The following is a 461,373-nucleotide window of genomic DNA, read 5'->3' as shown; positions in this document are numbered from 1 at the left end:
CCAGAACTCCCGACGGAATCGACAGCAGCATCACCGGCAGGGCGAGCGCGGTCTGGACGAAGGCCACCAGCGCGGCCGCGTTGGGCTCCTCGACGAGGATCCACTGGGCGCCGACGGTCTGCATCCAGGTGCCGAGATTGGACACGAGCTGGGCGATCCAGAGCGCCCGGTACACCGGGGAACGCAAGGGCGCCCAGGTCGACATCCGCTCCGCGGGCACGCTGCTCACCCGCCGAGCATATCCCTGGCGACCGCCCGTGCTCGCCACGCGAGCGCGATGTCCGATCGGGTGTTAACGCCCGCGGGCGCGCGATCGATCTTGTCCAGTTGCTCCATTCATTCGGGGGGAGCACATGTTTCATCGGAGGGAACCGCACATGTCTCAGCCAGGTCAGCCGCATCATGCCCAGTGGCAGCCCCAACCCGGCGGCTATCCGCAGCAGAGCGGTTACGGGTACCCGCAGCCGCCGCAGAAGAAGAAGGTGTGGCCGTGGGTCCTCGGCGCGGTCCTGCTCGTGCTGTTCCTGATCGTCGGCGGGTGCGTCGCGTTCGTCGGTGTCGTCGCGAACGAGATCGACAAGGAGTCCAAACGCGAGGTCACGGTGTCCTACGAGGCGGGCGGCACCGGCACCGCGTCGATCACCTACGCGGGCAAGGGCCTCGACCTCGGGCAGGAATCCGAGGCGGCGCTGCCGTGGTCGAAGGACATCGAGCTCGACGGGCTGGTCAAGTTCGTCTCGCTGAACGTGCGCGCGGGCAGTGACGGGGGCGAGGTGACGTGCAAGATCACCGCGAACGGCAAGATCATCGCGCAGGATCAGGCCAGTGGCCCGTTCGCCGTCGCCAGCTGCTCGGGTGACGCGGGAATCACCGGGTAGATCCGTATCATCGGCTACATGTCGGCAATCCCACTGCGTCTCGCTGCCCTTCTCGCGCTGACCGCCCTCGCGGCCACGGCCTGCGGCTCGTCCGAGGACGAACCCACCGACGACTCCGCCACCCCGATGGGACACACCTACATCTCCACCGAGGTCGTCGGTGACCAGATCCCCGGCGGCGGGCCGATGACGCTCGGTTTCGCCGACGGCCGGATCTCGGCCGACTCCGGCTGCAACGGCGCCAGCGGCGCGGTCGACCTCAGCGATCACGTGCTGAGCGTGTCCGGTCTGGCGGGCACCCTGATGGCCTGTCCCGGCGACCGCGCACGCGCCGACGCCTGGCAGAACTCGTTCCTGGAATCCGGGCCGACCTGGCGCCTCGACGGCGACCGGCTGACGCTGACCGGGGAGACCGTCACCGTGCACCTCACCGACAAGAAGATCGTCACCCCCGATCGACCGCTGCTCGGCACCACCTGGATCGTCACCACGCTACTCACCCCGGACGCGCAGATCCGCTCGACCGTGCTCGACGAGGTGAGCCCGAACCTGACCATCGGCGAGGGCGGCACCGTCAACGGCATGGCGGGCTGCAACCGGATCACCGGTACCGCGGGCGTCGGCCCCGGCGACGCGGTGAACTTCGCCGTCGCGACCACCAGGATGATGTGCGCGCCCGACGTGATGGAGGTCGAGCAGAACGTGCTCACCGCCCTGGACGGCCGCACCACCGCCACCGTCGACGCCGACACCCTCACCCTGCGCAACGACAACGGCCACGGCCTGGTCCTGCGCGCGCAGTAGGCACGACACGCGAAGGGCCGGAAACCTTGTCACGGTTTCCGGCCCTTCGTTCGTGCGTTACCCGATCAGGGCAGTGGTCCACCCGCGGCTATCGCCGAGAGGGTGGCGAACTCGTCACCCTTGAGCGACGCGCCGCCGACCAGTGCGCCGTCGACATCGGTCTGGCCGACCAGCTCGCCGACGTTCTTGGCGTTGACCGACCCGCCGTAGAGCACGCGCACGCCCGCGGCGACCTCCGGGGAGGCCAGCTGCGCCAGCTCCGCCCGGATCGCGCCGCACACTTCCTGCGCGTCGGCCGCCGAGGCGACCTTGCCGGTGCCGATGGCCCAGACCGGCTCGTAGGCGATGACGACCTTCGAGATCTCCTCGGCCGAAAGACCCTTCAGCGAACCGCGCAGCTGCTCGAGGTTGTACTCGACGTGCGTGCCCGCCTCGCGGACGCCGAGACCCTCACCGATGCAGACGATCGGGGTGATCTCGTACTTCAGCGCCTGCTTGGCCTTGGCCAGCACGGTCGCGTCGTCCTCGTTGTGGTACTGCCGACGCTCCGAGTGCCCGACCACCACGTAGGTGCAGCCCAGCTTGGCCAGCATCGGCGCGCTGATCTCGCCGGTGTAGGCACCGGAGTCGTTCGCCGAGACGTCCTGCGCACCGTAGGTGAGCAGGAGCTTGTCGCCTTCGACGAGCGACTGCACGCTGCGCAGGTCGGTGAACGGCGGGATGACCGCCACGTCGACCTTCGCGAAGTACTTCTCCGGCAGCGCGAACGCCACCTTCTGCACCAGCGCGATGGCCTCGAGGTGGTTGAGGTTCATCTTCCAGTTGCCCGCGATGAGCGGCTTACGTGCTGCCATCGCTCAGCCCTCCAGCACCGAAATACCGGGCAGCTCTTTGCCTTCCAGGTATTCCAGGGACGCGCCACCACCGGTGGAGATGTGCGAGAAGCCGTCGTCGGGCAGGCCGAGGGTGCGCACGGCCGCGGCCGAGTCACCACCGCCGACGACCGTGAACGCACCCTTGCCGGTGGCGGTCACGATGGCCTCGGCGACACCACGGGTGCCCGCGGCGAACTTCTCGAACTCGAACACACCCATCGGGCCGTTCCAGAACACCGTCTTGGCCTCGGTCAGCAGCGCGGCGAACCGCGAGACCGACTCCGGGCCGATGTCGAGACCGAGCCAGCCGTCGGGGATCTCGGTGGCGGCGACGGTCTTGGTGTCCGCGTCGGCGGCGAACTTGTCGGCCACCACGATGTCGACCGGCAGGTGCAGCACGTCGCCGTAGCGCTCGAGCAGATCCTTGCAGGTGTCGATCATCTCTTCCTGCAGCAGCGAGGCGCCCACCGGAAGTCCCTGCGCGGCAAGGAAGGTGAAGCACATGCCGCCGCCGATCACCAGGGTGTCGACCTTGGGGGCCAGCGCCTCGATGACAGCGAGCTTGTCGGAGACCTTCGAACCACCGAGCACCACCGCGTACGGGCGGGCCGGGTCCTTGGTGAGCTTCTGCAGCACCTCGACCTCGGCGGCGACCAGCGTGCCCGCGTAGTGCGGCAGCACCTGGGCGACGTCGTAGACCGAGGCCTGCTTGCGGTGCACCACACCGAAGCCGTCGGAGACGAACGCGCCGTCGTCACCGACCAGCTCGACGTAGGCCGCGGCCAGCTTCGCCCGCTCGGCGTCGTCCTTGCTGGTCTCGCGCGCGTCGAAACGCACGTTCTCGAGCAGCAGGACGTCACCGTCGGTGAGGCCCTCCGAGCGCGAGAGCGCGTCGTAGCCGACCACGTCACCGGCGAGCTGGACATTGCGGCCCAGCAGCTCGGCCAGCTTCACCGCGACGGGAGCCAGCGAGTACTTGGCATCCGGCTCGCCCTTGGGGCGGCCGAGGTGGGCCAGCACGACGACCTTGGCGCCGGCCTCGACCAGCGCGGAGATGGTCGGCACCGAGGCGATGATCCGGCCCGGATCGGTGATCTGGCCGTTGTCGTCGAGGGGGACGTTCAGGTCGGAGCGCACGAGTACGCCCCGACCTTCGACACCCTCGGCCAGGAGATCCTGGAGTGTCTTGACCGTCATGCGATCAGAGCGACTTGCCGACGAGGCCGATGAGGTCGGCCAGGCGGTTGGAGTAGCCCCACTCGTTGTCGTACCAGGACACGACCTTGACCTCGTTGCCGATGACCTTGGTCAGCGGCGCGTCGTAGATCGAGGAGTGCGGGTCGGTGACGATGTCGCTGGAGACGATCGGGTCCTCGTTGTACTTGAGGATGCCCTTGAGCGGACCATCGGCGGCGGCCTTGAGCGCGGCGTTGATCTCCTCGACGGTGGCCGCCTTCTTCAGGGTGGCGGTCAGGTCGGTGACCGAGCCCGTCGGGACCGGCACGCGCAGGGCGTAGCCGTCGAGCTTGCCCTGCAGCTCCGGCAGGACCAGGCCGATGGCCTTGGCCGCACCGGTGCCGGTGGGCACGATGTTCAGGGCCGCGGCACGGGCGCGACGCAGATCCTTGTGCGGCGCGTCCTGCAGGTTCTGGTCCTGGGTGTACGCGTGGATGGTGGTCATCAGACCCTGCTCGATGCCGAAGGCGTCGTTGAGCACCTTCGCGATCGGGCCGAGGCAGTTCGTGGTGCACGAGGCGTTGGAGATGATGTTCTGGCTGCCGTCGTACTTGTCGTCGTTGACGCCCATCACGATGGTGATGTCCTCGCCGGAGGCCGGCGCGGAGATGATGACCTTCTTGGCGCCCGCGGCCAGGTGACCCTTGGCCTTGGCGGCATCGGTGAAGATGCCGGTGGACTCCACCACGACGTCGACGCCCAGATCGGCCCACGGCAGGGCCGAGGGGCCCTCCTTGATGGCGAGTGCCTTGATGCGCTGCTCGCCCACGACGATGACATCACCGTCGACCGAGACCTCCTGCGGCAGCCGACCCAGGATGGAGTCGTACTTCAGCAGCGTGGCGAGGGTGTTGATGTCGGTGAGGTCGTTGACCGCGACGATCTCGATATCGGTCTTGCCGACAGCCTTCAGCGCCTCCACCGCACGGAAGAAGTTACGTCCGATACGACCGAAGCCGTTGATACCTACCCGGACAGTCACGTTATCGCTCCTCAGCTTTCAAGCGGATTCATTCCGACCGTAACCACAGTAGTAGCCGTGCCAACCCCACCGACACCCCACCTGCGGTTTGTGAGTTCCCGGCGCTCCACCACCTGGAATGCACAAAAGGATAAGGGGCAGAGCGATCGCACATGACCGCTCTGCCCCTTATGTCGGATTCACCACACGACCGCTAAGCGTCGTCGAGGAGTTCGGCCGTCACCGCGGACTCGGTGTCCGGAATGCCGAGGTCCTTGGCGCGCCGGTCGGCCATCGACAGCAACCGGCGGATCCGCCCGGCCACAGCGTCTTTGGTCATCGGCGGTTCGGCCAGCTGGCCCAGTTCCTCGAGTGAGGCCTGGCGGTGCTGCACGCGCAGCCTGCCCGCCGCGGCGAGATGGTCGGGAACGTCGTCGGCGAGGATCTCCAGCGCCCGCTCCACCCTGGCCGCCGCGGCGACCGCCGCGCGGGCCGAGCGGCGCAGGTTGGCGTCGTCGAAATTGGCCAGCCGGTTGGCGGTGGCCCGCACCTCGCGGCGCATCCGCCGTTCCTCCCAGGTGAGCCTGGTGTCCTGGGCGCCCATCCTGGTGAGCAGCGCGCCGATCGCCTCGCCGTCACGGACCACGACCCGGTCGGTGCCACGCACCTCGCGTGCCTTGGCCGTGATGCCGAGCCGCCGGGCCGCGCCGACCAGCGCCAGCGCCGCCTCGGGACCGGGGCAGCTCACCTCGAGCGCCGAGGACCGCCCCGGCTCGGTGAGCGAGCCGTGCGCGAGAAACGCGCCACGCCAGGCCGCTTCGGCGTCACCGATGCTGCCGCCGACCACCTGGGCGGGCAGGCCGCGCACCGGGCGTCCGCGCACATCGAGCAAACCGGTCTGGCGCGCCAGCGCCTCGCCTTCCTTCGACACGCGCACCACATAGCGGGAGGTCTTGCGCAACCCACCCGCGCCGAGCACGTGCACGTCGGAGCCGTAGCCGTAGAGCTCGAAGATCTCCCGGCGCAGTCGCCGGGCGATGGAGCCCATGTCCACCTCGGCCTCGACGATCACCCTGCCTCCGACGATGTGCAGGCCACCCGCGAACCGCAGCAGGGCCGACAGCTCCGCCTTGCGCGAGCTGACCTGCGACACCACCAGCCTGCTCAGTTCGTCCTTCACCTCGGCTGTCATCGCCACGAGACGCGCTCCTTTCCCACCGACCCGGAACGCACATCAGATCTCGTGTGCCGTCCCTCGACTCGAAGCCCTGCCAGTTGCGACCGCGGCGACCGGATCAGCTGATCCAGTGCGGCGGCTAGTTTTCCGGGATGATGCCGATCCGTTCCCGGCTCGGCGACATCGCAGAACGTTACCCGTGCGCGCAACTGTTCGGCGGCTCTTGCCACATGTTCCCGTTGCCGCCCCTCGGGCACCGACGCCGAGTCGACGAGTACCTCGTCGACCGCGAAATCCGGTGCGTGCTGGGACAATACATGCAGATGACGCTCCGCGGAGAACCCGGCCGTCTCGCCCGGCTCCGCGGCCAGATTCAACACCAGCACCTTGCGCGCCGCGGTGCGCACCAGCGCCTCGTGCAGTCCCGGCACCAACACGTGCGGGATGACGCTGGTGAACCACGAACCAGGGCCCAGCACAACCACATCCGCGTGCTCGATGGCCGAGATCGCCTCGGGGCTGGCGGGCGGATCGGACGGAATCAGCCGCACCCGCCGGACCTTACCCGGCGTGGTCGCCACCGCAACCTGACCGCGCACGCGCCGGCCGATCCGCGGATCCGATTCCAGGCCCGACACTTCGGCCTCGATGTCGAGCGGGATCGGCGACATCGGCAGCACCCGGCCGGTGATCCGCAGCAGCCTGCCCACCTCGTCGAGCGCGGCCACCGGGTCACCGAGCACATCGGTGAGCCCGGCCAGGATCAGATTGCCCACCGAGTGCCCGGCCAGCGCGCCGGTGCCACCGAAGCGGTGCTGCACCGTCGTGGTCCACACGCCGTCGGCGTCCTCGGACAGCGCGGCCAGCGCCATCCGGAGATCGCCCGGCGGGAGCATGCCCAGTTCGCCGCGCAGCCTGCCGGAGGATCCGCCGTCGTCGGCGACGGTGACCACCGCGGTGATCCGCTCGGTCACCCGGCGCACCGCGCTCAGCGTGGCGTAGAGCCCGTGTCCACCGCCGAGCGCGACGACGGCCGGGCCGGTTGGGGAGCCACTCATTCGCGCCCCAGATCCCGGTGCACGACGCGGACGACGTCCACCGCCGCGTGCCCGGTGTCGCCGCCGATGCGTTCACCGAGTGCCTCGGCGATCGCGACGCTGCGATGTTTGCCGCCGGTGCACCCCACTGCCACCGTCATGTATCGCTTCCCCTCTTGCCGGTATCCGGTCGTGGTCAGGTCGACCAGGTGCTTGCCGGTCTGCAGGTAGTCCTGCGCACCCTGCCTCGACAACACGTAGTCGCTGACCACCGATTCCTGTCCCGTGTGTTCCCGCAATTCCGGAATCCAATGCGGATTGGGCAGAAATCGCACGTCCAACACCATGTCGGCGTCGAGGGGAACACCGTACTTGAAGCCGAACGACTGCACGGTCAGTTGCAGTGCCGCTGGCGCGCCAGCGCCGTAGGCCTCCTCCAGTTTGCGGTGCAACTGGTGGATCGACAGCTCGGTGGTGTCGATGACCAGATCGGCCGCCGCCTTCACCGAGCCGAGCCTGACCCGCTCGGCGGTCAGGCCTGCCGAGAGGGTGCCGTCGGGGCTGTCGCTCTGCAGCGGATGCCTGCGCCGGGCGAAGCCGAACCGCCGGATCAGCACATCGTCGGAGGCCTCGAGGAACAGCACCCGCGTGCGGATGCCCGCCGAACGCAGCTGCTCGGTGACGCCGGACAGGTCACCGGTGAAGAACCGGCTCCGCACGTCCATCACCAGCGCGAGCCGCCGGATCGGTGGTCGCGCCGCGGCGCCGAGTTCGATCATCCGCCCGATCAGCTCGGGTGGCAGGTTGTCGGTGACGTACCAGCCGAGGTCCTCGAGTACGCGCGCGGCGGTACCGCGGCCCGCACCGGACAGGCCGGTGACGATGACCACTTCCAGTGGTTGCTGTGTCTCGGTGACCGGCCCGGACTCACCGGGTGCCGCCCCCGCATTGTTGTTCGATTCGACGCGTGTCATGTCCTACCGGATCCGTTTCTGGGTGCCTTTCGATCATCCCGCACCGGTTCGGGTATCGGGCGCAGACACACAACGTACGGCACTCGCAATGTTGCGTCCTGCGATCCCGGTCCCACTCCCCCGTTACGAACTGTTCAGCGCTGCCAGCACCGCTTTCGCCGTGGAGACGCCGATGCCGGGCACGGAGGTGATCTCGTCGACCGTGGCCTCCTTGATCCGGGCGACCGAACCGAAGTGCGTGACCAGCGCGGTTCGCCTCGCCTCGCCGAGCCCGCGCACCGAGTCCAGCGCCGATGCCGTCATCCGGCGCGAGCGCTTGGAGCGGTGGAAGGTGATGGCGAAGCGGTGTGCCTCGTCACGCACGCGTTGCAGCAGGTAGAGCGCCTCGCTGTTGCGCGGCATGATCACCGGGTCGGGCTCGCCGGGAACCCACACCTCTTCCAGGCGCTTGGCAAGGCCGATCACCGCGACATCGGTGATGCCGAGTTCGTCGAGCACCTCCGCGGCGGCGGCGACCTGTGGCGCGCCACCGTCGACGACGTAGAGATTCGGTGGATAGGCGAAGCGGCGCGGTCTGCCGGTGGTCGGGTCGATGCCGGGGCGCGAGGCGGGCTCGTCGGCCTCGTCCGGTTCGAGGTCGACGGCCTGCTCGCGGTCGCGGGCCAGCCGGGCGAAGCGGCGGCGCGTCACCTCGGCGATGCTGCCGACGTCGTCGGAGCGGCCGTCGCCCGCGGCCTCCTTGATCGTGTAGTGGCGATAGTCGGATTTCTTGGCCAGTCCGTCTTCGAACACCACCAGCGAGGCGACCACATCGGTGCCCTGCACGTGGCTGATGTCGACGCATTCGATCCGCAGCGGCGCGCTGTCGAGCTCCAGTGCGTCCTGAATGTCCTGCAGCGCTTGCGATCTGGAGGTGAGGTCACCGGCGCGCTTGAGTTTGTGCTGGGCCAGCGACTCCATCGCGTTGCGCTGTACCGTCTCCGCCAGGGCCTTCTTGTCGCCGCGCTGGGGCACCCGCAGCGACACCGCGGAGCCACGCAGCCTGCTCAGCCAGTCCTGGATCTCGACGGCGTCGGCGGGCAGTTCGGGGACGAGCACCTCGCGCGGGACGACGACCACGTCGCTGTCGGCGTTCTGGTCGGCCAGCGCGGCCTGCTCGCCGTAGAACTGGGTGAGGAACTGTTCGACGAGCGCGGCGAGCGCGGTGCCGGACTCGGCGACATCGAGCGCGTCACCGGACTTGTCGACCACCCAGCCGCGCTGACCGCGCACCCGGCCGTCGCGGACGTGGAAGATCTGGACGGCGGCCTCGAGCTCGTCGGTGGCGAAGGCGATCACATCGGCGTCGGTGCCGCTGCCGAGGACCACCGCCTGCTTCTCCAGCGCGCGGCGCAGGGCCTGCACGTCGTCGCGCAGGCGGGCGGCGGTCTCGAAGTCGAGGTCCTCGGCGGCCTGGTGCATGCGCCGTTCCAGGGCCCGCACCATCTTGTCGGTCTTGCCGGAGAGGAAGTCGCAGAAGTCGTCGACGATCTGGCGGTGCTCGCCCGCGGTGACCCTGCCCACGCACGGGGCCGAGCACTTGTCGATGTAGCCGAGCAGGCAGGGACGCCCGATCTGGTTGTGCCGCTTGAAGACTCCGTTGGAGCAGGTGCGCGCGGGGAAGACCCGCAGCAGCAGGTCGAGGGTCTCGCGGATGGCCCAGGCGTGGGCGTAGGGCCCGAAGTAGCGCACGCCCTTCTTGCGGGCGCCGCGGTAGACGAACAGGCGCGGGTACTGCTCGTTCAGCGTCACCGCCAGCACCGGATAGGTCTTGTCGTCGCGGTAGCGGACGTTGAACCGCGGATCGAATTCCTTGATCCAGTTGTATTCGAGCTGTAGCGCCTCGACCTCGGTGGAGACCACCGTCCACTCGACACTGGCCGCCGTGGTCACCATCTGCCTGGTCCGCGGGTGCAGCGAGTACACGTCGGCGAAGTAGGAGTTCAGTCTGCTGCGCAGACTCTTGGCCTTGCCGACGTAGACGACCCGGCCGTAGGAGTCCCGGAATTTGTACACACCGGGTTCGACGGGAATGGTGCCCGGCGCGGGCCGGTAGGTCGCGGGATCTGCCACCCATCCAGCCTAGCGAGCGCCTCCGACAGCCTCGCCCGAACCGAGCCGCGTGACCGCCGCGCGCCCCTGTGTACCGTGAGTATCCGGATTCCGTGCCGGAAAGGACGTCCGATGACCAGCGCCTCCATCCTCCCGCCCCACCCCGATCAGGACGACGACGATGACGTCACCGCGCCCTGGGTCGCACCCGGTCCCGTGCGCGGCGCCCGGATCATCGCCGTGGGCGGGGCCGCTGTCGGCGTCGTCATCCTCGGCACCGCGCTCACGATGAGTCAGCCGCATTCGGTCGGTCTCATGGTGGCGGGTTACCTGCCCACCTTCGTACTCGTCCCGCTGGCGCTGCTGTTCTTCCGCCGCGGCGAGCGGTTGCGGCTGGCCACCATCGCCGTCGCACTGCTGGGCGCCGTCGTGTCGATCAGCGGTCTGTTCACCAAGTTGCCGCCCGGTCTGGTCGGCGTCGTCGCCCAGGGCGCGATCGTGGCCCTGCTCCTGCGCCCCTCCGCGAAACGCTGGTTCGCCGAAGCTCCCTGACCCGGCGCACCGAGGTCGGCACCGCGCTCAGGCCGAGGTCGAGATCCCGTGCACGGCCAGCGCGTCGACGAGGGCGCGTGGACGCTGCGTGGTCGGCAGCGGCTCGACCAGGGCGAAGCGGGCGCCGAGTTCGGTCGCGCCGCCGTCGGCTTCGGCGCTGTCGCCGACCATGAGCACCCGTGCGGGATCGACGCCGAGGCGATCGGTGGCGTCGCGGAAGATCGCGGCATCGGGTTTGATCGCGCCGACCTCGAAGGACAGGGTCATCGCGCCGATCAGGCCGTCCCAGCCGTTGCCGGCGAAGGCGGGACGGATGTCGAAGGCGATATTGCTCACGACGCCGATCGGAATACCCTGGGCGGCCAGTGATTTCAGCACCGTTCCGGTATCGGGTACGGGGTCCAGGCCAACGGGTCGATCAGGCGGTCGTAGAGACGCGCGGCCTGTGCGTCGGGAACACCGGAGCCGCGCAGCACCTCGAGGTAGGCGTGCCGGTGCAGCGCCGGGTCGAGATCGCGGTTGTCCCAGGCGTGCTGGCCCGCGGCGTCGAAGGTCATGAACTGTTCGACCGGCGCCGTCATCCGGCGCAGCACTTCGGCTTTGGCCGCCACGTCGAACGGTGTGCCGTCGTCGCCGACGAGTTCGTCGGCCCAGGTCCGGTCGTCCTCGAGCCGGAAGACCGTGCCGGAGAAGTCGAACAACACCGCGTCGATACCCATTTCGCCAGAGTAACGACTTCGGCGGCGAGCGGCCGGAAAAGACGGCCGGGCCGGCGTCGGCGACGCTAGGCTGCCAGGATGACGCCAAGGCGACGGACGTGGATCGGGGCCACGACGGCCGCAGTGCTCACGCTGGGGGTACTGACGGGCTGCTCGACCGATGACAGGACCAACGCGGAGTGCACCAGCACTCCCAACGGCACCCCGGTGACCGCGGCGGCGCCCACCGCCGACGGTGCGCCCACCACGCAGAATCTCAGCACCAATCCCGAGATCGCCTCCGGGTACCGGACCGACATGACCGCCGTGCGCACCAGCACCTACGCGGTGTCGACGGCCAATCCGATCGCCACCGAGGCCGCCTGCCGGGTGCTGCGCGCCGGCGGCACGGCAGCCGACGCGCTGGTCACCGCGCAGGCGGTGCTCGGCCTGGTCGAACCGCAGGCCTCCGGAATCGGCGGCGGCGCCTTCCTGCTGCACTACGACGCGAAGTCGCGCACGGTCGAGGCCTACGACGGCCGCGAGACCGCGCCCGCCGCAGCGACCGAGAACTACCTGCGCTGGGTCAGCGACACCGATCGCACCGAACCGGTGCCCGACGCTCGCGCCAGCGGCCGCTCGATCGGCGTGCCCGGCGTGGTGCGGATGCTCGAGCTCGCCCACCGCGAGCACGGCATGACCGCGTGGCGGGAACTGTTCGATCCCGCGATCGGCCTGGCCGACAGCGGTTTCGAGATCAGCCCGCGGCTGGCAGGCCAGATCGCCGAGTCGGCCAAGGACCTCGCCGCCGACGAGGGCGCGCGCGGCTATTTCCTCGAGGCCGACGGCTCGCCCAAGAAGTCCGGCACGGTGCTCACCAACCCGGCGCTGTCCAAGACGCTGTCCACCATCGCCACCGACGGCGCGCAGGCGCTCTACACCGGCGCCCTCGCCCAGGACATCGTCGAGGCGGCGGGCAGCACGGCGGGCGGGCGCACCCCCAGCCTGCTGACCGCCACCGATCTGGCCGACTACGAAGCCGTCAAGCGCACCGCGCTGTGCACGGGTTACCGCAAGTTCGAGCTGTGCGGCATGCCCGCGCCGTCCTCGGGCGGCAGCACCGTCGCCGCGACCCTGGGCATCCTGGCCAACTTCGATCTCGCCGCGCTCGGACCGCAGGACGTCGACCGCAATGGCGGCAGGCCCCAGGCCCAGGCCGTGCACCTGATCTCCGAGGCGGAGCGCCTCGCCTACGCCGACCGCGACAAGTACGTCGCCGACCCGGATTTCGTTCCGCTGCCGGGCAATTCGGCGCTGTCGCTGGTACACCCGCAGTATCTGAAGGAACGTTCGACGCTGATCGACCCGCAGCGCAGCATGGGCACCGCCGAACCCGGCAACCTCGGCCCGATCCCGCTGGGCACCGGCCCGCAGCCGCCCGAGCACGGCACCAGCCACATCTCGGTGGTCGACAAGTACGGCAATGCCGCCGCGATGACCACCACGGTCGAATCGGCGTTCGGATCGTTCCACTTCGTCAACGGGTTCCTGCTGAACAATCAGCTCACCGACTTCGCGGCCGAGCCGGTGGACGAGGATGGCATCCCGGTCGCCAACCGCCTGGAGCCGGGCAAGCGCCCGCGCAGCTCGATGGCCCCGACCCTGGTGTTCGACCGTGATGACAGCGGCAACCGCGGCGACCTCGCCCTGGTGACGGGCTCGCCCGGCGGCTCGGTGATCATCCAGTTCGTCGTGAAAACCCTGATCGGCGCGCTGGATTGGGGTCTGGACCCGCAGCAGGCGGTGTCCGGGGTGTCCTTCGGCGCGGCCAATACGCCTGTCACCGGGGTCGGTGGGGAGCATCCCGCGATCGACGCCGCCGACAACGGTGACAACGATCCCCTGGTCCAGCAGCTGCGGACCATGGGCCACGAGGTCTCGGTGGCGCCGCAGGCCAGCGGGCTCAGCGCGTTGCGGCGCGACGACAAGGACGGCTGGATCGGCGGGGCGGATCCCCGGCGGGAGGGTGCGGTCCTCGGCGACACCCGCTGAGTCGTCCCCGCGGGTCAGCCGGTGCGCCCGAGCAGCCGACGGTAGCTCGGCTTCGTCGACGTGGTCCCGCGGGTCAGCGGGTGCGCCGGGCCGCCCAGACGGTGCGTTCGGTCCGCAGGGCGAGGTCGTCGCGGCGCAGGATGCTGTGCGGGCTGTCGGGGTCGAGGAGACGGTCGAGGGCGGCGAGGTCCTCGGCGGCGATCGTGTCGGCGACGCTGTGGCGTACGCGTCGCAGCGCCGTGAGTGCGTAGCGGCCGATCGCCGGATTGCCCGCGCCCGCCAGGTCGACGGCGAAGGTCCGTGTTCCTTCGACGGTGAATCCGGCCGCGGTCAGCATCGGGCCCCAGTCGGCACCCCGGTGGGGCACGTGCTCGGCGTGGAAGTGCGCGCTCGCGGCATGACACCGCTCCTCGAGGCCGGGACGGTCGGCCGGAGCGGTCGCGGGCAGGAATCGCGGCAGCCCGGCCAGCTCGACGACGGCGAACAGGCCGCCCGGCTCGAGCGCGTCGTGCACCTTGCGCAGGGCGCGCGCGGGATCGGCCAGGTGGTGCATCGAGGCCGAGGCCCAGACCAGGTCGGGGGTGCCGAGGTCGGGCCAGTCGGCGGCGTCGAGGTCGGCGGTGAGGGTGTGCACCCGTTCGAGTACCCCGGTGGCGCAGGCCTTGTCGCGGAGTCGGCGAAGGTGGTCGACGGAGGAGTCGACCGCGAGGACGTGCGCATCGGGGAATTGCGCGAGCAGGGTGAAGGTGCCCGCGCCCGTGCCGCTGCCCAGGTCGACGATCTCGTGCGGCGCCGTCCGGACGGGTAACCACGCGGCGATGGCGGTGGCGTACTCGGCCAGGACTTCCGCGTCCAAGTCGAGGATCTCGGCCTGGGTTTCGGCCGCCGCGGCCGGGTGATGGGTGGGCGAGTGTGTGTGGGCCATGGTCACCACGTTAGGCCGTCATGCGTCGATGGCAATCCATCTTCCGGAATTGGCAAGGAGACGGCCGTCGACGCTGCTACATGCGCAAATACGCGGGCATCGGCGTGCGCAGACCTCGCCTCACTCGCCCTCGTCGTCGCGCTGATGCCCCCGCCGGGCGTCACGATCGAAGATGCCGAGGATCTCGCACGGACCTCCTTCGGCGCCGATCGCGTGCGGCAACATCGTCGGGAACTCGGCGGCCTGGTTGGTCTCGATCCGGAAGCGCCGGTGACCGAGCATGAGGATCGCGGTGCCCGACAGCACGACCAACCACTCCCGGCCGGGATGCGCGCGCATCCGGGCGGGGTTGTCCGGCGGCGGTTCGGTCATCCGCTGACGCACGACGCTCAGCCCCGGCTCACCCTTGATGGACCAGCGCATCAACCCGTGCGCGGCGTCGATCATCGGGCTGCTCACGACATCGTCGGCCGCGGTCTCCACCAGCTGATCCAGCGTGGTGTCCAGAGCACGAGCCAGGGTGACCAGCTGATCGAGCGCGAGCCGCCGCTGACCGTTCTCGATCCGCGAGAGCGTGGACTGACTGAGATGCGCGCGGGCGGCCAGCTCCTCCAGCGAATACCCCTGCGCCACCCGCAGCGCGCGGATGCGCTTGCGCACCAGGCTGTCCAACCCGTCATCTTCTTGCTCCATAGGCAAGAGTGTATGCCTCTGATGCAAGAGGTCGATACGGTCGCCACCATGAACACCGACCTACCCGCACACTCGATCCCCGCCGACGACGGCGACGGCACACCGGATGCCGGTCAGCTGCGCGCCATCCTGATCGCGGTCTCGCTCGCGCTGATGGCCGTGATCGCCTCGGTGTCCGGGCAGTGATACCTCGACCTTCCCCGAGGACCAGCGCGGCAAGGCGATCGGGGTCTGGACCGGTGTCGCCGGTGGCGGTGGCATCCTCGGGATGTTCCTGTCCGCACTGCTGGTCGACATCGCCGACTGGCGCTGGTTGTTCGCCCTGCCCGTGGTGCTGGTCGTCGCGGCCGCGATCACCGCACAGCTCGCCGTGCCCAACTCCCGCGAACGATCCCGCCACCCCTTCGACACCGCCGGTGCGCTGACCTCCGTCGTCGCCGTGGTCGGTCTCATCTTCGTGCTGCAGGAAGCACCCGAACGCGGCTGGACCGCGCCCGAGACACTGATCAGCCTGGTCGTCGGCCTCGCCGCCACCGCCGGATTCGTGGTCGTGGAACTGCGCCGCCGCGAGGCCGCGCTGCTCGATGTCCGGCTCTTCGGTGCGCGTGGCCTGGCCGGTGGTTCGCTCACCCTGCTGGTGGTCTTCGGTGTGCAGGCCGGGATCGCCGTGGTCCTGTTCCCGTTCCTGCAGGCCGTGCTCGGCTGGTCGGGTCTGCTGGCCACGCTGGCGCTGATGCCGATGGCCGTGGCCATGATGACGGCCTCCGGGCTGGCGCCCGTACTGGCCGAGCGCACCGGAATCCGTGCCACCATGGCGCTCGGCATCGCCGTGGGCGGCCTCGGCCTGGCCCAGCTGGCATGGTTCGCCTCGGTCGAGGGCGGCTATCTGTCGATTCTTCCCGGCATCGTCGCCATGGGCCTCGGGATGGGCCTGGCGATGACCCCGTCGACCCAGGTGATCACCGGCGCGCTGCCGCGGGAACAGCAGGGCGTCGCCTCGGCACTCAACGACGTCACCCGCGAGTTCGGCACCGCGCTCGGCGTCGCCCTCCTCGGCGCGCTCGTGGCCACCGGCTATCGCAGCGCCATCGACAGCGAGCTCGACGGCATCGCCCCGGACACCGCGGCGACCGCGCGCGAGGGCATCGCCAATGCCGTCGCCGTCGCCGATCGCGCGGGCGAACACCAGCTGGTCGAGGTGGCGCGGCAGGCCTTCATCGACGGCTGGCAGCAGGCGATGTGGGTAGGCGTCGGCATCATGGGCGCGCTGTTCGTCTACATCCTGGCCGTCGGCCCGAACAACACCGTCGCCGGTTCGGCCCGGAACGCCGAGGCACCCGAGCCCGTCGCGGCGCGCTGACCGTGCCCGACCCGGATCGATCAGTCCTGATCGGTGTAGTGGGCGCCCAGTTCGCGCAGTCGATCCATCGCGTCGGCGGCATGGATCTTGTCGTTGGAGCGGATCGCCAGCATGGGGACGTAGTCGTCGTCGGCGAGTTCCAGGCGGGCCCACGACTTGCGGTCGGGGAAGGCGGCACCGCGGACGTAGTCCCACGGGTACAGCTGCTCGCCGAGGATGTTGCGGACCGCGACGCCCGCCGCGCCGACCCGGACCCGAGGACGGGTCAGCATCAGCACCGCGCCCGCGCCGATCACGCCGATCAGGATCATCGCGACCTGGTCGGCGAACCGGAAGTTCACCCCGGTCGACCCGGTGCGCAGCAGCACCCCGCCCGCGGTGAAGAAGACGACGATGACGATCGCGACAACCACAGCGGTCCGGATCGCGCGCCGCGGCCGCACCTCGAGGTCCCACGCCGACCCGGGCTCGGGCGAGGGCGCATCGCGTCGCCAGGTCCGTACCACCGGCACGGTCACGCCGATCGCAGCGCGCGCAGGGTGAGCGCGGCATCGAGGGCGGCGGCGCAGGCCTGCTCGCCCTTGTCCTCGGCCGAGCCGGGCAGGCCGGCGCGATCGCGGGCCTGGTCCTCGGTGTTCGTGGTGAGCACACCATTGGTGACCGGGGTGGCCGCGTCCAGCGACACCCGGGTCAACCCGGCGGTCACCGCGTCACAGACGTACTCGAAATGCGGTGTGCCACCACGGATCACGACGCCGAGCGCGACAACAGCGTCATGGGTGCGGGCCAGCTCCTGGGCCACCACCGGCAGCTCCATCGCCCCGGCGCAACGCACCACGGTCACGTGCTCGACACCCGCTTCCTTGGCCACTCGCTCGGCATTGGCCACGAGGGTGTCGCAGATCTCGGTGTGCCAGCGGGAGGCGACGATGCCGAGTTTGACGTCCTTGGCCTGCGCCAAAGCGAAGGTGGGGACACCGGTGCCGCTCATCGTTGCCGCCTTTCAGGAATGTGCGTGCTGATCACTGCGCGGTCTCGCCCAGATCCAGATCGTCGAGGCCGACCAGGTCGTGGCCCATCCGGTCCCGCTTGGTGCGCAGGTAGTGCAGGTTCTCGGCATTGGCGCGCAGCGGCATCGGCACCCGCTCGGTGATGCCGAGCCCGTACCCGTCGAGGCCGACGCGCTTGGCCGGATTGTTGGTGAGCAGGCGCATCGACCGGATGCCGAGATCGACCAGGATCTGCGCGCCGGTGCCGTAGTCGCGGGCATCGGCAGGCAGGCCGAGATCGAGATTGGCGTCGACGGTGTCGCGGCCGGTGTCCTGCAGCTGGTAGGCCTGCAGCTTGTGTATCAGGCCGATGCCACGGCCCTCGTGCCCGCGCATGTAGAGCACCACCCCGCGGCCCTCGGCGTCGACCATCTCGAGCGCCGCGTCCAGCTGCGGGCCGCAGTCGCAGCGCAGCGAGCCGAAGACGTCACCGGTGAGGCATTCGGAGTGCACGCGCACCAGCACGTCCTCGCCGTCGCCGATGTCGCCGCGCACCAGCGCCACGTGCTCGGCCTCGTCGAAGATGCTCTGGTAGCCCACGGCCTTGAAATCGCCGTGCGCGGTGGGGATCCTGGCCTCGGCCACCCGCACCACGTGCTTCTCGTGCTTGCGCCGCCAGGCGATCATGTCGGCGATCGAGATCATCGCCAGATCGTGCTCGTCGGCGAAGACCCGCAGCTCGTCGGTGCGGGCCATGTGCCCGTCGTCCTTCTGGCTGACGATCTCGCAGATCACGCCCGCGGGACGCAGCCCGGCCATCCTGGCCAGGTCCACCGCGGCCTCGGTGTGGCCCGGCCGGCGCAGCACGCCGCCGTCCTTGGCGCGCAGCGGCACCACGTGACCGGGACGGGTGAAGTCGTCGGCCTTGGTCTCGCCACTGGCCAGCAGGCGCATGGTGACGGCCCGGTCCGCGCCGGAGATACCGGTGGTGATGCCCTCGCGGGCGTCGACCGAGACGGTGTAGGCGGTGCCGTGCTTGTCCTGATTGTTCGCGTAGGCGGGCGGCAGGCCGAGCCGGTCGCAGTCATCGGCGGTGAGCGGCACGCAGATGTAGCCGGAGGTGTAGCGGATCATGAACGCGACCAGCTCCGGCGTGGCCTTCTCGGCCGCGAAGATGAGATCGCCCTCGTTCTCCCGGTCCTCGTCGTCGATGACGACAACAGCCTTACCGGCCGCGATATCGGCGACCGCGCGCTCGATGCTGTCCAACCTGGTCACGTCTGCTTGCTCCGTAATTTTGGCGGCTGGCGCCGCGGGTTTCTCGGCCCTGGAGGCCTCGATTCTTCCCTCCCGGCGGGTACTCCTTCGTCGCACCCTCTGGTCAGTCCAGAATCGAGGCGGCCGAGAAACTGCCCTGGGATGGCAATGGCTACTACATTACGGCGTGCAATACCGGGGTTCGGTGACTGCCCGCCGTCTGATGGGTCACCCTCGCTGGGCGAGTCGTTCCACGTACTTGGCGATCACGTCGACCTCGAGATTGACCGTGGTGCCGACCGGTGCGGTGCCGAGGACGGTCAGCGCGAGGGTGGTCGGGATCAGGGAGACCTCGAACCAGTCGCGGTTGCCGTCGGCCGCCGGCTCGTCGGCGATGCCGAGGCCGGAGACGGTGAGCGAGACGCCGTCGACGGTGATCGAGCCCTTCTCCACCACATAGCGCGCGATGGCGTCGGGCAGCGAGAGGCGCACGACCTCCCAGTTCTCCGAGGGGGTGCGCGAGAGCACGGTGCCGGTGCCGTCGACGTGGCCCTGCACGAGATGGCCGCCGAGGCGGCTGTTGAGCGCGGCCGCGCGCTCGAGGTTGACCCGGGAGCCCTCGACCAGGGCGCCGATGCTCGACCGGTTCAGCGTCTCGGCCATCACGTCGACGGTGAAACTGTCGCCGTCGACCACGTCGACCACGGTCAGGCACACGCCGTTGACCGCGATCGAATCGCCGTGCCCGGCATCGGAAGTCACCAGCTTGCCGCGGATGGTCAGCCGGGCGGCGTCGGCCAGCTGTTCGGTGGCCACGATCTCGCCCAGCTCCTCGACGATCCCTGTGAACATGCCTGACTCCCTTGTCGCGTCATCTGGTACCCGTTCGGGCCCAACAGCCGGTGGGCGGCCGCTATTCCCGGCCACACCCGCTCGCCGCACAGCCTAGTGGCGGGGCCGGTGCGCGCGGTATCGGCCGGGATCGAACCCGACCGGGCGCATGATCAGGTCACCGGAAACGAACGCGCGGGCATCGATGCGGCGGCGAATGTGTATCGACATGGCGAAGCGCCGCCGTCAATCATTCCGGCGGTTGTCCTTTGTTCGAATTTTCGGTTACCCGGGCCCGTCAATTGCGCGGGCACGCTACCGTCGTATTACCCGGGATCACGAACTCGAAACACGGTGATTCGAATGCTTGCGCCGCTTTCGCCATTGACGCAATATTGTTATGTCACCGATTCCCGCTGTTCAACGGCGTAGCAGCTCGGGGCGAAGCAGCCGCCGGGAGTTCGACTCAGGGATAGTCCAATACTCCAGGAAGTCAACACTGTGGGTCACATCAGGTTCGATACATGTGGGGGTGCCGCGTGAGCACACTGGTCGATTCCATACTGGAAATTCGCTGCGTTCGGTACCGGCGCGAACTGCACCTACCCGCGGTGATCGATCCCGACTCCCGGCGCATCCTGTTGCAGATCGGCGCGCACTACGGCGCGGTCACCATGCCCGGCGATCTGGGTGAGCGGGTGCAGGCCCGCCTGCACGGCGCCGCCATCGCGGGACCGGTCGTCGACCACCCGAGAGCCCGGCGCTGGACCTTCCTCACCGGCCCCTGCCGGGCCGACACCCTCACGCCCACCGCATCGGCCGAGCTGTTCCGGCTCTACACCACGGTCGCGTGCAACGGCAGCCAGATCGTGCTGCCCTCACCCGAGGACGAACGCACCGGCTACCGCACCTGGGTCCAGGCACCGGACGCCGCGGACAACCGGCCGCCGCTGCACGCGGTGATCGAGGCGGCGCGGGCACTGGGCGCCCGCAAACTCCGCTCCCTCTGACCGAGGCGCTACGGCGTCCAGACGGTCGCGGCCTGCCTGCGCAGCGACTTCACCGCCGCGCCCGGATCGGCGGTGTTGTAGACCGCGGACCCGGCGACGAAACAATCGATACCGGCGGCCGCGGCCTGCTCGATGGTGTCGGCATTGATGCCACCGTCGATTTCCACGACGAGCTGCAATTCGCCCGAGTCCACCAGCCCGCGCACGATGCGCGCCTTCTCCAGCACCCTCGCGATGAACGACTGTCCACCGAATCCGGGTTCCACACTCATCACCAGCAGAGTGTCGAATTCGCGCAGAATCTCCAGATACGGCTCGATCGGAGTATTCGGCTTCACCGACAGGCCCGCCTTGCCACCCGCGGCGCGGATGTCACGGGCGACCGCGATCGGATCCTCGGTGGCCTCGGCGTGGAAGGTGACGTTGTAGGCGCCCGCCTCCGCGTAACCCGGCGCCCAGCGGCCCGGATCGTCGATCATCAGGTGGCAGTCGAGCGGGATGTCGGTCGCTTTCAGCAAGCTCTCCACCACGGGCAGGCCGAGTGTGAGATTCGGCACGAAGTGGCCGTCCATGACGTCCACGTGCAGCCAGTCGGAGCCCTCGACGGCGGCGGCCTCGTCGGCCAGATGCGCGAAGTCCGCAGACAGGATGGACGGAGCGATCATCGGCTGATCGGTGCGGGAGAAAGTGGGGGTGGACACAGCGCGCCAGTGTACCGACCAAATGGTGATTGCCCTCCACGGTTGTGGGTAGCCTGCATAGGGTGACCAATATTTCGGCGGAACAAGGGCTGTTCAGCGCCCCGGTGGAGATTCGCGTAGCAGCATCACTGACCCAGCTGCCGATCCTGCGCGGGTTGGCCGAAACCCTGGTCCTACTCAGCGATTTCACCCTCGACGAGGTGGCCGACGTGCGCCTGGCCGTGGACGAGGTGTGCTCGACCCTCATCGCGATCGCCGCGCCCGGCTCGCTGCTCACCTGCGAATTCGTCGTCGGTGACACCGAATTGCTGGTTCGCGTGGACGGTGTCGCGGGCAGCGAGGGCATGCCCGATCAGCGCAGTTTCGGCTGGCACGTGCTGCGCACGCTCAGTGACGAGGTCACCGCCGAGCAGCAGGGCTTCGACCCCGCCGTGTCCGGGTATCCGACGACGGTCCGATTCCGTCGGGTCCGGGGGAAGGCGTAGTGCACGGCGAGGACACCACCGAAGACCACAGGCCCCACCAGCAGACCCCCGCCGAAGCCAATGGTGCCGAGAAGCCCGCCGTCGAGGCGGAGTCCGCGGTGGAGGCGGAGCAGACTCCAGCCGAGGAGGCCGAGACTCCCGCGCCGGTGTCGGGTTATGACGATGTCAGCGCGCTGTTCGAGCGGCTCGCGGCGACCGAACCGGACAGCGTCGCGCACGCCGTGGCACGCGACGCGTTGATCAATCGCTGCATTCCGCTGGCCGATCACATCGCCAGGAAGTTCAGCGGGCGCGGTGAACCCTTCGACGATCTGTCGCAGGTGGCGCGGGTCGGCCTGGTGCACGCGGTCGATCGCTTCGATCTGAGCCGCGGCTCGAACTTCCTGTCGTTCGCGGTGCCGACGATCATGGGTGAGGTCCGGCGCTATTTCCGCGACAACACCTGGGCGATGCGGGTGCCGCGGCGGGTCAAGGAGACCCATCTGCGCATCGGCGCCGCGGTCGATCAGCTCTCGCAGCGCCTCGGCCGCTCCCCCACAGCCAAGGAGATCGCGGCCGAACTCGATGTCGACCCCGACGAGGTCACCCAGGCGGTGATCGCGGGCAACGCGTATCAGCCCACCTCGATCGACGCCGCCTCGGTCGGTCGCGACAGCGATGCCTCCCTGCTCGACACCCTCGGCGAGGAGGAGGCGCAGTTCGACCGGGTCGAGGAGTACATCGCGGTGCGGCCGCTGCTGGCCGGGCTGCCCGAACGTGAACGCCGCATCCTGACGATGCGGTTCTTCGAGTCGATGACCCAGACCCAGATCGCCTCGCAGCTGGGCATCTCGCAGATGCACGTGTCCCGTATCCTCGCGAAAACTCTTGCCCGCCTGCGGGAACTGTCCGAGCGGGACTGAGTTCACCCGGGCGAGGTCACCGGGCGGCGGACCGTTCGCGACGCAGCCGGGCGGGAGCCCGCAGCCACCAGGCGCTGTCGATCAGTTCGGCGAGCTGTCGCGGGTCGACCGCGGTGAGGTCGACGAGGACGTACGGGTGGCCGTCGTAGTGCGGGGTCGTGTAGAACGCCGGATCACCAGAGGCCAGGAGCGCTTCCTTTTCGGCCAGCTCACACAAGAGGGCAAGGCCGCCCTCGGCTTCGACGCGCAATCGCGCGAAGCCCTTTCCACCCACTTTCAAGCCGGGACTGCGCCACCAGGTGCCTTCCTCCACACCCGGCAGCGCGGTCGCGACCGCCACCACTTCTTCCCACGTCATCGCCATGTGTTGATTCTGCTCCGCTGGTGCGCGGTGGGCTTGGACGAATGTCGCGTGGCGCACGTGGCGTCGCCGACGACGGTCGCGATCTCGCACCTGGCTGCGGCCGGCCCGACCGACATCGGCTCGGACCGGCCGCAACGTCTCACTTCTTACGCAGGGCCGCCAGGAACATCGCATCGGTGCCGTGGCGGTGGGGCCACAGCTGGGCCGAGGGGCCGTCGCCGAGATCGGTGACGCCAGGGAGGTAATCGCGGGTGTCGAGTTGTTCGGCGCCGGTGCGGCGGACGAAGTCGGCGACGACCGCGACGGTCTCGGACAGGTGTGGCGAGCAGGTCGAGTACACGACGACACCACCGGGGCGCACGAGATCCCAGGCGGCGGTGAGGAGTTCGCGCTGCAGGGTGACCAGTTCCGGGATGTCCGCCGGGGTGCGCCGCCAGCGCGCCTCGGGGCGGCGGCGCAAGGCACCGAGGCCGGTGCACGGCGCGTCGACGAGGACGCGGTCGTAGCCGGGGGTCAGGCCGCTGTCGCGACCGTCGGTGACGTGCACGGTGACGGGCAGGCCGCGCGTGGATTTGCGGACCAGCTCGGCGCGGTGTTCGGCCGGTTCGACGGCGTCGACGGTGAACAGGTCGATGGCGGCCAGTGCGCCCAGCAGGGCCGCCTTGCCGCCGGGACCGGCGCAGAGATCGAGCCAGCGGCCCTGGTCGGGGCCGTCGAGGGGCGCGCGCGTGAGGGCTAGGGCGACAAGCTGGCTGCCTTCGTCCTGCACGGCCGCGATGCCCTCGCGCACCGGCTCCAGTTGTCCGGGATCGCCGCCGTCGAGGTGCACCGCGTACGGGGACAAGCGGCCTTCTTCACCGCCGGTGACGAGGGCCAGCTCTTCGGCGGTGATCTCGCCGGGCCGGGCCACGAGGTGGACCACCGGCCGCTCGTCGTCGGCGGCCAGCAGGTCACCGAGCTCACCCGCCTGCGCACCGAGCGCGTCGGCGAAGGCCTGGGCGATCCAGGTGGGGTGGGCGTATTCGAAGGCGAGTTTGCCGACCGAATCGGCGGGCGCCAGTTCGGCGACCCACTGCTCGGCGGTCTTCTCCCCCGCCCGCCGCAGCACAGCGTTCACGAAACCGGCTCTGCCCTGGCCGAATTCGGCGCGCGCCAGGTCGACAGAGGTGTCCACGGCGGCGTGCGCGCCGGTGCGCGTGCGCAGCAGCTGGTAGACGCCGAGGCGCAGGATGTCGAGGATCGGCCCGTCGATCTCGGCCACCGGTCTGCCCGCGCATGCCGCGATCACCGCGTCGAGCTGCCCCTGCGAACGGCTGGCCCCATAGGTGAGCTCGGTCGCGAACGCGGCGTCCCGGCCACTGATCTTGCGCTCCCGCAACGACTTCGGCAGCGCGAGGTTGGCATAGGCGTCGCGCTCACGCACCGCACGCAGCACATCGAGCGCGACCTCGCGCGCCGGATCGGTCGACTCACCCCGCCGCTTGCGCGGACTGGGCACACTCGGATCCGGCCGCTCGGCGCGCCGCCGATCCCGCTTGGTATCAGGGTCATCGGCACCAGACCGAGCCGGTCCCGAACGCGAATCCCCCGCGCGTGGACCACCTTTCGCGCCACCCGTCCGCGGACCCTTCGCGCCACCGACGCGGGCATCGCCGACGCGCCCCGGGGCACGCCCGGTGTCGGCGGTCCCACCGCCGTGTTCCGCCGCACCTGCGCCTCGGCGCGCATCGCCAGCACGATTCGAAGTCGGCCGTGAGCCACGGTCGGCAGCACTCTCGCGCGAATCACCGCCGCGCCCGGCACGATCGGCATCCGATCGATTCGAGCCCGAGCGGGTGTCCCGATCGTCGCGCCCACGGGCTGCGCCCGCCGGACCACCTCCCTGCCCGCTGCCCGACCGGGGTCCATCGGATCGGCCGGACGCGTCCCGGCCACGGTTGTCACCTCGGCGCCAGTCCCCTGCGACGCGGCCCGAACCGCCGCGGTCGGATCCGCTGTCCTCGCGACGGGTGCTCCAGCGGTCGTCGTCGGTGCGCGGAGTGCCTGTGCCCTTGGCGGCGCGGGCGGCCCAGCCGCCGTCGACGTTCTTGCCGGTGACCTTGCGATCCTGGCGCGGTGGGGTGCCGCTGCGCTGGTCGGCTTCGCGGCGACGGCGACGGTCGGACGCGCTCATCCGATCACCGTGCCGGGGGCGAGGCGGGCGCCGCGGGCCCAGTCGAGGGCGTTCATCATCTTCTTGCCGGGGGGTTGGACCTGGCCGAGGCGGACCGCGGTGGTCGATGTGCCGACGAAGACGCCGGACTTGCGCACCTCGATCACGCGTTCGGGCAAGGTCTCCTCCACCATCTCCACCGGGCCGAGTTTGAGGCGCAGCCCGTTCACCTCCGTCCACGCGCCGGGCGCCGGGGTGACGGCGCGGATGTGCCGGTGGATGGACAGGGCGGGTTCGTCGAAACCGATCCGGCCCGCCTCGACGGTCACCTTGGGCGCGTAGGACACACCGTCGTTGGACTGCGGAATCGCTCGCAGCTCCCCGTCCTCCACACCGTCGAGGGTCTTCTCCAACAGCACGGCACCCGCCTCGGCGAGCCGGGCCAGCAGTTCGCCCGCGGTATCGGTCAGGCCGATCTTCTCGGTCATCACCCCGTACACCGGGCCGGTGTCCAGGCCCGCCTCGATCAGGAAGGTCGACGCGCCGGTCATGTCGTCACCGGCGTCGATGGCCGCCTGCACGGGCGCGGCGCCACGCCACGCGGGCAGCAGCGAGAAGTGCAGGTTGATCCAGCCGTGGGCGGGGATGTCGAGCACCTGCTGGGGCAGCAGCGCGCCGTAGGCGACCACCGGACAGCAGTCGGGCGCCAATTCGGTGAGCGCGGCGACGAATTCGGGCTCGGCGGGCTTGCGCGGGGTGAGCACCGGGATGCCGTGCTCATCGGCCAGCCGACCCACCGGCGACCGGCTGATCCGGCGGCCACGGCCGGCGACCGCGTCGGGCCGGGTGACCACCGCGACGACCTCGTGGCGTTCGCTCTCGATCAGCCTGCGCAGCGACGGCACCGCCGGGTCCGGCGTGCCCGCGAAGACGACCCGCATCAGCGGCCACCGCCGACACCGCTGGACTCGCGCACGGTGACACCGGCACGGAACCAGTCGGATTCGCGGATGGTGCGCATCGCGTCCTTGCGGTCCTCGGGTTCGAGCCGGTTCACGAACAGCACGCCGTCGAGGTGGTCGGACTCGTGCTGCACGCAGCGCGCGAGCAGGTCCTCGGCCTCGAAGTCGACCGGCGCACCGGAACTGTCGACGCCAGTGACCCGCACGCGCAGCGCCCGGCGCACGTCGTAGCGCACACCGGGGATCGACAGGCAGCCCTCGGGCCCGACCTGCTCGTCCGCGCCGATGGCGGACCACTGCGGGTTCACCACGTGCCCGGCGGCGTCACCGGTGTCGTAGACGAACACCCGCAGCCCAACCCCGATCTGCGGTGCCGCCATCCCGACCCCGCCGTCGTCGTGCATCGTCTCGGTGAGGTCGGCGATCAGCTGGGCGAGCTCCGCGCCGAACTCGGTCACCTCGTCGGCACGGGAACGCAGAATCGGATCGCCGAACAGGCGAACGGGCTGAATGGTCACGGCGGCTCCCGGCTGGCACGGATTTTGCGGTCGTCCCATTCTATTGCCCGTTCGCGGTGTGCCCGACCGCCCTGTCCGGACCGGTGTCAGGAGTTCCCGGCGATGATCACATCCGGGATCCCGGTGCCGAGCGGTACCGGCTCGCACACCGGCTCCGGAGCCCTGGCCGGGTCGAGGACGCGCAGCAGCAGCTGCTGGACGAACGGGTCGTAGACCAGGTGGAAGTGGCCGGTCAGGTCGTCGGCGCAGAGGTCCTGCAGGACGAGGTTCTCCGCGCCGGGACCGCGCAGGGCGATGTTGTCGAAGGGCTGGATCATCTCGTCGACCCGGCTGCCCACCGTGACGTAGCGGACCCCGGGCACGGTGTCGCCGCCCTCGTTGAGTTCGAGCATGAGCGGCGCGCCCTGCGCCTGCTGCACCGCCGCGACCGAGGTGACCTGCGCGTAGACGTCGAGCAGTCCGGGGACGGCCTGCCCCACCGGCACCAGCCCGTACATCACGCCGCCGTAGCTGGGCGAGGCCAGCCCGACCCAGGTGCCGACCTTCGGCGCGCCGCCGAGTTTGTTGACGTAGAACCGGCTCACGTTCGCCCCCTGGGAGAACCCGACCAGATCGACCTTCGCCGCCCCGGTCGCATCGAGCACGTCGTCGACGAACTCGGCGAGCTGGGCGAAGCTGATCCGCATGTCCTCGGTGCCGTAGGTGTCCGCGCCCGGCTTGCCGCCGTAGTTCAGCGCGAACACGCAGAAGCCCGCCGAAACCAGCTGCGGTCCGATCCCGGCCCAGTCGGAGTACGCGCTCGAATCGGTGCCGTGCACGAGGACCACCGGGCGGGGATGATCAACGGTAGGTCGACACTCGAAGTCGTTGACGCCCAACGGAACCGCGTCCGGATGGGCATCGATGTAGCGGGCCGCCGCGAGATGATCGGACTGTGGCGGTCCCGGTTCGCTCGGGATGACCGGGGGCCGGTAGCCCGCCGGTTCCGCGACGGCGATCGGTGCGAGCGACACACCGATCACCGCCGTGCAGACGAGTGCCGCGATCGACACCGTTCTGCGCATTTGTGATGTTCCCCAACCCCACACACCTCGCGGCTGTTCCATATCCCAATGATTTACTCCATGGGACCGACAACCGCACCTCGACCAGGGGGTTCACGCCGCCCTCACTTCTCGGGGGTTGCGTCGCCCCCGGAAGTGAGATCGTCCTCGGCGAGGATGCGATACAGCGCCCGGCGGGTCTCGGTGAGCACCTCGGCGGCCTTGGCCGCCTGCTCCGGCGTACCGACCGCGGCGACCTGACCGACCGCGCCCATCACCTGTCCGACCAGCCCGCGCAGATCCAGCGCCTGGGCGCCGACATCCTGCTTGACCTCGGCCCAGGGATCGCCGAGTTCTTCGCGATTGGTCTCGACATAGGCCTTGCCCTCGTCGGTCAGCTGCGCGGTCTTGCGACCGGCCACCTTCTCGATGAGCACCAGGCCCTCGTCCTCGAGCTGGGCCAATGCCGGGTAGATGGACCCCGGGCTGGGGCGCCAGACATCGTCGCTGCGCTCGCGGATCTGCTGGATCAGCTCGTAGCCGTGCATGGGCCGCTCGACGAGCAGCAGCAGCACCGCCGCACGGACGTCACCGCGCCTGCCACGACCACCGCGGCCGCGTCCACGACCGAAGCCGGGGCCGAAACCGGGCCCGAATCCTGGGCCGAAGCCCGGTCCGAACTCGGGGCCGTGCCCGTGTCGCCCACCCCGGCGGAACTGCCGCCGATCGGGACCGAATTCCGCGTTGCCCGGACCACGGCCGCGGCCGAAGTGTCCGAATTCTCGTTGTCCTTGGTTGTGCATGACAGCCTCCTCAGGCTCTCGCGTTCGTTCTTGACGTTATCGACGATATATCGGCAATGCATCGAACGCAAGGGTGGTCTGCGACTCACTCGCGTCCGACGATCTCCCAGATCCAGGACGCGACGACCGAGGGCGGTGTCCGCGGCAGATGTTCGAGCCAGTGGGCGAGCACCGCGAGCACCGCGCCGGCCAGCGCCGCCGCGTCGACCTCGATCGGCAGGCTCGACTCCGCGGGAGCGTGCTCGCCGAGCAGCTGATAGCCCTCGACGAGAATGCTCGCCATGCGGCGGGCGAGCCGGGCGTGCACCGTCGCCGACCCGTACTCGCCCAGCACATTGCGGTACAGCTCGGCATGGTCGGCGATGTGCTGGACGTAGTCGATCAGGAAGCTCGGCGGTTGATCGGGCAGCCCGTCGGCCAGTCCCGCCTCGCGCACCGAGATGCCCGCGTCCAGCGCCTGACGTTCGATCGCGTCCGCGAGCAACGTCTCCTTGTCGGTGTAGTGGTCGTAGAAGGTGCTGCGGCTGACGCCCGCCCGACCGGTGATGTCGGAGATCGCGACCCCGTCGATCGGACCTTCGCGCCCGAGTTCGAGAATCGCGGCCCGAAGTAGGCCCTGGCTGCGGAGCACCCGCGGGTCATCGGTCGGTCTGCGCTGGTCCGGCTGCACTCGAATCACTACTCCACCTTCACATCGGCGAGCCGTCCGTGTCGCGCGACACGTTGACGACCACCGGTCCACTCGCTCTATCCTACAGGTGTAGGTAATCAGACACTTGTAGGTTAAATACCTCGGAGGGGTAACCATGGCACGGGCTCTCTATCGCCTCGGCGAACTCTGCTTTCGCAATCCGTGGCGGGTGGTCGCCGTGTGGGCGCTCGTCGCCACCGTCGTCGGCCTCGTCGGAATGTCCCTCGGCACCCGGGTCTCCGACCGATTCGACATCCCCGACACCCCCTCCGATCGCGCGCAGAGCGTGCTGGCGGAGAGCTTCGGCGAGGGTGCGCCGACCACGCCCGGCGAGGCGCCCGCCCGGCTCGTCGTCCAGGCACCCGCGGGTCAACCGCTGCCGCTGACCCGGATCGACGCCGAACTCGCGCCGCTCAGCACGACAACCGGCATCGAGAGCGTGACCCCGGCGGCATTCGCGGTCGCCGAGAGCGGCGAGGTCACCTTCGTCGACATCGCCTTCGCCGCGCCGGTGGATCCGGTGGCGAAACAGGCGGTCGAGCAGGTGCGCGACCGGCTCGAGGCCCAGGGACTGCGGCCGTTGCTCACCGGCGGACCGTTCTACACCGAGCCGTCCTTCGTCGGTCCGACCGAGATCGTCGGGGTGGCGATCGCGATGGCCGTACTCGTGCTCACCTTCGGCTCGCTGCTCGCGGCGGGGTTGCCGCTGCTGCTGGCCCTGGTCGGGGTAGGGATCGGTACCGGCGGTGTGATCGCGGTGTCCACTCTGTTCGACGCGTCGTCGGCGACGCTGGCGCTGTCGCTGATGCTCGGTCTGGCGGTCGGCATCGACTACACGCTGTTCATCGTGTCGCGGCATCGTCAGCAGCTGGCCGAGGGCATGGCGGTGCGTGAGTCCGCGGCCAGGGCGATCGGGACGGCGGGCAGTGCCGTGGTCTTCGCGGGCGCGACCGTGCTGATCGCGTTGTCCGGCTTGGCGATCGCGCGGATCCCGTTCCTCACCGGCATGGGCCTGGCCGCCGCGGCCAGCGTCGGCATCGTGGTGCTGTTGGCGATCACGCTGCTGCCCGCGATCCTCGGCTTCGCCGGCGCGCGGCTGATTCCGCGTGGTCGCGGGCTGGCCGCGATCGAGGCGGCCCGGCGGCCGAACCGCTGGGGCAGCGCCGTGACCAGGCACCCGATCGCCACCCTGGCGGCGGGGATCGCGCTGCTCGCGGTCGTCGCGCTGCCCGCGCTGGATCTGCGCCTCGGGTTGCCCAACGCCGGTCAGGAACCGGCCGACACCACCGCGCGCCAGTCCTACGACCTGCTCGCCGAGAACTACACCCCCGGCATCAACGGCCCGCTCGTCGCGGTGGTGCAGGGCGAACCGGGGCGGATCCAGGAGCAGACCCAGGCCGCGGTCGAACGGATCGGCGCGCTGCCCGGAGTCGCGATGACACTGCCGCCGGAGGTCAACAGCGCTGCCGACACGGCCCAGTTCGTGATCGTCCCGACCACCGCGCCGAGCTCCGAAGACACTGTCGCGCTGGTGAAGTCGATCCGTGACGGCGCGTCCGGGCTGGACGCCGAGCACAGCGCGGAGCTGCACCTCACCGGTGAGACGGTCATCGGGATCGACGTGACGCGCAAGCTCTCCGACGCGCTCGTGCCGTTCCTCGTGGTGGTGATCGGCCTGGCCCTGGCCCTGTTGACACTGGCATTCCGCTCACTGCTCGTTCCGCTCACCGCCGCGCTCGGCTTCCTGCTGTCACTGGCCGCCGCCCTCGGTGCGACCACCGCGGTCTACCAGTGGGGTTGGCTGGGTTCGGTACTGAACGTGCACCAGCCCGCGCCGATCCTGGCCTTCCTGCCGATCCTGCTGATCGGCGTCCTGTTCGGCTTGGCGATGGACTACCAGGTGTTCCTGGTGTCGCGAATGCGCGAAGCCTTCGTCGCCGGAACCGGATCGGCACCGGCGGCGGTCCGCACCGGCTACGCGCTCAGCGTGCGCGTGGTCGGCGCGGCGGCCCTCATCATGATCGCGGTCTTCGCCGGCTTCCTGTTCAGCCACAACACGATGATCGGCCCGATCGGCTTCGCCATGGGCGTCGGCGTCCTGTTCGACGCACTCATCGTGCGCATGACCCTCATCCCGGCAGTCATGTCCCTCCTCGGCCGCCACGCCTGGTGGCTCCCACGATGGCTCGACCGCGTCCTGCCCCACGTCGACATCGAGGGCGAGACACTGCCGTCGCCATCGAAGACCACGACCGGCTCGCCGTCAGCCGATCGGCCGAAAGCCGAGCCGGTCGCCGTCCGCTGAGGATCAGATCGAGCTTGTCGGCCGACGAGGACAGGTCGACCTGGACGCGCACATGGCCGGACCGGATTTGTCAGCCGATGTCGACCGGGTCGATCTGGACGCGTAACGGGGCGTCGGAGCGGTGGGAGCTGCGTACTCCCTGGGCGGCGGTGAGGGCGCGGGCGAGGGGGGTGCCGTCGGACCGGGGGACGCGCAGGAGCATGCGTTCGACTTCGGCGGGGCTGTCGGTGCCGGAGAAGGGCTTGCGGGCGGTGGGTGGGAGGGGGACGGGGCCGAGGACCTCGGTTCCTTCGGGAAGGGCTGCGGCGTCGAGTAATTCGGCGATCGAGGCGGTGGTGCCGTCGATAGCGGCCAGGCGGATGGCGGGCGGGAAGCCGACCTCGGCGCGGGCGGCCAGTTCGGCGGCGGCGTGGTTGACCGGGTCCCAGCGGACGAGTGCCTGGACTGTCGGCAGGGCGGGTTCGGCCATCACGATGACCTGGCCGCGGGGCCGGACGAGGGCGGCGGCGCCCATCCAGCGGCGCAGGGTGTCCTCGGTGGCGCGGAGATCGGCTCGGCCGAGCAGGGCCCAGCCGTCGAGGAGCAGTGCGACGCCGTAGCCGCCGGGTACCAGCGGTTCCGCGCCGACGGTGGCGACCACGACCTGGGCGCCCGGTTCGACGGTGTCGAGCACTTCCCCGCCGCCCGAGCCGCGGATCGGTACGCCGGGGAAGGCGCGACCGAGTTCTTCGGCGGTGCGGGCCGCGCCGATCACCATGGCCCGTAGTGCCCGCGCACCACAGGCCTGGCAGCGGAACGCGGCCTCGGTGATGCCGCACCACTTGCACTGCGGGCTCGCCGCCTCGCCGTTGGCCGACTGGGGCAGCGCCAGCGGACCGTTGCAGTGTCGGCAGCGGGCGGGCGTACGGCACTTCGCGCAGGCGAGCGAGGGTACGTAGCCGCGGCGTGGCACCTGCACCAGGACCGCGGCGTTCTCCTTGATCGCGGCGCGCGCGGCCGCGAAGGCCACGCCGGGCATGCGCACCGCGCGCGCCAGCGCATCGCGTTCCAGCGCGAAATCGGTGTCACCGGGTGCGCTGATCCGCGGCGACACCTCACGCAGGACCTGCCGGTCGGCGAGAAGATCACGAGCCCAACCGGATTCGACGACCGCCTGGATCTCGGCCGTCCGCGCGAAACCGGCGGCGACGAAGGCGGCCCCGGTCTCGTGCGCGCGCAGCATCGCCACTTCACGGGCATGCGGGTACGGGGAGCGCGGTTCGGCGTAGGTGTCGTCGCCGTCGTCCCAGAGCGCGATGAGCCCGAGGTCCTTCGCCGGCGCGAACACCGCGGCCCGCGTCCCGACCACGATCCGCGCCTGCCCGCGCAGGACTGCCAGCCACCGCCGATACCGCGCCGCGGGCCCCAGCCCCGCCGACAGACCGACAGCCGAATCCCCCACCAGCCGAACGCATTCGGCGAGCAGCCGATCGAGATCCCGCTGATCCGGCACCATCAATACCGCACTGCGCCCACCGGCCACCACCGTCGCCGCGAGCTCGGCCAGCCGCGCTGCCCAATCCTCCCCCGGCAATGCCTGCCACGCGGCGCGCGGCCCGCGACCATCGGCCAGTGCGGCGACAAAAGCGCCACCGTGCACGTACCGCCCCCAGGCGGTCGTTTCGACCATCGGCCTCGCCTCGCCCCCCGACGACTCGGCAGCGCTCGACGCCACGCCACCAGCACTGACCTCGGCACCGGAACTCGCCACGGCGTCAGCGGCACCCACGGTGTCAGCGGCACCGGCCACCCCTACGGAACTCACCGTCGCACCACCGACACCCACCACGCCACCGGTATCGGCCGCGGCACCGGAACTCGCCACCGAGTCAGCGGCTGGCGCCGGATCGGCGGGCGACCCGGTAGGCATCGCTCCCGCACGCGACGACGTCTCGACCCGAGGAGCCGCATCGTCACGCTGCGGTCGGGGCTCGTCGGCGAGGCCGGATTCGGCGACGGATTCTTCGGCGGCAGTGAACGATTCGCTATCCGCCGATGTCGTCACGTGACGCTGCGCTGTCGTCTTCTTGCCCGCCGACTTCTTCGCGCCACCATTTTCCGTGCTCGCGTGCCGCGGCGGAATCGCCAAGCGCAGCACATCGGCACGGGTGCCCGCGTACCGCGCGGCGACAGTGGTTGCCAGGCGCAAGATTTCGGGAGTGAGGACCCGTTCCCCGGAGACCACCCGCTCCAGGGGCATCATCTTGCCGGTGTGGTCGGTGCGTGGGAGCCTGGCCAGCAGGTATCCGTCGACGAGGCGGCCCGCGAAACGAACGCGCACCCGCACCCCTGGCTGCGCGATCTCGTCGAGTTCGGGCGGGACCAGGTAGTCGAAGTCGCGGTCCAGGTGCGCAGGCGAGAGCAGCGGGAGCACCCGAGCGATCGGGTGTCCCGCTGCTGTCGATGGATCGTCCGCTGCCACGCGGGCGGTGGGTACTACAGGCCGACGGCCGCGCGCAGCTTGTCGGCGCGGTCCGTGTGCTCCCAGGGCAGGTCGACATCGGTACGACCGAAGTGACCATAGGCCGCGGTCGGCGCGTAGATCGGGCGCAGCAGGTCCAGATCGCGGATGATCGCGCCCGGACGCAGGTCGAAGACCTCCGAGATGGCGGTGGAGATCTTGGTCGGGTCGACCTTCTCGGTGCCGAAGGTCTCGACGAACAGACCCACCGGGGCCGACTTGCCGATCGCGTACGCGACCTGCACCTCGACACGCTCCGCCAGACCCGCGGCCACCACGTTCTTGGCGACCCAGCGCATGGCGTAGGCGGCCGAGCGGTCCACCTTCGACGGATCCTTGCCGGAGAACGCGCCACCACCGTGGCGAGCCATGCCGCCGTAGGTGTCGACGATGATCTTGCGGCCGGTCAGACCGGCATCGCCCATCGGACCGCCGAGCACGAACTTGCCGGTCGGGTTGACCAGCAGCCGGATCTCGGAGGTGTCGAGCGAGGGCAGATCGAGATCGCCGATCACCGCGTCGACGACCTTCTCGCGGATGTCGGGGGCGAGCAGGTTGTCCAGATCGATATCGGCCGCGTGCTGGGTGGAGATCACGACCGTGTCCAGACGGACCGGACGGTCACCGTCGTATTCGATGGTGACCTGGGTCTTGCCGTCGGGGCGCAGGTACGGCAGCACACCGGACTTGCGGACCTCGGTGAGCTTGCGCGAGAGCCGGTGCGCGAGCGCGATCGGCAACGGCATCAGCTCGGGAGTGTCGGTGGTGGCATAGCCGAACATCAGGCCCTGGTCACCGGCACCCTGACGCTCGATCTCGTCGTCGGACCCGCCGACGCGCGCCTCGTGCGAGGTGTCGACACCCTGGGCGATATCGGGCGACTGGGCACCGATGGCGATGTTGACGCCACAGGAATTGCCGTCGAAGCCCTTGGCCGAGGAGTCGTAGCCGATCTCGAGGACCTTCTCGCGGACGATCCGCGGGATGTCGGCGTAGGCGGAGGTGGTGACCTCGCCCGCGACATGGACCTGACCCGTGGTCACCAGTGTTTCCACCGCGACCCGGCTGCCCGGATCCTCCGCGAGCAACGCGTCGAGGATGGAATCGCTGATCGCGTCACAGATCTTGTCCGGATGACCTTCCGTTACGGACTCACTGGTGAATAGCCGACTGCCGGTCGTACGCACAGTTGTTCCCTCTCCCTCAACGGGTTACTCGTATCGGCTTGCGACGGTAGCTTCGTCGTCCGACGGCTTCCGCACAACCCTTCTTCTCAGACTATTCGAAACCACCGACATGGTGGCGGGTAAGGACCAAGCCGCACACCGGACACCCACTCGAGCGGTACACTGCGCGACCATCGTTGCGGTGCAACACATCTCGTGCGAGTTCGGCGACGCGCCCAGGTCAGCGCAGCAGCGGCACGAGCGCGTCGAGCACCCGGCTGGCCAGCAGGGCCTTGGAGCCGTGATCGAGGGCCTGTTCGGTGCCGTCGGCGCCGAGCAGCCAGCCGTCGTTGGTGTCGACCTCGAACGCCTTGCCCTCACCGACCGCGTTGACCACGAGCAGATCGCACCCCTTGCGAGCCAGTTTGGCCCGCGCGTGGGTGAGCACGTCACCGTTGTCGTCGCCGGTCTCGGCGGCGAAACCGACGATCGCGGTGCCCGCGAGCAGCCCCTCGGTCCTGGCGTGCACCAAGCCGGCGAGGATGTCCTCGTTCTTGGTCAGCGGGATCACGTCGGGCTCGTCCGCGCCCTTCTTGATCTTCGCCGCCGCGACGTGGGTGGGCCGGAAATCGGCCACCGCGGCCGCCATGATGACCGCGTCGGCGCCGAGCGCGTGCTTGTCGACCGCGGTCTTGAGCTGGTCGGCGGTGGTGATGTGGACCAGGTCCACCGCGGCGGGCGGGGCGAGCTCGATGGTGTTGCCCGCGATCAGCGTCACCTGGGCACCGCGCTGGGCGGCCACCCTGGCCAGGGCGTAGCCCTGCTTGCCGGAGCTGCGGTTGCCGAGGAAACGCACCGGGTCGAGGGGTTCCCTCGTACCGCCTGCGGTGATCACCACGCGGCGACCGGTCAGGTCGCGCGGCAGTGCGTCGGCGCGTTCGAGCAGCAGCGAGGCCAGGCCGAAGATCTCCTCCGGCTCGGGCAGGCGGCCCGGACCGGTGTCGGTGCCGGTGAGCCGGCCCGACGCGGGTTCCATGACCGTGGCGCCGTGCGTGCGCAGCGTCGCGACATTGGCCACCGTCGCCGGATGCTCCCACATCTCGGTGTGCATCGCGGGCGCGAACAGTACCGGACATCGGGCCGTCAGCAAGGTGGCGGTGAGCAGATCGTCGGCGCGCCCCTGTGCGGCGCGCGCCATCAGATCCGCGGTGGCGGGGGCGATGACGACGAGATCGGCCTCCTGGCCGATCCGGACATGCGGCACCTCGGGCACGTCGGCGAACACCGTGGTGTGCACCGGCTGACCGGACAGTGCCTCGAAGGTCGCCTTGCCGACGAATTCCAGCGCGGACTCGGTGGGAATCACCCGCACCTGATGCCCGGTCTCGGTGAACCGGCGAACGAGGGCACACGCCTTGTAGGCGGCGATGCCCCCGCCGACCCCGACGACGATCCGCATGGTCTTTACGCCTCCGGAGTAGAGATGGTCACTCGCCCTCGGTGTGTTCGAGCAGGTCGGAGTGGATTTCACGCATGGCGACCGACAGCGGCTTCTCCTGCAGGCCGGGCTCGACCAGCGGGCCGACGTACTCGAGGATGCCGTCGCCGAGCTGGTTGTAGTAATCGTTGATCTGCCGCGCCCGCTTGGCCGCGTAGATGACCAGGGCGTACTTGGACGAGGTGCGCTCGAGCAGCTCGTCGATCGGCGGGTTGGTGAGGCCGATGGGGGTGTCGTACGCGGGCACTACGGTGATGTCCGTACTCACTAGGGGAGGCTCCTGCGGTTCAGTGGGTCAAGAACTCGAATTTGTGCTAACGAACAACGATACCAACTGCTCACAAGCAGTCGTCACCTCGCTGTTCACGATGACCGTGTCGAACTCGTCACGGGCCGCCAATTCGACCCTGGCGGTCTCGAGCCTGCGCTCGATCACCTCGGGTGTCTCGGTACCGCGCGAACGCAGCCGCGAGACCAGCTCTTCCCAGCTCGGCGGTGCGAGGAACACCAGCAGAGCCTCCGGCATGGCCGCGCGGACCGACCGCGCACCGGCCAGATCGACTTCGATCAGTACTGAATATCCGGCCGCCAGTGCTTCCCGCACCGGGGCCGCGGGGGTGCCCGATCGCTGCAACCCCCCGTGGATGTCTGCCCATTCGAGCAGTTCGTCCGCCTCGATCATGGCGTCGAACTCGGCTCGGGAAACGAAACGGTAGTCACGGCCGTCGACTTCCCCGGGCCGGGGGGCCCGGGTCGTCGCCGACACACTGAAGACCAGTTCGGGCAGGCGTTCCCGCACGCACCGCACGACCGTGGACTTACCCACGGCCGAGGGGCCGACCAGTACAACCAGCCGACCCTTCCGCGTGTGTTCGACCACCTGAATCAGGAGTCGAAGTCGAAGCGAGCCAGCAGCGCCTTGCGCTGACGGTCGCCCAGGCCACGGAGCCGCCGGGTGGGGGCGATCTCCAGCTCGGTCATGATCTCGGCAGCCTTGACCTTGCCCACCTTCGGCAGAGCCTCGAGCAGCGCCGACACCTTCATCTTGCCGAGAATCTCATCGGACTCGGCATCGGTGAGGACCTGCTTCAGGTTGGTGCCGCCTCGCTTCAGGCGCTCCTTGAGCTCTGCCCGAGCGCGGCGAGCGGCAGCCGCCTTCTCCAAAGCAGCGGCGCGCTGCTCGTCAGTCAGCTGGGGAAGGGCCACGGGTTCCTCCGTCTCATCGTTCATTGCTAGATCTACCGCCGGTTACCCGGACGGTCTGTGCGACCGTACCCACGGCGCCCGCCGATTGCGAACCCGACCCCCAGGTCAGGGCAGGATTACGGATGCCGTATGGGGCGCGCGGGCCCGATGCGGTGACCGCTGATTCCACTGCTGCGATCGTACCGCCGAATCCACAAAATGCACCCCTACCAGCGGTTATACCGATATGGGCGATGATAGCCACTTGGTTGCGCCGGTCGCGCTGACCAGCCTGGCAAACTCGGCGTCGCCCGACCAGGGGGTTTCCCGAAATTACCGGCGTGTCGCGGGATTTCGTACCGCGTGTCGTCACGATCGGGCCCGAAACTCGTCCAGCACGGCCCCCGACGCGGTCGCGGTGACGGCGTCGACCCAGTCCGGAATCGGCGCGGCGCGGGCGATGTAATCGCGCACCAGGCCGTACGGAATCGCCTTCACCGCGGCCTCGGCCACGGCGCGGGATCGTTCGTCGACGATGCCGAATTCGGCGTCGACAGCGGCCAGCAGGGCGGCCTGCATGCCGTCGTTGACGGTGGCGATCGCGGCGCGCAGCTCCTCGGGGCCCACGTCGAGCAGCTCGTCGTGATGGAACATCTTCATCGCCCTGGCCTCGGTGGGGTGCTCGCGGCAGTAGCGCGGCAGGAAGACGGCCGCGGTGAGCAAGGGCGACGGTCCGGTCAGCGCGGTGACGAAGCCCTCGTGGAAGCGGCGGATCGAGCGCAGCCACAGCCGGGCGAGCAGTTCGTCACGTGAGGCGAAACGCACATAGATCGAGCCCGAGTGCACTGCGGCGGCCGTGCTGATCGCCGCGATGGACGGGTGCGTGATCGCCGGATCGACCAGCAGGTCGCGGGCCGCGTCGAGCACCTGGTCGTCGGTGAAGAGGCGGGGTCTTGCCACCGGCTCAGCCTAGTGGCACAGTTTATGAATATGAATTCAAAAACTCGATTTCCGGTAGCAGGCACCGCGCTGGTGGTCATTGCCACCGTGCACACGATCATGGGCGTCGTGCTGCTCGCGGCGAGCGATCAGGACACCGAGCTCTCGTTCTGGTTCACCGCCTTCGGCGTGGTCGGGATCGGTCTCGGGCTGGCGATGATCGAACTGGAGAAGGCGCGCGGGTTCGTGCCGGGGACGGTCCTCGTCGTGCTCGCCGTGACCGTCGTCTTCGGGCTCGCCTTCGAACCGGTGTCCGGTTTCATCACCCTGCTGGTCCCGCTGGGCGCCGGTGCGCTGGGTTGGTGGCGAGCACGGGCGCGGCAGGCGACGGCGGTCTGAGCGGCCCTCACGCACCCGCTTGCAGGTGCTGCAGGATCGCGAGCACGCGGCGGTTGTGCGCCTCGCCGACCGGCAGGTCCAGCTTGGTGAAGATGGCGTTGATGTGCTTCTCGACGGCACTGCGGGTGACGAACAGCTGGGCGCAGATCGCGGCGTTGCTCAGTCCCTGCGCCATGAGTTCGAGCACTTCGCGCTCGCGCTCGGTCAGGCGGTGCAGCGGGGAATCGGCACGATTGTGCAGCAGGAGCTGGCGCACCACCTCCGGGTCGAAGGCCGTGCCACCGGTGCCGACCCGCTCGACCGCGTCGAGGAAGGCGCCGATCGCGGCGACCCGGTCCTTGAGCAGGTAACCGATCCCGCCGGTGCCGGTCAGGAATTCCGCCGCGTGCCTGCGCTCGACGTACTGCGACAGCACCAGCACGGCGATGCCGGGCTGTTCGCGGCGGATCTCGAGCGCGGCCCTGATCCCCTCGTCGACGTGGTCGGGCGGCATCCGGACATCGGCGATGACCAGATCCGGCGGCCGGACCCGGACCGCGGCGAGCAGTTCGACGGCGGTGCCGACGGAGTCGACGATCTCGTGGCCCTCGGCGGTGAGCAGTTGGGCCAGGCTCTCGCGCAGCAGCGCCGAGTCCTCGGCCAGGGTTATCCGCACGGGACCTCCACGGTGATGATCGTCGGACCGCCCGGCGGACTGTCCACCGCCATCGTGCCGTCCAGCGCGGTGACGCGGGTGGCGATGCCCGCCAGCCCGTGTCCGGCCGGGTCCGCACCGCCGCGGCCGTCGTCGCGTACCCGCAGGCGCACCAGCGCGCCGGCGCGGACGACCTCGACCTCGATCGCGGTGGCACCGGAGTGTTTGATGGCGTTGGTGATCGCCTCGCTGGCGGTGAAATAGCAGGCCGATTCAACCGGGCGGGGCGCGCGTTCGCTGAGGGCGTAGTCGAGTCCGGTCGGTACCGGGGTCCGGTCGGCGAGTGCTTCGAGCGCGGCGTGCAGACCGTCGCGGGCGAGCATCGCCGGGTAGATGCGCCAGGACACCTCGCGCAGCTCGTCGAGGATGTGGCCGGTCTCGGCGATCGCGCGGCGATGCAGCTCGGTGCGACGGTCGGCGTCGGTTTCCCGGTCGACCCGGCCGAGCAGGATCGACAGGGCGACGACTCGCTGCTGCACACCGTCGTGTAGGTCGCGTTCGATCCGGCGGCGCTCGTCATCGATCACCTCGACCACGTCGGCGCGGGTCGTGGTGAGCTGGGCGACGCGCTGTGCCAACTCCTCCGGGCCGGGTCGCAGACTCGACCGGAGGCACCAGGCATCGGCGCGGACCACGCCGAGCAGGCCGTGCACCGCGAGGAAGCACAGGACCGCACCCGGCAGGGCCAGCACCGCGACGGTCGCCCAGGTGACCTGTCCCGGTTCGGTGGCGTCGACGATCGGCACGGCCTCGCCGGTCACCGCGCCGTAGACCAGCGCGACAGCGACGACGACCCCCAACCCCGACAGGGCGAGGACCAGCCCGCCGAGCACGCCGACCAGCGAGCGGGCGGCCAGGTATCCCGCAGCCCGAGGCCCGCTCGGCACGCCGGTGACGGGCACGTCGGCTGCGAGGTAGCCCACAGCGGGCGACCCGTTCGGGGTGCCGGTGGCTCGGACTCCGAGCAGGCCGGTCAGCCGCCGCTGTTCGAGCCGAGCGATCCGGTCGGTGAGTCCCGCCGCGAACGGGGCCGCCAGCACCCCGAGCAGGTCGAGGGGAACGGTGAGCACGCCGAGCAGATATCCAGCGACGGCCCGCACCACGTGACGTTGCGGCGACGGTGTGGAGCTCATCATCCGATTCTCACCCGTCGCCCGCAGCTCAGTTGACGCAGCGGCAGCACCAGCCACCCCGTGACCCCGATGAGCACACCGAGCAGATATCCAGCGACGGCCCGCACCACGTGACGTTGCGGCGACGGTGTGGAGCTCATCATCCGATTCTCACCCGCCGCTCGCAGCTCAGTTGACGCAGCGGCAGCACCAGCCACCCCGTGACCCCGATGAGCACACCGAGCAGATATCCGGCGATGGCTCGCACCCCTTGCGGCAACGGTGAACTCATCATCCGATTGTCGCCCGTCGCTCACCGCGCAGCTGACGCAGTCGCAGCACGAGCCACACCGTGAGCCCGGCCAGCACGCCGACGATGACCAGTTTCTGCAGCACGCCCGCGTAGTCCTCGACGCGGTGCCAGTTCTCGCCGAGGAAGTAGCCGGCGAGCACGAACACCGTGTTCCAGAGCAGGCTGCCTGCTGTGGTCAGCAGGGTGAAGCGGCCGAGCGGCATGCGTTCGACACCGGCCGGGATGGAGATGAGGCTGCGGAAGATCGGGATCATCCGGCCGAAGAACACCGCTTTGTCACCGTGACGGGCGAACCAGGCCTCGGTGCGGTCCAGGTCGGACAGGCGAACCAGCGGCAGCCGGTCGACGATGCGGCGCAGCCGGTCCCGGCCGAGCGCGACGCCGAAGCCGTAGAGCGCCAGCGCGCCGACGACCGAGCCCAGGGTGGTCCACAGCAGCACCTCGGCCAGGCTGAACCGGCCGCGGCTGGCGGTGAATCCGGCCAGCGGGAGGATCACCTCGCTGGGCAGTGGCGGAAAGAGGTTCTCCAGTGCGATGGCGATGCCGGCGCCGAGGCCGCCGAGGCGTTCCATCAGCTCGACCGCCCAGCCCGCGATGCCGGTGAGTTCGGTCGAATTCGCTGTCGTATCCATGGTTTCGACGCTAGGAATCCGGGCGCCGAGGATCTGTAGCGTCAGCCACCCGGTCGGTGCCGGGTCACCGCAGTGTCGGGGTGGGGTTTTCCGCACCCCGGTCACGGGGCATGCACCCTCGTGGGCGGCTGGAGGGGTGCCTAGCGTCGAAACACATGCGACAGAAGATGTTTCGGTTCACCGTGGTGGTCACGGGGACCGTGCTGGTTGCCGTCCTGGTGGCCGCCACCGTCCTCGTGACGGCACGATGGCGGGTGGTGGGTGGTGTGGTCGAGGCCTCCGCGCGATGGGCGGACGCCGACGTCGTGCTGCGGGTCTCCGACGGGGAGCGGCATCGCGACTGGTACCACGGCGCCGGCGCGGCCGAGCAGTCCGCGCCGGGCCCGCTGAGCCGGTTCCGGATCGGCAGTGTCACCAAGACCTTCGTCGCCACGGTGGTGCTGCAGTTGGTGGACGAGGGCAAGATCACCCTCGACGCCCCCATCGCGGCGCAGTTGCCCGATCCGATCCCCGGCGGAGACCGAATGACGGTGCGGCAGCTGATGAATCACACCAGCGGGCTCTACGACTACATGAAGGAACCCGGCCTCTCGACGAACCGGTGGCGCGGCGCCGACCGATTCGCCCACCACGAGCCCCACGATCTGCTCGCCGCTGCGGTGAGTCACGAGCCGTACTTCGCACCGGGCGAGCGCTTCCGCTACTCGAACACCAACTACATCGTGCTCGGCCTGCTGATCGAGCACGTGACGGGGCAGCGATACGGCGACGAGATCCGCGAGAGAATCCTCACCCCACTCCGGCTGACCGCGACGTCGGTTCCCGGCGACGATCCGCACGTCCCGGCGCCCGCACTCACCGCGCACCGCGACATCGACGGCATGGGCCGGGTGGAGGTCACCGAGATGAACCCCTCGCTGGACTGGGCGGCGGGCGAGATGATCTCCACGATCACCGATCTCGACGCCTTCTTCGCCGCGCTCCTGGGTGGGCGGCTGACCAGCCCGTCGTCCCTGGCACAGATGCGGCAGACGGTGCCGATGGGAATGGGCTTCCACTACGGCCTCGGCCTGCAACGCTTCGACCCGCCGTGCGGTGCCGAACTGTGGGGGCACGGCGGTGAGCTGCTCGGCTACGTGACCTCCGCGTTCCGGTCCACCGACGGTCGTGCACTGACGATGGTCGTCGGCTCGGCAGCCTCGTCGGACGCGCTGACCCTGTTCGCCACAGCGACCGCGACCTTTTGTCTCGCCTGAAAGGTGCCAGCAGCCCTGGCTCGCCGAGCACCGCGCGGCAGACAACGAGGCCGGGGAAGCGTCTCGCTCCCCCGGCCTCGTCTCGGTGTCAGCTCTGCAGGAAGGCGAATTCCTCCTGCAGCCGAGCCATCTTGTCGCACAGCGCCGTCACCGACGGGCCGACGCCGAGGAGCTCGCGCGACACCGCGGGAACGGCGGCCGCGTAGTTGACCTCGGAGACCAGGGCGCGAATGGAGTCCGCTCCCCCGCCCTGCGCGCCGACGCCCGGCATCAGGATGGGGCCGTTGAGGGCCGACAGGTCCGGCGCCTCGGTGAGGGTGGCGCCGACGACGACACCGACCGAGCCGAAGCCGGGTCCGGCATTGCGGGCCGCGGCCTCGTCGACCATCGTCTGCGCGATCGTGCGCCCGTCCGGCGCGGCGATCCGTTGCAGTTGCGCCCCTTCGGGATTCGACGTCGCCGAGAGGACGAACACCCCACGGTGGTTGGCCTGCGCCAGGCTCAGCGCCGGGTCCAGCGAACCGAAACCGAGGTAGGGCGAAACCGTCACGGCGTCCGAGCCGAGCGGACCGTCACCGAGCCAGGCCTGGGCGTAGGCGTCCATGGTGGAGCCGATGTCGCCGCGCTTGGCGTCGGCCAGCACCAGGGTGCCCGAGGCGCGCAGCACCGAGATGGTGCGTTCCAGGACCGCGATCCCGCCGGAACCGTAGGGCTCGAAGAACGCGACCTGCGGCTTGACGAGAGCGACGCGACCGTCGAATGCCTCCACGCAGATCTCGGCGAAGGTCTCCAGTCCGTCGACGTCCTCGGTCAGCCCCCAGGCACGCAGCAGGCCGGGATGCGGATCGATGCCGACACACACCGGACCGAACTGCCGCATGGCCTGCTGCAATCGGCTACCGAACGTCGTCATCGATCCCGCTCCTCTTCTCTGTTCTCCCGCGCGTCCGGTGCGACGCGCAGCACCTGATCAGCCACGCAGCTTCGAGTGCAGTTCCTGCAGGGAACGCACGCCGATGCCGCCGTTGATGCTCGCCTCGATGCCCTGCACCGCCGCCGCCGCGCCCTGCACGGTGGTGATGCACGGGATGTTCGCGCCCACCGCGGCGGTGCGGATCTCGTAGCCGTCCACGCGGGGGCCCGAGTTGCCGTAGGGGGTGTTGAACACGATGTCGATCTCGCCGTCGCGGATCTGCTCCACGATCGAGGCCTCCGGCATGCCGGTGGTCTCGTCGACGCTCTCCGGGTCGGAGTGCTTGCGCGCCTGCTCGCAGGGAATGCCGTTGCGGCGCAGGGTTTCCGCGGTGCCCGCCGTGGCGAGGATGCGGAAGCCCAGGTCGTGCAGGCGCTTGATCGGGAACACCATGGCGCGCTTGTCGCGGTTGGCGATGGAGACGAACACGGTGCCCTCGGTGGGCAGCGAGCCGTAGGCGGCGGCCTGGCTCTTGGCGAAGGCGGTGCCGAAGTCGGCGTCGATGCCCATGACCTCGCCGGTGGACTTCATCTCCGGGGAGAGCAGCGAGTCCACGCCGGAGCCGTCGGCGCGACGGAACCGGTGGAAGGGCAGCACGGCTTCCTTCACCGCGACCGGCGCGTCGAGGGGCACGTGGCCGCCGTCGCCCTCGGGCGGCAGCATCCCTTCCTTGCGCAGGTCGGCGATCGAGGCGCCGAGCATGACGCGCGCGCAGGCCTTTGCGAGGGGGACCGCGGTGGCCTTGGAGACGAACGGAACCGTCCGGCTCGCACGGGGATTGGCTTCCAGGACGTAGAGCACGTCGTCCTTGAGGGCGTACTGCACGTTGAGCAGGCCCTTCACGCCGATGCCCTTGGCCAGCGCGATGGTGGAACGGCGCACGGCCTCGATGTCGCTGCGGCCCAGGGTGATCGGGGGCAGCGCGCAGGCGGAGTCACCGGAGTGGATACCGGCTTCCTCGATGTGTTCCATCACGCCGCCGAGGTAGACCTCCTCGCCGTCGCACAGGGCGTCGACGTCGATCTCGATGGCGTCTTCGAGGAAACGGTCGACCAGCACCGGGTGGTCCGGGTTGAGTTCGGTGGCGCGGGAGATGTAGCCCTCGAGCGAGGTCTCGTCGTAGACGATCTCCATGCCGCGCCCGCCGAGCACGTAGGACGGGCGCACCAGGACCGGGTAGCCGATCTCGGCGGCGATCTTCTTGGCCTGCTCGACCGTGGTGGCGGTGCCGTACTTGGGCGCGGGCAGTCCGGCCGCGACGAGCACGTCACCGAATTCGCCACGGTCCTCGGCCAGGTCGATGGCGGCGGCGGAGGTGCCGACCACGGGCACGCCCGCGTCGGTGAGCCGCTGCGCCAGGCTCAGCGGGGTCTGCCCGCCGAGCTGCACGATGACACCGGCGACGGTGCCCGACTCGGCCTCGGCGTTGTACACCTCGAGGACGTCCTCGAAGGTGAGCGGCTCGAAGTAGAGGCGATCGGCGGTGTCGTAGTCGGTGGAGACGGTCTCGGGGTTGCAGTTGACCATGACGGTCTCGTAGCCCGCGGCCGACAGCGTCTGCGCCGCATGCACACACGAGTAGTCGAACTCGATGCCCTGACCGATGCGGTTGGGGCCCGAACCCAGGATGATCACCTTGTCGCGCTCACGCTGCGGCGCCACCTCGGACTCCGCGCCGGGGTCCAGCTCGTAGGAGCTGTAGTGGTACGGCGTCTTGGCCTCGAACTCGGCGGCGCAGGTGTCGACGGTCTTGTAGACCGGGCGCACGCCGAGGCGGTGACGCAGCGAGCGCACGCCCGACTCGCCCGCGAGCTCGGGCCGCAGCGCGGCGAGCTGCCGGTCGGACAGGCCGTAGTGCTTGGCGCGGCGCAGCAGGTCTTCGTCGAGGACCGGCGCGTCGAGGACTTCCTGGCGCAGTTCGACCAGGCCGAGGACCTCGGCGACGAACCACGGGTCGACACCGGAGGCCAGCGCGACCTCTTCGATGCTCGCCCCGAAGCGCAGGGCCCGCTCGACCTGGTAGATGCGGCCTTCGGTGGGCACGCGCAGGTCGGCGAGGATGGCCTCGATCGCCGCGCGCACCGAGGCCGGATCGCTCGGATCCTTCGGCGCCCACTGGCCGTCGTCGACGGTCCAGAAGCTGGTGGCCTTGGTCTCGAGCGAGCGCAGCACCTTGCCGAGTGCCTCGGAGAAGTTGCGGCCCATCGACATCGCCTCGCCCACCGACTTCATGGTGGTGGTCAGGGTGGCGTCGGCGCCGGGGAACTTCTCGAACGCGAACCGCGGCGCCTTGACGACGACGTAGTCCAGGGTCGGCTCGAAGCAGGCGGGGGTCTCGCCGGTGATGTCGTTGACGATCTCGTCGAGGGTGTAGCCGATGGCCAGCTTGGCCGCGATCTTGGCGATCGGGAAGCCGGTGGCCTTCGAGGCCAGCGCCGAGGAGCGCGAGACGCGGGGGTTCATCTCGATGACGATCAGGCGACCGTCGGCCGGGTCCACCGCGAACTGGATGTTGCAGCCGCCGGTGTCGACGCCGACCTCGCGCAGGATGGCGATGCCCAGATCGCGCATCTTCTGGTACTCGCGGTCGGTGAGCGTCATGGCCGGGGCGACGGTGACCGAGTCACCGGTGTGCACGCCCATCGGGTCGACGTTCTCGATCGAGCAGACGATGACCACGTTGTCGCGGCCGTCGCGCATGAGCTCGAGCTCGAATTCCTTCCAGCCGAGGATGGACTCCTCGATCAGGACGTTCGCGGTCGGCGAGGCGGCCAGGCCACCACCGGCGATGCGGTTGAGGTCTTCCTCGTTGTAGGCCATGCCCGAGCCGAGGCCACCCATGGTGAAGGAGGGGCGGACGACCACGGGGTAACCGAGTTCGGCGACGGTCTCGCGCACTTCGTCCATGGTGTAACAGACGGCGCTGCGGGCACTCTCACCGCCGACCTTGGCGACGATGTCCTTGAACTTCTGCCGGTCCTCACCGCGCTGGATGGCCTCGAAGTCGGCGCCGATCAGCTCGACATTGTACTTCTGCAGGACACCGTTCTCGTGCAGCGCGACCGCGGTGTTGAGCGCGGTCTGCCCGCCCAGGGTCGCCAGAATCGCGTCGGGGCGCTCCTTCTCGATGACCTTCTCGACGAACTCCGGAGTGATCGGCTCCACGTAGGTGGAGTCGGCGAACTCGGGGTCGGTCATGATGGTCGCCGGGTTGGAGTTCACCAGCGATACGCGCAGTCCCTCGGACCGCAGCACCCGGCACGCCTGGGTACCGGAGTAGTCGAATTCGCACGCCTGGCCGATCACGATCGGGCCAGAGCCGATCACCAGGATGTGCTTCAGATCCTCGCGGCGAGGCATCAGGCTCCTTCCATGAGACCGGCGAAACGGTCGAACAGGTATGCGGCGTCGTGCGGGCCTGCGGCGGCCTCGGGGTGGTACTGCACCGAGAAGGCGCGGCCGTCGATCAGCCGCACACCCTCGACGGTGCCGTCGTTGGCGCAGATGTGGGAGACCTCGGCCTTGCCGAAGGGCGTGTCGAACTGCTCGCCCTTCTCGCCCTCGAGCGCGAACCCGTGGTTCTGCGCGGTGATCGAGATGCGGCCGGTGCCCGCTTCGACGACCGGGATGTTGATGCCGCGGTGGCCGAACTTCATCTTGTAGGTGTTGCGGCCCAGTGCCCGGCCCAGGATCTGGTTGCCGAAGCAGATGCCGAACAGCGGGATCCCACGTTCCAGCACACCCTGGGTGAGCGCGATCGCGCCGGTCTGGGTGGCCGGGTCGCCGGGACCGTTGGAGAGGAACACGCCGTTCGGGTTCAGCGCCAGGATGTCGTCGAGGGAGGTGTTCGACGGCACCACGTGGGTGCGCACACCGCGCTCGGCGAACATGCGCGGGGTGTTGGTCTTGATGCCCAGGTCGACCGCGACGACGGTGAAGCGGTGCTCGCCGACCGGCTCGATCGTGTACAGGCCGTCGGTGCTGACCTCTTCGGCCAGATCAGCGCCGAGCATGGAGGGCTGGCCGTTGACCCGGGCCAGCAGCTCGTCGTCGGAGGCGAGGGCGGCGCCGGAGAAGATGCCCGCCTTCATCGAACCGCGGGTGCGCAGGTGGCGCACCACCGCGCGGGTGTCGATGCCGGCGATGCCGACCACGTCCTGGCGGTCGAGCTGATCCTGCAGCGTGCCGGTGGCGCGCCAGTTCGACGAGACCCGCGAGGGGTCGCGCACGGCGTAGCCGGCGACCCAGATCTTGCCGGACTCGTCGTCCTCGTCGTTCCAGCCCGTGTTGCCGATCTGCGGGGCCGTGGCCACCACGATCTGGCGGTCGTAGCTGGGGTCGGTCAGGGTTTCCTGGTACCCGGTCATCGCGGTGCAGAACACCGCCTCGCCGAGCGTCTGACCCTGCGCGCCGAAGGCGGTACCGCGGAACACGCGGCCGTCCTCCAGCACCAGGGCTGCCTTCGCCTGTGTCATTCGTCGTCTCCCGTCGTCACCCTGGTCGAATCCGCCGACCCAGCCGTCCAGGCCGGGTACACCGTCTTGTCGTCGCCGCGGAAACCGGTATCGATCTCGGTTCCGGTCGGCAGCTTCCAGCGAATTACCAGCACACCATTGTTTGTCATCACTTTGCCCGCGTGTCCGCGTTCGGTGCGCACCACCGTCAGGGATTCCTGCGGAATCCAGATCGGCGTCGCCCCGTCGCGTTCGAGCAGGATTCCGCGTTCGAACCGCGTCAGTTCGGCGGTCGCCCGGAATCCCAGGTCACCGACCGCGATCCGGTTCTGCCAGCTGGGCGCCAGCGTGCTGCCCAGGTAGAGACCGGTGGTCGGTTCCAGCAGTTGCGCGCCCAGTTCGGCGGGCACCGCGGGCAGGTCGCCGATCTGGGCCTGCTGCCGGGCCGCCTTCTTCTGCCAGGCCCGGTACATCAGCCACAGGCAACCGAGGAACAGGGCCAGACACCCCACTACCCACAGAGTTCTTTCCACGTTCCTGGCCTCCTAGATCCCGACCGCCTTGCCCTCGCGGGCAGTTACCCGGCCGCGCAGCACCGTGGCTGTCACTTCGGCCGGGAACGTCATGTCCTCGAACGGTGTGTTGTTCGAGATGCTCGCCAGTTCGGCGCCGCGCACCGTCCACTCGGCGTCGGGGTCGACCAGCGTGAGGTTGGCGGGCTCGCCGACCGCGATCGGACGGCCGTGGCCGTCGAGACCGACGATCGCGGCGGGCTTCTCGCTCATCACCTTCGCGACGCCGCGCCAGTCCAGCAGGCCGGGCACCACCATCGTCTGCACGATGATCGACAGCGCGGTTTCCAGCCCGAGCATGCCGGGCCGGGCGGCGGCGAACTCGCAGCACTTGTCCTGTTCGGCGTGCGGGGCGTGGTCGGTGGCGACGCAGTCGATGATCCCGGCGGCCAGTGCCTCGCGCAGCGCGGCGGCATCGGAGGACTCGCGCAGCGGCGGGTTCACCTTGTTGACCGCGTCGTAGGTCTCCAGTCGCGAGTCGTCGAGCAGCAGGTGGTGCGGGGTGACCTCGGCGGTGATCGAGATGCCCTGGGACTTGGCCCATTTCACCAGTTCGACGGTGCCCGCGGTGGAGGCGTGGCAGATGTGCACGCGGGCGCCCGCATCGCGGGCCAGCAGCGCGTCGCGCGCGACGATCGACTCCTCGGCGGCGCGCGGCCAGCCCGCCAGGCCGAGGCGCGCGGCATTGGGGCCCTCGTGCGCGACGGCGCCCTTGGTCAGGCGCGGCTCCTCGGCGTGCTGGGCGATGAGCACGCCCAGGGAGTTCGCGTATTCGAGGGCGCGGCGCATGATCAGCGGGTCGTAGACGCAGTGGCCGTCGTCGGAGAACATCCGCACCTGGCCCACTCCCGCGGCCATGGTGCCCATCTCGGCGAGCTGCTTGCCCTCGAGGCCAACGGTGACCGCGCCGACCGGGAACACGTCGACCAGGCCGACCTCCTGGCCTCGGCGCCACACGTGATCGGTGATGACGTGCGAGTCGGCGACCGGGCTGGTGTTGGCCATCGCGAACACCGCGGTGTAACCACCCAGTGCCGCTGCGGCGGAACCGGTTTCGATGGTCTCGGTGTCCTCGCGGCCGGGTTCGCGCAGGTGGGTGTGCAGGTCGACGAAGCCGGGCAGCAGGATCTGGCCGTTGCCCTCGATGGTCTCGGCTTCCTCGGAAGCCGTGAGGCCGGAACCGATTTCGGCGATGACGGTGTCGCGCACCAGCACGTCGACCGGTTCGCCCTCACCGTAGGGCTTCACGTTCTTGATCAGCAGTTCACTCACGCCGCCACCTCCTGGGTGCCGACGAGCAGCCGGAACAACACGGCCATTCGCATGTGCACTCCGTTCGTCACCTGTTGCAGGACCGCGGCTTTCGGCGAATCGGCGACCGCCGAGGCGATCTCCATGCCGCGCAGCATCGGGCCGGGGTGCAGGACCACCGCGGCGTCGTCGAGCAGCGCGAGCCGACGCTCGGACAGTCCGTAATTGATCGCGTACTCGCGCGCCGACGGGAAGAAGCCGCCGTTCATCCGCTCGGCCTGCACCCGCAGCATCATCACCGCGTCGGCGCCCGGCAGCTCGGCATCGAGCGAGGTCGCGACCCGGGCAGGCCAGCTCTCCACACCGACCGGCAGCAGGGTGCGCGGTGCGACCAGCACCACTTCGGCGCCGAGAGTGTCGAGCAGCAGGACGTTGGAGCGGGCGACGCGGCTGTGCAGGATGTCGCCGACCAGCACGATCCGCTTTCCCTCGATGTCGCCGAGGCGCTGACGCAGGGTCAGCGCGTCCAGCAGCGCCTGGGTGGGGTGCTGGTGGGTGCCGTCGCCCGCATTGATGATCGAGGGGGCGGCGCGGTTCTCCTCGCGGGCCCACTGCTCCATCCAGCGCGCGATCTGGTGCGCGGCGCCCGAGGCCGGGTGGCGCACGATCAGCGCGTCGGCGCCGGCGGCGTGCAGGGTGAGCGCGGTGTCGCGCAGCGATTCGCCCTTGGAGACCGAGGAGCTCGACGCGCTCACATTGATCACGTCGGCGCTCATCCACTTGCCCGCGACCTCGAAGGACACGCGGGTGCGGGTGGAGTTCTCGTAGAACACCGTCATCACGGTGCGGCCGCGCAGGGTCGGCAGTTTCTTGACCTCGCGGCCCAGGAGGGCCTGTTCGAAGCGCTCGGCTTCGTCGAGGAGTTCGGTGGCGGTGCCGCGATCCAGGTCGGCGACCGTCAGCAGGTGCTTCACTCGTGTCCCTCCTGGTGCAGATACACACCGTCGTGTCCGTCGTGCTCGGTCAGCAGCACCGAGATGTCCTCGGCGCGCGAGGTCGGCACGTTCTTGCCCACGTAGTCGGCGCGGATCGGCAGCTCGCGGTGGCCGCGGTCGATGAGGACCGCCAGCTGGACCGCGCGGGGGCGGCCCAGGTCGCGCAGGCCGTCGAGGGCCGAGCGCACGGTCCGGCCGGAGAACAGCACGTCGTCGACGAGGACGACCAGGGCGTTCTCGATGCCGCCGTCGGGCACCGAGGTGCGCTCGAGCGGGCGGTGCGGGCGACTGCGCAGGTCGTCGCGGTAGAGAGTGATGTCGAGGGAGCCGAGCGCGGGGCGCACGCCGGAGAATTCCTCGATCTTGGCCGCCAGCCGGTTCGCCAGGGTGGTACCGCGGGTCGGGATGCCCATCAGGACCACATGCGGTGCGTCGGCGTCGCCGGAATCCAGCGCGGTCTTCTCGATGATCTGATGCGCGATGCGCGCGACGGTGCGATTCACATCCGACGGCGACAACAACTCTCGCCCGGCCGCCACCCACTCCGGGGTGTGCCGCTGGGATGTTTCGCCCGCGCCGGTTCTGGCCGCCCGTTCGGGCACAGCCATGCCGACCTCCTTCCCCGCCTCACCGGACGGTCCGTTAAAGGATGTCTCAACTCGCCCGTCAGCTTATCAGCGCCGCGAGGCGCCTTTGACCAGGTAGGTCGGCCTGTGAGCGCGGCCACGGGCGGCGTGGCCGTGGTATGCGCTGCGGTGACGATCACAGGCGGATCGAAAGCGCTGTGAGCGCAGGGGTTTCGTAGGCGCGGGGGCGCTGCGGAATCGTCGGCGCGTGACGGTGTTCACGGACGGGCAGACCGCGGATCGGTCGCGGACCGCCAACACGGTGCCGATCTCTGGATCGTGCAGCGCGACGTCACGGCCGAACGGCCGGATCAGGTCATCCCGGGGAGGGAACCCATCGAGGGCATTCTCGCCCGGATTCAGTGGTGCGCACCGAACCATGTCGAGAGACGTGTGCACAGCGCTGCGAGTTCGTCGGCGTCCATGAGTGGGCGATCGGGCCAGGAGTCGACGTCGTGCCAGGCGAAGTGATCGGGCATTGCGGGTGGGCGGATGAACAGGTGCTGATGGAGATGGGCGACGGTGCGGCCTGCGATGAGTGAGAACACATGGCGTGGTGCGAGTTCCGCGTCGAGAGCGCGGGAACCGCACCACGCGGCGTGGGCGATCGCGGTGGTCTCGGGCCAGGTGAGGTGCGCGAGGCTCGCGACGTGGCGGCGGGGCTCGATGAACAGGTAGCCGGGCACGATGCCGGAACCTGGGCCGAGAATTCGGTGGCTCACGATAACGAGTTCGTCGGCGTGCACCACCGGACCGACCAGGGGGCCGATGCCTCGGTGTTTGGCGCAGATCAGGCAGTCCTGAGTGGTGTCGTAGTCCGGCACGTCACCATTCATTCGCGGTGGTGCGGCGGTGTCGAGTGTTCGGTGCGGCCCGATTCTGAGGATGGCGGGAACTCGGTTGCGGGCGGGCCGGGCGGCCGGTGCAATCGAGGGATGGAATCGCAGCTGAGCGGGCGCGTGGCGGTGGTGACCGGGGTCAGCCGGCGCAAGGGGATCGGATTCGCCGTCGCGCAGCGGCTGGCGCGGCAGGGGGCGGCGTTGTTTCTGACGCATTGGTCCGCGCATGACGCGGATCAACCGTGGGGCGCGGAGGACCCGGCGGATCTGGTCGGCGAGCTCGGTGCGCACACCCGGGTGGCCGATCTCGCCGTCGACCTCGCCGAGCCGGACGCTCCGGAGCGGGTGCTCACCGAAGCGGTGGCGGCATTCGGGCACGTCGACATCCTGGTCGCCAATCACGCGCGCAGCGGCGGGGACGGGAGCTTGTTCGAGATCGACGCCGGAATGCTCGACGGGCACTGGGCGGTCGATGCCCGCTCGGTGTTGCTGCTGACGCAGGCGTTCGCGCGGCGGTACCGGCCGGAGGCGGGGCCGGTGGCCGATCGCGGTCGGGTCATCTGGATGACCTCCGGGCAGCGGCAAGGTCCGATGCGCGGCGAAATCGCCTATGCCGCAGCCAAATCAGTACTCGCCGGGCTGACTGCGACCGTCGCCGACGAGTTGATCGAGCGGGGGATCCTGCTCAATACGATCAATCCCGGCCCGGTCGACACGGGGTATCTGTCGGCGGAAACAGCCGATCGCGACCTCGAAATCGTCGAAGCGGTGCGAGCGGCGTTTCCGCGCGGCCGGGTCGGGATGCCGGACGACCCGGCGCGCCTGATCGCGTGGTTGGTGTCCGACGAGGGCAGATGGCTGGTCGGCCAGGTGATCGACTCCGAAGGTGGATTCCGACGTTCACGCTGGTGAAGTCACCACCCCACGACTGGATAGTTGATCACCAGGCACTGGTGGCGGTCACTACTCGGCCGATACTCACCTGAGTCCCTGGTGATGATCGACTGTCCAACATCCGCCATGCCCCTCCTGGTCGCACGAGCCTGGTCGCCTCAGCCTGTCGACTCGGCACGGTGTGGGCCGGAATACTCCTCGATGACGATGCGGACGCCGGCTGAGAGGAGGTCGGTCGCGGTGAGGCCGAACATGGCGTGGAAGGTGTCGCTGAAGTGTGAGGGGCTGGCGAAGCCGGCGTGGGTGGCGGCGGTGGTGAGGTCGGCGCCCTCGGCGACCGCGCGGCCGACGGCGAGCATGCGGGCCCACACCCGGTAGCGGCGGAAGGTGGTGCCCGCGTGCTCGGCGAACAGGTGCAGGAGGCGGGATTTCGACAGGTGGACCGCGGCGGCGAGTTGATCCGCGGTGATCGGTGCTGCTGGGTCGGCGCAGAGGATCGCGGTCGCGGCGGCGATCCGTGGATCCATCGCGGACCTACCGGCTCCGCTGGCGAGGTCGAACAGGGTGACGGCGTCGCTGCCGAGGTTCCGTTGCGCGCCCTCGCCGAATTCGGACCCGAGGCGGATCACCGCGGCCTCGTGATCGTGGACGAAGCCGAATCCACCGGTGAACTCGGTCATCCGCGCTCGGCACGCCCCCGCACGCGGCGAGCCGGGGTCGATGTAGCAGAACAGCATTCGCGTCTCGGCGATGATCCGGTGCGGCGTCCGCGGCGGGACGAGCACGCTGCGCACCGAGCGAGCGCCGAACGCCTCCGCCTCCACGGTGAACGTCGAGTCGAGGCCGATCGCCAGGCACAGCACCGCGCCCGAATGCCGATCCAGCCGCAGCGACGGCCCGTGATAGAGGGCGTGCCCGGCCCACAACCACACCGTCGCCGGGATGCGACACGTTTCCGGAAGTGGCCGAGTGCCCATGCCCGACATGCTTACACGACATCCCGGCACTCGCCGGGACGATGGCGAAGGAGCCGGACATGGTCACAGAAGTCGTCGCCGCGGTGGTCCTGGCAATCGTCGGGCTGGTGCACGTGGTGCCCGGCGTGATCGCCCTCGCACCGAGCCGAGCGGCCGCCGCCTACGGCACCTCGATCCCGGACCGGGACTTCGAACTGCTGCTGCGGCACCGGGCCGTCCTGCTCGGCACCGTCGGCATCGGGTTGATCATCGGCGCGTTCGTGCCCGCGGCCAGACCGGTCACGATCGCGGCCGGAATCATCAGCACCGCTTCGTTTCTCGCGTTGACAGCCGTGGTCGGTCCGAGTCTGCTGAACACACGCACACTGCGGGTTGCCCGCGTCGATGTCGTCGCGCTGATCGCGCTGATCGCCGCGACATGCCTGCTGGCGATTGGCGATTGAATGCCACCCACGGCTGGTCGGTGAAGGCGCGCCGCTCACCGGCGGACAACACGCTCTCACCGTCACCGCCGTGGCCAAGGCCTGCTCGGCGCCGAGCGCTGGGTGTTCGAAGTCGACGCCGTCCCGGCAGCAACGTCGCCGCGTCTTCGGACCGAAGACCGATACCGGATCGGCAGCGAGTCCAGGCCACTGCGGCGTCCGCGCTTCGCCTGGCGCGCCATCGCGTTTCGGCGCCCCATCACCGCATCGTGGCAAACCACGTACCGGCGCGACATCGTGTCCCCGACACACATGTCCCGTCATTCCCACGTCGCTGTGGCGGGGTCTATGCCATGGGCCCGGGCGTTGGCGTCGATGACCTCGCGCAGCCATGCCGTCAGGCCGGGGGCGATCGCGTCGTAGTACGCGACGTAGCCGGGTTCGGAAACATAGCGGCGGCCCAGGCAGACGTGCATCGCGTGGGTGCAGTCGAAGTACGTCGCGAGGGACGCGCGGTGTCGTTCGGCGAGTGCGTCGGCGCGGGGATCGCCGGGCAGCACACCGGATCGGCAGGCCGCGGCGAGGTCGGCGTGCAGGGCTTCGGTCTCGGCGGTGATGCGCTGCCAGTCCTCGGCGGAGCGGGTGGCGGCGCGCTCGGCGTATTGGGCCCACTGCGGGGTGTCGCCCCACTGTTCGCGGGCCTGCTCCACCCAGGCGGGCTGCCAGTCGCCGCCGAAGATCGCGATCTGGTCCTCGGCGGACAGCAGGATGCCTGATTCCCTGGCCTCGATCATGCGGTCCACCGCCTCGGCCATCCGCTCGAGGCGATCGATCCTGGCGCCCAGTTCGTCGCGTTGACGGCGCAGGGTGTCGAGAGCGTCGGTGGCGGGCGCGTCGAGCAGGGCGCCGATCTCGTCGAGCGCGACACCGAGTTCCCGGTAGACGAGCACCCGGTGGGCACGGGCCAGGTCGGCGGCGGTGTAGAGCCGGTAGCCCGCGAGCGTGCGCTCGGACGGGCTCACCAACCCGATCGTGTCCCAGTGGTGCAGGGTGCGGGTGGTGACGCCGAGCAGCCGGGCCGCCGCGCCGACGGTGCGGTGGTCCGTGGTGGACGGGTGCGCCATGTCCACCAGTCTGCCCGGCATCGGCGGCATCGCTACGGCGCCTCGATGCCGATCGACCGCAGATGCGCGGCTTCAGGGCTGTCCGGATCGTAGGGGCGCGCCGCGGTCATGATCACCCGCGTGTTCTCCGGCGTGCGGACCTCGAGTTCCATCGAGTTCCACGGCATGACCCGCGGGCCCGTCGTACTGCCGGGTGCGAGGCGCTCGCACGTGGCGGCGATCGTGTCGATCTCGTCGAGCACGCAGGAGAAACTGACCGTCAGCGCGGCGGTCGCGGACGCGGGCGTGCCGGGGACGAGCAGCACGTCCTGGAAGGTCCAGCGGCGTAGATGCGTCACGTGATCCGGCACGGAGAACAGGTCGAAGAAGCCGAGGGCCTCGACCCAGAACCGCGTCGAGACGGCGAGGTCCGCGGTCGGCACGGTGACGAACATCGGCATTCCGTAGATGCCGTGGAAGGGCTCGGGCGCCACCGCATCGGGGCCGGGGATCGGGACGGGGCTGATATCGAAGGCGGGGAAGGTTTCGGTCATGGGAGTCATCGTCAACCCTTACGCTACGTAAGGGTCAAGCGTCGCATCGGCGGTGTCGGACCGGCACGAATCAGGTCCCGGGGCGAAGGCTCCCGCCCCGGGACCTGATTCGCCTCGACATCAGTTCGCGAACGCCTCGAACATGCCCGGCTCATAGGCACCGGCCGGATTGCGCACGATCACGTTCATCCTGGTGGCGGCGTTGATCATGCCGACCAGGCAGACCAGCGCGGCGATCTCGTCATCGCTGTAGTGCGCACGCACCAGCGCCCAGGTCTCCTCGGTGACGCCGGGACTGCCGTCGCCGATCCGGGTGCCCTCTTCGGTGAGTGCCAGCGCGGCGCGCTCGGCCTCGGTGAACACGGTGGTCTCGCGCCAGACGGCGACCAGATGGAGTCGGGTCTCCCCCGCCGCCGTGGCGTCCTTGGTGTGCATGTCGGTGCAGAAGCCACAGCCGTTGATCTGGCTGGCCCGGATGTTGACCAGCTCCCTGGTGCTCTTCGCCAGCGTCGACTGGTCGATGATCAGGGCGGCCGCGGCGAACCGCTTGCTGAACCTGGTGGCGAGCTCGTTGGCGAAAAGGTCGAATCGTGCGCTCATGGCGTCGTCCTCGCTGGTGGTGTTGGCTGGGTGGACGACCACAAGACGCCGGGCCCACCGATCTCGTGACAGCACAACCGCAGTGACGTGGATCACCGGACGCAGGTGTCACATCGCGACGATCCCGAGCGTCTGATGAGCGACAGGATCCGGAGCCGATCGACAGGAGCCACCGATGAGCGAGCGCATGGACCCGGCGACGGAGGCATTCGTCGCCCACCGCAACCTGCTGTTCACCGTCGCCTACGAGATGCTCGGTTCGGCCGCCGACGCCGAGGACGTCCTGCAGGAGACCTGGCTGCGCTGGGTCGATGTGGATCTCGCGATCGTGCGTGATCAGCGCGCCTACCTGGTCCGGATCACCACCCGCCAAGCACTGAGCAGATTGCGCACGCTGGGGCGGCGCAAGGAGAACTACGTCGGGCCGTGGCTGCCCGAGCCGCTGCTGACCACCCCCGACATCGCCGAGGACGTCACGCTGGCCGACAGCGTGTCGATGGCGATGCTGCTCGTCATGGAGACGCTCGCCCCGGTCGAGCGAGCGGTGTTCGTGCTGCGCGAGGTGTTCGACCTGCCCTACGACGAGATCGCCGACGCCGTCGACAAGACCCCGGCCGCGGTCCGCCAGATCGCCCACCGCGCGCGAGCGCACGTCGCCGCCCGCAGACCACGCGGCGTCGTGTCCTCGACCGAGAGCCGCCACGCCCTCGAGGCATTCGGGCGCGCGGTCGAGACCGGCGACCTCCAGGGCCTGCTCAACCTGCTCGCCCCCGACGTCGTGCTGCTCGCCGACGGCGGCGGTGTCGTCAAGGCGGTGGTGAACCCGATCTTCGGCGCCGACAAGGTCGTTCGCCTGCTCGGCGGCGGAATCCCCAGGATCACCGGCCCCGTCTCGACCGAGGTCGTCCAGCTCAACGGCGCTCCGGCACTGACCATTCGGATCGACGGCGTGATCGACTGCATCATGGCCGTCCGCATCGACGACGGCGCGATCTCGGGCCTGTACATCGTCCGTAATCCGGAGAAGCTTTCCCGGGTGGAGCGCGAGACCGCGGTCAGCCGCTGAGCCCCGCACTGCTACAAGTGGACTGGTGACACACGTCGATATTCCGCTGAGTGCGGACATCCGGGCCGCCGTCGCGGCCGAGTGGGGGATCCGGGGTGCGGGCGAACGCCTCTCCGGCGGCGGCGAATCCGCCGCCTACCGGGTCGGTGAGGTGGTCGTGCGGATCGGTGGACTCGACCGCGATCCCGCCGAGGTGGAGTGGTGCAACGGCATCGCCGTCGCGGCCGGTGCCGTCGATGAGGTCGTGACGCCACTGGCCCGTGCCGACGGGACGACGGTCTCGGTGGTGCACGGCCGCCCGGTCACGGTGTGGCCGCTGGCCGCCGGACAGTGGGTCGACGTGGACGATCCCGTCCAGGTCGCCGAAGCCGCCACGCTCCTGGCCCGTGTGCATCGCGCGCTGGCCGGGCATCGACCGCCCCGACGCCCCCGGCCCGGCTTCCTCGAGCGAGGTCTGGACGGCGCACCGTCGACCGAACTACCCGACCCCGACCTGGACCGCTGGCTCGCCGAGTTCACCGCCACCGCCCGGGTGCAACCGCTCCACGGCGACTACTCCGAGGCGAACCTCCTCGCCCACGACGGACACGTCACGGCACTACTCGACTGGGACGACGCCCTCATCGGCCCACCCGAGGTCGAATTGGCCTCGGCCGCACTGGAGTTCGCCGACGAGTTCGGCCAGGACCCCACCGCGGCCCGGCGGTTCGTCGCGACCTACCACGCCGCAGGCGGCACCGCGTCCCCTCTCGACGACCTCACCCGCACCCAGCTCATGCGACACCGCCTCCGCCGGGAAGCCGCCTACTTCGCCCTCGCTGTCGCCCGCGGTGCCGAACACGACGAGGACGACCTCGCCTACCACCACGAACGCCTGACCGCCTTCCATCGCCTCAGGCCGTAGTCGAGATCAGTAGGGTCGTCGCGGTGATCGTTGCCGTGGAAGGACCCAGTGCCGCAGGGAAGACGACGTGGTGCCGGTCCGCCGGGCTGGGGTTCGTCGCCGAATACGCTCCCACCGGTGCGGAGCCGGATGGGTCCGATCCGGTCGGGCAGGCGGCGTACTGGGCGGGGGTGAATTCGCGGCGGTGGGCGCGGGCGCTCGAGCTGGAGGACGCCACGGGGGTCGCGGTGTGTGACAGTGACCCGCTGAAGCTGCACTACAGCTGGTGTCTGGCGGCCGTGGGCGCGGCGCCGCTCTCGCGGTTCGAACACGAGCTCGATGCCGTCCGCAGCGCCTTCGCGCAGCGTTGCCTCGGATTTCCCGATGTCGTGCTGTTGTCGATTCCCGACCCACCGCAGTTGATCGCGCAACGCCTCGGCGATCCGACCCGACGCCGTCGGCATTTCGACCTGCACGCACGCCTTTCCGAACCGCTGGCCGAATGGTATGCCGCCCTCGAACGACTCGATTCCGGGCGTGTCATCGACGGTTTTCCGTCGGCACTCGACCTCGAGACACTCGCGCCGCCGCGCCCGGATCGCTACGACCTGGACCGGCTCGACAGCCTGGTCGACGAACTGCCCACCGTGTGACGCGTCGACGGTCGGTGGCTCCCCCGTCTCCTATCTGACGATGGCAGGCAGACACCCACGGAAAATGTTCGAACACACGTTCGAATCGAGTGGTAGGATCGCTGGCATGTCGCTGCCCCTGCAAGGTTCGCTGTTCGACGGTGATGCGGTTGCGCTGGGTTCGCTCTCGGCGGTTCGACGGACCCAGCTCGACGCGGGCTCCTGGGTGGATGTCCTACCGGGATGGCTGAGCGGGGCGAGCGTGCTGTTCGATCGACTGGCCGAGCGGGTGCCGTGGCATGCCGAACGGCGGCCGATGTACGACCGGGTGGTCGACGTGCCGCGGCTGGTGTCGTTCTTCGGGGAGAACGATCCGCTGCCCGACCGCATCCTGGTCGAGGCGAGGACGGCGCTCTCCGCGCGGTACGCGAGCGAGCTCGGCGAACCGTTCCGGACCGCGGGATTGTGCTTCTATCGCGACGGCCGCGACAGCGTGGCCTGGCACGGCGACACGATCGGGCGCGGCGCCACCCACGACACGATGGTCGCGATCGTCTCGGTCGGCGCGGCGCGGTCGCTGCTGCTACGCCCGCGCGGTGGTGGTGCGAGCGTGCGCTTCGCCGCCGGACACGGGGATCTGCTGGTCATGGGCGGTGCGTGTCAGCGCGCCTGGGAGCACGCGGTGCCGAAGACCGCGCGTCCGGTGGGCCCGCGCATCAGCATTCAGTTCCGCCCGCGGAATGTCCGCTGACAATCCCCTTGACCTCAACCATGGTTGAGCAACCACGATGATGATCATGAACATCACCGAGCACCCGGTCATCGAAGATCGCTCCGTCGACCACACCGCCGACATCGCGGCGATCCACGCCATCATCGCCGACACCCAGACAGCCATGAACACCAACGACGCCGAACTGCTGGCCGCGCCGTTCACCGCGAACGCCAGCGTCGGCAACGCCGTCGGCGGCGTGCTCCACGGACACGACGCGGTCCTGGAAGCGACCCGCCGCGGCCTGGCCGGTTTCCTGAAGGACGAGCACGTCCGCTACGACGTCACCGAGGTCTCGTTCCTCCGCCCCGATGTAGCCATCGCCCGCAAACAGGCACGCGCCACGACCGCCGACGGCACCCTGATCGATACCGAACCAGCCATGGTGGCCCTGTATGTGCTGGTGAAGGAAGGCGGCAAGTGGTGGACCGCGGCCCGACAGAACACCTTGGTACCGCCCGCGCAGTAGCTCAGGACCATCCGGCACCACCGCGCATGACAGACATGCCGGTGGCGACCGGAGTCATTCCACCGCCGCGAGGGTGTCGTCAGCGTGAATGGGTGCGATACCGACGGCTATGGAACGCGTAGAACCGGACGCACCAGCTCCGCGATCGAATGATCGACGCGGCCCCTGGTCGACACGCTCCTGCCGCTGGCGAAGGCCGACAGGCACATCGGATGGTCGAGGAGCGCGTCGCTCTGGGTTCGGTGTTCCTGCGGCCCTGATGGCTGGCACAGGGTGACCCGCAGTCCCGGATGCCAGGTGCTCCGACGTGGTCGTGTTCTCCGATCCCGTACGAAACACTTTCTGGCACTCGACAATTCACTGCGTCGGCCGAGATGTCGGTGCGACGGGTGCGAGGGAATATGCCCAGCTGGCGACGGTTCGGAACCTAGGGGCGTAACCGGTCGACAGGTACGGTCACAGCGCGATGTCGGGGATGGCCCGTAGGATTCGGGCATGGGGAGTCCATTGACGGCGCAGGTGCGTTCGGCCAACGCGCTCACCGCGCGCTGGTCGGCGACGTTCGCCGCGGACGACGCGGTGGTCTCGGGCGCGGGGCTGTGGCCGTTGCTCGCGGTGCTGGCCGGCGCGGCGGGCGGTGGGGCTCGCGCCGAGCTGGCCGATGCGGTCGGGATTCGTGCCGAGGACGCGCACGCGGCGGGGCTGGAGCTGTTGTCCGCGCTCGATGGCTCGCGCGAGGTGTCGACGGCGATCGGCGCCTGGGTGCGACCGGGGCTGGAGTTGCGCCCGGAGTGGGTGCGCAGCATGCCCGCCGGGACCGTCGGCGTGCTGGGTGATCAAGCAGTGCTCGATGCCTGGGCGCGCGACCACACGCACGGTCTGATCGAACGGTTTCCGCTGCGGATCACGCCGGAGACCGTGCTCGCCGTGGCGACCGCGCTCGTGGCGCGCACCCGGTGGGTTCAGCCGTTCGAACCGCGGGAGTTCGCGCCGGGAACCGGTCCGTGGCAGGGGCATCGGGGGCCGGGGCTGTCGCGGTTCACGCGGGGCGACCGCAGTGTCTCGATCCTCGGCGAGGATGTCACCCGGGTCGTCGTCACCGGTCGCGGTGAGTTCGATGTCCATCTGCTGATCGGCGCCGACGGGCCGCGCCATGGGATCGCCGCCGGGATCGCCGCGCTCGACGACGCGATTCCGGTGCGGACCGACCTGCCCGTCGACAGCGTCGCACCGTGCCTGACCGTGCGCCGGGTCGAGTCGTGGGGCGGCGGCAACGGCACCTCGCTCGCCCTGCCGCCGTTCGAGGTGCGCAGTGAGCACGATCTGACGCGTCATGCGGCGCTGTTCGGTCTCACCACCGCGCTCGACGGGTCGCGCGGCCATTTTCCCGCGCTCAGCGACGTTCCGCTCGCGATCGACGCGGCCGCTCAGCATGTGCTGGCGCGGTTCGACGCCACCGGTTTCGAGGCGGCCGCCGTCACGGCTGTCGCCATGGCCGTGGCCGGGATGCCGCGCAAACAGTGGTCGACGATCACCTCCGTGGCGATTGATCGGCCCTTCGGATTCCTGGCGGTGGACCGCGACAGCGGGCTGGTCCTGGTCGCCGGGCAGGTCACCGCGCCGCCGCGGGACTGGGTCCGACCTGCCGCTACCGAGTCCGCGGCGCCGCGAGTCCCGGGGCCGCCACCGTGAGACCGGTAATCGACGTTGTCGATCATGTTGATCGGCAACAGGATTCGGTTTCGACGCAACGCGTGGAGGTCGTATCCTGGTAGGAGTCCGCAGTCGGGTGCACAGGGGGTCGTGGTGATCGTCGTTGTCGCGGACGAGACCGAACTCGAAGGCGCTGAACAGATCGTCGGTGCGGCGATCCGCGACTGGGCCTCCGACGCGGGTGGGGTGGCCGTGTTCCGCTGCCATGTGCCGGAGAGCCGGGGCGGCTCGGTCGAGGTCGACGCGCTGGTGTGCACCCCACAGGGCGCGACCGTGGTGGAGGTGAAGGGTTTCACCGCCCGCCAGGACGGCACCCTGGCCACGCCGCCGAACGGGCCGTGGACCATCGACGACGAACCCGCCGCCCTCTATCACGCGGTGCGGGTGCCGAATCCGTTCGTCCAGGTGCGCCGGCAGGTGTTCGCGGCGAAGAACCTGCTGCAGCAGTCGGGCATCTTCGGCTGGGTGAACGCGGTCATCGCGCTGGTCCCCCAGCCGGGCTCCGACATCACCATCGAGGAGACCCGCATCGCCGACGGGTACCGGGCCGTCCTGGTCGGGCGCGACGATTCCTCGGCGCTGCACGACTACTTCAATGCCGAGACCGGGCGCACGGTCCGCCTCAGTGTGGCCGACGTCAGCCGTGTCTTCGCCGGACTGAACCTTCGCCACCTCCTGCCCGCACCGCACGAACTCGCGGCCCAGGGGTTCCCCGCCGAACTCGACCCCGCGACCACCAGCCGCCCCGCGGCACCTCCGGCGGTCGAACTCGCGACAGCGGCCGGATCCACCACGGACACAACGGACTCCCCCGGCGCCGCCGAGGTGGCCACGAGCGGTTCCGCCCGGATGACCACCCGCCTCGCCCAGGCCACCACCCCCGCCTTCCTCGCCGCGATCGACCGTTTGGCCCATCGGCCACATTCGTCGTCCCGCACGGGTGGGCCGTCCGGTGCCTCCGATGAACGCGAATCCTCTTCTACCCGAGTCGAATCTGCCTCCGATGTGCACCGTGGCCCGACCGAGGACGCCCCGCGTCCCGCCGAGCCGACCAGCGAACGCGAGACAGACAGTTCGGCGGATGTTCCGAGCAGCACGGGCAGCGATGGCAGCTTGTTCGCCGAGACCGCGGTGGTCGAGACCGCGCCGCCAGCCGAAATCACCAGCGCTCCTGATCAATCCGCTTCGGCTGCCACTCCCCCAGGTGAGCACGCGGCAATCGGTTCGCGGTCCCCCGTCGGCACAGCGGGGCCCGCCGCATCAGCCAGCGAAAAGATGTCGACTTCCGACGAAACGCAGGACGTCCTCAGCGGTGCCGAACCCTCGGATTCGATTGTCGGCCCGACACCCGCGGACGACGGGTCGACTGCCGAGAACAACACGGGCACTGCTTCTTTCGATGAGGCTCCGACCAGCGGAGCGACTCCCGGCGAAGGCACCGAGAACGACATGCCGGGCAGCGAGGACGCCATGAACGACCCCGAACACCGATCCGCCGCGGACGCCGATGCGGCGGACACCGCCTCGCCCTCGGACACCGGGGCAGCGGCTGTAGCACCCAGCGACCTCGGAGCAGGCACATCGGCGACCAGCGCATCCGGCGGAACCTCGGCCGGCGAACCCGAGGTGGATGCCGCGTCGCCGAGCGATGCGGCGGACCCGGCGTCGCCTCGCCTGGAAACTCCATCCGGCGGCGAGATCGGCACGGGCGCGGAAACTGTCTCCGGTGGCGAGAGTTTGGATGCTCCGAGCGGTGACGTCGGTTCGGGTGCGGTGCTGGTCAGCAGGTCGGAGGCCGGTGACGGGCAGGTCGCGGATGCACCTGCGGGCGGTGCGGAGGACAGCACTTCCGCCAGAAGCGTTGTGTCGCTGCGCAAGAACCTTCCCGGTTCGGTGGTGAGCGGTTCCGAGAGCACCGCGGTACCGGCCGACGCCGGACCCGGCGAACGCGGGCGAGGAACTCCTGCGGCGGGCAGCGGTGCACCACAGCGGGACCCCGGCGTGGTGTTCGAAGCCGGTTCGGGGTGGCGCAGTGGTGTGGCGTCCTATCGCACCGAACGGGCGGATGACGATGTAGCCGAGGAGCAGCGAGGGTCGAAGTCCTCCGGGTCGGCGGGGGTTCGCGCCGCACTCGGTGGTGCCGCCGTCGTCGCCGCGGCGGGCGCGGCGACGCGTGCCGCGGGGGCGAGCGGCCGGTCGGATCGCGAATCCGAGGACCAACGCGCGGTCGTGCGCGAAGGGCACCAGGAACCGCACGAGGCGGAGGAGACGACGCGGGAGTCGCGCCGAGACCAGCGAGAGTCGTTCGGGGCAACGCAGGAGTCGCCGCGAGACGCCCGCGAGTCGTACGGGAATCCGCAAGATCCAAATGCCCGCCCCCGCGAGTCCTACCAGGACCCGTACGCGAGCCCCCACGAGTCGTATCAGACCCCGCCGGATCCGTACGAAAACCAGCAAGCGGCCCACCAGAACCCACAGGACCCCTACGCGAACCCGCAAGGGGCATACCAGAACCCGCAGGATCCATACGGGAACACCGAGCACTGGACCGACTGGGTCGAGCGTGATCGGCGGGCGCAGCGGCCGACCTTCGCGAGTCGGGTGCGGGAGCGGCTGCGCGGTGGGGACGGGCCGTCCTTGCTGGAGCGGTGGCGCAATCGTCCGGTGCGGGATCGGGGCGAGCGCACGCGACGGCTGCGGGTCGGTCCCGGCCTCGGGTTGGTGCTGTTCATCGTGCTGTTCGGCGCCGGGTTGTTCGCGATCACGGCGGTGCAGGCGAGCCGGTTCGAGATGTCGGACTACGACCGGATGTGCGGGGAGCGCAAACCGTTCCCGAACGCCGCGGCGTACGAGAGCGGCGGGCCGCGGCCGATCTATCTGTCCGGCTCGCTCGCCGAGATGGTGATCTCGGACAGCGCGGGGGCGTGGCATCCGCGCGACACCTCGTCGGTGCAGCTGATCGCCTGCATGACACAGCTCGACCTGCGCGACATCGTGCAGACCTGCCAGTACGCCCCGGCTCCCGGCTCGCCGATCGGGCGCACCGTCAACCTGTTCCGGGCCGGCTACGAGATCGTGGTCTACGAGGCGCATTCGGGCCGGGAAGTGGCGCGCGCCAACATGGTCGGCGAACGCTACTCGATCGACCCGTCCAACACCGACCCGGACCGCTGCCGCGCCGCCGCCGACGCCCCCGACTACCTCGGCCGCCGCCTCGGCCAACCCTCGGCCGCCCAGGTCACCGGGTTCCTGGCGCCGCTGGTCGGCACCGACCGCTGACCCGACTTGACCTCGAGTGCACTCGAGGTAGCAAGATCGTCGACGTGCCTCGCGCACACCCGACACCGCGCCACCCAGCGCCGGTCGCGCCTCCGCCGGTTTCCCGTACACCCACCGGCGGAGGCCGTCGGGACGACACCCGGATCGCCGAGTTCCGTTGCGCCCCTGGCACACTGGCGTCCGTGGAAACTCCGCTCGCACGCGCACCGGAACCCGGCCGACTTCCTCGGACCCCCGCGGGACGTGCTCCCGACGATCGTGCCCGACGCGGCAGGTGGAGTGTTGCCGCCCTCGTCGCGCTTCTCGCCTTCGGCGTCTTCGGGCTCACCGCCTGCTCGTCCGCCAAGAGCGTCAGCTCGGCCTCAGCGGGACAGTGCGGATTCTTCACCGATGCCCGACGCGGCTGGGACTTCCAGACCAGAGCGTGCGACAACCCGGAAGCGGCGTTGATCGTGTCTCGAACCTCGGGCACCAAGCCCTGCGCCGTCGGTGACCGCGACTTCGAATACAAGGTCTACCAACGCAAATCCAGCAGCACCGACAAGTATGTCTGCACCCAGCTCAACGCGAAGGTCGGCGACTGCTTCAACAATCCGCGCCATGTGAACGCCCACCTGGACCGCCTGCGCAAGGTCCCGTGCGGGACCGGCGCCTACGAGGTCGACACACGGCTCGCGGCCGACGACATCAACGTGTGCGCGGCATCGGAGAAGAAGTTCCGTGACACCGAGGCCGTGCGGTTCGCCGTGCCGGCGGTCTCGTACTGCCTGCACAAGATCACCGCCTGAAACGACGAAAGCCGCACATCCACCGGGATGTGCGGCTTTCGTGAGGGTCACGCCGAGACGGCGATCTCCCACTCGTAGATCGTCAGTTCCGAGGCGCCGGTGGTGTGCACCGGGTCGGCGTGCGCGATAGCCGTTGCGGCGGCCAGGCTTTCGGCCAGCACCACGTAGGCGCCGCCGGTTCCGTCGGTGAATCGGCCGCTCTCCTGCAGCTGCCCCTTGGCGAGGAGTTCCTGCAGGAACGCACGATGCGGTTCGACGACGGACTGGTCGAAGTTCGGGGTGCGCATCACCATGACGAGGTACTTGTTCACCACGGTTCAGGACTCCGGTTCCGGGCGCGGGGCACGGGTGGCCGCGGCGGCGGCGCGGACCTGCGGCGCCACCTGCACGACCTGGCCGAGCACACCGTTCACGAACGACGGCGAGTCGTCGGTGGACAGCTCCTTGGCCAGTTCCACCGCCTCGTCGACCGCGACCACCGGCGGAACGTCGGTGGCGTGGAACAACTCCCACACCGCGATCCGCAGGATCGCCCGGTCGACGGCGGGCAGCCGCTGCAGGGTCCAGTCCTGCAGGTAGGACTCGATGGTGCCGTCGACCCGGTCCAGGTCGTCGGCGACACCCTCGACCAGGGTGTTGGTGTAGGCGTGCACGGGCGCAACGCTCTGGTCGCGAGTGGCGAGCTCGGCCCGATCCGAGAGCAGGTCCGAGACGTCGACGTCGCGCGCCTCCGCCTCGAACAGCAGGTCGACCGCCCGGCGGCGCGCCTTGTGGCGCGCGCCCAGCTTCTTGAACGAGCCCTTCTTCTCTGCCGGGGAATCCGTCACGATCAGCCGTTTACGCGGCCGAGGTAGTTGCCGTCGCGCGAGTCGATCTTCAGCTTGTCACCGGTGTTGATGAACAGCGGGACCTGCACCTCGGCGCCGGTTTCCAGGGTGGCGGGCTTGGTGCCGCCGGTGGAGCGGTCACCCTGCAGGCCGATGTCGGTGTGCTGCACGACCAGCTCGATGGTGACGGGGAGCTCGACGAACAGCGGCGCGTCCTCGTGCACGGCCACCTGCACGCCCATGTTCTCCAGCAGGAAACGCGCACCGTCACCGATGGTGGCCTCCGCGATGGAGATCTGGTCGTAGGTGTCACCGTCCATGAAGATGTAGTCGGTGCCGTCGTGGTACAGGTAGGTCATGTCGCGACGGTCGACGGTCGCGGTCTCGACCTTGACACCCGCGTTGAAGGTCTTGTCGACAACCTTGCCGGACACGACGTTCTTCAGCTTGGTCCGCACGAACGCGGGGCCTTTGCCCGGCTTCACGTGCTGGAATTCGACGATCTGCTGGAGCTGACCGTCGATCTTCAGCACAAGGCCGTTCTTGAAGTCGCTGGTGTCCGCCACTGTTCTCGGATCTCCTAGTTCGTTTACTGCGGTCTGGGGCGCCGCCGTCACGCGACGACGGTCAGGTCCTTGCTGGTGTGGGTGAGCAGTTCCGGGCCCCCTTCGCGCACCACGAGCGTGTCCTCGATCCGGACCCCGCCGCGGCCGGGAAGGTACACACCAGGTTCGACGGTCACCGCCACGCCAGCAAGAAGTGTACCGGTACTCGTTTTCGCGACTCCGGGCGCTTCGTGGATCTGCAGCCCGACCCCGTGTCCGAGCCCGTGCACGAACTGCGGGCCGTAGCCCGCGTCCTCGATGACCACCCGGGCGGCGGCGTCCACCTCGGCGGTCCCCGCCCCCGGTTTCAGCGCGTCCCGGCCCGCCTGCTGTGAGCGGGCGACCAGTTCGTAGATCTCGCGCTGCCAGGCCGCGGGCTCGCCGAGCAGCAGGGTGCGGGTCATGTCGGAGTGGTAGCCGTCGACGACCGCGCCGAAGTCCAGCTTCACGAAATCGCCGGTGGCGAGCACGGCACCGGTCGGGCGGTGATGCGGGACCGCGGAGTTCTGGCCCGCGGCGACGATCGTCTCGAACGAGATGGCCTCGGCGCCGTGTTCGAACATCGCCCATTCGAGGTCGCGGGCGACCTGACGTTCGGTGCGGCCGGGCCGCAGCAGACCGCGCTCGAGCAGCGTCGCCAGACCGGCGTCGGCGGCCGCGCAGGCGGCGCGCAGCTGTTCGACCTCGTAGCGGTCCTTGACCATGCGCAGCTGTTCGACCAGCCCGGGGACGGCAACCAGTTGCAGCCCGGTGCGCAGCTCTTGGAACGCCTTGTGTTCGGCGACGGTCACCACGTGGCTCTCGAAGCCGACCCGGCCCAGCTGCCATTCCCCGGCCAGCTCGAGGATGCGGCGCGCGGTGGCCCGGGAGATCTCGGCCCGCAGATCGGGCACCTGCGCGGCCACCTGGGCCGAATAGCGGCCGTCGGTCCCGATGACGGTGCGGTCCTCGGCGCCGCGCATGTCCCACGAGTGCACCAGCAGGACGGCATTGGATCCGGTGAATCCGGTCAGGTAGCGGATGTTGACCAGATCGGTCACCAACAGCGCGTCGACGCCGTTCTCCACCAGCAGGCTCCGGAGGGCACCACGGCGCGCGGCGTGGTCGGGACCCGGGTAATCAGCACACATGGGTCAACGCTACCGCTCGACGCGCGACACGTCGGCACCGAACGCGGGAGTTTTCCCACGACGACCGCGACTGGACACGACGTTGTCCACATGTCGCGAAGTTGTCCACAATCGCGGCCGTGGCCTCGTTTCGACGATCGCGGCCCAGCACGATCGATGCCATGACCACTGCCGCGTTCTGCCTGCTCATCGCCTGGTGCCTACTGCTCGGCGTCATCGACATCCATGCCCGTCGACTGCCCAATGCCCTGACCGGTGTCGGCGCCGCCGCCGTATTCCTCTATGCCGTGTCCACAGGGCAGCTGGGCACGGCGGTGATCGGCGCCGCCCTGCTGACGATGCCCTACCTGGTCGCCCACCTGGTCGCCCCCGCCGCGCTCGGCGCCGGTGACGTGAAGCTGGCGGTCGGGCTCGGCGCCGCCGCGGCACTGGCCGGGCCGCCCGCCTGGACGTGGGCCGCGATCGCCGCACCACTGCTCACCGCGGCCGCCGCGATCCTGCTGCTCGCCCGGCACCACCTGTGGGCGGCGCTCGGCCGTACCGTGCGCCGGGCACGACCGGCTCGACGCCTCGTTCCGCACGGTCCGGCCATGTGCCTGGCCACGGTGACCGCGATGGCGCTGGCATGACCGGCGCCACGACGCGCCGGGCCGATCACCTGCTCGTCGCCGGGGTCGCGGGGTCGGCACCGACCGGCTCGACGTGGCCGGATCGGGGCGGTGGCCGCCATCGCGCGGCCCGGCGTGGTGCCGACGTGCCGCTCGTCACGTCGGACCACGTGCCCGACTTCGCGCGTCGACATGGGAAGATGGTCGGCGTGTTGCGCTGGATAACCGCCGGAGAATCCCATGGTCCCGCTCTCGTCGCCCTCCTGGAAGGGATGGTCGCCGGAGTCGAGGTGACATCGGACGATGTCTCCGCACAGCTCGCGCGCCGTCGGCTCGGTTACGGGCGCGGCGCCCGGATGAAGTTCGAGGCCGACAAGGTCACCCTGGTCGGCGGGGTTCGCCACGGCCGCACCATGGGTGGTCCGGTCGCCATCGAGGTCGCCAACTCCGAGTGGCCCAAGTGGACCGAGGTGATGTCGGCCGACCCGGTCGACGAGGCCGCGCTGGCCGGAATGGCGCGCAACGCGCCGCTGACCCGTCCGCGCCCCGGTCACGCCGACTACTCGGGCATGCTCAAGTACGGCTTCGACGATGCCCGCCCCGTGCTGGAGCGGGCCAGTGCCCGCGAGACCGCGGCCCGCGTCGCCGCCGGTACCGTCGCCAGGAACTTCCTGCGCCAGGCCTTCGGCGTCGAGGTGATCTCGCACGTGATCTCGATCGGCACCGCGGCCAACACCACCGGTGTCACGCCGGGTGGGGGCGATCTCGACGCTATCGACGCCAGCCCGGTTCGCGCGTTCGACGCCGAGGCCGAGGCGGCGATGATCGCCGAGATCGAGGCGGCCAAGAAGGACGGCGACACCCTCGGCGGCGTCGTCGAGGTGGTCGTGGACGGCCTGCCCATCGGGCTCGGTTCGTTCACCAGCGGCGAGCAGCGGCTCGATTCGCGTCTGGCCGCGGCCCTGATGGGCATCCAGGCCATCAAGGGTGTCGAGGTGGGCGACGGATTCGAGACCGCGCGCCGCCGCGGCAGCCTCGCGCACGACGAGATGCGTCCCGGTCCCGACGGTGTGCTGCGCTCGACCAACCGCGCGGGCGGCCTCGAAGGCGGCATGACCAACGGTGAGGCGCTGCGCGTGCGCGCGGCGATGAAGCCGATCTCGACCGTGCCGCGCGCGCTGGCGACGGTCGACATGTCCAGTGGCGAGGAAGCCGTCGCCATCCACCAGCGCTCCGATGTGTGCGCGGTACCCGCGGCCGCCGTGGTCGCGGAGTCGATGGTGGCGCTCGTGGTGGCCCAGGCCGCCCTGGAGAAGTTCGGCGGCGATTCGCTGGCCGAGACCGTCGACAACATCACCAGTTACGTCAAGCGGATCGGCAGCCGCCCGCACGTGCCCGCGGACAGCCGTACGCCGTGACCGGGCAGGGGCAGGAGGGGGCCGCGGAGGACACCGACGCGGGCCCCTCATCGACGACCGTCGAATCCGGTGCGGAGGGCACCGGCGCCGACGGTGACGCGCGGATCGCGCCCCGAGCACGAGCGGTCCTGGTGGGACCGCCGGGGTCGGGGAAGTCGACGATCGGGCGCAAGCTGGCCAGGGAACTCGGGGTCGAGCTGTACGACACCGATGCCGGGATCGAGGCCGAGACCGGTCGCACCATCCCCGACATCTTCGCCACCGACGGCGAGCCGGAGTTCCGGCGGCTCGAGGAAGACGTCGTGCGACGCGCTGTCCTCGAACACGAGGGTGTCGTCTCGCTCGGCGGCGGTTCGGTGCTGTCCGCGCAGACCAGGGAGGTCTTGCGCGACGCGGTCGTCGTCTACCTGGAAATCAGTGTGGCCGAAGGCCTTCGGCGCACCGGATCGAGCACCGGCCGACCGCTGCTCAACGGCACCGACCCCGGCGCCAAGTACCGCGAACTCATGCGCATCCGGCGTCCGCTCTACCGCGAGGTCGCCACGGTGCGGGTACGCACCGATGGGCGCAGCCCGGGCCGGGTGGTGCGGATGATCCTGGCCAAGCTCGGCCTGGAGTCGGTGCGCACCGATCTGGAGGCCGAACGGGGCGGCGGCGCAGGCGGTTCCGGTGCGGCGGGTTCGGCGACGAGCAGGCCGGGCATCGGCAGCAATCGGTCGAGGGCCCGTCGGCGTGCCAGGGCGCGCGCCGCGGCCGCCCGGCGTGCGAACACCGAACAGACGGGGGCGCCCGCGACCGAACGTCAGCCCGGTGGCGATCGAACCCGTTCGGCCGCACCACGATCCGGCGGCGACGAGACCGCGCCCGGCGGCGACACCACATCGAGCGCCAAGACCACCGGCCCGGCGCAGGGTGAGACCAGCGGATCTCGATCGACAGGCGCCCGCCGATCCCGCCGGACCCGATCCCGCCGCGGCGGCGCACGCATCCGCTCGACCGCGGCGGCGAACCGGGACACCGACGGCCGGACAGGTGGTCGAGCGACCGGCAGCGAACGCGCCCCCGGCACCGACACCCCAGATCGTCCGGGGAGCAACCGAACCGGCGCCTCGGGCCCCAGCGGCAGCAACCGAACCGGCGCCTCGGAGCCCACCGCAGGCAACAGCGCGGGCACGTCGCAACCGGGCGGCGGCAACCGCCCCGGTTCGAATCAACCCGACACCGACCGCTCCGCCACCCAGGGCGATCGAGCGCGTCGCGGCAGGCCGCGCCGCCGCAGCGGCCGACGCAAGACCAACGACCAGAAAGAATCGGAGCAGCGCACGTGACAGAGCCGACCACCATTCAGGTCCGCACCGCAGATCCGTACCCGGTGATCATCGGCCGCGGGCTGCTCGGTGATCTCGTCGAGGCGGTCACCGCGGGCAATGCCGTGCGGACCGTGGCGATCTTCCATCAGCCGCCGCTGGCCGAGACCGCAGAGGCGGTACGAAAGGCCTTGGCCGACACCGGTGTCGACGCGCATCGGATCGAGATCCCCGATGCCGAGGACGGCAAGGATCTGGCCGTGGCCGGGTTCTGCTGGGAGGTGCTCGGGCGGATCGGGCTGACCCGCAACGACGCCGTGGTGAGCCTCGGCGGTGGCGCGGCCACCGACCTGGCCGGCTTCGTGGCCGCCACCTGGATGCGCGGGGTGCGCATCGTGCACGTGCCGACCACGCTGCTGGCGATGGTCGACGCGGCGGTCGGCGGCAAGACCGGCATCAACACCGAGGCGGGCAAGAACCTCGTCGGCAGTTTCCACGAGCCCAGCGCCGTGCTGGTCGACCTGGTGACGCTGGAGACGGTGCCGCGCAACGAGATCGTCGCGGGCATGGCCGAGATCATCAAGGCGGGCTTCATCGCCGATCCGGTGATCCTCGACCTCATCGAGCGCGATCCCGAGGCCGCGCTCGACCCCACCGGCGAGGTGCTGCCCGAACTGATCCGGCGCGCCATCCAGGTCAAGGCCGATGTGGTGGCCGCCGATCTCAAGGAATCGAACCTGCGCGAGATCCTGAACTACGGGCACACCCTCGGACATGCGGTGGAGCGGCGCGAGCGGTACCGCTGGCGCCACGGTGCGGCGGTCTCGGTCGGCCTGATGTTCGCCGCCGAACTGGGCCGTCTGGCCGGGCGGCTCGACGATGCCACCGCCGACCGGCACCGCAGCATCCTGGAGAGCGTCGGCCTGCCGGTCAGCTACGACGCCGACGCGCTGCCGCAGCTGATGGATGCCATGCAGACCGACAAGAAGACCCGCTCCGGTGTGCTGCGGTTCGTGATCCTCGACGGCCTCGCCAAGCCGGGCCGCCTCGAGGGACCCGACCCCAGCCTGCTGGCGGCCGCCTACTCGGCGATCGCCCGCGAGCAGACGCAGAGCGGCGGCGCGATCCTGCTCTGAGCAGGGCGGCCGTCGACGGTGAGGTCGGCGTCGGCACTCGTACGTCGGCGCCGATCGGTCGGCCCGGTGCGGTGTGGCCGGGCGCGCTGACTTCTTCGGTCCGCCGGCCGCTGCGACCATCGCCGCGGCGGGTTACTGCGCCGGAGCGAACTCCGGTTCGCTCACGGGCGCCGGGGCGGCCTTCGCGGGCCGTCCGGCGCGTGCGTGTCCGTAGCCCACGCCGGCGAGTGCGGGCAGGAAGATCAGCAGCATGATGAACGAGGCCGCGGAGGTCAGCTCGAAGAGCACGCCGCTGCCGCCGAGTTCGATCCCGGGGACGTAATCGAGGATCAGGCACACCGCCCCGCTGCCGAGGCCGGCGGCGATACCCGCGGCGAGCCAGCGGACCGTGAGGTCGGTGCCGGAGGTCGAGCGGGCATCGCGGATGCCCCAGGTGACCGCGACGGCGACGATCACGAGGAGGCAGGCGGCCCGCCACAGCGTGCCGTAGGTCGGCAACGACCCCATCAGCAGACCGAGCAGAACCCGCAGCACGACGACCAACGCGCCGAGACCGACGGCTCGTAACACCCAAGCGCTCATGGCCAACACCTTAACCCGGCAAAACTAGAACCGGTATCAATTCTGCGGATCGGCCGGGCACCGCGGCCGAGTCGCCGACGCGGAGCCGGGCGCGTCACGGCACCCAGAGGTCGTACCTACCGCTGCCGTCGTCGCGCGGCACGCATTGCGCCCGATCGCTCCACAGCGGCGCGTCCTTCAGACAGCTGGCCAGCGTGACGTTCGACGCCGACGGTACGCAGCGGAACCCCCACGTCGGCTGCGCCGAGGCGCAGCCATTCTGCGCCGCCGCCGATCCACCCACGACGATCGCCGACGCGGCGACCGACAACACGACGAACCCGATTCGACCGAACACGAGCCACCCCTCCCCTAGGTTGCGTTGGGCAACAGGGTAATACGGCGAGCACCGCCACGGAAGGGATCAGTCGAGCGCGGCCGCCATCGCCGCGCGCGGCGCGGGCTGCCCGGTGAACAGCTCGACCTGCCCATACGCCTGGTTCAACAGCATCTGCAGCCCACTGACCACCGTGTGCCCGGCCGCCTCGACCGCCTGGGCCAGCGGTGTCGGCCACGGGTTGTAGATGGCGTCGAGGACCACCGGAGCCGCTGACACCGGGCCCGCGACCACGGCTGCGGCCTCGGCGGGCACGGTGCTGACCACCGCTCCCGCGCGCGCGCAGACGGCGGCGAGTACCTGGGCGTCGAACCCGATCGTCGACACGGCCATGCCCAACCGCTCGGCGAGCTCGAGCGCGTCACGCGCCCGTCCGGCATCCCGCGCGACCACGGTGACCGACTCCGCGCCCAGTTCCGACAGGGCGAGCAGGGCGGGTCGTGCGGTGCCACCCGCGCCGAGGACCACGCCCTCGCCCACCCGGTCGACACCGCCACCGCGCAGCGCGCCGAGCACACCGTCGACATCGGTGCAGTCGGCCAGCCAACCCGCCTCGGTGCGCACCAGGGTGTTGGCGGAGCCGACCAGCACGGCCCGGTCGGTGCGCGCGTCCGCGTGGGCCAGCGCGGCTTCCTTGCCGGGCATGGTCACCGACAGTCCCACCCATTCGGGGCCGAGCCCGTCGACCAGCCCGGGCAGCTGTTCGGCCGAGCACTCGACGCGCTCATAGCTCCAGTCCAACCCGAGCGCGCGGTAGGCGGCCAGGTGCAGCTGTGGCGAGCGGGAGTGCGCGATCGGCTTGCCGAGTACCGCCGCCCTGCGCGCCTCAGCCACCGTAGGGCCGGGAGCTGTCGAGGATGCCGCTGCGCTGCGCCTGCGCGACCAGTCGCAGGTGCTCCTGGTAGTTCTCGGTGAACAGGGTGGTGCCGTCGTTGTCGACGGTGACGAAGTACAGCCACTCGCCGGGTTCCGGGTTCTCCATGGCCTGCAGCGCCTGCAGGGACGGCGCGGCGATCGGCGTCACGGGCAGGCCGTACATCGCGTAGGTGTTCCAGGCGGTGACCCGGGCGCGGTCGGCATTGGTGGTCGCCACCTCGGTGGTGTCCAGGGTGTAGTTCACCGTCGAGTCGAACTGCAGCATCTGTTCGACCTTCAGGCGGTTCGCGATCACCCTGGCCACTTTGCTCATGTCCTGGGGTTTGGCCTCACGCTCCACCAGGGAGGCGGCGACCAGCGTCTCGTACGGCGCCAGGCCCGTGGTGGCACCCGATTGCAGCAGTCCGGTCGACTCGTAGCGCGCCACACTGGCGGTGATCAGCTGCCGCAGGATCTGCTCCGGCGTGCCGCTGGGATCGAAATCCCAGGTCCCCGCCGCGATCAGGCCCTCCAGCTGCCGGTTCCGGTCCGGGGAGTCGCGCACGCCCTGCATCGCCCATTCGGGGACGCCGAGCGCGGCCAGGTCCGGGCTCGCGCCCGCGGCGTCGAGTTCCTCGTAGGTCACGCACTTCTGCTCCTCGCCGAAGCAGCTGGCCTGCGCGATCTTGCGGTAGATGCCCTCGTATCGCCCACCGGTGCCCACGTCATGCTTGTCGTGCAGCAAGCGGCCCTCGGACACGGTCACGTTCCCGACCCGCGACTTCCCGCCGACCAGCTTGGCGACGGCATCGGCGGCCGGGCTGTTCACCCCGACGGCGTAGAAGCCGGGCTGCACGCTGTTCATCGACGAATTCCGCACGGCCGCTTCGTAGAACGCCGCCGAACTGGCGACCACGCCCTTGTCCTTCATCTCCGTGGCGATCTGCGAGGCGGTGTCGCCCGGATGGACCGCGACCACGACGAGCGCCCCGGGCGGACCGGCGAAGTCCTCGGCCGGGGTCAGCCGGCCCATCAGCTTGTAGCCGGCGAATCCGGAAGCCGAGACGACCAGCAGCACGAACACTCCGGCGACGACCCACAGATTGCGACGGCGCCGTTTGCGCTCGGCTGCCTTGCGTGAGGCGATCCGCGACCGTTTGCCACGCCCTGACGAGCCCGCCTTGCCGCGACCGCCACGCTCACCCGCCGCCGCCTTGGCGCGGCCACCACGGTCACCGGCGGCCGCCTTGCCGCGACCGCCACGTTCGCCCGCCGGACGACCGGCGGCGCCGCGCTGTCCGACTCGACGCGGCGGCGCGGCCGGTGCCTGCTCGGGTTCGGGCTCCTCGACGAAGGCGTCGGCCTCCTCGTCGTAGCGCGGGATGACGTCGGTGCCGTAATCGTCGTCGTCCCAGTCGACGGGCTCGCCCGCCTGCTGTTCGTCGCCGTGCGCCGTGCGGGCATCGAGGCCCCAGTCGTCGCGCCGGGGGTAGCGCCGATCAGCTTCCCGCGCCCGGTAGCGTTCCTCGGCCCTTGCCCATCGGTCGGTCATGCATCATCTCCGACCACACTCGCCGCGTCTGCTGCGTGCTTCAACACCGAACTCCGCTCGTCCAACCATCCTTGCAGAATCGACACGGCTGCCGCCTGATCGATCACCTGCCGCTGGCCACGTGCGCGAACTCCGCTGTCGCGCAGCGCACGTGCAGCAGACACCGTAGTCAAACGTTCGTCGGAAAGGCGCACCGGAATCGGGTCGATCACCCGGCGCAACTGCCGGGCAAACTTCCTGGCGATACCGGCCGCGCTGCCGTTCTCACCGCGCAAGGTGCGTGGCAGACCGACGATAACCTCCACCGCCTCGTATTCCAGCACAATATCGGCAATTCTGGCGATGTCGGCGGGTGGACCGGCCGCGCGCGCACCGGACTTGGCGCGCGCGACCGTCTCCACGGGGGTGGCGAGGATCCCGTCGGGATCGCTGGAGGCGACCCCGATCCGGACACTGCCGACATCGATCGCGATCCGGCGTCCCCGGCCCGGGTCGGTCGCCGGATCCGGCCGGTCGGCCGGGTCCTGCTCAGGTGGTCCAGCGGTCTCCGGCATCAGGCGGCGAGTTCGGCCACCTGGGCACGGACCGCGGCCAGACCGGCCGGGATACCCGACGGATCCGAGCCGGAGCCCTGGGCCATCTCCGGTTTGCCGCCACCGCGACCGGCGATGCTCGGACCGAAACCGGCCACCAGATCACCGGCCTTGAAGCCGAGATCCTGGGCGGCCTTGTTCACGGTCACCACGAACGGCGCCTTGCCGTCGGCATTGCCGAGCAGCACGACCACGGCGGGCTCACTGCCGAAGCGGCCCCGGATGTCGGTGGCCAGGGTGCGCAGATCGCCCGCGTTGACGCCCTCGGGCGCGGCGGCGGCGACCAGCAGCACCGAGCCGACCCGCTCGGCCTGGTCGACGAACGTGCCCGCCGAGGACAGCACCGCGGCGATCTTGGTGCGCTCGAGTTCCTTCTCGGCCACCTTGAGCCGCTCCACGAGCTGCTCCACGCGCGCGGGCACCTCGTCGGAGGGCACCTTCAGCGAGGACGCGACACCGGCCAGCAGCGCGCGCTCCTTGGCCAGGTACTTGTAGGAGTCCAGGCCGACGAAGGCCTCGACGCGCCGCACACCCGAACCGATCGAGGACTCGCCCAGCAGGGTGATCGGGCCGATCTGCGAGGAGTGCTCGACGTGCGTACCGCCGCACAGCTCCATCGAGAACGGTCCGCCGATCTCCACGACGCGCACCTCGTCGCCGTAGTTCTCGCCGAACAGCGCCATCGCGCCCATTTCCTTGGCCTTGGGCAGATCGGTGACGAAGGTGTTCACCGGGAAGTCCGAGCCGACGGCGTCGTTGGAGACGGCCTCGATGTCGGCCTTCTGGGCCTCGCTCAGCGCGCCCTGCCAGTTGAAGTCGAAACGCAGGTAGCCCGGCTTGTTCAGCGAACCGGCCTGCACGGCGTTGGGGCCGAGGATCTGGCGCAGCGCGGCGTGCACCATGTGCGTGCCGGAGTGTCCCTGGGTGGCGCCGCGACGCCAGGCCGGATCGGCCTGGGCGAGCACCACATCGCCCTCGGTGATCTGGCCCTGCTCCACGGTGGCCTTGTGCACCCACACCTTCTTGGCGATCTTCTGCACGTCGTTGACGCGCAGCTTCAGCCCCGAGGCAGTGATGGTGCCGCGGTCGGCGATCTGGCCGCCGGACTCGGCGTAGAGCGGGCTGCGATCGAGGATGACCTCGACATCGGAACCGGCCTGCGCGACGGGCACCCGGACGCCGTCGGCGATCAGGGCCAGCACGTGCGCCTCGGAGGTGAGCTCGTCGAAACCGGTGAACTCGGTGGCACCGCGGTCGACCAGTTCCTTGTAGACGGTCAGGTCGGCGTGGGCGTGCTTGCGGGCCTGGGCGTCGTCCTTGGCGCGCTTGCGCTGCTCGGCCATGAGCGAGCGGAAACCGTCCTCGTCCACCGAAAGGCCCGCCTCGGCGGCCATTTCGAGGGTGAGGTCGATCGGGAAGCCGTAGGTGTCGTGCAGGGCGAAGGCGTCCGAGCCCGCGATCTGCTTGCCGCCCTTGGACTTCACCGCGGTGGCGGCGTTGTCGAAGAGGGTCTCACCGGTGTTGAGGGTCTTGAGGAAGGCGGTCTCCTCGCCGACCGCGACGGTCTCGATGCGGGCGAAGTCGGTGGCCAGCTCAGGGTAGGACGGGGCCATCAGCTCGGAGACGACCTTCATCAGCTCGGCCATCACCGGCTTCTCGGCACCGAGCAGACGGGCCGAGCGCACGATGCGGCGCAGCAGGCGGCGCAGGACGTAGCCGCGGCCGTCGTTGCCGGGGTTCACGCCGTCGGCGATGAGCATGGCCGAACTGCGCACGTGGTCGGCGATCACGCGGAAGCGCACGTCGTCGGCGTGCTCGACGCCGTAGGCGCGGCCGGTGAGCTGCTCGGCCTTGTCGATGATCGGACGCAGCAGGTCGGTCTCGTAGACGTTCTCCACGCCTTGGAGCAGCATGGCCACACGCTCGACGCCCATGCCGGTGTCGATGTTCTTGCGCGGCAGCGAGCCGATCGGCGGGAAGCCCAGCTTGGGGCTCTCGTCGCCGCGGATGTCCTGCATGAAGACGAGGTTCCAGATCTCGAGGTAGCGATCCTCGTCGGCGACCGGGCCGCCTTCCTTGCCGTAGGCGGGGCCGCGGTCGTAGTAGATCTCCGAACAGGGGCCACCGGGACCGGGCACGCCCATGTCCCAGTAGTTGTCCTTGCCGTCGCGGAACTGGATGCGTTCCTTCGGGATCCCGGCCACGCGATGCCAGATCTCGGCGGCCTCGGGGTCGGACTCGTAGGCGGTCACCCAGATGCGCTCGGGGTCGAAGCCGAAGCCGCCCTCTTCCTGCGGCTTGGAGATCAGCTCCCAGGCAAAGGTGATCGCGCCTTCCTTGAAGTAATCGCCGAAGGAGAAGTTGCCCGCCATCTGGAAGAACGTGTTGTGGCGGGTGGTGACGCCGACCTCGTCGATGTCACCGGTGCGCACGCACTTCTGCACGCTCGTGGCGCGCGCGTACGGCGGCGCCTCCTGACCCAGGAAATAGGGCTTGAACTGGACCATGCCTGCGTTGACGAACAGCAGGTTGGGGTCGGCCAGGATCAGCGAGGCACTGGGTACCTCGGTATGTCCGGCACGGACGAAATGGTCCAGGAAACGCCGTCTAATCTCGTGGGTCTGCACAGCTGACCAGCCTACCGCCTGCAATCCACCGGTTTTGCGCCGAGGCGGCCCGCAGGATGTGGCGGTGGCTACTTTCCGCGGACTACTTTCCGCGAACGATGCGGCGCAGCTTGCCGACCCGCGGGCCGAGGTCGCGTTCGAAACCGTGGTCGGTGGGCTCGTAGTAGTCGGCGCCGACCAGCTCGTCGGGCGGATACTGCTGGGCCAGCACACCGTCGCGAGACTTGTGCGGGAACCGGTAGCCCTTGGCATTGCCCAGGGCGGCGGCGCCCGTGTAGTGCCCGTCACGCAGGTGCGGCGGGACCGCGCCCGCCTTCCCCGCGGTGATGTCGGACATGGCGGCCGCCAGCGCGGTGGTGACCGCACCGGACTTCGGGGCGGTGGCGACGTGGATCGTGGCCTGGGCCAAGGCCAGTTGCGCTTCGGGCAGGCCGACCAGCTGCACCACCTGCGCGGCGGCGGTGGCGGTCTGCAGGGCGGTCGGATCGGCCATCCCGACGTCTTCGCTGGCCTGGATCATCAAGCGCCGGGCGATGAATCGCGGATCCTCGCCCGCGGTGAGCATGCGGGCCAGGTAGTGCAGCGCGGCGTCGACATCGGAGCCGCGCAGGGATTTGATGAAGGCGCTGATCACGTCGTAGTGCTGATCGCCGGCCCGGTCGTAGCGCACCGCGGCCTTGTCGACGCTGGCCTCGACCAGTTCCACGTCGACCGTGCCGTCGAGGGAGGACTCGGCCGAGGCCTCCAGCGCGGTCAGCGCGCGGCGCGCGTCACCGCCCGCGATGCGCACGATGTGGTCGAGGGCCTCGTCGGTGACGGTGTAGTCCCCGTCGAGGCCGCGCGGGTCGGCGATCGCGCGGTCGAGCACCGCGCGGATGTCCTCGGCGGTGAGCGACTGCAGTTGCAGCACCAGCGAGCGCGACAGCAGCGGCGAGACCACCGAGAAGGACGGATTCTCCGTGGTCGCCCCGACGAGCAGCACGATCCGGTTCTCCACGGCGGCCAGCAGCGCGTCCTGCTGGGTCTTGGAGAAGCGGTGCACCTCGTCGATGAACAGCACGGTCTGCTCCCCCACCGTCAGGCGGCGCCGGGCCACCTCGATGACCGCGCGGACCTCCTTGACCCCGGCCGAGAGCGCCGAGAGCGCTTCGAACCGGCGACCGGTGGCCTGCGACAGCAGCGAGGCCAGGGTGGTCTTGCCGGTGCCGGGCGGACCGTAGAGCAGCACCGAGGCCGCGCCGGACCCCTCGACGAGCCTGCGCAGCGGCGAACCGGGGCCGAGCAGATGCTGCTGACCGATCACCTCGTCGAGGGAGGCGGGCCGCATCCGGACCGCGAGCGGAGCGCCGGGATCGCGCCGGACCACCGCGTCGAGCCCGCGGTCGGGCTCGACGGGTTCTCCTGGCACGTCGAACAGCTGATCACTCACGTCGAGCAGGGTACCGACACCCTCGGACATCCTCGCCCGACGCCGGACGACATCGGGCCGACGTCAACCTCGCCGGACAAGATCGTCGACCGCACCACGACCGACGCCGCGCCGCAGGTCGGCGATCCGCGCGGCGCCCCGTCCGCGGGCACGGAGTTGAACGGTTGACCAATTTTTGCGTTTCAGGCTTGCGCAGACGCCCGTCGTGGGTTGTGATCGCTGATCGTGGTCGAAAACAACGGCATCGTCACTTCCCCGTCTACGGGACAGTTCACCCGGCGCACCCTCTTCGCGGGCACCACCGCGGCCGCGGCGGCGGCGGTGCTGAGCACCGGGACCGCGCACGCGAGCGGGGCGGTCTTCCGGCACGGCGTCGCCTCCGGTGATCCACTACCGGGCGCGGTGATCCTGTGGACCAGGGTGACCGTGGCCGAGGACGCCCTGCCCGGCTCGGGTCTCGGCGCGGCCGCGACGGTGCGCTGGGAGATCGCCACCGACGAGGGCTTCGGCCGGATCGCCGCCTCGGGCACCGTCACCACGAGCGCCGACACCGATCACACCGTGAAGGTCGACGCGACCGGCCTGACCCCCGGCACGGACTACTTCTACCGGTTCACCGCCCTCGGCGAGACCTCCCGGATCGGGCGCACCCACACCGCGCCCGCCGCCGAGAGCGAGGTCGACCGGCTGCGGCTGGGCCTGGTGTCGTGTTCGAACTGGGAGGCGGGCTGGTTCGGCGCCTACCGGCACCTGGCCGCGCGCACCGATCTCGACGCGATCGTGCACCTCGGCGACTACATCTACGAGTACGGGCAGGGCAAGTACACCGGCCGCAACGGCGCGGTGCGCCTGCACGATCCCGTGCACGAGATCATCACCCTCGACGACTACCGCACCCGGCACGGCCAGTACAAGACCGATCCCGACCTGGCCGATCTGCACGCGGCGCTGCCGTTCATCTGCACCTGGGACGACCACGAATCCGCCGACAACGCCTGGCGCGAGGGCTCGACCCACCACGATCCGGCCACCCAGGGCGCCTGGGGCGACCGGCGCGCCGCCTCGGCCAAGGCCTATCTCGAGTGGATGCCGGTGCGCGCCACGCGCGCCGACGGCGCCGTGCAGATCTACCGGCGGCTGCGCTTCGGCACGCTGGCCGAACTGTCGATGCTGGACCTGCGCACCTACCGCGACGAAGAAGCGGGCCCGGGGGCGGGCTGGCGGGTCGCCGACGATCCGGCGCGCACCATCACCGGCCGCGCGCAGATGGACTGGCTCACCGCCGGACTGGTGTCCTCCCCCACCCGCTGGAAGCTCATCGGCAATTCGGTGATGATCTCGCCGCTGCTGTTCCCGCCGCTCGAGCCCGCCACCACCGCGGCGATCACCACCGCGCTCGGCATCCCCCAGGGCGGCATCACCGTCAACGGCGACCAGTGGGACGGCTACACCGCCGACCGGCGCACGCTGTTCAGCACGATCGCCGAGAACCAGATCGGTGACGTCGTGTTCCTCACCGGTGACATCCACACCTCCTGGGCCGCCGACCTGCCGCTCGACGCCGCGAACTACCCCGCCGGGCCCACGGTCGGCGCCGAGTTCGTCATCCCGTCGGTCACCTCGTCGAGCGTCGGCGATCTGCTGAAGACCCCGCCGCGCACCACCTCGGTGGTCGCCGAGGAGACGATCAAGGGTGCCAACCACCACCTGCGCTACGTCGAACTGGACTCGCACGGCTTCGGTGTACTCGACGTGACCGCCGAGCAGACCCAGATGGACTGGTTCTACCTGTTCGACGTCATCGATCCGCACAGCGGCCTCCGCCACGGCACCTCCTTCGCCGTGCGCTCCGGCGGCCGGCTGGAGCCGCGCGCCACGCCACTGAGCTGAGCGGAGGAGAATGTTTCCGGCGGGTTGTCGATTCGCCGGGTGTCCGCTCGTCGGGTGAGTACGGCAGTCCGAACCGCGGGCGTCCGACACCTGAAGGAGCGTCATCATGAGCCAGTACCTGGTCCTGATCTACGGCGACGAAGCGGTCCACGCGGCCATGTCGCCGAACGAGCTCGAGAACATGCTCACCGAACACCTGGCCTTCCAGGAGATCGCGGGCGCGGCCAACCAGGGCGGCAACGCCCTGCAGCCGAGTACGACCGCCACCTCGATCCGCCACGACACCGACGGCCGGGTCGTCATCACCGACGGCCCCTTCGCCGAAGCCAAGGAGGCACTCGGCGGCTACTACCTGATCGAGGCGCCGGACCTCGACGCCGCGATCGCGCTCGCCGCGCAGGTGCCGGCGACCGGCGGCGTGGAAGTGCGGCCGATCCAGGTCTTCCCCCGCTGACCATGGCAGCCGATGCGGCCACGGCCGTCGAACTGGCGCACCGTCGCGAATGGGCCTTCGTGCTCGCCGCGACGGTGCGGCTGGTCCGCGATCTCGACCTCGCCGAGGAATGCGTGCAGGACGCCTACGCGACGGCGCTGACCGCGTGGGCCGTCGACGGCGTGCCCGCCCGGCCCGGCGCCTGGCTGACCACGGTGGCGCGGCGGCGCGCGCTCGACCGGCTGCGCCGCGACAGCACCTTCCGGCGCACCCTGCCCCAACTGGTCATCGACGAACCCGTCGCCGATACCGCCGACCTGGCGCTGGCCGAACTCGACGGCCCCGCGATCCCCGACGACCGGCTGCGCCTGATCAGCACTTGCTGCCACCCCGCGCTCGCCCCGCAGGCCCAGGTGGCCCTGACACTGCGGTTGGTCTGCGGCGTGACCACCGCGGAGGTCGCGCGCGCGTTCCTGGTGAGCGAGGCGACCATGGCCGCGCGCATCACCAGGGCCAAGAAGAAGATCGCGGTGGCCGGCATCCCCTATCGGGTGCCCTCGGTGCGCGAACTACCGCAGCGGCTCGACGCGATCTGCGCGGTCGTCCACCTGCTGTTCACCACCGGGCACACCGCCCCCGCCGGTGACGTCCTCGTCCGCGCCGATCTGGTCGACCGGTCCCTGCAGCTGGCCAGGATGATGCACGCATTGGTCCCCGAAGACCCCTCGGTTACCGGGCTGCTCGCCCTGATCCTGCTCACCGACGCCCGCCGCGCAGCGCGCATCGACGACGCCGGAAACCTGTGCACGCTAGAGCACCAGGACCGCGCGCGCTGGGATCGAGCGGCCATCGCCGAGGGCATCGCGCTGGTGAAACAGGCGCTGCCCCATACCGACAGCTACACGCTGCAGGCCGCCATCGCCGCCGTCCACGACGAGGCGCCGACCTGGGCCGCAACCGATTGGCGCGAGATCATCGGCCTGTACCGGCTGCTGCTGCGGGACCGGCCATCCCCTGTCGCCCGGCTGAACCACGCCATCGCGGTCGGGCTGGCGGGCCGCCCGGACCAGGCGCTGGCCCTGTTGGAACCGCTCGGCGCGGAACCGGCCCTGGCGATCTACGGCTACTTCGACGCCGCGCGCGCCGCCTTCCTCGCCGATCTCGGCCGCACCGACGAGGCGATCACCGCCTACGAATCGGCGCTGATGCTCACCGACAACGCCGTGGAACACGCGCACCTGCGCCGCAAACTGGGCGCGTTGATGGCCTGACCGGCTGCTGGAGGCGCACCGGCGATCGCACCACGTGCCGAATTCCGTGATCGGGCCCGCACTACTCACGCACCAGTCGCCGTCACGCGCGCAGAGTGTCTCAGGCGCCTTCGGCGGCCAGCTCGCGCTTCCACTCGCGGAAGCCCTCCTCGGTGCGCCCACGGCGCCAGTAGCCCGAGATCGACAGCCACTTCGGCGCGACATCGCGTTCCTTGCGCAGGTACGGGCGCAGATTGCGCATCACGGCCTCGGCCTCGCCGTGCACGAACGCGTGCACCTGACCGGGCAGCCATTCGGCCGCGCGGACCGCCGCGACCAGCGGCGAATCCGCACCGGCGAGATCGTCGGGGATGCGGTCCGACGACACCCCACGGTGCACCCAGTGCAGGCGCAGGTCCGCGGGCGAGTCGAGCGCGATCTCGTCCTCGGGACCACCGACCTCGACAAACACCTCCGCGGGCGCACCGGCGGGCAGTGCCTCGAGCGCGGCCGCGATGGCGGGCAGCGCCGATTCGTCACCGGCCAGCAGGTACCAGTCCGCGGCCGGATCGGGGGCGAACGCGCCACCGGGCCCGAACAGCCGGAACTGCGCGCCCGGCTCGACCGACCGCGCCCACGGACCCGCGATGCCCTCATCACCGTGCACGACGAAATCGATGGCGATCTCCTCGCGTTCGGGATCGAAGGACCGGACCGTGTAGGTGCGCAGCACCGGCTGGCTCTCCGGGCCGAGCGTGGCGCGGATGGTGTCGAGATCGAACGGCTCGGGATACTCCACACCCGGCACCGGGAAGATCAATTTCACGTAGGCGTCGGTGAATTCGTTCGGCGTGAACCCCTCCGGCTCCACGACCCGGCCGACGACCCGCACCAGATGCGGGGTCAGCGACTGCTTGCGAACGACGGTGACGGTGATCGACTTCGGCACGACAGCTCCCCAATCCTCGGACGTCCGCCGACGCTACTCCCGTCGCGGCGGGAAGTGGGGAGCTACGTCGCCGGGCCCGCTATTCCGACCAGCGCTCTTCCAGCATCGCCGAGACCTGTTCGGCGAAGTCGCCGACCGCGTCGTCACCGGTGACCCGCGCGTCCTCGGCCAGCGCCGACCAGCGGTTGATCAGCGCCTCCGAGCGCGGTACCGACAGCCCGTGCTCGCGCGCGACGGCGATGCGGGTGTGGTCGGCGGGCAGGAACCAGTAGGTCGACAGCCAGACCCAGATCAGCCGGGCCTCGAGGATCCGTTCGGCCAGCACCGTGTCGTCGGCCAGCGCGGGCCACACCCCGACCACGGCCGACCGCCAGGCCTCGACCATCTCCCTGGCCCGGCTGCGCGAGAGCTCGAAATCGCACAGGCAGCCGGGGAAGGAGACCAGCGCGTAGGCGATGTCGAGGGTGGCGTCGCGGAAACCGCCCCACTCGTAGTCGAGGAAGCGCGCGCCGTCGTCGTTGAGGACCACATTGTCCGGGCACAGGTCCGAGGGGCTGAACGCGCGGTGGCGACCGCCGGTGAACAGGCGATTTCCGGCCACGATGCGTTCGGCGATCTCGCCGGGCACCTCGATGCCGAGCTCGGTCTGGAGCAGTCCGGGGACCTCGGCGATGGCGGCCTGGGCCTGCTGGGCGATCCCGTCGACGCGGTGCGCCGAGTCGACCCGGCGCAGCAGGGCGACGAAATCGGGCTCGCGGCCCACGGTCGCGGCGTGCATCCGGCCCAGCGCCTGCGCGAAGGCCATCAGCGCGTTGCGGGTGTTCGGCTCCACACGGGCGCGCAGCACCGAGGTGAGCAGGGCGTTGTCGCCCAGATCCGACAGCACCAGCAGCCGGTCGGGCACGCTGTGCGCGATCAGGAAGGCGCCGGGGCGCTGCTCGCGGCTCAGGGCGGTGGTGAACTGGTAGGACACCGCCTCGCGCAGGAACGCCGAGTCGATACTGGCGACTCCGGGCGCCATGCCACCGGTGCGGCGCGCGGTAGCGGTACCGCGCAGCTGTTTCACGATCAGCGTGCGCGGCAACGAGAAAGCATTCTCCGCAACACGCACGCGTAGGACTGTCGTCCTACCACTGCCGCTGAGCTCCATCGGATCGCTCAGCTTCACCGGAGCACCCATTCGCTTTGTGAGCAACTGTTGTGCTGCGGACACGACGTCGGCGGCGCGTTCGGCCAATAGTGCGGTCATCGCCTCTCAAGCTACTCGTACCAGGTCACTTCTAGCGAGCGGTTGGACAACCTTTCCGCGTCACCCGGCGTGTTGGCGCCGAGGTTGCGCGAGTGGGCCTGTTCGCTTGACACACCTGTCGGTCGTCGGGTTTTCTCATCGTCAACTGCTGTGCGCCACACCGCAAACCGGTTGAGTCGAAAGGTCTACCACAGTGACCGACACACCGTACGCCGCATCGAGCGATTCACCGGGTGGGTCGCCTGCGCCCGGTGGTGGCGGACAATTCGCCGGCCCCGCGGGTCAGCACGAGGGACAGGGCAGACCGGCCCAGGCCGGGCCGGGGCCCGCCAGGCACGGAATGGCCGGTGGCGCAGGCTATCCGCAATTCGAGGGCCCCGGCGCCGCCCAGTACGGCGAGGAGCCGCTCGAGCCGCCGCCACCGATTGCCGGACACCCCGCGCCCGCACCACAGTACGGCCCGCCGGGCACCGCGCCCGGTTACCCGGCGCCGCAGGCGAAACCGGGCGACCCCGCCGCAGCCGCCGCCCCCGCGCCCGGCGTGTCGCCCGGTGAGATCCGGCAGCCGCCGGGTTACTACCATCCGGAAGCACAGGCCCTCGATGTCGGCCGTGCGCTGAGCTACGGCTGGGAGCGATTCCGCACCAACCCGGGACCGTGGCTCGGCGTGATGGCCGTGGGCGTGCTGATCTACCTCGGCTACTTCGCCGTCGTGCAGATCTTCGAGCCGACGTCACTGTTCACCGTGCTGTTCCTGTTCCTGGTGGTCCTGGTCGCACTGTGGCTGCTGCAGGCGGTGATGGTGCGTGGCGCGCTCTACGAAACCGATGGCTATCCACCGGCTTTCGGCTCGTTCTTCCGGTTCGTGAACGCGGGCAATGTCTTGCTGACCGCGCTGCTGGCCTTCGCGATCACCCTCGTCGCCGCCTCGCTGTGCCTGCTGCCCGGACTCGTCGTCGGGTTCCTGTGCATGTACTCGCTGCACTTCGTGATCGATCAGGACTACGGCCCGGTCGAGGCGATCAAGGCGAGCGCGCAGCTGGTGCTGGCCAACCTGTGGCCCTCGATCCTGCTCGCGCTGACGGTGACGCTGCTGACCTTCGTCGGTCTCGCGTTCTGCGGGCTCGGCCTGTTCGTGGCCGGTCCGGTCTGCGTGATCGCGGTGACCTACGCCTACCGGATGCTCACCGAGGGCCCGGTCGCCGAGTTCTGACGATCACCGATCCAGCGGTGTCCGCATTCCGATCGCCCGCTTGAACCGGCCGATCGGCCCGCTCTCGTCACCCGTGCGCGGCCGCAGCTCGAGCACGATCACCCCGGCGACGACGATGCCGACCAGGTTCACCGCGAGCTGACCGGCCGACTCGAAGGCCCGATGCCACTGGCCCAGCGTCGCCGCCACCACCGCGTACCCCGCGGCGGGCACCGTGGTGACCGAGATGAACACCCCGATCAGCGCCGCGGACTTGGCCGTCACCAGCGACAGCATGCCGGCCGCACCGGCGAGCAGCGCCACGACGAAGGAGAACGGCCCGACCTCGTAGATGAAGTCGAGGTTGTGCGCGTCGAGCACGGCCTCGGTGGTGATCCAGCCGAGCCGGCTCCACACCAGCGTCGCGACCAGGGTGATCGACATGGCCACCGGGAAACCCACCGCGAGCGCGATCATCGAGCGGCGGGCCAACCGCCAGTTGCGGCGCACCAGCGCCACCGCCAGCGCGGCCAGCGGCCCGAATTCGGGGCCGACCACCATCGCGCCGACCACGGTGACCGGCGAGTTGGTCGCGACCCCGATCGAGGCGAGCAGGCAGGCGATGGTCAGGAACGCGAGAAAGGTGCTGTTGAGCGAGGACTCCTCGTGCGTCTCGGCCAGCAGCTGTTCCCAGACCACGGCATCGTCGGCGTCACCGGGAGCCGACCGGGTAGCGCGGTCGGCGGCGTCGGAGAGCACCGCCTCGACCGGGCCGAGGGTCAGCCCGCCGCTGTGCACGATGCCGAGCGCCTTGATGTCGGCCAGCACCTTGTTGGCGGCCTCCCGCGCGACGTCGGCCTGGACCAGATCACCGGCCGGATCGACGGCGATCCCGCGCGCCACCGTGAGATGGGTGACGCCCGGATCGACCGAGAGCACCCGCACGAGGGCCGCGGTCTGCTCGGCCGGACTGATCACGCGCAGGTGCAGCAACCGGTGACCTCCTGGTCGGTGCCGCCGCGGCGACACGGGGAAACTGACCAGAAGGTACCGGTGCCAGCGCTGCGGCCCGCTACTTCTCGGCGGCACCGGTGTTCGGCGCGTCGGGCTTGCCGCCCTTGGCCTCGGCACCCTTGACCTCGGGCTTGGCGTCGATGCCCGCTTCCTTGCGCTGCTGGGCGGTGATCGGCGCGGGCGCGTCGGTGAGCGGGTCGACGCCGCCGCCGGTCTTCGGGAACGCGATCACCTCGCGGATGGAGTCCTCACCGGCCAGCAGCGCGGTGATGCGGTCCCAGCCGAAGGCGATGCCGCCGTGCGGCGGGGCGCCGTAGGCGAACGCGTCGAGCAGGAAGCCGAACTTGTCCTGCGCTTCCTCGTGGTCGATGCCCATCACACCGAACACGCGTTCCTGCACGTCGCGGCGGTGGATACGGATCGAGCCGCCGCCGATCTCGTTGCCGTTGCAGACGATGTCGTAGGCGTAGGCCAGCGCCGAGCCGGGGTCGGTGTCGAAGGTGTCGAGCGACTCGGGCTTGGGCGAGGTGAAGGCGTGGTGCACGGCGGTCCAGGCCGAATGGCCAAGGGCCACATCGCCGCTGGCGGTGGCCTCGGAGGCCGGCTCGAACATCGGGGCGTCGACGATCCAGACGAAGGCCCACGCGTTCTCGTCGATCAGATCGCACTTGCGAGCGATCTCACCACGCGCGGCACCCAGCAGCGCACGGCTGGACTTCACCGCACCCGCGGCGAAGAACACGCAGTCACCGGGCTCGGCGCCGACCTGCTTGGCCAGTCCCTCGCGCTCGGCGTCGGACAGGTTCTTGGCGACCGGGCCACCGAGGGTTCCGTCCTCGTTGATGAGGATGTAGGCCAGGCCCTTGGCACCGCGCTGCTTGGCCCACTCCTGCCAGGCGTCGAGCTGCCTGCGCGGCTGGCTCGCACCACCGGGCATCACCACCGCGCCGACGTACTCGGACTGGAACACCCGGAACGGCGTCTCGGAGAAGTAGTCGGTCAGCTCGGTGATCTCGACACCGAAGCGCAGGTCCGGCTTGTCGCTACCGAAACGACGCATCGCCTCGGCGTAGGTCATGTGCGGGATCGGCGTGGTGATCTCGTGGCCGACCAGCTTCCACAGCGCGGTCAGGATGTCCTCGGCCAGCAGGATCACGTCCTCCTGGCGCACGAAGCTCATCTCGATGTCGAGCTGGGTGAACTCGGGCTGACGGTCGGCGCGGAAGTCCTCGTCGCGGTAGCAGCGCGCGATCTGGAAGTAGCGCTCGATCCCGCCGACCATCAGCAGCTGCTTGAACAGCTGCGGGCTCTGCGGCAGCGCGTAGAAGCTGCCCGGCTGCAGGCGCGCGGGGACCAGGAAGTCGCGCGCGCCCTCGGGGGTCGAGCGGGTCAGCGTGGGGGTCTCGACCTCGATGAAGTCGTGGCGCGCCAGCACGTCGCGCGCGGCGGCGTTGACCTTGGAGCGCAGCCGGATGGCGTGGCCGGGGCCCTCGCGGCGCAGGTCGAGGTAGCGGTACTTGAGGCGGGCCTCGTCGCCGGGGGTCTCGTCGAGCTGGAACGGCAGCGGCGCGCTCTCGTTGAGCACGACCAGTTCCTTGGCGTCGACCTCGATCTGCCCGGTCGGCAGGTCCGGGTTCTCGTTGCCGTCGGGACGCTGCTCCACCACACCGGTGACCTGCACGCAGTACTCCGCGCGCAGCTTGTGGGCCTGCTCGGCCGCCTCGCCCTCGCGGAAGACCACCTGCGAGACGCCCGAGGCGTCGCGCAGATCGATGAAGATCACGCCACCGTGGTCACGACGCCGGGCCACCCAGCCGGTGAGGGTGACGGTCTGACCGGCGTGCTCGCTTCGCAGCGAACCAGCCAAGTGGGTGCGCAGCACGGTATTCCTTTCGACAGACATTCGCGGACTCGTCGCACCGGCGGAGAAGACCGGGTGCACTGCCATCGTAGTGAGACACGATCCCCGAGTGAAAACCGATATCTTGCTGACCGTGTCAAGCTTGTGCCGCGCGCTCACCGTCCCCGGGTCCGGGGCGGTGAATCGTGCTGCGAGACAGATGGACAACCGATACCCTCCCGTGCGGGTGCGGACCGGGACCGAGCGAAGGCGAGTACGGCGATGACCTTCAACGAAGGTATGCAGATCGATCCCGGCCGGGCATCGTCGGGCGGCGGCCCCGGCATGGGTGGCAAACTCGCCGTCGGTGGCGGCGCGGGCGGTCTGATCCTGCTGGTCATCACCCTGCTGCTCGGTGGCGACCCCGGCTCGCTGATGGGCGACCTCACCGGGTCCTCCGCCCAACAGCAGACCGGCGGGGGCGCGACGGCGGGCACGCCGGAGCACTGCAAGACCGGCGCCGACGCCAACAAGTACGTCGATTGCCGCATCGTGCTCACCGCGCAGAGCCTCGACGCCGTGTGGACCGAGGAGCTGCCGAGGCAGACCGGCAAGCGCTACATCCAGCCGAAGCTGGTGCTGTTCTCCGGCGCGGTCAACACCGGCTGCGGCAATGCCACCAGCGATGTCGGCCCGTTCTACTGCCCGGCCGACCAGACCGCCTACTTCGACACCTCGTTCTTCCAGGAGCTCACCGACCGGTTCGGGGCCAGCTCGGGACCGCTGGCCCAGGAATACGTGGTGGCCCACGAGATCGGCCATCACATCCAGAACCAGCTCGGCGACATCGGCCGCGCCCAGCGCGATCCGCGCGGCCCGGAGTCCGGCGCGGTCCGCACCGAGCTGCAGGCCGACTGCTACGCGGGCATCTGGGCGTACTACGCCGACAAGAAGAACGCGCCGGGCAGCAATCAGCCCTTCCTGAAGCCGCTGTCGGACACCGACATCCGCGACGCGCTCTCGGCGGCCAATGCCGTCGGCGACGACCGCATCCAGCGCAGCGCCGGACGCGGAGTCAATCCCGAGTCGTGGACGCACGGGTCCTCCGAGCAGCGCCAGAAGTGGTTCCTCACCGGTTACCGAACCGGCTCGGTGCAGAACTGCGATACCTACTCCGCGACCGACCTGGACAACCCCGCCGGGCTACGCTGACCCGAACGTCACACCGTCTTTCGATCGAGGGGAACCCATGCGCCGCACCATGACCGGACTGTTCGTCTGCGCGCTCGCCCTGACCGGCGCGAGCGCTGTCGCCCAGGCCGATCCGGCGCCGCTACCGCTGGTGAGCCTGACCACGATCCCCGACGGCTGGTCGCAGCGCACCGACCTGCGGCCGGTCCTGCAGGTGTTCGCCGACGGCAAGGCCGTGCACCGGCCCGACGCGGTGAGCAAGGACCGCAAGGCCGACACCGACCCGAAGAAGGTGACCGGAAAGGTTGCCCCCGAGGTGATCTCGGCCGCACGGACCGAGATCGATGCGCTGAAGGAACTCGATTTCGGGGTTCCCGCCGGTGAGGGCAAGGGCCTGCAGATCATCGATCTGCTGCCCGAGGACGCGGCGGACGACGTCCATCTCGTGGTCTACTCCCCCGATTCCACCGACGGCCTGAATCCCGATCAGCAGGCCGCGCGCAAGCGCTTCACCGATCTGTACCGCAAGCTGGTCGACGCCTTCAAGAGCTGAGCGGGTTCGCCCGCGGTCCTCGACCGCGGGCGAACCCGGTTGATCAGAACCGATCTTCGGCGGACTCGCGTTCGTCCTCGTGCACCGCGCCGATCACGTCGGGCGTCGATTCCCCGAGCGGACCGGTGAGATCGTCGTTGCCGGTGCGGCTCTGGTAGGGCTGCACCGTACGGCCGTGCTCTTCGTCGTTGTTGCCGCGCTGGCCCGCACCCGCACCCGCGCCACCGCCGCCCATGAAGCCGGAGCCGTTGGCGCCGGCCGCGGAGGTGCCGCCGAAGCCCGAGGTCATCGCCGGGGTGGTCATGGCGCGAGCCGCGGGCAGCGCCGAACCCGGCAGTGCGGTCGACTTCGGACTGCCGGTGCTCGGCGTACCCGCGCCGCCGCCGGTGCTGCCGCCCGAGCCGGTGCGCGGAGTGCCGAGCGCGCCCAGCGAAGCGCCGGATCCGCCGGAACCGCTACCGCCCGAGCCGCCGGTGCCCAGGCTCGACGGGGTGGTCGCGCCGGGGTTGGTCGCGCCGCCGGTGCCCGCGCTCGCCGCGGTGGTGGCGCCGTCGGAGCCGGTCAGCGCATCCTGTGCCTTGCCGAGCAGCGGTTCGCCGATGTTCTCCGACGCCGCCGTGAGCACCTGGTCCGGGGACGGCAGTCCGCTCTGGGCAGCGAGCTGCTGCACCACACCGCCGAGTTCGGCGGTGTGCCCGGCCAATTGACCGCGGGTGGAGTTGACGACGGTGACGGCCTCACCGAGATGCTGGGTGGCCAGGCCGATCAGCGTGGCCTGGGTGGGCGGCAGCATGATCGTCGGCGCGAGCGCGACCGCCTGGGCGGCGAAGGTGGTGGCGATTCCCGCCAGCTGCGCGTTGCCGGTCTGGACGACCGTGGCGGCCTGCTGGGTGAGCGCGGCGATATCGACGCCGCGCTGACTGGTCTCCTCGCCCTGGGTCTGCGCCTGCTGGCTGGCGACCGTCGCCGCGTCGGCGGACTGTCCCTCCCAGACCTGCTGCACGGTCTTCACCCCGCCCTGCGCGACGCTCATGGCCGTCTCGATGGCCGCCGACGAGCTGCTCAGCAGCGCGGTGGGATCGAACGAGTCGAAGACGCCGGTGCCGAAGCTGCTCAGCAGGTCGAGCAGCGGCTGGAACAGCGATTCGATACCGGGCAGCGCGGGCAGCGACAGCCCGCTCAGCAGCGCCGAGACCGGGTCCTCGGACATAGTGGTGGCGGCGGACGAGCCACCCGTGCCCGCGGTGTTCGCGGCACCTCCCCCCGAGGTGCCGGTCAGCGCGCTCTTGGCCTGGTCGAACGCGGTCTGCGCGGTGGCGAGCGCGGGCGCGGCGGCCTGGGTGACGACACCCTCGAGGCCGCTCAGCGCGGCCGAGGCATCCGCCGAGATGCCGGAGAGGATGTCCTGCGGGAGCACCGAGCCGTCGCCGAGTCCGGACATGCCCGGCATACCGCCGCCGGGGAACACGCCCGCGGCCGGGCCGTCCTCGGTGACCTTCTGCGCCAGGGTGAGGACGGGTTCCTCGAAGGTCTCCTCGTCCGCGGGCAGCTGCACCAGCGGCACATCGAGGATCGCCTGGGACGCCAGGTCGGCGGGGACGGCGCCCAGTGCCGACTGGGTGGCGGCGTCGGCGGTGGCCAGCGCGGTGTCGGGCGTGATGACGCCGGTGTCACCGGAGCTCAGCGGCTTCATCACAGGCCCCCGATCCCGGCGGCCCGGCGCGCGATGTCGGCGGCATTGGTCAGGTCGGTGGTCTCGAACTGCACCGAGGAGGTGAACGCGGCATCGGAGAGCTTGCTGAACCGATCGGACAGATCGTTGATGTCCTTGGCCTGCAAGGCCTGCGCGGCCGCGAACATGGCCAGGTAGTCGGCGCCGATGAGCCCGAAGACCGGCGTCGCCGCGGAGACACTGGCCGCCGCCTCGCCGAGACCCGCCGCGGCGACATCGGCCGCCACCACGGAATTGGTCGCCGCGAACGCGGCGACGGCATCGGTTTGCACCGAGAGATCGGTCATGCGAATCCCCCAACTCGTCGTGAAAAGTCTGCACTCAGAACGCGATCGGTGACCGCGAAACTCCCGACGCGGCCACCTGACTGCGCAGTGGGCCAAATATAGCCGAACACCCCGACCGGTATCGACTCGTGTCAGGTCCGATCTGCGCGATTCATTGTCAAAACTAGAACCTGTTCTATATCCTCGCCGATATGAAGGTCGCAGTGACCGGCGCAGCCGGATACCTCGGTACCAACCTGATCCCCCAGCTCATCGAGCGTGGGCACGAGATCATCGCCATCGATCGCGCGGCACCGACCACCTCGGACCCGGCCGTGACCTGGGTCGAGGGCGACGTGCTCGACCCTGTGTCGATGCGCAAGGCGCTCGACGGCGCGGAGGTCGTGTACCACCTGGTGGCGTTGATCACGCTCGCCGAGCGCAACGATCTGGCGTGGCGGGTCAACACCGAGGGCGTGCGCGTCACCGCGGAGGCGGCGCTCGAGGTCGGCGCGCGCCGGTTCGTGCACACCAGTTCCATCCACGCGTTCGATCAGTACCGCGCGGGCGGGCACATCGACGAGACCTCCGGGCGCTCCGATGATCCGGGCCTGCCGGTCTACGACCGGTCCAAGTGGTCGGGCGAGCTGTCGCTGCGCCCGGTGATCGAGCGCGGCCTCGACGCGGTGATCGTGAATCCGACCGGGGTCTACGGCCCCACCGACAATCCGAAGCAGCTGTCGCGGCTCAATCGCACCGCGGCCCAGGCCATCCGCGGCCGGGTGCCGGTGATGATCGGCGGCGGCTTCGACCTGGTCGACGTCCGCGATGTCGCCCAGGGCCTGATCCTGGCGGGCGAGAAGGGCCGCACGGGCGAGAACTACCTGCTCGGCGGCTACATGACCGCGATGATCGACATGCTCAGGATGGCCGCCACCCGCGCCGGCGCCAAGGGCCCCCGCTTCTCGATCTCCCCGAAGATCCTCGGCGCCACCCTCCCGGTGGTCGAACCCATCAGCCGCCGCCTCGGCTCCGACATCCTGTCCAAGGCCGCCCTCGGCGCCCTGATCTCGGCTCCCGTCGTCGACCACGGCAAAGCCGAACGCGAGCTCGGCTACCACCCCCGCCCCGTGGAGGAAACCGTCGCCGACCTCGTCGACTTCCTGCGCGCCGCGCGCCACGCCTGACCACATCCGAGTCCGGAGCAGACCTCGAAACTCCACCCGTGGTCGGTGCCGCAACCCGCCGGAACCTGACAGCATGGTGTTCGTTCCACCGATCACCATCGCGGTCAGGGACCGCAGGGGGAGGTTCCAGTGTCAGAATCCAGGCGCATCCAGGCCGAACGAATCATCGACGCACCGGCCGAGGCCATCTTCGATGTCCTCGCCGACCCGCGCAGACACAGCGAGATCGACGGCTCCGACTCCGTCCGCGACGCGCTCGTGAGCGCACCCGAACGGCTACACGTCGACTCCACGTTCACGATGCGCATGCAAGTGCGTCCACCGAACCTGCATTCCGCCTCCCTGCTCCAGGTCACGGTGGCGATCATCAATCGCGGCCGCATCAGCAACACCGTCACCGAATTCGACGAGCCACACGCCATCACCTGGCGCAACGACTTCGGCCGCCACACCTGGCGTTTCGAACTCCACCCCGTACCCGGCTCCCCCACCCGCACCCTGGTCCGCGAAACCTTCGACTACTCCACAAACCTCCTGCCACCCCTCCTCGAAGCCGTCGGCTTCCCCGCCAGGAACCGCGACGCGATGCACGACACCCTCGACCGCCTCGCCGCGGCGGTCGGCGCGACAGTCTGACATTGCCACGACCGGGTCACGAGACCGTCCGGTAAAGCTGTCGGGCGCGAGAGAGGTCAATGGGTTCGCCCGACGGCAGGTCAAGAAAATACCCGAGCTGCCACGCCTGCGCTGCGGCCGCTTGCCGGTTGTCGGTACTCACCCAGGGCGGATAGACGCGAAAGGCACGTTTGCCACCGACGCCATCGACCGATACGACCGCATGTCGGCGAAGTGCCCCGAGCGGAAAGACGAACTGGCCGAAGCGATCCGGGTCGCGGGTGCCGACAACGACGAGGTCGATGGGATCGGCGAGGTCGAACGGACGGATCGGACCTGCCGCGGACCGGATCCACACGGTGACGAACTGGCCGAGCTTGGTCGGGGTCGTCTTGGCCGTGCGGAACCGAACAACGAGGCCGTCGAGAACGAAGGTATGGGCGCCATAGGCGCTGCCCTCGACTTCGGGAATCGGCTGCGAGCACACGAACCCACTGGGGTCGTAGACGAGGGCTTTCGCCGCAACCAGGTCGCCGTGGACCGGAGTCGAGTCCGACCAGGCATTGAATTCGGCCGGGTCGCTCGTCAGGGAGGGCTCTGTCGTCGGGGGCACAGTTCACCCTGTCACGACACCATCGCCCGCTGCGGTCCCACATCGGCGAGATATCGATCGGCGAGAGCCCGTCGAACCGGACACGCACCGGTCTGCACTCGACAATCGATACGAACATATGTTCGACTGATGGGGTGCGGTGGCAGACGCAGGGCCTCGATGCCGATGACGGCGCGCTGCCCGGGTTGAGCCGGGCGGGGCTGGTTCGTAGTGTCCGCACCCCGGAGTTCGATGGCATCACCTTTCACGAGGTGTTGTGCAAGAGCGCGTTGAACAAGATGCCGGAGGGGTCGGGGCTGCCGTTTCGGTGGACGATCAATCCGATGCGGGGGTGTTCGCACGCGTGCCGGTACTGCTTCGCGCGCGGGAGTCATGAGTATCTCGATCTCGACGCGGGGCGGGATTTCGATTCCGAGATCGTGGTGAAGACCAATGTCGCCGCGGTACTGCGCCGCGAGCTGGCACGTCGTTCCTGGCAGCGCGAGGCAGTGGCGCTCGGCACCAATACCGATCCGTATCAGCGGGCCGAGGGCCGATATCGGTTGATGCCCGGCATCATTCGCGCCCTCGCCGAGTCGGACACCCCGTTCTCGATCCTCACCAAGGGCCCGCTGCTGCGCCGCGATCTGCCGTTGCTCACCGAGGCGGCGCGTCGGGTGGAGGTGAGCGTGGCGGTGTCGATCGCCATCCTCGATCCCGAACTGCACCACAGCCTGGAACCGGGCACCCCGACCCCGCGCGCCCGCCTGGACCTGGTGCGCGCGCTGGCCGACGCGGGCTTCGCCGTGCACGTCATGGCCGCACCGATCATCCCCTGCCTGACCGACGGACGAGCCCACCTCGACGCCCTGTTCGCCGCGATCGCCGAGGCGGGCGCCCACAGCGCCATGGCCTTCCCGATGCACCTGCGCGGGCCGACCAAGGCCTGGTTCCTCGCCTGGCTCGCCGCCGAGCATCCCGCCCTGATGCGCCGCTACCGGCAGCTCTACGGCCGCGGCGCCAACGTCACCCCGGCCTACGCGAGCTGGCTGCGTGAACGCCTCGATCCCCTGCTCGACGAGTACGGCCTGCGCCGCACCCAGGACCCCACCGTGCCCGATCCACCGGCGCTCACACCGCAGGACCAACAGCTCACGCTGTTCGGCTGAGCGCCCACCGCGTCAACCGCCGACCTGTCCGCTCCCGATCCGTGGGCGCGCACGCCACCCGGTCGCCGCGCCGACCAGCGCACGCCAGATCAGAGCAGCTGGGCCACTTCCCGATCGCTGAGCACGACCGAGGACACCGAGTCCTTGGCCCGGACCAACTGGACCCCGCGATACAGCGGCCGCTCACCGAGACCGGCGTCGCGTGCCTCGGCCCGCAACTGCTGAACCAGGATCTCCGACACCGCCACACCGGCGGCGAGTTCGCTGGCGGCCAGCGCGTCGGCGAGCTTGCGCAGGCCGAGCACATGCAATTCCTTGCCGCTGCCCGCATCGGTGTACATCGCCAGCGGCACCAGCTGGGTGTCGGGTCCCGCGGTCACCTTCAGCACGATCCGGCTGAGCCTGCCGGGGAACACCAGCAGCTGCACGCCGGTCGCCGCGGCCAGGTCGATCGTGCGCTCACCGAACAGCCGGTGGGCGCGGATCACGCTGCCGCTCAACCACATCCGCCGGCTCCGGAACGCGAAGACGTACCCGATGGTCGGCACCGCGACGACGAGTCCGAGCAGGATCGCGTACGGCCAGCTCAACCACAACGCCGACAGCAGGGCGGCACCGACGCCGATCCCGAGCGCGGCCAGCGCGAGCCTGCGCAGCATGGGCGCGAACACCTCGGGCGCCACCAGATCGATACCGACCGCCGACTGACCGGTCTCCCCGTCCACCATGTACCTCTCCACCGCGCACCGGCCCGCCCGGTGTCGGCGCGGTCAGATTACCGCGCCGACACCGGGAACGGCTCAGTTGCCGAGTGCGTCCCGCAGCACCCCGACGACCTCGCCGAGCGGCACCGGACGCTGATCGCCGGTGGCCATCTCCTTGACCCCGATCGTGTCCTCGGCGAGATCGCGATCGCCGAGCACGAGGGTGTACTTCGCGCCGGAGCGGTCGGCACCCTTCATGGCGCCCTTCATGCCGCGCCCGCCATAGGCCAGATCGACGCTCACGCCCGCACCGCGCAGTTCCCCGGCCAGGGCCACCATCCGCGCCTTGGCGGCGTCACCGAGGGCGACACCGTAGACCTGGCAGCGCGCCGGATCGGCCGCGGTCTTACCCTCGGCGGCCAGCGCGAGCACGGTCCGGTCGACACCGATACCGAAGCCGATGCCCGACAGCGGCTGCCCGCCGAGCTGGGCCATCAGCCCGTCGTAGCGGCCGCCGCCACCGATGCCCGACTGCGCGCCGAGCTGGTCGTGCACGAACTCGAAGGTGGTCTTGGTGTAGTAGTCCAGGCCGCGGACCATGCGCGGGTTCACCACGTACGGCACGCCGAGCGCGTCGAGGTGGCCGAGCACCTGTTCGAAGTGCGTCTTCGCCGATTCCGAGAGGTGATCGATCATCAGCGGCGCGTTCGCGGTCAGTTCGCGCACCTCGGGGCGCTTGTCGTCGAGGACGCGCAGCGGATTGATCTCGGCGCGCTTGCGGGTCTCCTCGTCCAGCGGCAGCCCGCGCAGGAACTCCTGGAGCAGTTCCCGGTACTGCGGACGGCAGGTCTCGTCGCCGAGCGAGGTGATCTCCAGGCGGAAGCCGTCGAGGCCGAGACTGCGGAAGCCCGCGTCGGCGATGGCGATGACCTCGGCGTCCAGTGCCGGATCGTCGACACCGATCGCCTCGATGCCGACCTGCTGCAACTGCCGGTAGCGACCGGCCTGCGGGCGCTCGTAGCGGAAGAACGGCCCGGCGTAGCAGAGCTTGAGCGGCAGCTGACCGCTCTTGTCCAGGCCGTGCTGGATCACCGCGCGCATCACGCCCGCGGTGCCCTCCGGGCGCAGGGTGAAGCTCTCGCCGTTGCGGTCGGCGAAGGTCCACATCTCCTTGCTGACCACGTCGGTCGACTCGCCGACACCCCGGGCGAACAGGGCGGTTTGTTCGAATACCGGCAGCTCGATGTGCCCGTACCCGGCGAGTCGGGCGGCGTGGATCAAGCCGTCGCGCACGGCGACGAACTCGGCCGAGCCGGGCGGCACGTAATCCGGGACCCCCTTCGGGGCGGTGAAGCTGCTGGTCTTGGTCACGATGGTCCAGTTTTCCCCACGGGCGCCCCTCTAGTCCAACCGGTTACCCTCTACACGAACCTGACGACACGGGAGGAACGCGGTAGTGCCGAGTAACGAACAGCGACGGGCGGCGGCCAAGCGCAAGCTGGAGCGCCAGCTGGCACGACGGGCCGAGCAGGAGAAGAAGCGCAAGCGCCTGATGATCGCGGGGTCGGTACTCGGTGTCATCGTGGTCGGCGCCGCCGCGGCCGGGGTGTACTTCCTCACCAAGGGCGGCGACGAGGCCGACACGGCGGCCGCGACGAGCACCTCGGCCACCAGCGAGCAGGAGCTACCGCCCGCGGCCGACGCCCCGGCGCCCGCCGACAAGCCCGCCACGGTCGACTGCGCCTACCCCGTGGGCGCCGAGCCCGCGTCCAAGCCGGTGACGCCGCCGACCAGCACCTCGGTCGCTTCCGGCCCCGGTACGGCGCCGACCAGGGTGAGCATCGACTCCACCCAGGGCCCGATCGGCCTCGAACTCGACAGTGCCGCCTCGCCGTGCACCGTCAACAGTTTCGTGAGCCTGGCCCAGCAGGGCTACTTCGACCAGACCAGCTGCCACCGCATCTCCGCGGTGACCGGTTTCGAGATGCTGCAGTGCGGTGATCCCACCGCCACCGGTACCGGCGGCCCGGGCTACGCCTTCGCCAACGAGTACCCGACCGATCAGTACGCGCCCGAGGACCCGGCGCTCGAGGAGCCGATCAAGTACCGCAAGGGCGTGATCGCGATGGCCAACTCCGGGCTCACCCCCGAGGGCACCAACGGCAGCCAGTTCTTCCTGGTCTACGGCGACACCATCCTGCCGCCGAAGTACACGATCTTCGGCACCATCGACGACGAAGGCCTGGCGACACTGGCCAAGGTCGGCGCCGCGGGCGACGACGGGTCGATGGCGGCCGGTGGCGGCACGCCGAACCTGCCGATCGAGTTCACCAAGGTCACCGTGGGCTGACGCCCCACGCACCGACCCCGCGACGGGCCGGACACCGCCACGGTGTCCGGCCCGCCGCCATTCCCCTGCCTCGACACTGCCCAGAAGATGCCCTGCTGGACACCCGTCTGTGTCCTTCGCGCGGTAGGCTCAGATGTCCACTTCCACAGCCGTATCGGGGAGCAGTCATGGCGGAACTCGACGACATCGGTAGCGAAACGGCGGCCATGATGCGCACCATGCTGCAGATGGCCACCCTGGTCGCCCTCAAATCACGTGAGCACGGCCAGAAGGACGCCGAGGCCCGGGCCAAGGCGATCGAGGCGAAGATGAAGGAAGCGCGCGAGCTGCAGGTGCGCGAGGCGCGCGATCTCAAGGCCAAGGACCCGCGCAATCTCGAGCTCGTCCAGATGATGTCGATGGGCTCGGCGTCGACGCAGACGCCGAATCTCGGACTGGAACGGGACACGGCGTCGTCGTATGCGAGCAGCGCCGCGTCGGCAGGCGGTGCCGCGTCGGCGGCGACCGGCGCTGGTGCGAGCGCGGGCACCCACGTGCCGCAGATCGGCTACGACTCGGTCGAGCGCCGGGCGGCCATCGCGGCCCATCTCGAACGCGCCGGTGTCGCACCGGAATTGGCCGAGGTGCGGATGCTGCTCGAGATGGGACAGGGCATCTCGCCGGACGAGGCGATCCGGCTGCCGGTCCAGCGCGCCCGGAGTTCCGCTATCGAACGCGGAATCGAACGCGGAATCGAACGCGGACGCTGACCCGCGGCTGTCGGGGGCGGCCCGAACGCCCCCGACGGCCGGCTACAACGGCTTGGTCTTCTCCATCGTCTGCATGACGTCCGGGTCGGTGAACAGCTCCCGGTCGCCACCCATCTGGTCCTCCAACGGCAGCCGGTCGAGCATCTTCTTGTGCCCGTTGCGCACACTGCAGTACTTGAACGGTCCCCGCGGATCGAACAGCTTCGCCATGTGCGGATCGGCGTGCTCGAGGAACCAGAAGCTGATCCCCGTCCCGCCCTGCAGCCGAGAGTGCTCCCACGCCTGCCACAGCGCGTGCAGCCGGATCGCCGCCTCGGGATGACGCCACCACTCCGGGCACCACACGGTGTCGCTGATGTCGGTGACCTGCCTGCTGTACACCCTGCTCAGATACTCGTTCACGAAGGCGAACACGGTGGGGTACCCGTTCGCGATCTCGCGCGGATCCGGACCCGAATTCTGTTCGTTCACAGCGGCTTGACCTCCTCGACTTCACCGATCTCGTCCGGCGGGTTGGCGTGCGACTGCGCGGGTGACCCGAACAGGTCGTCGATGCGGGTCTTGCGCGTCGGATCGTTGTACTCGATCGACCGCTTCACCGCGTCGGCGTATTCCGATTCCCACCATGGCACAGTACGGACCAGCACCGCGGGCTGACCGGAGGTGAACACGACCGCCCGCCCACGCGGCAGCGTCGCCAGGCCCTGGGCGGTGAAGGTCACCGAGGAACTGAGCGAGCGCGAGTAGCTCTTGCTGTTGCCCGACTGCGACATCGACGAGGAGATGGAGTCGTACTCGCCGATCGCCTCGGACCGATCACGCAGGAACGCCATGTCGTCCACACCGCTGCCGAGCACCTTGATGTTGGCCGCCGACCACAGCGCGCTCATCCCGGCGTCGCCCCAGCACCGCGCGCCCTGAGCCCACGACTGCAGCACGGTCATCACCACGATGCCACGCGAACCGAAGTGACTGTACTGCTTGGGCAGATCCTTCCAGCGCACCACGTTCGCCGCCTCGTCGAGCACCGCGAGCAGCGGGATCGGCAACCGGCCGCCCGACGACATCGACGCCTTGCGCATCGCGACATCGATCACGGCCTCGGTGAGCGCGCTCACCAGCGGCGAGGCCGACCCGCGCCCCTCGAGCGAGAGACAGTACAGGGTGCCGTTGCGTTCGACGAACTCGAGTTCGTCGAACTGGAGCCGATCACCGTTGCCCCGGGTGATCCACGGGTGCACATTCGACAGCTGCAGGCAGCGGATCATCTTCTTGGCCGTGCCGAAGATGCCGCTCTTGGTGCGTGGTTCGGCGTTGTACTGCATGGCCAGCCCGGCCGCGGTGAAATCGTGGCCCGCACGGCGCAGGTGTTCGATCGCCTCACTGTCCTGCGGGTTGGTGACCCATTCCCACACCTGGGTGATCGGCCTGCCCGCGATCGCGGCGGCCAGGAACATCCCGGCCAGCAGGTCCTCGGCCTCCGGGTCGAAGAAGCTGTCCTGATCGTCGGCGCCGCCGGACTCGGCGTCGGCGAAGTGACCGGCCAGCCGGGCCGCGCGCATCTCACAGCCCTCCCGGCGGTGGTCGACCCAGGCCAGCGGATCCCAGAACCACGTCGCGCGTTCACCGGCCACGCCCTGCGGGTCGAAGACGAAGGTCGCGCTGCCCTTGGACTCGCGCACATTGCGCGTCGCGTCGACCACGTCGCGCTTGTTCGAGGTGGCCAGCACGGGCCCGATCGCGGACAGGATCGCCGGGATCACCCGCGAGGTGGACTTGCCCTGGCGCGGCCCCCAGATGTCGAGATGCAGGTCCTCGTAGGAACCGTAGAGCGGTGTTCCGTCGGCCACGGCGACGCCGATCGGCACGCCGGGGGCGTCGTTGGAGCCCAGCCGCACGCCGAGATCCTTGGCCTTGGCCCGCACCCCCTCCTCGGTGATCGAGGCGATCGCGCTGCCGGTGCCCATGTGATCGGCCTTGTCGTCGATGGACAGCCGCCCCACCACCGCGCGCTTGCGCAGCTGCTTGCGCAGCACCACATAGCCGATGACCGACGCGATCACCAGCAGCACGATCACCGTGGAGGCGCGCGGCCAGTGCAGATTGCCGCGGGCCAGATCGGCGACGACCGCGATCGGATTGGCCGGAATGTCCTGCCGCACCACCGCCAGCGCGTTGCCGAGGTGGAGCGCGACGGCGAGGGTGATCAGCGTCGCAAAGCCGAACATGATCAGGATCAGCGTCGTGTCGGGTCCGACCGCGGCCGGGTCCGTCACCTTCTTCTTCGCCACGAGTGCCTCCTTGTGGACTGGGTCGGATGGGTGCTCAGCGGAACGCGTCGAGGCGCCAGCCCTGCGGTGTCTGCACCACCGTCGCGATGACCGTGCTCGGCGGTAGGTCTTCGGTGCGTCCGCTGGGGTAGACGACCGTCTGTTCGATGCCGATCTTGTACTGCGCCACCGCCGGATCCGGACTCGGCGGCGCGGTGTCGCCCGAGGCGAAGGTGAACGCCGTGACGTGCGCTTTCGCCTTCGCCCAATCCGCCCACTGCAGCGAGGGTTTCGGGGTGTCCGCGTCGTCGGAGGACCCGTCGAGCATACGTATCATGCTGGGTCCCAGCCATTTCCGCGCACGCCGCAGCGAGTCGCCGGGTTCCTCGGAGAGCGGGTTCCAGGTGTAGATCTCGCGCAGCGCCACGACCGCGACGCCGTCGGGTGTCGTCGGGTCGGTGGCCGCGGCGGCCTCGAGCAACCGGGTGGTCGAGGTGGCCTGGTCCGGGCGCGCCGGATCGGCGTCGCCGCCACAGGCGGCGACCGAGGTGAGGACCGCCACGAGCATCACCGCCGGAATCGTCCGGATTCGTGTTCTGTCCCACCAGGTTAACGTCGGTCCCGGTCGCTGTGTGCTCACAACACCCTCCTCGCCCGCGCGTCGCCGGGCACCGCCACCTCGACGACTCCACCGCCACCACCGCTGCGCACCGGCGGCACCGCCTGGATCACCTGACCGTTGCGGGTGTAGATCCCCACCTGCGCCGGACCCTGCCTACCGAACGAGCTGAACACCAGATCGCCCGCGACCGCCCTGCGCAACGGGACCTCGACGCCGGACTCCCACTGCTGTTCGGCGGTGCGCGGCAACACCACCTCGCCCGCGGAGGCCGCGAACACCGCGGCCGCGGTCAGGCCCGGCGCGTCGAATCCACCGCCGCTGGGCCCCTGCGCGCCACCGCCGCCCCACACGTACGGCGTGCCGAGCCAGTCGTGGGCGGCCTCGGCGATCTGTTCCCCGCCACCACCCGGCTGCGGAGTGAACCGGCCCTGCGCGCCGGGAGCCCGGTACATCGGTTCCATCGACAGGATGTTGGTGACATACGGCCGGGTCTCCGAGTAGTGCGCCGCATACTGATTCGGCATGCCACCGGAGGCGAGCACCGCGCCCTCACCGGCGTTGTACCCGGCCAGCGTGAGCGCGGTCGGATCGCCGGACACCCTGCCCTCGGCGATCCAGCCCGCGACCTTGCGCGCGATCGCGCACATGTAGCGGGCCTGGCCGATGATCGCGTCACCGTCGTCCCACACGCTGGCGGTGCCGTTGCCGTCGGAGTCGAGAACGTAGGGCAGTCCGTCGTCGGGGTTGATGCCCGCCGCGGTGCCGGGCAGGAACTGGGCCAGGCCCTGGGCACCGGCGGGCGAAGTCAGCCCGCGCCGGAAGCCGGACTCCTGCTTGGCCTGCGCGGCCAGCAGCGAGGACGAGATCTCCGGGCACACCGTCCCGGCGCGGCGGTACCAGATCTCGAGTTCGGCGGGCACCTTGCCGTCGGCGAGCACGCCACCGGCACCGCCGAATCCGCGCACGCAGCGGGGGTCGGCCGAGAAGGCCCGCGCGCCACCGACATCCGGGGTCGGCGCGCCGTCGAGCCACGGCATCGGGTCGATCTGGCGGCCGCCGGTGAACCGGCCGCCGGGCACGATCTCGAAATGCAGGTGCGGGCCGCTGGATTCGCCCGCCGAGCCGACCATGCCGATCGGCTGACCCGCGGTGACGGTGTCGCCGGTGCGCACCTTGACCCCGCTGTCCCACATGTGGCCGTACACCGCCGAGTAGGCGCGGCCGTTGGTGTCGACGGCGTCGACGACGATCCAGTTGCCGAAGCCCGAGGCCGGACCCGCGGCGACGACGCGACCATCCGACACCGAGTAGATCGTCGTCCCGTCGTCGGCGGCCATGTCGATGCCCTTGTGATCGCCGCCGCGGGAACCGAACACATCGGAGATGGTGAAGGTTCCGGTCTCGAGCGGCAGCGTGCGACGCAGCGGACCGACACCGGCGGCCAGCGACGGCGTCCCGGTGACGGCCGGATTCGACGACGGCGCGGGCGCACTCGTCGCGGCGGCGCGCTCGTCGCCGCCACCGAGCTCGGGCAGGGTGGGCGCCGAGGAGCCGTCGAGGATGTCGCCGGTCTCGCAGGTCTCGTCCGCGGCGGGCAGCACGATCACCAGCACGAGCGCGATCAGCCCGATGACCGAGCCCAGCGTCGTCATCAGGATGGTGCGGGCATTCACCGGCGCCCTCCCCGGGTTCCGCGCCGGGCGCCGGGATCCGGGTCCGCCGCGGGGGTGTTCACCGGCGGCGCCGGGTTTCGTTGAGCGTGTCGGCGAGCGTGCGGTTCATCTCGGCGGCGGCGGCCAGCTGCTGTTGCAGCAGCGCCACTTTGCGACGCAGCGCGGTGGCGTCCATCCGGTCCAGGCTCGGCCCCTCGGCCGCGCGCACCCAGTTGCGCACCGAATTGGCGTGCACGCCGATCTGCTCGGCCACCACCCGGCAGGCCTCGGATTCGCTGCGCAACTTGTCGGTCAGGGCGAGCACCTGCTCGACGGCGGCATTGCGCACCTCGGGCGAGACGCGGCGGTAGGACCGGTGCGGCATCATTGCTGACCCCCGTTCGCCTGCGGTTCGGCCGGTGGCTCGCCGTAGGTGGGCGTGCCGCGCGGGTTGTCGCCGAACTCGCTGAACCGCTGGTTCGTGTCGTGGATTCCGCTTTCCTTCTCCGACACCGTGAACTCCATGTGGAAGGGGATGCCGGGACGGCGATCCTCGCCGATCTTGAGCAGGAACTTGCCGGTGCCCGGCGGCGAGGGCCGCTGCTGGCCCGGCCGTAGCGCCTCCCCGGTGAGTGCCTGGGGTGCCGACCAGCCCGTGACCATCTCCTGTTCGGCCGCGGTGAACGGCACCGTCGAGTCGAGCCTGCTGATCTCCTCGGCGGGCAGCGCGCCGAAGATCTTGGCGCGGGCGCGTTCCAGGAAGCCGATCGCCTTGGCGATCGCGGCATCCGAGCCGAGCGCCTGCAGGTCCTTGATGGTGTGGCTGATCATGATCAGCGCGGTCGCGAGGCCGCGCTGCAGGCGGGTCAGCTCGTCGACCCGGTCGACCATGAAGTCGCCCAGGCCGAGCACCTGCCACAGCTCGTCCATCACGACCTGGAAGTAGCGCTGCGGACCCATCTTCGCGTCGGCGAGCACGTGCGCGGCCTCGACCGAGGCGAACCCGTCGGCCCAGCAGGCGAGCATGACCGCGGCCTTGAGCTTCTTGTCGCCGGTGGGGATGTGCGAGACGTCGATGCACACCGCGACGGCGTCGGTGTCGATGGGCACGCTGGTCTGGCCGTTGAAGATCGCGCCGAACGGGCCCTGGGTGAGCGCGCGCAGCGAACGGCGCAGGTTCTTGATCGCGTTCTGGTACTCGTCGGCGTTGTCGGCGCCCGCGTCGAGCATCAGTTCGGCACCGCCGCCGACGATCACCTCGAGCAGGTTCTCCATGATCGGCGGCTTGTCGGGGGTGTATCCGCTGCCCGGCTGGTACAGGATGCGCAGCGCGGTCGCGATCAGGGTTTCCTCGAAGTCGGCGACCCTGGCGCCACGGACCAGTTCCACCAGGCCCGCCACCAGCGTCACCTGCCTGGCCCGCAGGTCCTGCAGCACCTGTCGCTGCAGCGCGGGCAGTTCCCCGAGCCGGGGTACCACCGCGCCGAGCACACCCGCGGCGAGGGGATTCAGCTTGCCGTGGCCGTAGCCGAGGTCGATCACCTGACCGCCGACGAGCTCGACCATCTTGCGGTAGTCGGGCTTCACGTCGGCCAGGATCAGCGGCGTGATCCCCTGGGCGATACCGCCGAGCACGATCCGGCGCACCAGCGAGGACTTGCCGAAACCGTTGAGGCCGAGCACGAACAGGCTGGGCGCGGTGATGAAGCTGCCGCGCATGAACCAGTTCATCGGATCGAAGCAGACCGGCGCGCCCGTGTGCAGGTGCGAGCCGAGCGGCGTGCCGATCAGCGGGGCACCGGCACCGACCGACCAGGGCCACAGTCCGGCGACCTGGGCGGTGGTGGCCCGGTACTCCACCGGGCGGCCGACCACGTTCATCTTGCCGCCGCCGGGACCGGAGTAGCCGCGGTCGGTCAATTCGGCGGTGGTGCGGTCGAATCCGTCCTTGACCACCGCCTCGGTGCGGGCCTGGGCGTTGTTGCGGCGCAGGTCGTCGGTGTGGATGCGGAAGGTGGCCCAGGCCGCGCGCAGACCCGACTGCTCGCGCGCGATCATCTCGTAGCGGGCGCGGGTGGCGTCGTCGAGCAGCGACGGGCCGGATCGGCCCCGGTCCTGCTTCGACGACTTCACCGACCGGCCCGCGCCCATCGCCCGGTCGGCGGCCTCGTCGGGCCGGGTCGGCCGTGCGGGTTTGGCCTGCTTCGGCTGCTTGGTCAGTCCGGGTTTGGCCGGGCGTTGCTGACGGCGCGGATCACCTTGCGCGCGTTCGTGTTCCAGGCGGGGCCCGTGGTCCTCGTCGCGCAGGCCGCGGGGTCCGGCCGGGGATTGCGCACCGCGCGTTCGCCGTTCGTCCGCGCCGCGACCAGCCGTCCGGGATCCACGACCGGCGCCGCGGGGGCGTCCGGTCTCGTCACCGCGCGCCCGGCCCGGACCGTCACCGCGCGGCGCACCGCCACGTCGTCCACGCTCCTCGTCCGCACGCGTCCGGCGCGGTTCCTCCCCGCGCGACCTGTGCTCCTCGTCCGCACGGGTCCGGCGCGGCTCGTCCGCGCGTGACCTGCGCTCCTCGTCCTCGCGGGACCGGCGCGGCTCGTCGGTGCGCGACCGGCGCACCTCGCCCGAACGGCGCGGGTCGTCCGCACCCGAACGCGGGGCACGTCCCCGGCCGTCCCGTTCCCCACTCGAGTCACGGTCCTGCGACGACCGCTCCTCCTCTGTACGCGTCTCCCGCGCGCGAGCCTCCCGCTCGGCACGTTCGGTGCGCTCGTCGAGGCCGAGCACGTCGTCGCTCACGCGCGACGCGCTCCCCCGCGGCTCACGTTCACCGCGGATCCGCGGTGGCCGGTGGACCGGGCGCAACGCGATGTCGTCGCGGTCGCGCACCGGGGGTTCGTAGTCGCGTCCCATGATCGCCTCACCCCGCCAATGCCTTCGGAATGGTCGCGTGCTCGGGCAGGATCACGCCGCAACCGAGGGAGGCCGCGAACGCCGCGGCCTGGTATCGGTAGCAGCGCCGGATCTTGAGCCGGGCCTGCGTCGAGAGGTCGCGGGTGATGGCCTCGATGCGCGGTAGGTCACCGCGTAGCGGCTCGGTGATGGTCACCAGCGCGCCGAAGCGGGTCACACCGTGCCCGCGGGCCTGTTCCTCGCGTGCCTGCTGGGTCGCACCGACCCGCAGTGTCGCGGCGGCCGAGACGACCCCGCGTTCACTCTGCTGCGCGACGAGCGCGTTCTTGAAGTCGTCGTCGACGATCTCGGCGGCGTCGGCGGCCGAATGCGGCCGGTAGACGATCGCGATGCGCTTGCGCGGCACTTCGGGATTGGGCGCGAGCAGCCGCTGCAGCACCCGCTCGTCGACCGCGCCCTCGGGTGCGGCGTCCATCTCCCAGGTCACCGAGCGGCCACCGTCGTGGATCAGGTGATCCCACTTCTCGTCATGGGAGACCGGGCCCGCGTCGTCCCAGCCGAGCCCGTGCCCGCCCGGGTCGGCGGCGGCGACCTCGAGGTCGGCCTGTGCGGCCGGGTCGTAGCTGCGGCGGATGAAGGAGATGACCTCCTCGGCCGCCATCGGCTGCGCCCGCACGCCCGCCTCGGCCAGCGCCGCGCAGATCCCGGGCAGCCTGCGCCCGATCTCCACGGCCTCCTCGGCCGGGTTCTTGCGCCGCTCCGCGGTGGTGGCCTTGAAGGTGATCGCCACCCGGGGCAGCAGCTGCACCCGCTCCTGGGGCAATTCGGTGGCCAGCTCGTACATCACCTGCTGGGCCAGATCGGGCGCCTCGGGCCGGGTGATCGTGGAAACCTCGTTGAGCAACCGGTTTCCGGTCTCGGGCACCGTGTCGATCACCGGGACCACCGCGACGATGTCGCTGGTCTGGCCCACCGAGGCGAGGAAGGTGCCCCAGGCGGCGACCCAGCGGTCGATCACCGGCTGGTCCACCGCCTCGTGGCCCTGCGGCCAGGCCCGCAACACCACCGTGTACTGCGCGAACGCGGGCAGGTGGATCATCCCGAAGTGGTAGCCGCCCGCGTCGATGCCCTCGTAGAGCTTCGACGGGGCGAGCAGCCCCGGCAATTTGGTGACGCCGCCCGGGATCCGGGAGAACCGGCCGCCCCGGTACACGTGCTCGCCGTTCTTGCGCGAGCGCATCCAGTTGAACATCATCAGTCCCGTCTCGTAGCCGGAGCGGCCCCCGGTCCGCCACACCAGGGGCACCATCACCAGCGCGCCGAGCCCGCCGACGATGAAGCCCCATTTGAATCCACCGACCATGGCGCAGATCAGTGCCGTGATCACCACCACGAAACCGATCACGGTCTCTTCCCAGCGCAGGCCAAAAAGGCCCGCGCTGCGCGGTTTCTGCCACAGCCCGTACGAGCGGCGCTCGTAGGTGTCGGTCGCCGAGGTCGTCATCGCGGAATCGTGCTCCTGCCGAGGTCGGGTGCGCGATTCGCCCAGCGGTCACCCGCGACGTCGCCCATGGATTGATCGGCTCTGCTCGCACTGCCCGCCGCGGCCCGCGCCGCCATCACACCGCGCGCGGACGCCGCTCCCGAGGGCACCGAGCCCGAGCTGGGCGCCGGGGGCGCGGCACCACCACCTCCGCCGCCGCCACCACGCGGGGGTGGTGTGGGTCGTGGACTGCCGCCCTGACCACCGGCGCCACCGGGTCGCGGACCCGCTCCGCCGCTGCCGAAATAGCCTGCCGCACCGGGTGCCGCGGCGGTCCGTGAGGCGACCGCCTTGGTACCGATCGCGCCGAGCGCCATCGCGCCGACCGCGGTGCCACCGGCCACCATCAGACCGGAACCACCCGCGCCGACGGTGGCGACCGCGGGCGCGACCAGCCGCATCAGCGCGGGCAGCACGAACGCCACGCTGCACAGCAGCACCAGGGCCACCAGCATGCGCTGGGCGTCCTCGCCGCTGGGCAGGCCACCGGATTCGGTGGTCTCGTCGGCGTGGCCGGCGGTGGTGAACGCGATCATGTAGACGATCGCGGCCACCGGTTTGAACAGCATGAACGCGATGATCCAGCCGACCAGTTTCTGATACGACTGCTTACCGGTCCCGGTCGCCGAGGCGGCCGCGGCCAGTGGCAGCACACCCGCGGCGACCACCAGCAGACCCTGCCGGACGATGGCCAGCACGATCTGGGCGAGCGCGCCGAGCAGACCGACGATCGCGATGATCAGCACGAGACCGGGTGAGAACGCCTGCAACTTGCTGGTTTTCACCATCAACTCGGCCATGTTCTTGGCATTGCCGCCGGTGGCATCCTCGATGATCCACTCGGAGAACTTGTCCGAGGCCCGCGTCCCCGCGACGATCACCGCCCCCAGCATCCACGAACTGAACACGACCCTGGCGAACAAGCGGAACGATTCCGCGGCCTCGCTCACCGCCGCGCCGCGTCTGGCCTCGGCCAATCTGCCGCCGGTGATGATCACCGAGGCGATCAACAGCAATATCTGGATCTGATAGGTGTAGTCGTTGATCTTGGTGAACAGCGCGCCCGAATCGCTCACCGCCTCGTTGGGCACCTTCATCCAGAAGGTCAACGCCAGGATCAGCGCCTCGCCGAGGCCCTTCATCAGCGAGTCGACCACCTTGCCGAAGGTGGAGTCCCACGCCTTGTCCTTGACCGCGGTGGCCGCGTCGCCCGGATGCGAAGCGGCGTTGCCCGCCTTGCACACCGCCGAGGCGGCGTCACCGAGCGAGATCCCGGGAATGGCGACGCCGTCGAGGGTGTCGTGCAATTCGTTGCACGCTTCGTCGAAGCCGTAGTTGTTCTGGCCGTAGGCCACCACCGGCGTCGCGAGCATCACGGTGAAGATCACCGCGAGGATTGTGACGATCCGCCTCAGCATTGTTGGCACCCCTCGATGGTCCGCAGGGAATCGATCCGGGCTGTGCTGTACACCGCTCACCATTTCGTCCACCCCGCCAGCGATTCCACGTACTCGGTCTGGGTGTTGGTCGTCGTCGACGGCTTGAGTCGCCAGTCCCCCTCGTCCCACACCACGATCATCCGCATCGCGGCATACAACTGCTTACCGTCGATCACCGGTCCACGCGAGGCGAGGCGCACGATCGCCATGTCGTCGGCGTAGTCGTCGATCTTGAACGCGTCGGAGGCGACGAAGTAGCGGGTCACCCGCTCCGGCTGCTGTTTCGGCAGCCGGTCGCTCGACAGCGCGGAGTCGTAGGCGGCCAGGGCCGCCGAGCTGACCCGCACCTGCGTCACGTAGAGATCGCGATCGGCGGGCCTGGCATTGAGCCGGTAGGTGATCTGCGCGGCGGCCAGCGCGGCGCCCTGCGGGGTGCGCGCGTAGCCGACGGCGAGTCCGTCCTCGATGCGCGAGGGCCCGTCGGAGGTGGAGAACGGCACCGACGCGCCGAAGACCCGCTGCCAGCCGTGTGGCTTGGTCGTGCCGACCGGCGCGGCGGTCAGCCAGTCCGGATCCGCAGCGGTGCGCTGGGTTCCCGGTTCCTGGGCCAGCGGCTGGCCCGCCGGGTTGTTCGGGACGTCGACGCGCCGCCCGAGCACGTCGACCTCGGGCTCGGCGAACCCGGTCCCGCCCGCGGCCTGGGCGGGCGGCGGCCCCGGGTCGGGTTCGGCGTCCCCGCCGCTGGTGAAGTACACGACCGCGCCGACGACGAAGATCAGGGCGAGCAGCGCACCGGAGGCGACCATGCCGAAGGTAGCGCGGTCGCGGGCGCCCGGCTCCTTCACGCTCACTGTGGTGCCTCCAATGCGACGATGTCGGTGGGTAGTTCGTCGATCGCGTCGACGGGTCGTTCGGTGGACCGCGGATCTGGTAACTGCAATCGCCAGTCCCCGCCGTACCAGCTGACCGTGGTGTGGTTCACCGCCCTGGAGTTGTCGGAGTACTCGGTGTAGACCTCGACCCTGGACTGCTGCTCACCGTATTCGGTGATTTTGTAACCCAACAATTTCGGCGCGTACTCCGCCGCGGCGGGCCCGGTGATGGACAGTTGCACCCGATTGATCGCCCACTCGTCGCGCGCCGGGCCCGGAACCAGTTCCTGGTCGACCACCGTGGCCCACTGGGAGTCCGGTGCCACCGACAGCCGGATGGTGTGGGTCAGCGCCGCCAGCCCCGCGCCGCGCGGCGAATGCTCGAAACCCGTCGCGGCGCCCTCGGCCACCGTTTCCGGACCCTGGTCGGTGTGCGGCAGGGTGATGCCCTGATAGTCCTGCCACCGCACCCCGGTCGGTACGGCGGACAGGTCGAGGCCCGCGGGCTCGCCACCACCGCAGCCGACGGCCGCGGCCAGCAGCGCGATACCGACCGCGAACGGCCGTGTCACTGTGGAATTCATCTGACGGGTCTTTTCCATCCGCGGCCTCACGCAGGCAGGAAGGCCAACGCGATCGCGGACGCGGTACTGGCCACCGCGGCACCGATCAGGCTCATCAACACACCGTGTGAGGCATCGTTGACGGCGAGGTCGCTGCGGAACGCGATCCACAGTCGACCCGCCGCCAGGATCATCCAGGCCAGGCACGACAGCAGCACGAACCAGAGCAGCCAGTTGAGCAGCTGCATCATCGGTTCGAGCACGTCGGCCGGGATCTGCTTGTAGGCGAGCACAGTGATCACGTACCGATGACCGCATTCATGATGGTGCCCGCGCTGGTGGCGACCACGCCGCCGATCATGGCGCCCGCGACCATCTTCGGCGACTCGAGGCCGCCGCCGGTCCAGCGCTCCCACGCGAACTTGCCACCCGCGTAGGTGATGCCGCAGATGCCCGACAGCAGCACGAACCAGGTGAGGTACCGCACCAGCTGCAGGATCTTGTCCGATCCGGGTGGGGCTTCCGGCGTCGGATTACCGATCTGGGCCAGGACGGTGCCGTACGTGTCCTGCACGGCGAGGAGGAGCATGCTCATCGGGTGCCTTTCTCCCACTGTAAAGGTGTTGTGCCACAAACACTTCGACGCCGACACACGTTTGTACACCACCGGCGGTCCGACCGCCCGGCGGTCATGGCCGATCCTCCCCGGTCCCGGGGCCCTCGATGCTGGCCCTGATCGCGGCGACCAGCTCGACACCGAGCTCGCCGATCTCGACCGGCACCTCGTCGAGCGGGTCCATCCGGCGTTTACGCGCCGCCACACCGTCGCCCGGCGACCACACCGGCAGCACATCGGACTCCACCAGGGTCCACTCCTCGAACCACGGCACCTGCCAGACGTGCCCGGCCAGCGAGCCGACCACGTCGCGGTAGCGCCGGATCTCCGGGGGCACCCGGCCGGGGCGCGCGGCGACGGTGATCAGCCCGAGTACCTCCGAGGCGCCGGCGAATCCGGCGTGGTGCTGGCGCAGCAGATCGTGCGCCCGGGTGAGACCGGAGATGGTCTCCCTGGCGACGAGGACGACATAGGGCGATTCCCGATCGAACACGCCCGGCCACCGCCCGCGGGCATCGGCAGCGGGCGCGAGGACATGGGCGAGCGTGGTGGCACCGGAGCCGCCGTGCACACCGAGCAGCCACACCAGCGGCGCCCGACCCACTCCGGGTACGGGCCGCTGCCAGATCGGCGCGCGCAGCGATTCGGGCGGCGCGACGACACCGGCGGGCGCCGGTTCACGACGACGACGAAGATTCATAGCTGCCGTCATGATGCCACCCCGGCGAGCAAGCTCCCATATGCCGCACGCGTCGCCTCGGCGAGCTCGCTGTGCCGCACGAGCTCACCGCGCGCCAGATGCGGATCGTAGGGGATCTCGACGACCTCGCGGACCCAGCCCGACAGGTGCTCGCGCAAATGCTCGGCAACGCGTGAGTCGTCGTGCGAATACTGGTGCGAGACAACGATGGTGGTATCGGCGACCACACCCGCGCCGTCGTCACCGTAGTGGTCGTCGAGCCATTCCAGGGTCACCCGCAGCCGGTTGGCCGCGTCGACGCGGGCCGGAATGGCCAGCACCAGCGCGATCTCGGCGTCGTCGAGCAGGGGCCGCAGTTGCCGCCCGGCAATCGGGTTGCCACCGTCGTAGACCGCGGTGTATCCGCCGGTGTCCAAAGCCCTGGCGACAGTGAGATATGTCGCGCGGCGGCGCAGCGGGGTCGCGTCGCGCCAGAGCAGCCCGAAACCGGAGGTCGAGCGGGACAGGCAGTCCTCGAGCGGGGCAGGTTCGTCGGCGCCGCGCCCGTAGACCCACGACTGCAGGTTCACCGGGTGCAGGTGTTTGTCGGCGCCGCGCAGCGCGAGATCGCTGCCGGCGGCGGTCGCGTCGACCGCCACCGTCGTCGCGCCGTCGACCACGAATTCGGCGGCGAGGCCGAGCGCTGTCGTCGTCGTCCCCGCGCCGCCGCAGCCACCGACCACCAGGATCGGCCTGCGTGCCCCACCCGCTCGCTCACTCGTCTTGCGCCGCAACCGCACCACCGGAGCCGGATCACGCGCCGAATCACCCGACGGCTCCCCCTCGGGGGATTCGTCGAGCCAACGGCTCCAGTCGTCTGTCATCGCCTCTGCTCCTTACCCTGCCGCGATGCCCGCGATATACGTGCGATCGCCCACCACCACGGTCCGCACCGACTGCTTGGTGTAGGTGGCCGGTGCGCCCGCGGGCCGGAACTCGGTGACCTCCACCGTGAACCGGTCCGCCGCGACGGTGGTGATCCGCACGCAGTGGGTGGTCCCCACCGGGATGGAATCGATACCGCGCTGGATCACGGCGGCCGGTGAGACCTCGGCGTCGGGGGTGGCCACCGCACGGGCCTGCTCCCCCGATCGGGTCACGTAGTAGGCGTACTGGAAAGCGAGCACGGCGTCCGGGCCGGAACCGGGGCCACCCGCCTCGGCGCTGCGCACGACCGTGTCGGTGCGTTCGGTCGGGCACGAGCCGGTGGTGTCGGCGGTGAGATTGCCCGCCGTGAACTGCAGTGGCGCGGCGTGCCTCGCGCCCGCTTCCTCGCCACGGCCGAACAGCAGGAAGAACACGCCGGTCGCGGCGAGGACCAGCACGAGGACCGAGACGGCGAGCACGACCCAGGTGCGCTGGCGCCTGCGGTTCGCGCGCAGTGCGCCGGAGGGCTCGAGCACGCGTGGCTCGTCGTAGTGGTCGGCGGCCGCGTCGGTCCAGGGGAACTGGACGAGTTCGGCGTCGTAGTCGTCATCGGGTCCGGGGGCGGGTTCGGCGACCCAGTCCGACCAGCCGCCGGTGAACTCGCTGCGGCGCGCGGCCAGTTCGGCGAGCGGGGCGGGTTCGGGCTCCGGTTCGGGTTCGACCGGGTACCGCTTGCCGTCGTCGGTGGGGACGCCGTAGTAGTCGTCCGCCGCGTCGCGGTTCGCCGTGTCGAAGTATTTCGCCGTATCGATCCGCTCCGCCGTGTCGGCTCGGTCCGCGGTTTCCACTCGGTTCGCCGCGGCGGGTCGGTCCGCGGTGGCGGGTCGGTCCGCGGTGGCGAGTCCGTCCGCAGTGGCGGGTCGGTCCGCGGTGGCGAGTCCGTCCGCAGTGGCGGGTCGGTCCGCCGCTTCGTGGTCCGTCGCTTCGCGGTTCGTATCGTCGACGAACGCGATGCCGTGGCCGTCCGGGTCGGCCGGAGCGTTCTCCCCCGGTTCGGCACCGTCCCGTTCCGCCGCGCTCTCGTCGAGTCCGGTGGGCTCGGCGGGGTCGGCGGAGGGGGAGCGCTCGGGGCGCGACGAATATCGGTCGATGCCGTCGTCCTCGCCCGCCGGGTCCGCGGTGCCGGGGCGCGCGGGGTCGACGGTGTCGGTCTCGGGCTCCAGCGCCGAGTACCAACGCGACAATTCGTTGTACGACTTCAACATTCCCCCCTTTCCGCAGCGCCGGGCACAAGGATTCGCATCGAAGACCTCTCGGTGATCAGTTCACAGAGAACGGACGGGTGGTGGTGGGTGTTCCGGGTGTCGCGGCAGGCGGAGTCGTCGCGCCGCCGGATGAGGCGCCATCGGCTCCTGTCCCGAACGGAAATTGTCCCCCACCAGATGGTGCGGTTGTGGTAGACGCGCCGGTCGGGGTCGTGAATATTCCGGCACTGCGGGTATCGGACCCGCCGACCGGCACCGCGCCCTGCCCCGACACCGCGGCCGCGTCACGGGCCAGCGCGGCGAACCATTCGGCGACATACCGGGTCGGCGTCGCGCCGTCGGCACCGACGCCGATGCGCGAGTAGGCATCGTGGCGCTGCAGGGCGTTCCAGTAGCGCACCCAGGTGGTGACGTCGAGCAGTTCCTGGTTGTCGGTGACATTCTGCTGGACCGCGGTGAACGCCTCGTTGACCAGGCGCACACCGGTGGTCGGCGGGACGAGTTGCGGAACCGCGCCGACGAGCTTGGTACCGAGCACGGTCAGCCCGGCCAGCGGGTTGCTCAGTGTGGCGGTGGCCAATTCGGCGATGGCGGCCGGGCTGATCACCGTCCGCACGACGGTGGCCACGGCGTTGAGCCCGATCATGCCGACCTTGAGCAGCGCCCGGAAGGCGGCGTTCACATCGAGCTGGGTGCGCGGGTCGGCGGCATCGGCCAGGCGCTGGGAGATCGACTTCTTCGGCGAGATCGACAGATCCGCGAGCGTGCTGCCGGAGAGGTCCTCGTCGACCACCGTGGACACGGTCTTGATCGAGGTGAACGCCAGCGCCTGCGCGATCGAGACCAGCGAGCCGATCGGGTCGCCGCCGGAGAGTTTCAGCTGGCCGACCAGGTTGGTCACCGCGCGCAGGATGGGCGCGCCCTGCGGTGCGTCGCACGCGAGATCACCGGTGGCGCAGAAACTTGCGACGCGCCCGGTGAGTTTGCCGAAGTCGGCGGCCTGGTCACGCTCGGGTCCGAGCCCGCCCCCGGGGGCAGGCGCCTGGCGCACCGCGGCGACCTCGGCCAGCGCCGTGCCCTCGGTGCCCGGCGCGGCCGCCGGAGTCGTCCGGTCGGGGGCGCCGGGAAACAGGGGGGCGTTCTCGTTGCGGGTGGGGTCGGCGAACAGCGCGACCCCGGCAATCTTGTCCGCGGGCAGCACGCCGGTACCGGCGCCCACCTCCTGGGCGAACAGCGAGGCCACGTGGGCGCCTTGCGAATACCCGAGCACCGCGATGCGGGTGTCGGGGCAGCGCTGGGTCACCTGGGTGGCCATCGAGCGCAGCCGCTGGACGCCACCGTCCACCGATTCGGCATAGGGCACCGCGCCGCCGGGTACCGCGCCACCGAACCCGGCCTCGTAGGGCACGTAGGCCCGATCGACGAGTCCGGGGTCGGCGGCTTCGGCCAGGAGTGGACGGAACACCGTCGACAGCATGCCGGTGTCGGTGCTCGGCGCGGCATCGGGCGAGGATTCCCCGGTGCCCTGAATCCCCAAGGCGTACAGCGCCGGACACGCGGCGATCGATACCCGCGTCGACGGTGCGGCGGGTTGGCCCTCTTCCGCGCGGGCCAAGCCTGCCGCAACCGACCCCAAAGCGACGGCGAACGCGATCGTCGCCGCCGTGAGTCGTGTCGTGCACCGAGCCATATCGATCCGCATCACAGTCCGTTTCGGCTGACCAGTGGAGCGTTGAAACGCAGTAAACCGTAACAGATTCCGGCTATCTAAAACGCTGCCCAAATCGGCCCTTCCGCTGCCCCCAGCAAACCCGTTCCAGCCAGCAATCTTCTGGCGATCGGGCCGTTGACGGCGGGCAGACAGCGGCCCGGGCACCCTCACCAGTGAGGATGCCCGGGCCGGGGTCGGTCGATCAGGCGGCGGAGGTCACCCGGTACACGTCGTAGACACCTTCGACATTGCGCACCACGTTGAGCAGGTGACCCAGATGCTTGGGATCGCCCATCTCGAAGGTGAACTTGCTGATCGCGACGCGATCGCCGTGCGTGGCGACCGAGGCCGACAGGATGTTGACCTTCTCGTCGGCCAGTACCTTGGTGACGTCGGAGAGCAACCGGGTGCGGTCGAGCGCCTCGATCTGGATGGCGACGAGGAACACCGAGGAGGGCGAGGGCGCCCATTCGACCTCGATGATCCGCTCGGCCTGCGACTGCAACGAGCCGGCGTTGGTGCAGTCGGTCCGGTGCACGCTGACCGCGCCGCCGCGCGTGACGAAGCCCATGATCTCGTCGCCCGGTACCGGCGTGCAGCACTTGGCCAGCTTGGCCACCGTGCCCGGCGCACCGGGGATCAGCACGCCCGCGTCGCCGGTGACCCGCTGCCGGGCGGGTGTGGTCGACGGGGTCGACCGTTCGGCGAGCTCGTTCTCCACATCGCCGATGCCGCCGAGCTGGGCCATCAGCCGCTGCACCACGTGATGCGCCGAGACCTGGTGCTCGCCGACGGCGGTGTAGAGGGCGGAGATGTCGGAGTAGTGCAGTTCGTGCGCGACCGCGGTCATCGCGTCGACGCTCATCAACCGCTGCAGCGGCAGCCCGACGCGGCGGACCTCCTTGGAGATCTGCTCCTTGCCGCTTTCGAGGGCTTCCTCGCGCCGCTCCTTGGCAAACCACTGGCGAATCTTGGCCTTCGCCCGGGGTGAGACGACGAAGTTCTGCCAGTCCCGGCTCGGTCCGGCGTTCTGCGCCTTCGAGGTGAACACCTCGACGACCTCACCGTTCTCCAGCTGGCGTTCCAGCGCGACCAGCCGCCCGTTGACCCTGGCACCGATGCACTTGTGCCCGACCTCGGTGTGCACCGCGTAGGCGAAGTCGACCGGCGTGGACTTCTGCGGCAGCGTGATCACATCGCCCTTGGGCGTGAACACGAAGATCTCCGGCGACTTCAGGTCGAAGCGCAGCGACTCCAGGAACTCGGCCGGGTCGGCGGCTTCCCGCTGCCAGTCGAGCAGCTGACGCATCCAGGCCATGTCGTCGACCTCGGCGGCGTCACCGGAGTGCTTGCCCTTGGTCTCCTTGTAGCGCCAGTGCGCGGCGATGCCGAACTCGGCGGTGCGGTGCATGTCCTGGGTGCGGATCTGCACTTCGAGTGGCTTGCCGTCGGGACCGACGACGGTGGTGTGCAGCGACTGGTAGACGCCGTAGCGCGGCTGGGCGATGTAGTCCTTGAACCGGCCCGCCATCGGCTGCCACAGCGAGTGCACGACGCCGACGGCGGCGTAGCAGTCGCGGACCTCCTCGCACAGGATCCGCATGCCGACCAGGTCGTGGATGTCGTCGAAGTCCTTGCCCTTGACGATCATCTTCTGATAGATCGACCAGTAGTGCTTGGGCCGCCCCTCGACGATCGCGTTGATCCTGGACTGGGCCAGCGTGTTGACGATCTCGGCGCGCACCTTGGCCAGGTAGGTGTCGCGCGAGGGCGCGCGGTCGGCGACCAGGCGCACGATCTCGTCGTACTTCTTGGGATGCAGGATCGCGAAGGCGAGGTCCTCCAGCTCCCATTTGACCGTGGCCATGCCGAGGCGATGCGCCAGCGGCGCGATCACCTCGAGGGTCTCCTTGGCCTTCTTGGCCTGCTTCTCCGGCGGCAGGAACCGCATGGTGCGCATGTTGTGCAACCGGTCGGCGACCTTGATCACCAGCACGCGCGGGTCACGGGCCATCGCGATGATCATCTTGCGGATGGTCTCGGCCTCGGCGGCCGCGCCCAGGTTCACCTTGTCGAGCTTGGTGACGCCGTCGACCAGGTGCGCGACTTCCTGCCCGAACTCCTCTTTGAGCTGCTCGAGCGAATAGCCGGTGTCCTCGACCGTGTCGTGCAGCAGGGCCGCGACCAGCGTGGTCGTGTCCATGCCGAGCTCGGCGAGGATGTTGGCGACGGCCAGCGGGTGGGTGATGTAGGGGTCGCCGGACTTGCGGAACTGCTTGGCGTGGCGTTCGTCGGCGACGTCGAAGGCGCGCTGCAACAACGCCAGGTTGGCCTTCGGGTACAGCTCGCGGTGCACGGTGGCCAGCGGCTCCAGCACCGGCTTGACCGCCGCGATCCCGCGCTGACCGGTCATCCGCCGGGCCAGCCTGGCCCGCACCCGGCGCGAGGCCGAGCTGGGCACCGCCGCGGTCGGGGACTGCTTGGTCTGGTTGGCGGGTTCGGGGGTCGCCGGGGCACCGGCCTTCCGCGGGGCGTCGGTGGACTCCTGCCCAACCTTCGCCTCGCCGAGTTGTCGAGTCATGCCACCGCCTCTCACGCTGCATTCGGACCGCTTCGGCCGAGTGCTGCAACCGCCCGGACCACCAACTTTAGTCCCCACACCGACCTGGTGTTCGAATCCCCGCGGTCACAGGCATGCGACGGTAGTGCCTCGCCGCCGACGCGTCACCCCCCGGCCGCGAATCGGCCCGGGTTCGCGGCCGGAGAATCGGCCGGGAACTGCGCGAACGCCCCGTTCAGCCCTCGGCGGACGGGAAGGCCCACACGACCGCCGGTCGCCCGGTCGCCTTCACCCGGCGCCGTTCCCCGGTGCGTTCGAGACCGGGAATCGCGGCGAGGGTGCGATTGAGGTTGGCGGGGTCGGGGCGCGTCCCGTGCAGGGAGGTACTGAGGTCGACCGCCCGGGTGGCGGGGAACTCCTCCCCCGCCAACGCCCTGGTCAGGTGCTGGTCCTTCCAGAGGAGCCCGGCCAGCAGCGTCCGGCTGGTGTCGACGATGCGATTGTGGTCGAACGCCAGCGGGGGGACCTCGTCGAACCCGACCCATTCGGCCGGGCCGTCGTGTTCGGCGACGACCGCCCACATGGCGATCGACAGCGTCGGGCCGCGCGGATCGCGATGCGGTTCGTCGAAGGTGACCAGCTGCCCGACCGCCCCGATCGCCTCGGCCGGCACCCCCAGCTTGGTGTGCACGGCCCGCCGGGCGGCCTCGGCCAGCCGTTCGCCCCGCCCCAGCAGCACACCGGGCAGGGCGAGCTCGCCGGTGAACGGTTCGAACTCGCGCGGGGCGATACCGATGGAAACCCCGTTGTCGGCGTCCCAGCATCGCAGCGTCACCACGTCGATCGACACCACCGATTGCTCCACGGGCGAGATTCTTCCCTATCGGCTCGCGGGGAGGGCAACGCCGTTGCGCGATGCGGCGATGCGGTCGGCGCGGTCGGGGCCGTGGCCGGTGAGCACCACGGGCACGTCGAGGCGGTTCGCGATCCAGGCGGCGGGGTCGGGGCCGATCGGTTCGAGGATCGGCTGGACCGACGACAGCTGGTCGGTGAGCCGTTGCTGGTGGTCGAGATCGCGCCAGCGGCCAGGAGTCAGCTCGGCGAGTGATCCCGCTCCCGTGTCATAGGCTGCTGCGGCGCACAGGGTTTCGGCAGCGTCGAGGTGGTTGACGACCAGGCCGTCGATCCCACCGCACACCTCGATCGCGTAGCGCAGCAGGATCGGATCGAGGTGCCCCTGACGGAAGGCGCCCTGGTAGGGACCGGTGTCGTTGTGTGGCTCGGGGAGGCCGAGCGGGGCTTCGGTGGGTAGTGGGCCCGCGCCGTGGCGGGTCATGTAGGTGCGTGTGACACCGAGAACCGCTGCGGTGCCGCCGATCTCGGCGATCATCGCGCGGGCATCGCGTGGCTCCACCGTCGACCAGGTGGTGTGCGGATGGAACCCACGCCATTCGTCGAGCAGGACGCCCTGTGCCCCTTCGAACACCAGCCTGCCGCGGTGTGCGGCGCGCTGGAGTTCGCCGTCGTCGGCGATGCGCACGGCCCGCGCGAAGTCGCCGTACATCGCCACGAGCGCGTCGATCGATTCGTACCCGTGTGCGCTCGGGCCGACCAGCTCGTCGTAGTGCGCGGCGAGGCGGTCCAGTTTGGCCCGCAGGACAGCGGGCAGCCAGCAGTCCGCCACGGTCGGCGCGTCGTGTTCGAGTGCGTACCAGGCGGTTTCACCGATCCCCCGACCGCAGGAACCGTGCCGCGAGGAACCCCTCGCGTCCTCGCGCGCACGGTTCGCCGCGATGTGGATCGGCGTCGTGAGCAGGGCGCGCCCGTCGACGGCCAGCAGGCCGAGCGGGTCGGGCACGCCGAGAGCGGCGAGACGGTCGGACTCGGCGGCGAGCGCGATCGGTTCGACCAGCATGTGCCGCGACAGCAGCGTCGGTACACCGGCGAAGGTGCCCGCCCCGAACTGGGCGAAGGTGTGGTGGCGGCCGTCGGCGACGACATTGTGCGCGGCCTGCGCACCGCCGTTGAACCGCACGACCGCCGCCACCCCGAGGTCGGCCTCGGGCGAGCACAGCCAGTCGACCGTCGCGCCCTTGCCCGCGTCGCCGAAGCCCAGATCGACGACGACGAGATGGCTGTCACCGAACATCCGCGTATCCCTTGCCTTCTCGTTGTCTCATCGCCCCGGCGGCAGCGCCCGCATCCCACGGCCGGGCTCGGATCCCAGCGCCCGGCCCACCGCGTCCGCTTCGTCGGCCGATCCCACATCGCGCAGATCGGCCAGTCCGGTGTCGAGGTCGACGCGATCCTCCCCCAGCCCGATGGTCAGCGCGATCAGTTCGCACACCGCGGCGGGATCGTCGAGCTTCAGGAAGTTCTGCCCGAGCAGTCCGCGCCAGTGCTCGGCGATCTCCGGATCCCGGTAGTACGAGGACTGATTCGGCAGGATGTAGTGCACGTGCCAGCGCTGCTCGAGCTCGCGATAGATCGAGTCGACCGCGACATCGCGACGCACGTGGTCGCCGATCACCGCGCGGATGTGGCGTGCCGCGAGCCGGGGCTTGTTCAGCTCGTCCCCGATCAGGAACAGATATCCCCGCTTCCCCCGCTTGTCCCACGCGTCGGTCGCCACGTGCCGTGCCATGAAATAGGCGGCCAGTTCGTAACTCTCGGACTTCTGCCCGCCGCCACCGCCTTCGAGCAGAATCGCGCGCAACTGCTCGTCCATCCGGTTGTCGGACTCGAACTGCCCCACCTGCAACGGCACCCGGTCGGTGTCGGCGTCGCCGATCGCCCCGAACAGCAGCTGCGGGTCCCGCGCGTATCCCTTGCTCCGCAGCAGCCCGTGCAGCTTGCCGAGCTTGTCCTGCATGATCCGGGGCACCTTCCCCATCGACCCGGTGACGTCGAACAGCACCGCCACCGGCAACGACTCCCCGTGCTCGGCCGAATCCCGGCACTCGCGCGTCCCGACCCCGAACGGATCGAGCAACAGGTGCGCACACCACGTTTCGTACGGCCGACTCCGCATCTCGGCCGTGTAGCCGAAGTCGTCGACCCCGTGCCGGGCCCGGTAGGTCTTCCCCGCCCGGTAAGCCGTGTCGTCCCAATGTCCGTACCCCATGCGAACCACTCCTCTCGTTCGGACTGTTTTAGTCTACGCCACCAAAACAACGCCCGTCAAGAACGTCGGAGCGAAGCGAAGCCCCGGAACGCCACCGCCCCGGGGCCGGTCGAGCTACTCGACCAGACCCTCGGGAGTGAGTTCGAGGGTGCGGGTCACGCCGATGTCGTCGAGGAAGCGGGCATCGTGGCTGACCACGATCAGGGCGCCCTCGAAGCTCGCCAGGGCCTGGGTCAGGTGGGCCAGGCTGGGCAGGTCGAGGTTGTTGGTCGGTTCGTCGAGCATCAGCAGTTTCGGGGCGGGTTCGGCGAGCAGCAGGGTGGCCAGTGCCGCGCGCAGGCGCTCTCCACCGGACAGTGCCGACGCCGGGATGTCGGCGTCGGAACCACGAAACAGGAAGCGCGCCAACTGACTGCGGATCTGTTCGGCCGAGGCGTGCTGTGCGGCCTCGGCGACGTTCTCGAACACCGTGCGCTCTTCGTCGAAGACGTCGAGACGCTGCGGCAGCAACCGCCACGCCACCTTCGGCCCCTCGGCCACGATGCGGCGCAGCAGCGTGGTCTTGCCCGCGCCGTTGCGCCCGGTGAGCGCTATCCGTTCCGGTCCGCTCACCCGCAGATCCACCACCGGACCGTTGGCCAGTTCGGCCTCGCGCAGGTCGATCACATCCTGTCCCGGATACAGCCGGGTGCCCGGCAGCTCGATCCGGATCTGCCGGTCCGCGCGCACCAATTCCTCGGCGTGATCGAGGGTTTCGCGCGCGGAGTCCAGCTTCTCGATGTGGGAGTTGCGCAGTTTGCCCGCCGAGACCTCGGCGGCGTTCTTGCGCAGTCCGGCGACGATCTTGGGTACCCGCTTGTTGTCTTGCGCCTTCTGGGCGAACCGCGCCCTGCGGTCCAGTTTGGTTCGCGCGTCGACGAGTTCGCGTGCCTGCTTGCGCACATCGCTGCGCGCGTCACGCACCGCGGCCCGCGCGGCCTCCTGCTCCTGCTCGACGATCCGCTCGTACTCGCTGAAATTGCCACCGAAGGACCGGATCTCCCCGGCGCGCAACTCGGCGATGCCGTCCATCCGGTCGAGCAGGTCGCGGTCGTGGCTGACCACGATCACGGTACCGGGGAACTGCCGGATCACCTCGTAGAGCCGCGCTCGCGCGTCGACGTCGAGGTTGTTGGTCGGTTCGTCGAGCAGCAGCACGTCGGGTTCGCGCAGGAGTTCGGCGACGAGCCCGAGCAGCACCGTCTCGCCACCGGAGAGGGTGTCGAGGGTGCGGTCGAGGTCGGCCACCGAACCGGCGACGTAGCCCAGCCCGAGCCGGCCGAGCAGGGCGATGGCCTCGTCCTCGACCTGCCAGTGCGTGCCGATGGTGTCGAAGTCGTCGGGTTCGCCGGTGCCGCTCTCGATCCGGTGCAGCGCGGCCCGCAGCTCGGCGATACCGAGGACGGTGTCGACGCGCTGTCCGGTGCGCATCCCGAGATCCTGGCGCAGGTAGCCGAGGCTGCCCGGCACGGTGATCGATCCGCGCAGCGGGGTCAGCTCACCGGTGATCAGCCGCAGCAGCGTGGATTTGCCCGCGCCGTTGCTGCCGACGAGGCCGATCTGGCCCGGGCCGACGACGGCGTCGAGGCCGTCGAACAGCACGGTGCCATCAGGCCAATGGAAAGTGAGATCGGAAAAAGACAGAGAGACCATGCGGATCACCTCGAGGTGCGGCGGAAACACGGTGCGCGGAATGCGGACCGTCCGAAAGCGCTACCTCAAGAAATCAACGCACGACTCCGATCGCCGGGAACAAGACCACTCATTGATACACCCACCCCGCCCCGTCACGCCACCCCTTTTTCCGCGATCGTGAGCCCGCTCACCGCAGACCCGCCGGTCGGGCCGGCAAGACTCTCGGCGTCCTCGCGACACCGAGAAGCGCTAACCTCGGCACGAGGCGATCGCCCCGGGTCCGGGCGATCGCGCACCCGGGAATCAGCGAACGAAGGAATGCGATGTCGACGGCGATTCGAGTACGAACGGCTGGTCAGAGCGATATCACCGCGGCAGCGAACACACTGGCCGCGGCCTTCCAGCACGACCCGGTGATGAGCTGGATCCTGCCGGACGATCACCGCCGTGCGGTGGGCCTGCCCCGGTTCTTCGCCACCATGGCCCGCCACGTGTTCGTCCCGGTCGGCGGCTCCGAGCTCGCGCTGCGCCCGGACGGGACGGTCGCGGGCGTCGCGCTCTGGACGCCACCGAACCGGCGCGAGACCAGCCCGCGCGCCGAGCTGCGCATGATGCCCGGACTCCTGCGCGCCCTCGGCAGGCGCATCCTCGCCGGAAAGCAGGTCGCCGAACTGCTCGAAGAACATCACCCGACCGAACCGCACTGGTATCTGGGAATGCTCGGCACCGCTCCCGACGTTCGCGGCGCCGGCTACGGCAATGCCCTGCTGCGCTCCCGGCTCGACCGCGTCGATGCCGAGGGCGGCACCGCCTACCTGGAATCCAGCAACCCCGACAACGTGCCGTACTACGAACGCTTCGGCTTCACCGTGACCAGTGAGATCCGCATCCCCGACGGCCCACCGCTGTGGCTGATGCTGCGGGCGGCCCGCTGAGCGACCGGCTCAGAGCTTGACGATCGAGGTGAGCGGGTAGTCGCCCTGGTGGTCGCGGCCCTTCAGGAACTCGAGCTCGAGCACCACGGCGGCCGCGACGACCTCGGCACCGACCTCGGCGAACAGGGCCGCCGCGGCGGCGAGGGTGCCACCGGTGGCCAGGACGTCGTCGAGCAGCAGAATGCGCTTGCCCGCGAGTTCCACCCCGTCGGCTGGGATTTCCAGTGCGGCCGAACCGTATTCGAGCTGGTACTCGCGCGAGACGACCGGCGGCGGCAGCTTGCCGCCCTTGCGGATGGCGAGCACGCCGGTGCCCAGCGTCGCCGCCACCCCGGCACCGAGCAGGAAGCCGCGGGCGTCGACACCGGCGACGATATCGGCTTCGGGGGCGATGGCGGCGAAGCAGTCGACGACCGCGCGGAACCCGACGGCGTCGGCGAACACGGGGGTGAGATCAGCGAAACGCACGCCGGGCGTGGGGAAGTCGTCGTGCCAGCGGGTCAGCCGCGAGACCGCGTCGGCGGCCTTCTCGGTCCGCTCGACTACCTGGTCGTCGGATTCGACCACCGCGTGCTTGCTCATCGACACCTCTCCGTCACGTCCACGACTGCTCACCGCTGCAACACCCAGCGGTCCATGTTCCAGCCGGTACCGGCCTGCGTCGGCCCGGCTATCCCGTTCTGCATGCCGTGGCCGAAGGCGATGGTGCGCGGTGTCGCGAACAACGGGATGCTCGGCAGCTGCGCCCACAGCAGGTTCTCGGCCTCGGTCAGCAGATTCAGCGTCACGGTCGAGTCGTCCTCTCCCGCAAGCTGATCGGTGATCGCATCGTAACGACCGTTCGCGAAGCCACCGACATCGAGTCCGCTACCGGCCCGCAACGCGGCGAAGGCGGTGACCCCGGCCGAGGAACCGGCCGGGCCGGGCACGCCCGCGGTCGAGCCGAGCACGGCGTCGACCGCGCCCTCGGCCAACCGGGCCGGGGTGAAATCGGGTGCGCCCGCGTCGACCACGGAAATCCCCGCGGCGCGGCACGAATCGGCGATCGCCGCCACCGTCCGCGCCCGGCGGTCATCGGGTGCCTGATAACCGATCCGGACCGTCGGCTGCGGCGCACCGGCCGAGGCCAGTGTCGCGGTGGCCGCCGGGATGTCGGCGCCACGGTACTTGTCGGCGGCGCCGATCACCGCCGGGTAGTACAGCGAATCCTGCTGCACCACATGGGCGTTGAGCGGGCCGGAACCCAGCCCCGTGACCGGCGGCTCGCCCGCCTTGCCCAGGGTCTCGAACAGGGCCTGGCGCGGCACGCACTGGGCGAAGGCGCGGCGCACCTCCACCGGCGCGAAGACCCCGCCGGTGGCGAGCACGAGCTGTTCGGCGCCACGACCGGCGACGGTCTGCTCGTCGAACCCGGCGAGATCGAGCTCGGCCACCGACCCCGCGCCCAGGTCGACCACGCCGAGCGCGTTCTCCTTCGCCTTGGCGGCGAAGTCGGTGCCCTTGGGCCACACCACGATCCGGCTGGTCTTGGGCGGGGAACCCCACCACTTCTCGTTGGCGACGAGGACCAAACCGTCCTCGGCGCCGAAGGATTCGATCCGGTACGGCCCCGAGGACGGGAACTTGGTCAGATCGAGCGAGCCCGGCGTCATCGTCCAGCCCGCGTTCCAGAAATCGGCGATGCGCCCGAGCACCGCGCCGTCACCGGCCTGCAGGGCGCTCACCACATCCGGCACGCCCGCCGCCTGCGCGACCACGTGCGCGGGCATGAGCTCGGCGGCGGTGAACAGGGTGCGCCACGGGAGATAGTGCCTGCCGGGCCGGAACACCACGGTGGCGTCCTTGGACCCCGGTACGCAGTCGACCCGCTCGATATCGGCGTAGCCGACCGTGCTGGCCGCGTCGAACAGCGGCACCGGGCCGTTGTCGCCGGGGCGGGTGTACTTGCCCGAGCGCGCCGACCAGGCGAGCACCAGATCGTCGCAGGAGGTGGCCACCCCGTCGGAGTAGACCCCGTCCGGGTTGAGCCGGTACTGGACGGTCTGGGTCTCGCCCGGCACCTCCTTCGCGGTGCCCGCGTCGGTGTCGGCGACCTGCTGACCATCGGGTCCGGTGTAGAAGAACCCGGTCAGCACGCGCCCGAACACCGCCGCGGTACCACTGCTCGCGCCGAGCGTGCTGCCGCCGTTGTAGCTGGCGACCGCGGCGTCGACCGCGTACCCGATGGAGGGCACCTGGTTCGTGGTCGAGCACCCGGCCACCAGCCCGGTGGTCACGGCGGCGGCCGTGGCGAGCACGGTGATCAGTCGAATCCTGCTGCGTCGCATGATGAGACCCCCTGCTCTCGGCGTCAGTGCCTTCTCTTGTGCCGCTTCCCGCTCGGCCGGGTACCCGGCCGGGGCGCGCCCGAGTCGCTCGGCCGGGGACCGCGGGCGGCACCCGCGCTCGCGCCCACCGGAACCCGGGGAGCGACGCCGATACCGGCCCGCTTGTCGAGCACCTTCTTGGTGTGCGCGGCCACCGGACCCCAGCGTTCCTTGATCGACACCAGCACCGGCACGGCGAAGAAGATCGAGGAGTAGGCGCCGACGATCATGCCGACCAGCTGCACCAGCGCGAGGTCCTTGAGCGTGCCCACACCGAGCAACCACACCGCGATCACCAACATGCCGATGATCGGCAGGATGCCGATGACGGTGGTGCTGATCGAGCGCATCAGGGTCTGGTTGGCGGCCAGGTTCGCCTGTTCGGCGTAGGTGCGTTTGTTCAGGTGCAGCACACCCCTGGTGTTCTCCTCGACCTTGTCGAAGACCACCACGTTGTCGTAGAGCACGAAGCCGAGGATCGTGAGCAGACCGATCACCGCGGCCGGGGTCACCTCGAACCCGACCAGCGAATAGATGCCCGCGGTGACGATCAGGTTGAAGAACAGCGACACGATCGCCGCGATCGACATGTCCCGTTCGAAGCGGATCGCGATGTAGATCATCGTCAACAGGACGAACACCCCCAGCGCGATCAGCGCCTTCTGGGTGATCTGCCCGCCCCAGGTCTCGCTGATCTCGGCGAAGCTGATGGCGTTGCGAGTGACCTCGCCGGAGGAATCCTTCGGCTGGAACTCGTCGAACAGCGCGGTCTGCACCTGTTCGATCTCGGCGGCGTCGAGGGCTTCCGAACGCACCTGGATGGTCGCGCTGTCGCCGGAGCCGACCCGCTGCACCGAGACCGGCCCGTGGCCGAGTGCCTCGGAGTAGACGTCCTCCACCTGCTGGGTGGTGATCTCGTCGGTGGCCGGGATCTGGATCCGCGAACCACCGGTGAAGTCGATGCCGAGGGTGAACCCGCGCACCGCGATGCTGGCCAGCGAGATCAGCAGGAAGATCGCCGCGAGCGTGTAGAACAGCTTCCGCTTGCTGACGATCGGGAAGCCGCCGGTGCCGGTGTAGAGCCGCTCCAGGAAGGTGTGGTGCGGGGCCGAGGCCGGCTCGGCCTTGTCGAGTGCCACCGATTCGCCGGTGGGGTTGGCGTTGGTCATCGTGACATCTCCTTCGGCCGGACCTGGCCCGCGCCGCGTTCCCTGGCGATCTGCTGCACCACGCCGAGACCGTTCACCGACGGCTTGGCCCAGAACGGGGAGCGCGCGGCGAGCATCATCAGCGGGGCGGTGACCAGGTAGAGCACGATCACGTCGAGGACGGTGGTGATACCGAGGGTGAAGGCGAAGCCCTTCACCTGACCGGCGGCGAGCAGGTACAGCACGACCGAGGCGATCAGGCTGACCGTCTTGCCGGACAGGTTGGTGCGCTGGGCGCGGGCCCAGCCGCGCGGCACCGCCGAACGGAAGCTGCGGCCCTCACGCATCTCGTCCTTGATGCGTTCGAAGAACACCACGAACGAGTCGGCGGTCAGGCCGATACCGATGATCAGACCGGCGATACCGGCCAGGTCGAGGGTGAACGACATCCAGCGGCCGAGCAGCACGATGATGCCGTAGACCGCGAACCCGGCCACGATCAGCGAGAACCCGGCGAGGAAGCCGAGCAGCCGGTACACGAGCAGGCAGTACATCAGCACCGCGATCAGGCCGATGGCACCGGCCAGCAGGCCCGCCTTGAGCGAGGACAGGCCGAGGGTGGCCGAGACGGTCTCGGCTTCGGAGGTCTGGAACGACAGCGGCAGCGAACCGTACTTGAGGGTGTTGGCCAGCTCGGCCGCGCTGTCGGCGTTGAAGCTGCCCGAGATCGAGGTGCGGCCGCCCAGCTGCGGGCCCTGCTGCACCACCGGTGCGCTGACCACTTCCGAGTCGAGCACGAACGCGACCCGCTGGTTGAGGTACTCACCGGTCAGATCGGCCCAGGCGTCCGAACCCGAGCCCTTGAACTCGAGGTTCACCTCGTGCCGAGCCTGCTGGGAGTTCAGCCCGGAGGTGGCGTCCGCGATCTCCTGGCCGTCGATGCGGCTCGGGCCGAGCACGAACACCTCGGTGCCGTCCTGCGAGCAGGTGACCAGCGGCAGCGCCGGATCGTCGTTGCCGGCCAGCGGATCGGGGACGTTGCAGTCCATGCTGGCCACCGCGACCTGCTGCACGGCCTGGTCGGTGCTCTGACGCAGCGCCTTGGCGTCGGCGATCTCCTTGGCCTGCTGCTCCTGGTAGGTGGGGCTACCCGGGGTCGGCGTGGGAGTCGGCGGCGCCTGGGCGGGGAACACCCGAGACTGCGGGGCGGGCGTGGTCTGCTCGCCGTCGGCCGGGGCGGGCGCGTCGGTCGCCGGTGCCGGGGCATCGGTGGCCGGAGCCTGTGGTTCCTGGCCGTCGGCGGGCGGCGCCTGCGGGGCCGTGCCGTCGGTGGGCGGTGCCTCCGGGGCGGCGCCACCGGCCTGCGGCGGGGTGGCGGCCAGCACCGGCCGGATGTAGAGCTTGGCGGTGGTGGCCAGCGCACGTGCCTGCTGGCTGTCGTCGCCGGGCACCGTGATGACGAGGTTGCTACCGTCGATGACCACCTCGGAGCCGGAGACGCCGAGACCGTTGACACGGTTCTCGATGATCTCCTGCGCCTTCTTCAGGCTGTCCTGGCTCGGGTTGCTGCCGTCCGGGGTGCGCGCGGTCAGGGTGACGCGGGTACCGCCCTGCAGGTCGATGCCGAGCTTGGGCGTGGGCGATTGGTCACCGGTGAAGAACACCAGCGCGTAGATCACGGCCAGCAGCGCGGCGTAGACGCCGAGCAACCGGAACGGATGCGCCGATCCTTGGGAAGGTGGCACAGCAGGTCATCTCCTAGGCGGAAGTCGAGGCTGGTTCGGTGGGCACAACGGTGCCCGGCCGGGCACGCGAGGTACCCGGCGGGGAGTGGGACGGGGTCAGTCCTTGGTCAGCCGGGTCTCGGTCTGATCCACGGCTTCCTCGACGGGGGCGTCGGTCACGGCGGGGGTCTCCTCGCCCACCGGCTCCTCCACCCGGACCTCACGGATCGCCTGGCGCAGCCAGGTGGTGACGACGTCCTCGGCGATCTCCAGGTCGACGGTGGTCTCGTCGAGGTCGACGATGGTGCCGTACAGCCCCGAGGTGGTGATCACGGAGTCACCGACCTTCAGGCTCTCCTGCATGCTCGAGACCTTCTCGGCCTCCCGCTTCTGTTTGCGGATACCGAAGAACATCGGCACGAGCAGGGCCAGGATCAGCAGCGGAAACAGGAAGTCCATCGTCGAAGTCAGTCCCTAGTCAGTGGGTGGACGTGCAAGTACGCCTGACAGTCTGCCAGTTCCCCGTCACGGCGACACACCGGACACCCGGTGCGGCGGCCGAACAGAGGCGAAACGGCCCCGGTCCGCACGGCGCGGACCGAGGCCGGATGGGGTCGAGGGCGCTCAGGCGATGCGCCCGTAGGTGTAGTCGTCGAGCGGGAAGGTGACCGCCTCGCGGTGCGCGTTGACGGTGCTGGTCGGCCGCAGCAGCGCGGCTTCCCCGTGCTGGTTGAAGTAGTAGCTGCGGGCCGTGGAGCAGTCACCGCCGTAGAACACCGAGGAGCCGAGCTTGTCGGTGACCCGGTCGAGGAACTCCGCGTTGGCCCGCTCGGTGACCTCGAAGGTCCGCTCGCCGCGCCGGAACAGCTCGGTGAACAGCCTGCCCATGTGCTTCATCTGGGCCTCGATGGTGGTGAAGTAGGACAGCCCGCTGTAGGAGTAGGGGCTGTTGAGGCTCAGGAAGTTGGGGAACTTGGGCACGGTGATGCCCTCGTAGGCCTGGAACCGGTTGTCGCGCCAGAACTTGCCGAGGTTCACCCCGTCGCGGCCGACGATCTCGATGGCCGGGAAGTTCACGTCCCACAGGTTGAAGCCGGTGGCGAGCAGCAGGGTGTCGATCTCGGTCTTGCGCCCGTCGGCGGTGACGATGCCGTCGGGTTCGACGTGGTCGATCGAGTTCGTCTCCAACCGCACGTGCGGTTCGTTGAAGGTCTTGAAGTACTGGTTGGAGAAGGTGGGCCGCTTGCAGCCGAAGTCGTAGTGCGGGGTGAGCCCGGCCCTGGTGTCCTTGTCGCGCACCTGCGCGAACAGGTGCGCCTTGGCCAGTGCCGCGGCCGCCTTGTTCAGCGGCTTGGCCTGCGCGTAGTGCAGCACGCCGACGACCATCAGCGCCTCGAGCATGCCGGTGTTGACCAGCCGCGCGGCCTTCTGGGTGAGCGGCACCTTGGCGAAGACCTGCTGGACCGGCTTCGGGATCGGCACGTCGACCTTGGGCACCACCCAGATCGGGGTGCGCTGGAACACCGTCAGCGCGGCGACCTGCTTGGCCACCTCGGGCACCAGCTGCACCGCGGTGGCGCCGGTGCCGATGACGGCGGCCCGGCGATCGGTGAGGTCGTAGCCTGCGTCCCAGTCGGTGGTGTGGATGATCTTGCCCGCGAAGGACTCGATCCCCGGGAACGGCGGGGTGTAGGGCTGGGACAGGAAGCCGGTCGCGGCGAGCAGGTAGCGCGCGGTGAGCGTCTCCCCACCGGCGACGGTGACCACCCAGTGCTGGTTGTCCTCGTCCCAGCGGGCGCCCTCGACCACGGTCCCGAAGCGCATGCGCCGACGCAGGTCGTACTTGTCGGCCACGAACCCGGCGTATTTCTTGAGCTCGGCGCCTGGCGCGAACAACCGCGACCAGTACGGGTTCGGCTCGAAGGAATACGAGTAGGTGACCGAGGCGATGTCGACCGCGAGACCGGGGTACCGGTTCACATGCCAGGTACCGCCGAGGTCGTCCTCGCGTTCCAGGATGACGAAATCGCGCAGGCCGAGCCGGTCGAGTTCGATGGCGGCACCGATGCCACCGAAACCCGCCCCGACGATGACCGCGTCCAACCGAGGTGCCACGTCGAACCTCCAAGCACAACACAGTGCTCATCGAAAAGTGTCTGTTACAGAATGACACATCATCCTGATACAGCGACAGTAACATCGTCATGAATCCGAGGCCACCCGGTGTACAGTCACGCGGTACGGCGGCCGTCGACGACGGCGTCGTCAGTCGCGGCCCGATGACGAAAACCCGTGGGATAGAAGGGCAATCCTGACACAATGACCGCTGTGACGCCCGACGATGTGAGCCGCACCCACTTCGCCATGCCGAACCTCGGCCACCGTGGCTACCACGCCGACGAAGTCGATGCCTTCCTCGAATTGGTCTCGGCCACCCTCGACGGTCAGGGCGCCCTCACCGCCGACGATATCCGCCACGTCCACTTCGGCGCGCCGCGATTCGGCGGGCGCGGCTACCAGGCCGATCAGGTCGACGATTTCCTCGACCGGGTCAGGACCGAGCTCGAGCACCGGCAGAAGGGCGGCGCCCCGGTCCCGGCGGCGCGCCCCGGTGACGACATCGCCGAGATGCTGACCCCCGACGACGTGCACCGCATGCGGTTCAGCCAGTCCGCGGTCGGCCGGCGCGGCTACCACGAGGAAGAGGTCGACGCGTTCCTCGACCTGGTCGCGGCGACCCTGGCCCACAACGGGCCGGGCAGCCTGACCGCCACCGATGTGCGCGGAGTCCGGTTCACCGACACCCGCCTCGGCACCCGCGGCTACTCCCGCGAAGAGGTCGACGCCTTCATCGACCTGGTGATCACCGCGCTCGAGCACGCCGAACGCCGGGTGTGAACTACCCCTGGATGCTGTGCAGTTCCGCTTCGCGCAGGTCGTCGGGGAAGACGTAGCGGCGGAACGCCCAGAAGCGGAACGCCATGGCCAGCAGGACGCCGAGGATCTGCCCGGAGACGAAGTTCGCGACCATCTGCACGGCCGGATCCACGTGGGGCACACGCAGATTCAGTACGTACAGCGAGATCGCCTGCGGGATCATGGTGACGACGATCCCCAGCGCGCTGACGGTGAAGAACAGTGCGGCCTCGTGGCTGCGCTGGCGCCCACCGCGGGTGCGGAAGGACCACTCGCGATTGAGGATGTAGGAGGCGATGGTCGCGATCAGCGCACCGAGCAGGCGCGCGGTGAGCGGCTTGTCGCCGAGCACGGTCAGTTTCAGCGCGTACACGACGCCGGTGTCGATGAACCACGTCATCGCGCCGACGACGGCGAATTTCAGGAGCTCCCGGTGCGCGAGGGCCACCGAGCGCAACGGCTCGGGGAGACGCTGCACCACCGCATGGACTGCCACCAAGCCGACAGTAGACGACGCCGACGCGACGTGCCCGCCGGGTGTCAACCCTCTGGGTCGTAGCGATCCGGACTCGGTTGTGGTTCGCGCCCACGCACTTCGATCGCGCCGATCACCAGATCCGGTGGCGGCACCAGCCCCAGGTGCTCCCAGGCGGCGGCCGTGGCGACCCGGCCGCGCGGAGTGCGGGCGACGAGTCCGGCCCGCACGAGGAAGGGTTCGCAGACCTCTTCGACGGTGGCCGCTTCCTCGCCGACGGCGACGGCCAGCGTCGAGACACCCACCGGTCCCCCGCCGAATCCGCGCACGAGCGCACCGAGGACGGCCCGGTCGAGCCGGTCGAGGCCGAGGCCGTCGACGTCGTAGACCTCGAGCGCGGCCCGCGCGATCGGCAGCGTGATGACGCCGTCGGCCCTGACCTCGGCGAAGTCGCGGACGCGGCGCAGCAGCCGGTTGGCGATGCGTGGCGTGCCCCGGGAGCGGCCGGCCACTTCGGCGGCGGCGTCGTCGTCGATCAGCACGCCGAGGATGCGGGCCGAGCGCAGCAGGATCCGCAGCAGTTCGCCGGTGTCGTAGAAGTCCATGTGGCCGGTGAAGCCGAAGCGGTCGCGCAGCGGGCCGGTCAGCGCGCCGGAGCGGGTGGTCGCGCCGACGAGGGTGAACGGGGCGATGTCGAGGGGGATCGAGGTCGCGCCCGGGCCCTTGCCGACGACCACGTCGACGCGGAAGTCCTCCATCGCCAGGTAGAGCATCTCCTCGGCGGGCCGAGCCATCCGGTGGATCTCGTCGATGAACAGCACATCGCCTTCGACCAGGTTCGACAGCATGGCGGCCAGGTCGCCGGCGCGTTCGAGCGCGGGGCCGGAGGTGATGCGCAGGGCGGTGCCGAGTTCGGCGGCGATGATCATCGCCATGCTGGTCTTGCCGAGCCCGGGTGGCCCGGAGAGCAGCACGTGGTCGGGGGTGGCGCCGCGCTGGCGGGCGCCGCGCAGGACCAGGGTGAGCTGTTCGCGCACGCGGGGCTGGCCGATGAACTCGTCGAGCGAGGTCGGGCGCAGGCCGGGCTCGGCGTCACCGTCGGTGGGCAGATACCGGGCGGTGAGCGCGGATTCGTCGAAGTCCTCCTCGGAGTCCATCGTCTACCTGTTCTTGCCGAGCGAGCCGAGGGCGGCGCGCAGGGCCACCGAGGTGCTCGCGGCGGGCTGTTCGGCCAGCACGGCGTCGACGGCCTGCTCGGCCTGTTTCGCCGGGAAACCGAGCCCGACGAGCGCTTCGGTGACCTGCTCGCGGACCGGCGTGATCGGGACCTGGGCACCGGCCGGACCGGCGGGCACGGGGACGAGGTTCACCTTGTCGCGCAGTTCGACGACCATGCGCTCGGCGCCGCGCTTGCCGATACCGGGCACCCTGGTGAGCGCGGCGACATTGCTCTCGGCCAAGGCCTTTCGCAGCGCTTCGGGTTCGAGGACGGCCAGCACCGCCATGGCGAGGCGCGGTCCGACCCCGGACACGGTCTGCAGCAGGCCGAACAGGTCGCGGGCCTCGGTGTCGGCGAACCCGTACAGGGTCATCGAGTCCTCGCGCACGATCATCGCCGTGCACAGCCGCGCCTGTTCGCCGCGGGTGAGTCCGGCCAGCGTGGCGGGGGTGACGTTGAGGCGGTAGCCGATACCGGCGGCCTCGATCACCACGTGATCGAGCGCGATCTCGAGCACCTCACCGCGTACCGACGCGATCACCCGCGCACCACCTTTCGTTGTTCGGCGAGCCGTTGTTCGTAGCGGCGGCGCACCGCGTCCGCCTGCGCCTGGGCGGCCGCCATCCGGTCCAGCAGCGGCGCCCGCCAACAATGACAGATGGCCAGGGCGAGCGCGTCGGCGGCATCGGCCGGTTTCGGGGCGACCTGCAAGCCGAGAATCCTGGTCACCATCGCGGTGACCTGTGCTTTGTCGGCGGTGCCGTTGCCGGTGACGGCGGCCTTCACCTCGCTGGGGGTGTGGAACGCGACGCGGATCCCCCGCCGTGCCGCCGCCAGCGCGATCACCCCACCGGCCTGCGCGGTCCCCATCGCCGTGCGCACATTGTGCTGGGCGAAGACCCGCTCGATCGCCACCGCCTCGGGCCGGTGGGTGTCCATCCACTCCTCGGCGGCATCGGCGACGGCCATCAGCCGCAAGGCCAGTTCCTCTTCCGGCGGCGTTCGCACCACCCCCACGTCGAGCGCGACGACCTTCCGCCCCGGCCCGCTGTCGACCACGCTGAGCCCGCACCGCGTGAGCCCGGGATCGACGCCCATCACCCGCACCGGCAACCCCTTCGACGAACACGAACAGTTGTTCGAAAGCGTAGTGCATTCCGGCTCGCACGCCGAAGAGCGACACGGGACACGGCCGCACGCGAGGGCCGACGGTCACGGAGTCGTCGGCAGGCCGATCGCGGGATCGATGAACCGGTTGGTGACGATCGTGCCGGCGGTGACGCCATCGGGAATCTCCACCCCGCGCTTGCGCAGGATCGGGGTGACCGCGGTGATGACGCGGTCCACGCGCGCGGTGTCGAAATCGCCGAGGGTCTGGTCGGGGCCGTTGCCGACGATCTTCTGGGCGAGTTGGACTTTCACCGAATCGGTGTTGCCCGCCGCGGTCATCGGCGGGCCGTCGGGGATGGTCTCGGCAATGCGCAGCAGGGCGGCGTTCACCGGTTCGGGATCGTCGACATAGTCGATCTGGGCCTGCTGCAACATCGGCACCAGTGCGGTCAGGCAGCCGCTGAGCGCGTCGAGTTCGCCGGTGCGCACCGACCAGGCGTGCGGATAGATCTCGTAACCGGATTCGTGCACGAGCAGCGATTCGACCGGCTTCATCCAGCCCTTGACGTCGTGTTCCCAGCGGTAGGGCTCGTTGGAGACATAGCCCTGCTGCATCACCCGGCCGCGTTCGGCGACGAACCGGCTCGGGGTGCCGTCGAAGGAGGCGTCGGCCTGCTCGGGCAGCACGTCACCGTCGGCGATCAGGTAGTCCATGAAGATCTTGCCCTCGGAGTAGACCACCGGCGCACCGCTGGCCGCGACGTCCTTCCAGGTCTTGATCTGCGGGTAGGTCGCCGGGTCCCACATCACGATCTGCGGATTCACGTCGAGGGAGGCGAAGACGCCGGTCACCGGGAACTTGGCCGCGGCGCGCACGGCGTCGTCGGTGGGGACGAAGCCGAGGGTGATGCTCGGGTCCTGATACATCTGGGCCGGGACCGGCTGGCCACCGAGGAACGGACCGCCAAGGCGCACTTCGACATTCACGCCGGTGTCGCCGAGCGGACCGGTGTAGGCGCCCTTCTTCACGTCGACGGTGCCGTCGGGCCCGACCAGCTGGAAGGCGGCGGCCCGCTCGGGGGTGGCGTACCAGTCGGTCTGGATGACCACGGTCGACGGGCAGACCCCGGCGAGGACGCCCTCGCCGGTCGGTTCGGGAACCGAGGTCGCGCTGGTGCAGGCGGTCAGGAGGGCGGCACCGGCCAGTGCGGCCGTGGCGAGGACGGGCTTCTTGAACACGGGGAGTCCTTCGGGTCGAGCGAATGTGCGGGTGCGGGTTCAGGTGTCGCGGCGCAGGCCGTGCGCGTGGTCGACCCGGCGGGCCATGAAGTCGAAGAGCCAGAACAGGATCAGGCCGACCAGCGAGGACAGCAGCAGGGCGGTGAGCAGTTCCTCGGTGGCCAGCTGCTGGCGGTAGACGTCGATCATCCGGCCGATGCCGGGTTCGCCCTGCCGGAAGAAGAAGTCGGCGACGATGGAGCCGATGATGGCCATGCCGCCGGAGATCTTGAATCCGGAGATCATCGCGGGCAGCGCGCTCGGCAGTTGCAGTTTCAGCAGTCGCTGCCGGCGGCCGGCGCCATGCAACGTGAACAGGTCGTGTTCGGCCGGTGCCACCGATTTCAGGCCGAACAGGGTGTTGGTGATGACCGGGAACAGCGAGACCATCACGCACACGATCACTCGGCTGGAGAACTCGTAGCCGAACCAGAAGCCGAACAGCGGGACCACCGCGAGGATCGGAATCGTCTGCAGCACCACCGCATACGGATACAGCGAGTACTCCGCCCAGCGGGCCTGGCTCATGATCACCGCGAAGGCGACGCCGAGCACGATCGCGATGATCAAGCCGACCAGTGCCACCTGCACCGTCGACCACAGCGCGGTCAGGATCGCCGAGCGCGCCATCGGGTCGAGCAGTCCCTTGGCGATCACCTGTTCCGGTGCGGGCAGCAGGAACCGCGACTGCGGGTCGAGCAGCACGTGACTGACCAGCGACCAGCTCGCCAGCACCGCCACGAACACCACCACCGGCGCGAACACCCGGATCGGCGACACCCGGAACGGCCAGTGGCGCACCGACTTCATGGTGGATTCCCCCACCCCGGCGACGGCCACGGCGGTCATGCGGCCGCCTCCTGTTCGGCGCCGCGCAACGCGGCCGAGACCTCGGCCGAGATCGCCGCGAATTCCGGGGTGTAGCGCAGCGCGGGCAGGCGCGGGAAGTCGAAGGGCACCGGGATGTCGGCGGCCACGCGGCCGGGCCGACCGGTGAGCACGACGACGCGGGTGGACATGAACACCGCCTCACCGACCGAGTGGGTCACGAAGACCCCGGCGAAGCCGTCGCGCCGGAACAGCGCGCCGACCTCTTCGTTCAGCCGCTGCCGGGTGATCTCGTCGAGCGCGCCGAAAGGTTCGTCGAACAGGAACAATTCGGGCCGCAGGGTGAGCGCGCGGGCGATCGAGGCCCGCATCCGCATGCCACCGGACAGCTGGGCGGGTTTGTGTTTCTCGAAACCGGTGAGCCCGACCCGGTCGATCGCGTCCTTGGCGTCGGCCCGGCGGGTGGCCCGGTCGATCCCGGCGAGTTCGGCGGGCAGTTCGACATTGCGGGCCACGCTGCGCCAGGCCAGCAGGGTCGACTCCTGGAAGACATAGCCCATCCGGCCCGCGCCGACCCGCACGCTGCCCCCGGTCGGTTGTTCGAAGCCCGCGGCCAGGCGCAGCAGGGTGGACTTGCCACACCCCGAAGGGCCGACGAGCGAGACGAATTCGCCGGCTCGCACGCGCAGGTCGATGTCGGACAGCGCCCTGGTGCCGTCGCCGAACACCAGGGAGACGCCGTCGAAGGTCAGGGCCGGTTCGGAATCGGCGTCGCGGTCGATGCTCGTATACGAGTCGATGGCGGGCGACGCGGTGGAAGCCGTTGCGCTCATGGACTATTTCTAGTCACCGGTCATTGCCGATCGCGGTCTTCGCGATTACGCGTTTGTTTCGTATACGATCAATTTCCTGGCGTCAGCGCACCCTGTGCGGCGACAATCTTTCCGCGCTTGAGGACGAGGCGACGGGCGGGTACCGCGACCACCGCCGCAGCCGGGGTCGGCGCGTCGATCACCACCAGATCGGCGGCGGCACCGACCGCGAGTCCGTAGTCCGCCAGCCCGAGAACCTGTGCGCCGCCGTAGGTTCCGGCATGCAGGGCGAGTTCGATCTCCGCGTCGGCGACCAGTCGATCGCGGTAGGCCACGGTGCCGATCCGGCGCAGCATGTCGCCGTCGCCGTAGGGCGTCCACAGATCGCGGATGCCGTCGTTGCCCAGCGCCAAGGTCGCGCCCGCTTCCCGCATGACCCGCACCGGGACCACCGGCGCCTCGCCGACCGCGCAGGTCACCATGGCCACGCCCGCCTCCGCGAGATCGTCGGCGATGCGCCGCTGGTCCTCGGCGAACTGCTGGCCCATGGCGTAGGCGTGGCTGATGGCGACCCGGCCGCCGAGCCCGAGTGCCCTGGTGCGCTCGATGATCAGGTCGAACTGCCAGGCACCGAGCGCGCCACCGTCGTGCAGGTGGATGTCGATCTTGGCGCCATAGCGGTCGGCCAGGCCGAAGACGATGTCGAGCTGGCCCGCGGCGTCGTTGTCGTAGCCCGCCGGGTCGAGTCCGCCGATCACCTCGACGCCCTCGGCCAGCGCCGCTTCGATCAGCTCGGCGGTGCCGGGGCGGGTGATCAGCCCGCCCTGCGGGAAGGCCACCAGCTCGACGTCGACGCGGTCACGGTGGCGTTCCGCGGCGGCGCGGACGACCTCGACACCCTTCAGCCCGATCTCGGGATCGATGTCCACGTGGCTGCGCACGTGCGTGGTGCCACCGGCGATCATGGCGGCGAGCAGGTTCCCGGCGTAGTCGACGTTCGGGATGCCGAGTTCGGTGCGCCGAGCCTCCCCGTTGGCGATGCGCCCGGCCAGGGTGCGGCCGCCGGTGTTGGGCACCCACGGCCCGCTCCACAGGGTCTTGTCCAGGTGGCAGTGCGAGTCGACGAGTCCGGGCAGGACCAGCGCGCCGTCGAGATCGATGACCTCGGCGCCCGCGGGGGCCAGACCGGGCCCGATCGCGGCGATCCGGCCGCCGACGAGGTGGATGTCGGCGGGCACGGGCGCGGCACCGGGCAGCCACGGCGTGCCACCGCGCAACAGCAGTTCGGTCATCGGAGGTCCTCCTTGGTGATGGGCGCTCACGCGGTGAGCAGCATGGCGGTGCCCGCACCGGCACCGAAGACGATCACGACCGCGCGGAACACGCCGGGCCGCAGCCGATCCGCGAACCGGGCGCCGAGCACGCCGCCGAGCAGGCAGGCGGGCGCGAGCAGGGCGACGGCGATCCAGTCGACCGGCCCGAACAGCGCGACCGCGATCATCGCGGTGGTCGACACCGCGACGGTGAGCAGGCTTTTCAGGCCGTTGAGCAGCTGGGCGGAGGCATCGATGCCCAGGGCGAGCGCGGTGAGCAACACGATGCCCATGCCGCCGTTGAAGTAGGCGCCGTACATGCCGCCGAGGAACACACCGACGAACAGGGTGATCCGCGAATCGGACTGCCGGTCGGCGAGTTTGCGCGAGAGCCAGGGCTGGGCGGCGAACAGGGCGGTGGCCGCGAGGACCAGGTAGGGCACGATGGCCGCGAACACCTCGGGCGGCGCGGTGAGCAGGGCGAGCGCGCCGCCGATGGCGCCGACGGTGCCGGTGATCACCAATCGCGGCAGCAGTTCCCGAAAGGGCCCGGTGCGCTTGCGCAGGGTCGCCGCGCCGCCGAGGTAGCCGGGCCACACCGCGACGGCATTGGTCACGGTCGCGGTGACCGGCGGCAGGCCGAAGGCCAGCAGGGCGGGGAACGACAGCAGGCTGCCGCCGCCGGCGATGGCATTGCAGAATCCTGCGCCGAGACCTGCGGCCAGTAGCAGTGCCATGTGCACGGGGTCCATGACATCCTTTCCGAGAGCGTGTCGCGATCGTATACGAATCACTCCAGCTAGGTCCTGTCGAGGGCCGCTGGGGTCGCCACCAGCAGCCGACCGGCGGACGTCACGTAGATTCGTGAGGTACTGACCATCGCGAGGGCGTGGATCGTAGACGAACCAGGCGCCCGTCGATCACAGGAGGCGACGTGAGCAGCACCGTCCGCCGGATGACTCCGCAGCAGGTCTGCCGCGCCATCCGCGACGACATCATCCGCGGCGATTTCGTCTCCGGGCAGCGCCTGACCGAGGACACCCTCGCCGAGCGGTACGGCGTCTCCCGGGTCCCGGTCCGGGAAGCGTTGCGGACCCTCGAGGCCGAGGGTTTCGCCTCGTCACGGCCCTATGCGGGCACTTTCGTCGCCGAGCTGACCGAGGCGGAGGCGGCCGATCTGCTGGAGATCCGCGCGCTGCTCGAGCCCCTGTGCGCGAGCCGGGCCGCGACGCGGCGCAGCCCCGAGCAGCTGGGCAGGCTCAAGGAGCTCACCTCGCTGGGCCAGGAGGCCGTGCGGGACGGCAGGCTCGATGAGCTGGCCCGGCTCAACAGCCGGTTCCACGAGGTACTGGCCGAGGCGTCCGGCAGCGCGCTGCTCGCACAGTTGATCACCCAGCTGAGCTGGAAGATCGCCTGGGTCTACGCGGTCGAGCTGCCGCGCAGGGCCGAGGACTCCTGGGACGAGCACGAACAGATCTGTGCCGCATTGGAAGCCGGTGACGCCGAGCGGGCCCACGCCGTGGTCGCCGAGCACATCGCGCACGCGGCCTCGGCCTACCGGTTGCGCCCGCGCGGCGGCGAGGACGGTTAACACAGTCGCAGCATCGCCGGCCTTCTCCGGAAACGCGGTAGTCGTATACAAAGACTGTCCCCCACGTTCCAGGAGGTATTCGTGGTCGATCTGCTGCTGCGCCGCGCCCGTGTCGCCGATGACATCGATCCGGTCGACATCGCCGTCACCGACGGCGTGATCACGGCCATCGGGACGGACCTGCGGGCCGCCGCGACCACCGAGATCGACTGCGCCACACGGGTGGTCATCCCCGGACTGATCGAGCCCCATGTCCACCTGGACAAGGCATTACTCGACGGGCAAGCCAGTGCCCCCGACAACACCCTCGCGGGTGCGATCGCCATCACCGGCGAACTCAAGCGCGGATTCACCGCGAACGATGTCGCCGACCGTGCCCGGCGGGTGCTCGATCGCGCGATCGTCCACGGCACCACCCTGATTCGCGCGCATCCCGATGTCGATCCGATCGTGGGACTGCTCGGCGTCGACGTGCTGCTCGACCTGCGCGAGGAGTACCGCGGGCTGATCGACCTGCAGATCGTCGCCTTCCCGCAGGAAGGCATCCTGCGCGCCCCCGGCACCCTCGACCTGCTGCGCGAGGCGCTACGCCGTGGCGCGGACGTGATCGGCGGCTGCTCCTACAACGAGGCCGACCTCGCCGACTGCCACCGCCACATCGATCTGGTCTTCGACCTGGCCGCCGAATTCGCTGTGCCCGTGGACATCCACGCCGATTTCGCCGACGACGCCACCGACCCGCGCTTCGCCCTGGCCGACCACATCGCCGAGGCGACCCAGCGTTCAGGCCTCGGCGGCCGCGTCGCCCTCGGCCACGTCACCTCCCTCGCCGCCCGCCCACCCCGCGAACGCCAGGCGACGATGGCCCGGCTGGCGGCAGCCGGAGTGGCGGTGGTCCCGCTCCCCGCCACCGACATGCACCTGGGCGGGCGCGCCGACGAATCCGCTGTGCGCCGAGGCATCGCGCCTATCCGGGAACTGTGGGCCGCGGGCGTCACCACGGCCTACTCCTCCAACAACATCCGCAACGCCTTCACCCCGTACGGCAACGCCGACCTTCTCGACATCGGCCTGTTCCTCGCCCAGACCGGCCACCTGTCGGGCGACGACGACCTGCGCCGCGTCCTGGACATGGCCACCGTCGACGCGGCCGCCGTGGTCGGCATCGGCGACCGCCACGGCATCCGGATCGGCGCCGCCGCCGACCTCGTCGTCCTCGGCACCCACCGCCTCGCCGACGCCCTCCTCGACCGCCCCGACCGCTGCTACGTCATCAAGTCCGGCCGCATCGTCGCCCGCACGACCCGCGTCACCGAGATCGTCGCCCGCCCGATCGCCACGCATAGCGAACGAGCCGCCTCGTGAAACACCCGGTCAACTGAGGCTGCGTGCCCACTCCCGCATCCCGACCGGGCCAGTGCCACTGGCGTATTCGGCGAACAGGGCCCGCGCCTCCTCCCGGTGAATGCCGCCGAGGACTTCGCGTGGCTTGGCGAAGAACGCGAGTTCCGTCGGGGGTGCCCAGGACCGTACGAGCTCGACTCCACCGTCATTCGGTGACTCGAGGGCGAACCACACACGCGTCACCCCGAGGGTGATCGCCGCGCCCAGGCACATCAGGCACGGCTCGAGCGTGACCGCCAGCGTCAATTCTCCTGATGGCCTGGTGAATCCGAGAGCCTCGTCGGCCTGCAGCAGGGCCAGGAGATCGGCATGGACGATTCGACGGCGCAGTGCCCGTTCCTGCGTGTACGCCCGCCCGAGCACACGGTCGGCGTCGAACACGATCGCGCCGATCGGCATCTCGCCGTGCTCCAGTCCCTCCCGCGCGACGTCAAGTGCCGTGCCGACAGCCTCATGCGGGGAGAACACCGCTCGATACTAGGCGAAGTGCGTCCGTGCCGCCGGGACCGGGAGCCGCCCCCACAGGATCAAGCCGCCGCGTGGTTGCCCTGGTGGACCAGGGCGTCGATGCGGCGCTTGTAGGCGTTGAATTCCGGTGTGGTGGAGTCGCGTTCGCCGGGGAGGTCGATCTCGATGACTTCGCGGACGTGGCCGGGGTTGCCGTGGGCGGCGCCGCCCGCCATCACGACCACGCGGTCGGCCAGGTAGACCGCTTCGTCGATGCCGTGGGTGACGAAGACGACGGTGACGGCGGTGTCGCGGTGGATGCGTTTGAGTTCGGCCTGCATGTCGGTGCGGGTGAGGGCGTCGAGGGCGCCGAAGGGTTCGTCCATGAGCAGGACGGCGGGGCTGTTGGCCAGGACGCGGGCGATGGCCACGCGCTGCTGCATACCGCCGGAGAGCTGGTGCGGGAACGACTCGCGGACCCGGGTGAGGCCGACGGTGTCGAGCCAGCGGTCGGTGATCTCGGCGATGTCGGGGCGGGTCATCCTGGCCTGTTTCGGTCCGTAGCCGATGTTCTCGGCGACGGTGAGCCACGGGAACAGGCCGTAGTCCTGGAAGACGACGCCGCGCTCGGGGCCGGGTCCGCTGATCGGTTCGTCGCCCACGGTGACGGCGCCGGTGGTGGTAGTCTCGAAGCCGGCGAGGATGCGCAGCAGGGTGGATTTGCCGCAGCCGCTCGCCCCGACCACGCAGACGAATTCGCCTGCGGCGATGTCGAGTTCGACACCGTCGACCGCGAATCCGGGTGCGCCGGGGAACTGTTTGCCGAGCCCGTCGATGACGATGCGCGCCGGGCGATTCGGGCGGCGGCGGGTGGAGTAGATCTTCATGGGCGTCCTGTCTGCGCGGTCAGGGAAGAAGGGGACGACGGCCGGTCAGCACCTTGACCAGCAGCATCAGTAGCCGGTCGGCGAGGAATCCGGCCAGGCCGATCACGATCATCACGGCGATGATCAGATCGGTGCGTGATTGCTCCCTGGCCTGGGTGATCAACGCGCCCAACCCGATCCGGATGCCGACGGTCTCACCGACCACGAGGATCACCCACGACAGGCCGAGCGCGATCCGCAGCCCGGCGACGATGTTGGGCACGGCCGCGGGCAGCACCACCTTGTACAGCGTGTGCGCGGGCCGGGTGCCCAGCATGGCGGCGGCTTCGAGCAACCGCTCCGGCACCGCCCTGACCCCGGCGATAGTGTTGAGCAGGATCGAGAACACCGCGGCCAGGAACACCAGGAAGATCGTCGACCGGTCGCCGAAGCCGATGATGAGCAGCGACAGCGGCGCCCAGGCGGTGACCGGGATGGGCCGGATCAGGTTGATCGTCGGTTCGAGCATCCGGTAGACGAGCCGGGAGCGGCCCATCACGATGCCCAGCGGGATCGCCACGGCGGCCGCGAACGCGAAGCCCTGCACCACGCGCAGGGTGGAGGCGTACAGGTGCAGCCAGAGGGTGCCGCTGTAGGTGTCGTCGATGATGCCGCCGACGGCGAGATCGGCCAGGCGGCGGGCCACCTCGACCGGGGTGGGCAGGTACTGCATCTGGATGCCGAAGGGCAGCGTCCAGCCGCCCGCGACACCCCGATCCCACAGCAGGGCCAGCAGGATCGGCACCGGGAGCGCCCACAGCACCGTGACGGCACGGGTGCCGAGCCGGGCACCCCGGCGCGCGGGCGCGCTCGGCGCCACCGGGGTCGGTGCGGCGGGCGCGGCGGTGTCGAGGGCGGTCACTGTCCGGCACCGGTCGCGGACAGGAAGCTGGGGTCGACGAGCGTCGGCAGGTCGGGCGCCTCGCCCAGCTGGTCGAAGGCCAGCATCTGCTCGGCCAGCGCGGCCAGCCGCCGCTGGTAGGCGTCGTCGAGTTCCCAGCGCAGCCACACATTGTCGGCGGCGGTCTCGGTGACCGTGCGGTCGAGGCCGAAGGTGTCGACCAGCCCGTCGACCCAGGCGGTGCGGTCGCCGAGCATGAACTCGATGGCCTGGACGAAGCTGCGCACGGTCTGTTCCACCAGTTCCCGGTCGCGGTCGATCACCGTGCTGTTGGTGCCGAAGACGATGTTCACCGGGCCGATCACGGTGTCATAGGGCGAGACGATCTGGTGCGCGCCGTCCTGCATGACGATCGAGGGCGCGGTCTCGGCGCTGAGGAACGCGTCGATCCGGCCGGACTTGTAGGCATTGGCCATATCCGAGTACGCGAGGTTGACCAGCTGCACATCGGTGGCCGGATCGATGCCGTGCGCGCGCAGGGTGAGCTTCAACGCGATCTCCTGCGAGGACCCTTGCGGGAAGCCGATCTTCTTGCCGCGCAGATCATCCGGGCTGGTGATGTCGGCTTTGCCGACGAAGCCGGACCCACCGTCGGCGGCGGAGGCGATGATCCGTACGTTCTGTCCGGCCGCGCTGCCCGCCAGCATCGACGGCGCGCCGAGGAAGCCGAAATCGATGGCGCCCGAGGCGAGTGCGTTCTTGATGTCGGGTGAGTTCTCGAACAGCACGATGTCGTAGGTGGTGCCCGCCGGGGCGAACCGCTGCATGAAGTACGGGGCGTAGAGGTGCGGTTGACCGCGCAGGGTACCGATTTTGACGGCGGCGGTGTCACCGCCACCGTCGGGTGTCGAGATACAGGCGGTGAGCCCGACGACGAGCAGCAGTGCGGTCAATATCGCCGAGAGCAGTTGGCGCGGTGAATGTTTCATGACAGTCCTATCGGGCGGAGTCGGTGAGAGCCGCGGCGCAGCGCGCGGCGGTACGGATCAGCGCACGATCGCTGTGCGGTGCGCCGAGCAGGCACAGCCCGGTGGGCAGGTCGCGCTGGTTCGGCAGAGGAAGCGTGACCGCGGGCAGTCCCGCGATCGAGGCCAGGCAGGTCAGGCGGAGGGTGGCGGTGCGCATGGCTTCGTGGGTGGACCGGTCGGCATCGCGGTACGGGGGTGGACCGGCGGTGCTCGGCAGGACGAGAACCCGGTCGCCCACCACCGCCCTGATCCGCGCGGCCGCCTCGGCCACGACGAGCCGAGCCGCGGCGGCATCTTCGGCGGTCACCGTGGCAGCCCAGGCGAATCGGTCGGCGACCTCGGCTTCGAGCGCGCCGGGGTGGGCGGTGATCCACGTTCCGTGCCCCGCCCACGCCTCGTACGCCTGCACCAGGCGAAACGCCCCGAACCACCGATCGAGCTCGGCCCACGGCGCGATCGGCTCGGCACCGATCCCCCGCGCGGCCCGCAGACACCGTTCGGCGGTCTGGGGCTGCGCCGCAGCGCACAGCGCCGGATCGACGAGCAGTTGTGGCCACGGGTCGCCGACCGTTCCGAAGCCGGATGCCGGACGCCGCGGTGGTCCCAGCAGCACGTCGGCCACCGCCGCGAGAGTCGCGGCATCGCGAGCGAGCCATCCGATGGCGTCGAAGGAAGGCGCCAGCGGCAACAGGCCGGTGGTGTCGAGGGCGGCGTGGGTTGTCCTGATGCCCCAGAGCCCCTGGTAGGAACCGGGGACGCGGATGGAGCCCGCGGTGTCGGTGCCGAGACCGATGTCGGCTTCGCCGCGCGCAACCGCGACCGCGGGTCCGCTCGATGATCCACCCGGAATACGCTGTGGTGCAGCTGGATTCACCGGCATCCCGGTACGCCCGTTACCACCGGTGATGCTGTAGGCGAACTCGTCGGTGCGCGCGATCCCGGCGATGTCGGCGCCCGCCGCGAGCAACTCCGCCACCACCGCGGCATGGTCGGTTTCGGGAGCTCGCTCGGCGAGGAAATCGTCGACACCTGCTCCGATGGCATACCCGGCCACCGCGAACAGGTCCTTCACCGCCACGGTCCGACCGCCGAGCGGGCCGTCCGCCGTCGCCGCGACCAGTGGCGCACCGACCTCGCGCCACACGGTGGTGTCCACCTCGGCACCAGCCCGCGCGCTCACCGCACCCACTCCACCCGAGCGGCGCGGGCCGGCGCGCTCATCGGGCCCTACCGAGGATGTAGCGGGCCAGGTCGGTGTTCGCGGTGTGGGTGAAGTCGGTGACGCGGATCTTGCCGTGGACACCGCGAGTCAGGTCGACGGCCTGGGAGATGGTGAAATCCGTTGCGGCGCTGAGGTAGAGGTAGGCCGACTTCGGGTCGGTCTCGAACAGCGCCCCGAGCAGGTCGACCGCGTTGCCGACGCACAGCGACAGCGCGGTGTCGAGGTCGGGGTCGAGTCCGGTCGGGATCACCAGGCCGTGTCCGGCCGCGAACGGGCCGGTGCCACTCCCGAGTTCGGCCACCTGGGCGGCGGGGACGAGATCCAGGGTGAGCCGAGCCCGCAGTGGCGCCTCGAGCGCGGTGAGCGCGACCTCGCCGTCGCCCTGCGCGAAATGCGGGTCGCCGACGTAGAACAGCGCGTCGGGTACTTGGACGGGCAGGAACAGGGTGGCGCCGGGGGTGAGGAGTTTGACGTCGACATTGCCGCCGTGAGGACCGGGCGGCACGGAGTGCGCGCGGTCGGCGGTATCGGTGGCCACGCCCATGATGCCGAGGAACGGCGCGAGCGGAAACCGGGCCAGGTGCGGACTACCCGGCCCGATCGGCATCGCGGCGACCCATTCGCCGTCGCGGTCGTGCACCGTGCAGAACTGCCCGTAGGAGCCGTCGTGCGGGGTACCGGCCAGCATGCCGCGCCCGTGCCGGGTGGAGATCACCCCGTAGGGCGCGCGCATGGCCAGATCGTCGACACGCACGGCGAGCAGATCGCCGGGCCGCGCGCCCTCGACCGCGATCGGCCCGGTGACGATGTGCGGTCCGGCGCCCGCCTCCCGGGTACGCCGGGCGACCACCTCGACCGTGTCGTCGAGGATCTGCGCCCGCGGCACCCCGTGCCCACGGAAATAGGCGACCGGGTCCGAGCCCTGATCGTCGAGGATGCCTTCGTGGCTGATCGTGTCGATCACCACGGTCTCCCCCGGCGCGATCGTGGCCACCGGCGCATCGCCCCGCCGCGGCAGGCGGCCCCACAGCACGCGATCGGGATCGGCGGGAACGTAGGTGGTTCCCGCCGCGATGCCGGTGCCCGGCTGCAGCACCGGAAATACCGTCGCGAGCTGTTCCCCAGCCAATGAGGTCACGTGCTTCCTCCGGTTCGACAACCCATGGCCGACATTGGTCCGACCACTGATCAGATAACGGTATGCCACTAGAAATCAGGCCGCGACCGGGCGAAACATGCGTAACCGAGCCTTTACGCCCCGGCAATATCAGCTCGGGAACCCGACCTCCACTACGATTGGCCGGACCAATCGAGACCGCGAGGAAGGCTCCACGTGACGTTCGCGCCGATACCCCCACTGCGCCGCCGCACCGGTAGCGTCGGCGCCGAGGTGGCCGCCCACCTGGAGCGCCTCATCATCGACGGCGCCCTGCGCGCGGGCGACCGGCTGCCCCCGGAGCGCGAGCTCGCGGCCCAGCTCAACGTGTCGCGGTCCTCCCTGCGCGAGGCCATGTTCGAGCTGGAATCCAAGAAACTCGTCGACCGCAGGCAGGGCCGCGGCAGCACGGTCGCCGAATTGCCGCGCGGCGCCGCCGAATTGCACGGCAACCTCGCCGACCTCGACACCGAACTCGGCTACGCCACCGAACTGCGCGAACTGGTCGAACCGCGCATCGCCCAGCTCGCCGCCCTGCGCGCCGTCGAATCCGATCTGCTGTCCCTGCACGAGATCATCGACCGCTCCACCGAGACGCTCGGCCCCGAGGAATCGATGGCCCTCGACATCGAATTCCACACCCTGCTCGCCCACGCGGCACAGAACCCGCTGCTGGTCACCCTGTGCACGATGACCACGGAGTGGACCAGGCACACCCGCGTCCTGTCCCACCGCACGCCGCTGGGCAGGCGCGTCTCGGTGCACGGCCACACCCAGATCCTGCGCGCGGTCGACGCCGAGGACGGCCTCGCCGCGGCCGCCGCGATGGAACAGCACCTGCGCGAGGTGCGCGAGATCAGCACTCCCCTGACCCGCGGAAAAAATTCTTCGTAGGTCGATGTCGAGAAGGCCGATTCGGCTCCGTCCCAGGGGTACGAGCCACGAAACGGCACCGACGAAGGAGCGACCACCATGGACCGGACCGAGATCACCGAGATCCTGAACCGCCCGATCAGCCAGAAGTTGCTGGCCCGCGATCTGACCCGCATGGCGTATGTCGCCACCGACGGCACCCCGCGCACCATCCCGATCGGTTTCACCTGGAACGGCACGGAGATCGTCCTGTGTACCTCGACGAACGCCCCCAAGCTGCATGCGCTCCGCAAGAACCCGATGGTCGCCCTGACCATCGACACCGAGATCCACCCGCCCGAACTCCTGCTCATCCGCGGCCGCGCCGAACTCGACGTCGTCGATGGCATCCCGGCGGAGTATCTCCAGATGAACGGCAGCTACCAGATGACGGCCGAGCAGCGCGTCGAGTGGGAGGCCGGGGTCCGCTCGCTGTATGACGGCATGGTCCGCATCGTCGTCACCCCGACCTGGGCGAAGCTCATCGATTTCGACACCACCCTGCCCACCCCGGTCGAGGAACTGATGCGGCAACGGGCGCAACGTCAGTCCGCCTGAGCTCGATTCCGGCCAGAATGGCCCCAACCACTCCGAGGAGAAGATCATGGCCAAGTACCTGCTGCTCAAGCACTACCGCGGCGCACCGGCGTCGGTCAACGACGTGAAGATGGACCAGTGGACCCCGGCCGAACTCACGGCCCACGTGCAGTACATGGAGGATTTCGCCGCGCGGCTCGAGACCACCGGCGAGTACGTCGACAGTCAGGCGCTGTCCCCGCAGGGCACCTTCGTCCGTTCCGACGGCGCTGGCCGTCCACCGGTCACCGACGGCCCGTTCGCCGAGACCAAGGACCTGATCGCGGGCTGGATGGTGATCGACGTCGAGACCTACGAGCGCGCGCTGGAGGTGGCCGCCGAACTGTCGGCGGCGCCCGGTGCGGGCGGGAAGCCGGTGCAGGAGTGGCTCGAGCTGCGGCCGTTCCTCACCGCCGCGCCCGCCGTCACCGAGTGAACGAGTCGCTGCTGCGCGAGCTCGTGCCCGCGGTGATCGGCGTCCTCGTCCGCCGCGGAGCCGACTTCGCCGCGGCCGAGGACGCCGTGCAGGAGGCCCTGATCCGCGCGCTGCGGAGCTGGCCGGAGGATCCACCGCGCGATCCGAAAGCCTGGCTCGTCACGACCGCCTGGCACAAGTTCCTCGACGCCACGCGGTCCGAAACCTCCCGGCAGGACAGGGAACTCGCGGTGGAGTTCGCGCCGCCGACCGGTCCGGTGCCCGACACCGACGACTCCCTGTGGCTCTACTTCCTGTGCGCGAACCCCGCGCTGTCGCCCGGTTCGGCCGTCGCGTTGACACTGCGCGCGGTCGGCGGCCTGACGACGCGGCAGATCGCGACGGCGTACCTGGTCCCCGAAGCCACCATGGCCCAGCGGATCAGCCGCGCCAAGCGGCAGATCGCCGGGCAGCCGCTGGACCGGCCCGGCGATCCGGCGACGGTCCTGCGCGTGCTCTACCTGGTCTTCAACGAGGGCTACAGCGGCGACGTCGACCTGGCGGCCGAGGCCATCCGCCTCACCCGCCAGCTCGCCGCCGTGACCGACGATCCCGAGGTCGCGGGGCTCCTGGCGCTGATGCTGCTGCACCACGCGCGCCGGGCATCACGCACCGGCCCCGGCGATCGCCTCATCCCGCTCGCCGAGCAGGACCGGACCCGGTGGGACACCGACCGTATCGCCGAGGGGGTGACGATCCTGCAGTCCGCGCTGGCCCGCGACCGCCTGGGCGAATACCAGGCCCAGGCCGCCATCGCCGCCCTGCACGCGGATGCCCCGACCGCCGCCGAGACCGACTGGGTGCAGATCGTGGAGTGGTACGACGAACTCCTGCACCTGACGGGCAGCCCGGTGGTGCGACTCAACCGGGCGGTCGCGGTCGGCGAGGCCGACGGTCCACAGGCCGGTCTGGCCGCACTGAGCACGATCGACCCCGGGCTCCCCCGCCACACCGCCGTCCGCGCCTACCTCCTCGAACGCGCCGGCGACCTCGACCAGGCCGCCGACCTGTACGCGGCGGCCGCCGAGGCGGCAACCAGCACGCAGGAACGCGACCACCTCACCCGCCAAGCGGCACGCGTACGCCAGCTCCCGCGCCCGTGAACAGGTTCAATCCAGTGCGGCGGTGAACACGTCGAGCGCACGTTCATCGAACAACACGAACCGCACCTCCGCGAGGGACGCCTCGAAGTCCCGCACGGTCCGCACGGCGATGCGCGCGCCGTCGTCCATCGGCCACCCGAAGATCCCCGTGGAGATCGCCGGAAACGCCACGGTCGTCGCGCCCAGTTCGACTGCCACCCGCAGGGATTCGCGGTAGCACGAGGCCAGCAGCGCCGAGCGGTCCTCGGTGGCCGACCACACCGGCCCGACCGTGTGGATCACCCAGCGCGCGGGCAACCGCCCGGCCGTGGTCGCCACCGCCTGTCCGGTCGCCAGCCCCCTGCCGTATTTCGCGGCCCGCAGGTCCCGGCATTCGGACAGGATCTGCGGCCCGCCCTTCCGGTGGATGGCACCGTCGACGCCGCCTCCGCCTAGCAGCGAGGAGTTCGCGGCGTTGACCACCGCGTCGACCGCTTGCTCGGTGATGTCGCCACGCACGGCCTCGATTCGAGTCATCCTGTCATTGTCGCCGACGGGCGTACCGTCGAGAACGACCGGCATGTTCGACCCATCCGAAGCGAGGGAGCAGCACGCATGGCCACACCCACCGGCGAGATCCGGCCCACTCCCGACGGCCGGGACCTGGTGATCACCCGGTCGCTGGCACTGCCGATCGGCGAGGTCTGGGGGCGGTTGACCGATCCCGACCTGACCGCGGGCTGGTACGGCACCTGGCAGGGCGAGGCCGGAACCGGGAACTCGATCCGGGTGCAGATGCGGTTCGAGGAGGGCGAACCGTGGACGACCATGCTGATCGAGGACTGCACCGCGCCGATCCATCTCGCCCTGTCCTCGGCCGACCAGATCGGTGTGTGGCGGCTGGAGGTGAGCCTGGCGGCGACCGACGCGGGCACCGATGTGCAGCTGGTCCACCACCTCACCTCGGAATACCAGCTCGCCGAGATCCCGCAGATCGGCCCGGGCTGGGAGTACTACATGGACATGTTCGTCGCGTCCTGCACGCAGACCCAGCACCCGGACTTCGCCGACTACTACCCGGCTCTGGCGGAGTATTACCAGCAGCGCGCCTAGCCGAAACGCGCACAGCCCCAGCCGTTCCCGGCCGGGGCTGTGCGCGTGTGCTCGTGCGGGGTTACTCGTCGTCAAGTTCGGCGGCGACCTCGTCGGAGATGTCGACATTGGTGTAGACGTTCTGCACGTCGTCGCTGTCCTCGAGCGCGTCGACCAGCCGCAGCACCTTGCGGGCGCCCTCGGCGTCGACGGCCACCGAGACCGAGGCCTGGAAGCCGGACTCGGCGGAGTCGTAGTCGATGCCCGCGCCCTGCAGCGCGGTGCGCACGGCGATCAGGTCGCCGGGCTCGCTGATGATCTCGAAGGCCTCACCGTGGTCGTTGACCTCCTCGGCACCCGCGTCCAGGACCGTCTCGAGGATGTCGTCCTCGGACAGGCCGTTCTTGTCGAGAGTCACCACGCCCTTGCGGGCGAACAGGTAGGCCACCGAGCCGGGGTCGGCCATGTTGCCGCCGTTGCGCGTCATCGCGACGCGGACCTCGCCCGCGGCGCGGTTGCGGTTGTCGGTGAGGCACTCGATCAGCACGGCGACGCCGTTGGGGCCGTAGCCCTCGTACATGATCGTCTGCCAGTCGGCGCCGCCGGCTTCCTCGCCGCCGCCGCGCTTGCGGGCGCGCTCGATGTTGTCGTTGGGGACCGACGACTTCTTCGCCTTCTGGATGGCGTCGTACAGCGTCGGGTTCCCCGCAGGGTCACTACCACCAGTGCGGGCCGCCACCTCGATGTTCTTGATCAGCTTGGCGAAGAGTTTGCCGCGCTTGGCGTCGATTCCCGCCTTCTTGTGCTTGGTGGTGGCCCATTTGGAGTGGCCGCTCATGCCCTACTTCCTTCAGGTCGGTTGCGCGTCTGCCCGGGCGGACAAGCTCGATCCAGCCTACTCACCGCGCGCCGCGCCCGTGGACGCGGGCGTTCACCGCGCCTTGCGCACCACGTCGACGAACAGCTCGTGCACCCGCAGATCGCCGGTGACCTCGGGGTGGAACGAGGTCGCCACGACATTGCCCTGCCTGGCCGCGACGATGCGGCCCCGCGCCGGACCGTGCGGCACCCGGGCCAGCACCTCGACCCCGTCGCCGACCCGCTCCACCCACGGCGCGCGGATGAACACCGCGCGCACGGGCGTGTCGAGCCCGGCGAAGTCGAGGTCGGTCTCGAACGAGTCGACCTGACGGCCGAACGCGTTGCGCCGCACCGTCATATCGATACCCGACAGGTGCTGCGCGTCGGGCCTGGTGTCGAGCACCTCCGAGGCCAGCAGGATCATCCCCGCGCAGGACCCGAACGCGGGCAGCCCGTCCCGCAACCGCGCGCGCAGCGGTTCGAGCAGGTCGAAGGCCTGCAGCAGCTTCGAGATCGCGGTCGACTCGCCACCGGGCAGCACCAGACCGTCCACCGCGGCCAGCTCCGACTCGCGCCGCACCAGCACCGCGTCGGCGCCGCAGTGCGCCAGCGCGGCAACGTGTTCGCGCACGTCGCCCTGCAGGGCGAGCACGCCGATGGTCGGCCGGTCGGCGGAGGTTGCGTTCACAGCCGCTGAGCTTACGAGCCGGGCCGGTGTGGGCCCGCTCACGCCTACCGCGGGCGCGGCGTGCGGATCAGGCCCTCCTGGACGACGGCGGCGACCAGGTTGCCCGCGCGGTCCCAGATCTTGCCGCCGGTCAGCGCGCGACCGAAGCCCGCCGAGGGCGAGGACTGGTCGTAGAGCAGCCACTCGTCGGCGCGGAACGGGCGAAGGAACCACATGGCGTGGTCGAGCGAGGCGTCCTGGGTCGGCTCGTCGGGGTGGATCACCTTCGAGGACCCGAGCAGGGTCATGTCGCTCATGTAGGCGAGTGTGCACACGTGGAACAGCGGATCGTCGGGCAGCGGGTGCCGGTACCGGAACCAGACCTGCTGCTGGGAGACTGCGCCGTCGCGCTGGACGAGCTGATCCTGCGGCACGGTACGGATGTCCCAGTGCTCCCATTCGCGCATCGCCCACAGCCGCTCCGGGCTCATGGTGACGCTCGCGTCGGGCAGGCCGTCGGGCGCCTCGACCAGGGGCATCACGTCCTGGTGCTCGGGGCCCTCGTCACCGTGGTGGAACGAGGCCGACATCGTGAAGATCGCCTGTCCGTCCTGCACGCCGGTGACCCGCCGGGTGCAGAACGAGCGCCCGTCGCGGATGCGCTCGACCAGGTAGACCGTCGGTTCCTCCGGATTGCCCGGGCGCAGGAAGTACCCGTGCAGCGAGTGCACCTGGAAGGAGGGGTCGACGGTGCGCACCGCCGAGACCAGTGCCCGCCCCGCGACCTGCCCGCCGAAGGTGCGCGTCAGCTGGGATTCGGTGGCAGCGCCACGGAAGATGTCGCGTTCCAGCCGCTCGATCGCGAGCGCCTCTTCGATTGTCGCCATGGGCCCGAGATTATCGCCTCGCCGACCGCGCGGTTTGTCCGGCTCGGCACGGCGGCCCGGAATTTGCTGAGATGGACCGGTGCCGTCGTTCACTCCCCTGTCCCCCGAGTCGCTGGCCCGGCTGATCGCCGACCGGCTCGACGAGCTGCCGGGTCGCCGGGTGCTCGCCGTCGACGGCGCCGATGCCGCGGCGCCGATCGAGCTCGCCGACCGGATCGTCGACGCGGTCGCCGCCCGCGGCCGCTCGGCCGCGACGGTCTCGACGCACGATTTCGTCCGGCCCGCCTCGCTGCGCATGGAATACGGCCGCGACGACGAATGGTCCTATCGCACAGCGTGGTTCGACTACGACGCGATCGAACGCGAGATCCTCGGCCCGCTGCGCACCAGTGGGCGCTGGCTGCCCGCCCTGTGGGACGAGCACCGCGACCGTTCCGCGCGCGCGGCCGTGCGGGACGCCCCGACCGATCTGGTGCTCGTGCTCGCCGGTCCGATGCTGCTGGGCCGTGGCCTCGATGTCGATCTCAGTGTGCGGCTGGAGCTGAGCGAGCAGGCCGCGCTGCGCCGTACCCCGCCCGATCAGCAGTGGACACTGCCCGCGCTGCGCGATCACGCCGCCGAGAATCCCCAGACCGCGACGTGGACCCTGCGCTGGGACCATCCGGATCGCGCCGCGCTGCGCGTCGACTCCCCTCGGCGCTGACACCGAAAGGCCCCGGCCGGAACGAATTCCGGCCGGGGCCCTGGTGATCGACGATCAGGCGCAGGCGACCGATTCCTGACCCAGGTTGGTCAGCATGCCGCAGGCCCAGGTCTTCTGGACCTTCCACTTGCCGTCCTCGGCGACGAACGGCACGTCGACCACATTGGTCTGGCCGTTGATCGTGAAGTCGGCGGTGGCGTTCACGCTCTCGCCGAAGGAGGTCACGCCGGTCACCACGACCACCGCGCCTGCCTCCTGCGCGGCCACGGCCAACCGGTTCGGCAGTTCCGGATCGGCCTCGCCGCCCTGCACGAAGTCCAGCTTCTCCTCGTTCGGGATCGAGGGATCCAGCGCGGTGTTGAGCTGGGTGTTGAGCTCCTCGACGCTCGGCACGGGCGGCAGTTCGGCGGTCGCCGCGGCCGAGGTCGTCGCGTTGGCGCTGGTGGTCGTCGCGGTGGCGGTCGTGTCGCCCTTGTCGTCACTGCACGCGGTCATGCCCAAGGTGGCGACCACGGCCAGGGCTGCGATCGCGATACGTCCGGTCCTACGAAGCTTCATCCACTCGTCCTTCTGCGTCGGGGTTTCTCGCCCGGCGGGCGACGGCACGGACCGGCGCCACACGGCGACGGCCACGATGCCACGGCCAGGACGCTACCCAGCGATCTTGAAGAAACTCTGAGACTGTCAGCGCAGTCCGGCCACCGCGGCGACGAGTTCGGCATGGGTGGACTCGTCCGCGGCCGCGATCAGGCCGTGCGGTGCGGTGTGCAGCGGTTGTCCGGCCAGGCCGGTGACCACGCAGCCCGCCGCCTGACACACGGCGATCGCGGCGCTGAAATGCACGCTGTCGCGCAGGTCACCGCCGGTGACGTACCCGGCCCGCCGACCGGCCGCGACCCAGACCAGCGCCAGCGAGGTCGACAGCACGCGCGCGTGGAACCGGCCGGCGAATCCCTCGGCGTCCAGCAGCCGGGCCGGGCTCGACCACGGGAACGGATGGTCCAGGTCGACGTCGACGAGACTGCTGTCCGCCCGGGGTAGTAACTTCTGGTCACGACCGTCCCGGCGCAGCTGGGCGCCCGTCCCGTCCGTCCAGTACACGGTCTCGGCGAACGGTTCGCCCACCGCGGCGGCCCGCACCACATCCCCCACCCGCAGGGCGACATTCACCGCGACGAACGAGGTGCCGACCGCGAAGTTGCGTGTGCCACACAGTGGATCGATCAACCATGACCGCTCGACACCGACCGCCCCGGTGACTCCCGATTCCTCGCCGACGAAACGGTCGGCCGGACGCGCTGCCGTCAACACGTCGAGGATGGCACGCTCCGCGTCGAGGTCGGTCTGGGTGGCGAAATCATCGGCCTCCTTGGCGAACCGGGTGACCGGCGCGTGAAACGCCGAGCGAATCACCTGCGAAGCGACTTCTGTTGCGTGGATGGCGATTTCGATATCTGAATGGCGCACCGTTTCCAGGCTACGGACCGTGCGCCGCCGCGAGCGCCGAACACACACCGGTCCGGTCACGAATCACACCGGGCGAGGACCGCTGCCGGCCGCGACCGCACGCCATCAAGTGAATGCCAATTCCTGATCGAATGCCCGGTCCGGACGTGGCAGCGCCCCTGGCCGCGCGACTACCGCGCCAGATAGACCGCGAGTCCGAGCCCGAGCACACCCACCGTCACGCGCAGCACACTCGGCGGGATCACCTTCACCACCGGCGGCCCGCACCAGCCACCCACGAAAGCCCCCAGCGCCAGCCCCAGCGCGGCTCCCCAGTGCACCGGGCCGAAGATCGCGAACCCGACCGCGGCGACCAGATTGGCGATCCCCAGCAGGAAACTCTTGAGAACCGAAGCGCTCCACACCGATTCGGAGGTGCACAGCAGCATCAGCGACAGGTAGATCACCCCGGCGCCCGCACCGAAGTACCCGCCGTAGACGCCGATCAGCAGGACACCGACGGGCACGATCCAGGGCGCGCTGAGCTCACCGACGTGACGACGCACCAGCGGCTGCACCAGCAGCGCGATCGAGGCGAGGACGACGAGGAACGGCACGATGATCTCGAACGCCTCGGCGGGCGCCACCAGCAGCGCGAGCGCACCGAGCAGACCACCGACCGCCGAGAGCACCGCCCAGCGCACCAGCGTGGCACCGCGGTCGAGGAGTTCGCGGCCGGAGTTCGCCGTCGCCCCCACGCCGACGGCCACCATCGCGACCGTGTTGGTGACATTGGCCGAGACCGGCGTCAAGCCGACCGCGAGCAGCGCCGGATAGGACACGATCGAGGCCATCCCGGTGACGAAACCGATCAATCCGGTGAAGAATCCCGCGACGACCAGCAAGAAGAAGTCGAGCACGGTCACGGACCGACTGTACGGTACGCCCACGTGGTAACGACCTCAGGGCGAGCGGACCCCCCTCGCCCATGCCACGATGACGGAGTGCAGACGACCCTGTTCGAGCCCGGCGAACCGACCGGACGACACCGACTCGATTCCAACACCGTGGCCCGGCTCGACGAGGTCACCGGCTTCGCGGACCTGGCCGCGGCGCTCGCCGACGCACGCGCCGCGCATCCGGACGCCCGGATCCTGTGCACTCTCGACGATCTCGACCAGTGCGTCTACACGAGCATGCACGCCGGCCACCGGCTCGACGACGACGCGAACTGGGACGAGGATCCCTACGACTTCGACGATCCCGCCGCCGTGCACCGCGTCGAGAACGCCAGGGTGGCCCGCATCGCGGCGCTGCTGGACGACCCCGACCACCAGGTCGACTGGGCGAGCCTGGCCGAGACCCGCGCCGCGACCGAGGACGACCTCACCGCGCTGGTGTCCGCCAATCGCGCACCCGATCGCGCCATCGACGATGTCGTCCTGATCCAGCGGGTCCCCGTCGACCGCGACGATCTCGCCATCGCCGGAATCCCGAACGGCTACTTCGCCGACGACTGGGACATCTTCGCCAATCACGCCGTCATCCGGCGGCTGGCCGGGCACGGCTACCGCCACCTCGCCGTCGGCGCCTCGCTGCTCGGCTTCGTCCGGTCGACGCCGCCGTCGATCGAGCGGGCCGCGGCGGTCGTCACCGATCTCATCCACCTCTACGGCACCCCGGAGTCCATCGCCTGGCACGAACTGGCGCTGCTGCTGCCGACGCGACGGTTGCTGCTGGTCGGCTACACGGAGAACTTCGCCGACGCGGTCGACGCGGTGCCCGAGGACCCGCGGGCCGAATAGGCAGCTCAGGTGAGCGCGTGCACCATGCGCGCGACGAGCGTTCGTGTCCGGTCGAACGACGCCTCGCCCACCGCAGGCGTGCCGACCACCGAGCGCAGCACGCCGAGCCCGATCAGCAGCGCGCCGATCATCTCGGCGCGCAGTTCGGCATCGGGTCCGTCGAGCCGATCGGCGAAATCGCGCAGGTAGCCGTCGCACAGCTGGGCGCGAAGTTGATCGCGGACCGCGTCGTGGCTCGCCGAGCGCAGCATGGCCAGCAGGGGATGTTCGCCGCCGAAGGCCGACCAGTCCTGGTACACGACGTCGTGCAGCAGCGCGTCGGCGATGCTGACGACCGGCCGGTGCGGGTCGGCGGCCACCCCCGTGGGGATCTCCACCCGCATCGCCTCGGCGTAGAGCTGCTTCTTGGAGCCGAAATAGCGCGAGACCAGGGCCGGGTCCACACCGACCTGGGCGGCGATCTCGCGCAGGCCCGTCCCGTCGAAACCCTGTGCGGCGAACCGGATGCGCGCGGCATCGAGCAGGGCGGCGCGAGTGGCGGCGCGATCACGGCGCCGAGGTGCGGGTTCCGTCATGAAGTCATGCTAAGTCATCAGATGTTGACTTGCCTTGTCGCCCGTTCCTACCCTCGAAGTCATCGGCCGATGACTGAAACCCAGAGCGATTCGAGGAGAACGGAATTCGATGCGCACGTATGTCATCACCGGCGGCACCGACGGCATGGGCAAGGGCCTCGGCCTACATCTTCTGCAACGCGGCGATCGCGTGATCGCGGTCGCCAGCAGCACCGCCAAAGGCGAAGCCTTCACCCGGGAAGCCGCCACACTCGGCGCGAGCGAACGCGCGGAGTTCGTCCAGGCCGATCTGAGCACACTGGCCGGAATGCGGTCCGCGCTCGCCCGGATCACCGCCACAACCGAGACGCTCGACGGCCTGGTGTTCGGCGCCCAACGCTTCCGCCCCCGCCGCGAGGAAACCGAGGACGGCTACGAGTTCACCCTCGCCCTCCACTACCTGAGCCGCTACACACTCGGCCACGGCCTGATCGAAGCACTGGAACGCACCCGGACACCGGTCATCCTGAACATCTGCGGCCCCGGCGGCATGCCCGGCCGCATCCACTGGAACGACCTGCACCTGCACGAGAACTACACCGGCACCCGCGCCGCCATGCAGTCCTCCCGCGCCAACGACCTCCTCGGCATCGCCTTCCCCCAACGCCACCCCACCGCCCACACCCGCTACATCCTCTACAACCCCCTCATGGTCCGCACCGCAATGGCCGACCCCCTCCCCACCCCCCAGCGCCTCCTGACCAGAGCCGCCGGATACCTCGTCGGCCAACCGGTCCACAAAGCCGTCCCCCCACTGACCCGCCTCCTCGACGAACCCCCCACCGACCCCGTAACCGCCTTCCGCCGCCGAACCCGACTCCCCTTGACCGGCAAGGACTTCGCCCCGGCCCAGGCCACCCGCCTCGACGCGATCACCGCGGAACTCGTCCGAGGCTGAGCTGGGCCTGGCCTGCCCCCTCCGTCAGCATGGAAACGTCCGGCGGGCGTCGCAGATCGCGACGCCCGCCGGACGGATTGTTCAGTGCCCGAACAGGATCGGGCGTCGGGTCACCAGCCGCGCTCGGCCAGGCGGTGGGGCTGGGGGATGTCCTCGACGTTGATGCCGACCATGGCTTCGCCCAGGCCGCGGGAGACCTTGGCGATCACGTCCGGGTCGTCGTAGAAGGTGGTGGCCTTGACGATGGCGGCGGCGCGCTGTTCGGGGTTGCCGGACTTGAAGATGCCGGAGCCGACGAAGACGCCCTCGGCGCCGAGCTGCATCATCATGGCGGCGTCGGCGGGGGTGGCGATGCCGCCCGCGGTGAACATGACGACCGGGAGCTTGCCGGTCTCGGCGACCTCGCGGACCAGCTCGTAGGGGGCCTGCAACTCCTTGGCGGCGACGAAGAGCTCGTCGGGCGAGAGCGAGGTCAGCCTGCGGATCTCGCCGCGGATGGTGCGCATGTGGGTGGTCGCGTTGGACACGTCGCCGGTGCCGGCCTCGCCCTTGGAGCGGATCATGGCCGCGCCCTCGGTGATGCGGCGCAGGGCCTCGCCCAGGTTGGTGGCGCCACAGACGAAGGGAATGGTGAAGTTCCACTTGTCGATGTGGTTGGCGTAGTCGGCGGGGGTCAGCACCTCGGACTCGTCGATGTAGTCGACGCCGAGGCTCTGCAGGACCTGCGCCTCCACGAAGTGACCGATGCGCGCCTTGGCCATCACCGGGATGGAGACGGCGGCGATGATGCCGTCGATCATGTCCGGGTCGCTCATCCGGGAGACGCCGCCCTGGGCACGGATGTCGGCCGGAACCCGCTCGAGCGCCATCACGGCCACCGCGCCCGCGTCCTCGGCGATCTTGGCCTGCTCGGGGGTGACCACATCCATGATCACGCCGCCCTTGAGCATCTCGGCCATGCCGCGCTTCACGCGGGCGGTGCCGACGGTGTTGGTGGTCTCAGGCGTAGTCACGGCTGTCTCCTGTGTCATGTGCGCCAATCAGGTCGCTCGTTATGGACACGTTGATTCTAGAACCGCGCGAAATCGGTCTTCATAGCCAGTTGGGGTGCACTGGCCTTGCCACGACCAGCGGCGATGCAGACGCCGCCCCCGCTGGCCTGCTCGAGTGGCCATGGTGGGCCGGCTAACGGATCGAGCGCACCACGTGTTCGGTGTCGTCGGTGGCGGCGGTGACGGCCTCGGCGAGCAGGTCGTCGAGGTGGTAGGGGTAGACCGCCTCGCCCGCGGCGTCGAGTGCGCGGATCTCGGCGGGGCCGCACCAGCGGTGGTCGGTGATCGTGCGCCGTTCCAGGGCGGTGAGCTGGGCCGGACGCCATTCGAAGTTCGGCGCGCGCAGCGTGTAGAACAGTTCCTCGGAGCGGATGAGTTCGCCGTTGAACGGGAACACCGCGACGCGGCGCCACAGCGGCCCGCGCAGGCTCGCCGGGTCGACGCGCTGCCCGGTCTCCTCGTGGATCTCACGCACCGCCGCGTCGCGCAGGCTCTCCCCCGGCTCGACCCCGCCACCGACGGTGAACCAGAACGCGACCTCGGGGACCATCGGATCGTGGCCGCGCAGCAGCAGCACCCGATCCTGCTCGTCGAGCAGGACCACCCGCGCCGAGGTGCGGGTGGTGTGCACCTCGAGGCCGGTGGCGGCGGCAGGCGTCGCGCGTTCGGTGATCTCGAAGTAGTGCGGCAGCGGCGCGGTGCCGCCCAGGTGCAGGACCCGCACCGGACGGCGGGTGCGCAGGGCGAGGGTGTCGCGGACGGCGTCGTTGTGGAAGCGTCGCGCGATCAGCACCCTGGCCTCGGCGTCGGCGAGTTCGGCCACCAGCTGCGGGCGCAACTGTTCGATGTCGACCAGGGTCAGCGCGGACGACAGCTGGTTCTCGACCGTCTCCCGGTCGCCGCGATCGGCGCGTTCGGCCCGATCGGCCAGCGCGGCCAGCTGGGTGGCCCGCTCGGCGCGCAGCGGATCGGTGCTCACGGGTCCCGCGACGGCCATCGCCACCGCACGGGCCACCACGGCCCGCCGGGCCAGTGCCGCGTCGAGTGCCTGCCAGGACTGGTCGGAGCGCACGTGCAGCCGGTCGAGCCGGTTGGCGGTCGAGTACGCCCAGACACCGAGTGCGAGCACGAGCAGGGCGATCAGCCCGAGAACGAGGACGGTGGTCGCGGAGAAGGTGATCATCCGGCGGCCCGCACCCTGGTGTCGCCGACGGTGACGGTCTCGTACACGCGCAGGATCTGTTCGGCCACCACCGGCCAGTCGTAGGCGGCGACCACCTGGGTCGCGGTGCGCACCAGCCGATCCCGGGTCTCGTCGTCGGTGAGCACGGTGTCGATGGCGTTCGCCAGCGCCGCGGAATCACCGATCGGGGTGAGCAGACCCGCGGTGCCGTCCCGCAGGACCCGCCGGAAGGCGTCCAGCTCGCTGGCCACCACCGGGGTGCCCGCGGCCATCGCCTCGATCAGGATGATGCCGAAGCTCTCGCCACCCAGGTTCGGCGCCACGTAGACATCGGCACTGCGCAGCGCGGCGGCCTTCTCCGCGTCGGAGACCTGCCCGAGGAAGCGCAGATGCCGCGCGTGCGCACCGGCCTCGCGACGCAGCCGCTCCTCGTCACCGCGTCCGACGATCAGGATCTGCACGTCGGGATGGTGGCCGACCAGCGCGGGCAGCGCGCCGAGCAGCACGTCCATGCCCTTGCGCGGTTCGTCGTAGCGACCGAGGAACAGCACCGTCTTCCCGGGGCGCGGATACCCGTCGAGGGTTTCCCCGCGCGCGAACGCGGACACGTCGACGCCGTTGGGGATCTCCACCGCGTCCGAGCCCAGCGCCTCGACCTGCCAGCGTCGCGCCAGCTCCGACACCGCGATCCGGCCGCTGATCTTCTCGTGATACGGACGCAGCACACCCTGAAAAGTGCTCAGCACCAACGACTTCGTGGTCGAGGTGTGGAAGGTCGCCACGATCGGGCCCTCGGCGATCTTGAGCGCCAGCATCGACAGGCTCGGGGCATTGGGTTCGTGGATGTGCAGCACGTCGAAGTCGTTGCTGTCGATCCAGCGCCGGATCCGGGTGTAGGCCATCGGGCCGAACGACAGCCGCGCCACCGACCCGTTGTAGGGAATCGCCACGGCCCGGCCCGCCGAGACGACGAACTCCGGCAGCGGGGTGTCGTCGGAGGCGGGGGCCAGCACACTCACCTTGTGCCCGCGTTCGATGAACACCCGGGCCAGCTCGACCACATGGGCCTGTACACCGCCGGGAACGTCGAACGAGTACGGGCAGACCATGCCGATCTTCACCGGATGCCGCCGCTCTGGTTCGCGTTGATGCGCGCCAGCCGCTCCGGGGAAAGGTCCGACTCCCAGAGTGGTTGCAGCATGTGCCAGTCGGCCGGGTGCTCGGCGATGTTCGCCGCGAACCGGTCGGCCAGCAACTGCGTCGTCGCCGCGACACCACCCGAGGTATCCAGTGGCGCACTGGTTTTCAGGCCCCACCCCTCGGTGCCGTCGGCCTCGGTGGTGAACCACGCGTGCACCGGCTGCAGCGACGCACCGGTCTCGATGGCCAGCTTGGCCGCGCCCGCAGGCAGCCAGGTGCGCTCACCGAAGAAGTCGACGGGCACGCCCTTGCCGGTCAGGTCGCGCTCACCCATCAGGCAGACGATCCGATTCTGGCGCAGCCGCTCGGCGAGTGCCTCGAACGGCGGCTGTTCGCCACCGGTCAGCGGGAACACCTCGAAGCCGAGGCTCTCCCGGTAGGCGACGAACCGTTCGAACAGCGACTCCGGCTTCAGCCGTTCGGCCACCGTGGTGAAGTTGTCGTAGTGCTGCACCAGCCACACACCGGCCATGTCCCAGTTGCCGGAGTGCGGCAGCACCAGGATGACGCCGCGGCCGTCCTCGAGTGCCGCGTCGAGGTGCTCCAGTCCGCCGACGTGGTAGTCGATGGTGCTGTGATCCATGCTCGGCAGCCGGAACGCCTCCCGCCAGTACCTGGCGTAGGAGCGCATGCTGGCACGCATCAGGTCATCGGGCACCTCGTCGGGACCGACGCCGAGCACACGCGCGAGATTGCGGCGCAGCTGCACCGGCCCTCCACCCTTGACGGCCCGGTCGGCCCCCAGGTCGAACACCTTGCGAACCAGCGGTTCCGGTGCCGAACGCACCAGCCGCCAGCCCGCGGCGTACCCCCAGTCGCTCAACCGATCGCTCAGCGTCACGACGCCGCTCCCCCTGTCGCGTCCTGTTCCTGCTGCTGCGGTGCGGGCGGGATCACCAGGCGCGCACCGGGCGAGCGGCGCACGGCCAGCACCCGCTGGAACACCGTGACGATGCTCAGCACCGCCAGTACCCACATGGCCACGTACACCGCGTAGGTGAGCCACTCGATCCCCCAGTGCCCGCCGATGCCGGTGAGCCCGGCGCCGACCAGCACGATCACGAGGCGGTCGGGCCGTTCGATCAAGCCGCCGTCGGCGGACAGCCCGCTCGCCTCGGCGCGCGCCTTGGCGTACGAGATCACCTGCGAGGTGACCAGCACGATCAGCGTCGCGGCCAGCAGCTGCTTGCTGTTCTCGTGGTAGACCGCCCACCAGGCCAGCCCGGCGAAGATCGCGCCGTCGGCCACCCGGTCGCAGGTGGCGTCGAGGACCGCGCCGTACTTCGTGCCGCCGCCGCGGGCCCGGGCCATCGCGCCGTCGAGCATGTCGAACATGACGAACAGCCAGATGACCATCGTGCCCCAGAACAGGTGTCCGGTGGGGAACAGGGTCACCGCCGCGGTGATCGTCGCGGCGGTGCCGATCAGGGTCATCGCGTCCGGGGTGAGCCCGGTACCGACGAGCGCCTTGCCCAGCGGCGCAGTCGCTTTCGCAAACGTCTCGCGGCCGAAGAAGCTGAGCACGTACTTATTCCTCCCACGCCTCCGCCAGCAGCTGCCGCGTCTCACGCAGCAACTGTGGCATCACCTTCACCCCGCCGACCACGGTGATGAAGTTCGCATCCCCGCCCCAGCGCGGCACGATGTGCTGGTGCAGATGGTCGGCCAGCGAACCACCGGCCACCCCACCGAGATTGAGCCCCACGTTGAATCCGGCGGGTCGTGAGACCCGTTTCATCACGCGAATGGCCTGCTGGGTGAAGGCCATCAGTTCCGCGCTCTCGGCGGTCGTGAGGTCCTCCAGGTCGGCTACCCGACGGTACGGCACCACCATCATGTGCCCTGGGTTGTACGGGTACAAGTTGAGCACGGCGTAGACGTTCTCGCCGCGCGCGATGATCAACCCGTCCTCGTCCGACATCTTCGGGATGTCGGTGAACGGATGCCCGGTGGCGTCCTTGGGCTTGACCTCGCCGGTGATGTAGGACATCCGGTAGGGCGTCCACAGCCGCTGCAGCCGGTCCGGATGGCCCGCCCCGGCGTCGACGATCGAACCCGCCGACGCCTCCGAGGCGATGGACTCGCTCATGACGTCGGCGCCTGGTCGATCTCGAAGCCTTCGGCGGTGGGCGAGGCATTCTCCCGATTGCCGATCCAGCGCACGATGGTGGCCACCGCGTCGGCGACCGGCACCCCGTTGACCTGGGTGCCGTCGCGGAACCGGAAGCTCACCGCGCCCGCCTCCACATCGCGGGCACCCGCCAGCAACATGAACGGCACCTTCTGCGCGGTCTGGTTGAAGATCTTCTTCTGCATCCGGTCGTCGCTGCGGTCCACCTGGGCCCGCACCCCCGCGTCCTGCAGCTGCTCGATCACCGAATCCAGGTGCGGGGCAAAGTTTTCCGCCACCGGGATGCCGACCACCTGCACCGGCGAGAGCCAGGCCGGGAACGCGCCGGCGTAGTGCTCGGTGAGCACGCCGAAGAAGCGCTCGATGGAGCCGAACAGCGCGCGGTGGATCATCACCGGCTGCTGCTTGGTGCCGTCGGAGGAGGTGTATTCCAGGTCGAAGCGCTCGGGCAGGTTGAAGTCGAGCTGGATGGTCGACATCTGCCAGGTGCGGCCCAGCGCGTCCTTGGCCTGCACGGAGATCTTCGGACCGTAGAACGCGGCGCCACCCGGATCGGGCACCAGGTCCAGGCCCGAGGCCAAGGCCACCTTGGACAGGGTCTCGGTGGCCTCTTCCCACAGCTCGTCGGAGCCGACGAACTTCTTCGGGTCCTTGGTGGACAGCTCGAGGTAGAAGTCGTCGAGGCCGTAGTCCTTGAGCAGCGAGAGCACGAAGTTCAGCGTGCTGGTGAGCTCCGCGTGCATCTGCTCCTTGGTGCAGTAGATGTGCGCGTCGTCCTGGGTCATGCCGCGCACGCGGGTCAGGCCGTGGATCACGCCGGACTTCTCGTAGCGGTACACCGAGCCGAACTCGAACAGCCGCAGCGGCAGCTCGCGGTAGGAGCGGCCGCGCGCGCGGAAGATCAGGTTGTGCATCGGGCAGTTCATCGGCTTGACGTAGTAGTCCTGGCCCGGCTTGCGCACGGTGCCGTCCTCGTTGAGTTCGGCGTCGAGGTGCATGGCCGGGAACATGCCGTCGCGGTACCAGTCCAGGTGCCCGGAGGTCTCGAACAGCGCGCCCTTGGTGATGTGCGGGGTGTTGACGAACTCGTAGCCCGCGGCGATGTGGCGCTGGCGCGAGTACTCCTCCATCTCCTTGCGGATGATGCCGCCCTTGGGGTGGAACACCGGCAGGCCGGAGCCGAGCTCGTCGGGGAAGGAGAACAGGTCCAGCTCGAGGCCCAGCTTGCGGTGGTCGCGGCGCTCGGCCTCGGCCAGCAGGTGCAGGTACTCCTCCATCGCCTCGGTCGATTCCCAGGCGGTGCCGTAGATGCGCTGCAGATCCTCGCGGTCCTGGTCACCGCGCCAGTAAGCGGCCGAGGAGCGGGTGAGCTTGAACGCGGGGACGAACTTGGTGGTGGGGATGTGCGGGCCGCGACACAGGTCGCCCCAGATCTTCTCGCCGGTGCGGGGATCGAGGTTGTCGTAGATGGTCAGCTCGTTGCCGCCGACCTCCATGATCTCGGGATCGTCGATGCCGGACTTGTCGCTGATCAGCTCGAGCTTGAACGGCTCCTTGGCCAGTTCGACGCGGGCGTCCTCGACCTCGATGACGCGCCGCGAAAAGCGTTGCGCGCCTTTGACGATCTTCTTCATCCTGGACTCGAGCTTGGCCAGATCCTCCGGGGTGAAGGGGCGCTCGACCTGGAAGTCGTAGTAGAAGCCGTCCTTGATCGGCGGGCCGATGCCCAGCTTGGCCTCGGGGAACTCCTGCTGCACCGCCTGGGCCAGCACGTGCGCGGCCGAGTGCCGGATCACGCTGCGGCCGTCCTCGGTGTTCGCGGCGACCGGCTCGACCTCGACGTCGACCTCGGGGGTCCAGGACAGGTCCTTGAGCGCGCCCTCGGCATCACGGACGACCACGATCGTGTCCGGCCCCTTTGTCGGCAGGCCCGCTTCCCGTACCGCGGCACCGGCGGTAGTCCCGGCCGACACCCGGACGAGGGCGACAGGACTGATGGGTGCAGAGGTGGTCACGGGAATGCTCTCCTTGACATCGTGCCGGGTCGTTCCGGCGGGTACGCAGGGTCTCCTCCTGCGCCGCCCATGCTATCGGGCGGGCCGTCCGGCGGTGTCGATGACCTCGGACCGCGTGTTGATCAGCGGCGACGATGCCACTCGCACCTGTTGCCACCGAGGTTCCCTGCCGCTATGGTTCATTACATGACTAACGAACCATCCAACCGGGGAGGTTGACGATGCTCGAGGACGGCAAGCCGCTCTTCCTGCAGGTCGCGGAGATGATCGAGAACTCGATCATCGACGGATCACTGCCGGAAGAGGCGCAGGCACCGTCGTCGAACGAGCTCGCCACCTTCCATCGGATCAACCCGGCGACCGCGGCGAAGGGGCTCAACCAGCTGGCGGCCGACGGGATTCTCTACAAGAAACGAGGGATCGGCATGTTCGTCACGCTCGGCGCCCGGACCGTGTTGCGGCAGCGCCGGCGGGAACGCTTCGCCGTGCAGTACATCGATCCCCTGATCGCCGAAGCGGACAAGCTCGGGATCGGCGTCGACGAACTGAAGATCATGCTGGACAAGCGAGAGGGGGCGCGATGAGCGCCGCGATCATCGATCCGACCGTGCGAGACACCGAGATCGTGGTGTCGACCCGGGGATTGACCACCCGCTTCGGGTCGGTCACCGCACTCGACGACATCACCGTCGACCTGCGGGCCGACACCATCTACGGTCTGCTGGGCCGCAACGGCGCGGGCAAGACCACGCTGATGCAGACGCTGACCGGCCAGATGTTCCAGACCAGCGGTGAGGTGCGGGTCTTCGGGCAGGTTCCGCACGAGAACACCGAGGTCCTGCGCGGCATCTCGTTCATCAAGGAGAGCCAGGCGTATCCGGCCGAATACAAGGTCGAGCACGTGCTCGCCGCGGCACGGCATCTGCTGCGCGACTGGGACGAGGACTTCGCCCGGGAACTGGTGCGCGACTTCGATCTTCCCGTCGACCGCAAGGTCAAGAAGCTCTCCCGCGGCATGACCTCCGCGCTCGGTGTCGTCGTCGGGCTGGCCTCGCGGGCACCGCTGACCTTCTTCGACGAGCCCTACCTGGGTCTGGATGCCGTTGCCCGGCAACTGTTCTACGACCGGCTGCTGGCCGATTACGCCGAGCACCCACGCACCGTCATCCTGTCGACCCACCTGATCGACGAGGTGGCCGACCTGCTCGAACACGTCCTGCTGATCGATCGCGGGCGCCTCATCGTCGACGCGAGCGCCGACGAGCTGCGCGATTCGGCGCTGACAGTGGCCGGGTCCGCCACCGACGTCGACCTGTTCCTCGGCGCACGGCCCGAACTGCGCCGCGAGAGCCTGGGCAATCAGGTCAGGGTCACCGCGCGCACCGCGAATGCCACCGAGGACATCGCGCACGCGAAATCGCTCGGCCTGACGATCGAACCGGTGTCGCTGCAGCAGCTCATCGTCGAAACCACGAATCTGGAACGAAAGGACGCGTGATGATCGCCCGCGCACTGTCGGTAGCCCGCATCCACGCCGTCGCCTGGCCGATGCTGATCGCCTGGCCGCTGGGCATCCTGGCCCTGGCCTTCGCGATCCCGTGGGTGATCTTCTACCTGGTCGACACCGACGAATCGAACTTCACCGGCAGCGTCTCGGCCCTGCTCGGCCTGACCCTGGCGTTCTATCTCGGCTCGATGACGCAGACGTTCCCGTTCGCGCTGGGGATGAGTGTCACGCGCCGCGACTATTACGTCGCGACGCTGCTGGTGGCCGCCGCCCAGGTGGTCGGGTTCGGCACCCTGCTGACCGTCCTGGCGATGATCGAAGACGCCACCGGTGGCTGGGGTGTGGGTCTGGTGATGTTCGGTGTTCCCGGCTATTTCACCTCGAGCTGGCTGCTCCAGTTCGGAACCAATCTGGCGATCGTCGCGCTGGTCGCCGGGGCGGGCATGCTGATCGGCGCGGTCTATCAGCGCTGGCGGGTGATCGGGTTCAACACCCTGGCCGCCACGGTCCTGCTGACCGCCGGTATCGCGGCCATCGTGATCACCTGGCAGGAGTGGTGGCCCGAGGTCGACCGCTGGTTCGTCAACACACCGCGGGTCGTGCCGATGGTGGTGTTGCCCGCCGCGATCGCGCTGACCTGCCTGCTCGGCACCTGGCGGGTGATGCGTCGCGCGACCGCCTGACACGACACGGCCCGGTACCGCGCGGTACCGGGCCATCGTGTGTTCGGTTGTGGAAGTGGTGTCGCGCCGGTGGGCTCGCTACCCGGGATTCAAGACCGGGCGCGGGCCGCGTCCGCCAGCAGCGCGGCACGCTCGGCCGGCGGACGTTTCGGGCAGCTCGTGCACATCTGGCACCCCGCGACCTCGTAGACCAGGCAGCAGGAGGCGCGCTTGACGAAGGCGCGCCCACTCACTGTGACGAACCGCGGGGTGGGCAGCCGGGTGCCGAGGTCGGCGGCCAGCCTGGTCGCCGCCTCGGGCGCGCCGGCGTCGAGTGCCCGGTTGCCGATGGCATCGGCGACGACCGCCCACAGCGACGGTGCCCCCGCGCCCGAGACCGCCGCGACCTGGGCGATCACCGCGGTCAGCGTCTCACGCAAGGCGGCCGCGACCGCCTCGTCGGCGTCGGCGCCGCGCACTCCGCCCACATCCGAGCGCACCGCGCGTCCGGTGTCGTCGACCGCCACCCGCCGGAACTCCGTGTGATCGACACCGCCGTCAGGGCGGACCTCGCAGTCGAAATCATCGAGCGCGGCGATCGGCGCCGGGGAACCCGCCGCGTAGGCCCGCGTGATCTGGTCGACCAGGCTCGAGGCGACCATGCACCACCACAGAGTGCCCGCCACCCGTGGGGTCTCGGTCCCCCAGGACCGCCCCATCTCACCGATCCGGGCCGACACCCACGCGGGGTCGGTGAGCCGGTGCCCGGGAACGCTGCTCACGACATCAGGGGACTGCGCAACCACGACCAATCGACTCCGATCCAGCCTGCCACCATGGAATAGGTACCGAGCAGCCACAACGTCGCCACGACGAGGGCGAAGGTGGCCATCGCGCCCAGCACCCTGATCCCCCAGCCGCGCGAGGTGTACCAGTCCATGACGATCCGGTACTTGCCGCGCACCCAGGTGAGAGTGTGGTGGGCCCAGACGAATTCGGTGGCCAGGATGCCGAACCCGGCGAACACGAGTGCCCAGCCGGGTCCCGGGTACGGGATCGTGATGATCCCGACCAGCAGCACCACACCACCGACCACGCCGACGATGATGCGATAGCCGAAGTTCAGGGTAGGGCGGCGCGAGATGCCTGCCCGGAAGGCGCGCCCGCGCTCTTTGAGCGCCGTCCAACGAGACGGGGATCCGGGGGAATCCGCCGGATCCCCGGTGTCGGCGCGGACGGCGTCGGCGGTCGGCTCGCTGATCATCTTTCCAGCCTACGAGCCGACCGCACGGGTCGCCCGCCGCCCGATCACACTGTGACGGCGACCTCGTCGTCGATGGTTCGCACACCGTCGACGGTCACCTCGATCACCCGCGCGCCCGCGATGTCGAAGAACAGCCCCGACACCGCCAGCCCGCGCTCGGCCACCGCGCGGCGCACCGCCGGATGCCGGTCCAGCGTCTCGAGCTGCACTGCGACGTTCACCATGCTCAGCTGGTCGATCTCGTCGAAGCCCGCCGCCCTGGCCGCCCGCGCGACCGGATGCTCGGCGTGGAAGCGTTCGAGACTGGGCGCGGCGTGCTCGAGCCAGGAGCTCAGCCCGCCGTCGGCGTCGGCACCGGTGTAGACCGCCTTCATCGCACCGCAGGCCGAGTGCCCGCACACCACCACCGAGCGCACCGCGAGCTGTTCGAGAGCGAACACCAACGCCGCCTCGACCGAGTCGTCCCCGCTGGTCGGCACCAGATTGCCCACATTGCGGACGGTGAACAGGTCACCGGGACCGCTGGAGGTGATCACATTGGGCACGATTCGTGAGTCCGCGCAGGTGAGGAAGAACGAGTCCGGATCCTGCCGGTCGCGCAGTTCGTCCAGGTGCGGACGCACCACGTGGGCGTGGCTGCGGTGGAAGGCGGCGACGCCCGCGGTCAGCGCGTCACTGCCGGACTTCTGGTGCCGCCACGGGCCGAGGAACTCGTCCCACACCTGTCGCCCGAAGCCGCGCGCGGGCGGCGCGGCCGCGGCGCCGGCCATCCGGGCACTGCCGATCTCGACGAAATCGACGCACCCGCCACTGCTCTCCTGCTGCCGCTGCCAGTCCTCGATCGCCTCGGAGGCGGCGTGGTCGAGGAAGTCGACGGTCATCTCCACCGTCACATCGGCGCCCGCGGGCACCTTGGCCAGCTCGGCCGACAGTCGCGGCAGGGCGAGGAAGGTGCACGAACCGTCGATGCTCACCACCCACCGCTGCCCCAGCGGCGACGCCTCGACCTGCACGCGCACCACCCGCCACAGCAGCAGCCCGAAGGCCAGCGCGAGCCCGATCAGCACGCCTTCGAGCAGGTTCAAGAACACCACGCTCGAGACCGTGACCAGGTACACCAGCAGGTCGCCGGTGCGCCGGGCCAGCCGGATGTGGGCCAGTTTCACCAGCTGGATACCGATCACGATCAGCAGCCCGGCCAGCGCCGCCGTCGGGATCTGTTCGACCAGGCCGACCAGCGCGACCGAGAACAGCAGGATCCAGCAGCCGTGCATGACCGCCGAGGCGCGAGTACGGGCACCCGCCTGCACATTGGTGGCACTGCGCACGATCACGCCGGTGACCGGCAGACCACCGATCAGGCCCGAGAGCACGTTCGCCGAGCCCTGGCCGATGAGTTCGCGGTCGAAGTCGGTGCGCGGACCGGTGTGCATCTTGTCCACGGCCACCGCCGAGAGCAGGCTCTCCACGCTGGCGATGAGCGCGATGGTCAGCACCATCATCGCGACGGCCGACCAGCCGCCCGAGGGCAGTTCCGGCAGCTGCAGCGCGTCGAACAGCGAGCCGCTGAGCACGATCCGTTCGACGCCGGCGGGCAGCACCAGCGACAGCACGGTGCCCGCGAGCACCGCGACCAGGGGTCCCGGCACCGCGCGCAGCTTCGGCGGCACGTACTTCCAGCCGAGCATCACCGCGATCACCACGGCGCCGACCAGCGCGTCACCGCCCTGCAGCGACACCAGCTGACCGGGCAGTTCGGCGAGGTTGCGCAGCGCGGTGCTGTGCGAGGAGCCGCCGAGCAGCACATGGATCTGCTGCAGCGCGATGGTGATGCCGATGCCTGCCAGCATCGCGTGCACCACCACCGGCGCCACCGCCAGCGCGGAGCGCGCGATCCGGCTCAGGCCGAACAGGATCTGTAACACACCGGCCGCGACCACGATGAAACAGGTGACACGCCAACCGAATTGCGCAATGGATTCGGCCACCACCACGGTCAGCCCGGCCGCGGGGCCGCTGACCTGGAGGACCGAGCCGCCGAGCGTACCGGCGACGACACCGCCGACCACGGCGGCGATGAGACCGGCGGCGACCGGAGCGCCGGAGGCGACCGCGATGCCGAGCGAGAGCGGCAACGCGACCAGGAAGACCACGATGGACGCGGGCAGATCGTGACGCAGCAGCGTCTGCTGCCACAGGGGACGGGGCGGAGCGAGATCGTTCTCTACAGACATGACTCTCCTTCGCCGACTCGGCGCGGACCCAGCCGCGAACCGGCTTCTCACGGTGAAGCAAAGGACCCCGGTGCAACGGCGAACCGGGCGGGGATGCGAACCAACCTATTGGTAAAGATTTGGCAAAACCAGTGTGCCGCAGAAAGAGTGGGTGTCGCCATAAGCGCCGCCTCGCTGTGGGTTGGCCCACAACGAGGTTTACTCAGACCGGCTCGGCGGCGATCCGGCCGTGCACGTCGTCGACCTCGCCGATGCCGTCGGCGGTGACCTCGATCACCCGCGCGGTGGCCAGATCGAAGAACAATCCCGACACCGCGACGCCGCGTTCGGCCATCCCGGCACACACCGCCGGATAGTCGATCAGCGTCTCCACCTGCCGGGCCACATTGACCATGCCCAGCTGATCGACCGGACCGAAACCGGCCAGCCGGGCCGCCTCGGCGACCGGATGGCCGCGATGGAACGCCGCCAGCGTCGGCTGGGCGTGCGCGAGCCAGTCGTCGAGCCCGGGACCGGCCTGCACCTGCCCGTACAGTGCCTCCATCGCACCGCAGCCACTGTGCCCGCACACCACCACCGAGCGCACGTCGAGCTTGTCGAGGGCGTAGATCAGCGCCGCCTCCACCGAGACGTCGCTGCCGCCCACCGGCACGAGATTGCCCACATTGCGAACGGTGAACAGGTCGCCGGGACCGCTGTTGGTGATGACATTGGGCACGATCCTGGCATCGGCGCAGGTGAGGAAGAAGGTGCCCGCGTCGGGCCGGTCGCGCAGCCCGTGCAGGTGCGGGCGCAGCAGGTGCGCGTGCCCGCGGTGATAGGCCGCGATGCCCGCCGCGATCGGGTCGACGCCGCCGGTGCGCCGCCACGGCCCGATCGCCTCGTCGATCACCTTGCGCGACTGACCACGCTCGGGTGGCGCCGCCGCCGCGCGCGCCATCCGCGCGGTCCCCATCTCGACGAAATCGACCGTACTGCCCTCTTTTTCGCGATGGTCGGCCCACTCCGCGATGGCCTCGCAGGCCGCGTGATCGAGGAAGTCGACGGTCATCTCCACCGTCACGTCCACCCCGGCGGGCACCTCGGCCAGCTTCGCCGACAGTTTCGGCAGCGCGAGGAACGTGCACGAGCCGTCGATGGTGACCAGCCAGCGGTCGGCGCCCGGCACCGGTGTGGCGGTGATCGTCACCTTCGCGACCCGCCACAGCAGCAGGGCGAACGCCAGCGCGAGCCCGGCCACCACGCCCTCGAGCAGGTTGCCGAACACCACCCCCGACACCGTGACGACATAGACCAGCAGATCACCGGTGCGCAGTGCCCGCTTGATGTGGGCGAGCTTCACCAGCTGGATGCCGATCACGATCAGCAGCCCGGCCAGCGCCGCCTTCGGAATCTGTTCCACCACACCGACGAGCGCCACCGAGAACACCAGGATCCACACGCCGTGCAACACCGCCGAGGCCCGCGAGCGCGCACCGGCCTGCACATTCGTCGCGCTGCGCACGATCACGCCGGTCACCGGCAGGCCACCGGCCAAGCCCGACAGCACGTTCGCCGAACCCTGACCGATGAGTTCCCGGTCGAAATCGGCCCGTTCCCCACCGCGCATCCGGCCGACCGCCACCGCCGAGAGCAGGCTCTCCACGCTCGCGATGAGCGCGATGGTGAGCACCGTGAAGGCCACACTCCACCAGGGAGCCGCCGGGATCTCGGGCAGCGACATGGCATCGAAGAGCGAGCCGTTCAACATGATTCGCTCGATGCTGGTCGGCAGCACGAAGGCCAGCCCGACCCCGGCCAGGATCGCGACCAGCGGGGCGGGGACCACCCTGATCCGCGCCGGCACGAACTTCCAGCCGAGCAGGATGGCCATCACGGTGCCGCCGACCACCACGTCGCCCCACCGCGCGGTCCGCAGCCCCTCCGGCAGCGCGGCCAGATTGGCCAGGCTCCTACTGCTCGACACCCCGCCCAACAGCACCAGGCTCTGCTGCAGCGCGATGGTGAGACCGATCCCGGCCAGCATCGCGTGCACCACCACAGGCGCCACCGCCAGTGCGGCCCGCGCGATCCGGCTCAGCCCGAACAGGATCTGCAGCACACCCGCCGCGGCCACGATGAAACAGGTGGCCCGCCAACCGAACTGGTGGATGGTCTCGGCCACGACCACGGTGAGCCCCGCCGCCGGCCCGCTCACCTGCAACACCGAGCCACCGAGCAACCCGGCAACAATGCCGCCGATCACCGCCGCGATCAACCCCGCCGCGACCGGCGCACCCGAGGCCACAGCGATCCCGATCGACAACGGCAGCGCGACGAGGAACACCACGATCGATGCCGGAACATCGTGCCGGAGTATGGATCTCAGAAAATCGTGCGGCGAGGACCGCTCTGTCGCGACGGGCACGCCCGGACCATTGTCGGTAGCCATCATTCTCCTTCGCCGGGGCCACAGGCGCCCGGTTCATCGGTCGAACATGTACTGGCAATAGATGCTGAGCTGCGAGAAACGACCCAAGACACAGGGTCTGGCCAATAGTAAAGAACTACCCAAGCCTATGGAAAGTTTCGTGCCGAATCGCGATCCAACTGTGACGTGCACCACACGCTATGAATCGCGGGCGGACCTCGCGCGCCGGCCGGGTCGAGTTACCTCACCCGATCTCGACCACCCGCGCCCAGGCGGGTGGCCGGTCCGGCACGTAGTCCGGATTGTCCTCTCTCCAGGTGCTGTTCCGGTGGAACAGGCCGACGACGGTGCGGCAGTTGGGACGCGTTGTCGGCCAGGGTGTTTGACCGTCGGTCAGGGCCACGACGACGTCCGGGCGGGTACGCAGGGCTCTGTCGAAACCGGTGCGCAGGTCGGTGCCGCCACCGCCCACCAGGGCCATGCCCTCGGCGCGGCACAGCGGCTCGGCGATCCGGGCTGCGGTGTCGCAGGAGATGACGGTGACCAGGTCGCGGCGGCCGCCGACGGCCTGGGTGATGGCGCCCACTTCCAGTAGGGCACTGCCGAGTTCGGCGTCGCTGACCGAGCCCGAGGTGTCGATGACGACGGCGACCCGGGGCGGCATCCGGCGGAGGCTCGGCAGGACGACCCCGGGCAGGCTCGCCGAGCGCCGGGCCGGTCGTCCATAGGTGTAGTCCGCGCCGACGCCGGGGGCCGAGACGGCCGAGCGCAGTGCCGCGCCCAGCAGTTGCCGCCAGGGTTGGGGCGGGTGCAGGGCTCGGTCCGCCCAGCGCCGCCAGCCCTGGGGTGCGTTTCCCGGTCGGCCGACGATGCCCTGCGCCACCCGGAAGCGGACCGCGTCGCGTTCCTGTTCGCTGAGTCCGTCGATGCCATCGGGCCCGAGTTCCCAGTCGCGGTCGAGGCCGTCGGCGCCGCTGCCACAGTCGAGCCAGGCCAGCTCCTGAGTGAGGGGCCCCAGGGTGAACTGGCCCAGGTAGTCCTCCATGAGCTCGCCCGCGGCCAGACCCAGGGTCGCGGGCATGACCGCGCCCTTCGGCCAGACCAGTCCGTCGCCGAAGATGTCGTCGTTGATCTCGGCATCCGCGGCGATGTTCATCCGCAGCCGCTCCCCCGGGCCGGTCAGTTCGTGCGCGTGGGCGTAGCGGTCACTGCGCCCGTGATGGTCGCGCAGCAGATGCGAGACCTCGTGCACCAGCACCGAGGCGAGTTCCTCCTCGGGCATGTAGTTCACGAACGCGGGCGAGACGTAGCACCGCCAGTGCTTGTCCACCGACATCGTCGGCACCTGGCGCGACTCGACGATGTGCAGCGCGTACAGCGCCGTGGCGAGATAGGGGCGAGCCGAAACCGCCTGCAGCCGAGCGGCATACAGCTTCTCGTAGTCCAGCCCCGCGAGCTGTGCGGTCATCGGCGCACCTCGACGACCCGGGCGGCGGCGCGTTCGGCGCGCTGGGACACCGACACCATGTCGGCGAGATGTTCGATCGAGGCCGGGACCTCCCAGTTGTCCCGGCGCAGAGCGGCCAGGGTCGTCGCGGGCACGACCACCAGATCGGGAGCTCCGGTGGCCACCGCCTTGGCCAGCAGTTCCCATGCCGCCTCCCACCGCAACTTGTCCGCCTTCCGGCGCACCGCCGCCACCACGCCGTCGAGCACGGCCTGACGCAGGTCACCGCGCTCCGGCAGCTCGGCGGACGCCGGATCGGCGAGCAGATCCTCCGGATCGGGCAGATCCATCCGGTCGATGCTGGTGAGCAGTTCGAACCCGGGCCCATCGCCCACGGTCCCGCGCACCAGCAGCGAGAGCACATCGCGGCTCACACCCGCCGCGGTGGCGAAGGCGATCAGCCGCAGCGTCATCTCCCAGCTGCGCGGCGACGCCCAGGCACCACCCCGGCGGGTTTCGGTGGTGGGCATCTGATGCACCAGTTTCGGCCGGGCCGCCAACAGCGTGCACACCGCTCGACGAGCGAAACCCACTGCTTCCGTCAGCTTTTCGGGATCGAGCCGGGGCAGCGTCGCGCGCGGCCATGTTCCGCCGAGACCACGGACGACCACGTCGTGGTCGTGAATCCACTGCAGGTGCACGAACCGGTTCGCCAGCGGCGGGCTCAGCTCCCAGCCATCGGCAGCCGAGGAGCGCGGGTTGGCCGCCGCGACGATCCGGACACCCGGCGGCAACGTCAACGCGCCGATCTGCCGTTCGAGGACCAGGCGCAGCAGCGCGGCCTGCACGGCAGGCGGTGCGGTCGACAATTCGTCGAGGAACAGCAGACCGCGCCCGGCCTTGGCGAGCTTCACCGCCCAGTCCGGCGGCGCCATCGGGACACCCTGCGCGGCCGGATCGTCGCCGATGATCGGCAGACCCGAAAAGTCCGACGGCTCATGCACACTCGCGATCACCGTGGTCAATGGCAGATCGAGCGATTCGGCAAGCTGCGTCAGCGCGGCGGTCTTACCGATGCCCGGCTCGCCCCACAGAAGCACCGGCAGGTCGGCGGCGACGGCCAGGGTCAGTGCCTCCAGTCGCGTGTCGGGGCGGGGTTCGGTGGAGACTTCGCCGAGCAGAGCAAGCAGGTCACCGGCGACGTCGAGCTGGGAGTCGAGGACCGGGAGCGGAGGGCAAGAAGTAGTCATGGGGAATCACCTTTGGGTAGAGGGGAATTGGAGGTAAGCGGTGCTCTTCGCCGACATCGCACGGAGGCCAGCGGATCGACGCGGGCGACTCAGCACGGCCCGCAGGGTGTGACGACGCTGTCAGCGGGTTCGACCGCTGGGAACTGGTCTGCGTCAGCACCAGTCGGGTCGGCGTCGGGCTGTCGTCAGCCACCGGTCGGAGCTGGCACCAGTCGGGCTGCCGTCAGCCATCAGTCGGTGTCAGCGGCGGATTCGTGACGGCCGGGCCGGGCCGAGACGGGCCGGGCTTGTGCCTGGGTTGCCGAAGACAGCGGGTCAGGATGACTTCGTGTGGCGTGGATGTCTCGCGCGCTCGCTGCGCGGACGCGGGGGCGACCGGTCGAGGCCGTGACCGGGTGCGGGCAGTCCGGCGCGGAACAGCCCGTAGGTGATCCGCCGTCGGACGGCGGACTCCAGTTCGTCCCGGAGCGGACCGTCCCGCAACCGCGCGCCCGGGCCGAGCAGCCCTTCGACGACGGCCAGCGCACCATCGGTGTCGCCGTGGTCCAGGCGTTCGCGGATACCGGCGAGGCGGTCCGGATGACGATGCACCTGGTCGATGACCTGCAAGCAGGGCAATGGAGTGCCGGTCAGCGCGACCAGCAGTTCCTCCCGCCGAATTTCGGCCGGATCGTGGTCCAGGGCGGTGAGCACCCCGTTCACGAAGCCGATCCGATGCCGGGCCCCTCGGCATTCCACGATCCGCGGACCGCCCGCGTCCGTGGAGCTCCCGGGTGCGACAGTAGGCGACCAGCCCGGGCCGAGTGCTGCGGCGACCAGGGGATGGAGCCGATCCGCGGTGATCGCGCCGGCTCGGAGCAGCATCAGATCGGGGAGCACCCAGGTCGCGGCATCGGGCAGGACCGGCAGCGCGGAGAGTGCACCGCGCGAGTTGTTCCGGGCGATCCGCACCACCGGCTCGTCGTCGATCCCGCTCGGCGACACCGCGGGCTCGCCCACGTCCAGGACCACCCGCCGCCGTGCGCCGTACCGGACGAGAATCAAGCCGCGCGGTACCGGATCGGTGAGTTCCCCAGCTCGTAATCGCTCGGCCCGCAGCAGAATCGCCGCTTCGGCCGCCCACCGGTCCACGGCGCAACCTCGCGATGCCAGGGCCGCGCCGAATTCCGTCGCACTGGAACAGATCTGCCGATCACCGGCACGATGCCCGCCGCCTGCGTTGCGCGCTTCCCGTTCCACCTCACCCCCGGCGCGCATCTGCCATTGGTCAGCGGTGCGTACCTCGGGTTCCCCGATCCCGGAGCGCGCTCCCAGCTCGGCCGTGCTGCGCGCGTCCCACAGATGGCGGTGCAGGTCCAACCGGAATCGCCGGTCGGGCCGGGGATGTGGGTGCGCCGTCGTACCGGACCCGTCCCACAGCGCGAGGCTGATCCGCTGACCGGCATCGGCCCAGGCAGGCGGGGTGCGGACCACCAGATACACGAAACCTGTCTCGCCACTGCGCGTTCCGTCATCACCGTAGCGCGCCAATGCCATCGTCAACCCGGGCCGGAGCAATCCGTCGGGCGCGACGCGGGGCAGATGCCAGCGCAACAGGTCCGGTGCCAGATGACGCAGGTCGGCGCGTATTCGGGCAGCGAGTTCCCGGCCACGGGTCCGTGCCAGCGCCCGAAGGTCGAACTCGACATCGACGTGCGCGGCGGCACACGCCCCGGCCCAATCAGCGACCCGCCGCCGCGCGGTCGCGGCTTCGATCATGGCGGGTGGCACGGCGAATTCACGCACGCGCACCCAGAAGGCGAGCCGGGAATAATCCCACGGCGGATCCTGCGAAATGTCCGCTCGATCGAGCGGGAAGGAAGCCGGTGCGATGACCGGCATGGGGCTCAACGGCCCGGGCGTTCAACGCCCTTTCGACTGGAAGTCATGGGCCCAGTATGCACAACGCCGAACCACCCGACAAGCGCCCCCGCCCGACGATGCCCTCGGAGCCGAGGTCAAGGGCACAGGGCGCGCTCCAGCACGCCGACGACATCGGTTTCCCGGTCGGGTGACTTGGTCAGTACGAGGGTGAGTGCACGTCCGTCCTCGGTGGCGCCCGCGATGGTGAAGAAGCCGTCGATGCCGCCGTTGTGCCCGAAGTAGTCGACACCGCACGGCAGCGTCGTCCGCATCAGGCCGAGCCCGTAGTCCGACCCGGCCTCGGAGCCCATCGGCAGACCCTCCCGCATGAGCGCGAGTTCGGCGGGCGCGACCACCTCGCCAGCGAGCAGCGCCAGGAAGAACCGGTTGAGGTCGGCACCGGTGGCGATCAGCGCGCCCGCCGTCCACGGCACCGAAGGCTCCAGCCGGGACACATCGGTGACGACCCCGTCGACCTCGCCGTAGCCGCGCGGGTGCGGATCCCGGATCTCCTGGTCACCGGATGCGGGCAGATAGGTTCCGGTCAGCTTCAGCGGCTCGAGGATCCGCCGGTTCAGTTCATTGGGAAACGCTGCGCCCGTGACCTTCTCGACCAGCATCCCGGCCACGATGTAATTCGTATTGCTGTACCGCAGTTCGGCGCCGGGCGCGAAGTCAGCGGGCGCGCGCAACGCGAAGGCGACGATCTCCTGCGGCGTGACGGACCGTTCCGTAGCAGCCGCCTGGAACTCCTCGAAGCCCTCGGCGTCGGTGTAGTTCGGCAGCCCACTCTGGTGCCGGAGCACCTGGCGCACCGTGATGGCGGCGCCATCGATGCCGGCACCGCGCAGCAGACCCGGCAGATACGTCTCCACCGGGGTGTCGAGATCGACCTTCCCCTCGGCCACCAGCTGAAGCACCACCGCGCTCACGAACGGCTTCGTCACACTGCCGACCCGCACATGCTGCACGGGTTCGGTCGGCATCGGCGTCCCCGCCGCCATGTCGGCTAGACCACCGGCCAGGGTGATCGTCGCCCCGTTCTCAGTCACCGTCGCCAGCACCCCGGTCACCCCCGCCGCCACCAACTCGTCGACATCGGCCTGCACCGACACTCGCCGCTGTTCCGTCACCCCGGTCCCGGAATCGGGTCCGGATGCTGTCGAGCATCCGACGAGCGGGACAAGGACGACAGCTAGAACCAGCGATAGGCGACGCATGCCCTCCATGGTAGGAAAGTCGTTCGCCACCAACATGAAACCGCACACCCGCGCCCACAGTGAGGCTGTGTCCTCCCGCACCGCGAACAGCCTTGGGCGCCGGCTCCGCACCGACACTCGTATATCGCGGCACGCCGCCGCGAGTAGGTTCGAATGATGCGGGCTTCGTGGAACGACGGCGAACAATATCTGGTCCGCTCGGTCTCATGGACCGGCGGAAGTCCACACCTGGACGTGTTCGGTGCGGACTCATCGGCACGATGCGCGGTCCCGCTGGTGGGTGCCCGATTGGCGTTCACGGTGTCCGGCGCGGGCCGGTTCTGCACCGGCCGCTCCGCGTTCGACCGCGCAGGCAACGGCCGGTTTCACGATTGCGATGGTCGTCGTCCGGCGCTCACGGGTCGGCAATGCGCGGAATGCGCCACCGCCGACGAGTTCCGTTTCATCCATCACGCGCACCGCGGCGGATACCTGCCCGCAGGCCTGCGTGCGTACGTCGCGCAGCCGCACTGGGTCTATATCGCCACTTTCGCCGACGCGTCGAACAAGGTGGGAACCGCCGTGCATCCCCGCAGGCGTGTGCGATTGGACGAACAGGGGGCCATCCGCGCGACCTATCTGGCCTGGGCGGACACCGGCGTGACCGCGCGGGTGTACGAGGACTTGATCTCCAGCGAGCTGGGTGTCGTTCAAGCCAAGCGGCGCAGCGCGAAGCTGGCGGCGCTGGTGCGGCCACGCCCGACCGCGCAGATCGAGGACGCACACGGCCGAGCCGTGGAGGTCGCGCGGGAACTGCTCGCGAAATCCTCGGCCGTCCTGCCGCTCGAACCATGGCGGCCACCGGCCGAACACGCCGGTTTCGCCGGCGCGGCAGGACGAACCGACACAGTCGAGTATCCCCATTCGCTCACCTCCGGCGATCACTGCCTGTCGGTGGCGGCAATGGTCGGCTCGGCGGCATTGGTGTCGGTGAACGAGGACGAGGGCTTGTTCGTGGCAGACCTCGGGGCGTTGGCGGGGCGGCGACTGGTACCGGGACCGGTTCGATCACCACAGATATCGACTCAATTGGGCTTGTTCTGAGGGGGATTCGGCCCGGGGATGTTCGCTGATGGGCCCGATTGCTAGGCCGCGTGGGTGAGCCGCGCGGCGGCCGCGCCGACGGTCGGTCCGTTGCTGACCAGGGTGCGCATGAACCGATCCTGTTCGCGCGCACCACGAATCGCCGCGCGATCGAGTCCACCGGGGAGCAGCCGGGTGGCCGAGCGCACGACATTGGCGGGGATGCGGATCGCCGGGTACCACGGCACGATCACGGTCGGCAGTCCGAGCGCGCGCATCGTGGAGCGACCGAGGAAGGTTCCCGTCACCGACAGATGCTGGGCGTAGGCGAGCCGGCGGCGGATCTCGGGCAGCCGATCGTAGTTCCACGACAGGGGATCTCGTGACATCGGCACCGCGAGCAGGCGGGTCGACTCGTCGGGGTCGGCCAGGGCGGACAGCGTGTGCACCAGCACGCGCACACCGTCGCGGAACGAGTGCGGCAGCCACTGCTCTTCGACACCGAGCAGCCAGCCCACGTAGCGGACCATGTGCGCGACGGCATCGGCGTCGGCGGGCGTGAGCACCATGCCGAGGCCCATCCCCCCGATCGACGGGGCGATGAAGGCGCCGACCAGCGTGGCCGCCATATCGGTCTGGTTGATGGGCAGACCCCAGTCCTCGGCCTGCCAGTCCGGCATGGCGACCACGTGGCGGCGGACGAACGCGTGGATGAGCCGCACCCGGATCGTGGACTGGTAGCCCAGGCCCAGCGGGGACAGTCCGTCCTCGGACAGGACGTCCATCGCCCACTGCATCGTCTCGGCCCACCGCTGGTTGGAGCCCTTCTCCAGCGCTCCCGTGCGCAGCAGCGTCTTGTTGAAGCCGGAGAACTGGTAGCCGCCGAGCATGGCGACGTCACGCGCGATGTACATGCCGTCGGATCCGCCGCTGAGCAGTACCTTGGTCCCGCGCACCAGCTTGTCGCGATCGACCCACGCCGGAACGGTCTCGACCTCGGCGAAGAACGCGCGCAGCGGTTCGGGCGCCTCCGGCACCGCCCCGATGCCATGGGTGAGCGCCCGATCGAACAGCGGCCGCGTCTGCTTCGAGCCGGTGGCGACCATCCAGTCGACCAGCCCGTCCATCGCGTCGTCACCGACGAGCAGGCCCTCGCCTAGGCGCCGCCACTGATCCTCGTCAGGGCTGCGGACACCCAGCATCGCCGCGAAGCCGCCGACAACCGCCGGGACGCGCTGGGGCCGATCGGGGTGACGGGTGGGAACGGTGGTCATCGGCACTCCTCGTTGAGCGACGCAAATTGGATAACATCTGATATCCAAAATAGGTCGACTGCTAAAGTCCTGTCAATGGCGCGTGCGGAAGTGGTCCGGTCCTACCGGGGAATCAGCGCGGCGAGCCGACGGGACGAACGCCGTGACAAGCTCCTCGCCGCGGCCCGCCAGATCTGGGGCGACGCCGGGCTGGCCGAGGTCACCGTCCGTCGCGTGTGCGCCGCGTCGGGGCTGACCCCGCGCTACTTCTACGAAGATTTCGCCACCAGGGACGCGCTCGTCCTCGCCGTCGCCGAGCAGGTGCCCGAGGAACTGTTCACGGCCATGGTCGAAGCCAGTCAGGCCGAACCGGGCGGGCTCGAGCGCAAGCTGCTGCGGGCATTGACCACCTATCTCGACGCGATAGCCACCGATCCGAGCATCCACCGCATCCTCACCAGCGACGCGCACAGCGTCGCCGGCCTCGAGGAACTGCGCACCCGCGCCATCGGCATCGTCACCGATCTCGTGGTGCAGTACAGCGCGGAGTTCCTCGACACCCCCGCCAACCCCGAGATCCGGCGCCAGGAAGCGCTTTTCGTCGTCGGCGGGGTCAACCAGCTCGTCGAGGCCTGGCTGCGCGACCCTCGCCAGCCGACCACCGACCTGGCCGAACTCTGCACCGAACTCGCCCTCGCCCTGGTGAACCGCTCCACCTGACGCACCGATGACTTTCGGGGGATTCCGTCGTCTACACCTCTGGAGAGACCGACAGACAGGAGTCCAGGTATGGGGAGATCTTTTCGTCTCGACACGACCACGGTCCAGGCCAACGGTGTCGATCTCGGCATCGAGAGCTTCGGCCGCGAGGACGATCCCCTCGTCCTCCTGATCGGCGGCACGACAATGCTGTCCTGGCCCGACGCACTGTGCGAGCGGCTCGCGACGGGCGGGCGGCGCGTGGTCCGCTACGACCTGCGTGACTCCGGCACCTCGACGACTCTGGACCCGGAGCATCCGGCGTACGACCTGCGGGACCTCGCCGCCGACGCGGCCGCGCTGGTCGACGCGCTCGGTACCGGGAGCGCCCATCTCGGTGGGGTCGGCGTCGGCGGGATGGTCGCCCAGATCGCCGCACTCGACCACCCGGAGGTGTTCTCCGCACTGGCCCTCGTCGGCACCCGGCCGGTAGCGCCGGGCATGGTCGACGAGGACCTACCCGACCACGACCCCGCGGTCATGAACGCGTTGTTCTCCCACCCGATGCCGGACTGGACCGACCGGAACGCCGTCGCGGTGTTCGCCGCCCAGGGCGCGGAACTGATGGGTGACGACCCGGACCACGCGCGGACGACAGCGGCCCGAATCTGGGACCGGACACCGGCCGACGATCCTGCCGTCCACCAGGCGAACCAGCTCGGCATGGTGTTCTCCCGAATCGACTGCGCCCCACGGTGGCGCGAGCGGCTCGGCGAACTCGACCTGCCGACGCTGGTGGTACACGGCCGCGCCGACCCGTTCTTCCCACTCGGCAACGGCGAGGCCCTCGCCGCCGAGATCCCAGGGGCGCGACTGCTCGTCCTCGACGACATGGGCACCGCCCTGCGACCCGCCGCGTCGGACCGGGTCGCGGCCGCCATGCTCGCCCGCTGACCGCGGGGCCATCGTGCTCCGCGCCGAAGGACGGCTCATCCGTTTCGGGTGATGCCGGGGCACTTCTCCGATGGTTGGCTGGTTCGCGAATTGTCGCGCGCGACCCGCAGAGGAGTGCTTGTGAGCACATACCCACCGATCGCCGAGCACGGCATCGTCGGCGACCTCCAGACCGCGGCTCCGGTGTCCTCCGACGGAACCATCGACTGGTGGTGCGCACCGCGATTCGACGCACCGAGCGTCTTCGCCTCCCTGCTCGACAGCGAGCGGGGCGGCTACTGCCGAGTCACGGTCGTCCTGACCACGACGAACGGCGGCGGCCTCGCCCCCGCACCGCCGACCTGGGACGAGGAACTCGATCGCGTCGAGAGCGAACAGCCGATGGCGCGGTGAGCCAGGTGTCGGCGAGCTCCGGCGCACCGCGCGGCGTGCTGGTACCACTCGCGCTGGCACAGTTCATCTGCAGCTTCGCGGGTTCGAACATGAACGTGATGATCAGCGACATCAGCACCGACCTGGACACCACGGTGCAGGGCGTACAGGTGGCGATCACACTCTTTCTGCTGGTGATGGCCGCGCTGATGATTCCCGGAGGCAAACTCACCGACCGCTACGGGCGCAAGCGCTGCTTTCTGGCGGGTCTGCTGGTGTACGGCGTCGGAGCACTGCTCAGCGCGGCGGCGCCGGGGCTCGGAGTTCTCATCCTCGGCAACTCCATCCTGGAAGGCATCGGCACCGCGCTGCTCATTCCGCCGGTCTACATTCTCGCCACCCTGTTGTTCACCGAAACAACCTCGCGGGCCAAGGCATTCGGCGTCATCATGGCGATGGGTGGCATCGGGGCCGCCGCCGGGCCGCTGATCGGCGGACTCATCACCACCACCCTGAGCTGGCGCGCGGCGTTCCTGTTCCAGGCCGTCGTCGTGCTGCTCATCGCGGTGCTCGGCCGCCGCATCGACGACCCGCTCCCGCCGGACCCGAGCACGCCGTTCGACATCACCGGGGCCGTGCTGTCAGCGGTTGGCCTGACCCTGATCGTGCTCGGAATCCAGTTCGCCGACAACGACATTCGACTGACGGTGGCCCTGGTCGTGCTCGGCGCGCTGGTACTGCTGGGTTTCGTGACGAGCATCCGAGCCAAGGAACGTTCCGGGCGTGAACCGCTGGTCGCGACGAGTATGTTCACCGATCGCATCGCCAACCTCGGCCTGGTCACCCAGCTCACCCAGTGGCTACTGCTGATGGGCACATCCTTCGTGGTGGCGACCTACCTCCAGGTCGTGCGTGGATACAACGCCATCGAGACCGGCGTGATCTTCACTGCCGCCACGCTGGGGCTCCTCGCGTCCTCGCTCGCCGCGGCGCGACTGGCGCGCAGGTACCCGCAGCGCACCTTGATCCGCGCGGGATTCCTGGTCTGCATCCTCGGCGTCGTGGTGCTGCTCGCGCTGGCCGACCGTTCCCTGAACCCCTGGGCATTCGCTCCCGGCCTCCTCCTGATCGGTCTAGGACTCGGCACCATGCTCACGCCCTCCGTCACCGTGGTTCAATCCAGCTTCACCGAGGACCAGCAGGGGGAGATCTCCGGATTGTCCCGCAGCGCGTCGAACCTCGGATCCTCCCTCGGCACCGCCCTGACCGGCACCATCCTGGTCGCCGGCCTCAGCAGCGGCGCGTACGCCGCCGCGATGATCACCCTCGCCGCAGTCGGCCTCGTCGGTTTCATCGCCGCGTCCTTCCTTCCTGATCGCACCATCACCGACCCCACCCGAGCCGACGACCGAGCCGGATGACGTGCGGCGGTAGGATTTCGCTATGACAGCCTCCGGGGGCGCGTCACGAGCCCAGCACGAGGACGAGTTGTTCAACCGCCTCGAACAGCGCCTCGAGTCACTCGGTCTCCTCACCGATTCGCGCCGCACCCGCGGACCCGCGGAACGCTCGATGCTGCGAACCCTGGCGACCCGCGAGCGTCCACTCGCCGACCCGGACGGGTTCACCCGCGCGCACCGGGGCCTGGCCCGCGCGCTGGAAGCGCTGCTGCTCAATGCGCGCCGGGCGCCGACCCTGTCTCGCCGCTTCGGGCCGATGCGTCCGCTGATGACACCGATGGTCGCCTTGGTGGCCAACTGGATTCAGTTGCGCCACGCGCGCGTCGTCATGCGCGACGTGCGACTGCTGTACGCGTTGCGGGAGGCCAACAGCGTGGTGATCTCGCCGGAGCATCTGGCACTGCGCCGGGCCCGCGCGCAGATGCAGACGCTGTGGGACATGAACAGCACCCGGCTCGGGCTGCCCGTGTTCCTGATCAGCGGCGCGTTCGTGTCCGGACTGGTCGGTCTGCTGCGGGCCGCGATCACCCCTGCCCTCGGCAGCGCGGCGGTCGCCGTGGCTGTCCTGGCGATCGCCATCGGCGGCCTGATGGTGGTCGCGGCGGCGTTCCTCCTCGGCGCCTCGATCGCCAGGATGCGTTTGCGCCTGTCGCTCACGGCACCGCTGGAGGCGGTGTATCGCGCGATCGGCTCGGCCGCCCCGCCGCCGCGCGATCGCTGCTATCTGGTCGCGCTCGTCGCGCTGGCCCTGTTCGCCTCCGTGGTGATCGCGATCCCCACCGGGGTCTACCTGCTGTTGCGGCCCTAGGTCGACACCCCCGCGAAGGCGAACGGCTCGGCCGGCACGAACGCGTCCGAGGCGTTCCCCGCCGTCCCGGCCGCCTGCAAGCCCGCGACATCGAGCCGGCCGACGGACCCACTTTCGGACAGATCGAGCTCGTTCACATTCACCCAGAACACCCCGGGCGACATCGCGGAGTCGAAGAAGTAGGTCAGATCCTTGTGATCGGCGACCGTGCGCCACCGGGTCGAGGAGATGTTGGGCTGGTCGGGAGTGCTGATCCCGTACGGCACGGAGACGTTGCGGATGACACTGAACACGCTGGCGGTCGCCTCCCGCTTGTCGCTCACCTGCGGCACGGCGTTGACGTAGAACCGGGCGCGGGCGAAGCGGTCCGCCGCACGATTGGTACCCGGCAGCATCACCGTGCCGCCGATCTCCTCCCAGTACGAACTGATGGCCAGCTGCTCGTCGAAAGTCGGCGAGTTCGTCATCACCTGGTAGGCCCGGTCGTGGTGAACGACCAACCGACCCTCGACGTATTCGAAGATCGCACTGTCACCCGAGGCATCCGACACCGACAGGTGCATCGTCGCCAGCCGATCCTCACCCGGAACGGCAGCCGTGAACACCACGAACTCACCACGCTCGAGCTCGGCGACCGTCTCGGCCACAGTGGCGAAGTTGTCGAGCACATACTGCGCCCACGCCGCCAGCGACAGCAACGGCTTACCGGAGTCATCGGCCGGATAACTGGACTCGACCAGCCACAACACATTGGCGACCAGCCCCGCCTCGTTGATCCCATCGGTGGTGGCGATGTCGTAACCACCGGCGATCACACTGCCGTAGCGCGAGGTCCATTCCAGCGACCGCGGCCCGGCGGCCCCTTCACGGGCGAGACCGCGGGGGAAAACCCACAGATTCGTTCCGACATCGGTCTTCCAGTCCATACTGCGCGCCGTGAGAACGCGATCCTCAGGACCGCGATACAGAAGTCGTGTACACATTGAGCAACCCTCCGATCAGTCGGGGACGCACATTGCTACCGACCGATTCTGGCACGCATGCCTGCCGAGCACACCGAGCCGACACTCGACTCTTCGCGCGATTGCGCTTCCGGTTACCCGCTCGATCACCAGCCCGGCGACCAGGTAGTGCCGCACACTGCAACATCACGGTCGCAGTTGGTTCAGCAGGGGAAGGATCGCTTGCCCGAGCGAGACGGTGCCGAGCCGGACGTCATCGGTGATTGTCAGGCCAGGACCGCTTGGACTGGAAGTATTGGGTTGCCTCGGGCGAGTCGGTGTAGTCGAGGAGGTTGCCGATCTTCCTGGCGAGTGCTCGCCGGACCTCTTCGGGCGTGGCGAAGAAGAATTCGCGCCTGAGGTTGGCGTGGTTGAGTCGATTGGGTCCGAATTCTTTGTGCAGTTCGTTCTCGAGGGTTACCGCGTCGTCGGAGAAATACACCGCGTGGACATCGAAGGGGAACGGGACCGAAGCGCCGCCGAGTTCGCGAACCCGGTCGAGGGGTTCGAGTCGACGGGTGAGCCCGATCTTGACGACGCCGGGCCCGAAGGCACCGATATTGGAGATAACGTAGACGTATCCGGCGCGGATATTCGCGGCGCGGAAGTCGTTTTGGGCGATGGCGTCGGCGATGCGGGACAGCTGGTCCTCTATCTCGCGTGTGTCCTGCCCTGCGTCGGTGAGGCGTTGCAGCACTGAGCGGTAGTGGGCTTGTTCCTTGTCGAGTCGCTCCCGTTCGGCGGCGAGTTCTTGCTCGACTTTGCGTTCCTCACGCAAACGTTCTCGTTCCTCGCGGGCGGCTTCGCGTTCTTCCTGAACCTTGACCATGTAGTCGGCGGTGAGCTCGAGCTCCTTGATCCGCAACGCGTGGTAGGCGGGCGCTACACGCATTTGCATTGCAGCGCCCAGCTTTTCGATATCCTTCGCCGCTTTGTCCAGTCGTCTTTTGGCCGTGTCGAGGTTACCAGCGCGGATGGTGCGAACGCAGTTCTCGGCCTCGGCGTTGTAGGCCCGCAGCATCAGCTTCGACAGGTCCGAGGTCAGTCGCCGCCCTTCCGCGAGGGAGTTGTTGAAGCTGAACTTGTTGGCGACCACGACCGCGTCACTGGTTTTGACCGCTTCACGGATATCCAGCCGGAGATCGGCCAATGCCTGCTTGTAGCTGTCGGCGTTCTCCAGCGGGTGGTGGTACTCGTAGATTCCCACTTCTTGCAGAACCAACGCATCGTCGACGTTGATGATCCTGGGGTCACTCGATGATTGCTGCACAGCGGGCGTGACGCGAGGACGAGTATCGAGTCGCTCGGCGAGTTCGTTGACCTTGTCCTGCAGGTCAGCGCATTCGCGTTCCTTGACGATCAACATTCTGCGCAGACCGACGATCACTTCCTGTTGATCACTCATCCACGCACTCCATGGTTTGCCAAGGGCACCAGCCCGTATGGGTTCTTGGACACGGCACCGGCCAGATGCGCCAGGGTGTCGGCGGGTTCCACGCGAGACAGATCGATCGGCAGGAAGTCCGCCCGATCGGTTGCCAGCCTGACGAGGTCGACGCGGGTGTCGTGTCCGGTAGCGCTATCGATCGCGTCTACCGCGACGGTCAAGGCAATGCTGTCGATGATTTCCTCACGATCGGCCTCGAATACCTCGTGTGCCGTACGCAAAGCGAGCCGGGCTACCGCAGATGCGTAGCGGCGCTTGCGTTCGGTCGCCGGGAGCGGGCTCTCGGTGATCTCGTCGTTCGCTTTGTTGTAGCGGTATGTCTTCGTGGTCGGGAACGTATCGGGATGAGGTGCCAGGACCGTGATGCGGAGTTCGCGATCCCCGGCGTCGAAGGAGTGTTCATGGGAGACCTCGAAGGCTTCGGGGTAGACCGAGTTCGCCAGGACGATGCCGACATATTCGTCCATCGCCGCGGGACGACGCTGCCGTAACCCTGAGATCAGATCGTCCAGGCGAGCGTTCGACTCGGCGATCTCTCGGTGACGTTGCGTGACGGAATGCTCGTGTTGCCGGCGCGCGTCGGCCAACGCAGCGAGTCGAGCGGATTCCGCCTCCCGCCAGCGTGTCCGTATCTGGGCGTTGAGCTCGAAGATCCGACCGAGGGAGTGCTGCCAGCGCTGGGTGAGCTCGGCGTATTCGCGGTGCGCTGCCTCCATCTGAGCGGCATGCTTACGGTTCCCGCCCAGAGCTCCGGAAATACCTGTGGGCGGCGCTGGTGCCACGAAGATCGGTCGTTCCGGCAGAGCGTGGTAACGGGGTGTCGGCGATGGCGTGAGCAGTTCGTGCCCATCGAAGGCGATCTCACCCGGTGATTCGCGCAGTGCCTCCAAGTCGACCCAGTCATCGACCTCGAGAGTCGCCGCGAGCAGGTTGTCGATCTCCTCGTAGGTCGCGTTCAAACGCGCGTTCTTCTCTACGACCTCGGCCTCGCGGGCGGCGATATGAGCGGCCTTCGCGGCGCGTTCCGCCGTCGCACGGTCGGCGGCTGACGCACGCTGAAACGCGGCGGTTGCGCGTTGTTGCTCACGCGCGTATCGCTGCGCCTCCCGCACAGCCGCGTCGTGCGCACGAATAGCCGCTCGCTGCTGCTGGGCTTGGCGCTGTTGTGCTTGTCGATGTTGGTGTTGCAGTTCAGCGAAGAACCCCCTGCGTCGCGCCACCGCACTCCCCTCAGTATCACCTTCTAGCGTCACCGTTGGACCACGGACTTCAGATACTGTCGCCACAGCACGAACGCCGTTACACCCACCGAGTTCGAGGAACTCGCCGACACCCCGGCGACGGCAGGCGTCGCCGGGCGCGAACATCATGACGGGGACTGGTAGCAGTTGTTGCGAAAGGCCTACGCGCCCATCGGCGCTTGCGGGCGAAATCGCTGCACAGCTAGACCGGCGTGTCCGAGGTGGCGGTTGTCTCGTCATTCTGTCCGGACGCCGAAGGGCGGAGCCCGGCGAGTATGAGCGTGGTGACGCGATCGGCGACATCGGGTGTGTGGATCTGCGCGGCCTGGCAAGCGACGATGATCGCCTTGACCTCTCGGACGGTCAGGTCGGCGCGTGCGGTTCCAGACTGTTTTGCCGCGGCAAGGAGCTCACCCAGCAGTCCCATGAATCGGGCCTCTGCCTCGGGAGCGAGGGTGTAGATATCGATCCCGTCCCCCGCGATCGTCTGGGCCAGTCCCAGATCCCTGGCGCCCCAATGCAATGCCATCGCGCGAATGAACTCCGACAGCGCGTGCCCCGGGTCGCCGTCGTCGAGCAGGTTGCGCCCGGCTGTGACGATCTGCTTCAGGCGATGGTCGATAACGGCGCCGAACAGAGCGTTCTTGGTGGGGAAGTGACGGTAGACGGTGCCCGCACCGACTCCGGCGCGGCGCGCGATCTCATCGATGGGGACTGACAGCCCCTCGGCGGCAAAGCTCTGGTACGCGGTCTCGAGAACCGCTTCCCGGTTGTGTATCGCGTCCGCGCGCAGCGGCCTCGGGTTGCCTGTCAACTGCATCACCTCCCACACGCCCTGGCAAACGGGGCGTGCGTTCCGTATAGTCGAAATTAAGCGGAGTGGACGTTCCGCTTATCGCATTCTACCGAGGAGGCCCTCATGGCGAAATGGACCACTGCCGACATCCCCGACCAGACCGGACGCACGGCCGTCATCACCGGCGCGAACACCGGACTGGGGTTCGAAATGGCCGCCGCGCTCGCCGCCAAAGGCGCACACGTCGTACTGGCGGTGCGAAACCTGGACAAAGGCAAGGCCGCAGCGGACCGGATCATCTCCATGGCGCCCAACGCGACTGTGGCGCTCCAGCAACTCGATCTGGGATCGCTGGCCGGGATACGGGCAGCCGCTGCCGAGATCAAGTCGGCCTATCCGCGTATCGATCTGCTGATCAACAACGCCGGGGTGATGTACACCTCCAAGCAGACCACTTCCGACGGTTTCGAGTTGCAGTTCGGCACCAATCACCTCGGGCATTTCGCCCTGACCGGGTTGCTGCTCGACGCACTCCTGCCCGTTCCGGATTCACGGGTGGTCACCGTCAGCAGCATCGGGCACCGCATCCGTGCGGGAATCCACTTCGACGACCTGAACCTCGAGCACGACTACGACCGCGTTGCGGCATACGGCCAGTCCAAGCTGTCCAACATACTGTTCACCTATGAACTCCAGCGCCGCTTGGCGGCAGCTGGCGAGAGCACGATCGCGGTGGCGGCCCACCCCGGCAATTCAGCCACCGAACTGGGCCGCCACCTGTCCGCCGTGGCGGAGGTCGTCGCGATGAGGCTGCTCTCCCAATCGGCCGCGATGGGCGCGTTGCCGACCCTACGTGCGGCTACCGATCCCGAGACAGCGGGCGGGCAGTATTACGGCCCCCGCGGGCTCGGAGGTGGACGCGGCTACCCGGCGCTCGCCTCGTCGAGCAAGCAGTCCCACGACCCCGAATTGGCACGGCGGTTGTGGGAGGTCTCCGAAGAACTGACCGGCGTCACCTACTCCATCGACTGAGCGATTCGTCCGCACACCACAGAAAGACAACCCGATGCGCATCATCGTCTTCGGCGCAACCGGCATGGTCGGCCAGGGAGTACTGGAAGCCTGCCTGCTCGACGACTCCGTCACCGATGTGCTGGCCATCGGTCGCTCCGCCACGGGCCGTGCCCACCCGAAACTGCGCGAGATCCGCCACGACGACTTCACCGACCTCACCGCGATCGAGGACCAATTACCGGGCTACGACGTCTGCTTCTTCAGCCTGGGTACCTCCGCGGTGGGAGTGAGCGAAGCCAACTACCGCATCGTCACCTACGACTACGCCCTGACTGCGGCGCGGGCGCTGCTGGACGCCAACCCCGACCTGGCCTTCTGCTTCGTCTCCGGTGCCGGAACTGACAGCACGGGAAAATCCCGCATGATGTGGGCGCGAGTCAAGGGCGAGACCGAGAACGCGCTACTCGCCCTGTCCGAGCGGACCTACATGTTCCGGCCGGCGTTCATCGTTCCCCTGCCCGGGACCCGGGCCAAGACCAAATCCTACGCCGCGTTCTATTGGGTGCTGACACCGCTGTACCCACTTTTGCGGCGAATCATTCCGGAGCATGTCACGACCAGTTCGAGGTTGGGACAGGCCATGTTAGTTGTCGCCCAGACCGGTGCCCGAGAGCGGGTTCTGGACACCGTCGGTATCAACAGCGCCGCAAGTTCCCGAAACCAGGCATCATAACGAGTCGAGGCCGCGGCTCGACAGCTGCGCGCACTGGGAGCGGCTCGCTCCGCACACGGCAAACGCGCACTTCTCGGCGGCCGAGCGGAGCGCGCGGGCTCTTCGTCGTCTACGGAGATCGGGTCAGCGTGACAGGGGACCCGGTCCAGCACGAAAATGGCCGGTTCGACATGGAAATCATGTCGAACCGGCCATTTGTGGTGGTCCCAGCTGGTTTCGAACCAGCGACCTTCCGCGTGTGAGGCGGACGCTCTCCCGCTGAGCTATGGGACCGAACACTGTGCCGAGGGGCTTGGGAGAGCCTCTCGGACGAGATGGAACATTAGCATGGGGGACCCGGGGGATGCCAAATCGCCTTGTGAAGGGGAGGTTCGGCGTCTTTGGCGGTTCTGTGGAGGTGATCGTTGGCGCCTTCTGGTGGACCACTGGGCGACATACATGTTTTGATGCGCATATCTAAGTTAGATGATGTCTTGTTGTTGGCGCGGCGGTCGACATCGTGGTCGGCGCCCAACCCATGGATGACACCCGTGTAATTCGTATTCGACCCCATCTACCAGGCGATTTGTAGGTTGCACCGAACGTCGGCTAATGTTCTGTCTCGCACCACGGAGGACAGCGAAGCCGCAAGGCGGAGGGCCTCCGGAAGTGTGAATGCGGATGTAGCGCAGTGGTAGCGCATCACCTTGCCAAGGTGAGGGTCGCGGGTTCGAATCCCGTCATCCGCTCGAGAGGTAGGTTAGGCAATATGCCATCCTCCTTTGCGCGGTGGAGTGGCCGAGTGGTGAGGCAACGGCCTGCAAAGCCGTGCACACGGGTTCGATTCCCGTCTCCACCTCGCGCGATTAGCTCAGCGGGAGAGCGCTTCCCTGACACGGAAGAGGTCACTGGTTCAATCCCAGTATCGCGCACCACCGTAGTACCAAGTCAGGCCCCCTTTCGAGGGGGCCTGACTTGTTTGCGTGGTCAGTGCAGTTCGAGGACTGCCTTGCCGTGTAGTCGGCGTTCGCGCAGCGCGGTCGCGGCTTCGGCGACGTCGGACCAGTTCCCTCGCCAGGCGATCTGTGGATCGAGAACGCCCGCGGTGACCTGCTCGGCGAGCCAGGTCAGGTCGGGGGCGAGGTCGCGGCAGGACAGCAGGAAGAAGGTGACGATCGAACGGTCGTGCCTGCCCGCGTCACCGAAGAAGGTGCCGAAGGGGAACTGTTCGGCCGCACCCGAGGCGTGCCCGACCGAGACGAGGGTGCCCGCCTCGGCGAGTGTGTCGAATGCCGTGACCAGCTGCGGACCGCCGACCAGGTCGATCACCCCGTCCACGCGAACGTCCAGCTCCGCCGGATCGGCGACCACGCGTCCCGCGCCCAGCGCCCGCAAGCCGGCGCCGTGGCGGTCGGGATCGGCGGTCACGGCGACGACCTCGGCGCCACCGAGTCGCGCGAGCTGGACCGCGTAGCGGCCGACACCGCCGGTGGCGCCGGTGACGAGGACTCGCCTGCCGAGCAAGGGCCCGATCCGGTGCAGTGCGCGCAACGCCGACGCGGCGGCCACCGGAATCGTGCTGAGCGCGGCGAGATCGGCGCCGGCGGGGGCGACGCCGAGGAGATCGGTGTCGACGGCACGCCACTGCGCCCACGCCCCGGCAGCGCCGAGGGTGACGACCGGCGTGCCCACCGCGGGACCCGTTCCGTCCGCGGCGGCCCGCTCGACGACACCGGCGGCATCCCAACCGAGCACCGTTCCCGCCTCCGCTTCCGGGACCAAGTGGACGACCTCCCCCGCGTTCAACGACGTCGCCGTGACACGCACCAGCGCCTGGTGCGGGGCGGGCTCGGGGTCCGGCGCGGAACCGAGACGGAGCCCGCCGGAAACGGAATGGTCGACGACCAACGCGCGCATAGCAGTTCAGCCTTTCTCGAGGGAGCACGGCGATCCGGCCGCACCGTTCCGAAAGTGCCACTGAGTGGCATTTGCTGTCAAGTGGCGATAGGAAGGTCCGCTCGCTAGGCTGGCGAGCATGGCCGACGTCGGGACCGAGCACCTGCCCCTGCGCGAGCGCAAGAAACTGCGCACCCGCCAGGCGCTGATCGACACGGCCCTCGACCTGTTCACCGAGCGGGGTTTCGACGCGGTGACCCTCGACGAGCTGTGCGAGACGGTCGAAGTCTCCAAGCGCACGTTCTTCCGCACGTTCACCGGCAAGGAAGACGTCGCCATGGCGCCGCTGCAGGACGTGTGGCTGGCGTTTCTCGCGGAAGTGGGCGCCCCGGCGCGCGAGGCCGGGCTGATGACGCTGCTCGAAGACGCCCTGCTGGCAGCCGTCGAGCGCATTGCCGTCGGCGATTGGCCACGCCGGGCGGCGTCGAGCTATCGACTGTCCCGGACCACCACCTCGATGGCCGCGCACAATCTGCAGTTCTGCGATCAGACCAGCCGCGCCGCGGTCACGCTGCTACACGGCGTCGTCGAACTCGACGACCCCGCCGACCTGCGCCCGCACCTGGCCGTCGACATCCTGGTCGCCGCCTTCCACCGGGCGATGGACACCTGGACCGCAAGCGATCACCTCGAACCGGCAGATCTCGCGGCCGACCTGCGCCGAGCCTTCGCCGCGGTCCCGGACACGCTGTCGATGACCGTGCGGCCACGGCGCGACACCGCCTGAGCCGTTCGCCCTGTAACCCAGGTCACTCCCGGCACGGATCGGCCAGGGCCTCCCCTAGGATCGGCACTCGGCGTCACCGGGTGGGTGCAGTGGCGCGGAACCGTCGGCAAGGAGAGGCGAGCAGTTGAGGCAGATCCTGTTGTCGGCGGGGATCGCGCTGTTGATCACCATCACGCTCACGCCGGTGCTGATCCGGGTGTTCGCGCGGCGCGGGTTCGGCCAGGAGATCCGGGTAGACGGGCCTGCGAGCCATCACGCCAAGCGCGGGACGCCGACGATGGGCGGGCTCGCGATCGGGGCCGGGGTGTGGGCCGGGTATCTGGGTTCGCATCTGATCGGATTGCTGTGGGACGCACCGGGTCCCAGCGCCTCCGGAATCCTGGTGCTGCTGCTGGCCTCGGCGCTGGGTGTGGTCGGCTTCCTCGACGACTCGATCAAGCTGCGCAAGCATCGCAATCTCGGGCTGACCGCGGCGGGCAAGTATCTGGGGCAGATCGCCGCCGCGGTCGTGTTCGCGGTGCTGGTGCTGCGCTTCCCGGGCGCCACCGGGCTGACGCCGGCCAGCCGCAACCTCTCCTATGTGCGCGACATCAGCACGATCACCTTCGGGTCACTGATCTTCGTGGCGTTCGTGTGCCTGCTCGTGGTGGCCTGGTCGAACGCGGTGAACATCACCGACGGCCTCGACGGGCTGGCGGCGGGGTCGATGAGCCTCACACTGGGCGCCTACGTGGTGATCACGCTGTGGCAGTACGACAACTCCTGCGAGATCAGCCCGGGACGCGCCTGCTACACCGTGCGCGACCCGCTCGACCTGGCCATGGTCAGCGCCGCCGGTGCGGCCGCCTGCGTCGGCTTCCTGTGGTGGAATGCCGCGCCCGCCAAGATCTTCATGGGCGACACCGGCTCGCTCGGGCTCGGCGGCCTGCTGGCCGGGCTGTCCATCACCAGCCACACCGAACTGCTCGCGGTGGTGCTCGGCGCGCTGTTCGTCGCCGAGATCAGCTCGGTGGTGCTGCAGATCGTGGTCTTCCGCACCACGCACACCCGGCTGTTCCGGATGGCGCCGTTCCATCACCACTTCGAACTCAACAACTGGCCGGAGACGACGGTGATCATCCGGTTCTGGGTATTGGCGGGCATCGCCTCGGCGACGGGGCTGTGCCTGTTCTACAGCGAGTACCTGACCGCGCTGTGACGCGGATCTGTCGGGGTTCCCCGCTACGCTGACCCGACCGAGCCAGGGAGGTCGCACAGTGAATGCCGGGAGCGAGATCGTCATGCAGCCGGGCCACGACATCGCCGCCGACGTCTCCTTCGAACTCGAAGAGCTCGACGAGCTGGTCGCCGAACTACTGGCCGACCATGCCGAGCACTCGGCGCGCGACGCGCGGATCGTCGCGCTGCGCCTCGGCATCGGCGGGCAGCGACCGGAAACCCTCACCCGGATAGGGGCCCGCTACGACCTGGCCCGCGACCGGGTCCGCCAGCTCCACACCAAGGCGATCGGGCGGATCGTGCGCGAGGCCGCCCGGTCCGGGCACCGGTCGGCGGCGGTGTTCGGGCATCGGTATCCCCTCGGAACGGGCGATCTGCGCCTGGTGCGAGCGCTGCTGACCGAGACCTATGCCACCGACACCGATCTGGTGGCGATGGAGTGGTCGTATCTGAAGCTGCGGCTGGCCGGGCACGAGCAGGCCGACGCCAAGCGCGTCGCAGGGTACGTGATGCAGCGAATCCTGGGCTGGCAGAAGAAGACCGCCGCCATCCTCGCCAAACTGCACGTGCCCGACGAGGCCGACGATCTCGACGCGCTGCTGGCCGACATCGAATGGTCGACCGGCACGACAGCCCCGCTGCCCACCGCCTCGGCCCGGGTGGCCGACGGCGACGACGACGGCCGCGGCCGGTTCTACCTGGCCAAGGTCGGGCGCGATATCGCCTACGACTCCGCGCTGATGGCCCGCTTGCTGCGCAGTCTCGACGCCAGTCCGGCGGTGGCCGCGTTCCAGGAGGAGCCGACCGCACTCACCTACCAGTTCGCGGGCGAGGATCACGTGCACTATCCGGCGGTCGCCGCGCAGCTCGCCGACGGCCGGATCGTGCTGATCGATGTGGTTCCGCTGGGCCGGATCGCCTTCCAGCACACCCGGGTACAGACCGAACTCGCCCGCGCCCACGCGCGGGCGCACGGGTGGGGCTGGCTGGCCTGGACCGGCAGCGCGCTCGGCCCCGCTCAGCTGGTGCGCCGACCGGTCGACGCGACGATCGAGGCGCGCATCACCGACGAACTGGCCCAGGGACCCTACGACCGCCCCGCGCTGGCTGCCGTCCGTGCCGAAACCGGCCTGGATCTGCTCGATCTGGCCGGGCTCGTGCTGCGCAACGACTGGCAGTGGGAGCGAACGCCGATGCGGCTCAGCGCATCACCATCGCGCCGGTCATGACGGTGAGCACGAGCAGCATCGCGCAGCAGGTCAGCCACTGCCACTGATTCAGGGTGCGATCCATCCGGCCGATCGTCGCGCGCAGGCCCGCCGCGATCCGCTGCTGGGCGACGAGCTCGCTGCGCAGCCCGGCCGTGGTGATGGCCTCGGCGTCGGCGTGCACGCCGGCCCGGTCGATCCGATGATGCAGACGCGAGACCAGCTTCTGCTTCTCGCGCACGGTCTGGCGTGACACCGCCAGCTCGACCCGCTGATCGCGCAACTCCTTGCGCTGATGCTCGATCATCGCCGCCTGCGCCGCGGTGTGTCGTTCCCAGGTGCCCACCTCGGCCCACCCTCCTGTTGTCAGATCCACGTGACCCCACGCGATCTCGTCGTTCACCCACCCGTGGAGGAGGTCACGCAATTCCCAGTTCGCCTGCGTCGGCGCGGCGAAACCGGTGCTGCCCGCGGTGACCATGCCCTGGTCGACGCGGTAGTCCGCGGCCGCGGGCGCGAAATCGGCGACCCCGACCGCGGGCACGAGCGGAACCCAATAGCCCTGCGGGCACACCCAGAGGACATCGTCGATGCCCGCGGCCTGCAGCCGTTTCCGGTGCGCGCGGGCCGAAGTGATGTCGAGCGGGCCGCTGCGGACCTCGACCACACAGCGGCGGTCGCCGCGCCGCCAGTAGATGTCGACCGGGATGTCGTCGACGCGCGCGCCCACCTCGGCCTCGTCGGCACCGGCCGCGATGAGCCTGCCGCTGATCCAGTGCGCGAGTCGCTGGGTATTCCATTGCGTCGCCACACAATCGGGGCAACCACAGCCGTAACCGGTTCGCTCCGTCGTCGCGCGACGGCCCCCCTCGGAGATGCCGAGTTCGTCGAGCAGCGCCCGCCGTCCGCACACCACCTGGGTGTCGCTTCGCCGCTTCGTCCTCACACCATCACTCCCTCACCCGGGGCCGCGGCGTGTGCCCGCGCCCACGTCCCGGACTCCAGGTTCCCGCAGCCGCCGAATGGCCGCCAGCCCCCTTGACCCGCGCTCGGGTGCGTCACCGAGCGGTGATCGAGATCACAAACGCGACTCACCTTGTATATCAAGGTATTTCATTGCGCCAACGTCGCACGATGACGCCAAGATCTTGATCATTTCGATACACAGACCGGGCCTGTTGCCCGTCCGATTTGCCCGAATTGCTCGAGCGTTCGGCGCGTCGCGGATCCGGGCGGAGGGCCATCGCCACTCCACGGCCACCGACGCCGGTGGATATGATCGCTGCGGCCGAGGCGGGCACGCTCGCCGACCACGGGAAGTAGGGTGTGCATGAACCACGCTGAGCACGACGAATCCATCGGGTCGATGCTGGCGAGTATCGCCGCGGCGTTGCGTGAGGTCAGCGAGAAGCTCGATATCGTCGCCGCGCGGGTCCAGCAGGAAGTCCCGACCTTCCCGGCCGACGACGATCTCCCCGACCAGACCCGGATCCGCCGCCTCGAGACCTGGGCATTCCATGCGTCACAGGACATTTCCCGGCTGAGCTCACGGCTCGACGCCCTCGACGGCGGGGACCCCGAGCAGCCGCCCTCCCGCGCGCGCGGCACGCGTAGTCGCCGGGAGGTGCGCGAGGCCGCCGAACGGGCCGCCGCGGAGCACGACGATGCCGCGGGAGCCGAATCCCCTACGCCCCACCGGTTCCACTCCGACGACAGCGCTCGGCCACCGCTGGAACGTCGCCAGTCCCCCATCCGCTCCACCGACCACCTCGGTGACCCGACCTGGCCGCTCACCGCCGCGCCGGTTCCGCGCACCACCGCGACGGTCGATCCGTTCGGCGGTGCGATCAATGGGCATGCGCCGGGTGGGCGTGAGGAGGTCGAGCCGTTCGGTGGTTTCGGCTCCCCGGTGCCCGGTACGAACGGGTCGGCGGGTCGCGATGTCGACGTGGCTACCGGTGAGATCGCGGTGTCGCGGCATGACACGCGCGCGGCGGGGACCAACGGAAGTGGGGGTTCGTCGGGTGCCGAGACCGTTGCGACCGTCGCGGGTAGTACCACTGTCGCAGGCGCAAGGGCGGCGACGAATGGCGCGAGTGCGACGAACGGTGTCGGCGGTGCCACGGTCACGGTGGGTGGCTCGCGAGCGAGCGGCGCATCCGCTCAGGCGGTCGGTGACGCTGCGTGGCTCAATGGTGAGGCGTCGGCAAGCGCCAATGGGGCCTCGACGCGACTCGACAGCCACGTGTCGACCTCGGGTGTCACCACCGCCTCATTCGCCGCGGAGGACGTGACAGCGTCGGCGAATACTCCGCCCCGACTGTCCGTCGGTGATACGGCCGCACACTCGGCCCGGAATACGGCGCCGGTATTGACCGACAATGCGGCCACACCGTTGGCTGGAGAAACCGCCTCGCGGTCAGGGAGTGCTCCGGCCCGACTGTCGAGCGGTCACCCGTCACCGCACTCGAGCGGAACCGCGACAACCCCGTCGGTCGACAATTCGACCGCGCCGCTGGTCGGCGAAACAACCGCGCGGTCGGGGAGCGCTCCGGCTCGACTGTCGGGAGGCAATCCGTCACCGCAATCGAGCGGCGCGGTCGAGGATTCGGCCGCGGTGTCGGTCGACGATTCGGCGATGCTCTCAGGTGGTCGCACGGTGACGGCCTCGATCGACGGCTCGACCGTGCCTTCGGTTGGCGATACGGGTGCGCTGCCGGGGAACGATTCCGGCCGACCGGCGGTCGGCCAGGTGGCCGCGTCCTCCGTCGGCTATTCGGCGCTGCCATCGATCGGCGACGCAGCCGCGCTGTCGGTTGACAGCTCGACCTCGCTCTCGGGCGGTGATACGGGTGCACTGCCGCTCGGCGGTGCTGATTCAGCCGGGAACAACGCCATCGCGCGACTGCACGGCGATGGCTCGTTCCCGGAGGCCGCGTCGACGGAGGGACAGGCTGCTGCTGTCCATGGGACCGGAATTGTCGATGATGCGCCGCGGCAGCGGTCGACGGCAGGTCGCGAGTGGGGTGGGCTGACTGATGACAGTGTGATCGAGGTCGTCGATTGGCAGGCCGGGCAGCGGACGTCGAGTAATGGGGTCGGGTTGTCCGGGGGCCGGGTCGGGGGGTCGGAGCGGGCTGTTTCGCTGTCGGCGCTGGGGCTCGATGGGGCGGGGTCTGTGACCGCGGGTCAGGCGGAGTCGTCGGCGGGTGAGTCGCTGCCGGGGAGTGCGGAGGTCGGCCGTGTGGTTCGTGGTGGGCAGGTGGTCGCTGACGGAGGTGGTGCGGAGGCGGATACCGGCGCCATGAACTCGCTGGCGGATCCTGCCGCCGCGACCTCGCAGCGGTCGGCCGGGAGTGGTGTCGAGCGGGCGCGGCCGGTCGGTCGGGCCGCTGCCGAAGACTCGGCGCCCCGGGCGACCAGCGGTGGTACTCCGGTCGAGGAATTCGGAACTTCGCCGTTCGGGTCTCGGGATGTGTTGTCCGGCAGTGCGATCGGTGACGTTCGCAGTGGTTCCGAAGTGCCGGAACGAACCGAACCCGACCCCCGGTCGGCAGGTCTCACCGCGGGTGACCACACCGGCGCCAACGGCTACACGGTCAATGGGTTCGACCACTCGGCTCCGATGACCGATCCCCCGGCGGGAAACACCGCCAACGGCATCCATTGGACATTCGCCGACGACACGACGGCCACCCTGCCCGCCCCGGTGCGGAACGGACACTCCCACAACGGATTCACCGCCGAGCCCGACCGCCGCCCCGACTCGATCTTCGACGAGTTCACGCCCCGGGACCGTCTGACCACCGGCGGCACCAACACCACCGCGCCCAGCGGCCCGCCTGCACGCCTCGCCCCGCCGAAGGATCACTCCGTGACGGGCCAGTCCACGTCGGCGGACCAGGATTCCTCTGCCTCCGCCCCAGGCTCCGCATCCGCCTTTGTGCCCGGCCCTGCCTCCTCATCCACCTTTGCGCCTGACTCTGCCTCCGCGCCGGGCTCTGATTTCACATCAGGCTCGGCCCCCACATCAGGCTCGGCCCCCACATCAGGCTCGGCCCCCACACGAGGCTCGGCCACTGCTCCAGGCTATGGCTCCGCTCCAGGCTATGGCTCTGACTCTGCCGCCCCTGGCTCTGCAACGGCTCCTGCCCATGCCTCTGCATCCACCCCAGGCTCTGGCTCCGCTGGCTCTGGCGCTGCCTCTGACTCTTCCGCTCCTGGCTCTGCGACGGCTCCTGCCTATGCCTCTGCTTCCACCCCAGGACCCGGCTCAGGCTCTGTGTCCGCTCCCGGCTCTGCTTCTGCCGCCACCCCTGGCTCTACCTCTGCACCGATTCCGGATCCGGTCGACCAGGCTGCCGCCGATCCGATTCCGCCCACCGCCACCGACGCGGCGGGGATCACCGTCACCGGCACCTACCGCGCTTTCGACATCGAACGCGCGCACGTGGACAAGCTCCAGGCGATGCTCGATGAACTGAAGCGTTCGGCTGGTCTCCCGCCGAGTCGCCACGATGTCTTCGGCCCGCCGACCACGGAGCCTGGCTGAGGCCAAGACTCCGCCCCTCCCCCGTCTTTCGCGACGGTTGGGTTCGGGGTGGACTTGTCGGCGCTGAGGGCTGCTTCGGGGTCAGCGACATCTGCTTCGCCGGGGATCGACGGCCTGGTTGACGGCCAGGCCAAGCCTGGACCGTTGATCACCAGGCTCTGGTGGCGGTCGCCACTCGGCCGATACTTACACCGGAGCCTGGTGATCAAGCGTCCGACATCGCGACGTCAGCCCTTGTGCGCCAACCACGCTCGGGTCGTCGCCCAGGTCTCGCCGGATCTCGGCCCGCGGTGGCTTCGTCCGCACCTCGCGAGTCGGCGGTCACACCGTCGCAAGCCCGCTCCGAGAAGCTCCGAGAAGCTCCGAGAAGCTCCGAGAAGCTCCGAGCGAGAGTTACTGGGTCGCTGCGCATTTCGCGTATCTAGCCCGAGGCGGACACGGCGACCAGGTCCTCTTCGGGGAGGGTCGGGGTGTCGCGGAGGACCGTGGTGATGAGGTCGCGGAGGGCGCGGTGGCCGGTGTCGGCGGTGTTGCGGGGGTGCCAGGCCATGGCGACGACGGGGGTGGGTAGCGGTAGGGGGATTTCGAAGGTTGCCAGGCCCAGGGCGGTTCGGGTGGGGCGCGAGAGTTGTTCGGGGGCGGGGCAGATCAGGTCGGTGGTGGCGACGGTGAACAGGGCGGTGGACAGGTCGGGGACCGTGGCCAGGACGCGGCGGGTGCGGCCGTGCAGGGCGAGGCGGTCGTCGATCGGGCCGTGGGTGCGGCCGGTGGCGGAGACCTCGAGGTGGTGGGCGCTGGCGTAGGCGGCGACGGTGGGGCGATCGGTGGCGAACGGGTGATCGGGGGCGGCGACGCCGATCCAGCGGTCGGCGAACAGGCGCTGCACCACCGTTTCCGGGTCGGTGCGGCCGATCGTGCCGACCTCGACGTCGACCCGGCCGTCGCGGAGGGCGGCGTCGGCGTCCTCGGCCGCCAGCAGCCGGATCGTGACGCCGGGCAGCTGGGAATTGACCGCCGCCAGCAGCGGTCCGGACAGCCGGGCCGCCACCGAATCCCCCACGCGGACAACGAAATCACGGTTACGCCCCGGTCCGTTGCCCTCACGGGCGGTCAGCAGCAAACGGCCCTGGTCGACCAGCGCGGCCACATCGTGGCGCAGTTCCAGCGCCCGCGGTGTCGGCACCAGCTGCCGTCCGGAGCGCACGAGCAGCGGGTCGTCGAGCACCTCGCGCAGGCGGGTGAGGGTGCGGCTCATCGCCGAGGTGGAGGTGTGCAGACGCCGGGCCGCCTCGGTGACGCTGTTGGTGTCGAGCAGCGCGTCGAGGGCGAGCAGCAGGTTCAGATCCAGCGCATCCACGCGAGGATTATCACCAACGCGAGGATCGCCGCCAAGCGTGGCGCCGACGGCGATCCGGCGTGTCGGCTACCTTTCGGTTACCGGTTCGGGCGCGGGGGCCGGAACGGCGGCGGGTGTGCGGTCACGCAGCACCCGGCGGTAGGAGGCGGGCCGCACCGGCCGCACCCATTGCGCCAGCCTGGACCGCAGCGGCAGCGGCGTGCCGAGGTCGTCGAGCATCTCGTCGATGTTGGCCAGCGAGAACGGGACCACCGAGGCGCCGTGCGCGTGGTTGCCCTCGCCGCGCTCGCGCGACCACGCCAGCCGCGCGTCGATCTCGTTGTTCATCAGCTCGGGCATCGGCGGCACGAACTCGCCGGTGAGCAGTCCGGCGATCCAGTGCGCGCCGATCTCGGAACTGAGCGCGCTCACGTTCGAGCTGTTGTAGCCGGCGAAGCTCAGATTGGGGACGTCCACCGGCAGGATGTGGCGGTAGAGCCGGAAATCGCCCACCTCGTCGGTGAGGGCGCGCCGGACGAACGGGGTGAGGAACGGCACCTCCTGCCGATATCCGGTGGCGCACACGACGATCTCGGCCAGTTTCAGGCTGCCGTCGGCCAGCCGGACGGCGGGTCCGTGCTTGCCGCCGATCAATTCGGTGATCTCGGTGTCGCGGTGCACGGTGATCCGGCCCGCCTCGACCTGTTCGGCGAAGCCCTCGGTGACCAGACCGGCGCTGCTGGTGGCGATCTCCTCGATCGGACCCGAGGGCACCAGGTCGAGTTCACGCAGCCGGAGTTTGCGCGTCACGCGCTCCTGCAGCAGGTCCAGATTGGCCTCCCGCAGCGCGAGCCGGTCGAGCAGGCGCTCGGCCCGGTGCGGGAAGCGGGAACGGAAATGCGCCTCGCCGGCGCGGGTGAGCAGTAGTCGCTCGTAATCGACGCCCCCGCCGAAGGCCCGCGGCATCTTCCAGGTGAGCCGGCGCGCGACCACGCTGGTCTCGTCGGCCAGGTGGCTGACGGCCTCGGCGACATCGCACGCGGACTTGCCGTAGCCGAGGACGACCACCGACCGGTCGCGCGCCTGCTCGACATCGTGGAACTCCGAGACGTGACACAGCCGCCCACCCGCGGCGCGGAAGGCCGCCGCACCGGGCAGATCGGGCACGACCGGATCGCTGAAGACGCCGTTGGCGACGATCAGGTGATCGCAGGAGGTGCGGTGCACGCCCATCGCGTCGCGGATCTCGAGCAGCCAGCCGCTGTCGACCGGGTCGGCCGCGACCACCTCGGTGCCCAGCCGCAGCATTCCGCCCAGGCCGAAGTGCTGCACGTATCCGGCCAGATAGGCCTGCATCTGCTGCCCGTCGGGCCAGCGCGGGTAGTCCTCCGGCATCGGGTGGTCGGTGAAGGGGGACGTGAACTTGCTGTTCTGTGCGCGCAGGCCGGGATAGCGGCGGGTGGCACTCCACACACCGCCCACGTCAGGGGCCCGGTCGAACACCTCGACCGGGAACCCCGCCTGACTCAACACCTTCGCGCAGGCCAAACCCGCAACTCCCGCACCGACGATCCCGATGCGGCTACTGCTCGTCATGGGCAGGAGAGTACTCGGCACCGCCGTCACGGTGCCACCGCCGCCGGATCGAAGCGTGCTGTACTGGAACTATGACCAACAGTTCCGTCGTCGTCGATCGGGCCGGGCTCTGGGACGCCGAGGCGCTCAGCGATGTCGCCGCCGCGACCTTTCCGCTGGCCTGCCCGCCGGAGGCCACCCAGGGCGACATCGAGATCTTCCTCGAGCAGATGCTCTCGGGGGACCGCTTCGGCGAATACCTCACCGATCCCGATCGCACGGTGCTCAAGGCGGTCGAGGGTGGCGAGATCGTCGGCTACGCGATGCTCGTCGCGGGCAGGCCGAGCGATCCCGAGGTCGCCGCGCAGGTCGGTCCGGGCGCGGTGGTCGAGCTGAGCAAGATGTACGTGCTGCCCGGTCATCACGGCAGTGGGGTGGCGAACGCGCTGATGGCGGCGGTGGTCGCGACCGCGCGGGAGGCGGGCGCCGGGGCGCTGTGGCTGGGTGTCAACCAGGCCAACGCACGCGCGCAGAAGTTCTACACCAAGCACGGTTTCGTGCGGGTGGGCACCAAGACCAACACCGTCGGCAACCAGGTGCACGACGATTTCGTGTTCGAGCGGCCGCTCAGCTGAGCAGGGACGAGCGCAGCGCGGTCAGTTCGGTCCCGGTCAGGCCGAGGCCGTCGCGCACGTAGCCGTCGAAGCTGCCGTAGGTCTGCTCGGCCTGGTCGAAGGCGGCGTCGAGCCAGCTCGCCTGGACGCCGTTGAGCGGGTCGCCCGGCGCGGCGTCGCGGTAGGTGTTGGACAGCAGGTAGTCGGCGGTGACGGTGGCCCGGTCGACACCGAGCAGGCTCAGCAGCACCGCCGAGGTCCAGCCGGTGCGGTCCTTGCCCGCGCTGCAGTGGTAGAGCACGGCGCCGTCGGCGGCGATGATGTCGCGCAGGACCGCCGCGAACGCCTCGTTCGCGCCGGGGGCGGTGATGAAGGCGCGGTACATGCCCTCCCCGCCGAACAGGGCACCGGCCAGGATCAGTGGCGGCGCCTGGCCGATGACGTCGTAGGCGTTCCCGGTCGCGCCCGCGGGCAGCTGGTCGGGGGCGAGGGACCGTTCGTAGCCGGTGCGCAGATCGTCGACCACGCGCACGCCGAGGGTGCTCAGCCGGGCCAGGTCCGCGGGTGTCGCCCGGTCCAGCGCGCCGGAGCGGAAGACCAGTCCGGTGCGCACCAAGCGGCCGTCGGTGGTGCGGTAACCGCCCGCGTCCCTGGCGTTCTGCACGCCCGACAGGCCCAGTGACCGGTCGGCGGTCGTCGTCTCGGCGTTCGGGGGTGCGGCGGCGGCAGTGCCGAGGACCGGCGTGAGCAGCACGGCCACTCCGGTCGCGGCGGCCAGACCGGCACGGACAGCACGGACACGGGTCACGCGGGACTCCTTCGGACGACGCCGGGGCACGAGCACGACAGGAACGTACCCCGCGAGGCCCGGTTACGCGGCGGCGGCCTCGAACCGCGACAGCGCGAGCAGACGCGAGATCGCGCGCAGGTACTTCTTGCGGTAGCCGCCGTCGAGCATCTCCTGGGAGAAGATCTCGTCGAGCTTGGCGCCGGAGACGGTCACCGGGATGCTGGCGTCGTAGAGGCGGTCGGCGAGCACGACGATGCGCAGGGCGACGGCCTGATCGGTCACCGGGTGCACGCCGGAGATGAACACCGAGGACACCCCGTTGATCAGCGCGCCGTACTTCGACGGGTGCAGCGTGCTCAGGTGCTTCAGCAGCGCGTCGTAGTCGTCGAGCGTGGAACCCGGTGTGGCAGCGGCCCGTTCGGCCAGCACGTCGGGCGAGGTGGGCTCGGGCGCGGGCGGCAGGTCGCGGTGGCGGTAGTCGGGACCGTCGACGCGCACCGGCGCGAAGATCGAGCCCAGCTTCTTGATCTCGCGCAGGAAATCCTGTGCGGCGAAACGGCCTTCGCCGAGCTGGCTGGGCAGGGTGTTGGAGGTCGCGGCGATCGAGACGCCCGCCGCCGACAGTTCGGTGAGCAGGCGCGAGACCATGGTGGTGTCGCCGGGATCGTCGAGTTCGAACTCGTCGATGCAGAGCAGACTGTTCGCCGAGAGCCGCTCGACGGCGTTGACGAACCCCAGCGCGCCGACCAGGTTGGTCAGCTCACCGAAGGTGCCGAACGACTTGGGCGCGGGCGCGCTGTGGAAGATCGAGGCCAGCAGGTGGGTCTTGCCGACACCGAAGCCGCCGTCGAGATACAGCCCGGCGCCCGAGACCGCCTTCTTCTTGCCGAACAGGCTCTTCTTCGACGCCGCCTTGTGGATTTTGTTGACCTGACCGGCGAATTCCTCGGCCTTGCCGACCGCGCCCGCCTGGCTCGGCTCCTTGGGGTCGGGAATGTAGGAGGCGAAGCTGACCTCGTCGAACATGGGCGGAGGCACCATCTGGGCGACGAGCTGGTCGGCCGGGACCTCCGGATGGCGATCGACGAGGCGTTCTTGCATGGACAAATCGTACGGACGTGGTTGCATCGGTTCCTATGCAGCGTATCCACAATGTGACCCAGCTCGCAGACCTCGACGACGACGCACTGGCCAGGAGCTACGCCTATCCCCGCCACCTCGACGGCCCGTGGGTGCGGGCGAACTTCGTCACCAGCGTCGACGGTGCGTTCACCGTGGACGGCGTGTCCGGCGGACTCGGCACCCCGGCCGATCACCGGGTGTTCACGGTGCTGCGGGAGCTGGCGGAGGTGATCGTCATCGGGGCGGGCACCGTCCGCGCGGAGAACTACGGTGGCGCGCACCCCGATCCGGACCGGCGGCGTACGCATTTCCAGCACGGCATCGGTGGCAGTGCCGACGGCGCGCCGCCGCCCGTCGCGGTCGTCACGGCCAGGGCGGCACTGGATCCGGCCGCGAAGTTCTTCACCGACGCCGAGGTGGCGCCGCTGATCATCACCACCACGCAGGCGCCGAAGGAGCAGATCGCGGCGCTCGAGGAGGCGGGCGCGGAGGTGGTGATCGCGGGCGAGGCCGCGATCACGGCGACCGCGCTGCTGCGGGTGTTCACCGAACGCGGTCTGCATCGGGTGCTGTGTGAAGGCGGACCGCACCTGTTCGGGCAGTTGGCCGAGGCCGGACTGGTCGACGAACTCTGTGTGACCACCGCGCCGTTGCTGGTCGGTGGTGCCGGTGGCCGAATCTCGCTGTCGGTACGGCAATTCGACACCGCGATGGCGCGCAAGCAGCTCCTGCTCGACGACGACGGGACCGTGCTGGCCCGCTGGGCCCGTCGATGAAACCTGACGCCGGACCTGGCAGTGTGTAGTCCATGCGCTTGACTCGGGCCGCGGTGGCGGCCGCGACACTGTCGATCATGCTCGCGGGCTGCGGGGCCGGTCCGTCCGATCGGCCTGCCGTCGCGGTCGAGCGGCCCGGCGGCGGGGGCGGCCAGACCGAGGCGCCCACGGTGACGGAGCCGGCGACGGCCGAGGTCCCCAAGACCGACCTGACCTGGCGCGACTGCACCGAGGCCACACTCAGCTCGCTCGACTTCGGCGATGCGCCCCAGGGCCTCGTCCTCGAGTGCGCCGATTTCTCGACCCCGATCGACACCGCGGGCACCGTGATCGGCACCTTCCGGGCGGGCGCGCTGCGGGCCCGGCTGCCGCAGACCCCCGCCGATGTGGCGCCGCTGGTCCTCACCTCCGGGTCGGATCGTTCCTCGGCCTCGACCCTGGCCGGGCTGTCGATCGGTCCCAACAGCGCGCTGCTGGCCGCGCAGCCGATCGTCGCGGTGGACCGCCGTGGCATCGGCGCCTCCCAGCCGATCGACTGCATTCCCGCCCAGCTGCGCGCGGTGATGACCGACCTGGGCCAGTTCGGTGTGGGCAGCGACGACCAGATCGGCGCCGTGGCCGAATACAGCCAGGACGCGACCATCGCCTGCCGCGATTTCCTGCAGCCCTACGAGAGCACCTTCGACGCGCCGCACGCCGCCGACGACATCGAGCAGCTGCGCAAGCAGTGGCAGGTCGACAAGATCAACGTGCTCGGCACCGGCAACGGCGCCAAGGTGGCCCTGAGCTACGCCCGCCGCTACGGCGACCACCTGGCCCGGCTGGTGCTCGACGCCCCCGAACCGGTCGGCGCCGACATGACCACCATGACCGAGGCGCGGATCACCGGTGCCGAGGCGGCGCTCACCGCGTTCGCGCAGCGCTGCAAGGCGGCGAACTGCGCGCTCGGACCCGATCCGCGCGCCACGATCACCGGGCTGATGGGCAAGGCGACCAGCGGCGACCTCGGCGACATCTCGGCCGCCGACCTGTCCACCGCGCTCACCGGATTCCTGTCCAGCCCGCGCGGGGATCAGGCGGGCCGGGTCACCGCGCTGGCCGACATCCTCGCCGCCGCCGATCGCGGTGATCGCGCGCCGCTGGCCGCGCTGGTGGTCCGCGAGACCGCGGCGATCAACTCCGACGGCGAGTTCGTGAACCGGTGCACCGACGGCCAGCAGCCGCCGACCCCGGACAAGGCGCGCGAGCTCGCCGAGACCTGGGCGGGCAAATATCCGGTATTCGGTCGCACGGCCGCGATCGGGCTGATGGTCTGCTCGGCGTGGCCGGTCTCCACCGCCACGCCGCTGCCGACCGAACTCGACCTGCCGGTGCTGGTGTTCGCCGGTGCCGCCGATCCGGTCGTCGGCGGGGCCGCCGCCTCGGTGACCGGGGCGCTCGGCTCGGCGGGCGCCCGGCACGCCACGATGACCTGGCAGGGCTGGGGACACCCGGTCGTCGCCCACTCCGGCTGTGCGCAGCAGGCGGTCAACGCCTACCTCGCGGAGGCGCGATTGCCCGCTGACGGCGGCGCCTGCCCGGCCTGATCCGGGCCGGAGAATCCCGGGTTTCGGCGCGTCAGACGGGTCCGGCGACACCATCGCAACCCGATCCGGTGTACCGTGCCCCAGTGTTGTTCCGACAGCTCGAGCCACGTACCGCTCGCACCACCGCAGATGTGATCAAGTTCGCACTGTGGCCATTCGCGATCATGACGGTGCTGAACCGCGTCTTCATCAAGGCGATCAACGGCTTCATCACCGACGACTACAAGCCGGTCTACAACGCCTCGTTCGAGTTCCTCAACGGCAGGCCGCTGTACACCGCCAACTTCTCGTCGGTCGACCCGCACTATCTCTATTACCCGAGCGGAACGCTGCTGATCGCGCCCGTGGCGATCATCGAATACGAGCTGTCGCGCTGGCTGTTCATCGGGCTGAACGCAGCCGCGATCGTGCTGGCCTGGTACCTGCTGCTCCGCCTGTTCAAGTTCGGTCTCGGCTCCATCGCCGCGCCCGCGCTGCTCCTGGCGATGTTCGCTTCCGAGACGGTGACCAACACGTTGGTCTTCACCAACGTCAACGGCTGCCTGCTGCTGGCCGAGCTGGTGTTCCTGCATCTGTTGCTGGCCCGGCGAGACCTCTGGGCCGGTGTGGCGCTCGGATTGAGCATCGCGGTGAAACCGACGTTGGTGCCGCTGCTATTGGTCGCGGCGGTTCGCGGCCAATGGAAGGTGTTCATCACCGCGTGTGGTGTGCCGTTGACACTCACGGCGATCGCCTGGCCGCTGTCGGCGGACCCGGAGAAGTTCTTCACCCGGGTGGTGCCGTATCTGGCCGAGACGCGCGACTACTTCAACAGTTCGCTCAGCGGCAACGGGCTCTACTACGGCTTGCCGCACTGGCTGATCCTGGTGGTCCAGGTGGTGATGATCGCGATTGTCGCGGTGACGCTGTGGCTGCTGTGGCGCTACTACCGCCACGACGATCTGTTCTTCGTCACCACGTTCTCCGGTGTGCTGCTCACCGCGTCGTTCCTGCTGCTCTCGCTGGGCCAGATGTACTACTCGATGATGCTGTTCCCGTTCCTGATGTCGGTGGTGCTGCGCAATTCGGTGCTGCGCAACTGGCCGGCCTGGCTGGCGATCTTCGGGTTCATGACCTACGACAAGTGGCTCTCGGACCGCTGGCAGAGCACCGGGCGCGCGCTCGAGTACCTGCGGGTGACCTTCGGCTGGGGACTGCTGCTCATCGTGGTGTTCTGTGTGCTGGGTGACCGGTATCTGGCCGCCCGCCGTGCGGGCAGGCTGCAGTTCGGCCTCGACCCCGCCTGGATGGCGAACGCGCCCGACTCCCGCGACGGTGCCGAGGACCCCGACAAGCCCGAGACGGCGCCGCCCGCCGCCAAGCATCGCGACGATCCGGTGGCCCCGGAAGAGCCCGCGGGCGAACGCGAGCCTGCCCTCAAATAGCGCTCGGCCGGTGGCGTGACGCGATGATCGCGGCGCGCTCCGGCCGAAACCATTAGCGTGGAGTGATGAGTTCCGATACTTCGTTGCCCACGCCGCGCATCCAGCTGACGCCGCAGCAGTGGCGGGCGAAACTGGATCCGCAGGAGTACGCCGTGCTCCGCGAGGCCGCCACCGAGCGCCCGTTCGTCGGCGAGTACACCGACACCAAGACCGAGGGCGTCTACACCTGTCGCGCCTGTGACGCCGAATTGTTCCGCAGCACCGAGAAGTTCGACTCGCACTGCGGCTGGCCCTCGTTCTTCGACCCCGCCGACTCCGACGCGGTGATCCTGCGCGCCGACAACACCCTCGGCATGCGCCGCGTCGAGGTGGTGTGCGCCAACTGCCACAGCCACCTCGGCCACGTCTTCGAGGGCGAGGGGTACCCCACGCCGACAGACCAGCGCTACTGCATCAACTCCATCGCCCTGCGGCTGCAGCCCGCCGCCGAATAGCACGAAGGCCCGGTCGGGTGACCGGGCCTTCGACTCACCACGCCGCTTACGGCAGGGCGGTGACCAGCTGTTCGACCTCCACGCGGGGACCGGTGAAGAACGGGGTCTCCTCGCGGACGTGCAGGCGGGCCTCGGTGGCGCGCAGGTCGCGCATGAGGTCGACGATGCGGTGCAGTTCCGGTGCCTCGAACGCCAGGATCCACTCGTAGTCGCCCAGTGCCATCGAGGTGACGGTGTTGGCCCGCACGTCCGCGTAGCCGCGGGCGGCCTTGCCGTGGTCGGCGAGCATCTTGCGCCGCTCCTCGTCGGGCAGCAGGTACCACTCGTAGGAGCGCACGAACGGGTAGACGCAGATGTAATCGCCCGCGTCCTCCCCGGCGAGGAAGGCCGGGATGTGGCTCTTGTTGAACTCGGCGGGCCGGTGCACCGCCACATTGCTCCAGACCGGCGCGCTGGCCTTGCCGAGTTCGGTGGTGCGGCGGAAGTCGGCGTAGGCGGCCTGCAGGTCCTCGACGCGCTCGGCGTGGGTCCAGATCATGAAATCGGCATCGGCGCGCAGGCCGGCCACGTCGTAGATCCCGCGCAGCACCACGCCCTTGTCGGCGAGTCCGTCGAAGAATGCCTGTGCTTCCTTGATCGCCTCGGTGCGATCCTCGCCGAGCACGCCCGGCTGGACCTGGAACACCGAGAACATCAGGTAGCGGATGGTGGAGTTGAGGGCCTGATAGTCGAGTCGCGCCATGGATCCATCGTGCCACTGCGGGGATTTCGGCCGCCGGGTGGGCGGGCGCTGTCGGCGCTCAGTCCTCGGGCGGCCGGTTCGCCCGCCACGGCGAGGCCTCGTCGTTGCCGAAGACCGAGGTGACTGTCGTCGCCTCGCCCGCGTGCAGTTCGACGGGACCGAGGTCGGGATCGAGGACGAGGGTGCGGAGCCGCTGTTCGTCGGTGGTGGTCACAGCGGGCGATCATGCATCATCGCTATCGTCGGCCGCCGGTGACACGCCGTGAAGCTGTCCAGCCCGGTGAACTCGCGTGACAGCGCCCAGAGGCGGGCGGCGGCTTCGGGGTCGACCGCCCAGGGTTTCACTCCCCCGACCAGCATGTCCTCGGTGGTCGCGGGTTCGGCGATATCGCAGTCCTGGCAGTAAGCACCGCCGAAGGCCTCGAGTTGTGGCGCGGTGGCGGCCCAGACTGCGGTGGCGGCACCCTGAGCCGGGGTCTTGAATCCGGCAGTGCGGCTGCCGTCTTCGCCGATCCAGCCCTGGGCGATCTGCTCCGCACGTGGGATGTTGCGTTGCAGCGGGGTGAGGATGCTGCCCGGGTGCACGGCGAAGGCCCGCACACCGAGGGTGGCGAGGTGGGTGGCGAACAGGGCGTTGGCGGTCTTGGATTGACCGTAGGCCTGCCAGCTGTCGTAGTCGTGCTCGAAATGCGTGTCGTCCCAGCGGATGTCGGACAGGAAGTGTCCCGACGAGGCCACCGACACCACCCGCGCTTCGGGTGTGAGTGCCGGTTGCAATCGGTTCACCAGGGCGAAGTGGCCCAGGTGGTTGATGGCGAAGTGTGCTTCCCAGCCGGGGCCGATCCGCTCGCGCGGGTAGGCCATGACGCCCGCGTTGGCGATGAGGATGTCGATCGTGCGGCCGGTGTCGAGGAATCGCTCGGCGAAGATCTGGATGCTGTTGGGGTCGGCCAGATCGAGTTCGGTCACTTCCGCGTTGCCGCGCAAGGCGTTTCGGGCCGTCTCCGGTCGGCGGGCCGGGACGATGACCTCGGCGCCGGCGCGCGCCATCGCCTCGGTGGCCGCCTTGCCGAGGCCGGAGTAGCCGCCGGTGATCAGGACGGTCCGGCCGGTGAGGTCGATGCCGTCGAGGACGTCGGTGGCGGTGCTGTGCGCTCCGAATTCGGAGCCGATCCGGTGCTGCTGTGTCATCGTCATGGCTGCGACCGTAGAAGCTAGAGTGCGATCTAGGTCAAGCTCTGGGCGGTGTGCGATGAACGGTCTCTCCATCGGTGATGTCGCGCGGGCGACCGGACTCGGTGTCCACGCCCTGCGGTATTTCGAACGCGAGGAACTCCTGCTGCGCCCCATCCCCCCGCACCTCCGGTGGGCAGCGGGTCTACGGCCCGGCGGATGTGGAGTGGTTACTGCTGTGCAACCGGCTGCGGGAGTCGGGGATGCCGATCGCGACATTGAAGACCTTCGCCGGACTTGTCCGGTCGGGGCCGGGGAATGAGCGCGAGCGCTTGGCACTGCTCGAGGCGCACGAGCAGGCGGTGCGGGATCGGCTCGCCGAGTTGACGTCCCATCTCGCGATCATCCACGACAAGGTCGTCACCTATCGCTCGCATGTGGCGGACGGGACGGCGGCGGGAGTCTGGGCGCCGACACCGCCGGAGTGACCTCTTCTACCGGCCCCCGGGCGCGATGTGGTCCGCCTCGGTCCGGACGACAGGCGCTCGGGCTCACTCGCGCAGGACGGCCAGATCGTCGAGGTCGCGGTAGTGGATACCGGTCATGCCGAGGGCCTGGGCGGCGGTCACGTTCGCGGGCCTGTCGTCGATGAACAGGCATCGGTCAGGGGCGGCACCGGCTGCGGCGGCGGCGATTTCGTAGATGCGCGGGTCCGGCTTGGCGACGCCGACGACCGCGCTGCTGACGACGGCGTCGGCGAAATCGGTGAGCTGGAGCTGGGCCAGGTGGTCGTCGAGGTTGTCCATCGCATTGGTGACGAGGACCAGTGGCATCCGGGTGCGGGCCCGGGTGAGCAGGTCGGCGACTTGCTCGTCGACCCAGAAATCGACATCGGCGAACTCCTCGGTCGCGCGAACGGCGTCGTCGTGCCCGCCGAGCGCCACCGCGATCGCGTCCAGCCATTGCGCGGACGTGGTCCGGCCGAGGATCGCGGGCTCCATGAGTTCGGGCGTGAACGCGGTGGCCAGGACCGGGAGTCCGTAGCGCTGCTCGATCTCGCGCTGCCGGTCGTGGTCGAATCGGCGCAGGACCCCGTCGAGGTCACAGAGCACGGCATCGAAGGTCTGCACCATCCCAGTGTGCCTGTGCCACCGCGCGTTCCGCCAATGCGTCGCGAGCGGGTTCCGGGCCTGCGACAACAGCACTCGAGCCAGGCCTTCTGCCTCAGACGTGGGAGCCCAGCGAGGTGACGATTCGGTCGGCGGCGGCGGTGCCTGCGGCGACGCAGGCGGGGACGCCGACGCCGTGGAGGTAGGCGCCGGCGACGGCGAGGCCGTCGAGAGAGGCGACCGCCGATTCCAGGGTGGCGATGCGGTCGGTGTGGCCGGGGGCGTACTGCGGGAGTCCGCCGGGCCAGCGTTGGACCACGGCCTCGAGTGGGGTGATCGGGATGCCGGTGACGGTGGACAGGTCAGTGACGGCGGCCGCGATGAGCTCGTCGTCGGACCAGGTCAGTGGTGACTCGTCGCCGAAGCGACCGAAGGAGGCGCGGACCAGGGCGACGTCGCGTTCGGCCAGGTGCGGCCATTTGCGGCTCGACAGTGTGAAGGCCTTGGCGCGCAGGGGTTCTCCGGTGGCGATGAGGATGCCCGAGTTGTCCGGCAGTGCGGTGTCGTGGGGGAGCGCCAGGGCCACCAGCGCCGAGGACGACAGTTCGATCCCCGCGACAGCCTCGGCCGCGATCGGGTCGACGGCGCGCAGCAGCCGCGCGGTGATCGGCGCCGGCGTGGCCAGTACGACGGCGTCGACGCGACCGATCGGATCGACGACCCAACCCACCGAAGTCGACCGGCCGCCCCCCGAGCCCGACTCGCCCGAGCGGTCGCCCGCTGAACCCACCGAAGTCGAGCGGCCACCCACCGGAATCTCCGAGCCCGCGCGCCCACCCGACGAGCCATCACCCACCGAACCCACCGAAGTCGACTGGTCGCCCACCGAGCTCGATGTGCCCGAGCGGTCACCCGCCGAGCCCGCCGAAGTCGAGCGGTCGCCCACCGAGCCCGCCGGATAGGGGCTGTCATCTGTGGACCCGGCAGGCTCAGAGGTCCACGTGTCGTTGACGGGTGCGCTGACTCGGCGTCCCCTGGCAATCCGGGTTGCGGCGGTCGTGGTGACGATGGCGGCGCCGGAGGCTTCGATCAGCGCGTCGACCAACGCGCCGTAACCGTCGCGCAGGCCGCCGAATACCGGGGCGTTGCTGGGCGCGGGCAGGGCGGCGCGGGCGGCTTCGGTGAGGCTGGTCGCGCCGCGGTCGAGGGCGGCGGCGAGGGGGGGGACGGCGGCGCGCACGCCGATGGTGGCGCTGGTGCCCGCGTAGACCCCGCCGAGGAGGGGGTCGACGCTACGTTCGGCGACCTGGGCGCCGAAGCGGTCGGCGATGAGGCTGTACACGTCGATGTCGGTGCCGGGCCGCCAGTCCAGCGGGCGGGTGGGTTCGGCGGCGATCCGGGCGAGGGTTTCGGCGTCGACCAGGCCGCGCATCGATTCCGCGTCGGAGGGGATGCCCATGAGGGTGCGCGGCGGCAGCGGGTGCGCGACGCCGCCCGACCACACCAGCGGCCGCTTGCCCGCCGGGCGAACCAGTTGGTCGTCGAGTCCGAGTTCGGCCATCAACTCCACCACTTCGGGCCTGCGGCCGACGAAAGCCTCGGCACCGAGATCCAATGGCTCCCCGGCCAATTCGCCGGTCCGCAGCACCCCACCCACCCGGTCGCCGCGCTCGAGCACGACGATATCGGCGCGCGGCCCCAGGCGCTGTCGCAACCTGTAGGCCGCGACGAGTCCGCTGATTCCGCCACCGACGACCGCGATTCGCATGCCCCGACGGTAGCCCGGCGCATCGACCCGACCGACGCACACCCCGACAGCTGTCGGGTGGATCACTTCCCCCGCCGACTACGTTCCGGCCACCGGCGAGAAGCACCGCGCGACAACGTTTGCCCGACGAGCGATACCGACCACCGCGCTCCACCGCACCGACGAATTCGACAACCCGCGCGTCATGCGATCTCGACCCGCGCTGTGACAGCTCCGACAGCCTCGCGATGGTGCCGACCTGGGTCTTGATCGGCGCGGAACCACTACTTAGGATTGGCTCACCCACCGCGCGAGTCGCCGGGCGGGTTCGACACCGTCGAATTCGCTCTCCGGTAGCTCGCGTGCGCGGGTTCGGCGGGTGCCGGGGGATGGTCGCGTGCGACGAGCCTCGTGTCGGCCGATCGCTCCGTCCACCGGTCACTGAAGGTTGCCATGTCTCGAGTCGTCAAGATCGTTTTCACCGCCCTGCTCGCCGCCCTGCTCGGGCTGGGCCTGTCCCCCGCCGCCTCCGCCGATGTCCTGATCCGCGACGCCAAGGTCGCCGACCTCTACATTCGCGACAGCGTCCCCTCGCTCGACCAGCTCGAGAAGATGTACGCGGCGTTCTTCAACCCGAACATCGGCCTCGATCCGAAGGTCGAGGTGAGCTACCACGGCGAGAAGGTCCGCCCGGTGCTCGAGCAGCTCATGCAGTACAGCCGGACCATGGACTTCTTCTCCATCCAGGGTCGCGCCATCGGCCCGGTGAACATCAACGGTGACCGGCTCAGTGTCGTCGGCCAGGGTGTCGCGGCCGGGTTCCCGCTCACCGAGTCCACCTTCTACCTGGTTCGCGACGGCGGCCTGTGGAAGATGGACTGGAAGGAGTACTGCGCGCACGTCGCCTGCGCCGGTGACCCGAAGTTCGACTACTGAGTTCTCCGAACAAACGAAGGCCTGCACGCCACGGGTGTGCAGGCCTTCGTTCGTCGTACGGGCTATTCGCTCTTGGTGTCCCCGGTCGACATCCGCACGGTGCCGATCACGAAGATCGTCACGCACAGCACCCCGAAGTACAGCAGCGACCCGTTCTCGCCGCCGAACAGCGAGGTGATGGTCGACATCTGCCCGACGCCGAGTTCGCCGTTGCGGAAGGGTGAGAGCCGCTGCAGCAGCGTGCTGAGATCACCGGGCATCAACGTGACGAACACTTCGATGCCGAACTTCCACAGCAGCACCACCATGACCACCACGCCCGGCTTGGGCAGCAGCGCCGACAGTCCGAGGCCGAGCGCGCACACCAGGATGGTGAAGATCGGCACGCAGATCAGCAACCGGATGCCGTCGGCGGAGAACGCGTCGACCTTGCCCCAGATGTCGGGGAACAGCCGGGGGAAGCCACCGAGCAGCAGGAAGGTGGTCGCCAGCGCGACGACACCGGAAACCGTGCCGAACACGATCAGTTTCGCCACCGGCAACAGCCAGCGTCGCGCCTGGATGCCGTAGACCGTCTCGACCGTCTTGTCCTTGAACTCCGCGCACAGCGAGGTCACCGCGCCCGACATCAGGATGAAGGTCGAGAAGATGAGGACCCAGTAGGTGGTGTTGTTGGTCTCCATGCCACCGAGCCCGTTGATGGCCTGGGCCTGGGCGGCTTTGGCGATGCCGAAGTTGATCAGCACCGGGATCAGCACCGCCAGCGGAACAACGCTGAACCACAACGAGTTCCGCCACGACAACTTGGCCAGTTCACTGCGCACCGACCGCGCGAGATAGGTGCCGATCATCAGCGCTCACCCCCGGCCGCGGTGTATTCGACGCTGCCGCGCGTGAGTTCGACGTAGGCCGATTCCAGCCGCCGGGGGCCGGAGCCCTGGGCGACGAGGTCGTCCTTGCTGGTGTCGGAGAGCACGGCGCCCTTGCCCATCACCACGATCCGGTCACCCGTGATCTCCACTTCGGTGAGATTGTGCGAGGCCACCAGCAGGCATTTGCCGTCGGCGGCCAGCCCGGTGACGAGTTCGCGCAACCACAGTGTGCCCTCGACGTCGAGGCCGTTGGCCGGTTCGTCGAGAACCAGGGTCTTCGGGTCACCGAGCAGGGCCGAGGCGATGCCGAGCCGCTGCAGCATGCCGTAGGAGAACTTGCCGACCGAGCGACGCGCGGCCGGTTCGAGTCCGACCAGGGCGAGCACCCGCTCCACGTTGTCGACCGGCACGCCGCCGAGCCGCGCCTGCCAGCGCAGGTGCTGTTCGGCGGTGTGCTTGGGGTTGCGGGAGAAGGCACCGAGGCTGAATCCGATCTCGCGGATCGCGTCACCGAAGGCCAGCAGGCCGCTGTCGTTGACGACCACCGTGCCCGCGCTGGGCCGGGCGAGCCCGGCGATCATCCGCATGATGGTGGTCTTGCCCGCGCCGTTGGGCCCGAGCAGGTAGGTGATCGCCCCGGCGGGGGCCTCGAAGCTGACGTCGTCGACGGCGACGGTGTCGCCGAAGCGTTTGGACACGCCGCGAACGCTGATCATGTGCGTGGTTCCCGACGGCTCAGTAGCCGAAGTCCGGGTTGTCCGCGCACTCCATCTCGGCGCAGATCTTCTTCCAGTCGTACTTCCACAGGCCGTTCTCGCGGACCAGGTGATAGGTGGTCGAGTTGGCGGGGAAGCCGGCCATCAGGCCCTCCACGCGGACCGACAGGGTGTTGCCGGACTTGTTCACCCCGCCGACGGCGCGGCCCTGGATGGAGAAGAAGTCCATCGTCTTGCCGTACTGCATGACCCGCTCGAGCGCGGGGCGCGCCTTGTCGCCGTGCAGGCTCACCTCGACCTTGGGGTCGATGCCGATGTTCGGGTTCCAGAACGCGGCGAACTGCTTCTCCAGCTGCGCGAGGGTGGGGTTCTCGTCGCGGACGTAGAGGTCGGCGACCTTGGCGTCGCGGATGGAGACATCGGCGAGGGCGGGCTGGGCGAATCCGAGGCCGAGCAGAGCGGCGAGCAGACAGGCGGAGACGAGCTTGAGCAGCTTTGACATGACGAACCTTCGTGACCGGTGGGCGGGGGTGCGGCGGCCGTGGTGTCACGGCAGGTACCGCTCGCCTCGTCCGGCGCTGCCCGGGTGAGTGATCCGCAACCACGGAGCGAACCCCACCACAGAGCTAGGTAAGGCTATCCACAGTGGTCAGGAGGGTCAACACCCACCGGTCGGTTCTGTGTCGGCAAACACGGACGCCGAGCGCCCGTATCGACCGCTACAGCGAGTGGACCAGCTCCACGAGCGCCGTCAGGACGCCCGGGTCGGTATCCGGCAGCACGCCGTGGCCCAGGTTGAAGATGTGGCCGGTGGCACCGAGGGTGATCGCCTCGTCGGCCTCACGCAGGATTCGGCGGGTCTCGGCCTCGACGGCGTCGAATCCGGCGAACAGGATCGCCGGATCCAGGTTGCCCTGCAGACCCTTTCCGGCGCCGACACGGCGCACGGCGTCGGTGAGCGGGACGCGCCAGTCCACGCCGACCACGTCGGCCCCGGCCTCGCCCATGGCGCCGAGCAGCTCGCCCGTGCCGACACCGAAGTGGATGCGCGGGACGCCCGCGGCGGCGACCTCGGCGAAGACGCGCTCCGAATGCGGGAGGACGTATTCGCGGTAGTCGGCCAGGGAGAGCGCACCGGCCCAGGAGTCGAACAGCTGGACCGCGTCGACGCCGGCGGCGAGCTGGGCCTGCAGGAAGGAGATGGTGATGTCGGTGAGGGTGCCGAGCAGGGCGTGCCAGGTCTGCGGGTCGGCGTGCATCATCGCCTTGGTCCGCTCGTGCTGCTTGCTCGGGCCGCCCTCGACCAGGTAGGAGGCGAGGGTGAACGGCGCGCCTGCGAAGCCGATCAGCGGGGTGTCGCCGAGCGCGTCGGTGAGCAGCCGCACGCCGTCGGTGACCGCGCCGACCTCCTCGGGCCGCAGCCGGGGCAGGGCCCGCACATCGGTTTCGGTGCGCACCGGCGAGGCGATGACCGGGCCGACGCCGGGCACGATGTCGAGGTCGATGCCCGCGGCCTTGAGCGGAACGACGATGTCGGAGAACAGGATCGCCGCGTCGACGCCGTGGCGGCGGATCGGCTGCATGGTGATCTCACACACCAGCTCGGGGTCGAAGCACGACTCGAGCATGCCGATGCCCTTGCGCAGTTCCCGGTACTCCGGCAGCGAGCGGCCAGCCTGACGCATGAACCAGACGGGGCGCCTGCTCGGCGTCGCGCCGGTGGCGGCGGCCAGGAACGGGGCATCGGTCAACCGGCGGCGGGTGTAAGTGCTCATCGCCGTTCATCCTAGGTGGACTTCCCGCCACGTTCGGCGCTAGGTCGACCCGCTGCCGTTCCCGGATCGGCGGCACCCCCGCCGACCGGAATCGGGCGAAACACGCACCGCCCGATCGACAGTCTCCGGTTCGAGGCCGCTCGTCGCGCATCATGCATCACGCTGACCTCGAGAATGCATCCTGCGCAACGCGACCCGCACGCCACGCGCACGGCGGCGCGCCTCCGACGGCGTCGACCGCCAACGGTCTACCGTTGCCCCTCGTGACACCGCTCGACATCCGCGACGGCGCCGCACCGACCGGGGGAACGCCCCGCGAGCCTGCTTCTTTCCGGGCGGCGGTCGATGCGATGGGCACCGCAACAGTGCACCCTCGAATCGAGCTGGCGCCTATCCGTCCCCCGCAACGGTTGGCGCCGTTCTCCTATGCGCTCGGAGCGGAGGTCACCCATCCCGACACCCCGGTGGTGCCCATCGACTCCGAGGGCGACGCGTTCGGCAGGCTGATCCTGCTCCACGACCCCGACGGCGACGAAGCCTGGAACGGCGTGTTCCGGCTGGTCGCCTACATCCAGGCCGACATCGACGCCGCCCTGGCCGCCGACCCGCTGCTGCCCGAGGTCGCCTGGAGCTGGCTGGTCGATTCGCTGGAGTCGCGTGGCGAGCCGTTCACCGCCCTCGGCGGCACGGTGACCGCCACCAGTTCGGTCCGCTACGGCGACATCGCGGGCCCGCCGCGGGCCCACCAGCTGGAGTTGCGGGCCTCGTGGACGGCGATGAACACCGAGATGCGCCGCCATGTGGAGGCGTTCTGCGAGGTGCTGGCCTTCGCCGCCGGGCTCCCGCCCGCTGGGATCACCCATTTACGGCCGGACTCCTATACCCGCACCGATCACCCTTGATCGCCACGTAGAGTTCACGTTTATGTCGGTCGCCGAGGAACCCACCGCAGCAGAGCCCCTGCTCGCCCCCGCCGAGGGGGTTCCACCTGTGCTGGCGACCGCCGACGAGGTCGCCGCGGCCGCCAAATCCCTCGCCGCGGGCACCGGCCCGCTGGCCGTCGACGCCGAACGCGCGTCCGGTTTCCGCTACTCCGCCCGCGCCTACCTGATCCAGCTGCGCCGCGAGGGCGCCGGCTCGTTCCTGATCGACCCGATCCCGGTCACCGACGCGCTGACCCCGCTGGCCGAGTCGATCAACGATCTCGAATGGGTCCTGCACTCCGCCGACCAGGACCTGCCCGGCCTCGCCGAACTCGGCCTGCGCCCCGCCCGCCTGTTCGACACCGAACTCGGCGGCCGCATCGCCGGCTACGAACGCGTGGGCCTGGCCGCGATGGTGGAGAACCTGCTCGGGCGCTCCCTGCGCAAGGGGCACGGTGCCGCCGACTGGTCGACCCGCCCGCTGCCCGACGAATGGCTCAACTACGCGGCACTGGACGTCGAGCTGCTGCTGGAACTGCGCGACACCGTCGCCGACGATCTCACCACCCAGGGCAAGATCGATTGGGCCGCCGAGGAATTCGAGCACGTCCGCACCATGGACCCGCCCACCCCCAAGGCCGACCGCTGGCGGCGCACCTCCGGCATCCACACCCTGCGCCGCACCCGCCAGTTGGCGATCGTGCGCGAACTGTGGACCACCCGCGACGAACTCGCCCGCGCCCGCGATGTGGCCCCCGCCCGCATCCTCCCCGATTCCGCAATCGTCGCGGCCGCCACCGGCGAACCCCGCACCATCGCCCAGCTGCGCACCCTCCCCGTCTTCGGCGGCCCCCGCCAGCGCCGCTACTCGCGCGACTGGCTCGCCGCCGTCGAGCGCGCCCGCGTCCTCCCCGACAAGGAACTCCCACCGCTCACCCTGCCCTTCGACGGCCCACCTCCGGTCAACCGCTGGGAACGCCGCGACCCCGCCGCCGCGGCCCGCCTCACCACCGCGCGCAGTGCCATGGGCGAGCTCTCCACCGAACACTCGATCCCGGTCGAGAACCTGCTCTCCCCCGACCTGGTTCGCCGGCTGTGCTGGGACGGGCTGCCGGACTACAAGAACGTCGGCACTGTCGAGGAGTTGTCGGCTCGCGTCGAGGATTTCCTTCGCGCCGGTGGAGCGCGGCCTTGGCAACGGGCTCTCGCGGTGCCCGCGCTGACCGACGCGCTGACGCCCGCTGCAGGATAGGGTGTCCTCGGCGAATCACGCCGTGCCGATCACCGCGGTCGTATAGCTGGAGTTCGGGCCGGCGAGGGCCTTGTAGATTCCGTCGACCACGTCACGCAGCGCGGTGGCGGTCGTCCCGAATTGCTTGAGATCCTTGATGAGTGCGGCGACGATCTTCGAGACGCTCGACAGCTGCTTCGCGAGTTCGGCAAGAGCCTCAGCGACAATGGCAATCGCTCCCGTCCCGACTGTGCACAACAGTTTGACCGTCCATGAAATGAGCTTGCCGGCGAGGGCTGCCAAGATGTCACGGATCGCGGTCCGGACACCATTGATGATCTCACCTACGATCCGCACCAACTCCGACATCGCGTTCGCGGCGACGCCGAGCGAGGCAACCAGGCCGGTCTGCACTCCGGAGTACGCCCGGTAAGCCGTGCCCGCGGCGCCCTGCCACTGCGCGGTGCCTTGCGTCACAGCAGCGGAGAAATCCTCGGACACCGACAACACCTCGGTACCGATACTGGACCATGACTTGGAGTATGCCTGGATGACATCGTTGTTGCCGCAGACCTTGTCGAACGCTTCGCGGATGGGCTGCACATGCTCGAGCATCCACGTGACGATCTGGCCGCCGATGTAGGCGATCGGATCCGAAACAATGGAGGCAACATCCAATCCGATCGCCGTGATGCCGAGAGCCGACACGAACGGGTCGTTCTTCTCGATCCCTTCAACGACTTCATCGAGGCCTTCGGCCAGCGTGATGCCACGCCCCAGCTGGAGAGTGTCACCCTCGTTCGAGGTGGAGATGAGGAATCCACCTTCGCTCTTGTAGGCGTTGCTCCGATCGGTACCGCTCGCGATCAGAGTGTTGGCGCTGACCGGATCATCGGCGAATGCGCTGTTGCCCATCAGATCTCCCCCGCAGCTTCGGAGAGTTCGCCGGCCCGACGGTTGTCGAGCTGATCGTAGGCGTCCGCACAGGTGGTCACCTTGTCCACGGTGGCATCCAGCGCCGAGGCCATCCCGGCCAGTCCCTGCGCATGGGCGGCCTGCACCACATGCAGGATCGCGACCAACGGTGTGGCCAGCGCACCGTAGCCGTCATCGAGAATGCTCAGATGCTGCGCCGCGTCGGCGGCATACCGGATGCGGTCACCGAAACCGGTGACCGCCTGGCAATGCTGGCGCAGGTCGTCGGTGGCGACATTGACCTGATCGGTCATCGCGAATACCTCGATTCTCCATGGTTCGGTCGATATCTGTTCGATTTCATTTCCTGCCAACGCATTCGGCGACGCACCAGCGCGGCGGCCACCTCGGCGTCGCGGACCGGGATGCGGATGAGGCTCCTGCCGGGCGCTTTGGGTTGGACTACCAGGGTCTGCCGGGTGCTCGTGAATTCGGGTGGCTGATCGGCCGGCACGAGCCAGATATACGGAGGTTCCTCCACCGGGCGAACCGTTGGCCACACCGCGTGTATTTCTTCGAATCGCACCTCGCCGAGGATGCTCGACCCGATGTAACTGATCTTCAGACCACCCCGAAAGGGATCGACTTCGTCTGGAAGAATCGGGGCCATACGCAGACGCAGCTGTACAGCCTCCCAGTGGTGCTGTCGCCAAGCTATGGCATCCGGCTCGAGCAAAACGATTCCCGGTGGGGTACCCAACCGCGGCTCTTGAAGCGGGAGCGTGTCATTCGACTCCGCTTGGCTCAACCGATCGATGTCACCGACGCGAGCCACGGCCCCATCGTTGAGAGCCTTGGCCGCGATCAGCACCAACAGACCCACTCCAGCGACGATGACGTGCGCTGTCGCACCCCGGGCGTGGAGCATGACAGCGATCTCCAAGACCATGACCACGGACAGCGCGACAACAGTCAGGTTTCCGACAGCCCACTGCCGCGGCGGCCACCGCTCGCCTGGACGCAGCTCACGCAGAATAACGATGAACGGCACAGTGAGCACCAGGATGTGCAATACCGTCACCCATCCGGGAACAGAGTCCGGCAGGACCAGACCCAAGACCAAACTACTGGCCACGGCCGCTCCGGCCAGCGCCGGACTGGCCCCGATCACGGCCGTCACGATGCACACGACGCCGACCCCGACGACGACACCATAGATGGTCACACCTGGCGACCAGAAATACAGCATGACGCCGACCTCGACGGCCAGCACCACGAACTGCGCCGCCGCACTCCCGTTCCCCACGGTCCACCGCCGCGGCGGCCACACCCCACTTCGACGAAGCCGGACCAGCGCCAGAACCGGCGGCGCGGAGATCAAGAGAACATGCAACGGCAGCGCCCACCCGCGGATCGATACAGGCACGACCAGCGCCAGGGTCACCGTGCTTGCCACCGCCACCACGATCGGCAACACGAGATAGGAGATGCGCAGGTAGCCGGCCACCCGCGGCCATCGGCGCCGCAGCGCATCGGCCGCAACCGGGTCCGCAAGAGCGGGCGGAGTCGAGAAGATCACGGTTGATACTCCCCTCCAGCCCGTTGGATTCGGCAAACGCCCTGTCATGGAGTTCGACGCCGACCCCGACCATCCGGTTCCGCCGGGTGACCCACATCACAAACTCATCAGGTGTCGCGGAGGTCACTTTCAGCATTCCAGAATGCCACAGTCGCATACTCCAGATCGAAGACGCGCAGAAGACTGCCTAGGTCTGATGACATGATGACAACATCGTCGGCCAGCAAGTCAAAGAGCTCGTCAATCCATCCGATAGATACGACCCGACACTGCGCCCAGGGGAAGTGCTCCATTCCTGTCAAAAACAGAAATTTCTCGCCTACCATAGACTTTCGAACAACTTCACGGCGCCACTCGAACTTGGTCGCATCATCCACGTCGAACGACACGACGGAGTCCGGATCAGAATCCATCTTCACACATTCACGAAAGTACTCCCGGGCACTCGCGGGAATGAATTCTCCCCCTCGGAATTCTACGATCCCTACATGCTGTAGCCTGCCTTTGAGAAGTTCGACTCTTTCACGCTCCCGATGAAGAGACAATTTACTCCGCAGATTTTCACTCGTCATTATCATCGCAGTCCTCCGCTGTGGACGCCGCACGGGTTCATTCACAGTTCAGTCCCGCGTACAAGATCAGGGCTATAAACTCCAATCCGCACCGTCACCTCGCGCGCCGGACAGAACAGCAATCAACTTGAATGCGGTCAGCTCGAGCTCTGTAGCAGATCTCAAAGAGGATAGTTGAACCTACAATTCTCAGCCTACGCCGCACTGCACGCCCACTACACCGCTGCGTGGCGCGGAAACCCGCCTGGGTACAGGCGAATACTGTATCCAACGCATGCGATCAGACTGTCTTCTCCAGCGGACTTCAGTGCGATACATTGTATACGCGACCATCGTTCTTCGGCTAGCCCAGATAGTCGCTCGAGTTCCGCATACTGAGAGGAATCTGCGACAGCAACAGTCAGCGACTCGAACACCGTCTTCATCTTCATCGCAATTACATTATGAAATCTTATAGCAACACATACCTCATCCGATGAACGATCGAAGCTGCGAAGTTCCAATTCAGAATGTGTCAGCATATATCGCCAAGGCCTGAACTTCATGTCGAAGTAGAGCGGTAAACTGCGGTCGAGGACCATATATTCGCGATCAGGCGAAGGGGTTGCCATAGCGAACTCCATTGCGATAGAAGAAGATAATTCGATATCGAAACTACGATTCTCTATCACTTATGACCGCACCGTCACAATAAAGATCCTTCTCGGTTCGCTCATCCTAGAAATGGAGATCCAACCGCGACGCCAATCGCGGGCATCAATATTCATTGGACCGAGTCCACCAATTCGATCCTCAGAGCTCTATTGACCACACGCTCCCCTCCAGAAGAAGATCGTCGAAGTCCTCCGCCGCTACCGTTACGCGTGCCCCGGAGATCGAAGCGTAGTGCCGGAAATCGTGGAACTGTGCCCCATGTACAGAAAGCGATTCCCCCTGCACAGCTAGAGAGGCTTCGAGTTCGGTCATCGATACGACCACCGGCAGACGATCATCAATAGACAGCGAAGACGGTAGCCTGACGCCCCAACGCAGTCGATGCACCGACAGGTTCAGGCTGAAACACCTCCATCCCGAATCAGGATCCCGAGCGAAGCCGGGCTCAACAATGCCGTAATCCCGTCGCATCGTGGTCTGACGTTTATCGATGTCTTCGACGAATTCACCACCAGTGAACACGTGGTCGAAGTCGACCACTAACGAACCCACCTCGAGACCCGCGAAAGAACGCGTTTTGATAACGTCGGCGAGTAAATCCGGCAATTCGGCCGTCCTGCTCGAACTCATTCGGTCGGAATTTTCAATCTCGACGGCTTCTCCCCCTCTTGACTTCGCATCTTCGATGTTGAGCAATGCTTGCCAATTTTCGAATGAATCGATCCTTTCTGCAAGCATGTTCAAGACATTCCGGTTCGCTTCAACCGCGCCCGTGCCATGTCGATATAGGGACTTAGCACTACTCAAGGTTGACCGCAGGAAGTCGGGCAGCGGCGTGGAATCAATCAGCATCTTCTCATGCCAGGTTTCCACCACCCCCTTCTGAAGCGAAAACCTGACAACAAACATGGATCCGATACCTTCAAATCTTCCGCCGCCTTTTCCACGACTGGCCAGAAGTCGAACCTCGGAAAGCAGGTCCGCAGCAGATGGATATACCATCATACGTTGATCTGGCGCCTCGAGGCCGCGCGTGGTCACCGATCCAGCACTGCCCGATACATCCAAATCCCCGAGCGAATAGCCATCCTCTGGCGGATTGTCACGTACCGTGAATGCGAAGTCAACCAATTCTCTTCACCTCCCAAGTATCAGAAACATCGTAATAACATGTTCCGTCAGAGCTGGGCAGAGGTCGAGACATTATCCCATTCGTGCAGATTGGCCAAACCAACTCCGGTAAGCCGTACTTGCGCGGATAGCCCAATTGTAATGGAATCTACAGCCTTTCTATAGAACGATATCGAATCCACAGACAGGTCCAGTTGATAATCCTCGCCGCCGGGGTCGGTGCCTTTATGAATTCGATCACCGACACGCACCTCGCCGTCAAGACAGCGTACGTTACACACGGCAGAGGTTGCGCTATCTGCATGGATCTCAAGAATCTTGAGTACACCGCTACTGGCCATACTTTGCCGCCCTTTCCACGAACTCCCTGACCTGCTCAGACGAGAGCTTCGGGGTCTCATCCATTATTGCATCCATGTTTCCGAGATCGATAGAGCGAGGGATGTTTATCCCCATATCACCAAGGATTGATCGAGCTACCGATGCTGGAATCTCAATACTTGCCCGTGAGGAGAAATCTGCCGGGGATATATCCAAAGGAACCTCGGCTTCACGTGAGATAACGCCGTATCCAGTCAGGCGTTCAATGTCAGCTATATCCTCACCTCTCGCGATCTGTACGACTGCCTCGCCATAGCGTTCCGCTCCGGTCGCGAAAATTGTAGCAACCGCAGGGTCCGAGCTCGTCGGCGTCACACCCACACGTTGAGCCGCAGGCGAGCCCTCGTATCCCTGCGTTGTACCGCGAAATAGGGAGCACCCTTGTGGCGCCAATCCCAATGGATCAGACCAGCAGAGAGGATTCTGAGGGTAGGCGTAGTTGTTGCGAGATGGCGTAATACCGAGTGGGTCGGGGGTGGTGAACCGGCCGGTTTCGGGGTCGTAGTAGCGGTGATAGTTGTAGTGAAATCCAGTCTCTGGATCATATTGTTGGCCCTGGAATCTATGTGGAGTATCGAGCCCGGTCCACGAGGACTCTCCCCAAAGATTCGGAGTTGTCGTAGAGGCGATTTCGCCGGTCGTGGGGTCGGCCAGGTGAGTGGGTACGCCTTGGAGATTGGTAACGATCGCCCAGAATCGATCGTCAGTGGACTGGGTGAGGGGGATGTGCGTTGAGGGGTGATTTGTCCAGCTATGGGTTCGAGTACCAGTGTGGTCGGTGGTGGTCTGCTCGGTGAGATGGACGCTATCCCAGGTGAATTTAATGCAAGTGCTGGTGGTGTCGTGACGTTTGCTGGTCCGACGGCCGAAGGGGTCGTAAGTATAGGACCAGATGGTGTCGTCCGGTGTCGTGACCTCGATGAGTTGGTTGAATGCGTTGTACCGATAATGCCAGGTGAGGGGCTTTCGGGAGATCCGGGTCTTCGTTCTGCGGACGAGCCGCCCGGCATCGTCATAGTGATATCTGTTGCGTCCCGATCGGGTCAGGAGGTTGTTGCGGTACTCGAGATGGGCGCTGTAATCGGGTTCAGGTGTGGGGACAGCGTTTTCGTGTTGTTCGGATGACGCAGCCCGTGCGGGAACTTCTACGAGGGTGATGTTCGACAGATCGTCGTAGGCGTAATGCTCAGTAACTCCGACGTTCGGAGTGGCGATATGGGTGATGCGCCCGATCGCATCGATGATGTAGTCGCGCCGTCTGTGCGACGTGGGTGTGGTGGTGGTGTGGCTCGTAATGTATCCGTCGGAGCGCCAACCGTAGTCGTCACGTTCGAGAAGCCGGGTGGGAGCACTAGTATGTGGGTCGAGTTGTACGAGTTCGCGGCTGGTGATGTTTCCAGCTGGGCCGTAGGTGCTGTGCTGCCCGATGCCGACGGTATGCCAACTGTTCTGGCGTCCGACTTCGTCGTGGGTGAAACTGAATCGATGCCCATCGGTTGTTAGTGCCGCGACCTGTCCACCCGGTGTGTACTCGTAGCTTGTAAAACTACCGCCGGGGGTTGTGTAGGCAAGGCGGCGTCCGTGACGATCGTAATCGTAGGTCGACGTGCTGGCGTCGACGCGCTGACTGAGCAGGCGCCCGGTCGGTGAGTAGGTGAAAGTTATGGTGTGCGTTGTGTTGTCACCCAGTCCGTTCCGCGCAGACGCGATCCGTCCGGTCGGGGTGTGGGTGTAGGTGATCCATTCACCGGTGTCCGTACTGACACCGACGAACCGGCCGAGGATGTCGTAAGTGTGGCGGCGTTGAGCACCGGTCGGAGTGGTGATGGTGGTCGGACGGTCGAGCAGGTCGTAGTCGGTTCGGGTTGTCGAGCCGTTGTAGTCAGTTTCGGCGCGAACGTTACCGGCCGGGTCGTATTCGTAGATCCAGGCGTCACCGAGAGGGTTGCAGATGCTGGTGAGACGGCGCTCGGTGTCGTAGGTGTAGGAGGTGACGCTGCCATCGGGTCCCTCACGGGTGGCCACCAGGTCGAAGGCGCCGTAGGTGTAGCGGGTGACAGCACCGATCTGGTTGGTGTGTGTGAGTAGTTTGCATTCACTGTCATATGTCCAGAACTGGGTGACACCGGAGGAGTCGATGTGACTGAGCAACTTTCCTTCGACCGAGTATTCGTAGGTCGTGATGTTGCCGAGTGGGTTGGTGACGTTTCTCGGTCTGCCGAGCCTGTCACGCTCGATGCAGGTGACAGTATTGTTCGGTCCGGTGATCCGGATCGGTAGTCCGGCGCGGTCGACCTCGATGAAGGTTGCGGCGCCGGTCGAGGTCGTAATCGAAGCCGGGGCGCCACACTCGTGGTGGGTGTAGCTGGTGGTGACACCGTCGGCATCGGTGACCGTGGTGAGGTTGCCATCATCGTCGTAGGTGCGGGTGATCGTGGTGCCATCGACGTCGGTGATCGTGGACGGGCGCGCGGGTGCCGCGTAGCCAATGGTGATCGACTTCTGGTCTGGGCGTCGGACCAAGATCAAGTCACCGTCGGGGTTGTAGAGGTAGATCGTGGTGTTGGCGTATGCATCGACGTAGCGGACCGGTTGGCGGAATTCGTTGTAATCGGTAGCCGAACGCGCGCCACGCGGATTGATCGTGGCACGTAAACACAGGTCTTCATCGAACTCGAGAATGGTGTCCGCGCCGACGGAATTCGTGTGACGGGTGCGGGTTCGCCCGAACTCGGTCAGGGTTTCGTAGACGAACGCCGCGGACATGATCCCGTCGGTACCGGCCTGCTTGACCACCCGACCGAACTGGTCGTAGGTATTGACCATCTCTGTGCCGCGCGAATCACGCCAGGACAGCATGCGGTGTTCGTCGTCGTAGCCGTAGGTCGTGGTGGCGGCCACTCCGTTGGTGACCGTGGTGAGGTCGCCTGCGGTGTAGCCGAATGTCCTTACGCGGGTGGCGATCTGCTCACCGGTTGGTGTGGTGGCCAGGACCGACAGGCCGGTGACGCGGTCTTCGACGGTGTCGACGCGGACGCGGTAGCCGCCGGTGTGGGTGACTTCGACGGGTTGGCCGGCGCTGTTGTAGTGGAACCGGATCCGGTTGTGGTGACGGTCGACGATCTCACTGATCGCGACGTTTCCCAACGCGGTGTCCAGACCTTCCAGGGCGGTGTTCGGGGCGAAGACCCAGGTCAGGTCCCGTTCTGGGTCGTGGACCCGGTACTCCCCGGTTTCGGTGCGGATCATGGTCGCCCGAATTCCCTTGTGCACCGGTGACACCGGAACATCGGGGGCGGTGTGGGGGAATTGCCAGAGTTCTCCGTCGGGGCCGACGAAGCGCACCCCGACCTGGTCGATGACGACCCGCATGTCCAGGGTCGCCGCCCATGACGGGCCGAACCAGCGGCCGTAGCGGTAGGAGGACCGGTGCCGCCGGGTCAGGACGAGGGCCAATACGCCGGGGAGGTCGATGTCGGTTTCGGGGAGCAGGAACTCCCCGGTCGCGGCGTCGACGGGGTCACCGCAGGTGTTGGTTTGTTTGTCGGTCTTGTTCAGGTCCGGTTTGTCGCCACCGGACTGATTCGGTAGATCCTTGTCCTTGTTCGCGGTGTCGGCCGGGTTCGTCTTCGTCGATGACGGTGTGGTCGAGGTGTCTTGGCTGTCCGGGGTTTTCGACGGAGTATCGGGAGTACTGGCCGGGGTGGTCGGATTGTCGGTGGTCTTCACACTCGACGGGGTCGTCGAGGTATCGGTTTTCACCGACGCCGGGGTTGTGGTGGTGTCGGTGTTCTTCGTCGTCTTCGACGGGGTCTTCTTGAACGCGGTGGCGATGTCGCCGAACGCGGTCTTGAGTTGCTTGAGCAAGGGCTTGAGTTTGGCCATGGTCTTGGCCAGGCGGGAGAACAGTTTCGAGATCATCGCCACGGTCTTGGCGATGTAGGCGGTGGCCTGGACCGCGATCACGGGGGTGGCCAGGCCGAGGGAGAACAGGGCTTCGGCGGCCCAGACCGCCAGGCGGCCGACGGTTTGAGCGACCAGGTCGCGCACGGTTTCGCGGACCGCGGCCACTACCCCACCGGCGAGGCGGATCGCCGAGGCCGCGGTCGTCGCGGCGGAGGAGGCGGCGGTCAACAGGTTGGTGGTGTTGGTGGCGGCGTTCTTGTAGGCGGTGGCGGTCTGGCCGGTCCAGTCCCCGACATCGGCGGCGACCGCCGCGTTCTGGGCGGTGCCGACCTCGGTGATGCGAGCGGCGACGTTGTCCCAGGTGGTGGCGTAGGCCTCGATCTGGGCGGGGTCACCAGCGATCCAGTCCAAGGCGTCCTGCAGCGGTTGGCAGTGCTCGATCAACCAACCGACGCCGTAGGAAGCCAACGTGCCGAGCGGGTCGACGACCAAGGAGACGGCTTCGGCGGCCAGGCCGACCACACCGAGACCCGCGTCGATCCAGGAACCGCCGGAGATGGCGTCGGACAGGTCGGTGACCGAGCTGATCAGGCTGATACCGGTCGACCAGTCGGTGGTGTCCTGCTTGGTTGCGATCAGGGGGTTGGTGGGGCTGGTCATCCGAGGTCGAGCTTCTTCAACGCGGCGGCGTTGGCGGCGTCACGGCTGGTGAACGCGTCGGCGGCGGCGGACAGGTTCGCGCTGGTGTCGTCGAACGCGGCGATCGCGGCTTCGATGGCGTCGATGCCGTCGGTTTCGACCGCGTCGACGAACAGCGGGCCGAGGAAGGCGCACAGTTTCCCGAACGCGTCCGAGGGGGCCGAGACCGCCTGGGCGGCCTGTAGGGCCTCGGTCAGGCCCGAGCCCGCTGTGGAGACGTTCGAGGCGTGGGTCTTGATCTTGTCCGGTGAAACATTGAGCTCGTCCGCACCGCTCGTGCTCGCCATCCGGTGCCCCCCTTGTTGCTGCCACCGGGATCGGCGAGTGCTCGCCCGTTCCGCGATGTCGAACTGTGTCAAAACTGTTCTGCCACTGGTCAAACCGATGGTGCGGTCGTGGCGGCACCATCGTGCCGGTCGCCGAGCTTAGCCGATTTTCGGGTGCGGATGCGGGTGGTGAAATCGATGGAACCGGAGGCTTGTGCGGTGCGTCCAAAGGTATTGAGTGGGCTGCGAGCCGGGCCCGGCGGCGAGTCGATCGGGTGGTTCGGGAGTTCGGGGCAGGGTGATCGAGGAAGGGGGTTGTCGTAGGCTGTGCGGGACTTACGGGGTGGCCGGGCGCGGGGAGTGTTCGGGCCGACCGGGCGTCGGCGTCGGTCGATCGATGTCGGTGTGGTTCGTGGATCGGGGAGACGGAGGATGCTCGTGCGGCGACGATCTGTGGTGGTGACCGCGGTGTTGTGTGGGGTGCTCGCGGTGGGCGGGTGTTCCACTACCGAGAGTGGGAATGCGCAGCCGAGTACGACGACGGACCTGGCGGCGGCGACCGCGGCGTTGTGGGATCCGTGCTCGGAGATTCCGGACGCCACGTTGAGCAACCTGGGCTTGGACCCGGCGTCCAAGCAGTCAGGCATCCTCGGGGCCGAGGAGCCGGGTTGGAAGATTTGCGGATGGAACGCCGCGGACTACCCGCCTGGCCACGGTCTGACCGCGTTTTCGACGATTCACACCATCGACGAGGTGCTGGAGAAGACGACCAACATCGAGTTCAAGGATGTCGTCATCGCTGGGCGGGCGGGGGTGCAATTCCGCCAGAGCCATCACGATGCCGATGAGGATTGCTCCATCGTGTTTCGAAACGCGAGCGGATTCACGCAGCTCGACATGCTCAACACCGGCAGCAAAGACAAGCTGATTCCGCCATGCGAGCGTCTCCAGCCCATTGCCGAGGCGATCGTTCCCCTCTTTCCGCAGTGAAACAGCAGCAAGAACGTAGATGGGTGGGGTGAATGGCAGACGAGAAGTCTCGTTGGGAGACACTGAAGTCCGAGGCCGAGGCGGGGAGACTCTACTTGGATCCGTCGGTTGCAACGAGCTGTCGAGACGCGAGCAACAAGCAGATCGCACTATTCCACGATCTCCAGAGGAACTTGAGCGCTCTCTCGTCGGTGTCCGGTTTGGGTCGCTTCGACTGCGCCGATGAGCTGGCGAAGATGCTCGGCATGAAAGCTATTGGTGGAGAACGTGATTTCGACACCGCGTTCAAGGAACACATCGAGGTGCTCGAGCTGATCCGCGACACCATCGAGATCTCGGTGAAGAAGTACGAACAGCAGCAAGCCGATCAGGTCGCAGCGACGAACACCCTGCTCGGCGATCTCGACAGCGGGGGTAAGTGATGCCTGGTCCATTGGTATTGGTCGGTGCGGCCGCGGCGATCGGCGGCGCCTATGCCGGATTGAGCTCGTATGCCAACGGCAGCAAGCCCGAGCGGTCCACCGACGAGAGCCCGGACGCGACCATCGCGCGGAATCGGTTGACGGAATTGCAGTCGTCGTTCGACGGTACCTACCAGGGGACCAAGGTATCGGAGGGGTCCTACAAGGAGCCCAGCAACATGTCCGACCTGTACGAGCGGGTCGAGGCGATGTCGATGGCCGAGGTCGGGACCTTGCACACGCGCTGGGAAACGTTGCGCAACAAGCTCGAAGAGGGATTCAAGACCTACGATGCCGAGATCGCGAAGGCGATCCAGGAGAAGTGGTCGGGTGACGCTGCCGAAAGCGCGGGCAAGGGGATCCAGGAGTACGTCGAGAAGTCCGGCAACCTGCTGGGATCGGCGCAGATGATGGCCGAGAAGGTGAAGCTGGTCCAGTCGGCCATGCAGATCACCAAGGACCGGGTGAAACCGCACGAGGGTTCCACGATCAGCGGGATCGCCAGCTACATCCCCGGCCCCACCTGGAAGATGGACAGCCACAACGCCGATACCGCCAAGGCCGAAGGGGCCGAGGTCGTCAAGGGCGTCTACTACACGGCCATCCAGCAAGCCGACACGAAGGTGCCGCTGGTCCCCCAGCCGTACAACCCGGTGGACCCGGGTGCGGCCAAGCCGGGCGGCGGTGACGACGGCGACCCGTCGCAGACCAGGCCAACCACCCAGCAGCCCACCACGCAGCAGCCGAGCACCGAGCAGCCCTCGACGGAGCAGCCGAGTACCGAGGACCCCGCCGACGGGGACGGCGACGACAACCCGACCACACCGGCGGCGACGACACCGCAGGCCACCACCCCGCAGACCACGACCCCGACCACCCCGACGACACCGAATGCCACCACACCCGCGGCGACGACACCGTCCGGGCTCGGCGGCTCGCCGGGCTCCGGGCTGGGCACGGGTGGTTCCGGGTCCGGCGTGCCGGGCGCCGGGCAGAGCCTGCCGGGAACGGGAGCCGGTGCGGGCACTGGCACAACGGCGGCCGCTGCCGCCGCGGGCGCGAATGGGGCAGGCCGCGCCGGGATGGCGGGCATGGGCGGTATGGGCGCCGGCGCCGGTCGCGGCAAGGGTGAGGACGACAAGGAAGTCGGCTCGAAGGATTACCTGATCAATCAGCAGAACGGTGAGGAGCTGACCGGGCTCGGCGAGGATCAGCGGGTCAAGACGGTGCCGCCGGTGATCGGCGAATGAGCAACCGGCAGTGGCAGTTCAGCGCGCTGGGCTTCACCGTGCTGTGGCGGGCGGTCGATCGCGATGTGCTGCCGTATCCGCTGCAGACCCACACCACGGCCGAGACCGTCGCCGAGTACGACCGAATGTGGCAGGCCGAAGCGCAACGGATCCTGCCGATGTACGACGGCTCGCTGGAAACGGCCCTGCGGGTCCTGCTCGAGCCGGAGGCACGCTTCGAGCTGGCCGGTTACGGCGATGGCGAGAAGCTGCGTTCCTACGCCGTGGTGCAGGGCCGGTCGGCGGCGCTGGTGGAACAGCAGCGGGTGCCGCTCGACCAGGAAGGCGGTGACATCCGGTTGAGCCTGCTCGACATCGAGGAGCTGCCGGAGAAGCTGGTGGCGCGGCTGCCGCGGACCGCGGCGGCCGACGGCGAGGTGTTCACGATGAACACCTACGACCTCGACGAGGAACCCGCCTACGATCCGTGGGCGGCCGATCGGCGCACCCCGCAGCAGAAGGCCGACGACTTCTTCGGCCGGACACGGTCGACGCTGGTGTATCTGGCGGGCTATCCGGGGGCCGCGGTCGACAACCGGCCGCAGCCGGGTAGCGGATTTCACGTGATGGATTTCCCGGACGGCCGGTATCTGGTGAGCGAGCGTGGTTCGCTCGTCGAGGCCCGCCCGGGCGACACCGCCGATGCACGAAAGTCGCTGGTGCGGTTGATGAAAGCCACGATCGAGACCTATCGCGAGGACAACGAGCCCAGCTACCGGTGACGGACTTCGGCCCTGCCGTGGGAGCGGCAGGGCCGAAGGGGTCACGGGGCGGCGGTCTGGTGGGCCTTCTCCACGAACTGGTTGGTGTAGGTGGCGGCCAGGTCGATACGGTCGCGGACCGGGGCGACATTGCGGGAGTACCGGCCCAGGATGTCGGCGACGTTCTGGGCGCCTTCGGGTTTCATGAGTCCGTCGCCGTTGAACATGCCGATGGAATCGCGGACCGACTGGATGTAGAGGTCGGGGTCGCTGCCCGCGTATTGGGACGGCATCTTCGCGGCGATCTCCTCGGGGGTGTGGGTGTCGATCCAGAGCAGGGTCGCGACGAAGGCGTTCGCGAGCTTCTGGACGATCTCAGGGTGGGCCTCGACGGTGTCGCACTTCATGTACAGCGAGGCGCCGGGGTACAGGCCGCCGAGGGCGGCGCGGGTGCCTTCCTCGTTGCGCATGTCGGTGAGGATCCGCGCCTCACCCGAGCGGACCATCTTGGCCACGGTGGGATCGGTGGTCATGCCCGCGTCGATGCCGTCGTGGTTCATGCCCGCGATGAAGGTCTGTCCCGCACCGACTTTCACCCTCGTGTAGTCGGCGGTGCCGAGGCCGGCCTGACCGGCCAGCGCCTGGGTGAGGAAGTCGGTGGACGAGCCGAGCGAGGTGACGCCGAGCTTGCGGCCGCGGAAGTCGGCGGGTGAGCGGATGGTGTCGGCGTCGGCGGCCGAGACCAGCTCCACCTCCCCCGGCACGTCGGCGAACTGGACGACACTGCGCAGGCACTGATCCTTGGCCTGCAGGTCGATGGTGTGATCGTAGAAACCGACCACGGCCTGGACGTCACCGGTGAGCAGCGCGGTTTCGGCGCTGGCCCCGGATTGTTCGCCGAGCAGCTTCACATCGATGTCGTTGTCGGCGAAGGCACCGAGTTGCTGGGCGAGCATGGCGGGCAGGTAGATCACCTTCTCCAGGCCGCCGACCATGATGGTGATCTGCGGGCGGCCGTCCGACATGGGGATCGAGCGGGAGTCGCGACAGCCGGTGACCAGCAGCAGCGCGCTGATCGCGAGCAGGGCGAGAGCGAAGGGTTTGCGCATGATCTACACCCCGTGCCCGGACTGTGCCTGCGAGGGACGCCATTTCAGCAGCCTGCCCTCCGCGACGCCGATCAGCCATTCGGCCATCAGGGCGACCACGGTGATGATGATCATGCCCGCGTAGATTCCCGCCGCGTCGAAGGTGCCCTGGGCATTGGAGATCAACAACCCCAAACCCTTGCTGGCACCGGCGTATTCACCGACGACCGCGCCGATCAGCGCGAAACCGAAGGCGGTGTGCAGGCTGGACAGGATCCAGGTGGTGGCACTGGGCAACACGATGGAGCCGAGGATCTGACGTCTGCTCGCGCCGAGGATGCGGGCGTTGTTGATGACGTTCCCGTCGACCTCCCTGGCACCGGTGAAGGCGTTGAAGAACACGGCGAAGAACACCAGCACCACCACGGTCGCCACCTTGGAACTCAGGCCGAGACCGAACCAGATGATGAACAGCGAGGCCAGCACGATGCGGGGAACGGCGTTGAGCGCCTTGATGAACGGGGCGAGCACATCGGCCCAGTAGCGGCTGCGCCCGAGCAGCGTGCCGAGCACGACACCGGCGACGGTGCCGATCACGAAGCCGAGGACGGCTTCCTGCACGGTGGTGAAGATCTGCAGCCAGATCGAGCCGAATTGGGTTCCCTCGGTGAACCATTCGATCATCCGGTCGGCGATGAGGGAGGGCTTGGAGTAGAAGAACGGGTCGATCCAGAGACTGGCGACCAGTTCCCAGGACCCCAGCCACAGCGCCACCAGCGCAGCCCGCAGACCCCACACCCGCAGCTTGGACCTGCGGTGCCTGGCCTTGACCCTGGCCAGGATCTGAGCCTCGGACTCGGCTTCGACCTCCGGTGCGGTGACCGCGATCTTGTCCATCGTCTCAAGCGACACGGGTCGCTCCCTTCGTACGTGCCGCCTCGACCTGATCGCGCAGCGTTTCCCAGATTTCGGAGTAGAGATCGCGGAACTCGGTGGTGAGCCGGACCTCTTCGACATGGCGCGGCCGTTCGAGGGTGACGCGGAAGTCACCGCACACCGTCGCGGGGCTCGCGGTCATCACCACGACCCGGTCAGCCAGGGCGATGGCCTCCTCGAGATCGTGGGTCACGAAGATCACGGCGGCGTCGGTGCCTGCCCACACGCGCAGCAGTTCGTCCTGCATGAGCCGGCGGGTCTGCACGTCCAGCGCGCTGAACGGCTCGTCCATGAGGATGATCTCGGGCTCGTTCACCAGGGTCTGGGCCAGCGAGACGCGCTTGCGCATGCCGCCGGAGAGCTGATGCGGGTAGTAGTCCTCGAAACCGGCGAGGCCGACGATGCGCACCCACTCGGCCGCCTTGGCCCGCGCCTGCGCCTTCGACGCGCCACGGAAGCGCGGGCCGAGGGCGACATTGTCGATGACGCTGCGCCAGGGCAGCACGGCGTCGAGCTGGAACATGTAGCCGATGCCGTCGGGGATGCCGTCGACATCCTTGCCGCGCACCAGGGTCCGGCCCGCCGAGGTGGGCTCGAGGCCCGACACCAGCGAGAGGGTGGTGGACTTACCACAGCCGGTCGGGCCGACCACGGCGACGAATTCGCCTGCGGCAACGGTGAAATCGATGTTGCGCACCGCGGTGTGGATGCCACCGTCGGTTCCGGGGAAGCGCTTCGTCGCGCCCCGGAGTTCGATGAGTGGATTGCTCATTGCTGCTCCTGTGTCCGGCGCCGCTGGGTGTGATGTGCGGCAGCTGTCGAAAGATAAGTGGGCTGGGTCACAGGGCGCGCGCTTGTGCGCACAACCGGCACAACTCGACGATCCGGAGGTTGTGCGCATTGTGCTCACGGTGCGCGGGTGGGCCTAGGCTGAGGCCGTGAGGCTGTTCCCGCGTGGTGTCCGGCTGCGGACACAGATCGTGTTGCTCCAGGTCGCGCTGGTCGCGCTGATCCTGGGGCTGGCGTTCGCGGTGTTCGCCCACCTCGGCGATCAGCGGCTCTCGGCCGAATACGGGCAGCGGGCGCTGGCCATCGCGCGCACGGTCGCCAGTGATCCGGTGGTGCGGGACGAGGTCGCGCGGTACGCGGATCTGCCGTTGACGCCCGGACCCGCGCTCGTCACCGAGCTCACCGGCGGCGAGCTGGAAGCGACGGCGGAGGCGGCCCGGGAGCGGACGGGGGCGCTGTTCGTGGTGATCACCGATGACGCGGGATTGCGGCTGGCCCATCCCGACCCGGCGCGGCTGGGCGAGCGGGTGAGCACCGACCCCACCGAGGCACTGGGCGGGGCGGAGGTGGTGATCCGCGAACACGGCACGCTCGGCGATTCGGTGCGGGCGAAAGTGCCGGTGCGCGAACGAGGTTCGGAGCGCGTGGTGGGCGAGGTGAGTGTCGGCATCTCCACCGAGGCGGTGGCCGAGCAGTTGACCCGCGATCTGCGGCGGGCCGGGCTGCTGGTGCTGGCGGCGCTGCTGGCCGGAGTCGCGGGATCGGTGCTGCTCGCTCGCCGCTGGCACGGGCTGACGCTGGGTCTGCAGCCCGCCGAGCTGGCCGAGTTGGTGCGCGAACAGGACGTGGTGCTGCACGGGATCGGGGTGGGGGTGGTCGCGGTCGACGATCGGTGGCACACGACGGTGATCAACGACGAGGCCCGCGCGCTGCTCGGTATCGACGGCGAGAGCGGGCGGCCGGTGGACGCGATCGGGCTCACCCCGCGCGTGCTCGAGGCGTTCCGCGCCGCCGACGGGCAGCCGGTGCAGGCCGCGGTAGGCGACCGGATCGTGGTCGTCACCGCCCGCACCGTCACCCGCGACGGGCGCGGGCTCGGCGCGGTCCTCGATGTGCGCGACCGCACCGATGTCGAATCGCTGACCCGGCAGCTGGACGCGGTGCGCTCGATGAGCACCGTGCTGCGCGCCCAGCGTCACGAGTTCGCCAACCGGCTGCACCTGCTCAGTGGGCTGCTGCACGGCGATCGGCCCGGCGAGGCCGCCCGCTACATCGACGAGTTGCTCGGCGCGGGGCCTCTCGGCGCCGCCATGCCGGGGATCGACGCCGTCCGCGATCCCTACCTGCAGGCCTTCCTGGCGGCCAAGGCCGCGCACGCCCGGGAGAACGGTGTGCTGTTGCGACTCGGGCCGAGTACCTGGGTCGACGCGAATCTCGTTGCCCCGGTGGAGGTCACGACCGTGTTGGGCAATCTGCTCGACAATGCGATCGACGCGGTGCGGGGCATGGCCGGGCCGGTGGCGACGGCGCCCGGCGAAGCCGGACCCGAGTTGTCGGCGCCAGGTGGCCCGGGAGTAGGAGCCGGACCGGATGGCGGAGCCGGAGACGAGCGTGCGGTGCCGCCTGTGGTCGATGGTGTCGACCGGGGCGGATTCGACGCCAGGTCGGCAGCCGGGACAAGGGGAGGGTCCGGGAGCGCGGTGGTGGATGTCGAACTGGTGCAGGAGGGGGCGACGTTGCACATCACCGTCGTCGACAGTGGGCCGGGGGTGTCGACCGAGCTGGTGGATTCGCTGTTCGCCGAAGGGGTTTCGACCAAGCCGAGTGGAGGGGTGCCGGGTGGGCGCGGGGTCGGCCTGGCGGTGTCGCGGCAGGTGGCGCGAGCGCTCGGTGGCGAGGTGTGGCTGGCGTCCGCGGGTGCCGGGGATGGGGAGTTGAGCGGGGCGGAGTTCATCGCGCGCCTGCCGGGTGTGCTGAGTGAGGGAGAGCCGTCGTGAGCCGGGAAATCGATGTGCTGGTCGTGGACGACGACTTCCGGGTGGCGAACATGCACGCCGGGATCGTCGGGGCACTGCCGGGATTCACCGTCGGGGCGGTGGTCAACACCGTGGCGGCGGCGCGGCAGGCGCTTGCGGGCCAGGAGTTCGATCTGGCGCTGGTCGATGTGTACCTGCCCGACGGATCGGGGATCGATCTGGTGCGCGAGCTGCGCTGTGACGCCATGCTGCTCACCGCCGCCACCGAGTCGGCGACGGTGCGCGCGGCCACGGCGGCGGGAGCGCTGGCATATCTGGTGAAACCGTTCGATCCGACCGTGCTGGCTGCCCGGTTGGCCGGGTACGCGCGGTACCGGCGGATTCTGGCGGCGCCCGAGGTGAGCGCCCGTGACGTCGACGCGGCGCTGGACGCACTGCGCCCGGCGGCGGCACCGGATCGTCCGGCGGCGAGCTCCTCCCCCACCCGGGAACTCGTGGTGCGGGCGGTACGGGCAGCGGACGCGCCGATGTCGGCGGCCGAGGTCGCGACCACGATCGGGATCTCCCGCGCGACGGCCCAGCGATACCTGGCCGCGCTGGTCACCAGCGGAGACCTCCGGATGCACCTGCGCTACGGGGCGACCGGGCGACCCGAACAGGAATACTCACCACTGCGCCGGAGCGTGTGAACAGTCGCTCCGAAACCTCGGACCGGCACCGGCCATGGGCGTGCTGCTCGACGAAGTGGCGCGACGCCGTGGTGCGATGGCGACGGCCGCCAGGATTCCGCTGATCCGTGCCGTGCGAATGCCGGTGGTCGCCGTCGCCGATCGCTCGGTGGTGGGCGAGTTCCGCCGAGCGATCCGGAGCGAAAACAGGTCGCGTCCGCTACGGCTTCTCGGCTATATCTGGGACATGACCACGAACCCGACGGCAGTACCCGAGGCCGATGCCATCGCCGCGAACCGAGCGAACTGGGACGACCGGGCCGAGGTGCACGCGCGCTCGCAGATGTACGACGTCGACGCGTTCCTCGCCGACCCCACCGACATCTCCACCGTCGTGCGCAACGACCTCGCGGTACTCGCGCCGCACCTGCCCGAGGCCGGGATCGTCGGGCGCTCGCTGCTGCATCTGCAGTGCCACATCGGCACCGACACCGTGTCCTGGGCGCGGCTCGGTGCCGTCGAGGTGCACGGGCTCGACCTGTCGCCGAACTCACTACGGCACGCGGCGCGGATCGCGGCGGCCGACGGGCGCGAGATCACCTGGGTCGAAGGGGACGCGCGCTTCGCCTCGGCGGTGATCGACCGGCGGTTCGAGACCATCGTGACCAGTGCGGGCACCATCGTCTGGCTGCCGGAACTCACCGCGTGGGCGCGCTCGATCCACGACCTGCTGGAACCGGGCGGGGTGTTCGCGATCCGTGACGACCATCCGATCCTGGGCGCCATGGATTTCGAGCCGTGGACGATCGGCGACGACTACCTGGCCGGTGGCGGCACCCGCACCTATTCGGACTCGGGGACCTACACCGAGGATTCGGACGGGCAGATCGCGCACACCACCAACCACGAGTGGCGCCACGACCTCGGGGAGATCGTCGGCGCGCTGCTCGCGGCCGGGTTGCGGATCGAGGCGGTGCACGAGCTGCCGTTCATGGACTGGCCCGCGTTCCCGGAGCTGATCGCTGCCCCGCAGGGGTGGACGCTGCCGGAGGGGTCGCCGCGGATCCCGTTGAACTTCGCCGTGGTCGCCCGGCGCCCGGCGGACTAGACAGCCCGGCCGGGCGGCGGCCACGGGTCGTGGATCGGTGTCAGCGTGACCGCAGCCAGCCGCCGATGCGCTGCGCGATGGCGTCGGCGGTGAGACCGAGCTCGTCGAGGATCTCCCCGCGCGCGGCGTGGTCCAGGAACTGTTGCGGCACACCGAGATCGCGGGTCGGCACATCGAGGCCCGCCTCGCGCAGGCGCGCGGAGACCGTCGAGCCGATGCCGCCGTGCAGGCCGCCGTCCTCGACGGTGACGACAAGGCGGTAGTTCTCGGCGAGTTTGACGAGAGTGTCGGAGACCGGGATCACCCAGCGCGGGTCGACGACGGTGACCGAGACACCCTGCGGGACAAGCAGTTCGGCGGCCTCGAGCGCCGTCTGGGCGAACGGGCCGACGGCGACGATCAGGACGTCACCGTGCTGAGCCTGCGCCGAACCCGCACCGGGCACCGCGAGGCGGAGCACATCGATACCGTCGAGGCGTTCCACGGCCGTGATGTCCTCGGCGACACTGCCTTTGGGGAACCGCAACACGGTCGGGCCATCGGTGACGGCCAGCGCCTCGGCGAGTTCCTCACGCAGCGTGGCGCCGTCGCGGGGGGCGGCAACGCGGATGCCGGGAATGATGCCCAGCAGCGACAGGTCCCACATGCCGTTGTGGCTGGCACCGTCGGGGCCGGTGATGCCCGCGCGGTCGAGCACGACGGTGACCGGCTGCTTCAGCAGCGACACATCCATCAGGAGCTGGTCGAAGGCGCGGTTGAGGAAGGTGGAGTAGATCGCGACCACGGGGTGCAGCCCGCCCAGGGCCAGACCGGCGGCCGAGGCCATGGCGTGCTGTTCGGCGATACCGACATCGAACATGCGCTCGGGAAAACGCTCGCCGAACCCGGCGAGACCGGTGGGGCCGGGCATGGCCGCGGTGATGGCGACGATGTCCTCGCGCCGGGACGCGTGCTCGATGAGCTCCTCGGAGAACACCGCGGTCCAGCCCTTGGCCTTCTTCCCGGCCAGCGGGCGGCCGGTGAGCGGGTCGATCGGGTCGCAGGCGTGCATCTGATCGGCGACGTGGTTCTCGGCATGCTCGTAGCCGTTGCCCTTGCGGGTGACCACATGCACGACGACGGGTCCGCCGAAGTCCTTGGCGCGGCGCATGGCCGCCTCGAGCGCGACGAGATCGTGGCCATCGACCGGGCCGACGTACTTCATGCCCAGATCCGAGAACAGTTCCTGCGGGCTCACCGCGTCCTTGATGCCCGCCTTGAGCGCGTGCACCATCGAATACGCCGAATCCCCCACCGCGGGAATGCTCTTGAGAATGCGCTTGCCCGCGTCGAGGGCGTGCTCGTAAGCGGGCTGGGTGCGCAGCGCGGTCAGCCGGTCGGCCAGGCCGCCGATGGTCGGGGCGTAGGAGCGGCCGTTGTCGTTGACCACGACCACCACCGGCCGGTCGGGGGCACCGGCGATGTTGTTGAGCGCTTCCCAGCACATGCCGCCGGTGAGCGCGCCGTCACCGACGACGGCCACGACGGTGCGGTCCTGGTCGGTCAGCGCGAACGCCTTGGCCAGACCGTCGGCGTAGGACAGGGCGGCCGAGGCGTGCGAGGACTCCACCCAGTCGTGTTCGCTCTCGGCGCGGCTCGGATAGCCCGACAGGCCGTCGCGCATGCGCAGCGAGTCGAACCGGTCCTTGCGGCCGGTGAGGATCTTGTGCACATAGGCCTGATGGCCGGTGTCGAAGATCAACGGATCGGCCGGGGAATCGAAGATCCGGTGCAGGGCGATGGTCAATTCGACCACCCCCAGATTCGGGCCGAGGTGGCCTCCGGTGGCGGCGACTTTCTGCACCAGGAACTCGCGGATCTCCTCCGCGAGGTCCCGCAGTTGCGGCACGCTCAGTCGGCGCAGATCTTCGGGTGAATCCACCCGCGACAGCACTCCCACCTGAACTCGCTTCCTTCGGACTACAGTGTGATCCGCCCAGTGTATTTGCCGCCGCGAGCGGCGCAGGCTCGCGGGCCCTTCCGGGCGCCCTCGGCCACCGGAACCGCCACCCGACGAACGCGGCCGCGCAGGCCCGCCGACCAGCGGGCGCGGTGGCCGACCGGTGACGATCGCGCGCACCCCGCCCATGCTCCGGCACGCGTCCGGTTGTGAGGACTATCTCCACCGCGCGCCCCCGCCGACACGCCAACGACCCCACATACAGTGACGCTGTGGACCGACCCGATGGTGTAACGCGCCCGCTCGACCCGGGTGTGGTGGCGGGCATGCTCGACGAGGTGTACGCGGCCTGCCGCGACGACACCTCGGGCGCGCCCGCCGACTACATCCCCGAACTGGCCGCCGTGCCGCCCGACTCGTTCGGGCTGTGCCTGGCCACCGCCGACGGCCTGGTCTACGAGGTGGGCGCCACCGAGATCGGGTTCACCATCCAGTCCATCTCCAAGCCGTTCACCTACGCGCTCGCGCTGGCCGACCGCGGCCTCGACGGCGTCGCCGAGCACATCGACGTGGAGCCGTCGGGCGAGCCGTTCAACGAGATCAGCCTGCAGCCGGACAGCCAGCGACCGAGCAATCCGATGATCAACTCGGGCGCGATCACCGCGGCCTCGCTGATCGCCGGCCGCGATACGGCCGACAAGTTCGAGCGGGTCCGGCGCTGCTACTCGCGCTTCGCGGGGCGCGACCTGCGGATGGACGAATCGGTCTACGACTCCGAGGCACGCACCGGCTACCGCAACCGGGCCATCGGCTACATGCTGCGCTCGGTCGGCATCATCGACGTCGACCCCGACGACGCCGTCGACCGGTACTTCCGGCAGTGCTCGATCGAGGTCACCTGCCACGACCTGGCCATGATGGCCGCGACCCTGGCCGACAACGGGGTGAATCCGCGGACCAGGGAACGGGCGCTGTCGACCTCGCTGACCGAGCGGGTGCTCAGCGTGATGACCACCTGCGGCATGTACAACGCGGCCGGTGACTGGGTGACCACGGTCGGCCTGCCCGCCAAGAGCGGCGTGGGCGGCGGGATCATCGCGGTGCTGCCCGGTCAGCTCGGGATCTCGGTGTACTCGCCGCGCCTGGACGCCCACGGCAACAGCGTGCGCGGGGTGGCCGCGTGCCGGGAACTGTCGCGGCGGCTGGAACTGCACTTCTGTCACGTCACCCGCTCGGCGCGCACCGCCATCCGCGCCGAGTACACGGTGGCGCAGATGCCATCGCGATTGCGCCGCTCCCCCGAGGACTCCGCCGTCCTGGCCGAGCACGGGGAGCGGGCGCGGGTCTACGAACTGCACGGCGACCTGCTCTTCGCCGGCGCCGAACGCGCGGTGCGGGCGATCGAGGGCAACGGCGCCGAACTCGACGCGCTGGTGATCGATCTGCGCCGGGTCGGCGAGGTGAGCACGGTGGCCCGCGACATGCTCGACGGCCTGCAGGCCGAACTGGTGCGCAAGGGCACCAGGGTGGCGCTGGTCGACCCGGACGCCCGGCTCGAACACGAGGTGTCGAGCCTGGATCCGAACGACCCGCGCGGCCGGGTGTTCATCGATCGCGACACCGCCACCGAATGGTGCGAGGACATCGTGCTCGACCGGCACCGGCCACCCGGCACCGATGCGCGCACCTCGATCACCCTCGACGAGCATCCGCTGCTGGCCAGTCTCGGCCCTGAGGAACGCGACCTGCTGTGCGCCGATTTCCAGCAGCGCACCATCGCCCGCGGCGAGGTGATCGCCGAGCGCGGCGACCCGCGCTCGGGGCTGTACCTGATCCTCGACGGCCGGGTCAGGATGACCTTCCCCGGCACCGATGGCCGGGTGCACCGGCTGGTGACGCTGTCGGCGGGCATGTCGTTCGGCGAGATCCCCATGCTGATCAGGGAACCGTTCATGAACGCGATCATCGCCGACACCCAGGTGCGGGTGGCGGTGATGAGTCCCGCGATGTTCGACTCGCTCGCCCAGGCCCATCCGCGGCTGAAACTGGCGCTGCTCGAGCGGCTCGCGGCGGGGGCCTACGCGCAGATGGACGCCACGGTGCGGACCATCTCGGGCAACGTGGGCAACTACTGAGCCGGGAACTCGACGGCGGGCGCGAGACGTTGGGCAGCACAGCATCCTTCGACCGACAGGAGTAGCGCGGTGGGCGAGAATTCCCGGCAGGCGAGCACGACGACGTTCGGACGCGGCACGGTCAGGGCGATCCCCGATCTGATCCGGGTGACGCTGTCGGTGGAGTCACGCGCCGCCACCGTCGCCGCGGCCTACGGGCGCGCCGGTGACCGGGTGAACGCGGTCGTCGCCGCCCTGCGCGCGGCCGGGGTGAGCGATGCCGACCTGGCGACCAGCGGCTTGAGCGTGCGCACCGAGACCGTCTACACCGACAACGGGCGCAGCGAGATCTCCGGCTATCTCGCCACCACCGGGCTCAGCGTGTCACTGCGCGACGGGACCGGCACCGAGCCCGCCGACGCGGTGGCGGCCGCGGTGAACGCGGGTGGCGACGATGTGCGCCTCGGCGGGCTCACCCGGGGCATCGCCGATCCCGAACCGCTGCTCGCCCAGGCTCGTGACGCCGCCTTCGACGACGCGAAAGCCAAGGCCGAGCAGTACGCGACCCGCGCGGGTGTGCGCCTCGGCGCGGTCCTGCAGATCACCGAGGACACCGCGTCGGCACCACCGCGCCCCTACGACATCAGCGGTGACATGGAAGCGCCGATGCTGATGGCGCGCAGCAGCTCCAGCGTGCCGGTGGTGCCCGGTGAGACCGAGGTCGGCGCGAGCGTGCGGGTGACCTGGTCACTGGACTGAGCGCCAGGGAAGCGTCTTCGCCCTGAACGTTTCGTGCCGACCGCATTCCGTTCCGGTTGGCCGTCCCGCCACTGCGGCGATCGTGCCTCGCCACCCGCCGCGAGGTCGGCGTCCCACACCTGCGCTGCGGAGCAGGCGATCGCCGACGGTGCGTCGTCAGCGGTCCAACAGCGCTACGCACTCGACGTGATGTGTCGCGGGAAACGCGTCGAAGGCGCGCAGGTCGGCCAGGTGGTAGCCCGCGTCGAGGTAGAGGCCGAGGTCGCGGGCGAACGAGGCCGGGTCGCAGCCGATGTGGACGATGCGGCGAGGGTCGGCGTCGGTGACGGCCGCGACGACCTCCTTGCCCGCGCCCGCGCGGGGCGGGTCGAGGACGACGACATCGGGTCGGCTGTCGGTGGCGTGGGCGCGGGCCCAGCGCTCCACGCGGTCGGCGCGTAACTCCAGCCATGGCAGGTCGGTCAGGGCGGCGGTGCCGTCGGCCACGGCCGAGCGCGCCGATTCGACGGCCGCGACCGCGCCGGTCTGGCCGGTCTGCTCGGCCAGGCGCGCGGCGAAGACGCCGACGCCGCTGTAGAGGTCCCAGCCGGAGCCGCCGGGGGTGAGCCCGGACCACTCGGCGATCAGGTCCGAATAGCATTGCGCGGCATCGCGATGCGCCTGCCAGAAACCGGTCGCCGAGAGTTCCCAGCGGCGGCCCGCCACGTACTCCACGGCGCGACCGGACCCGGCCATCACCCACTCCTCGCGCGGCGCGTTGGTGGCCGACTTGCGGGCGGCGGCCCGATCGCGCACGGCGCCGCGCTCGTCGGCGACGGGCTGGCCGGATTCGCGGCGGCGGGCGGGACGCTGTCCCCGTCCCCTGGTCGCGCCGCGCGGCGTCGAGGGGCGGCCACCGGGCCGGTCGGTCTCGCCGGTCGCGGCCAGTTCGACGATGTGGCGCACGCCGTCACCGTCGACCGCGACGACGAGGTCGGCGCCGGGCGTCCAGACCCGATCGGCGACACCGTCGAGGGCACCCGCAACCGGCTGCGGACAGCGCAGGTCGGGGATCACCGCGGTACTGCGGTAGCGGTGCACGCCGGCGCGACCGGCCGGGTCGACCACCAGCCGCACCCTGGTCCGCCAGCCACCGGTGTCGGTGCCGGCATCGCCCACGATCGGCTCGACCTCGATTTCGCGCTCCACCCCGGCCAACCGGCGCAGCTGCTCGGCCACCACGGTGGCCTTGAGCGCGCGCTGCGCGGCGGGCGTGGCGAAGGAGAAATCGCAGCAGCCCGCGCCGCCGGGACCCGACACCGGGCAGGTCGCCGGGATCCGGTCCGGGGACGCCTCGATGATCTCGACGGCATCGGCCCGGCAGAACGAGCCGCCCCGATCCTCGGTGACCCTGGCGCGCACCAGCTCGTCGGGCAGACCGTGCCGCACGAACACGACCCTGCCCTCGTGGCGGCCCACACAGAAGCCACCGTGTCCGGGCGGGCCGAGCCGCACCTGGAATTCCTGTCCGCGCCAATCACTCACGGCCACACCCGCTTCCCTCGTTGCCGTTCATTCGCGCCGATCCGGCCGGTCGAAACCTCGTCGCACCGAGCCCGGCGCGTTCACCTCGGCGGGCTGCTTGGCCCGGGTCGAGGAACTGAGCTGCCACGGCACGCTCGTCACCATCACCCCCGGTTCGAACAGCAGCCTGCCCTTGAGCCGCAACGCGGACTGGTTGTGCAGCACCTGCTCCCACCAGTGCCCGACCACGTACTCGGGGATGAACACGGTCACCACGTCGCGCGGGGCGTCCTTGCGCACCCGCTTGACGTAATCGAGCACCGGCCGGGTGATCTCGCGATAGGGCGATTCGATCACCTTCAGCGGCACGTTGATCTCGCTGTTCTCCCACTCGCGCACCAGCTTGCGGGTGTCGACGTCGTCGACGTTGACCGTGATCGCCTCCAGCGTGTCCGGCCGGGTCGCGCGCGCGTAGGCCAGCGCGCGGCGGGTGGGCAGGTGCAGCTTGGAGACCAGCACGATGGAGTGGGTGCGGCTGGGCAGCACACCGTCCCAGTCGGACTCGTCGAGCTCGCGCGAGACCGAGTCGTAGTGCTTGTGAATCAGTTTCATCACCACGAAGATCGCCACCATCGTGATGATCGCGATGTAGGCGCCCGCGAAGAACTTGGTGACGATCACGATCACCAGGACCGCGCCGGTCGCCGAGAGCCCGATCGCGTTGATCGCTCTCGACCGCTTCATCTTCGCGCGCTGGGCCGGATCGGTCTCGGTGCGCAGCGCCCGCGTCCAGTGCCGCAGCATGCCGGTCTGACTCAGGACGAACGAGACGAACACCCCGACGATGTAGAGCTGGATCAGCTTGGTCACCTCGGCGCCGAAGAACACCACGAACGCGATCGCGGCGCCGGACAGGAACAGGATGCCGTTGGAGAAGGCCAGCCGGTCCCCGCGGGTGTGCAGCTGACGGGGCAGGTAGCGGTCCTGGGCCAGGATCGAACCGAGCACCGGGAAACCGTTGAACGCGGTGTTGGCGGCCAGCACCAGGATCAGCGCGGTGACGATGGTGACGAAGAAGAAGCCGACCGGGAAGTCGCGGAACACCGCCTCGGCGAGCTGGGCGATCAGCGTCTTCTGGTGGTAGTCGGCGGGCGCGCCGACCAGGTGGGTGGTGTCGTGGGCGTAGACCACCCCGACCTTCTGGGCCAGGACGATGATGCTCATCAGCAGCACGATCGCGATCGTGCCGAGCATCAGCAGCGTGGTCGCGGCGTTGCGCGCCTTGGGTTTGCGGAAGGCGGGCACACCGTTGCTGACCGCCTCCACCCCGGTCAGCGCCGCGCAGCCGGAGGAGAACGAGCGGGCGATCAGGAAGGCCAGCGCCAGCCCGTAGAGATGCTCGTCCTCGGCGGTGAGACCGAATCCGGCGGACTCGGCCCTGACGTCCTCGCCGAGGACGAAGACCTGGAACATCCCCCAGCCCAGCATCGCGACCATGCCGAAGAGGAAGGCGTAGGTCGGAATCGCGAAGGCGGTGCCCGATTCCCGCACGCCGCGCAGGTTGATCGCGGTGAGCAACACGATCGCCACCACCGCGAACAGCACCTTGTGCGTCGCCACGAACGGAATCGCCGAGCCGATGTTGGACGCCGCCGCCGAGATCGACACGGCCACGGTGAGCACGTAGTCGACCAGCAGCGCGCTGCCGACCGTCAGACCCGCGTTCGGGCCGAGGTTCTTGGTCGCCACCTCGTAATCGCCGCCGCCGGAAGGGTAGGCGTGCACGTTCTGGCGATAGCTGGCGACGACCACCGCCATCACCAGCGCGACGGCCACGCCGACCCACGGGGCGTACACGTAGGCCGAGATGCCCGCCGCCGACAGCACGAGGAAGATCTCCTCCGGCGCGTACGCGACCGACGACATCGCGTCGGAGGCGAACACCGGGAGAGCGATACGCTTGGGCAACAACGTGTGGCCGAGCGAATCGCTACGGAACGGCCTGCCCAGCAGCAAACGCTTGGCTGCCGTCGTCAACTTGGACACCGGGCCGAGCATAGACCCGTTCACGGGTACCTTCGCGCCCGCGTTCACCGACCCCGACCCCGGTGTCGTGATTGTTTGTGCCGGGTCGGCGAGGGGAAAATGGGCGAGGAGAGCAGGTGGCGAGTACGGTCCTTGCCGGACGCCACGGGTTGGCCAGGAACGAGGGTGCACGGTGTACGTAGTGATCATGGGGTGTGGCCGTGTCGGCTCGTCGCTGGCACGCGCGCTGACCCGGGTGGGTCACGAGGTGACGGTGATCGACCGTGACCCCAGCGCGTTCCGCCGGCTCGGTGAGGGGTTCACCGGTGAGCAGGTGATCGGCGTCGGCTTCGATCGGGATGTGCTGACCCGCGCGGGAATCGAACGCGCGGATGCCTTCGCGGCGGTGTCCTCCGGTGACAACTCCAACATCATCTCGGCCCGGGTGGCCAGGGAGATGTTCGGCGTCGAGCGCGTCGTCGCGCGGATCTACGACGCCAAGCGCGCCGAGGTCTACGAGCGGCTCGGCATCCCGACCATCGCGACCGTGCCGTGGACCACCGACCGCTTCCTGCGCAGCCTCATCGGTGACAACTCGACCACCACCTGGCGCGATCCGACGGGCACGGTCGCCGTCACCCAGCTCACCCTGCACGAGGAGTGGTTCGGGCGCACGGTGCGCGAGCTGGAACGTGATCTCGGGGTGCGGGTGGCCTTCGTCCTGCGGTTCGGCCGCGGCGTGCTGCCCGAGGCCAAGACGATCGTCCAGGCCGACGACGTGGTCTACGTCGCGGCGACGTCCGGCAGTGTCGGTGAGGTCGTCGCGCTGGCCGCCAAACCCCCCGTGAGCGAGGACTGAGCACGATGAAGGTGGCCATCGCCGGAGCGGGCGCGGTCGGGCGCTCGATCGCCAGGGAACTGTTGCGCGGCGGGCATCGGGTGATGCTGCTCGAGCGTCAGCTCGACCACATCGACCAGGCCGCGATTCCCGACGCGGTCTGGGTGCACGCCGACGCCTGCGAGCTCTCGCTGCTGGAGAACGCCGAGCTCGAGACCTACGAGGTGGTCATCGCGGCCACCGGTGACGACAAGGCGAACCTGGTGCACAGCCTGCTCGCCAAGACCGAGTTCGGCGTGCGCCGGGTGGTCGCGCGGGTCAACGATCCGCGCAACGAATGGCTCTTCGACGAGTCGTGGGGCGTCGACGTCGCGGTGTCGACGCCACGGCTGCTCGCCTCCCTCGTCGAGGAGGCCGTGTCGGTGGGTGATCTGGTGCGGCTGATGACGCTGCGTCAGGGCCAGGCCAACCTGGTCGAGATCACCCTGCCCGCCGACACCCAGCTCGCGGGCAAGCCGGTGCGCAGCCTGGCCATGCCGCGCGACACCGCGCTGGTGACGATCCTGCGCGGCGGCCGGGTGATCGTGCCGCAGCCCGACGACCCGTTCGAGGGCGAGGACGAGCTGCTGTTCGTCACCTCGGTGGAGGCCGAAGAGGACCTGCGCCTGACCCTGGCCACCCACGGCATTCGTCCGTAACACCCCGATACGTCGATGCCGTGATCGCCGGTCGGCTCAGGCGTCCTTCAGCTGCGCGCGCAGCTTGTTGAGCGCGCGGTGCTGCATGACCCGCACGACGCCGGGACTGGTCCCGATGGCCTCGGCGGTCTGGGCCGCACTCCAGCCGAGCACGATCCGCATGACCAGCACCTCGCGGTGATTGGGGGCCAGCACCTGCATGAGCTCGAGGGTGGCGGCGCGGCGCTCGTAGGCCAGCGCCCAGTCCTCGGGGCCGGCCGCGACGCTGGCGGTATCGGGCAGGTCGGCCATCGGGTAGGCGACGTGCTTGCCGCGGCGGAACGCGTCGGAGACCTTGTTGGCGGCGATGCCGTAGACGAAGGCGAGGAACGACTTGCCCTGGTCGCGGTAGCGCGGGATGGCGGTGACGGTGGCCATCAGCACTTCCTGGGTGACGTCGTCGGCGGTGACGGTCAGGTGGCCGGTGGCGCCCATCCTGGCCGAACAGTAGCGCCGGACCAGCGGGTGCACGAGCCGGACGATCTCGCTCACGGCGTCGCGGTCGCCCGCGGCGGCGGGCCCGATCAGCGCGTCGAGTTCGGCGGCGATGCGCTTGCTCTCCGACAGGACGGGCGCCGCCGGGGACTTCGGTGCGCTTCGACGATGCTCGGTTGCCATCATGGTCGCCGGTCCTTTCACGATCACTGCGTTGCTTATGCATTGATCGTGCGACGAACGGGCGGCCGCTGATAGGTACCCCAGGGTGGGTACTTGCCCACCTCGGGCCGGTCAGGCGCGGGTGGATTCCGTTCCGGCGGCGGACTTGTCGGCCGGCAGGTGACCGGCGCGGCGCACCGCCCACACGGTGACCACCAGCGCGACCGCGGTCAGCGGCCAGCCCATGGCGATACGGGCCACCGCCAGCCAGGTGGTGTGGTCGGTGTCGTAGAGCTGCGACTGCACCAGATAGCGGGCGCCGAAGACGACCACCCACACGACGGTGGCCAGCGAGTAGAGCTTGCGGATGCGCCGATCGGTGCGCCACGCCGTGCCGTGCCCGTTGAGCGCGCCCCAGATCACGCCGACCAGCGGCCAGCGCACCAGGATCGACACCGCGAAAACACCCGCGTAGACCAGGCTGGTGTAGATGCCGAACAGGAAGAATCCTTTGGCCTCACCCACCCGGTAGGCGATGAACGCGCACAGGCCGACGCCGAAGAAACCGGAGATCGCGGGCTGCACCGGATCGTGGCGGTAGAGCCGCCACACCAGCACACCGGCCGCGACGCCGAGGGCCGCCCAGATGGCGGCGGTGAGCCCCGCGACGGTGTTCACCGGCACGAAGACCAGCACCGGCAGGGTGGAGTAGATCAGGCCGCTGAGGCCGCCCATCTGTTCGAGCAGGGTCTGGGACCGCGCGAGCTCGACCTCGACCTCGGGGTCGACCGGCTTGTCGGTCGCCACCGGCAAGGCCACGGTGGGTTCGGGGTCCGCGGCAGTGCGGTACTCGTCGCTGGAGGGCATACGTCAGCTGTTCCCGCGCAATTCGTAGTAGGGGTTGAAGATCACTTTGCGGCCGTCGCGGTCACCCACGCGGCCACGGACCAGGATGCGCCTGCCCGGCTCGATGCCGGGAATGCGCCGCCGCCCGATCCACACCAGGGTGATGGCGTCGGTGCCGTCGAAGAACTCGGCCTGCACGGTGGCACCCGCGGACTTGGGACATGCTTCCACACTGCGGAGCCTGCCCAGAATGGTGGCCTCCTCGCCGCGACAACAGTCCACCGCGCGGCGGGCACCGGAGGCATCGGCCGTCTCGGCCAGTTCCTCGGCGTCGAGCGCGTTGATGTCCTCGGTGAGGCGGCGGCCGAGTCGTCGAAAGTATCCCGAGGCCGGACCCGATCCGAACTTGTGTCCGCCCGTGGATGACGACATGGCACGCTTCTCCCGCTAGTTGGCCGTACACCGCCACTGTAGATGGGCAAACGCGGGGCCGCTACGCTCGGTCCGTGTTGCGCACCCCACCCCAGGTCACCGTGGTCGCCCTGCCCGGAACCGGCTCCGACGCCGATTTCGCCGCCCGCGCCTTCGGGCCCGCCGCGGCCGCGCGCGGACTGCGTCTGCACGCCGTCGAACCGGACCCGAGGGCCGTGATCGCGAGCTGTACCGCGGCTTTGGACGCCGCCGCGGAGCGCGGGCCGGTCCTCGCCGCGGGGATCTCCCTCGGTGCCGCGATCGCGCTCGACTGGGCTGCCGGGCACCGCACCGCGACGGTTGGTGTGATCACAGCATTACCCGCCTGGACCGGTGCCGAAACCGCCGCCTGCCCCGCCGCGCTGAGCGCCTCGGTTACCGCCGAGCAACTGCGCGCCGACGGGCTCGAGGCGGTGATCGAGCGAATGCGCGCGTCGAGTCCGGAGTGGCTGGCCGACGCGCTCACCCAGTCCTGGCGCGGGCAGTGGCCGCACCTGCCGCAGGCACTCGACGAGGCGGCGGCCTACGCGTGGCCGTCGCTCGAGCAGCTGGCGGCCGGTGACGTGCCGGTGGCGGTGGTCGGCGCCGAGGACGACCCGGTGCATCCGATCGCGATCGCCGAGCAGTGGGCGGCCACCCTGCCGCAGGCGGGATTGCGTCGAGTCACGCTGGCCGAACTGGGCGCCGATCCGGCGGTACTCGGCCGGGCCGGATTCGCCGAACTCGAGGCCGCGCTGTCGGTTTCGTCGCGGGCTTGATCCGACCTACGCGACTTGCTCTGCCCGGCCACACCCGAGGTCGACGACGTCAAGGCGACCCGCAGGGCTTTGTCCACTCCGCACGCAGGCCCCACCCCCGACGCCCGACACGGCTCACGCCGAGGCCCATGCGCTCGCCGAAGCACAGCGGTACGGCGCGGCCGGTGCCAACCGTGTCGACACCGGCCCCGATTCGCTGATTCGCGTTCTAGTTGAGCCCGAGTTGCTGCATCGCCGAGCCGTCGGCGCCGCGCCGGGGCTCGTCGGGCAGCTTCGGCGGCAGCGCCGAGGGCGGCGGCGCCTGCGCGGCCGCGGCTTGGGCCGCCGCCGCCTGCTGCTGGGCCTGCACCTGCTGCTGATGGGCGGCGGCCAGCTGTTCGGCCAGCTCCCGGGGCAGCACCACCGGGAGCGGGTCACGCACCGGCAGCGGCTCGCTGCCACGGCGCACCACGGCATCGGCGAGCACGGCGCGCGCCGCGGTGATCAGCGGGCTGCGCTCGTCCACCGCGCCCGACGGACCGGCGGCGACCAACCGGATCATCCAGCGCGGCCCGTCGACACCGATGAAGCGCAGATCGGCGCCCTCGGTGATCGCCTTGACCTCACGGCCCCACGGGCCCTTCTCCACGGCCACGCTCGCGCCGTCACCGCGCAGCGACTCGGCCAGATCGGCGGCCACCGTGCGCCACTGCCCCGCCGACTTCGGCGCCGCGTAGGCGGCGACGGTGAGCCTGCCGTGCTCGGTGGCCAGGTGCACCGCCTGCGGGGTGCCGTCCGGGCTCATCTCCACCTGCAACTGGCCACCCTGCGGCACCGGGATCAGCACCGAACCCAGGTCAAGGCGCTGCGCGACGACCTCGTCGGACACTTCGGTGATGTCGTAGGGCCCCGCCGCGGCGTCCGGCTCGTGGTCGAAATTGCCGTAGATGCGCTCGTCGGTCGGCGCGTCGTCGAAGTCCAGGTGCGCGAAGTCGGGACGGTGGAACTCGTCGGTGTCGTAGTCGTCTTCGGTATAGCCGTCGAGGTCGTAGTCGGCGGCCGCTTCGTAGTCGTCGTACTCGTCGTCGTAGCCGACGGGTTCGTCGTAGTCGACGTCCTCGCGCGGCGCGCGCTTCTTCTTGCCGAACAGACCCATTACGCCTCCTCGCCGGACAGGCTCGCGTGCCCGCCGCTCGACCCGTATCCGCCGGTACCGCGGGCGGTGTCGTCGAGATCGTCGACCTCGACGAAATCGACCAGCTCGACCCGCTGCACCAGCAACTGCGCGATGCGATCGCCGCGGCGCAGCTCGATCGCGGTGCGCGGGTCGTGGTTGATCAGGCACACCTTGATCTCGCCGCGATAGCCCGCGTCGACCGTGCCGGGCGTGTTCACCACCGACAGGCCCGCCTTGGCGGCCAGGCCGGACCGGGGATGGATCAGCCCGACCGTGCCGATCGGCAGCGCGAGCGCGATCCCGGTGCCCACCAGCACCCGCTCGCCCGGTTCGATGATCACATCCTCGGTGGTACAGAGGTCGACGCCCGCGTCACCCGGATGGGCACGCGTCGGCACAGGGATGCCGGGATCGAGCCGCCGCAGCGGAATCGGTGCAAGTGCGTTCACATCGGTCGAGACTACGCGTTCTACCGCACGACCTTGCGGTCAACGCCTCGGCGCGGTGGCCTACTCTGGACGGGTGCCCGACCAGCCACGTTCATCTGCCACCGACACCGCGGACACCGACCGCCCCGCACCGCCCACCCAGAGCCCGTCGCCCTATCGCGAACGACTGTGGGTACCGCTGTGGTGGTGGCCGATCGGATTCGCGATCGCGGGGCTGCTCGCCGCCGAGATCCACATGGGCGCGCCCGGAGTGCGGGCCTGGCTGCCCTACGCGCTGCTGGCGCCGGTGCCGGTCTGGATCCTGCTGTGGATGAGCAGGCACCGCCTGGAAGTGGCCGTCACGGCCGACGGTACGGCGGAACTGCGCGTCGACCGCGCCCACCTGCCGGTGAGCTATGTCGCGCGCGCCGCGGCCGTCGCCCCGACGGCCAAGAGCGCGGCCCTGGGCCGACAGCTCGACCCCGCCGCGTATGTGCAGCACCGGGCCTGGATCGGCCCGCTGGCGCTGCTGGTTCTCGATGACCCGGACGACCCGACGCCGTACTGGTTGATCAGTACGCGCAGGCCGGACCAGGTCTTGGCCGCGCTCGGACTACCGAGCGCGGGCTGACCCGTCGCGCCGTCTTTCTCAGGCGGCGCAGTCCATGCAGATCAGCTGGCCACCCTTCTCGCTGGCCAGTCTGCTGCGGTGATGCACGAGGAAACAGCTGGAACAGGTGAACTCGTCGGCCTGCTTCGGGATCACCCGAACACTGAGTACTTCCTCGGACAGGTCCGCGCCGGGAAGCTCGAACGATTCCGCTGTATCGGACTCGTCGATGTCCACGACGGCGGACTGCGCCTCGTTGCGGCGGGCCTTCAGCTCCTCGAGCGAATCCTCCGACACTTCGTCGGATTCGGTGCGCCGCGGTGCGTCATAGTCGGTTGCCATGTCGTCTTCCCCTCAGTCCTTACTCCGTATATCCCGGATCAGTTCGATATCCGTATCCCCGCAGGGATACGGCGTACGTACCGCCCCGCCGGTGGTGCACCTCACACGTACACCGTCCGCCTATCGGGTTCGATCGGCGAAGATCTACTCCGACAGCGTTCGGTTAACGCAGGACATGCCCTTGTTGTTCCCGCGACCGACCACCGTTTCACCGGTGATTATTCGATCTGGGCGGCCAGACAATAGCGGACCAGCGGACAAATGTCGCAATCACAACCCGGCCGAGTCGAAACCGACGACGAATCTTCACCTGCCGGGAAACTCGCCGAGACCTCCAGCGCTCGCGCGCCGCCACCGGACTCGTAGAGTGAGCGCGTGGTTTCACTGATCACCGAAGGCAGCGCGACCGATCGCGACGGCAAACCTTTCCCGCGACGGCGGCCCGAGCTGTGGCTCGCCCTTGTCCTCGTGCTGGCTCTGGTGAGCCTGTTCGTCTGGATCACGGCGTTTCGCACCCATGACGACAGCAACGAGCCGATGGCGTGCAACGCACCGAGCACGCCCACCGGAGTCGACGCACCCCAACCCGCCCCGCTGGGCACCAGGGTTGGACCGTCCCGGCTCGACGACGTCGACCCGGCGGCACTGTCGGAGTCGAAGGTGCGCGTGTTCAACGCCAACGGCCAGAGCGGCCAGGCCGGCAACATCGCCTCCGCACTGGGCGACCTCGGCTTCGCCCCCGCACCGGACGTACAGGTCGGTAACGATCCGGTCTACGTCAACGGCGACCTCACCTGCACCGGCCAGATCCGCTTCGGCGTCAACGGCAGGCCCGCGGCCGCCTCGGTGCAGCTGGTCGCCCCGTGCGCCGAACTGATCGAGGACCCGCGCACCGACGACTCCGTCGACCTGGTCCTCGGCCTGGCCTTCGGCGAATCACTGCGCCCCGGCGCCGATGCCGAAGAGGTCCTGCGCTCGCTGAAGAACCTCGCCCCCGGTTCCAGCTCGTCGTCCATCGACCCCAATCTCTTGGACGCGGCCCGCACGGTGAAGTGCTGAGATCTCGGCGGCTGGTGCCGCGGGTTCTCGGCCAGACGTAGTTCAGTCGGGCAGGGCCGCAGTGGCGCCCGCGCGCTCCAGGAGTGCGGCGAGGTCCGAGGCGATGCCGGGGGCGGCGACGACGGTGAGTTCGCCCGCGGCGCCGCCGACGGTGACCGCGGGGACTCGCACCACGGCGCCCGCCTCGGCGGCGATGAGGGCGCCCGCGGCCCAGTCCCAGGCGTTGAGGCCGTGCTCGTAGTAGGCGTCGATCCGGCCCGCGGCGACGTGGCACAGGTCCATGGCGGCGGCGCCGAGTCGGCGGATGTCGCGGATCTCGGGCAGGACCCGGGTGAGCACCGCGGCCTGCCGGGTCCGGCGCTCGCGGCCGTAGGCGAAGCCGGTGGCCACCAGGGCCAGGGCGAGTGAGTCCTCGCGGGTGCAGCGCAGGCGGGTCCGGATGCCGTCGGCGGTGACGGCGTACGAACCGCCGCCCAGCGCGGCGCTGTAGGTGGTCGCGGCGGCCACGTCGACGACCGCACCGGCCACCGGCTCGCCGTCGCGCACCGCGGCCACCGAGACCGCGTAACCGGGCAGTCCGTAGAGGAAGTTCACGGTGCCGTCGATCGGGTCGACGACCCAGGTGACGGTGCCCGGTGCGGTCGCGCCGACATCACCGCCGCCCTCCTCGCCGAGGATCGCGTCGGCGGGCCTGCGGGTGGCGAGCAGGCCGCGGATCAGCTGTTCGGATTCGGTGTCGACGATGGTGACCGGGTCGGTGGCGTGACCCTTGGTGGCCACCGCGCCGTCGGCCGCCTCGCCGTCGGTGAAGACTTCGGGCCTGCGGGCGCGCACGTGCGCGGCGGCCGCTTCGGCGAGTTCGACGGCGAGGCGGCGCAAGTCGTCGTAGCCGGCGGTGGAGGTCGGGGCGCTGGAACTCTGGGCGGCAGTGTGTTCGGGGGGCACGGGCACCACCCCATCGCATCACATGTCGCGTCGACTCGCCCGGGCGGTGACTACCGCTACTCTGTGTCACTGCACATCGACCGCGTCAGCAAGGGGTTGAACCATGTCCGCTCGGGGGCACGCATTCGGTATCGATATCGGCGGTAGCGGGGTGAAGGGCGCCGTGGTCGACCTGGCCACCGGCCTGCTCACCCACGACCGCATCAAGATCGCGACACCTCAGCCGGCCACCCCCGCCGCGGTCGCCGCGGCGGTGGCCGAACTCGTCGCCACGGCGGGATGGGACGGCCCGGTCGGCCTCACCATGCCCACCGTGGTGCTCGACGGCCACACCAGGACCGCGGCCAACATCGACCACTCCTGGATCGGCACCGACGCCCGCGCGCTGTTCTCGGCGGCGCTGGGCGGGCGGACGGTGACCGTCCTCAACGACGCCGACGCGGCCGGACTGGCCGAGGACGTCTACGGCGCGGCCCGCGACCTCGACGGCCTGACCCTGCTGCTCACCTTCGGCACCGGCATAGGCTCGGCCCTGCTCTACAACGGCACCCTGGTGCCCAACTCCGAGCTCGGCCATCTCGACATCGCGGGTGCCGAGGCCGAGCACCTGGCCGCGGCCTCGATCAAGGATCGCGAAGGCCTCACCTACCCGGCGTGGGCACAGCGGGTGAGCACGGTGCTCAGCCACATCGAGGACCTGTTCTGGCCGAAGGTGATCGTGGCGGGCGGCGGTATCAGCCGTGACCACGAACAGTGGATCCCCTTGCTCACCAACCGAACTCCGGTGATTCCGGCCGTCCTGAAGAACACGGCGGGTATCGTCGGCGCGGCGATGGCCATCGATCTGGGGATCGCGCCATAGCCCGGCGCGGCTCGCGACGCAACGCCTGGGTGGCATCGTGCCATGAGTACCCTGGTTGGATCGTTACAATGGAACACGTCCGGCGGTGAGCCGGTGAAACCTTCCGGCCACAGCCGGTCGCGAGAAAGCCGGTGAACGCGCGCCGGAGACTCCCGACCGACGCACCGCCGGTGCAACCCGACCGACCGCTCCGCCGGAAAACCACTCTGGCGTGACGCCGCACGAGACCGTCACGAAAGGGCGTACGTGGTAGCCACGAATACCCGTCAGACCGCCGACTCGGCCGACGCCGATGCCGACGACGCCGTAAACCCGGCCAAGAAGGCACCGGCCAAGAAGGTCGCCGCCAAGAAGGCTCCGGCCAAGAAGGCCGCTGCCAAGAAGGCTCCGGCGAAGAAGGCGGCCGCCAAGAAGGCTCCGGCCAAGAAGGCGGCCGCGAAGAAGGCGACCTCGGGCGAAGGCGGTGAGGAGCAGCTCGAGGACGAGTCGATCGAACTCGACGATCTCGGTGACCTCGAAGTCGCCGAGGACGAGCTCACCGAGGGCGAGGTGGTCGTCGAGGAGGTCGCCGACGACACCGCCGAAGCGGCCGACACCGCCGAGCCCACCGAGAAGGACAAGGCCTCCGGCGATTTCGTCTGGGACGAGGAGGAGTCCGAAGCGCTGCGGCAGGCACGCAAGGACGCCGAGCTCACCGCCTCGGCCGACTCGGTGCGCGCCTACCTCAAGCAGATCGGCAAGGTCGCGCTGCTCAACGCGGAGGAGGAGGTCGAACTCGCCAAGCGGATCGAGGCCGGCCTGTTCGCCGCGGAGAAGATGCGCGAGTTCGCCGAGGCGGGCGAGAAGCTCTCGGTGACCACCCGCCGCGATTTCAACTGGATCGTGCGCGACGGCAACCGGGCCAAGAACCACCTGCTCGAGGCCAACCTGCGCCTGGTGGTCTCCCTCGCCAAGCGCTACACCGGTCGCGGCATGGCGTTCCTGGATCTGATCCAGGAGGGCAACCTCGGTCTGATCCGCGCGGTCGAGAAGTTCGACTACACCAAGGGTTACAAGTTCTCGACCTACGCGACGTGGTGGATCCGGCAGGCCATCACCCGCGCGATGGCCGACCAGGCCCGCACCATCCGTATCCCGGTGCACATGGTCGAGGTCATCAACAAGCTCGGTCGCATCCAGCGCGAGCTGCTCCAGGACCTGGGCCGTGAGCCCACCCCGGAGGAGCTGGCCAAGGAGATGGACATCACGCCGGAGAAGGTCCTCGAAATCCAGCAGTACGCGCGTGAGCCGATCTCGCTGGACCAGACCATCGGCGACGAGGGCGACAGCCAGCTCGGCGACTTCATCGAGGACTCCGAGGCGGTCGTCGCGGTCGACGCGGTGAGCTTCACCCTGCTGCAGGATCAGCTGCAGTCGGTGCTCGAGACCCTGTCCGAGCGCGAGGCGGGCGTGGTGCGGTTGCGCTTCGGCCTCACCGACGGCCAGCCGCGCACCCTCGACGAGATCGGCCAGGTCTACGGCGTGACGCGTGAGCGCATCCGCCAGATCGAGTCGAAGACGATGAGCAAGCTGCGTCACCCGAGCCGGTCCCAGGTGCTGCGCGACTACCTGGACTGATCGATTCGCACAGCGAGGCCCGTACCACTGTCACCGGTGGTGCGGGCTTCGCTTTGCGCGACCGCCGCGTGATCATCCCCACACAGCCGAATTATGCTGCGAATCAAGCGGATTCGCGATCGTCACCGTATCGTCACATCCGGTTCTTCGTTCTACCGCCGCCGGTATGGCGGTACTTGCTTTGAGGGTTCTTCGCAGCGTGCTCGACATCCATCACTTCAGCTACGGCTGGATCACTCCCGTTCTCGCGTACTTCATGTCGGTCACCGGCTGTCTGCTCGGGCTGCAGTGCGCGGCCAGGGGCCGTAACGCGGTCGAGGGACGGGTCGGCTGGCTCATCGGCGCCGCGATCGCCATCGGTGGCACCGGCATCTGGGTCATGCATTTCATCGCGATGCTGGGATTCAGCATCCGCGGCACCGAGATCCGTTTCGACATCCCGCTGACGCTGTTCAGCGCGATCACCGCGATGGTGGTCGTCGGGATCGGCCTGTTCATGGTCAACAAGCCACAGCCCACCCTGCGCTCACTGCTCGCGGGCGGCACCATCGCCGGTCTCGGCGTGGGCACCATGCACTACTCGGGCATGTACGCCATGCGGTCGACGGCGACCGTCGGGTACGACCCGAAGATCGTGGCGCTCTCGATCGTGATCGCGGTGGTCGCCTCGATCGTGGCGCTGTGGTTCACCTTGCGCGTCAAGGGATTCCTCGCCACCGTCGGTGCCGCGCTGATCATGGGCGTGGCCGTGTGCGGCATGCACTACACCGGCATGGCCGCCATGCACGCGCACGCCGATCACCACGCTGCACCGGCCTCCGGCGCCGTCGCGATGGAACTGCTGGCCCCGCTGATCGGGGTGAGCAGCATCGTCACCATGCTGGTGCTGATCAGCGTGAGCCTCACCGAGATCGAGAACGAGGAGGCGCTGCCACGAATGTGGCTGACCTCCCGGCATCGGCCGCGACCGCGCCAGGCCACGCCCGTACCTCCCCCGAAGGGCGAGGAGATCGAGTACCGCACCGAGGAGCTGGTCTACGACGGTGTCGGCGGTTGGCCGCGGCGGGTCGTCGACTAGTTCGCGCGCCGGGGTGTACTGAACACGCCGTCGGGACCGGGCAGGTAGGGCTGCGCGTCGAGCACCGACGCGCTGGGCAGCGGCGCGTACAGGTGCGGGAACACCATCGAGGCCGGATCGGTCGGCACACCGGGCTCCCACTTCACCTCGCCGGTGAACCGGGCGGGGTCCAGCCACAGCACCACCAGGTCGGTGCGCCCGGCGAAGAGCCGGTTGGCGGGCAGATGGACCTGTTCGGGCGTGGACAGGTGCACGAAGCCGCTCTCGGCCAGCGAAGGGGGCCTGCGCTCACCGGCGAGCCGCGCCTGTTCCCATTCTTGGAAAGTACACAGGTGAACAAGCGTGTGAGTGTCGTATGTCACGGGTAATCTCCGGGTAGACAACAGGTTCGGACGGTCGAGATCGGGTCACCCAGCGGTCGGGCCGCTCGATTCGGTGGTTGCGCCCCGCGCGTAACGGGCAACACCGCAGCGAGCGACATATCGATGAGTGACAAGATCGTGTGGGAGGTGGCAGATACGGCTCCGCGGGTGTTCGGCGGGTACTCGATACCGGCGACCAGCGGGTGTTCGCTTTCAGCGAAACCGCAGGTCGTGTTATCGAAAACACAAAGATTCACTTCCGGGAACAAAGCCTGAACCCCGAACGTCTGACAGAGTAGTCGTACCCCTGCTGGGAAGTAGCGGATGCGAGCCTCGTGGAGTGACCACGGGGCCCACACCTAGGCGAACGGCCACGCAGCGCCGGGAGCCGGGACGGAGGAGTCATGCCAGGAACCCTGACCAGCACCCCACTGACCGCGGTCGATCGTTGCGATCGTTGCGGGGCGGCTGCCCGAGTGCGTGCCGTTCTTCCCGCGGGTGGCGAGTTGCTCTTCTGCCAGCACCACGCGAATGAACACATGGATCGTCTGCGCGAGCTCGAAGCCGTGATCGATACGGAATCGGCTCCCGCCCTCTGACCACTCCTCGCGTCCGAAACAACAGCATCTGACAACAGAACATCCCGACAGCGGGCGACCCGGAAAGGGCGCCCGCTGTCGCTGTGTCCGGGGGGCTGCCGGTCAGGCGTCGGCGAGGATGCCGTCGACGAGCGTCGCGACCCCGTAGACGAAAGCGCCGTCCGGGTCGGCGGGCGCCTGGTAGTACTCCCCGACCGCCGCGCCGACACGCCCGGCCAGCGGAAATTCGTCGGCGGGCATGATCCGGGCGAGCAGTGGTCCGTGCACCGCCCACCAGTCCGCGTCGCTCACCTGGTCGGCCGCACCGGCCGCGGCGACGGCGAGGCGGGCATTGCCGGTGGCGAAGTCGGTGAGCACCGCGATCGCGCGGTCCATCGCCAGGTCGCTCAGTCCGGCGCCGTCGATGGCGGTCAGCTGGTTCTCGTAGCGGCGCATCCGCGCCGGGCCGAGCACTTGACGCCACGGGGAGACCTCGAGCAGCCACGGATGGGCGAGCAGCTCGGTCCGGACCAGCTCGGCCACCGCGATCATCCGGTCGCGGATCGACAGGTCCGCCGGGATGGGGACGTCCTCGGCGGCGACCGCGTCGATCATGAGCACCAGCAGAGCCTCCTTGCTGGGCACATAGGTGTAGATGCTCATCGCGCGCACGCCGAGTTCGGCGGCGACCGCGCGGACGGTGAGCTTGGCGATCCCGTCGCGATCAGCCAGCGCGATGCCCGCCGCCACCACGGCGTCGACCGTGAGACCGGGTTTGGGGCCCCGGGTACCCGGCTTGGCGGGCAGCTGGTGGCGCCACAGCAGCTCGAGGATCCGGGCTGCCTGCGCGGGGGAATTCTCGTCACCGTCGGCGGGCACGAATCCGCCTTTCTGTCAAGGGGAACAAACTCGGTACAGTGTACGTTGTTCCGTTGTTCGCGCTACCCGATCAGAGGAGACCGCTCTGCCCGCCACCCAGGCCACCTATCTACCCGACCGGCACCTGTTCGCCCTGTGGACCTGGACCGGCGACGGTGCGGGCCCTGCGCCCGACCTCGGCGACCCCGAAGAGCTGACCCTGGCCCTGCCCGTCGGCGAGCGGGGCGCCATCGAGCCCGTCGAGATCCCGACCGCCGTGGTGACACCCCGCGAGCTCGCCACCGTCGAGGGCGAACTGGCACCGTCCGCGCTGGCTTGGCGCGCACTGCTCACCCCGTCGACCGAATCGCCCTCCGCCGCATCGGACACGCCCGATCCAGCAGGTACACAACCGGCCCCGCACGCCATGCCCGATCCAGCCGACACGCTCCTACCGGCCGCGCACGCCGACGCCGCCGGCACGCTCCCGCCTGCCGCGCACGCCGTTCCCGACGCGGTGGGCACCGCGATCGTGTCGGCCGCGCGGGCCCTGCGGGTCCTGCGCGAGACCGAGGCCGCGGGGACGGAGCTGGCGCGGGTGCTCGATGCCACACTGCGGCCCTATCAGGTGCGCGGGGTGAGCTGGTTGCGCGAGACCGTCGCCGCCTACGGTGGGGCCGTCCTGGCCGACGAGATGGGACTCGGCAAGACCGTGCAGACCATCGGGTTCCTGCAGCGTCGCGCCGACGGACCGCAGCTGGTGGTGTGCCCGACCTCGCTGGTCGGCAACTGGGTGCACGAGATCGCGCGGTTCGCGCCGGGATTGAAGGCGCAGGCGTGGCGAGGGGGCGAGGTGGCCGCCGACGCGGGCACGGTGGTGGTCACCGGGTACCCGACGCTGCGCCTGCACGGCGCGCGCCTGCACGAACATCAGTGGGCGACCGTGGTGTTCGACGAGGCGCAGGCGTTGAAGAATCCGCGTACCCAGGTGTCGAAGGCGGCCAGGGCATTGCCCGCCGCGGCCAGGGTCGCGCTGACCGGTACGCCGGTGGAGAACCATCTCGACGAGCTGTTCGCCCTGCTGAATCTCACGGTGCCGCGGCTGTTCGCGCACCGGACCCAGTTCCGGCGCCGGTTCGTCCGGCCGATCGAGGAGGGGTCGGCCGCGGCGGCCGCCCGGCTGCGTGATGCCGTCGAGCCGGTGGTGCTCGGGCGCAAGAAGATTCAGGTGGCGGCCACGCTGCCCGCCAAGATCCATACGGACCTGCTGTGTGATCTGTCCGACGAGCAGGAACGGGTGTACGACGCGGCGCTCGCGCGGGCCGTCGAGGAGGGTTTCGGCTCCGGCCTGCAACGCCAGGGGCGGGTTCTCGCGGCGCTCACCGAGCTCAAGCAGGTGTGCAATCACCCCGGACTGGTCTCCGGCGAGCTGGACGAACTCGCCGGGCGCTCCGGCAAACTCGACCTGTGTACCGACATCGTCGCCACCAATCTCGACACCGGTGACCCGACGCTGATCTTCACCCAGTACCGCAAGACCGGCGAGTTGCTGGTCCGCCATCTCGCCGAGCAGTTCGGGGTGGACGCGCCGTTCTTCCACGGCGGGCTCGACGCGGCCCGCCGCGGCGAGATCGTCACCGAGTTCCAGTCCGCGGACGGTCCACCGGTCCTGATCCTGAGCCTGCGCGCGGCGGGCACCGGGCTCACGCTCACCCGCGCCGCCGACGTGATCCATTTCGATCGCTGGTGGAATCCGGCGGTCGAGGCCCAGGCCTCCGATCGCGTCCACCGGATCGGGCAGACCCGCACGGTCACCGTCACCACGCTGACCAGCGCCACCACCGTCGAGGAACACATCGCGGCCATGCACACCCGCAAGTCGGCGCTCACCGACCTGTCCGACGCGGCGGGCATCGCCGAGCTGGCCCGCCTCGACGACGACGCCCTCGTCGACATCCTGCGACGGAAGCGAGAGAACTGATGGCCGACAACGAGTTCGGGTACACCGCCTGGGGCCGGGACTGGGTGCGGCTGGCCGAACCGCTGCGCCAGACCCGGCCCGAACCGCTGCTGCCCCGGGCCCGCAGCATCGCCCGCAATCACGGGGTGCGGACCGAGATCGGTGCACGAACGGTGCGGGCGCATCTGCACCGCGGCGGCAAGGCCTCGATCGCGCACGTGGAGGTGGCCCCGCTCGACCGCGCGGCGGTCACCGCGATCGCGCGGATCATTCCCGATCCGACCGTGCTCACCGACGAGATGCACCGGGCCCTCGTCGACGCCGGGCACTCCCCCGCGCCGACCCTGGTCAGCACCGATTGCTCGTGCTCGGCGCGGACCGACCGGTGTGTGCACGTGCTCGCGGTGCTGTACACGATCGCCTGGCAGGTGGACGAGAATCCGCGCCTGGCATTGGAACTGCAGGACTACTTCGACGCCACCGCCGACCCGGACGCCCCCGTGGCCGAGGCGCGCTGGACCAGCCTGCACACCCTCGACCCGGCGGAGTTCTTCACCGCCGCGCACTGAACCGTCCCGAACCCGACGGGCACCGCGACCCTCGCGGTGCCCGTCGGTCGATCACGCGTTGGTGCCGCCGTCGACGGTGAAGAACGCGCCGGTGATCGTCCGACCCGACGGACCGGCGAGGAACGCGACGGTCTCGGCGATGTCCTCGGGCGTACCGAAACGGCCGAGCGCGGTCAGGTCGCGCTGTCCGGCCGCGCCGTCGGCGTCCGCCGGGTTCATGTCGGTGTCGGTGGATCCGGGCTGGATCAGGTTGACGGTGATCCCGCGCGGGCCCAGTTCGCGCGCGAGGGCTTTGGTGTAGCCGTTGAGCGCGGACTTGCTCAGGTTGTACAGCGACAGACCGCCGAAGGGCGCGTGCTCGGCCAGGTTGGTGCCGATCGAGATGATCCGCCCGCCCTCACCCAGATGCGGCAGTGCCGCCTGGCCGGCCACGAACGCGGCGCGGGCGTGGATGTTCAGCGCCTGGTCGATCTCGTCGAGGGTGAACTCCTCGTAGGGCTTGGCCGGGAAGATGCCCGCGTTGTTCACCAGCACGTTCAGCCCGCCCAGTTCCCGGGCGGTCCGTTCGACGGCGGCGACGACCTCGGCGGCGTCGGCGCTGTCGGCGCGGATCGGCAGCGCGCGCCTGCCGAGGGCCTCGATGTCGGCGGCGACCGATTTCGCGGCGGTCTCGTCACGCTGGTAGGTCAGCGCCACGTCGGCGCCCGCGGCAGCCAGCCGGCGCGCGATGGCCGCGCCGATCCCCCGGCTGCCGCCGGTCACCAGTGCCACGGTGTCAGTGCTCGTCATCAGGCGTGCTCCCATTTTGTAGTAGTCGATACATAAATAGGGAAGCGCATGACGGTCGGCCCGTCAAGAGTTTCTTATCGATCGACACAGAATTGCCGGAGCGCACCGGCGCGCGGTATGTTCATCGATCAGCACAGAGAGGATTCCCATGGCAGAACGCGGCCGCCCCCGCGGTTTCGACCGCGACCTCGCGTTGCGGCGCGCCATGGAGGTGTTCTGGGAACGCGGCTACGACGGCGCCTCCATGACCGACCTCACCACCGCCATGGGCATCAACTCCCCCAGCCTCTACGCCGCCTTCGGCGACAAGGAAGCCCTGTTCCGGGCGTCGGTCGACCTCTACGGCCGCACCGACGGCGGACTCACCGCCCGTGCCCTGCGCGAGGAACCCACCGCCTACGCCGCCATCGAGGCGATGCTGCGCGACAACGTCACCGCCTACACCGATCCCGGGCTGCCCAGCGGCTGCATGGTCGTGCTCGCGGGCGCGACCTACGCCACCAGGACCGCACCCATCCGCGAGTTCCTCGTCGAGGCCCGCCGCGAGACCGGCGAGGACATCCGCGCCCGGCTCGAACGCGGCGTCGCCGAGGGCGATCTGGCACCGGACACCGACACCGCCGCACTGGCCTCGTTCTACAGCACCGTGCTCTACGGACTGTCCATCCAGGCCAGGGACGGCGTGGGCCGCGACGAACTCGGCGCGGCGGTCGACAGCGCGTTGCGGGTCCTGGCCGCGGCCGTGCGCTAGTGCTTGCGCAGCGCGGCGATGCGCTCGACGAGCTGATCGGCGGTCGCCAGGGCGGTCGGCGGACCGCCGCACTCCCGGCGCAGTTCGCCGTGGATCACGCCGTGCGGCTTACCGGTGCGGTGGTGGTGCATGGCGACCAGGCTGTTGAGTTCGCGGCGTAGCTCGCCGAGTTTGTCGGCGGTGGCGACGCGCTCGGCGACCGCGGCGGGCTGGGGCGCGGTGACCACCTGGGTGCTGCGATCGGCCAGCTGACGGGTCTGGCGGTCGCGCAGCAGCGCGCGCATCTGCTCGGCGTCGAGCAGTCCGGGGATGCCGAGATAGTCGGCCTCCTCGTCGCTGCCTGCGATGGTGGCGGTACCGAAGGAGGAACCGTCGTAGATCACCTGGTCGAGTTCGGCGTCGGCGGCCAGCGCGACGAAGGACTTCTCCTCCTCGCCGGGCTCGTCCTTGGTCTTGTTGGCATCGATCAGCAGTTCGTCGTCGAGCGCGTTCTTCTCGCGATGCGGCTTGCCGATCACGTGATCACGCTGCAGTTCCAGCTGAGCGGCCAGATCGAGCAGCACCGGCACCGAGGGCAGGAACACACTCGCGGTCTCGCCCGGCCTGCGGGCACGCACGAACCGGCCGATCGCCTGGGCGAAGTACAGCGGGGTCGAGGCGCTGGTCGCGTACACGCCCACGGCCAGGCGCGGGACGTCGACGCCCTCGGACACCATGCGCACCGCCACCATCCACGGCTGGGTGCCCTTGGCGAACTCGTCGATGCGGCTCGAGGACTGCGGGTCGTCGGAGAGCACCACCGCGGGCCGCTCACCCGAGATGTGTTCGAGCAGTTCGGCGTAGTCGCGGGCGCGTTCCTGATCGGTGGCGATCACCAGGCCACCCGCGTCGGGGATGCCGGAGGCGCGCAGCTGGCGCAGCCGGGTGTCGGCCGCGCGCAGCACCGCCGAGATCCAGTCACCGGCCGGATCGAGCGCGGTGCGCCAGGCGCGTGCGGTCTGCTCGGCGCTGAGTGGTTCGCCCAGGCGGGCGGTGTGCTCCTCACCCGCGCTGTCGCGCCAGTGCGCGTCACCGGAGTAGGCCAGGAACACCACCGGGCGCACGACGCCGTCGGCGAGGGCGTCGGCGTAACCGTAGGAGTGGTCGGCGCGCGAGCGGGGGAAGCCGGATTCGTCGGGTTCGTAGGTGACGAACGGGATCTTCGAATCGTCGCTGCGGAACGGGGTTCCGGTGAGCGCGAGCCGGCGGGTCGCGTCACCGAAGGCCTCCTCGGTGGCCTCACCCCAGGTCTTGGCGTCGCCCGCGTGGTGGATCTCGTCGAGGATCACCAGCGTGCGGCGGTTCTCGGTGCGCACCCGGTGCCGGGTGGGATGCGCGGCGACCTGGGCGTAGGTGACCACGACGCCGTGATAGTCACCGGAGGTGCCGCCGGTGGAGTTGGAGAAGCGCGAGTCGAGCTGGATGCCCGAGCGGGCGGCCGAGGCGGCCCACTGGTGCTTGAGGTGCTCGGTGGGGGCGATGACGGTGATCTGGTCGACCGTGCGATCGGCCAGCAACTCCGCGGCAACCCGCAGGGCGAAGGTGGTCTTACCCGCGCCGGGGGTGGCGACCGCGAGGAAGTCGCGTGGTCGGGTGGCCAGGTACTTCGTCAGCGCGCGACGCTGCCAGGCACGCAGGGAACCCCCCGACGTACCTCCCGCGGCCGTCTCGCCCGGTGTACCCGCATCCTTCGCCGCAGCGGCGCCACCCGACCCAGTCACGCAGACGACCCTAGCCGCCCGGCACGGCGTGTCGCCAAACCGACGCGACACGGGCGACCGGCATCACAAACCTGCCCGAGGTCACCGCCCATTTATCTGTTACCCGACGACACGATGCCCGGCCCGCGCCACACGGACCGCGTTCGTGCGAGATGCTTGACACCGAGATGAGCAACGATCAGGTCCGGGCAGCCGACGCGGCACCCCCGCCGCAGACGCCCCCGCCCTGCGGTCCCCCCGCGCCGCCCACGGCACCGCCGCGGGCGGCTGGGCAACGTCCCCGCGAACACGCGCGGTGGGTGCGCTGGCTGACCTCGGCGTGGCGGCTGGTGGTCCGGGTGGCGGCGAAGTGCTGGAACGACTCGATCTTCACCAAGTCCGCGGCCGCCGCGTTCTGGCAGACACTGTCGCTGGCACCGCTGCTGCTGGGGCTGCTCGGCAGCCTCGGCTATGTGGGCGGACTGTTCGGACCCGACACGGTGGAGATCGTCGAGTCGAAGATCATCGCGTTCAGCCGCGAGTTCTTCAGTCCCTCGGTGGTGTCGGACCTGATCGAACCGACCGTCGACGACGTGCTCGGGCGCGGGCGCGGCGCGGTGGTGTCGGTGGGCTTCGTGCTGTCGCTGTGGGCCGGTTCCTCGGCCATGTCGACCTTCGTCGACGCCATCGTGGAAGCCCACGATCAGCAGGACGCACGGCACCCGGTCTGGCAGCGGATCTTCGCGCTGCTGCTGTACGTGCAGTTCCTGGTGGCCGCGGTGCTGATCCTGCCGGTGATCGCGCTGGGGCCGACCCGGATCGGGCAGGCGCTGCCCGAGACATGGCGCGAGCCAGGGCTGCGGCTGGTCGACACGTTCTACTACCCGATCGTCGGGCTGTTGCTGATCGTCGGGCTGACCACGCTCTACAAGCTGGCCCTGCACAAGACGCTGCCCTGGCACCGGCTGTTCGGCGGCGCGCTGGTGGCCGGGGTGTTCTTCATGGGTGCCAGCGATCTGCTGCGCCGGTACCTGTCCTCGGTCGCCGCCACCGGAGTGAGCTACGGCGCGCTGGCCACCCCGATCGCGTTCCTGCTGTTCACCTATTTCCTCGGCTTCTCAGTGATCCTCGGCGCGGAGTTCAACGCCGCCGTGCAGGAGTTCTGGCCCGCCCGGGCCACCAGGATCGAGCAGGTCAAGGAGTGGTTGTCCAAGGTCCGCGACGACGACGATGATGACGGCGACGAGCACGACGAAACGGCCGACGCCTCAGCGGCGGCGCCGACCTCCTCGACCACGGAACCCGCTCAGTCGCCCTTGCGCAAACCCTCGTAGACCTTCTTGCAGTCCGGGCACACCGGCGAACCGGGCTTGGGCGAGCGGGTGACCGGGAAGACCTCACCGCACAGGGCGACGACCATCGTGCCCATCACGGCACTCTCGGCGATCCGGTCCTTCTTCACGTAGTGGAAGAACTTGGGGACGTCGTCACCGGTCGTCTCGTCGGTCGTGGTTTCCGGGCGTACCAGAGTGTCTGAACTCATGCTCTCCATGATGCCGCATCCGGTGAGTCGCGCGCCGACCAGCCGCGTGTGCGGACGCGGACGCCGAGTGGGAGACTCGTTCACATGCAGTCCCACGGCGACACCCCCGGCGCCGACGAGCCGACCCCGGACCCGGAGGTCACGATGCCCGCCGCGTCCAGCGCGTCGCGGGGGTTCTTCCGCGCCGCCCCCACCGACCACCCCGTGCTGATCACCGAGGCGGCACCCTCGCTCGACGAGCAGCATCGCGCCAGGGTGCGCCGCTACCTGATCATCATGGGATTCCGGATCCCGTGCCTGCTCCTGGCCGCGCTCACCTACACCATGTTCGAGAATCCGCTGATCTCGATCCTGATCATCGCCGCCTCGGTGCCGCTGCCGTGGATCGCGGTGCTCATCGCCAACGACCGGCCGCCGCGCACCAAGGACGAACCGAGCCGCTGGGACGGCCACGAGGACCACACGGCCCTGGAATCAGGGCACCGCAAGGCCATCGACAGTTGAGTGCCGCGGGCGGCGGACCAGCACGGACATGATCGCCGCCAGCCCGCACAGCGCGCCCGCCACGTACCAGGCCAGGTCGTAGGAGCCGTGCAGGTCGCGGATGAAACCGGCGCCGGTGGCGGCGAGGGCCGCACCGACCTGGTGGGCGGCGAACACCCAGCCGAAGGCGATCGGGCCGTCGGCGCCGAACAGTTCCCGGCACAGCAGCACCGTCGGCGGGACGGTCGCGATCCAGTCCAGTCCGTAGAACACGATGAACACCCACATGCTGGGCTGGGTGTGCGGGCCGAGCAGCGAGGGCAGGATCAGCAGCGACAGGCCGCGCAGTGAGTAGTAGCCCAGCAGCAGGTAGCGCGGGTCGATCCGGTCCGAGAGCCAGCCCGAGGCGATGGTGCCCGCCACATCGAAGATCCCGATCAGCGCCAGCAGTCCCGCCGCGGTGGTCGGCGGCATGCCGTGGTCGTGGGCCGCGGTCACGAAATGCGTGCCGACCAGACCGTTCGTCGACGCGCCGCAGATGGCGAAACCGCCTGCCAGCAGCCAGAATCCGGGCTTGCGCGCGGCGGTGGCGAGAACGCTCAGCGCGCGGCCCGCGCCACCGGCGGCCGGTACGCGTACCCCCGCGTCCGAGCCGGCGGGCGCGCCGTAGGCCCGTACGCCGACATCGCTGGGGTAGTCGCGCACGAACAGCCACACCAGCGGCACCACCGACAGTGCGACCGCGGCCACGAGGATCGAGGGCAGTCGCCAGCCGTGATCGTGGGCCAGCATCGCCACCAGGGGCAGGAACACCAGCTGGCCGGTGGCGCCTGCGGCGGTGAGCACGCCGGTGACCAGGCCGCGACTGCGGACGAACCAGCGGCCGGTGATGGTCGCGACGAACGGCATCGACATCGATCCGACGCCGATCCCGACCAGCAGGCCCCAGGTGGTCACCAGCTGCCAGGACTGGGTCATGAACACCGTCAGCCCGCTGCCGAGGGCGATCAGCACCAGCGCCGAGCACACCACCCGGCGGATGCCGAACCGGTCCATCAGCGCGGCGGCGAAGGGCGAGATCAGGCCGTAGAGCAGCATGTTCAGCGAGACGGCCGCCGAGATCGTCCCGTGCGACCAGCCGAATTCGGTGTGCAGTGGCTCGATCAGCACGCTGGGGACCGAGCGGAAGGCCGCCGCACCGAGCAGCGCGACGAAGCCGACACCGGCGACGATCCAGGCCGGGTGCAGGCGGGTGGGGTTGCGGGCCTTCGGATCACTCGAGCGCAGATCGGTCACCCGAGCAGAGTGCCGGAACTTCGATGGACGAACGAGTGGCCGGAATGCCATCTTTCATCGACATCCTGCCAACCCTGCCCGGTGGCGGGTGCGCTAGCGTACGAAGAGTTCGTCGATGTTCCTCGGAGCCGCAAGGGAGACAGCATGATTCGCTGGACGTGGGCCTTCCTGGACCGCCCCGCCGCCACCTTCGACGCCTGTGTGCGGTTCTGGGCCACCGTCACCGGCTCCACCGTGTCCGTTCCGCGCGGTGAACACGACGAATTCGTCACGCTGCTGCCCGCCGACGGTCCCGCCTGGCTGAAGCTGCAGCGGGTCGGCGACGACGGCGGCATCCACCTGGACCTCGATGTCGACGACGTCGCCGCCGCGGTGACCGTCGCGACCGGGCTCGGCGCGCGCGTCGTCACCGACAGCGGCGGCTACGCCGTGCTGGAATCGCCTGCCGGACAAACCTTCTGCTTCACTCCGACCGGCACCGCGAGCATCGTGGACCCGAACACCGCGCCGGCCGTCGTGGCGAGCGCCCCGGACGGCACGGTGAGCCGCCTCGACCAGATCTGCCTCGACCTGTCCCCCACCGACCTGTCGACCGACACCACCTTCTGGCGAGACCTGACCGGCTGGGCCCACGAACCGGCCCGCCGCCCCGAATTCACCCGCCTGCGCGGCCCCGGCCAGCCGCTGCAATTCCTCGTCCAGCGACTCGACGACCCACGACCGGCCGGCGCCCATCCCGACCTGTCGTCCACCGACCTCGCCGCCACCGCCGCCTGGCACACCTCGCTGGGTGCCACCCGCGTCACCGAGACACCCCACTGGATCGTTCTGCGAGATCCGGGAGGCGTCCACTACTGCGTGACCGCCCGCGACCCCTACACCGGCCGCGTCCACTGACCATCGGGCCACGCGGCGGACCGGGTTCGACCCGCGCCGGAACGATCAGCTCGCCCAGGCCCGCATCGGCGGCGCGAGCCCAGACCGGCGGACATCCTCCCGGCTCTCGACGCGGCGTCCGGACAAGCTGCGGCGGGTCGCGGGTTCCTGTGCGCCTCGCCGACAGGGTGAATCCGGTGACACGCGGCCCGAACTGGTGGTTCACTGCCCGGGCGGTCCTGGCACAGTAGTCGGGTGCCCACGAACCCCACCGCCACCGGTTCCCTGCTCACCGCGCTGTGCCCGGACCTACGCGTCGCGCTCATCCGGGTCGGCTACACCGCCGACACGCTGGTCGAGGCGCTGGGCCCGGATGTGCACGCGGCGTTGAGCCGGTCGGAGCCGGTGCCGGTGCGCCGGGCCGCGCGGGCCGCGGGTGAACTCGGCACGCTGATCCGGCTGCTGCTGCTCGGCGACCAGTTGCCGGAGCGGGCGGTGGCGGACGCGCTGGCGCCGGTGCGCGTCGAGGATGCCGTGGCGGCGGGCCTGCTGGTTCGCGACGGTGACGAGATCAGGGCGGCGCTGGATCTGCGTCCGCTCGACACCGGCGCCGGCACCCGCTGGATCCTGTCCGATCTCGACGACTCGATGCGGCGGCGCACCCTCACCGAGGACCACGTGCTCGGAGTGGGCCACGCGTCGCTGTCGCTGCTGCGGGCGACGCCGACCGTCCCGGTCGGCACCGTGCTGGATCTGGGCACCGGGTGCGGCGTGCAGGCGGTCCACGCGGCCGGGTACGCGGGGCGGGTCACCGCCACCGACGTCAACGCGCGGGCGCTGTGGCTGGCGCAGGCCACGGCGGCACTGAACGAGCTCGACATCGAGCTGCTGGAAGGCTCGTGGTTCGAGCCGGTGGCCGGGCGGCGCTTCGATCAGATCGTCGCCAATCCCCCGTTCGTCGTCGGTCCGGCCCGCGTCGAGCACACCTATCGTGATTCCGGCCTCGCCCTCGACGGCGCCAGCGAACTGGTCATCGGCCAGGCACCCGATCTGCTCGCCCCCGGTGGTACCGCGGCGATGCTGGCGGCCTGGGTGCACGTCGAGGGGCAGGACTGGCGCCAGCGGGTGTCGTCGTGGCTGCCCGCGCACGGGGTGGATGCCTGGGTGGTGCAGCGCGATGTCGCCGACCCGGCGCTCTACGTCGGCACCTGGCTGCGCGACGCGGGCCTGGACCCCCGCGATCCGGCCGCCCAGGAGCGCGCCGAGGCCTGGCTGGCGGCCTTCGACGCCGCCGAGGTCGAGGGCATCGGTTTCGGCTTCGTCTACCTGCACGCCATCGACGGCCCCACCGAGCTGCTCGCCGAGGACCTGACCCACGGCTTCGAGGACCCGCTCGGCGACGAGGCGGCGGCCTACTTCGCCCGGTCGTCGTGGTTGCGCGCGGTGGCCGCCGACGAGGACCTCGCGTGGAGTTCCCGGTTCGCCCCGAGCCCGGCGACCGCGCTGGAACGGGTCTACCTGCCCGGCGAGCACGGCTGGGCCGAGCAGGTGGCGCGCCTGCACCGCGGCGACGGACCGCGCTGGCAACACGAGGTCGACGAGTCGACGATCGGGCTCGTCGCGGGAATGCGGCCCGACGGCCTGCCGTTGTACGAACTGATCGAACTCTTGGCCCTCGCCACGGGCGCCGACGAGGTCAGCCCGGAATTCGCCGGGCAGGCGCTGGGCGTGGTGACCGGACTGGTGCGCCACGGACTGGTGCGACCCGTCTGAGCCGCACCCCGGTGGGGGCGAGTTCCGACCTCGGTGCTCTTCTCAGGAACTTCTCAGCCGTCAAGGGCCGAACCCGCAGTTCAGAGCGGTTTACCGGCCGCGGGATCGGGAACTTTCTGTAAGTCGGGTCCGTTGATCGGAGTGAGACACCACCGACAGGAGGCAAGTCATGACAAGCCCCGCCACTACTCGTGTGCGCCCCAGCGAGTCCGATATCGACGCCCAGAGCCCCGCCGCCGACCTGGTACGCGTGTACCTGAACGGAATCGGCCGCACGGCACTGCTCACGGCGGCCGACGAGGTCGAGTTGGCCAAGCGTATCGAGGCGGGCCTGTATGCCCAGAACCTGCTCGAGACCGGCAAGCGGTTGACGGCGGCGCGCAAGCGCGATCTGGCGATCCTGGTCCGTGAGGGGCAAGCCGCCCGCTCACACCTGCTCGAGGCCAACCTGCGTCTGGTGGTGTCGCTGGCCAAGCGCTACACCGGCCGCGGCATGCCGTTGCTCGACCTCATCCAGGAGGGCAATCTCGGCCTGATCCGCGCGATGGAGAAGTTCGACTACGCCAAGGGCTTCAAGTTCTCCACCTACGCCACCTGGTGGATCCGCCAGGCCATCACCCGCGGCATGGCCGATCAGAGCCGCACCATTCGCCTCCCCGTGCACCTGGTCGAGCAGGTCAACAAGCTCGCCAGGATCAAGCGTGAACTGCATCAGCAGCTGGGCCGCGAGGCCACCGACGCCGAACTGTCCAACGAGTCGGGCATCCCGGTGGAGAAGATCGCCGACCTGCTCGATCACAGCCGCGACCCGGTGAGCCTGGACATGCCCGTCGGCAACGACGAGGAAGCCCCCCTCGGTGACTTCATCGAGGACTCCGAGGCCACCTCGGCCGAGAGCGCGGTCATCGCGGGCCTGCTGCACCACGACGTGCGCAGCGTCCTGGCCACCCTCGACGAGCGCGAGCAGCAGGTCATCCGCCTGCGCTTCGGCCTCGACGACGGCCAGCCGCGCACCCTCGACCAGATCGGCAAGCTGTTCGGCCTGTCCCGCGAGCGGGTCCGCCAGATCGAGCGCGAGGTCATGTCCAAGCTGCGCAAGGGTGAACGCGCCGATCGGCTGCGCGCCTACGCCAGCTGATCCGAAGAACCCGACGGCCCTGCGGGGTCGTCTTCCGAAACGCCGACCGGTGTCCGCGACCCCACCCCTCCGGGGTCGCGAGCCGGTCGGCGTTGTTCGTCGGACAGGTCAGGCCAACCGGCGCGGACCGGTGTCGAAGCGGCTCGGTTCGGGGCCGATGCGGGCCCTGGCGTAGATGATCTCGGCCGAGGCGGGCGCGGCCAGCACCGGATCGCACGAGAGCTCGCGCAGCTGCGGCAGGTCGTCGAACAGCGCCGAGATGCGTTGCGCCAGTTCGGCCAGTGCCGCCTTGTCGACCGCGGGCCCGGCCGCACCGCCCGAGAGCAGCGGGGCGGCGCGCGGCGCCTCGATCAACGCGACGGATTCCTCGGCGGTGAGCGGTAGCGCGCGATAGGCGCGGTCGCCGAGCAGGTCGATGATCATGCCGGAGAGCCCGAACTGGATCACCGACCCGAACGAGGGGTCGTCGGTGACCCGCAGCACGCAGCCGACGCCCTTGGTCGCCATCTTCTGCACGTGCAGCAGCGGGTCACCACAGATCTCGACCAGGTCGGTGTAGGCCTGGCGGACCGCGTCGGGCCCCCACAGATCGAGGCGGACCCCGAGGAGATCGGGCCTGCGCCGCCACAGCTCCCCGGTGGCCTTCGCCGCGACCGGGTAGCCGAGTTCCTCGGCGGCCGCCACCGCCTGGTCCGCGTCGCGCACCGCCCGGAACTCCACCACGTCGATGCCGTAGCAGTCGAGCAGCAGCGCCGCCTCCTCGTCGCTGAGCCACCGGCCACCCGATTCGGCCAGCCACCCCTCGACGAGTGCCGTAGCCGCGGCTGTGTCGATGCCAGGCGGGCGTACGACCGGTGAGACGGGCCGGTCGCGCCACCGCGCGTACCGGTCGACCCTGGCCAGTGCCCTGGCGGCCCGCTCCGGGTCGGGATAGGACGGAATGGAACCGCGCGCGGGCGCGCCGCCGGTGGTGCGGACCGCCAGCTGCCGCGGGATCCCCGATTCGGCGACGAAGGTCGTCAGCACCGGCTTGTCCTGATCCGATGCCGCGGCGGCCGCGCGCAGTGCGTCACCGAATCCGCCCATCGGCACCGGGACCGGCGGGGCCACCACGACGATCACCGCGTCGACCTCGTCACTGCGCAGCGCGGCCGTGACCGCCTCCCGGTAGTCGGCCGGGGTGGCCTCCGGACCCAGGTCGACGGGTCCGTCGACCGCGGCGCTGCGGGCATTGCGCTCGGTCGGCCGGGCGCCGGGACCGCGATCCACCGCGGTCACCGGCCGGTGCACGCGCAGGCCCTCGCTGTGTGCCGCGTCGATGGCGAGCCAGTTCAGTGCGGCGCTGTTGCCGATCACCGCGACGCGTGGGCCCCGCGGCAGGGGCTGACAGGCCAGGAGGGCCGCGCAGTCGAACAGCTCCGAGATCGAGTCGACCTGGATGATCCCGGCCTGGGTGAACAGGTCGCGCACCACCGTGCGATCCATGTCGGTGCCCGCCGCGAGCCGCCCGCTGCTCACCGCGACGATCGGCTTGCCGCGCGCCACCCGCCGGGCCAGCCGGGAGAACTTGCGGGGATTACCGAAGCTCTCCAGGTAGAGCAGGATCACCTCGGTGTCGGCGGCGGTGTCCCAGAACTGCAGCAGATCGTTGCCGGAGACATCGGCGCGATTGCCCGCCGACACGAAGGTCGACAAGCCGAGGTTGCGGGCGGCGGCCTCACCCAGAATCGCCGCGCCGAGCGGGCCGGACTGGCAGAAGAACCCGATCCGGCCGCGCTCGGGCAGGACCGGGGCCAGCGTGGCGTTGAGGCCGACGGCCGGGTCGGTGTTGGCGATACCGAGCGCGCTGGGCCCGACCACCCGCATCCCGTGCCCACGGGCCGCGGCGACCAGATCGTGTTCGGCGGCCAACCCGGCCGCGCCGGTCTCCCCGAAACCCGCCGTGAGCACGATCAGCCCCTTGACGCCCTTGGCCATGCAGTCGTCGAGGACCGCGCCGATCGCGGCGGGCGGCACCGCGACCACGGCCAGATCGACCTCGTCGGGGATCTCGCGCACGGTCGCGTAGGCGCGCACCCCGCGCACCGACCGGCGGTTCGGGTTCACCGGGAACACCGGCCCGCTGAACCCACCGGCGAGCAGGTTGGCCAGCACCGCGCCGCCGACCCTGGTCCGCTCGGGCGATGCCCCGATCACCGCGACCGAGCCGGGCGCGAGCAGATTGCCCACGCTGCGGGCCTCGGAGGCGGCCTCGCGCGCGTCGCGCACGGTGCGCAGCGCCTCGGTGGGGTCGATGGCGAACTCCAGATGCACCTCGGCGCCGTCGCGGCTGCGCTGCAGCTGATATCCGGCATCGCGGAAAACCGTGATCATGGCCTCGTTCTCGGCCAGCACCTCGGCGACGAACGCCGCCACCTCGTTCTCGGCCGCGGCGCCGGCGAGGTGTTCGAGCAGCACCGAGCCCAGCCCGCGGCCCTGGTGCTCGTCGGCCACGACGAAGGCCACCTCCGCCGCGCGCGGACCCGGCCGGTCGAGCAGTTCGTAACGCGCGACGCCGATGATCGCCGTGCCGAGGACCGCGACCAGCCCGACCCGGTCGTGATAGTCCACGTGTGTGGTGCGGTACATGTCCTTGGGCGAGATCTGCGGGTACGGACCGAAATAGCGCAGATAGCGTGTGCGGTCGGAGAGGCGGGCGTGGAACACCGCCAGTGCCTCGGCGTCGGCGGGCATGATCGGGCGCACGCGGACCACCCCGCCATCGGCGGCGAGCACGTCGCCGTACCAATGCTGCGGTGGCGCAGGCGGATTCGCGGGCGTGTCCGGGGTGTCGGGCAGCAGTGGTTCAGTCACGGGGGTCCTCCGGGTCGAGCCCGAGCAGGCCGAAGCTCGACCGCCGGGTGGCCGTGATGGCGGTGTCGATCGCCCGCTGCGCGCGGATCTGGCCCGCGTCACCGATCTCGGGCGTGCCGCCGGGCCCGTCCCAGGGGCGGTAGGCGGTGTCGCCGCCGTCGCCCATCGTCGTCGGGGGTTGCACGCGGGGCGCGGACACGCGCACCTGTTCGATCCAGTCCTCGGGCACCGGTGTCTCCGGCGCCAGTGGCCGATCCAGCGCGGCGGCCAGCAGGTGGGTCCAGGCCCGTGGCACCACCCGCACCACGCCGTATCCCCCGCCGCCGATGGCGAGCCAGCGTCCTTCGGCGTACCGATCGGCGAGTTCGCGCATGGCGAGGAAGGCCGCGCGCTGACCGTCGACGGTGAGTTCGAGGTCGGCCAGCGGGTCCTCGCGGTGGGTGTCGACGCCGCACTGGCTGACGATGATCTGCGGCCGGAATGCCGCCACCGCGCCGGGCACCACCGCGTGGAAACCCCGCAGCCACTGCGCGTCTCTGGTACCGGGCAGCAGCGGCAGATTGATCGAGGTGCCCTCCGCGGCGCCCACCCCGGTCTCCTCCGGCCAGCCGGTGTTGGGCCACAGGGTCGCCGGATGCTGGTGCAGCGAGACGGTGAGCACGCGCGGGTCGGCGTAGAACGCGCGCTGCACACCGTCACCGTGGTGGACGTCGACATCGAGGTAGGCGATACGGTCGTAGCCGTGATCGAGCAGCCACGAGATGGCGATCGCCGCGTCGTTGTAGATGCAGAACCCCGCCGCCGAATTCGGCATGGCGTGGTGCATTCCGCCACCGATGCTCACCGCGCGCAGCGTCCGGCCCGCCGCGATCTCCCCGGCGGCGGCGAGCGTGCCGCCCACGATCACCGACGCCGCCTCGTGCATGCGCGGGAAGACGGGGTTGTCGGCGGTGCCGAGTCCGTAGGCGGTGTCCTCCGGTGTCGGCGGTCCGGCACCGGCCCGGCGGACCGCCTCGATGTAGGCGCCGGTGTGCACCCGCAGCAGATCGGCCTGGGTTGCGGCGGCCGGGGCCAGCGGCTCGATACCATCGAGCAGGCCCAGACTTTCGGCCAGCGACATGGTGTATCGCAGCCGCGCCGGTTTCATCGGATGGTCCGGGCTCCAGGTGTAGCCGAGGAATCGCTCGGTCCACACGACGGTGCCGGAGTGTTCGCTACGCGGCGACGTGACCATGGTCGCCACGCTAGCCGGAAGCAGCGGCCCCCGTGTGGCGTTGACATGCAGTAGAAATAGGGCCGCTGGTCCGGCACGCGGACCGGTGTTCGCGCGTGGGTAGAATTCGTGCCGACGAAGGGGTAACAGGTGAAGGATCTGGTCGACACCACGGAGATGTATCTCCGTACCATCTACGACCTCGAGGAGGAGGGCGTGGTGCCCCTGCGGGCGCGCATCGCCGAACGCCTCGAGCAGAGTGGTCCGACGGTGAGCCAGACGGTCGCGCGCATGGAGCGCGACGGCCTGCTGCTCGTCGCGGGCGACCGCCATCTCGAGCTGACCGACAAGGGCCGCTCCATGGCCGTGGCGGTGATGCGCAAGCACCGCCTCGCCGAGCGCTTGCTCGTCGACATCATCGGCCTGGATTGGGAGAACGTCCACGCCGAGGCGTGCCGGTGGGAACACGTGATGAGCGAGGACGTGGAGCGGCGCCTGATCGAGGTGCTCAACCACCCGACCACCTCGCCCTACGGCAACCCCATCCCCGGCCTCGACGAGCTCGGCCTCGGGACCGTGCCGCTGGCCGAGGAGACGCTGGTCCGGCTCTCCGACCTGCCCAACGGCGCGCTGCACGCCGTCGTGGTGCGCAGGCTGGCCGAGCACATCCAGACCGATCCCGAGGTGATCGGGCGGCTGCGCGAGGCGGGTGTGGTGCCCGACGCGCGCGTCACGGTGGAGACCAAGCCGGGCGCGGTGATCATCACGGTGCCGGGCCACAGCGGTTTCGAACTGTCCGACGAGATGGCGCACGCCGTCCAGGTGAGGCTGGTCTGATTCGTGAAACTTCTGGTCACCGGCGGAGCCGGGTACGTGGGCGGCGGCTGCGCCGCGGTATTGCTCGAGCAGGGCCACGAGGTGGTCGTGGTCGACGACCTCTCGACCGGTAACGCCGATGGCGTCCCCGCCGGCGTCAGGTTCGTCGAGGGCGATATCGCCGACGCGGCGCCGCGGTTGCTGCGTGCCGAATCCTTCGACGGTGTCCTGCATTTCGCGGCGCAGTCGCTGGTCGGCGAATCGGTGGAGCAGCCGGAGAAGTACTGGAACGGCAATGTCGTGAAGACGTTGACGTTGCTCGAGGCGATCCGGGAGACCGGGACCCCGCGCCTGGTGTTCTCCTCGACCGCGGCGGTGTACGGCGAGCCGGAACAGGTGCCGATCACCGAGGACGCGCCGACGCGCCCCACCAATCCCTACGGCGCCAGCAAGCTGGCCATCGATCACGCCATCACCTCCTACGCGGTGGCTCACGATCTGGCCGCGACCAGCCTGCGCTACTTCAACGTGGCGGGCGCCTACGCGGGACTCGGTGAGAACCGGGTGGTGGAAACACATCTGATCCCCCTGGTGCTGCAGGTGGCCGCCGGCCACCGCAAGGCCATCTCCGTGTACGGCAACGACTGGCCGACGCCGGACGGTACGTGCGTGCGCGACTACATCCACCTCCGCGATCTGGCGCAGGCGCATCTGCTCGCGCTGGCCTCGGCGCAGCCGGGCACTCATCGGATCTTCAATCTCGGTTCGGGCACCGGCTTCTCGGTGCGCGAGGTGATCTCGGCGTGCGAGCGGGTGACCGGTCTGCCGATCGAGGCGATCGAGGCGCCGCGCCGCGCGGGCGATCCGGCGGTGCTGGTCGCCTCGAGCGAGCGCGCCGCCACCGAGCTCGGCTGGCGGCCCGAACACAACGATCTCGACGAGATCGTCTCCGACGCTTGGGATTTCCTGCGTTCCCTCGGCTCGCGAGCGCACAGCGCCCGCTGATCGGGCGCGCTCACCGCGCGATCGGGCCGAGGTCGACCCCGAGGTCGGCGGCGATCTGGTGACCGCAGTGGGCCAGCGAGCGTAGCCGTTCGGGCCGCAGGCCGCTCTGCAGCGAGGTCTCCAGCAGCACCGCCATCGGATGGGTCGCGTCGGCCTCCACCGCGGCGGTGAGCGCTACCCCGGCGAAGGGTCCGTCCCCGCGCACGTAGGCGCTGAACCCGAGCAGGGCGGCCGCTTCGGCCCGGTCGGTGCCCGGTGTCGCCCTGGCCAGCTGGATCCACAGCTGCTCGGCGGCCTCGGCGTGATCGCCCAGCGCCAAGCCGTACATCGCGTCGCGCAGCGGGCGATCGCGCAGCGTCGCGGCCAGTCGCGCGAGTTCCCGCGCGGCCCGTGGCGTACCCGAGGCCGCGTCGGCGATCTGCCACAACACCCATTCCAGCGCTCCGCGCTGGTATGCCGCGGCCCGTCCCGCCCGCGTCGCCGCCGACAGTCCGTCGCGGTAGCCCGCCACGGCGGGTCCGATCCTGGGCCGCACCCGCGCGCCGAGCCGCCGATCGGGCAGCAGCACCGCGGTCAGTTCGCGCCGGGATCGGCGAATCTGCTTGCCGTCCAGGACGTGGGCGAGCGCGACCGGTGAGGCCGCCGGATCGGGCACCCGGCCACCGGCGGCCGGGTCGAACAGGCTGCGATAGCGCGCGCCCGCCGCGATCGTCGGCACCGACCAGGCGCCGCGTACCGTGAGCCCCGTCGCGCCGAGCGCGTCGAGCAGCGCACCGGCCCGCGCGAACAGCGGGCGGTCCTCGACGAGCACCGCGAGCACGCCGGTGGCCTGTTCGCGAGCGCAGATCGACACCACGCACTCGGTGAACTGCTCGCGGTGCCGCGGATCGCTCACCGCGTCCAGATCGAAGCGCACGACCGCCTCGATCGCCGCGGCGGCGCCGGGACTCGGCCGGCACAGCACGGCGACGACGAGCGAGCGTTCGGGTACGAAACCGAGCATGGCGGGCAGGGCCGCGATCAGGTCACCGGGTTGATCGACCCGCAGCCGGGGATCGACGGGATAGGCGGGGGTGGATTCGGCGCAGGCGAGCGCACGGAAGAACGGTCCGGCGCGGTGGATCCGGCGGGTGGAATGGTTCGTCGAAGGCGTCATGGCTCCACGATGACCGCCGCCGCCCGGGGCACCCGACCATCGACCTGGGCCCTTTTTACCCTGTTGGCAGCGCCGAGGCTGTGGAGCGATCCCGGTCCGCGCGTCGCGGCGCGGGCGAAACTGTCACCGCCGCGTGGTAGCCGGGCCTCAGCTGTCGCGGACCGCGCGCACGGTGGTCGCGAACATCTCCGCCACCGCGTCGGTGTCGGGTTCGCCGTCGCCGAAGGTCATCGAGGTGACGGTGATCCGCACGTCGCCGATCTGGCCGACCGAGGTCTGCATCGTCTGGGTCAGGCCGGCACCGCCGACATCCGGAATCACCGTGCGGCGCAAGGAGATCGCATCGTCGGCACCCGGCGGGACGACCTCGTCGAGCACCGTGGTGACGGTCGAATCGGCGCCGGCGCGCGCGACCCGGATCCGCTCGCAGCCGCGCAGTCGATCACGCAGCCCGGACAGTGCTTCGGTGCTGCGCGCCAGTTCGACGGTGAGCGTGGAGCGGTTCGCGTCGTCGCTGCCGACCGCCACCGCCGCCGGTTCGGCGCCGGCCTCGGCCTCGGGTGGGGCGCACGCGGCCGGGCTGACGGTGGCGCCCGCGCCGACACCGTCGAGATCGCCCGCCGCGGCGCTGGCCGCCTGCGGCGGCAGCACCACGGCCGGGTACCGGTCGGGGAACTGTTGCGGAGCGGGCAGCAGATCGGCCAGCGCGCCCGCCACCGCGCGCGCCGACATGGCGCTCTCGGCGACCGGTGTCCCGCTGACGCTCTGCCCGCAGCCGCTCAGCGCCGCGACCGACACGATCGCCACCGCGGCCGAGCACCGGCGCGCGAGCCCGCGCACCCGGAGGGCATCGCCCGCACGACCGGGCCTCGTCTGCGCCACGTTCACACCGTCCACTGTGCCCCACGGCGGTGATCGGCTCCGGTTGCGCCACGCCGGGGTGGGAATGCCGAGGCCGGACGGGCTGTTGGCATTCGAAGACGAGCCGTCCTCCGGCCGTGTGCGATGCGTCTGCTCGCGTGGGGGACAATGGAGACCGCCTCCCCCGCCGCGAGCGTTGGTGGACCGCGCAGGAAGGAGTACGCGATGGATGACCAGTCGCACATGTACGAGCTGGAGTTCCCGGCGCCGCAGCTGTCCTCGGACGACGGCGCGGGCCCGGTGCTGGTGCACGGCCTGGAGGGTTTCACCGATGCCGGACACGCCGTCCGCCTGGCGACCACGCATCTGCGCGAGAGCCTCGAGTCCGAGCTGGTCGCCTCCTTCGATGTCGACGAGCTGCTGGACTACCGCTCGCGCCGTCCGCTGATGACGTTCAAGACCGACCATTTCGCCGACTACGCCGAGCCGGAGCTCAATCTGTGGGCGCTGCGCGACACCGCGGGCACCCCGTTCCTGCTGCTGGCCGGGCTGGAGCCGGATCTGCGCTGGGAGAAGTTCACCACCGCGGTGCGGCTGCTGGCCGAACAGCTGGGGGTGCGGCGCACCATCGGCCTGTCGGCCATCCCGATGGCGATCCCGCACACCCGTCCGCTCGGTGTCACCGCGCATTCCTCGGACCGTTCGCTGATCGGCGAGCACCAGCGCTGGCCGGGTGAGCTGCAGGTGCCGGGCAGCGCGTCCTCGCTGCTCGAGTTCCGGATGGCCCAGCACGGGCACGAATCCATCGGGTTCTCGGTGCACGTGCCGCACTACCTGGCCCAGACCGACTACCCCGAGGCCGCGCAGACCCTGCTCGAGAACGTGGCCGACAACGCCGGGCTCGAGCTGCCGCTGGCGGCGCTGGGCGAGGCGGCCGCGCGGGTGCGCGAGCAGGTGGCCGAGCACATCGCGGGCAACGAGGAGGTCGAGACCGTCGTGACGGCGCTGGAACGCCAGTACGACAACTTCGTCACCGCCCAGGAGCGCCAGTCCAGTCTGCTCGCCGGTGACGGCGAACTGCCCAGCGGCGAGGAGCTCGGCGCTGAGTTCGAGCGCTTCCTGGCCGAGCAGGGCGGTTACGACGACACCTCCGGCGACGACAAGGCCTGAGCACCCGACCCACTAGGGTGGTCGGAGTGGATCTGACCGACCTGCTGGAAATTCCCGGGACCGACGCCGACGCGCTCTACGAGTCGTTCGCGGCGTGGGCCGCCGAGCAGGGCACCACCCTGTATCCGGCGCAGGACGAGGCGCTGATGGAGCTGGCCTCGGGATCCAATGTCATCCTGGCCACGCCGACCGGGTCGGGTAAATCGCTCGTCGCGGTCGGCGCGCACCTGTTCGCCATGGCCAACGGGCAGCGCAGCTACTACACAGCGCCGATCAAGGCGCTGGTGAGCGAGAAGTTCTTCGCGCTGTGCGAGGTGTTCGGCGCCGAGAACGTGGGTATGGTCACGGGGGACGCGGCGGTCAACGCCGACGCCCCGATCATCTGTGCCACCGCGGAGATCCTGGCGAATCTGGCGCTGCGCGAGGGCGCGGCCGCCGAGGTCGGGCAGGTGGTGATGGACGAGTTCCATTTCTACGCTGATCCCGACCGTGGCTGGGCCTGGCAGGTGCCGATCATCGAGTTGCCGCGCGCGCAGTTCCTGCTGATGTCGGCGACGCTGGGCGAGGTGGATTTCTTCGCGACCGATCTCGAGCGCCGCACCGGCCGTTCGACCGCGGTCGTGGCGGGCACCGAACGCCCTGTCCCGCTGACGTTCTCCTACGTGCGCACCCCCATCACCGAGACCCTCGAAGAACTGGTGACCACCCATCAGGCGCCGGTCTACGTCGTGCACTTCACCCAGGCCGCCGCCCTGGAACGCGCGCAGGCGCTCACCAGCGTGAACCTCGCCTCCCGCGCGGAGAAGGACGCGATCGCCGCGGCCATCGGCGAATTCCGGTTCGCCACCGGCTTCGGCAAGACGCTGTCGCGGCTGATCCGCCACGGTATCGGCGTTCACCACGCCGGGATGCTGCCCAAGTACCGCAGGCTGGTGGAGAAGCTGGCCCAGGACGGCCTGCTGAAAGTGGTGTGCGGCACCGACACTCTCGGTGTCGGGATCAATGTGCCGATCCGCACCGTGCTGCTGACCGGGCTCACCAAGTTCGACGGCGTGCGCACCCGCAGGCTCAAGGCGCGCGAGTTCCATCAGATCGCCGGGCGGGCCGGGCGCGCCGGATTCGACACCATGGGCACGGTGGTGGTGCAGGCACCCGAGCACGAGGTGGAGAACGCGCGCCTGGTCGCCAAGGCGGGCGACGATCCGAAGAAGCAGCGAAAGATCCAGCGCCGCAAGCCCCCCGAGGGTTTCGTGTCCTGGAGCGAGGAGACCTTCGATCGGCTGGTCGTCGCGCAGCCCGAGCCGATGGTGTCGCGATTCTCGGTCACCAATTCCCTGCTGCTCAATGTGATCGCCCGCCCCGGCAACTGTTTCACGGCGATGCGCCACCTGCTCGAGGACAATCACGAACCCCGCCCGGCCCAGCGCAGGCACATCCTGCGCGCCATCCGGCTCTACCGCGCGCTGCGCGATGCCGGTGTGGTGCAACAGCTCACCGAGCCCGATGCCAAGGGCCGCATGGCCCGGCTCACCGTGGACCTGCAACGCGATTTCGCCCTCGACCAGCCGCTGTCGCCGTTCGCGCTGGCCGCCTTCGAGCTGCTCGACCGCGAAAGCCCCACCTACACACTCGATGTCGTCTCGCTGATCGAGGCGACCCTGGAGGACCCGCGTCAGGTGCTGATGGCCCAGCAGCACAAGGCTCGCGGTGCCGCCGTCGCCGAGATGAAGGCCGACGGCATCGAATACGAGGAGCGGATGGAGCTGCTGGAGGAGGTCACCTGGCCCAAGCCGCTCGCCGAGCTGATCGACCCCGCGTTCGAGACCTACCGGGCCGGGCACCCCTGGGTCTCGGAGTTCGCGCCGTCGCCGAAGGCGGTGGTGCGCGACATGATCGAGCGCGCGATGACCTTCGCCGAGCTGATCTCGTTCTACGAACTGGCCCGCTCGGAGGGTGTGGTGCTGCGCTACCTCGCCGACGCCTACCGCGCGCTGCGCCGCACGGTGCCCGAGGCCGCGCGCACCGAGGAACTCGGAGACATCACCGAATGGCTCGGCGAGCTGATCCGCCAGGTCGATTCGAGCCTGCTCGACGAATGGGAACAGCTCACCAACCCGGGCGCGGAGACCGATACCGAGCAGATCGCCTTCGGCGCGGAATCGGTGCGCCCGATCTCGGCGAACGAACGCGCCTTCCGGGTGATGGTGCGCAACGCCATGTTCCGCCGGGTCGAACTCGCCGCCCGGCAGCGCTGGTACGACCTCGACGAACTCAGCCCGGGACCGGACTGGGCCGAGGACTTCGCGCCCTACTTCGACGAGTACGCCACGATCGGCACCGGCCCCGACGCGCGCGGCCCGCAGCTGTTCCAGGTGGAGAAGCGCCCCGGCTTCTGGCACGTGCGCCAGGTGCTCGACGACCCGTCGGGCGATCACGGCTGGGCACTGACCGCGATCGTGGATCTGGAGGAGTCCGATGCCGCGGGCGAGGTGGTATTCGACGAGGTCACGGTGTCGGCGGGCTGAACGATAGCCGAACCGCATGGCGGAGTATGACGAATGTTTGACGGATTCGTTGTTGGGTAGGGGCCGCTGATAGTCTCTCCCGGCTGCCGACCGAAAGTTCACCGATGCCCGAATCCCCGTACCTTGTCCTGCACCCCGAACAGGTACGTGCCAACTACCGCGCCCTCGATGCCGCCGTGTCGGCGAACCACCCGCGCGGCACCCGGATCAGGTACGCGGTGAAGGCGGCGCCGGTCGACGAACTGCTCACCCTGCTCGACGCCGAGGGCGCGGAGTTCGACGTCGCCAGCATCGGCGAGATCGACCAGTGCCTGCGCCTCGGTATCGACGCGGGCAAGCTCTGCTACGGCAACCCGATCAAGAAGAGCGCCCACATCGCGCGCGCCTTCGCGCTCGGGGTGCGCCGCTACGCCTTCGACACCGAGGACGATCTGGCGCGGATCGCCGAGCACGCCCCCGGCACCGAGGTCGAGTGCCGGTTCCTGTCCGCGGCCCCGGAGTCGCGCACCCCCTTCGGCACCAAGTTCGGCTGTGCGCCGGGTGAGGCGGCACGGCTGCTGGTGCGCGCGCGTGATCTGGGCCTGACGGTGGCGGGCCCGTACTTCCACGTCGGCTCCCAGCAGCTCGACCCGGCCGCATGGCGGATCGGCATCGAGCAGGCGGGACAGATCGTCGCGACGCTGGCGGACAAGGGGATTCACGTCCCCGCGGTCAATGTCGGTGGCGGACTGCCGATCTCCTACGCCGAGGACGCTCCCGCGCTCGACGAGATCGCCGCCGCGATGACCGACGCCGCCGCGCGATTCCTGCCCGAAACCACCGCGCTGGTCGTCGAACCCGGCCGTGCGCTGGTGGGTAACGCGGGCACCATTCACGCCGAGGTCGTCGGCGTCCGATTCGCGCCGGACGGCCGGCGCTGGGTGTATCTCGACATCGGCCGGTACAACGGTATGGCCGAGACGGAGAACGAGTACATCGCCTATCGTTTCGTCACCGATCGCGATGGCGATCCGGTCGACGAGGCGGTGGTCGCGGGTCCGACCTGCGACGGAGACGATGTACTGTATCAACGCACGCGCGTCCTTCTGCCGACCACGTTGCGAGCCGGTGACCGGATCCAGATCCCGCACACCGGCGCCTATACCGCGAGTTATTCGTCGGTGTCCTTCAATGGTTTTCCGCCCTTGACCGTTCATGTCTCGGGCGCTGAGCGAGAGTGAGTTTGCCATGACGGCGGAATTCACCGGCTGGCACGTGCTGGCCGAGTTCGGTGGTGTCGACACAGACCTGTGTGACGATCTCGAACGACTCGAATCGGCGTTGCGTGAGTCTCTGGTTGCCGCGGGCGTCACCATCTGCGATGTCGTTCACAAGAAGTTCGAACCGCAGGGGGTGACCGTCCTCGCGCTGTTGTCGGAGTCCCACGCCTCGATTCACACCTATCCGGAGTCCGGCGACATCTTCGTCGATGTCTTCACCTGCGGCACCATCGGTGCCGGTGCCACGACGGCCGTCGACCTGCTGCGAGACAGGTTGTCTCCCAAGGAGGTCCGGACCAAGGTCGTCCAGCGCGGCCACGGTGCCGAGAAGATCTACGAACCGGTGGGCGAGGGCCTGACCCGGATCTGGGATCTGCACGAGGTGATCGTGGACACGAACACCCCGTTCCAGCACATGGTGATCGCGCGCACCGATCAGGGCATCTCCCTGTTCTCCGACGACGACCGCCAGTCCACCGAGTTCTCCCAGCTCACCTACCACGAGGCCATGATGGTCCCGGCGTTCGTGCTGGCCGAGAAGCTGGACCGGGTGCTGATCGTCGGTTCCGGCGAAGGGGTGGCCTCGCAGATGTCGGTGGCCGCGGGCGCCGAGCTGGTCGACCACGTCGACATCGACCAGCGCGAGGTCGAACTGTGCGCGCGGCACCTGCCCTACGGGTACACCCCCGAGGAGCTGGCCGCCGCGGTCGCGGGCGAGGGCCCGATCCACGTGCACTACGCCGACGGCTGGGACTTCCTGGCCAAGGCGCAGGAGGCGGGCACCCGCTACGACGTGATCGTCATCGACCTGCCCGACGAGCGCGTGGAGGACGCCCAGCACAACCGCCTCTACGAGTCGGAGTTCCTGTCCCGATGTCGGGCGCTGCTCGCCCCCGGCGGCGTGCTCTCGGCCCAGGCCGGGTGCGCGACCATGTGGCGCAACGAGACGCTGAAGCGCTCGTGGGGCCGGTTCAACGACCAGTTCACCACCGTGGTGCCCTACGGCAGCGACGAGCACGAGTGGACCTTCCTGTTCGGCCTGAACGAGAAGATCGACAACCCGGTGCGCGGCATGACCGACCGCCTGGCCCTGCTCCCCTACCGCGCCGAGACCATCGACGCCCGCGCACTCGAGCGCGGCGCGATCGAACCGTACGCGCTGCGGCGCTGAGGCGACGCGACACCGACGGCGGTGATCCCGATTCCCGGGGTCACCGCCGTTCGCCGTTACTGAACAATCGACCGCTCGGTTCGGCGAATTCGCCGCCGCCGACACCGCCCGCCGAGTGACACTGTCGGTACCGCTTTCGCAGACCCCGACAGAATCGAGTCGCCAGTGCCGCAGACACCGGTGTCGGCGGACGGACTGATGCCCGTTCACCGACCGTCCGACCATCGCCCCCGACTGGACGCGCTCTCGGCCGCGGGCCTGTCCGCGTTCCCCGGCCTGTTCGCCGCCGCACCCGCGACGACCACGGCCGACTTCGCGCGCCTGGACGGCGATGTGGCCATGCGCTCGTTCCCCGGCTCGGGTGAGCGGGTGCTCGCGCCACTGATGGCGCGGCCCGCGTACTTCTGGGTAGCCAAGTCGTTTCGTCACGTGGACCCGGCGACCGCGTTCGGCCACAACGTCTTCCGCGCCCTCGGCGGGGTGCGGGCACTGAACTTCGTTGCCACGGTGGGCGATTCCGCGGTCGACCACCGGCCCGCCGTACGGCTCGACTACAGCGATCCGCGTGTGGGGTCGGGCAGCCCGGCCCGGCGGATCTACGACGAATTGCGCGAGATCGAACCCGATCTGTGGCTCGGCCCGAGCTACTTCACGGCGAAGGGCCGCCGGATCTCGATGGGGTGGTTCGCCCTCGATGCCTCGGTGGAGTTCGACAGGCTCGCCTGAACAGCAGACGAGCCGGGTGCGGGCGAAACCCACACCCGGCTCGTGGCGCCGGACTCAGCCGAGGGCGGCGCGGCGGGCGCGATACTCGGCGACGTTCACCCCGCCCACGCCCCAATCCGTCAGTGGCACTTCGTCGATCACGACGAAAGTGCTGTCGGGATCCTTGCCGAGGACGTCGTAGAGCAGATCCGTGACGCCCTTGATGAGCTGTCCCTTCTCCTCCGGGGTGACCCCTTCGTCGGTGACCTTGATGTTGACAAACGGCATGATGATTCCTTTCTACGCCGCTCTACCTGCGATGAACCCGCCGTCGACGGGCAGGATGTGGCCGGTGACGAACTCGGCGCCGGCCAGGTACAGCACCCCGGCCGTGGTGTCGGCGACCTCGCCGATGCGCGCCAGCAGGGCCAGGTCGGCGGCCGAGCCCACGTCGCCATCGCCGAACAGCGGGGTGCGGATGACGCCCGGCGCCACCGCGTTGACCCGGATCCGCGCGGGCGCCAGTTCGGCGGCCAGGCTGACGGTGAGCGCGTGCACGCCGCCCTTGCTGATCAGCGCCGCCGAGGCGGGCAGGCCGGTCAGGGCGTGGTCGATCAGGACGGTGCCGATGTTGACGATGCTGCCGCCCTCGCCCTGGGCGAGCAGTTGGCGGACCACGGCCTGGGTGGTGAAGTAGGTGCCCTTGAGGTTGCCGCCGAGGTAGCGGTCGAGTTCGGCTTCGGTGACGTCGACGAACGGGGTCGAGCCGAAGACGCCCGCGCTGTTGATCAGCACGTCGACCCGGCCGAAGCGCTCCAGCGCGGTGCGCACGTACGCCGATCCCGTTGCGGGCGAACCGATGTCGCCCACGACCGTCGCCAGCCGGGCGGGTGCGTCCAGCTCGGTCGCGACCTCGGCGAGCTTGCCGGCGTCGCGCCCGCCGAGTACGACATGGTCGCCGCGGTCGAGGAACGCGCGAGCGACATCGCGGCCGATGCCGCTGGAGCCGCCGGTCACGATGACCGTCTTCGGTGTCGACATGATGGAGTCTTCCTCTCGATGGAATACGACCGGTCGTCTTGGAATGGGGACGCGCAACCGATCGGGGACGGAACACGGGGATGGTCAGGGACGGAAGTAGTCGTCCAGGAGTCGGTGCAGGCACTTGTTCAGCGGCTCGACGGTGCGGTCGATCTTCATCCGGATCACCGCGCCCTCCCACGATTCCAGCAGCAGGTCGGCCAGGTCGACAGCGTCGACATCGGCGCGCACCGCGCCCTGCTCCTGCGCGGCACGCAAAGCACCCGCCACGCCGTCGCGCCAGGCCGCCCACGCCGTCGAGAGCGCGGAGCGCAGGATCTCGCTGCCCTCCAGCTCACCGCCGAGGTTGGCGATCAGGCAGCCACCGGTGAAATCGGCGGCGACGAAATCCTCGGTCAGCACGGCGAAGAACGCGCGCACGCCATCGAGCGGATCGGACGTCGAGGCGAAGGCCGCCGCCAGATTCCGCTGCACACACAGCGAGTGATGCTCGATCACCGCCTGCGCGAAGCTCTCCTTGCTGTCGAAATAGTTGTAGAAGGAACCCTTCGGCACGCCGACCTTGTCGAGCACCTGCTTGATGCCGGTGCCGTGATAGCCGTTGGCGAGCAGGCCGACCGCGCCCTCCTCGATGAGGAGTGCTCGCGTGTCGTCGCTACGCCGGGGTCGTGCCATGCGCAGAACTATACGACCGGTCGTCTATTAATGGCAAGTGCCGCCCGCTCAGTCGTCGTCCACACCGCGCGCGGCCAGCGCCTCCCCCATCGCGTCGGCGGTCCGCAACGCGCGCACCAGCACCGGCGTGACCAGGGCGGTCGCCGACCACGACACCCCGCGCGCCCGGCGCGCCTGGGCGACGTCGTGCACGATGCCCGCCAGCAGCGGAACGCACCGAATGGCCAGCGCGAGCAGGACACCCACCCGGTCCGGGTCGACCCCGACGCGGCGCAGGGGACCCAGCGCGCGGGTGAGCGCGTCGAGCATCGCGGTGACCCGCGTCGTCACGGTCACCAGCGCCGCCAGTACCACCGAGAGCACGAGCACCCCGCAGACCACCACCGCGCGCTCGACCGAGGTGGTGAGCAGCTGGAACACCGCGATGATCACCGTCATCCACAGCACCGGCCGCACCTGGGCCAGCGCCACCCGCCAGGAGATGCGCGCCAGCGCGAACAGCCCGGCCACCACCACCGCGACGACGGCGATGCCGAGCGGAGTGCGCACGAACACCGTCATCGCGACGATCGAGGTCAGCAGCAGCGCCAGTTTCACACCCGCGGGCAGCCGGTGCAGCAGTGAGTCGCCGGGGCAGTACAGCCCGATCATTCGATCAGGCGACGGTAGGCGCCGACCGCGTCGGCCGGTGCCCCGTCGAACACCACGCGCCCCTCGTCGAGCACCACCACCCGGTCGAAGCCGTCGAGCAGGCCGAGCTGATGGGTCACCACGACGACCTGCTGATCGAGGGAGTTCAGCGCCTGGGACACCAGCCGCGCGTTGCGCAGATCCAGCAGGGTGGTCGGCTCGTCGGCGACGATCACCTCGGGTTCGCGGATCAGTGCCGAGCCGATGGCGAGCAGCTGCTTCTGACCGCCCGAGAGCAGATGCGCGGGGTGGTCGGCGTGCGCGGCGAGGCCGAAGCGGTCGAGCATGCGCTGTACCCGGGCGGCGATCTCGGGCTTGCCGAGCCCGCTGCGGCGCAGCGAGAACGCGAGATCCTCGGCCACGGTCGGCATCACGATCTGCGTATCGGGATCGGTGAACACGAAGCCGACCTTGCGCCGCACCTGCGCGCCCTTGCGGGCGGCGTCGATCCCGTCGACGGTGACCGTGCCGGTCGAGGGTTTCAGCAGCCCGTTGAGCATCCGCGCCAGGGTGGACTTGCCCGAGCCGTTGGCGCCGATGAACCCGACCCGGCGTTCGGTGATCCGCAGGTCGATCTCGCGCAGGACGGTCCGCTCGCCGAAGTGGTGACCCACCGCGTCGACGACGATCTCGCTCACGCCGCCCACCCGCGGCGGGACGCGGCGCGATCAGCCACGGATCAACCCGGGATAGGCACGGTGCACGCCCTTGGCCACGACCGTGGCGATCACGACCTTGGCGAGATCACCGGGAATGAACGCGAAGTTGGTCGAGATCGCCGCCCACAGGCCCAGATCGGTGCGCACGAGCAGGCCGGCGGTGCCGAACAGGTAGATGATCACCACGCCGCCGAGGGCGTTGATCAGCAGGCCGAGCACGATCGGGTACTTCGGCAGGATCATGGCGGTCAGCCAGCCGATCAGCAGGGTCGCGGGAATCCAGCCGATCAGATATCCGGCCGTCGGCGAGGCCAGCGCGGTCAGGCCGGTGCGACCGCCGGAGAGCAGCGGCAGACCGATCAGGGTCAGCGCGATGAACACCGCCACCGCGGCGGTGCCCTTGCGCGCGCCGAGGACCGCGCCGGTGAGGATCACCCCGAGCGTCTGCAGGGTGATCGGCACGCCGCTGAACCCGACCGTGATCGCCCCCGGCAGCCCCATGGCCGCGATCAACGCCGCGAACACCGCGATCTGGGCCATGTCCCTGGCGGCGAACCCGGCCGCCAGGGACTTGGCCTTCGGGGACTTCTCGACTTCGGGCACGGCAGACATCCTTCACAGCAGAATTGAACGACGTTCAAAATAGCAGGCGAACAGCCACGGCGGTCGCGCCAGGAATGCGGCCGAGCTTTTCCAGCAGGGTGTAGATCAACTAAAATGGGGGGTTGGAGCAACTCGGGTGGCGTTTGCCGCACGACGACGTCGCGTAAGCATTTCGTCACCGAGGAAAGGCCATCATGTCGATTGCGCTACAACGCTTCTCGAACTTGATCGCCGCGATCTACAGCGCGGGCACCGATGCGGACCGATGGGACGGCGTGATCCACGAGATCACCGAGGCTTTCGGTGCGGTACACGGCATCCTCGTCATCGCCGAACCGGCCACCGACCGGCTCGCCGTCAAAACCGCCGGTAACGGCGCGAGGCCACCGATCCCGACCCAGCTGAGCCGGGTCGCCGAGCTCGTGCACCGGCTGCCCGCCGGGCTGGCCACCACCAGTGACGACCTGTTCGTCCCGTCGACCTGCGGCGGCGTAGCGGAACGGCCGAGCGCCAACGGCCTGGCCAACAGTTTCCTGGCCCGCCTCAGCGACGACGTCCCGTCCTCCTGGATCTGCCTGACCATGGCCGACCACGCCGCGATCACCGGGCATTCGGCCGGGCTGGCGCTGCTGCGGGTGCTCGTGCCACACCTGCACGGCGCCTTGCGCACGCGCGCCGAGCTGATCGAACTGTCCCATGAACGAGCGCTCGCGCTGTCGACCCTGGAGAAGGCGCCCTACGGCATCATGATCGTCACCGCCGACGCCGCCCTCGTCTTCGCCAACGCCATGGCCGCCGACATCGCCGCGCGGGCCGACGGGCTGGTGATCGACGCCTTCGGCTACCTGCACGCCACATCGCGGGCCACGCACACCCGGCTGTGCCGGGCCATCGACCGGGCGAGCACCGAGTACGCGGGCGGCAGCGTGGCCGTGACGCGCGCCTCCGGCGCACGGCCGCTGATCGTCCGGGTCACCCCGCTCGACGGCGCCGTCGAGGACGGGCCGTGGCAGCGCGCCGTGCTGGCGCTGGTCATCGATCCCGAGCACGATCCGGAACCGGATCCGGCCGTGCTGCACGAGTTGTACGGATTGACCGAGGCCGAAACGCTGGTCGCCATGGGCATCCTGCGCGGCGACGGACTACCGGCCGTCGCCGATCAGCTCTCGGTCTCGGTCTTCACCGCGCGAACCCACCTGCAGCACATCTTCGCCAAGACGCACACGCACCGCCAAGCCGAGTTGGTGCGGCTGCTGTTGACCAGCGCGGTCGCCGCGCAGTGAAGACCGACGCACCGGTCACACCGGTGTGAAGCCCACTCCTGTTCCACCGCGTGCGCCCACGTCCTCGAGGATCGTGGTGAAGTTGGCGCCGACCTGCGGTCCCAGGCAGGGCACCCCGATATAGCCGTTGACGATGGCCACCAGGGTCGATCCCACGACCACGGGTGCGCCGGAATCGCCGACGATCACGCAGATCTGAGTGAGCGTCCAGGTCGCGGTGTCGAACACGTCGCCATAGACCAACCCGCAGGTCTGGCCCGTGGTTCTGCCCTCCTTGCAGGCGACGACCGGGAACTGCGCCGGAACGCCGATCCCGGAGATGGATGTCGACCCGACGTGGCTGACCGGAGTCACCAGGCTCGAATCGAAGACGATGACCGCGTAGTCGAGATCGTTGCTCACGAAGTCGACGGTGCCGAGCGTGCCCGCGTCGGGATCGGCCTCGGCGGCCACTCCCGCGCCAGGACTCGCACAGTGTCCCGCGGTGAATCCGACCGTCCGACCGGCGCCATCGGTGCCGATCGTGGTCAGTGTGCACACCGAGCCGTCCCCGAGGACGATGCCCGATCCGCCGCCGAGTGCCACCGGCGGCGCTGCCTGGGCGACCCCGACACCCGCCCAGGCAAGGACGAGCGCGGCGGCGAGAATCCACCACCGGCGCGCCCGCGCGATCGGGGCACTCTCGCACCGGAGTGCGGGAGTGCCTCGGTTACTCCTGTGTACGGACATGCGCGGGGTCAGACCACGCACACCGGGTACAGGATGGGCAGCGTCACCAGGATCGGAACGCAGGTGAGCAGCGCGCCCGGAATCGTGATGAACGGTGAGAGTACCGCTGGCTGCACAGGCACCGGGACGGGGTCCGCCACGGGTGCCGCACCGGCTGCGCCGGCGCCGAGAGCGATCAACGGCGCACAAGCGAACACCGCGAGGGTGGAGCGAATCTTGTTGTTGATCATGGCCATTCCTTCGAACTGTCTGAACTGTCGGGGCCGGGGATCGGCACCTCATCCAGAACAGCACCGATCGCTGACCAGGGCGTCGTTCGAACAGATGAAATCAGTGCGGTCGCTTCGAGCGGATCACCGCGGCGAGGTACTCGTAGTCCTCGGCGCGGGCCGAGGACGCGCGGTAGGCGAGCCCGATGGTGCGCCCCGGCGCGGGGGCGGCGAAGCGCGCGGTGTCGAGGGTGCCGCGGGCGGTCTCCGAGGGCACGGCCATCTCCGGAATGAGCGTCACGCCGAGTCCGCCCGCCACGCACTGCACGACGGTCGTCAGCGACGCGGCGCGGGTGTCACCGACCGCGCCGGGGTGCACGTCGGCGGTCCGGCACAGATCCAGGGTCTGGTCGCGCAGGCAGTGTCCCTCGTCGAGCAGCAGCAGCGGCAGATCGGCCAGCACCGGGGCGGCCAGGTCGGTGCGACCGGCCAGCTCGTGCCCGCGCGGGGTGACCAGGACGAACTCCTCGCTGTAGAGGGGGATCTCCACCAGGCCCGGCGCCTCGGTGGGCAGGGCGAGAAGCGCGACGTCGAGGACGCCGGTGCGCAGGCCGTCGAGCAGCCGGGCGGTCTGGTCCTCGACCACCTGGGGCACCAGGCCGGGGACCTTGCGCCGTAACTCGGGCAGCAGCCCGGGGAGCACGTATGGCGCGACGGTGGGAATGATGCCGAGGCGCAGCACGCCGCCGAGGCTGTCGCCGGTGGCCGAGGCCACGAAACGGTCGGCCGCCTCGAGCGTCGCCATCGCCTGGGGCAGCAGCCGCATCCCCGCCGCGGTGACCAGCACGCGGCGGGTGCTGCGCTCGATCAACTGGATCCCGAGTCCGTTTTCCAGTGATGCCAGTGCCTGCGATAGCGTGGGTTGACTCACAGTCAAACGCGCTGCGGCGGTGCCGAAATGCCGGTATTCGGCAATGGCCACGAACGCACGCAGCTGCGACAGGGTTGGCTGATAAGTCTGATCACTCACACCTATCAGTCTACGACGGGCAATCGGCTTTACCTTTCAGTAGGCTAGTCCCCGACCACACCACTGAATGAGGAGATGAGCATGGCTCTGCTGACCATCGGCGACCAGTTCCCGGCATACAACCTCAAGGCCGTCATCGGAGGTGACCTGTCGAAGGTCGACGCGCAGCAGCCCGACGATTACTTCACCCAGATCACCAGCGACGACCACGCGGGCAAGTGGCGCATCGTGTTCTTCTGGCCCAAGGACTTCACCTTCGTGTGCCCCACCGAGATCGCCGCGTTCGGCAAGCTGAACGAGGAGTTCGCCGACCGTGACGCGCAGGTCCTGGGCGCCTCGGTCGACAACGAGTTCGTGCACTTCCAGTGGCGTGCCCAGCACGAGGATCTCAAGACCCTGCCCTTCCCGATCCTGTCCGACCTCAAGCGTGAGCTGGCCACCGCCACCGGTGTGCTCAACGCCGACGGCGTCGCCGACCGCGCGACCTTCATCGTCGACCCGAACAACGAGGTCCAGTTCGTGTCCGTGACCGCCGGTTCGGTCGGCCGCAACGTCGACGAGGTGCTGCGCGTGCTCGACGCCCTGCAGTCCGACGAGCTGTGCGCCTGCAACTGGAAGAAGGGCGATCCGACCATCGACGCGGGCGAGCTGCTCTCGGCCAGCGTCTGATCCACCTTCCCACCCGAAACACCAAGAGGAGCCCCACTGTCATGAGCATCGAGAACCTGAAGAACTCCCTCCCCGAGTACGCCAAGGACCTCAAGCTCAACCTGTCCTCGATCGCGCGCACCACGGTCCTCAACGAGCAGCAGCTGTGGGGCACCCTGCTCGCCTCGGCCGCCGCGACCCGTTCGGCCACCACGCTGCGCGAGATCGCCGAGGAAGCCGCCGACACGCTGTCGGCGGAGGCCTACGACGCCGCGCTCGGCGCCGCCTCGATCATGGGCATGAACAACGTGTTCTACCGCGGCAAGGCGTTCCTGGACGGCCGCTACGACGATCTGCGCGCGGGCCTGCGGATGAACATCATCGGCAACCCGGGCGTGGACAAGGCCGATTTCGAGCTGTGGTCGTTCGCGGTGTCCTCGATCAACGGCTGCGCGCACTGCCTGGAGGCGCACGAGAAGACCCTGCGCGAGGCCGGTGTCTCGCGTGAGGTGATCTTCGAGTCGCTGCGCGCGGCGGCCATCGTCGCCGGCGTCGGCCAGGCCGTGGCCTCGACCGAGGCGCTGGCCTCGGCCGCCGTCTGATTTCCCGACCCTCCTACGGCCCCGATCCGGCTCCCGGATCGGGGCCGTTCGCGTGGGCCGGGGCGGACACGTGCGAGCGCCGCCGGTTCGGCCGGGGTGTCGGAGCGCGCCGGTAGGCTCGCGCTCATGAACGCACATGATGTGCCCGATGCCCCGGACATCCAGGTCGAGGTCGTGCGAGTGTTCACCGATCCGGCCGGCGGGCAGGGCAACGCCCTCGGCATAGCGCGAGCGGGCGATGTCGTCGCCCTGGACAAGCAGGAGCTGGCCGCGCGGCTGGGTTTCAGCGAGACCAGCGTGGTCTCCGACCCCGTCGACGGCACGGCCGACGTGCGCATCTACACCCCCACCGTCGAACTGCCCTTCGCCGGGCATCCCACCGTCGGCACGGCCTGGTGGCTGGCCGTGCAGCAGCAGCCGGTACACACCCTGCGGGTCACGGCCGGGCCGGTGGCCGTCACCCAGACCGACGGCCTCACCTGGATCACCGCCAGGGCCGAATGGGCGCCGGATTTCGACTTCCAGCAACTGGATTCGCCCGAGGAGCTGGCGCTGCTGCGCCCCGAGGACTTCACCGCGGGCCAGCACTACTTCTGGGCGTGGAGCGATGAACCGCGCGGTGCGCTGCGCTCGCGCATGTTCGCCCCCGCCATGGGCATCGCCGAGGACGAGGCCACCGGCGCGGCGGCGGTCGCGCTCACCGCGAAACTGCGCCGCGGCCTGGTGATCACGCAGGGTGGCGGCTCGCAGCTCTACACCGAATGGGATTCCGACGGCTGGGTGCGCCTCGGCGGGCGGGTCGCCGAGGATCACGTGGTGGTGCTCTAGCGTTCGCTGCCGAAGCGGCGCAGCCAGGGCGGTCTCGGTGTCCAGTGACCGCGCCGCGGCGGCGGTCCGGTCGCGCCGAGGTCGGCCAGGATGCGTGATTCCAGCTGCCGCGGCGGCGTGTGCTGGTCGTCGGCGGCCAGCCGGGCCAGCACCTCGTGGACCGCGTGCACGCGGTCGGCGAACCGGGCCAGGCCGGCGGGGGTGAGCGTGGCGAGCTTGTTCTCGATGTGGTGGTGCTCGAGCTCGGCGACCGCGTCGAGGGCGTAGGCGTCGGCCAGCGCGAGGATCGACCCCGGCGGACACCACGGTCCGCGGGTGCCGAAGCGGTCCGTCCGCTGCTCGGCGAGCTGTTCGACGCCTTCGGCGAGCAACCGGTTCACCAGCGGCACGCGCAGCCCCAGTTCGCGCCCGATCGCCCGGTAGGTGCGCCCGCCGTAGTAGGCGAGGACGAAGACCTCGCAGTGGCTGTCGAGCGGGTCGTCGAAGCCGAGGCGCGCCGAGGCGGCGAGCCACGGTACGTCGTCGCCGTCGTGGCGGTCCAGCCGCAGCCGCTGGACGGCGAGGCGATGGACCTGGGCGAGCAGCCAGGTCTGCTCGGGGTCGAACGGGGCGTCCGCGCCGGTGTCGGCGGGCGGTGGCGTGTCGGTGTAGGTGACGCCGGTGCCGAAGGCGATGTCGATGGCAGGCGTGGACTCCGAGGTCGTGGGCCCGGCGTCGGTGTCCGACCGTGGTTCGGTGGCGACGTATGCCGAACGGCCCCACGGTGTCCCGAGGTCGGGGGCCGGGTCGCGCTCGGCGGGTTCGGGCTCGGGTTCGGGGGAATCGGCGGCGCCGGAATCGGATTCGGCCTCGGCGGTGTCGTCACCGACGATCCACGGTACGGCGCGCAGGCGGCGATATCCCTCGCGGACAACGTCTTCGGCCGCCCCGCGCCGGTGCAGGACCCGCAGGGCCAGCCCGAACGCGGCGGCGCCGGTGGCCTGGTAGAGCGCACGGAGCGCGTCGCGATCGTCGGTACCGGCGGAGATCGCGGGGGTGGACGCGCCGAGGCCGCGGACCCCCGGCACCGGTTCGGGACCACGCTGCCCGTTCATCGTCGAATTCCTGTCCGCACAAGGGCAATTCGCAGCGCGGACGGTTGTGGATCGGTATTCACCGGCCGATCGCGGCGATCAGCATGAACGCCGTGCCGATATCCATCACCACATGGGGCACCAGCGCCGAGGTCAGTGGGTGGGCTCCGACCGGGTGCACGAACCGGTGCCAGCGCCGGCCGTGACCGACGGTACCGAGCGCGAGCAGCGCGTCCGCCCCGAACAACACCGCCAGCACCAGCGCGAGAACCGGTGCCGGACCGGCGTGTTCGGCGCCGTGTCCGGCCATCGCGTACAGCATCGCGCCCGCGGCCACGGTGTGATAGCCGATGGCGAGCACCGCGCCCGGGTCGACCGTGCCGCGACGCCACTGTGCCGCGCGTTCGGCGAGCAGGATCGCGAAGGCGACGACGAGGGCGGTGAGCACCCCGCGCGCGGCGTGCGGATCGGTGGCGGCGGGAAACACCAGCATCGCCAGCATCACCAGGCACATGAGCAGATGCGCGCTGTCGGCCGCGGCGTCGGCGCGGTGCGGCGGCGGGCCCGGCCGGGTCAGCCGGACCGCCACGATCAGCGAGGCCAGCACGAACGCGGCGACCACCGGCCAGCGCACGAACGCATAGTGTTCGACGAATTCGACCACACCCCACCGCCTTCGAGTCGCCACCCGCCCACCATGCTCGCACCCGGCGGGGTCGGCCCGGACGATTTTCCGGCCCGAAGCGGCGTCGAGAATCGGGCCGGGGCGACGCGATCGCCGGCCGGGCGTCAAAATGGACGAATGACCGACTACCTACCCGGATCCACGGTCGAGCAGCTGCGCATCGACGTCGACGACCTCACCGGCGCGCAGATCATCGCCCTGCTCACCCAGCACCACGCCGACATGGCGGCCACCTCCCCCGCCGAGAGCATGCACGCCCTCGACCTCACCGCCCTGCGCGATCCGGCGGTCACGGTGTGGAGTGCCTGGCTGGGTACCGAGCTGGCGGGCTGTGGCGCGCTGAAGGAACTCGACGCCGGACACGCCGAGATCAAGTCCATGCGCACCGCCGACGGGTTCACCGGTCGCGGCGTGGCGGCGACCCTGCTCGGCCACCTCGTGACGGCCGCCCGAGACCGCGGGTACCGGCGGCTGAGCCTCGAGACCGGCGCGGAGGACTACTTCGCCCCGGCGCGGCGCCTCTATCTCCGGCACGGCTTCACCGAATGCCCGCCGTTCGGCGGCTACACCCTCGACCCGCTCAGCCGGTTCTTCACCCGCGCGCTCGATCAGGACTGAGCCACCCGCGGGCCAGCACGTAGGCGAGGACGAGCAGCACGGACAGGATGCCGTCGCCGACGATCACGGTCGCGGTGTCGTCGACGCCGCCCTGCACGGCGAACACCACCGCGGTCAGGGTGAGCGCGACCTTGTGGAAGATCACCAGTTCCCAGACGCCGCGGTAGCCGTGCGGCCGCAGGGCGAGCAGCGCGAACAGCCCGGCGAAGACGACGAAGCCGTAGCCGCGCCAGGTTTCGACGATCTTGGTGGCGGATCCCGCGTCGAGCACGGCGGGTATCGAGCTCAGCGCGGCGACGGCCGCACCTGCCGCGGCCAGCCACAGCAGCACCTTCGCCGCGGTCTCCCGCCGGGTCGAGGTGGGGTCGGTCGGGGGCGTCGGTGCCGGAGAGTCGTTCATGATGGCCCTTCGAAGCGGATCGCCGACGCTGTCGGCCGCCCTCACTGTAGGACAGCCGACGACCCGGCGCAGTCCGACGCGAACGCCCGAGATCAGCCCAGGGCGCGCGCGAATCCCTCGGCGAGTTCGGCGACCTGGGCGTCGGTCATGACGAAGGACGGGGAGATCTGCATGGCCCCGGCGCCCGCGGCGCGACCCGAGACACCCTGCCGGCGAAGGGCTTTCACCAGGGCGGGGCCTTCGGAGGGGTCGGCCAGCTGGATGGCGGCGACGGCGCCGAGCCCGCTGCGGACCTCGGCCACGCGCGGATGGTCGGCCAGCGGCGCCAGGGTGGTGTGCAGGGTCTGTTCCAGCCGGGCGGCTTCGGCGAGCAGGCCCTCGCGTTCGACGATGGCGAGATTGGCCAGTGCCGCGGCGGCCGCGCCCGCGTGCCCGCCGTAGGTGTAGCCGTGGCGGAACCAGACACCGCCCGCGTAGAACGGTTCGGCCAGGTGCGGGGCGATGAAGACCGCGCCCATCGGCAGGTAGCCGGAGGTGAGGCCCTTGGCGGTGGTCATCAGGTCGGGGCGCAGGTCGAAGCGGGTGGAGGCGAACCAGGACCCGCCGATGCGGCCGAATCCGGTGACGACCTCGTCGGCGACGAAGAGGATGTCGTGATCGCGGCAGATCTGGCGCACCTCGGCCAGGTAGCCCTCCGGCGGCAGGTACACCCCGCCCGCGCCGATGATCGGTTCGCAGAAGAACGCGGCGATCCGTTCGGCGCCGACCTCCTCGATCAGCGCGAGCAGCGATTTCGCGTCGTCCCACTCGACCGTGCGGGTGTCTTCGACCAGGACGCCGTAACCCTCCTTGTTGGGCGTCAGCCCGCCGAGCGAGGTGCTCGCGTAGTGCATGCCGTGATAGGCCAGGCGCCGACCGACGAGGATCTTCTTGTCGGGGCGGCCGAGCTCGTGCCAGTACCGGCGGGCGAGTTTGGCGGCGGTCTCCACCGAGTCCGAGCCGCCGGAGGTGAAGAAGATCTTGCTGCCCGGCACCGGGGCGATGGCCGAGAGCTTCTCGGCGAGTTCCTGGGTCGGCGGCTCGGTCAGGTCACCGAAGTTGGAGTAGTGCGCGATGGTGCGCAACTGCGCGGCGACCGCGTCGGCGATCTCGCCGCGACCGTGTCCGACGTTGGCGAACCACAGGCCGGCGGTGGCGTCGAGGTATCGCGTGCCCGCCGTGTCGTAGACGTAGGCGCCGTCACCGCGGGCGACGACGAACGCGCCGTCCCGATCGACGGCACCCATATCGGCGAATCCATGCCAGAGCGCATTCATGGCTCCACACTTACCCGAACCGCGCGGTCGGTGCTCATCGGACCCGCCGATGACTCAGTCCACGGTCCGGCGTTCGCGCCACCACGCGGGCAGATCCCCGAGCGAGGCCATGGCCACCGCGAGCACCGCGAACACGAGGGTGAGCACGACCAGGCCGATGCCCATCGACAGGTAGCCCTGCTGGCGCGGATCGATGAACGGGTACGGGTACCAGTCGACGAGGGGGCCGCGGATCAGGCTGTAGACGCCGTAGAGCAGCGGAAAGATCAACCACTGGCCGATCAGCGCCGGGCTCGGCCGCAGCCGTCGCGGCATGGCGATCAGCGCCCAGTCCAGTACCAGGACCAGCGGCAGGTAGCGGTGCATGACGTCGTTGATCCACTTGTCGTTGAGCATCACGTCGATGTTGGCCAGCAGGACGGCGTAGACCACCATCGTGATGAGCATGTACAGCGTCACCGCGCCGCGCACGAGCTGCCAGCCGCGGCTCTGCGGCGCGAACAGCCCGCCGACCAGCAGCACCCCCACCGCGAGGATGTTGGACTCGATGGTGAAGTAGCTCAGGTAGTTGGTGAGCGAGAACGTCGCCGAGTCGATGTTGCGCAGCGGAATCCACAGCAGCGCGACGGCGCCGAGGACGCCGAAGCCGATCCGGTACGCCCTGACCCACCACGCCGTCGACGCGCTCATGCCCGGGATCTTCGCACGTCCGACCGCGCCGAACCCCGCGTTCGCGACCGCCACGCGGAGCGCGACCGGCTCGGGCAACGGTGTGTTGTCGGTCTCTGTCGCACCGCGCACCACCGGCGCGGCGGGAAAACCGGTGGCGGGCTTCGCTAGGCTGGCAGATGCAATGACCAGGACAGCTAGCTCCGGAACCCGCGCGCTGCGCACCCGCCTGGCGGAGGTCTCGCTGCGCGACGAACACCGGCTCCGGCGCAAGCTCGACCGGGCGCGCCCCGACGACCTGCCCGCCCTCGAGGCCGAGATCGCCGCCGCCGCGACCCGCGTGGACAATCGCCGCGCGGCGCTGCCGCGGATCACCTACCCCGAACAGCTGCCCGTCTCGGCGCGCCGCGACGACATCGCCGCCGCCATCGCCGCCAATCAGGTCGTGATCGTGGCCGGTGAGACCGGTTCCGGCAAGACCACCCAGATCCCGAAGATCTGTCTGGAGCTGGGCCGTGGCATCCGCGGCACCATCGGGCACACCCAGCCGCGCCGGCTGGCCGCGCGCACCGTGGCCGAGCGCATCGCCGAGGAGCTGGGCACCGAGCTCGGTGACGTGATCGGCTACACCGTCCGGTTCACCGATCAGGCCTCGGATCGCACGCTGGTCAAGCTGATGACCGACGGCATCCTGCTGGCCGAGATCCAGCGCGACCGGATGCTGCGCCGCTACGACACGATCATCATCGACGAGGCGCACGAGCGCAGCCTCAACATCGACTTCCTGCTCGGCTATCTGAAGCAGCTGCTGCCCCAGCGGCCCGATCTCAAGGTGATCATCACCTCCGCGACCATCGACCCCGAGCTGTTCGCCCGCCATTTCGCGGCCGCCGACGGCACACCGGCGCCGATCGTCGAGGTCTCGGGCCGGTCCTATCCGGTGGAGCTGCGCTATCGCCCGCTGTCGCTGGAGCTGCCCGGGTCCACCGACGACGAGGACGACACCCGCATCGTCGACCGCGACCCCACCGATGCCATCGCCGACGCGGTGACCGAACTGTTCGCCGAGGGCGACGGCGATGTACTGGTGTTCCTGTCCGGCGAACGCGAGATCCGCGACACCGCCGACGCGCTGCGCGATCTGCGCCTGCCGCGTACCGAGATCGTCCCGCTGTACGCACGATTATCGGCGGCCGAGCAGCACAAGGTGTTCGCCCCGCACACCGGCCGCCGGGTGGTGCTGGCCACCAATGTCGCCGAGACCTCGCTGACGGTGCCCGGCATCCGCTACGTGATCGACCCCGGCACGGCCCGGATCTCGCGGTATTCGATGCGCACCAAGGTGCAGCGGCTGCCGATCGAACCGGTCTCCCAGGCCTCGGCGCGGCAGCGCTCGGGTCGCTGCGGCCGCGTGGCCGACGGCATCTGCATCCGGCTGTATTCCGAGGACGACTTCGAGTCCCGGCCCGCGTTCACCGAACCGGAGATCCTGCGTACCAATCTGGCCGCGGTCATCCTGCAGATGACCGCGCTGGGTCTGGGCGACATCGAGAGCTTCCCGTTTGTCGAGGCTCCGGATCGCCGTGCCATCCGAGACGGCATCGCGCTGCTGGAAGAACTCGGCGCACTGGCCCACGGCAGCGCGAAATCCGTGGACGGCGAAGCGGGTTCGGGTGGACATCTCACGCTCACGCCGATCGGGCGCGAGATGGCGCAGCTGCCGGTGGACCCGCGGATGGCGCGCATGCTCGTCGAAGCGCACCGCAACGGCTGCCTCGACGAGGTGCTGGTGATCGTGGCCGCGCTGTCCATCCAGGACGTGCGCGAGCGCCCGGTCGAGCATCAGCAGGCCGCCGACACCAAACACGCCCGCTTCACCGTCGAGGGGTCGGACTTCCTGGCGTATCTGCGGCTGTGGGACTACCTCACCGAGCAGCGCAAGTCGTTGTCGTCCAACCAGTTCCGCCGGATGTGCCGCGAGGAGTTCCTGCACTACCTGCGGATCAGGGAGTGGCAGGACCTGCACGGCCAGTTGCGCACCATCACCCGCGGCCTCGGCTGGAACGCGGCGACGGGTGGCGGCGCATCGTCGTCGGGTGGCGGCGCGACAGCAGGCCCGACGTCCACGGACGATGACAACCGGGCCGACGACCGCTCCGGGGCACGCCGCGGTCGTCGCGGCCGGTCGAATACCCAACGCGCGCTGCCGGAATCGGCCGGCGGAGACAGCGATGCGGCCACCCGCGGCGAGGGGCGGGCAGCGACGCGGCCAGCGGACGGCCGTTCTCGTCGCGGCGATGCGCGACAACACGACCGGCGCTCCGGCCAGGGCTCGACGGGACGGAAAGACGCTCAGCGGCAAGCGGATTCGTCGGTAGGAGCCGAGGACGACGCGATGCCGTGGCCCAGCGCGCAGATCCATCAGGCGCTGCTGGCGGGCATGCTCTCCCACATCGGGGTGCGCGAAGCGGAATCGCGCGAGTTCCTCGGCGCCCGCAATGCCAAGTTCATGATCTTCCCCGGCTCCTCGCTGGCCAAGAAACCACCGCGCTGGGTGATGGCCGCCGAGCTGGTGGAGACCTCGCGACTGTGGGGCCGGATCACGGCGAAGGTCGAGCCCGAGTGGGCCGAACGGCTCGCCGGCGATCTGGTGAAACGCACCTACTCCGAACCGCATTGGTCCTCGAAACGGGGTGCGGCGCGCGCCTACGAGCGGGCCACGCTCTACGGAGTGCCGCTGGTCACCGGCCGCCCGGTCGACTTCGGGCGCATCGACCCCGAACTCTCCCGCGAGCTGTTCATCCGCCACGCACTTGTCCAAGGCGAATGGCAGACCCGCCACGGCTTCTTCGCACGCAATCGTGCCCTGATCGATGACGTGGCCGATCTCGAACACCGGGCCAGGCGCCGCGACATACTCGTCGACGACGAGGTGCTGTTCGAGTTCTACGACCAGCGCGTGCCCGCCGACATCGTCTCGGTGCGTCACTTCGACTCCTGGTGGCGCAAGACCGAACGCCAGGACCCCGCGCTGCTGGACTTCTCGACCGACACCGTGGTCAACGCCGGTGCCGCCGCACTGGATCCGACCGACTTCCCCGACGCCTGGCGCCAGGGCGAACTCAGCTTCCCCCTGACCTACCAGTTCGAACCGGGCCAGGACGACGACGGCGTCACCGTACGCATCCCGGTGGAGCAGCTCGCGCACGTGCGCGCGGTCGGCTTCGACTGGCTGGTGCCCGGCATGCGCGAGGAACTCGCCGCCGCGTTCATCAAGACACTGCCGAAGACCTTGCGCCGCGCGGTCGTTCCCGCACCCGACTTCGCCGCCGCCGCGCTGCGCGGGCTGACCCCGCGCGCCGAACCACTGCGCACCGGCCTGTCCCGCGAGCTCTCACGGCTGGGTTCGGTGACGATCACCGCCGACGACCTCTCCCCCACCGCGCTGCCCGATCACCTGCGGATGACCTTCGCCGCGGTCGACCAGGGCGGCCGGGTACTGGCCAAGAACAAGAGCCTGGCACAGCTGAAAACCCAGCTGGCCGACCAGGTCTCGGCCTCGGTGGCCCGCGCCACGGCCGGTGCCGAACGCGCGCCCGCCACCGTGTGGACCTCCGAATCGCTGGGGTCGGTGGCGCCGACCGTGCGCCGCGAGGTCGCCGGGCAGACGGTGACCGGCTACCCGGCACTGGTCCCCGAGGGCGAGGGCGTGGCCGTGCGGGTGCTCAGTTCCCCCGCCGAGCAGGCCGCCGCCATGCGCGCGGGCGTGCGCACCCTGCTGCTCGCCGCCGTCCCGACCTCCACCAAGACGGTGACCGCCGGACTGCCCGCCGCCGACCGCCTCGCCTTGAGCCAGAATCCCGACGGCTCGCTCGACAAGCTGGTCGAGGACTGCCGGGTCGCCGCCGCCGACGAGCTCATCGCCGCGGCCGGTGGACCCGTGCGCACCCCCGCCGAGTTCGACAAGCTGGTGGCGACCGTGCGCCCGCAGCTGTCGAGCGCCGTCGCGGGACTCATCCGCTCGGTGACACCGGTCCTGGCCGCCGCCCACCAGGCCCGCGCGGCCCTGGCCGACACCGTCGAGGCCGATATCGCCGACGATGTCCGCCAGCAACTCGACGACCTGCTGTTCCCCGGCTTCGTCGCCGAGTGGGGTCGGACCCGGCTGCGCGAACTCCCCCGCTATCTGCTCGCGGCGGCCCAGCGGCTCGAGTCGCTGCCCGGGTCGGCGGTGCGTGACCGGCAGGGCATGGTCGAGGTCGACCGGATGCTGGCGGCCTACGACCGGCTCGTGCGCAGCCTGCCCGAGGGCCGCCGCAACGCGCGCGATGTCACCGAGATCTGGTGGATGATCGAGGAGTTCCGGGTCAGCGTGTTCGCGCAGAAGCTGGGCACGCCGTATCCGGTGTCGGCCAAGCGGATCGAGAAGGCGATCTCGGCGATCCGGCGCTGACCGGCGACGCCGAGCTCAGTCGGTCGCGACGGCGGCGGCCGCTCGCGCCTCGCGCATCTCGGTGATCTCGCGCTCGAAATCGGCTGCGCTGGTGAAGGATCGGTAGACCGAGGCGAACCGCAGGTAGGCCACCTCGTCGAGATCACGCAGCGGACCGAGGATGGCCAGCCCGACCTCGTGACTGGGCACCTCGGGAGATCCCTTGGCGCGCACCGCGTCCTCGACCTGCTGGGCCAGCAGGTTCAACGCGTCGTCGTCGACCTCACGCCCCTGACAGGCCCGGCGGACACCGACGATGACCTTCTCGCGACTGAACGGCTCGGTGACGCCGCTGCGCTTGACCACCGACAGGATCGCGGTCTCGACGGTGGTGAACCGGCGCCCACACGCCGGGCAGGATCGGCGACGACGGATCGCCGTGCCCTCCTCGACTTCCCGCGAGTCGACCACTCGCGAGTCGGGGTGTCGGCAGTACGGGCAATGCATCCGAGGGTTCCTTCGTCGAGGCGCACTCCATGGCTCTTGACAGGATACCGGTCACGAGTCCACGACCTGCCACTGCGTGGTCAGGTCGGCGATCACTTCCGGCATCCGGGCGATCAGCCTGCCCCGGTCGAGCTTGACCGGGAACGGCTCGCGGTACACCGTCACCGCGTGCGCCGGGTCGGCGGTGAGGTCGAGCTGGCGGGGCACCAGGTCGGCGGTGATGTAGGCCCAGCGGCTGTCGCGGTCGGCCCAGTTGAACGCGGGCAGCGGCATCCGCAGGCCCAGGGTGCTGCCCGGCAGCGGCGAGCGGACGGTGGCCGGCGCGTACACACCCGGCGCGCGGGTGCCGGGGACGGCGGGTTTGCCCGCGACGGTGGTGACGTAGGTCAGCACCCGGCCCATGCCGTGCCGCCCGGCCGCGGTCACATCCCACTGGCCGGCGACGACGTGGTTCTGCTCGCGGTCGGTCATCGCGACCAGCGCGTCCGCGCGACCGGCCACGGTGCCGCCGTCGATGCCCGCCCAGGCGGCGCGCAGCCGGTCGTCGAGCAGGCCCGCCGCGAACATCTCGTCGATGCCGGCCAGGCCGCGGGCGAGGTAGGCCTCGTGCATCGGGACCAGATCGGTGAAGATGTGCCGCTGCATGATCATCAGCCGGACCTGGTACCAGGCCAGATCGGCCGGGGTGAGCCGCGGCCCGAGCAGGGCGAGTCCGGCGATGTCGGCGGGGACCGCGGCGACGAGTTCGGGCGGGGTGGCGCGCAACAGGTCGGCAACGGCCGAACCGAGCTGGTGGATGCCCTCGACCGAGAGCACCGCGCCGATGTCGCTGACGTCGAAGAAGCCGGAGGCGAAGGACCCGCCCGCGATCCCGGCCAGACCCGCCCAGTAGAAGTCGGGCCGGGCGGCGGCGATGCGGAAGTAGTTCACATAGACCTGGGTGAAGATCGCCGTGTTCGCCGCGACGCCGCGTTCGGGTGCCCACGCGGTCAGGTCGATGGCCGCGTTGCCGGCCGCGACGACGAACCAGTACTGATGCAGCAGCGTCGCGTAGCGGGCCGGGGCGATGCCGTCGGCCCTGGCCTGGTCGAGCGCCGCCCGCAGCTCGGGTTCGGTCAGCGGTAGCGCGGGGTGCAGGCCGCCGCCGAATTCACCCTCGGCGTTGACCGCGGGGAGGTCCAGGTAGTCGGCGTAGGCGGGCGTGGCCCGTGCGGTGGGCGCGAGCAGGGCGCCCACGAGCAGACAGAGCAACACAGCGATCGAACAGCGGCGCACGTGACCTCGCATCCGGCTTCGACCGGGGCGCGAGCCCGCCCCGGCTCAGGATGCCGTCACGGTAGCAACGTGTTCTAGTTTTGGTGCGCGTTTCGAAAACGTCTTCCGTACAGCCGTTTTCGCGCTAGCGCACCGGCTCGGGCAGACCGCCCGCCGGGAAGGACTCGGAGATGCCGGGAACCGGGACCTCGACACGGTCACCGAAGCCGCCCGCGCGCAGGTGTGCCAAGCCGAGGAACGCCACGACGATCAGCGCGGTCGCCAAGGCCGTCACCGCCAGTGCCGCGAAGCCGCGCTGGGCCTGCTCGACCCGGCGCACCGGGTGCACCCCCCGCGCGGTCCCGACGGCACGCACCGGACCGCGATCGTAGAGCGACAGGTCGTTGCGCGGACCACGCCGCGGGCCACGCTCGGCCGGGGCGAGCTCGCGACGGCGACGCACCGGCTCGGTGCGCGGGACCGTCGCGAAGGCGAGATCGAGTTCGGCGTCGGTGAGATCGAAGGGCCTGGTTCGCCGTTCACCCACGCCGGGCGCGGGGGCGAAGGCGATGGCGCGCCCGACGATATCGGCAGGGGCGGGCACGGCGGCACGGGCGGCACGCGGGGCGGACTGGACGACGATGCTGCGCGCGGTGGTGCGGCGCGCCGGTGCCTGCGTGATCGCGGCCGAGCGGGCAGCGGTTTCCGCGGGCGTGCGAAGTCCTTGCTCCCACGCCGCCGAGGGACGCCGCACGCCGCGAACCAGCGTGAAATTCCGTGCGGCACGCGCGGACCGGCGACGGCGGAGCACGGGCTCCGGGGCGGCGACGGGATCGAAGGAACGCAGGGCGCTGCTCGCTGTGCTCATCGGAAGAACCTCCGGGGTGGTGTGCTCCGCTGCTGAAGGAAAAGTGCTGGTGAGGCGTCGGCGCCTCGTGGTGTTCGAACATGTGTGCGACGAACTGATGTTCGATTTCTACCACGCGGCGGCGCCGATGTCAGCACGAAACGCCCGACATGCTCGAACAGATGTTTGATAGTTCGGCGTGGCACGACTAGCCTCGGAAAGGCGAATTCGACAACGGGAAGGGCGGGACAGGGTGACCCACACAGACGACACGGGTGACGAAAGCGCTACCGGCACCGTCACATCGGGATCCGGCGAGGATCTCACCGTGCGTCAGCGCACGGTCCTCGATGTCATCCGCAGCTCGGTGACCGAACGGGGCTATCCGCCCAGCATCCGCGAGATCGGCGACGCGGTCGGCCTCACCTCCACCTCCTCGGTGGCCCACCAGCTGCGCGCGCTCGAACGCAAGGGCTACCTGCGCCGCGACCCGAATCGTCCGCGCGCGGTGAACGTCCGCGGGCTCGACGAGGCGGTCCGCTCGGTGACCACCCTGCCGGTCGCCCCGGCCGAGGAGGCCGACGCGAGCCGCCCGACACCCACCTTCGTCCCGGTCCTCGGCCGGATCGCCGCCGGTGGGCCGATCCTGGCCGAGCAGGCCGTGGAGGACGTGTTCCCGCTCCCCCGCGAACTCGTCGGCGACGGATCGCTGTTCCTGCTCAAGGTCGTCGGCCAGTCGATGGTCGACGCCGCCATCTGCGACGGCGACTGGGTGGTCGTGCGCCAGCAGAACGTCGCCGAGGGCGGCGACATCGTGGCCGCCATGATCGACGGCGAGGCCACCGTGAAGACCTTCAAGCGCAGCGGCAAGGACGTGTGGCTGATGCCGCACAATCCGCACTTCGAGCCGATTCCCGGCAACGACGCCCAGATCCTGGGCAAGGTCGTCACCGTCATCCGCAAGGTCTAGCGCACGCTCGCGTCCATCTCCCAGATCAGCACCTCGGCGGCGGTCATCGCGGTCACGCGGTGGCCGCCCGTCGCGGTCAGGCGCACGACGTCACCCTGGTCGAGCACGCCGTGACCCTCGTAGCCGACGGTGCCGCGGGCGATGAACACGTGCCCGTAGGGCGCGTCGGGAACGGTGATCGAGTGACCGGGGTCGAGCCGGGCCACATGGAAGGTGGCGTGCCGGTTCCCGATGCCGATCGCGGTCTCGGACCGGTAGCGCGGCATTCCGGACGCGACCGGGACCAGGACGTTGCGGCGCAGCTCCTCGGCGATGTCGAGTTCCTGATAGCTCGGGTCGACGCCCGGCGTATCCGGCGGAATCCACATCTGGACCACGTGTAGGCGCTCGCGTTCGCGCAGCCCGGCGCCGTTGCGTTCGGAATGCAGGATGCCCGAACCCGCGCTCATCCGCTGCGCGAGGCCGGGATGGATCACCCCGGAGTTCCCGGCCGAATCCTGGTGCACCACAGAGCCTTCCAGCACCCAGGTCAGGATCTCGGTATCGCGATGCTGGTGGGTGTCGAAGCCCTCGCCCGGACCGACGACGTCCTCGTTGTGCACCAGCAGCAGACCGTGCGCGTGGTCCTCGAGCACGAAATTGCCGGTGACCGGGAACGACTGGCGCGAGTCGAGCCACTCGTTCCACCAGCGCCTGCGCTGACCACTCGCGATCACCTCGACCTGTGCCATCACCGCCACCTCTCGACTATGCGGACCAAGGTCCGCATAGTCGACAACGCGGTGCGCGCGGTGCGCATTCCGCACCCACCGCGCGGGTCAGCACCTCACCAGGGCAGCGCGCCACGCAGACGGCCGACCAGCGTGCGGCCGGAATCCCGGTCACGCTCGTTGAACAGGAACTGCAGTTCCTCTTCCAGGCCCTTGCGGACGACATCGCGCAGGTCCTCGGCGGCGCTGTCGAGGTCGTCGGCCTCGAGCCACGGCGTCGGATCGATGGGCGCGCCCGCGGAGAAATAGAACCGCTCGGGCCGGGGCAGCGGCGTGGGGCCGATCCCCTTGACCAGCGGCGGATTCAGTTCGGGATTGATGCCGAGCAGGCTGCACGTCCAGCGCAGCGGGCGCATCACCGGATGCTGGCCGTCGAAGACGATGTCATAGGCGTCGTCGATGCCGATCATCGCCAGCGGCACGATCGGCACGCCCGCCTGGATCGCCATCCGCGCGAATCCGGTCCGGCCCTCCCACTTGAGCACGTACTTCTCGCCCTTGCGGCGGATCGCCTCGCGGCCACCGCCGGGGAACACCACCACCGCCTCGCCGCGCTCGAGCAGCGTCAGGCAGTTCGCCCTGGTACCGCGCACCGCGCCGAAGCGATGCAGGAACTCGCGCACCCCCGGCACCATCAGCACGTGCTCGGCCAGTCCGCGCACCAATCTGCCGCGTTCCCGCAGAATCGCGGGCATCAGCAGCGGCGCGTCGATCCCGCCGAGCAGATTGTGGTTGGCCACGATCAGGACCGGCCCCTGCGCCGGAATATTGTCCAGGCCGAAGAAGCGCGGACTCGCCCAGGCCCGTACCGGCGCGAACAACGCCTCGAAGGCCCGGATCTCCCATTCGCTCGGCGTCGGATTCAACGGCGCGCCGTCGGAGAGAGTGTGACCGCCCTGCTCGGCCACCTCGGTTCCGTTTCCATTCACAACTTCTTGACCCCGCTGGTCGTTCGACATAACACCCTCCTGCTGTCGACAATCGACCATAGCTCCCGAAAAAGGCTGTGTCGCATCGACGTTTACCGCTACCGAGCGGCAAACCCGTCCGCCGTGATCAGCTCGGCACGGCCTCGGCCGGACCGGAATGCGCGTACTCCGACAGCGCGGCGGCCAGGGCGTGCGGCACCCGGGCGCGCACGCGCGTGCCACCTTCCTCGTGGTCGGAGGAGATGATCCGGCCGTCGGCGTGGATACGCGCGAGCAGATCGCCGCGACTGTAGGGCAGCAGCACACTGATGTCGACATCGAGTCCGCCGAGCACCTCCGAGAGCCGCTCGCGCAACTCCTCGATACCGGCACCGGTCTGCGCGGAGACGAAGGCCGCCTGGGGCAGCAGACCGCGCAGGCGGGTGAGCTCGTTGGGATCGGCGGCGTCGATCTTGTTGACGACCAGCAGTTCCGGCGGTGCGGCGGTGCCCTGCTCCTTGATCACGTCGGTGATCACCTCGCGCACGGCCCTGATCTGCTCGAGCGGCAGCGGATCGGATCCGTCGACGACGTGCAGCAGCAGGTCCGCGCCGGTCACCTCCTCCAGCGTGGAGCGGAAGGCCTCGACCAGCTGGGTCGGCAGGTGGCGGACGAAGCCGACGGTGTCGGTGAAGACCATCTCGCGGCCGTCGTCGAGCGCGGCGCGGCGGGTGGTCGGGTCGAGGGTGGCGAACAGGGCGTCCTGCACCAGCAGGCCCGCCCCGGTCAGCGCGTTCATCAGACTGGACTTGCCCGCGTTGGTGTAGCCGACGATGGCCACCGAGGGCACGCCGCTGGCGCTGCGGCGCGCGCGCATGGTGTCGCGGGCGGTCTTCATCTCCCGGATCTCGCGGCGCAGTTTGGCCATCCGCTCGCGGATGCGCCGACGGTCGGTCTCGATCTTGGTCTCACCGGGACCACGCAGGCCGACGCCGCCGTTGCTGCCCGCGCGACCACCGGCCTGCCGCGACATCGACTCACCCCAGCCGCGCAGGCGCGGCAGCATGTACTCCATCTGTGCGAGCGCGACCTGGGCCTTGCCCTCGCGGGAGGTGGCGTGCTGGGCGAAGATGTCGAGGATCAACGCGGTGCGGTCGATGACCTTCACCTTCACGACCTTCTCCAGCGCGGTGAGCTGGGCGGGGGTGAGTTCACCATCGCAGATCACGGTGTCGGCGCCGGTGTCGAGGACCACGGTGCGCAGTTCCTCGGCCTTGCCGGAGCCGATGTAGGTGGCCGGATCGGGCTTGTCGCGGCGCTGGATCAGGCCTTCGAGGACCTCCGAGCCCGCGGTCTCGGCGAGCGCGGCCAACTCGACCATGCTCGCGTCGGCCTGCGCGGAACTGCCGGTGGTCCACACCCCGACCAGCACGACCCGTTCCAGCCGGAGCTGGCGGTATTCGACCTCGGTGATGTCGGTGAGTTCGGTGGAGAGCCCGGCGACGCGGCGCATCGAGGTGCGCTCGTCGAGCTGCATCTCACCGACGGTGGGCTCGGCGGCCCAGCCGGGCTGCTTCATGCGGGCCGCGTGGCGGGCCAGCGCATCGTCGACGTCGCCGCGGTCGGCGGCTGCGCCGGGATCGGCCGCGGTGGTCGGCTCGGCCGATGTGGGGTCTGTGGGTGCTTCTGGTTTCGTCATACGCCCTCCATGCTGCCACGTCACGGTGACAGAGCGCATCCGGTTATCGCCCTACTGCGCGTCCCACCAGTCCCGCGAGAGGGTGCCGGTGGCCACCAGGACCGAGGGGCCGCGCAGCCAGGCGCGCCCGTCCGCGATCCCGACGCGCACCTGCCCGCCGGGCACCCGCACCGTCACCTCGCCGGTTCCGGTGCCGATCGACACACCCGCCGAGGTCAGCGCGGCGGCGGCCGCGGCGACGGTTCCCGTTCCGCAGGACCGGGTCTCGCCGACGCCACGCTCGTAGACGCGCATGTCGACGGCGCCCTCGGCGTCCAGGGCGGTGAGGATCTCGACGTTGACCCCGTGCGGGAACAGGTCGGGATCGAAGCCGGGCGAGACGGTGAGATCGAGCTTGGCCAGCGCGTCGGCGGTGAGTCCGGCATCGACGCAGGCCAGGTGCGGATTGCCGACATCGATGCCGATCCCGGGCAGCGCCCAGCCGGCCAGCGTGGCGGTGGAGGGGCCCAGCTCGCGGACCTGTCCCATGTCGACGGTGACCTCGCCCTCGGTCACCCCGGCCGCGTGCACGACCACCGGACGCGCGCCCGCGCGACTGCCGACGACGTACTCGGTACGCGCCTCCAGCCCGGTCGCGGTGAGATAGTGCGCGAACACCCGCACCCCGTTGCCGCACATCTCGGCGATCGAGCCGTCGGCGTTGCGATAGTCCATGAACCAGTCCGCCGCGCCGACCCCGTCGGGCAGCGCGTCGAGCACCCCCGCGTCGAGCAGCGCACCCGCCGTCGCGACGCGCAGCACGCCGTCGGCGCCGAGACCGCGCTGCCGATCGCACAGCGCGGCGACCCGGTCGACGGTCAGGTCGAGCTGCACCCGCGGGTCGGGCAGCACCACGAAATCGTTCTGGGTGCCGTGGCCCTTGCTGAATTCGATGTCGGACACGTTCGTCATTCTCCTCTGCGTCGTCGGCGCGGCCGCTACCGGGCGAAGGTGCGCCGCTGCCGGGCGATCTCGTAGAGGCTGATCGCGCCCGCCGAGGGCGCGCCCAGCGAGCTGGCGGTGCCGCCCATCGGGATGGTCACCAGGTCGTCGCAGGCCTCCGCCCACGCCGCGCTCATCCCGCTGGTCTCGTTGCCGACGACCAGGATCGTGGCCTCGGTGAAGTCGTGGTCGTAGATCGTCGACGGCGCGTCCTCGTCGGTGCCGACGATGCGGGTCGGGATGCCGCGGGCGATCTGGCGATCGCGGAACTCGAGGACCTGGCCGGGTCCGGCGGTGCGCAGCACCGGCATCGCGAACAGCGAGCCGGTGGAGGCGCGCACCGACTGCGGGTCGAACTGGTCGGCGCCGTGTCCGGTGACGATCACCCCGGACGCGCCGAAGGCATCCGCCGAGCGGATCAGGGTGCCCAGGTTGCCGGGCGAGTTCGGGCGATCGAACACCACCACGACCGGGGCGTGCTCCCCCGGTTCGCCGGGCGCGTAGTCGGCCAGCTCGGGCTGACGCGAGACCGCGACGGCGACGATCTCGGGCACGCTCGCGGCCTTCTCCCCCAGTTCGGCCATCAGCTCGGGCACCAGTCCGACCTGCGGCACGTCGGCGGTGTCGAGTACCTCGCGCGCCCAGCTCGACAGTTCCGGGGTGCCGAGGCGGTAGAGCAGCGTCTCGAGCGGCCAGTCGTTGGCCAGCGCCTGGGTGATCGGGCGCACGCCCTGCACGAGGAACCGGCCGTCACGATGACGTTTCGTCCGGTTGTTGAGGTAGGCCTGCCACACCTGCACCGAGGCGTTGCGGGTACTCACTCGTCGCGTCACTGCGCTGTCCGTCCTGTCGGGTCCGCTGGGTGAAGGGAGAGCCGCGCCAGCGCGGTCGCGGCGAGCTCGGGGTCGGCGCCGTCGACCCAGACCACCCTGGGATCGCGGCGGAACCACGACCGCTGCCTGCGCACGTACCGGCGGGTGCCGATCAGGGTGCGCTCGCGGGCGTGGGCGAGATCGTCTTCGCCGTCGAGGTAGGCCAGTACCTGGGCGTAGCCGATGGCGCGGCGCGCGGTCTGGCCCTCGCGCAGACCCACCTCGATCAGGGCGCGCACCTCCTCGACCAGTCCGGCCTCGAACATCAGCGCCGTGCGGGCCTCGATCCGGGCGTCCAGCGCCGCGGTCTCCCGGTCGACGCCGAGGATGCGCGTGTCCCAGCGCGGCGTGCCGATGGTGGGGGCCGAGGCGGCGAAGGGTTTGCCGGTCAGTTCGACCACCTCGAGCGCGCGCACCATCCGTCGGCCGTCGGTGGGCAGGATGGTGGCCGCCGCGGCGGGGTCGGCCGCGCGCAACGCCGCGTGCACCGCCTCGACGCCACCTTCGGCGAGCAGTGCTTCCCAGCGGGCGCGCACCGCCGGATCGGTGGCCGGGAAATCCCACTGGTCGAGCAGGGCCTGGACGTACATCATCGAGCCACCGACGACGACCGGGGTGTGCCCGCGCGCCATGATGTCCTCGACGATCGCACTCGCCGCGCTCTGATAGGCGGCGACGGTCGCGGTCTCGGTGACATCGAGGACGTCGAGCAGGTGGTGCGGGATACCGCGGCGCTGCTCGGGCGGCAGTTTCGCGGTGCCGACATCCATGCCGCGATAGAGCTGCATCGCGTCGATGTTGACGATCTCGCCGTCGAGCCGTTCGGCGAGGTCGAGCGCGAGGTCGGATTTTCCGGTGGCGGTGGGACCGACGACGGCGATCGGACGCCTGCTGCTCACTCGTCGCTGCCTTCCGGTCCGGTCGATCGCCACACGCTCACGTCGTAGGCGACGCCGTAGGGCGCGCCCTGGTAGAGGGTACGCACCCGCGGATCGGCCGGATCACCGGCGAACAGGCCGCCCAGCGCCTGGTAGGCGGCGCGGCCGTCGAGCAGCAGTCGCGCGCACAGGTCCGGTTCCAGCACGGCCAGGCCCGCGCGCGAACCCGCGCGCAGGGCGGTGTCGAGGTCGTGTTGCACCGCGGCGGCGCGGTCGTCGAGGTAGCCGGGTGCCTTGACCGTCAACGTCGCGGCGCCGTCGGCCACGACGAGCACCGCGTGCGGGATCGGATCGGCGTCGAGTTCGGCGCGCAGCGCGGCGCCGGCCCGCGCGCACTCCCGCGGCGCGGTGTCGGCGGCCAGCAGACGCGCGCGCACCGAGACCCCGGGCGCGACCTGCTCGCGCAACCATCCGGCGATCAGCACCGGCAGCGGAAGCTGGGGGTCTGCTGGAACCGGCACCGACTGCGCCGGGCCGAGCCCGACGACGACATCGGCGCCGAAACCGCGAAAGGTACCCCTGGTCGCCGGCCCGAAGTTCTGGTCGTCGGCACCGACGCCGAGGACCGTCCACCGGTCGGCGACGGCGGCGAGCGCGGCCGCGGCGTCGAGGGCGGCGGCGCGCAGCACCGCGATCGGGTCGTCGGAGGCACCGCCGGGCAGCTCGCCGCGTCCGCACAGCGCGGGCACCAGCATCGGCGGCGACGGGACCAGGGCCGCTATCGAGAACACGCGGTAACCGTAGCCGCCCGGCGGGCGCGGGGCCGCACCCGGCGCACCGCCACCCGAGGGGAGTCCGCGAGTGTCCGGCGTGGTGATACCCGCTGGGATTGCTAGTGTTTTCAGGTGCGACTACCCACGTCGTCCGGGACGAAAACCCAGGAAATCCGGTATCCGATCCACGGGATCGATGGTTTCCGACGCTCGAACCGGGTTCAATGGGATGTGCTAGGGCGTAACCAGGCAGCCGTGACGCGCGGCAGGGACGGAGAGCAATGACCGACAGCAACGGAACCGCGAAGCCCACCCCCGGTCCGGGTCCGCGACCGTCCGGCGCCCCCAAGCCCGGCGGCAAGTCCCCGCGCCCGCCGAAGCCGCACGCCGTGAAACCGGCGCCGGGCCCCGATCAACCGCACCCGCACGCCGTCGTCGTGCCCGCCGCCACCAACCCCGCCGAGTGGGGCCGCGTGGACGAGGACGGCACCGCCTGGGTGAAGACCGCCGACGGCGAACGCGTCATCGGTTCCTGGCAGGCGGGCAACCCCGCCGAGGGCCTCGAACACTTCGGCCGCCGCTTCGACGATCTCGCGACCGAGGTCGCCCTGCTCGAGGCCAGGCTGGCCGCCGGCGCCGACGCCCGCAAGACCAAGGCCGCCGCGCTCGCGCTGGCCGAGACCCTGCCCACCGCCGCCGTCATCGGTGACATCGACGCGCTGACCACCCGTCTGCAGGCCATCACCGAGCACTCCGAGGAAGCCGCCGCGCACGCCAAGGAGGAGAAGGAACGCGCCCGCCACGAGCACACCGAGCGCAAGGAAGCCCTCGCCGCCGAGGCCGAGCAGATCGCCGCCGAATCCACCCAGTGGAAGCACGCGGGCGACCGGCTGCGCGAGATCCTCGACGAGTGGAAGTCCATCCGCGGGGTGGACCGCAAGGTCGACGACGCCCTGTGGAAGCGCTACTCCAAGGCCAGGGAGGCGTTCAACCGCCGCCGCGGCGCGCACTTCGCCGAGCTCGACCGCGAACGCGCCTCGGCCAAGACGCGCAAGGAAGAGCTGTGCGTGCGCGCCGAGGAGCTGTCGGGTTCCACCGACTGGACCGGCACCGCCGCGGTGTTCCGCGATCTGCTCACCGAGTGGAAGGCCGCGGGCCGCGCGCCGCGCGAGGCCGACGAGGCACTGTGGCGGCGGTTCAAGAGCGCCCAGGACGTGTTCTTCGCCGCCCGCAACGCGGCGGTCTCCGAGCGCGACGCCGAGTTCGAGCACAATGCCACCGCCAAGCAGGAACTGCTGCGCGCCTACGAGCACATCGACCCGGCCACCGGGCTCGAGGCCGCCCGCAACGCGCTGCGCGAACTGCAGGACAAGTGGGACGCCGTCGGCAAGGTGCCGCGCGAGCGCATGCAGGAGCTGGAAGGCAAGCTGCGCGCGATCGAGAAGCGGGTCCGCGACGCCGCCGATCAGCAGTGGCGCCGCACCGACCCGGAGGCCGTGGCCAGGGCCGCGCAGTTCCGTGAGCGGGTCGCCCAGTTCGAGGAGCAGGCCGCCAAGGCCACCGCGGCGGGCAAGAAGCGGGACGCGGAGAAGGCGCTCGAGCAGGCGCAGCAGTGGCGCGAGTGGGCCGAGGCCGCCGAAGGCGCCGTCAGCAATCTCTGAGGACGAGACGAGGAAACCCCCGGCCTGATGGCCGGGGGTTTCTTTTTCGGGTCCTATTCGCCGGTGAGGCGTCTGCGGTCGCGGTCCTCGGCTTCGCGGGCCGCGTTGCGGCGCTGTTCCTCGGCGGCGAGCTGCACGGCCGTGCGGCTCCAGACGACGCGGATCCAATGGAAGGTGAGCACCATGATCGCGATGGTGCCGAGGATCAGGCCGATGCCGGGACCGGCGCCCTGGTAGTTGTCCAGACCGGGGGTCTGGCGATGCCAGATCGAGAGCACACCGAACACGCTGCCCACCGCCGAGCCCGCGCAGGCCAGCCAGGCCAGCACCCAGCGACGGGTGGTCAGGGCCAGCAGCGAGAAGCCGACGCCGAACACGATGACCAGCCAGACGAAGATCCGCGAGGGCAGGCCGATGTGTTCGATCCCCGCGACCTCGGTGTTGAGCAGCACGTCGAAGCCGCGCGCGGCGCCCGCGGTCGGCAGCACCAGCGAGATCAGCAGCGCGAAGACCGCACCCGCGACCACCAGCGCCCGCGCGCCGGGATCGATCTCGCCGGCGATGCGGCGTTCCACCGCGTCGAGCTCACCACGGAACTGCTCGAATTCCTGGTCGTTCTGCACCGGGTTCACCGCGTTCTCGCTCCTGTCCGCAGACTGATCGTCGCTGGGCTCGTGTGCGCCGGGCTCCACTGTGCCATCCCCGCGCGACGCGCCCGCACCCGACCCACTACGACCAGTAGTAGCGTCGGGCTCCTCCGGGGTACTCACGAGCAGCCGGTCGAGCAGCCGCTGGTCACCGGCTCGACCGCGGGCGCGCCGATGCGCGGCAGTCCGAGGCCGACACCGATCGGTTCGGTCTTGGGGGTCACGCCGCGTTCGTGCGCGTCGCCCGCCCTGGTCCGCCGGTGCGACTTCACCACGCCGTCGGCGATCAGGTGATGCGGAGCCGCCTCGGTGATGTCGACGGTGACGACGTCGCCGGGCCGGATCCCCGACGCGTCACCGGGCCGGAAATGCACCAGCCTGCCGTCGCGCGCCCGGCCGCTCATCCGCGCGGTCGCCGCGTTCTTCTTGCCCGCGCCCTCGGCGACGAGCAGTTCCACCTCGGTGCCGATCAGCGCCTGATTGCCTTCGAGGGAGACCTGCTCCTGCAGCGCGATCAGCCGCTCGTAGCGCTCCTGCACCACCGCCTTGGGCAGCTGGTCGGGCAGCTCGGCGGCGGGCGTGCCCGGCCGCTTGGAGTACTGGAAGGTGTAGGCGCTGGTGAACCGGGCCCGGCGCACCACGTCCAGGGTCTCCTGGAAGTCCTCCTCGGTCTCGCCGGGGAAGCCGACGATGATGTCGGTGGTGATCGAGGCGTGCGGCATGGCCGCGCGCACCTTGTCGATGATGCCGAGGAAGCGCTGCTTGCGGTAGGACCGGCGCATCGCCTTGAGCACCCGGTCCGAACCGGACTGCAGCGGCATGTGCAGCTGAGGGCAGACGGTGGGGGTCTGCGCCATCGCCTCGATGACGTCGTCGGTGAACTCGGCCGGATGCGGTGAGGTGAAGCGCACCCGCTCGAGGCCCTCGATCTGCCCGGTCGCGCGCAGCAGCTGGGCGAAGGCGCCGCGATCGCGTGGCTGTTCGGGATCGACGAAGTTCACGCCGTAGGAGTTCACGTTCTGGCCGAGCAGGGTCACCTCGAGCACGCCCTGGTCGACCAGCGCCTGCACCTCGGCGAGCACGTCACCGGGGCGGCGGTCGACCTCCTTGCCGCGCAGCGCGGGCACGATGCAGAAGGTGCAGGTGTTGTTGCAGCCCACCGAGATCGACACCCAGCCTGCGTAGGCCGATTCACGCTTGGCGGGCAGGGTGGACGGGAAGGCCTCGAGCGATTCCAGGATCTCGACCTGGGCCTGTTCGTTGTGGCGGGCGCGCTCGAGCAGCACTGGCAGCGAGCCGATGTTGTGTGTGCCGAACACCACATCGACCCAGGGGGCTTTACGCACGACGGTGTCGCGATCCTTCTGCGCGAGGCAGCCCCCGACGGCGATCTGCATCCCGGGTCGGCCCTGCTTTACCGGTGCCAGATGACCCAACGTGCCGTAGAGTTTGTTATCGGCGTTCTCACGCACCGCGCAGGTGTTGAACACCACCAGGTCGGGAGTGTCCTGAGGTGCGGCTTTGACGTAACCCGCGTCTTCGAGCAGACCGGACAAACGTTCGGAATCGTGGACGTTCATCTGGCAGCCGAAGGTGCGGACCTCGTAACTGCGGGCCTGGGTCGCCACACGCTCCGCCACGTTCTGTCCGTTCGAATCCACGGGTCAAGAGTACGACCCGCACATACCGTGGTCTGCGCCGACTCCACGAAGTCGGCCACGATACCGGGACGTTACCGACCGGTGTCATTTCGGCGTGCCGCGAGCGCGAGTCGCGGAAAGCGGGGCAAATCTCCGAATTGCGCATAAGGTTTCTCACCATGACCGACGACGCCGCACCCGCGACCGGGAATGCCGACGCCGCTGCCACTGCCGCCGCGCCGCCGATGATCTCGATGCGCAACGTGGACAAACACTTCGGTGACCTCCACGTTCTGCGCAATATCAACCTCGAAGTGCCCCGCGGGCAGGTCGTGATCGTCCTGGGCCCCTCGGGCTCGGGGAAGTCCACCCTGTGCCGCACCATCAACCGCCTCGAACCGATCGACTCCGGCGACATCGCCATCGACGGTGTCGCCCTGCCCGCCGAAGGCAAAGCGCTCGCCGCGCTGCGCGCCGAGGTGGGCATGGTGTTCCAGTCGTTCAATCTGTTCGCGCACAAGACAATTCTGGAAAACGTGATGCTCGCGCCGCTGAAGGTGCGCGGGATCAAGAAGGACGAAGCACGCAAGCACGCGTACGCCCTGCTCGAGCGCGTCGGCATCGCCAACCAGGCCGACAAGTACCCGGCTCAGCTCTCCGGTGGCCAGCAGCAGCGCGTCGCCATCGCGCGCTCGCTGGCGATGGACCCGAAGGTGATGCTGTTCGACGAACCCACCTCCGCGCTGGATCCGGAGATGGTCAACGAAGTACTCGAGGTGATGGTCTCGCTGGCCAAGGAGGGCATGACGATGCTCGTCGTCACCCACGAGATGGGCTTCGCCCGCCGTGCCGGTGACCGGGTGCTGTTCATGGCCGACGGCGAGGTCGTCGAGGACACCGAACCGGAAACGTTCTTCACCGCCCCGAGCTCGGATCGCGCCAAGGACTTCCTCGGCAAGATTCTCAGCCACTGACGGCCGTCAACACCACCGATAGAGGAGAAGGAAACTCGATGAGGATCAATCGTGCGATGCGCGTCGGAATCGGCGCCGCGGCACTGGCACTGGCGGCCACGCTCACCGCGTGTGGCGGCGGGGACGGCAAGTCCCTGACCGAGAACGCCAGTGAGGGCAAGCTGACCGTCGGCATCAAGTTCGACCAGCCGGGCATCGGCCTGCGCAACACCGACGGCACCTACAGCGGCCTCGATGTCGAGGTCGCCAAGTACGTCGCCGAGAAGCTGGGCGTCAAGGCCGAGGACATCACCTTCAAGGAAGCGCCCTCGGCCCAGCGCGAGACGCTGATCGAGAACGGCCAGGTCGACTTCATCGTCGCCAGCTACTCGATCACCGACTCCCGCAAGCAGAAGGTCGATTTCGCCGGTCCGTACTACATCGCCGGTCAGGACCTGCTGGTGCGCGCCGACAACACCGACATCACCGGCCCGGACTCGCTCGACGGCAAGAAGGTCTGTTCGGTGAAGGGTGCCACCCCGGCGCAGAACATCGAGAAGAACTTCCCGCAGGCGCAGCTGCAGACCTACGACACCTACTCGCTGTGCATCGAGGCGCTGCGTGGTGGCGCGATCGACGCGGTGACCACCGACAACGTCATCCTGGCCGGTTACGCCGCGCAGGCGCCGGGTACCTACAAGCTGGTGAACGAGACCTTCACCACCGAGAACTACGGCATCGGCCTGAAGAAGGGCGACACCGAGGGCCGGACCAAGATCAACGACGCGATCGAGGAGATGATCGCCGACGGTTCGTGGAAGGCCGCGCTGGAGAAGTCCTTCGCCGGCACCGGCTTCGCGATCCCCGAGCCGCCCACCGTCGATCGCTACTGATCACCACCGCGGCGGTGGCCGGGTGTGCCCGAGCCACCGCCGCGGTGTCTTTCCGCTGGCCCTTTCACATCGATCGGAGGACGCGCGTCCGTGTTCGACCTGATCTCGAGGTATGACTCCCAAATCCTCGATGCCTTCTGGGTGACCATCAAGCTGACGTTCTTCTCGGCGATCGGCGCGCTGATCATCGGCACCGTCGTCGCCGGTATGCGAGTGTCGCCCATCCCGGTCGCGCGCTGGGTAGGCTCCGCCTACGTCGCGATCTTCCGCAACACCCCCCTGACCCTGATCATCGTGTTCTGCTCCCTCGGCCTCTACACGACCCTGGGCTGGAAGCTGGCCGGTGATTCGCTGGCGGACAACAACTATCGCTGGGCCATCCTCGGATTGAGCGTCTACACGGCGGCTTTCGTGTGTGAGTCGCTGCGCTCCGGCATCAACACCGTGGCGCTCGGGCAGTCCGAGGCCGGTCGTTCACTGGGCTTCGGTTTCGCCCAGAACCTGCGTCTCGTGGTGCTGCCGCAAGCGTTTCGCGCGGTCATCGCGCCGCTGGGCAGCGTGCTGATCGCGCTGACGAAGAACTCGACCATCGCCTCGGCGATCGGTGTCGGCGAGGCGGCCTTCCTGATGAGTGTGATGAACGAGAACGAGGCCGCGGTGCTCGCGATCGGTGCGATCTTCGCCCTCGGCTTCGTTGTGCTCACCCTGCCCACCGGCCTGTTCTTCGGCTGGCTGGCCAAGCGATTCGAGGTGGCGCGATGAGTGCAAGCGCTTCGGTACTGTTCGACGCCCCCGGCCCTCGCGCGCGGTTGCGGCATCGCCTCTACTCGGTGCTGGTCGTGGTCGTGCTGGTCGCCGCGGGCTGGTGGCTGTACAACGCCTTCGCCGAAAAGGACCAGTTCACCGCTGAGAAGTGGAAGCCGTTCCTGGAAGCCGACGTCTGGAAGACCTACCTGCTGCCCGGTCTCGAGGGCACCCTGGTGGCGGCCGCGATCTCGATCGTGTTCGCGGTGATCTTCGGCATGGTCTTCGGCATCCTCCGGCTGTCCGATCACCGGTGGGTGCGCTGGACCGCGGGCGCGATCGTCGAACTGGCCCGGGCGATCCCGGTGCTGATCCTGATGATCTTCCTGTTCGCGGTGTTCGGCAGCTACAAGGTCTTCCCGTCCGATCAGCTGGCGCTGGCCGCGGTCGTCATCGCGCTGGTCATCTACAACGCCTCGGTCATCGCCGAGATCGTGCGCGCCGGCATCCGGTCACTGCCCAAGGGCCAGTCCGAGGCCGCGGTGGCGCTCGGTCTGCGCAAGAACCAGCTGATGCGGCTGGTCCTGCTGCCGCAGGCGATCACCGCGATGCTGCCCGCGCTGGTGTCGCAGATGGTGGTCGTCCTCAAGGACACCGCACTGGGCTACCAGATCACCTATGTGGAACTGGTTCGCTCCGGTCAGCAGGTGGGTGCCTCGCAGCAGAACACGATCCCCGCGCTGATGGTCGTCGCGCTGATCATGATCACGCTGAACCTGGCGCTGACCTTCCTGGCGACGACGCTGGAGAAGCGGCTGCGGTCGCGGCGCAAGAAGGGCACGGCGGTGGTGGCCGCCGATTCGATCCTCACCGACGCCGCCCCCGGCGTCGACATCACCAAGAAGTAGCAGACACGACGAGAGCGGGGCCCGGTCCATCAGGATCGGGCCCCGCTCTCGTCGCGGTGCTAGTCGTCGCCGAGCAGACCGGAATCGCGCAGCAGCACGCCGATCTCGGTGTCCTCGAGCTTCTTGATCAACCGATTGCGGACGAAGTCCGGGCCCGGCAGGCTCACCTCGGCGCCGTCGCGCAACCGGCTGGTCGCCGCGAGCAGCGAGCGGATGTCGTAGGTGGAATCGAACACCTCCGGCACCCCGCGTTCGATGTCGAGCAGCCGGTAGGCCGCCTCCATCCCGGTGCGCACCGAGTACTCGGTGGTGAAGATGCAGTCGCGGCTGGTCTCGGCGAACTGGCCGATGAAGGCGAAGTTGACCGCCCCCGGCGGCACCACGTCCGGCCGGTCACCGGCCTTGCGCGGCATGAAGAACGCGGTCACGTACGGCATCATCACCGGCACGCAGGTCGCGGCGTCGGCGGCCAGCGCCGGGATCTCGGACTCGGGCACGCCCAGGTGGTAGAGCCACTCCTGGGTGATCTCCTCGCCCGTGCAGTCCTGCATCGTCTTGTTCACGAAGTCGCCGAGCCGGTCGACGAACAGCGCGTACACCCACACCACGATCTGATCGGGTGACTGCTGTTTGAAGTGCGGCTGCCGGTTGACCGTCCAGCTCATCAGCCACGCCGAGTCCTTCACCGTGACGATGCCGCCGGTGACCACCTTGCCACTGAACGGGTCCCGCTTGGCGATCGTCTCGATGTAGCGCGGGATCCGCTTGTCGAGGGTGGTGACCGTCGCCGATTCCCACTTCGTCTGCGGGATGTGGGAGCCGAACACATCGGGACGGCCGAACGACGGGTCCTTCTTCGCGATCCGCCGCCACAGATCCCAGGCGGGCGCCGGACCCTCGTCCAGCTTGGCGGGAGTGTGCTGGTCGCCCTCGTCGGAGTTCTCGGTGAGCGAGCCGATGGTGGCCAACACCAGATCGTTAGCGGTCAGCTCGACCCCGCCGGGCTCGCCGTCGGCGACCCAGTGGATCCGGGTCGCCTGCTTGCGCTCGCCGGTGATGTCGAAGTCGATGTCGGTGACCTCGGTGTCGAACCGGAAGGTCACGCCCTGGTCGAGCAGCCACCGATACAGCGGCAGTACCAGCGATTCGTACTGGTTGTACTTGGTGAACTTCAGCGCCGAGAAGTCGGGCAGGCCACCGATGTGGTGGATGAACCGGTGCAGGTACAGCTTCATCTCGAGCGCGCTGTGCCATTCCTCGAAGGCGAACATCGTGCGCCAGTACAGCCAGAAGTTGCTCGCCAGGAAGTCCTTGCCGAACACCTCGTCGATGCGCTTGTCCTCCATCTCCTCCCGCGTCGCCAGGAACACCTTCACGATGTCCTTCTGCGCGCGGTCGGTGAGGGTGAACAGGCCGTCGGTGTGCGCGTCCTGACCGCGTTTCACCGTCGCCCGCTGCAGCGAGAAGTTGGGGTCGTCCTTGTTGAGCCAGTAGAACTCGTCGAGCACGCTGGCGCCCTCGATCTCGAGGGAGGGCACGGTGCGGAACAGGTCCCACAGACACTCGAAGTGGTTCTCCATCTCGCGGCCACCGCGAATGACGAACCCCTTCTTCGGTTTCTTGATCCCGTCGAGCGCGCCGCCGGGCAAGGGCAACCGCTCCAGGATGGTGATCTTGTCGCCGGCGAGCTGCCCGTCGCGGATCAGGAACGCCGCACCCGACATCGAGGCCAGTCCGGCGCCGACGAACCAGGCCGACTTGTCGTCGACCCCCTCGGGCTTGCGGGGACGGGCGAACGCTTCGTAATTGCCACTGCTGTAGTACATCCGAGCTCCTTCGTCCGATCCGGATACGACGTAGCAGCTAGGCCGGGTACTGGTAGAACCCCTCGCCGGAGGCCACGCCGAGCTTGCCCTTGTCGATGTAGTTGTCCTTGAGCCAGGCCGCGAGCTTCTTGCCGTCACCGTCGGTGTTGGCCAGGATGTTGTACGGGGTGGTCAGGCCGATGATGTCGAGGATCTGGAACGGGCCCATCGGCGAGCCGGTGGCGATGCGCCAGGTCTCGTCGACCGCGGCCGGTTCGGCGTATCCGCCCGCGGCCAGGGCGATTCCGGAGTTGAGGAACGGTACGAGCAGCGAGTTGAGGACGTAGCCCGCCTTCTCCTTGTGCAGTTCGATCGGCACCATCCCGATGGCCTTCGCGAAGTCGACGACCGCGCCGAACACCTGCGGATCGGTCTGGGTGGTACCCATGACCTCGGCGGTGTTGAACTTCCAGACCCGGTTGGCGAAGTGCAGGGCCAGGAATCGGTCGGGGCGACCGGTGTATTCGACCAGGTCGCTGGGGAGCAGGGTGGAGGAGTTGGTCGCGAACACGGTGCGCTCGGGGGCCAGGTCACCGAGCTTGCTGTAGAGGTCGCGCTTGATGGCGAGGACCTCGGGGACGGCCTCGATGATCAGGTCCGCCTCGGCCGCGGCGGCGGCCAGGTCATCGGTCACGGTGATGCCGGCCGCGGTGGTCGCGGTGTTGTCGGCGTCGGCGCCCTCGACCTCCTGCTGATAGGTCGCGGCGAGTCCGTCGAAGCGTTTGCGGGCCGCGGTGAGCGCAGCGTCGTCGATGTCGTAGGCGGTGACGTCGAAGCCGTGGAACGCGGTCTGGAACGCGATCTGGGAACCGAGCACCCCGGTGCCGAGAACGGTCACCTTGCGGAATTCGATGGTCATGGATCCCATCATGGACCGGATGCCGGGCCTCGTGTGGGACGCGACCCACACGTACCGGACATCTCGGACCACCGCGGGTAACAGTTCGGCAAACCGTCGCGCGGGAGCGGTTCAGCCCGCGGTGACCAGCCCTTCGGCCACCATCCAGTCGCGGGCCACGTCGGCCGGTTCACGGCCGCCGATGTCGACCTGGCGGTTGAGTTCGGTGATCACCTCGTTGGTCAGGCGCGCGGAGATCGGGGCCATGATCTCGGCGACCTCGGGGTGGGCGTCGGCGAAGTCGCCGTGCATCACCACGGCGGCGTTGTACTTCGGGAAGAAGCCCTTGTCGTCTTCGAGGAGCACCAGGTCGAGTGCGGGGATGCGGCCGTCGGTCGCGGCGACCGAGCCGAACCGGCATTGTTTGGCGTCGGCAGTGGCCTGGTAGACGAGCGGATCCTGCAGGATCTGTTTCTGCACCGCCCCGACGTCGATGCCGTACTTGCGGGCCATGCCGGGGTAGCCGTCCTGGCGCACATTGAACTCGGTGCCGACGCAGGTGGCCGCAGTGGCGGGATCCTTGGCGACGAGCTCCGCGTAGTCCGACAGCGTCCGCACCCCGGTCTGCTCGGCGGTGGTCCGGCTGGTGACGAGCGCGTAGGTGTTGTTCATCGGGGCCATCGCGGCCCACACCATGCCGTGCTCGGCCCGGTCGGCGTCGCGGACCAGTTCGAACTGTTTGCGCTCGTCCGGTTCGGGAGTCTCGTTGCCCAGGTAGTTGATCCAGCCGGTGCCGGTGTAGTCGTAGGCGATGTCGATCTGGCCGTGCAGTTGCGCGTCGCGCAGGCTGTTGGAACCCTGGATATTGGTCAGGTCACGCACATTCGCGCCCGCGGCGGTGAGCGCGAACTCGATGAGGTAGCCGAGGATGTTGGCCTCGGTGAAGTCCTTGGAACCGACCGTCACCGCGACCCCGTCGAGTTCGGGCACCGGCCCGATGCTGCCCGGCCCCACCGGCAGCGGCACCGAACTCCCCGACTGCAGACCACAACTCGCGAGCACGACGACACCGAGCACCGGGACGAGCCCGCGCAACCATCCGGCGATTCTCACCGCAACCCCTTCGGTCCGAGGAACTGTTCGGCCAGCGCGCCGAGCCAGTCGACGAACAGCGCGAGGGCGACGGCGAGGACCGCGCCGAGCGTCAACGTCACGGTGTCACGCAGCTTGTAGCCGGTGTCGATCAGGATGCCGAGCCCGCCCGCGCTCACCAGGAACGACAGCGTGGCGGTGCCGACCGCCAGCACCAGCGAGGTGCGCAACCCCGCCAGGATGTAGGGCACGGCCAGCGGGAACTCGATGCGCCGCAACACCTGCACCGCCGACATTCCCTGCCCGCGCCCCGCATCGATCACGGCGGGATCGACCTGCTGGTAGCCCAGGATCGTATTGCGGAGCACCGGCAGCAGCGAATAGAAGGCGATCGGCGCGACTCCCACCCAGAACCCGGTCGTGCGGGTGGCCAGGTAACACAGCACGATCAGGCCGATCGCGGGCGCCGAGGCCCCGATATTGGCGATACCGACGAAAATCGGGGCCAGCCGCCGGAAACGGTCCCGGGTCAGCAGGGTGCCCAGCGGCACCGCCACCACGATGACGATCAGCACCACCGTCGCGGTGATCAGCACGTGCTGCCAGGTGACCTCGGCGATGTTGCCCACATTGATGCTGGCCTGCTGGGTCAGCGTGAGATCGCGCCGAAACGCCCACACCAGCACCCCGACGGTCAGGATCAGCACGATCACCGGTTGCACGAGCAGACGCAGCAGTTCGGCCCGGCGCTGCGCACCCGGGGCAGCCACTGCGGCGGGAACGTCAACCACCGAACGAGGTTTGGCCGAGACGGAATTCGTCATGAACGAGCCCTCGCCTGCCCGGTTGACGGCACAATGCCCGTGACGGACCCGGCTACCCCGACGCTGTCGGCGATCCGGCCTCGGGGCAACGGCACCGCGGCAGCACCGGTGTCCTCGGTGGAGGCGGGAGTCATGTCGAAACCGGCTCTGCCGGAGTGGACGCGGCGAGGTGGCCGATGAGGGTGTCCACTGTGACCACGCCCGCGTAGCCGCCGGTGGGGTCGACGACCACGGCGGAGGCGGTGCGGTCGGTGAGCAGGAGGGCGAGGGCGTCCTGCAGGGTGGCATCCGCGGGCAGTGTGGTGCCGATCGGTGTGCCGAGATCACGGAGAGAATCCGCGTGGGCGAGTTCGGAGGTCGACACCCGGTACCGCGGACGGCGCTCCGGGTCGAGGACGATGCCCCACTGGCGATCGCTCGCGCGCAGGGCGGCGGCCAGGTCGGCGGGTGCGGTGTCGTCGGTGACCGCCGTGCCCTGGTCCAGGTCGATGTCGGCGAGGACGGTGAGGCCGAGGCGGTCGATGGCGGGGGTGGCGCCGACGAAACCGGCGACGGTGTCGTCGGCGGGGGCGGCCAGGATGGCTGCGGGGGTGTCGTATTGCAGGATGCGGGAGCGGTCGCCGAGGACGGCGATGCGGTCGCCCAGTTTCACGGCCTCGCCGAAGTCGTGGGTGACGAACACGATGGTCTTGCCGAGTTCGCCTTGTAAGCGCAGCAATTCGTCCTGCAGCAGAGCCCGGGTGATGGGGTCGACGGCACCGAACGGCTCGTCCATCAGCAGTACCGGCGGGTCGGCCGCGAGTGCCCGCGCCACGCCGACCCGCTGCTGCTGGCCACCGGAGAGCTGCCGGGGATACCGGTCGCGGTAGGTGGCGGGGTCGAGGCCGACGAGGGTGAGCATCTCGTCGGTGCGCGCGGCGGCACGGCGGCGATCCCAGCCGAGCAGGCCGGGCACGGTGGCGATGTTCTTGGCGACGGTGAGGTGCGGGAACAGTCCGGCCTGCTGGATCGAATAGCCGATGCCACGGCGCAATTCGTCGGCATCGATCGCCCCGGCGTCGCGGCCGCCGATGGTGACGGTGCCGGAGGTGGGTTCGATGAGCCGGTTGATCATCCGCATGGTGGTGGTCTTGCCACAGCCGGACGGGCCGACCAGCACCACGATCTCCCCCGCCGGGATGGTCATGCTGACCTCGTCGACGGCCGGATCGCGTTGCTCCGGATAGCGTTTGGTGACCCGGTCCAGGACGATCTCGACGCCGGAGACGGTCGCTGCCGTCGCCGCGGCGCTGGTTTCGGTGTCAGTCACGAATTCCCCTCGATATGGTGAGCCGTCCGAGCAGGAGCAGGACGCCGTCGAGCGCGAGCGCGAGCACGACGATGAGAACGGTGCCGGTGAGCGCCTGCGGCACCGCGTTCGGGCTGCCGAGACGCGAGAGCCCGGAGAAGATCAGATTGCCCAGACCGGGCCCCTTCGCGTAGGCGGCCAGGGCCAGGATGCCCATGATCATCTGGGTGCTCACCCGCATGCCGGTGAGGATCGCGGGCCAGGCCAGCGGCAGTTCGATCTTGGCGAGCAGGCGCAGGCGGTTCATCCCGACACCCCGCGCGGCATCGATCACCGCCGGGTCCACCGAGGACAGGCCGAGCACGGTATTGCGCAGGATGGGCAGCAGCGCGTACAGCACCAGCGCCACGATCGTCGGTCCGACGCCGAGCCCGAGGAACGGAATCAGCAACCCGAGCAGCGCGAACGAGGGCACCGTGAGAATCGCGCCCGCCGTGGCGGTCGCCGCCGCCGACCCGAGCGGACTCCGGTACACCAGCACCCCGAGCGCCACCGCGATCAACGTCGCCACCACCAGCGACTGCACCACGGCCGACACATGCAGATACGAATCGACCAGCAGCTGCTCGCGCCGGTTCACCACGAACGACCACAACGCGTCCAGGGTCTCACCTCCCCCGTAGTCCGGCGGCCCCACCGGGCCCTGCCCTCCGGAGTGCCCCACCCACCACCGGGCGAAACACGCCACCCCCGCCCCACACCGCTATCCGAAACTCGAATCCGCCTGCGCGAAAACAGCTTTCACCAGCGCCGAATCATCCTACGCGCCCCACGACCACACCGCGGCGATTCGCCCATCCCCCGCGATCGTCACAGCACGTTCCCGCCACCGAACTCGATCGCCGAACCCTCCGGATTCGGCGGCGCATACTGCCGCCACACTCCCTCGCGCACCATCCAGAGCTGAAAGTGGAAGTCGTGCTGATCCATCAGGAGCAGCTGGACCGAATCCGGTTCCACCCAGGCCGTTCCCGCGACCGCGGCCAGAACCGCGGACAAGTCCGCATGGTCGAGCACACCCGCCCACACCTCGCACTCGGGGCGTTTCGTACCGCCCCAGAGCACTGCCTCGCGCGAGATCTCCCGCAGCGAACCGCAGCCACGCAGCGATGATCCGTGTGTGCGTCCATTCGACTCCAACCAGAGGCTCAGCTGGGCAGCCTGCGGGCGATCGTCGTACGACACCGACAGCATCACGTTGGTCACCGAGCTCATCGACCGGCCTCGGCCAGTTCGGCTTTCACCACCGCGTAGGCGACGGTAGGGCTGTAGCCGCGGCGGGCGAGCAGGTCGACCAGGCGGCGGGTGGCTTTGGTGCGGTCGAGGTCGGCGGGGATCGAGCGGAGTTTGCGCCGGACCAGGTCGATGGCATCCTGTTCCTCACCCGGAACCGGCCTCGACCGGGCACGACGACCTCGGGTGCTGGACTCTTCTGTGCTGTCGGAGTTCTCGTCGGCACCGCCGGAGTCCGGCAGGTCGTCGGCGGCTGGTGGGTCGTCCGTTCCGTCGGCCCCGGATCGGTGGTCGGCCAAGGCGGGACCGGTGGGGCGAGGTGGTGTCGGCGTGCGTTCGTAGCCCGCGTCGGCGAGTTCGGTGGCGACGACGGCGAAGGCGGTGGATTGGTCGTAGCCGCGGCGGGCGAGCATGCCGACGAGGCGACGTAATGCCTTGTCGCGGTCCAGATCGCTCGGCAGGGTGCGGAGTTTGCGGCGGACCAGGTCGGCGGCGCGGGCGTGTTCGGCGTCGTCGGTGACGATCGCCAGCGCCTGTTCCACCTCGTCGGGCGCCACGCCCTTGTCGCGGAGTTCGCGTTGTAGTGCCTTCTTGCCCTTGCCGGAGTAGGTGTGTCGCGCGTGGACCCACTGTTCGGCGAAGGCCGCGTCATCGATCAGACCGACTTCGGCGAGCCGGCCGAGCGCCGCCTCGATGATCTCGAGCCGGAAACCCTTCTCGCCGAGCCGCTTCTCGAGCTCGGCGCGGCTGCGGGCGCGGACCGCGAGCAGGCGAAGACACGCGTCTTTCGCCTGTTCCAGGGTCGCACCGGGCCGGTCACCCGGGGCGAGCCGGCGTGCGCCGGCCCGCCTCTCGGGCTCTCCCGGCTCGGATCCGGCCGCCACCGGATCCGCATGCCGCCCGTCGTCACCACCGACGCCGGGCGACAGGGAGTCTTCGTCGCGCCGTCGAGACCTACGTCCCCGGCGCGGGCCGCGGGGCCGGTCCCCGCTGTCGGCGAATCCGACCGGGTGCGCGCGCTGCGGATCGCCCGCACCCGATCGAATCCCCCTGACGTCCGGCTCGACGCGCTGTTCACGCGCCGGGCGGACGAGTCCTGTCGCCGAACCATCCCGCCGATCCCCGCGTGCGGACCGCCGCGATCCGGCCTGCGCGTCGACATCCGTGCCGGTCGGTGCCTGCGGCGCGGGCTCCACCGCTATGCCGAGGCGGGCCAGCTGCCGACGCATGTCCTCGACGGGGTCGACGGCGTCGGAGGTCGGCGAACCCATCGGCTAGAAGTCGGCGGGTGCGTCGGCCTCGGCGGTCAGGTCGGCGCCGATGCCCAGCTTCTCCTTGATCTTCTTCTCGACCTCGTCGCGCACGTCGGTGTTCTCCAGCAGGAACTTGCGGGCGTTCTCCTTGCCCTGGCCCAGCTGGTCGCCCTCGTAGGTGTACCAGGAGCCGGACTTGCGGATGAAGCCGTGCTCGACGCCCATGTCGATGAGCGAGCCCTCCTTGGAGATGCCGTGGCCGTAGAGGATGTCGAACTCGGCCTGCTTGAACGGCGGGCTCACCTTGTTCTTGACGACCTTCACGCGGGTGCGGTTGCCGACCGCGTCGCTGCCGTCCTTGAGGGTCTCGATGCGGCGCACGTCCAGGCGCACCGAGGCGTAGAACTTCAGCGCCTTACCGCCGGTGGTGGTCTCCGGCGAGCCGAACATGACGCCGATCTTCTCGCGCAGCTGGTTGATGAAGATGGCCGTGGTGCCCGAGGTGCTCAGCGCGCCGGTCATCTTGCGCAGCGCCTGGCTCATCAGGCGGGCCTGCAGGCCGACGTGGCTGTCGCCCATCTCGCCCTCGATCTCGGCGCGCGGCACCAGGGCGGCGACGGAGTCGATGACGATGATGTCGATGGCGCCCGAACGCACCAGCATGTCGGCGATCTCGAGCGCCTGCTCACCGGTGTCGGGCTGGGAGACCAGCAGGGCGTCGGTGTCGACACCGAGCTTGCGGGCGTAGTCGGGGTCGAGCGCGTGCTCGGCGTCGATGAAGGCGGCGACGCCGCCCGCGGCCTGGGCATTGGCCACCGCGTGCAGCGCGACGGTGGTCTTACCCGAGGATTCCGGGCCGTAGATCTCGACGACGCGACCGCGCGGCAAGCCGCCGATACCGAGCGCGACGTCGAGGGCGATGGAGCCGGTCGGGATGACGGAGATGGGCTGGCGGGCCTCTTCGCCCAGGCGCATGACCGCGCCCTTGCCGAAGCTCTTCTCCACCTGCGCCAGTGCCAGCTCCAGCGCTTTGTCGCGATCGTAGGCCTGCGGTGCCATGTGTGGTTCCCCTTCTCGAGGTGAGTGTCTCTCTGGTTGGCGCCCACAGTAGAGGCCGGCACCGACAAGTTCTGCGCCCAGATTAGTCGAACACCCATTCGAGTCAAGCGACGCGCCCGGTGACACGCGAAGCACTCCCTCACCGGCGATCCGGCGACTACCGCTGCGGCAGCACCGAGTCGTCGCCCTCGGCGCGTGGCCCGAAGAGCCGTCGCTCGGATTCGTCGATGCGCACGTCGTTGATGCTGGCCTCCCGGCGCGCCATCCGCCCGTCCGGCGCGAATTCCCACTGCTCGTTGCCGTAGCTGCGCCACCACTGCCCCGCCGCGTCGTGCCATTCGTACTGGAAGCGCACGGCGATGCGGTTGTCGTGGAAGGCCCACAGATCCTTGCGCAGGACGTAGCCGTTCTCGCTCGCCCATTTGCGGGTGAGGAAGTCGATGATCGCGGCGTGGCCGGTGAAGAACTCGTCGCGATTGCGCCACACCGAATCCTCGGTGTAGGCCGCGGCGACGCGCTCGGGATCCCTGGTGTTCCAAGCGTTTTCGGCGGCGAGCACCTTGGCGCGCGCGGAGTCGAGATCGAACGGCGGCAGTGGTGGTCGCACGGCGAAGCCTTTCCCCGGAGGTTCGACAGATCCGAACCTAACCTTCTAATTGATCTTTGCAAGTTAGACCCTAAGGCGGTGGAACGGCGGCGTCAACCGGTGGGGTTGATAGCCTCGCCGCATGCGTGATCCCCGTCCGCACACCGGCGAACCACCCGCCCTGGACCTGCTCAACACGCGGTGGCGCGGCGGTGACCCGGGCGATCTGCTCGACGATCTCGACGGGCTGCGACTGTGGCTCGACCTGCTCGGCCTCGCCGGTCGGGTCCCCGCCGACGAGCACACCCGCCTTGCGCTGCGCACCGCCCGTGACGCCATTCACGCCGCGGTCACCACGGCCGAGTACGCCGCCGTGAACCGGGTTCTCGCGCACGGCCGGATCCGCCGTGAGCTCACCGGCGAGGGCCCGCGCGATGTCCCCGAGGTGGCCGATCCGGCGTGGCTGCCCGGCTGGCTGGCCGCCGATGATCTGCTCCGGCTCCTCGCCGAAGCGCCGCACCGCATCCGCCAATGCGCGCACCCCGACTGCGTCCTGTTCTTCTACGACACGTCCAAGAACGGCACCCGCCGCTGGCATTCCATGGCGACCTGCGGCAACCGCACCAAGGCAGCCCGGCACTACGCCAAGACCGCGGAGTGAATCCGGTTCGGCGTCAGAACAATTCGTCGAGCAGGCGGTAGTAGTGGAGCCGGTCGGGATCGAGCTCGGACAGCCCGTAGGCGGCATCGAAGGCCGCCACCGCGTCGGCGCCGAAGTCGCCGGCCAGGTCGCGGTGGGCCAGGGCGAGGTCGCGATAGCGGTCGCCGCGGCCCAGCGCACCGACATCGATGAGCACTCCCCCGGCCAGCACATTGCCCGGTGTGAAATCGCCGTGCGTGACGACCACGTCTTCCTCGGCCGGACGCCGGTCCGACAACCGCGACAGCACCTCGGCGGGGCTGAGGTCACGGTGGTCGTCGTCGAAGTCGGCGGGGTCGACGAAGCCCTCGACCACCGCGCGGCGGGCGCGCGCGAGGCTCACGTCCAGGCCGCTGTCGAACGGGCATCCGTCCACCGGGAGGTCGTGCACCCGGCGCAGCACCCGGCCCATCAGCGTGCCGACCGCGGCCGCGTCGGTGGCCTCGGTGAGCGAGCCGCCGTCGACGTCGGCGAGTACGAGGACATCCTCGGCGAAGGCCGCCACCGCGGGCACCGCGATCCCGTGGTCGCGCAACCAGGTCAGCCGCTCGTACTCGGCCACTGCCTGCGGCCCCCGCTTGATCCAGTACCCGCCCGCGCGCACGAGGTTGCCGCCGCGACCCTCGTGCTCGGCCGACCAGACGGGCGCGGGGCCGAGCAGTTCGGCGACGACCGGCGGCAGCGGCAGCGCCAGGTCGGCGAGGTGGTCGAGCGCGGTCCGGGTCGACTCGACGAGTTCGGGCTCGCCGTCGGCCACCCGTAGCCGCAGCGCCTCGTTGAGCAGCAGGCGGGCTTCGTCCGGGCGGTGCTGCTCGGCCAGCGACTTGCCGAGGTGGTGCGCGGCGAAGGAGACCAGATCCGGGTCGAGTGCCCGGCTGGCCTCGAGCGCACGCCGGTAGAGCGTCTCGGCGGGGCCGGGTTCACCCTGGTAGCGGTAGACGTCGCCGAGGTTGATCCAGACGGTGATCCGGCGCTGCTGGGTGTCGGCCAGCTCCAGCGCCCGATCGAGCCGGTCGAGTGCCTCGTCGTGGCGGCCGAGCAGCATCAACGCGATGCCGAGCCGGCGGAATCCGGCGAAGTCACGCGGGTCGGCCACGGCGACCCTGGCCGCGAGGCTCTCGGGGTCGACCGGGATCATCCGCAGCCGTTCGTCGAACCGGTACGGCCGGGTGGGCGGGTCGTGTGCTGTCACGGACATGGACCGATCACCACCGGGCCCGGGGGACATCGAAGTCGGCGCACAGGGCGCGCCACACCTCCCGCGGATCGACACCGCCATCGATCGCGGACCGCCCGGTTCGTCCCAGCGCCGGGATCACATGATCGGCCAGCAGGGCGTCGGCGCGGGCCACGCCGAACTCGGTGTGCATCAGCTCCTGGAATTCGGTCAACCGCACGCTGCCCAAGATACTCGCGCCCGGGCGCACCCGACAGGGCCACCGTCGGGGACCGTTGCCGCATCCGGCGGCAACACTGCGGCGGTCAGGCCTGAACCCGCGGCCGGTGACTCGCTCCGCGCCGCAACGGCCTGCCGGTCGCCGGATCGTGCTTCAGACCGAGGCCTGGGCGCGGTGGCAGATCTCCACCGGGTCCGCCACCTCGTCGCGGCCGTCGGCCGCCCGGCGTGCGGCGGCGGCGAAGGCCGGATCGTCGAGCACCTTGCGGACCGCCGCACCCACCGCCTCGGCGGTGAGGGGCCGCACCAGGAGCGAACTCCCCTGGCGGACGGCGCGATTGGCCAGTTCCCACTGGTCGCCGCCACCGGGCACCGTCACCACGGGTACCCCCGCAGAGAGGGATTTGGCGAGCAGACCGTGTCCGCCGCCGCCAACGACCACCGCCGCGTGGGTGAGCAGTTCGTCCTGACGACCCAGGCCCGCGGTCGCCCAGTCGGGCAGGTCGGCGGGTGGGGTGTCGAGCATCGAAACCGCCGCGCGCACACCGAGACCGGTCAAGCCGGCGAGCACGGTCTCGGCCATCGCCTCGACGCCGGTGTGCGCGGTGGAGGGCGCCACCATCACCAGGGGGGCGTCACCGGGCGGCAGCGCGAGGACGGCGTCGGTGGGCTCCCACAGCAGGGGCCCGATCACATGGGTGTCGGCGGGCCAGTCCGGCCGCTCGACCTCCAGCGCGGGCAGCGTGGCGACCAGCCGGGCGGCGGGACCGGGGTCCTCGGCGGGCAGGCCGATGCTCTCGCGGGCCTCGGAGCGCTGGCGCAGTCCGGTGCGGACCGCGCGCGCGGTCATCGTGCGCAACACCCCGTCGCGCACCCGGCCGCGCACGCCTTCGCCCGGCGCGAGCCCACTGCCGATGGGCGGCAAGGCTTTCGACGGCAGGTACAGCGGATGCGGGGACAGTTCGACCCAGGGCAGCCCGAGTCGCTCGGCCGCCATTCCCCCGCCCGCGGTGAGCACATCCGAGACGATCAGGTCCGGCAGCATCGCGCTCAGCTCGGGCAGATTCTCGGTCGCGATGTGGGCGGCGCGCTCGTGGATCCGCGCGCCCGCGTCGGTGTCGTCGTCGGTGATCCGCGGCGCCAGCCCCTTGAGCCTGCGCACGCTGATCCCCGCGGCCCGCGCCGCGTCCAGCCATCTCGGCCCGGTGAACAGCACCGGCTCGTCGCCTGCCTCGAGCAATCGCAGACACAACGCGATCGCGGGAAACGCATGCCCTGGATCGGGCCCGGCCACCACGGCTACTCGCATGCGCCTCAGCCTGCCACATCGGCGGGCGGTGTCTGTCGCCCACATCACACCCGGCCGAATCCCCGCTCGTGCGTTAACGTCACGCCGACGCGCGTCCACCGCACCACCCGGCGACTCAGGAGGAATCCGTGCGACCACATGCCCTCGACGGCGCCACACCGCCGCTCCGCGCGGTCGCTCCTGCGGCTCCGAGCGCGGAGACGGCGGGCCGACCACCGACGACCGTTTCCGAGCTGTTCGCACTGCTCGCGGCCGGCGAAAACGCCTGGGACACCGCCGATCGCAGCGGCGATCCGGTCGACATCCTCGACCACGACCGCCAGTGCGCGCAGCTGCTGCGCCGCGACCATCCCGACGACGAGGAACTCCAGGTGGCCGGGCTGGTGCACGACATCGGCCATGTGCTCGTCCCCGGTGACGACGCGGGTCACGGCCGCCACGGCGCCGACGCGGTGCGCCCGCTGCTCGGCGCCCGCGTGGCACGGCTGGTGGAACTGCACGTGGTCGCGAAACGCTTTCAGGTGGCGACGGATCCGGCGCACGCGGCGGGGTTGTCGGCGTCGAGCCGACGCACGCTCATCGCCCAGGGCGGACCGATGTCGCCCGCCGAGGCCGCTACCTTCCGCGCCGACCCGGACTTCGCCGCCGCCCTCGCGCTACGCCGGGCCGATGACGCGGGCAAAGTGATCGGGTTACCCGTTGCGCCCCTGCGGGATTGGTACCCAGTGATAGAACGGGTCGCGGCCCGAGCTCGTCGACGCTGATGCGACGATCAGCCCGCGAACGTGAACAGTTCGAAGCCGACCGCGTGGGCGGCGGGGAACCCCTCCTTGGGCCCGGTGGCCATCGTGACAACCTCGCGGACCTGCTCTTCGACCGGTACCGACGGACTGAGCACCTGCAGGTAGCGGCGGTGCGCGGCGAGCGAGGCATGCGCCTGATCCAGGTGCTCGCTCACATCGACCGCGTGGGTGACGACCGGACCGACCACCGCGGCCCAGCGCGCGGACCACGGCGCCAGATCGGCGAGTTCGGGGAAGATCCACTCATTGCCCGCGTCGGAGATGGCGTCCATCGCCGAGCGGCCGACCGCACGGTGATCGGCGCTGTTGACCAGGCCCGGTGCCCAGGTGTCACCGAAGTTGAACAGCACCACCAGCTCCGGGCGGTGCCGGCGAATCGCGGCGGCCAGATCACGGCGCAGCGCGAGCCCCTCCTCGATGCGCCCGTCCGGATGATCCAGGAATTCCACGGTGTGCACGCCGACCTCGCGCGCCCCCGCGATCTCCTCCACCTCACGCAGCGGTCCCGCCTGCGCCGGTGCCATCCCCGCGATCCCGGCCTCACCGCGGGTGACCAGCAGATAGCTGATGTCCTTGCCCTGCCCCGTCCAGCGGGCCACCGCCGCGGCCGCGCCGTATTCGATGTCGTCGGGATGCGCGACGATCACCAGGCCGCGCCGCCAGTTCTCGGGTACCTGCTCCATCCGGCCCATGGTAGGCGCCGCGCGGATCAGGGCTTGGTGAGCGGGGACTTGTCGTTGGAGCCCGAGACCGCCTTGTACAGCAGGTAGAGGCCGGTGCCGATGGCCGCGAGCACCAGCAGCGGCAGCAGGCCCTTGATCAGCGCGCCGATGATCGACAGGGCGATCCACACGACGACGACGATGCCGATGATTTTCCAGACCATGATGTGACTCCTCGCCAGTTCCGCGACCGCACTCCGGCGATCCGTCCCTTTCGATGCTGCCAGTTCCGTACCGATAAATCACCAGGTCACACTCGATATGGGGAACAATTCAGGGTTCACCCCGAGAGCGGAGCACCCCCATGGAACCCATTGTCACGATCAGCAACGGCGCGATCCGTGGCCACACCGAGAACGGCGTCACCCGCTTCCTCGGCGTGCCGTACGCGGCGGCGCCGGTCGGCGCGAAACGCTTCCAGCTGCCCGAACCCGCCCCGGCCTGGCCGGGTGTGCGCGAGGCCACCGCATGGGGCGCCACCTGCGCGCAGTCGCCGTATCCGGCGCCGATCCACGCCCTCATCGGCAGCGACGGCATCCCCGGCGACGACTACCTCAACGCGAACGTGTGGACCCCCGACCCCACCGCCACCGGGCTGCCGGTGCTGGTGTGGATCCACGGCGGCGCGTTCGTGCGCGGGTCCAATGCCCGCGCGATCTACGACGGCACCGCCTTCGCCCGCGACGGCGTGGTCATGGTGTCGATCAACTACCGGCTCGGCATCTCCGGTTTCGCCGCACTCGACGGCGCCCCGCTCAATCGCGGCCTGCACGATCAGATCTTCGCGCTGCGCTGGGTGCGCGAGAACATCGCCGCCTTCGGAGGCGATCCCGGCAATGTGACCGTCTTCGGCGAATCCGCGGGCGGGATGAGTGTGGCGGCGCTGATCGCCGCACCGCAGACCACGGGCCTGTTCCGCCGGGCGATCATGCAGAGCGGCAACGGATCGGTGGCCGCGAACGCCGAGGACGCGCGCACGGTGGCCGCCGCCCTCGCCGCCGAGCTCGGGATCACGCCGACGGCCACCGATTTCGGCGCCCTCGGCCCCGATCAGCTGCGCGCCGCGCAGAACGCGATCGCCCTCGCCGTGATGACCGACCCCGATCCCCAGCGCTGGGGCACCTCGGTGATCGAGCGGGGCCTTGGGATCATGAGCCTGTTCCCCGTGATCGACGACGACATCGTCCCCGGCCTGCCGACCGATGTGCTGGCCGCGCACCCGGACCGCGCGGTCCCGCTCATCGCGGGCACCACCGCCGACGAGTTCCGTTTCTTCACCGTCCCCACCGGGATCGCCGCCGCCGTCACCGCCGAGACGCTGCCGTTCGTCCTCGCCCGGTACGGCATCGATGCGGCAGTGGCACAGACCTATTCGGCCCAGCGCCCCGATGCCACGCCCGCCGAGATCTTCAACGCGATCCTCACCGACTGGTGCTTCCGCTCCGGCACGGTCGAGTTCGCCGAGGCCAACGCGGCCGCCGCACCCACCCACGTCTACGAATTCGCCTGGCCCACCGACCTTCCCGGACTCGGCGCCTGCCACGTCCTGGAAGTGCCCTTCGTCTTCGACGTGCTCGCCGGTGCCCACAGCATCACCGGCCCCACCCCGCCGCAGTCGCTGGCCACCGAAATCCACACGGCCTGGGTGCGGTTCGCGACCGACGGCGATCCCGGCTGGGCCGCCTTCGACAGCGCGACCAAGAAGGCGCGGATCTTCGACGCCCCGCGGTCCTCGACGGTGGCCGATCCCCGCGCGGCCGAACTCGACGCCCTGCGCCGGGCCACCACCCGCGCCTGAACGACCCGGCACCGCGACGACTCGGCCCCGTCACTCACCGAGAGTGACGGGGCCGAGAACGATGTGGTCGGGCTCAGTGCGGCGGCGTGCCGACCGGCCGATCGGCCAGATCGGTCAGTGCCTGCGCCCAGCCGTCGAGGCGATCGGCCGCCTCGCGCAGGTCGGCGACGATGCCGTTGAACTGGTAGGCGACGACGGTGTCCTCCGGCACGGCGAGAATGCGGGCCGCGGCGGCCACCAGCTGTTCGTATTCGATGACACCGGCGTCCAGTCGCGTCTGCACGCCGGTGACGGTGGTCTTCAGTGCGGCGACGGTCTCGGGGTTGGCGCGGCCGACGGTGTCGGCGGCCTGTTCCATCGCCGTGACATCGCTGGCGAGGGCGTGCAGGGCGGCCGCACCGGAGCGGGCCGTGTCGAGCAGGTCGCGCAACTCGTCCTCGGGCAGGCGCCGGGTGCGCGCGATCTGGGTGCCGAGGCCGTGCAGGGCCCGCTCGGCGCGGATCAAGCGCTGGATGGGGGCGCGGGCCGCCGAGCGCAGCCCGGGGGTCTTGCGGGCGACGAAGGCCGCCTGCGGCAGGGGCTGGCCCCGCAGGTGCAGATAGCGCCGGGCGCTCAACGCGGTACCGGTGACGAAGGCGACGGCGCCACCGCCGATCACGACGACCGCCCAGGCCGGGGCCGACACCACGGCCAGGCCCACCGCGCCCACGGTGGTGATCCCGGAGGCGGTGCCGAGCTGGAAGCTGCGCCTGCGGGCCCGACGGCGACGGCGCAGTTCCCGTTCGCGCGGATCGGCCCAGCGGCGCACCGCGACCATCGCCTGCTCGCCGACATCACGCAAAGTGGCGGGCACCCCGGCGGACGCGCGCACGACCGCGGCGGGGTCGACGATCTCGGCTCGTTCGCGCCGTGTTCTCCCGCTCATCCCCTCGTCCTTCCGCGATCCGCTGATGGCGCGGTCACCTGGCGTCACCGCCGGGTCACCGCGCCCTCGGGCGAACCTGCGCTCCTACTGCTGAGCCGCCTGGCCCTTGTTGATCTGCGGCGGCGCGGCCTGCGGCTGCGCCGGGTCGACCGCCGCGGTGTTCCCGGTGGGCAGGGCGTCACCGCGCATCGAGGCGCGGATCTGCTCGAGCTTGCTGTGCCCGGCCATCTGGATGCTGGCCTGCTGCACCTCCATCATGCGACCCTGCACCGAATTCTGCGCCAGCTCGGCCGAACCGAGCGCGTTGGCGTAGCGACGCTCGATCTTGTCGCGCACCGCGTCCAGGCTGGGCGTGGAGCCCGGCGCGGACAGGGTGGAGTCCATCTGCTGCAGCGAGGCCGAGACCTGCTCCTGCATCTTGGCCTGCTCGAGCTGGCTGAGCAGCTTGGTGCGCTCGGCGACCTTCTGCTGCAGCATCATCGCGTTCTGCTCGACCGCCTTCTTGGCCTGGGCCGCGGCCTGCAGGGACTGGTCGTGCAGCACCTTGAGGTCTTCCACCGACTGCTCGGCGGTGACCAGCTGCGCGGCGAACGCCTCGGCGGCGTTGGTGTACTGGATCGCCTTCTCGGTGTCGCCGGCGTTGGCCGCCTGGTCGGCCAGGGTGACGGCCTGCCGGGCATTGGCGTTGAGTTTCTCGACCTCGTCGAGCTGGCGGTTCAGCTTCATCTCCAGCTGACGCTGGTTACCGATCACCGATGCCGCCTGCTGCGACAGCGCCTGGTGCTGACGCTGCGCCTCCTCGATAGCCTGCTGAATCTGGACCTTCGGATCCGCATGCTCTTCGATCTTGGAGTCGAAGAGGGCCATCATGTACTTCCAGGCCTTCACGAACGGATTAGCCATCGATTGATCCCGCCTCCATCTGTGCGTCGCTCGTGTGCGACTGGTGGTGCGCGACCGTCACGCACCAGATATGTGCTTATCCTTCACCATGCGGCACCCGGACCGGTCTCCCCGGCCCAATCGACGCCTGAAGAGAATCTATCGGTTCTCGCCAGCGGTGTGCAGCGTCTCGCGCGTCCGGCACGGGGTTCGCCGCGTCACATCCCCTTCACCAATACCAGCATCTCGGCTCTGGGCGCCGGGATGACGATGCGGGTGTCTTCGGCGATGCCGATTCGGGCGCCCTGTTCGGCCGACGCGCTCGCGGTGGCGGCCGGCTCGGTATCGGCCGGTTCGGCGGCCGGGGCGGGCTCGGCCGCGGCGGGCTCGCGCTCGGCGGCGGGGCCGGTCAGCGCGGGTTCGCGCGGCGCGGCGCCGTCGGCGCCCGCCATGATCGTGCTCACGTCCCACAGCACCCGCGACAGCGGCACGTCCAGTGCCTCGCAGATGGCGGCGAGCAATTCACTGGAGGCTTCCTTGCGGCCGCGCTCCACTTCCGACAGATAGCCGAGGCTCACCCGCGCCGAGGTCGACACCTCGCGCAGCGTTCGATGCTGGGCGAGACGCGCACGCCGCAGACTGTCCCCGATTGCCTCCCGCAGCAGCGTCATCTCGTTCTCCTCCACCTCGTGTCACCACCGTAGCGGTGCTCACCTCTTTCTGGCACAACGTCGTGCATCGGCCGGTGGTTCCCGAGTCCGGTCAGTTCCGCTCCGGAGCCGGGTCCGGTGTCGCCGCGATCACACAGCGCAGCAGCTCATGCACCGCGCTGTGCACCGCACCGATTCTGATCGTCCACCGGTCACCGTCCAGTTTCAACCGGACCACTTCGCTCACGCTCGGACCGGACAACCCGAGGTATACCGTGCCGACCGGATGTCCGTCCTGGGAATCGGGTCCGGCGACCCCGGTCAATCCGACGCCCCAGTCGGCCGCGCACCGCTGTCGCGCCCCCTGCGCGAGCTGCTCGGCGGTCGAGGCCGCGACCGGCCCGTCCAGCCGCAGCACCCGCTCGTCGACGCCGGTCAGGTGGTTCTTCAGGTCGGTCGCGTAGACGATCAGGCCGCCGCGAAGAACGGCGCTGGCGCCCGGAACACCGGCGATGGTGGCGGCCAGCAGACCCGCGGTGAGCGATTCCGCGGTCGCCACTGTCTGCCCGGCCGCGTTCAGGGCCCTGACCAGTTCGGCGACGGGCGCGCCCGTGCCGAGGGGGTCGCTCACGAGCGGGACTCGCCGCGCGCGCGTCCTCCCGCGAACCACAGCCGGGCCGCCTGCCCGACGTAGTCCAGGCCGGTGACCACCGTCAGCACGACGGCCAGATACATCAGGACCATCCCCGCGGTGGCGAAGGCGCCCGACAGCGGCAGCACCAGCAGCGCGATGGCCACCGACTGCACCAGGGTCTTGAGCTTGCCGCCGCGACCGGCCGGGATCACCCCGCGCCGCACGACCACCAGCCGCAGCAGTGTGATTCCGATCTCACGGCCACAGATCACCAGGGTGATCCACCAGGGCAGATCCCCCAGGATCGAGAGTCCGATCAGGGCCGATCCGATCAGCGCCTTGTCCGCGATGGGGTCGGCCAGCTTGCCGAAATCGGTGACCAAGCCGTATTTGCGGGCCAGTTGCCCGTCGAAGCGATCGGTGATCGCGGCCACGCCGAACACGGCCGCGGCGATGATCCGCCAGCGGGTGTCCTGGCCGTCGGCGACGAACAGCGCGAGCACGAACAGCGGCACCAGCACAATGCGCGCGACGGTCAGCACATTGGCGATGTTGAGCAGCGGAACCTGCGGTTCGGCCCGCTCCGCCACCGCGCGTGGCGGTGCGTGCGCACTCGACCCGCGATCGATTTCTTCGGGTCGCACGCTCATGCCCCGCCCTCTCGGCACTCACCGGCACTGCGCCGAGATCCAGCAATTTCGCGCGTGGTTTGCTCGCGCGGTCGCAACCGTCCGATCCGGTCGTCGGGCCCGGCGCGATGCGGTGAGCGGAACGACAGGATGTGCGGCACATGTTCAGACTATCGGTAACCGGGCCGACTACTGTGCACCCCATGACCTCACGGGGACCACTGAGTGGTTCGACCAGCGACGCGCATCCCGTCGCGCCCACTGTGGCGCCTGTCTCGCACCTGGTCGTCCGACGAGCGCGTACCTCCGATGTCCCCGAGATCAAGCGCCTGGTCGACGAGTACGCCGGCCGGATCCTGCTGGAGAAGAATCTGGTCACCCTGTACGAGGCCGTGCAGGAGTTCTGGGTCGCCGAGCTCGACGGCCGGGTCGTCGGTTGTGGCGCATTGCACGTGCTGTGGGCCGATCTGGGCGAGGTGCGCACGGTCGCGGTCGATCCGGTGGTGAAGGGCCGCGGGGTGGGCGGCGCGGTGGTGCAGCACCTGATCGCGGTCGCGCGCGAACTGCAGTTGCAGCGGGTGTTCGTGCTGACCTTCGAGGTGGACTTCTTCGGCAGGCACGGTTTCGTCGAGATCGACGGCACACCGGTGACCGCGGAGGTCTACGCCGAGATGTGCCGGTCCTACGACACCGGTGTCGCCGAGTTCCTCGACCTGAGCTTCGTCAAGCCCAACACCCTGGGCAACACCCGCATGCTGCTGACGCTCTGATTCCCGCTCGATCGCGCCCGGAGCAGCCGGGCACCGCCGCAGAAAGTGATACGACCGTGCCGATTTTCGCCGTCCACTACACCTACACCGACGCCACCGCGGCCGACCGCGCCACCCATCGCCCGGAGCACCGGGCTTGGCTCAACGCGCTGGTCGACGCGGGGACCGTGCTCAGCAGCGGCCCGTACCCGGACGGTACGGGCGCGCTGCTGCTCTTCCGGGCCGAGGACGCCCCCTCGCTGACCGAGTTGCTCGGCCACGATCCGTTCGCCGAACGAAACCTGATCGAGGCCGTGCGCGTCGTCGAGTGGCTGCCGGTGATGGGCGCCTTCGCCTGAGCGAAGCTACTTCTTCACCCCGTTGCGGGTGCGGATCAGGCTGGCCACCGTCGCGATGATCAGGATGCCGATGATCACCGACAGCGACAGCGCGGTGGAGATCTCCGGCACGCTCACGTGCTCGCCACCGTTGATGAACGGCAGCGTGTTCTCGTGCAGCGCGTGCAGCACCAGCTTGACGCCGATGAAGGCCAGGATCGCGGACAGGCCGTAGGACAGGTACACCAGCCGGTCCAGCAGGCCACCGATGAGGAAGTACAGCTGGCGCAGGCCCATCAGGGCGAAGGCGTTGGCGGTGAACACCAGGTACGGCTCTTTGGTGAGGCCGTAGATGGCCGGAATCGAGTCCAGCGCGAACAGCAGGTCGGCGAAGCCGATGGCGAGCAGGGCCAGCAGCAGCGGGGTCACCACCCGCTTGCCGTCGATCTTGGTGATCAGCTTGTCGCCGTCGTAGTGGTCGGTGGTCGGCAGGAAGCGCTTGGCCAGCACGACGATGCGGCTGTCGCGTTTCTCCTCGTGCTCGGCCTCGTGCCCGCTCTCGCGCAGCAGGTTCACCGCGGTGTAGATCAAGAACGCGCCGAACAGGTAGAACACCCAGCTGAACGCGCTGATCGCGGCCGCGCCGACGGCGATGAAGCCGGCGCGCATGACCAGCGCGAGCACGATGCCGATGAGCAGCACCTTCTGCTGGTAGATCCGCGGCACCGCGAAGGTGGTCATGATGATGAGGAAGATGAACAGGTTGTCCACCGAGAGGGCCTTCTCGGTGACGAAACCGGCGTAGTACTCCCCCGCGTAGGTTCCGCCCCATTGCCAGGCGACGAACAGGCCGAACAGCAGCGCGATGCTGATGTAGACGGCCGACCAGAAGCCCGATTCCTTGAAGGTGGGCTCGTGGGGGGTGCGCACGTGCGCGAAGAAGTCGAAGACGAACAGTCCCAGGATCACCAGCGCGGTGATCACCCAGACGAGCGCGGTCACCTGCATGTAGTGGTCCGATCGAAGTAGTTCATGCCGCCCATCATGCCCGAAATGTCCATTTCAGCCAGTACCGCGTGGATGTGTGCCCGCCATGATTTCACACACAGGCCGCCCGGCCCATTTCCGCCCGGGCATCCGCGCCGAAAAACCCGTACCGCCACCGGGGATCGCGCTGCTACCGTCATCGCACCGACCGAATCCACCGGCACCCGCGAGAGGAGCGAGCCGTGACCGAACCCACCGCGCAGTACCAGCGCCGGGCGCCGATGCACCGGCTGCCCGCGAATGCCGGTCCACCGCAACGCCGTTCACGCGTCCGCGGCGACTCCTGACCGGTACTCCCCCGGCCTGACCGCAGGCCCTGCCGTCCCCGCGACGGCACTCCCACGTTCCCGGCCGCATCGAGCCTGCCAGGTCCCTCCTCGTTCGTCGCCGCCTGCTCCCGGCACGGTCAGAGCAAACCCCGCTACTCGTCCTCGGCTCCGCCCGGCTCCCCGCCCCGGATCGACCACAGCAACCCGTCCAGTTCGTCCGGCTTGATCAGCACGTCGCGCGCCTTGGAGCCCTCGCTGGGCCCGACGACGCCACGCGTCTCCATCAGGTCCATCAACCGGCCCGCCTTGGCGAAGCCCACCCGCAGCTTGCGCTGCAGCATCGAGGTCGAGCCGAACTGCGAGGTGACCACCAGTTCCACCGCCTGCAGCAGCACGTCCATGTCGTCGCCGATGTCGGGATCGACGTCCTTGGCCTCGCCCGCCTTGGCGGCGGTGACGCCCTCCTGGTACTCGGGCTCGGCCTGGGTCTTGCTGAACTCGACGACCCCCTGGATCTCCTCGTCGGAGATGAACGCGCCCTGCAGGCGGGTCGGCTTGCCCGCGCCCATCGGCAGGAACAGCCCGTCGCCCATGCCGATCAGCTTCTCCGCGCCCGGCTGATCGAGGATCACGCGCGAGTCGGTGAGCGAGGACGTGGCGAAGGCCAGCCGCGAGGGCACATTGGTCTTGATCAGGCCGGTCACCACGTCCACCGAGGGGCGCTGGGTGGCCAGCACCAGGTGGATGCCCGCCGCGCGGGCCTTCTGGGTGATCCGCACGATCGCGTCCTCGACGTCACGCGGGGCGGTCATCATCAGGTCGGCGAGCTCGTCGACGATGGCCAGGATGTAGGGGTAGGGCCGGTAGACCCGTTCACTGCCCAGCGGAGCGGTGATCTGGCCCGACTTCACCTTCTTGTTGAAGTCGTCGATGTGGCGCACCTTGTTGGCCTGCATGTCCTGGTAGCGCTGTTCCATCTCCTCCACCAGCCAGGCCAGCGCGGCGGCGGCCTTCTTGGGCTGGGTGATGATGGGCGTGATCAGGTGCGGAATACCTTCGTAGGGCGTGAGTTCCACCATCTTCGGGTCGATCAGGATCATCCTGACCTCCTCGGGGGTGGCCCGGTGCAGCAGCGAGATCAGCATCGAGTTGACGAAGCTGGACTTACCGGAGCCGGTCGAACCCGCCACCAGCAGGTGCGGCATCTTGGCCAGATTGGCCGAGACGAACTCGCCTTCGATGTTCTTGCCAAGGCCGATCACCAGCGGATGGTGGTCGTTGCGGGTGTGCGGCGACTTGAGCACGTCGGCCAGGCGCACCAGTTCGCGGTCGGCGTTGGGCACCTCGATGCCGACCGCCGACTTGCCCGGGATGGGCGCGAGCAGGCGCACGTTCTCGGTGGCGACGGCGTAGGCCAGGTTGCGCGCGAGCGCGGTGATCTTCTCGACCTTCACGCCGGGGCCGAGCTCCACCTCGTAGCGGGTGACCGTCGGACCGCGCACGAAGCCGGTGACGGCGGCGTCGATCTTGAACTGCACCAGCACCTCGGTGATCGCCTCGATCATCGATTCGTTGGCGGCCGAACGCTTCTTGGGCGGGTCGCCGTCGAGCAGCAGGGTCAGCGGAGGCAGGGTGTAGTCGCCGTCGACGACCCGATCGGTGACGAACTCCGGTTCCGGCGGCGCGGGCGGGGTCTGGTCGACGACGTCGACGACCTTGGCGGGCGGGCGCTTGCGCGCCGGTTTGGCCGCGGGCGCCGGCGCGGGCGGCTCGTCGACGATCGGCTTGGCATCGCGCAGCGGCGGCTCACCCAGGGATTCGGTGATCGCGTCGGAGCCGCCGAACTCGTCGGGCGGGTAGTTGTCGTCGGGATTGCGGCTGCGGCGCCGGGTCCGGTTGCGGTGCACCGGGAATCCGTCGGCGTCGTAATTGGCCGGGTCGTACGGGTCGGCATCGTCGGCGTATTCGCCGAGGCCGAAGTACTCGCGCAGCCTGGTCGGCACCTCACGCACCGTGGTCCCGGTGAGCAGCAGGATGCCGAAGACGATGGCCAGCAACAGGATCGGCAACGCGAGCCACGGGGTCAGTCCCTGCCCGAGCGGTCCGCCGATCGCGTAGCCGAGCGCGCCCGCAGCCCTTGACCGCCCGTGCGCGTCGGTGGGCGAACCGGCCGCCAGATGCCACACACCGAGGGCGGGCAGCACCACGAGCAGACCGCCGAGGACCAGCCGGGGCCGGATCTCGGGATGGGGTTCGGTGCGCATCAGCACCACCGCCAGGGCCACGAACAGGATCGGGGCCAGCGCGGCGGCCGACCCGGCGACCGCGCGCACGACGTCTTCGAGGAAGCGCCCGACCGGCCCGCCTGCCGAGAGCCACACCGCGGCGGCGATGATCGCGCTCAGGGCGATGAGCCCGAGACCGATGCCGTCGCGCCGGTGCCCGTGTTCGAGTTCGCCCGCCCGGCTCAGGGTGCGCGTGGTGGCGCCGAGGCCGCGGGCCAGCATGGTCCAGCCGCTGCCGATCCCCCGGCCGATCACCGCCAGCGGGGCGGTGTTGGAGGCGCGTTTGACCGGCCTGCGAACGGGCGTGGTGCGCCCGCGCGGTGCCGACGACGCTCGCGGGGTCGCCGAACGAGACCGCGCCGAGGGCGCGCGCCCCCCGCTCGATCCCGCCCGCGCACGAGAGGTCGTGGTGCTGCGGGACTTACCTGCCATGACCATCAGGCTAGCCGCTCGAGCACCGTCCGGACCATCCGCAACACTGGTCCCACCCCGGTTCGGCCGGTCAGCGGGCCCTGCCGCGCAGGTCGCGGCGCCCCGGTCAGCGCGGGGAAATCTCGCGTCCGGGGCGCGTTTCGCGCGCGGCGGCTTACGGAATCCTTGCCGATCTCCTGTATTTCGGCCGTTCCGCCGCGCAACCGCTGGCGCCCGAAGTGTCCGACTCGGTACGTTGTGACCGGTCCATCGGGTCGTGGACCGTATCTATGAAGGGGACATCATCCTGTGAAGAGAATGCTCACCAGCGCTGCGGTGCTGACGGCGACCGTCGGTTCGCTACTCGCCGTGCACGTCACACCCGCGCAGGCGCAGGCGCGTAACTACTACGGCGCCATCTCGGTATCGGTGCGTGCCGGTCATTCCACCATCAGCACCAACTACGGCAGCTTCGCCGAAGCGGAGAGCGCCTCGCTCAACAGCTGCCGGACCAATGGGGGCGGGGGCGGCTGCGAGGTCAAGCTGTCGTGGCGCAACGGCTGTGGCGCCATTGCGATCTCGCGCGGCTGGTGGAGCTACGGCTCCGGTGCCAGCATCGGCGCGGCCAAGCGCAGCGCGCTCGACGCCAACCCGGGCGCCGCCAGCATCAAGCACTGGAAGTGCACCTCCGGCTATTCGCTGTAGGTCGGTTCATCGGATTCGTCCGGGGATCCACCCGGCGGACACCACCAGGGGAGTTTCGTGAACATCCGTTCGTTGAAGACCGCGGTCGCCGTTGTCGCGGCCGTCGCCGCACTCGGGCTGACCGCGTGCAGTTCCACCGACAGCGCCGCCGAGGGCGCGACCACCACCACGCCCGCCAGCGAATTCGAGTCGGGCAAGGGCGCGGGCGCCAAGGAGGAGGGCGACGAGCCGCCCGCCACCGCCGCACCCGATCTGCCCAAGCCCACCGTCGAGGAGCTCAACACCCGCCTGACCAAGGCGCTGGCCGGCCAGCTCACCGACGAGGAGAAGCTGACCTACATCCAGGACGCCGACAAGGATCCGGATCTGGTCGACAAGTTCGTCGACGCGGCGAAGAAGAACAACGTCACTGTCGCGATCACCAGCGTCGGCGAGCCCGCCGAGGGCAAGCTCAAGGCCGACGCCGATGTCACCATCGACGGCAAGCCGGTGCAGGACGCCTTCGTCGACTTCGTCGCCGAGGACACCGACTGGAAGGTCTCGCACACCTTCGCGTGCAACGTGGTGAAGTCGGCCAAGCTCGATTCCGCGGCCTGCCAGGCCTGATCCGGGCAGCACCGCACAACGAAAACCGCCGGGCGACAAGGTCACCCGGCGGTTTCGTGGTTTTCGTCCCTAGACGCCGATCACCGTCGGCACGATCATCGGGCGACGACGATAGGTGTCGGCGACCCAGCGCCCGACCACCCGGCGCACGCCCTGGGCGATGCGGTGGGTGTCGGTGATGCCCTCACCGGCCAGGCGCAGCAGCTCGGCCTCGACCAGTTCGTTCGCGCCGTGCAGCGCGGTCCGGTCGTCGGAGAAGCCGCGCCCGTTGATCTCGGGCGCGCTGACGGCCTTGCCGGTGCTCTCGTCGATGACGACGGTGATGGAGATGAAGCCGCCCTCACCGAGGACGAGGCGATCCGACAGCGTCGACTCGCCGACGTCACCGACCGAGAGGCCGTCGACGTAGACGTGCCCGACCGGGACCCGGCCGACGATGGAGGCGATGCCGTCGACCAGGTCGACCACCACGCCGTCCTCGGCCAGCACCACCCGCTCCTCGGGCACGCCGGTGGCCACCGCGAGCGCGGCGTTGGCGCGCAGGTGCCGCCATTCGCCGTGCACCGGCATGGCGTTGGTCGGGCGCACCGCGTTGTAGAGGTAGAGCAGCTCACCGGCCGAGGCGTGCCCGGAGACGTGCACCTTGGCGTTCTGCTGGGTGATGACCGTGGCGCCGAGCCGGGCCAGGCCGTTGACCACGGCGAACACCGAGTTCTCGTTGCCGGGGATCAGCGAGGAGGCCAGCACGACCAGGTCGTCGGCGCGGATGTTGATCTGCCGGTGCTCACCGCGCGCCATCCGCGACAGCGCCGAGAGCGGCTCGCCCTGCGAACCGGTGGAGATCAGCACCAGGCGGTTGCCGGGCAGGTTGGCGGCCTGATCGAGGGTGACCACGACATTGTCGGGCACCGTCAGGTAGCCCAGGTCCTGCGCGATCTCCATGTTGCGGACCATCGAGCGGCCGACGAAGCAGACCTTGCGGTTGTACTTCTGCGCCACGTCGACGACCTGCTGGATGCGGTGCACGTGGCTGGCGAAGGAGGCCACGATGACGCGGTTGCGCGCCTTGCCGATCACATTGTCGAGCACGCCGCCGATCTCGCGCTCGGGGGTGACGAAGCCGGGGACCTCGGCATTGGTGGAGTCGACCAGGAACAGGTCGACGCCCTCGTCACCGAGGCGGGAGAACCCGGCCAGGTCGGTCAGGCGCCCGTCCAGGGGCAGCTGGTCGAGCTTGATGTCACCGGTGTGCAGCACGACGCCCGCGGGGGTGCGGATGGCGACGGCCAGCGCGTCGGGAATCGAGTGGTTGACCGCGAAGTACTCGAGCTCGAACGGCCCGTGCACGGTGGTCTCGCCCTCGGCGACCTCGCGCAGCTTGGGCTGCAGACGGTGCTCACGCGCCTTCGCCGCGATCAGGGCGAGGGTGAACTTCGCGCCGATGACCGGGATGTCGGAGCGCAGGCGCAGCAGGAACGGCACGGCGCCGATGTGGTCCTCGTGGCCGTGGGTGAGCACGATGGCGACGATGTCGTCCATCCGGTTCTCGATCGGACCGAAGTCGGGCAGGATCAGGTCGACGCCGGGCTGCTGGTCCTCGGGGAAGAGCACACCGCAGTCGACGATCAGCAGCTTGCCGCCGTACTCGAAAACGGTCATGTTGCGACCGATTTCGCCGATGCCACCGAGGGCGAACACGCGCAGGCCGTTCTTGGGCAGCTTCGGCGGGGCGCCGAGCTTGTCCTGGGCGGCCTTCTCGCGCGGCTCGGCCTGCGCGTCGCCGCGGCCACGGCCGCCCTGCCTGCCACGGCCGCCGTTACCGCCACCGCCACGACGGTTCTGCTGCGGTGCGGCCGCCTGTTCGGCGGGCTTGGTCTTGGCCCGGCGCGCGCCGGCCTTCTTGGGCTCGGTGCGTTCCTGCGCGACGGTCTGCGCTTCGGTGGCCGCCTCGGCCTCGACGGTCAGCGTCGCCTCGGCGGCGATCTCGGCGACCGGTTCGGCGACGGCGGGTTCGGCGGCCTTCGGCAGCGCGGCCTTCTTCGCGACCGGGGCCTCGACCGGGGTGGGTTCGGGCGCACCCGCGGCACGGGAGGCCGCGCGACGACGGGGCTTGCGAGCGGCGGGTTCGGTCATGCGGACACCCCCGCGGCCTGCAGATCCAGCGCCAGTTCTTCGAGCTGAGCCTCGGTCGGCATCAGCTGGGGCAACCGCGGTTCACCCACGTCGATGCCGAGCAATCGGAGTCCTCCCTTGCACATCGCCACACCTCCCAGGCGGGTCATGGCCGCGTACAGCGGCAACAGTGTCGCGTTGAGCTCCCTGGCCTTTGCCACGTCACCGGTGGTGTAGGCCTGATGGATCTCGCGCAGTCGTTCGGGCACCAGATGCCCGATGACGCTGATGAATCCGGTCGCGCCGACCGAGAGCCAGGGCACGTTGAGCCCGTCGTCTCCGGAGTAGAACGCCAGCCCGGTGCTGGCGATGAGGTCGGCGCCCGAGACCAGGTCGCCCTTGGCATCCTTCACCGCGACGATGTTGGGATGCTCGGCCAGGCGACGGATCGTGTCGATCGCGATCGGTACCACCGATCGCGGTGGAATGTCGTAGAGCGTGACCGGCAGGGCGGTGGCGTCGGCGACCGCGGTGAAGTGCGCGATCAGCCCCTCCTGCGTGGGTCGCGAGTAGTACGGGGTCACCACGAGCAGACCGTGCGCGCCCGCGTTCTCGGCCGCGCGCGCCAGCTCGAGCGAGTGCGCCGTGTCGTAGGTACCGGCGCCCGCGATCACGGTGGCCCGGTCACCGACGGCGTCGACGACGGCACGGAGCAGGTCGGCCTTCTCGGTCTCGGTGGTGGTCGGCGACTCGCCGGTGGTGCCGGAGATGGCGAGCAGATCGACACCGCGATCGACCAGACGCGCGGCCAGTGCCACACCGGCATCGACGTCGAGCTTGCCCGCGGCGCTGAAGGGGGTCACCATCGCGACACCTACCGTGCCGGACGCGTGCAGCTCCGTTGGCGTCGATTCACCGTTCGTCATGGTCAGAAAGGCTACCCGGTCCCCGAACCCCGCTCGACACCCTAGCGGCCGAAGCGGCTGCCGGTGGCTGCCTTTCACCTTGCGTGATGTCATAAATGACGCCACAATGATGTCATGGATCTGAACGCTCACACCGCGCGGCTGCGCGAGGAACTGATCGCCGCCGCTGCCCTCGGCGACGAGAAAACGCAGGCCACCGCCGCCGCCCTGGCCGTGGCGGTGGAGAGCTCGAGCCGACTCGTGCTGCTCTCGGCGCTGTCGGAGCTGGCCGCCGAGATCAGTACCGAGCTCGGCGACCGCACCGTGCACATCCGGCTCGACGGCACCGACGCGGTGGCCGACGTGCGCAAGAACACGCCGTCGGGCCCGGAGGAACCACCGACCTTCGAGGAGATGACCGGCGACATCAGCCGGGTGACCCTGCGGCTGGTCGAACAACTCAAGTCCAAGGCCGAGGAGGCCGCGGCGCAGAACGGGCAGTCGCTGAACTCCTGGCTCTCCGGTGCCGTCTCCGGCGCGTTGCGCGATCAGATGCGCGGCCCGGGCGGCAAGGGCTGGTGACCGGTCACAGCAGCGGCGCGAGATCGCCGCGCTCGCCGATCACCACCTCGTCGAGTTCGAGCCAGTCGGCCATCTCCCGCAGGGCACCGCGCAGCGCGTGCGCGGTCTCGGCGGTGGCGTAACCGGGTTCGGCGAAGGCGCCGGGCGCGAGCAGCCTGCCGCTGCCGCGCTCGGCGCGCAGGTCGACCCGGCCGACGAGGCGACCGTCGAGCAGGAACGGGAACACGTAATAGCCGTGCACCCGTTTGGGTTCGGGGGTGTAGATCTCGATCCGGTAGTGGAAGTCGAAGATTCGCTGGATGCGGGGGCGGCAGAAGATCAGCGGGTCGAACGGGCACAGCAGCGCGGCGCCGCTGACCCGGCGCGGGGTGCTCGCCTCGGGATGCAGGTAGGCGGGCGCGTCCCAGCCGTCGACGTCGACGGGCACCAGCTCACCCGCGTCGACCAAGTCGGCGATCGCCGGGGCGCTCTGGCGGCGCTGCAGACGATAGTAGTCGCGTAGGTCGGCCTCGGTGGCGATGCCGAGCGCGCGGCTCGCGCGGCGCAGCAGCTCGCGCACGGCCTCGTCCTCGCCGATCTCGCGGTCGCGCACATCGGCGGGCACGACCCGCTCGGTGAGGTCGTAGTGGCGGGTGAACCCGACCCGGCGCGCGGTGGACAGTTCCCCCGCGGCGAAGAGCTGCTCGCACAGCATCTTGGTGTCGCTGAGGTTCCACCAGGTGCCCTTGGGACGGGGCTTGTCCAGTTCGAGGTGGCGTTCGATCTCCCCGGCGCTCGCGGCGCCGACCTCGGTGACCACGTCGAGGATGTCCTTGCCCAGGGTGGGATTCCGCTCCACGACCTTGCGCATCCCCGACCAGCGCCCGTGCCGGTACTCGGCCATCCGCCAGCGCATCAGCGGCCAGTCCGCGACCGGGATCAGCGCCGCCTCGTGCGCCCAGTACTCGACCAGCCCGCGCCGGGCCCGTGAACTGTCGCTCCAGGCCGCGGCCTCGAGCAGGGTGCGGTCGTATGCGCCGATCCGGCTGAACACCGGCGCGTAGTGCGCGCGCACCACCGCCGAGACCGAATCCAGTTGCAGCAGACGGGTTCTCGCGACCACATCGAGCACTGCCCGCCGATTCGGCTTGGCCGGTCTGCGCTTGCCGAAACCCTGGGCGGCCAGCGCGGTCCGCCGGGCCGCCGCCGCATTCATCCGCTGCATCGGCTCAGCCTCGCACAGGGGTCCGACAAGAAATCCCGGCTCAGGTGGAGACGTGCACGGCGCCCGCGGTGTCGATCTCGGTGCGCCGGTCCCCGGTCGGCGCCGCGGCCAGCACGGTCGCCACCCAGCGCCTGCCCACCGGCAGCACCCGCACGGTGACCGTGCCCGCCTCGGCCGTGTCGAGTTCGCCGACGGCGGCGTCGATCACGTGGTGGCGCACCCATTCCGGCACGCCGAGGAAGCCGCCGTCATCGAGCAGGGTCACCTCCACCCCGCGTGCTCGCGCGCCGCGGGCGGCGGTGCTGAGCCGCTCGGTGACCAGGTCGGGCGCGCGCAACCCGTCGCGCAGTTCGGCTTCGAGCAATCGGCACTGCTCGCGTTCGGCGTCGGTGAGCTGGGCGCCCTCGGCGATGCGGGCCAGCACCGGGCGGGCCACCCGGTCGAGGCGGGTCAGCTGCCGGTCGCGTTCGGCGGTGGCCGCGGCCAGCGCCGCCTCGGTGGCCGCGCGACGATTGGCCTGGCTGCGCAGCTCACGCAGGGACCGCTGGGTGGGTCGCACGATCGCCATGAACACCGTGACCGCGCCGACCGTGGCGACCGGGGTCAGCGCCCGGACCACGGTCTCGGGATGCCAGGTGGTGAACGCGCCCATGGTGACCAGCACCGTCGCCGCGGCGGCCACCCCGCACCAGGCCGACCCGATCCGGCCGCGCAGCACCAGCATCGACAGCAGATACGACGTGGGATACGCCGTCCACAGCTGATGGGCGAAGCTGGTGGGGTTCTCGACCCACGGCGCGGTCAGCGCCACCGCCACCGGACCGGCACCGGCCACGTAGACCGTGGCGGGCCAGGGCAGGGGGTCCACCGGGAACACCAGCACCACCAGTGCGGCCACGGCCATCAGCACCAGCGCGACGAAGGCCAGCGCCGGCGGCGCGACATCGAAGTTCACCCGCATGTACATGACGATGGTGGCTTCGAAGATCACCACGAACAGCCAGGCCATGCCGTCGCTGAGTCCGAACAGGTCGCGCATGCCCAGCGGAAGATCGCGCTCAGCCGTCACTGGCCCACACCAAGGTCACGACGGTGCCCGCGCCCGGCGCCGATTCCACGAACGCCGCGCCGCCTGCCAGGGCGCGCATCCGGCCAAGGATGCTGCCCGCGATGCCCATCCGGTCGGCCGGTACCCGGGCGGGGTCGAACCCGGCGCCGTCATCGGAGAGCACCACCCGGATCCCGCCGGTGGCGACGGTCACCGACACCCCGCGGGCGGCCCGCCGGGTGGGCAGGTCGGCGTGGCGCAGGCTGTTGCGCACGGCCTCGGCGAGGGCGGCGCCGAGTACCTGGGCGGCCTCGATCGGCATGCACAGGTCGGCACCGCTGCGCGAGGACACCTGCACGGGGATGTCGGGTCCCACCTCGCGCACCGCGTCGCGCAGGAACTCCACCGCGGCCACGGCGTCGAAATGGTCGAGTTCGGGTGCGCTGCGCGAGTGTTCGAGCTGGTCGAGGGTGCGCGCGGCCTGTTCGCGCAGCACCGGCGACGACCGCTCGGCACGCGAGGCCTCCAGCAGGGTCGAGAGCACACCGTCGTGGATGAGCGCGGCGAACCGGGCCGACTCGTGCTCGCGCGCCGCCGTCGCCGCGACGGTCGCGGCCCGGCTGCGCTGCCGGACGGCCTCGCGGTCGACCCGTTCGGCCGAGGACCGCGCGTAGACGACGCACCACAGGAACAGCGCGGCCACGCCGAGTGCCCGGGTGATGTCACCGACGGCCGTCCACACCGAACTGTCCGGGACCACAAGGGCATTCGACACACTGGTCGCCACCGCGAGCACGACCGCGAACCCCGCCGCGATCCCGCGCGGCCAGGCCAGCCCGGCGGCCAGCACGCCGAGGGCGAGCCCGCGATACGGCCAGGACGCGAACGAACCGACATGGACCACCGAATACACCAGCGGGGTCGCCAGCGTCGCCGCGAAGTAGCAGAGCGCGGCCGCCGCGGCGACCCGGCCGATCGCGGCGACCGGACCGCGCGCCGACACGATCGCCAGTGGGGCGAACAGCGCGTAGGCGGCCATCAGGTGCACTTCGGGCCACATCGTCGGGTCGTCGGGCTGGACCAGGATCGCGGGCAGTTCCAGCGCCATGACCAGCATCGCGCCGATCCCGATGACGATGCCGAGCCTGCGCAGGATCTGATCGTTGGCCGCGCGGGCCAGTTCGGTGTCCCCGACGAGCGCGGGCGCCGACGCGACCGCGACACCGCTCACGTGCGCTGCTGCCGTTCCGGCACGGGCAGCCACCCGTCCTCGACGGCCCGCTTGTACAGATCGGTCTTGGTGGGGGCGGGGCGCCCGGCGTCGGCGTACTTCTGCCGGATCCGGCCCAGGTAGTCGTTGACGGTCTGCTCGGACAGGCCGGTCAGGCGGGCGACGCGCGAGGCCTTCTCCCCCGAGGCGTACAGCATCAGCACCTCCTCCTGACGCGGGCTCAGGCCCACATCGGACAGCTGCGGATCGCCGTCGATGGCGGCGGCCCAGTCGGTGGTGACCACCTGCTCGCCCGAGGCGGCCCGGCGCACCGCCTCGACCACCGTCGCCACGCTCTCGGATTTGCGCAGCACCCCGAGCACCCCCGCTTTGGCCGCCGAGCGCACCAGGAAGGCATTGTCGGCGCCGGTGAACACGAGCACCTCGATCCCGCGTTCGCGCAGCGCGGTGACGTTGTCCTCGGGGCTGGAACCGTCGGGCAGGCGCAGATCGAGCACGACGAGATCGAGGTCGGCGGCCTGGGCGAGCAGCCCGGCGACCGATTCCGCGGTCGCGACCAGATCCAGATCGGGTTCGGGTCCGAGCATGGCGGCCAGCCCGATCGCCACGGACTCGTGGTCCTCCACCAGCCCGATCCGCCGCACCGCCTGTGTTCGCGTCACTTCGTCGCTCACGACCCACTCCCCGTCCTCGAACACCCACCGCGGCCAGCCCGCAACCCGTCGGTGTCGAGTTCTACCGCATCGGACGCCCGTGTGTCAGCCCACCAGAATTCGGGGCCTGCGCCCACTACCCCATCAGACCTGCGGCGACACTGGCCCCGAGCTCCCAGCATTGCTCCAGATCGGCCTTCGTCGGCGGCCCGGAGACCACCACCGCGGCGGCCGCGCGCTGCCAGCCCAGCCCGGTGGTGATCCGCTCCACGCTCGCCTCGGCGCCCTCGGTGCCCTCGTTGCCGTGGACGTAGAGCCCGAACGGCCGACCCCTGGTCGAGTCCAGGCACGGGTAGTAGATCGTGTCGAAGGCGTGCTTGAGCGCGCCGCTCATGTAGCCGAGGTTGGCGGGGGTGCCGAGCAGGTAGCCGTCGGCGTCGAGGACGTCGACGGCCGTGACGGCCAACGCGGCCCGGCGGACCACCTCCACGCCCTCGATCTCGGGGTCGCTCGCGCCGGCCAGGATCGCTTCGAACATCGCCTGGGTGTGCGGTGAGGGGGTGTGGTGGATGATCAGCAACCGGGCCATGGGCCTACTCTCCGGGGTCGCGGTCCAGCTTTTCCAGGGCGACCGCGCGGCGCATGGTCTCGCGGGCGCGGGTGCGGTCGCCCGCGTAGTCGTAGGCGCGGGCCAGCCGGTAGGAGCTGCGCCAGTTGTCCGGGTCGGCTTCCCACTCGGTCTTGATCTCGGCGAACAGGGCGTCGGCCGCGTCGCGTTCGATCCGGCCCGAGGGTCGGCGCGGGAGCTCGGAGGTGTCGACCTCGAGGCCCTCGTCGTGGATGCGCCGGGCCAGGCGCTGGTGGTCGAAGGCCGCGCGCAGCGTCGCCCAGACGATCCACACGCCGACGACCGGCAGCAGCAGCATGCCGACGCCCATCGCGATCCCGGCGAACTCGCCGTCGGCGATGAAGGCGATGGCCACACTGCCCAGGCGCACGAAGTAGAAGACCAGCGCCAGGACCAGGAAGGCGACGAACGCGACGATCGTCACGACCTGGCGGTCGGGTCGTGCGGCGGCGGGGCTCACAGATCCAGGAACGGGTCGAGGCCGACGGTCAGGCCGGGGCGGCCGGCGATCTCGCGCACGCCGAGCAGCACGCCGGGGGCGAAGGAGTTGCGGTCGATGGAGTCGTGCCGGATGGTCAGCGTCTCGCCCTGGGTGCCGAACAGCACCTCCTGATGCGCGACGAGCCCGGCCAGGCGCACCGAATGCACCCGCACACCGTCGACGTCGGCGCCGCGGGCGCCCTCGAGCTCGGTGGTGGTGGCATCGGGGCTCGCACCGACACCGGCCTCGGCGCGCGCGGCCGCGATCAGCGCGGCGGTGCGGTACGCGGTGCCCGAGGGCGCGTCGGCCTTGTTCGGGTGGTGCAGCTCGATGACCTCGACCGATTCGAAGAACCGCGCCGCCTGCTCGGCGAAGCGCATCGACAACACCGCGCCGATGGCGAAGTTCGGCGCGATCAGCACGCCCACCTCGGGCCGCTGCGCGAGCCGGCCGCGGACCTCGTCCAGGCGTGTCTCGTCGAAGCCGGTGGTGCCGACGACCGCGTGGATCCCGTTCTCCACCAGGAACTTCAGATTCCCCATCACCACATCCGGGTGGGTGAAGTCGACGACGACCTGTGTGCCGGTTTCGGTGAACACCGTCAGCGCGTCGTCCTTGTCGACCTGCGCGACCAGCTCCAGATCGGCCGCCGCCTCCACGGCCGCGCAGATCGCCTGCCCGACCTTGCCGCGTGCGCCGAGCACTCCGACCCGAATGGTCACCCGTATCTCCTCGTCTCGATTCCGCTTGTCCTCAGCCTATCGAGCAGCGGCGCACGCCCCGGCGGCGAGGTCAGTCGAACACGATCACCTGGCGCAGCGCCGCGCCCGCGGCGAGGTCGTCCATCGCCTCGTTCACCTGATCGAGGCCGATCCGCGCCGAGACGAGCCGTTCCAGCGGCAGCTCGCCCGCCCGCCACCGCCGCACGTATTCGGGGATGTCGCGGGCGGGCACCGCGGATCCGAGATAGCTGCCGATGATGGTGCGCCCCTGGGCGACCAGCGCCAGCGGGGAGATGGTGGCGGTGGCGGTGGGTGCGGGCAGCCCGACCGTCACCGTGACGCCACCGGGAGCCGTTGCCGCGACGGCGGTTTCGAAGGCGCGCGCGTTGCCTGCCGCCTCGACCACCACATCGGCCTGCACGCCCTGCTCGGCGATCTCGCCCGGGGTGAACGCCGCGGTGGCGCCGAATTGGCGGGCCAGCGCGAGTTTGTCGCCCACGGTGTCGACCGCGATGACCTCGCCGAGACCGAGCGAGACCGCGACGAGCACTGCCGCCATCCCGACCCCGCCGAGCCCGATCACCATGATCCGGTCGCCCGCACCGGGTTTCGCCGCGTTGAGCAGGGCGCCGCCACCGGTGAGCACCGCGCAGCCGAGCACCGCGGCCACCTCGGGCGGCACGTCGTGGTCTACCGGGACGACCGAGCGCCGGTCGACCACGGCATGGGTGGCGAAGCCCGAAACACCCAGGTGGTGGTGCACTTCGGCGCCGTCACGGCGCAGTCGCCGCCCGCCGCCGAGCAGTTCACCGGCATTGTTGGCCACACTGCCCGGACCACACGGGGTGCGGCCGTTGCTCGCGCAGCCCGCGCACTCGCCACAGCGCGGCAGGAAGGTCATCACGACCCGCTGTCCCGTCGCCACATCGGTCACTCCGTCACCGACCGATTCGACGATGCCCGCGGCCTCGTGGCCGAGCAGCATCGGCACCGGGCGCACCCGATTGCCGTCGACCACCGACAGATCCGAATGGCACAGCCCCGCCGCTTCGATCCGGACCAGCAGTTCCCCCGGTCCCGGCTCGGCCAGGTCGAGATCGCACACGGTGATCGGCTGCGAATCGGCGAACGGCGCCGGATCGGCGACGCGTTCCAGGACGGCTCCACGAATCCTCATGGGCGCGACGCTACCGCGAGCGACCGTTGCACGACCGCGGTTGCGGCGCTAACGTCGATCGCGGTGATGGTGCTCCTGTTGGCCGCCTCGTACCGAGCCCAGGGTCGGTGCCATCACGAACAAGGAGAAATCCCCTGTCAGTGCAGTTCAATCACACCGTTGTCGGATGTCACGACAAGCGCGAGACCGTCGAGTTCTGGGCGGACATCCTCGGGTTGGACATAGGAGCAGAGTCGGGACCGTTCATTCCGATCCCCCTCGCCCACGGTGCCGTCTTCGACTTCGCGACGGTTCCGCCCCACATTTCCGACATCCAGCCACAGCACTACGCGTTCCTCGTCTCCGAGGCCGAGTTCGACGCGGCCTACGCCAAGATCCAGCGCTACAAGCTGGACCATTGGGCTGATCCCCGGCAGCACGAGGCCAACGCGATCAATCACCACGACGGCGGTCGCGGAGTCTATTTCCTCGACCCCAACGGTCATTACCTGGAGCTGATCACCGTCCCGTACGGCGGCTGGCCGGAGTAGTCACCACCGCATCGGCCGGTCCGCACTGTGCGTGCGGACCGGCCGATGTCGGCGTCAGGCCGCTGGTTTCGTGGCGGCCCGGCTCCCCCACATCCCGATCGCCGCGGCCGACACGCACGCCACCGCGACGATCACGATGAACCACGGAAACACCGTCGCGATCCCCCAGGTCGTCGCCGCCCAGCCCGCGGCCAGGGTCGGCAGGGCCAGCGCCGAGTAGGCCAGCAGGTAGTAGGCCGACATGGTCTCGCCCCGGCGATGCGGCGGCACGACCTCCGACAGGTGCCGCAGCGAACCACCGAACCCGAGTCCGAAGGTGGCACCGAGCACCAGACCGGCGATCAGCACCACGACGGGCTGCTTGGTGGCCAGCGCGGGCACGGTGGCCAGCAGCGCGGCGGCCATCCCGAGATCACCGATGATGGCGGCCCGGCGCGCCGGGATGTCGGTGGCGAACAGCTGCGCCAGCGCCCCGGCGAGCGCGGTGCTCGCGACCACCACACCGCCGAAGACGAGGTTGTGCACGCCGGTCTCCGCGGCGGCCAGCGACGGATACAGCGACAGCAGCACGCCCAGCACCGACCAGGCCGACATCACGCCGATCGCCGAGAACCAGAAATCGGCCCTGATCTCCTGCGGCACGGCCGGTTTCGCGATGGTGATGCGCCCCTTCGCCCGGGCGGTGTGCGGTTCGCGCAGCGCGAGAATGCCGGCCCCCGCGATCAGGCACACCACCGCGATCACCACATACGGCGTGCGCAGCGGCCACGGCGCGTACTGCGCGAGCACGGCCGTGCCGAGGACGGTGATCGCGATGCCGACGTTGAACGCCACCCCGGTGAGCTGCCCGGAGCGGGCGCCGCGCGCGGGACGCAGATCCAGCAGAGCGGCCGCGCCCGCGACCACCGTGGCGCCGACCGCCGCGCCGTGCAGCGCTCGCGCGAGCAGCAGCATGGGGACCGAATCGGCGAGCAGGAACACGATCAGGCCGGCGATCATGGTGGCGAAGGCACCGACCATCACCGGCTTGCGGCCGACCACATCGGAGAGCCGCCCCGAGACCAGCACCGCGCCCAGCGCGGCGACCGCGTACACGGCGAAGACAGCGGTCGTGGTGAGCGGCGACAGGTGCCATTCGGTCTCGTAGATGCCGTAGAGCGGCGCGGGCGCCCCCGAGACGCCCAGCGCCACCGCGCTCGCCGCGAGCACGAGTCCGTAGGCCCAGCGCTGACCGGATTCGACCGGCGCCATCGTTGTCGCCGCCATCGCAGCCCCTATCACCAGAGTTTGATCACCATCGAACTTGCCCGAGACTACCGCCGAGTATGATGGCTATCAAACCCCTGAGTGAGGTAGATCATGACCCAGGCTAAAGATCTTCCCGTGGCGCCGACCATACCCGTCGCCGGACTCCCCGCTGTCCTGGGTGCGCTGCACGACCCCGTCCGGCTCGAGATGGTCCGGCGCCTCAGCAACGCGGGCACGCCGGTGCGGTGTGCGGCCCTCTACGACGCGATCAACAAATCCACCGCGACCCACCACTTCAAGATCCTGCGTGAGGCGGGCGTGATCGAGCGCCTGACCATCGACGGCCAGACCTGCCAGCGCCTGCGCCGCGACGCGGTCGAGGACGCGGTCCCCGGCCTGCTGCCCGCGATCGTCGAGGCCGCCAATCGCGCGGCGACCGACCCTGGCTAGGCCCGGCTCAGGACTCGACGAGTTTGCGCACCGAGGCGGGCAGGTCGCGAGTGCGCTGATACGGACCGGCCACGCACGCACCGAACGGGCGCGCGAGCAGCGTGCGCGCGATCTCGCTGACCTCGTCGGTGGTGACGGCGTCGATCCGGGCCAGGGTGGCCGAGACGCTGCGATGGTTGCCGTAGCTGAGCTCGCTGCGCCCGATCCGGTTCATCCGCGATGCCGAGTCCTCGAGCCCGAGCACCAGCCCACCGCGCAATGATCCCTTCGCCCTGGCGCATTCGGCGTCGGTGACCCCGTTCGCGGCGACGTCGTCGAGCACCCCGCGCGCCAAAGCCGCGACCTGGGCGAGGTTCTCGGGCTGGCAGCCGAGGTACACCGAGAACGCGCCGGTGTCGGCGAAGGTGTCCACGCTCGAGTACACCGAGTACGCCAGTCCGCGTTCTTCCCGGATCCGTTGGAACAGCCGCGAACTCAGGCCGCCGCCGACGATGGTGTTGAGCACCGACAGCGGCCAGCGCTGCTGTCCCTCGTGCCTGCCGAAGGCGCGCACGCCGAAGGCGAGGTGGGTCTGTTCGCCGTCGCGATTGATCCGGACCAGGCCGGGCGCGGCCTTGGCGCGGAAGACGCCCTCGCGGCGCGGGGCCGGTTCGGCGGCGGGGTCGAGGTGCGCGGCGAACGCGCGGTGCACCAGCTCGACGGTGCGTTCGTGGTCGACATTGCCCGCCACGGCCACCACCATCCGCTCGGGACGGTAGCGGCGCTGGTGGAATCCGCGCAGCTGGGCGGCGCGCATGTCCTCGATGGATTCGACGGTGCCGATCACCGGGCGGCCGATGGGGTGGTCGCCGAACATGGCGGTGAGGAACGAGTCGGCGACCAGGTCTTCGGGGTCGTCGTCGCGCATGGCGATCTCCTCGAGCACCACCTGGCGCTCGACGTCGACATCGACCGACCGGCACAGCCCGTTGAGCACCACGTCGGAGACCAGTTCCACCGCCAGCGGCAGGTCCTCGTCGATGACGTGGGCGTAGTAGCAGGTCTGTTCCTTGGCGGTGAAGGCGTTGAGTTCGCCGCCGACCGCGTCCATGGCCTGGGCGATGTCGAGGGCGGTGTGCGCCGGGGTCGCCTTGAACAGCAGGTGTTCCAGGAAGTGCGCCGCGCCCGCCACGGTGCGGCCCTCGTCGCGGGAGCCGACGCCGACCCAGACGCCGATCGAGGCGGAACGCACGCCGGGCACGTGTTCGGTGACCACGCGCAGGCCGCCGGGCAGCACGGTGCGGCGCACACCACCGACGGTGGAGACGTCCTCAGCGGCTGTACTGGATTCGGTCAACTGTGGCTTCGTCACCCGACCCCACCGGACGGCTGTACTGACATGGGCGTTCTCAACCTCTCGACACGGGAACCGGCGACGTGCGTGGATGCCTCGTGAGCAGGCAGCGGGCACGAAGGCCGGCTCCGCGATTCTATGCGCCCATCGCCCCCGCTCGTGCATCGGCCCTCGCCGCCTGCCCGGGTTCCTCGCTCGCGTGCGCGCCGGGTCGTCGCCCGTCGAGGACGGCCGCGATCTCGGCCAGTGCCGCCTCGCCCGCCATGGCCCAGTGGGTGGCGTCGATGCCGTGCCGGTGCACGGTTCCGCCGATCGCGGTGGTCCAGCTCGCGGCGCCCCGCGAGCCGGTGGGGTCGTCGGCGAGGGCGGCGAAGTAGACGAGGTCGCCGTCGAATCGGCGCGGCCGGTAGTCGTCGACCATCCGCATCGAGGCGGTGGCGGCGTCGATGATCCGGGCGACGCGGTCGCGGTCGAGCGCGGCCAGCGGCCCGCCCAGCTCCGCGGCCGCGGCGGTGAGACCGTCGGCGTCGAAGGCCACGTCGAGCTCGTCGGCGGCCAGGCCGCCGAGCAGGTCGCCGACGGTGGGCAGCGGTGTCCGCTCCGGTCCGTCGCCGAGCCAGCTGTCCATCATGGCCAGCCCCGCCACCCGCTGCCCTTCGGCATGCAAACGGATCGCGACGGCGTGGGCGAGCAGCCCACCGAGCGACCAGCCGAGCAGGTGGTAGGGGCCCTCGGGCTGGACTTCGCGAATCGCGGCGACGTAGCGTGTCGCCCACTCCTCGATCGTGGCGGGCAACGGCTCGTCGGCGGTGAGTGCGGGCGACTGCAGACCGTAGACGGGACGCTGTGGGTCCAGGTGGCGGGTGAGTCCCGCGAACGACCAGGACACCCCACCCACCGGATGGATGCAGAACAGCGGCGCCCCGGTGCCACTCGCCCGCAACGGCAGCAGCACCGCGAAGGCGTCATCGGACGAATCCGCCTGCCCACCAAGACGTTCCACGACCACCGCGGGTGTCGGATCCGCGAAGAACCACGCCACCGGCACCGCGACACCCAACGCCGCACCCAGTCGCGAGGACAGCTGCACCGCGGTGAGCGAGTTGCCGCCGAGTTCGAAGAAGTTGTCGTCCATACCGATCCGGTCCAGGCCGAGCACCCTGGCGAACTCGTGGGCGACGAGTCGTTCGGTCTCGGTCACCGGCTCCCGGTACACACTCCGGCGCAGTTCCGGCCGCGGCAACGCGCCACGGTCGAGCTTGCCGGAGGTGTTGACCGGGAACGAGTCGAGCGCGACCACGACGGCCGGAACCAAGAAGCCCGGCAGTTCCGCGGCGAGCGCCGCCCGCAGCGTCGCCGAATCACCCACCGCCGAGACCATGTCACCGGCCTGGACGGACTCACCGGTCACCGCGACCTGCCCACCGGTCACCGCGTTCGCATGATCGGTCGGCGCGGCGGGAGCACCGTTCCTCGTGACTGGGCCACCCACCGCCGCAAGCGCATGGCTGCCCGCCGCCGTCGAGCCACCTGTCGGCGCGGCCGGATCAAGTACCGCCATGGCCGCGCGGCCGGTCGAGGTGGCCGCGCGGACGACGTAGCCGACCAGTCGGTCGACACCCGCGTCGGAGACCACGGTGGCCGCGGCCTGGGTGACTCCCGGCTGGCGGAGCAGGGCGGCTTCGACCTCACCGAGTTCGATGCGCTGACCGTTGAGTTTGACCTGCAGGTCGGACCGGCCGAGGTATTCCAGTGCGGCAGCGCCGGTTTCGTCGCCACGCAGCCGCACGAGGTCACCGGTGCGGTACATCCGGGCGCCGGGTGCGGCGAAGGGGTCGGGCACGAACCGTTCGGCGGTGAGTTCGGCAGCCCCGAGGTAGCCGTGCGCGAGTTGCGTTCCACCGACATACAGTTCGCCGGTCACCCCGACCGGCACCGGCCGCAACCGCGCGTCCAGGACGTACAGCCCGGTGTTGGCCACAGGAACGCCGATCGGCACCGATTCGGTGTCGTCGGGGGTCACCACGTGGGTGCTGACCTGGACGGTGGTCTCGGTGGGTCCATACAGGTTCACCACCTGCGCGCCGGTGAGCGCGTACGCCCGCTGGGCCAGTGCGGCGGGCAACTGCTCACCACCGGCGAAGACCCGGCGCAGCGACTGCGCCATGCCGTATCCGGGCATCGATGGGGCCACCGATGCCGCCGGACCATCGAGGTCGGCGGATCGACCGTCGGACAGCTCCGTGAGGTAGGCGGCGAGCATCGTCGGCGCGAACTGCACGGTGTCGACATCGTGCTCGGCGATCAGCGCCGCGAGGTAGGCCGGGTCGCCGTGTCCGCCCGGGCGGGCGATGACGGTGCGGGCGCCGACCCGCTGCGGCAGCAGCAGTTCCCAGATCGAGGCGTCGAAGGTGACCGGGGTCTTGTGCAGGATGACGTCACCCGCGCCGAACTCGAAACGCGCTGCCAACCAATCGAGTTGGTTGACGATCGCCCGGTGCGGCACACCCACGCCCTTGGGCAGCCCGGTCGACCCGGACGTGAAGATCACGTACGCGGTGTGTTCGGGCCGCAACGGCTGCACCCGCTCGACATCGGTCACCGGCTCAGCGGAGTACGCCGCGAGGTCGAGCGCGTCGAGCACGACCACGTCGACACCGTGGAGGCGACCCGCAACCCGATCAGGCTGACCCACACCGACTCCGGCACCAGCATGCCTGGATTCCCATCCGGCCGTGGGCTCGGCGCCGCGCGCCCGGTCGAACGTGCCACCGGTCCTCGTGGCTGCGCCGTCGGCACTCACCCCCGCGCGGCTGCCGTGCCGCTCCTCGGTCTGCGGGCGCGCGGGCAATGACACCATGGGCACGACAACCGCGCCCTGGCTACTGCCGGACACCGACGCGGTGGCGACGTCGGGCGTCTGTGCGAGGTGTCCAGCACTCAGCAGCTCGGCGGCGTCGCGACGGCTGGTGAGCACGCAGGCTGGTTGGGCGATCCGCAGGATGCGGGCGATGCGGTCGGCTGGGTGGTCAGGGTCGATCGGCACGTAGGTGCCGCCCGCGGCGAGGACGGCGTACAGGCCGACGAGCAGCTCCGGTGACCGGCGGGCGGCCACCGCGACCGCGGTGTCGGGGCCGACACCCTGGTCGATGAGGTGGCGGGCCAGCCGGTTCACCCTGGCCGCGAAGTCGGCGTAGGTGAGGGTGGTTTCGCCGTCGACCAGCGCGATCGCGTTCGGTGTTGCGGCGACCTGCCGGTCGAACGCGACCGGCAGCACCTCGGTGGACGCCGGATACGCGGTGTCGCACCAGGTTTCGAAGATCTGTCGATCGACAGCGGTCAGCAGGTCGACATCACCGACCGCCGTATCCGGATGCGCGGTCACCGCGTCGAGCACCCGCACATAGCCCTCGGCGATGCGGCCCGCGGTGGCGGCGTCGAACAGGTCGGTGGCGTAGGTGAGGCTCACGACCCGACCGCCGTCGGCGCTGTCGGTGAGCACCACGTCCAGGTCGAATTTGGCGGTGGCGGCGTCGGTGTCGAGGCCGGTCACGGTGAGGTCGGGCAGGACGACCTCACCGGGGCCCGCGTCGAGGTTCTGGAAGGCCAGCATCACCTGGAACAGCGGGCTGTGCGCGGTGGAGCGGGCCGGATCGAGGACGTCGACGAGCCGTTCGAAGGGCACGTCGGAGTTCTCGAAGGCGTCCAGATCGGCGCGCTTGGCTTCCCGCAGCAGCGCGGCGAACGACGCGGCGGGATCGACGGCGGTGCGCAGCACGAGCGTGTTGACGAACATGCCGACCAGATCGTCGAGCGCCGCGTCACCTCGGCCCGCGACCGGCGTGCCGATCGCGATGTCGCCGGTGCCGCTCAGCCGGGCCAGCAGGGCGGCCAGCGCGGCGTGCGCGACCATGAACTCACTGGCATCGGCACGCCTGGCCAGCTGTCCGACCCGCTGCCAGATCTCCTGCGGCACCGTGGTTTCCACACTCGCGCCACGCTGCGAGGCAACCGCCGGGCGCGCTCGGTCGGTGGGCAGTTCGAGCAGGCCGGGCAGACCGGCGAGTTCGGTCCGCCAGAATCGCAGCTGCCGGGCGGCGACGGACGCGGGGTCGTCCTCGCTGCCGAGTACCTCGCGCTGCCACAGCGTGTAGTCGGCGTACTGGACCGCCAGCGGCGCCCAGCCGGGTTCGGTGCCCGCGCGGCGCGCGAGGTAGGCGGCGGTGGTGTCGCGCAGCAGCGGTCCGGCGGAGAAGCCGTCGGCGCTGATGTGGTGGATCACCACGACCAGCACCACCTCGTCGGGCGCGCATCGCAGCACCCGTACCCGCACCGGCGGGGCGACAGTGACGTCGAAGCCGCGGCCGATCTCGGCGGCGACCATGGCGGGCACCGCGATCGGGTCGACGGTCTCCACGACCGGGGTCGGCACGAATTCCCAGACCGCCTGGTGGCCGATGCCGTCGATCGCCGGGTAGGCGGTGCGCAGCACCTCGTGCCGGTCGAGCACATCGGTGACCGCGGCGGCCAGCGCCGTGGCATCGACAGCACCGGTGAGGCGGACCGCGATCGGGATGTTGTAGGCGGCGGAGTCCGGGTCGAGGCGGTTGAGCAGCCACATGCGCTGCTGCGCTGCGGACAGCGGAATCCGTTGCGGCCGTGGACCGGCCGCGAGCGCGGTGCCCGCCCCACTGCCCGCGTGGGCGGCGAGCACGGTGGCCAGTTCGGCGACGGTGGTCGCTTCGAACAGGGCACGCACCGGGACCCGGGTCGACAGCGCCGCGCCGAGCCGGGCGGCGACGCGGGTGGCGATGAGCGAGTTGCCGCCGAGGTCGAAGAAGTCGTCGTCGAGACCGACGTGCTCGCGCCCGAGCACCTCGCCGAACACCTCGGCCACCGCGCGCTGGGCCGGGGTGACCGGGGCACGGAATGGCCTGGCTACGAATTCCGGGGTGGGCAGCGCCGTGCGGTCGAGCTTGCCGGAGGTGTTGAGCGGGAAGGCGTCGAGGACGACGATCACCGACGGCACCATGTAGGACGGCAGCGCCTGGGCGACCGCCGAACGCAACGCGGCCGGATCGAGATCGGCGCCCGGCACGGGCACGGCGTAGCCGACCAGGCGGTCACCGGTCGGACTCGCCGACACCACCGCCGCGGCCTGGCTCACGCTCGACACTGCCCGCAGCGCCGTCTCGATCTCCCCGAGTTCGATCCGCTGGCCACGGAACTTCACCTGGAAGTCGATGCGATCCAGGTACACCAGCACACCGTCGCGGGTCCAGCGGACCAGGTCACCGGTGCGGTACATGCGCGCACCCATCGGCCCGGCATCGGCATCGGCATCGGCATCGGCATCGGCATCGGCATCGGCATCGGCATCGGCATCGGCATCGGCATCGGACCGCACAGTGCCGGCGGACGCGACGAACGGGTCGGCGACGAACCGGTCCGCCGTGAGGTCCGCGCGACCCAGGTAGCCGCGGGCCAGCTGATCACCTGCCAGATACAGCTCCCCGGCGACGCCGGGTGCGACCGGCCGCAGGCGTTCGTCGAGCACATAGACCCGGGTGTTCCATTCGGGCACACCGATCGGCACCGTGGGACCGGTGGCGTTCTCGGCGGGCCATGCGGTGACCGAGACGGCGGCCTCGGTGGGCCCGTACAGGTTGTGCACGGCCGCAGCCGATTTCGCCCCCAGCGCCGCCACGGTGTCCGGGGTGAGCGCCTCACCGATCGCGAAGACCAGCCGCAGACTCGCCAGCTGTTCGGCCTCGGCGTGCGCGGCGAACATCGCCAGCATCGACGGCACGAAGTCGACGACGGTGATCCGCTGCCTGGCAACGAGTTCGGCCAGATACAGCGGATCCCGGTGCCCATCGGGCGTGGCCAGCACCAGCGTCGACCCCGCGGCCAGCGGAACGAAGAAGCCCCACACCGACAGGTCGAAGGTGGCCGCCGACTTCTGCAGGTACACATCGGATCCGCCGAGCCGGTACTGCTCGATCATCCACGCGACCTGGTTGCGGATCCCGGCGTGACTCATCGCCACGCCCTTGGGCCTACCGGTGGACCCGGAGGTGAACAGCACGTAGGCGAGGTTCGAATCCCGCAGTGGTGCGAGGAGTTCGGAGTCGACGAGCGGGTGAGCCGGGTAGCGCTCGACATCGATGTCGTCGAGGACCACAAGCGGAGCCGTGGGCGGACTCGCCACCCCTCGCCCCGGTCGGTCACCGACGCCCGGTGTCGGTGCGGCACAGTCGGCGATGTCCCGCTCCCGCGCCGCCCCGATGACCCGGTCGGCCGATTCGGGCAGCGTGATGCCTGGGTCCGAGCTGTCTCTCGAGGTCGGCACGACACCCGAAGCGACCTCAGCGCTCCACACGTGCGCGGCACTCCCACCGGCTCGCGTCGACCTCTCGCTCGAACCGGTCTCCTCGACCTGTGCCTGCGCGATGCCCGCCGAAGTATCGAGGTCCGGTATCCGGGCGGCGGAAGGGATCATGTCGTCCAGTGCGTCGAAGCGATCGCGGTGCGTGGTGAGGATGAGACGCGGGCGAGCGGTGTCGAGGACCTGGGCGATGCGGTCGGCGGGGTGGTCGGGGTCGATCGGGACGTAGGCACCGCCCGCCGTGAGGACCGCGTACATGGCGACGACGAGGTCGATCGAGCGGCGGATGGCCAAGGCGACCAGGACATCCGGGCCGACGCCCTCGGCGATGAGGTGGCGGGCGAGGCGGTTCACCCGCGCGTCGAAGTCGGCGTAGGTCAGCGTGGTGCCGTCGAAGACGAGCGCGGTGGCGGTCGGCTGCGCCCGCACCTGGGTGCGGTAGGGCGTGAGCAGTGTCGCGGTGCGGTCGATCTCGTGGGTGGTGGCGTTCCACTGGTCGAGGATGCGCGACCGTTCGACGGGCTCGAGCACGTCGACGGCGTCCAGCGTGCCGTGCGGAGCCGCGGCTACCTCGGTGAGCAGCCGTTCCAGGCGGGCCGCGATCGCCGTGGCGGTCTCGGTGTCGAAGACGTCGTGGGCGTAGGTGAGCACACCCGTGACACCCGCGGCGGCACCGTCGGCGGCGTAGTCGTCACTGACGATGAGATGCAGGTCGAACTGCGAGAGCTCGTCGTCGGTGTCCAGGCCCGACACGGTGATCCCGGGCAGCGCCAGTTCGGCGCGTTCGAAGTTCTGGAAGGAGAACCCGACCTGGAACAGCGGGTGCCGGGCGGTGGAGCGGGTCGGGTCGAGCACCTCGACGAGCCGTTCGAACGGCACGTCGGCATGGGCGTAGACCGCGAGGTCGGTGGCACGCTGGCGGCTCAGCAACTGCTGGAACGACTCCCCCGCCCGCAGCCGGGTACGGAACACCAGTGTGTTGACGAACATGCCGATCAGGTCTTCGAGCGCGGCCTCACCGCGTCCGGCGACCGGGGTGCCGACGGTGATGTCGGCGCTGCCCGACAGGCGGCCGAGCAGCGCGGCGAAGGCGGTGTGCACCACCATGAACAGCGTCGCGCCGGACTCCCTGGCCAGCTCGGTGAGCCGGGCGTGGGTGGTGGCGTCGATGGTCACCGGCACGGTGCCACCGGCGAGGGTGCGCACCGACGGGCGCGGGCGGTCCAGCGGCAAGGCCAGTTCGTCGGGCAGGTCGGCGAGTTCGCCGCGCCAGAAGTCGAGCTGGCGGGCCGCGACCGAGTCCGGGTCGGTCTCGTCGCCCAACACCGCGCGCTGCCACAGGGCGTAGTCGGAGTACTGCACCGGCAGCGGCGACCACTGCGGTGCGGCACCGTCGCGGCGGGCCAGGTAGGCGGTCATCAGGTCGCGTACCAGCGGCGGCACCGACGAACCATCCGCGCTGATGTGGTGCACGACCAGCGCGAGGACGGACTCCTCGGCGCTGATCCGGTACAGCACGACCTGCCACGGCACACCCGCGGTGACGTCGAAGGTGGTGGCGGCCAGCGCGGTGACCGCGTCGACCACGCCCTCGGCAGCAATCTCCTGAACGCGCAGTGCCACACCGGCTTCTGTGGCCGCCAGGATCCGCTGAACCGGTCCGTCCGAGGTCTCCGGGTAGTAAGTGCGCAGTACTTCGTGCCGTTCGACCAGGTCGCCGACAGCGGCACCGAGCGCGTCGAGATCGAGCGCCCCGCTCAGCCGCACCGCGATCGGCACGTTGTACCCCGCCGAATCCGGATCGAAGCGGTTGAGGAACCACATCCGCTGCTGCGCGGGCGAGAGCGGAATCGCCGCGGGCCGGGGCCCGGCGACCAGCGCCACCCGCGCGGCACCACCACTCGCGTCGAGCACCGCGGCCAGGTCGGCCACCACGGGCGTCTCGAAGATCCGCGCCACGGGCACTTGCCGCTCCAGCGCCGCACCGAGCCGCGCGGCCACCCTGGTGGCGATCAACGAGTTGCCACCGAGATCGAAGAAGTCGTCATCGAGACCGACCCGCTCGATCCCGAGCACCTCGGCCACGATCCCCGCCACCACCTGCTCCGACGCCGTGACCGCGGCCCGGAACTCCCGAGCGAGGAGCTGCGGTGCGGGCAGTGCCCGCCGATCGAGCTTGCCGGACGCATTCACCGGGAACTCGTCGAGCACAACGAACGCACTCGGCACCATGTATGCCGGAAGCGCCTGCTGCAAAGCAGCTTTCACCGCATCCATATCGAGCGGGTGGACGGTCTCGGAGCCGGCATCGGAGATGGGCTGTGCGTTCGGCGCGGAGGCGGACGGGAGGAGGTAGGCCGTGAGGTAGTCGCCGGTGCCGTCGTCGCGGACGGTGACGACGGCGCGGTCGATGGTGTCGAGTGCGGTGAGGACCGCTTCGATCTCGCCGAGTTCGATGCGCAGGCCGCGCAGTTTCACCTGGAAGTCGGTGCGGCCCAGGTAGTCCAGCTCACCGGTGCGGGTGCGGACGACGAGATCGCCGGTGCGGTACATGCGTTCGCCGGGGGCACCATGGGGGTTGGCGACGAAGCGGTCGGCGGTGAGGTCGGGGCGGGCCAGGTAGCCGCGGGCCAGCTGCACACCCGCCAGGTAGAGCTCGCCCGGTGTGCCGACCGGGACAGGGCGCAGGCGGGCATCGAGCACGTGCAGGGCCGTGTTCGCGACGGGGGCGCCGATCGGCACCGTGACGGTGTCGGCGTCGGTGACCTCGTGGAAGCTGACGTCGACGGCGGCCTCGGTGGGTCCGTACAGGTTGTGCACGGCGACACCGGGCAGCAGGGCGCGCAGGCGCTGGGCGTCGGCGGCGGGCAGCGCCTCACCGGAGGCGAACACCTGCCGCAGCGACGCGCAGTCGGCGGCGCGGGGCTCGGCCAGGAACGCGGCCAGCATCGACGGCACGAAGTGTGCGACATCGACCCCGGTGCGCGTGATGACCTCGGCGAGGTAGGCGGGATCGCGGTGCCCGTCGGGCCGGGCGATCACCAGGGTGGCGCCGATCTGCAAGGGCCAGAACAGTTCCCACACCGACACGTCGAAGGTGATCGGCGTCTTCTGCAGCACCGTGCCGGTGGCGTCGAGCCGATAGGTGTCCTGCATCCACACCAGGCGGTTGACGATCGCGGTGTGGGACACCGCGACGCCCTTCGGCTTACCGGTCGACCCCGAGGTGAACAGCACATAGGCCAGGTCGGCGCCACGCAGCGGCCGGATCCGCTCGGCATCGGTGACCGGACCGGTGGCGAACCCGGCCAGGTCGAGCGCGGCCGGATCTACTGTACGAGTGACGATCTCGGGGAATCCGGCGGCGGCCAGCACACAGACCGGTGCTGCGGTGGCGAGTACGTCGGCGATCCGGTCGGCCGGATGATCGGGGTCGAGCGGCAGGTACGCCGCGCCCGCGGCCTGCACCGCGTAGAGGGCGACCAGCAAGTCGACACCGCGCCGCAGCCCGACACCGACGATCGCGCCGGGACCGACCCGCTCGGCGATCAACCAGCGCGCCAGCCGGGCAACGCGAACAGCGAACTCGCCGTAGGTGATCCGCTCGCCCTCGAACTCGAGGGCGACCGCATCCGGCGTACGACGGGCCTGCTCGGCGAACAGCGAAACCAGCGTGGCGTCGGTGTCCAGTGCGACGGCGGTGTCGTTCCAGGCCGCCAGCTGCGCGTTCTCGGCGGCATCGAGCAGGTCGATCTCGCCGACCGGCACCGTGTCGTCGGCGACGACCGCGCGCAGCACCCGCACGAACCGCGCACCGAACTCGGCCACCGTCTCGGCATCGAACAGATCGGTGGCATAGCGCAGCCAGCCCCGCATCCCCGATTCGCCCGCGGCGCCGGTGATCTCGTTGATCGCCAGCGACAGGTCGAACTGCGTCGTCGCCGCGGGCAGCGCGAACTCTCCGATCCGCAACCCCGGCAGTTCGATGACGGTGTCCTCGCGGTGCTCGAAGGCCAGCATCACCTGCACGATCGGCGAATACGCCGTGGACCGCACCGGATTCAGCTCCTCGACCAGCCGCTCGAAGGGCAGGTCGGCATGGGCGAACGCCCGCAGATCGGCCGCCCGTACCTCGGACAGCAGCTCGGCGAATCCGGCACCGGCATCGACGCTCGTCCGCAACACCAAGGTGTTCACGAACATGCCGACGAGATCGTCGAGCGCGGCATCGGCGCGCCCTGCGACCGGCGTACCGACGGCGATGTCGGATCCCGCACCCAGCCGGGCCAGCAGGACCGCGAACGCCGCGTGCACCACCATGAACGTCGACACCCCGTGCCGTCGGGCCAGCGCCTCGAGCTCCGCGACCACCTCGGTCGGCACGTCGAACCCGACGGCACCGCCCGCGCCGCTACGCGTGACCGGCCGCGCCCGATCGGCCGCCAGCTCCAACACCGGTGCGAGCCCGGCCAATTCGTCCCGCCAGTGCGCCAACTGCCGCGCCAGCCGCGACTCGGGATCACCCGCGTCACCGAGCACTTCACGCTGCCACAGCGTGAAGTCCGGATACTGCACCGGCAGCGGCTCCCAGCCGGGCGCGCTCCCCGCCGCCCGCGCGGCGTAGGCGGTCACCAGATCACGAGCCAGCGGCGTGGTCGACACACCATCGGCGGCGATGTGATGCACCGCGACAACGAGCACGTGCTCGACCGCAGGCCCACCGGACTCCAGGAGATGGCTTCCGACTTCGTCGCGGGCGTGACCGCCATCGCGACCACTGCCGACGGCCTGCGAAGCGCGGTGGGGCTCGCCCCCGGACTGTGCCCGTTCCACGGTGCGCCGCAACAGTGCGGCTCGTAGTGGCGGCTGAGTGCTCAGGTCGAAACCGGCGCCGATGACAGTGCGAACGGCCTCGGCCAGGTCGGCTTCGGCGACCTCGCGGACGACGGCTGCGGGCAGGACCTCCGCGGTCGGGAGGACGACCTGGGTGGGGCCGTCGGCGTCCTCGGGGAAGACGGTGCGCAGCGACTCGTGGCGGTCGATGACATCGGCCAGCGCCGCCCACAGGGCGTCGGTGTCGAGGTCGCCGGTCAGGCGCAGGGCGATCGGCAGGGTGTAGACGGCCGAGTCGGGGTCGATGCGGTTGAGCAGCCACAGGCGGGTCTGCGCGAGCGAGAGCGGGATCCGGTCGGGGCGCGGGTCGATCGCGGTGAGCGGGGGCAGCTGGTCACCGCGGGTGGCGGCACGGGCCGCGAGACCCGCGACGGTCGGGACGTCGAACACGTCGCGCACGTCCAGCGCGCTGCCCAGCGCCGCGTTGGCGCGGGCGACCAGGCGCATGGCGAGCAGGGAGTTGCCGCCGACGGCGAAGAAGTCGTCATCGGCGCCGATCCGCGCGACACCGAGCAGCTCCGCGAACACGGCCGCGAGCGCGGTCTGCGCACCGGGGCGCGGCGCCAGGTACTCGGTGGTGCGGGACAGGTCGGCGGCGGGCAGCGCGGCGCGGTCGAGTTTGCCCGCGGAGTTGAGCGGCACGGTCTCGAGCACCATCAGATGCGAAGGCACCATGTAGGCGGGCACCCGGCTCGCGACGTGGGCACGCACGACCGCCGTGTCGACGGCACCCGCGACATAGCCGACCAGGCACTGGCGGCCCGCGTCGTCGGTGGCGGGCAGCACGGTCGCATGGGTCACGCCGGGCGCGTCGCCCAGCGCCGCCTCGATCTCGCCGAGCTCGATCCGCAGACCGCGGATCTTGACCTGGAAGTCGTTGCGGCCCAGATAGACCAGGGCGCCGGTGCGATCGCGGCGCACCAGATCACCGGTGCGGTACATACGCGCGCCGTCGGAATCGAAGGGGTCGGCGACGAAGCGGTCGGCGGTCAGGTCGGGCCTGCCGAGATAGCCGCGGGCCAGCTGGTCGCCCGCCAGGTACAGCTCACCCGCGACGCCGGTGGGCACCGGATGCAGCCGCTCGTCGAGGACGTAGGCGCGCACATTCCAGCTCGGCCTGCCGATCGGCAGTTCGGTCTGCTCGACCGGCGCGGTGATCTGCTGGAAGGTGCAGGTGATCGCCACCTCGGTCGGTCCGTAGGTGTTGTGCAGTTCGCCGGGGATGGTGGCGAGCACGGATGCCGCCAGCGGCGCGGGCAGTTCCTCACCACCCACGTGCAGCATCCGCAGGCCGCTCAGCGCGCCACCGAGTCCCTCGGCCAGCATGGCGGCCAGCACCGAGGGCACGAGCTCGACGATGGTCACGCGCTGTTCCCGCAGCACCCGTGCCTGATAGGCCAGGTCGAGGTGGCCGCCGGGGCGCAGCAGCACCAGGGTGGCACCGAGCAGTGCGGGGGCCAGCAGTTCCCACAGCGAGACGTCGAAGGTCAGCGGTGCGCGCTGGAGCAGCCGGTCGGCGGAGGTCATCGCGTATTCGCCACGCAGCCAGCACAATTCGTTGACCACGGCGCGGTGGGAGATCAGCACGCCCTTGGGGGTGCCGGTGGATCCGGAGGTGAACAGCACATAGGCCGGGTGGTCGGGGTGCAGCGGCGCGAGACGTTCGGCATCGGTGACGGGGGTGCCCGGGACCGGTCCCTGCGCGGGATCTTCGAGCTGCTCGACGGTCAGCACCGGGAATCCGGAGCGCGAGGCGGCGGCGAAATGCACCGAGGCCGTGGCGGATCGGATGCCGCTGTCGACATGATCGAGGTCGCCGGGAGCGGCGACGACGACCAGGCGCGGTGCCGCGGTCTCGAGCACGTGCCCGATGCGGTCGGCGGGCTGGGCCGGATCGATCGGCACGTACACACCACCGGCGGCGAGCACACCGTGCAGCACCACCAGCAGTTCGATGCCGCGCGGAACCGCCACGGCGACCGGCGTTTCCGGGCCGACGCCGCAGTCGATCAGTCGGCGGGCGAACCGGTTCGCCCGCGCCGCCAGGGCACCGTAGGTGATCTCGGCGCCCTCGAACACCGCCGCGACGGCCTGCGGATCGCGGGTGGCCGCGGCGTCGAGCAAATGCGCGGCGAGCGGGGCGCCGATGCCCAGTTCGGCCAGTGCCGCGCCGAGCGGTTCGACATCGCCGTGCGGACCGGCGAGCAGGGCCGCGCGACCGGAGTCGTCGAGCAGGGCGAGATCACCGACGGCCGTACCGGGGGCGGTGACCGCGGCGCGCAGCACCCGTTCGAGCATGGCGACCATCGTGGCGATGGTGTCGGCGTCGAAAAGGTCGGTGGCGTAGCGCAGTTCGAGGTCGAGGCCACCGGCCGTGCCGTCCGCGCCGAAGCGGTCGACGAAGGTGAAGTCGAGGTCCACCTCGATCGGCGCGTCCGGCAGCGCCAACCCCGACAGGGTGAGGCCGGGGAGTTCGAAGGCGGTCCCGCGCTGGTTCTGCAGGGCCAGCGACACCTGGTACAGCGGCGAATAGCCCTGCGAGCGGGCCGGATTCACCGCGTCGACGAGGCTCTCGAAGGGCACGTCGGCGTTGTCGAAGGCGTCGAGGTCGTCGGCGCGGACCTCATCGAGCAGGTCGCTGAAGCGGGCCTCGGAGCGCACCCGGGCGCGCAGCACGAGGGTGTTGACGAACATGCCGACGATCTCGTCGAGTTCACGATGTCCGCGCCCGGCCACCGGGGTGCCGACCACGATGTCGGCCCCGGCCGAGAGCCTGGCCAGCAGCACCGAGAGTCCGGCGTGCAACACCATGAACGGGGTGGCGCGCCGGGCACGGGCCAGGTCCTCGATGCCACGATGCAGGTCGGCGTCGAGAGTGGTGGTGAAGGTGGCGCCGCGGTTGGAGGCGACCAGCGGTCGACGCCGGTCAGCGGGCAGGGTCAGCACGTCCGGCAGACCGGCGAGGCGTTCGGTCCAGTAGGTCAGCTGGCGGGCCAGCGGTGCGTCCGGGTCGTCGGCGCTGCCGAGTCCCTCGGACTGCCACAGGGCGTAGTCGGCGTAGTGCACGGCCAGCGCGGGCAGCCGCGGTTCGTCGCCCGCGGTACGCGCGGCGTAGGCGGCCACCAGGTCCCGGGTCAGCGGACCCATCGACCAGCCGTCGGCGGCGATGTGGTGCACGACCAGGACCAGCACGTGCTCGTTCGGCGCGACCCGCAGCAGGACGGCCCGCACGGGCACCTCGGTGGTGATGTCGAAGCCACCGGCGAGAACGGCGGCGACGGCCGCGGGCACCTCGGCAGGGGTGACATCGGTGACGGCCAGTTCGGGCACGAACGGCACGCCCACGAGTTGCGTTGCCTGCCCGTCGAATTCGGGATAGGTGGTGCGCAGGGTCTCGTGCCGGGCGACGAGGTCACCGAGCGCGGCGCGCATCGCCGCGGTGTCGAGTTCGCCGCTGAGCCGGATCGCGACCGGAATGAGGTAGGCGGTCGACCCGGGATCGAAGCGGTGCAGGAACCACATCCGCTGCTGCGCGGGCGAGAGCGGAATGCGCCGCGGGCGTTGCCCGGCCACTGGTCCACGCCTGCTACCGGTGCCTCGCAGCGCGTCCAACCGCACCGCGAGGCCGCCGACCGTGCTCGCCTCGAACAGTTCCCGCACCGGCACCCTGGCGTCCAGCGCCGCCCCGAGCCGCGCCGCCACCTGCGTCGCCACCAGCGAATTGCCGCCGAGGGCGAAGAAGTCGTCATCGGCGCCGACCCGATCGAGGCCGAGCACACCGGCGAACGTGGCCGCGACGATCCGCTCGGTGGCGGTGGCGGGTTCGCGGAAATCGATACGTGCCTGCTCTGGCGCGGGCAGCGCACGACGATCGAGCTTGCCGGAACTGTTGACCGGCAGTTCATCGAGGAATACGTACGCGCCGGGGACCATGTACGAGGGCAGTACCGCCGCGACGGCGGCGTCGAGGTCGGCGGGTGACGGATGACCGGACACCACGGCCGACGAGTCTCCGCGACCGGCCACCGGCGGTGCGTCCAGCGAGTTCTCCCGCACGCCTGACGACTGGCCGTTTCGGGAGGCCCCGTGTGCGGCCGCGTCCGAGGAAACGCCGTGCATGGGCACGGCATCCAGCGAGGTTCCGGTGACAGCTGCCGCCGAGTCGTTCGATGACGCTCCGCGCGCAGACGCCGAAGCTCCTGGGAGGGCGCCACCAGCCACCGTCGACGCGAGGTGCGCACCGGCGGTCGTCGCGTCCGGAGCGGGTCCGTCCGCAGGCACCGTCGAGGTCGGGGCGGGGACGACGTAGGCGACCAGTTGGTCGGGCCTGCCCTCGTCCGAGCGCACCAGCACGGCCACGCGGCCCACCCCCGGGACGGTCGCGATGGCGGCCTCGATCTCGGCGGGCTCGATGCGCAGACCGCGCAGTTTCACCTGGAAGTCGGTGCGGCCCAGGTAGTGCAGGGCGGGGCCGATAGGTCCGGTGCGCCAGGTGACGAGGTCACCGGTCCGGTAGAGGCGTTCGCCGGTGCCGAAGGGGTCGGCGACGAAGCGTTCGGCGGTCAGGTCGGGGCGACCGTGGTAGCCGTCGGCCAGCTGCGCGCCGGCCACATACAGCTCACCGGGCACGCCGGCGGGGACCGGGTGCAGGCGCGAATCCAGCACGTACACCCTGGTATCGGCCACCGGGGTACCGATCGGCACGGCCGCGGCCTGCTCCTGGCCCACGCGGTGGGTGGTGACCTGGATGGTGGTCTCGGTGGGGCCGTAGAGGTTGACCACGGTCGCACCGGTGATCGTGTGGACCCGGTGGGCGAGGTCGGTCGTCAGAGCTTCGCCACCCGCGAAGACCAAGCGCAGCGAATCCGCCTGTACCGCGGCTGGTTCAGCCACCACCGCGGCGAGCACCGAGGGCACGTACTGGACGACGCTCACCCCGTGCCGCGCGGTGGCGGCGGCGAGGTAGGCGGGGTCGCGATGCCCATCGGGCGTGGCCAGCACCAGCCGCGCACCGGTCTGCAACGGCCACAGCAGTTCCCACACCGAGGCATCGAAGGTGAATGGAGTCTTCTGCAGGACGATATCGTCGGCACCCAGCGCGAATTCCCGCTGCAGCCAGCGCAAGTGGTTCACCACAGCGCCGTGTGACACCGCCACACCCTTGGGCCGTCCGGTGGAACCCGAGGTGAACAGCACGTAGGCGAGATGCTCGGGACGCAAGGGTGCCAGCCGCTCACCGTCGGTGATCGGCTCACCGGACAGCGCCGACAACTCGAGCGTGTCGACCTCGACCACCGAGTCACCCACCGCCACACCGCTTCCGGCGACGGTCAGCACACAGACCGGTGCCGTCTGATCGAGCACATACGCGGTCCGCTCGACCGGATGATCCGGGTCGACCGGCACATACGCCGCACCCGCCGCCAACACCGCATGCACCGCGACGAGCTGATCCACTCCCCGCCGCATCCCGACCGCGACCAGCGATCCCGGCCCTGCCCCCAGCCCGATCAGATGGCGCGCCAGCCGCGCAACCCGAACACCGAACTCGCCGTACGACAACTCGCTGCGCGCCTCATCCCGCGCCACACCGCCCCGCGATCCCCCAACCTCTCCCGTGGCTCGATGCGCCGCAATCACATCAGTGGCCGCCCCCTCGAGCCGGGCGATCACATCTGTATCGGCTGAATCACGCAGGCCCACTTCACCCTCCGGCGAAGTGCTCGCTTCCGCAAAGTCGACATCGACGACCACAGCGGTCGCGGACGGCGTGGCCGCCACCTGATCGGCGAACAACGAGGCAAGGGTCGTCGCGCGAACCGCGACGTCGCCAGAGATGCCGGCGTCATCGGCAGCAGCGGTGCCGCCCCCATCGACGACAGCGTTGATGCCACCACCCACACCGGCAGCGGCGCCCACATCAGCATTGCCGTGCAGGTCGACAGCGCCGTCCGCATCGGCGACGGCGTTCGCATCAACGAAGTAGTCCGACGTGGCGGGAGCGTCGACATCGGCGGTGCCATCCGCACCGACAGCAGCGCCAACGGCGCCGATGCCACCCGCACCAACAAAAGCGCCAGTATCGACGGTGACACCCACACCAACAGCAGCGCCAGCATCGCCGATGCCACCCGTACGAACGGCGGCGTCAGTATCGGCGGCGCCGCTCACATCAGCGGTGCCGCGCGCGTACGCGACGACGCTCGCGTCGGCGGGCGCGCTGGCTGCGGCGGCGGGGACGACAGCGGCCGTGGCCTCACCAACCGGGACAGAGTCCTTGCCGACAGTCGCGGGCGCGTCGGCGGTCGCGGTGTCCGTGGCAGCCGCATTGCCGGTGCCGAGCGCCGAGGTGGTCTTGTCGACCGCGGCGACTTCGCCCACACCTTGGGTTCTGGCGACGGAGGTGGTGGTGTTCCAGGTTTCGAGGATCTGGGTGCGTTCGGCGGGATCGAGGAGATCGAAATCGCCGACAGGGCGGGTCGGGTCGGTGAGGACGCCGGTCAGCAGGCGGTGCAGGCGGGTGGTGAAACCGGTGACGGTGGTGGCGTCGAAGAGGTCGGTGGCGTAGACGAAGGCGCCGGAAAGGCCTGCGGGGGAACCGGTCTCGTCGCGGTGTTCGGTGAGGGTGAGTTCGAGGTCGAACTTGGCGACGGTGGTGGGGAGGTCGACGCCGCCGACAGTGAGGCCGGGGAAGGCGAGGACGCGGGGTGTGTCCTCGTTGAGCGACAGCATCACCTGGAACAGGGGGTTGCGCGCGGTGGAACGGACCGGGTCCAGTATTTCGACCAGCCGCTCGAAGGGGATGTCGGCGTTGCCGAATGCCGCCAGATCGGTGGCGCGGACCTGTGCCACGAGTTCGGTGAACGGCGTCGCGGGCACCACTTCGGTGCGCAGCACGAGAGTGTTGACGAACATCCCGACGAGATCGTCGAGCGCGCGTTCACCGCGCCCCGACACCGGTGTGCCGATCGCGATATCGGTGGTCGCGGACAGCCGCGCGAGCAGCGCGGCGAACACGGCATGCATCGCCATGAACACCGTGACACCGTGCGCGCGAGCGAATTCCGCCAGCGCCCGGTGCGTGTCGGCGTCGATCTCGACGCCGTGCGCCACCCCACGCCGGGACGCGACCGCGGGACGGGTCCGATCCGCGGGCAGCTCGAGCTGCTCGGGCACCCCGGCCAACGCGTCATGCCAGAACGAAAGCTGCTTCGCCGCCGTCGATTCCGGATCGGCGGCATCGCCGAGCACCGCGTGCTGCCACACCGCGTAGTCGGCGTACTGCACACTCAACGGCGTCCACTGCGGCGCCACACCGGCGGCCCGTGCCCCGTAGGCGGTGAGCACGTCCCGGATCAACGGCCCGAACGAGAACCCGTCCGCCGCAATGTGATGCAGCACGATGACCAGAACGTACTCGGCGGACGGCGCACCGGGCCGCACCACGTCACCATCGGCAACGCGCAGCAGGGTGACGCGGATGGGGGCGTCGAGGGTGAGGTCGAAGCCGGTGGTGGCGAAGGTGCGGACCGCGTCGGGGAGGGCGTCGGCGGAGACGATGTGCGGGTGCACCTCGGCGACGATGCCGGCGGCGGGCAGGATCTCGGCGATCGCGGTGCCGTCGACCTCCGGGTAGCGGGTGCGCAGGACCTCGTGCCGGTCGAGGACGTCGATGATCGCCGCCTGCAGGGCGGGCACGTCGAGGGTGCCGGTGAGGCGGACGGCCAGGGGGATGTTGTCGGTGGCCGAGCCGGGATCGAAGCGGTTGAGGAACCACATGCGCTGCTGGGCGGGCGAGAGCGGCAGCGGATCGGGGCGCGCGCCCGCGACCAGGCCGGGACCGGTTCCGGTACCGCGCAGACGGTCGGCGGCCGCGGCCAGGGACAGCACGGTGCTGGTGTCGAAGAGCTGGCGGACCGGGATGCGAATGTCCAGGTCGGTGCCGATGCGCGCCATCACCCGGGTGGCGAGCAGCGAGTTGCCGCCCAGATCGAAGAAGTCGTCGTCGCGACCGATGCGGTCCGCGCCGAGCACCTCGGCGAAGGCGTCGGCCACGACCTGCTCGGCCCGGGTCTCCGGTGCACGATAGGCGGCGGCTTCGAACACCGGCGCGGGCAGTGCGGCCCGGTCGAGCTTGCCGACCGGGGTCAGCGGCACCGCGTCGAGGGCGACGATCGCGGCGGGCACCATGTGCGCGGGCAGGTGCGCGGCGGTGTGCGCGAGCAGTGTCGCGGTTTCGATGACCGCACCGGCGGCGGGCACCACGTACGACACCAGCAGGGTCGCGCCCGCGTCGGTGCGATGGCCGATCGTGGCCGCGAAGTCCACCGCAGCGTGCCGGGCCAGGACCGCGTCGATCTCCCCGAGCTCGATCCGGAACCCACGTACTTTCACCTGGAAGTCGTTGCGGCCCAGGTATTCCAGATCGAACGAGCCGTCGCGGCGGACCCAGCGCACGGTGTCGCCCGTGCGGTACATCCGCTCCCCCGGCGTACCGTAGGGATTGGTGACGAATCGGCCCGCGGTCAGCGCGGGCCTGCGATGGTAGCCGCGCGCCAGCTGGGCACCGGCGATGTAGAGCTCACCGACGACGCCCGCGGGCACCGGTCGCAGTCGCTCGTCGAGCACCAGTTCGGTGGTCCCCTCCACCGGCGCACCGAGGGTGATCGGTGTTCCCGCGCGCAGCGGTTCGCTGATGTTGGTGACGATCGTGGTCTCGGTGGGGCCGTAGCCATTACGGAACACGAGCCCCGGAATCGCGGCCGTCCAGCGCGCCACCAGTTCCGCCGGACACGCCTCACCGCCCACGACCACCACGCGCAGATCGTCGAGCCCGTCCGGATTCACCGTCGCCAGCGCCGAGGGCGTGATGATCACGTGGGTCACCCGCTCGGTCCGCAACAGTTCACCCAGCTCCGCCCCACCGAACACCCCGGTCGGCGCGACCACCATGGTCGCGCCCTCGGTGGCGGTCAGCAGCAGCTCGGCCACCGAGATGTCGAACGACGGCGAAGCCACGTGCAACACCCGCGCATCGGCCGAGGCCAGGTACCGGCCCGCCTGCACCGGCAGATACGCCGCGACCGCACCGTGCGGAATCACCACGCCCTTGGGCAGACCGGTGGTGCCGGAGGTGTAGATGACATAGGCGGGATCATGCGGATCCAGCGCCCGGCCCGAACCCGCCCGGATTGCGCCGCCGAATCCACGAGCTCCGGCGAATCCACCCGCTCCGGCATCTGCGCTGTGGCTCGAATTCGCTTGCTCGGACGTGGTCTCGCCCCGATCGATGGCGTCCTGGCCACCGGCCGACTCGGATTCCGCCGCGCGCTCGGCAGTGGCAGACGCGACCTCGACCCCGGTCGGTCCCGGAGCCGCGAGGTCCACTGTCAGCCAGTTCACCGTGTCGGGCAGATCAGGGCGAACCGAAGCAACCGTGATACCCGCTGCCGCACCGGAATCGGCGAGCATATGGGCGATCCGGTCGGCCGGATAGGTGGGATCCACCGGCAGGAACCCCGCGCCGGACTTCACAACAGCCCAGACCGCGATCACCGAATCGGCCGAACGCGGGATGCTCACAGCGACGAGGTCACCGGCGCCGATACCGAGGGCGGTCAGGCGGGAAGCCAGGCGGGCCGAGGCACCATCGAGTTCGCCGTAGGTGACGGTGCGGGCATCGTCGCGAATCGCGATCGCGGTGGGGTCGGCGGCCGCGCGGGCCAGCACCTCGGGCAGCAGCGGTGCGGGCGACGACGGGCCACCGGTGCGACTGGTCAGCTCGGCGAACTCGGCGTCGACCAGCAGCGGCAGGTCGGCGACGGCCGTCTGCGGAGCGGCCGCGATCGCGGCGAGCAGACCGGTGAACCGGCGCACCATCGCGGCGACCGTACCCTCGTCGAACAGATCTGTGGCGTAGGAGAATTCGCCGGACAGACCGGTGGCGTCGGATTCACGCAAGGTGACCGAGAGGTCGAACTTCTCGATGTCGTAGGGCAGGTCGACGGCGGCGGCCCGCAGACCGGGCAGCTCGAAGGTGGTCGGCGGCAGGTTCTGCAGCGACAGCGCGACCTGGAACAGCGGGTGCCGCCCGGCCGAGCGCGGCGGCGCGAGCACCTCGACCAGCCGCTCGAACGGCAGGGTGGTGTGGTCGAACGCGGCCAGATCGTCGGTGCGGACACGGCCGAGCAGCTCGTCGAACGACTCCTCCGCGCGCACCTGGGTCCGCAGGACGGCGGTGTTGACGAACATGCCGATGACATCGTCGAGTTCGGCGGCACCGCGCCCCGCGACCGGACTGCCGATCGCCACATCGGCATTGCCGGACAGCCGCGCGATCAGCACGGACAGGGTCGCGTGCAGCACCATGAACAGGGTCGCACCCTGTTCGGCGGCAACCGAATTCAGCGACGACACCAGATCGGCGTCGAGCTCGAAAGCGATCCGCCGCCCCCGCATCGACGCGGTGGCGGGCCGGGGTCGATCGGTCGGCAGATTCGACTCGTCCGGCAGTCCGGCCAACGCACCACGCCAGTACGCGATCTCGCGCCCGGCCTGCGACTCTGCGTCGTCCTCGGCACCGAGCACAGACCGCTGCCACAGCGTGTAATCGGCGTACTGCACCGGCAGCGGTGCCCACTCAGGCGCGGCACCTTCTGCCCGCGCGTGATAGGCGGCCATGGTGTCACGCACCAGCGGCCCGGCCGACCACCCGTCGGAGGCGATGTGGTGCACCACGAGAACCAGCACGTGGTCTCCGTCGACTGCGAACAAGCGCGCCCGCACCGGCGGCGCGAGGGTCACGTCGAAGCCGCGCAGGATCTCAGCAGCCAGCAGGTCCGGAAGATTCTGCGCCGCAACACTGATCGGCTCGAGCAACATCGCACACCCCGATGTCGGGGCATCGCTCGCACTGGTGGTGGCGACGTCGCCCCACGACGCGGAGTCGTCACCGACGTTCGCACCTGGCGCATCAGCCGCCGCGACGACGCCTGCCGCACCTACGACATCTGCCGCACCCACGACGCCCGCCGCTCCCCCGACTTCCACCGTGCCCGGTATCTTTCCGGCGCGGGTCACCCTCGGTGACGAATCCGACTCGGCGACAAGCAACTCGACAGCCTCCGCAGGCGAGAGCACCCGCTGGGTTCCCACCCCCTCGACCTCGGGATACACCGTCCGCAGCACCTCGTGCCGGGCGATCAGATCGCCGACCGCCGCACGCAGGGCGGGCAGGTCGAGCGCCCCGGAGAGCCGGACAGCGATCGGGATGTTGTAGGCACCGGTCTCCGGGTCGAACCGGTTCAGGAACCACATGCGCTGCTGGGCAGGCGAGAGCGGGAGCACCGCCGGACGCGGGCCCGCGACGAGGGCGGGGCGATCGTCGACGGCGCCACCTTCGACCAACTTGGCCAGCACCGCCACGGTGGGACTGTCGAAGAAGTCCCGCACATCCACGCGCACACCGAAATTCGCCTGCAGACGACCGATGGCGCGGGTGGCGATCAGGGAGTTGCCGCCGAGGCGGAAGAAGTCGTCGTCGAGACCGACGGTCTCGACCCCGAGGAGTTCGGCGAACAGCGCGGCGACGGCGCGTTCGGTCGCGGTCCTCGGCTCACGGAATTCCGCTGCCGCGACCCGGAAGTCCGGTTCCGGCAGTGCTTTCCGGTCGAGCTTGCCGCTGGCATTGATCGGCATGGCCGCCAGCTGCACCAGCAGCGAGGGCACCATGTACTCCGGCATCGAGGTCTTCGCGTGCGCGGTCAGCTCGGCCGGATCCAGTGGTGCGCCGTCCATGCTGACCACATAGCCGACCAGGGCCTCCCCCGCCGCGTGCCGGTGCAGGACGACCGCGGCATTGCCGACCCGGGGATGTGCGGCCAGCACCGCCTCGATCTCACCGAGCTCGATCCGCAGTCCGCGCAACTTCACCTGGAAGTCGGTGCGCCCCAGGTATTCCAGCTCGTCACCACCGGGCAACTGCCGGACGAGATCACCGGTGCGATACATGCGCTCGCCGGGCTCGCCGTACGGATCGGCGACGAACCGGTCCGCGGTCAGACCGGATCGCGCCACGTACCCGCGCGCCAGCTGCACGCCCGACAGATACAGCTCACCCACGACACCGGCGGGCACCTGGTCGAGGTTCTCGTCGAGCACCAGCAGACCGGTGTCGTCGGCCGGTCCGCCGATCGGCACCGACACCTCGTCGGCCGCGGTCACCTCGTGCGCGGTGACGTCGACCGCCGCCTCGGTGGGCCCGTACAGGTTGTGCAACGCGGTGCCGGAGAGCTTGCGCAACCGCGCGGCGGTCGCGGCGGGCAGCGCCTCACCGGAGGCGAACACCATCCGCAACGTCGACAGCTCCGCCTCGGCGCCGGGCTCGGCGAGTTCGCCGACGAACGCGGCCAGCATCGAGGGCACGAAGTGGGTGACGGTGACGCCGTGCTCGGCGATCAGTCCGGCCAGGTACCCGGGGTCACCGTGACGACCGGGCTCCGCCACCACCAGCTGGGCACCGATCTGCAACGGCCAGAACAGTTCCCACACCGACACGTCGAAGGTGTACGGCGTCTTCTGCAGCACCACATCGGTCTCGGTCAGGCCGTAGCGACGCTGCCGCCAGTCCAGGTTCGCCACGATCGCGCCGTGGGTCACCGCCACACCCTTGGGCCTGCCGGTGGACCCGGAGGTGAAGATGACATAGGCGGTGTTGCCCGCCTGCGCGCGCGGCGGCACCTCGGCGGGCGCCGCCGTCCAGTCGATGTCGTCGGTACGCAGCACGGGCGCGTCGGCGAGGTCGGGTGCGTCGCAGGCCCGGGTCACCACCACGACCGGCCGCGCCACCTCGAGCACATAGTGCAGGCGATCCACCGGATGATCCGGATCCAGCGGCACGTACGCGCCACCGGCCCGCACGACGGCATGCACCGCGACGATCAGCTCGACGCCACGCCGCATCGACACACCGACCAGCGATTCCGGCCCCACCCCGAGCTCCACCAGGCGCGCGGCCAGCACCCGCACCCTGGCATCGAACTGCGCGTAGGTCAGCGTCTCGGCACCGAACCGCAGCGCGACACGGTCGGGCGTGCGCGCCAGCTGCTCGGTGAACCGGTCGACCAGCGTCGGCGCCGCGGTCGCCGGCGACTGCTCGATACCCAGTGCGGCCATGGTGTCGGCGGTCAGGGTGTCCAGCAGCTGCCCGAAGGTCCCCTCGGCCGCGTCGACCACGCCGGGGAACAGCTCGGCGAGCACCACCTGCACGAGCGTCTCGGGGTCGAGTGCGCCGCCGGTGAGCTCGGCCATCAGCGTGAGCTGGGCATCGAGATCGACGTACGACACCGCCGTGCCACCGAACTCGACCGCGATCCGCGCCGGTTCCATCGCCGCGACCGTCGCCACCAGCGCTGCCAGCTGCTCGGTTCCCGCGCGCGCCGGAGTGGGGTTGGTCATCGCACACTGCCTTCCATCTACCGACCGCAGGTGACATCGCGCGGCCGCAAAAACTCTCGGAACTCCCGGGCCCGACCGGGTGATGGGGATCGGCGGTGGGCGGCCAACCTCGGGCACCCTGCCCGAAATCCGTCCACTGGCACCGGGATTCAGTGCGATCGGCTATAACACGACCATCCCGTTCCGGCGCGCCGTCATGCAACCGGGCACCGGCTCGTCCGTCTCCGCCGCGCCCACGATCCAGGGGTTGCATCCCTTGCAGCTATGACTCGGTTATCTCCCGACCTCCATCGTCAACCCCGACACCTGACACACACGCCCGTGGACGAGGGGAAGCGTATTCGGTTCGATAATAAACCGGACCAGATTCCATCAAAATACTGGTACCTGGGGGTAACTTTCCGGCGCTGAGAACGGTCCAGCAATCCGACCGCATACGCCGAGCGGACAGCGGGCGGCACGCCCTTCACCGGAGCGTCCGCGGCTGTCGCGACTGTGTCCGGCCACACTAAGTGAAACAACGTTGCATCAACGTTGCTTTTCCGCCTCTCCGCGAATTTCGGCCAGACCTAGGTGCGGGCTGAGGGAGCGACGCGGCCGGCGGAGGGGGCGGGCAGGACTCAGCCCGTACCCGGTGAGTTACCCATGTTCGCGCGAGATCAGTGGGCCTACGAGACGACAGAACCCCCCGCCATGGTGCAGGCGGGGGGTTCTGTGGCCTTTGTGCGCTGCCTACTCGGCGGCGGCGGTCTCCTCGGTGGCGGCCGGCTCGGCGGCCTCGTCCTCGACCGGGACGAGCGAGATCTTGCCGCGGTTGTCGATGTCGGCGATCTCCACGCGCAGCTTGTCGCCGACGTTGACCACGTCCTCGACCTTGGCCACGCGCTTGCCGTTGCCCAGCTTGGAGATGTGCACCAGGCCGTCACGGCCCGGCAGCAGCGAGACGAACGCGCCGAAGGCGGTGGTCTTGACGACCGTGCCCAGGAAACGCTCGCCGACCTTGGGCAGCTGCGGGTTCGCGATCGCGTTGATCGCGTCGATCGCGGCCTGCGCCGACGGCCCGTCGGTCGCACCGACGAACACGGTGCCGTCATCCTCGATGGAGATGTTGGCGCCGGTGTCCTCGGTGATCTGGTTGATCATCTTGCCCTTGGGCCCGATGACCTCGCCGATCTTGTCGACCGGGATCTTGATCGCGGTGACGCGCGGGGCGTAGGGGCTCATCTCGTCCGGGGTGGCGATGGCCTCGGCCATCACGTCCAGGATGGTGGTGCGGGCGTCGTGCGCCTGGTTGAGCGCACCGGCCAGCACCTGCGAGGGGATGCCGTCGAGCTTGGTGTCCAGCTGCAGGGCGGTGACGAAGTCACGGGTACCGGCGACCTTGAAGTCCATGTCACCGAAGGCATCCTCGGCGCCGAGGATGTCGGTCAGCGCGACGTAGCGGACCTCGTCCTCACCCTTGTCGTTGGTGACGGTGTCCGACACCAGGCCCATCGCGATGCCCGCGACCGGCGCCTTGAGCGGCACACCGGCGTTGAGCAGCGACAGGGTGGAGGCACACACCGAACCCATCGAGGTGGAGCCGTTGGAGCTCAGCGCCTCCGAGACCTGACGGATGGCGTAGGGGAACTCCTCCTGCGAGGGCAGCACCGGCATCAGCGCACGCTCGGCGAGCGCGCCGTGGCCGATCTCGCGGCGCTTGGGCGAACCGACGCGGCCGGTCTCGCCGGTGGAGAACGGCGGGAAGTTGTAGTGGTGCATGTAGCGCTTGGAGGTCTCCGGGCCGAGCGAGTCGACCTGCTGGGCCATCTTCACCATGTCCAGGGTGGTGACGCCCATGATCTGGGTCTCGCCACGCTCGAACAGCGCCGAACCGTGGGCGCGCGGGATCACGTCGACCTCGGCGGAGAGCTGACGGATGTCGGCCAGGCCGCGCCCGTCGATGCGGAAACCGTCGGTGAGGATGCGCTGACGCACCAGCTTCTTGGTGACCGAGCGGAACGCGGCACCCAGCTCCTTCTCGCGACCGGCGAAGTCCTCGCCCAGCCGTGCGAGCACCTCGGCCTTGATCTCGTCGATCTTGGCCTCGCGCTCCTGCTTGTCGGCAATGCTCAGCGCCTGGTTCAGCTCCACCTTCGAGGTGCCCTCGACGGTCTCGAACACGTCGGGACCGTACGGCGGGAAGAGCGGGAACTCCTGGGTGGGCTTGGCGGCCAGCTCGGCCAGGTCGGCCTGGGCGCGGACCAGGCGCGCGATGAACGGCTTGGCGGCCTCGAGGCCCTCGGCGACGACGGCCTCGGTGGGCGCCTGCGCGCCGTCTTCGATCAGCGCGATCACCTTGTCGGTGGCCTCGGCCTCGACCATCATGATGGCGACGTCACCGGTCTCGGTGACCCGGCCCGCGACGACCATGTCGAACACGGCGTCCTCGAGCTGCTCGACGGTCGGGAACGCGACCCACTGACCGCCGATGAGGGCGACACGCACGCCACCGATCGGGCCGGAGAACGGGATGCCCGAGAGCTGGGTCGACGCCGAGGCGGCGTTGATGGCCACCACGTCGTAGAGGTCGGCCGGGTTCAGGCTGAGCACGGTCACCACGACCTGGATCTCGTTGCGCAGGCCGTCGATGAAGGTCGGGCGCAGCGGACGGTCGATCAGGCGACAGGTCAGGATCGCGTCGGTGGAGGGGCGGCCCTCGCGACGGAAGAACGAGCCGGGGATGCGGCCCGCGGCGTACATGCGCTCTTCGACGTCGACCGTCAGCGGGAAGAAGTCGAACTGGTCCTTGGGGTGCTTACCGGCGGTGGTCGCCGAGAGCAACATGGTCTCGTCATCGAGGTAGGCGGCCACCGATCCGGCGGCCTGCTTGGCCAGACGGCCGGTCTCGAAGCGGATGGTGCGGGTGCCGTAGCTGCCGTTGTCGATCAGCGCGACCGACTCGAAAACTCCGGGCTCGACCTCGACCGCGGTCGAAGTACGTTCAGTTGTCTGCGTCATTTTTCTTCTCTCGACCTCTCGTCTCGCTGGAACGCAGCACCGGATGGGCGCGGACCAGCTGTTCGTCAGCCGTACCGGACACGGACACGAGGCAACCCTCCTGGCTGCCACGCGCAGCACCCGGCCGAATCCCCTTGGCTGGAACATTCCAAGCGGGGCGACGCGGAGGCGATCATCGATCGAAGCCCGACGGCGGCGCAAACACTGAGGATCGCCTGCCGAAAGGCCACTACCGAAGACCGACGCCACGCGGACGGATGCACACGGCTGTCACATGTTGTAGTGCACGCGGAAACCCCATGGTCTCCGAATACACGAATAGCCAACGAGAAGAAGTGTACTTCTTCCCATTGGCTACTCACCGACCGCCTCAGCGAGGAGGCGTGTCGAAGCAGATCAGCGGCGCAGGCCGAGACGCTCGATGAGCGAACGGTAGCGGTTGATGTCCTTGGCCTGCAGGTACTTCGACAGGCGACGACGACGACCGATCAGGGCCAGCAGGCCGTGGCGGGTGTGGTGATCGTGCTTGTGCTGCTTGAGGTGCTCGGTCAGGTCCGAGATCCGCTTCGACAGCAGCGCGATCTGCGCCTCCGGCGAACCGGTGTCCTTCTCGTGCAGGCCGTACTCGGCCAGGATGGCCGACTTCTGCTCAGTGGTCAGCGCCATGCGGCAGACTCCTATTTTTCAGTTCCGCGCTCGAAGGTCCGGTTACCCGGGATGGGCGCCACCGCGGACCGCAGCAAACCCGAGGAGCCACTTTACCCGACCTGTTCGCGCAGGCCGCACCGGCCTCAGGCGTCGGCGGCGGTGAGCACCTTGCGCGCGGCTTCGACATCGCGGCCCATGGCCTCGACCAGGTCGTCGATGGAGTCGAACTTGCGCATCCCGCGCAGCTGCTCGACGAAGTCGACCGCGACGTGCTGGCCGTACAGGTCGGCATCGGCGTCGAGCACGAACGCCTCGACGGTGCGCGAACGGCCCGAGAACGTCGGGTTGGTGCCCACCGAGATGGCCGCCATGGCCCGCTGACCCGGGTCGATCGTGCCGACCGGGCCGCCGGTGCCGAGCACGGTGAACCAGCCCGCGTACACCCCGTCGGCGGGGATGGCGGCGTGCATCGGCGGGGCGACGTTGGCGGTCGGGAAGCCGAGTTCGCGGCCGCGTTTGTCGCCGTGCACGACGACGCCCTCGATACGGTGCGGGCGGCCAAGCGCCTCGGCGGCCGCGGCCATGTCGCCCGCGTCGACGCAGGCGCGGATGTAGGTGGAGGAGAAGGTGACGGCGTGCTCACCGAGCAGGGTCACCCCGTCGACCTCGAACCCGAACCGTTCGCCGAGCTCGCGCATCGTGTCGACGGTGCCCGCGGCCTTCTTGCCGAAGGTGAAATTGTCCCCGACGACGACCTCGGTGACGTGCAGCCGCTCGACCAGCAGGTCGTGCACGTAACCGCCCGGGGTGAGCTTCATGAACTCTTGGGTGAACGGCATCACGCAGAACACGTCGATACCGAGTTCCTCGGCCAGTTCGGCGCGGCGGGTCAGGGTGGTGAGCTGGGCGGGGTGCGAACCGGGCCGCACCACCTCCATGGGATGCGGATCGAAGGTCATCAGAACCGAAGGGACACCGCGCTTGTCCGCCGCGGCCACCGCGCGACTGATCAGCTGCGCGTGCCCGCGATGCACACCGTCGAACACACCGATCGTGAGGACGCAGCGCCCCCAGTCCGCGGGCACCTCGTCGAGACTTCGCCACCTCTGCACACCGCGAAGCCTATCGCGGCCGTGCGCCGCGCCGGTTCGCCGGATGTGTCATTCCCGTCAGGGATGCCTAACATCAATGGTGTGCCAGGTAAACGAGATGTCGCGACCCGCCGTGCGCCGACGCAACCCGGCGAGCAGGCCGAACTCGCCGCCACCGCCACCATCGCGCCGGAGCTGTCCGCGGTGGCACAGGACTATCTGAAGGTCATCTGGACCGCTCAGGAATGGTCTCAGGAGAAGGTCTCCACCAAACTGCTCGCCGAGCGGATCGGGGTGTCGGCCTCGACGGTGTCCGAGGCGGTGCGCAAGCTGGCCGACCAGGGCCTGGTCGAGCACGCCCGCTACGGCGCGATCACGCTCACCGAGCACGGTCGCCGCGCCGCCGTGGCGATGGTGCGCAGGCACCGGCTCATCGAGACCTTCCTGGTGAACGAACTCGGCTACGGCTGGGACGAGGTGCACGACGAGGCCGAGGTGCTCGAGCACGCCGTCTCCGAGCTGCTGATGTCACGCATCGACGCGAAACTCGGTCACCCCGACCGTGATCCACACGGCGACCCGATCCCCTCGGTCGACGGCGCGGTCCCCACTCCCCCCGCCCGCCAGCTCAGCGATTTCGGCGCCGGTGAATCGGGCCGCGTCGCCCGCATCTCCGATTCCGACCCCGCCATGCTCCGCTATTTCGACTCGGTCGGCATCGCCCTCGACACCGCGATCGTGGTCGAGGAGCGCCGCGACTTCGCCGGCACCATCGCCGTCCGCATCGCCGACGGCGAAACGCCGACCGAACTGGGCACCCTTGCCGCCGAGGCGATCTGGTTGACCATGTAGCAGCTCGGGGAACCTCAGTTCGCCTGCCCGTCGAAGACGCGGCGGGTGACCGGCTCGGCGAGTGGATGCCGGAAGTCGGCGAACAGGGCGGCGACGAGCTCGCCACGGCTGGTCGCGCCGGTCTTGTCGAAGATGGCTTTCACATGGTCGCGGACGGTGTGGGTGGAGACCACCAGGCGACGGGCGATCTCGGCGGTGGACAGGCCCGCGGCGACGAGTTCGGTGACGTCGAGTTCGCGGCGGGTGAGCTCGTAGGCGGCGACCACCAGCGCCGCGACCTCCGACGGCGTCGCGTATTCGATCACCAGCGCTGTGGTCGCCTGGTCGTCGGTCGCACCGCGCAGGGTGGAGGCGTGGCAGACCAGCCAGTGGCCGGCCGTCGTGCGCACGCGGATCCGGGCGTTGTCGCCGGTGGCCCGCGCGCGGCTGGCGGTGCTCAGAATCCAGACCGGCAGGGGTATTTCGAGTCCGGCGGCGGTGGTGGTCGTCGGACCGGGTGGCATCCGCGCGAGCAGGTCCCTGGCCTCGTCGTTGACCGACAGCAGGGCGCCGTCGGCGGCGAACAGCAGCAGGCCGGGCGCGCCGGTACCGACGGGCGCCTGCGTGCTCGGGCGGGCGAAGCCACGCAGCCGTCGCGCCATGGGGGCCGAGAGTGCTTGCAGCAGGGCGATATCGGCGTCGTCGAACGCCGGTCTGCCACGTTCACGGAACAGGCTCACCTGGCCCCAGCCCTGCCCGTCGGCGCGCAGGACGGCGCGCAGTTCGTCGTCGAATCCGCGGGGCCGCATGAAGCTCTGGTAGAGCGGGCTCAATGAGGGCCGGTCGGCGGTGACCGCGCGGAGTCCAGCCACCGGTACCGGCGCCACCGCCAAGTCGCGGAACAGGTTGACATGTTCGGCGAAGAGCTCGGACTCCCAGTAGATCCCGCACCCGCCTTCGTGCAGGTTCTCGACCCGCACCGGCGCGGTGGTCAGCCCGTTGACCGGATCGGTCGCCACCCAGACCGCGGCATCGAACGGCGCGCTGCGGCGCAGACGGGCCGAGGTCCGGTCGAACAACTCGTGCGCGTCGGCGGCCGCCGCGATCCCGGCGAGCAGGGCCGACATCGCATGCGCGGTGGGTGCGGTCATCCCACCATTGTCATCGCGGCACGGGCGAGGGCGCCATCCCCCGAACGAGGGGCACGCGGGCGCCCCCCGAATAGGACAGCACGCCGCCCGGCACCATCGCTCGAACGCGGCGGCACGCAAGCCCGGCGTCATCGCCCGAAAGGGACAGCATGCAAGCGCGGAAGCCATCCCTCGAACAGGGGCACGCGGGCGCAGTTGCACCCGTAAGCGGCATCGGCTCGGCGAGACCCCCGCAAACGCGGGATGTCGCCGCGGTCCTGGGGCGACCACGCTGATCTGCGGGGACGCGCCGGACGACGAGGTCAGGCAGCGCCCAGCGATGACGCGGCGATCGCCGCCGGATGAAGGAGTCGACAAATGCGAATCGGGATCATCGGTGCGGGAGTGGCCGCGGTGGGACTGCTCGACGCGCTCGCGGACACGGGACGGGAACCGGGCACGATCACGGTGTTCGAGGGATCGGCGGCACTCTGGCGCGGCCGGGCCTATCAGCACGACGTGCCCGCGGTGCGGGTGAACGCGCCGCCCGCGCTGATGTCGGTGCGGGCCGAGGACCGCGCGCATTTCGAGCGGTGGCTGCTGCGCAGGCCCGACGCGGCAGAGTTCCTCGATCACGGACTCGGGCAGCCGATCGTGCCGCGCGCGATGTATGGGGAGTACCTGGAACAGACGGCGCGCACGGCGATCACGCGGTTGCGACGCGACGGGTGGCGGGTCAGCGTCGTGAACGACCGGGTCACCGATTTCGCCGCCGGAGCACCGGTCGTGCTGCGGACCGAGGGCGGCGCGGCGCACACAGTGGATCGGGTGGTGCTCGGCGTGGGTGGGGGTCGTCCACGCGATCGATATGGGTTGACCGGTGCGCCAGGCTATTTCGTCGAACCGTATCCCCTGGCCCGGACGCTGCCCGAGGTCGGCGCCGAGGCGCACGTGGCGGTGATCGGCAGCGGTCTGACCGCCGTCGACATCGCCGCCGGCCTGGCAGAGCAGGGACATCGCGGACCGATCACCCTGCTCTCCCGCACCGGAGTCCTGCCGTTCGTGCAGCAGCGGCCGCTGCCGCTGGCCCCACGCCACCTGATACCCGCCGCGGCACTGTCACTGGTGGCGAACGGCCCGGTGACCTTCGACGAGGTGATCGCCCTCATGCGCGCCGAACTGGCCGATCTGGGTGAGGATTTCAGCGACTTCGCGGCCGAGCTGCTCGCCACCGGCACCGAGGACCCGGTGCTCCGGTTGCGGCGCCAGCTCGACGCCGTCGACTCACCCCTGCTCGGCCGACGACTGCTGACGATGGCGATCCGCACGATCGGCCCGATCCTGTGGCCCGCGCTGCGCGAGGAGGACCGGACGATGTTGCGCGAGCGGAACTCCCGCACGATCAGCAGTCTCAGCTCACCGATGGTCCCGCACAATGCGCGGATCCTGCTGCGCCTGCTGGACTCGGGGCAGCTCACGCTGCGCGGCGGGGTCACCGAGATCACCCGGCACAGTGCGGGATTCACCGTGACCGACGACACCGAGTGGTCCGCCGACGTGGTGATCAACGCGGTCAACCCGCCCGCCTACACCACCCCGCAGGACACCGAGTCGCTGGTGGCCCGGCTGCTCGACACCGGCGCGGCCGCCCTCGTGCCGACCGGCGGCCTGCACGCCGAAGCGGCCACCCGTCGTCTTCGACCGGGCGGCGACTGGCACGTCCTGGGCAATGTGGCGGCGGATTCGATGTTCATCGCCACCAACCCGCCCGGCCTCGCCACCGAAGCCGCCCGCCTGGCCGCCCAGCTCGCCAAGGAAGCCGAGCCGACCTGGGCGCCCATCGACCTGGACAGTTGATCACCAGGCGCTGGTGGTTTTCGCTTCCCGGGCGATGCTCACAGGAGTGCCTGGTGATCAACCGTCCAACAGGTGGCGGGGTCAGTCGCCGATGCCCTGGGGGCGGACCACCATCACCGACGCGGCGCGTTTGCCGCTCTCCTCGAGTAGCGCGATGGCTCGGCCCGCCGGGTCGATGGCGGCATAGACGCCCTTGATGCCGATCGGGTCGAGCCAACGGCCGTTGCGGAGGTCCTCGGCCTGGGACTCGTCGATGTCGCGGTGCGGGAAGGCGGTGCGGACCGCGGCGTCGATGTCGAGGCTGAGCAGCGGCTGCTCGGCCTCGGCGGCCGCGGCGAGTTCGTCGAGGGTGCGGGCGTGTTCGAGGGTGAACGGGCCGACCCGGGTGCGGCGCAGGGCGGTCAGATGGCCGCCGACGCCGAGGGCGGCGCCCAGATCACGGGCGAGGGCGCGGATGTAGGTGCCCGAGGAGCAGTCGACTTCCACGTCCAGGTCGACGAATTCGCCGTCGGCGACATCGCGACGAGCCAGTACCTCGAAGCGCGACACCGTCACCGGGCGGGCGGCCAGTTGCACGTCCTCACCGGCGCGGGCGCGGGCGTAGGCGCGTTCACCGTCGATCTTGATGGCACTGACGGTGGCTGGAACCTGCTGGATGTCGCCGGTCAGCGCGGCGACCTCGGCCGCGATCGCGGCGTCGGTGACGTGCAGCGCGGGCGTGGTCGCGGTGACCTCGCCCTCGGCGTCGTCGGTGACGGTGGCCTGACCGAGCCGGATCGTGGCGGTATAGGCCTTGCTGGTGAGGATCAGCTGACCGAGCAGTTTCGTCGCCCGCTCCACACCGAGCACGAGCACACCGGTCGCCATCGGGTCGAGCGTGCCCGCGTGCCCGACCTTCTTGGTGCGCAACAGCTTCCGGCTGCGCGCCACCACATCGTGGCTGGTCCAGCCGCCGTCCTTGTCGACGATCACCAGTCCGCCGAGCTGGCCGACCGCCGAGATACGGGCGGCCATCAGCCGTGCGCGATCGCGGTCAGGATCAGCCCGTCGGCGATCGTCCAACGGCCATCGAAGGTTCGCAACGGCGTGCCGCCGTCATTCGTCGTCCCGGGAACGAGCAGCTCGGTGTGGAACGTACCGGAACCGGAATCGGCGGTGCGGGAATCGATCTCGAAGGTGATGTGGGCGTCCTCGAAGCCGAGCCAGCGCAGGGTCAGCGGGAACCACGCCTTGTAGGTGGCCTCCTTGGCACAGAACAGCAGCCGATCCAGATGCAGGCCGGTTGGCGCGGTGCTCAGCCACTCGCGCTCGGCGGGCAGGCTCACCGAATCGAGCACGCCCTCGGGCAGGGCGCCGTGCGGTTCGGCATCGATGCCGACCGAACGGAAGCGCAGTGCGTGGGTGAGGGCGGCGGCGCGATAGCCGTCGCAGTGCGTCAGGCTGCCGACGACGCCGCGCGGGAACAGCGGCATCCCGCGCTCCCCCTTGCCGATCGCGACCGGCGGCTCTCCGAGCTGTTCGAGCGCGAGCCGCGCGCAGTGGCGAGCACCGATGAAGTCGCGGCGGCGCTTCTCGACCGCCTTGGCGATGAGATGCTCCTCGGCCGGATGCGCCTTCAGGTCCTCCGGATAGGTCAGCAGCTCCGCGGTCGCCACACCCGACGGCAAAATGTTCTGAATCATCGGGGACCAGCCTAATCGGTGTCGCGCATCGTGATCAGACGCCCCGGCGCCGCTCCGCCTTCGCCCGCATCTCGGCGGCGGCGGCTTCCATCTCCGGGGTGACCTTGAAATGGCCGCCCCAGGAGTTGAGGTCGCCCTCGGCGTAGACCGGTTCGGGCAGGATCTGGCGCAGCAGGGGGTCGGGGACGCCGCGACGCTTCCATTCGCGCGGGTAGCCGAGGGAGACCTCCTCGAACCGGACGCCGTCGTAGTAGGTGGTGCGCGGGATGTGCAGGTGGCCGTAGACCGAGCAGACCACGTTGTAGCTGGTGTGCCAATCGGCGGTGAGGTCGGTGCCGCACCACAGCGAGAACTCCGGGTAGAACAGGATCTCCGTGGGCTGGCGGACCAGCGGGAAATGGTTGACCATGACCACCGCGGTATCGGGCGCGAGCGCGTCGAGGCGGCGCTGGGTGTACTGCACGCGGGCATGGCACCAGGCGTCGCGGGACAGGTACGGCTCCGGCGTCAGCAGGAATTCGTCGGTGGCCACGACATTGCGCTCACGCGCCAGTGCCAGCCCCTGCGCCTTGGTCATGGTCCCCTCCGGCAGCCACGAGTAGTCGTAGAGCAGGAACATCGGGGCGATGGTGACGCGGCCGCCGTACTTCTCGGCGCCTGCGCCGGTCCAGACCGGGAACGGGTCCTCGGGGGTGACGACGTCGAGATCACGGCACATCGCGACGAGATAGTCGTAGCGGGCGGCGCCGTGCATCTGCACCGGGTCCTTGGGCGTGGTCCACAGTTCGTGGTTGCCCGGCACCCAGATGACCTTCGCGAACCGGCGGCGCAGCAGCTCGAGCGCCCACCGCACCTCCTCGGCCTTCTCGCCCACGTCCCCGGCGACGATCAGCCAGTCCTCCGGCGAATCCGGGTGGATCTGCTCCACGACCGGCTTGTTGCCCTGGTGTCCCACATGGACATCGCTGACCGCCATCAACTTCGGTATCACCTGTCCACAGTGGCACACGCTCGTGCCGCGTGACCGACGGGTTCACCCATCATCGGTCGGCGCGCCCTCGGCGACGAGCAGATCGAGCAGTCCCGGGAACCGCGTGTCGAGTTCGGCACGGCGCAGGGCGACGGTGCTGCGGTTGCCGTAGTTGATCTGGCGGACCAGCCCCGCCTCGCGCAGCACCCGGAAGTGATGGGTGCGGGTCGCCTTGGTGACGGGCAGTCCGAAGGAGGAACAGCTGCGGTCGCCGTCGGCGGGATCGAGGGCGAGCAGGGTGATCACCCGGCGGCGCTGCGGGTCGGCCAGCGCGCCGAGGACCGCCCCCAGCTCGAGCTCGGCGAGGCCCGGTTCCGCCTGGTCCACCACAACCTCCTCAGGTACGAGTTGCGTCGTACCTAGCGACCACCTACGGTCACCAGGTACGTCGATCATCGTACCCAAGGAGCATCATGGCCGACACCTACGCACTGGTGGGATTCGCCCACCCGAAGCCCGAGCGCCGCGAGGACCTGCGCGAACTGCTGCTGTCGTTCGTCGAACCGACCCGCGCCGAGCCGGGCTGCCTCGAGTACCACTTCCACGTCGACAGCGAGAATCCGTCGGTGTTCGTCTTCTACGAGGTCTGGCGCAGCAAGGACGATCTGGACCAGCACCTGGCGCTGCCGCACATGCGGGAGTTCTGGAACTCGCGCATGGACTACCTGACCCGCGATCTCGACATCCGCTGGATCGACATGCTCAGCCCCTACCCGCGCTGACCCCCGCTCACGCGACGCCGCTCGGCACCTCGGCACCGACCCTGGCCCACCGTCCCGACCTGGCCCTGGCGACCACCGCGACCAACCGCAACAGCATGAACGCGACCAGGCCCGACCAGATCCCGGCCACGCCCCAGTCGAAGACGAGCGAGAGCCAGATCAGCGGCAGGAAGCCGAGCAGGGCGGCGACGAGCGTGGCCGTGCGCAGGAAGGCGGCGTCGCCCGCGCCGAGCAGGACGCCGTCGAGGGCGAAGACCGCGCCCGCCACCGGAATCATGGCGACGAAGAACCACCAGATGACGTGCGCACGGTCGAGCACCTGCGGGTCATCGGTGAACAGCAGCGGGATCACCCCGACGCCGGCGGCGAACAGGCCGGCCAGCACCAGCGCGAAGATCTCCGACCAGCCGGTCACGCGGCGAGCGATCCCCTTGGCACCCCGCGCGTTTCCGGCGCCCAGCGCCGCACCGACCAGGGTCTGGGCCGCGATGGCCAGCGAATCCAGGGTCAGCGCAAGGAAATTCCACAGTTGCAGCACGATCTGATGCGCGGCCACGGACGCGGCGCCGAACCGGGCGGCGACCGCGGCGGCGGAGACGAAGCACACCTGGAACGAGAGACTGCGCACGATGAGGTCGCGCCCGAGCACCAGTTGCGCGCGCATCACCGTGGGGCGCGGCCGCAGCGAAACCCGTTCGCGCAGTAGCGCGTACACGAACAGCACGCCGGTGACGGACTGTCCGACGACATTCGCCACCGCCGATCCGGCCAGTTCCAGCCGTGGCGCACCGAGCAATCCGTACACCAGTACCGGGCACAGCACCGCCGACAGCGCCAGGCCCGCGATCACGAACAGCAGCGGGCGCCGCACATCCTGGACACCGCGCATCCAGCCGTTGCCCGCCATCGACAGCAGGATCAACGGCACCCCGAACAGCGCGATCCGCACCCAGCCCAGCGCCTCGTCGGCGATCTCGCCACCCCCGGCGATCGCCGAGCACAGCGGCCCGGCGAACAACTGCACGACCGCCACGATCAACAATCCGATCGCCACGCCGACCCAGCTCGCCTGAATCCCTTCCTCGACCGCGCCCGCCCGATCCCCCGCGCCATGACGACGGGCCGCCCGCGCCGTCGTCCCGTACGACAGGAAGGTCAGCTGTGTACTCACCGTCCCCACGATCACCCCACCGACCGCGAGCCCGGCCAGCGCGAGTGCCCCCAGCCGCCCGACCACGGCCATGTCGAACAGCAGATACAGCGGTTCCGCGACGAGCACACCCAGCGTCGGCAGCGCGATCCCGAGAATGCGCCGCGGACCCGCCTGATCCACCACGTCGACCACTGCGGAACTCACGCCCGACGACCTCCCCATCTGAAGGGCGCCGCCCGTTCCCCGGCGCGTACCTGTGCACGACTGCCGCCGATGGTCGCACACGGCACCGACATGTCAGCGCGGCGTACCGCGCCGCTCAGTCGAGGCAGAACTCGTTGCCCTCGATGTCCTGCATCACCAGGCACGACTCCTCGACACCATCGGCACGCAGCAGTCGCACGCGGACCGCGCCGAGCGGGATCAGTCGCGCGCATTCGGCCTCGAGCGCGGCCAGCCGCTCCTCACCCACCAGCCCGGTGCCGACCCGCACGTCGAGATGCAACCGATTCTTGACGACCTTGCCCTCGGGAACCCGCTGGAAGTACAGGCGCGGGCCGACACCGGCGGGATCGACGCAGGACGATCCCCGATGCTCGTATCCCAGTACCTCGCACCAGAATTGGGCGAGCCGCTCGGGTTCCGCGCAGTCGAAGGTGACCTGGACCTGTTTGACCGATGCCATCGATTCACCATAGGGGCGCGGTCGTCTCCTCGCCTCACATTTTTCAGTCGAGCGCGGTGACCAGCGCCCGCACCACCGACTCGGCACTGCCATAGGTGGTGTAGCCGGCGGCGAAACGATGACCGCCGCCGCCGAAACCGCTCGCGACCGCCGCCACGTCCACACCGTCGGCGGTGCCGGGCGCGGAGTCGCGGGAGCGCAGCGAGACCGTCCAGCGGTCGTTCTGGCCGCGGGCCTCCTTGAAGACCGCGGCGATCCCCGCCTCGGTGGTGGTGCGCACGACATCGATGACGCTCTCCACCTCCTCGGGCCCGACCTCGTGGGTGTCGGCGGCGCGCACGAGCGCGTACACCAGACCCACCCCGGCCGCCGACGGCACGACCACCGCGGTGGAGAGCACCTTCGACAGCATCGGCAACCAGGCGAACGGATGGGTGTCGAGCAACACGCGGGTGATCTCGGCACCGTCGATGCCGGTGGCCAGCAGCCGCTCGGCCAGCGCGTGACTGCCCGGCCTGGCCCAGCGGAACGAGCCGGTGTCGGTGACGAGTCCGGCGAACAGGCAGTGCGCGATCGCCGCGTCGATCGGGACATGCCAGGCGTCGAGCAGGCGGGTGATCAGCTCGGTGGTCGAGGCCGCCGACTCATCGATCAGGTCGACGGTGCCGAAGCCGTCGTTGGCGCGGTGATGATCGATCACCAAGGTCGTGTGGGCACCGGGCAACCGATCGGCGAGCGCGCCGAGCCGGCTGCGCGCACCGCAGTCGACCACGATCAGCAGGTCCACCTCGTCCGGCACCTCGGCGGGCGGCACGAGATGTTCCGTGCCGGGCAGGGTGCGCAGGGAGGCGGGCAGTTCGGCCGGTTCGGCGAACGACACCCGGACCGGCACGCCCCGCCGATGCAGGGCCAGCGCGAGCGCGAGCCCGCTGCCGACGGTGTCGGCATCGGGCTGCACATGGCACAGGACGGTCACCGAACGCGCCGCCGCCACCGCGGCGACGGCGGCATCCAGTGCGGTCCCGTCACGGATTCCGGTGTCGCGACCGGGCACGACGACTACTCGGGGTCTTCGTCGTCGCGATCGGACTTGTACGGATCGGCGTCACCGGCGTGGGTGGCGTTGGCGGCCACCTTGGCGACCTCGTCGTCGATGGCGCGAGCCCGGGCGAGCAGCTCTTCCATCTCACGTGCCGCGTCGGGCACCTTGTCCAGCGTGAACGACAGGATCGGGGTGAACTTCACCCCGGTTCCGGCGCCGACCTTGGACCGCAGCACACCCTTGGCCGCTTCCAGACCGGCGGCCGCGGCCGCGTAGTCGGGTTCGGTCTCGAGCGTCTCGCCCATCACCGTGTAGAACACCGTCGCCTCGCGCAGATCGCCGGTCACCTTGGCATCGGTGACGGTGATGAACCGCAGCCGCGGATCCTTGATCTCGTATTCGATCGCGGTGGCCACGATCGCGGAAATCCGCTTGGCGAGTCGGCGTGCCCTGGCTTGATCCACCATGGCCTGACCTCCCTCTAGTCTTCGGGTCCGAAGATCCGGCGGCGTACTGCCAGCAACTCTATCTCCGGACGGGCGGCGACGTGCCGCTCACACTTGTCGAGCACCTCGTTCAGGTGTCCCGTTTCCGCACTGACCATGGCCACCCCGAGCAGAGCTCGGCGGTGCAGGTCCTGATCTCCCGCCTCGGCGGCATTCACGGCGAAGCGCTTCTGCAGCTCGGCGAGAATCGGGCGGATCACCGACCGCTTCTCCTTGAGCGAATGCACGTCACCGAGCAGTAGATCGAATTCGAGCGCACCGATGTACAGCGGTGCTCACCTCCTGGTAGATGGGTTTCGCGCCCGCATGACCACACGCCGCACCCGAAGCTCGGATGCGGCGTGTGGAACGGTCTGCGATATCAGTCGCGCGGCTTCTCGCGCAGCTCGTAGGCCTCGATGATGTCGCCGTCCTTGATGTCGCTGTAGGTCACGGTCATACCGCACTCGAAACCTTCGCGCACCTCGGTGGCGTCGTCCTTCTCCCGCTTGAGCGAGGAGATGGTCATCGTCTCGGCGATCACCCGGCCGTCGCGGATCAGGCGCGCCTTGGCGTTGCGCTTGACCGAACCCGACAGGACCATGCAACCGGCGATGTTGCCGATCTTGGACGAACGGAAGATCGCGCGGATCTCCGCCCGGCCCAGCTCGACCTCTTCGTAGATCGGCTTGAGCATGCCCTTGAGGGCCTTCTCGATCTCGTCGATGGCCTGGTAGATCACCGAGTAGTACCGGATGTCGACGCCCTCGCGGTTGGCCAGCTCGGTGGCCTTGCCCTCCGCACGGACGTTGAAGCCGATGATGATCGCGTTCGAGGCCGACGCCAGGTTGACGTTGGTCTCGGTGACGCCACCGACACCGCGGTCGATGACGCGCAGACGCACCTCGTCGTCGATCTCGATGCCGAGCAGGGCCTCTTCGAGGGCCTCGACGGTACCGGAGTTGTCGCCCTTGAGGATCAGGTTGAGCTCCGAAGTCTCCTTCAGGGCGGCATCCAGATCTTCCAGGCTGATCCGCTTGCGGCTGCGCGCGGCGAGCGCGTTGCGCTTGCGGGCATTGCGGCGGTCGGCGATCTGCCGGGCGATGCGGTCCTCGTCGACCACGAGCAGGTTGTCACCCGCGCCGGGCACCGAGGTGAAACCGATGACCTGGACCGGTCGCGACGGCAGGGCCGCCAGGACGTCCTCGCCGTGCTCGTCGACCATGCGGCGCACACGACCGTAGGCGTCGCCCGCCACGATCGAATCGCCGACGCGCAGCGTGCCGCGCTGGATGAGCACGGTGGCCACCGGGCCACGGCCGCGGTCGAGGTGCGCCTCGATGGCGACACCCTGGGCGTCCATGTCCGGGTTGGCCCGCAGGTCCAGCGAGGCATCCGCGGTCAGCAGCACCGCTTCGAGCAGCGCGTCGATGTTGAGGCCCTGCTTGGCGGAGATGTTGACGAACATGGTGTCGCCGCCGTACTCCTCGGTGACCAGACCGTATTCGGTCAGCTGCTGCCGGATCTTGTCCGGGTTCGCGCCTTCCTTGTCGATCTTGTTGACCGCCACCACGATCGGCACGTCGGCCGCTTGCGCGTGGTTGATCGCCTCCACCGTCTGCGGCATGACGCCGTCGTCGGCCGCGACCACGAGGATCGCGATGTCGGTGGCCTTCGCACCACGGGCACGCATGGCGGTGAACGCCTCGTGACCCGGGGTGTCGATGAAGGTGATCAGGCGCTCTTCGCCGTTGAGGTCGGTCAGCACCTGGTAGGCACCGATGTGCTGGGTGATGCCACCGGCCTCGCCCTCGGCGACGTTGGCCTTACGGATCGTGTCGAGCAGTCGGGTCTTACCGTGGTCGACGTGACCCATGACGGTCACGACCGGCGGACGCTGCTCGAGATCGTCCTCGCCACCGGCGTCCTCGCCGTAGGTGAGGTCGAACGATTCCAGCAGCTCGCGGTCCTCGTCCTCGGGGCTGACGACGTGGACGACGTAGTTCATCTCGCCGCCGAGCAGCTCGAGGGTCTCGTCGTTCACCGACTGGGTCGCGGTGACCATCTCGCCGAGGTTGAACAGCGCCTGCACCAGGGCAGCCGGGTTCGCGTCGATCTTCTCGGCGAAGTCCGACAGCGACGCGCCACGGGCGAGGCGGATGACCTCACCGTTGCCGCGGGGCAGCCGCACGCCACCGACGGCGGGCGCCTGCATGTTCTCGTATTCGGCGCGCTTGGCCCGCTTCGACTTACGCCCACGACGCGGAGCGCCACCGGGACGGCCGAACGCACCCGCCGCACCACCACGGCCACCGGGACCACCGGGGCGACCGCCGCCGCCACCGGGACGACCACGGAAACCACCGGCCGCGGGAGCACCCGCACCGGCGCCGGCACCGGGGGCACCGCCACCGCCACCGCGGTAACCGCCACCGCCGCCACCACCGGGACGACCTGCGCCGCCACCGGGAGCGCCGCCGGGACGACCCGGACGGCCACCGGCCGCGGGGCCGGGACGAGCCGAACGCGCGGGCATGGCACCCGGGTTCGGACGAGGCGGCATCGAGCCGGGGTTGGGACGCGGACCACCGGGACGCGGGGCACCGCCCTGCGCGGCGGCCGGACGCGGGCCACCCTGGCCCTGACCGGGACGGGGACCGCCCTGGCCGGGAGCCGGACGCGGGCCACCCTGGCCCGGAGTCGGACGGGGACCGCCCTGACCCGGCGTCGGACGCGGGCCACCCTGGGGGGCGGGACGCGGCGCGGGACGCTCACGATCGGGGGCGGAGCTGAACGGGTTGTTGCCGACGCGCGGGGTCTTCGGGCCGGGCTTCGGGCCGGGACCGGCCGGACGCGGGGCCTGACCACCCTGAGCGGGCTGACCGGGACGCTGCTGCTGCGGCGCCTGACCACCCTGGGCCGGACGCGGTGCGCCGGGCGCGGGGCGCGGGGCGGGTGCGGCGGGCTTGACAGCGGGCGCGGACTGCGCCGCCGCCGGGGTGGGCCGGGCAGCCGGAGCCGGCTTGGACTCGGCCGGAGCCGGGGCCGCCGGGGCCGCGGGAGCGGCCGGTGCTGCGGGGGTGGCGGCCGCGGCGGGAGCCGCCGGAGCCGGACGCGGACCCGGGCGGGGACCGCCGGGGGTGGGCTTGGCGCCCGGACGGGCCGCCGTGGACGGTCCGGGACGGGCCGCCGACTTCGCGTCGGCCGCGGGGGCGGACTTCGACGCGAGCGATTCGCGCAGACGACGGGCGACGGGTGCTTCCACCGTCGAGGACGCCGACTTCACGAACTCGCCTTGCTCCTTGAGCTTCGCGAGTAGTTCCTTGCTTGTGACACCGAGCTCTTTAGCCAACTCGTGCACGCGGGCCTTGCCTGCCACTGCTCTCCTCACTGAGAGGTCGGGCAGTGACGCCGCCTAGGGAAGGCGGGCCCGCACGACCTCGGGTTATCTCCGATGGACGTTCATCGTTGGTGCTTCACGGTGTGCTCATGAGTGCTCGTGCCTGTTCTCGAGGTACTGCTCCAGGGCTGAGATATCCAGATTTCCGGACACTCGTAGGGCTCTGCCGAATGCTCGGCGCCGCTCTGCGGAACGCAGACAAGCTGAAACGGGGTGCAACCAGGCACCCCGTCCGGGAAGTCTGCGCCGCGGGTCGGGGACTATCACAACAGCCGAGGTTCCGGCAGTGTCACTGTCGGCGCCCCGATGCTGCGCCACGATCCGCAACAGGTCGGCAGACGGCTCGCGCTGACGGCATCCGATACAGGTTCGAACGGATTGCGCGGGCCGGTCCTTCACCCACTCTACCGGTGACCCGGTCATTACGACGAACCCCTCCCCTTCCGAAGTTACGAACATGTCATCCGGGGGCCGGGATTCCCGTGTCTCGGTCAACTACGGTGCGCCTCCGGGCGGACCGAATCGCCCGGTTCCGGAGCCGCGTCGCTGCGGATATCGATCCGCCAGCCGGTCAGACGGGCGGCCAGGCGGGCGTTCTGGCCCTCCTTGCCGATCGCCAGCGACAGCTGGAAGTCCGGCACGATCACCCGTGCCGCCCTGGCCTCGGGATCCACGACGGTGACCGAGACCACCTTCGACGGCGAGAGCGCGTTGCCGACGAAGGTCGCCGGGTCCTCGGCGTAGTCGATGATATCGATCTTCTCGCCCGCCAGTTCGCTCATCACGTTGCGCACGCGCTGACCCATCGGGCCGATGCACGCGCCCTTGGCGTTCACGCCCTGCACGGTGGACCGTACGGCGATCTTGGAGCGGTGCCCGGACTCGCGGGCCACCGCGACGATCTCCACCGACCCGTCGGCGATCTCGGGCACCTCGAGCGAGAAGAGCCTGCGCACCAGATTCGGATGGGTGCGCGAGAGCTGGATCTGCGGACCGCGCGGGCCACGGGAGACCCCGTAGACGTAGCACTTGATCCGGTCGCCGTGCTCGTAGGTCTCGCCGGGCACCTGCTCGGCGGGCGGGATCAGGCCCTCGGCGCCGTTGGCCTCGCTGCCGATGCGCACCACCACGATGCCGCGGGCATTGGCCCTGGCGTCGCGCTGGACCACACCGCCGACGATGTCGCCCTCGTGGGTGGCGAACTCACCGAAGGACTTCTCGTTCTCGGCGTCGCGTAGCCGCTGCAGCACCACCTGGCGCGCGGTGGTGGCCGCGATCCGGCCGAAGCCCTCGGGGGTGTCGTCCCATTCGGAGACGAGGTTGCCGTCGGCGTCGAGTTCGCGCGCCATCACCCGGACCACGCCGGTCTTCTGGTTGATGTCGATGCGCGCGTTGGCCTCGTGGCCGTCGGTGTGCCGGTAGGCGGTGAGCAGCGCCGACTCGATCGCCGAGATCACGGTCTCGATCGAGATGCCCTTGTCGGCGACGATCGCCCGCAAGGCTTCGATTTCAATGTTCATTCCGCAACCCCTTCGGTGGGAGAGTCACTGTGTTGGCCGCCTGCGGCGAGGTCTGCGGGTTCGTCACCCGGAACGGGCCTGCCCGCGGCGATGCCACCGGCGAGCTCGAGTTCGGCGGCACCGGGGGCGTTGAATTCCACCTGGACGACCGCGGCGGCGATGTCGGTGAGCGGCACGTGCACCCGGTGCGGCTTGTTGCGGCCGCCGAGGACGAGCGCGATGGTGCCGTCGTCGGCGAGCTGACCGGCGCGGGCCTCGAAGCGCTTCTTGCCCTCGACCTGGTCGGCGCCCTCGACCAGGACCACCTTGACCTTGCGGCCCTGGGCCCGGCGCCAGTGCCGGTCGGTGGTGAGCGGGCGGTCGACGCCGGGAGTCGTCACTTCGAGCAGGTAGGCGGAATCGCCGAAATCGCCCGCCGCGTCGAGCAGTTCCGACGTTTCGCGGCTGAGCTCGGCGATCGCGTCGAGGTCGACCGGTCCGTCGCTGTCCACGATGACCTTCAACCGAACCGGCGCCAGCTCGTCTTTGCCCGCAGCCGCGATCGCGACGCCCTCGAGGTCGAATCCCCGGCGTGCAACGAGCTCAGCGACTAGCTGGCTCACCCTTTCCTCGGTGGGCATCGGCATATGGGCGGCTCCTGGTTCAGTTGTGACGCGATCGGAAATTTCTACGCCGAAGGTCTAGCGTAACGCGCTCCGAGAGTGTAAAGGACCAGCAGCCGGGCGTCGCGCACCGGTCCGTCCCGGCGTGCCCTGCCAGGTCACGGCGTGCGCGAGCGCGGCCGGACAGATCTGGCACGATGGTGGTCGTGCCCTTCCGCCATACCGCCCCGCCGAGCGCCGGGCGACCTTCCGGCATGCGTTCCGACCGGCACGAATCCCGCCCGACGACGCTCGCCGCGCCGCGCCCGGTCCCCGTCGTCCCCGCCGGACCGACACCGCCTGCCGACACCGCAGATCGCCCGTATCACGCACGCGGACAACAGCTTTCAGCCCCACAGCCCCACCCCGGCCCCACCCTCCACTCCCCCGAGGCCGCCCTAGCCCGCACGGTCCACACAACCACCGCGGCGAACCCCAATGGCGCAGCGGTGCACGAGGACACGACGCTCACCAAGGCGCGGACCTGGCGCAGGCGGTCGCTGTTGCGGCTGGTCGGTGCGGGCGCACTCGGGGTACCCGCGGTGGCCGTGCTGGCGGCCTGTGCCGAGGACGACACGGTGCACGAGCCGGATCCACTTGCCGCGCAGGAGGTTCTGGCGCGGGCCGACGCCGCCGCCGCGACCGCGGCCATCGCGCTGGCGCCACAGTCCCAGGCGGCGTTGAGCACCATCGCGACCGAGCGGACCGCACACGCCGACGCGTTGCGCACCGAGATCGACCGGGTGGTCGGGGTGTACGGGGACGGCACCACACCGGTGCGGCGCACGGGTGAGGTGACGGTGCCGGGGCCGGACGGGTCGACGGTGCCCGCCTCGGTCGTCGAGTCCGGCGCCGCCCAGCCGCTCGATATCGCTCAGCTGCGCGATCAACTGACCCGCTCGCAACAGGCCGCCGCCCGCGCGGCCAGCATCGAATCCGGATACCGCGCTGGCCTGCTGGCCTCGATCAGCGCGGCCTGCGCGACCCAGGCGGGAGTCCTGCTGACATGACCGACCAACGACAAGCTCTGCAGGCCGCCCTCGACGGCGAGCACGCCGCTGTCTACTCCTACGGCGTGATCGCGGCCTACGCCAACAGCGACCGGGCCCGCCTGGTCGCCGAGTTCAGCGCCGCCCACCGAGCCCGCCGCGACGCCACCATCGAACTTCTCGAAGCCGACGGCACCGCACCGGAGGCACCCGAGGCGGCCTACAACCCGCCGTTCCCGGTCGACAACCCGATCCCGGCGGCGAACCTGGCGGTCGCTGTCGAATCCGACTGCGCCGCAGCCTGGTTGGCTGCCGTAGAGCAGGCCACCGAGCCCGCCGTCCGCACGACGGCCACCGAGGCACTGACCGAGGCAGCCGTCCGCCGAGCCCGCTGGCAGGCGATCCTCGGCGCCGACCCGGTGACCGTCAGCTTCCCCGGCAAAGCCTGACGCGCCGGCGGTGCGCAGTTGGACCATTGATCACCAGGCTCTCAGGTAAGCATCCGCCGAGAGCGAAACGCCACCAGAGCCTGGTGATCAACCGCCCAGATCGAGCGGGACGGACTACGGACGCATCGCGTAGGCGCCGTCGTAGGACTCGACTTGCTGCCAGACGCGGTCGAAGCGCTCGGCGTCGGCGACGGGGCTGCGCAGGGCGCCGATCGCCCAGTCGCGCTGGGCCTCGGTGACCGAGGGCTTGCCGAGCAGAGCGGTGGCCTGGGTGTTGAAGTCGCGGATCTGGAAGTCGAAGATCTGGTCGAGCACGTCGTGGTCGAGGCCGGTGAGTTCGGCCTGCTCGAGGATCAGCTGGCCGTAGACCACCGTGGAGAACAGGTGGCCGATGGTCAGCATGAAGTCCAGGTCCTTCTGCTGGTCGGCGTCGGGAGCCGCGGTGAGCAGCAGGGTGCGCAGCGCCTGGGCCTGCTCGTAGAAGCGGCCGACATTGGGCACCTCGGCGGCCTGCTCGTAGGCCGGGGTCCAGTCGGCGAACTGCACCTTGCCCGCGCCGCGTGCCGGGCCCTGCTTCCAGAAGAACTCCTGGTCGCCGGGGGCGAGGTCGGTGCCGATCGCCGGGTATTCCTTGGGGTTGAGCAGGTAGTTCGGCATGAACTTGAGGATCTGGCCCACGTTCACGTGCACCGTGCCCTCGAGCCGGGGCAGGTGGTTGATGTAGCGCGAGGCCTGCGCGAAGTAGGTGGCCTTCTCGAATCCCTTGGCCGCCAGCACATCCAGCAGCAGGGTCATCGCGACCTCGCCCTCGGAGGTGACCTTGGACTTGGTCATCGGGTTGAACAGCAGGTAGCGGCGGTCGTCCAGGGAGGCGCTGCGGAAGTAGTCGACGGCGCGGTCGCTGAACAGCTTCATCGCGATCAGGCGGGCGTAGGCGTCGACGAAGTTGCCGCGCACGTGCCCGAAGTCGGTGACCGGGTTGCCGTAGAGGATGCGGTTGTTGGCGTGGGTGATGGCCTCGAAGAACGAGTGCTCGACCATGCCGATGCTGCCGTGGCAGAGGTTGAACTTGCCCACGTTGACCGTGTTGAGCGCGGCCGAGAAGCCCTCGGGGCCTTCGTGCAGCACGTCGGCGGCGGTGACCGGGTAGTTCTCCAGCCGGAAGTGGCTGACATACATCTGACCGTGGATGACGCTCTCGATCAGGTGGTAGTTGGCGTGCCTGCTGTCGGCGGCGAACCAGATGTAGCCCTCGGGGCCCTCGACATCGCCGCGCCGGGAGAACACCGACACCATCGAGGCGACATTGCCGTTGCCGATGTAGTACTTCTCGCCGCTGGCGCGGAACAGGATGCCTGCCTCGGCGTCGGCGCTGCCCGGCTCGCTCGGGGTGAGGATCAGGTCGGTGTTGTAGATGTCGGCGCCGTGGTCGCGCTCGGACAGCGCGAAGGCCATGACCTGGCCCTCGTCGAGGTCGGCGGCGGCCTTGCGCTTGGCGATCTCGTTGTCGCTCTGCCAGATCGGACCGAGGCCGAGGATGGTGACCTGCTCGGCGTACCAGTACGCCAGCCCGTAGAAGCCGAAGATCTCGGCGAGGGCGGCATTGCGCGCGGCGTCCCAGCGCTTGTTCGGATCACCGTCGGCGTAGGCGGCCGGGGTCAGGAAGGTGGCGAACAGCTTCTCCTTGCCCACGAACGCGAGGAACTCCTCGGTCCACACCGCGTCGCGGTCCTCGGCCAGCAGCTGCGCCTTGCCCTTGGACTCGAACCACTCGATGGTGGCCCGCAACAACCGCCGCGTCTCGGCATCGAAATGCTGGGGGTCGTAGGTGGCGGGGTTGAACAGCAGGCTGGGCGAACTCGTCATAGGGTCAACTTATCAGCGCCGCACCCCGCCTCGGGCCGTCTACCTGCCGGTTTCCCCTACGTAGGCGTAGGTTGGGCCGCCACCCGCCCGGCAGATGAACGCGCCGCCCCGCACAGCGTGCGGAGCGGCGCGATGCGGCGAAACAGATCTCAGCCGCGGATCTTGGCGGTCACCGCGGTGACCGCGTCCTCGGCCGGGATCTCCTCGGCTTCGCCGGTGAGCCGGTTGCGCAGTTCGACCTTGCCGTCGGCCCAGCCGCGGCCGATGACCAGGATCCAGGGCATGCCGAGCAGTTCGGCGTCCTTGAACTTCACGCCGGGCGAGGCGGTGCGATCGTCGAAGAGGACCTCGAGGCCCTGCTTGTCCAGACCGGCGACGACCTGCTCGGCGCCCTCGCGGGCGGCGGCGTCCTTGTTGGCGATCACCACGTGCACGTCGAAGGGGGCGATCTCGGCGGGCCAGCGCAGGCCCTTGTCGTCGTGCTGCTGCTCGGCGATCACCGCGACCATCCGGGACACGCCGACGCCGTAGGAGCCCATGGTGAGCCGGACCGGCTTGCCGTTCTCGCCGAGCACGTCGACGTCGAAGGCGTCGGTGTACTTGCGGCCGAGCTGGAAGATGTGGCCGATCTCGATGCCGCGCGCCGACACCAGCGGACCGGCGCCGTCGGGCGAGGGATCGCCGTCGCGGACCTCGGCGGCCTCGATGGTGCCGTCGGGGGTGAAGTCGCGACCGGCGACGAGCCCGACCACGTGCTTGCCCTGCGTATCGGCGCCGGTGATCCAGGCGGTGCCCTCGACGACGCGCGGATCGACGAGGTAGCGAACACCGTTGGCCTGCAGCGCCTTCGGACCGATGTAGCCCTTCACCAGGAACGGGTTGGCGGCGAAGTCGGCCTCGGTGAGCAGTTCCACCTCGGCGGGCTCGACGGCGGCTTCGAGGCGCTTGTCGTCGACCTCGCGGTCACCGGGGATGCCGATGCCGAGGATCTCGGTCTTGCCGTCGGGGTGGCGCAGCTTGACCATCACGTTCTTGAGCGTGTCGGCGGCGGTCACGGTGCGGTCGAGGACCTTCGCCTCGTTGGCCCAGTCGACCAGGGTGGCGATGGTGGGGGTGTTCGGGGTGTCGTGCTCGACGGCCGCGGCCTGGCCCTCGATCGGCAGCGGCGCGGGCGCGGGGGTGACCACGGCCTCCACATTGGCCGCGTAGCCGGACTCCACGCAGCGCACGTAGGTGTCCTCGCCCACGGGGCTCTCGGCGAGGAATTCCTCGGACGCGCTGCCGCCCATGGCGCCGGAGGTGGCGGCCACGATCACGTACTGCACGCCGAGGCGATCGAAGATGCGCTGGTAGGCCGCGCGATGGGTGGCGTAGCTGGTGGCCAGGCCCGCATCGTCGAGGTCGAAGGAGTAGGAGTCCTTCATGACGAACTCGCGGCCGCGCAGGATGCCGGCGCGGGGGCGTTCCTCGTCGCGGTACTTGGTCTGGATCTGGTAGAGCGTGACCGGCAGATCCTTGTAGGAGTTGTACTCACCCTTGACGGTGAGCGCGAACAGTTCCTCGTGGGTGGGGCCGAGCAGGTAGTCGCCGCCCTTGCGGTCCTGCAGGCGGAACAGGGCGTCGCCGTATTCGGTCCAGCGGTTGGTGGTCTCGTAGGGCTCGCGCGGCAGCAGCGCGGGCAGGGCGATCTCCTGGGCGCCGGTGGCGTCCATCTCCTGGCGCACCACGTCCTCGATGCGGCGCAGGGTGCGCAGGCCCAGCGGCAGCCACGAGTACACGCCGGGGGCGACGCGGCGGACGTAGCCGGCGCGAACGAGCAGTTTGTGGCTGGGCACCTCGGCGTCGGCGGGATCGTCTCGCAGGGTGCGCAGGAACAGGCGGGAGAGGCGGGTGATCACGGGTGCACAGCGTAGTCCCTGGTCCCCCGGCTCTCACAGCGGATTACCGCGCGGCCGCCACGCGCGCGGCCGGACAACTGGTTCGCACGAGAAAGTACTCAAGGTTACCCAATAGCACCCGCTGCTAATCAGCAGATAACAAAACAATAACGGATGATGAGTGAACTAATATGTTCCCTCTAGGTTCTATGTGCGTCTAATTCGTAATTACAACAGAAAACGGTAGCTGCCCGGATTCGCGCAGGCTACCCTTTCGAGAGGCCGATATGACCCAGAAGAAATCGCTGCCCAAGCGCTGTGCGGCGGTGCTGACCGGCGCCGCGCTGGTCGCGGCCGCCCTGGCCGGCTGTACGAAGACCGAGACCGCCGAGAGTGGTCAGCTACTGGAGTCGCTGCGCGAAAAGGGCACGATCACCGTGGGATTCGCGGGTGAGGCGCCCTACTCGTTCAACGAGAACGGCCAGCTCACCGGTGCGACGGTGGCCCTGCACCGGGAGATCTTCGCCAACCTCGGCATCGAGACCGTCGACGGCGTGCAGACCGATTTCGGTGCCCTGATCCCCGGCTTGCAGGCGAACCGATTCGATGCCGTGAGCGCGGGAATGTCGATCTTGCCGCAACGCTGTGAACAGGCCGCTTTCAGCGAACCGGAATTCATGTACACCACCGCGCTGATGGTGAAATCCGGCAATCCGCTGAACCTGACGGACATGCAATCGATCAAGGACAGCGGCGCCAAGATGACCGCGATGACCGGCGCCATCGAATCCGACTACGCCACCTCGCTCGGCATCGACGCGACCCAGGTCGCCACCCCGCAGGACGGCATGGACGCGGTCACCTCCGGCCGTGCCGACGTCTTCGCGCTCACCGCGATCTCGCTGAACTGGCTCAAGAACCACACCCCGGGCGCCGATGTCGACGTGACGCCGTCGTTCGTGGCGGTCATCGACGGCAAGCCGCAGGTCGGCGCGGGTGGCACGGTGTTCCGGACCAGCGATCCCGACCTGCTGGCCGCTTACAACGCCGAGCTGGCCAAGATCACCTCCGACAAGGACAAGTATCTCTCGATCGTCGGCGAGTTCGGCTTCACCGAGGCCGAGCTGCCCGATCCGCAGTACACGACAGCCAAGCTGTGCGAGGGCGAAATCTGATTCACGCATGAGCAATCTCGACGCGTTACGCGATGCCCTCCCTTCCCTGTGGGAGGGCATCGTGGTGACGCTGGAGCTGACCATCGGCGGCGCGTTGCTCGCGTTCGTCCTCGCCCTCGCACTCGGCACGATCGCGCGCGTCCGCAATCTCGCGGCGCGCGGGGCCGCCCGGGTCCTGATCGAATTCTTCCGTGGCACCTCACTGCTGGTGCAGATCTTCTGGCTGTTCTACGTGCTGCCGCTGCTTGGCTACAAGCTGGATCCGGTGTTCTGCGGGATCCTGGCGCTGGGCCTGAACTACGGCGCGTACGGCGCCGAGGTGGTGCGCGGCGCGCTCAACGCGGTGCCGCGCGCGCAGTTCGAAGCCGCGGTCGCGCTGAACTTCAGTCCGTGGCAGCGGTTGCGGCGGGTGCTGTTCCCGCAGGCGTGGGCGCTGATGCTGCCCTCGATGACCAACCTGCTTGTCCACCTGCTCAAGGGCACCGCGGTGGCGTCCTACATCACCCTGCACGACCTCACCTTCGAGATCGGCAACCTGCGCAAGGACACCGGTGACACGCTGTTCGCGTTCGGTGTGGGCCTTGCCATCTACTTCGTGCTCGCCTACCTGCTCACCCTCGGCATGAATCTGCTCGAGACCCGGGCCAAGACCAAGCTCGGCCGCGGCGCTTCCCTCAAGGAAGTGCTCAGCCTGGCGCCCGACGACGCGCACGCGAAGGTGGGCTCATGACCGCGGAATGGAGCTGGCAGCGCGCTCGTGAAGCGCTGCCCGTGCTGTGGGACGGCTTCCAGATCACGCTGCTGGCCACCGTGCTCGGCTTCGCGCTGGCGGCGGTGCTCGGCCTGCTGATCGCGATGATCCGGCAGTCGGCACCGCGCTGGATCGCCGCGCCGGTGCACGCGGTCAGCGAGTTCGTCCGGCTCACGCCGCTGATCGTGCAGTTGCTGTTCGCCTACACACTGCTGACGCAGTTCTCGGCGCTGCAGATCGGCATCACGGTGCTCGGCATCCACTATTCGAGCTACCTGGCCGAGGTGTACCGGGCCGGGATCGAGGCGGTGCCCAAGGGGCAGTGGGAGGCGGCCCGCGCGCTGTCGCTGCCGCCCGGGCGGACCTGGCGCGCGGTGGTGCTGCCGCAGGCGATCCGGGCGAGCCTGCCCTCGCTGGGCACCAACGCGGTGTCGATGTTCAAGGACACCCCGTTCCTGTTCGCCATCTCGGTCGTCGAACTGGTGACCTCCGCACAGCAATTCGGGGCGCGGCACTTCGCCTACCTGGAGGCGATCACACTGGCCGGGGTGTTCTTCCTCGTCGCCAGCTACCCGACCTCCGTGCTGATCAGAAGACTGGAGAAGCGACTTGCCTACTACTGACGAGATGATCCGATTCGATCAGGTGGTCAAACGCTTCGGCGACAACGTCGTGCTCGACCACCTCGATTTCAGTGTCAGCCGTGGCGAGAAGGTGGCCCTGATCGGGCCTTCCGGGTCCGGCAAGACCACCATCCTGCGGCTGCTGATGACCCTGGAGTCCATCAGCGACGGCGTGATCTGGGTCGACGGCGCCCCGCTCACCCACACCGAGCGCGGCGGAAAGCTGGTGCCCGCCAAGGAGAAACACCTGCGCGAGGTCCGCACCAAGATCGGCATGGTGTTCCAGCAGTTCAATCTGTTCCCGAACATGACGGTGCTGGAGAACATCACCGAGGCTCCCATCCACGTGCTCGGCAAGTCGAAAACCGAAGCGCGGGAACGGGCCAGGCATCTGCTCGACGTGGTCGGTCTGGCCGACAAGGCCGACGAGCACCCCACCCGGCTCTCGGGTGGCCAGCAGCAGCGGGTGGCGATCGCGCGGTGCTGCGCGATGGACCCGAAGGTCATGCTGCTCGACGAGGTGACCTCGGCACTGGACCCGGAACTGGTCGGTGACGTCCTCGACGTGCTGCGCACGATCGCCGAGACCACCGACATCACCATGCTGATCGTGACCCACGAGATGCGTTTCGCGCGCGAGGTGTCGGATCGGGTGCTGATGTTCGACGCGGGCCGGATCATCGAACAGGGTCCCCCGGAGCAGATCTTCGAGGACCCGACCAACGAGCGCACCCGCAAGTTCCTCGAAGCCGTGCGCTGACCCGGAGTCCGGTGGCGGCACCGGCACGATTACCGTTGACGATCGTGCTGGTGCTGCTGCCTCCCTCCGAGACCAAGTCCGACGGCGGATCGGGCGCGCCGCTCGACCTCGCCCATCTGGCGATGCCGCAGCTCACGGCGGTGCGCGACAAGCTGATCACCGAGGTGGTCGGACTGGCGGGCGACCCGGTCGCCTCGGCCACTGTCCTCGGGCTCGGCAAGGGCGCCGACGCGGAGATCGCCCGCAACGCGAGCCTGCGCACCTCGGCCACCCGCCCCGCGCTCGAGCGCTACACCGGCGTCCTCTACGACGCGCTGGACGCGAAGTCGTTCACCAAGGTCCAGCGGGCGAAGGCCTACGCCCGCCTCGGCATCGGCTCGGCCCTGTTCGGCGCCGTCCGCGCCGCCGACCCCATCCCCGCCTACCGCCTCTCCGGCGGCACCAAACTCCCCGGCCTGCCCACCCTCTCGGCCCTGTGGCGCGAGGTCCTGCCCGACGCCCTCTACGCCGAGGCCGCCGGCGAACTCGTCATCGACCTCCGCTCAGGCACCTACCAGCAGCTCGGCCGCGTCCCCGACGCCATCACCGCCAACGTCCTCACCGAACACCCCGACGGCTCACGCACCGTCGTCTCGCACTTCAACAAACACCACAAGGGCCTGCTCGCCCGCGCCCTCGTCCTCACCCGCGCCGAACCCACCGACATCCGCGCGGTGGCCCGAGTGGCCACCAAAGCGGGCCTCCGCGCCGAAATCGCCTCCCCCACCGAACTCTTGATCATCACCTAGACAACCAGCGGGACAAGTTGGACGAGGGCCGCATCACACTCGTCGAATGCTCTCGCTCACTCGCCTGGTGGCCTCGGGTACAGGCAACCCACCATTTCAACACGATCAGCGAGCACAGTGCACACATGGAACCACTCATCGGTGCTCGAATCCGCGGCAACTTCGATCGTTTCACCCTCTTGCTGCCGATCGGTGATGATCTTCACCATACCGCCGACTTGCGCGACGGGCTGCCCGCTGAACGAGTGCACGAAAACATCCACACGTCCGGTACCGCTGACGGTCATCACCTCGGGTCCTGGAGGATCGAGCACATCCCCCAGCAGCACCACCTGACCCCCCTGATACGCAGCTCGTGGTGACCGAAATCCGACATGTACATCATCAGCGCACCAGGCGTGCAGATCGAGGTCGACACCAGCACTCCGCCAGGTCAATTCGACGCGCACCGGCCCTTGCCGTGGGATCGTCCGCACCTCGATCCCAGGCTCAGGGGGTTGACGCACCACCACCGGAGCGTCGGGAACAGCCGCGGATACCACCGCCGCAAATGTCTCCAATTCTCGCTCGTTGCCTGGACGGAGATATCCCACCGCGTGTGCGCGGTACCTGTTCGAGGCGTCGACACGGCCCCGAACATTGCGGCTGACAGGACCGTGAGCGGCGAGGACGACTTCGGCCCCAGGAAGCGCGAGAACGTAGTCGTGCAAGGCTTTAGAGTGATTCGAGGAGTATCGACGGTACTGCTTGCATTCCACTGCGAGAAAGGTGCCGCCTCCTCCTTCGCTCGAAGGGATGGTGAGACTGTAGTCGGGCTGCACCGCACGTGAGCGACCTTTGCCGAGCAATTGCCGTTGTGTCGTGCCTGGCTCATACGGGGTGCGCAGTTCCGCCCAGATCTCAGCGAAACCGTCGACCGTGTCGAACGTCGCAAGATGCGATCCTCGAAAGTCGAACGACAGTCGATCGTCGACTACATGAATCCGTAGACGGTCGTATCCGATCGCCTCGACAATGCGAGGAAACATCCAGGCGGCGTAGAGCTCATGTCTCTTGCCCCACATCGGCAGTGCCAGCACGTCGGTCAGCTCGCGGACTTCCTGATCGACCATGAGCTCGACGAAGGGAATATTCGAGAGAACGTATGCGATCTCCTTCACACGTTCGTCGATCGTTTCCGACCAGGTCCTCGGTGCTGCGCGGACCCTCCGTGCGATGAGCGTGATTTCGACTGCGATCCGGTCCCATCGGTCACTGACCAGTCTCGAACGCCGGAGAGGCCGTATGTTGTCCTCGCCCAGGGGATGATCAAGAGCATCATCGAAGGGCTCCGCTGCGACTTCGGCCCCGAAATCGTTGTACAGCCTGGCCAACTTCGCCAACACCTCATCGAGTACCGGGACACCACTCTTGGAGACGCGCAAGGTCTGCCAGCGGTCCCCGGGGTCTCGACTCGTCGTACCAAAGGCTTCATCGTCGCTTACGCCGAGACTGCGGCGCAGCTCCATGACAGCGCCGTAGACGGCGAACATTGCACGTTCGTCCCAGATAGGACGGCGCCGCGGAACGACAACTCGGCTGAACCGAACCGCCTGCGCCCGAAACGCGGTGAGATCGAGCTCTAGTGCGTCGGTGTTCTCGGCGAAGTTGAACCGGATCGTGAGGTCTGGAGCATCACCACGACGCGCCTGAATTCTCTCGCAAAGCGCAAGCAGCTCGACCATCATGCGTGCGAACGGGGCAACAGCTCCGAGCAACGCGCGAACGAACTCGTCTGCGGTGACATCAGCCAGTGCCACACGGAGATCGGCTCCTCGCGCGATTCCCAACGCACTGTGGAGTTGATCGACCAGATCGTTGTCATAGTGCTCGACGCTGACAACCTTCTCGTCGACCAAACGATCCCAGACTTGCTGCGCTTCGTCCAAAGGCGTGGCCACAAACACACGCTACGCCTGCCACGATCGAAAGTCTGTTGAAAAATGTTGCAGGGCAGCCGCTCCCGGTGATCCGACAGACCGAACACCAGCTCACACCTGTGCCAGCGGCGCTTTCAGGTACAGACGGCTAAGCCGGGGAGACGAGTTGGACGAGGTTGCCGCAGGTGTCGTCGAAGACGGCGGTGACGACGGGGCCCATGGCGAGGGGTGCCTGGGTGAACTCGACGCCGCGGGCGGTGAGGCGGCGGTGTTCGGTTTCGACGTCGTCGACGGTGAAGGCCATGACGGGGATGCCGTCGGCGCTCAGTGCCGTCTTGTAGGCCTTGGCGGCGGGGTGTTCGTCGGGTTCCAGTGAGAGCTGGGTGCCGTCGGGGTCGGCGGTGGAGACGACGGTCAGCCAGCTGTGGGCGCCGAGGGCGACCTTGTCCTTGAGCTGGAAGCCGAGGACATCGGTGTAGAAGGCCTGGGCCTTGTCCTGGTCGTCGACGAAGATGCTGGTCACGCCGATGCGAATCATGAGTCCTCCTGCGGAATCGGCCACCGCCCCGACACCGCGCGCAGCGGCGCGAAATCGGCGTGATGGAACTTGTATCGACCATCCCGGCGGGTGTGCACCAGGCCGACCGTCTCGAGCACCCCGAGGTGCTGGGTGATCGCCTGCCGGGACGAGCTGATCTGGTGTTTCATGGCCAGCCGACCACACAGTTCGAACAGGGTCTGCCCGTCCCGATCGGCGAGTTCGTCGAGCAGTGCCCGTCGCGTGGGGTCGGCCAAGGCGGCGAAGATGTCGGTCACGGTGTTCTCCTGTCTTCGCCGACCATAGGCAAGCCAACGCTTGCATGTCAAGCAACACCGCAGGAAACACGCAGCTCGGCACGATACGAACCGTATGACGACTCCCTCGCTGCGACGGCGCCGGACAGCGCGACGTGGTCTCAGGGGGACACAGCGGTGAGGTCGGCCAGCTCGGCGGCCAGGTTGGCGCGAGCGCGTTCCTCGTAGCGGTCGTGGGCGAGCGCGGTGCGGAACAGGCGGGGCTGTTCGGCCAGTTTGCGCAGGACCGCGGCCCGCCCGGAACGGAACAGATCGTCGGGGACGGCGGCGTATTCGGCGCGCACGGCGGCGGTGTAGGCGGCGTACTCCTGCGAGGTTCCGGCCAGTACGACCAGGTCGGCGTCGCAGAGCACCGCCCCGTTGGCATCACCGGCCTCGGGATCGTGGCCGCGGGTGAGTACCACCAGGCGCGCCACCTCGGCGACCAGTTGCGGTGCGGCGCCCAGGGATTCGAGGACATCGCGGGCCAGCTCGGCGCTCCGTTCCTCGTTGTCGGCGCGGGACACGGCGTAGATCGCGTCGTGGAAGAACGCCGCATAGCGGACGGCGGCGGGATCGGCGGCGACCGCGGCCAATTCGTCGATCGCCGCGAGCATCACGGCCAGGTGGGTCTGGGTGTGGTACCGCCGATGGGGTTCGGCATAGCGGCCGATGATGCCCGCACCGATCTGTGCGGACTCGGCCCCGGCCACCGCGATCCATCGTTCCAGCAGATTCTCCGACAACGCGCTCATCCACCAATTCTGTTCGTACCCACCGACACCGGCAATCCCCCGAAGCAAGCGAGGTTCGCGGATCTCGACATTCGCGCGGGACACAGTTCAGAGTTCGTCGCTGCCGGTGGTGAGATCGCGCACGAGGAGGGCGGCGTGGAGGGAGGTGCGGGATTCGCCGTCGTCGAGGTCTACGGCGAGGATGCGCTCGATGCGGGCCAGGCGGTCGTAGAGAGTGGGGCGGCTGATCGAAAGGGCTTTGGCGAGTTCGGTTTTGTTGCCCGCCAGGTCGAGGAAGCTGCGCAGGGTGCCGGTGAGGTCGGTGTCGTGGCGGATGTCGTAGCGCAGCAGGGCGCCGAGTTCGGTTTCGGCGAAGCTCTGCACGCTCGGCTCGTCGCGGATCGAGGAGAGCAGGCCGCGCAACCGGATGTCGGCGCTGCGGAAGAACAGTCGCGCCGATGCCCCGGACATCGACTGTGCCACCGCGGCGACATCGGCGGCGTGGGCCAATTGCGCGGCGGTGTCGAGCAGCGAATCGGCATCGGCGCCGACGCCGATCACCGCGCGCCGCACCCCGTCCACCCGCCGCACCTCGGTCAGCACGGCCGCGCACACCAGGCGCAGATGCTCGTCGACCGCCGCCCCGAGGGGCACCGCGAGGATCATCGTCACCCGCTCCCCGGCAATCCGCTCCCCATCGACCCGCTGCTCGGCTGACCGGTCCCCCGCGGAGCGCCGCTTCTCGACCCGCTCGTCCGCGCGTTGTCGCGCGGTGTCGGTCGGCTCGGCGGGGATGCGCCCACCGCCCGATCGGTGGCCCGCCGCCCGCCGCACCGCCGGGCGGTGTTCGACCGCGCTGAGTGCCGAGGCGGCGGTGATACCGAGGCCGTGGGTCACCGCTTCGACCACGGCGGCGCTGCGGCGCTGGCCGGCGACCGGATCGGATTCGGCGACGGTTTCGATCTCGATGGCCAGCGGCACATAGCGGGCGCGGCGGATCAGGCCGAGTGCCGCGGCGCGGGCGATGGCGTCGCGTTCGTCGATCACCCTGCCCTCGATCAGGTCGGCGATCAGCCCGGTCTGGGCCTGCTGGTGCAGGCCGAAGCGGTCGCGATCGATCATCCGGTGCAGGGTGAGGGTCTGGGCGGCGCGTTCGAGGACCATGGTGGCGCGCGGGGTCGGCACCCGGTCCGAGCGCAGGATCAGCCTGCCCCAGCGCTCGGTGTGCGGGCCGACGGCGACGACACCGGGACCCTCCGGCAGCAGGCGCGAGACCGACTCCCAATTGTCCAGCAGCGCAGCCGAACTCGTGTTTCGGGCGGTCGCGGCGAGGACCCGCCGGGCCAGATCCTCGAGCACCACCGAGGCGTCGAGCATGCCCGCCGCGGTCTTGACGATCTCGGTGAGCGCGGCGCGGCGCACGCTCAGCTCGGTGAAGGTCTCGTGCACGGTGCGGGCGAATTCGAGTTCGGCGTACTGGTCGGCCACGATCACCCGGTGCACGGCCTCGGTGATCTCGACGAAACGGGTCACCCGGTGCAGGGCGATCACCGGTAGCCCCAATTCGGCAGCGCTGGCCGCTACGACCGGACCCAGTTCGCTCACGTAGCTGCCCAGCTCCACCACCAGACCCGCCACACCCGCGGCGGCCAGCGAGCGCAGATAGGCGATCCGCGCGGGTTCCGGCGCGGCCAGCGCCTGCCCGGTGGTCAGGATCAATTCGGCCCCGACCAGCACATGGGCGATCTCAGCCTGGTCACTGACATGCACCCAGCGCACCGGCCGGTCCAGATTCGCGGCGCAGACGACCTCCGGTTGCCCGGCCTGAACCACCGGCGTCGCGAGCACGTCGGCCACGGTCAACAGCACCGACGAATCGTAATACGAAATCCGGAAACGCGTACAGATCGTCGGCCCGCGCGACCACCGCCATCGGCCAGGGTGGAGACACCACCGTTCCCGGCGAAACGAGGAATCCATGCAGTCCATCGGCCATTGGATCGACGGCAAACCGGTCTCCGGCACCAGCGAGACCACCGCACCGGTGACCAATCCCGCCACAGGCGCCGTCACCGGCGAACTGGCGCTGGCGAACGTGGCCGACACCCGCGCCGCGATCGACGCGGCGACGCTGGCCTTCGCGACCTGGCGCGACACCTCGCTCACCCGCCGCACCCAGGTGCTGTTCCGCTTCCGCGAGCTGCTCAACGAGCGCAAGGAGGAGCTGGCCGCGGTGATCACCGCCGAGCACGGCAAGGTCGCCGCCGACGCGCTCGGCGAGGTGACCCGCGGTCTCGAGGTCGTCGAATTCGCCTGCGGCATCCCGCATCTGCTCAAGGGCGGGTTCACCGAGAACGCCTCCACCGATGTCGACATCCAGTCGGTGCGACAGCCGCTGGGCCCGGTGGCGATCATCGCGCCCTTCAACTTCCCGGCCATGGTGCCGATGTGGTTCTTCCCGCTGGCCATCGGCTCGGGCAACACGGTGGTGCTCAAGCCGAGCGAGAAGGACCCGTCGGCGGCGCTGTGGCTGGCGCGGCTGTGGCAGGAGGCCGGGCTGCCCGACGGGGTGTTCAACGTCGTGCAGGGCGACAAGGTCGCCGTCGACGAACTGCTGGACAACCCGGGGATCAAAGCGGTCTCCTTCGTCGGCTCGACCCCGATCGCCAAGTACGTCTTCCAGCGCGGTACCGCGGCGGGTAAGCGGGTACAGGCCCTCGGCGGCGCCAAGAACCACATGGTGGTGCTGCCCGACGCCGATCTGGATCTGGCCGCCGACGCCGCGGTGAACGCCGGGTTCGGTTCGGCGGGTGAGCGGTGCATGGCGATCAGCGTGGTCGTCGCCGTGGGCGGGGTCGCCGACGAGCTGGTCGCCAAGATCGGCGAGCGGGCCGCGACCATCGTCACCGGCGCGGGAACCTCCGGCGCCGACATGGGACCGTTGATCACCCGCGCCCACCGTGATCGCGTCGCCGAGTACATCGACGCGGGCGAGAACGCCGGTGCCAGTGTGGTTCTCGACGGCCGCGCGCTCACCGTCGAGGGCGCACCGGACGGATTCTGGCTCGGGCCGACGATTCTGGACGCCGTGACGCCCACGATGAGCGTCTACACCGACGAGATCTTCGGCCCGGTGCTCTCGGTCGTGCGGGTCGGCACCTACGAGGAGGCGGTGGCGCTGATCAACGCCAATCGCTACGGCAACGGCACCGCCATCTTCACCAACGACGGCGGCGCGGCGCGACGGTTCCACCACGAGGTGGAGGTCGGCATGGTCGGGGTCAACGTCCCGATCCCGGTACCCATGGCCTACTACAGTTTCGGCGGCTGGAAGAACTCGCTGTTCGGCGACTCACACGCCCACGGCACCGACGGCGTGCACTTCTTCACCAGGACCAAGGCGATCACCACCCGCTGGCTCGACCCGAGTCACGGCGGGCTGGAACTCGGCTTCCCCCAGAACAAGTGACACGTTCCCCTCAACACAGGAGAGATCGCCGATGACGCTTTCCGACGACGCGGCCCGCACCTACGAACTCGACCGCCGCCACGTCTTCCATTCCTGGTCCGCGCAGGCACATCTCACGCCGACGGTGCTCACCGCGGCCGAGGGCTGCTATGTCTGGGACGGCGAGGGCAACCGGCTGCTGGACTTCTCGTCGATGATGGTGAACACCAACATCGGCCACCAGCATCCGAAGGTGGTCGCCGCGATCCAGGCGCAGGCCGCCAAGATGTGTACCGTCGCACCACATTTCGCCAATGACGCACGCTCGGAGGCGGCGCGCCTGATCAGCGAGCGCACCCCCGGCGAGCTGGACACGATCTTCTTCACCAACGGCGGCGCCGACGCGGTGGAGCACGCCGTGCGGATGGCGCGGCTGCACACCGGCCGCTACAAGGTCCTCACCCGCTACCGCTCCTATCACGGTGGCACCGAGACCGCGGTGAACCTCACCGGCGACCCGCGTCGCTGGCCCAACGACCACGGCAACGCGGGCGTCGTGCACTTCTTCGGTCCGTTCCTGTACCGCTCGGAGTTCCACGCGCAGGACGAGGCGCAGGAGACCGAGCGCGCGCTGACCCACCTGGCCCGCACCATCGAGATGGAGGGCCCGGCCACCATCGCCGCGATCGTGCTGGAGTCGGTACCGGGCACCGCGGGCATCATGGTGCCCACACCGGAGTACATGCGCGGCGTGCGGGAGCTGTGCGACCGGTACGGCATCGTCTTCATCGCCGACGAGGTGATGTCGGGGTTCGGCCGGACCGGAAAGTGGTTCGCCATCCAGCATTTCGACGTGGTGCCCGATCTGCTCACCTTCGCCAAGGGCGTGAACTCCGGGTACGTCCCGCTGGGCGGGGTGGCGATCGGCCCCGCGATCGCGGCGACCTTCGCGGAGCGGCCGTACCCGGGTGGGCTCACCTATTCGGGTCATCCGCTGGCCGCCGCGGCCGCCGTCGCGACGATCACCGCGATGCACGAGGAGGGCATCGTCGACAATGCCCTCGACATCGGCACGCGGGTGCTCGGCCCCGGGCTGCGGGAACTGGCGGCGCGGCATCCGAGCGTCGGCGAGGTGCGCGGGGTCGGCGTCTTCTGGGCGGTCGAGCTCGTGCGCGACCGGGCGACCCGGGAACCGTTGGCGCCCTATGGCGGGACGAGCCCGGCGATGACCGAGCTCGTGGCGGCGTGCCGGGCGGGCGGCATGCTGCCGTTCGTCAATTTCAACCGGCTGCACGTGGTGCCGCCGTGCGTGATCAGCGAGGCCGAGGCCAAGGAAGGCCTGGCGATTCTGGACCAGGCGCTGAGCGTGGCCGACGCGCACACCGTCGACGCGCGCTGACCCGACACGCGGCGGGCGGAATGCGCCCGCCGCGTCCGGTGTTGCCCCGGAACGTGACTACTGACACCGCAGTGCTTTCCGATGACCTGAAGAAGTTTCTGGACGAGGGGAAGGTGTACGCCACCGTCGCCACCCTCGGGGCGACCGGACATCCGCACCTGACCGTGGTGTGGATCAAACGCGAGGGCGAGGACCTGCTGTTCTCCACCACGGTCGATCGCCAGCAGGGCAAGAACCTCGCGCGCGATCCCCGGATCACCGTCATGGTGAACCCGCCCGAGCGGCCCGAGGCCTACGCCGCGATCCGCGGCACCGCCACCATCGTCCCCGATCCGGACCGGGCACTGCCCGACGAGCTGTCGCTCAAGTACACCGGCAAGACCTACGCGGACTACAACCCCGCGTCGGTGAACGACGGTGACCGGATCACCATCCGCGTCACCCCGCACCGCGTCACCGGCGGACTCTGAGCGCGTCGCCCGGCGGAGTCGACTCCGCCGGGCCCAGCGCGCTCAGATGCGCTGGGCCTCTTCCTGCGCGTGCTGGGCCTGCGCCAGTTGCTGCGGGCTGAACCGCAGCGTCAGCGCGACCACCGCGGCCAGCAGCGCCAGTCCGGCACAGACCAGCAGGACGAGGGTGTACCCGCTGTTGAGCGCCTCGATCTCGATCGGGCTCATGTCCGCGGCCGTGCCGTCGCGACCGCCCAGCGACAGGGTGCGCGAGGCCGCGATCGGGCTGAGCACGCCGATCGCGATCGGCGTCGCCAGGTTCATGAACATCTGGCCGACCGCCGAGAGCGGACCGATATCCGACGGCGGCACGTCGACGAGCACGCACAGCGGCGCCAGCACCATCGCGACACCGACCCCGACGCCGATCACCAGCAGCAGTGGCAGCAGTGTCGACAGGTACTGCACGTGCCGGTCCAGCGTCGAGCCGAACAGCAGCCCGGCCGACAGCACCATCGCGGCCCCCGCCAGCAACCAGCGCGGCGCGACCAACAGCGCCGCCTTGGAGGCGAAGGCGCCACCGACACCGATGCCGATGGTGAACGGGATCGAGGCGACACCGGCCTGCAGCGGGCTGTAGCCGAGCACGTTCTGCAGCAGCTGGGCGACGAAGAAGGTGCTCGCGCCGAGGACCGCACCGGCCAGGAAGATCAGCCCGAAGGTGGCGACCCGGTCCCGGCTGTCGAACAGCGACCACGGCAGCAGCGGATCGGCCTCGCGCCGCTCGGCCAGCACGAACACCACCAGCAGCACGAACCCGCCGATCAGCGTTCCGAGGATCACCGGGCTGGTCCAGCCCATGGCCGGGCCCTCGGTGGCGCCGAACACGATCGTCGCGCAGGCGAGGGTGCCGAGCACGGCGCCCTTGATGTCGAGGGGGACGCGGTGATGGGTGGTGTCGGTGAGCTTGTAGACCGCGCCGAGCACGATGAGCGCGCCGATCGGCACGTTGATCAGGAAGATCCACCGCCAGGACAGCTCGGTGAGCGCCCCGCCGACGACCAGGCCGCCGACCGAACCGATACCGACCATCGAACCGACGATCGCGATCGCCTGGTTGCGCGCGGGTCCGGGGGCGAAGGTGGTGGCGACCAGCGCGAACGCGGTCGGCGCCGCGATCGCCGCACCGGCGCCCTGGAGGGCGCGCGAGATCAGCAGCATCGCCTCGCTGTTGGCCAGACCGCAGGCCAGCGAGGCCGCCGTGAACACCCCGACACCGATGATGAGCATCCGTTTGCGGCCGAACGCGTCCCCGAGCCTGCCGCCGAGCAGCATCAAGCCGGCGAAGGTGAGGCCGTAGGCGGTGACGGTCCACGCGCTGCCCGAGCTGGACAGGCCCATCTCCTGCTGCAACCGCGGCAGGGCGAAGATCACGACGGTGCCGTCGAGCACGACCATGAGCTGCAGGCCGCTCAGGACGAGAATGGCCAGGCCGAAGGCCCGCGTCTTCACCGGGTACTGCATCGCCGCAGGGGGTTTATCGAGCACAACGAGGCAGTGTAATTGGCGCCACGACAGCGCACGGGCGCGCGGCCCGCGAAGCTAGTCGAGACCGAAGCCCGCCGTGGGGCCGATGACGATGATCGCGGGCGGGCGGATGCCCTCGGACTTGACCCGCTCGGCCACCGTCGCCAGATCGGCGCGCAGCACGCGCTGGGTGCGCAGGGTGCCCTCCTGGATGACCGCGGCCGGGGTGTCGCCCGGTCGGCCACCGGCCAGCAGCGCGTCGGCGAACTTGTCGATCCGCTCGACCGCCATCATCAGCACCAGGGTGCCGCGCAGCTTGGCCAGTGCGGGCCAGTCGACGAGCGAATCGGGATGATCGGGAGCCACGTGGCCGCTGACCACGACGAACTCGTGAGTCACCCCGCGATGGGTCACCGGGATGCCCGCGGCGCCGGGCACCGAGATCGGGCTGGTGACACCGGGCACCACCGTCACCGGGACGCCCGCCTCGACACAAGCCTCGAGCTCCTCGTAACCGCGGCCGAACACATACGGGTCGCCACCCTTGAGCCGGACCACGAACTTGCCCGCCTTGACGCCCTCGACGAGCGCGAGATTGATCGCCTCCTGCGCCATCGACCGCCCGTAGGGAATCTTCGCGGCATCGATCACCTCGACGTGCGGACCGAGTTCGGCGAGCAGTTCCGGCGGCGCGAGCCGGTCGGCGACGACGAGTTCGGCACGGGCGAGCAGCCTGCGGCCACGCACGGTGATCAGATCCGGGTCGCCGGGACCGCCGCCGACGAGCGCGACGCCGGGGGTCACCGGCTCCGAATCATCGGTCACCACACCGGATTGCAGGGCCTCGAGCAGGCCGTTGCGCACCGCCGCCGAGCGCCGGTGCGCGCCACCGGCCAGCACGCCGAGGCTGAGGCCGTCGTAGCGAGCGGTGGCCGGGGTGACGGCGGTGCCGTCGCGGGCGATGTCGGCGCGCACGCAGAAGATCCGCCGGGCGGTGGCCTCGGCGACCACCGCGGCATTGGTCTCGGGTTCGTCGGTGCAGGCCATCGCGTACCAGGCGCCGTCGAGATCGCCGTCGGCGTAATCGCGCAGGGTGAGGGTGAGTTGCCCCGCGGTCGCCATCCCCTCGACCGCCGGAGTGGCCTCGCGACTGATCACGTGGACGTCGGCCCCGGACGCGACGAGCAGCCCGAGCCTGCGCTGGGCGACGGTACCGCCGCCGACCACGACCACCCTCCGCTCACGCAGATCGAGCCCTACCAGGTAGTTCGGGTCCCCGGCGGGCTGGTTCGATGCGGCATCAGCGGTGTTCGGCACAATCTCCGAGCCTAGAGCCTGGCGCGGATCCCGCCGAACGCACCCGCCGACATCCGCGGCGACCGTCCACGATCCGTCCGGCGCGGTGCCGTGCGATCCGGTGTTGCCGACCGGTCCACCCACGCGGAAGGTGGAACCATGACCGAGCCGAACGCACTCCTCGAGGTCGCCTACGACGAAGCCCTGCGCGGGCTGGCCGAGGGCGGTGTCCCGATCGGGGCCGCCCTGTTCGACGCCGACGGCACGCTGCTCGGGCGCGGGCACAACCGCCGGGTCCAGGACGACGACCCCAGCGCGCACGCCGAGACCGACGCCTTCCGCGCCGCGGGCCGTCGCCGCGACTACCGCCCGACGATCATGGTGACGACGCTGTCACCGTGCTGGTACTGCAGCGGCCTGGTCCGCCAGTTCGGCATCGGGACGGTGCTCGTCGGTGAAGCGCGAACCTTCCATGGCGGCCATGACTGGCTCGCCGAGCACGGGGTGCGGGTGCGGGTTCTCGACGATCCGCGCTGTGTGGCGCTGATGACCGATTTCATCGCGGCCCGGCCGGACCTGTGGTTCGAGGACATCGGGGTCACCGATCCGGCTCGTGATCGCTGACCCTCAGCCGGTGAAGAAGTACGCCTCGTTCTGCACCCAGCGGAAGCCCGTCGCGCGCAGCGGGAACTGCTCGTGATCGAAGCGGGTCAGCGTGAGCATGCTCGGCTTGCCGTCGAGTTCGCCCTGCAGGATCAGCTGGTCTTCGGACGGTTGTGCCACGGTGAAGCTCGCGTACGGCGCCGAATCCGGTTCCTGCGTGGCCAGGGTCACCGCCAGGGTGCGCCCGTCGACGGCAGCGCCCGCCAGTGCGAACTTGTCGTTCATGCGCTGGACGGCCGAGGTGTCCGTGTCGATGATCAGGCGCTGCCAGCGGACCTCGTCGGTGCGCAGCGGCGGCAGCGACTCGCCGTCGACGGTGAACTCGGTGACGTCCCAGATGCCGTACAGCTCGGGTTTCGGTGCGCCGCCACCGTATTCGTTCCAGCTCTGCGTCCCGGAGTAGATGCATCCGGCCACGATCCACAGGCCCGCGGCGACCTGCACCACGGTGGCCCACCTGTTCTTGCGCGGCGACCGGAACAACTCCGGCTGGGTCATCGGCTCCGAATCACGTTCCAGCACGAGCACATTCGCCAGCCTGCGTGCCTGCGGGATCAACAGCACCAGGCTCATCAGCAGCAGGTGTCCGGACAGCATCTTCACCGGCACGTCGAAGGTCATGTTCAGCAGGAACACCTGGGCCATGCTGATCACGCTGATCATGGCGCCCACGGTCGCGGTGCGCGGCCAGAACAGCAGCAGCCCGCCGAACACCTCGGCCGCGCCGAGCGCGATCTCGTAGGTGGGCGAGGAGCCGACCTGGGTCCACAGCATCGCCATCGGGCTCAGGTCGCCCACGCGGGTGAGCAGCGCGACCAGCCCCGGTTCCGCCATCTGCGTCGGGATCAGCTTCGCGAAGCCGTAGAACAGCATCTGCCCGCCGACCGCCAGTCGCAGCCCGGTCAGCGCCCAGCTGGCCAGTCGCGGATAGGCCGGCCGCCGCCGGTCGAGCACCGACCAGATCACGGTGACCACCAGTGCGGTCAGCAACACCAGACCGCACTGGATCCACAGCGCGGCCATGTCGCCGCTGCCGTTCAGCACCACTTCGGCCTCGACGCCGAACACGTGCTCGCCGATCCAGCTGCTCACCGGAGCCAGCGCGATGATCTGCCAGGCGATCGCGTCATCGGGCAGCAGTTCGAACAGCACACCGACGAAAACGAAGGTGATCTGCGCCATCCACAGACAGAACAGCCCGAGATAGGCCACAGTGAAGCGGAACGCGAGTCGCGTGATCGGACGCCAGGTCGGCGCCGGTGGCGGTGGGCCCGCGAGATCGTCGTGCGCGTGCTCCATGGTCGCGGTGGTCACCGGCACCTCCCCGTCGAGATCGATTGTTACCGAAGCTAATCGACGATGGCAGGGGCGCGCGTCCGGGAAAACCCCCATCTTTTCCGTGTCAACCCTGAATCTCACTCACCGACGCCCGGCTTACATTCCGGTCGGTCTTCCGGTACGCCGGTATGGAACGCGTTACATCTCGCCGACAGGGGTATCTCACATATGTCCGACGATCCGGACCTGACCGCGCAACAGTCGCTCACCGTCACCGAGCGTGATCTCGACGAACTCGCCGAGCAGTTGTCGCAGTGGCTGTCCGGCAAGGTCGGCGCCGACGCGCCACCGAAGGTCACCGATCTGAGCAAGCCGTCCACCGGCGGCATGTCGAGCACCACGATTCTGTTCGATGCCGCGTGGTCGGTGGGCGGGGTCGCCGACGGCGGGTCGTTCGTCGCGCGGATGGCGCCCGAGGACGGCTCGTTCCCGGTGTTCCAGTCCTACGACCTGGCGCTGCAGCACCAGGTGATGGCCGGGGTCGCCGAGGCCTCCCCGGTCGCGGTGCCGCCGCTGCGCTGGCTCGAACTCGACGAATCCGTGTTCGGCACACCGTTCTTCGTGATGGAGAAGATCGAGGGCCGGGTCGCCGCCGACAATCCGCCGTATGTGTTCTTCGGCTGGGTCTTCGACGCGACCGTCGAGGAGCGCGCGCGGATCGCCGACGCGACCGTCGAGGTGATCGCCCAGGTGCACGCCATCGATGACATCACCCGGCGTTTCCCCGCGCTCGACGGCGAGGGTTCTGCGCTGCGCAGGCATTTCGAGGCCCAGCGCGCCTGGTACCGGTGGGCGCTGACCGACGACGGCGTCGAGATCCCGCTGATCGAGCGGACTTTCGCGTGGCTGGAGGAGAACTGGCCCGCCGAGACCGGTCCCGAGGTCCTCAACTGGGGTGACGCGCGCCCGGGCAACATCCTGTTCGACGGCTTCACCCCCGCCGCGGTACTGGACTGGGAGATGGCCACTTTCGGCCCGCGCGAGCTGGATCTGGGCTGGGTGATCTTCATCCACCGCTTCTTCCAGGACATCGCCACCCGCTTCGATCAGCCCGGCCTGCCCGATTTCCTGCGCCGCGACGCGGTGGTGGCGAAATACGAGGAGCTGACCGGACATTCGGTCCAGAACCTGGACTTCTACATCATCTACGCCGCCCTGCGGCACGCGATCGTGATGGCGCGGATCAAGCGCCGGATGATCCACTTCGGCGAGGACACCGTGCCCGCCGATCTCGACGACTACGTGATGCACCGGCTCAGCCTCGAGGCTCTGCTCGACGGCAGCTACGAGTGGGACTGAGGAGCTTCGACCATGGCGATCATGCCGGTACCCCTGGACGAGTACCCCGTCCATCAGACCCCGCTCTCGCTGGCCAGGGCGGCCACCAGCGACCGTAACTTCTACGACCGCTACTACTTCAACGCCTTCGATCCCGCCGGCGACACCATGCTGATCACCGGGTTCGGCGTGTACCCGAACCTCGGGGTGGTCGACGCGTTCGCCACGGTGCGCCACGGCGACACCCAGCGCGCCGTGCGCTTCTCCGACGCGCTCGCCTCGCGTGATCTGAACACCGCCGTCGGCGGCTACCGGATCGAGGTGCTCGAACCGCTGCAGAAGCTGCGGGTGGTGTGCGAGCACGACGACCTGAACTTCGATCTCACCTGGACCGGCGCGCAGCAGGCGGTGCAGGAGCAGCCGCATCTGATCCTGTCGGGCACCCGGCCGATCATCGAGGCGTCCCGGTTCGCCCAGTTGGGTTCGTGGGCGGGCACCCTCGCCGTCGACGGACGCGACCACACCGTGGACCCGGCGGTCTGGACCGGCAGCCGGGACCGCTCCTGGGGCATCCGACCCTCGGGTGAGCCCGAACCCGCGGGCCGCCCCACCGGGATGGACGGTTTCTGGTGGCTGTACGCGCCGCTGCGCTTCCAGGACTTCTCGATCGTGGTGATCGTCCAGGAGGAGCCCGACGGCACCCGCACGCTCAACAACGCGGTGCGGATCTGGAACGACGGCCGCAAGGAACAGCTGGGCTGGCCGCGGATGCACTGGGTCTACGAGTCCGGCACCCGCCATCCCAAATCGCTGCGCCTGGACATGACGACCCCCGACGGCAAGCCCCTGGAAGTCGAGATCGAGTCGCGCCCCGGCATCGCCCTGCACGTGGGCTGTGGCTACGGCGCCGACCCCGACTGGACGCACGGCCGCTGGATGGGCGAGAACTGGTCGCTGTCGAGCTCCTACGACCTGACCGACCCCGCGATCATCGGCCGCACCCCCTACGGCGTGATCGACCACATCGGCTATGCCCGCTGCGGTGACGCGGAGGGCTGGGGCCTGTTCGAGCACGCCTCGATGGGTCGCCACGACCCCACCGGTTTCGCCGATTGGTCCGCTGTCGCCCCCTGACGACGGCGGACCTCTCGCGCGAGAGGAAAGGCGCCGCCGCGACAACGAGGTCGCGGCGGCACCGATTTCCCGAACGCCGGGCCGACGGCGCCTCGGACAGCCGAATCTCTAGGCAGCCGTGGCGAAGTCGGCCAGTAGCGACGGCACGGCGGCGTCGAATCCGGCGACATCGAGCATGCCCGCGTCGTCCGGGTCGGCGATGCTGAACTTCGTCGCCGTCATCCCGACCACCACCAGCTTCGCCCGCGGGTTCACCTCGCGGCGGTAGCGGGCCAGCGCCTGGTGCGGGTGCACCGACCCCGCCCAGGTCTCGTTGTCGGTGTAGATCGAGAACACGTCCACCTCGATGCCCTTGTCCAGCGCGTGCAGGATGGGCAGCGAGCAGTCGGTGCCACCGAACGGCAGATCCGAGACCGCCCGCACCGCGTCGTCGAGCCGCTGACGCGGCGAGATCGACAGTGGCGACAGGCCGTCGCTCCGGCGTGCGCCCGAGCGCCCGGCCGTGAACCCGACGATCCGGTGCTCGGGCTCGGTCCGGGCCGTGACCAGGGCGAGCGCGGCCGAGGCCTCACGCGCCGAGAGCGGCAGTCCCGAGATCGGGGCGGTCATCGAGCCGGACACGTCCAGCGCCAGCAGGTGGCGCAGGCCGGTCGGCTCGATGGTGCCGAACGACGCGTAGAACGCGGCGTCGAGCGCGTCGACGACCGGTGCCGACGGCGTCCAGGTCCCCGCGCCCCGCGCCGAACGCCCGGCGGCGTAGGTGCGCAGGGCGATCAGCACCGCGACCGGGTGCACCCGTGCCTTGCGCAGGCGCTGCGGGTCGGTGAGCTGCGCGCAGATCGCCGCGGTGCGCGGCCCGAGCGGGTCGAGCAGACCGAGGCGGGTCAGTCGCGGCAGCTGACGCAGCAGTGCCGTCTGCGGAATGCCGTTGTCCAGCAACGCCTCCCACACCGGCGGTGCGCTCAGCGCGGCGTCGGGCAGCATCTCCCAGCTCAGCCGGTACTCGCGCACCAGCTCGGGAATCCGCTCGACCGGCGCCGACTGCGCGCGCTGGAAACCGTCGACCAGGGCCAGGCCGTCCAGGTCCGCGGGGCGGCCGCAGATCCAGTCGAAGAGCCTGCGCCGCTCGTCGTCGGTGGCCGCCGGGTGCGACAGCCGCAGCAGGTCACGGTGCGACCAGCCCTCACGCTGCCGGTACTTGACGGCCTGGAAGGCCACGTCCGCGACCGGCTTGTCCAGGTACCAGTTCGCCACCGCGCGGCGCAGACCACGACCCCAGCCGCGGAACTGCTCGGCGTACCCGGCGAACAGGAACAGGTGGGTGCCGGTGCGCGCGACCAGCGGCAGGGCGGCGAGCGCGGCCCGGCGGCCATCGACATCACCGAGCGACGCGGCGGCCGCCAGCGCGAACAGCGCGGGGTTCTGGCGCGGCGCGCGTCCGGAGGTGGAGATCTCGACGATCTCGCGGACCAGGTCGGCGGTGTGCTCGGCGGCGTAGTCGAGGAGGAAATCGGCGTTGTCGGCGGTCAGCGCCTCGGCGCGCACGTAGTACGTTCCGCCCTCGGTGCCGAGGGTGAGGAAGCGGCGCAACCGGGCCCGCGGGGTGATCTCGAAGACGTACCCGCCCGCGCTGTTGACCACCTGACGGGCATCGGCAGGCAGGTTCTGCGACGTGGTGCGACGAGAAAAGCGCGACAGAATGTTCATTGTTCCCCCTCCGATACTCGTATCGGCGTAGATGTTTCGGCCCCGGGACCCACCGGGGCATGCTGTGTTGAGCGGACGGACGTGTGTTCCCGGCCGAAAAGGCGGAAATCACTTTCCACCCGCGGGGCTCGAACCCGCTGGACCCGAAGGCCGTACCAGAAAACCGACCGAATCCGGTCCGTCCTGCTCAACAATGGCGCAGTCACACGGCGGACGTGTGTTTCCGACCGGATGGTGCTCTACCGAGCTGAGCTACCACCACCTCGCGGTGGTGGGCGGGATTCGAACCCGCGACATCCCCATTAGAAGTGGTAACCGATCAGTTCCGGTCCGCTGTGTGACTGCTGGAAATGACGGTACTGCGCGGAGCCGATCTTGCCCAGCGAATTAATTCGGGGCGGATCGGTCGCCCGCTGTTCGCGGTGACATCCTCGCGGCGGCAACGACGATCCCATCGACAATTGTTCTCCCGAAAACGATCTCGCCACCACTCGCCAGCAGCGCCGCCGCTTCGGCAACACTCGGGGTACCGACAGCGGCCGCGGTGCGACCCGAGTCGTATTCCACGTCGACGCCGGACAGCTGCTCGGCGGTGAACCCGACCAGCGCGACGCCGAGTGCGGCGGCCGCGGCGCGAACCCCGGGTTCGCTTGCACGTCGATCGAGTGTCGCCAGGCAGGCGATGGGGGTCTTCCCCGCCACCGCTTCGACCGCGTGAACGATGCGCGCCGACTCCGTCCCTGGCCGGACCCCGATGCCGACAGCGACGGCACCAGAACCTGGTCCGTGTGCACACTCCGACCTCTGATCTCCTGCCGCGACATCGGATTCGCCCCCACCGAGGTCCGAGGTCATGCGCTTCTCCGCTCCCACCGGGCCGAGCCGTTCATCGGCCACGGCGCAACACCGGTCGACCACGGCACGCCGCCAGTCGACTGGATCTGCCGCGTATCGCGCAGGTGTTCGATCGGCCGCGGTGCGTCTTCCGTCGTCGTCAACACGTGCCGCGGCACGATCACTGCCCGAATCGTTGTGCGGCCGCGACGAATCGGGCGATGGCATCGGGGTTTCCCGCCGGGTGGGTGTGCAGGTAGGAGGCGTGCACCTGCCGCACCACGGCACCTTCGGCAACGGAACCTGTTGCGCGCCAACCCCAAGCGGCGCTCTCGACGCCGGTGCGGACGAGGCGGGTGCGATGGAATTCGTGGCCGCGCACCCTGGCACCGGCCCGCCAGAGGGCGGAGTCGTGCAGGGCGACGGCGTCGCGGTAGCCGAGGGTCAGGCGGGGGCCGAATTCGGCGTCGGCGTCGAGCACACCGGCCATCGGGTGGCCGTCGAGAGTGCGGGTCAGGTAGAGCAGGCCCGCGCATTCGGCGTGGATCGGCAGGCCGCGGGCGGCGCCGTCGGCGATCGCGGTGCGGAGCCGCTCGTTGGCCGAGAGTTGACCGGCATGCTCCTCCGGAAATCCACCCGGCAGCACCAATCCTGTTGTACCGGAGGGTAATTCGTCATACAGAGGATCGAACACGGCCACCTGGGCTCCCGCGGCGATCAGGAGTTCGCGATGCTCGGCGTACCCGAAGGTGAAGGCGGGCCCGCCCGCCATCGCGATCAACGGCACCGGTCTCGAGCTTGACCTGTCGTCCGGGTCACCGGCAGCATCGGCCACCACTCCGAGCGGCGTGTGGGCCCCCGAGCGTAGCCTGCGGGCTGCCCCCTCATCGCGTCCATCAGCAGGTGTTCGTGTCAGCTGCTGGTACGAACCAGGCCCTGAGGGGGTGAGTTCTGCCGACAGTTCGGTCATCGCGTCGGCATCGGAGGGCTCCTCACCCGGAGCGACGAAGTCTTCGGCAATCCCCGCCGCGCGCGACATCGGTGCAATGCGCGAGGCGTGCTCAGCGGCCGCGGCGAGTTCGGTGACCGGATCCCAGGCCGGGCCGTGCACGGATCCACCGGCCAGAGCGACGATCGCCCGCAGGTCGACGTGGGCCGCGACGAGTTCGGTCATCGCGTCGACCGCGACGGTGGCGGCGGTGCCGTGTTCGACGGCGGGGATGAGGCCGAGGTGGCGGGACGGCACTTCGAGTTCGGCCATGCGGGGCAGGGCGCCGAGGACGGGGATGCCGACGCGGTCGCAAGCGGCGCGCAGGACCTGTTCGTGGCGTTCGCTGCCGACCCGGTTGAGGATCACCCCGCCCAGGCGCACCGAGGAGTCGAAGGTGGCGAAGCCGTGCAGCAGGGCGGCCAGGCTCTGGGAGTGCCCCCGCGCGTCGACCACCAGAACCACCGGCGCCCCGAGCAGACTCGCCACCTGCGCGGTGGAACCCTCGGCCACGGCCTCGGTGCGGTTCTCGTCGATCCGCCCGTCGAACAGGCCCATGACGCCCTCGACGACGGCGATATCGCATCCCTGCGCACCGTGCCGGTAGAGCGGAACCACCCGCTCCTCCCTCACCAGCACGGGATCGAGGTTGCGGCCTGGCCTGCCCGCCGCGAGCCCGTGATAGCCGGGATCGATGTAGTCGGGCCCCACCTTGAACGGCGCCACCTGATGCCCGGCCCGCCGCAACGCACCGATCAGCCCGGTTGCCAGCGTCGTCTTCCCGCTACCCGAAGCCGGAGCGGCGATCACCACCGCCGGCGCGCTCACCGAACACCGCCCGGGCTCGGCCGTCGGAGGTCGAGACCAAGTGCGTGCCGACCGATGGGTATCGGCGCGCGCGTGCGGTCGGCGGGATGCGCACTCACCATTCGATACCGCGCTGGCCCTTGCGGCCCGCGTCCATGGGGTGCTTCACCTTGGTCATCTCGGTGACGAGGTCGGCGGCCTCGATCAGGGCCTGGGGTGCGTCGCGGCCGGTGATGACCACGTGCTGGTTGCCGGGGCGGTTCGTCAGGGTCTCGACCACCTCGTCGACATCGACCCAGCCCCACTTGAGCGGGTAGGTGAACTCGTCGAGAACGTAGAAGCGGTGCTGTTCGGCGGCGATGCGGCGGGCGATCTCCTGCCAGCCCGACAGGGCGGCGGCCGCATGGTCCTCCTCGGTGCCGTGCTTGCGGGTCCAGGACCAGCCCTCACCCATCTTGTGCCATTCGACCGCGCCCCCGGCCCCGGTCTCCTCGTGGAGCGTGCCCAGGGTGCGGAAGGCGGCTTCCTCACCGACCTTCCACTTGGCGCTCTTCACGAACTGGAACACCGCGACGTCGAACCCCTGGTTCCAGGCCCGCAGGGCCATCCCGAACGCCGCGGTCGACTTCCCCTTGCCCGGCCCCGTGTGCACCGCGAGCACCGGCTGGTTACGCCGCTGCCGCGTGGTCAGCCCGTCCTCGGGAACGACCTCCGGAACACCTTTGGGCACAGGAAACTCCTCATCTCGGCGCACTGCTGTCCACGACCCGGCCACCGGGCCGGTTCGCCCCTCTTTCTATCAGGCAGCCACTCGAGGTCCCGGCATCGCGCCCACGCCCACCCGAGCGCCCGGACGGGCACGGCGGCGGCACCCGCGCACAGGTCACCGGTCGATCAGGTCCGGTCGAGCGCCCGCGGCACCGACGCCGGTTACGCGGCGCGGGCCGCGGGGCCGTGGGACGAGCCGCGGACCACGTCGGCGACGGTGTCGCCGGTGAGTTCGTCCAGGCGCAGGTAGCGGGCGCGGAGGTCGCGGGCGAGGTCGGCGGCGAGGCCGAGGCGGATCATGCCGCGTTCGCAGTCGATGACCATGGCGGTGTGGCCCTCGCCCGCCAGCAGCCGGGCGGCGGTGCGGGCGCGGGGTAGCGGGTCGATGCCGCCGGTGGCCCGGCCGTCGGTGAGCAGGACCAGCATCGGGCGGCGGCGGGGGTCGCGGACGTGTTCGCGGGCGATCACCTCGCGGGCCTTCAGCAGGCCAGCGGCGAGGGGGGTCTTGCCGCCGGTGCGCAGGCCGGCCAGGCGGCGGACGGCGATGTCGACCGAGGAGGTGGGGGGCAGCACGAGTTCGGCTTCGCTGCCGCGCACGCTGATCACGGCGACCTTGTCGCGGCGCTGGTAGGCATCGCGCAGCAGGGTGACGATGGCGCCGGTGACGGCGGTGAGACGGTCGCGGGCAGCCATCGAACCGGAGGCGTCGACCACGAAGACGACCAGGTTCCCTTCGCGCCCTTCGCGATACGCGCCGCGCAGATCCTCGGTGGCCAGGGCGAGCGGGCCGCTGAACCGGCCGCGCTCGAATTGCCGTGGGGCGGCGGCGAAGATGGTGCCGAGCAGGTGCAGACCGGTGGAGGTGTCGGTGTCGGGGCGGACCATGCGACCGGTGCGGGTCTGCGCGCGCGAACGGCGACCGGGCGCACCCTCACCGATGCCGGGAACCTCCCAGCGCGGGGCGGGCTTGTTCGCCGAACCCGGTGTGCCCGAAAGGCTTTCCGCGCCCGGACGCGAACCCGAACCGGGGCCACCCTTGGGCGGTCCGCCAGGGCCGTCGTCGGGGCCGCCGCCATCGGGACCGCCACCGTCCGGGCCATCGTCATCAGGGCCGTCGCCGTCGGGGATACCGTCCTGCGGACCATCGGCAGGCCGACCGTCGATCGGGCTGCGGTCACGGCTGTCCGGTCCGTTCGGGCCGTCCGAGTCGTCGACATCGCCTCGGTCCTGCCCCCGATCACCTTGCTCCGGCTGCCGTGCCGCCTCATCACCGTCGTCGGCTACCGACGACTCGTCGAAATCCTGTGCCGCAGCCGCATTCTCGACCTCGTCGGCGGCCGCCTGCATCGCCTCGTCGAGCTGTTCCTCGCTGATGCCGGGCTCGTCGAACGGATCACGCCTGCGCCGGTGCGGCAGCGCCAGTTCGGCCGCGATGCGCACGTCGTCCTCGGTCACCCGATCGCGCCCGCGCCAGGCGGCATGCGCGGTGGCGGTCCGGGCGACGACCAGATCGGCGCGCATTCCGTCCACGTCGAAGGCCGCGCACAGCGCCGCGATCCGGCGCAGTTCCCCGTCGTCCAGGGCCACCTCGGGCAGCCGGTCGCGGGCAGTCAGGATCCGTTCGGCGACCACCTGATCGGCGTCGGCGTAGCGGGCGGCGAATCCGGCCGGGTCGGCTTCGTAGTCCAGGCGCCTGCGCACCACGGCCATGCGGGTGTCCACCTGGCGGGAGGCGGCCACGTCGACGGTGAGGCCGAAGCGGTCGAGCAGCTGCGGACGCAGTTCGCCTTCCTCGGGGTTCATGGTGCCGACCAGGACGAACCGTGCCGGATGCGAATGCGAGACACCGTCGCGTTCGACGTGCACCCGCCCCATCGCCGCCGCGTCGAGCAGCACGTCGACCAGGTGGTCGTGCAGCAGGTTCACCTCGTCGACATAGAGCACGCCGTGATGGGCCGCGGCCAGCAGGCCGGGCCGGAACGCCTGCTCGCCGTCGCGCAGCACCCGCTCGAGATCCAGCGAGCCGACCACGCGATCCTCGGTGGCGCCGACCGGCAGTTCCACCAGCCGCGCGGGCCGGGCACCGGTCTCGTCGACCACCGGCGGAAGCAGCTGGGCCAGCGCGCGCACCACGGTCGACTTGGCGGTGCCCTTCTCGCCCCGCACCAGCACCCCGCCGATCCCGGGGTGCACCGCCGACAAGATCAACGCCAGCTGCAACCGCTCCTGCCCGACGACAGCCGAGAACGGGAACCCCGCCTCACCCGCCGAGCGAGCGGCGGTGTGCGGACCAGCGGCGACATCAGCAAAACCAGGCACGCCCCAACTCTATGCGCGCGCCGACCACGCCCGACCTCCGGGCGTCGAACCCCGACCGCCGAAACCCCTACACCCCCGACCTGGACAGTCGATCACCAGGCTCTGGTGCATTTCGCTTCTCGGCCGATACTTACCTCAGTGCCTGATGATCAACCGTCCAGGTGTTCCGGCCGTGTCGAGGAGCCTCCGCCGGGGCGCATCGTGTGTCGCCCGGCCCGGCCGGACGCGACGTCCGGCGCTCCGTCGACCGTGTCAGCCGCGCCGCATCGGCACGTGCATGATCCCGTCGTCGTCGTACTCGGGGCCGTCCACCTCGAAACCGAACTTGGCGTACATGTCGACCAGGTGCGACTGCGCATCCAATCGCACTGTGTCCGTACCGGTTTCGGCCAGGGCGGCCTGCATCAGGCGAGTGGTGTACCCGTGTCCGCGCGCGGTGAGGGCGACACACACCCGGCCGATGCGGAACCCGCGCACCCCGTTGACCTGCTCCTCGAGCAGGCGCAGGGTGGCGACGACCGCACCGTCGTCATCGAGCCACAGGTGCCGGGTGCGCGGTTCCAGATCACGCCCGTCCAGCTCGGGATAGGCGCATTCCTGTTCGACGACGAACACGTCGACGCGCAACCGCAACAGCCGGTACAGAGTGGCGGTGTCGAGATCCGCCGCCCATGACCGCTTCAGCGCGACCGTCGACATCATCGGGTCGAGCCCTCAGACCTGCGCGAAGCTCGCGACGCCCGGCTGCGCGGCGGTGTCGTCCGACTCGACGAGCTGAAGCGACTTGTTGGTCCAGTCCCAGACTTCCTGGAACAGGGCCTGGTCCTCGGAGAGCTTCACGCCGAGCGAGGGGATCAGTTCCTTCAGCTGCGGCGTCCACTCCGCGTACTCACGCGGGAAGCAGCGCTGCATGACGTCGAGCATGGCGGTCACACAGGTCGAGGCGCCCGGGGAGGCGCCGAGCAGACCGGCGATGGAACCGTCCTCGGCCGAGATGACCGCGGTGCCGAACTCGAGCACGCCTCCGGCGCCCTTGCGGCGGATGACCTGCACTCGCTGACCGGCGGTGATCAGCTCCCAGTCGCGGCCCTGGGCACGCGGCAGGAACTCCTCGAGCACGCCGACCTTGCCCGCCTGCGACTTGAGCAGCTCCTCGACGAGGTACTTGGTCAGACCCAGCTCGGTGAGACCGACGCCGACCAGCGAGCCGATGTTGTTCGGCTTGATCGACTTGAACAGGTCGGTGTTGGAACCGTCCTTGAGGAACTTGGGGGTCCAGCCCGCGTAGGGGCCGAACAGCAGGCCCTTGCGGCCGTTGATGACGCGGGTGTCCAGGTGCGGCACCGACATGGGCGGCGCGCCGACGGCGGCCTTGCCGTACACCTTGGCCTCGTGCGCGGCGATCAGCTCGGGGTTGGTCGAGCGCAGGAACTGGCCGCTGATCGGGAAGCCACCGAAGCCCTTGGCCTCGGCGATGCCCGACTTCTGCAGCAGCGGCAGCGCGCCACCACCGGCGCCGACGAAGACGAACTTCGCGTTGAGGGTGCGCGACCGGTAGGTGCGCAGGTTGCGGACGGTGACGTTCCAGCTGCCGTCGGACTGCTTGTCGAGGTTGCGGACCTCGGTACCGAAGGCGATCTCGCCGCCGGCGCGGCCGAGGTAGGCCAGCAGCTGCTTGGTGAGCGCGCCGAAGTCGATGTCGGTGCCGCCGTCGGTCCAGTTCAGCGCGATCGGATCGGAGAAGTCACGGCCCTTGGCCATCAGCGGCAGGCGCGCGGCGAACTCGTCGGGGCTGTCGATGTACTCCATGCCGCGGAACAGCGGGTGCGGGGCCAGGGCCTCGTAGCGCTTGCGCAGGTAGTCGACGTTGTCGGCGCCGTGCACGAAGCTGACGTGCGGGATGGGGTTGATGAACCCGGACGGGCCGTCGAGGACCCCGGTGTCGACCGCGGAGGCCCAGAACTGGCGCGAGACCTGGAAGCGCTCGTTGATGTCGACGGCCTTGCCGATGTCGACCGAGCCGTCGGCGTTCTGCGGGCTGTAGTTGAGCTCGCACAGGGCGGAGTGGCCGGTACCCGCGTTGTTCCACGGATCGCTGCTCTCCGCGGCGGCGGCGTCGAGCCGCTCGAACACCGAGATCGACCAATCCGGCTGCAGCTGCCGCAGCAGCGTGCCCAGCGTGGCACTCATGATGCCTGCACCGATCAGAACTACATCGGTCTTTTCCATCTTCGCAGCGTTCGGCACGGGTAGATCGACTTCCTTGTCCTTCTCAGCTACCCACCGGCGGGTGAGTTGGCTTGGCGCGGGCGCTTTGGCGGTGTTCATGCGACTCGCGGTGAATCGCCGGGAGGTAGGTTACCCGTCGTTCACCTGATGCCAATTGTGCACCTCAGCCGTCCGGACTTCTGCAACCGACCTCCCGAATGTGACGTAAACCAACACTGCACGTCGCCACGACCGCGCGATAGATTGAGCGGTGTGACGAACGAAACCATCGGTACCACCGACCGGACCGACGAGCAGTGGCGATCCGATGTCCTCGGCACCGACTATCAGCAGCGGACCCTGCCGCTGGGCCCCGACCCCGACGGTGAGGGCGCGGTGGTGGCCACGCTGGTGCGCTATCTCCCCGAGAACGCGGCACCGGCGACCGAGCCCACCGTGCTGTATCTGCACGGGTTCACCGATTACTTCTTCCAGGAGCATCTGGCCGAGCACTTCGCGGCGCGCGGCCACCGCTTCTATGCTCTCGACCTGCGTAAATGCGGGCGCTCGCGGCGTGAGGGGCAGAGCGCGCACTACGTCAGCGATCTGGCGCTCTACGACGCGGAGCTCGACGAGGCGCTGCGGATCGCGCGTGCCGAGACCGGCAACGATGTGCTGATCGTCGCGCATTCGACCGGCGGGCTGATCGTGCCGCTGTGGCTGGACCGGCTCGAAGCCGCGGGTGGTGTCGCGGCGGCGGGCGTGGTGGGCGTCGTCCTCAACAGTCCCTGGTTCGATCTGCAGGGCCCCTCGTACTACCGCACGGTCGGCACGCCGGTGATCAATGCCGTCGGCCGGTTCCGCGCGTTCGCCGAGCTGCCCGGCGGGATCAGCACCGCCTATGGCGACAGCCTGCACCACACCCGCGCCGGGGAATGGGACTACAACCTGGACTGGAAGCCACTGACCGGGGAACCGGTACGGCTGGGCTGGCTGCGGGCGATCCGACGGGGTCAGGCCCGCCTGCACCAGGGCCTGACGATCGGCGTGCCCGCGCTGATCCTGCGTTCGCGCCTGACCAAGTTCGCCCGCGCGCACAGCCCGGCCGTCGACGTGGCCGACGCGGTGCTCGATGTGAAGCAGATCCAGCGCTGGGCCGGCTGCCTGGGCGAGCGCACCACGATCGTCCCGATCGACGGCGCCCGCCACGACGTCTTCCTGTCCTCGGAAGCGGTGCGCGCCAACGCCTTCGCCGAAACCGACAGCTGGCTGGACTGGTTGGCCACCTATCGGAAGAGCTGACTCACCACAGGCTGGTGCGGAGCACGATCTCGGTGGCCAGCTCGTGGCCCGCTTCGGTGGCGATGTTGTCGACCTCGAGCGGCACCACCCGGAACTCGCCGTACACATAGCGACCGGAAGCGTCGGCGACCGCGCGCGGCAGGCTCTTGGTGACCAGCATGGTGACGGGCAGCTCCAGCGGCGGACAGGCCGCGTCGGGGGCATTGCCCTCGGCGTCGGCCACGGCCGGGTGCCCGTGATCGGCGACGACCAGGCTCATGAACCGGCCGAACCGCCCCGCGCACACCCGCCAGGCCAGCGCGGCTCCGGCGCCACGCCCGGCCACGTTGACGTAGGGCAGTTCGAGCTCGTCGAGAATGGCGTGCACGGCCGCCGGGTCGAGCCCCTCGACGGACTCCACCACCACGGTCTGCAGATCCGATTCGTGCAGCCGGGCGCACACCTGGTCGAAGACGTCGGCAGGGTCGTCCGCATCGGGAAGCAGCAGCACATTGTGCCGCGATGAGGGACCGTCGACCCGCACTGTCCAGGCCCGGTCACCGACCGTGATCTGCCGAGATTTCATGCCGGTGTACGGTACACGGCGCGGCTGAACACGGCAGGGTGTTCCGCTCCGCCCGGCCGGTCGGTTTCCGGCCGTGTCCTGCGGTTTCCCAGCGCGGACCGCCCGAATTGACAGACCTGTCACAACGGGCGGCGCGGGCGGGCCACCGAGAGCGGCCGCACATCCGATCGCGCGGCGGACACCAGTCACTCGCCGACGGCGGGGCTCCGCACCGTGAGCAGGTCGCGGACCGGTGAGACCGTGTGTGGCAGCCACAGGGCCTGGGTGGGGGCCAGTGGGGGGTCGGCGAGGTCGATCACGTGGACCAGGCCGCCGAGGGCCGGGCCCTTGGGGGCGGTCACGAACGCGACGTAGTCGTTGTCGGCGACGGCGGTGATCGGTGGTGTGCCCTGGATGCGGTTGACCACGAATCGGGGTTCGAAACCGGCGCGACGGCAGGTGCTGAGCAGGAAGTCGGTGTAGAACGAGTGGCCGGGTGGGGCCCAGACGATGACCGATTCAGTGCGCAGGTCATCGATTCGCACGAGGTCGCGTTTCGCCAGGTGGTGGGTGTGGGCGACGGCGACGCGGACCGGGTCGTAGGCGATGATCGCCGAGGCCAGGTCGGCGGGCATCGCCACGCCGCGGCGCAGGGCGAGGTCGATCTGTCCGTCGTAGAGCGCGGGGACCAGGGCGTCGGGGAACATCTGGCGCGCGGTCACCGAGGCGGTGGGCAGTCGCGCGCGGACCGGGGCGAGCAGCAGATAGACCTCCTCGGCGGTGATGGCCGGGGTGTGGCCGATGACGAACGGCCGTGGCGTGGCGGTGCCCGCCTCGTAGGTCTGTTCGGCCAGCGTCGCCGCGGCCGCGAGCAGGGCGCGCGCGCCGTCCCGCAGCACCTCTCCCGCCGCGGTGGGGCGCAGGCGGCGGCCGGTGCGGTCGAACAGGGTCACGCTGAGTTGGCGTTCCAGCTGCCGGATGGCGGTGCTCAGCGCCTGCTGGGTGAGATGCAATTGTGCTGCGGCACTGGTGAATCCGGCGTTCTCGGCGACGGCGAGAAACTGCTGGAGCCGATGCAGGTCCAGCGGTCTGTCCGCTCGCGGTGCCCGGTGGTCGTCCATGACCAGCACCTTAGCTGTGCACAAACAATGTTTGTGGAAAGGTCAGAAAGTACTGTTTCCCATTTGTTCTATGGCTGCCTAACGTCGAGAGAGTAGGAGCAAGCGACACCGACGAGAGGACAGATCGATGGCAGGCATTTTGACCGGGAGTTCCGCCGTGGTGGCCGCGGGGGCCAAGAACCTGGGCGGGCTGATCAGCACCACCCTCGCCGAGGACGGCGCCAACGTGCTGGTCCACTACAACAGCGACGCCAGCGAAGCCGACGCCGACAAGACCGTCGCCGCGGCGCAGGCTGCCGGGGTGCGGGCGGTGAAGTTCCAGGCCGACCTGACCGTGCCCGCCAACGTCGTGCGCCTGTTCGACACCGCGGTCGCGGAGTTCGGCGGGGTCGACATCGCCGTGAACACCGTCGGCAAGGTGCTGCGCAAGCCCATCCTCGACACCACCGAGGCCGACTACGACGCGATGTTCGACATCAACGCCAAGGCCGCCTACTTCTTCCTCCAGGAGGCGGGCAAGCGCCTCAACGACGGCGGCCGCATCGTCACGATCGTCACCTCCCTGCTGGCCGCGTTCACCGACGGCTACTCCACCTACGCGGGCGCCAAGAGCCCCGTCGAACACTTCACCCGCGCCGCGGCCAAGGAGTTCGCCGACCGTGGCATCACGGTCAACAACGTGGCTCCTGGTCCTATGGACACCCCGTTCTTCTACCCGCAGGAAACCCCGGACCGCGTGGAGTTCCACAAGTCCCAGGCCCTCGGCGGCCGCCTGACCCGCATCGAGGACATCGCCCCGCTGGTGGAGTTCCTCGTCACCGAGGGCGGCTGGGTCACCGGCCAGACCATCTTCGCCAACGGCGGCTACACCACCCGGTAGGACCGCCGACCCGCACCGAGCGAGCGACGCGGATCGTCTCGGCCGTCACCGGATCGCGCCCGGCCGAGGCGACGCCACCGGCTGTGAGTACGCGGCTCAGCGAGCGCTGGGCGTCTCGGTGCGGATGACCGGGAGGTCGGCGGGGGCGCCGTGCCGGATCAGGTGGTCCAGGGCGTCGAGGTCGACGTGCTGTTCGATCAGGTCGGCGAGCAGGTCGAGTTGGGCGGTGCGGATCGCGGCGACCGAGGTGTCGGGCGCGACGGTGAACCCGGTACGTCCGGCACGGGCGGCGACCTCGGTGAGCCAGTGGCGCCGGAAGTCGTCGGATTCGAGCAGGCCGTGCACGTGGGTGCCCCAGATCGCTTGGCGCACACTGCCTTCAGGGGCACCGTCGATGGTGAGCCAAGCGTGGTC

At 69.6% G+C, this 461,373-nt stretch carries 421 protein-coding genes, 4 tRNA genes and 7 pseudogenes (2 of these 432 only partly in view); 151 read left to right on the top strand and 281 right to left on the bottom strand.

The window, feature by feature from the left end:
• Positions 1-205 carry the beginning of an MFS transporter gene (locus ACFVVM_RS02445; protein WP_387616715.1) on the bottom strand. The gene continues 1,367 nt to the left of window position 1, outside the view, so only the first 205 of its 1,572 coding nucleotides appear in the window; it begins with the start codon at positions 203-205; the stop codon falls past the left edge of the window.
• Positions 206-377: 172 nt separating this feature from the next.
• On the opposite strand from ACFVVM_RS02445, the gene ACFVVM_RS02440 reads away from it, so the two are divergent.
• Both ACFVVM_RS02440 and ACFVVM_RS02435 read left to right on the top strand, forming a co-directional pair.
• Positions 378-878 carry an MmpS family transport accessory protein gene (locus tag ACFVVM_RS02440; protein ID WP_387612219.1) on the top strand — a complete coding sequence of 167 codons (501 nt, stop codon included), beginning with the start codon at positions 378-380 and terminating at the stop codon, positions 876-878.
• 18 nt (positions 879-896) lie between these two features.
• Complete coding sequence (locus ACFVVM_RS02435) at positions 897-1,682, top strand: META domain-containing protein (RefSeq protein WP_387612217.1); 786 nt, start codon at positions 897-899, stop codon at positions 1,680-1,682.
• 65 nt (positions 1,683-1,747) lie between these two features.
• Here ACFVVM_RS02435 and tpiA read toward each other — a convergent pair whose 3' ends face one another.
• The 7 genes from tpiA to uvrC all read right to left on the bottom strand — a co-directional run bounded on the left by tpiA (position 1,748) and on the right by uvrC (position 10,054).
• Complete coding sequence (gene tpiA, locus ACFVVM_RS02430; protein ID WP_387612215.1) at positions 1,748-2,536, bottom strand: triose-phosphate isomerase; 789 nt, start codon at positions 2,534-2,536, stop codon at positions 1,748-1,750.
• Between the two features lie 3 nt (positions 2,537-2,539).
• Complete coding sequence (locus tag ACFVVM_RS02425; protein WP_387612213.1) at positions 2,540-3,754, bottom strand: phosphoglycerate kinase; 1,215 nt, start codon at positions 3,752-3,754, stop codon at positions 2,540-2,542.
• 4 nt (positions 3,755-3,758) lie between these two features.
• A complete protein-coding gene (gene gap / locus ACFVVM_RS02420; RefSeq protein WP_387612212.1) occupies positions 3,759-4,775 on the bottom strand; it encodes a type I glyceraldehyde-3-phosphate dehydrogenase in 1,017 nt (338 codons plus the stop codon).
• Positions 4,776-4,968: 193 nt separating this feature from the next.
• Positions 4,969-5,952, bottom strand: a complete 984-nt coding sequence (gene whiA / locus ACFVVM_RS02415) for a DNA-binding protein WhiA (RefSeq protein WP_019047780.1) — start codon at positions 5,950-5,952, stop codon at positions 4,969-4,971.
• Positions 5,943-6,989 carry a uridine diphosphate-N-acetylglucosamine-binding protein YvcK gene (gene yvcK / locus ACFVVM_RS02410; RefSeq protein WP_387612210.1) on the bottom strand — a complete coding sequence of 349 codons (1,047 nt, stop codon included), beginning with the start codon at positions 6,987-6,989 and terminating at the stop codon, positions 5,943-5,945. Before yvcK ends, whiA begins: the two co-directional genes overlap by 10 nt.
• Entirely contained in the window at positions 6,986-7,942 is a 957-nt protein-coding gene (gene rapZ, locus ACFVVM_RS02405; RefSeq protein WP_387612208.1) for an RNase adapter RapZ, read from the bottom strand. Before rapZ ends, yvcK begins: the two co-directional genes overlap by 4 nt.
• A gap of 123 nt (positions 7,943-8,065) precedes the next feature.
• Positions 8,066-10,054 carry an excinuclease ABC subunit UvrC gene (uvrC, locus tag ACFVVM_RS02400; RefSeq protein ID WP_387612206.1) on the bottom strand — a complete coding sequence of 663 codons (1,989 nt, stop codon included), beginning with the start codon at positions 10,052-10,054 and terminating at the stop codon, positions 8,066-8,068.
• Between the two features lie 111 nt (positions 10,055-10,165).
• On the opposite strand from uvrC, the gene ACFVVM_RS02395 reads away from it, so the two are divergent.
• Positions 10,166-10,585, top strand: a complete 420-nt coding sequence (locus ACFVVM_RS02395) for a hypothetical protein (RefSeq protein ID WP_387612204.1) — start codon at positions 10,166-10,168, stop codon at positions 10,583-10,585.
• A 27-nt stretch (positions 10,586-10,612) separates the two neighbouring features.
• On the opposite strand, the pseudogene ACFVVM_RS02390 reads toward ACFVVM_RS02395, so the two are convergent.
• Positions 10,613-11,304: pseudogene (locus tag ACFVVM_RS02390) on the bottom strand (HAD family hydrolase).
• Positions 11,305-11,382: 78 nt separating this feature from the next.
• On the opposite strand from ACFVVM_RS02390, the gene ACFVVM_RS02385 reads away from it, so the two are divergent.
• Positions 11,383-13,335 (top strand): gamma-glutamyltransferase family protein, encoded by a 1,953-nt coding sequence (locus ACFVVM_RS02385; RefSeq protein ID WP_387612202.1) that lies wholly within the window; start codon positions 11,383-11,385, stop codon positions 13,333-13,335.
• Between the two features lie 73 nt (positions 13,336-13,408).
• On the opposite strand, the gene ACFVVM_RS02380 is transcribed toward ACFVVM_RS02385, so the two are convergent.
• Entirely contained in the window at positions 13,409-14,260 is an 852-nt protein-coding gene (locus ACFVVM_RS02380) for a class I SAM-dependent methyltransferase (RefSeq protein WP_387612200.1), read from the bottom strand.
• Positions 14,261-14,380: 120 nt separating this feature from the next.
• Entirely contained in the window at positions 14,381-14,953 is a 573-nt protein-coding gene (locus tag ACFVVM_RS02375; RefSeq protein ID WP_387612198.1) for a helix-turn-helix domain-containing protein, read from the bottom strand.
• A 48-nt stretch (positions 14,954-15,001) separates the two neighbouring features.
• Here ACFVVM_RS02375 and ACFVVM_RS02370 point away from each other — a divergent pair, with 48 nt between their 5' ends.
• Positions 15,002-15,139: a hypothetical protein gene (locus ACFVVM_RS02370; RefSeq protein ID WP_387612197.1), complete on the top strand. Its 138-nt coding sequence runs from the start codon at positions 15,002-15,004 to the stop codon at positions 15,137-15,139.
• Positions 15,140-15,158: 19 nt separating this feature from the next.
• Positions 15,159-16,313, top strand: a pseudogene (locus ACFVVM_RS02365) (MFS transporter); the annotation flags it as partial.
• A 20-nt stretch (positions 16,314-16,333) separates the two neighbouring features.
• Here ACFVVM_RS02365 and ACFVVM_RS02360 read toward each other — a convergent pair.
• The 4 genes from ACFVVM_RS02360 to ACFVVM_RS02345 form a co-directional block, all read right to left on the bottom strand.
• Positions 16,334-16,825 carry a PH domain-containing protein gene (locus ACFVVM_RS02360; RefSeq protein WP_387616713.1) on the bottom strand — a complete coding sequence of 164 codons (492 nt, stop codon included), beginning with the start codon at positions 16,823-16,825 and terminating at the stop codon, positions 16,334-16,336.
• 2 nt (positions 16,826-16,827) lie between these two features.
• Positions 16,828-17,304: a 6,7-dimethyl-8-ribityllumazine synthase gene (gene ribH / locus ACFVVM_RS02355; protein WP_387612195.1), complete on the bottom strand. Its 477-nt coding sequence runs from the start codon at positions 17,302-17,304 to the stop codon at positions 16,828-16,830.
• A 31-nt stretch (positions 17,305-17,335) separates the two neighbouring features.
• Positions 17,336-18,580 carry a bifunctional 3,4-dihydroxy-2-butanone-4-phosphate synthase/GTP cyclohydrolase II gene (locus ACFVVM_RS02350; RefSeq protein ID WP_387612193.1) on the bottom strand — a complete coding sequence of 415 codons (1,245 nt, stop codon included), beginning with the start codon at positions 18,578-18,580 and terminating at the stop codon, positions 17,336-17,338.
• A gap of 207 nt (positions 18,581-18,787) precedes the next feature.
• Positions 18,788-19,411, bottom strand: coding sequence for a riboflavin synthase (locus ACFVVM_RS02345; protein ID WP_387612191.1), 624 nt, complete (start codon positions 19,409-19,411; stop codon positions 18,788-18,790).
• Positions 19,412-19,929: 518 nt separating this feature from the next.
• Between ACFVVM_RS02345 and ACFVVM_RS02340 the strand changes: the two genes are divergently transcribed.
• The gene (locus ACFVVM_RS02340; protein ID WP_387612189.1) at positions 19,930-20,400 is read left to right on the top strand and encodes a hypothetical protein; all 471 of its coding nucleotides are present in this window, start codon (positions 19,930-19,932) and stop codon (positions 20,398-20,400) included.
• Positions 20,401-20,408: 8 nt separating this feature from the next.
• Here the strand turns inward: ACFVVM_RS02340 and rpe are convergent, their stop codons facing one another.
• Entirely contained in the window at positions 20,409-21,065 is a 657-nt protein-coding gene (gene rpe / locus ACFVVM_RS02335; RefSeq protein ID WP_387616711.1) for a ribulose-phosphate 3-epimerase, read from the bottom strand.
• Between the two features lie 98 nt (positions 21,066-21,163).
• On the opposite strand from rpe, the gene ACFVVM_RS02330 reads away from it, so the two are divergent.
• Complete coding sequence (locus tag ACFVVM_RS02330; protein WP_387612187.1) at positions 21,164-21,586, top strand: ATP-binding protein; 423 nt, start codon at positions 21,164-21,166, stop codon at positions 21,584-21,586.
• Entirely contained in the window at positions 21,586-22,488 is a 903-nt protein-coding gene (locus tag ACFVVM_RS02325; protein WP_387612185.1) for an RNA polymerase sigma factor SigF, read from the top strand. Before ACFVVM_RS02330 ends, ACFVVM_RS02325 begins: the two co-directional genes overlap by 1 nt.
• 16 nt (positions 22,489-22,504) lie before the next feature.
• Here ACFVVM_RS02325 and ACFVVM_RS02320 read toward each other — a convergent pair whose 3' ends face one another.
• From ACFVVM_RS02320 to ACFVVM_RS02290, 7 genes are all read right to left on the bottom strand, one after another.
• A complete protein-coding gene (locus tag ACFVVM_RS02320; protein ID WP_387612184.1) occupies positions 22,505-22,852 on the bottom strand; it encodes an MmcQ/YjbR family DNA-binding protein in 348 nt (115 codons plus the stop codon).
• 139 nt (positions 22,853-22,991) lie between these two features.
• The gene (locus ACFVVM_RS02315; RefSeq protein ID WP_387612182.1) at positions 22,992-24,350 is read right to left on the bottom strand and encodes an RsmB/NOP family class I SAM-dependent RNA methyltransferase; all 1,359 of its coding nucleotides are present in this window, start codon (positions 24,348-24,350) and stop codon (positions 22,992-22,994) included.
• A 671-nt stretch (positions 24,351-25,021) separates the two neighbouring features.
• Positions 25,022-25,945, bottom strand: a complete 924-nt coding sequence (fmt, locus tag ACFVVM_RS02310) for a methionyl-tRNA formyltransferase (RefSeq protein WP_387612180.1) — start codon at positions 25,943-25,945, stop codon at positions 25,022-25,024.
• Positions 25,945-26,484 carry a peptide deformylase gene (def, locus tag ACFVVM_RS02305; protein ID WP_387612179.1) on the bottom strand — a complete coding sequence of 180 codons (540 nt, stop codon included), beginning with the start codon at positions 26,482-26,484 and terminating at the stop codon, positions 25,945-25,947. Before def ends, fmt begins: the two co-directional genes overlap by 1 nt.
• Before the next feature lie 86 nt (positions 26,485-26,570).
• On the bottom strand, positions 26,571-27,548 hold the full coding sequence (locus tag ACFVVM_RS02300) for an esterase/lipase family protein (protein ID WP_387612178.1): 978 nt from the start codon (positions 27,546-27,548) through the stop codon (positions 26,571-26,573).
• A 104-nt stretch (positions 27,549-27,652) separates the two neighbouring features.
• Positions 27,653-28,330: a PadR family transcriptional regulator gene (locus tag ACFVVM_RS02295; RefSeq protein WP_387612176.1), complete on the bottom strand. Its 678-nt coding sequence runs from the start codon at positions 28,328-28,330 to the stop codon at positions 27,653-27,655.
• An 85-nt stretch (positions 28,331-28,415) separates the two neighbouring features.
• On the bottom strand, positions 28,416-29,009 hold the full coding sequence (locus ACFVVM_RS02290) for a TetR/AcrR family transcriptional regulator (protein WP_387612175.1): 594 nt from the start codon (positions 29,007-29,009) through the stop codon (positions 28,416-28,418).
• Positions 29,010-29,136: 127 nt separating this feature from the next.
• On the opposite strand from ACFVVM_RS02290, the gene ACFVVM_RS02285 reads away from it, so the two are divergent.
• Positions 29,137-31,326 carry an MMPL family transporter gene (locus ACFVVM_RS02285; protein WP_387612173.1) on the top strand — a complete coding sequence of 730 codons (2,190 nt, stop codon included), beginning with the start codon at positions 29,137-29,139 and terminating at the stop codon, positions 31,324-31,326.
• Between the two features lie 70 nt (positions 31,327-31,396).
• Here ACFVVM_RS02285 and ACFVVM_RS02280 read toward each other — a convergent pair whose 3' ends face one another.
• The 7 genes from ACFVVM_RS02280 to ACFVVM_RS02250 form a co-directional block, all read right to left on the bottom strand.
• Complete coding sequence (locus ACFVVM_RS02280) at positions 31,397-33,787, bottom strand: primosomal protein N' (RefSeq protein WP_387612171.1); 2,391 nt, start codon at positions 33,785-33,787, stop codon at positions 31,397-31,399.
• Between the two features lie 14 nt (positions 33,788-33,801).
• Entirely contained in the window at positions 33,802-35,013 is a 1,212-nt protein-coding gene (gene metK, locus ACFVVM_RS02275; RefSeq protein WP_387612170.1) for a methionine adenosyltransferase, read from the bottom strand.
• Between the two features lie 220 nt (positions 35,014-35,233).
• Positions 35,234-36,451 carry a bifunctional phosphopantothenoylcysteine decarboxylase/phosphopantothenate--cysteine ligase CoaBC gene (gene coaBC / locus ACFVVM_RS02270; protein WP_387612169.1) on the bottom strand — a complete coding sequence of 406 codons (1,218 nt, stop codon included), beginning with the start codon at positions 36,449-36,451 and terminating at the stop codon, positions 35,234-35,236.
• A 28-nt stretch (positions 36,452-36,479) separates the two neighbouring features.
• Entirely contained in the window at positions 36,480-36,758 is a 279-nt protein-coding gene (gene rpoZ, locus ACFVVM_RS02265) for a DNA-directed RNA polymerase subunit omega (protein WP_071928905.1), read from the bottom strand.
• Positions 36,759-36,785: 27 nt separating this feature from the next.
• The gene (gmk, locus tag ACFVVM_RS02260; protein WP_071928906.1) at positions 36,786-37,370 is read right to left on the bottom strand and encodes a guanylate kinase; all 585 of its coding nucleotides are present in this window, start codon (positions 37,368-37,370) and stop codon (positions 36,786-36,788) included.
• Positions 37,371-37,375: 5 nt separating this feature from the next.
• A complete protein-coding gene (gene mihF, locus ACFVVM_RS02255; protein WP_030203531.1) occupies positions 37,376-37,696 on the bottom strand; it encodes an integration host factor, actinobacterial type in 321 nt (106 codons plus the stop codon).
• Between the two features lie 348 nt (positions 37,697-38,044).
• Positions 38,045-38,635, bottom strand: coding sequence for a TetR/AcrR family transcriptional regulator (locus ACFVVM_RS02250; RefSeq protein WP_387612167.1), 591 nt, complete (start codon positions 38,633-38,635; stop codon positions 38,045-38,047).
• Positions 38,636-38,665: 30 nt separating this feature from the next.
• On the opposite strand from ACFVVM_RS02250, the gene ACFVVM_RS02245 reads away from it, so the two are divergent.
• Positions 38,666-39,013: a DUF6463 family protein gene (locus tag ACFVVM_RS02245; protein WP_387612165.1), complete on the top strand. Its 348-nt coding sequence runs from the start codon at positions 38,666-38,668 to the stop codon at positions 39,011-39,013.
• Between the two features lie 7 nt (positions 39,014-39,020).
• Here the strand turns inward: ACFVVM_RS02245 and ACFVVM_RS02240 are convergent, their stop codons facing one another.
• From ACFVVM_RS02240 to ACFVVM_RS02220, 5 genes are read right to left on the bottom strand one after another with little or no spacing between them, the layout of a single operon-like run.
• Positions 39,021-39,668, bottom strand: coding sequence for a response regulator (locus ACFVVM_RS02240; RefSeq protein WP_387612164.1), 648 nt, complete (start codon positions 39,666-39,668; stop codon positions 39,021-39,023).
• Positions 39,659-40,840 carry a sensor histidine kinase gene (locus tag ACFVVM_RS02235; protein WP_387612162.1) on the bottom strand — a complete coding sequence of 394 codons (1,182 nt, stop codon included), beginning with the start codon at positions 40,838-40,840 and terminating at the stop codon, positions 39,659-39,661. The genes ACFVVM_RS02240 and ACFVVM_RS02235 overlap by 10 nt, the downstream gene beginning before the upstream one ends.
• Positions 40,840-40,980, bottom strand: a complete 141-nt coding sequence (locus tag ACFVVM_RS02230) for a hypothetical protein (RefSeq protein ID WP_387612160.1) — start codon at positions 40,978-40,980, stop codon at positions 40,840-40,842. The genes ACFVVM_RS02235 and ACFVVM_RS02230 overlap by 1 nt, the downstream gene beginning before the upstream one ends.
• A complete protein-coding gene (locus ACFVVM_RS02225) occupies positions 40,980-41,111 on the bottom strand; it encodes a hypothetical protein (RefSeq protein WP_387612158.1) in 132 nt (43 codons plus the stop codon). Before ACFVVM_RS02225 ends, ACFVVM_RS02230 begins: the two co-directional genes overlap by 1 nt.
• Complete coding sequence (locus ACFVVM_RS02220; protein WP_387612156.1) at positions 41,111-41,764, bottom strand: DedA family protein; 654 nt, start codon at positions 41,762-41,764, stop codon at positions 41,111-41,113. The genes ACFVVM_RS02225 and ACFVVM_RS02220 overlap by 1 nt, the downstream gene beginning before the upstream one ends.
• A gap of 155 nt (positions 41,765-41,919) precedes the next feature.
• Between ACFVVM_RS02220 and ACFVVM_RS02215 the strand changes: the two genes are divergently transcribed.
• A complete protein-coding gene (locus tag ACFVVM_RS02215; protein WP_387612154.1) occupies positions 41,920-43,020 on the top strand; it encodes a serine hydrolase domain-containing protein in 1,101 nt (366 codons plus the stop codon).
• 88 nt (positions 43,021-43,108) lie between these two features.
• Here the strand turns inward: ACFVVM_RS02215 and pyrF are convergent, their stop codons facing one another.
• The 8 genes from pyrF to ACFVVM_RS02175 form a co-directional block, all read right to left on the bottom strand.
• Entirely contained in the window at positions 43,109-43,933 is an 825-nt protein-coding gene (gene pyrF, locus ACFVVM_RS02210; protein ID WP_387612152.1) for an orotidine-5'-phosphate decarboxylase, read from the bottom strand.
• A gap of 57 nt (positions 43,934-43,990) precedes the next feature.
• Positions 43,991-47,353, bottom strand: coding sequence for a carbamoyl-phosphate synthase large subunit (gene carB / locus ACFVVM_RS02205; protein ID WP_387612150.1), 3,363 nt, complete (start codon positions 47,351-47,353; stop codon positions 43,991-43,993).
• The gene (carA, locus tag ACFVVM_RS02200) at positions 47,353-48,468 is read right to left on the bottom strand and encodes a glutamine-hydrolyzing carbamoyl-phosphate synthase small subunit (protein WP_387612148.1); all 1,116 of its coding nucleotides are present in this window, start codon (positions 48,466-48,468) and stop codon (positions 47,353-47,355) included. Before carA ends, carB begins: the two co-directional genes overlap by 1 nt.
• Complete coding sequence (locus ACFVVM_RS02195) at positions 48,465-48,980, bottom strand: transporter (protein ID WP_387612146.1); 516 nt, start codon at positions 48,978-48,980, stop codon at positions 48,465-48,467. The genes carA and ACFVVM_RS02195 overlap by 4 nt, the downstream gene beginning before the upstream one ends.
• 12 nt (positions 48,981-48,992) lie before the next feature.
• Positions 48,993-50,291: a dihydroorotase gene (locus tag ACFVVM_RS02190; RefSeq protein WP_387612144.1), complete on the bottom strand. Its 1,299-nt coding sequence runs from the start codon at positions 50,289-50,291 to the stop codon at positions 48,993-48,995.
• A complete protein-coding gene (locus tag ACFVVM_RS02185) occupies positions 50,288-51,244 on the bottom strand; it encodes an aspartate carbamoyltransferase catalytic subunit (RefSeq protein WP_387612142.1) in 957 nt (318 codons plus the stop codon). Before ACFVVM_RS02185 ends, ACFVVM_RS02190 begins: the two co-directional genes overlap by 4 nt.
• Positions 51,241-51,873 carry a bifunctional pyr operon transcriptional regulator/uracil phosphoribosyltransferase PyrR gene (gene pyrR, locus ACFVVM_RS02180; RefSeq protein ID WP_387612141.1) on the bottom strand — a complete coding sequence of 211 codons (633 nt, stop codon included), beginning with the start codon at positions 51,871-51,873 and terminating at the stop codon, positions 51,241-51,243. Before pyrR ends, ACFVVM_RS02185 begins: the two co-directional genes overlap by 4 nt.
• Positions 51,874-52,250: 377 nt before the next feature.
• Entirely contained in the window at positions 52,251-52,715 is a 465-nt protein-coding gene (locus ACFVVM_RS02175) for an HIT family protein (protein ID WP_387612139.1), read from the bottom strand.
• A 135-nt stretch (positions 52,716-52,850) separates the two neighbouring features.
• Here ACFVVM_RS02175 and ACFVVM_RS02170 point away from each other — a divergent pair, with 135 nt between their 5' ends.
• A complete protein-coding gene (locus tag ACFVVM_RS02170) occupies positions 52,851-53,642 on the top strand; it encodes an SDR family oxidoreductase (RefSeq protein ID WP_387612137.1) in 792 nt (263 codons plus the stop codon).
• 140 nt (positions 53,643-53,782) lie between these two features.
• On the opposite strand, the gene ACFVVM_RS02165 is transcribed toward ACFVVM_RS02170, so the two are convergent.
• Complete coding sequence (locus ACFVVM_RS02165) at positions 53,783-54,601, bottom strand: helix-turn-helix transcriptional regulator (protein ID WP_387612136.1); 819 nt, start codon at positions 54,599-54,601, stop codon at positions 53,783-53,785.
• A gap of 59 nt (positions 54,602-54,660) precedes the next feature.
• On the opposite strand from ACFVVM_RS02165, the gene ACFVVM_RS02160 reads away from it, so the two are divergent.
• Positions 54,661-55,044 carry a hypothetical protein gene (locus tag ACFVVM_RS02160; RefSeq protein ID WP_387612135.1) on the top strand — a complete coding sequence of 128 codons (384 nt, stop codon included), beginning with the start codon at positions 54,661-54,663 and terminating at the stop codon, positions 55,042-55,044.
• Positions 55,045-55,343: 299 nt separating this feature from the next.
• On the opposite strand, the gene ACFVVM_RS02155 is transcribed toward ACFVVM_RS02160, so the two are convergent.
• The 3 genes from ACFVVM_RS02155 to ACFVVM_RS02145 form a co-directional block, all read right to left on the bottom strand.
• A complete protein-coding gene (locus tag ACFVVM_RS02155) occupies positions 55,344-56,147 on the bottom strand; it encodes a MerR family transcriptional regulator (RefSeq protein WP_387612133.1) in 804 nt (267 codons plus the stop codon).
• A 32-nt stretch (positions 56,148-56,179) separates the two neighbouring features.
• Positions 56,180-56,680 carry a VOC family protein gene (locus ACFVVM_RS02150; RefSeq protein WP_387612132.1) on the bottom strand — a complete coding sequence of 167 codons (501 nt, stop codon included), beginning with the start codon at positions 56,678-56,680 and terminating at the stop codon, positions 56,180-56,182.
• 120 nt (positions 56,681-56,800) lie between these two features.
• Positions 56,801-57,280 (bottom strand): carboxymuconolactone decarboxylase family protein, encoded by a 480-nt coding sequence (locus tag ACFVVM_RS02145; RefSeq protein ID WP_387612130.1) that lies wholly within the window; start codon positions 57,278-57,280, stop codon positions 56,801-56,803.
• A 175-nt stretch (positions 57,281-57,455) separates the two neighbouring features.
• Between ACFVVM_RS02145 and ACFVVM_RS02140 the strand changes: the two genes are divergently transcribed.
• The 8 genes from ACFVVM_RS02140 (at position 57,456) to ACFVVM_RS02105 (ending at position 66,882) form a co-directional block, all read left to right on the top strand.
• Positions 57,456-58,346 (top strand): RNA polymerase sigma-70 factor, encoded by an 891-nt coding sequence (locus ACFVVM_RS02140; protein WP_387612128.1) that lies wholly within the window; start codon positions 57,456-57,458, stop codon positions 58,344-58,346.
• A gap of 25 nt (positions 58,347-58,371) precedes the next feature.
• On the top strand, positions 58,372-59,250 hold the full coding sequence (locus ACFVVM_RS02135; protein ID WP_387612126.1) for a phosphotransferase enzyme family protein: 879 nt from the start codon (positions 58,372-58,374) through the stop codon (positions 59,248-59,250).
• A 23-nt stretch (positions 59,251-59,273) separates the two neighbouring features.
• Positions 59,274-59,882, top strand: a complete 609-nt coding sequence (locus ACFVVM_RS02130; RefSeq protein ID WP_387612124.1) for a hypothetical protein — start codon at positions 59,274-59,276, stop codon at positions 59,880-59,882.
• Positions 59,883-59,988: 106 nt separating this feature from the next.
• Entirely contained in the window at positions 59,989-60,612 is a 624-nt protein-coding gene (locus tag ACFVVM_RS02125; RefSeq protein WP_387612122.1) for an alpha-ketoglutarate-dependent dioxygenase AlkB, read from the top strand.
• Between the two features lie 46 nt (positions 60,613-60,658).
• Complete coding sequence (locus tag ACFVVM_RS02120; protein WP_387612120.1) at positions 60,659-61,102, top strand: SgcJ/EcaC family oxidoreductase; 444 nt, start codon at positions 60,659-60,661, stop codon at positions 61,100-61,102.
• 495 nt (positions 61,103-61,597) lie between these two features.
• A complete protein-coding gene (locus ACFVVM_RS02115) occupies positions 61,598-62,794 on the top strand; it encodes a serpin family protein (RefSeq protein WP_387612118.1) in 1,197 nt (398 codons plus the stop codon).
• A 114-nt stretch (positions 62,795-62,908) separates the two neighbouring features.
• A complete protein-coding gene (locus ACFVVM_RS02110; RefSeq protein ID WP_387612117.1) occupies positions 62,909-66,094 on the top strand; it encodes an NERD domain-containing protein in 3,186 nt (1,061 codons plus the stop codon).
• Between the two features lie 182 nt (positions 66,095-66,276).
• Positions 66,277-66,882: a hypothetical protein gene (locus ACFVVM_RS02105; protein WP_387612115.1), complete on the top strand. Its 606-nt coding sequence runs from the start codon at positions 66,277-66,279 to the stop codon at positions 66,880-66,882.
• A gap of 47 nt (positions 66,883-66,929) precedes the next feature.
• On the opposite strand, the gene ACFVVM_RS02100 is transcribed toward ACFVVM_RS02105, so the two are convergent.
• The 4 genes from ACFVVM_RS02100 to ACFVVM_RS02085 are packed head-to-tail and all read right to left on the bottom strand — an operon-like array spanning position 66,930 to position 69,444.
• Positions 66,930-67,196, bottom strand: coding sequence for a YciI family protein (locus ACFVVM_RS02100; RefSeq protein ID WP_387612113.1), 267 nt, complete (start codon positions 67,194-67,196; stop codon positions 66,930-66,932).
• Between the two features lie 3 nt (positions 67,197-67,199).
• Complete coding sequence (nusB, locus tag ACFVVM_RS02095; RefSeq protein WP_387612111.1) at positions 67,200-67,709, bottom strand: transcription antitermination factor NusB; 510 nt, start codon at positions 67,707-67,709, stop codon at positions 67,200-67,202.
• Between the two features lie 2 nt (positions 67,710-67,711).
• A complete protein-coding gene (efp, locus tag ACFVVM_RS02090) occupies positions 67,712-68,275 on the bottom strand; it encodes an elongation factor P (protein WP_387612109.1) in 564 nt (187 codons plus the stop codon).
• Positions 68,276-68,322: 47 nt separating this feature from the next.
• Positions 68,323-69,444: a M24 family metallopeptidase gene (locus ACFVVM_RS02085; RefSeq protein ID WP_387612107.1), complete on the bottom strand. Its 1,122-nt coding sequence runs from the start codon at positions 69,442-69,444 to the stop codon at positions 68,323-68,325.
• A 161-nt stretch (positions 69,445-69,605) separates the two neighbouring features.
• Here ACFVVM_RS02085 and ACFVVM_RS02080 point away from each other — a divergent pair, with 161 nt between their 5' ends.
• The 4 genes and pseudogenes from ACFVVM_RS02080 to aroB all read left to right on the top strand — a co-directional run bounded on the left by ACFVVM_RS02080 (position 69,606) and on the right by aroB (position 73,913).
• The gene (locus ACFVVM_RS02080; RefSeq protein ID WP_387612106.1) at positions 69,606-70,073 is read left to right on the top strand and encodes a prepilin peptidase; all 468 of its coding nucleotides are present in this window, start codon (positions 69,606-69,608) and stop codon (positions 70,071-70,073) included.
• 188 nt (positions 70,074-70,261) lie between these two features.
• Positions 70,262-71,470, top strand: coding sequence for a chorismate synthase (gene aroC / locus ACFVVM_RS02075; RefSeq protein ID WP_387616709.1), 1,209 nt, complete (start codon positions 70,262-70,264; stop codon positions 71,468-71,470).
• 104 nt (positions 71,471-71,574) lie between these two features.
• A pseudogene (locus tag ACFVVM_RS02070) lies at positions 71,575-72,078 on the top strand (shikimate kinase); the annotation flags it as partial.
• Between the two features lie 716 nt (positions 72,079-72,794).
• Positions 72,795-73,913 carry a 3-dehydroquinate synthase gene (gene aroB, locus ACFVVM_RS02065; RefSeq protein WP_387612104.1) on the top strand — a complete coding sequence of 373 codons (1,119 nt, stop codon included), beginning with the start codon at positions 72,795-72,797 and terminating at the stop codon, positions 73,911-73,913.
• A gap of 132 nt (positions 73,914-74,045) precedes the next feature.
• Here the strand turns inward: aroB and ACFVVM_RS02060 are convergent, their stop codons facing one another.
• From ACFVVM_RS02060 to ACFVVM_RS02030, 7 genes are all read right to left on the bottom strand, one after another.
• Entirely contained in the window at positions 74,046-74,495 is a 450-nt protein-coding gene (locus tag ACFVVM_RS02060; protein ID WP_387612103.1) for a B-4DMT family transporter, read from the bottom strand.
• Between the two features lie 94 nt (positions 74,496-74,589).
• A complete protein-coding gene (locus ACFVVM_RS02055; RefSeq protein WP_387612101.1) occupies positions 74,590-74,832 on the bottom strand; it encodes a hypothetical protein in 243 nt (80 codons plus the stop codon).
• Positions 74,833-74,898: 66 nt separating this feature from the next.
• The gene (locus tag ACFVVM_RS02050) at positions 74,899-75,705 is read right to left on the bottom strand and encodes a shikimate dehydrogenase (protein WP_387612099.1); all 807 of its coding nucleotides are present in this window, start codon (positions 75,703-75,705) and stop codon (positions 74,899-74,901) included.
• Positions 75,698-77,278, bottom strand: a complete 1,581-nt coding sequence (locus ACFVVM_RS02045) for an endolytic transglycosylase MltG (RefSeq protein WP_387612097.1) — start codon at positions 77,276-77,278, stop codon at positions 75,698-75,700. Before ACFVVM_RS02045 ends, ACFVVM_RS02050 begins: the two co-directional genes overlap by 8 nt.
• Positions 77,275-77,832, bottom strand: a complete 558-nt coding sequence (gene ruvX / locus ACFVVM_RS02040; RefSeq protein ID WP_387612095.1) for a Holliday junction resolvase RuvX — start codon at positions 77,830-77,832, stop codon at positions 77,275-77,277. The genes ACFVVM_RS02045 and ruvX overlap by 4 nt, the downstream gene beginning before the upstream one ends.
• Positions 77,832-80,498: an alanine--tRNA ligase gene (gene alaS, locus ACFVVM_RS02035; protein ID WP_387612094.1), complete on the bottom strand. Its 2,667-nt coding sequence runs from the start codon at positions 80,496-80,498 to the stop codon at positions 77,832-77,834. Before alaS ends, ruvX begins: the two co-directional genes overlap by 1 nt.
• Before the next feature lie 82 nt (positions 80,499-80,580).
• Positions 80,581-81,957, bottom strand: coding sequence for a replication-associated recombination protein A (locus tag ACFVVM_RS02030; RefSeq protein WP_387612092.1), 1,377 nt, complete (start codon positions 81,955-81,957; stop codon positions 80,581-80,583).
• Positions 81,958-82,152: 195 nt separating this feature from the next.
• Here ACFVVM_RS02030 and ACFVVM_RS02025 point away from each other — a divergent pair, with 195 nt between their 5' ends.
• From ACFVVM_RS02025 to ACFVVM_RS02015, 3 genes are all read left to right on the top strand, one after another.
• The gene (locus ACFVVM_RS02025) at positions 82,153-83,817 is read left to right on the top strand and encodes an alkaline phosphatase D family protein (protein WP_387612090.1); all 1,665 of its coding nucleotides are present in this window, start codon (positions 82,153-82,155) and stop codon (positions 83,815-83,817) included.
• Between the two features lie 106 nt (positions 83,818-83,923).
• Positions 83,924-84,271 (top strand): YciI family protein, encoded by a 348-nt coding sequence (locus ACFVVM_RS02020; protein ID WP_387612088.1) that lies wholly within the window; start codon positions 83,924-83,926, stop codon positions 84,269-84,271.
• 2 nt (positions 84,272-84,273) lie between these two features.
• The gene (locus ACFVVM_RS02015; RefSeq protein WP_387612086.1) at positions 84,274-85,521 is read left to right on the top strand and encodes an RNA polymerase sigma factor; all 1,248 of its coding nucleotides are present in this window, start codon (positions 84,274-84,276) and stop codon (positions 85,519-85,521) included.
• Between the two features lie 100 nt (positions 85,522-85,621).
• Here the strand turns inward: ACFVVM_RS02015 and ACFVVM_RS02010 are convergent, their stop codons facing one another.
• Together ACFVVM_RS02010 and ACFVVM_RS02005 are read right to left on the bottom strand one after the other, a co-directional pair.
• Positions 85,622-86,449 carry a siderophore-interacting protein gene (locus tag ACFVVM_RS02010; RefSeq protein WP_387612084.1) on the bottom strand — a complete coding sequence of 276 codons (828 nt, stop codon included), beginning with the start codon at positions 86,447-86,449 and terminating at the stop codon, positions 85,622-85,624.
• Positions 86,450-86,528: 79 nt separating this feature from the next.
• Positions 86,529-87,698 (bottom strand): phosphotransferase family protein, encoded by a 1,170-nt coding sequence (locus ACFVVM_RS02005; RefSeq protein WP_387612082.1) that lies wholly within the window; start codon positions 87,696-87,698, stop codon positions 86,529-86,531.
• Positions 87,699-87,891: 193 nt separating this feature from the next.
• Between ACFVVM_RS02005 and ACFVVM_RS02000 the strand changes: the two genes are divergently transcribed.
• Positions 87,892-88,911, top strand: coding sequence for a hypothetical protein (locus ACFVVM_RS02000; protein WP_387612080.1), 1,020 nt, complete (start codon positions 87,892-87,894; stop codon positions 88,909-88,911).
• A gap of 3 nt (positions 88,912-88,914) precedes the next feature.
• Here the strand turns inward: ACFVVM_RS02000 and ACFVVM_RS01995 are convergent, their stop codons facing one another.
• Together ACFVVM_RS01995 and aspS are read right to left on the bottom strand one after the other, a co-directional pair.
• On the bottom strand, positions 88,915-89,883 hold the full coding sequence (locus tag ACFVVM_RS01995) for a DUF389 domain-containing protein (RefSeq protein WP_387612078.1): 969 nt from the start codon (positions 89,881-89,883) through the stop codon (positions 88,915-88,917).
• A gap of 79 nt (positions 89,884-89,962) precedes the next feature.
• Positions 89,963-91,786 (bottom strand): aspartate--tRNA ligase, encoded by a 1,824-nt coding sequence (gene aspS / locus ACFVVM_RS01990; protein ID WP_387616707.1) that lies wholly within the window; start codon positions 91,784-91,786, stop codon positions 89,963-89,965.
• Between the two features lie 240 nt (positions 91,787-92,026).
• On the opposite strand from aspS, the gene ACFVVM_RS01985 reads away from it, so the two are divergent.
• Together ACFVVM_RS01985 and ACFVVM_RS01980 are read left to right on the top strand one after the other, a co-directional pair.
• Positions 92,027-92,956 carry a neutral zinc metallopeptidase gene (locus tag ACFVVM_RS01985; protein ID WP_387612076.1) on the top strand — a complete coding sequence of 310 codons (930 nt, stop codon included), beginning with the start codon at positions 92,027-92,029 and terminating at the stop codon, positions 92,954-92,956.
• Positions 92,957-92,993: 37 nt separating this feature from the next.
• Positions 92,994-93,488, top strand: coding sequence for a hypothetical protein (locus tag ACFVVM_RS01980; RefSeq protein WP_387612075.1), 495 nt, complete (start codon positions 92,994-92,996; stop codon positions 93,486-93,488).
• Positions 93,489-93,531: 43 nt separating this feature from the next.
• Here ACFVVM_RS01980 and ACFVVM_RS01975 read toward each other — a convergent pair whose 3' ends face one another.
• Together ACFVVM_RS01975 and ACFVVM_RS01970 are read right to left on the bottom strand one after the other, a co-directional pair.
• Positions 93,532-95,181 carry a hypothetical protein gene (locus ACFVVM_RS01975; protein ID WP_387612073.1) on the bottom strand — a complete coding sequence of 550 codons (1,650 nt, stop codon included), beginning with the start codon at positions 95,179-95,181 and terminating at the stop codon, positions 93,532-93,534.
• Positions 95,181-95,507 (bottom strand): type VII secretion target, encoded by a 327-nt coding sequence (locus tag ACFVVM_RS01970; RefSeq protein WP_387612071.1) that lies wholly within the window; start codon positions 95,505-95,507, stop codon positions 95,181-95,183. The genes ACFVVM_RS01975 and ACFVVM_RS01970 overlap by 1 nt, the downstream gene beginning before the upstream one ends.
• Before the next feature lie 191 nt (positions 95,508-95,698).
• On the opposite strand from ACFVVM_RS01970, the gene ACFVVM_RS01965 reads away from it, so the two are divergent.
• Positions 95,699-96,673: an NAD-dependent epimerase/dehydratase family protein gene (locus tag ACFVVM_RS01965; RefSeq protein WP_387612070.1), complete on the top strand. Its 975-nt coding sequence runs from the start codon at positions 95,699-95,701 to the stop codon at positions 96,671-96,673.
• Positions 96,674-96,802: 129 nt separating this feature from the next.
• Positions 96,803-97,309: an SRPBCC family protein gene (locus ACFVVM_RS01960; RefSeq protein ID WP_387612068.1), complete on the top strand. Its 507-nt coding sequence runs from the start codon at positions 96,803-96,805 to the stop codon at positions 97,307-97,309.
• Between the two features lie 16 nt (positions 97,310-97,325).
• Here ACFVVM_RS01960 and ACFVVM_RS01955 read toward each other — a convergent pair whose 3' ends face one another.
• Positions 97,326-97,901, bottom strand: a complete 576-nt coding sequence (locus tag ACFVVM_RS01955; RefSeq protein WP_387612067.1) for a MepB family protein — start codon at positions 97,899-97,901, stop codon at positions 97,326-97,328.
• A gap of 134 nt (positions 97,902-98,035) precedes the next feature.
• Here ACFVVM_RS01955 and ACFVVM_RS01950 point away from each other — a divergent pair, with 134 nt between their 5' ends.
• Entirely contained in the window at positions 98,036-99,049 is a 1,014-nt protein-coding gene (locus ACFVVM_RS01950; protein WP_387612065.1) for an Rv2578c family radical SAM protein, read from the top strand.
• Positions 99,050-99,138: 89 nt separating this feature from the next.
• Here the strand turns inward: ACFVVM_RS01950 and ACFVVM_RS01945 are convergent, their stop codons facing one another.
• Together ACFVVM_RS01945 and hisS are read right to left on the bottom strand one after the other, a co-directional pair.
• Positions 99,139-99,777 carry a hypothetical protein gene (locus ACFVVM_RS01945; RefSeq protein ID WP_387612063.1) on the bottom strand — a complete coding sequence of 213 codons (639 nt, stop codon included), beginning with the start codon at positions 99,775-99,777 and terminating at the stop codon, positions 99,139-99,141.
• 72 nt (positions 99,778-99,849) lie between these two features.
• Entirely contained in the window at positions 99,850-101,124 is a 1,275-nt protein-coding gene (gene hisS, locus ACFVVM_RS01940) for a histidine--tRNA ligase (protein WP_387612061.1), read from the bottom strand.
• An 85-nt stretch (positions 101,125-101,209) separates the two neighbouring features.
• Between hisS and ACFVVM_RS01935 the strand changes: the two genes are divergently transcribed.
• The gene (locus ACFVVM_RS01935; RefSeq protein ID WP_387612059.1) at positions 101,210-102,103 is read left to right on the top strand and encodes a peptidylprolyl isomerase; all 894 of its coding nucleotides are present in this window, start codon (positions 101,210-101,212) and stop codon (positions 102,101-102,103) included.
• Positions 102,104-102,270: 167 nt separating this feature from the next.
• A complete protein-coding gene (locus ACFVVM_RS01930; protein WP_387612056.1) occupies positions 102,271-102,852 on the top strand; it encodes a hypothetical protein in 582 nt (193 codons plus the stop codon).
• A gap of 42 nt (positions 102,853-102,894) precedes the next feature.
• Here ACFVVM_RS01930 and ACFVVM_RS01925 read toward each other — a convergent pair whose 3' ends face one another.
• The 21 genes from ACFVVM_RS01925 to ACFVVM_RS01825 form a co-directional block, all read right to left on the bottom strand.
• Entirely contained in the window at positions 102,895-103,323 is a 429-nt protein-coding gene (locus ACFVVM_RS01925) for a DUF4913 domain-containing protein (RefSeq protein ID WP_387612053.1), read from the bottom strand.
• Positions 103,320-105,143 (bottom strand): type IV secretory system conjugative DNA transfer family protein, encoded by a 1,824-nt coding sequence (locus ACFVVM_RS01920; RefSeq protein ID WP_387612050.1) that lies wholly within the window; start codon positions 105,141-105,143, stop codon positions 103,320-103,322. The genes ACFVVM_RS01925 and ACFVVM_RS01920 overlap by 4 nt, the downstream gene beginning before the upstream one ends.
• 34 nt (positions 105,144-105,177) lie before the next feature.
• Positions 105,178-105,690 (bottom strand): hypothetical protein, encoded by a 513-nt coding sequence (locus tag ACFVVM_RS01915; protein WP_387616705.1) that lies wholly within the window; start codon positions 105,688-105,690, stop codon positions 105,178-105,180.
• 68 nt (positions 105,691-105,758) lie between these two features.
• Positions 105,759-107,417, bottom strand: coding sequence for a peptidoglycan DD-metalloendopeptidase family protein (locus tag ACFVVM_RS01910; protein ID WP_387612047.1), 1,659 nt, complete (start codon positions 107,415-107,417; stop codon positions 105,759-105,761).
• Between the two features lie 58 nt (positions 107,418-107,475).
• Positions 107,476-107,781: a transposase gene (locus ACFVVM_RS01905; RefSeq protein WP_387612044.1), complete on the bottom strand. Its 306-nt coding sequence runs from the start codon at positions 107,779-107,781 to the stop codon at positions 107,476-107,478.
• Positions 107,781-110,306, bottom strand: coding sequence for a hypothetical protein (locus tag ACFVVM_RS01900; RefSeq protein WP_387612041.1), 2,526 nt, complete (start codon positions 110,304-110,306; stop codon positions 107,781-107,783). Before ACFVVM_RS01900 ends, ACFVVM_RS01905 begins: the two co-directional genes overlap by 1 nt.
• A 7-nt stretch (positions 110,307-110,313) precedes the next feature.
• Complete coding sequence (locus ACFVVM_RS01895; protein WP_387612038.1) at positions 110,314-111,810, bottom strand: SCO6880 family protein; 1,497 nt, start codon at positions 111,808-111,810, stop codon at positions 110,314-110,316.
• A complete protein-coding gene (locus ACFVVM_RS01890) occupies positions 111,807-113,237 on the bottom strand; it encodes a hypothetical protein (RefSeq protein WP_387612035.1) in 1,431 nt (476 codons plus the stop codon). The genes ACFVVM_RS01895 and ACFVVM_RS01890 overlap by 4 nt, the downstream gene beginning before the upstream one ends.
• A gap of 86 nt (positions 113,238-113,323) precedes the next feature.
• Complete coding sequence (locus tag ACFVVM_RS01885) at positions 113,324-114,139, bottom strand: hypothetical protein (protein ID WP_387612033.1); 816 nt, start codon at positions 114,137-114,139, stop codon at positions 113,324-113,326.
• The gene (locus ACFVVM_RS01880; protein ID WP_387612031.1) at positions 114,136-114,744 is read right to left on the bottom strand and encodes a hypothetical protein; all 609 of its coding nucleotides are present in this window, start codon (positions 114,742-114,744) and stop codon (positions 114,136-114,138) included. Before ACFVVM_RS01880 ends, ACFVVM_RS01885 begins: the two co-directional genes overlap by 4 nt.
• Before the next feature lie 26 nt (positions 114,745-114,770).
• Entirely contained in the window at positions 114,771-115,025 is a 255-nt protein-coding gene (locus ACFVVM_RS01875; RefSeq protein WP_387612029.1) for a hypothetical protein, read from the bottom strand.
• Positions 115,022-115,318: a hypothetical protein gene (locus ACFVVM_RS01870; protein ID WP_387612026.1), complete on the bottom strand. Its 297-nt coding sequence runs from the start codon at positions 115,316-115,318 to the stop codon at positions 115,022-115,024. Before ACFVVM_RS01870 ends, ACFVVM_RS01875 begins: the two co-directional genes overlap by 4 nt.
• A gap of 94 nt (positions 115,319-115,412) precedes the next feature.
• Positions 115,413-116,051, bottom strand: coding sequence for a hypothetical protein (locus ACFVVM_RS01865; RefSeq protein WP_387612023.1), 639 nt, complete (start codon positions 116,049-116,051; stop codon positions 115,413-115,415).
• Positions 116,048-116,902 (bottom strand): MinD/ParA family protein, encoded by an 855-nt coding sequence (locus tag ACFVVM_RS01860; protein WP_387612020.1) that lies wholly within the window; start codon positions 116,900-116,902, stop codon positions 116,048-116,050. Before ACFVVM_RS01860 ends, ACFVVM_RS01865 begins: the two co-directional genes overlap by 4 nt.
• Before the next feature lie 12 nt (positions 116,903-116,914).
• Positions 116,915-118,207 (bottom strand): hypothetical protein, encoded by a 1,293-nt coding sequence (locus ACFVVM_RS01855; protein ID WP_387612018.1) that lies wholly within the window; start codon positions 118,205-118,207, stop codon positions 116,915-116,917.
• A 58-nt stretch (positions 118,208-118,265) separates the two neighbouring features.
• Complete coding sequence (locus tag ACFVVM_RS01850) at positions 118,266-119,900, bottom strand: cutinase family protein (protein WP_387612015.1); 1,635 nt, start codon at positions 119,898-119,900, stop codon at positions 118,266-118,268.
• Between the two features lie 223 nt (positions 119,901-120,123).
• On the bottom strand, positions 120,124-122,502 hold the full coding sequence (locus tag ACFVVM_RS01845; protein WP_387612012.1) for a RelA/SpoT family protein: 2,379 nt from the start codon (positions 122,500-122,502) through the stop codon (positions 120,124-120,126).
• 214 nt (positions 122,503-122,716) lie between these two features.
• On the bottom strand, positions 122,717-123,346 hold the full coding sequence (locus ACFVVM_RS01840) for an NUDIX domain-containing protein (protein ID WP_387612009.1): 630 nt from the start codon (positions 123,344-123,346) through the stop codon (positions 122,717-122,719).
• Positions 123,347-123,361: 15 nt separating this feature from the next.
• A complete protein-coding gene (locus ACFVVM_RS01835; protein WP_387612007.1) occupies positions 123,362-124,630 on the bottom strand; it encodes an adenylosuccinate synthetase in 1,269 nt (422 codons plus the stop codon).
• A gap of 27 nt (positions 124,631-124,657) precedes the next feature.
• A complete protein-coding gene (locus ACFVVM_RS01830) occupies positions 124,658-125,605 on the bottom strand; it encodes a hypothetical protein (RefSeq protein WP_387612004.1) in 948 nt (315 codons plus the stop codon).
• A gap of 114 nt (positions 125,606-125,719) precedes the next feature.
• Positions 125,720-127,297, bottom strand: coding sequence for an ABC-F family ATP-binding cassette domain-containing protein (locus ACFVVM_RS01825; protein ID WP_387612001.1), 1,578 nt, complete (start codon positions 127,295-127,297; stop codon positions 125,720-125,722).
• A 305-nt stretch (positions 127,298-127,602) separates the two neighbouring features.
• On the opposite strand from ACFVVM_RS01825, the gene ACFVVM_RS01820 reads away from it, so the two are divergent.
• Positions 127,603-128,214 carry a GNAT family N-acetyltransferase gene (locus tag ACFVVM_RS01820; protein WP_387611998.1) on the top strand — a complete coding sequence of 204 codons (612 nt, stop codon included), beginning with the start codon at positions 127,603-127,605 and terminating at the stop codon, positions 128,212-128,214.
• A 9-nt stretch (positions 128,215-128,223) separates the two neighbouring features.
• Here ACFVVM_RS01820 and ACFVVM_RS01815 read toward each other — a convergent pair whose 3' ends face one another.
• The 6 genes from ACFVVM_RS01815 to ACFVVM_RS01790 form a co-directional block, all read right to left on the bottom strand.
• Complete coding sequence (locus ACFVVM_RS01815; protein WP_387611996.1) at positions 128,224-128,796, bottom strand: adenine phosphoribosyltransferase; 573 nt, start codon at positions 128,794-128,796, stop codon at positions 128,224-128,226.
• Positions 128,797-128,825: 29 nt separating this feature from the next.
• A complete protein-coding gene (locus tag ACFVVM_RS01810; protein WP_387611993.1) occupies positions 128,826-130,541 on the bottom strand; it encodes an ABC transporter substrate-binding protein in 1,716 nt (571 codons plus the stop codon).
• Positions 130,542-130,564: 23 nt separating this feature from the next.
• Positions 130,565-131,749, bottom strand: a complete 1,185-nt coding sequence (gene secF, locus ACFVVM_RS01805) for a protein translocase subunit SecF (RefSeq protein WP_387611990.1) — start codon at positions 131,747-131,749, stop codon at positions 130,565-130,567.
• Positions 131,746-133,473, bottom strand: coding sequence for a protein translocase subunit SecD (secD, locus tag ACFVVM_RS01800; RefSeq protein ID WP_387611987.1), 1,728 nt, complete (start codon positions 133,471-133,473; stop codon positions 131,746-131,748). The genes secF and secD overlap by 4 nt, the downstream gene beginning before the upstream one ends.
• A gap of 96 nt (positions 133,474-133,569) precedes the next feature.
• A complete protein-coding gene (gene yajC / locus ACFVVM_RS01795; RefSeq protein ID WP_387611984.1) occupies positions 133,570-133,911 on the bottom strand; it encodes a preprotein translocase subunit YajC in 342 nt (113 codons plus the stop codon).
• A 165-nt stretch (positions 133,912-134,076) separates the two neighbouring features.
• The gene (locus tag ACFVVM_RS01790; protein ID WP_387611981.1) at positions 134,077-135,567 is read right to left on the bottom strand and encodes a flavin-containing monooxygenase; all 1,491 of its coding nucleotides are present in this window, start codon (positions 135,565-135,567) and stop codon (positions 134,077-134,079) included.
• A gap of 204 nt (positions 135,568-135,771) precedes the next feature.
• Between ACFVVM_RS01790 and ACFVVM_RS01785 the strand changes: the two genes are divergently transcribed.
• Positions 135,772-136,350, top strand: a complete 579-nt coding sequence (locus tag ACFVVM_RS01785; RefSeq protein WP_302870757.1) for a DivIVA domain-containing protein — start codon at positions 135,772-135,774, stop codon at positions 136,348-136,350.
• Between the two features lies 1 nt (position 136,351).
• Here ACFVVM_RS01785 and ACFVVM_RS01780 read toward each other — a convergent pair whose 3' ends face one another.
• The 9 genes from ACFVVM_RS01780 to ACFVVM_RS01740 form a co-directional block, all read right to left on the bottom strand.
• A complete protein-coding gene (locus ACFVVM_RS01780) occupies positions 136,352-136,864 on the bottom strand; it encodes a GtrA family protein (protein WP_387611977.1) in 513 nt (170 codons plus the stop codon).
• Positions 136,865-136,908: 44 nt separating this feature from the next.
• On the bottom strand, positions 136,909-138,000 hold the full coding sequence (ruvB, locus tag ACFVVM_RS01775; RefSeq protein WP_387611974.1) for a Holliday junction branch migration DNA helicase RuvB: 1,092 nt from the start codon (positions 137,998-138,000) through the stop codon (positions 136,909-136,911).
• A gap of 3 nt (positions 138,001-138,003) precedes the next feature.
• Positions 138,004-138,603 carry a Holliday junction branch migration protein RuvA gene (ruvA, locus tag ACFVVM_RS01770; RefSeq protein ID WP_387611971.1) on the bottom strand — a complete coding sequence of 200 codons (600 nt, stop codon included), beginning with the start codon at positions 138,601-138,603 and terminating at the stop codon, positions 138,004-138,006.
• The gene (gene ruvC / locus ACFVVM_RS01765) at positions 138,600-139,169 is read right to left on the bottom strand and encodes a crossover junction endodeoxyribonuclease RuvC (RefSeq protein ID WP_387611968.1); all 570 of its coding nucleotides are present in this window, start codon (positions 139,167-139,169) and stop codon (positions 138,600-138,602) included. Before ruvC ends, ruvA begins: the two co-directional genes overlap by 4 nt.
• 105 nt (positions 139,170-139,274) lie before the next feature.
• Entirely contained in the window at positions 139,275-140,411 is a 1,137-nt protein-coding gene (locus ACFVVM_RS01760; RefSeq protein ID WP_387611965.1) for an ABC transporter substrate-binding protein, read from the bottom strand.
• A gap of 39 nt (positions 140,412-140,450) precedes the next feature.
• Positions 140,451-141,299 carry an ABC transporter permease gene (locus ACFVVM_RS01755; protein ID WP_387611962.1) on the bottom strand — a complete coding sequence of 283 codons (849 nt, stop codon included), beginning with the start codon at positions 141,297-141,299 and terminating at the stop codon, positions 140,451-140,453.
• Complete coding sequence (locus tag ACFVVM_RS01750) at positions 141,296-142,111, bottom strand: ABC transporter ATP-binding protein (protein WP_387611959.1); 816 nt, start codon at positions 142,109-142,111, stop codon at positions 141,296-141,298. Before ACFVVM_RS01750 ends, ACFVVM_RS01755 begins: the two co-directional genes overlap by 4 nt.
• A gap of 68 nt (positions 142,112-142,179) precedes the next feature.
• On the bottom strand, positions 142,180-143,382 hold the full coding sequence (locus ACFVVM_RS01745; RefSeq protein WP_387611956.1) for an amidohydrolase: 1,203 nt from the start codon (positions 143,380-143,382) through the stop codon (positions 142,180-142,182).
• Between the two features lie 26 nt (positions 143,383-143,408).
• Positions 143,409-144,155: a sulfite exporter TauE/SafE family protein gene (locus tag ACFVVM_RS01740; protein WP_387611955.1), complete on the bottom strand. Its 747-nt coding sequence runs from the start codon at positions 144,153-144,155 to the stop codon at positions 143,409-143,411.
• Positions 144,156-144,337: 182 nt separating this feature from the next.
• Here ACFVVM_RS01740 and ACFVVM_RS01735 point away from each other — a divergent pair, with 182 nt between their 5' ends.
• Entirely contained in the window at positions 144,338-144,994 is a 657-nt protein-coding gene (locus ACFVVM_RS01735; protein WP_387611953.1) for a GntR family transcriptional regulator, read from the top strand.
• An 81-nt stretch (positions 144,995-145,075) separates the two neighbouring features.
• Positions 145,076-146,359 carry an amidohydrolase family protein gene (locus ACFVVM_RS01730; protein ID WP_387611951.1) on the top strand — a complete coding sequence of 428 codons (1,284 nt, stop codon included), beginning with the start codon at positions 145,076-145,078 and terminating at the stop codon, positions 146,357-146,359.
• A gap of 9 nt (positions 146,360-146,368) precedes the next feature.
• On the opposite strand, the gene ACFVVM_RS01725 is transcribed toward ACFVVM_RS01730, so the two are convergent.
• The 6 genes from ACFVVM_RS01725 to ACFVVM_RS01700 are packed head-to-tail and all read right to left on the bottom strand — an operon-like array spanning position 146,369 to position 152,000.
• On the bottom strand, positions 146,369-146,866 hold the full coding sequence (locus tag ACFVVM_RS01725; RefSeq protein WP_387611949.1) for a nucleoside deaminase: 498 nt from the start codon (positions 146,864-146,866) through the stop codon (positions 146,369-146,371).
• Positions 146,867-146,925: 59 nt separating this feature from the next.
• Positions 146,926-147,732 carry an ABC transporter ATP-binding protein gene (locus ACFVVM_RS01720; protein ID WP_387611946.1) on the bottom strand — a complete coding sequence of 269 codons (807 nt, stop codon included), beginning with the start codon at positions 147,730-147,732 and terminating at the stop codon, positions 146,926-146,928.
• A 19-nt stretch (positions 147,733-147,751) separates the two neighbouring features.
• On the bottom strand, positions 147,752-148,633 hold the full coding sequence (locus ACFVVM_RS01715) for an ABC transporter permease (RefSeq protein WP_387611943.1): 882 nt from the start codon (positions 148,631-148,633) through the stop codon (positions 147,752-147,754).
• Positions 148,630-149,601: an ABC transporter substrate-binding protein gene (locus ACFVVM_RS01710; RefSeq protein ID WP_387611940.1), complete on the bottom strand. Its 972-nt coding sequence runs from the start codon at positions 149,599-149,601 to the stop codon at positions 148,630-148,632. The genes ACFVVM_RS01715 and ACFVVM_RS01710 overlap by 4 nt, the downstream gene beginning before the upstream one ends.
• A gap of 7 nt (positions 149,602-149,608) precedes the next feature.
• Complete coding sequence (locus tag ACFVVM_RS01705) at positions 149,609-150,820, bottom strand: amidase family protein (protein ID WP_387611937.1); 1,212 nt, start codon at positions 150,818-150,820, stop codon at positions 149,609-149,611.
• A 37-nt stretch (positions 150,821-150,857) separates the two neighbouring features.
• Positions 150,858-152,000, bottom strand: coding sequence for an acetamidase/formamidase family protein (locus ACFVVM_RS01700; protein ID WP_387611934.1), 1,143 nt, complete (start codon positions 151,998-152,000; stop codon positions 150,858-150,860).
• Between the two features lie 195 nt (positions 152,001-152,195).
• On the opposite strand from ACFVVM_RS01700, the gene ACFVVM_RS01695 reads away from it, so the two are divergent.
• From ACFVVM_RS01695 to ACFVVM_RS01680, 4 genes are all read left to right on the top strand, one after another.
• The gene (locus ACFVVM_RS01695; RefSeq protein ID WP_387611931.1) at positions 152,196-152,912 is read left to right on the top strand and encodes a FadR/GntR family transcriptional regulator; all 717 of its coding nucleotides are present in this window, start codon (positions 152,196-152,198) and stop codon (positions 152,910-152,912) included.
• Positions 152,913-152,990: 78 nt separating this feature from the next.
• Positions 152,991-153,488, top strand: coding sequence for a pyridoxamine 5'-phosphate oxidase family protein (locus ACFVVM_RS01690; protein WP_387611928.1), 498 nt, complete (start codon positions 152,991-152,993; stop codon positions 153,486-153,488).
• 46 nt (positions 153,489-153,534) lie between these two features.
• The gene (locus tag ACFVVM_RS01685; protein ID WP_387611925.1) at positions 153,535-153,942 is read left to right on the top strand and encodes a YciI family protein; all 408 of its coding nucleotides are present in this window, start codon (positions 153,535-153,537) and stop codon (positions 153,940-153,942) included.
• Positions 153,939-155,084: an RNA polymerase sigma factor gene (locus ACFVVM_RS01680; protein ID WP_387611923.1), complete on the top strand. Its 1,146-nt coding sequence runs from the start codon at positions 153,939-153,941 to the stop codon at positions 155,082-155,084. Before ACFVVM_RS01685 ends, ACFVVM_RS01680 begins: the two co-directional genes overlap by 4 nt.
• Positions 155,085-155,090: 6 nt before the next feature.
• Here ACFVVM_RS01680 and ACFVVM_RS01675 read toward each other — a convergent pair whose 3' ends face one another.
• Complete coding sequence (locus ACFVVM_RS01675) at positions 155,091-155,600, bottom strand: O-acetyl-ADP-ribose deacetylase (protein WP_387611920.1); 510 nt, start codon at positions 155,598-155,600, stop codon at positions 155,091-155,093.
• A 78-nt stretch (positions 155,601-155,678) separates the two neighbouring features.
• Here ACFVVM_RS01675 and ACFVVM_RS01670 point away from each other — a divergent pair, with 78 nt between their 5' ends.
• Positions 155,679-156,176: an SRPBCC domain-containing protein gene (locus tag ACFVVM_RS01670; protein WP_387611917.1), complete on the top strand. Its 498-nt coding sequence runs from the start codon at positions 155,679-155,681 to the stop codon at positions 156,174-156,176.
• Between the two features lie 61 nt (positions 156,177-156,237).
• Here ACFVVM_RS01670 and ACFVVM_RS01665 read toward each other — a convergent pair whose 3' ends face one another.
• The 3 genes from ACFVVM_RS01665 to ACFVVM_RS01655 form a co-directional block, all read right to left on the bottom strand.
• Complete coding sequence (locus tag ACFVVM_RS01665; protein ID WP_387611914.1) at positions 156,238-156,993, bottom strand: YebC/PmpR family DNA-binding transcriptional regulator; 756 nt, start codon at positions 156,991-156,993, stop codon at positions 156,238-156,240.
• 93 nt (positions 156,994-157,086) lie between these two features.
• On the bottom strand, positions 157,087-157,704 hold the full coding sequence (gene pdxT, locus ACFVVM_RS01660; protein ID WP_387611911.1) for a pyridoxal 5'-phosphate synthase glutaminase subunit PdxT: 618 nt from the start codon (positions 157,702-157,704) through the stop codon (positions 157,087-157,089).
• A gap of 44 nt (positions 157,705-157,748) precedes the next feature.
• Positions 157,749-158,570 (bottom strand): acyl-CoA thioesterase, encoded by an 822-nt coding sequence (locus ACFVVM_RS01655; protein ID WP_387611908.1) that lies wholly within the window; start codon positions 158,568-158,570, stop codon positions 157,749-157,751.
• A gap of 79 nt (positions 158,571-158,649) precedes the next feature.
• Between ACFVVM_RS01655 and ACFVVM_RS01650 the strand changes: the two genes are divergently transcribed.
• Entirely contained in the window at positions 158,650-159,273 is a 624-nt protein-coding gene (locus tag ACFVVM_RS01650; protein ID WP_387611905.1) for a hypothetical protein, read from the top strand.
• A 54-nt stretch (positions 159,274-159,327) separates the two neighbouring features.
• On the opposite strand, the gene ACFVVM_RS01645 is transcribed toward ACFVVM_RS01650, so the two are convergent.
• The 3 genes from ACFVVM_RS01645 to ACFVVM_RS01635 all read right to left on the bottom strand — a co-directional run bounded on the left by ACFVVM_RS01645 (position 159,328) and on the right by ACFVVM_RS01635 (position 161,645).
• Positions 159,328-159,831, bottom strand: coding sequence for a hypothetical protein (locus tag ACFVVM_RS01645; protein ID WP_387611902.1), 504 nt, complete (start codon positions 159,829-159,831; stop codon positions 159,328-159,330).
• A 126-nt stretch (positions 159,832-159,957) separates the two neighbouring features.
• Entirely contained in the window at positions 159,958-160,740 is a 783-nt protein-coding gene (locus ACFVVM_RS01640) for an inositol monophosphatase family protein (protein WP_387611899.1), read from the bottom strand.
• 170 nt (positions 160,741-160,910) lie between these two features.
• Positions 160,911-161,645: a sulfite exporter TauE/SafE family protein gene (locus ACFVVM_RS01635; RefSeq protein ID WP_387611896.1), complete on the bottom strand. Its 735-nt coding sequence runs from the start codon at positions 161,643-161,645 to the stop codon at positions 160,911-160,913.
• 78 nt (positions 161,646-161,723) lie between these two features.
• Between ACFVVM_RS01635 and ACFVVM_RS01630 the strand changes: the two genes are divergently transcribed.
• Positions 161,724-162,524 (top strand): hypothetical protein, encoded by an 801-nt coding sequence (locus ACFVVM_RS01630; RefSeq protein WP_387611894.1) that lies wholly within the window; start codon positions 161,724-161,726, stop codon positions 162,522-162,524.
• Between the two features lie 5 nt (positions 162,525-162,529).
• Here the strand turns inward: ACFVVM_RS01630 and ACFVVM_RS01625 are convergent, their stop codons facing one another.
• Positions 162,530-163,099, bottom strand: coding sequence for a TetR family transcriptional regulator (locus ACFVVM_RS01625; RefSeq protein ID WP_387611891.1), 570 nt, complete (start codon positions 163,097-163,099; stop codon positions 162,530-162,532).
• A 109-nt stretch (positions 163,100-163,208) separates the two neighbouring features.
• Between ACFVVM_RS01625 and ACFVVM_RS01620 the strand changes: the two genes are divergently transcribed.
• Positions 163,209-164,036: an SDR family NAD(P)-dependent oxidoreductase gene (locus ACFVVM_RS01620; protein ID WP_387611889.1), complete on the top strand. Its 828-nt coding sequence runs from the start codon at positions 163,209-163,211 to the stop codon at positions 164,034-164,036.
• 110 nt (positions 164,037-164,146) lie between these two features.
• On the opposite strand, the gene pdxS is transcribed toward ACFVVM_RS01620, so the two are convergent.
• The 7 genes from pdxS to thrS all read right to left on the bottom strand — a co-directional run bounded on the left by pdxS (position 164,147) and on the right by thrS (position 171,617).
• Positions 164,147-165,067, bottom strand: a complete 921-nt coding sequence (gene pdxS / locus ACFVVM_RS01615; protein ID WP_387611886.1) for a pyridoxal 5'-phosphate synthase lyase subunit PdxS — start codon at positions 165,065-165,067, stop codon at positions 164,147-164,149.
• 154 nt (positions 165,068-165,221) lie between these two features.
• Positions 165,222-166,268, bottom strand: coding sequence for an NUDIX domain-containing protein (locus tag ACFVVM_RS01610; protein WP_387616703.1), 1,047 nt, complete (start codon positions 166,266-166,268; stop codon positions 165,222-165,224).
• A complete protein-coding gene (locus tag ACFVVM_RS01605) occupies positions 166,268-167,392 on the bottom strand; it encodes a glycosyltransferase family 4 protein (RefSeq protein ID WP_387611883.1) in 1,125 nt (374 codons plus the stop codon). The genes ACFVVM_RS01610 and ACFVVM_RS01605 overlap by 1 nt, the downstream gene beginning before the upstream one ends.
• A complete protein-coding gene (locus tag ACFVVM_RS01600; RefSeq protein WP_387611880.1) occupies positions 167,389-168,312 on the bottom strand; it encodes a phosphatidylinositol mannoside acyltransferase in 924 nt (307 codons plus the stop codon). The genes ACFVVM_RS01605 and ACFVVM_RS01600 overlap by 4 nt, the downstream gene beginning before the upstream one ends.
• Positions 168,309-168,995, bottom strand: coding sequence for a phosphatidylinositol phosphate synthase (gene pgsA, locus ACFVVM_RS01595; RefSeq protein WP_387611877.1), 687 nt, complete (start codon positions 168,993-168,995; stop codon positions 168,309-168,311). The genes ACFVVM_RS01600 and pgsA (ACFVVM_RS01595) overlap by 4 nt, the downstream gene beginning before the upstream one ends.
• Positions 168,996-168,999: 4 nt before the next feature.
• Positions 169,000-169,560, bottom strand: coding sequence for an HIT family protein (locus ACFVVM_RS01590; RefSeq protein WP_387611874.1), 561 nt, complete (start codon positions 169,558-169,560; stop codon positions 169,000-169,002).
• A complete protein-coding gene (gene thrS, locus ACFVVM_RS01585) occupies positions 169,557-171,617 on the bottom strand; it encodes a threonine--tRNA ligase (protein ID WP_387611871.1) in 2,061 nt (686 codons plus the stop codon). The genes ACFVVM_RS01590 and thrS overlap by 4 nt, the downstream gene beginning before the upstream one ends.
• Positions 171,618-171,838: 221 nt before the next feature.
• Between thrS and ACFVVM_RS01580 the strand changes: the two genes are divergently transcribed.
• Genes ACFVVM_RS01580 through ACFVVM_RS01570 form a run of 3 tightly spaced genes read left to right on the top strand, consistent with a single transcriptional unit; the run spans position 171,839 to position 173,807 of the window.
• Positions 171,839-172,201 (top strand): GntR family transcriptional regulator, encoded by a 363-nt coding sequence (locus ACFVVM_RS01580; RefSeq protein ID WP_387611868.1) that lies wholly within the window; start codon positions 171,839-171,841, stop codon positions 172,199-172,201.
• Positions 172,198-173,115, top strand: coding sequence for an ABC transporter ATP-binding protein (locus tag ACFVVM_RS01575; protein ID WP_387611865.1), 918 nt, complete (start codon positions 172,198-172,200; stop codon positions 173,113-173,115). The genes ACFVVM_RS01580 and ACFVVM_RS01575 overlap by 4 nt, the downstream gene beginning before the upstream one ends.
• A complete protein-coding gene (locus ACFVVM_RS01570; protein ID WP_387611862.1) occupies positions 173,115-173,807 on the top strand; it encodes an ABC transporter permease in 693 nt (230 codons plus the stop codon). Before ACFVVM_RS01575 ends, ACFVVM_RS01570 begins: the two co-directional genes overlap by 1 nt.
• An 89-nt stretch (positions 173,808-173,896) precedes the next feature.
• Here ACFVVM_RS01570 and ACFVVM_RS01565 read toward each other — a convergent pair whose 3' ends face one another.
• The 8 genes from ACFVVM_RS01565 to ACFVVM_RS01530 form a co-directional block, all read right to left on the bottom strand.
• A complete protein-coding gene (locus ACFVVM_RS01565) occupies positions 173,897-174,568 on the bottom strand; it encodes a (2Fe-2S)-binding protein (RefSeq protein WP_387611859.1) in 672 nt (223 codons plus the stop codon).
• Entirely contained in the window at positions 174,565-175,050 is a 486-nt protein-coding gene (locus ACFVVM_RS01560) for a TIGR02611 family protein (protein ID WP_387611856.1), read from the bottom strand. The genes ACFVVM_RS01565 and ACFVVM_RS01560 overlap by 4 nt, the downstream gene beginning before the upstream one ends.
• Before the next feature lie 44 nt (positions 175,051-175,094).
• The gene (locus ACFVVM_RS01555; RefSeq protein WP_387611853.1) at positions 175,095-177,284 is read right to left on the bottom strand and encodes a SulP family inorganic anion transporter; all 2,190 of its coding nucleotides are present in this window, start codon (positions 177,282-177,284) and stop codon (positions 175,095-175,097) included.
• Positions 177,285-177,486: 202 nt separating this feature from the next.
• Positions 177,487-179,715 (bottom strand): SulP family inorganic anion transporter, encoded by a 2,229-nt coding sequence (locus ACFVVM_RS01550; protein ID WP_387611850.1) that lies wholly within the window; start codon positions 179,713-179,715, stop codon positions 177,487-177,489.
• A gap of 223 nt (positions 179,716-179,938) precedes the next feature.
• Positions 179,939-181,162, bottom strand: a complete 1,224-nt coding sequence (locus ACFVVM_RS01545) for a VWA-like domain-containing protein (RefSeq protein WP_387611847.1) — start codon at positions 181,160-181,162, stop codon at positions 179,939-179,941.
• Positions 181,159-182,391, bottom strand: coding sequence for an AAA family ATPase (locus ACFVVM_RS01540; RefSeq protein ID WP_387611845.1), 1,233 nt, complete (start codon positions 182,389-182,391; stop codon positions 181,159-181,161). Before ACFVVM_RS01540 ends, ACFVVM_RS01545 begins: the two co-directional genes overlap by 4 nt.
• 315 nt (positions 182,392-182,706) lie before the next feature.
• Positions 182,707-184,149 (bottom strand): hypothetical protein, encoded by a 1,443-nt coding sequence (locus ACFVVM_RS01535; RefSeq protein ID WP_387616701.1) that lies wholly within the window; start codon positions 184,147-184,149, stop codon positions 182,707-182,709.
• Positions 184,150-184,388: 239 nt separating this feature from the next.
• Positions 184,389-185,513, bottom strand: a complete 1,125-nt coding sequence (locus tag ACFVVM_RS01530) for a serine hydrolase domain-containing protein (RefSeq protein ID WP_387611842.1) — start codon at positions 185,511-185,513, stop codon at positions 184,389-184,391.
• Between the two features lie 276 nt (positions 185,514-185,789).
• Here ACFVVM_RS01530 and ACFVVM_RS01525 point away from each other — a divergent pair, with 276 nt between their 5' ends.
• Positions 185,790-186,596 (top strand): DUF2797 domain-containing protein, encoded by an 807-nt coding sequence (locus ACFVVM_RS01525; protein ID WP_387611839.1) that lies wholly within the window; start codon positions 185,790-185,792, stop codon positions 186,594-186,596.
• Positions 186,597-186,637: 41 nt separating this feature from the next.
• Here ACFVVM_RS01525 and ACFVVM_RS01520 read toward each other — a convergent pair whose 3' ends face one another.
• Positions 186,638-187,849: an oxygenase MpaB family protein gene (locus ACFVVM_RS01520; RefSeq protein WP_387611836.1), complete on the bottom strand. Its 1,212-nt coding sequence runs from the start codon at positions 187,847-187,849 to the stop codon at positions 186,638-186,640.
• Positions 187,850-187,924: 75 nt separating this feature from the next.
• On the opposite strand from ACFVVM_RS01520, the gene ACFVVM_RS01515 reads away from it, so the two are divergent.
• From ACFVVM_RS01515 to ACFVVM_RS01495, 5 genes are all read left to right on the top strand, one after another.
• The gene (locus ACFVVM_RS01515) at positions 187,925-188,548 is read left to right on the top strand and encodes a TetR/AcrR family transcriptional regulator (protein ID WP_387611833.1); all 624 of its coding nucleotides are present in this window, start codon (positions 187,925-187,927) and stop codon (positions 188,546-188,548) included.
• Positions 188,549-188,617: 69 nt separating this feature from the next.
• Positions 188,618-189,481, top strand: coding sequence for an alpha/beta fold hydrolase (locus ACFVVM_RS01510; protein ID WP_387611830.1), 864 nt, complete (start codon positions 188,618-188,620; stop codon positions 189,479-189,481).
• A gap of 120 nt (positions 189,482-189,601) precedes the next feature.
• Complete coding sequence (locus ACFVVM_RS01505) at positions 189,602-189,874, top strand: trehalase-like domain-containing protein (protein ID WP_387611827.1); 273 nt, start codon at positions 189,602-189,604, stop codon at positions 189,872-189,874.
• Positions 189,871-191,274, top strand: a complete 1,404-nt coding sequence (locus tag ACFVVM_RS01500; RefSeq protein WP_387611824.1) for an MFS transporter — start codon at positions 189,871-189,873, stop codon at positions 191,272-191,274. Before ACFVVM_RS01505 ends, ACFVVM_RS01500 begins: the two co-directional genes overlap by 4 nt.
• Positions 191,275-191,296: 22 nt before the next feature.
• Entirely contained in the window at positions 191,297-192,121 is an 825-nt protein-coding gene (locus ACFVVM_RS01495) for a hypothetical protein (RefSeq protein ID WP_387611821.1), read from the top strand.
• Here ACFVVM_RS01495 and ACFVVM_RS01490 read toward each other — a convergent pair.
• The 4 genes from ACFVVM_RS01490 to ACFVVM_RS01475 form a co-directional block, all read right to left on the bottom strand.
• Positions 192,118-193,104, bottom strand: coding sequence for a linear amide C-N hydrolase (locus ACFVVM_RS01490; RefSeq protein WP_387611818.1), 987 nt, complete (start codon positions 193,102-193,104; stop codon positions 192,118-192,120). The two genes, ACFVVM_RS01495 and ACFVVM_RS01490, sit on opposite strands and share 4 nt — an antisense overlap.
• A 232-nt stretch (positions 193,105-193,336) precedes the next feature.
• On the bottom strand, positions 193,337-194,527 hold the full coding sequence (locus ACFVVM_RS01485; protein ID WP_387611816.1) for a DUF4041 domain-containing protein: 1,191 nt from the start codon (positions 194,525-194,527) through the stop codon (positions 193,337-193,339).
• Positions 194,524-195,789, bottom strand: a complete 1,266-nt coding sequence (locus tag ACFVVM_RS01480) for a hypothetical protein (RefSeq protein WP_387611813.1) — start codon at positions 195,787-195,789, stop codon at positions 194,524-194,526. The genes ACFVVM_RS01485 and ACFVVM_RS01480 overlap by 4 nt, the downstream gene beginning before the upstream one ends.
• Positions 195,790-196,012: 223 nt before the next feature.
• On the bottom strand, positions 196,013-196,630 hold the full coding sequence (locus ACFVVM_RS01475; protein ID WP_387611810.1) for a TetR/AcrR family transcriptional regulator: 618 nt from the start codon (positions 196,628-196,630) through the stop codon (positions 196,013-196,015).
• Positions 196,631-196,729: 99 nt separating this feature from the next.
• Here ACFVVM_RS01475 and ACFVVM_RS01470 point away from each other — a divergent pair, with 99 nt between their 5' ends.
• Both ACFVVM_RS01470 and ACFVVM_RS01465 read left to right on the top strand, forming a co-directional pair.
• The gene (locus tag ACFVVM_RS01470; RefSeq protein WP_387611807.1) at positions 196,730-197,638 is read left to right on the top strand and encodes an oxidoreductase; all 909 of its coding nucleotides are present in this window, start codon (positions 196,730-196,732) and stop codon (positions 197,636-197,638) included.
• A gap of 34 nt (positions 197,639-197,672) precedes the next feature.
• Complete coding sequence (locus ACFVVM_RS01465; RefSeq protein WP_387611805.1) at positions 197,673-198,353, top strand: epimerase; 681 nt, start codon at positions 197,673-197,675, stop codon at positions 198,351-198,353.
• A 198-nt stretch (positions 198,354-198,551) separates the two neighbouring features.
• On the opposite strand, the gene ACFVVM_RS01460 is transcribed toward ACFVVM_RS01465, so the two are convergent.
• A tRNA-Val gene (locus ACFVVM_RS01460) sits at positions 198,552-198,626 on the bottom strand.
• Between the two features lie 383 nt (positions 198,627-199,009).
• Here ACFVVM_RS01460 and ACFVVM_RS01455 point away from each other — a divergent pair.
• From ACFVVM_RS01455 to ACFVVM_RS01445, 3 genes are all read left to right on the top strand, one after another.
• Positions 199,010-199,081: transfer RNA gene (locus tag ACFVVM_RS01455), tRNA-Gly, on the top strand.
• A 39-nt stretch (positions 199,082-199,120) separates the two neighbouring features.
• Positions 199,121-199,191, top strand: a tRNA-Cys gene (locus tag ACFVVM_RS01450).
• A gap of 1 nt (position 199,192) precedes the next feature.
• A tRNA-Val gene (locus tag ACFVVM_RS01445) sits at positions 199,193-199,267 on the top strand.
• A gap of 52 nt (positions 199,268-199,319) precedes the next feature.
• On the opposite strand, the gene ACFVVM_RS01440 is transcribed toward ACFVVM_RS01445, so the two are convergent.
• Positions 199,320-200,249, bottom strand: a complete 930-nt coding sequence (locus tag ACFVVM_RS01440) for a zinc-binding dehydrogenase (protein WP_387611802.1) — start codon at positions 200,247-200,249, stop codon at positions 199,320-199,322.
• A gap of 118 nt (positions 200,250-200,367) precedes the next feature.
• Between ACFVVM_RS01440 and ACFVVM_RS01435 the strand changes: the two genes are divergently transcribed.
• The 3 genes from ACFVVM_RS01435 (at position 200,368) to ACFVVM_RS01425 (ending at position 203,462) form a co-directional block, all read left to right on the top strand.
• The gene (locus ACFVVM_RS01435) at positions 200,368-201,015 is read left to right on the top strand and encodes a TetR/AcrR family transcriptional regulator (RefSeq protein ID WP_387611800.1); all 648 of its coding nucleotides are present in this window, start codon (positions 200,368-200,370) and stop codon (positions 201,013-201,015) included.
• A gap of 124 nt (positions 201,016-201,139) precedes the next feature.
• Positions 201,140-202,213, top strand: a complete 1,074-nt coding sequence (gene mraY / locus ACFVVM_RS01430; protein ID WP_387611797.1) for a phospho-N-acetylmuramoyl-pentapeptide-transferase — start codon at positions 201,140-201,142, stop codon at positions 202,211-202,213.
• 58 nt (positions 202,214-202,271) lie between these two features.
• On the top strand, positions 202,272-203,462 hold the full coding sequence (locus tag ACFVVM_RS01425) for a sigma factor-like helix-turn-helix DNA-binding protein (RefSeq protein ID WP_387611795.1): 1,191 nt from the start codon (positions 202,272-202,274) through the stop codon (positions 203,460-203,462).
• Here ACFVVM_RS01425 and ACFVVM_RS01420 read toward each other — a convergent pair.
• Entirely contained in the window at positions 203,434-204,387 is a 954-nt protein-coding gene (locus ACFVVM_RS01420) for a hypothetical protein (protein WP_387611792.1), read from the bottom strand. The two genes, ACFVVM_RS01425 and ACFVVM_RS01420, sit on opposite strands and share 29 nt — an antisense overlap.
• Before the next feature lie 384 nt (positions 204,388-204,771).
• Between ACFVVM_RS01420 and ACFVVM_RS01415 the strand changes: the two genes are divergently transcribed.
• Complete coding sequence (locus tag ACFVVM_RS01415; protein WP_387611789.1) at positions 204,772-207,993, top strand: beta strand repeat-containing protein; 3,222 nt, start codon at positions 204,772-204,774, stop codon at positions 207,991-207,993.
• 421 nt (positions 207,994-208,414) lie between these two features.
• Here the strand turns inward: ACFVVM_RS01415 and ACFVVM_RS01410 are convergent, their stop codons facing one another.
• A complete protein-coding gene (locus ACFVVM_RS01410; RefSeq protein WP_387611787.1) occupies positions 208,415-209,350 on the bottom strand; it encodes a LysR family transcriptional regulator in 936 nt (311 codons plus the stop codon).
• A 66-nt stretch (positions 209,351-209,416) separates the two neighbouring features.
• A complete protein-coding gene (locus ACFVVM_RS01405) occupies positions 209,417-210,925 on the bottom strand; it encodes a flavin-containing monooxygenase (protein ID WP_387611784.1) in 1,509 nt (502 codons plus the stop codon).
• 71 nt (positions 210,926-210,996) lie between these two features.
• Between ACFVVM_RS01405 and ACFVVM_RS01400 the strand changes: the two genes are divergently transcribed.
• Entirely contained in the window at positions 210,997-211,539 is a 543-nt protein-coding gene (locus tag ACFVVM_RS01400) for a GNAT family N-acetyltransferase (RefSeq protein WP_387611781.1), read from the top strand.
• Here ACFVVM_RS01400 and ACFVVM_RS01395 read toward each other — a convergent pair.
• Complete coding sequence (locus tag ACFVVM_RS01395) at positions 211,532-212,326, bottom strand: tyrosine-protein phosphatase (RefSeq protein WP_387611778.1); 795 nt, start codon at positions 212,324-212,326, stop codon at positions 211,532-211,534. The genes ACFVVM_RS01400 and ACFVVM_RS01395 overlap by 8 nt on opposite strands.
• A 63-nt stretch (positions 212,327-212,389) precedes the next feature.
• A complete protein-coding gene (gene zapE / locus ACFVVM_RS01390; protein WP_387611775.1) occupies positions 212,390-213,409 on the bottom strand; it encodes a cell division protein ZapE in 1,020 nt (339 codons plus the stop codon).
• Positions 213,410-213,444: 35 nt separating this feature from the next.
• Here zapE and ACFVVM_RS01385 point away from each other — a divergent pair, with 35 nt between their 5' ends.
• The 4 genes from ACFVVM_RS01385 to msrB all read left to right on the top strand — a co-directional run bounded on the left by ACFVVM_RS01385 (position 213,445) and on the right by msrB (position 217,710).
• Positions 213,445-214,206, top strand: coding sequence for a pyrimidine reductase family protein (locus ACFVVM_RS01385; RefSeq protein WP_387611772.1), 762 nt, complete (start codon positions 213,445-213,447; stop codon positions 214,204-214,206).
• Positions 214,207-214,238: 32 nt separating this feature from the next.
• On the top strand, positions 214,239-215,792 hold the full coding sequence (locus tag ACFVVM_RS01380) for an alpha/beta hydrolase (RefSeq protein WP_387611769.1): 1,554 nt from the start codon (positions 214,239-214,241) through the stop codon (positions 215,790-215,792).
• An 83-nt stretch (positions 215,793-215,875) separates the two neighbouring features.
• Entirely contained in the window at positions 215,876-217,216 is a 1,341-nt protein-coding gene (locus tag ACFVVM_RS01375; protein WP_387611766.1) for a glycosyltransferase family 87 protein, read from the top strand.
• 65 nt (positions 217,217-217,281) lie between these two features.
• Positions 217,282-217,710 carry a peptide-methionine (R)-S-oxide reductase MsrB gene (gene msrB, locus ACFVVM_RS01370; RefSeq protein WP_387611763.1) on the top strand — a complete coding sequence of 143 codons (429 nt, stop codon included), beginning with the start codon at positions 217,282-217,284 and terminating at the stop codon, positions 217,708-217,710.
• Positions 217,711-217,756: 46 nt separating this feature from the next.
• Here msrB and hemQ read toward each other — a convergent pair whose 3' ends face one another.
• From hemQ to ACFVVM_RS01355, 3 genes are read right to left on the bottom strand one after another with little or no spacing between them, the layout of a single operon-like run.
• Complete coding sequence (gene hemQ / locus ACFVVM_RS01365) at positions 217,757-218,452, bottom strand: hydrogen peroxide-dependent heme synthase (protein ID WP_387611761.1); 696 nt, start codon at positions 218,450-218,452, stop codon at positions 217,757-217,759.
• A 58-nt stretch (positions 218,453-218,510) separates the two neighbouring features.
• Entirely contained in the window at positions 218,511-218,666 is a 156-nt protein-coding gene (locus ACFVVM_RS01360; RefSeq protein ID WP_387611759.1) for a hypothetical protein, read from the bottom strand.
• Positions 218,663-219,649, bottom strand: coding sequence for an oxidoreductase (locus ACFVVM_RS01355; protein WP_387611757.1), 987 nt, complete (start codon positions 219,647-219,649; stop codon positions 218,663-218,665). The genes ACFVVM_RS01360 and ACFVVM_RS01355 overlap by 4 nt, the downstream gene beginning before the upstream one ends.
• On the opposite strand from ACFVVM_RS01355, the pseudogene ACFVVM_RS01350 reads away from it, so the two are divergent.
• From ACFVVM_RS01350 to ACFVVM_RS01340, 3 genes and pseudogenes are all read left to right on the top strand, one after another.
• Positions 219,573-219,764: pseudogene (locus ACFVVM_RS01350) on the top strand (hypothetical protein); the annotation flags it as partial. The gene ACFVVM_RS01355 and the pseudogene ACFVVM_RS01350 sit on opposite strands and share 77 nt — an antisense overlap.
• Positions 219,727-219,861, top strand: a pseudogene (locus tag ACFVVM_RS01345) (hypothetical protein); the annotation flags it as partial. The pseudogenes ACFVVM_RS01350 and ACFVVM_RS01345, both read left to right, overlap by 38 nt.
• Before the next feature lie 27 nt (positions 219,862-219,888).
• Positions 219,889-220,113, top strand: a complete 225-nt coding sequence (locus tag ACFVVM_RS01340) for a hypothetical protein (RefSeq protein ID WP_387616852.1) — start codon at positions 219,889-219,891, stop codon at positions 220,111-220,113.
• 63 nt (positions 220,114-220,176) lie between these two features.
• Here ACFVVM_RS01340 and ACFVVM_RS01335 read toward each other — a convergent pair whose 3' ends face one another.
• Positions 220,177-220,755, bottom strand: coding sequence for an HAD family hydrolase (locus ACFVVM_RS01335; protein WP_387611754.1), 579 nt, complete (start codon positions 220,753-220,755; stop codon positions 220,177-220,179).
• A gap of 94 nt (positions 220,756-220,849) precedes the next feature.
• Complete coding sequence (locus ACFVVM_RS01330) at positions 220,850-222,502, bottom strand: FAD-dependent oxidoreductase (RefSeq protein ID WP_387611751.1); 1,653 nt, start codon at positions 222,500-222,502, stop codon at positions 220,850-220,852.
• Positions 222,503-222,934: 432 nt separating this feature from the next.
• Between ACFVVM_RS01330 and ACFVVM_RS01325 the strand changes: the two genes are divergently transcribed.
• Positions 222,935-223,417, top strand: coding sequence for a hypothetical protein (locus tag ACFVVM_RS01325; protein WP_387611749.1), 483 nt, complete (start codon positions 222,935-222,937; stop codon positions 223,415-223,417).
• 62 nt (positions 223,418-223,479) lie between these two features.
• On the opposite strand, the gene ACFVVM_RS01320 is transcribed toward ACFVVM_RS01325, so the two are convergent.
• From ACFVVM_RS01320 to hemE, 4 genes are all read right to left on the bottom strand, one after another.
• Positions 223,480-224,268, bottom strand: a complete 789-nt coding sequence (locus ACFVVM_RS01320; protein ID WP_387611746.1) for an ABC transporter permease — start codon at positions 224,266-224,268, stop codon at positions 223,480-223,482.
• Complete coding sequence (locus tag ACFVVM_RS01315; protein WP_387611743.1) at positions 224,268-224,987, bottom strand: ABC transporter ATP-binding protein; 720 nt, start codon at positions 224,985-224,987, stop codon at positions 224,268-224,270. The genes ACFVVM_RS01320 and ACFVVM_RS01315 overlap by 1 nt, the downstream gene beginning before the upstream one ends.
• 37 nt (positions 224,988-225,024) lie before the next feature.
• Positions 225,025-225,507, bottom strand: coding sequence for a hypothetical protein (locus ACFVVM_RS01310; protein WP_387611740.1), 483 nt, complete (start codon positions 225,505-225,507; stop codon positions 225,025-225,027).
• 217 nt (positions 225,508-225,724) lie between these two features.
• Positions 225,725-226,780 (bottom strand): uroporphyrinogen decarboxylase, encoded by a 1,056-nt coding sequence (hemE, locus tag ACFVVM_RS01305; protein ID WP_387611738.1) that lies wholly within the window; start codon positions 226,778-226,780, stop codon positions 225,725-225,727.
• 263 nt (positions 226,781-227,043) lie between these two features.
• On the opposite strand from hemE, the gene ACFVVM_RS01300 reads away from it, so the two are divergent.
• Positions 227,044-227,682, top strand: coding sequence for a DUF3000 domain-containing protein (locus ACFVVM_RS01300; protein WP_387611735.1), 639 nt, complete (start codon positions 227,044-227,046; stop codon positions 227,680-227,682).
• Positions 227,683-227,704: 22 nt separating this feature from the next.
• Complete coding sequence (locus ACFVVM_RS01295; protein ID WP_387611733.1) at positions 227,705-228,955, top strand: HRDC domain-containing protein; 1,251 nt, start codon at positions 227,705-227,707, stop codon at positions 228,953-228,955.
• A 15-nt stretch (positions 228,956-228,970) separates the two neighbouring features.
• Here the strand turns inward: ACFVVM_RS01295 and ACFVVM_RS01290 are convergent, their stop codons facing one another.
• From ACFVVM_RS01290 to ACFVVM_RS01260, 7 genes are all read right to left on the bottom strand, one after another.
• Complete coding sequence (locus ACFVVM_RS01290) at positions 228,971-229,849, bottom strand: WXG100 family type VII secretion target (protein ID WP_387611731.1); 879 nt, start codon at positions 229,847-229,849, stop codon at positions 228,971-228,973.
• Positions 229,849-230,163 carry a type VII secretion target gene (locus ACFVVM_RS01285; RefSeq protein ID WP_387611729.1) on the bottom strand — a complete coding sequence of 105 codons (315 nt, stop codon included), beginning with the start codon at positions 230,161-230,163 and terminating at the stop codon, positions 229,849-229,851. The genes ACFVVM_RS01290 and ACFVVM_RS01285 overlap by 1 nt, the downstream gene beginning before the upstream one ends.
• On the bottom strand, positions 230,160-231,428 hold the full coding sequence (locus ACFVVM_RS01280; protein ID WP_387611727.1) for a hypothetical protein: 1,269 nt from the start codon (positions 231,426-231,428) through the stop codon (positions 230,160-230,162). Before ACFVVM_RS01280 ends, ACFVVM_RS01285 begins: the two co-directional genes overlap by 4 nt.
• A gap of 107 nt (positions 231,429-231,535) precedes the next feature.
• Positions 231,536-231,841 carry a hypothetical protein gene (locus tag ACFVVM_RS01275; RefSeq protein WP_387611725.1) on the bottom strand — a complete coding sequence of 102 codons (306 nt, stop codon included), beginning with the start codon at positions 231,839-231,841 and terminating at the stop codon, positions 231,536-231,538.
• Positions 231,842-232,792: 951 nt separating this feature from the next.
• A complete protein-coding gene (locus ACFVVM_RS01270) occupies positions 232,793-233,785 on the bottom strand; it encodes a hypothetical protein (RefSeq protein WP_387611722.1) in 993 nt (330 codons plus the stop codon).
• A gap of 330 nt (positions 233,786-234,115) precedes the next feature.
• The gene (locus tag ACFVVM_RS01265; RefSeq protein WP_387611720.1) at positions 234,116-238,732 is read right to left on the bottom strand and encodes an RHS repeat-associated core domain-containing protein; all 4,617 of its coding nucleotides are present in this window, start codon (positions 238,730-238,732) and stop codon (positions 234,116-234,118) included.
• Positions 238,729-239,058 carry a type VII secretion target gene (locus ACFVVM_RS01260; protein ID WP_387611717.1) on the bottom strand — a complete coding sequence of 110 codons (330 nt, stop codon included), beginning with the start codon at positions 239,056-239,058 and terminating at the stop codon, positions 238,729-238,731. Before ACFVVM_RS01260 ends, ACFVVM_RS01265 begins: the two co-directional genes overlap by 4 nt.
• Before the next feature lie 438 nt (positions 239,059-239,496).
• Here ACFVVM_RS01260 and ACFVVM_RS01255 point away from each other — a divergent pair, with 438 nt between their 5' ends.
• Genes ACFVVM_RS01255 through ACFVVM_RS01240 form a run of 4 tightly spaced genes read left to right on the top strand, consistent with a single transcriptional unit; the run spans position 239,497 to position 242,499 of the window.
• Complete coding sequence (locus tag ACFVVM_RS01255) at positions 239,497-240,027, top strand: DUF3558 domain-containing protein (protein WP_387611714.1); 531 nt, start codon at positions 239,497-239,499, stop codon at positions 240,025-240,027.
• Positions 240,028-240,059: 32 nt separating this feature from the next.
• Complete coding sequence (locus ACFVVM_RS01250; protein WP_387611712.1) at positions 240,060-240,449, top strand: hypothetical protein; 390 nt, start codon at positions 240,060-240,062, stop codon at positions 240,447-240,449.
• Positions 240,449-241,738: a hypothetical protein gene (locus ACFVVM_RS01245; RefSeq protein WP_387611709.1), complete on the top strand. Its 1,290-nt coding sequence runs from the start codon at positions 240,449-240,451 to the stop codon at positions 241,736-241,738. The genes ACFVVM_RS01250 and ACFVVM_RS01245 overlap by 1 nt, the downstream gene beginning before the upstream one ends.
• Complete coding sequence (locus ACFVVM_RS01240; RefSeq protein WP_387611707.1) at positions 241,735-242,499, top strand: ESX secretion-associated protein EspG; 765 nt, start codon at positions 241,735-241,737, stop codon at positions 242,497-242,499. The genes ACFVVM_RS01245 and ACFVVM_RS01240 overlap by 4 nt, the downstream gene beginning before the upstream one ends.
• 41 nt (positions 242,500-242,540) lie before the next feature.
• Here the strand turns inward: ACFVVM_RS01240 and ACFVVM_RS01235 are convergent, their stop codons facing one another.
• The 3 genes from ACFVVM_RS01235 to ACFVVM_RS01225 are packed head-to-tail and all read right to left on the bottom strand — an operon-like array spanning position 242,541 to position 245,274.
• Positions 242,541-243,587, bottom strand: coding sequence for an ABC transporter substrate-binding protein (locus tag ACFVVM_RS01235; protein ID WP_387611704.1), 1,047 nt, complete (start codon positions 243,585-243,587; stop codon positions 242,541-242,543).
• Between the two features lie 3 nt (positions 243,588-243,590).
• Complete coding sequence (locus tag ACFVVM_RS01230; protein ID WP_387611701.1) at positions 243,591-244,478, bottom strand: ABC transporter permease; 888 nt, start codon at positions 244,476-244,478, stop codon at positions 243,591-243,593.
• Positions 244,468-245,274: an ABC transporter ATP-binding protein gene (locus tag ACFVVM_RS01225; protein ID WP_387611699.1), complete on the bottom strand. Its 807-nt coding sequence runs from the start codon at positions 245,272-245,274 to the stop codon at positions 244,468-244,470. The genes ACFVVM_RS01230 and ACFVVM_RS01225 overlap by 11 nt, the downstream gene beginning before the upstream one ends.
• Positions 245,275-245,440: 166 nt before the next feature.
• Between ACFVVM_RS01225 and ACFVVM_RS01220 the strand changes: the two genes are divergently transcribed.
• The 3 genes from ACFVVM_RS01220 (at position 245,441) to ACFVVM_RS01210 (ending at position 249,043) form a co-directional block, all read left to right on the top strand.
• Entirely contained in the window at positions 245,441-247,288 is a 1,848-nt protein-coding gene (locus ACFVVM_RS01220) for an ATP-binding protein (RefSeq protein WP_387611697.1), read from the top strand.
• Positions 247,285-247,956 (top strand): response regulator, encoded by a 672-nt coding sequence (locus tag ACFVVM_RS01215; protein WP_387611695.1) that lies wholly within the window; start codon positions 247,285-247,287, stop codon positions 247,954-247,956. The genes ACFVVM_RS01220 and ACFVVM_RS01215 overlap by 4 nt, the downstream gene beginning before the upstream one ends.
• Positions 247,957-248,182: 226 nt before the next feature.
• On the top strand, positions 248,183-249,043 hold the full coding sequence (locus ACFVVM_RS01210; protein WP_387616699.1) for a class I SAM-dependent methyltransferase: 861 nt from the start codon (positions 248,183-248,185) through the stop codon (positions 249,041-249,043).
• A 40-nt stretch (positions 249,044-249,083) separates the two neighbouring features.
• Here the strand turns inward: ACFVVM_RS01210 and dxs are convergent, their stop codons facing one another.
• Positions 249,084-250,982 (bottom strand): 1-deoxy-D-xylulose-5-phosphate synthase, encoded by a 1,899-nt coding sequence (dxs, locus tag ACFVVM_RS01205; protein WP_387611692.1) that lies wholly within the window; start codon positions 250,980-250,982, stop codon positions 249,084-249,086.
• A 326-nt stretch (positions 250,983-251,308) separates the two neighbouring features.
• Between dxs and glsA the strand changes: the two genes are divergently transcribed.
• On the top strand, positions 251,309-253,117 hold the full coding sequence (gene glsA, locus ACFVVM_RS01200) for a glutaminase A (protein ID WP_387616697.1): 1,809 nt from the start codon (positions 251,309-251,311) through the stop codon (positions 253,115-253,117).
• Positions 253,118-253,186: 69 nt separating this feature from the next.
• Complete coding sequence (locus tag ACFVVM_RS01195) at positions 253,187-253,855, top strand: SIMPL domain-containing protein (RefSeq protein ID WP_387611690.1); 669 nt, start codon at positions 253,187-253,189, stop codon at positions 253,853-253,855.
• Between the two features lie 156 nt (positions 253,856-254,011).
• On the opposite strand, the gene ACFVVM_RS01190 is transcribed toward ACFVVM_RS01195, so the two are convergent.
• Together ACFVVM_RS01190 and ACFVVM_RS01185 are read right to left on the bottom strand one after the other, a co-directional pair.
• Positions 254,012-255,379 (bottom strand): class I SAM-dependent RNA methyltransferase, encoded by a 1,368-nt coding sequence (locus ACFVVM_RS01190; protein WP_387616695.1) that lies wholly within the window; start codon positions 255,377-255,379, stop codon positions 254,012-254,014.
• A 27-nt stretch (positions 255,380-255,406) separates the two neighbouring features.
• Positions 255,407-257,404 (bottom strand): APC family permease, encoded by a 1,998-nt coding sequence (locus ACFVVM_RS01185; protein ID WP_387611688.1) that lies wholly within the window; start codon positions 257,402-257,404, stop codon positions 255,407-255,409.
• 172 nt (positions 257,405-257,576) lie between these two features.
• Here ACFVVM_RS01185 and ACFVVM_RS01180 point away from each other — a divergent pair, with 172 nt between their 5' ends.
• Positions 257,577-258,242: a potassium channel family protein gene (locus ACFVVM_RS01180; RefSeq protein ID WP_387611685.1), complete on the top strand. Its 666-nt coding sequence runs from the start codon at positions 257,577-257,579 to the stop codon at positions 258,240-258,242.
• Between the two features lie 5 nt (positions 258,243-258,247).
• Positions 258,248-258,919: a potassium channel family protein gene (locus ACFVVM_RS01175; RefSeq protein WP_387611683.1), complete on the top strand. Its 672-nt coding sequence runs from the start codon at positions 258,248-258,250 to the stop codon at positions 258,917-258,919.
• A 36-nt stretch (positions 258,920-258,955) separates the two neighbouring features.
• Here the strand turns inward: ACFVVM_RS01175 and ACFVVM_RS01170 are convergent, their stop codons facing one another.
• The 3 genes from ACFVVM_RS01170 to ACFVVM_RS01160 all read right to left on the bottom strand — a co-directional run bounded on the left by ACFVVM_RS01170 (position 258,956) and on the right by ACFVVM_RS01160 (position 260,833).
• On the bottom strand, positions 258,956-259,576 hold the full coding sequence (locus tag ACFVVM_RS01170) for a sigma-70 family RNA polymerase sigma factor (protein ID WP_387611680.1): 621 nt from the start codon (positions 259,574-259,576) through the stop codon (positions 258,956-258,958).
• A gap of 111 nt (positions 259,577-259,687) precedes the next feature.
• Positions 259,688-260,422, bottom strand: a complete 735-nt coding sequence (locus tag ACFVVM_RS01165) for a DUF3159 domain-containing protein (protein WP_387611678.1) — start codon at positions 260,420-260,422, stop codon at positions 259,688-259,690.
• A gap of 3 nt (positions 260,423-260,425) precedes the next feature.
• Positions 260,426-260,833, bottom strand: coding sequence for an OB-fold nucleic acid binding domain-containing protein (locus tag ACFVVM_RS01160; RefSeq protein ID WP_387611675.1), 408 nt, complete (start codon positions 260,831-260,833; stop codon positions 260,426-260,428).
• A gap of 74 nt (positions 260,834-260,907) precedes the next feature.
• Between ACFVVM_RS01160 and ACFVVM_RS01155 the strand changes: the two genes are divergently transcribed.
• Positions 260,908-261,630: an alpha/beta fold hydrolase gene (locus tag ACFVVM_RS01155; RefSeq protein WP_387611672.1), complete on the top strand. Its 723-nt coding sequence runs from the start codon at positions 260,908-260,910 to the stop codon at positions 261,628-261,630.
• A gap of 208 nt (positions 261,631-261,838) precedes the next feature.
• On the opposite strand, the gene ACFVVM_RS01150 is transcribed toward ACFVVM_RS01155, so the two are convergent.
• Positions 261,839-262,759, bottom strand: a complete 921-nt coding sequence (locus ACFVVM_RS01150; RefSeq protein WP_387616693.1) for a DUF3710 domain-containing protein — start codon at positions 262,757-262,759, stop codon at positions 261,839-261,841.
• Positions 262,760-262,764: 5 nt separating this feature from the next.
• Positions 262,765-263,235 carry a dUTP diphosphatase gene (gene dut / locus ACFVVM_RS01145; protein ID WP_387611669.1) on the bottom strand — a complete coding sequence of 157 codons (471 nt, stop codon included), beginning with the start codon at positions 263,233-263,235 and terminating at the stop codon, positions 262,765-262,767.
• Positions 263,236-263,308: 73 nt separating this feature from the next.
• Here dut and ACFVVM_RS01140 point away from each other — a divergent pair, with 73 nt between their 5' ends.
• A complete protein-coding gene (locus tag ACFVVM_RS01140) occupies positions 263,309-263,845 on the top strand; it encodes a DUF3093 domain-containing protein (protein WP_387611667.1) in 537 nt (178 codons plus the stop codon).
• 18 nt (positions 263,846-263,863) lie between these two features.
• Here the strand turns inward: ACFVVM_RS01140 and ACFVVM_RS01135 are convergent, their stop codons facing one another.
• Entirely contained in the window at positions 263,864-264,166 is a 303-nt protein-coding gene (locus ACFVVM_RS01135; RefSeq protein WP_110035695.1) for a DUF4193 domain-containing protein, read from the bottom strand.
• Positions 264,167-264,541: 375 nt separating this feature from the next.
• Between ACFVVM_RS01135 and cei the strand changes: the two genes are divergently transcribed.
• Positions 264,542-265,225 carry an envelope integrity protein Cei gene (gene cei / locus ACFVVM_RS01130; protein WP_387611664.1) on the top strand — a complete coding sequence of 228 codons (684 nt, stop codon included), beginning with the start codon at positions 264,542-264,544 and terminating at the stop codon, positions 265,223-265,225.
• A 42-nt stretch (positions 265,226-265,267) separates the two neighbouring features.
• Here the strand turns inward: cei and ACFVVM_RS01125 are convergent, their stop codons facing one another.
• Positions 265,268-266,170 carry an inositol monophosphatase family protein gene (locus tag ACFVVM_RS01125; RefSeq protein ID WP_387611662.1) on the bottom strand — a complete coding sequence of 301 codons (903 nt, stop codon included), beginning with the start codon at positions 266,168-266,170 and terminating at the stop codon, positions 265,268-265,270.
• A gap of 103 nt (positions 266,171-266,273) precedes the next feature.
• Here ACFVVM_RS01125 and ppgK point away from each other — a divergent pair, with 103 nt between their 5' ends.
• The 3 genes from ppgK (at position 266,274) to ACFVVM_RS01110 (ending at position 269,727) form a co-directional block, all read left to right on the top strand.
• A complete protein-coding gene (ppgK, locus tag ACFVVM_RS01120; protein ID WP_387611659.1) occupies positions 266,274-267,032 on the top strand; it encodes a polyphosphate--glucose phosphotransferase in 759 nt (252 codons plus the stop codon).
• A gap of 246 nt (positions 267,033-267,278) precedes the next feature.
• Positions 267,279-268,649, top strand: a complete 1,371-nt coding sequence (locus ACFVVM_RS01115) for an RNA polymerase sigma factor (RefSeq protein WP_387611656.1) — start codon at positions 267,279-267,281, stop codon at positions 268,647-268,649.
• A 181-nt stretch (positions 268,650-268,830) separates the two neighbouring features.
• Entirely contained in the window at positions 268,831-269,727 is an 897-nt protein-coding gene (locus ACFVVM_RS01110; RefSeq protein ID WP_387611653.1) for an MHYT domain-containing protein, read from the top strand.
• Here the strand turns inward: ACFVVM_RS01110 and ACFVVM_RS01105 are convergent.
• Positions 269,724-270,089 carry a DUF952 domain-containing protein gene (locus ACFVVM_RS01105; protein WP_387611650.1) on the bottom strand — a complete coding sequence of 122 codons (366 nt, stop codon included), beginning with the start codon at positions 270,087-270,089 and terminating at the stop codon, positions 269,724-269,726. The two genes, ACFVVM_RS01110 and ACFVVM_RS01105, sit on opposite strands and share 4 nt — an antisense overlap.
• A 404-nt stretch (positions 270,090-270,493) precedes the next feature.
• Between ACFVVM_RS01105 and ACFVVM_RS01100 the strand changes: the two genes are divergently transcribed.
• Positions 270,494-270,688, top strand: a complete 195-nt coding sequence (locus ACFVVM_RS01100; protein WP_029903635.1) for a hypothetical protein — start codon at positions 270,494-270,496, stop codon at positions 270,686-270,688.
• 102 nt (positions 270,689-270,790) lie between these two features.
• On the opposite strand, the gene ACFVVM_RS01095 is transcribed toward ACFVVM_RS01100, so the two are convergent.
• Positions 270,791-271,546, bottom strand: coding sequence for a TetR/AcrR family transcriptional regulator (locus tag ACFVVM_RS01095; RefSeq protein ID WP_387611647.1), 756 nt, complete (start codon positions 271,544-271,546; stop codon positions 270,791-270,793).
• Between the two features lie 124 nt (positions 271,547-271,670).
• Between ACFVVM_RS01095 and ACFVVM_RS01090 the strand changes: the two genes are divergently transcribed.
• Complete coding sequence (locus tag ACFVVM_RS01090) at positions 271,671-273,506, top strand: DEAD/DEAH box helicase (protein ID WP_387616691.1); 1,836 nt, start codon at positions 271,671-271,673, stop codon at positions 273,504-273,506.
• Positions 273,506-274,054 (top strand): hypothetical protein, encoded by a 549-nt coding sequence (locus tag ACFVVM_RS01085; RefSeq protein WP_387611644.1) that lies wholly within the window; start codon positions 273,506-273,508, stop codon positions 274,052-274,054. The genes ACFVVM_RS01090 and ACFVVM_RS01085 overlap by 1 nt, the downstream gene beginning before the upstream one ends.
• A gap of 51 nt (positions 274,055-274,105) precedes the next feature.
• Here ACFVVM_RS01085 and ACFVVM_RS01080 read toward each other — a convergent pair whose 3' ends face one another.
• Positions 274,106-274,843 (bottom strand): SDR family NAD(P)-dependent oxidoreductase, encoded by a 738-nt coding sequence (locus ACFVVM_RS01080; RefSeq protein ID WP_387611642.1) that lies wholly within the window; start codon positions 274,841-274,843, stop codon positions 274,106-274,108.
• A 148-nt stretch (positions 274,844-274,991) separates the two neighbouring features.
• Between ACFVVM_RS01080 and ACFVVM_RS01075 the strand changes: the two genes are divergently transcribed.
• The gene (locus ACFVVM_RS01075; RefSeq protein ID WP_387611640.1) at positions 274,992-275,594 is read left to right on the top strand and encodes a TetR/AcrR family transcriptional regulator; all 603 of its coding nucleotides are present in this window, start codon (positions 274,992-274,994) and stop codon (positions 275,592-275,594) included.
• Here ACFVVM_RS01075 and ACFVVM_RS01070 read toward each other — a convergent pair.
• Positions 275,591-277,270 carry a DEAD/DEAH box helicase gene (locus ACFVVM_RS01070; protein WP_387616689.1) on the bottom strand — a complete coding sequence of 560 codons (1,680 nt, stop codon included), beginning with the start codon at positions 277,268-277,270 and terminating at the stop codon, positions 275,591-275,593. The genes ACFVVM_RS01075 and ACFVVM_RS01070 overlap by 4 nt on opposite strands.
• 251 nt (positions 277,271-277,521) lie before the next feature.
• Between ACFVVM_RS01070 and ACFVVM_RS01065 the strand changes: the two genes are divergently transcribed.
• Positions 277,522-278,667, top strand: a complete 1,146-nt coding sequence (locus ACFVVM_RS01065) for a YihY/virulence factor BrkB family protein (protein ID WP_387611638.1) — start codon at positions 277,522-277,524, stop codon at positions 278,665-278,667.
• Here ACFVVM_RS01065 and ACFVVM_RS01060 read toward each other — a convergent pair.
• On the bottom strand, positions 278,640-278,876 hold the full coding sequence (locus ACFVVM_RS01060; protein ID WP_071931720.1) for a DUF3039 domain-containing protein: 237 nt from the start codon (positions 278,874-278,876) through the stop codon (positions 278,640-278,642). The two genes, ACFVVM_RS01065 and ACFVVM_RS01060, sit on opposite strands and share 28 nt — an antisense overlap.
• A 144-nt stretch (positions 278,877-279,020) precedes the next feature.
• Between ACFVVM_RS01060 and ACFVVM_RS01055 the strand changes: the two genes are divergently transcribed.
• Positions 279,021-279,380, top strand: coding sequence for a DUF3099 domain-containing protein (locus tag ACFVVM_RS01055; protein WP_387616687.1), 360 nt, complete (start codon positions 279,021-279,023; stop codon positions 279,378-279,380).
• On the opposite strand, the gene ACFVVM_RS01050 is transcribed toward ACFVVM_RS01055, so the two are convergent.
• Positions 279,351-280,706, bottom strand: coding sequence for an MFS transporter (locus ACFVVM_RS01050; RefSeq protein WP_387611635.1), 1,356 nt, complete (start codon positions 280,704-280,706; stop codon positions 279,351-279,353). The genes ACFVVM_RS01055 and ACFVVM_RS01050 overlap by 30 nt on opposite strands.
• A 93-nt stretch (positions 280,707-280,799) precedes the next feature.
• Here ACFVVM_RS01050 and ACFVVM_RS01045 point away from each other — a divergent pair, with 93 nt between their 5' ends.
• From ACFVVM_RS01045 to ACFVVM_RS01035, 3 genes are all read left to right on the top strand, one after another.
• Positions 280,800-281,552: a VOC family protein gene (locus ACFVVM_RS01045; protein ID WP_387611632.1), complete on the top strand. Its 753-nt coding sequence runs from the start codon at positions 280,800-280,802 to the stop codon at positions 281,550-281,552.
• 234 nt (positions 281,553-281,786) lie between these two features.
• Entirely contained in the window at positions 281,787-283,304 is a 1,518-nt protein-coding gene (locus ACFVVM_RS01040) for a methyltransferase (protein ID WP_387611629.1), read from the top strand.
• Positions 283,305-283,473: 169 nt separating this feature from the next.
• A complete protein-coding gene (locus tag ACFVVM_RS01035) occupies positions 283,474-284,442 on the top strand; it encodes a sigma-70 family RNA polymerase sigma factor (protein ID WP_387611626.1) in 969 nt (322 codons plus the stop codon).
• Between the two features lie 108 nt (positions 284,443-284,550).
• Here the strand turns inward: ACFVVM_RS01035 and ACFVVM_RS01030 are convergent, their stop codons facing one another.
• On the bottom strand, positions 284,551-287,295 hold the full coding sequence (locus ACFVVM_RS01030) for a GNAT family N-acetyltransferase (RefSeq protein ID WP_387611624.1): 2,745 nt from the start codon (positions 287,293-287,295) through the stop codon (positions 284,551-284,553).
• Positions 287,288-288,529 carry an acetoin utilization protein AcuC gene (locus tag ACFVVM_RS01025; RefSeq protein WP_387611621.1) on the bottom strand — a complete coding sequence of 414 codons (1,242 nt, stop codon included), beginning with the start codon at positions 288,527-288,529 and terminating at the stop codon, positions 287,288-287,290. Before ACFVVM_RS01025 ends, ACFVVM_RS01030 begins: the two co-directional genes overlap by 8 nt.
• Before the next feature lie 129 nt (positions 288,530-288,658).
• Here ACFVVM_RS01025 and ACFVVM_RS01020 point away from each other — a divergent pair, with 129 nt between their 5' ends.
• Together ACFVVM_RS01020 and galE are read left to right on the top strand one after the other, a co-directional pair.
• Complete coding sequence (locus tag ACFVVM_RS01020) at positions 288,659-289,345, top strand: metal-dependent transcriptional regulator (RefSeq protein ID WP_387611619.1); 687 nt, start codon at positions 288,659-288,661, stop codon at positions 289,343-289,345.
• Between the two features lie 3 nt (positions 289,346-289,348).
• A complete protein-coding gene (gene galE / locus ACFVVM_RS01015; protein WP_387611617.1) occupies positions 289,349-290,329 on the top strand; it encodes a UDP-glucose 4-epimerase GalE in 981 nt (326 codons plus the stop codon).
• A gap of 10 nt (positions 290,330-290,339) precedes the next feature.
• Here galE and ACFVVM_RS01010 read toward each other — a convergent pair whose 3' ends face one another.
• Both ACFVVM_RS01010 and ACFVVM_RS01005 read right to left on the bottom strand, forming a co-directional pair.
• Positions 290,340-291,485, bottom strand: a complete 1,146-nt coding sequence (locus ACFVVM_RS01010; protein ID WP_387611615.1) for a DUF4192 domain-containing protein — start codon at positions 291,483-291,485, stop codon at positions 290,340-290,342.
• A 147-nt stretch (positions 291,486-291,632) separates the two neighbouring features.
• The gene (locus ACFVVM_RS01005; RefSeq protein ID WP_387611612.1) at positions 291,633-292,367 is read right to left on the bottom strand and encodes a sensor domain-containing protein; all 735 of its coding nucleotides are present in this window, start codon (positions 292,365-292,367) and stop codon (positions 291,633-291,635) included.
• Between the two features lie 204 nt (positions 292,368-292,571).
• On the opposite strand from ACFVVM_RS01005, the gene ACFVVM_RS01000 reads away from it, so the two are divergent.
• From ACFVVM_RS01000 to ACFVVM_RS00980, 5 genes are all read left to right on the top strand, one after another.
• Entirely contained in the window at positions 292,572-293,516 is a 945-nt protein-coding gene (locus ACFVVM_RS01000) for a PAC2 family protein (RefSeq protein WP_387611609.1), read from the top strand.
• Between the two features lie 26 nt (positions 293,517-293,542).
• The gene (locus ACFVVM_RS00995; protein ID WP_387611606.1) at positions 293,543-296,041 is read left to right on the top strand and encodes a DEAD/DEAH box helicase; all 2,499 of its coding nucleotides are present in this window, start codon (positions 293,543-293,545) and stop codon (positions 296,039-296,041) included.
• 104 nt (positions 296,042-296,145) lie between these two features.
• Positions 296,146-297,261, top strand: a complete 1,116-nt coding sequence (locus tag ACFVVM_RS00990; protein ID WP_387611603.1) for a type III PLP-dependent enzyme — start codon at positions 296,146-296,148, stop codon at positions 297,259-297,261.
• Positions 297,262-297,268: 7 nt separating this feature from the next.
• Positions 297,269-298,471: an adenosylmethionine decarboxylase gene (gene speD, locus ACFVVM_RS00985; protein WP_387611601.1), complete on the top strand. Its 1,203-nt coding sequence runs from the start codon at positions 297,269-297,271 to the stop codon at positions 298,469-298,471.
• A gap of 198 nt (positions 298,472-298,669) precedes the next feature.
• Complete coding sequence (locus ACFVVM_RS00980; protein WP_387611598.1) at positions 298,670-299,197, top strand: hypothetical protein; 528 nt, start codon at positions 298,670-298,672, stop codon at positions 299,195-299,197.
• A gap of 54 nt (positions 299,198-299,251) precedes the next feature.
• Here the strand turns inward: ACFVVM_RS00980 and ACFVVM_RS00975 are convergent, their stop codons facing one another.
• The 6 genes from ACFVVM_RS00975 to ACFVVM_RS00950 form a co-directional block, all read right to left on the bottom strand.
• A complete protein-coding gene (locus ACFVVM_RS00975) occupies positions 299,252-299,464 on the bottom strand; it encodes a 4-oxalocrotonate tautomerase family protein (protein WP_387611595.1) in 213 nt (70 codons plus the stop codon).
• A gap of 12 nt (positions 299,465-299,476) precedes the next feature.
• The gene (locus ACFVVM_RS00970) at positions 299,477-300,217 is read right to left on the bottom strand and encodes an SDR family NAD(P)-dependent oxidoreductase (RefSeq protein ID WP_387611592.1); all 741 of its coding nucleotides are present in this window, start codon (positions 300,215-300,217) and stop codon (positions 299,477-299,479) included.
• 84 nt (positions 300,218-300,301) lie between these two features.
• Positions 300,302-300,892 (bottom strand): TetR family transcriptional regulator C-terminal domain-containing protein, encoded by a 591-nt coding sequence (locus ACFVVM_RS00965; protein ID WP_387611590.1) that lies wholly within the window; start codon positions 300,890-300,892, stop codon positions 300,302-300,304.
• Between the two features lie 48 nt (positions 300,893-300,940).
• Entirely contained in the window at positions 300,941-301,543 is a 603-nt protein-coding gene (locus tag ACFVVM_RS00960; RefSeq protein WP_387611587.1) for an energy-coupling factor transporter transmembrane component T family protein, read from the bottom strand.
• Positions 301,540-302,220: an energy-coupling factor ABC transporter ATP-binding protein gene (locus ACFVVM_RS00955; protein WP_387611585.1), complete on the bottom strand. Its 681-nt coding sequence runs from the start codon at positions 302,218-302,220 to the stop codon at positions 301,540-301,542. Before ACFVVM_RS00955 ends, ACFVVM_RS00960 begins: the two co-directional genes overlap by 4 nt.
• Before the next feature lie 30 nt (positions 302,221-302,250).
• Positions 302,251-302,853 (bottom strand): biotin transporter BioY, encoded by a 603-nt coding sequence (locus ACFVVM_RS00950; RefSeq protein ID WP_387611582.1) that lies wholly within the window; start codon positions 302,851-302,853, stop codon positions 302,251-302,253.
• A gap of 185 nt (positions 302,854-303,038) precedes the next feature.
• Here ACFVVM_RS00950 and ACFVVM_RS00945 point away from each other — a divergent pair, with 185 nt between their 5' ends.
• On the top strand, positions 303,039-304,127 hold the full coding sequence (locus ACFVVM_RS00945) for a helix-turn-helix transcriptional regulator (RefSeq protein WP_387611580.1): 1,089 nt from the start codon (positions 303,039-303,041) through the stop codon (positions 304,125-304,127).
• Positions 304,128-304,142: 15 nt separating this feature from the next.
• Here the strand turns inward: ACFVVM_RS00945 and ACFVVM_RS00940 are convergent, their stop codons facing one another.
• The 3 genes from ACFVVM_RS00940 to ACFVVM_RS00930 all read right to left on the bottom strand — a co-directional run bounded on the left by ACFVVM_RS00940 (position 304,143) and on the right by ACFVVM_RS00930 (position 306,095).
• Positions 304,143-304,856 carry a serine protease gene (locus ACFVVM_RS00940; protein WP_387611577.1) on the bottom strand — a complete coding sequence of 238 codons (714 nt, stop codon included), beginning with the start codon at positions 304,854-304,856 and terminating at the stop codon, positions 304,143-304,145.
• An 8-nt stretch (positions 304,857-304,864) separates the two neighbouring features.
• Complete coding sequence (locus tag ACFVVM_RS00935) at positions 304,865-305,092, bottom strand: hypothetical protein (RefSeq protein WP_071929137.1); 228 nt, start codon at positions 305,090-305,092, stop codon at positions 304,865-304,867.
• A gap of 94 nt (positions 305,093-305,186) precedes the next feature.
• Entirely contained in the window at positions 305,187-306,095 is a 909-nt protein-coding gene (locus tag ACFVVM_RS00930; RefSeq protein WP_387611574.1) for a hydrogen peroxide-inducible genes activator, read from the bottom strand.
• 81 nt (positions 306,096-306,176) lie between these two features.
• Between ACFVVM_RS00930 and ACFVVM_RS00925 the strand changes: the two genes are divergently transcribed.
• The 3 genes from ACFVVM_RS00925 (at position 306,177) to ACFVVM_RS00915 (ending at position 308,173) form a co-directional block, all read left to right on the top strand.
• Entirely contained in the window at positions 306,177-306,764 is a 588-nt protein-coding gene (locus tag ACFVVM_RS00925) for a peroxiredoxin (RefSeq protein ID WP_375929089.1), read from the top strand.
• 41 nt (positions 306,765-306,805) lie between these two features.
• Positions 306,806-307,345 carry a carboxymuconolactone decarboxylase family protein gene (locus ACFVVM_RS00920; protein WP_387611571.1) on the top strand — a complete coding sequence of 180 codons (540 nt, stop codon included), beginning with the start codon at positions 306,806-306,808 and terminating at the stop codon, positions 307,343-307,345.
• A 126-nt stretch (positions 307,346-307,471) separates the two neighbouring features.
• On the top strand, positions 307,472-308,173 hold the full coding sequence (locus ACFVVM_RS00915; protein ID WP_387611568.1) for a PhzF family phenazine biosynthesis protein: 702 nt from the start codon (positions 307,472-307,474) through the stop codon (positions 308,171-308,173).
• Here ACFVVM_RS00915 and ACFVVM_RS00910 read toward each other — a convergent pair.
• Together ACFVVM_RS00910 and ACFVVM_RS00905 are read right to left on the bottom strand one after the other, a co-directional pair.
• The gene (locus tag ACFVVM_RS00910; protein WP_387611566.1) at positions 308,170-309,267 is read right to left on the bottom strand and encodes a hypothetical protein; all 1,098 of its coding nucleotides are present in this window, start codon (positions 309,265-309,267) and stop codon (positions 308,170-308,172) included. The genes ACFVVM_RS00915 and ACFVVM_RS00910 overlap by 4 nt on opposite strands.
• 58 nt (positions 309,268-309,325) lie before the next feature.
• Positions 309,326-309,934, bottom strand: coding sequence for a DUF5134 domain-containing protein (locus tag ACFVVM_RS00905; RefSeq protein WP_387611563.1), 609 nt, complete (start codon positions 309,932-309,934; stop codon positions 309,326-309,328).
• A gap of 114 nt (positions 309,935-310,048) precedes the next feature.
• Here ACFVVM_RS00905 and ACFVVM_RS00900 point away from each other — a divergent pair, with 114 nt between their 5' ends.
• Positions 310,049-310,549, top strand: coding sequence for a GNAT family N-acetyltransferase (locus tag ACFVVM_RS00900; RefSeq protein ID WP_387611560.1), 501 nt, complete (start codon positions 310,049-310,051; stop codon positions 310,547-310,549).
• On the opposite strand, the gene ACFVVM_RS00895 is transcribed toward ACFVVM_RS00900, so the two are convergent.
• The 3 genes from ACFVVM_RS00895 to ACFVVM_RS00885 all read right to left on the bottom strand — a co-directional run bounded on the left by ACFVVM_RS00895 (position 310,524) and on the right by ACFVVM_RS00885 (position 312,955).
• Entirely contained in the window at positions 310,524-310,949 is a 426-nt protein-coding gene (locus tag ACFVVM_RS00895) for a hypothetical protein (protein WP_387611558.1), read from the bottom strand. The genes ACFVVM_RS00900 and ACFVVM_RS00895 overlap by 26 nt on opposite strands.
• Positions 310,950-311,041: 92 nt before the next feature.
• Positions 311,042-312,265 carry an aspartate aminotransferase family protein gene (locus ACFVVM_RS00890; protein ID WP_387611555.1) on the bottom strand — a complete coding sequence of 408 codons (1,224 nt, stop codon included), beginning with the start codon at positions 312,263-312,265 and terminating at the stop codon, positions 311,042-311,044.
• A gap of 54 nt (positions 312,266-312,319) precedes the next feature.
• The gene (locus ACFVVM_RS00885) at positions 312,320-312,955 is read right to left on the bottom strand and encodes a Pr6Pr family membrane protein (RefSeq protein WP_387611552.1); all 636 of its coding nucleotides are present in this window, start codon (positions 312,953-312,955) and stop codon (positions 312,320-312,322) included.
• Positions 312,956-313,118: 163 nt separating this feature from the next.
• Between ACFVVM_RS00885 and hrpA the strand changes: the two genes are divergently transcribed.
• Complete coding sequence (gene hrpA / locus ACFVVM_RS00880; RefSeq protein ID WP_387611549.1) at positions 313,119-317,387, top strand: ATP-dependent RNA helicase HrpA; 4,269 nt, start codon at positions 313,119-313,121, stop codon at positions 317,385-317,387.
• 15 nt (positions 317,388-317,402) lie between these two features.
• Here the strand turns inward: hrpA and nrdR are convergent, their stop codons facing one another.
• The 3 genes from nrdR to ACFVVM_RS00865 all read right to left on the bottom strand — a co-directional run bounded on the left by nrdR (position 317,403) and on the right by ACFVVM_RS00865 (position 319,995).
• Entirely contained in the window at positions 317,403-317,873 is a 471-nt protein-coding gene (nrdR, locus tag ACFVVM_RS00875) for a transcriptional regulator NrdR (protein ID WP_387611547.1), read from the bottom strand.
• Between the two features lie 51 nt (positions 317,874-317,924).
• Complete coding sequence (locus ACFVVM_RS00870; protein WP_387611544.1) at positions 317,925-319,127, bottom strand: hypothetical protein; 1,203 nt, start codon at positions 319,125-319,127, stop codon at positions 317,925-317,927.
• Between the two features lie 145 nt (positions 319,128-319,272).
• Positions 319,273-319,995 (bottom strand): hypothetical protein, encoded by a 723-nt coding sequence (locus ACFVVM_RS00865; RefSeq protein WP_387611541.1) that lies wholly within the window; start codon positions 319,993-319,995, stop codon positions 319,273-319,275.
• Between the two features lie 232 nt (positions 319,996-320,227).
• Here ACFVVM_RS00865 and lexA point away from each other — a divergent pair, with 232 nt between their 5' ends.
• A complete protein-coding gene (gene lexA, locus ACFVVM_RS00860) occupies positions 320,228-320,944 on the top strand; it encodes a transcriptional repressor LexA (RefSeq protein WP_071929150.1) in 717 nt (238 codons plus the stop codon).
• On the opposite strand, the gene ACFVVM_RS00855 is transcribed toward lexA, so the two are convergent.
• The 7 genes from ACFVVM_RS00855 to ACFVVM_RS00825 all read right to left on the bottom strand — a co-directional run bounded on the left by ACFVVM_RS00855 (position 320,941) and on the right by ACFVVM_RS00825 (position 327,843).
• Entirely contained in the window at positions 320,941-321,675 is a 735-nt protein-coding gene (locus ACFVVM_RS00855) for a pirin family protein (RefSeq protein ID WP_387611539.1), read from the bottom strand. The genes lexA and ACFVVM_RS00855 overlap by 4 nt on opposite strands.
• Positions 321,676-321,770: 95 nt before the next feature.
• Positions 321,771-322,622 (bottom strand): lysophospholipid acyltransferase family protein, encoded by an 852-nt coding sequence (locus ACFVVM_RS00850; RefSeq protein ID WP_387611536.1) that lies wholly within the window; start codon positions 322,620-322,622, stop codon positions 321,771-321,773.
• Between the two features lie 148 nt (positions 322,623-322,770).
• Positions 322,771-324,201, bottom strand: a complete 1,431-nt coding sequence (gene hflX, locus ACFVVM_RS00845; RefSeq protein WP_387616685.1) for a GTPase HflX — start codon at positions 324,199-324,201, stop codon at positions 322,771-322,773.
• Between the two features lie 171 nt (positions 324,202-324,372).
• Entirely contained in the window at positions 324,373-325,254 is an 882-nt protein-coding gene (dapF, locus tag ACFVVM_RS00840) for a diaminopimelate epimerase (RefSeq protein WP_387616683.1), read from the bottom strand.
• 44 nt (positions 325,255-325,298) lie between these two features.
• Entirely contained in the window at positions 325,299-326,135 is an 837-nt protein-coding gene (locus ACFVVM_RS00835; RefSeq protein ID WP_387611534.1) for a TrmH family RNA methyltransferase, read from the bottom strand.
• Positions 326,132-327,073 carry a tRNA (adenosine(37)-N6)-dimethylallyltransferase MiaA gene (miaA, locus tag ACFVVM_RS00830; protein WP_387611532.1) on the bottom strand — a complete coding sequence of 314 codons (942 nt, stop codon included), beginning with the start codon at positions 327,071-327,073 and terminating at the stop codon, positions 326,132-326,134. The genes ACFVVM_RS00835 and miaA overlap by 4 nt, the downstream gene beginning before the upstream one ends.
• Positions 327,070-327,843 (bottom strand): hypothetical protein, encoded by a 774-nt coding sequence (locus ACFVVM_RS00825; RefSeq protein WP_387611529.1) that lies wholly within the window; start codon positions 327,841-327,843, stop codon positions 327,070-327,072. Before ACFVVM_RS00825 ends, miaA begins: the two co-directional genes overlap by 4 nt.
• A gap of 263 nt (positions 327,844-328,106) precedes the next feature.
• Here ACFVVM_RS00825 and ACFVVM_RS00820 point away from each other — a divergent pair, with 263 nt between their 5' ends.
• Positions 328,107-329,486 (top strand): DUF349 domain-containing protein, encoded by a 1,380-nt coding sequence (locus tag ACFVVM_RS00820; RefSeq protein WP_387611526.1) that lies wholly within the window; start codon positions 328,107-328,109, stop codon positions 329,484-329,486.
• 53 nt (positions 329,487-329,539) lie between these two features.
• Here ACFVVM_RS00820 and ACFVVM_RS00815 read toward each other — a convergent pair whose 3' ends face one another.
• The gene (locus ACFVVM_RS00815; RefSeq protein ID WP_387611523.1) at positions 329,540-330,118 is read right to left on the bottom strand and encodes a hypothetical protein; all 579 of its coding nucleotides are present in this window, start codon (positions 330,116-330,118) and stop codon (positions 329,540-329,542) included.
• Between the two features lie 134 nt (positions 330,119-330,252).
• Complete coding sequence (miaB, locus tag ACFVVM_RS00810) at positions 330,253-331,794, bottom strand: tRNA (N6-isopentenyl adenosine(37)-C2)-methylthiotransferase MiaB (RefSeq protein WP_387611520.1); 1,542 nt, start codon at positions 331,792-331,794, stop codon at positions 330,253-330,255.
• 224 nt (positions 331,795-332,018) lie between these two features.
• On the opposite strand from miaB, the gene ACFVVM_RS00805 reads away from it, so the two are divergent.
• From ACFVVM_RS00805 to ACFVVM_RS00790, 4 genes are all read left to right on the top strand, one after another.
• Complete coding sequence (locus tag ACFVVM_RS00805; RefSeq protein WP_387616681.1) at positions 332,019-332,747, top strand: amino acid ABC transporter ATP-binding protein; 729 nt, start codon at positions 332,019-332,021, stop codon at positions 332,745-332,747.
• A gap of 38 nt (positions 332,748-332,785) precedes the next feature.
• Positions 332,786-333,619, top strand: a complete 834-nt coding sequence (locus tag ACFVVM_RS00800; RefSeq protein ID WP_387611517.1) for a glutamate ABC transporter substrate-binding protein — start codon at positions 332,786-332,788, stop codon at positions 333,617-333,619.
• A 90-nt stretch (positions 333,620-333,709) separates the two neighbouring features.
• Positions 333,710-334,381 carry an amino acid ABC transporter permease gene (locus ACFVVM_RS00795; RefSeq protein WP_387611515.1) on the top strand — a complete coding sequence of 224 codons (672 nt, stop codon included), beginning with the start codon at positions 333,710-333,712 and terminating at the stop codon, positions 334,379-334,381.
• Positions 334,378-335,271 (top strand): amino acid ABC transporter permease, encoded by an 894-nt coding sequence (locus ACFVVM_RS00790; protein WP_387611512.1) that lies wholly within the window; start codon positions 334,378-334,380, stop codon positions 335,269-335,271. Before ACFVVM_RS00795 ends, ACFVVM_RS00790 begins: the two co-directional genes overlap by 4 nt.
• A 59-nt stretch (positions 335,272-335,330) precedes the next feature.
• Here ACFVVM_RS00790 and ACFVVM_RS00785 read toward each other — a convergent pair whose 3' ends face one another.
• The 10 genes and pseudogenes from ACFVVM_RS00785 to ACFVVM_RS00740 form a co-directional block, all read right to left on the bottom strand.
• Positions 335,331-337,097: an oleate hydratase gene (locus tag ACFVVM_RS00785; protein WP_387611509.1), complete on the bottom strand. Its 1,767-nt coding sequence runs from the start codon at positions 337,095-337,097 to the stop codon at positions 335,331-335,333.
• A 37-nt stretch (positions 337,098-337,134) separates the two neighbouring features.
• Positions 337,135-337,995, bottom strand: coding sequence for a 3-hydroxyacyl-CoA dehydrogenase (locus ACFVVM_RS00780; RefSeq protein WP_387611506.1), 861 nt, complete (start codon positions 337,993-337,995; stop codon positions 337,135-337,137).
• Between the two features lie 111 nt (positions 337,996-338,106).
• Positions 338,107-339,087 carry a glycine betaine ABC transporter substrate-binding protein gene (locus ACFVVM_RS00775; protein ID WP_387611503.1) on the bottom strand — a complete coding sequence of 327 codons (981 nt, stop codon included), beginning with the start codon at positions 339,085-339,087 and terminating at the stop codon, positions 338,107-338,109.
• Positions 339,084-339,890 carry an ABC transporter permease gene (locus ACFVVM_RS00770; protein WP_387611501.1) on the bottom strand — a complete coding sequence of 269 codons (807 nt, stop codon included), beginning with the start codon at positions 339,888-339,890 and terminating at the stop codon, positions 339,084-339,086. The genes ACFVVM_RS00775 and ACFVVM_RS00770 overlap by 4 nt, the downstream gene beginning before the upstream one ends.
• Positions 339,891-340,020: 130 nt before the next feature.
• The gene (locus ACFVVM_RS00765) at positions 340,021-341,199 is read right to left on the bottom strand and encodes an ABC transporter ATP-binding protein (protein ID WP_387611498.1); all 1,179 of its coding nucleotides are present in this window, start codon (positions 341,197-341,199) and stop codon (positions 340,021-340,023) included.
• Positions 341,192-341,842 (bottom strand): ABC transporter permease, encoded by a 651-nt coding sequence (locus tag ACFVVM_RS00760; protein ID WP_387616679.1) that lies wholly within the window; start codon positions 341,840-341,842, stop codon positions 341,192-341,194. The genes ACFVVM_RS00765 and ACFVVM_RS00760 overlap by 8 nt, the downstream gene beginning before the upstream one ends.
• 206 nt (positions 341,843-342,048) lie before the next feature.
• The gene (locus ACFVVM_RS00755) at positions 342,049-342,453 is read right to left on the bottom strand and encodes a squamosa promoter-binding protein 15 (RefSeq protein ID WP_387611496.1); all 405 of its coding nucleotides are present in this window, start codon (positions 342,451-342,453) and stop codon (positions 342,049-342,051) included.
• Positions 342,454-342,806: 353 nt separating this feature from the next.
• Positions 342,807-343,355, bottom strand: a pseudogene (recX, locus tag ACFVVM_RS00750) (recombination regulator RecX); the annotation flags it as partial.
• A gap of 390 nt (positions 343,356-343,745) precedes the next feature.
• A complete protein-coding gene (gene recA, locus ACFVVM_RS00745; protein WP_387611493.1) occupies positions 343,746-344,783 on the bottom strand; it encodes a recombinase RecA in 1,038 nt (345 codons plus the stop codon).
• Positions 344,784-344,940: 157 nt separating this feature from the next.
• A complete protein-coding gene (locus ACFVVM_RS00740; RefSeq protein ID WP_387611491.1) occupies positions 344,941-345,390 on the bottom strand; it encodes a nuclear transport factor 2 family protein in 450 nt (149 codons plus the stop codon).
• Between the two features lie 121 nt (positions 345,391-345,511).
• On the opposite strand from ACFVVM_RS00740, the gene ACFVVM_RS00735 reads away from it, so the two are divergent.
• Positions 345,512-346,030 carry a CGNR zinc finger domain-containing protein gene (locus ACFVVM_RS00735; protein WP_387611488.1) on the top strand — a complete coding sequence of 173 codons (519 nt, stop codon included), beginning with the start codon at positions 345,512-345,514 and terminating at the stop codon, positions 346,028-346,030.
• Positions 346,031-346,043: 13 nt separating this feature from the next.
• On the opposite strand, the gene ACFVVM_RS00730 is transcribed toward ACFVVM_RS00735, so the two are convergent.
• The 3 genes from ACFVVM_RS00730 to ACFVVM_RS00720 all read right to left on the bottom strand — a co-directional run bounded on the left by ACFVVM_RS00730 (position 346,044) and on the right by ACFVVM_RS00720 (position 348,774).
• Complete coding sequence (locus ACFVVM_RS00730) at positions 346,044-347,267, bottom strand: tetratricopeptide repeat protein (protein WP_387611486.1); 1,224 nt, start codon at positions 347,265-347,267, stop codon at positions 346,044-346,046.
• Between the two features lie 7 nt (positions 347,268-347,274).
• Positions 347,275-347,466 (bottom strand): DUF3046 domain-containing protein, encoded by a 192-nt coding sequence (locus ACFVVM_RS00725; protein WP_387611483.1) that lies wholly within the window; start codon positions 347,464-347,466, stop codon positions 347,275-347,277.
• A 153-nt stretch (positions 347,467-347,619) separates the two neighbouring features.
• The gene (locus ACFVVM_RS00720; RefSeq protein WP_387611480.1) at positions 347,620-348,774 is read right to left on the bottom strand and encodes a glycosyltransferase; all 1,155 of its coding nucleotides are present in this window, start codon (positions 348,772-348,774) and stop codon (positions 347,620-347,622) included.
• A 128-nt stretch (positions 348,775-348,902) separates the two neighbouring features.
• On the opposite strand from ACFVVM_RS00720, the gene ACFVVM_RS00715 reads away from it, so the two are divergent.
• A complete protein-coding gene (locus ACFVVM_RS00715) occupies positions 348,903-349,538 on the top strand; it encodes an HD domain-containing protein (protein ID WP_387611478.1) in 636 nt (211 codons plus the stop codon).
• 8 nt (positions 349,539-349,546) lie between these two features.
• Here the strand turns inward: ACFVVM_RS00715 and ACFVVM_RS00710 are convergent, their stop codons facing one another.
• Both ACFVVM_RS00710 and ACFVVM_RS00705 read right to left on the bottom strand, forming a co-directional pair.
• Entirely contained in the window at positions 349,547-350,260 is a 714-nt protein-coding gene (locus ACFVVM_RS00710; RefSeq protein WP_387611475.1) for a PIG-L deacetylase family protein, read from the bottom strand.
• A gap of 26 nt (positions 350,261-350,286) precedes the next feature.
• Entirely contained in the window at positions 350,287-350,463 is a 177-nt protein-coding gene (locus tag ACFVVM_RS00705) for a hypothetical protein (RefSeq protein ID WP_387611473.1), read from the bottom strand.
• A gap of 140 nt (positions 350,464-350,603) precedes the next feature.
• Here ACFVVM_RS00705 and ACFVVM_RS00700 point away from each other — a divergent pair, with 140 nt between their 5' ends.
• On the top strand, positions 350,604-352,097 hold the full coding sequence (locus ACFVVM_RS00700; protein ID WP_387611470.1) for a carboxylesterase/lipase family protein: 1,494 nt from the start codon (positions 350,604-350,606) through the stop codon (positions 352,095-352,097).
• Between the two features lie 73 nt (positions 352,098-352,170).
• Here the strand turns inward: ACFVVM_RS00700 and ACFVVM_RS00695 are convergent, their stop codons facing one another.
• From ACFVVM_RS00695 to pgsA (ACFVVM_RS00675), 5 genes are all read right to left on the bottom strand, one after another.
• A complete protein-coding gene (locus ACFVVM_RS00695; protein ID WP_387611467.1) occupies positions 352,171-353,022 on the bottom strand; it encodes a hypothetical protein in 852 nt (283 codons plus the stop codon).
• A gap of 84 nt (positions 353,023-353,106) precedes the next feature.
• Complete coding sequence (gene pspA, locus ACFVVM_RS00690; RefSeq protein ID WP_387611464.1) at positions 353,107-353,925, bottom strand: phage shock protein PspA; 819 nt, start codon at positions 353,923-353,925, stop codon at positions 353,107-353,109.
• Between the two features lie 197 nt (positions 353,926-354,122).
• On the bottom strand, positions 354,123-354,575 hold the full coding sequence (locus tag ACFVVM_RS00685; protein WP_387611461.1) for a helix-turn-helix domain-containing protein: 453 nt from the start codon (positions 354,573-354,575) through the stop codon (positions 354,123-354,125).
• A gap of 91 nt (positions 354,576-354,666) precedes the next feature.
• Positions 354,667-355,185, bottom strand: coding sequence for a CinA family protein (locus ACFVVM_RS00680; RefSeq protein WP_387611458.1), 519 nt, complete (start codon positions 355,183-355,185; stop codon positions 354,667-354,669).
• Complete coding sequence (gene pgsA / locus ACFVVM_RS00675) at positions 355,182-355,838, bottom strand: CDP-diacylglycerol--glycerol-3-phosphate 3-phosphatidyltransferase (RefSeq protein WP_387611455.1); 657 nt, start codon at positions 355,836-355,838, stop codon at positions 355,182-355,184. The genes ACFVVM_RS00680 and pgsA (ACFVVM_RS00675) overlap by 4 nt, the downstream gene beginning before the upstream one ends.
• 182 nt (positions 355,839-356,020) lie before the next feature.
• On the opposite strand from pgsA (ACFVVM_RS00675), the gene ACFVVM_RS00670 reads away from it, so the two are divergent.
• Positions 356,021-356,587: an amino-acid N-acetyltransferase gene (locus ACFVVM_RS00670; protein ID WP_387611453.1), complete on the top strand. Its 567-nt coding sequence runs from the start codon at positions 356,021-356,023 to the stop codon at positions 356,585-356,587.
• 56 nt (positions 356,588-356,643) lie between these two features.
• Complete coding sequence (locus tag ACFVVM_RS00665) at positions 356,644-356,925, top strand: YciI family protein (RefSeq protein WP_387611450.1); 282 nt, start codon at positions 356,644-356,646, stop codon at positions 356,923-356,925.
• Positions 356,926-356,931: 6 nt separating this feature from the next.
• Here the strand turns inward: ACFVVM_RS00665 and ACFVVM_RS00660 are convergent, their stop codons facing one another.
• Together ACFVVM_RS00660 and ACFVVM_RS00655 are read right to left on the bottom strand one after the other, a co-directional pair.
• Positions 356,932-357,912: a TerC family protein gene (locus tag ACFVVM_RS00660; protein ID WP_387611447.1), complete on the bottom strand. Its 981-nt coding sequence runs from the start codon at positions 357,910-357,912 to the stop codon at positions 356,932-356,934.
• Positions 357,913-358,372: 460 nt separating this feature from the next.
• Entirely contained in the window at positions 358,373-360,937 is a 2,565-nt protein-coding gene (locus tag ACFVVM_RS00655; protein ID WP_387611444.1) for a DNA translocase FtsK, read from the bottom strand.
• Between the two features lie 297 nt (positions 360,938-361,234).
• Between ACFVVM_RS00655 and ACFVVM_RS00650 the strand changes: the two genes are divergently transcribed.
• Positions 361,235-361,621 carry a DUF4189 domain-containing protein gene (locus tag ACFVVM_RS00650; RefSeq protein ID WP_387611441.1) on the top strand — a complete coding sequence of 129 codons (387 nt, stop codon included), beginning with the start codon at positions 361,235-361,237 and terminating at the stop codon, positions 361,619-361,621.
• A 57-nt stretch (positions 361,622-361,678) separates the two neighbouring features.
• Positions 361,679-362,227: a hypothetical protein gene (locus tag ACFVVM_RS00645; protein ID WP_387611438.1), complete on the top strand. Its 549-nt coding sequence runs from the start codon at positions 361,679-361,681 to the stop codon at positions 362,225-362,227.
• A 69-nt stretch (positions 362,228-362,296) separates the two neighbouring features.
• Here the strand turns inward: ACFVVM_RS00645 and ACFVVM_RS00640 are convergent, their stop codons facing one another.
• Both ACFVVM_RS00640 and dapA read right to left on the bottom strand, forming a co-directional pair.
• Positions 362,297-364,360 (bottom strand): ribonuclease J, encoded by a 2,064-nt coding sequence (locus ACFVVM_RS00640; RefSeq protein WP_387611436.1) that lies wholly within the window; start codon positions 364,358-364,360, stop codon positions 362,297-362,299.
• The gene (gene dapA, locus ACFVVM_RS00635; protein WP_387611433.1) at positions 364,357-365,265 is read right to left on the bottom strand and encodes a 4-hydroxy-tetrahydrodipicolinate synthase; all 909 of its coding nucleotides are present in this window, start codon (positions 365,263-365,265) and stop codon (positions 364,357-364,359) included. Before dapA ends, ACFVVM_RS00640 begins: the two co-directional genes overlap by 4 nt.
• Positions 365,266-365,379: 114 nt before the next feature.
• Between dapA and ACFVVM_RS00630 the strand changes: the two genes are divergently transcribed.
• Positions 365,380-365,826, top strand: a complete 447-nt coding sequence (locus ACFVVM_RS00630; protein WP_387611430.1) for a hypothetical protein — start codon at positions 365,380-365,382, stop codon at positions 365,824-365,826.
• Between the two features lie 4 nt (positions 365,827-365,830).
• On the opposite strand, the gene ACFVVM_RS00625 is transcribed toward ACFVVM_RS00630, so the two are convergent.
• The 8 genes from ACFVVM_RS00625 to ACFVVM_RS00590 form a co-directional block, all read right to left on the bottom strand.
• Positions 365,831-367,030, bottom strand: a complete 1,200-nt coding sequence (locus tag ACFVVM_RS00625) for a winged helix-turn-helix domain-containing protein (protein ID WP_387611427.1) — start codon at positions 367,028-367,030, stop codon at positions 365,831-365,833.
• Positions 367,031-367,070: 40 nt separating this feature from the next.
• Complete coding sequence (locus tag ACFVVM_RS00620) at positions 367,071-368,099, bottom strand: hypothetical protein (protein WP_387611425.1); 1,029 nt, start codon at positions 368,097-368,099, stop codon at positions 367,071-367,073.
• Positions 368,089-369,309: a sensor histidine kinase gene (locus ACFVVM_RS00615; protein ID WP_387611422.1), complete on the bottom strand. Its 1,221-nt coding sequence runs from the start codon at positions 369,307-369,309 to the stop codon at positions 368,089-368,091. Before ACFVVM_RS00615 ends, ACFVVM_RS00620 begins: the two co-directional genes overlap by 11 nt.
• Entirely contained in the window at positions 369,306-369,983 is a 678-nt protein-coding gene (locus ACFVVM_RS00610) for a response regulator (RefSeq protein ID WP_387611419.1), read from the bottom strand. Before ACFVVM_RS00610 ends, ACFVVM_RS00615 begins: the two co-directional genes overlap by 4 nt.
• A 115-nt stretch (positions 369,984-370,098) precedes the next feature.
• On the bottom strand, positions 370,099-370,551 hold the full coding sequence (locus ACFVVM_RS00605; RefSeq protein ID WP_387611416.1) for a flavodoxin family protein: 453 nt from the start codon (positions 370,549-370,551) through the stop codon (positions 370,099-370,101).
• A gap of 4 nt (positions 370,552-370,555) precedes the next feature.
• Positions 370,556-371,050, bottom strand: a complete 495-nt coding sequence (locus tag ACFVVM_RS00600; protein ID WP_387611413.1) for a hypothetical protein — start codon at positions 371,048-371,050, stop codon at positions 370,556-370,558.
• The gene (gene dapB, locus ACFVVM_RS00595; protein WP_387611411.1) at positions 371,047-371,793 is read right to left on the bottom strand and encodes a 4-hydroxy-tetrahydrodipicolinate reductase; all 747 of its coding nucleotides are present in this window, start codon (positions 371,791-371,793) and stop codon (positions 371,047-371,049) included. The genes ACFVVM_RS00600 and dapB overlap by 4 nt, the downstream gene beginning before the upstream one ends.
• Before the next feature lie 70 nt (positions 371,794-371,863).
• Positions 371,864-372,970: an alcohol dehydrogenase catalytic domain-containing protein gene (locus tag ACFVVM_RS00590; RefSeq protein WP_387611408.1), complete on the bottom strand. Its 1,107-nt coding sequence runs from the start codon at positions 372,968-372,970 to the stop codon at positions 371,864-371,866.
• A 134-nt stretch (positions 372,971-373,104) separates the two neighbouring features.
• On the opposite strand from ACFVVM_RS00590, the gene ACFVVM_RS00585 reads away from it, so the two are divergent.
• Positions 373,105-373,500, top strand: a complete 396-nt coding sequence (locus ACFVVM_RS00585; protein WP_387616677.1) for a VOC family protein — start codon at positions 373,105-373,107, stop codon at positions 373,498-373,500.
• Between the two features lie 54 nt (positions 373,501-373,554).
• On the opposite strand, the gene ACFVVM_RS00580 is transcribed toward ACFVVM_RS00585, so the two are convergent.
• Complete coding sequence (locus tag ACFVVM_RS00580) at positions 373,555-374,766, bottom strand: MFS transporter (RefSeq protein WP_387611406.1); 1,212 nt, start codon at positions 374,764-374,766, stop codon at positions 373,555-373,557.
• A 93-nt stretch (positions 374,767-374,859) separates the two neighbouring features.
• Here ACFVVM_RS00580 and ACFVVM_RS00575 point away from each other — a divergent pair, with 93 nt between their 5' ends.
• Positions 374,860-375,198, top strand: a complete 339-nt coding sequence (locus tag ACFVVM_RS00575) for an ArsR/SmtB family transcription factor (RefSeq protein ID WP_387611404.1) — start codon at positions 374,860-374,862, stop codon at positions 375,196-375,198.
• Between the two features lie 7 nt (positions 375,199-375,205).
• Here the strand turns inward: ACFVVM_RS00575 and ACFVVM_RS00570 are convergent, their stop codons facing one another.
• The 5 genes and pseudogenes from ACFVVM_RS00570 to ACFVVM_RS00550 all read right to left on the bottom strand — a co-directional run bounded on the left by ACFVVM_RS00570 (position 375,206) and on the right by ACFVVM_RS00550 (position 406,027).
• The gene (locus ACFVVM_RS00570) at positions 375,206-376,549 is read right to left on the bottom strand and encodes a M16 family metallopeptidase (protein WP_387611402.1); all 1,344 of its coding nucleotides are present in this window, start codon (positions 376,547-376,549) and stop codon (positions 375,206-375,208) included.
• Positions 376,550-376,787: 238 nt separating this feature from the next.
• A pseudogene (locus ACFVVM_RS00565) lies at positions 376,788-401,267 on the bottom strand (non-ribosomal peptide synthase/polyketide synthase); the annotation flags it as partial.
• A gap of 732 nt (positions 401,268-401,999) precedes the next feature.
• Positions 402,000-404,267, bottom strand: coding sequence for a polyribonucleotide nucleotidyltransferase (locus ACFVVM_RS00560; protein WP_387611400.1), 2,268 nt, complete (start codon positions 404,265-404,267; stop codon positions 402,000-402,002).
• A 396-nt stretch (positions 404,268-404,663) separates the two neighbouring features.
• A complete protein-coding gene (gene rpsO / locus ACFVVM_RS00555; RefSeq protein ID WP_067492627.1) occupies positions 404,664-404,933 on the bottom strand; it encodes a 30S ribosomal protein S15 in 270 nt (89 codons plus the stop codon).
• 125 nt (positions 404,934-405,058) lie between these two features.
• Positions 405,059-406,027, bottom strand: coding sequence for a bifunctional riboflavin kinase/FAD synthetase (locus tag ACFVVM_RS00550; protein WP_387611397.1), 969 nt, complete (start codon positions 406,025-406,027; stop codon positions 405,059-405,061).
• Positions 406,028-406,090: 63 nt separating this feature from the next.
• Between ACFVVM_RS00550 and ACFVVM_RS00545 the strand changes: the two genes are divergently transcribed.
• Positions 406,091-406,858: a metal-dependent transcriptional regulator gene (locus tag ACFVVM_RS00545; RefSeq protein ID WP_387611394.1), complete on the top strand. Its 768-nt coding sequence runs from the start codon at positions 406,091-406,093 to the stop codon at positions 406,856-406,858.
• Between the two features lie 14 nt (positions 406,859-406,872).
• Here the strand turns inward: ACFVVM_RS00545 and ACFVVM_RS00540 are convergent, their stop codons facing one another.
• Positions 406,873-407,988, bottom strand: a complete 1,116-nt coding sequence (locus ACFVVM_RS00540) for a response regulator transcription factor (RefSeq protein ID WP_387611391.1) — start codon at positions 407,986-407,988, stop codon at positions 406,873-406,875.
• A 357-nt stretch (positions 407,989-408,345) separates the two neighbouring features.
• On the opposite strand from ACFVVM_RS00540, the gene ACFVVM_RS00535 reads away from it, so the two are divergent.
• A complete protein-coding gene (locus ACFVVM_RS00535; RefSeq protein WP_387611388.1) occupies positions 408,346-409,824 on the top strand; it encodes an FAD/NAD(P)-binding protein in 1,479 nt (492 codons plus the stop codon).
• Positions 409,825-409,905: 81 nt separating this feature from the next.
• Here the strand turns inward: ACFVVM_RS00535 and truB are convergent, their stop codons facing one another.
• The 4 genes from truB to ACFVVM_RS00515 are packed head-to-tail and all read right to left on the bottom strand — an operon-like array spanning position 409,906 to position 412,863.
• Positions 409,906-410,838, bottom strand: coding sequence for a tRNA pseudouridine(55) synthase TruB (gene truB / locus ACFVVM_RS00530; RefSeq protein ID WP_387611385.1), 933 nt, complete (start codon positions 410,836-410,838; stop codon positions 409,906-409,908).
• Positions 410,838-411,506, bottom strand: coding sequence for a 4'-phosphopantetheinyl transferase Npt (npt, locus tag ACFVVM_RS00525; RefSeq protein WP_387611382.1), 669 nt, complete (start codon positions 411,504-411,506; stop codon positions 410,838-410,840). Before npt ends, truB begins: the two co-directional genes overlap by 1 nt.
• Positions 411,507-411,540: 34 nt before the next feature.
• Complete coding sequence (locus tag ACFVVM_RS00520; protein ID WP_387611380.1) at positions 411,541-412,497, bottom strand: metallophosphoesterase family protein; 957 nt, start codon at positions 412,495-412,497, stop codon at positions 411,541-411,543.
• 42 nt (positions 412,498-412,539) lie between these two features.
• Entirely contained in the window at positions 412,540-412,863 is a 324-nt protein-coding gene (locus ACFVVM_RS00515) for an ArsR/SmtB family transcription factor (RefSeq protein ID WP_387611378.1), read from the bottom strand.
• A gap of 86 nt (positions 412,864-412,949) precedes the next feature.
• Here ACFVVM_RS00515 and ACFVVM_RS00510 point away from each other — a divergent pair, with 86 nt between their 5' ends.
• A complete protein-coding gene (locus ACFVVM_RS00510; RefSeq protein ID WP_387611375.1) occupies positions 412,950-413,258 on the top strand; it encodes a putative quinol monooxygenase in 309 nt (102 codons plus the stop codon).
• A gap of 7 nt (positions 413,259-413,265) precedes the next feature.
• Here ACFVVM_RS00510 and ACFVVM_RS00505 read toward each other — a convergent pair whose 3' ends face one another.
• The 9 genes from ACFVVM_RS00505 to rimP all read right to left on the bottom strand — a co-directional run bounded on the left by ACFVVM_RS00505 (position 413,266) and on the right by rimP (position 422,169).
• Complete coding sequence (locus ACFVVM_RS00505) at positions 413,266-414,615, bottom strand: MATE family efflux transporter (RefSeq protein ID WP_387611373.1); 1,350 nt, start codon at positions 414,613-414,615, stop codon at positions 413,266-413,268.
• A gap of 115 nt (positions 414,616-414,730) precedes the next feature.
• Entirely contained in the window at positions 414,731-415,096 is a 366-nt protein-coding gene (locus tag ACFVVM_RS00500; RefSeq protein WP_387611371.1) for a VOC family protein, read from the bottom strand.
• 43 nt (positions 415,097-415,139) lie between these two features.
• Entirely contained in the window at positions 415,140-416,150 is a 1,011-nt protein-coding gene (locus ACFVVM_RS00495; RefSeq protein ID WP_387611368.1) for a bifunctional oligoribonuclease/PAP phosphatase NrnA, read from the bottom strand.
• A 5-nt stretch (positions 416,151-416,155) separates the two neighbouring features.
• Entirely contained in the window at positions 416,156-416,605 is a 450-nt protein-coding gene (rbfA, locus tag ACFVVM_RS00490) for a 30S ribosome-binding factor RbfA (RefSeq protein ID WP_387611366.1), read from the bottom strand.
• 14 nt (positions 416,606-416,619) lie between these two features.
• A complete protein-coding gene (locus ACFVVM_RS00485) occupies positions 416,620-416,913 on the bottom strand; it encodes a DUF503 domain-containing protein (protein WP_067492601.1) in 294 nt (97 codons plus the stop codon).
• 92 nt (positions 416,914-417,005) lie between these two features.
• The gene (gene infB / locus ACFVVM_RS00480; RefSeq protein ID WP_387611364.1) at positions 417,006-420,002 is read right to left on the bottom strand and encodes a translation initiation factor IF-2; all 2,997 of its coding nucleotides are present in this window, start codon (positions 420,000-420,002) and stop codon (positions 417,006-417,008) included.
• A 108-nt stretch (positions 420,003-420,110) separates the two neighbouring features.
• Positions 420,111-420,446 carry a YlxR family protein gene (locus ACFVVM_RS00475; protein ID WP_387611362.1) on the bottom strand — a complete coding sequence of 112 codons (336 nt, stop codon included), beginning with the start codon at positions 420,444-420,446 and terminating at the stop codon, positions 420,111-420,113.
• 68 nt (positions 420,447-420,514) lie between these two features.
• A complete protein-coding gene (gene nusA / locus ACFVVM_RS00470; protein ID WP_387611359.1) occupies positions 420,515-421,543 on the bottom strand; it encodes a transcription termination factor NusA in 1,029 nt (342 codons plus the stop codon).
• Positions 421,540-422,169, bottom strand: coding sequence for a ribosome maturation factor RimP (gene rimP, locus ACFVVM_RS00465; protein ID WP_387611356.1), 630 nt, complete (start codon positions 422,167-422,169; stop codon positions 421,540-421,542). Before rimP ends, nusA begins: the two co-directional genes overlap by 4 nt.
• Positions 422,170-422,633: 464 nt before the next feature.
• Between rimP and ACFVVM_RS00460 the strand changes: the two genes are divergently transcribed.
• Both ACFVVM_RS00460 and ACFVVM_RS00455 read left to right on the top strand, forming a co-directional pair.
• Entirely contained in the window at positions 422,634-423,194 is a 561-nt protein-coding gene (locus tag ACFVVM_RS00460) for a hypothetical protein (protein WP_387611354.1), read from the top strand.
• Positions 423,191-423,622 (top strand): ferritin-like domain-containing protein, encoded by a 432-nt coding sequence (locus ACFVVM_RS00455; RefSeq protein WP_387611351.1) that lies wholly within the window; start codon positions 423,191-423,193, stop codon positions 423,620-423,622. Before ACFVVM_RS00460 ends, ACFVVM_RS00455 begins: the two co-directional genes overlap by 4 nt.
• A 114-nt stretch (positions 423,623-423,736) precedes the next feature.
• Here ACFVVM_RS00455 and ACFVVM_RS00450 read toward each other — a convergent pair whose 3' ends face one another.
• The gene (locus ACFVVM_RS00450) at positions 423,737-425,488 is read right to left on the bottom strand and encodes an acyl-CoA dehydrogenase family protein (protein ID WP_387611348.1); all 1,752 of its coding nucleotides are present in this window, start codon (positions 425,486-425,488) and stop codon (positions 423,737-423,739) included.
• Positions 425,489-425,637: 149 nt separating this feature from the next.
• On the bottom strand, positions 425,638-427,386 hold the full coding sequence (locus tag ACFVVM_RS00445; RefSeq protein WP_387611346.1) for a proline--tRNA ligase: 1,749 nt from the start codon (positions 427,384-427,386) through the stop codon (positions 425,638-425,640).
• A gap of 266 nt (positions 427,387-427,652) precedes the next feature.
• On the opposite strand from ACFVVM_RS00445, the gene ehuB reads away from it, so the two are divergent.
• Genes ehuB through yaaA form a run of 5 tightly spaced genes read left to right on the top strand, consistent with a single transcriptional unit; the run spans position 427,653 to position 431,462 of the window.
• Positions 427,653-428,540: an ectoine/hydroxyectoine ABC transporter substrate-binding protein EhuB gene (ehuB, locus tag ACFVVM_RS00440; protein WP_387611343.1), complete on the top strand. Its 888-nt coding sequence runs from the start codon at positions 427,653-427,655 to the stop codon at positions 428,538-428,540.
• Positions 428,541-428,547: 7 nt separating this feature from the next.
• A complete protein-coding gene (ehuC, locus tag ACFVVM_RS00435) occupies positions 428,548-429,270 on the top strand; it encodes an ectoine/hydroxyectoine ABC transporter permease subunit EhuC (RefSeq protein ID WP_387611341.1) in 723 nt (240 codons plus the stop codon).
• On the top strand, positions 429,267-429,914 hold the full coding sequence (gene ehuD, locus ACFVVM_RS00430) for an ectoine/hydroxyectoine ABC transporter permease subunit EhuD (protein WP_387611338.1): 648 nt from the start codon (positions 429,267-429,269) through the stop codon (positions 429,912-429,914). Before ehuC ends, ehuD begins: the two co-directional genes overlap by 4 nt.
• A gap of 4 nt (positions 429,915-429,918) precedes the next feature.
• Positions 429,919-430,674: an ectoine/hydroxyectoine ABC transporter ATP-binding protein EhuA gene (gene ehuA / locus ACFVVM_RS00425; protein WP_387611335.1), complete on the top strand. Its 756-nt coding sequence runs from the start codon at positions 429,919-429,921 to the stop codon at positions 430,672-430,674.
• A gap of 44 nt (positions 430,675-430,718) precedes the next feature.
• Positions 430,719-431,462 carry a peroxide stress protein YaaA gene (yaaA, locus tag ACFVVM_RS00420; RefSeq protein ID WP_387616675.1) on the top strand — a complete coding sequence of 248 codons (744 nt, stop codon included), beginning with the start codon at positions 430,719-430,721 and terminating at the stop codon, positions 431,460-431,462.
• Between the two features lie 56 nt (positions 431,463-431,518).
• On the opposite strand, the gene ACFVVM_RS00415 is transcribed toward yaaA, so the two are convergent.
• The 5 genes from ACFVVM_RS00415 to ACFVVM_RS00395 form a co-directional block, all read right to left on the bottom strand.
• Positions 431,519-433,402, bottom strand: a complete 1,884-nt coding sequence (locus tag ACFVVM_RS00415; RefSeq protein ID WP_387611332.1) for a hypothetical protein — start codon at positions 433,400-433,402, stop codon at positions 431,519-431,521.
• A 127-nt stretch (positions 433,403-433,529) separates the two neighbouring features.
• Positions 433,530-433,916 (bottom strand): VOC family protein, encoded by a 387-nt coding sequence (locus ACFVVM_RS00410; RefSeq protein ID WP_387616673.1) that lies wholly within the window; start codon positions 433,914-433,916, stop codon positions 433,530-433,532.
• Positions 433,916-434,197, bottom strand: coding sequence for an ArsR/SmtB family transcription factor (locus ACFVVM_RS00405; protein ID WP_387611329.1), 282 nt, complete (start codon positions 434,195-434,197; stop codon positions 433,916-433,918). Before ACFVVM_RS00405 ends, ACFVVM_RS00410 begins: the two co-directional genes overlap by 1 nt.
• A gap of 140 nt (positions 434,198-434,337) precedes the next feature.
• Entirely contained in the window at positions 434,338-434,970 is a 633-nt protein-coding gene (locus tag ACFVVM_RS00400; protein ID WP_387611327.1) for a metal-dependent phosphohydrolase, read from the bottom strand.
• Positions 434,971-435,057: 87 nt separating this feature from the next.
• Positions 435,058-436,818 carry a PucR family transcriptional regulator gene (locus ACFVVM_RS00395; RefSeq protein ID WP_387611325.1) on the bottom strand — a complete coding sequence of 587 codons (1,761 nt, stop codon included), beginning with the start codon at positions 436,816-436,818 and terminating at the stop codon, positions 435,058-435,060.
• 109 nt (positions 436,819-436,927) lie between these two features.
• Between ACFVVM_RS00395 and ACFVVM_RS00390 the strand changes: the two genes are divergently transcribed.
• The 3 genes from ACFVVM_RS00390 (at position 436,928) to ACFVVM_RS00380 (ending at position 440,266) form a co-directional block, all read left to right on the top strand.
• Entirely contained in the window at positions 436,928-438,418 is a 1,491-nt protein-coding gene (locus ACFVVM_RS00390; protein ID WP_387611322.1) for a CoA-acylating methylmalonate-semialdehyde dehydrogenase, read from the top strand.
• Between the two features lie 31 nt (positions 438,419-438,449).
• A complete protein-coding gene (locus tag ACFVVM_RS00385) occupies positions 438,450-439,796 on the top strand; it encodes an aspartate aminotransferase family protein (protein ID WP_387611319.1) in 1,347 nt (448 codons plus the stop codon).
• Between the two features lie 71 nt (positions 439,797-439,867).
• Complete coding sequence (locus ACFVVM_RS00380) at positions 439,868-440,266, top strand: PPOX class F420-dependent oxidoreductase (protein ID WP_387611316.1); 399 nt, start codon at positions 439,868-439,870, stop codon at positions 440,264-440,266.
• A gap of 42 nt (positions 440,267-440,308) precedes the next feature.
• On the opposite strand, the gene ACFVVM_RS00375 is transcribed toward ACFVVM_RS00380, so the two are convergent.
• Both ACFVVM_RS00375 and cobA read right to left on the bottom strand, forming a co-directional pair.
• Positions 440,309-441,769, bottom strand: a complete 1,461-nt coding sequence (locus ACFVVM_RS00375) for an MFS transporter (protein ID WP_387616671.1) — start codon at positions 441,767-441,769, stop codon at positions 440,309-440,311.
• Between the two features lie 78 nt (positions 441,770-441,847).
• Positions 441,848-443,089 carry a uroporphyrinogen-III C-methyltransferase gene (gene cobA / locus ACFVVM_RS00370; RefSeq protein WP_387611313.1) on the bottom strand — a complete coding sequence of 414 codons (1,242 nt, stop codon included), beginning with the start codon at positions 443,087-443,089 and terminating at the stop codon, positions 441,848-441,850.
• 138 nt (positions 443,090-443,227) lie between these two features.
• On the opposite strand from cobA, the gene ACFVVM_RS00365 reads away from it, so the two are divergent.
• Positions 443,228-443,692, top strand: coding sequence for a nucleoside deaminase (locus tag ACFVVM_RS00365; RefSeq protein WP_387611310.1), 465 nt, complete (start codon positions 443,228-443,230; stop codon positions 443,690-443,692).
• Between the two features lie 3 nt (positions 443,693-443,695).
• Here ACFVVM_RS00365 and ACFVVM_RS00360 read toward each other — a convergent pair whose 3' ends face one another.
• Entirely contained in the window at positions 443,696-445,045 is a 1,350-nt protein-coding gene (locus ACFVVM_RS00360; RefSeq protein ID WP_387611307.1) for a DoxX family protein, read from the bottom strand.
• A 192-nt stretch (positions 445,046-445,237) separates the two neighbouring features.
• On the opposite strand from ACFVVM_RS00360, the gene ACFVVM_RS00355 reads away from it, so the two are divergent.
• Both ACFVVM_RS00355 and ACFVVM_RS00350 read left to right on the top strand, forming a co-directional pair.
• Entirely contained in the window at positions 445,238-446,368 is a 1,131-nt protein-coding gene (locus tag ACFVVM_RS00355; protein ID WP_387611304.1) for a phosphotransferase family protein, read from the top strand.
• Between the two features lie 21 nt (positions 446,369-446,389).
• The gene (locus ACFVVM_RS00350; protein WP_387611301.1) at positions 446,390-447,481 is read left to right on the top strand and encodes a hypothetical protein; all 1,092 of its coding nucleotides are present in this window, start codon (positions 446,390-446,392) and stop codon (positions 447,479-447,481) included.
• Positions 447,482-447,589: 108 nt separating this feature from the next.
• Here the strand turns inward: ACFVVM_RS00350 and ACFVVM_RS00345 are convergent, their stop codons facing one another.
• The 7 genes from ACFVVM_RS00345 to mqo all read right to left on the bottom strand — a co-directional run bounded on the left by ACFVVM_RS00345 (position 447,590) and on the right by mqo (position 457,133).
• Entirely contained in the window at positions 447,590-449,188 is a 1,599-nt protein-coding gene (locus ACFVVM_RS00345; protein WP_387611298.1) for a TROVE domain-containing protein, read from the bottom strand.
• Between the two features lie 387 nt (positions 449,189-449,575).
• Positions 449,576-450,043, bottom strand: coding sequence for a cobalamin biosynthesis protein (locus ACFVVM_RS00340; RefSeq protein ID WP_387611295.1), 468 nt, complete (start codon positions 450,041-450,043; stop codon positions 449,576-449,578).
• Between the two features lie 160 nt (positions 450,044-450,203).
• Positions 450,204-451,838, bottom strand: coding sequence for a cobyrinate a,c-diamide synthase (locus ACFVVM_RS00335; RefSeq protein ID WP_387611292.1), 1,635 nt, complete (start codon positions 451,836-451,838; stop codon positions 450,204-450,206).
• 94 nt (positions 451,839-451,932) lie between these two features.
• On the bottom strand, positions 451,933-452,547 hold the full coding sequence (gene cobO, locus ACFVVM_RS00330; protein ID WP_387611289.1) for a cob(I)yrinic acid a,c-diamide adenosyltransferase: 615 nt from the start codon (positions 452,545-452,547) through the stop codon (positions 451,933-451,935).
• 200 nt (positions 452,548-452,747) lie between these two features.
• On the bottom strand, positions 452,748-454,904 hold the full coding sequence (locus tag ACFVVM_RS00325) for a magnesium chelatase subunit D family protein (RefSeq protein ID WP_387611287.1): 2,157 nt from the start codon (positions 454,902-454,904) through the stop codon (positions 452,748-452,750).
• A gap of 252 nt (positions 454,905-455,156) precedes the next feature.
• On the bottom strand, positions 455,157-455,606 hold the full coding sequence (locus ACFVVM_RS00320) for a GNAT family N-acetyltransferase (RefSeq protein ID WP_387611284.1): 450 nt from the start codon (positions 455,604-455,606) through the stop codon (positions 455,157-455,159).
• Between the two features lie 12 nt (positions 455,607-455,618).
• The gene (mqo, locus tag ACFVVM_RS00315; RefSeq protein WP_387611281.1) at positions 455,619-457,133 is read right to left on the bottom strand and encodes a malate dehydrogenase (quinone); all 1,515 of its coding nucleotides are present in this window, start codon (positions 457,131-457,133) and stop codon (positions 455,619-455,621) included.
• Between the two features lie 252 nt (positions 457,134-457,385).
• Here mqo and ACFVVM_RS00310 point away from each other — a divergent pair, with 252 nt between their 5' ends.
• Positions 457,386-458,414: an alpha/beta hydrolase gene (locus ACFVVM_RS00310; RefSeq protein WP_387611278.1), complete on the top strand. Its 1,029-nt coding sequence runs from the start codon at positions 457,386-457,388 to the stop codon at positions 458,412-458,414.
• 1 nt (position 458,415) lies between these two features.
• Here ACFVVM_RS00310 and ACFVVM_RS00305 read toward each other — a convergent pair whose 3' ends face one another.
• Positions 458,416-458,979, bottom strand: a complete 564-nt coding sequence (locus ACFVVM_RS00305) for an alpha/beta hydrolase (RefSeq protein WP_387611276.1) — start codon at positions 458,977-458,979, stop codon at positions 458,416-458,418.
• A gap of 185 nt (positions 458,980-459,164) precedes the next feature.
• On the bottom strand, positions 459,165-460,079 hold the full coding sequence (locus ACFVVM_RS00300; RefSeq protein ID WP_387611274.1) for a LysR family transcriptional regulator: 915 nt from the start codon (positions 460,077-460,079) through the stop codon (positions 459,165-459,167).
• Positions 460,080-460,206: 127 nt separating this feature from the next.
• Here ACFVVM_RS00300 and ACFVVM_RS00295 point away from each other — a divergent pair, with 127 nt between their 5' ends.
• Positions 460,207-460,959 carry an SDR family oxidoreductase gene (locus ACFVVM_RS00295; protein ID WP_387611272.1) on the top strand — a complete coding sequence of 251 codons (753 nt, stop codon included), beginning with the start codon at positions 460,207-460,209 and terminating at the stop codon, positions 460,957-460,959.
• A 96-nt stretch (positions 460,960-461,055) separates the two neighbouring features.
• Here the strand turns inward: ACFVVM_RS00295 and ACFVVM_RS00290 are convergent, their stop codons facing one another.
• Positions 461,056-461,373, bottom strand: the 3' portion of a protein-coding gene (locus ACFVVM_RS00290) for a hypothetical protein (RefSeq protein WP_387616669.1). Its footprint extends 267 nt past the window's final position; 318 of the gene's 585 nt are visible here — the last part of the coding sequence; its start codon lies beyond the right edge, outside the window; it ends in the stop codon at positions 461,056-461,058.

The sequence above is a fragment of the Nocardia sp. NPDC058176 genome (assembly GCF_042883805.1).
Taxonomy (GTDB): Bacteria; Actinomycetota; Actinomycetes; order Mycobacteriales; family Mycobacteriaceae; genus Nocardia.
The sequence above is the reverse complement of the archived record's forward strand: the minus strand, read 5'-3'. Positions and strand labels throughout refer to the sequence as shown.

What these genes read in the sequence shown, in the direction of transcription:
- ACFVVM_RS02440 (WP_387612219.1), top strand. Translation starts at nt 378, where the DNA reads ATGTCTCAGCCAGGTCAGCCGCATCATGCCCAGTGGCAGCCCCAACCC.
- ACFVVM_RS02435 (WP_387612217.1), top strand. Translation starts at nt 897, where the DNA reads ATGTCGGCAATCCCACTGCGTCTCGCTGCCCTTCTCGCGCTGACCGCC.
- tpiA (WP_387612215.1), bottom strand. Translation starts at nt 2,536, where the DNA reads ATGGCAGCACGTAAGCCGCTCATCGCGGGCAACTGGAAGATGAACCTC.
- ACFVVM_RS02425 (WP_387612213.1), bottom strand. Translation starts at nt 3,754, where the DNA reads ATGACGGTCAAGACACTCCAGGATCTCCTGGCCGAGGGTGTCGAAGGT.
- yvcK (WP_387612210.1), bottom strand. Translation starts at nt 6,989, where the DNA reads ATGAGTGGCTCCCCAACCGGCCCGGCCGTCGTCGCGCTCGGCGGTGGA.
- rapZ (WP_387612208.1), bottom strand. Translation starts at nt 7,942, where the DNA reads ATGACACGCGTCGAATCGAACAACAATGCGGGGGCGGCACCCGGTGAG.
- ACFVVM_RS02395 (WP_387612204.1), top strand. Translation starts at nt 10,166, where the DNA reads ATGACCAGCGCCTCCATCCTCCCGCCCCACCCCGATCAGGACGACGAC.
- ACFVVM_RS02385 (WP_387612202.1), top strand. Translation starts at nt 11,383, where the DNA reads ATGACGCCAAGGCGACGGACGTGGATCGGGGCCACGACGGCCGCAGTG.
- ACFVVM_RS02380 (WP_387612200.1), bottom strand. Translation starts at nt 14,260, where the DNA reads ATGGCCCACACACACTCGCCCACCCATCACCCGGCCGCGGCGGCCGAA.
- ACFVVM_RS02375 (WP_387612198.1), bottom strand. Translation starts at nt 14,953, where the DNA reads ATGGAGCAAGAAGATGACGGGTTGGACAGCCTGGTGCGCAAGCGCATC.
- ACFVVM_RS02370 (WP_387612197.1), top strand. Translation starts at nt 15,002, where the DNA reads ATGAACACCGACCTACCCGCACACTCGATCCCCGCCGACGACGGCGAC.
- ribH (WP_387612195.1), bottom strand. Translation starts at nt 17,304, where the DNA reads ATGAGCGGCACCGGTGTCCCCACCTTCGCTTTGGCGCAGGCCAAGGAC.
- ACFVVM_RS02345 (WP_387612191.1), bottom strand. Translation starts at nt 19,411, where the DNA reads ATGTTCACAGGGATCGTCGAGGAGCTGGGCGAGATCGTGGCCACCGAA.
- rpe (WP_387616711.1), bottom strand. Translation starts at nt 21,065, where the DNA reads ATGATCGCTCCGTCCATCCTGTCTGCGGACTTCGCGCATCTGGCCGAC.
- ACFVVM_RS02320 (WP_387612184.1), bottom strand. Translation starts at nt 22,852, where the DNA reads ATGGCGATGACGTGGGAAGAAGTGGTGGCGGTCGCGACCGCGCTGCCG.
- fmt (WP_387612180.1), bottom strand. Translation starts at nt 25,945, where the DNA reads ATGCGGGTCGTCTTCGCGGGCACGCCGGACCCGGCGGTGCCGTCGCTG.
- ACFVVM_RS02300 (WP_387612178.1), bottom strand. Translation starts at nt 27,548, where the DNA reads ATGCGCAGAACGGTGTCGATCGCGGCACTCGTCTGCACGGCGGTGATC.
- ACFVVM_RS02295 (WP_387612176.1), bottom strand. Translation starts at nt 28,330, where the DNA reads ATGCACAACCAAGGACAACGAGAATTCGGACACTTCGGCCGCGGCCGT.
- ACFVVM_RS02285 (WP_387612173.1), top strand. Translation starts at nt 29,137, where the DNA reads ATGGCACGGGCTCTCTATCGCCTCGGCGAACTCTGCTTTCGCAATCCG.
- coaBC (WP_387612169.1), bottom strand. Translation starts at nt 36,451, where the DNA reads ATGCGGATCGTCGTCGGGGTCGGCGGGGGCATCGCCGCCTACAAGGCG.
- ACFVVM_RS02245 (WP_387612165.1), top strand. Translation starts at nt 38,666, where the DNA reads ATGAATTCAAAAACTCGATTTCCGGTAGCAGGCACCGCGCTGGTGGTC.
- ACFVVM_RS02235 (WP_387612162.1), bottom strand. Translation starts at nt 40,840, where the DNA reads ATGAGCTCCACACCGTCGCCGCAACGTCACGTGGTGCGGGCCGTCGCT.
- ACFVVM_RS02230 (WP_387612160.1), bottom strand. Translation starts at nt 40,980, where the DNA reads ATGAGCTCCACACCGTCGCCGCAACGTCACGTGGTGCGGGCCGTCGCT.
- ACFVVM_RS02225 (WP_387612158.1), bottom strand. Translation starts at nt 41,111, where the DNA reads ATGAGTTCACCGTTGCCGCAAGGGGTGCGAGCCATCGCCGGATATCTG.
- ACFVVM_RS02220 (WP_387612156.1), bottom strand. Translation starts at nt 41,764, where the DNA reads ATGGATACGACAGCGAATTCGACCGAACTCACCGGCATCGCGGGCTGG.
- ACFVVM_RS02215 (WP_387612154.1), top strand. Translation starts at nt 41,920, where the DNA reads ATGCGACAGAAGATGTTTCGGTTCACCGTGGTGGTCACGGGGACCGTG.
- pyrF (WP_387612152.1), bottom strand. Translation starts at nt 43,933, where the DNA reads ATGACGACGTTCGGTAGCCGATTGCAGCAGGCCATGCGGCAGTTCGGT.
- carB (WP_387612150.1), bottom strand. Translation starts at nt 47,353, where the DNA reads ATGCCTCGCCGCGAGGATCTGAAGCACATCCTGGTGATCGGCTCTGGC.
- carA (WP_387612148.1), bottom strand. Translation starts at nt 48,468, where the DNA reads ATGACACAGGCGAAGGCAGCCCTGGTGCTGGAGGACGGCCGCGTGTTC.
- pyrR (WP_387612141.1), bottom strand. Translation starts at nt 51,873, where the DNA reads ATGGCTGTGCCCGAACGGGCGGCCAGAACCGGCGCGGGCGAAACATCC.
- ACFVVM_RS02165 (WP_387612136.1), bottom strand. Translation starts at nt 54,601, where the DNA reads ATGGGCACTCGGCCACTTCCGGAAACGTGTCGCATCCCGGCGACGGTG.
- ACFVVM_RS02160 (WP_387612135.1), top strand. Translation starts at nt 54,661, where the DNA reads ATGGTCACAGAAGTCGTCGCCGCGGTGGTCCTGGCAATCGTCGGGCTG.
- ACFVVM_RS02155 (WP_387612133.1), bottom strand. Translation starts at nt 56,147, where the DNA reads ATGGCGCACCCGTCCACCACGGACCACCGCACCGTCGGCGCGGCGGCC.
- ACFVVM_RS02150 (WP_387612132.1), bottom strand. Translation starts at nt 56,680, where the DNA reads ATGACCGAAACCTTCCCCGCCTTCGATATCAGCCCCGTCCCGATCCCC.
- ACFVVM_RS02145 (WP_387612130.1), bottom strand. Translation starts at nt 57,280, where the DNA reads ATGAGCGCACGATTCGACCTTTTCGCCAACGAGCTCGCCACCAGGTTC.
- ACFVVM_RS02140 (WP_387612128.1), top strand. Translation starts at nt 57,456, where the DNA reads ATGAGCGAGCGCATGGACCCGGCGACGGAGGCATTCGTCGCCCACCGC.
- ACFVVM_RS02125 (WP_387612122.1), top strand. Translation starts at nt 59,989, where the DNA reads ATGTCGCTGCCCCTGCAAGGTTCGCTGTTCGACGGTGATGCGGTTGCG.
- ACFVVM_RS02120 (WP_387612120.1), top strand. Translation starts at nt 60,659, where the DNA reads ATGAACATCACCGAGCACCCGGTCATCGAAGATCGCTCCGTCGACCAC.
- ACFVVM_RS02115 (WP_387612118.1), top strand. Translation starts at nt 61,598, where the DNA reads ATGGGGAGTCCATTGACGGCGCAGGTGCGTTCGGCCAACGCGCTCACC.
- ACFVVM_RS02085 (WP_387612107.1), bottom strand. Translation starts at nt 69,444, where the DNA reads ATGTGTGCTGATTACCCGGGTCCCGACCACGCCGCGCGCCGTGGTGCC.
- ACFVVM_RS02080 (WP_387612106.1), top strand. Translation starts at nt 69,606, where the DNA reads ATGACCACTGCCGCGTTCTGCCTGCTCATCGCCTGGTGCCTACTGCTC.
- ACFVVM_RS02060 (WP_387612103.1), bottom strand. Translation starts at nt 74,495, where the DNA reads ATGAGCGCTTGGGTGTTACGAGCCGTCGGTCTCGGCGCGTTGGTCGTC.
- ACFVVM_RS02045 (WP_387612097.1), bottom strand. Translation starts at nt 77,278, where the DNA reads ATGACCGACCGATGGGCAAGGGCCGAGGAACGCTACCGGGCGCGGGAA.
- ruvX (WP_387612095.1), bottom strand. Translation starts at nt 77,832, where the DNA reads ATGCCGGAGACCGCTGGACCACCTGAGCAGGACCCGGCCGACCGGCCG.
- ACFVVM_RS02030 (WP_387612092.1), bottom strand. Translation starts at nt 81,957, where the DNA reads ATGTCCGAGGGTGTCGGTACCCTGCTCGACGTGAGTGATCAGCTGTTC.
- ACFVVM_RS02020 (WP_387612088.1), top strand. Translation starts at nt 83,924, where the DNA reads ATGAGCCAGTACCTGGTCCTGATCTACGGCGACGAAGCGGTCCACGCG.
- ACFVVM_RS02015 (WP_387612086.1), top strand. Translation starts at nt 84,274, where the DNA reads ATGGCAGCCGATGCGGCCACGGCCGTCGAACTGGCGCACCGTCGCGAA.
- ACFVVM_RS02005 (WP_387612082.1), bottom strand. Translation starts at nt 87,698, where the DNA reads ATGACCGCACTATTGGCCGAACGCGCCGCCGACGTCGTGTCCGCAGCA.
- ACFVVM_RS01985 (WP_387612076.1), top strand. Translation starts at nt 92,027, where the DNA reads ATGACCTTCAACGAAGGTATGCAGATCGATCCCGGCCGGGCATCGTCG.
- ACFVVM_RS01980 (WP_387612075.1), top strand. Translation starts at nt 92,994, where the DNA reads ATGCGCCGCACCATGACCGGACTGTTCGTCTGCGCGCTCGCCCTGACC.
- ACFVVM_RS01975 (WP_387612073.1), bottom strand. Translation starts at nt 95,181, where the DNA reads ATGAAGCCGCTGAGCTCCGGTGACACCGGCGTCATCACGCCCGACACC.
- ACFVVM_RS01970 (WP_387612071.1), bottom strand. Translation starts at nt 95,507, where the DNA reads ATGACCGATCTCTCGGTGCAAACCGATGCCGTCGCCGCGTTCGCGGCG.
- ACFVVM_RS01965 (WP_387612070.1), top strand. Translation starts at nt 95,699, where the DNA reads ATGAAGGTCGCAGTGACCGGCGCAGCCGGATACCTCGGTACCAACCTG.
- ACFVVM_RS01945 (WP_387612063.1), bottom strand. Translation starts at nt 99,777, where the DNA reads ATGGTGGACGGGGAGACCGGTCAGTCGGCGGTCGGTATCGATCTGGTG.
- ACFVVM_RS01930 (WP_387612056.1), top strand. Translation starts at nt 102,271, where the DNA reads ATGGCGGAACTCGACGACATCGGTAGCGAAACGGCGGCCATGATGCGC.
- ACFVVM_RS01915 (WP_387616705.1), bottom strand. Translation starts at nt 105,690, where the DNA reads ATGCTCGTGGCGGTCCTCACCTCGGTCGCCGCCTGTGGCGGCGACGCC.
- ACFVVM_RS01905 (WP_387612044.1), bottom strand. Translation starts at nt 107,781, where the DNA reads ATGCCGCACCGGTCCTACCGCCGCGTCTCGCCCGAGGTGCGCAATGCC.
- ACFVVM_RS01900 (WP_387612041.1), bottom strand. Translation starts at nt 110,306, where the DNA reads ATGGGACGCGACTACGAACCCCCGGTGCGCGACCGCGACGACATCGCG.
- ACFVVM_RS01895 (WP_387612038.1), bottom strand. Translation starts at nt 111,810, where the DNA reads ATGACGACCTCGGCGACCGACACCTACGAGCGCCGCTCGTACGGGCTG.
- ACFVVM_RS01880 (WP_387612031.1), bottom strand. Translation starts at nt 114,744, where the DNA reads ATGAATTCCACAGTGACACGGCCGTTCGCGGTCGGTATCGCGCTGCTG.
- ACFVVM_RS01870 (WP_387612026.1), bottom strand. Translation starts at nt 115,318, where the DNA reads ATGAGCATGCTCCTCCTCGCCGTGCAGGACACGTACGGCACCGTCCTG.
- ACFVVM_RS01865 (WP_387612023.1), bottom strand. Translation starts at nt 116,051, where the DNA reads ATGACGGCAGCTATGAATCTTCGTCGTCGTCGTGAACCGGCGCCCGCC.
- ACFVVM_RS01860 (WP_387612020.1), bottom strand. Translation starts at nt 116,902, where the DNA reads ATGACAGACGACTGGAGCCGTTGGCTCGACGAATCCCCCGAGGGGGAG.
- ACFVVM_RS01850 (WP_387612015.1), bottom strand. Translation starts at nt 119,900, where the DNA reads ATGGCTCGGTGCACGACACGACTCACGGCGGCGACGATCGCGTTCGCC.
- ACFVVM_RS01845 (WP_387612012.1), bottom strand. Translation starts at nt 122,502, where the DNA reads ATGACTCGACAACTCGGCGAGGCGAAGGTTGGGCAGGAGTCCACCGAC.
- ACFVVM_RS01835 (WP_387612007.1), bottom strand. Translation starts at nt 124,630, where the DNA reads ATGTTCGGTGACAGCCATCTCGTCGTCGTCGATCTGGGCTTCGGCGAC.
- ACFVVM_RS01830 (WP_387612004.1), bottom strand. Translation starts at nt 125,605, where the DNA reads ATGGGGTACGGACATTGGGACGACACGGCTTACCGGGCGGGGAAGACC.
- ACFVVM_RS01825 (WP_387612001.1), bottom strand. Translation starts at nt 127,297, where the DNA reads ATGGTCTCTCTGTCTTTTTCCGATCTCACTTTCCATTGGCCTGATGGC.
- ACFVVM_RS01820 (WP_387611998.1), top strand. Translation starts at nt 127,603, where the DNA reads ATGTCGACGGCGATTCGAGTACGAACGGCTGGTCAGAGCGATATCACC.
- ACFVVM_RS01815 (WP_387611996.1), bottom strand. Translation starts at nt 128,796, where the DNA reads ATGAGCAAGCACGCGGTGGTCGAATCCGACGACCAGGTAGTCGAGCGG.
- ACFVVM_RS01810 (WP_387611993.1), bottom strand. Translation starts at nt 130,541, where the DNA reads ATGCGACGCAGCAGGATTCGACTGATCACCGTGCTCGCCACGGCCGCC.
- secF (WP_387611990.1), bottom strand. Translation starts at nt 131,749, where the DNA reads ATGACCAACGCCAACCCCACCGGCGAATCGGTGGCACTCGACAAGGCC.
- yajC (WP_387611984.1), bottom strand. Translation starts at nt 133,911, where the DNA reads ATGGACTTCCTGTTTCCGCTGCTGATCCTGGCCCTGCTCGTGCCGATG.
- ACFVVM_RS01785 (WP_302870757.1), top strand. Translation starts at nt 135,772, where the DNA reads ATGACCGCTGTGACGCCCGACGATGTGAGCCGCACCCACTTCGCCATG.
- ruvB (WP_387611974.1), bottom strand. Translation starts at nt 138,000, where the DNA reads ATGGACTCCGAGGAGGACTTCGACGAATCCGCGCTCACCGCCCGGTAT.
- ACFVVM_RS01755 (WP_387611962.1), bottom strand. Translation starts at nt 141,299, where the DNA reads ATGACCGCCGTGGCCGTCGCCGGGGTGGGGGAATCCACCATGAAGTCG.
- ACFVVM_RS01750 (WP_387611959.1), bottom strand. Translation starts at nt 142,111, where the DNA reads ATGAGCGCAACGGCTTCCACCGCGTCGCCCGCCATCGACTCGTATACG.
- ACFVVM_RS01745 (WP_387611956.1), bottom strand. Translation starts at nt 143,382, where the DNA reads ATGACCGAACTGCTGTTGCGCGGTGGCACGCCGTGGCTGCCCGGTGCC.
- ACFVVM_RS01740 (WP_387611955.1), bottom strand. Translation starts at nt 144,155, where the DNA reads ATGGACCCCGTGCACATGGCACTGCTACTGGCCGCAGGTCTCGGCGCA.
- ACFVVM_RS01720 (WP_387611946.1), bottom strand. Translation starts at nt 147,732, where the DNA reads ATGAAGATCTACTCCACCCGCCGCCGCCCGAATCGCCCGGCGCGCATC.
- ACFVVM_RS01710 (WP_387611940.1), bottom strand. Translation starts at nt 149,601, where the DNA reads ATGAAACATTCACCGCGCCAACTGCTCTCGGCGATATTGACCGCACTG.
- ACFVVM_RS01690 (WP_387611928.1), top strand. Translation starts at nt 152,991, where the DNA reads ATGGACCGGACCGAGATCACCGAGATCCTGAACCGCCCGATCAGCCAG.
- ACFVVM_RS01685 (WP_387611925.1), top strand. Translation starts at nt 153,535, where the DNA reads ATGGCCAAGTACCTGCTGCTCAAGCACTACCGCGGCGCACCGGCGTCG.
- ACFVVM_RS01675 (WP_387611920.1), bottom strand. Translation starts at nt 155,600, where the DNA reads ATGACTCGAATCGAGGCCGTGCGTGGCGACATCACCGAGCAAGCGGTC.
- ACFVVM_RS01670 (WP_387611917.1), top strand. Translation starts at nt 155,679, where the DNA reads ATGGCCACACCCACCGGCGAGATCCGGCCCACTCCCGACGGCCGGGAC.
- ACFVVM_RS01665 (WP_387611914.1), bottom strand. Translation starts at nt 156,993, where the DNA reads ATGAGCGGCCACTCCAAATGGGCCACCACCAAGCACAAGAAGGCGGGA.
- ACFVVM_RS01655 (WP_387611908.1), bottom strand. Translation starts at nt 158,570, where the DNA reads ATGGCGACAATCGAAGAGGCGCTCGCGATCGAGCGGCTGGAACGCGAC.
- ACFVVM_RS01645 (WP_387611902.1), bottom strand. Translation starts at nt 159,831, where the DNA reads ATGAAGCTTCGTAGGACCGGACGTATCGCGATCGCAGCCCTGGCCGTG.
- ACFVVM_RS01625 (WP_387611891.1), bottom strand. Translation starts at nt 163,099, where the DNA reads ATGACGGAACCCGCACCTCGGCGCCGTGATCGCGCCGCCACTCGCGCC.
- ACFVVM_RS01620 (WP_387611889.1), top strand. Translation starts at nt 163,209, where the DNA reads ATGCGCACGTATGTCATCACCGGCGGCACCGACGGCATGGGCAAGGGC.
- pdxS (WP_387611886.1), bottom strand. Translation starts at nt 165,067, where the DNA reads ATGACACAGGAGACAGCCGTGACTACGCCTGAGACCACCAACACCGTC.
- ACFVVM_RS01590 (WP_387611874.1), bottom strand. Translation starts at nt 169,560, where the DNA reads ATGAGCGAGTCCATCGCCTCGGAGGCGTCGGCGGGTTCGATCGTCGAC.
- ACFVVM_RS01580 (WP_387611868.1), top strand. Translation starts at nt 171,839, where the DNA reads ATGCTCGAGGACGGCAAGCCGCTCTTCCTGCAGGTCGCGGAGATGATC.
- ACFVVM_RS01575 (WP_387611865.1), top strand. Translation starts at nt 172,198, where the DNA reads ATGAGCGCCGCGATCATCGATCCGACCGTGCGAGACACCGAGATCGTG.
- ACFVVM_RS01570 (WP_387611862.1), top strand. Translation starts at nt 173,115, where the DNA reads ATGATCGCCCGCGCACTGTCGGTAGCCCGCATCCACGCCGTCGCCTGG.
- ACFVVM_RS01560 (WP_387611856.1), bottom strand. Translation starts at nt 175,050, where the DNA reads ATGATCAGCGAGCCGACCGCCGACGCCGTCCGCGCCGACACCGGGGAT.
- ACFVVM_RS01555 (WP_387611853.1), bottom strand. Translation starts at nt 177,284, where the DNA reads ATGTCTGTAGAGAACGATCTCGCTCCGCCCCGTCCCCTGTGGCAGCAG.
- ACFVVM_RS01550 (WP_387611850.1), bottom strand. Translation starts at nt 179,715, where the DNA reads ATGGCTACCGACAATGGTCCGGGCGTGCCCGTCGCGACAGAGCGGTCC.
- ACFVVM_RS01545 (WP_387611847.1), bottom strand. Translation starts at nt 181,162, where the DNA reads ATGACCGCACAGCTCGCGGGGCTGGACTACGAGAAGCTGTATGCCGCT.
- ACFVVM_RS01540 (WP_387611845.1), bottom strand. Translation starts at nt 182,391, where the DNA reads ATGACTACTTCTTGCCCTCCGCTCCCGGTCCTCGACTCCCAGCTCGAC.
- ACFVVM_RS01535 (WP_387616701.1), bottom strand. Translation starts at nt 184,149, where the DNA reads ATGATCGAAGCCGCGACCGCGCGGCGGCGGGTCGCTGATTGGGCCGGG.
- ACFVVM_RS01530 (WP_387611842.1), bottom strand. Translation starts at nt 185,513, where the DNA reads ATGCGTCGCCTATCGCTGGTTCTAGCTGTCGTCCTTGTCCCGCTCGTC.
- ACFVVM_RS01520 (WP_387611836.1), bottom strand. Translation starts at nt 187,849, where the DNA reads ATGACCACCGTTCCCACCCGTCACCCCGATCGGCCCCAGCGCGTCCCG.
- ACFVVM_RS01515 (WP_387611833.1), top strand. Translation starts at nt 187,925, where the DNA reads ATGGCGCGTGCGGAAGTGGTCCGGTCCTACCGGGGAATCAGCGCGGCG.
- ACFVVM_RS01510 (WP_387611830.1), top strand. Translation starts at nt 188,618, where the DNA reads ATGGGGAGATCTTTTCGTCTCGACACGACCACGGTCCAGGCCAACGGT.
- ACFVVM_RS01495 (WP_387611821.1), top strand. Translation starts at nt 191,297, where the DNA reads ATGACAGCCTCCGGGGGCGCGTCACGAGCCCAGCACGAGGACGAGTTG.
- ACFVVM_RS01490 (WP_387611818.1), bottom strand. Translation starts at nt 193,104, where the DNA reads ATGTGTACACGACTTCTGTATCGCGGTCCTGAGGATCGCGTTCTCACG.
- ACFVVM_RS01485 (WP_387611816.1), bottom strand. Translation starts at nt 194,527, where the DNA reads ATGAGTGATCAACAGGAAGTGATCGTCGGTCTGCGCAGAATGTTGATC.
- ACFVVM_RS01475 (WP_387611810.1), bottom strand. Translation starts at nt 196,630, where the DNA reads ATGCAGTTGACAGGCAACCCGAGGCCGCTGCGCGCGGACGCGATACAC.
- ACFVVM_RS01470 (WP_387611807.1), top strand. Translation starts at nt 196,730, where the DNA reads ATGGCGAAATGGACCACTGCCGACATCCCCGACCAGACCGGACGCACG.
- ACFVVM_RS01465 (WP_387611805.1), top strand. Translation starts at nt 197,673, where the DNA reads ATGCGCATCATCGTCTTCGGCGCAACCGGCATGGTCGGCCAGGGAGTA.
- ACFVVM_RS01440 (WP_387611802.1), bottom strand. Translation starts at nt 200,249, where the DNA reads ATGCGCGCGTTGGTCGTCGACCATTCCGTTTCCGGCGGGCTCCGTCTC.
- ACFVVM_RS01435 (WP_387611800.1), top strand. Translation starts at nt 200,368, where the DNA reads ATGGCCGACGTCGGGACCGAGCACCTGCCCCTGCGCGAGCGCAAGAAA.
- ACFVVM_RS01415 (WP_387611789.1), top strand. Translation starts at nt 204,772, where the DNA reads ATGAACCACGCTGAGCACGACGAATCCATCGGGTCGATGCTGGCGAGT.
- ACFVVM_RS01405 (WP_387611784.1), bottom strand. Translation starts at nt 210,925, where the DNA reads ATGACGAGCAGTAGCCGCATCGGGATCGTCGGTGCGGGAGTTGCGGGT.
- ACFVVM_RS01400 (WP_387611781.1), top strand. Translation starts at nt 210,997, where the DNA reads ATGACCAACAGTTCCGTCGTCGTCGATCGGGCCGGGCTCTGGGACGCC.
- zapE (WP_387611775.1), bottom strand. Translation starts at nt 213,409, where the DNA reads ATGCAAGAACGCCTCGTCGATCGCCATCCGGAGGTCCCGGCCGACCAG.
- ACFVVM_RS01385 (WP_387611772.1), top strand. Translation starts at nt 213,445, where the DNA reads ATGCAGCGTATCCACAATGTGACCCAGCTCGCAGACCTCGACGACGAC.
- ACFVVM_RS01380 (WP_387611769.1), top strand. Translation starts at nt 214,239, where the DNA reads ATGCGCTTGACTCGGGCCGCGGTGGCGGCCGCGACACTGTCGATCATG.
- msrB (WP_387611763.1), top strand. Translation starts at nt 217,282, where the DNA reads ATGAGTTCCGATACTTCGTTGCCCACGCCGCGCATCCAGCTGACGCCG.
- hemQ (WP_387611761.1), bottom strand. Translation starts at nt 218,452, where the DNA reads ATGGCGCGACTCGACTATCAGGCCCTCAACTCCACCATCCGCTACCTG.
- ACFVVM_RS01355 (WP_387611757.1), bottom strand. Translation starts at nt 219,649, where the DNA reads ATGACGATGACACAGCAGCACCGGATCGGCTCCGAATTCGGAGCGCAC.
- ACFVVM_RS01340 (WP_387616852.1), top strand. Translation starts at nt 219,889, where the DNA reads ATGCCGATCGCGACATTGAAGACCTTCGCCGGACTTGTCCGGTCGGGG.
- ACFVVM_RS01330 (WP_387611751.1), bottom strand. Translation starts at nt 222,502, where the DNA reads ATGCGAATCGCGGTCGTCGGTGGCGGAATCAGCGGACTCGTCGCGGCC.
- ACFVVM_RS01325 (WP_387611749.1), top strand. Translation starts at nt 222,935, where the DNA reads ATGTCTCGAGTCGTCAAGATCGTTTTCACCGCCCTGCTCGCCGCCCTG.
- ACFVVM_RS01320 (WP_387611746.1), bottom strand. Translation starts at nt 224,268, where the DNA reads ATGATCGGCACCTATCTCGCGCGGTCGGTGCGCAGTGAACTGGCCAAG.
- ACFVVM_RS01310 (WP_387611740.1), bottom strand. Translation starts at nt 225,507, where the DNA reads ATGTCAAAGCTGCTCAAGCTCGTCTCCGCCTGTCTGCTCGCCGCTCTG.
- hemE (WP_387611738.1), bottom strand. Translation starts at nt 226,780, where the DNA reads ATGAGCACTTACACCCGCCGCCGGTTGACCGATGCCCCGTTCCTGGCC.
- ACFVVM_RS01295 (WP_387611733.1), top strand. Translation starts at nt 227,705, where the DNA reads ATGTCGGTCGCCGAGGAACCCACCGCAGCAGAGCCCCTGCTCGCCCCC.
- ACFVVM_RS01290 (WP_387611731.1), bottom strand. Translation starts at nt 229,849, where the DNA reads ATGGGCAACAGCGCATTCGCCGATGATCCGGTCAGCGCCAACACTCTG.
- ACFVVM_RS01285 (WP_387611729.1), bottom strand. Translation starts at nt 230,163, where the DNA reads ATGACCGATCAGGTCAATGTCGCCACCGACGACCTGCGCCAGCATTGC.
- ACFVVM_RS01275 (WP_387611725.1), bottom strand. Translation starts at nt 231,841, where the DNA reads ATGGATTCTGATCCGGACTCCGTCGTGTCGTTCGACGTGGATGATGCG.
- ACFVVM_RS01265 (WP_387611720.1), bottom strand. Translation starts at nt 238,732, where the DNA reads ATGACCAGCCCCACCAACCCCCTGATCGCAACCAAGCAGGACACCACC.
- ACFVVM_RS01260 (WP_387611717.1), bottom strand. Translation starts at nt 239,058, where the DNA reads ATGGCGAGCACGAGCGGTGCGGACGAGCTCAATGTTTCACCGGACAAG.
- ACFVVM_RS01250 (WP_387611712.1), top strand. Translation starts at nt 240,060, where the DNA reads ATGGCAGACGAGAAGTCTCGTTGGGAGACACTGAAGTCCGAGGCCGAG.
- ACFVVM_RS01245 (WP_387611709.1), top strand. Translation starts at nt 240,449, where the DNA reads ATGCCTGGTCCATTGGTATTGGTCGGTGCGGCCGCGGCGATCGGCGGC.
- ACFVVM_RS01240 (WP_387611707.1), top strand. Translation starts at nt 241,735, where the DNA reads ATGAGCAACCGGCAGTGGCAGTTCAGCGCGCTGGGCTTCACCGTGCTG.
- ACFVVM_RS01235 (WP_387611704.1), bottom strand. Translation starts at nt 243,587, where the DNA reads ATGCGCAAACCCTTCGCTCTCGCCCTGCTCGCGATCAGCGCGCTGCTG.
- ACFVVM_RS01225 (WP_387611699.1), bottom strand. Translation starts at nt 245,274, where the DNA reads ATGAGCAATCCACTCATCGAACTCCGGGGCGCGACGAAGCGCTTCCCC.
- ACFVVM_RS01210 (WP_387616699.1), top strand. Translation starts at nt 248,183, where the DNA reads ATGACCACGAACCCGACGGCAGTACCCGAGGCCGATGCCATCGCCGCG.
- glsA (WP_387616697.1), top strand. Translation starts at nt 251,309, where the DNA reads ATGCTCGACGAGGTGTACGCGGCCTGCCGCGACGACACCTCGGGCGCG.
- ACFVVM_RS01175 (WP_387611683.1), top strand. Translation starts at nt 258,248, where the DNA reads ATGAAGGTGGCCATCGCCGGAGCGGGCGCGGTCGGGCGCTCGATCGCC.
- ACFVVM_RS01170 (WP_387611680.1), bottom strand. Translation starts at nt 259,576, where the DNA reads ATGGCAACCGAGCATCGTCGAAGCGCACCGAAGTCCCCGGCGGCGCCC.
- ACFVVM_RS01165 (WP_387611678.1), bottom strand. Translation starts at nt 260,422, where the DNA reads ATGCCCTCCAGCGACGAGTACCGCACTGCCGCGGACCCCGAACCCACC.
- ACFVVM_RS01160 (WP_387611675.1), bottom strand. Translation starts at nt 260,833, where the DNA reads ATGTCGTCATCCACGGGCGGACACAAGTTCGGATCGGGTCCGGCCTCG.
- ACFVVM_RS01135 (WP_110035695.1), bottom strand. Translation starts at nt 264,166, where the DNA reads ATGGCAACCGACTATGACGCACCGCGGCGCACCGAATCCGACGAAGTG.
- ppgK (WP_387611659.1), top strand. Translation starts at nt 266,274, where the DNA reads ATGTCCGCTCGGGGGCACGCATTCGGTATCGATATCGGCGGTAGCGGG.
- ACFVVM_RS01100 (WP_029903635.1), top strand. Translation starts at nt 270,494, where the DNA reads ATGCCAGGAACCCTGACCAGCACCCCACTGACCGCGGTCGATCGTTGC.
- ACFVVM_RS01085 (WP_387611644.1), top strand. Translation starts at nt 273,506, where the DNA reads ATGGCCGACAACGAGTTCGGGTACACCGCCTGGGGCCGGGACTGGGTG.
- ACFVVM_RS01080 (WP_387611642.1), bottom strand. Translation starts at nt 274,843, where the DNA reads ATGACGAGCACTGACACCGTGGCACTGGTGACCGGCGGCAGCCGGGGG.
- ACFVVM_RS01075 (WP_387611640.1), top strand. Translation starts at nt 274,992, where the DNA reads ATGGCAGAACGCGGCCGCCCCCGCGGTTTCGACCGCGACCTCGCGTTG.
- ACFVVM_RS01065 (WP_387611638.1), top strand. Translation starts at nt 277,522, where the DNA reads ATGAGCAACGATCAGGTCCGGGCAGCCGACGCGGCACCCCCGCCGCAG.
- ACFVVM_RS01060 (WP_071931720.1), bottom strand. Translation starts at nt 278,876, where the DNA reads ATGAGTTCAGACACTCTGGTACGCCCGGAAACCACGACCGACGAGACG.
- ACFVVM_RS01055 (WP_387616687.1), top strand. Translation starts at nt 279,021, where the DNA reads ATGCCCGCCGCGTCCAGCGCGTCGCGGGGGTTCTTCCGCGCCGCCCCC.
- ACFVVM_RS01050 (WP_387611635.1), bottom strand. Translation starts at nt 280,706, where the DNA reads ATGGCATTCCGGCCACTCGTTCGTCCATCGAAGTTCCGGCACTCTGCT.
- ACFVVM_RS01045 (WP_387611632.1), top strand. Translation starts at nt 280,800, where the DNA reads ATGATTCGCTGGACGTGGGCCTTCCTGGACCGCCCCGCCGCCACCTTC.
- ACFVVM_RS01035 (WP_387611626.1), top strand. Translation starts at nt 283,474, where the DNA reads ATGACAAGCCCCGCCACTACTCGTGTGCGCCCCAGCGAGTCCGATATC.
- ACFVVM_RS01025 (WP_387611621.1), bottom strand. Translation starts at nt 288,529, where the DNA reads ATGGTCACGTCGCCGCGTAGCGAACACTCCGGCACCGTCGTGTGGACC.
- ACFVVM_RS01010 (WP_387611615.1), bottom strand. Translation starts at nt 291,485, where the DNA reads ATGACGCCTTCGACGAACCATTCCACCCGCCGGATCCACCGCGCCGGA.
- ACFVVM_RS01000 (WP_387611609.1), top strand. Translation starts at nt 292,572, where the DNA reads ATGGATGACCAGTCGCACATGTACGAGCTGGAGTTCCCGGCGCCGCAG.
- ACFVVM_RS00990 (WP_387611603.1), top strand. Translation starts at nt 296,146, where the DNA reads ATGCCCGAATCCCCGTACCTTGTCCTGCACCCCGAACAGGTACGTGCC.
- speD (WP_387611601.1), top strand. Translation starts at nt 297,269, where the DNA reads ATGACGGCGGAATTCACCGGCTGGCACGTGCTGGCCGAGTTCGGTGGT.
- ACFVVM_RS00980 (WP_387611598.1), top strand. Translation starts at nt 298,670, where the DNA reads ATGCCCGTTCACCGACCGTCCGACCATCGCCCCCGACTGGACGCGCTC.
- ACFVVM_RS00975 (WP_387611595.1), bottom strand. Translation starts at nt 299,464, where the DNA reads ATGCCGTTTGTCAACATCAAGGTCACCGACGAAGGGGTCACCCCGGAG.
- ACFVVM_RS00970 (WP_387611592.1), bottom strand. Translation starts at nt 300,217, where the DNA reads ATGTCGACACCGAAGACGGTCATCGTGACCGGCGGCTCCAGCGGCATC.
- ACFVVM_RS00965 (WP_387611590.1), bottom strand. Translation starts at nt 300,892, where the DNA reads ATGGCACGACCCCGGCGTAGCGACGACACGCGAGCACTCCTCATCGAG.
- ACFVVM_RS00960 (WP_387611587.1), bottom strand. Translation starts at nt 301,543, where the DNA reads ATGATCGGGCTGTACTGCCCCGGCGACTCACTGCTGCACCGGCTGCCC.
- ACFVVM_RS00950 (WP_387611582.1), bottom strand. Translation starts at nt 302,853, where the DNA reads ATGTCTGCCGTGCCCGAAGTCGAGAAGTCCCCGAAGGCCAAGTCCCTG.
- ACFVVM_RS00945 (WP_387611580.1), top strand. Translation starts at nt 303,039, where the DNA reads ATGTCGATTGCGCTACAACGCTTCTCGAACTTGATCGCCGCGATCTAC.
- ACFVVM_RS00940 (WP_387611577.1), bottom strand. Translation starts at nt 304,856, where the DNA reads ATGTCCGTACACAGGAGTAACCGAGGCACTCCCGCACTCCGGTGCGAG.
- ACFVVM_RS00935 (WP_071929137.1), bottom strand. Translation starts at nt 305,092, where the DNA reads ATGGCCATGATCAACAACAAGATTCGCTCCACCCTCGCGGTGTTCGCT.
- ACFVVM_RS00925 (WP_375929089.1), top strand. Translation starts at nt 306,177, where the DNA reads ATGGCTCTGCTGACCATCGGCGACCAGTTCCCGGCATACAACCTCAAG.
- ACFVVM_RS00920 (WP_387611571.1), top strand. Translation starts at nt 306,806, where the DNA reads ATGAGCATCGAGAACCTGAAGAACTCCCTCCCCGAGTACGCCAAGGAC.
- ACFVVM_RS00915 (WP_387611568.1), top strand. Translation starts at nt 307,472, where the DNA reads ATGAACGCACATGATGTGCCCGATGCCCCGGACATCCAGGTCGAGGTC.
- ACFVVM_RS00910 (WP_387611566.1), bottom strand. Translation starts at nt 309,267, where the DNA reads ATGAACGGGCAGCGTGGTCCCGAACCGGTGCCGGGGGTCCGCGGCCTC.
- ACFVVM_RS00900 (WP_387611560.1), top strand. Translation starts at nt 310,049, where the DNA reads ATGACCGACTACCTACCCGGATCCACGGTCGAGCAGCTGCGCATCGAC.
- ACFVVM_RS00895 (WP_387611558.1), bottom strand. Translation starts at nt 310,949, where the DNA reads ATGAACGACTCTCCGGCACCGACGCCCCCGACCGACCCCACCTCGACC.
- ACFVVM_RS00890 (WP_387611555.1), bottom strand. Translation starts at nt 312,265, where the DNA reads ATGAATGCGCTCTGGCATGGATTCGCCGATATGGGTGCCGTCGATCGG.
- ACFVVM_RS00885 (WP_387611552.1), bottom strand. Translation starts at nt 312,955, where the DNA reads ATGAGCGCGTCGACGGCGTGGTGGGTCAGGGCGTACCGGATCGGCTTC.
- hrpA (WP_387611549.1), top strand. Translation starts at nt 313,119, where the DNA reads ATGACCAGGACAGCTAGCTCCGGAACCCGCGCGCTGCGCACCCGCCTG.
- nrdR (WP_387611547.1), bottom strand. Translation starts at nt 317,873, where the DNA reads ATGCATTGCCCGTACTGCCGACACCCCGACTCGCGAGTGGTCGACTCG.
- ACFVVM_RS00865 (WP_387611541.1), bottom strand. Translation starts at nt 319,995, where the DNA reads ATGAGCACAGCGAGCAGCGCCCTGCGTTCCTTCGATCCCGTCGCCGCC.
- ACFVVM_RS00855 (WP_387611539.1), bottom strand. Translation starts at nt 321,675, where the DNA reads ATGGCACAGGTCGAGGTGATCGCGAGTGGTCAGCGCAGGCGCTGGTGG.
- hflX (WP_387616685.1), bottom strand. Translation starts at nt 324,201, where the DNA reads ATGAAGCAGCCCGGCTGGGCCGCCGAGCCCACCGTCGGTGAGATGCAG.
- ACFVVM_RS00820 (WP_387611526.1), top strand. Translation starts at nt 328,107, where the DNA reads ATGACCGACAGCAACGGAACCGCGAAGCCCACCCCCGGTCCGGGTCCG.
- ACFVVM_RS00805 (WP_387616681.1), top strand. Translation starts at nt 332,019, where the DNA reads ATGATCTCGATGCGCAACGTGGACAAACACTTCGGTGACCTCCACGTT.
- ACFVVM_RS00800 (WP_387611517.1), top strand. Translation starts at nt 332,786, where the DNA reads ATGAGGATCAATCGTGCGATGCGCGTCGGAATCGGCGCCGCGGCACTG.
- ACFVVM_RS00790 (WP_387611512.1), top strand. Translation starts at nt 334,378, where the DNA reads ATGAGTGCAAGCGCTTCGGTACTGTTCGACGCCCCCGGCCCTCGCGCG.
- ACFVVM_RS00785 (WP_387611509.1), bottom strand. Translation starts at nt 337,097, where the DNA reads ATGTACTACAGCAGTGGCAATTACGAAGCGTTCGCCCGTCCCCGCAAG.
- ACFVVM_RS00780 (WP_387611506.1), bottom strand. Translation starts at nt 337,995, where the DNA reads ATGACCATCGAATTCCGCAAGGTGACCGTTCTCGGCACCGGGGTGCTC.
- ACFVVM_RS00770 (WP_387611501.1), bottom strand. Translation starts at nt 339,890, where the DNA reads ATGACGAATTCCGTCTCGGCCAAACCTCGTTCGGTGGTTGACGTTCCC.
- ACFVVM_RS00755 (WP_387611496.1), bottom strand. Translation starts at nt 342,453, where the DNA reads ATGAGCTCGGTGACCAACGTGATGCTGTCGGTGTCGTACGACGATCGC.
- recA (WP_387611493.1), bottom strand. Translation starts at nt 344,783, where the DNA reads ATGGCACCGCAGGCCTACGATCGCGACAAAGCGCTGGAGCTGGCACTG.
- ACFVVM_RS00735 (WP_387611488.1), top strand. Translation starts at nt 345,512, where the DNA reads ATGCGTGATCCCCGTCCGCACACCGGCGAACCACCCGCCCTGGACCTG.
- ACFVVM_RS00730 (WP_387611486.1), bottom strand. Translation starts at nt 347,267, where the DNA reads ATGTCCGTGACAGCACACGACCCGCCCACCCGGCCGTACCGGTTCGAC.
- ACFVVM_RS00720 (WP_387611480.1), bottom strand. Translation starts at nt 348,774, where the DNA reads ATGCGAGTAGCCGTGGTGGCCGGGCCCGATCCAGGGCATGCGTTTCCC.
- ACFVVM_RS00710 (WP_387611475.1), bottom strand. Translation starts at nt 350,260, where the DNA reads ATGGAGCAGGTACCCGAGAACTGGCGGCGCGGCCTGGTGATCGTCGCG.
- ACFVVM_RS00705 (WP_387611473.1), bottom strand. Translation starts at nt 350,463, where the DNA reads ATGGTCTGGAAAATCATCGGCATCGTCGTCGTCGTGTGGATCGCCCTG.
- ACFVVM_RS00700 (WP_387611470.1), top strand. Translation starts at nt 350,604, where the DNA reads ATGGAACCCATTGTCACGATCAGCAACGGCGCGATCCGTGGCCACACC.
- ACFVVM_RS00695 (WP_387611467.1), bottom strand. Translation starts at nt 353,022, where the DNA reads ATGAGCGGGAGAACACGGCGCGAACGAGCCGAGATCGTCGACCCCGCC.
- pspA (WP_387611464.1), bottom strand. Translation starts at nt 353,925, where the DNA reads ATGGCTAATCCGTTCGTGAAGGCCTGGAAGTACATGATGGCCCTCTTC.
- ACFVVM_RS00685 (WP_387611461.1), bottom strand. Translation starts at nt 354,575, where the DNA reads ATGACGCTGCTGCGGGAGGCAATCGGGGACAGTCTGCGGCGTGCGCGT.
- pgsA (WP_387611455.1), bottom strand. Translation starts at nt 355,838, where the DNA reads ATGAGCGTGCGACCCGAAGAAATCGATCGCGGGTCGAGTGCGCACGCA.
- ACFVVM_RS00670 (WP_387611453.1), top strand. Translation starts at nt 356,021, where the DNA reads ATGACCTCACGGGGACCACTGAGTGGTTCGACCAGCGACGCGCATCCC.
- ACFVVM_RS00660 (WP_387611447.1), bottom strand. Translation starts at nt 357,912, where the DNA reads ATGCAGGTGACCGCGCTCGTCTGGGTGATCACCGCGCTGGTGATCCTG.
- ACFVVM_RS00655 (WP_387611444.1), bottom strand. Translation starts at nt 360,937, where the DNA reads ATGGCAGGTAAGTCCCGCAGCACCACGACCTCTCGTGCGCGGGCGGGA.
- ACFVVM_RS00650 (WP_387611441.1), top strand. Translation starts at nt 361,235, where the DNA reads ATGCTCACCAGCGCTGCGGTGCTGACGGCGACCGTCGGTTCGCTACTC.
- ACFVVM_RS00640 (WP_387611436.1), bottom strand. Translation starts at nt 364,360, where the DNA reads ATGACCGAACCCGCCGCTCGCAAGCCCCGTCGTCGCGCGGCCTCCCGT.
- dapA (WP_387611433.1), bottom strand. Translation starts at nt 365,265, where the DNA reads ATGACGAACGGTGAATCGACGCCAACGGAGCTGCACGCGTCCGGCACG.
- ACFVVM_RS00630 (WP_387611430.1), top strand. Translation starts at nt 365,380, where the DNA reads ATGGATCTGAACGCTCACACCGCGCGGCTGCGCGAGGAACTGATCGCC.
- ACFVVM_RS00625 (WP_387611427.1), bottom strand. Translation starts at nt 367,030, where the DNA reads ATGCAGCGGATGAATGCGGCGGCGGCCCGGCGGACCGCGCTGGCCGCC.
- ACFVVM_RS00605 (WP_387611416.1), bottom strand. Translation starts at nt 370,551, where the DNA reads ATGGCCCGGTTGCTGATCATCCACCACACCCCCTCACCGCACACCCAG.
- ACFVVM_RS00590 (WP_387611408.1), bottom strand. Translation starts at nt 372,970, where the DNA reads ATGAGGATTCGTGGAGCCGTCCTGGAACGCGTCGCCGATCCGGCGCCG.
- ACFVVM_RS00580 (WP_387611406.1), bottom strand. Translation starts at nt 374,766, where the DNA reads ATGGCGGCGACAACGATGGCGCCGGTCGAATCCGGTCAGCGCTGGGCC.
- ACFVVM_RS00575 (WP_387611404.1), top strand. Translation starts at nt 374,860, where the DNA reads ATGACCCAGGCTAAAGATCTTCCCGTGGCGCCGACCATACCCGTCGCC.
- ACFVVM_RS00560 (WP_387611400.1), bottom strand. Translation starts at nt 404,267, where the DNA reads ATGACGCAGACAACTGAACGTACTTCGACCGCGGTCGAGGTCGAGCCC.
- rpsO (WP_067492627.1), bottom strand. Translation starts at nt 404,933, where the DNA reads ATGGCGCTGACCACTGAGCAGAAGTCGGCCATCCTGGCCGAGTACGGC.
- ACFVVM_RS00545 (WP_387611394.1), top strand. Translation starts at nt 406,091, where the DNA reads ATGCCTAACATCAATGGTGTGCCAGGTAAACGAGATGTCGCGACCCGC.
- ACFVVM_RS00540 (WP_387611391.1), bottom strand. Translation starts at nt 407,988, where the DNA reads ATGACCGCACCCACCGCGCATGCGATGTCGGCCCTGCTCGCCGGGATC.
- ACFVVM_RS00535 (WP_387611388.1), top strand. Translation starts at nt 408,346, where the DNA reads ATGCGAATCGGGATCATCGGTGCGGGAGTGGCCGCGGTGGGACTGCTC.
- truB (WP_387611385.1), bottom strand. Translation starts at nt 410,838, where the DNA reads ATGGCCGCCCGTATCTCGGCGGTCGGCCAGCTCGGCGGACTGGTGATC.
- npt (WP_387611382.1), bottom strand. Translation starts at nt 411,506, where the DNA reads ATGATTCAGAACATTTTGCCGTCGGGTGTGGCGACCGCGGAGCTGCTG.
- ACFVVM_RS00510 (WP_387611375.1), top strand. Translation starts at nt 412,950, where the DNA reads ATGGCCGACACCTACGCACTGGTGGGATTCGCCCACCCGAAGCCCGAG.
- ACFVVM_RS00500 (WP_387611371.1), bottom strand. Translation starts at nt 415,096, where the DNA reads ATGGCATCGGTCAAACAGGTCCAGGTCACCTTCGACTGCGCGGAACCC.
- rbfA (WP_387611366.1), bottom strand. Translation starts at nt 416,605, where the DNA reads ATGGTGGATCAAGCCAGGGCACGCCGACTCGCCAAGCGGATTTCCGCG.
- ACFVVM_RS00475 (WP_387611362.1), bottom strand. Translation starts at nt 420,446, where the DNA reads ATGACCGGGTCACCGGTAGAGTGGGTGAAGGACCGGCCCGCGCAATCC.
- nusA (WP_387611359.1), bottom strand. Translation starts at nt 421,543, where the DNA reads ATGAACATTGAAATCGAAGCCTTGCGGGCGATCGTCGCCGACAAGGGC.
- rimP (WP_387611356.1), bottom strand. Translation starts at nt 422,169, where the DNA reads ATGCCGATGCCCACCGAGGAAAGGGTGAGCCAGCTAGTCGCTGAGCTC.
- ACFVVM_RS00455 (WP_387611351.1), top strand. Translation starts at nt 423,191, where the DNA reads ATGACCGACCAACGACAAGCTCTGCAGGCCGCCCTCGACGGCGAGCAC.
- ACFVVM_RS00450 (WP_387611348.1), bottom strand. Translation starts at nt 425,488, where the DNA reads ATGACGAGTTCGCCCAGCCTGCTGTTCAACCCCGCCACCTACGACCCC.
- ehuB (WP_387611343.1), top strand. Translation starts at nt 427,653, where the DNA reads ATGACCCAGAAGAAATCGCTGCCCAAGCGCTGTGCGGCGGTGCTGACC.
- ehuC (WP_387611341.1), top strand. Translation starts at nt 428,548, where the DNA reads ATGAGCAATCTCGACGCGTTACGCGATGCCCTCCCTTCCCTGTGGGAG.
- ehuD (WP_387611338.1), top strand. Translation starts at nt 429,267, where the DNA reads ATGACCGCGGAATGGAGCTGGCAGCGCGCTCGTGAAGCGCTGCCCGTG.
- ehuA (WP_387611335.1), top strand. Translation starts at nt 429,919, where the DNA reads ATGATCCGATTCGATCAGGTGGTCAAACGCTTCGGCGACAACGTCGTG.
- ACFVVM_RS00400 (WP_387611327.1), bottom strand. Translation starts at nt 434,970, where the DNA reads ATGAGCGCGTTGTCGGAGAATCTGCTGGAACGATGGATCGCGGTGGCC.
- ACFVVM_RS00390 (WP_387611322.1), top strand. Translation starts at nt 436,928, where the DNA reads ATGCAGTCCATCGGCCATTGGATCGACGGCAAACCGGTCTCCGGCACC.
- ACFVVM_RS00385 (WP_387611319.1), top strand. Translation starts at nt 438,450, where the DNA reads ATGACGCTTTCCGACGACGCGGCCCGCACCTACGAACTCGACCGCCGC.
- ACFVVM_RS00375 (WP_387616671.1), bottom strand. Translation starts at nt 441,769, where the DNA reads ATGCAGTACCCGGTGAAGACGCGGGCCTTCGGCCTGGCCATTCTCGTC.
- ACFVVM_RS00365 (WP_387611310.1), top strand. Translation starts at nt 443,228, where the DNA reads ATGACCGAGCCGAACGCACTCCTCGAGGTCGCCTACGACGAAGCCCTG.
- ACFVVM_RS00355 (WP_387611304.1), top strand. Translation starts at nt 445,238, where the DNA reads ATGTCCGACGATCCGGACCTGACCGCGCAACAGTCGCTCACCGTCACC.
- ACFVVM_RS00350 (WP_387611301.1), top strand. Translation starts at nt 446,390, where the DNA reads ATGCCGGTACCCCTGGACGAGTACCCCGTCCATCAGACCCCGCTCTCG.
- ACFVVM_RS00345 (WP_387611298.1), bottom strand. Translation starts at nt 449,188, where the DNA reads ATGAACATTCTGTCGCGCTTTTCTCGTCGCACCACGTCGCAGAACCTG.
- ACFVVM_RS00340 (WP_387611295.1), bottom strand. Translation starts at nt 450,043, where the DNA reads ATGACCTCGGACCTCGGTGGGGGCGAATCCGATGTCGCGGCAGGAGAT.
- ACFVVM_RS00320 (WP_387611284.1), bottom strand. Translation starts at nt 455,606, where the DNA reads ATGATGTCGACGGTCGCGCTGAAGCGGTCATGGGCGGCGGATCTCGAC.
- mqo (WP_387611281.1), bottom strand. Translation starts at nt 457,133, where the DNA reads ATGGAAAAGACCGATGTAGTTCTGATCGGTGCAGGCATCATGAGTGCC.
- ACFVVM_RS00305 (WP_387611276.1), bottom strand. Translation starts at nt 458,979, where the DNA reads ATGAAATCTCGGCAGATCACGGTCGGTGACCGGGCCTGGACAGTGCGG.
- ACFVVM_RS00300 (WP_387611274.1), bottom strand. Translation starts at nt 460,079, where the DNA reads ATGGACGACCACCGGGCACCGCGAGCGGACAGACCGCTGGACCTGCAT.
- ACFVVM_RS00295 (WP_387611272.1), top strand. Translation starts at nt 460,207, where the DNA reads ATGGCAGGCATTTTGACCGGGAGTTCCGCCGTGGTGGCCGCGGGGGCC.